Annotated in this window: 377 protein-coding genes, 2 tRNA genes, 3 rRNA genes, 10 pseudogenes, 6 riboswitches and 1 other annotated feature (2 of these 399 cut by a window edge); of the genes and pseudogenes, 76 read left to right on the top strand and 316 right to left on the bottom strand. The window is 29.1% G+C overall.

Annotated elements, in window-relative coordinates; translation table 11 throughout:
- Together ACQZHJ_RS04100 and ACQZHJ_RS04095 are read right to left on the bottom strand one after the other, a co-directional pair.
- Nucleotides 1-1233, bottom strand: partial view of a M18 family aminopeptidase gene (locus ACQZHJ_RS04100; RefSeq protein WP_430484270.1) — the 5' portion only. Its footprint begins 63 nt before the window's first position; 1233 of the gene's 1296 nt are visible here — the first part of the coding sequence; it begins with the start codon at nucleotides 1231-1233; the stop codon falls past the left edge of the window.
- A gap of 441 nt (nucleotides 1234-1674) precedes the next feature.
- Nucleotides 1675-3594 carry an SH3 domain-containing protein gene (locus tag ACQZHJ_RS04095; RefSeq protein ID WP_430484269.1) on the bottom strand — a complete coding sequence of 640 codons (1920 nt, stop codon included), beginning with the start codon at nucleotides 3592-3594 and terminating at the stop codon, nucleotides 1675-1677.
- A 154-nt stretch (nucleotides 3595-3748) separates the two neighbouring features.
- Between ACQZHJ_RS04095 and ACQZHJ_RS04090 the strand changes: the two genes are divergently transcribed.
- A complete protein-coding gene (locus tag ACQZHJ_RS04090; RefSeq protein WP_430484268.1) occupies nucleotides 3749-4930 on the top strand; it encodes a cation diffusion facilitator family transporter in 1182 nt (393 codons plus the stop codon).
- A 122-nt stretch (nucleotides 4931-5052) separates the two neighbouring features.
- Here ACQZHJ_RS04090 and ACQZHJ_RS04085 read toward each other — a convergent pair whose 3' ends face one another.
- The 23 genes and pseudogenes from ACQZHJ_RS04085 to glsA all read right to left on the bottom strand — a co-directional run bounded on the left by ACQZHJ_RS04085 (nucleotide 5053) and on the right by glsA (nucleotide 33022).
- On the bottom strand, nucleotides 5053-6900 hold the full coding sequence (locus ACQZHJ_RS04085) for an LTA synthase family protein (protein WP_430484267.1): 1848 nt from the start codon (nucleotides 6898-6900) through the stop codon (nucleotides 5053-5055).
- A gap of 191 nt (nucleotides 6901-7091) precedes the next feature.
- A complete protein-coding gene (locus ACQZHJ_RS04080) occupies nucleotides 7092-8348 on the bottom strand; it encodes a glycosyltransferase family 39 protein (protein ID WP_430484265.1) in 1257 nt (418 codons plus the stop codon).
- A gap of 16 nt (nucleotides 8349-8364) precedes the next feature.
- The gene (locus ACQZHJ_RS04075) at nucleotides 8365-8721 is read right to left on the bottom strand and encodes an EamA family transporter (protein ID WP_430484264.1); all 357 of its coding nucleotides are present in this window, start codon (nucleotides 8719-8721) and stop codon (nucleotides 8365-8367) included.
- Complete coding sequence (locus ACQZHJ_RS04070; RefSeq protein WP_430484263.1) at nucleotides 8708-9058, bottom strand: DUF2304 domain-containing protein; 351 nt, start codon at nucleotides 9056-9058, stop codon at nucleotides 8708-8710. Before ACQZHJ_RS04070 ends, ACQZHJ_RS04075 begins: the two co-directional genes overlap by 14 nt.
- A 2-nt stretch (nucleotides 9059-9060) precedes the next feature.
- Nucleotides 9061-9768 (bottom strand): glycosyltransferase family 2 protein, encoded by a 708-nt coding sequence (locus tag ACQZHJ_RS04065; RefSeq protein ID WP_430484262.1) that lies wholly within the window; start codon nucleotides 9766-9768, stop codon nucleotides 9061-9063.
- A 150-nt stretch (nucleotides 9769-9918) separates the two neighbouring features.
- Entirely contained in the window at nucleotides 9919-11730 is a 1812-nt protein-coding gene (locus ACQZHJ_RS04060) for an LTA synthase family protein (protein ID WP_430484261.1), read from the bottom strand.
- 225 nt (nucleotides 11731-11955) lie between these two features.
- Nucleotides 11956-12679, bottom strand: a pseudogene (locus ACQZHJ_RS04055) (amino acid ABC transporter ATP-binding protein).
- Nucleotides 12676-13344 (bottom strand): amino acid ABC transporter permease, encoded by a 669-nt coding sequence (locus ACQZHJ_RS04050; protein ID WP_430484260.1) that lies wholly within the window; start codon nucleotides 13342-13344, stop codon nucleotides 12676-12678. Before ACQZHJ_RS04050 ends, ACQZHJ_RS04055 begins: the two are co-directional and overlap by 4 nt.
- A 27-nt stretch (nucleotides 13345-13371) precedes the next feature.
- Nucleotides 13372-14223, bottom strand: coding sequence for an ABC transporter substrate-binding protein (locus tag ACQZHJ_RS04045; RefSeq protein ID WP_430484259.1), 852 nt, complete (start codon nucleotides 14221-14223; stop codon nucleotides 13372-13374).
- A gap of 649 nt (nucleotides 14224-14872) precedes the next feature.
- Complete coding sequence (locus ACQZHJ_RS04040; protein ID WP_430484258.1) at nucleotides 14873-16990, bottom strand: HelD family protein; 2118 nt, start codon at nucleotides 16988-16990, stop codon at nucleotides 14873-14875.
- Nucleotides 16991-17150: 160 nt separating this feature from the next.
- Nucleotides 17151-19271, bottom strand: a complete 2121-nt coding sequence (gene ftsH, locus ACQZHJ_RS04035; protein ID WP_430484257.1) for an ATP-dependent zinc metalloprotease FtsH — start codon at nucleotides 19269-19271, stop codon at nucleotides 17151-17153.
- Between the two features lie 24 nt (nucleotides 19272-19295).
- Nucleotides 19296-19826 carry a signal peptidase I gene (gene lepB / locus ACQZHJ_RS04030; RefSeq protein WP_430486861.1) on the bottom strand — a complete coding sequence of 177 codons (531 nt, stop codon included), beginning with the start codon at nucleotides 19824-19826 and terminating at the stop codon, nucleotides 19296-19298.
- Nucleotides 19826-20047 (bottom strand): DUF3006 domain-containing protein, encoded by a 222-nt coding sequence (locus ACQZHJ_RS04025; RefSeq protein ID WP_430484256.1) that lies wholly within the window; start codon nucleotides 20045-20047, stop codon nucleotides 19826-19828. The genes lepB (ACQZHJ_RS04030) and ACQZHJ_RS04025 overlap by 1 nt, the downstream gene beginning before the upstream one ends.
- Before the next feature lie 398 nt (nucleotides 20048-20445).
- Nucleotides 20446-21741, bottom strand: a complete 1296-nt coding sequence (lysA, locus tag ACQZHJ_RS04020) for a diaminopimelate decarboxylase (protein WP_430484255.1) — start codon at nucleotides 21739-21741, stop codon at nucleotides 20446-20448.
- A gap of 134 nt (nucleotides 21742-21875) precedes the next feature.
- A riboswitch (Lysine riboswitch) is annotated at nucleotides 21876-22046 on the bottom strand.
- Nucleotides 22047-22331: 285 nt separating this feature from the next.
- Nucleotides 22332-22871 (bottom strand): NAD(+) diphosphatase, encoded by a 540-nt coding sequence (locus ACQZHJ_RS04015; protein ID WP_430486860.1) that lies wholly within the window; start codon nucleotides 22869-22871, stop codon nucleotides 22332-22334.
- A gap of 203 nt (nucleotides 22872-23074) precedes the next feature.
- On the bottom strand, nucleotides 23075-23767 hold the full coding sequence (gene sfsA / locus ACQZHJ_RS04010) for a DNA/RNA nuclease SfsA (RefSeq protein ID WP_430484254.1): 693 nt from the start codon (nucleotides 23765-23767) through the stop codon (nucleotides 23075-23077).
- A gap of 374 nt (nucleotides 23768-24141) precedes the next feature.
- Nucleotides 24142-24216: transfer RNA gene (locus ACQZHJ_RS04005), tRNA-Glu, on the bottom strand.
- A 6-nt stretch (nucleotides 24217-24222) separates the two neighbouring features.
- Nucleotides 24223-24340, bottom strand: a 5S ribosomal RNA gene (gene rrf, locus ACQZHJ_RS04000).
- A 57-nt stretch (nucleotides 24341-24397) separates the two neighbouring features.
- Nucleotides 24398-27303: ribosomal RNA gene (locus tag ACQZHJ_RS03995) — 23S ribosomal RNA — on the bottom strand.
- Between the two features lie 192 nt (nucleotides 27304-27495).
- A 16S ribosomal RNA gene (locus ACQZHJ_RS03990) occupies nucleotides 27496-29008 on the bottom strand.
- Together the 16S, 23S and 5S rRNA genes with 1 tRNA gene alongside form the textbook arrangement of a ribosomal RNA operon.
- A 433-nt stretch (nucleotides 29009-29441) precedes the next feature.
- Nucleotides 29442-30158: an MgtC/SapB family protein gene (locus tag ACQZHJ_RS03985; RefSeq protein ID WP_430484253.1), complete on the bottom strand. Its 717-nt coding sequence runs from the start codon at nucleotides 30156-30158 to the stop codon at nucleotides 29442-29444.
- A 237-nt stretch (nucleotides 30159-30395) separates the two neighbouring features.
- Nucleotides 30396-31982, bottom strand: coding sequence for a glutamate:gamma-aminobutyrate antiporter (gene gadC / locus ACQZHJ_RS03980; RefSeq protein ID WP_430486859.1), 1587 nt, complete (start codon nucleotides 31980-31982; stop codon nucleotides 30396-30398).
- A gap of 116 nt (nucleotides 31983-32098) precedes the next feature.
- On the bottom strand, nucleotides 32099-33022 hold the full coding sequence (gene glsA / locus ACQZHJ_RS03975) for a glutaminase A (protein WP_430484252.1): 924 nt from the start codon (nucleotides 33020-33022) through the stop codon (nucleotides 32099-32101).
- A 295-nt stretch (nucleotides 33023-33317) separates the two neighbouring features.
- On the opposite strand from glsA, the gene ACQZHJ_RS03970 reads away from it, so the two are divergent.
- Nucleotides 33318-34529: an ammonium transporter gene (locus ACQZHJ_RS03970; RefSeq protein ID WP_430484251.1), complete on the top strand. Its 1212-nt coding sequence runs from the start codon at nucleotides 33318-33320 to the stop codon at nucleotides 34527-34529.
- 552 nt (nucleotides 34530-35081) lie between these two features.
- On the opposite strand, the pseudogene ACQZHJ_RS03965 reads toward ACQZHJ_RS03970, so the two are convergent.
- From ACQZHJ_RS03965 to ACQZHJ_RS03955, 3 genes and pseudogenes are all read right to left on the bottom strand, one after another.
- Nucleotides 35082-36386: pseudogene (locus ACQZHJ_RS03965) on the bottom strand (voltage-gated chloride channel family protein); the annotation flags it as partial.
- Between the two features lie 84 nt (nucleotides 36387-36470).
- Nucleotides 36471-36530: riboswitch (Fluoride riboswitch) on the bottom strand.
- A 312-nt stretch (nucleotides 36531-36842) separates the two neighbouring features.
- Complete coding sequence (gene yjeM, locus ACQZHJ_RS03960; RefSeq protein ID WP_430484250.1) at nucleotides 36843-38324, bottom strand: glutamate/gamma-aminobutyrate family transporter YjeM; 1482 nt, start codon at nucleotides 38322-38324, stop codon at nucleotides 36843-36845.
- Nucleotides 38325-38433: 109 nt separating this feature from the next.
- Complete coding sequence (locus tag ACQZHJ_RS03955; protein WP_430484249.1) at nucleotides 38434-39099, bottom strand: isochorismatase family cysteine hydrolase; 666 nt, start codon at nucleotides 39097-39099, stop codon at nucleotides 38434-38436.
- A gap of 190 nt (nucleotides 39100-39289) precedes the next feature.
- On the opposite strand from ACQZHJ_RS03955, the gene ACQZHJ_RS03950 reads away from it, so the two are divergent.
- Entirely contained in the window at nucleotides 39290-40390 is a 1101-nt protein-coding gene (locus tag ACQZHJ_RS03950; RefSeq protein WP_430484248.1) for an AI-2E family transporter, read from the top strand.
- A gap of 242 nt (nucleotides 40391-40632) precedes the next feature.
- Here the strand turns inward: ACQZHJ_RS03950 and ACQZHJ_RS03945 are convergent, their stop codons facing one another.
- From ACQZHJ_RS03945 to ACQZHJ_RS03935, 3 genes are all read right to left on the bottom strand, one after another.
- Nucleotides 40633-41157: a chromate transporter gene (locus ACQZHJ_RS03945; RefSeq protein WP_430484247.1), complete on the bottom strand. Its 525-nt coding sequence runs from the start codon at nucleotides 41155-41157 to the stop codon at nucleotides 40633-40635.
- Nucleotides 41157-41693, bottom strand: a complete 537-nt coding sequence (locus tag ACQZHJ_RS03940; protein ID WP_430484246.1) for a chromate transporter — start codon at nucleotides 41691-41693, stop codon at nucleotides 41157-41159. The genes ACQZHJ_RS03945 and ACQZHJ_RS03940 overlap by 1 nt, the downstream gene beginning before the upstream one ends.
- 61 nt (nucleotides 41694-41754) lie before the next feature.
- Nucleotides 41755-42210 carry a PTS glucose transporter subunit IIA gene (locus ACQZHJ_RS03935; RefSeq protein ID WP_430484245.1) on the bottom strand — a complete coding sequence of 152 codons (456 nt, stop codon included), beginning with the start codon at nucleotides 42208-42210 and terminating at the stop codon, nucleotides 41755-41757.
- Nucleotides 42211-42366: 156 nt separating this feature from the next.
- Here ACQZHJ_RS03935 and ACQZHJ_RS03930 point away from each other — a divergent pair, with 156 nt between their 5' ends.
- The 3 genes from ACQZHJ_RS03930 to ACQZHJ_RS03920 are packed head-to-tail and all read left to right on the top strand — an operon-like array spanning nucleotide 42367 to nucleotide 45923.
- Nucleotides 42367-43113: a DeoR/GlpR family DNA-binding transcription regulator gene (locus ACQZHJ_RS03930; RefSeq protein WP_430484244.1), complete on the top strand. Its 747-nt coding sequence runs from the start codon at nucleotides 42367-42369 to the stop codon at nucleotides 43111-43113.
- Nucleotides 43113-44033: a 1-phosphofructokinase gene (gene pfkB / locus ACQZHJ_RS03925; RefSeq protein WP_430484243.1), complete on the top strand. Its 921-nt coding sequence runs from the start codon at nucleotides 43113-43115 to the stop codon at nucleotides 44031-44033. Before ACQZHJ_RS03930 ends, pfkB begins: the two co-directional genes overlap by 1 nt.
- A 3-nt stretch (nucleotides 44034-44036) precedes the next feature.
- Entirely contained in the window at nucleotides 44037-45923 is a 1887-nt protein-coding gene (locus ACQZHJ_RS03920; protein WP_430484242.1) for a PTS fructose transporter subunit IIABC, read from the top strand.
- 170 nt (nucleotides 45924-46093) lie between these two features.
- Here the strand turns inward: ACQZHJ_RS03920 and ACQZHJ_RS03915 are convergent, their stop codons facing one another.
- The 21 genes from ACQZHJ_RS03915 to ACQZHJ_RS03815 all read right to left on the bottom strand — a co-directional run bounded on the left by ACQZHJ_RS03915 (nucleotide 46094) and on the right by ACQZHJ_RS03815 (nucleotide 70345).
- Entirely contained in the window at nucleotides 46094-47539 is a 1446-nt protein-coding gene (locus ACQZHJ_RS03915) for an ABC transporter substrate-binding protein (protein ID WP_430484241.1), read from the bottom strand.
- A 203-nt stretch (nucleotides 47540-47742) separates the two neighbouring features.
- Nucleotides 47743-48741: an inorganic phosphate transporter gene (locus ACQZHJ_RS03910; RefSeq protein ID WP_430484240.1), complete on the bottom strand. Its 999-nt coding sequence runs from the start codon at nucleotides 48739-48741 to the stop codon at nucleotides 47743-47745.
- Complete coding sequence (locus tag ACQZHJ_RS03905) at nucleotides 48734-49366, bottom strand: DUF47 domain-containing protein (protein WP_430484239.1); 633 nt, start codon at nucleotides 49364-49366, stop codon at nucleotides 48734-48736. The genes ACQZHJ_RS03910 and ACQZHJ_RS03905 overlap by 8 nt, the downstream gene beginning before the upstream one ends.
- Before the next feature lie 435 nt (nucleotides 49367-49801).
- Nucleotides 49802-50389, bottom strand: a complete 588-nt coding sequence (locus ACQZHJ_RS03900; RefSeq protein WP_430484238.1) for a CDP-alcohol phosphatidyltransferase family protein — start codon at nucleotides 50387-50389, stop codon at nucleotides 49802-49804.
- Nucleotides 50389-51519 carry a (Fe-S)-binding protein gene (locus ACQZHJ_RS03895; protein ID WP_430484237.1) on the bottom strand — a complete coding sequence of 377 codons (1131 nt, stop codon included), beginning with the start codon at nucleotides 51517-51519 and terminating at the stop codon, nucleotides 50389-50391. Before ACQZHJ_RS03895 ends, ACQZHJ_RS03900 begins: the two co-directional genes overlap by 1 nt.
- Entirely contained in the window at nucleotides 51491-52186 is a 696-nt protein-coding gene (locus tag ACQZHJ_RS03890; protein WP_430484236.1) for a TVP38/TMEM64 family protein, read from the bottom strand. Before ACQZHJ_RS03890 ends, ACQZHJ_RS03895 begins: the two co-directional genes overlap by 29 nt.
- Nucleotides 52187-52521: 335 nt before the next feature.
- Nucleotides 52522-53457: a sulfurtransferase gene (locus tag ACQZHJ_RS03885; RefSeq protein ID WP_430484235.1), complete on the bottom strand. Its 936-nt coding sequence runs from the start codon at nucleotides 53455-53457 to the stop codon at nucleotides 52522-52524.
- A gap of 223 nt (nucleotides 53458-53680) precedes the next feature.
- Nucleotides 53681-54562: a carbohydrate ABC transporter permease gene (locus ACQZHJ_RS03880; RefSeq protein ID WP_430484234.1), complete on the bottom strand. Its 882-nt coding sequence runs from the start codon at nucleotides 54560-54562 to the stop codon at nucleotides 53681-53683.
- A 1-nt stretch (nucleotide 54563) separates the two neighbouring features.
- Complete coding sequence (locus ACQZHJ_RS03875; protein ID WP_430484233.1) at nucleotides 54564-55490, bottom strand: carbohydrate ABC transporter permease; 927 nt, start codon at nucleotides 55488-55490, stop codon at nucleotides 54564-54566.
- Nucleotides 55491-55571: 81 nt separating this feature from the next.
- The gene (locus tag ACQZHJ_RS03870) at nucleotides 55572-56969 is read right to left on the bottom strand and encodes a carbohydrate ABC transporter substrate-binding protein (protein WP_430484232.1); all 1398 of its coding nucleotides are present in this window, start codon (nucleotides 56967-56969) and stop codon (nucleotides 55572-55574) included.
- Between the two features lie 155 nt (nucleotides 56970-57124).
- Nucleotides 57125-58717: a response regulator transcription factor gene (locus ACQZHJ_RS03865; protein ID WP_430484231.1), complete on the bottom strand. Its 1593-nt coding sequence runs from the start codon at nucleotides 58715-58717 to the stop codon at nucleotides 57125-57127.
- Between the two features lie 12 nt (nucleotides 58718-58729).
- Nucleotides 58730-60481 (bottom strand): sensor histidine kinase, encoded by a 1752-nt coding sequence (locus tag ACQZHJ_RS03860; RefSeq protein ID WP_430484230.1) that lies wholly within the window; start codon nucleotides 60479-60481, stop codon nucleotides 58730-58732.
- Between the two features lie 211 nt (nucleotides 60482-60692).
- On the bottom strand, nucleotides 60693-62894 hold the full coding sequence (gene gnpA, locus ACQZHJ_RS03855; RefSeq protein WP_430484229.1) for a 1,3-beta-galactosyl-N-acetylhexosamine phosphorylase: 2202 nt from the start codon (nucleotides 62892-62894) through the stop codon (nucleotides 60693-60695).
- Between the two features lie 289 nt (nucleotides 62895-63183).
- Entirely contained in the window at nucleotides 63184-63432 is a 249-nt protein-coding gene (locus tag ACQZHJ_RS03850; RefSeq protein ID WP_430484228.1) for a hypothetical protein, read from the bottom strand.
- 116 nt (nucleotides 63433-63548) lie between these two features.
- The gene (locus ACQZHJ_RS03845) at nucleotides 63549-64994 is read right to left on the bottom strand and encodes an ATP-binding protein (RefSeq protein WP_430484227.1); all 1446 of its coding nucleotides are present in this window, start codon (nucleotides 64992-64994) and stop codon (nucleotides 63549-63551) included.
- 4 nt (nucleotides 64995-64998) lie between these two features.
- On the bottom strand, nucleotides 64999-65682 hold the full coding sequence (locus ACQZHJ_RS03840) for a response regulator transcription factor (protein ID WP_430484226.1): 684 nt from the start codon (nucleotides 65680-65682) through the stop codon (nucleotides 64999-65001).
- A gap of 67 nt (nucleotides 65683-65749) precedes the next feature.
- Complete coding sequence (locus ACQZHJ_RS03835; RefSeq protein WP_430486858.1) at nucleotides 65750-66697, bottom strand: FAD:protein FMN transferase; 948 nt, start codon at nucleotides 66695-66697, stop codon at nucleotides 65750-65752.
- Between the two features lie 14 nt (nucleotides 66698-66711).
- On the bottom strand, nucleotides 66712-67251 hold the full coding sequence (locus tag ACQZHJ_RS03830) for an FMN-binding protein (RefSeq protein ID WP_430484225.1): 540 nt from the start codon (nucleotides 67249-67251) through the stop codon (nucleotides 66712-66714).
- A gap of 75 nt (nucleotides 67252-67326) precedes the next feature.
- A complete protein-coding gene (locus ACQZHJ_RS03825) occupies nucleotides 67327-68187 on the bottom strand; it encodes a 4Fe-4S binding protein (RefSeq protein WP_430484224.1) in 861 nt (286 codons plus the stop codon).
- Nucleotides 68188-68662: 475 nt separating this feature from the next.
- Nucleotides 68663-69790 carry a DUF4179 domain-containing protein gene (locus ACQZHJ_RS03820; RefSeq protein WP_430484223.1) on the bottom strand — a complete coding sequence of 376 codons (1128 nt, stop codon included), beginning with the start codon at nucleotides 69788-69790 and terminating at the stop codon, nucleotides 68663-68665.
- Nucleotides 69791-69802: 12 nt separating this feature from the next.
- Nucleotides 69803-70345 (bottom strand): sigma-70 family RNA polymerase sigma factor, encoded by a 543-nt coding sequence (locus ACQZHJ_RS03815; RefSeq protein ID WP_430484222.1) that lies wholly within the window; start codon nucleotides 70343-70345, stop codon nucleotides 69803-69805.
- Nucleotides 70346-70532: 187 nt separating this feature from the next.
- Between ACQZHJ_RS03815 and ACQZHJ_RS03810 the strand changes: the two genes are divergently transcribed.
- Both ACQZHJ_RS03810 and ACQZHJ_RS03805 read left to right on the top strand, forming a co-directional pair.
- Nucleotides 70533-70859, top strand: a complete 327-nt coding sequence (locus ACQZHJ_RS03810) for a DUF3784 domain-containing protein (RefSeq protein ID WP_430484221.1) — start codon at nucleotides 70533-70535, stop codon at nucleotides 70857-70859.
- Nucleotides 70860-71003: 144 nt separating this feature from the next.
- A complete protein-coding gene (locus ACQZHJ_RS03805; protein WP_430484220.1) occupies nucleotides 71004-71411 on the top strand; it encodes a secondary thiamine-phosphate synthase enzyme YjbQ in 408 nt (135 codons plus the stop codon).
- A 156-nt stretch (nucleotides 71412-71567) separates the two neighbouring features.
- Here ACQZHJ_RS03805 and ribH read toward each other — a convergent pair whose 3' ends face one another.
- The 5 genes from ribH to ACQZHJ_RS03780 all read right to left on the bottom strand — a co-directional run bounded on the left by ribH (nucleotide 71568) and on the right by ACQZHJ_RS03780 (nucleotide 76886).
- On the bottom strand, nucleotides 71568-72029 hold the full coding sequence (ribH, locus tag ACQZHJ_RS03800) for a 6,7-dimethyl-8-ribityllumazine synthase (protein WP_430484219.1): 462 nt from the start codon (nucleotides 72027-72029) through the stop codon (nucleotides 71568-71570).
- 380 nt (nucleotides 72030-72409) lie between these two features.
- The gene (locus ACQZHJ_RS03795; RefSeq protein WP_430484218.1) at nucleotides 72410-73609 is read right to left on the bottom strand and encodes a bifunctional 3,4-dihydroxy-2-butanone-4-phosphate synthase/GTP cyclohydrolase II; all 1200 of its coding nucleotides are present in this window, start codon (nucleotides 73607-73609) and stop codon (nucleotides 72410-72412) included.
- Between the two features lie 40 nt (nucleotides 73610-73649).
- Complete coding sequence (locus ACQZHJ_RS03790) at nucleotides 73650-74303, bottom strand: riboflavin synthase (RefSeq protein WP_430484217.1); 654 nt, start codon at nucleotides 74301-74303, stop codon at nucleotides 73650-73652.
- Nucleotides 74304-74364: 61 nt separating this feature from the next.
- Nucleotides 74365-75480 (bottom strand): bifunctional diaminohydroxyphosphoribosylaminopyrimidine deaminase/5-amino-6-(5-phosphoribosylamino)uracil reductase RibD, encoded by a 1116-nt coding sequence (gene ribD, locus ACQZHJ_RS03785; RefSeq protein ID WP_430484216.1) that lies wholly within the window; start codon nucleotides 75478-75480, stop codon nucleotides 74365-74367.
- A gap of 541 nt (nucleotides 75481-76021) precedes the next feature.
- Nucleotides 76022-76138: riboswitch (FMN riboswitch) on the bottom strand.
- A 91-nt stretch (nucleotides 76139-76229) separates the two neighbouring features.
- Entirely contained in the window at nucleotides 76230-76886 is a 657-nt protein-coding gene (locus ACQZHJ_RS03780; RefSeq protein ID WP_430484215.1) for a peptidoglycan recognition protein family protein, read from the bottom strand.
- Nucleotides 76887-77083: 197 nt separating this feature from the next.
- Here ACQZHJ_RS03780 and ACQZHJ_RS03775 point away from each other — a divergent pair, with 197 nt between their 5' ends.
- The 5 genes from ACQZHJ_RS03775 (at nucleotide 77084) to ACQZHJ_RS03755 (ending at nucleotide 82106) form a co-directional block, all read left to right on the top strand.
- Nucleotides 77084-79270, top strand: coding sequence for a stage V sporulation protein D (locus ACQZHJ_RS03775; RefSeq protein WP_430484214.1), 2187 nt, complete (start codon nucleotides 77084-77086; stop codon nucleotides 79268-79270).
- Between the two features lie 476 nt (nucleotides 79271-79746).
- Nucleotides 79747-80091, top strand: coding sequence for a hypothetical protein (locus tag ACQZHJ_RS03770; RefSeq protein WP_430484213.1), 345 nt, complete (start codon nucleotides 79747-79749; stop codon nucleotides 80089-80091).
- Between the two features lie 20 nt (nucleotides 80092-80111).
- Nucleotides 80112-80396 (top strand): hypothetical protein, encoded by a 285-nt coding sequence (locus tag ACQZHJ_RS03765; RefSeq protein ID WP_430484212.1) that lies wholly within the window; start codon nucleotides 80112-80114, stop codon nucleotides 80394-80396.
- Nucleotides 80397-80630: 234 nt separating this feature from the next.
- Nucleotides 80631-81362 carry a polyphosphate polymerase domain-containing protein gene (locus ACQZHJ_RS03760; RefSeq protein WP_430484211.1) on the top strand — a complete coding sequence of 244 codons (732 nt, stop codon included), beginning with the start codon at nucleotides 80631-80633 and terminating at the stop codon, nucleotides 81360-81362.
- A 72-nt stretch (nucleotides 81363-81434) separates the two neighbouring features.
- Entirely contained in the window at nucleotides 81435-82106 is a 672-nt protein-coding gene (locus ACQZHJ_RS03755; RefSeq protein WP_430484210.1) for a DUF4956 domain-containing protein, read from the top strand.
- Between the two features lie 211 nt (nucleotides 82107-82317).
- Here ACQZHJ_RS03755 and ACQZHJ_RS03750 read toward each other — a convergent pair whose 3' ends face one another.
- Nucleotides 82318-82443, bottom strand: coding sequence for a hypothetical protein (locus tag ACQZHJ_RS03750; protein ID WP_430484209.1), 126 nt, complete (start codon nucleotides 82441-82443; stop codon nucleotides 82318-82320).
- Between the two features lie 230 nt (nucleotides 82444-82673).
- Here ACQZHJ_RS03750 and ACQZHJ_RS03745 point away from each other — a divergent pair, with 230 nt between their 5' ends.
- A complete protein-coding gene (locus ACQZHJ_RS03745; protein ID WP_430484208.1) occupies nucleotides 82674-83156 on the top strand; it encodes an NUDIX hydrolase in 483 nt (160 codons plus the stop codon).
- A 150-nt stretch (nucleotides 83157-83306) separates the two neighbouring features.
- Here the strand turns inward: ACQZHJ_RS03745 and treR are convergent, their stop codons facing one another.
- The 7 genes from treR to ACQZHJ_RS03710 form a co-directional block, all read right to left on the bottom strand.
- Nucleotides 83307-84014 carry a trehalose operon repressor gene (treR, locus tag ACQZHJ_RS03740; protein WP_430484207.1) on the bottom strand — a complete coding sequence of 236 codons (708 nt, stop codon included), beginning with the start codon at nucleotides 84012-84014 and terminating at the stop codon, nucleotides 83307-83309.
- Nucleotides 84015-84149: 135 nt separating this feature from the next.
- Nucleotides 84150-85817: an alpha,alpha-phosphotrehalase gene (gene treC, locus ACQZHJ_RS03735; RefSeq protein WP_430484206.1), complete on the bottom strand. Its 1668-nt coding sequence runs from the start codon at nucleotides 85815-85817 to the stop codon at nucleotides 84150-84152.
- Between the two features lie 440 nt (nucleotides 85818-86257).
- On the bottom strand, nucleotides 86258-87679 hold the full coding sequence (gene treP / locus ACQZHJ_RS03730; protein WP_430484205.1) for a PTS system trehalose-specific EIIBC component: 1422 nt from the start codon (nucleotides 87677-87679) through the stop codon (nucleotides 86258-86260).
- A 314-nt stretch (nucleotides 87680-87993) separates the two neighbouring features.
- Nucleotides 87994-89106 (bottom strand): DUF4179 domain-containing protein, encoded by a 1113-nt coding sequence (locus tag ACQZHJ_RS03725; RefSeq protein WP_430484204.1) that lies wholly within the window; start codon nucleotides 89104-89106, stop codon nucleotides 87994-87996.
- Nucleotides 89099-89674: a sigma-70 family RNA polymerase sigma factor gene (locus ACQZHJ_RS03720; protein WP_430484203.1), complete on the bottom strand. Its 576-nt coding sequence runs from the start codon at nucleotides 89672-89674 to the stop codon at nucleotides 89099-89101. The genes ACQZHJ_RS03725 and ACQZHJ_RS03720 overlap by 8 nt, the downstream gene beginning before the upstream one ends.
- A 507-nt stretch (nucleotides 89675-90181) precedes the next feature.
- Nucleotides 90182-91711, bottom strand: coding sequence for a glycine betaine ABC transporter substrate-binding protein (locus ACQZHJ_RS03715; RefSeq protein WP_430486857.1), 1530 nt, complete (start codon nucleotides 91709-91711; stop codon nucleotides 90182-90184).
- A gap of 13 nt (nucleotides 91712-91724) precedes the next feature.
- Nucleotides 91725-92861, bottom strand: coding sequence for a betaine/proline/choline family ABC transporter ATP-binding protein (locus ACQZHJ_RS03710; protein ID WP_430484202.1), 1137 nt, complete (start codon nucleotides 92859-92861; stop codon nucleotides 91725-91727).
- Between the two features lie 1142 nt (nucleotides 92862-94003).
- On the opposite strand from ACQZHJ_RS03710, the gene ACQZHJ_RS03705 reads away from it, so the two are divergent.
- Nucleotides 94004-94210: a hypothetical protein gene (locus tag ACQZHJ_RS03705; protein WP_430484201.1), complete on the top strand. Its 207-nt coding sequence runs from the start codon at nucleotides 94004-94006 to the stop codon at nucleotides 94208-94210.
- A 185-nt stretch (nucleotides 94211-94395) separates the two neighbouring features.
- On the opposite strand, the gene ACQZHJ_RS03700 is transcribed toward ACQZHJ_RS03705, so the two are convergent.
- Both ACQZHJ_RS03700 and ACQZHJ_RS03695 read right to left on the bottom strand, forming a co-directional pair.
- Nucleotides 94396-96027, bottom strand: a complete 1632-nt coding sequence (locus ACQZHJ_RS03700; protein ID WP_430484200.1) for a glycoside hydrolase family 13 protein — start codon at nucleotides 96025-96027, stop codon at nucleotides 94396-94398.
- Between the two features lie 463 nt (nucleotides 96028-96490).
- Nucleotides 96491-97147, bottom strand: coding sequence for an FMN-dependent NADH-azoreductase (locus ACQZHJ_RS03695; RefSeq protein ID WP_430484199.1), 657 nt, complete (start codon nucleotides 97145-97147; stop codon nucleotides 96491-96493).
- A gap of 453 nt (nucleotides 97148-97600) precedes the next feature.
- On the opposite strand from ACQZHJ_RS03695, the gene ACQZHJ_RS03690 reads away from it, so the two are divergent.
- Nucleotides 97601-100252, top strand: a complete 2652-nt coding sequence (locus ACQZHJ_RS03690) for a heavy metal translocating P-type ATPase (RefSeq protein WP_430484198.1) — start codon at nucleotides 97601-97603, stop codon at nucleotides 100250-100252.
- Between the two features lie 96 nt (nucleotides 100253-100348).
- Here ACQZHJ_RS03690 and ACQZHJ_RS03685 read toward each other — a convergent pair whose 3' ends face one another.
- The 4 genes from ACQZHJ_RS03685 to ACQZHJ_RS03670 all read right to left on the bottom strand — a co-directional run bounded on the left by ACQZHJ_RS03685 (nucleotide 100349) and on the right by ACQZHJ_RS03670 (nucleotide 106086).
- On the bottom strand, nucleotides 100349-100993 hold the full coding sequence (locus ACQZHJ_RS03685) for a TasA family protein (RefSeq protein WP_430484197.1): 645 nt from the start codon (nucleotides 100991-100993) through the stop codon (nucleotides 100349-100351).
- 154 nt (nucleotides 100994-101147) lie between these two features.
- Nucleotides 101148-104669 carry a sialidase domain-containing protein gene (locus ACQZHJ_RS03680; RefSeq protein WP_430484196.1) on the bottom strand — a complete coding sequence of 1174 codons (3522 nt, stop codon included), beginning with the start codon at nucleotides 104667-104669 and terminating at the stop codon, nucleotides 101148-101150.
- A 343-nt stretch (nucleotides 104670-105012) separates the two neighbouring features.
- The gene (locus ACQZHJ_RS03675; protein WP_430484195.1) at nucleotides 105013-105828 is read right to left on the bottom strand and encodes a hypothetical protein; all 816 of its coding nucleotides are present in this window, start codon (nucleotides 105826-105828) and stop codon (nucleotides 105013-105015) included.
- 105 nt (nucleotides 105829-105933) lie between these two features.
- Nucleotides 105934-106086: a zinc-ribbon domain-containing protein gene (locus tag ACQZHJ_RS03670; RefSeq protein ID WP_430484194.1), complete on the bottom strand. Its 153-nt coding sequence runs from the start codon at nucleotides 106084-106086 to the stop codon at nucleotides 105934-105936.
- Between the two features lie 489 nt (nucleotides 106087-106575).
- Here ACQZHJ_RS03670 and ACQZHJ_RS03665 point away from each other — a divergent pair, with 489 nt between their 5' ends.
- The gene (locus ACQZHJ_RS03665; RefSeq protein WP_430484193.1) at nucleotides 106576-106839 is read left to right on the top strand and encodes a DUF1294 domain-containing protein; all 264 of its coding nucleotides are present in this window, start codon (nucleotides 106576-106578) and stop codon (nucleotides 106837-106839) included.
- A 559-nt stretch (nucleotides 106840-107398) separates the two neighbouring features.
- Here the strand turns inward: ACQZHJ_RS03665 and speB are convergent.
- The 5 genes from speB to ACQZHJ_RS03640 all read right to left on the bottom strand — a co-directional run bounded on the left by speB (nucleotide 107399) and on the right by ACQZHJ_RS03640 (nucleotide 113299).
- Entirely contained in the window at nucleotides 107399-108253 is an 855-nt protein-coding gene (speB, locus tag ACQZHJ_RS03660) for an agmatinase (RefSeq protein ID WP_430484192.1), read from the bottom strand.
- Nucleotides 108240-109091, bottom strand: coding sequence for a polyamine aminopropyltransferase (gene speE / locus ACQZHJ_RS03655; RefSeq protein WP_430484191.1), 852 nt, complete (start codon nucleotides 109089-109091; stop codon nucleotides 108240-108242). The genes speB and speE overlap by 14 nt, the downstream gene beginning before the upstream one ends.
- Before the next feature lie 13 nt (nucleotides 109092-109104).
- Complete coding sequence (locus tag ACQZHJ_RS03650) at nucleotides 109105-110559, bottom strand: aminotransferase class I/II-fold pyridoxal phosphate-dependent enzyme (protein WP_430484190.1); 1455 nt, start codon at nucleotides 110557-110559, stop codon at nucleotides 109105-109107.
- Between the two features lie 18 nt (nucleotides 110560-110577).
- Complete coding sequence (gene speD / locus ACQZHJ_RS03645; RefSeq protein ID WP_430484189.1) at nucleotides 110578-111393, bottom strand: adenosylmethionine decarboxylase; 816 nt, start codon at nucleotides 111391-111393, stop codon at nucleotides 110578-110580.
- A gap of 355 nt (nucleotides 111394-111748) precedes the next feature.
- Entirely contained in the window at nucleotides 111749-113299 is a 1551-nt protein-coding gene (locus ACQZHJ_RS03640; protein ID WP_430484188.1) for a nitrite/sulfite reductase, read from the bottom strand.
- Between the two features lie 245 nt (nucleotides 113300-113544).
- Between ACQZHJ_RS03640 and ACQZHJ_RS03635 the strand changes: the two genes are divergently transcribed.
- Nucleotides 113545-113793: a hypothetical protein gene (locus tag ACQZHJ_RS03635; protein WP_430484187.1), complete on the top strand. Its 249-nt coding sequence runs from the start codon at nucleotides 113545-113547 to the stop codon at nucleotides 113791-113793.
- 21 nt (nucleotides 113794-113814) lie between these two features.
- Nucleotides 113815-114030, top strand: coding sequence for a hypothetical protein (locus tag ACQZHJ_RS03630; protein ID WP_430484186.1), 216 nt, complete (start codon nucleotides 113815-113817; stop codon nucleotides 114028-114030).
- 72 nt (nucleotides 114031-114102) lie between these two features.
- Here the strand turns inward: ACQZHJ_RS03630 and ACQZHJ_RS03625 are convergent, their stop codons facing one another.
- Both ACQZHJ_RS03625 and ACQZHJ_RS03620 read right to left on the bottom strand, forming a co-directional pair.
- Nucleotides 114103-115488, bottom strand: a complete 1386-nt coding sequence (locus ACQZHJ_RS03625; protein ID WP_430484185.1) for a peptide MFS transporter — start codon at nucleotides 115486-115488, stop codon at nucleotides 114103-114105.
- A gap of 392 nt (nucleotides 115489-115880) precedes the next feature.
- Nucleotides 115881-117008: an AI-2E family transporter gene (locus ACQZHJ_RS03620; RefSeq protein ID WP_430484184.1), complete on the bottom strand. Its 1128-nt coding sequence runs from the start codon at nucleotides 117006-117008 to the stop codon at nucleotides 115881-115883.
- A gap of 265 nt (nucleotides 117009-117273) precedes the next feature.
- Between ACQZHJ_RS03620 and ACQZHJ_RS03615 the strand changes: the two genes are divergently transcribed.
- Complete coding sequence (locus tag ACQZHJ_RS03615; RefSeq protein ID WP_430484183.1) at nucleotides 117274-117726, top strand: MarR family winged helix-turn-helix transcriptional regulator; 453 nt, start codon at nucleotides 117274-117276, stop codon at nucleotides 117724-117726.
- Between the two features lie 88 nt (nucleotides 117727-117814).
- Here the strand turns inward: ACQZHJ_RS03615 and ACQZHJ_RS03610 are convergent, their stop codons facing one another.
- The 16 genes from ACQZHJ_RS03610 to ACQZHJ_RS03535 form a co-directional block, all read right to left on the bottom strand.
- A complete protein-coding gene (locus tag ACQZHJ_RS03610; protein WP_430484182.1) occupies nucleotides 117815-118495 on the bottom strand; it encodes a TrkA C-terminal domain-containing protein in 681 nt (226 codons plus the stop codon).
- A 29-nt stretch (nucleotides 118496-118524) separates the two neighbouring features.
- Complete coding sequence (locus ACQZHJ_RS03605; RefSeq protein ID WP_430484181.1) at nucleotides 118525-118698, bottom strand: hypothetical protein; 174 nt, start codon at nucleotides 118696-118698, stop codon at nucleotides 118525-118527.
- Nucleotides 118699-118708: 10 nt separating this feature from the next.
- Nucleotides 118709-119824: a 4-hydroxybutyrate dehydrogenase gene (locus tag ACQZHJ_RS03600; RefSeq protein ID WP_430484180.1), complete on the bottom strand. Its 1116-nt coding sequence runs from the start codon at nucleotides 119822-119824 to the stop codon at nucleotides 118709-118711.
- Between the two features lie 670 nt (nucleotides 119825-120494).
- Nucleotides 120495-120908 carry a hypothetical protein gene (locus ACQZHJ_RS03595; RefSeq protein WP_430484179.1) on the bottom strand — a complete coding sequence of 138 codons (414 nt, stop codon included), beginning with the start codon at nucleotides 120906-120908 and terminating at the stop codon, nucleotides 120495-120497.
- 147 nt (nucleotides 120909-121055) lie between these two features.
- Nucleotides 121056-121688 (bottom strand): manganese efflux pump MntP family protein, encoded by a 633-nt coding sequence (locus ACQZHJ_RS03590; protein ID WP_430484178.1) that lies wholly within the window; start codon nucleotides 121686-121688, stop codon nucleotides 121056-121058.
- Between the two features lie 227 nt (nucleotides 121689-121915).
- On the bottom strand, nucleotides 121916-122662 hold the full coding sequence (locus tag ACQZHJ_RS03585; protein WP_430484176.1) for a GerMN domain-containing protein: 747 nt from the start codon (nucleotides 122660-122662) through the stop codon (nucleotides 121916-121918).
- 289 nt (nucleotides 122663-122951) lie between these two features.
- The gene (locus tag ACQZHJ_RS03580; RefSeq protein ID WP_430484175.1) at nucleotides 122952-123092 is read right to left on the bottom strand and encodes a hypothetical protein; all 141 of its coding nucleotides are present in this window, start codon (nucleotides 123090-123092) and stop codon (nucleotides 122952-122954) included.
- A 363-nt stretch (nucleotides 123093-123455) separates the two neighbouring features.
- Nucleotides 123456-123986 (bottom strand): hypothetical protein, encoded by a 531-nt coding sequence (locus ACQZHJ_RS03575; RefSeq protein ID WP_430484174.1) that lies wholly within the window; start codon nucleotides 123984-123986, stop codon nucleotides 123456-123458.
- Between the two features lie 310 nt (nucleotides 123987-124296).
- The gene (locus ACQZHJ_RS03570; protein ID WP_430484173.1) at nucleotides 124297-124476 is read right to left on the bottom strand and encodes a hypothetical protein; all 180 of its coding nucleotides are present in this window, start codon (nucleotides 124474-124476) and stop codon (nucleotides 124297-124299) included.
- An 82-nt stretch (nucleotides 124477-124558) separates the two neighbouring features.
- On the bottom strand, nucleotides 124559-125224 hold the full coding sequence (locus tag ACQZHJ_RS03565; RefSeq protein ID WP_430484172.1) for a response regulator: 666 nt from the start codon (nucleotides 125222-125224) through the stop codon (nucleotides 124559-124561).
- On the bottom strand, nucleotides 125202-126776 hold the full coding sequence (locus tag ACQZHJ_RS03560) for an ATP-binding protein (RefSeq protein ID WP_430484171.1): 1575 nt from the start codon (nucleotides 126774-126776) through the stop codon (nucleotides 125202-125204). The genes ACQZHJ_RS03565 and ACQZHJ_RS03560 overlap by 23 nt, the downstream gene beginning before the upstream one ends.
- 377 nt (nucleotides 126777-127153) lie before the next feature.
- Nucleotides 127154-128152, bottom strand: a complete 999-nt coding sequence (locus tag ACQZHJ_RS03555; RefSeq protein WP_430484170.1) for a 2-hydroxyacid dehydrogenase — start codon at nucleotides 128150-128152, stop codon at nucleotides 127154-127156.
- 426 nt (nucleotides 128153-128578) lie between these two features.
- Entirely contained in the window at nucleotides 128579-129628 is a 1050-nt protein-coding gene (locus ACQZHJ_RS03550; protein ID WP_430484169.1) for an AEC family transporter, read from the bottom strand.
- A 253-nt stretch (nucleotides 129629-129881) separates the two neighbouring features.
- The gene (locus ACQZHJ_RS03545; RefSeq protein WP_430484168.1) at nucleotides 129882-130730 is read right to left on the bottom strand and encodes a hypothetical protein; all 849 of its coding nucleotides are present in this window, start codon (nucleotides 130728-130730) and stop codon (nucleotides 129882-129884) included.
- Nucleotides 130731-131526: 796 nt separating this feature from the next.
- A complete protein-coding gene (locus tag ACQZHJ_RS03540) occupies nucleotides 131527-133386 on the bottom strand; it encodes an ABC transporter ATP-binding protein (protein ID WP_430484167.1) in 1860 nt (619 codons plus the stop codon).
- On the bottom strand, nucleotides 133379-135673 hold the full coding sequence (locus ACQZHJ_RS03535; RefSeq protein WP_430484166.1) for an ABC transporter ATP-binding protein: 2295 nt from the start codon (nucleotides 135671-135673) through the stop codon (nucleotides 133379-133381). Before ACQZHJ_RS03535 ends, ACQZHJ_RS03540 begins: the two co-directional genes overlap by 8 nt.
- Before the next feature lie 295 nt (nucleotides 135674-135968).
- Here ACQZHJ_RS03535 and ACQZHJ_RS03530 point away from each other — a divergent pair, with 295 nt between their 5' ends.
- Complete coding sequence (locus ACQZHJ_RS03530) at nucleotides 135969-136421, top strand: MarR family winged helix-turn-helix transcriptional regulator (protein WP_430484165.1); 453 nt, start codon at nucleotides 135969-135971, stop codon at nucleotides 136419-136421.
- A 59-nt stretch (nucleotides 136422-136480) separates the two neighbouring features.
- Here ACQZHJ_RS03530 and ACQZHJ_RS03525 read toward each other — a convergent pair whose 3' ends face one another.
- The gene (locus tag ACQZHJ_RS03525; protein ID WP_430484164.1) at nucleotides 136481-138220 is read right to left on the bottom strand and encodes a hypothetical protein; all 1740 of its coding nucleotides are present in this window, start codon (nucleotides 138218-138220) and stop codon (nucleotides 136481-136483) included.
- A 198-nt stretch (nucleotides 138221-138418) separates the two neighbouring features.
- Between ACQZHJ_RS03525 and ACQZHJ_RS03520 the strand changes: the two genes are divergently transcribed.
- Complete coding sequence (locus ACQZHJ_RS03520) at nucleotides 138419-138850, top strand: nucleoside 2-deoxyribosyltransferase (protein WP_430484163.1); 432 nt, start codon at nucleotides 138419-138421, stop codon at nucleotides 138848-138850.
- A gap of 202 nt (nucleotides 138851-139052) precedes the next feature.
- The gene (locus ACQZHJ_RS03515) at nucleotides 139053-139712 is read left to right on the top strand and encodes an NAD(P)H-dependent oxidoreductase (protein WP_430484162.1); all 660 of its coding nucleotides are present in this window, start codon (nucleotides 139053-139055) and stop codon (nucleotides 139710-139712) included.
- Nucleotides 139713-139841: 129 nt separating this feature from the next.
- Here ACQZHJ_RS03515 and ACQZHJ_RS03510 read toward each other — a convergent pair whose 3' ends face one another.
- The 5 genes and pseudogenes from ACQZHJ_RS03510 to ACQZHJ_RS03490 all read right to left on the bottom strand — a co-directional run.
- Nucleotides 139842-140636 (bottom strand): HAD family hydrolase, encoded by a 795-nt coding sequence (locus tag ACQZHJ_RS03510; protein WP_430484161.1) that lies wholly within the window; start codon nucleotides 140634-140636, stop codon nucleotides 139842-139844.
- A 350-nt stretch (nucleotides 140637-140986) separates the two neighbouring features.
- Nucleotides 140987-142267, bottom strand: a complete 1281-nt coding sequence (locus ACQZHJ_RS03505) for a PTS ascorbate transporter subunit IIC (protein WP_430484160.1) — start codon at nucleotides 142265-142267, stop codon at nucleotides 140987-140989.
- Nucleotides 142268-142379: 112 nt separating this feature from the next.
- Entirely contained in the window at nucleotides 142380-142649 is a 270-nt protein-coding gene (locus ACQZHJ_RS03500) for a PTS sugar transporter subunit IIB (RefSeq protein ID WP_430484159.1), read from the bottom strand.
- A gap of 77 nt (nucleotides 142650-142726) precedes the next feature.
- Nucleotides 142727-143065, bottom strand: a complete 339-nt coding sequence (locus tag ACQZHJ_RS03495; protein ID WP_430484158.1) for a PTS sugar transporter subunit IIA — start codon at nucleotides 143063-143065, stop codon at nucleotides 142727-142729.
- A gap of 16 nt (nucleotides 143066-143081) precedes the next feature.
- A pseudogene (locus tag ACQZHJ_RS03490) lies at nucleotides 143082-143174 on the bottom strand (PTS sugar transporter subunit IIA); the annotation flags it as partial.
- Between the two features lie 204 nt (nucleotides 143175-143378).
- On the opposite strand from ACQZHJ_RS03490, the gene ACQZHJ_RS03485 reads away from it, so the two are divergent.
- Nucleotides 143379-144077: a spore coat protein gene (locus tag ACQZHJ_RS03485; protein WP_430484157.1), complete on the top strand. Its 699-nt coding sequence runs from the start codon at nucleotides 143379-143381 to the stop codon at nucleotides 144075-144077.
- A gap of 189 nt (nucleotides 144078-144266) precedes the next feature.
- Here ACQZHJ_RS03485 and ACQZHJ_RS03480 read toward each other — a convergent pair whose 3' ends face one another.
- The 8 genes from ACQZHJ_RS03480 to ACQZHJ_RS03445 form a co-directional block, all read right to left on the bottom strand.
- Nucleotides 144267-145085 (bottom strand): SGNH/GDSL hydrolase family protein, encoded by an 819-nt coding sequence (locus ACQZHJ_RS03480; protein ID WP_430484156.1) that lies wholly within the window; start codon nucleotides 145083-145085, stop codon nucleotides 144267-144269.
- A 120-nt stretch (nucleotides 145086-145205) separates the two neighbouring features.
- Nucleotides 145206-146510 carry a sensor histidine kinase gene (locus ACQZHJ_RS03475; RefSeq protein WP_430484155.1) on the bottom strand — a complete coding sequence of 435 codons (1305 nt, stop codon included), beginning with the start codon at nucleotides 146508-146510 and terminating at the stop codon, nucleotides 145206-145208.
- A 4-nt stretch (nucleotides 146511-146514) separates the two neighbouring features.
- Entirely contained in the window at nucleotides 146515-147231 is a 717-nt protein-coding gene (locus ACQZHJ_RS03470; RefSeq protein WP_430484154.1) for a LytR/AlgR family response regulator transcription factor, read from the bottom strand.
- Nucleotides 147232-147591: 360 nt separating this feature from the next.
- Nucleotides 147592-149568: a VWA domain-containing protein gene (locus tag ACQZHJ_RS03465; protein WP_430484153.1), complete on the bottom strand. Its 1977-nt coding sequence runs from the start codon at nucleotides 149566-149568 to the stop codon at nucleotides 147592-147594.
- Entirely contained in the window at nucleotides 149555-150295 is a 741-nt protein-coding gene (locus tag ACQZHJ_RS03460) for a BsaA family SipW-dependent biofilm matrix protein (protein ID WP_430484152.1), read from the bottom strand. The genes ACQZHJ_RS03465 and ACQZHJ_RS03460 overlap by 14 nt, the downstream gene beginning before the upstream one ends.
- Nucleotides 150296-150318: 23 nt before the next feature.
- Nucleotides 150319-151035, bottom strand: a complete 717-nt coding sequence (locus ACQZHJ_RS03455; RefSeq protein ID WP_430484151.1) for an LPXTG cell wall anchor domain-containing protein — start codon at nucleotides 151033-151035, stop codon at nucleotides 150319-150321.
- 39 nt (nucleotides 151036-151074) lie between these two features.
- Nucleotides 151075-151758, bottom strand: coding sequence for a BsaA family SipW-dependent biofilm matrix protein (locus ACQZHJ_RS03450; RefSeq protein ID WP_430484150.1), 684 nt, complete (start codon nucleotides 151756-151758; stop codon nucleotides 151075-151077).
- An 85-nt stretch (nucleotides 151759-151843) separates the two neighbouring features.
- A complete protein-coding gene (locus ACQZHJ_RS03445; protein ID WP_430484149.1) occupies nucleotides 151844-152368 on the bottom strand; it encodes a signal peptidase I in 525 nt (174 codons plus the stop codon).
- A 338-nt stretch (nucleotides 152369-152706) separates the two neighbouring features.
- Here ACQZHJ_RS03445 and srtB point away from each other — a divergent pair, with 338 nt between their 5' ends.
- Complete coding sequence (srtB, locus tag ACQZHJ_RS03440; protein ID WP_430484148.1) at nucleotides 152707-153441, top strand: class B sortase; 735 nt, start codon at nucleotides 152707-152709, stop codon at nucleotides 153439-153441.
- 59 nt (nucleotides 153442-153500) lie between these two features.
- Here srtB and ACQZHJ_RS03435 read toward each other — a convergent pair whose 3' ends face one another.
- Both ACQZHJ_RS03435 and ACQZHJ_RS03430 read right to left on the bottom strand, forming a co-directional pair.
- Complete coding sequence (locus ACQZHJ_RS03435) at nucleotides 153501-154166, bottom strand: CPBP family intramembrane glutamic endopeptidase (RefSeq protein WP_430484147.1); 666 nt, start codon at nucleotides 154164-154166, stop codon at nucleotides 153501-153503.
- Nucleotides 154167-154178: 12 nt separating this feature from the next.
- Entirely contained in the window at nucleotides 154179-155624 is a 1446-nt protein-coding gene (locus ACQZHJ_RS03430) for a flippase (RefSeq protein ID WP_430484146.1), read from the bottom strand.
- A gap of 419 nt (nucleotides 155625-156043) precedes the next feature.
- On the opposite strand from ACQZHJ_RS03430, the gene ACQZHJ_RS03425 reads away from it, so the two are divergent.
- A complete protein-coding gene (locus ACQZHJ_RS03425) occupies nucleotides 156044-157114 on the top strand; it encodes a GGDEF domain-containing protein (RefSeq protein WP_430484145.1) in 1071 nt (356 codons plus the stop codon).
- 22 nt (nucleotides 157115-157136) lie between these two features.
- Here the strand turns inward: ACQZHJ_RS03425 and ACQZHJ_RS03420 are convergent.
- The 4 genes from ACQZHJ_RS03420 to ACQZHJ_RS03405 form a co-directional block, all read right to left on the bottom strand.
- Nucleotides 157137-157212 (bottom strand) — tRNA-Met (locus tag ACQZHJ_RS03420).
- Nucleotides 157213-157398: 186 nt separating this feature from the next.
- Nucleotides 157399-158112, bottom strand: a complete 714-nt coding sequence (locus ACQZHJ_RS03415) for a VanZ family protein (RefSeq protein WP_430484144.1) — start codon at nucleotides 158110-158112, stop codon at nucleotides 157399-157401.
- Between the two features lie 261 nt (nucleotides 158113-158373).
- Nucleotides 158374-163167, bottom strand: coding sequence for an immunoglobulin-like domain-containing protein (locus ACQZHJ_RS03410; protein ID WP_430484143.1), 4794 nt, complete (start codon nucleotides 163165-163167; stop codon nucleotides 158374-158376).
- A 433-nt stretch (nucleotides 163168-163600) separates the two neighbouring features.
- Entirely contained in the window at nucleotides 163601-164221 is a 621-nt protein-coding gene (locus ACQZHJ_RS03405) for a GNAT family N-acetyltransferase (protein WP_430484142.1), read from the bottom strand.
- Between the two features lie 87 nt (nucleotides 164222-164308).
- Between ACQZHJ_RS03405 and ACQZHJ_RS03400 the strand changes: the two genes are divergently transcribed.
- On the top strand, nucleotides 164309-165121 hold the full coding sequence (locus ACQZHJ_RS03400; protein ID WP_430484141.1) for a MerR family transcriptional regulator: 813 nt from the start codon (nucleotides 164309-164311) through the stop codon (nucleotides 165119-165121).
- A 337-nt stretch (nucleotides 165122-165458) separates the two neighbouring features.
- On the opposite strand, the pseudogene galE reads toward ACQZHJ_RS03400, so the two are convergent.
- The 5 genes and pseudogenes from galE to ACQZHJ_RS03375 form a co-directional block, all read right to left on the bottom strand.
- Nucleotides 165459-166475, bottom strand: a pseudogene (gene galE, locus ACQZHJ_RS03395) (UDP-glucose 4-epimerase GalE).
- 212 nt (nucleotides 166476-166687) lie between these two features.
- A complete protein-coding gene (galU, locus tag ACQZHJ_RS03390; protein WP_430484140.1) occupies nucleotides 166688-167629 on the bottom strand; it encodes a UTP--glucose-1-phosphate uridylyltransferase GalU in 942 nt (313 codons plus the stop codon).
- Between the two features lie 143 nt (nucleotides 167630-167772).
- A complete protein-coding gene (locus ACQZHJ_RS03385) occupies nucleotides 167773-168390 on the bottom strand; it encodes a sigma-70 family RNA polymerase sigma factor (RefSeq protein WP_430484139.1) in 618 nt (205 codons plus the stop codon).
- 326 nt (nucleotides 168391-168716) lie between these two features.
- A complete protein-coding gene (locus ACQZHJ_RS03380; protein WP_430484137.1) occupies nucleotides 168717-171971 on the bottom strand; it encodes a DNA primase family protein in 3255 nt (1084 codons plus the stop codon).
- A gap of 121 nt (nucleotides 171972-172092) precedes the next feature.
- Complete coding sequence (locus tag ACQZHJ_RS03375; protein WP_430484136.1) at nucleotides 172093-174024, bottom strand: DNA polymerase; 1932 nt, start codon at nucleotides 174022-174024, stop codon at nucleotides 172093-172095.
- Between the two features lie 710 nt (nucleotides 174025-174734).
- Between ACQZHJ_RS03375 and ACQZHJ_RS03370 the strand changes: the two genes are divergently transcribed.
- The gene (locus ACQZHJ_RS03370; protein ID WP_430484135.1) at nucleotides 174735-175271 is read left to right on the top strand and encodes a helix-turn-helix domain-containing protein; all 537 of its coding nucleotides are present in this window, start codon (nucleotides 174735-174737) and stop codon (nucleotides 175269-175271) included.
- A 339-nt stretch (nucleotides 175272-175610) separates the two neighbouring features.
- The gene (locus ACQZHJ_RS03365) at nucleotides 175611-176039 is read left to right on the top strand and encodes an ImmA/IrrE family metallo-endopeptidase (protein WP_430484134.1); all 429 of its coding nucleotides are present in this window, start codon (nucleotides 175611-175613) and stop codon (nucleotides 176037-176039) included.
- Between the two features lie 75 nt (nucleotides 176040-176114).
- On the opposite strand, the gene ACQZHJ_RS03360 is transcribed toward ACQZHJ_RS03365, so the two are convergent.
- On the bottom strand, nucleotides 176115-177068 hold the full coding sequence (locus ACQZHJ_RS03360; protein WP_430484133.1) for an LCP family protein: 954 nt from the start codon (nucleotides 177066-177068) through the stop codon (nucleotides 176115-176117).
- 339 nt (nucleotides 177069-177407) lie between these two features.
- Between ACQZHJ_RS03360 and ACQZHJ_RS03355 the strand changes: the two genes are divergently transcribed.
- Nucleotides 177408-178889 (top strand): nucleotide sugar dehydrogenase, encoded by a 1482-nt coding sequence (locus tag ACQZHJ_RS03355; protein ID WP_430484132.1) that lies wholly within the window; start codon nucleotides 177408-177410, stop codon nucleotides 178887-178889.
- A 53-nt stretch (nucleotides 178890-178942) separates the two neighbouring features.
- Here the strand turns inward: ACQZHJ_RS03355 and ACQZHJ_RS03350 are convergent, their stop codons facing one another.
- The 49 genes from ACQZHJ_RS03350 to yiaY form a co-directional block, all read right to left on the bottom strand.
- Complete coding sequence (locus tag ACQZHJ_RS03350) at nucleotides 178943-180007, bottom strand: GDP-mannose 4,6-dehydratase (protein ID WP_430484131.1); 1065 nt, start codon at nucleotides 180005-180007, stop codon at nucleotides 178943-178945.
- Between the two features lie 50 nt (nucleotides 180008-180057).
- Nucleotides 180058-181107 carry a dTDP-glucose 4,6-dehydratase gene (gene rfbB, locus ACQZHJ_RS03345; RefSeq protein WP_430484130.1) on the bottom strand — a complete coding sequence of 350 codons (1050 nt, stop codon included), beginning with the start codon at nucleotides 181105-181107 and terminating at the stop codon, nucleotides 180058-180060.
- 112 nt (nucleotides 181108-181219) lie between these two features.
- On the bottom strand, nucleotides 181220-182104 hold the full coding sequence (gene rfbD / locus ACQZHJ_RS03340; RefSeq protein WP_430484129.1) for a dTDP-4-dehydrorhamnose reductase: 885 nt from the start codon (nucleotides 182102-182104) through the stop codon (nucleotides 181220-181222).
- Between the two features lie 14 nt (nucleotides 182105-182118).
- Nucleotides 182119-182688 carry a dTDP-4-dehydrorhamnose 3,5-epimerase gene (gene rfbC, locus ACQZHJ_RS03335; protein ID WP_430484128.1) on the bottom strand — a complete coding sequence of 190 codons (570 nt, stop codon included), beginning with the start codon at nucleotides 182686-182688 and terminating at the stop codon, nucleotides 182119-182121.
- Nucleotides 182689-182700: 12 nt separating this feature from the next.
- Nucleotides 182701-183612 (bottom strand): glucose-1-phosphate thymidylyltransferase RfbA, encoded by a 912-nt coding sequence (gene rfbA / locus ACQZHJ_RS03330; RefSeq protein ID WP_430484127.1) that lies wholly within the window; start codon nucleotides 183610-183612, stop codon nucleotides 182701-182703.
- Nucleotides 183613-183626: 14 nt separating this feature from the next.
- Complete coding sequence (locus ACQZHJ_RS03325; protein WP_430484126.1) at nucleotides 183627-185048, bottom strand: lipopolysaccharide biosynthesis protein; 1422 nt, start codon at nucleotides 185046-185048, stop codon at nucleotides 183627-183629.
- Nucleotides 185049-185068: 20 nt separating this feature from the next.
- Nucleotides 185069-186187 carry an EpsG family protein gene (locus ACQZHJ_RS03320; protein WP_430484125.1) on the bottom strand — a complete coding sequence of 373 codons (1119 nt, stop codon included), beginning with the start codon at nucleotides 186185-186187 and terminating at the stop codon, nucleotides 185069-185071.
- A gap of 13 nt (nucleotides 186188-186200) precedes the next feature.
- A complete protein-coding gene (locus tag ACQZHJ_RS03315; protein WP_430484124.1) occupies nucleotides 186201-187199 on the bottom strand; it encodes a hypothetical protein in 999 nt (332 codons plus the stop codon).
- Nucleotides 187200-187224: 25 nt separating this feature from the next.
- A complete protein-coding gene (locus ACQZHJ_RS03310) occupies nucleotides 187225-188184 on the bottom strand; it encodes a GT-D fold domain-containing glycosyltransferase (RefSeq protein WP_430484123.1) in 960 nt (319 codons plus the stop codon).
- Between the two features lie 60 nt (nucleotides 188185-188244).
- On the bottom strand, nucleotides 188245-189408 hold the full coding sequence (locus ACQZHJ_RS03305; protein WP_430484121.1) for a glycosyltransferase: 1164 nt from the start codon (nucleotides 189406-189408) through the stop codon (nucleotides 188245-188247).
- Nucleotides 189409-189433: 25 nt separating this feature from the next.
- Nucleotides 189434-190045, bottom strand: coding sequence for a DapH/DapD/GlmU-related protein (locus tag ACQZHJ_RS03300; protein ID WP_430484120.1), 612 nt, complete (start codon nucleotides 190043-190045; stop codon nucleotides 189434-189436).
- Between the two features lie 133 nt (nucleotides 190046-190178).
- On the bottom strand, nucleotides 190179-191042 hold the full coding sequence (locus ACQZHJ_RS03295) for a glycosyltransferase family 2 protein (RefSeq protein WP_430484119.1): 864 nt from the start codon (nucleotides 191040-191042) through the stop codon (nucleotides 190179-190181).
- A 360-nt stretch (nucleotides 191043-191402) separates the two neighbouring features.
- Nucleotides 191403-191987, bottom strand: a complete 585-nt coding sequence (locus ACQZHJ_RS03290) for a sugar transferase (protein ID WP_430484118.1) — start codon at nucleotides 191985-191987, stop codon at nucleotides 191403-191405.
- 14 nt (nucleotides 191988-192001) lie between these two features.
- Nucleotides 192002-193900, bottom strand: coding sequence for a polysaccharide biosynthesis protein (locus ACQZHJ_RS03285; protein WP_430484117.1), 1899 nt, complete (start codon nucleotides 193898-193900; stop codon nucleotides 192002-192004).
- A gap of 196 nt (nucleotides 193901-194096) precedes the next feature.
- Entirely contained in the window at nucleotides 194097-194750 is a 654-nt protein-coding gene (locus ACQZHJ_RS03280) for a CpsD/CapB family tyrosine-protein kinase (RefSeq protein ID WP_430484116.1), read from the bottom strand.
- Nucleotides 194751-194766: 16 nt separating this feature from the next.
- On the bottom strand, nucleotides 194767-195462 hold the full coding sequence (locus tag ACQZHJ_RS03275; protein WP_430484115.1) for a YveK family protein: 696 nt from the start codon (nucleotides 195460-195462) through the stop codon (nucleotides 194767-194769).
- 433 nt (nucleotides 195463-195895) lie between these two features.
- Nucleotides 195896-196693 carry a LicD family protein gene (locus ACQZHJ_RS03270; protein WP_430484114.1) on the bottom strand — a complete coding sequence of 266 codons (798 nt, stop codon included), beginning with the start codon at nucleotides 196691-196693 and terminating at the stop codon, nucleotides 195896-195898.
- Entirely contained in the window at nucleotides 196677-198107 is a 1431-nt protein-coding gene (locus tag ACQZHJ_RS03265; RefSeq protein WP_430484113.1) for a lipopolysaccharide biosynthesis protein, read from the bottom strand. The genes ACQZHJ_RS03270 and ACQZHJ_RS03265 overlap by 17 nt, the downstream gene beginning before the upstream one ends.
- 15 nt (nucleotides 198108-198122) lie before the next feature.
- Nucleotides 198123-199013, bottom strand: coding sequence for a glycosyltransferase family 2 protein (locus ACQZHJ_RS03260; protein ID WP_430486856.1), 891 nt, complete (start codon nucleotides 199011-199013; stop codon nucleotides 198123-198125).
- A gap of 109 nt (nucleotides 199014-199122) precedes the next feature.
- A complete protein-coding gene (locus ACQZHJ_RS03255; protein ID WP_430484112.1) occupies nucleotides 199123-200193 on the bottom strand; it encodes an EpsG family protein in 1071 nt (356 codons plus the stop codon).
- An 87-nt stretch (nucleotides 200194-200280) separates the two neighbouring features.
- Nucleotides 200281-201084 (bottom strand): DUF2334 domain-containing protein, encoded by an 804-nt coding sequence (locus ACQZHJ_RS03250; protein WP_430484111.1) that lies wholly within the window; start codon nucleotides 201082-201084, stop codon nucleotides 200281-200283.
- A 355-nt stretch (nucleotides 201085-201439) separates the two neighbouring features.
- Complete coding sequence (locus ACQZHJ_RS03245) at nucleotides 201440-202537, bottom strand: glycosyltransferase (protein WP_430484110.1); 1098 nt, start codon at nucleotides 202535-202537, stop codon at nucleotides 201440-201442.
- Nucleotides 202538-202541: 4 nt separating this feature from the next.
- The gene (locus ACQZHJ_RS03240; protein ID WP_430484109.1) at nucleotides 202542-203522 is read right to left on the bottom strand and encodes an SDR family oxidoreductase; all 981 of its coding nucleotides are present in this window, start codon (nucleotides 203520-203522) and stop codon (nucleotides 202542-202544) included.
- Nucleotides 203523-203571: 49 nt separating this feature from the next.
- Nucleotides 203572-204924: a nucleotide sugar dehydrogenase gene (locus tag ACQZHJ_RS03235; RefSeq protein WP_430484108.1), complete on the bottom strand. Its 1353-nt coding sequence runs from the start codon at nucleotides 204922-204924 to the stop codon at nucleotides 203572-203574.
- Nucleotides 204925-206133: a glycosyltransferase family 4 protein gene (locus tag ACQZHJ_RS03230; RefSeq protein ID WP_430484107.1), complete on the bottom strand. Its 1209-nt coding sequence runs from the start codon at nucleotides 206131-206133 to the stop codon at nucleotides 204925-204927. It abuts the gene before it with no gap.
- Between the two features lie 14 nt (nucleotides 206134-206147).
- Nucleotides 206148-207107, bottom strand: a complete 960-nt coding sequence (locus tag ACQZHJ_RS03225; protein WP_430484106.1) for an ATP-grasp domain-containing protein — start codon at nucleotides 207105-207107, stop codon at nucleotides 206148-206150.
- A 12-nt stretch (nucleotides 207108-207119) separates the two neighbouring features.
- A complete protein-coding gene (locus ACQZHJ_RS03220) occupies nucleotides 207120-207731 on the bottom strand; it encodes a sugar transferase (RefSeq protein ID WP_430484105.1) in 612 nt (203 codons plus the stop codon).
- 51 nt (nucleotides 207732-207782) lie between these two features.
- Nucleotides 207783-208442, bottom strand: a complete 660-nt coding sequence (locus ACQZHJ_RS03215; RefSeq protein WP_430484104.1) for a CpsD/CapB family tyrosine-protein kinase — start codon at nucleotides 208440-208442, stop codon at nucleotides 207783-207785.
- Between the two features lie 10 nt (nucleotides 208443-208452).
- The gene (locus ACQZHJ_RS03210; RefSeq protein ID WP_430484103.1) at nucleotides 208453-209142 is read right to left on the bottom strand and encodes a YveK family protein; all 690 of its coding nucleotides are present in this window, start codon (nucleotides 209140-209142) and stop codon (nucleotides 208453-208455) included.
- 18 nt (nucleotides 209143-209160) lie between these two features.
- Complete coding sequence (locus ACQZHJ_RS03205; RefSeq protein ID WP_430484102.1) at nucleotides 209161-209574, bottom strand: hypothetical protein; 414 nt, start codon at nucleotides 209572-209574, stop codon at nucleotides 209161-209163.
- A gap of 1007 nt (nucleotides 209575-210581) precedes the next feature.
- The gene (locus ACQZHJ_RS03200; protein ID WP_430484101.1) at nucleotides 210582-219518 is read right to left on the bottom strand and encodes a SpaA isopeptide-forming pilin-related protein; all 8937 of its coding nucleotides are present in this window, start codon (nucleotides 219516-219518) and stop codon (nucleotides 210582-210584) included.
- A gap of 413 nt (nucleotides 219519-219931) precedes the next feature.
- Nucleotides 219932-221074, bottom strand: coding sequence for a DegT/DnrJ/EryC1/StrS family aminotransferase (locus ACQZHJ_RS03195; protein WP_430484100.1), 1143 nt, complete (start codon nucleotides 221072-221074; stop codon nucleotides 219932-219934).
- 58 nt (nucleotides 221075-221132) lie between these two features.
- Entirely contained in the window at nucleotides 221133-223040 is a 1908-nt protein-coding gene (locus ACQZHJ_RS03190; protein ID WP_430484099.1) for a polysaccharide biosynthesis protein, read from the bottom strand.
- Between the two features lie 451 nt (nucleotides 223041-223491).
- Entirely contained in the window at nucleotides 223492-223785 is a 294-nt protein-coding gene (locus ACQZHJ_RS03185; RefSeq protein WP_430484098.1) for a DUF202 domain-containing protein, read from the bottom strand.
- A 384-nt stretch (nucleotides 223786-224169) separates the two neighbouring features.
- A complete protein-coding gene (locus ACQZHJ_RS03180; protein WP_430484097.1) occupies nucleotides 224170-225213 on the bottom strand; it encodes an FUSC family protein in 1044 nt (347 codons plus the stop codon).
- Between the two features lie 247 nt (nucleotides 225214-225460).
- Nucleotides 225461-225961 carry a MarR family winged helix-turn-helix transcriptional regulator gene (locus ACQZHJ_RS03175; RefSeq protein WP_430484096.1) on the bottom strand — a complete coding sequence of 167 codons (501 nt, stop codon included), beginning with the start codon at nucleotides 225959-225961 and terminating at the stop codon, nucleotides 225461-225463.
- A gap of 552 nt (nucleotides 225962-226513) precedes the next feature.
- Entirely contained in the window at nucleotides 226514-228925 is a 2412-nt protein-coding gene (locus ACQZHJ_RS03170) for a histidine kinase dimerization/phospho-acceptor domain-containing protein (RefSeq protein ID WP_430484095.1), read from the bottom strand.
- Nucleotides 228900-229604, bottom strand: a complete 705-nt coding sequence (locus tag ACQZHJ_RS03165) for a response regulator transcription factor (protein WP_430484094.1) — start codon at nucleotides 229602-229604, stop codon at nucleotides 228900-228902. The genes ACQZHJ_RS03170 and ACQZHJ_RS03165 overlap by 26 nt, the downstream gene beginning before the upstream one ends.
- A gap of 151 nt (nucleotides 229605-229755) precedes the next feature.
- A complete protein-coding gene (locus ACQZHJ_RS03160) occupies nucleotides 229756-230388 on the bottom strand; it encodes a hypothetical protein (protein ID WP_430484093.1) in 633 nt (210 codons plus the stop codon).
- Between the two features lie 29 nt (nucleotides 230389-230417).
- Nucleotides 230418-231740, bottom strand: coding sequence for a glycosyltransferase (locus ACQZHJ_RS03155; RefSeq protein WP_430484092.1), 1323 nt, complete (start codon nucleotides 231738-231740; stop codon nucleotides 230418-230420).
- 39 nt (nucleotides 231741-231779) lie between these two features.
- Nucleotides 231780-232289 (bottom strand): DedA family protein, encoded by a 510-nt coding sequence (locus ACQZHJ_RS03150; protein ID WP_430484091.1) that lies wholly within the window; start codon nucleotides 232287-232289, stop codon nucleotides 231780-231782.
- A 266-nt stretch (nucleotides 232290-232555) separates the two neighbouring features.
- The gene (locus ACQZHJ_RS03145) at nucleotides 232556-233338 is read right to left on the bottom strand and encodes a discoidin domain-containing protein (protein WP_430484090.1); all 783 of its coding nucleotides are present in this window, start codon (nucleotides 233336-233338) and stop codon (nucleotides 232556-232558) included.
- The gene (locus ACQZHJ_RS03140; RefSeq protein WP_430484089.1) at nucleotides 233322-236003 is read right to left on the bottom strand and encodes a glycoside hydrolase domain-containing protein; all 2682 of its coding nucleotides are present in this window, start codon (nucleotides 236001-236003) and stop codon (nucleotides 233322-233324) included. Before ACQZHJ_RS03140 ends, ACQZHJ_RS03145 begins: the two co-directional genes overlap by 17 nt.
- A 225-nt stretch (nucleotides 236004-236228) precedes the next feature.
- Nucleotides 236229-237071 carry a MurR/RpiR family transcriptional regulator gene (locus ACQZHJ_RS03135; protein ID WP_430484088.1) on the bottom strand — a complete coding sequence of 281 codons (843 nt, stop codon included), beginning with the start codon at nucleotides 237069-237071 and terminating at the stop codon, nucleotides 236229-236231.
- A gap of 46 nt (nucleotides 237072-237117) precedes the next feature.
- Entirely contained in the window at nucleotides 237118-238275 is a 1158-nt protein-coding gene (locus tag ACQZHJ_RS03130) for a MupG family TIM beta-alpha barrel fold protein (protein WP_430484087.1), read from the bottom strand.
- A gap of 209 nt (nucleotides 238276-238484) precedes the next feature.
- A complete protein-coding gene (gene murQ, locus ACQZHJ_RS03125) occupies nucleotides 238485-239387 on the bottom strand; it encodes an N-acetylmuramic acid 6-phosphate etherase (protein ID WP_430484086.1) in 903 nt (300 codons plus the stop codon).
- A gap of 82 nt (nucleotides 239388-239469) precedes the next feature.
- Nucleotides 239470-239853, bottom strand: coding sequence for an SMU1112c/YaeR family gloxylase I-like metalloprotein (gene gloA2 / locus ACQZHJ_RS03120; protein WP_430484085.1), 384 nt, complete (start codon nucleotides 239851-239853; stop codon nucleotides 239470-239472).
- A gap of 23 nt (nucleotides 239854-239876) precedes the next feature.
- Nucleotides 239877-240203: a CGGC domain-containing protein gene (locus ACQZHJ_RS03115; RefSeq protein WP_430484084.1), complete on the bottom strand. Its 327-nt coding sequence runs from the start codon at nucleotides 240201-240203 to the stop codon at nucleotides 239877-239879.
- Between the two features lie 151 nt (nucleotides 240204-240354).
- Nucleotides 240355-241503, bottom strand: coding sequence for an L-threonine dehydrogenase (gene yiaY, locus ACQZHJ_RS03110; RefSeq protein ID WP_430484083.1), 1149 nt, complete (start codon nucleotides 241501-241503; stop codon nucleotides 240355-240357).
- 188 nt (nucleotides 241504-241691) lie between these two features.
- On the opposite strand from yiaY, the gene ACQZHJ_RS03105 reads away from it, so the two are divergent.
- Nucleotides 241692-242537 carry a helix-turn-helix domain-containing protein gene (locus ACQZHJ_RS03105; RefSeq protein ID WP_430484082.1) on the top strand — a complete coding sequence of 282 codons (846 nt, stop codon included), beginning with the start codon at nucleotides 241692-241694 and terminating at the stop codon, nucleotides 242535-242537.
- Nucleotides 242538-242598: 61 nt separating this feature from the next.
- On the opposite strand, the gene gloA is transcribed toward ACQZHJ_RS03105, so the two are convergent.
- From gloA to ACQZHJ_RS03045, 12 genes are all read right to left on the bottom strand, one after another.
- Nucleotides 242599-242979: a lactoylglutathione lyase gene (gene gloA, locus ACQZHJ_RS03100; RefSeq protein WP_430484081.1), complete on the bottom strand. Its 381-nt coding sequence runs from the start codon at nucleotides 242977-242979 to the stop codon at nucleotides 242599-242601.
- Nucleotides 242980-243300: 321 nt separating this feature from the next.
- Nucleotides 243301-243981: an ABC-2 transporter permease gene (locus ACQZHJ_RS03095; RefSeq protein WP_430484080.1), complete on the bottom strand. Its 681-nt coding sequence runs from the start codon at nucleotides 243979-243981 to the stop codon at nucleotides 243301-243303.
- Between the two features lies 1 nt (nucleotide 243982).
- Nucleotides 243983-244609 carry an ABC-2 transporter permease gene (locus ACQZHJ_RS03090; RefSeq protein ID WP_430484079.1) on the bottom strand — a complete coding sequence of 209 codons (627 nt, stop codon included), beginning with the start codon at nucleotides 244607-244609 and terminating at the stop codon, nucleotides 243983-243985.
- A 1-nt stretch (nucleotide 244610) separates the two neighbouring features.
- The gene (locus ACQZHJ_RS03085) at nucleotides 244611-245483 is read right to left on the bottom strand and encodes an ABC transporter ATP-binding protein (protein WP_430484078.1); all 873 of its coding nucleotides are present in this window, start codon (nucleotides 245481-245483) and stop codon (nucleotides 244611-244613) included.
- Nucleotides 245484-245497: 14 nt separating this feature from the next.
- Nucleotides 245498-245869: a GntR family transcriptional regulator gene (locus ACQZHJ_RS03080; protein ID WP_430484077.1), complete on the bottom strand. Its 372-nt coding sequence runs from the start codon at nucleotides 245867-245869 to the stop codon at nucleotides 245498-245500.
- 205 nt (nucleotides 245870-246074) lie between these two features.
- Nucleotides 246075-246248, bottom strand: coding sequence for a (2Fe-2S)-binding protein (locus tag ACQZHJ_RS03075; protein ID WP_430484076.1), 174 nt, complete (start codon nucleotides 246246-246248; stop codon nucleotides 246075-246077).
- A 167-nt stretch (nucleotides 246249-246415) separates the two neighbouring features.
- On the bottom strand, nucleotides 246416-247105 hold the full coding sequence (locus ACQZHJ_RS03070; protein WP_430484075.1) for an NAD(P)/FAD-dependent oxidoreductase: 690 nt from the start codon (nucleotides 247103-247105) through the stop codon (nucleotides 246416-246418).
- 284 nt (nucleotides 247106-247389) lie between these two features.
- A complete protein-coding gene (locus ACQZHJ_RS03065) occupies nucleotides 247390-247692 on the bottom strand; it encodes a hypothetical protein (protein WP_430484074.1) in 303 nt (100 codons plus the stop codon).
- Between the two features lie 81 nt (nucleotides 247693-247773).
- Nucleotides 247774-248085: a hypothetical protein gene (locus ACQZHJ_RS03060; protein ID WP_430484073.1), complete on the bottom strand. Its 312-nt coding sequence runs from the start codon at nucleotides 248083-248085 to the stop codon at nucleotides 247774-247776.
- Nucleotides 248086-248244: 159 nt separating this feature from the next.
- Complete coding sequence (locus ACQZHJ_RS03055; protein ID WP_430484072.1) at nucleotides 248245-248925, bottom strand: ABC transporter ATP-binding protein; 681 nt, start codon at nucleotides 248923-248925, stop codon at nucleotides 248245-248247.
- Between the two features lies 1 nt (nucleotide 248926).
- Nucleotides 248927-250522, bottom strand: coding sequence for an ABC transporter permease (locus ACQZHJ_RS03050; RefSeq protein WP_430484071.1), 1596 nt, complete (start codon nucleotides 250520-250522; stop codon nucleotides 248927-248929).
- Nucleotides 250522-251574: a Fe(3+) ABC transporter substrate-binding protein gene (locus ACQZHJ_RS03045; RefSeq protein ID WP_430484070.1), complete on the bottom strand. Its 1053-nt coding sequence runs from the start codon at nucleotides 251572-251574 to the stop codon at nucleotides 250522-250524. The genes ACQZHJ_RS03050 and ACQZHJ_RS03045 overlap by 1 nt, the downstream gene beginning before the upstream one ends.
- A gap of 263 nt (nucleotides 251575-251837) precedes the next feature.
- On the opposite strand from ACQZHJ_RS03045, the gene ACQZHJ_RS03040 reads away from it, so the two are divergent.
- Nucleotides 251838-252062, top strand: coding sequence for a 4Fe-4S binding protein (locus ACQZHJ_RS03040; protein WP_430484069.1), 225 nt, complete (start codon nucleotides 251838-251840; stop codon nucleotides 252060-252062).
- Nucleotides 252063-252386: 324 nt separating this feature from the next.
- Entirely contained in the window at nucleotides 252387-252965 is a 579-nt protein-coding gene (locus ACQZHJ_RS03035) for a 4Fe-4S binding protein (RefSeq protein ID WP_430484068.1), read from the top strand.
- 356 nt (nucleotides 252966-253321) lie between these two features.
- Here the strand turns inward: ACQZHJ_RS03035 and ACQZHJ_RS03030 are convergent, their stop codons facing one another.
- Nucleotides 253322-254662 (bottom strand): hemolysin family protein, encoded by a 1341-nt coding sequence (locus ACQZHJ_RS03030; RefSeq protein WP_430484067.1) that lies wholly within the window; start codon nucleotides 254660-254662, stop codon nucleotides 253322-253324.
- A 670-nt stretch (nucleotides 254663-255332) separates the two neighbouring features.
- Here ACQZHJ_RS03030 and ACQZHJ_RS03025 point away from each other — a divergent pair.
- Together ACQZHJ_RS03025 and ACQZHJ_RS03020 are read left to right on the top strand one after the other, a co-directional pair.
- Nucleotides 255333-255749, top strand: coding sequence for a YtxH domain-containing protein (locus ACQZHJ_RS03025; RefSeq protein WP_430484066.1), 417 nt, complete (start codon nucleotides 255333-255335; stop codon nucleotides 255747-255749).
- An 11-nt stretch (nucleotides 255750-255760) separates the two neighbouring features.
- Nucleotides 255761-256096, top strand: coding sequence for a hypothetical protein (locus ACQZHJ_RS03020; RefSeq protein WP_430484065.1), 336 nt, complete (start codon nucleotides 255761-255763; stop codon nucleotides 256094-256096).
- 107 nt (nucleotides 256097-256203) lie between these two features.
- Here the strand turns inward: ACQZHJ_RS03020 and ACQZHJ_RS03015 are convergent, their stop codons facing one another.
- The 4 genes from ACQZHJ_RS03015 to ACQZHJ_RS03000 all read right to left on the bottom strand — a co-directional run bounded on the left by ACQZHJ_RS03015 (nucleotide 256204) and on the right by ACQZHJ_RS03000 (nucleotide 260285).
- A complete protein-coding gene (locus ACQZHJ_RS03015) occupies nucleotides 256204-256704 on the bottom strand; it encodes a GNAT family N-acetyltransferase (RefSeq protein ID WP_430484064.1) in 501 nt (166 codons plus the stop codon).
- Between the two features lie 348 nt (nucleotides 256705-257052).
- A complete protein-coding gene (locus ACQZHJ_RS03010) occupies nucleotides 257053-258351 on the bottom strand; it encodes a WG repeat-containing protein (RefSeq protein WP_430484063.1) in 1299 nt (432 codons plus the stop codon).
- Between the two features lie 101 nt (nucleotides 258352-258452).
- Nucleotides 258453-259292 (bottom strand): alpha/beta fold hydrolase, encoded by an 840-nt coding sequence (locus ACQZHJ_RS03005; protein WP_430484062.1) that lies wholly within the window; start codon nucleotides 259290-259292, stop codon nucleotides 258453-258455.
- 150 nt (nucleotides 259293-259442) lie between these two features.
- Entirely contained in the window at nucleotides 259443-260285 is an 843-nt protein-coding gene (locus tag ACQZHJ_RS03000; protein ID WP_430484061.1) for a metallophosphoesterase, read from the bottom strand.
- Between the two features lie 136 nt (nucleotides 260286-260421).
- Between ACQZHJ_RS03000 and lepB (ACQZHJ_RS02995) the strand changes: the two genes are divergently transcribed.
- Nucleotides 260422-260964 carry a signal peptidase I gene (lepB, locus tag ACQZHJ_RS02995; protein ID WP_430484060.1) on the top strand — a complete coding sequence of 181 codons (543 nt, stop codon included), beginning with the start codon at nucleotides 260422-260424 and terminating at the stop codon, nucleotides 260962-260964.
- 181 nt (nucleotides 260965-261145) lie between these two features.
- Here lepB (ACQZHJ_RS02995) and ACQZHJ_RS02990 read toward each other — a convergent pair whose 3' ends face one another.
- The 5 genes from ACQZHJ_RS02990 to trmB form a co-directional block, all read right to left on the bottom strand.
- Nucleotides 261146-261673 (bottom strand): hypothetical protein, encoded by a 528-nt coding sequence (locus ACQZHJ_RS02990; protein WP_430484059.1) that lies wholly within the window; start codon nucleotides 261671-261673, stop codon nucleotides 261146-261148.
- A 217-nt stretch (nucleotides 261674-261890) separates the two neighbouring features.
- A complete protein-coding gene (locus tag ACQZHJ_RS02985; protein WP_430484058.1) occupies nucleotides 261891-262046 on the bottom strand; it encodes a hypothetical protein in 156 nt (51 codons plus the stop codon).
- A 135-nt stretch (nucleotides 262047-262181) separates the two neighbouring features.
- Complete coding sequence (locus ACQZHJ_RS02980) at nucleotides 262182-262757, bottom strand: hypothetical protein (protein WP_430484057.1); 576 nt, start codon at nucleotides 262755-262757, stop codon at nucleotides 262182-262184.
- A 328-nt stretch (nucleotides 262758-263085) separates the two neighbouring features.
- Nucleotides 263086-264369: a glycoside hydrolase family 125 protein gene (locus ACQZHJ_RS02975; protein WP_430484056.1), complete on the bottom strand. Its 1284-nt coding sequence runs from the start codon at nucleotides 264367-264369 to the stop codon at nucleotides 263086-263088.
- A gap of 285 nt (nucleotides 264370-264654) precedes the next feature.
- Nucleotides 264655-265314 (bottom strand): tRNA (guanosine(46)-N7)-methyltransferase TrmB, encoded by a 660-nt coding sequence (gene trmB, locus ACQZHJ_RS02970; protein WP_430484055.1) that lies wholly within the window; start codon nucleotides 265312-265314, stop codon nucleotides 264655-264657.
- A 147-nt stretch (nucleotides 265315-265461) separates the two neighbouring features.
- Here trmB and ACQZHJ_RS02965 point away from each other — a divergent pair, with 147 nt between their 5' ends.
- Nucleotides 265462-267156 carry a hypothetical protein gene (locus ACQZHJ_RS02965; RefSeq protein WP_430484053.1) on the top strand — a complete coding sequence of 565 codons (1695 nt, stop codon included), beginning with the start codon at nucleotides 265462-265464 and terminating at the stop codon, nucleotides 267154-267156.
- Between the two features lie 68 nt (nucleotides 267157-267224).
- Here ACQZHJ_RS02965 and ACQZHJ_RS02960 read toward each other — a convergent pair whose 3' ends face one another.
- The 3 genes from ACQZHJ_RS02960 to ACQZHJ_RS02950 are packed head-to-tail and all read right to left on the bottom strand — an operon-like array spanning nucleotide 267225 to nucleotide 269578.
- Nucleotides 267225-268361 carry a hypothetical protein gene (locus ACQZHJ_RS02960; protein ID WP_430484052.1) on the bottom strand — a complete coding sequence of 379 codons (1137 nt, stop codon included), beginning with the start codon at nucleotides 268359-268361 and terminating at the stop codon, nucleotides 267225-267227.
- A 23-nt stretch (nucleotides 268362-268384) separates the two neighbouring features.
- Nucleotides 268385-268981 carry a DUF3794 domain-containing protein gene (locus ACQZHJ_RS02955; protein ID WP_430484051.1) on the bottom strand — a complete coding sequence of 199 codons (597 nt, stop codon included), beginning with the start codon at nucleotides 268979-268981 and terminating at the stop codon, nucleotides 268385-268387.
- 18 nt (nucleotides 268982-268999) lie between these two features.
- Nucleotides 269000-269578, bottom strand: a complete 579-nt coding sequence (locus tag ACQZHJ_RS02950) for a DUF3794 domain-containing protein (RefSeq protein ID WP_430484050.1) — start codon at nucleotides 269576-269578, stop codon at nucleotides 269000-269002.
- 157 nt (nucleotides 269579-269735) lie between these two features.
- Here ACQZHJ_RS02950 and ACQZHJ_RS02945 point away from each other — a divergent pair, with 157 nt between their 5' ends.
- Nucleotides 269736-270299 (top strand): DUF3794 domain-containing protein, encoded by a 564-nt coding sequence (locus ACQZHJ_RS02945; protein WP_430484049.1) that lies wholly within the window; start codon nucleotides 269736-269738, stop codon nucleotides 270297-270299.
- A gap of 155 nt (nucleotides 270300-270454) precedes the next feature.
- On the opposite strand, the gene ACQZHJ_RS02940 is transcribed toward ACQZHJ_RS02945, so the two are convergent.
- A complete protein-coding gene (locus tag ACQZHJ_RS02940; RefSeq protein WP_430484048.1) occupies nucleotides 270455-273070 on the bottom strand; it encodes a 3'-5' exonuclease in 2616 nt (871 codons plus the stop codon).
- Nucleotides 273071-273415: 345 nt separating this feature from the next.
- A complete protein-coding gene (locus ACQZHJ_RS02935) occupies nucleotides 273416-275119 on the bottom strand; it encodes an oleate hydratase (protein ID WP_430484047.1) in 1704 nt (567 codons plus the stop codon).
- A 145-nt stretch (nucleotides 275120-275264) separates the two neighbouring features.
- On the opposite strand from ACQZHJ_RS02935, the gene ACQZHJ_RS02930 reads away from it, so the two are divergent.
- Complete coding sequence (locus ACQZHJ_RS02930) at nucleotides 275265-275825, top strand: TetR/AcrR family transcriptional regulator C-terminal domain-containing protein (RefSeq protein WP_430484046.1); 561 nt, start codon at nucleotides 275265-275267, stop codon at nucleotides 275823-275825.
- Between the two features lie 187 nt (nucleotides 275826-276012).
- Here the strand turns inward: ACQZHJ_RS02930 and ACQZHJ_RS02925 are convergent, their stop codons facing one another.
- The 4 genes from ACQZHJ_RS02925 to ACQZHJ_RS02910 all read right to left on the bottom strand — a co-directional run bounded on the left by ACQZHJ_RS02925 (nucleotide 276013) and on the right by ACQZHJ_RS02910 (nucleotide 281506).
- Nucleotides 276013-276804, bottom strand: coding sequence for an endonuclease/exonuclease/phosphatase family protein (locus ACQZHJ_RS02925; RefSeq protein ID WP_430484045.1), 792 nt, complete (start codon nucleotides 276802-276804; stop codon nucleotides 276013-276015).
- Between the two features lie 11 nt (nucleotides 276805-276815).
- On the bottom strand, nucleotides 276816-278465 hold the full coding sequence (locus ACQZHJ_RS02920; protein ID WP_430484044.1) for a PTS transporter subunit IIBC: 1650 nt from the start codon (nucleotides 278463-278465) through the stop codon (nucleotides 276816-276818).
- Between the two features lie 111 nt (nucleotides 278466-278576).
- The gene (locus ACQZHJ_RS02915; RefSeq protein WP_430484043.1) at nucleotides 278577-280238 is read right to left on the bottom strand and encodes a glycoside hydrolase family 13 protein; all 1662 of its coding nucleotides are present in this window, start codon (nucleotides 280236-280238) and stop codon (nucleotides 278577-278579) included.
- Nucleotides 280239-280513: 275 nt separating this feature from the next.
- The gene (locus tag ACQZHJ_RS02910) at nucleotides 280514-281506 is read right to left on the bottom strand and encodes a LacI family DNA-binding transcriptional regulator (RefSeq protein ID WP_430484042.1); all 993 of its coding nucleotides are present in this window, start codon (nucleotides 281504-281506) and stop codon (nucleotides 280514-280516) included.
- 274 nt (nucleotides 281507-281780) lie between these two features.
- On the opposite strand from ACQZHJ_RS02910, the gene ACQZHJ_RS02905 reads away from it, so the two are divergent.
- On the top strand, nucleotides 281781-283613 hold the full coding sequence (locus ACQZHJ_RS02905) for an SdrD B-like domain-containing protein (protein ID WP_430484041.1): 1833 nt from the start codon (nucleotides 281781-281783) through the stop codon (nucleotides 283611-283613).
- A 77-nt stretch (nucleotides 283614-283690) separates the two neighbouring features.
- Here the strand turns inward: ACQZHJ_RS02905 and ACQZHJ_RS02900 are convergent, their stop codons facing one another.
- The 16 genes from ACQZHJ_RS02900 to ACQZHJ_RS02825 form a co-directional block, all read right to left on the bottom strand.
- A complete protein-coding gene (locus tag ACQZHJ_RS02900; RefSeq protein ID WP_430484040.1) occupies nucleotides 283691-284008 on the bottom strand; it encodes a hypothetical protein in 318 nt (105 codons plus the stop codon).
- 36 nt (nucleotides 284009-284044) lie between these two features.
- A complete protein-coding gene (locus ACQZHJ_RS02895) occupies nucleotides 284045-284362 on the bottom strand; it encodes a hypothetical protein (RefSeq protein WP_430484039.1) in 318 nt (105 codons plus the stop codon).
- A 145-nt stretch (nucleotides 284363-284507) separates the two neighbouring features.
- Nucleotides 284508-284621 carry a MetS family NSS transporter small subunit gene (locus ACQZHJ_RS02890; protein WP_430484038.1) on the bottom strand — a complete coding sequence of 38 codons (114 nt, stop codon included), beginning with the start codon at nucleotides 284619-284621 and terminating at the stop codon, nucleotides 284508-284510.
- Between the two features lie 85 nt (nucleotides 284622-284706).
- Nucleotides 284707-286227: a sodium-dependent transporter gene (locus ACQZHJ_RS02885; protein ID WP_430484037.1), complete on the bottom strand. Its 1521-nt coding sequence runs from the start codon at nucleotides 286225-286227 to the stop codon at nucleotides 284707-284709.
- A gap of 292 nt (nucleotides 286228-286519) precedes the next feature.
- Entirely contained in the window at nucleotides 286520-288391 is a 1872-nt protein-coding gene (gene htpG, locus ACQZHJ_RS02880; protein WP_430484036.1) for a molecular chaperone HtpG, read from the bottom strand.
- A 641-nt stretch (nucleotides 288392-289032) separates the two neighbouring features.
- Nucleotides 289033-289674 carry a putative ABC transporter permease gene (locus tag ACQZHJ_RS02875; protein WP_430484035.1) on the bottom strand — a complete coding sequence of 214 codons (642 nt, stop codon included), beginning with the start codon at nucleotides 289672-289674 and terminating at the stop codon, nucleotides 289033-289035.
- 126 nt (nucleotides 289675-289800) lie between these two features.
- Complete coding sequence (locus tag ACQZHJ_RS02870) at nucleotides 289801-290373, bottom strand: beta-class carbonic anhydrase (protein ID WP_430484034.1); 573 nt, start codon at nucleotides 290371-290373, stop codon at nucleotides 289801-289803.
- A 112-nt stretch (nucleotides 290374-290485) separates the two neighbouring features.
- Nucleotides 290486-290881 (bottom strand): gamma-glutamylcyclotransferase family protein, encoded by a 396-nt coding sequence (locus tag ACQZHJ_RS02865; protein ID WP_430484033.1) that lies wholly within the window; start codon nucleotides 290879-290881, stop codon nucleotides 290486-290488.
- A gap of 127 nt (nucleotides 290882-291008) precedes the next feature.
- On the bottom strand, nucleotides 291009-291932 hold the full coding sequence (locus tag ACQZHJ_RS02860; protein ID WP_430484032.1) for an NAD(P)/FAD-dependent oxidoreductase: 924 nt from the start codon (nucleotides 291930-291932) through the stop codon (nucleotides 291009-291011).
- Between the two features lie 4 nt (nucleotides 291933-291936).
- Complete coding sequence (locus ACQZHJ_RS02855; protein WP_430484031.1) at nucleotides 291937-293358, bottom strand: NAD(P)/FAD-dependent oxidoreductase; 1422 nt, start codon at nucleotides 293356-293358, stop codon at nucleotides 291937-291939.
- Nucleotides 293359-293456: 98 nt separating this feature from the next.
- Entirely contained in the window at nucleotides 293457-294281 is an 825-nt protein-coding gene (locus tag ACQZHJ_RS02850; protein WP_430484030.1) for a Cof-type HAD-IIB family hydrolase, read from the bottom strand.
- Nucleotides 294282-294473: 192 nt separating this feature from the next.
- The gene (locus ACQZHJ_RS02845; protein ID WP_430484029.1) at nucleotides 294474-294833 is read right to left on the bottom strand and encodes a DUF6693 family protein; all 360 of its coding nucleotides are present in this window, start codon (nucleotides 294831-294833) and stop codon (nucleotides 294474-294476) included.
- A gap of 176 nt (nucleotides 294834-295009) precedes the next feature.
- Entirely contained in the window at nucleotides 295010-295882 is an 873-nt protein-coding gene (locus ACQZHJ_RS02840) for a YitT family protein (RefSeq protein ID WP_430484028.1), read from the bottom strand.
- Between the two features lie 485 nt (nucleotides 295883-296367).
- Nucleotides 296368-296901 carry a YcxB family protein gene (locus ACQZHJ_RS02835; protein ID WP_430484027.1) on the bottom strand — a complete coding sequence of 178 codons (534 nt, stop codon included), beginning with the start codon at nucleotides 296899-296901 and terminating at the stop codon, nucleotides 296368-296370.
- A gap of 87 nt (nucleotides 296902-296988) precedes the next feature.
- Nucleotides 296989-297270: a hypothetical protein gene (locus tag ACQZHJ_RS02830; RefSeq protein ID WP_430484026.1), complete on the bottom strand. Its 282-nt coding sequence runs from the start codon at nucleotides 297268-297270 to the stop codon at nucleotides 296989-296991.
- A 12-nt stretch (nucleotides 297271-297282) separates the two neighbouring features.
- A complete protein-coding gene (locus tag ACQZHJ_RS02825; protein WP_430484025.1) occupies nucleotides 297283-297624 on the bottom strand; it encodes a hypothetical protein in 342 nt (113 codons plus the stop codon).
- Nucleotides 297625-297798: 174 nt separating this feature from the next.
- Between ACQZHJ_RS02825 and ACQZHJ_RS02820 the strand changes: the two genes are divergently transcribed.
- The gene (locus ACQZHJ_RS02820) at nucleotides 297799-298320 is read left to right on the top strand and encodes a hypothetical protein (protein WP_430484024.1); all 522 of its coding nucleotides are present in this window, start codon (nucleotides 297799-297801) and stop codon (nucleotides 298318-298320) included.
- Nucleotides 298321-298378: 58 nt separating this feature from the next.
- On the opposite strand, the gene ACQZHJ_RS02815 is transcribed toward ACQZHJ_RS02820, so the two are convergent.
- Nucleotides 298379-299785: an alanine/glycine:cation symporter family protein gene (locus ACQZHJ_RS02815; RefSeq protein ID WP_430484023.1), complete on the bottom strand. Its 1407-nt coding sequence runs from the start codon at nucleotides 299783-299785 to the stop codon at nucleotides 298379-298381.
- 322 nt (nucleotides 299786-300107) lie between these two features.
- Nucleotides 300108-300209, top strand: a riboswitch (purine riboswitch).
- 342 nt (nucleotides 300210-300551) lie between these two features.
- Here ACQZHJ_RS02815 and ACQZHJ_RS02810 point away from each other — a divergent pair.
- Nucleotides 300552-301913, top strand: coding sequence for a nucleobase:cation symporter-2 family protein (locus ACQZHJ_RS02810; protein ID WP_430484022.1), 1362 nt, complete (start codon nucleotides 300552-300554; stop codon nucleotides 301911-301913).
- Between the two features lie 50 nt (nucleotides 301914-301963).
- On the opposite strand, the gene ACQZHJ_RS02805 is transcribed toward ACQZHJ_RS02810, so the two are convergent.
- The 8 genes from ACQZHJ_RS02805 to ACQZHJ_RS02770 all read right to left on the bottom strand — a co-directional run bounded on the left by ACQZHJ_RS02805 (nucleotide 301964) and on the right by ACQZHJ_RS02770 (nucleotide 310603).
- Nucleotides 301964-304897 carry an NPCBM/NEW2 domain-containing protein gene (locus tag ACQZHJ_RS02805; protein WP_430484021.1) on the bottom strand — a complete coding sequence of 978 codons (2934 nt, stop codon included), beginning with the start codon at nucleotides 304895-304897 and terminating at the stop codon, nucleotides 301964-301966.
- Between the two features lie 38 nt (nucleotides 304898-304935).
- Entirely contained in the window at nucleotides 304936-305340 is a 405-nt protein-coding gene (locus tag ACQZHJ_RS02800; RefSeq protein ID WP_430484020.1) for a hypothetical protein, read from the bottom strand.
- A gap of 121 nt (nucleotides 305341-305461) precedes the next feature.
- Entirely contained in the window at nucleotides 305462-306301 is an 840-nt protein-coding gene (gene nadC / locus ACQZHJ_RS02795) for a carboxylating nicotinate-nucleotide diphosphorylase (RefSeq protein WP_430484019.1), read from the bottom strand.
- Entirely contained in the window at nucleotides 306258-307577 is a 1320-nt protein-coding gene (locus tag ACQZHJ_RS02790) for an L-aspartate oxidase (protein WP_430484018.1), read from the bottom strand. Before ACQZHJ_RS02790 ends, nadC begins: the two co-directional genes overlap by 44 nt.
- Nucleotides 307578-307580: 3 nt before the next feature.
- On the bottom strand, nucleotides 307581-308486 hold the full coding sequence (nadA, locus tag ACQZHJ_RS02785) for a quinolinate synthase NadA (RefSeq protein ID WP_430486855.1): 906 nt from the start codon (nucleotides 308484-308486) through the stop codon (nucleotides 307581-307583).
- A gap of 219 nt (nucleotides 308487-308705) precedes the next feature.
- Nucleotides 308706-309569 (bottom strand): NAD(P)-dependent oxidoreductase, encoded by an 864-nt coding sequence (locus ACQZHJ_RS02780; RefSeq protein ID WP_430484017.1) that lies wholly within the window; start codon nucleotides 309567-309569, stop codon nucleotides 308706-308708.
- Between the two features lie 35 nt (nucleotides 309570-309604).
- Nucleotides 309605-309757 (bottom strand): hypothetical protein, encoded by a 153-nt coding sequence (locus ACQZHJ_RS02775; protein ID WP_430484016.1) that lies wholly within the window; start codon nucleotides 309755-309757, stop codon nucleotides 309605-309607.
- Between the two features lie 60 nt (nucleotides 309758-309817).
- Nucleotides 309818-310603 (bottom strand): GNAT family N-acetyltransferase, encoded by a 786-nt coding sequence (locus ACQZHJ_RS02770; protein WP_430484015.1) that lies wholly within the window; start codon nucleotides 310601-310603, stop codon nucleotides 309818-309820.
- A 219-nt stretch (nucleotides 310604-310822) separates the two neighbouring features.
- On the opposite strand from ACQZHJ_RS02770, the gene pdxS reads away from it, so the two are divergent.
- Both pdxS and pdxT read left to right on the top strand, forming a co-directional pair.
- Nucleotides 310823-311692, top strand: a complete 870-nt coding sequence (pdxS, locus tag ACQZHJ_RS02765; protein ID WP_430484014.1) for a pyridoxal 5'-phosphate synthase lyase subunit PdxS — start codon at nucleotides 310823-310825, stop codon at nucleotides 311690-311692.
- Nucleotide 311693: 1 nt separating this feature from the next.
- The gene (gene pdxT / locus ACQZHJ_RS02760; protein ID WP_430484013.1) at nucleotides 311694-312260 is read left to right on the top strand and encodes a pyridoxal 5'-phosphate synthase glutaminase subunit PdxT; all 567 of its coding nucleotides are present in this window, start codon (nucleotides 311694-311696) and stop codon (nucleotides 312258-312260) included.
- A gap of 86 nt (nucleotides 312261-312346) precedes the next feature.
- On the opposite strand, the gene ACQZHJ_RS02755 is transcribed toward pdxT, so the two are convergent.
- The 7 genes from ACQZHJ_RS02755 to ACQZHJ_RS02725 all read right to left on the bottom strand — a co-directional run bounded on the left by ACQZHJ_RS02755 (nucleotide 312347) and on the right by ACQZHJ_RS02725 (nucleotide 318866).
- Nucleotides 312347-313069 (bottom strand): SDR family oxidoreductase, encoded by a 723-nt coding sequence (locus ACQZHJ_RS02755; RefSeq protein ID WP_430484012.1) that lies wholly within the window; start codon nucleotides 313067-313069, stop codon nucleotides 312347-312349.
- A 254-nt stretch (nucleotides 313070-313323) separates the two neighbouring features.
- Nucleotides 313324-314673: a branched-chain amino acid transport system II carrier protein gene (gene brnQ, locus ACQZHJ_RS02750; protein ID WP_430484011.1), complete on the bottom strand. Its 1350-nt coding sequence runs from the start codon at nucleotides 314671-314673 to the stop codon at nucleotides 313324-313326.
- A 282-nt stretch (nucleotides 314674-314955) separates the two neighbouring features.
- Nucleotides 314956-315228, bottom strand: a binding site (T-box leader).
- 179 nt (nucleotides 315229-315407) lie between these two features.
- Nucleotides 315408-316241, bottom strand: coding sequence for a metallophosphoesterase (locus tag ACQZHJ_RS02745; protein ID WP_430484010.1), 834 nt, complete (start codon nucleotides 316239-316241; stop codon nucleotides 315408-315410).
- Between the two features lie 269 nt (nucleotides 316242-316510).
- Complete coding sequence (locus tag ACQZHJ_RS02740) at nucleotides 316511-317152, bottom strand: Crp/Fnr family transcriptional regulator (protein WP_430484009.1); 642 nt, start codon at nucleotides 317150-317152, stop codon at nucleotides 316511-316513.
- Between the two features lie 27 nt (nucleotides 317153-317179).
- On the bottom strand, nucleotides 317180-317857 hold the full coding sequence (pnuC, locus tag ACQZHJ_RS02735; protein WP_430484008.1) for a nicotinamide riboside transporter PnuC: 678 nt from the start codon (nucleotides 317855-317857) through the stop codon (nucleotides 317180-317182).
- A 26-nt stretch (nucleotides 317858-317883) separates the two neighbouring features.
- Entirely contained in the window at nucleotides 317884-318702 is an 819-nt protein-coding gene (locus tag ACQZHJ_RS02730; protein WP_430484007.1) for a purine-nucleoside phosphorylase, read from the bottom strand.
- The gene (locus ACQZHJ_RS02725; protein ID WP_430484006.1) at nucleotides 318699-318866 is read right to left on the bottom strand and encodes a hypothetical protein; all 168 of its coding nucleotides are present in this window, start codon (nucleotides 318864-318866) and stop codon (nucleotides 318699-318701) included. Before ACQZHJ_RS02725 ends, ACQZHJ_RS02730 begins: the two co-directional genes overlap by 4 nt.
- Before the next feature lie 80 nt (nucleotides 318867-318946).
- On the opposite strand from ACQZHJ_RS02725, the gene ACQZHJ_RS02720 reads away from it, so the two are divergent.
- Both ACQZHJ_RS02720 and ACQZHJ_RS02715 read left to right on the top strand, forming a co-directional pair.
- Nucleotides 318947-319300 (top strand): hypothetical protein, encoded by a 354-nt coding sequence (locus ACQZHJ_RS02720; protein WP_430484005.1) that lies wholly within the window; start codon nucleotides 318947-318949, stop codon nucleotides 319298-319300.
- Nucleotides 319293-319643 (top strand): winged helix-turn-helix transcriptional regulator, encoded by a 351-nt coding sequence (locus tag ACQZHJ_RS02715; protein WP_430484004.1) that lies wholly within the window; start codon nucleotides 319293-319295, stop codon nucleotides 319641-319643. The genes ACQZHJ_RS02720 and ACQZHJ_RS02715 overlap by 8 nt, the downstream gene beginning before the upstream one ends.
- Before the next feature lie 55 nt (nucleotides 319644-319698).
- Here ACQZHJ_RS02715 and ACQZHJ_RS02710 read toward each other — a convergent pair whose 3' ends face one another.
- Together ACQZHJ_RS02710 and udp are read right to left on the bottom strand one after the other, a co-directional pair.
- Nucleotides 319699-320892, bottom strand: coding sequence for a phosphopentomutase (locus ACQZHJ_RS02710; RefSeq protein WP_430484003.1), 1194 nt, complete (start codon nucleotides 320890-320892; stop codon nucleotides 319699-319701).
- A gap of 157 nt (nucleotides 320893-321049) precedes the next feature.
- A complete protein-coding gene (gene udp / locus ACQZHJ_RS02705) occupies nucleotides 321050-321838 on the bottom strand; it encodes a uridine phosphorylase (RefSeq protein ID WP_430484002.1) in 789 nt (262 codons plus the stop codon).
- Nucleotides 321839-322070: 232 nt separating this feature from the next.
- Here udp and ACQZHJ_RS02700 point away from each other — a divergent pair, with 232 nt between their 5' ends.
- Entirely contained in the window at nucleotides 322071-322802 is a 732-nt protein-coding gene (locus tag ACQZHJ_RS02700; RefSeq protein ID WP_430484001.1) for a GntR family transcriptional regulator, read from the top strand.
- Nucleotides 322803-322888: 86 nt separating this feature from the next.
- Here the strand turns inward: ACQZHJ_RS02700 and ACQZHJ_RS02695 are convergent, their stop codons facing one another.
- The 4 genes from ACQZHJ_RS02695 to thrC form a co-directional block, all read right to left on the bottom strand.
- Nucleotides 322889-324550, bottom strand: coding sequence for an EAL domain-containing protein (locus ACQZHJ_RS02695; protein ID WP_430484000.1), 1662 nt, complete (start codon nucleotides 324548-324550; stop codon nucleotides 322889-322891).
- A gap of 275 nt (nucleotides 324551-324825) precedes the next feature.
- On the bottom strand, nucleotides 324826-325644 hold the full coding sequence (locus tag ACQZHJ_RS02690) for an SDR family NAD(P)-dependent oxidoreductase (protein ID WP_430483999.1): 819 nt from the start codon (nucleotides 325642-325644) through the stop codon (nucleotides 324826-324828).
- A gap of 486 nt (nucleotides 325645-326130) precedes the next feature.
- Nucleotides 326131-327012 carry a homoserine kinase gene (thrB, locus tag ACQZHJ_RS02685; protein ID WP_430483998.1) on the bottom strand — a complete coding sequence of 294 codons (882 nt, stop codon included), beginning with the start codon at nucleotides 327010-327012 and terminating at the stop codon, nucleotides 326131-326133.
- A gap of 9 nt (nucleotides 327013-327021) precedes the next feature.
- Nucleotides 327022-328506 carry a threonine synthase gene (gene thrC / locus ACQZHJ_RS02680; protein ID WP_430483997.1) on the bottom strand — a complete coding sequence of 495 codons (1485 nt, stop codon included), beginning with the start codon at nucleotides 328504-328506 and terminating at the stop codon, nucleotides 327022-327024.
- A gap of 284 nt (nucleotides 328507-328790) precedes the next feature.
- On the opposite strand from thrC, the gene ACQZHJ_RS02675 reads away from it, so the two are divergent.
- Both ACQZHJ_RS02675 and ACQZHJ_RS02670 read left to right on the top strand, forming a co-directional pair.
- On the top strand, nucleotides 328791-329771 hold the full coding sequence (locus ACQZHJ_RS02675; RefSeq protein ID WP_430483996.1) for a polysaccharide deacetylase family protein: 981 nt from the start codon (nucleotides 328791-328793) through the stop codon (nucleotides 329769-329771).
- 315 nt (nucleotides 329772-330086) lie between these two features.
- Nucleotides 330087-331154 (top strand): FAD-binding protein, encoded by a 1068-nt coding sequence (locus tag ACQZHJ_RS02670; protein ID WP_430483995.1) that lies wholly within the window; start codon nucleotides 330087-330089, stop codon nucleotides 331152-331154.
- A 75-nt stretch (nucleotides 331155-331229) separates the two neighbouring features.
- On the opposite strand, the gene ACQZHJ_RS02665 is transcribed toward ACQZHJ_RS02670, so the two are convergent.
- Together ACQZHJ_RS02665 and ACQZHJ_RS02660 are read right to left on the bottom strand one after the other, a co-directional pair.
- Nucleotides 331230-331865: an MFS transporter gene (locus ACQZHJ_RS02665; protein WP_430483994.1), complete on the bottom strand. Its 636-nt coding sequence runs from the start codon at nucleotides 331863-331865 to the stop codon at nucleotides 331230-331232.
- A 167-nt stretch (nucleotides 331866-332032) separates the two neighbouring features.
- Nucleotides 332033-333496 (bottom strand): SulP family inorganic anion transporter, encoded by a 1464-nt coding sequence (locus ACQZHJ_RS02660; protein ID WP_430483993.1) that lies wholly within the window; start codon nucleotides 333494-333496, stop codon nucleotides 332033-332035.
- 889 nt (nucleotides 333497-334385) lie between these two features.
- Nucleotides 334386-334469: riboswitch (cyclic di-GMP riboswitch) on the top strand.
- Between ACQZHJ_RS02660 and ACQZHJ_RS02655 the strand changes: the two genes are divergently transcribed.
- The 3 genes from ACQZHJ_RS02655 to ACQZHJ_RS02645 all read left to right on the top strand — a co-directional run bounded on the left by ACQZHJ_RS02655 (nucleotide 334466) and on the right by ACQZHJ_RS02645 (nucleotide 336325).
- A complete protein-coding gene (locus ACQZHJ_RS02655) occupies nucleotides 334466-335098 on the top strand; it encodes a class C sortase (protein WP_430486854.1) in 633 nt (210 codons plus the stop codon). Its footprint overlaps the riboswitch before it by 4 nt.
- Before the next feature lie 172 nt (nucleotides 335099-335270).
- Nucleotides 335271-335768, top strand: a complete 498-nt coding sequence (locus ACQZHJ_RS02650) for a GNAT family N-acetyltransferase (protein WP_430483992.1) — start codon at nucleotides 335271-335273, stop codon at nucleotides 335766-335768.
- 173 nt (nucleotides 335769-335941) lie between these two features.
- Nucleotides 335942-336325 carry a ferritin family protein gene (locus ACQZHJ_RS02645; RefSeq protein ID WP_430483991.1) on the top strand — a complete coding sequence of 128 codons (384 nt, stop codon included), beginning with the start codon at nucleotides 335942-335944 and terminating at the stop codon, nucleotides 336323-336325.
- Nucleotides 336326-336566: 241 nt separating this feature from the next.
- On the opposite strand, the gene ACQZHJ_RS02640 is transcribed toward ACQZHJ_RS02645, so the two are convergent.
- From ACQZHJ_RS02640 to yqeC, 20 genes are all read right to left on the bottom strand, one after another.
- Nucleotides 336567-338348, bottom strand: coding sequence for an ABC transporter ATP-binding protein (locus tag ACQZHJ_RS02640; protein ID WP_430483990.1), 1782 nt, complete (start codon nucleotides 338346-338348; stop codon nucleotides 336567-336569).
- Nucleotides 338341-340074 (bottom strand): ABC transporter ATP-binding protein, encoded by a 1734-nt coding sequence (locus ACQZHJ_RS02635; protein ID WP_430483989.1) that lies wholly within the window; start codon nucleotides 340072-340074, stop codon nucleotides 338341-338343. Before ACQZHJ_RS02635 ends, ACQZHJ_RS02640 begins: the two co-directional genes overlap by 8 nt.
- Before the next feature lie 309 nt (nucleotides 340075-340383).
- Nucleotides 340384-341163, bottom strand: a complete 780-nt coding sequence (locus ACQZHJ_RS02630) for an ABC transporter ATP-binding protein (RefSeq protein ID WP_430483988.1) — start codon at nucleotides 341161-341163, stop codon at nucleotides 340384-340386.
- A complete protein-coding gene (locus ACQZHJ_RS02625) occupies nucleotides 341160-342149 on the bottom strand; it encodes a FecCD family ABC transporter permease (protein WP_430483987.1) in 990 nt (329 codons plus the stop codon). Before ACQZHJ_RS02625 ends, ACQZHJ_RS02630 begins: the two co-directional genes overlap by 4 nt.
- Complete coding sequence (locus ACQZHJ_RS02620; RefSeq protein WP_430483986.1) at nucleotides 342146-343177, bottom strand: ABC transporter substrate-binding protein; 1032 nt, start codon at nucleotides 343175-343177, stop codon at nucleotides 342146-342148. The genes ACQZHJ_RS02625 and ACQZHJ_RS02620 overlap by 4 nt, the downstream gene beginning before the upstream one ends.
- A 3-nt stretch (nucleotides 343178-343180) precedes the next feature.
- A complete protein-coding gene (locus ACQZHJ_RS02615) occupies nucleotides 343181-343738 on the bottom strand; it encodes a nucleoside-triphosphatase (protein WP_430483985.1) in 558 nt (185 codons plus the stop codon).
- Between the two features lie 74 nt (nucleotides 343739-343812).
- On the bottom strand, nucleotides 343813-344187 hold the full coding sequence (locus ACQZHJ_RS02610) for a RidA family protein (RefSeq protein WP_430483984.1): 375 nt from the start codon (nucleotides 344185-344187) through the stop codon (nucleotides 343813-343815).
- 24 nt (nucleotides 344188-344211) lie between these two features.
- Nucleotides 344212-346773 carry a selenium-dependent xanthine dehydrogenase gene (xdh, locus tag ACQZHJ_RS02605; protein WP_430483983.1) on the bottom strand — a complete coding sequence of 854 codons (2562 nt, stop codon included), beginning with the start codon at nucleotides 346771-346773 and terminating at the stop codon, nucleotides 344212-344214.
- A 2-nt stretch (nucleotides 346774-346775) separates the two neighbouring features.
- Nucleotides 346776-348173, bottom strand: a complete 1398-nt coding sequence (gene hydA / locus ACQZHJ_RS02600; protein ID WP_430483982.1) for a dihydropyrimidinase — start codon at nucleotides 348171-348173, stop codon at nucleotides 346776-346778.
- A gap of 19 nt (nucleotides 348174-348192) precedes the next feature.
- Nucleotides 348193-349281, bottom strand: a complete 1089-nt coding sequence (locus ACQZHJ_RS02595; RefSeq protein WP_430483981.1) for a 4Fe-4S binding protein — start codon at nucleotides 349279-349281, stop codon at nucleotides 348193-348195.
- Nucleotides 349282-349313: 32 nt separating this feature from the next.
- Nucleotides 349314-350726, bottom strand: a complete 1413-nt coding sequence (locus tag ACQZHJ_RS02590; RefSeq protein ID WP_430483980.1) for a nucleobase:cation symporter-2 family protein — start codon at nucleotides 350724-350726, stop codon at nucleotides 349314-349316.
- A gap of 20 nt (nucleotides 350727-350746) precedes the next feature.
- Nucleotides 350747-352075 carry a putative aminohydrolase SsnA gene (ssnA, locus tag ACQZHJ_RS02585; protein WP_430483979.1) on the bottom strand — a complete coding sequence of 443 codons (1329 nt, stop codon included), beginning with the start codon at nucleotides 352073-352075 and terminating at the stop codon, nucleotides 350747-350749.
- A gap of 11 nt (nucleotides 352076-352086) precedes the next feature.
- A complete protein-coding gene (locus ACQZHJ_RS02580; RefSeq protein ID WP_430483978.1) occupies nucleotides 352087-353676 on the bottom strand; it encodes an N-acyl-D-amino-acid deacylase family protein in 1590 nt (529 codons plus the stop codon).
- Between the two features lie 15 nt (nucleotides 353677-353691).
- A complete protein-coding gene (locus tag ACQZHJ_RS02575) occupies nucleotides 353692-354879 on the bottom strand; it encodes a YgeY family selenium metabolism-linked hydrolase (protein ID WP_430483977.1) in 1188 nt (395 codons plus the stop codon).
- A 26-nt stretch (nucleotides 354880-354905) separates the two neighbouring features.
- Nucleotides 354906-356108 (bottom strand): diaminopropionate ammonia-lyase, encoded by a 1203-nt coding sequence (gene dpaL / locus ACQZHJ_RS02570; RefSeq protein WP_430483976.1) that lies wholly within the window; start codon nucleotides 356106-356108, stop codon nucleotides 354906-354908.
- Between the two features lie 323 nt (nucleotides 356109-356431).
- Nucleotides 356432-358198 (bottom strand): sigma-54-dependent Fis family transcriptional regulator, encoded by a 1767-nt coding sequence (locus ACQZHJ_RS02565; protein ID WP_430483975.1) that lies wholly within the window; start codon nucleotides 358196-358198, stop codon nucleotides 356432-356434.
- Between the two features lie 19 nt (nucleotides 358199-358217).
- Nucleotides 358218-359033, bottom strand: coding sequence for an XdhC family protein (locus tag ACQZHJ_RS02560; RefSeq protein WP_430483974.1), 816 nt, complete (start codon nucleotides 359031-359033; stop codon nucleotides 358218-358220).
- Complete coding sequence (gene yqeB / locus ACQZHJ_RS02555) at nucleotides 359033-359836, bottom strand: selenium-dependent molybdenum cofactor biosynthesis protein YqeB (protein WP_430483973.1); 804 nt, start codon at nucleotides 359834-359836, stop codon at nucleotides 359033-359035. The genes ACQZHJ_RS02560 and yqeB overlap by 1 nt, the downstream gene beginning before the upstream one ends.
- Complete coding sequence (locus tag ACQZHJ_RS02550) at nucleotides 359824-360429, bottom strand: nucleotidyltransferase family protein (protein WP_430486853.1); 606 nt, start codon at nucleotides 360427-360429, stop codon at nucleotides 359824-359826. Before ACQZHJ_RS02550 ends, yqeB begins: the two co-directional genes overlap by 13 nt.
- Nucleotides 360422-361156, bottom strand: coding sequence for a selenium cofactor biosynthesis protein YqeC (yqeC, locus tag ACQZHJ_RS02545; protein ID WP_430483972.1), 735 nt, complete (start codon nucleotides 361154-361156; stop codon nucleotides 360422-360424). The genes ACQZHJ_RS02550 and yqeC overlap by 8 nt, the downstream gene beginning before the upstream one ends.
- 365 nt (nucleotides 361157-361521) lie before the next feature.
- Here yqeC and ACQZHJ_RS02540 point away from each other — a divergent pair, with 365 nt between their 5' ends.
- Nucleotides 361522-362187 (top strand): hypothetical protein, encoded by a 666-nt coding sequence (locus ACQZHJ_RS02540; RefSeq protein WP_430483971.1) that lies wholly within the window; start codon nucleotides 361522-361524, stop codon nucleotides 362185-362187.
- Between the two features lie 414 nt (nucleotides 362188-362601).
- Here ACQZHJ_RS02540 and ACQZHJ_RS02535 read toward each other — a convergent pair whose 3' ends face one another.
- From ACQZHJ_RS02535 to ACQZHJ_RS02520, 4 genes and pseudogenes are all read right to left on the bottom strand, one after another.
- The gene (locus ACQZHJ_RS02535) at nucleotides 362602-364419 is read right to left on the bottom strand and encodes a hypothetical protein (protein ID WP_430483970.1); all 1818 of its coding nucleotides are present in this window, start codon (nucleotides 364417-364419) and stop codon (nucleotides 362602-362604) included.
- A 287-nt stretch (nucleotides 364420-364706) separates the two neighbouring features.
- Nucleotides 364707-364979 (bottom strand): annotated as a pseudogene (gene tnpA / locus ACQZHJ_RS02530) (IS200/IS605 family transposase).
- Nucleotides 364980-366473: 1494 nt separating this feature from the next.
- The gene (gene rlmD, locus ACQZHJ_RS02525; protein ID WP_430483969.1) at nucleotides 366474-367841 is read right to left on the bottom strand and encodes a 23S rRNA (uracil(1939)-C(5))-methyltransferase RlmD; all 1368 of its coding nucleotides are present in this window, start codon (nucleotides 367839-367841) and stop codon (nucleotides 366474-366476) included.
- A 504-nt stretch (nucleotides 367842-368345) separates the two neighbouring features.
- Nucleotides 368346-369950 (bottom strand): PLP-dependent aminotransferase family protein, encoded by a 1605-nt coding sequence (locus tag ACQZHJ_RS02520; protein ID WP_430483968.1) that lies wholly within the window; start codon nucleotides 369948-369950, stop codon nucleotides 368346-368348.
- 225 nt (nucleotides 369951-370175) lie between these two features.
- On the opposite strand from ACQZHJ_RS02520, the gene ACQZHJ_RS02515 reads away from it, so the two are divergent.
- Nucleotides 370176-370334: a DUF1540 domain-containing protein gene (locus ACQZHJ_RS02515; RefSeq protein ID WP_430483967.1), complete on the top strand. Its 159-nt coding sequence runs from the start codon at nucleotides 370176-370178 to the stop codon at nucleotides 370332-370334.
- Between the two features lie 58 nt (nucleotides 370335-370392).
- On the opposite strand, the gene cls is transcribed toward ACQZHJ_RS02515, so the two are convergent.
- The 13 genes and pseudogenes from cls to hisC form a co-directional block, all read right to left on the bottom strand.
- Nucleotides 370393-371937: a cardiolipin synthase gene (gene cls, locus ACQZHJ_RS02510; protein WP_430483966.1), complete on the bottom strand. Its 1545-nt coding sequence runs from the start codon at nucleotides 371935-371937 to the stop codon at nucleotides 370393-370395.
- A 40-nt stretch (nucleotides 371938-371977) separates the two neighbouring features.
- On the bottom strand, nucleotides 371978-372766 hold the full coding sequence (locus tag ACQZHJ_RS02505; protein ID WP_430483965.1) for an SDR family NAD(P)-dependent oxidoreductase: 789 nt from the start codon (nucleotides 372764-372766) through the stop codon (nucleotides 371978-371980).
- 232 nt (nucleotides 372767-372998) lie between these two features.
- The gene (locus ACQZHJ_RS02500; RefSeq protein WP_430483964.1) at nucleotides 372999-373355 is read right to left on the bottom strand and encodes a DUF1540 domain-containing protein; all 357 of its coding nucleotides are present in this window, start codon (nucleotides 373353-373355) and stop codon (nucleotides 372999-373001) included.
- Between the two features lie 677 nt (nucleotides 373356-374032).
- Nucleotides 374033-375433 carry a pyruvate kinase gene (gene pyk / locus ACQZHJ_RS02495; RefSeq protein ID WP_430483963.1) on the bottom strand — a complete coding sequence of 467 codons (1401 nt, stop codon included), beginning with the start codon at nucleotides 375431-375433 and terminating at the stop codon, nucleotides 374033-374035.
- 97 nt (nucleotides 375434-375530) lie between these two features.
- On the bottom strand, nucleotides 375531-376490 hold the full coding sequence (gene pfkA / locus ACQZHJ_RS02490; RefSeq protein ID WP_430483962.1) for a 6-phosphofructokinase: 960 nt from the start codon (nucleotides 376488-376490) through the stop codon (nucleotides 375531-375533).
- Between the two features lie 752 nt (nucleotides 376491-377242).
- Nucleotides 377243-378733 (bottom strand): annotated as a pseudogene (locus ACQZHJ_RS02485) (OB-fold nucleic acid binding domain-containing protein); the annotation flags it as partial.
- 107 nt (nucleotides 378734-378840) lie between these two features.
- Nucleotides 378841-380679: a group II intron reverse transcriptase/maturase gene (ltrA, locus tag ACQZHJ_RS02480; RefSeq protein ID WP_430483961.1), complete on the bottom strand. Its 1839-nt coding sequence runs from the start codon at nucleotides 380677-380679 to the stop codon at nucleotides 378841-378843.
- A 744-nt stretch (nucleotides 380680-381423) separates the two neighbouring features.
- A pseudogene (locus ACQZHJ_RS02475) lies at nucleotides 381424-383505 on the bottom strand (DNA polymerase III subunit alpha); the annotation flags it as partial.
- A 271-nt stretch (nucleotides 383506-383776) separates the two neighbouring features.
- Nucleotides 383777-384340 (bottom strand): hypothetical protein, encoded by a 564-nt coding sequence (locus ACQZHJ_RS02470; RefSeq protein WP_430483960.1) that lies wholly within the window; start codon nucleotides 384338-384340, stop codon nucleotides 383777-383779.
- Between the two features lie 482 nt (nucleotides 384341-384822).
- Nucleotides 384823-385773 carry a DNA-binding protein WhiA gene (gene whiA / locus ACQZHJ_RS02465; RefSeq protein WP_430483959.1) on the bottom strand — a complete coding sequence of 317 codons (951 nt, stop codon included), beginning with the start codon at nucleotides 385771-385773 and terminating at the stop codon, nucleotides 384823-384825.
- The gene (locus ACQZHJ_RS02460; protein ID WP_430483958.1) at nucleotides 385752-387122 is read right to left on the bottom strand and encodes a gluconeogenesis factor YvcK family protein; all 1371 of its coding nucleotides are present in this window, start codon (nucleotides 387120-387122) and stop codon (nucleotides 385752-385754) included. Before ACQZHJ_RS02460 ends, whiA begins: the two co-directional genes overlap by 22 nt.
- The gene (gene rapZ / locus ACQZHJ_RS02455) at nucleotides 387119-388003 is read right to left on the bottom strand and encodes an RNase adapter RapZ (protein ID WP_430483957.1); all 885 of its coding nucleotides are present in this window, start codon (nucleotides 388001-388003) and stop codon (nucleotides 387119-387121) included. Before rapZ ends, ACQZHJ_RS02460 begins: the two co-directional genes overlap by 4 nt.
- A gap of 280 nt (nucleotides 388004-388283) precedes the next feature.
- Complete coding sequence (hisC, locus tag ACQZHJ_RS02450) at nucleotides 388284-389381, bottom strand: histidinol-phosphate transaminase (protein WP_430483956.1); 1098 nt, start codon at nucleotides 389379-389381, stop codon at nucleotides 388284-388286.
- A gap of 406 nt (nucleotides 389382-389787) precedes the next feature.
- Here hisC and ACQZHJ_RS02445 point away from each other — a divergent pair, with 406 nt between their 5' ends.
- The 4 genes from ACQZHJ_RS02445 to ACQZHJ_RS02430 all read left to right on the top strand — a co-directional run bounded on the left by ACQZHJ_RS02445 (nucleotide 389788) and on the right by ACQZHJ_RS02430 (nucleotide 393118).
- On the top strand, nucleotides 389788-390555 hold the full coding sequence (locus ACQZHJ_RS02445; RefSeq protein ID WP_430483955.1) for a hypothetical protein: 768 nt from the start codon (nucleotides 389788-389790) through the stop codon (nucleotides 390553-390555).
- Between the two features lie 145 nt (nucleotides 390556-390700).
- Nucleotides 390701-391489 carry a hypothetical protein gene (locus ACQZHJ_RS02440; RefSeq protein WP_430483954.1) on the top strand — a complete coding sequence of 263 codons (789 nt, stop codon included), beginning with the start codon at nucleotides 390701-390703 and terminating at the stop codon, nucleotides 391487-391489.
- A 57-nt stretch (nucleotides 391490-391546) separates the two neighbouring features.
- Complete coding sequence (locus tag ACQZHJ_RS02435) at nucleotides 391547-392092, top strand: sigma-70 family RNA polymerase sigma factor (RefSeq protein WP_430483953.1); 546 nt, start codon at nucleotides 391547-391549, stop codon at nucleotides 392090-392092.
- Nucleotides 392093-392293: 201 nt separating this feature from the next.
- On the top strand, nucleotides 392294-393118 hold the full coding sequence (locus tag ACQZHJ_RS02430) for a hypothetical protein (protein WP_430483952.1): 825 nt from the start codon (nucleotides 392294-392296) through the stop codon (nucleotides 393116-393118).
- 104 nt (nucleotides 393119-393222) lie between these two features.
- Here ACQZHJ_RS02430 and murB read toward each other — a convergent pair.
- The 6 genes and pseudogenes from murB to uvrA all read right to left on the bottom strand — a co-directional run bounded on the left by murB (nucleotide 393223) and on the right by uvrA (nucleotide 402837).
- Nucleotides 393223-394144 (bottom strand): annotated as a pseudogene (murB, locus tag ACQZHJ_RS02425) (UDP-N-acetylmuramate dehydrogenase).
- A 153-nt stretch (nucleotides 394145-394297) separates the two neighbouring features.
- Nucleotides 394298-396161, bottom strand: a pseudogene (gene uvrC, locus ACQZHJ_RS02420) (excinuclease ABC subunit UvrC).
- A gap of 308 nt (nucleotides 396162-396469) precedes the next feature.
- On the bottom strand, nucleotides 396470-397933 hold the full coding sequence (locus ACQZHJ_RS02415) for a peptidoglycan D,D-transpeptidase FtsI family protein (protein WP_430483951.1): 1464 nt from the start codon (nucleotides 397931-397933) through the stop codon (nucleotides 396470-396472).
- Nucleotides 397934-399163, bottom strand: coding sequence for an FtsW/RodA/SpoVE family cell cycle protein (locus ACQZHJ_RS02410; protein ID WP_430483950.1), 1230 nt, complete (start codon nucleotides 399161-399163; stop codon nucleotides 397934-397936).
- Between the two features lie 16 nt (nucleotides 399164-399179).
- Complete coding sequence (locus ACQZHJ_RS02405; protein ID WP_430483949.1) at nucleotides 399180-399614, bottom strand: FHA domain-containing protein; 435 nt, start codon at nucleotides 399612-399614, stop codon at nucleotides 399180-399182.
- 387 nt (nucleotides 399615-400001) lie between these two features.
- Nucleotides 400002-402837: pseudogene (uvrA, locus tag ACQZHJ_RS02400) on the bottom strand (excinuclease ABC subunit UvrA).
- A 511-nt stretch (nucleotides 402838-403348) separates the two neighbouring features.
- On the opposite strand from uvrA, the gene ACQZHJ_RS02395 reads away from it, so the two are divergent.
- Both ACQZHJ_RS02395 and ACQZHJ_RS02390 read left to right on the top strand, forming a co-directional pair.
- Nucleotides 403349-403759 (top strand): hypothetical protein, encoded by a 411-nt coding sequence (locus tag ACQZHJ_RS02395; RefSeq protein WP_430483948.1) that lies wholly within the window; start codon nucleotides 403349-403351, stop codon nucleotides 403757-403759.
- 214 nt (nucleotides 403760-403973) lie between these two features.
- A complete protein-coding gene (locus ACQZHJ_RS02390) occupies nucleotides 403974-404648 on the top strand; it encodes a cyclic nucleotide-binding domain-containing protein (RefSeq protein ID WP_430483947.1) in 675 nt (224 codons plus the stop codon).
- Between the two features lie 71 nt (nucleotides 404649-404719).
- On the opposite strand, the gene ACQZHJ_RS02385 is transcribed toward ACQZHJ_RS02390, so the two are convergent.
- The 12 genes from ACQZHJ_RS02385 to ACQZHJ_RS02330 all read right to left on the bottom strand — a co-directional run bounded on the left by ACQZHJ_RS02385 (nucleotide 404720) and on the right by ACQZHJ_RS02330 (nucleotide 414930).
- Nucleotides 404720-405079: a phage holin family protein gene (locus tag ACQZHJ_RS02385; protein WP_430483946.1), complete on the bottom strand. Its 360-nt coding sequence runs from the start codon at nucleotides 405077-405079 to the stop codon at nucleotides 404720-404722.
- A gap of 9 nt (nucleotides 405080-405088) precedes the next feature.
- Entirely contained in the window at nucleotides 405089-405373 is a 285-nt protein-coding gene (locus ACQZHJ_RS02380; protein WP_430483945.1) for a hypothetical protein, read from the bottom strand.
- Entirely contained in the window at nucleotides 405363-405767 is a 405-nt protein-coding gene (locus ACQZHJ_RS02375; RefSeq protein WP_430483944.1) for an SHOCT-like domain-containing protein, read from the bottom strand. The genes ACQZHJ_RS02380 and ACQZHJ_RS02375 overlap by 11 nt, the downstream gene beginning before the upstream one ends.
- A 30-nt stretch (nucleotides 405768-405797) precedes the next feature.
- Nucleotides 405798-406184 (bottom strand): DUF2089 domain-containing protein, encoded by a 387-nt coding sequence (locus ACQZHJ_RS02370; protein ID WP_430483943.1) that lies wholly within the window; start codon nucleotides 406182-406184, stop codon nucleotides 405798-405800.
- 313 nt (nucleotides 406185-406497) lie between these two features.
- Nucleotides 406498-407250, bottom strand: a complete 753-nt coding sequence (locus ACQZHJ_RS02365; RefSeq protein ID WP_430483942.1) for a MerR family transcriptional regulator — start codon at nucleotides 407248-407250, stop codon at nucleotides 406498-406500.
- A 167-nt stretch (nucleotides 407251-407417) separates the two neighbouring features.
- Nucleotides 407418-407735 (bottom strand): hypothetical protein, encoded by a 318-nt coding sequence (locus ACQZHJ_RS02360; protein ID WP_430483941.1) that lies wholly within the window; start codon nucleotides 407733-407735, stop codon nucleotides 407418-407420.
- Between the two features lie 140 nt (nucleotides 407736-407875).
- The gene (locus ACQZHJ_RS02355; RefSeq protein WP_430483940.1) at nucleotides 407876-409333 is read right to left on the bottom strand and encodes an MATE family efflux transporter; all 1458 of its coding nucleotides are present in this window, start codon (nucleotides 409331-409333) and stop codon (nucleotides 407876-407878) included.
- Between the two features lie 111 nt (nucleotides 409334-409444).
- Nucleotides 409445-410242, bottom strand: coding sequence for a dimethylarginine dimethylaminohydrolase family protein (locus ACQZHJ_RS02350; protein ID WP_430483939.1), 798 nt, complete (start codon nucleotides 410240-410242; stop codon nucleotides 409445-409447).
- Nucleotides 410243-410344: 102 nt separating this feature from the next.
- The gene (locus ACQZHJ_RS02345) at nucleotides 410345-411001 is read right to left on the bottom strand and encodes a DUF1847 domain-containing protein (protein ID WP_430483938.1); all 657 of its coding nucleotides are present in this window, start codon (nucleotides 410999-411001) and stop codon (nucleotides 410345-410347) included.
- A 20-nt stretch (nucleotides 411002-411021) separates the two neighbouring features.
- A complete protein-coding gene (locus ACQZHJ_RS02340; protein WP_430483937.1) occupies nucleotides 411022-411810 on the bottom strand; it encodes a sulfite exporter TauE/SafE family protein in 789 nt (262 codons plus the stop codon).
- A 382-nt stretch (nucleotides 411811-412192) separates the two neighbouring features.
- Entirely contained in the window at nucleotides 412193-414367 is a 2175-nt protein-coding gene (gene recQ / locus ACQZHJ_RS02335; RefSeq protein ID WP_430483936.1) for a DNA helicase RecQ, read from the bottom strand.
- A 101-nt stretch (nucleotides 414368-414468) separates the two neighbouring features.
- On the bottom strand, nucleotides 414469-414930 hold the full coding sequence (locus ACQZHJ_RS02330; RefSeq protein WP_430483935.1) for a methylated-DNA--[protein]-cysteine S-methyltransferase: 462 nt from the start codon (nucleotides 414928-414930) through the stop codon (nucleotides 414469-414471).
- Between the two features lie 396 nt (nucleotides 414931-415326).
- On the opposite strand from ACQZHJ_RS02330, the gene ACQZHJ_RS02325 reads away from it, so the two are divergent.
- On the top strand, nucleotides 415327-417204 hold the full coding sequence (locus ACQZHJ_RS02325; protein ID WP_430483934.1) for an FUSC family protein: 1878 nt from the start codon (nucleotides 415327-415329) through the stop codon (nucleotides 417202-417204).
- A 123-nt stretch (nucleotides 417205-417327) separates the two neighbouring features.
- Here the strand turns inward: ACQZHJ_RS02325 and ACQZHJ_RS02320 are convergent, their stop codons facing one another.
- Both ACQZHJ_RS02320 and ACQZHJ_RS02315 read right to left on the bottom strand, forming a co-directional pair.
- Nucleotides 417328-418677, bottom strand: coding sequence for a TldD/PmbA family protein (locus ACQZHJ_RS02320; protein WP_430483933.1), 1350 nt, complete (start codon nucleotides 418675-418677; stop codon nucleotides 417328-417330).
- 14 nt (nucleotides 418678-418691) lie between these two features.
- A complete protein-coding gene (locus ACQZHJ_RS02315; protein WP_430483932.1) occupies nucleotides 418692-420077 on the bottom strand; it encodes a TldD/PmbA family protein in 1386 nt (461 codons plus the stop codon).
- A gap of 293 nt (nucleotides 420078-420370) precedes the next feature.
- Here ACQZHJ_RS02315 and ACQZHJ_RS02310 point away from each other — a divergent pair, with 293 nt between their 5' ends.
- From ACQZHJ_RS02310 to ACQZHJ_RS02300, 3 genes are all read left to right on the top strand, one after another.
- Nucleotides 420371-421711: a DUF389 domain-containing protein gene (locus tag ACQZHJ_RS02310; protein ID WP_430483931.1), complete on the top strand. Its 1341-nt coding sequence runs from the start codon at nucleotides 420371-420373 to the stop codon at nucleotides 421709-421711.
- Nucleotides 421712-421948: 237 nt separating this feature from the next.
- On the top strand, nucleotides 421949-422863 hold the full coding sequence (locus tag ACQZHJ_RS02305; protein WP_430483930.1) for an ABC transporter ATP-binding protein: 915 nt from the start codon (nucleotides 421949-421951) through the stop codon (nucleotides 422861-422863).
- Entirely contained in the window at nucleotides 422856-423569 is a 714-nt protein-coding gene (locus ACQZHJ_RS02300; RefSeq protein WP_430483929.1) for an ABC transporter permease, read from the top strand. The genes ACQZHJ_RS02305 and ACQZHJ_RS02300 overlap by 8 nt, the downstream gene beginning before the upstream one ends.
- Nucleotides 423570-423638: 69 nt before the next feature.
- On the opposite strand, the gene ACQZHJ_RS02295 is transcribed toward ACQZHJ_RS02300, so the two are convergent.
- From ACQZHJ_RS02295 to ACQZHJ_RS02275, 5 genes are all read right to left on the bottom strand, one after another.
- Nucleotides 423639-425024, bottom strand: a complete 1386-nt coding sequence (locus ACQZHJ_RS02295) for an APC family permease (protein WP_430483928.1) — start codon at nucleotides 425022-425024, stop codon at nucleotides 423639-423641.
- 232 nt (nucleotides 425025-425256) lie between these two features.
- Complete coding sequence (locus ACQZHJ_RS02290; protein WP_430483927.1) at nucleotides 425257-426204, bottom strand: DMT family transporter; 948 nt, start codon at nucleotides 426202-426204, stop codon at nucleotides 425257-425259.
- Nucleotides 426205-426542: 338 nt separating this feature from the next.
- Complete coding sequence (locus ACQZHJ_RS02285; RefSeq protein ID WP_430483926.1) at nucleotides 426543-427490, bottom strand: DMT family transporter; 948 nt, start codon at nucleotides 427488-427490, stop codon at nucleotides 426543-426545.
- Between the two features lie 395 nt (nucleotides 427491-427885).
- The gene (locus ACQZHJ_RS02280; RefSeq protein WP_430483925.1) at nucleotides 427886-428458 is read right to left on the bottom strand and encodes a xanthine phosphoribosyltransferase; all 573 of its coding nucleotides are present in this window, start codon (nucleotides 428456-428458) and stop codon (nucleotides 427886-427888) included.
- A gap of 149 nt (nucleotides 428459-428607) precedes the next feature.
- Nucleotides 428608-428709: riboswitch (purine riboswitch) on the bottom strand.
- Nucleotides 428710-428914: 205 nt separating this feature from the next.
- Nucleotides 428915-429706 (bottom strand): TIGR00266 family protein, encoded by a 792-nt coding sequence (locus tag ACQZHJ_RS02275; protein ID WP_430483924.1) that lies wholly within the window; start codon nucleotides 429704-429706, stop codon nucleotides 428915-428917.
- Between the two features lie 537 nt (nucleotides 429707-430243).
- Here ACQZHJ_RS02275 and ACQZHJ_RS02270 point away from each other — a divergent pair.
- Together ACQZHJ_RS02270 and ACQZHJ_RS02265 are read left to right on the top strand one after the other, a co-directional pair.
- Nucleotides 430244-432895, top strand: a complete 2652-nt coding sequence (locus tag ACQZHJ_RS02270) for a cation-translocating P-type ATPase (protein WP_430483923.1) — start codon at nucleotides 430244-430246, stop codon at nucleotides 432893-432895.
- Nucleotides 432896-433009: 114 nt separating this feature from the next.
- Nucleotides 433010-433627, top strand: a complete 618-nt coding sequence (locus tag ACQZHJ_RS02265) for a DedA family protein (protein WP_430483922.1) — start codon at nucleotides 433010-433012, stop codon at nucleotides 433625-433627.
- A gap of 149 nt (nucleotides 433628-433776) precedes the next feature.
- Here the strand turns inward: ACQZHJ_RS02265 and ACQZHJ_RS02260 are convergent, their stop codons facing one another.
- Nucleotides 433777-434448, bottom strand: coding sequence for a DUF975 family protein (locus ACQZHJ_RS02260; RefSeq protein WP_430483921.1), 672 nt, complete (start codon nucleotides 434446-434448; stop codon nucleotides 433777-433779).
- A gap of 145 nt (nucleotides 434449-434593) precedes the next feature.
- Nucleotides 434594-435274, bottom strand: a complete 681-nt coding sequence (locus tag ACQZHJ_RS02255) for a DUF975 family protein (RefSeq protein WP_430483920.1) — start codon at nucleotides 435272-435274, stop codon at nucleotides 434594-434596.
- A 165-nt stretch (nucleotides 435275-435439) separates the two neighbouring features.
- Here ACQZHJ_RS02255 and ACQZHJ_RS02250 point away from each other — a divergent pair, with 165 nt between their 5' ends.
- The 6 genes from ACQZHJ_RS02250 to ACQZHJ_RS02225 all read left to right on the top strand — a co-directional run bounded on the left by ACQZHJ_RS02250 (nucleotide 435440) and on the right by ACQZHJ_RS02225 (nucleotide 439785).
- Nucleotides 435440-435820 (top strand): DUF2809 domain-containing protein, encoded by a 381-nt coding sequence (locus ACQZHJ_RS02250; RefSeq protein ID WP_430483919.1) that lies wholly within the window; start codon nucleotides 435440-435442, stop codon nucleotides 435818-435820.
- A gap of 138 nt (nucleotides 435821-435958) precedes the next feature.
- Nucleotides 435959-436594, top strand: a complete 636-nt coding sequence (locus ACQZHJ_RS02245; RefSeq protein WP_430483918.1) for an HAD family hydrolase — start codon at nucleotides 435959-435961, stop codon at nucleotides 436592-436594.
- A 9-nt stretch (nucleotides 436595-436603) separates the two neighbouring features.
- Nucleotides 436604-436942 carry an EamA family transporter gene (locus ACQZHJ_RS02240; protein WP_430483917.1) on the top strand — a complete coding sequence of 113 codons (339 nt, stop codon included), beginning with the start codon at nucleotides 436604-436606 and terminating at the stop codon, nucleotides 436940-436942.
- Complete coding sequence (locus ACQZHJ_RS02235) at nucleotides 436935-437267, top strand: EamA family transporter (protein WP_430483916.1); 333 nt, start codon at nucleotides 436935-436937, stop codon at nucleotides 437265-437267. Before ACQZHJ_RS02240 ends, ACQZHJ_RS02235 begins: the two co-directional genes overlap by 8 nt.
- A 486-nt stretch (nucleotides 437268-437753) precedes the next feature.
- A complete protein-coding gene (locus ACQZHJ_RS02230) occupies nucleotides 437754-438902 on the top strand; it encodes a glycosyltransferase family 39 protein (RefSeq protein ID WP_430483915.1) in 1149 nt (382 codons plus the stop codon).
- The gene (locus ACQZHJ_RS02225; protein ID WP_430483914.1) at nucleotides 438895-439785 is read left to right on the top strand and encodes a decaprenyl-phosphate phosphoribosyltransferase; all 891 of its coding nucleotides are present in this window, start codon (nucleotides 438895-438897) and stop codon (nucleotides 439783-439785) included. Before ACQZHJ_RS02230 ends, ACQZHJ_RS02225 begins: the two co-directional genes overlap by 8 nt.
- Nucleotides 439786-439975: 190 nt before the next feature.
- Here ACQZHJ_RS02225 and ACQZHJ_RS02220 read toward each other — a convergent pair whose 3' ends face one another.
- Complete coding sequence (locus ACQZHJ_RS02220) at nucleotides 439976-442075, bottom strand: sodium-translocating pyrophosphatase (protein WP_430483913.1); 2100 nt, start codon at nucleotides 442073-442075, stop codon at nucleotides 439976-439978.
- A 288-nt stretch (nucleotides 442076-442363) separates the two neighbouring features.
- Here ACQZHJ_RS02220 and ACQZHJ_RS02215 point away from each other — a divergent pair, with 288 nt between their 5' ends.
- Both ACQZHJ_RS02215 and ACQZHJ_RS02210 read left to right on the top strand, forming a co-directional pair.
- Complete coding sequence (locus tag ACQZHJ_RS02215; protein ID WP_430483912.1) at nucleotides 442364-443062, top strand: ABC transporter ATP-binding protein; 699 nt, start codon at nucleotides 442364-442366, stop codon at nucleotides 443060-443062.
- A gap of 9 nt (nucleotides 443063-443071) precedes the next feature.
- Nucleotides 443072-445450, top strand: a complete 2379-nt coding sequence (locus ACQZHJ_RS02210) for an ABC transporter permease (protein WP_430483911.1) — start codon at nucleotides 443072-443074, stop codon at nucleotides 445448-445450.
- 113 nt (nucleotides 445451-445563) lie between these two features.
- Here the strand turns inward: ACQZHJ_RS02210 and ACQZHJ_RS02205 are convergent, their stop codons facing one another.
- A complete protein-coding gene (locus ACQZHJ_RS02205) occupies nucleotides 445564-446490 on the bottom strand; it encodes a hypothetical protein (RefSeq protein ID WP_430483910.1) in 927 nt (308 codons plus the stop codon).
- A 129-nt stretch (nucleotides 446491-446619) separates the two neighbouring features.
- Between ACQZHJ_RS02205 and ACQZHJ_RS02200 the strand changes: the two genes are divergently transcribed.
- A complete protein-coding gene (locus ACQZHJ_RS02200; RefSeq protein ID WP_430483909.1) occupies nucleotides 446620-447597 on the top strand; it encodes a phosphotransferase in 978 nt (325 codons plus the stop codon).
- Nucleotides 447598-447721: 124 nt separating this feature from the next.
- Here ACQZHJ_RS02200 and lepB (ACQZHJ_RS02195) read toward each other — a convergent pair whose 3' ends face one another.
- Complete coding sequence (lepB, locus tag ACQZHJ_RS02195) at nucleotides 447722-448219, bottom strand: signal peptidase I (protein ID WP_430486852.1); 498 nt, start codon at nucleotides 448217-448219, stop codon at nucleotides 447722-447724.
- A gap of 387 nt (nucleotides 448220-448606) precedes the next feature.
- On the opposite strand from lepB (ACQZHJ_RS02195), the gene ACQZHJ_RS02190 reads away from it, so the two are divergent.
- Nucleotides 448607-449005, top strand: a complete 399-nt coding sequence (locus ACQZHJ_RS02190; protein WP_430483908.1) for an HsmA family protein — start codon at nucleotides 448607-448609, stop codon at nucleotides 449003-449005.
- A 40-nt stretch (nucleotides 449006-449045) separates the two neighbouring features.
- Here the strand turns inward: ACQZHJ_RS02190 and ACQZHJ_RS02185 are convergent, their stop codons facing one another.
- The 9 genes from ACQZHJ_RS02185 to ACQZHJ_RS02145 all read right to left on the bottom strand — a co-directional run.
- Entirely contained in the window at nucleotides 449046-450446 is a 1401-nt protein-coding gene (locus ACQZHJ_RS02185; protein WP_430483907.1) for an FAD-binding oxidoreductase, read from the bottom strand.
- Between the two features lies 1 nt (nucleotide 450447).
- The gene (locus ACQZHJ_RS02180; protein WP_430483906.1) at nucleotides 450448-451641 is read right to left on the bottom strand and encodes an FAD-binding protein; all 1194 of its coding nucleotides are present in this window, start codon (nucleotides 451639-451641) and stop codon (nucleotides 450448-450450) included.
- A 12-nt stretch (nucleotides 451642-451653) separates the two neighbouring features.
- Entirely contained in the window at nucleotides 451654-452442 is a 789-nt protein-coding gene (locus ACQZHJ_RS02175) for an electron transfer flavoprotein subunit beta/FixA family protein (RefSeq protein WP_430483905.1), read from the bottom strand.
- Nucleotides 452443-452580: 138 nt separating this feature from the next.
- Nucleotides 452581-454104: an L-lactate permease gene (locus ACQZHJ_RS02170; RefSeq protein ID WP_430483904.1), complete on the bottom strand. Its 1524-nt coding sequence runs from the start codon at nucleotides 454102-454104 to the stop codon at nucleotides 452581-452583.
- A 287-nt stretch (nucleotides 454105-454391) separates the two neighbouring features.
- The gene (locus tag ACQZHJ_RS02165; protein ID WP_430483903.1) at nucleotides 454392-455078 is read right to left on the bottom strand and encodes a FadR/GntR family transcriptional regulator; all 687 of its coding nucleotides are present in this window, start codon (nucleotides 455076-455078) and stop codon (nucleotides 454392-454394) included.
- A gap of 18 nt (nucleotides 455079-455096) precedes the next feature.
- Complete coding sequence (locus ACQZHJ_RS02160) at nucleotides 455097-456665, bottom strand: MutS-related protein (protein ID WP_430483902.1); 1569 nt, start codon at nucleotides 456663-456665, stop codon at nucleotides 455097-455099.
- Nucleotides 456666-456815: 150 nt separating this feature from the next.
- Nucleotides 456816-458333 (bottom strand): MutS-related protein, encoded by a 1518-nt coding sequence (locus tag ACQZHJ_RS02155; RefSeq protein WP_430486851.1) that lies wholly within the window; start codon nucleotides 458331-458333, stop codon nucleotides 456816-456818.
- A gap of 343 nt (nucleotides 458334-458676) precedes the next feature.
- A complete protein-coding gene (locus ACQZHJ_RS02150; protein WP_430483901.1) occupies nucleotides 458677-459681 on the bottom strand; it encodes an alpha/beta hydrolase fold domain-containing protein in 1005 nt (334 codons plus the stop codon).
- Nucleotides 459682-459940: 259 nt separating this feature from the next.
- Nucleotides 459941-461373, bottom strand: partial view of a putative ABC transporter permease subunit gene (locus tag ACQZHJ_RS02145; protein WP_430483900.1) — the 3' portion only. Its footprint extends 166 nt past the window's final position; only the last 1433 of its 1599 coding nucleotides appear in the window; the start codon falls outside the window, past its right edge — the gene reads right to left on this strand; the stop codon is at nucleotides 459941-459943.

The raw sequence follows: 461373 nt of genomic DNA, 5'->3' as shown, positions 1-461373 counted from the left end.
TTCTCTTATTGAGTGCATAGCTAATATTGGAGTTCCCATATCAACAGATCTTATTGGTAAATGAGTTGAAGATATTGGTCCTATAGTTGAACCACCTCTCATATCTGATCTATTTACAAACTTCTGAACATTAACTCCTGCTTTTCTACATACCATTTCATAAACGGCAGCTGAATCACTATCACTAGTATAGCTTTGAGAAGCTGCTATTTTTATAACTGGTCCCTTTCCTAATACAGGTCTTACTACTGGGTCATGCTTTTCTCCTAAGTTTGGATGTACAGCATGTGCAAGGTCTGCTGAAATCATGAATGATTCTGATAATGCTCTTAAAAAGTCTTCTCTATCTTTTCCTAAAGCAAGAACTATTCTTTCTAATATAGTTTTTAAGAAATCTGAATCTCCACCTTGTTTAGTAGCACTTCCAACCTCTTCATTATCAAAACATACCATTACATTAGTAGCTTGTGAAACCTCTGCATCTATTAAAGCTTTTATTCCAGCATGAACCATTGATAAATCATCTAATCTTCCTGTTGAAATAAACTCTTCATTTAATCCCATTAAGCATCCTTTTTCATACTCGTATGGATATAATTCAAAATCTAATATATCTTCTTTAGCACAATGTAACTCACTAGCTAAAGCATTCATTAAGTAACTTCCCTTTTCTAAAGTATCACTAACTAATGATAATAAAGGTAAAGTATCTTTTTGTCTATTTATCTTATATCCATCATTAACTTCTCTATTCATATGAATAGCTATGTTAGGAATTATAAGTATTGGTTTATTTATATTAATTATTCTATTAACTGGTTTTAATGGATTTTCACTTACTAAAGTTACTCTTCCTGCTAAAGCTAAAGGTCTATCAAACCAAGTGTTTAATATGGGTCCTCCATAAACTTCAGTGTTTAGTTTGACATAAGTATTTTCAACAGTCATTTCTGCATTTGGTTTTATTCTAAATCCTGGTGAGTCTGTATGAGCACCTATTAATTTAAATCCACATTCAGCAATTTCTCCCTTACCTACTTTAAAAGCTATTAAAGCTGAATCATTTTTAGTAACATAATACTTTCCTTCAACTTCTAAATCCCATCTATCTGACTCTTTTAACTCTTTAAATCCTTCAAACTCTAGAGTATCCTTTACATTTTTAACAGCATGAAAAGCTGTTGGACTTTCATATAAAAAATTAATTAATTCATTTGCTATAACTTTTTCCATTTGTATCTCACCTTTCCTCTATATTTTGTGAAATATCCACAAAATCAACTAGATACTTTTACTTATACTTTACCACAAAATCCATAATTAACAAAATGTTAAAACCTAATGAAAATCTCTATTTTCATCTAAATTCTAACTTTAATTCAAACTATTGCTTATTTTCAAATATCATTATCTTTAATGTAGCTAATCTATTCTAACCTAAAACTAATTTCTAGTTATATAACCAACCTTAATTTAGTTTCCTCAAAACTTTCCATTACCTATTACATTATATCTCTAATGAAAAAATAACTTAATTGCTTATTACTCAATTAAGCTATCCTTTCATCTATATATATAAATCAATATTTATCTAAAAAAATTCTAAATTTAAACTACTAGTAAATAAAATTAGTGCCAGCTATATTAATTTAAAATATAGCTGACACGTCCAAATTATACTCTTACATATTGCTTACTTACATATCCAATTGATTGTCCACTACCGCTTTGAAATTTTATTTTATACCATCCATTTTCTTCACCAATAATATTAACTTTACTTCCAGATAAAAGATATCCTATTACTTGATGATTCGTCCCTGGACCCTTTCTTACATTTAAGCTTGTACTAATTCCATAAACTGTTCCCTCTTTTTCTTCTGAACTACTTCCGCTATCAGTACTATTATTAACTACAGTAATATATTGCTTAGATGCATATCCATTCTTTCCAGCAAATATTATTTCATACCAGCCATTAACTTCTCTTATTATCTCTACCTTATCATTATTACGTAAAGTTCCTACAACAGAATAATTACTTCCTGGACCACTTCTCATATTTAATGAACTTCCAACTCTAACTTTACCTATCTTCTTATCTGATACAGGTGGAATTTCAGGATCTACTGGTGGTTCTGGCTTTGATGTTTCACCTTCCTGTATTATAGTTATATATTGTTTAGAAACATACCCCTTTTTACCATTAAATTTTATCTCATACCATCCATTAACTTCTTTTGTAATTGTAACCTTATCATTATTTCTTAAAGACCCGATTACACCATAAGAACTTCCTGGACCACTCCTTACATTTAATGAACTTCCAACTTTAACAGCTCCTATTTTATCTTCACTTGTAGGAGGTAAATCTGGATCCACAGGTGGGTCAACTGGAGGTTCTACTGGGTTTCCACCTGAATTTAAAGTTATATATTTTTTACTTACATATCCTCTTTTACTTCCATCAAATGTTATATTGTACCATCCATCTTTCTCATAGTTAACATGAACCTCTTCATTATTAGTTAAGTAACCTATAACCCCATATTCAGTTCCTGGTCCTTTTCTAACATTAAGCTTACTGGATATTCCTGTAACTTTCCCCTTTTTATCTATGCTCTCTCCATTGTCACCTTCATTACCATCGCCAGAATCTCCACTACCATCTGGTAATTGCCCAGTAACTTGTATATAATCCTTACTTACATATCCATATTTCTTCTTTAAGTCTTCTATATAATCAACCTTATACCAACCATTAATTTCTTCATATATATTAACTACTTGATTCCTATTAAATTTGTATAATATGCGCCCCGATGTACTTGGAGTTTCTCTGATATTTAATGCAGAAGCATTTATAACTTTTCCTTGCATCTTAGGTTTTACCCCATCATCTTCTAACTCACCATTTCCCCCAGATACCCTACTTTTAAAATATGGCCAAAGACTTGGTCTATCTTCAATCATCATTCTAGAACAAGTCTTACCACTTGCATCCCTATGCATAACAACATTTTCTGCTGGTATATTATATTTATTCATTAAATGTTTTGTAAGTTCTATTCCTGTTTCTACTGTCTTATCAAAATCATTCCCCTTATTTACACAGAGTTCTATAGCAATTGTTGTTGAATTATTTATATTAGGATTATTTCCATCTCCAACATGCCACCCTTTCCATGTATCCTCCAAAGCCTGCACTATTTCATCATCGTCAACTATATAATGCGCTGAAGCTTTTGCATTAGGATGATTTGCAAAATAATTTCTATTAGCCATAGCATCTGCTCCAGCTTTTCTATTATCAGTATCATGAATAACTATATACTTAGGCGATATACTTTCATCTTTTGAATAGTTTATATCTATAAGTCTTTTATTAACTTTAATCCCATTTATAACAGGTGTATTTTCTGTTGAGTAAATTTCATTATCATCTTCCTCATGATAATCTCCTGCTATACAGTTGCTTTTTTGCTTCCCTTTTTCGCTATTATTTTCATTAGCAAAAGTAACTTTATCAAAAATCGCAAGGTTCCCTACTACCATACACGACAGCATCAAAGCACTTATCTTCTTTTTATTCATTTTTTTCCCTCTCCTATATTACATATATTTCTTTCAATTGAAAATTTTATACTATTATGTCTTATTATTTTATCTTCTATTTCAATATTTTTCAATATAGAATATTGTGTTATAATGTATTAAGTTAATATTAATTATGGAGAGATGATATTTTATGTTTTCAAATTTTATAATAAAGAAATTTATTAAAAATTATAATGATACTGAAAATGATGATGTCAGAAGTGCGTATGGTTATTTAGCTAGCATTATTGGTATAATCGTCAATATTATTTTATTCTTAATAAAATTTTCTGTTGGTCTTATAGCATCAAGTATAGCAATAACTGCTGATGCTTTTAACAATCTTTCTGATGCAGGCTCTTCTGTAATAACTATGATTGGATTTAAGCTTGCAAAAATGCCTGCTGATAAGGAACATCCTTTTGGTCATGGAAGAATTGAATATATATCTGCTCTAATAGTGGCATTCATGGTAATGTTAGTGGGATTCCAATTTACCAAATCATCAATAGAAAGAATTTTAAATCCTACTCCTGTAAACTTCGAATTAATTCCGTTTATTCTACTTGTGATCTCAATTTTCTTTAAGTTTTGGTTAAGTAGATTCAATAAGTTTACTGGAGAAAAAATAAATTCATCAGCTCTTAAAGCTGCTTCTGTTGATGCTCTAGGTGATGTATTTACTTCAACATGTGTAGTAATTTCATTCCTAGCAGCTAAATTCACTACATTCCCTATTGACGGATATATAGGTGTTATTGTTTCACTAGCTATTTTATATGCTGGATTTACTTTAATAAAAGAAACAATAAATCCATTATTAGGAGAAGCACCTGATCCTGAACTTGCCAAAAATATCAGAGAAATGGTTTTATCCTATGATAATATAATTGGAGTTCACGACTTAATAATTCATAACTATGGAGTTGGAAAATGTATGGCTTCTATACACGCTGAAATTCCATCAGACATAAATGTTATGAAAATACATGATATTATAGATATGGCAGAAAGAGAAATTTCTAAAACATTAAAAATATATTTAGTTATTCATATGGATCCTATTTGTCTTGAAGATGAAGAAATAAAACAGACAAAAGAAGAAATTGATAAAATAATTAAATATAATCCACTAATAGAATCAATGCATGATTTTAGAATAGTTGGTCATGGAGAAAAGAAAAATCTTATATTCGATGTTGTTGTTAATCCAGAAAAGCTAAAAAAAGTTATGTCTGAAAGTGAACTTAAGAGTAGCATAATAGATGCTGTAAAAGAAACTCACCCACAATATAACTGTATAATAACAATTGATAAAGATTTTACATGTTAAAAAAGAGTAGAAATGAGAATCCTCATTTCTACTCTTTTTTTTAATCAAACTATGTTTTAAACTAATGTTAATTTTAGATATGTTTTAAGTGCTAGCTAAAATCAACACGCACTTAAAAGCCTTTAATCATTATTTTTGAAATAATCTGATCTTATTATTTTAGTTGATATATCGTAAGCTTTATTCACATGATCTAATTCTTCTTGTGATTTAGCTTCCCCTGCAACTTGTCCACCTGGAAGTGGTACTACATTTCTATTTGTATTTAATAGATTTCTACCAATTACATTTCTTAAACTTCCATCATTTACTCCAAGAAGATATGAAACGGTTGGCATAACATCGATTAATCCACCTTTAGTTTCAAAAGTCTTTCCTTCTATTGAAGGATTGTAAATTATAAGTGGAACCTTCTTCTCATCTAACTTCCAGTAGTTTCCGTCAAAGTTAACATCTTTAAGCTGTTCTTTGTAATACTTATTAGGACCAGCATGATCACCATATATAACAAATACAGTATTATTATATCTACCTTCTGCTTTTAGCTTATCCATAAACATTTTAATAGCTTCATCTGTGTATCTTACTGTTTTGAAGTATTGCCCAATTAATGTACCATCAATTTCTTTAGGTATATCAATAGTTGTGTGTGCTGGATCGATATCAAAAGGTCCATGATTTGTTAATGTTACTGTGAACATATAAAATGGTTCTTTTAAATTCCCAGCTTTCTCAGCTAATTGAGTTAAATAACTCTTATCTGAAATTCCTAAACCTATAATTTCATTTTCATTAAAATCATACAAAGTATATGATTTTTGGAATTTTAAAAGACTATGATGAACTTCTCCCCAGTTCCAACTTCCTGCAACTTCAGGATGCGCTGAAACAGTAGTATAACCATCCTTTTCTAATAAAGTTGGTAATGTTGTTAATGTTCTACTTGGATACGCAAATGATGTTGCTGCATTAGTTACTGGTAACATTCCTGTATTAACCATTAAATCTGCATCTGAACTAAATCCAGTTAAATTCTCCTCATATATATTAGGGAAATAATATGAATGCTTAAGCATTTCATTTAACGTCGGAGTTATTTCTTGTCCATTTATACTCTTTCCAATAACAAAATCCTCTAAAGATTCAACCTGTATAACAACTAGATTTTTCCCTTTTAATTCACCTTTGTATTGATTATCAGGTAAGTTTTCATAATTAGCATCAAGCCAACTTCTTACGTCCTGCTTTTCTTTGTTACTTAATTCTATATCTTTATCTAGAACTAAAGTTTTATAAATGTCAAAGAAATGGTACCCTAAAGGCGTAGCCCTAAAAAGTCCACTTGTTGGTGTCCATGCAACTCTTAAAAATCCCTTTTCCCCATGGGTTATATCCTTAACATCATATAAATAATATTTTCCTAATATACATCCACTTGGTATTAAAAATGTCAATAAGAATGCTATAACTCTATATTTTAACTTACCAAAATACCAATCCTTAGTGTACTTTCTAAATAATATGTACAGTATAGGTAATAAAACTAAATCTGCTACTAAAAGAATCATTCTACTTCTAAAGAATATCAAATCTTTATCTAGCGGATTAAATAAATCTGGATAGATAAAGTATTTTATTGATGGAAAAGTTCCATAAAGTCTATAGTAAAGTAAATCAAAAATTAAAAGTGCTGATATTCCTAAATCTACAATATACAAGTAAATAAACTTTCCCCATCGCTTAAATAAGAAACCAAAACTTATAAATGCTAATGGGAATAACAGGTATATTATTTTATAATCTATTAATCCAAATACAAATCCTAAGTTTAATTCCATTCCACTATTACTCTTTAGCATTGTGCAGAAAACAGTAAGTTTAATCAAAAGTATTATATAAAATAATATTTCTAATGGAAACTTACCTAAAAAATTTCTGATCTTACTAAAGAAATTTTTCTTGTCACTCATATATAACCTCCTGTTAATATTTATATAAAATTTTATATTAGTATATCTTGCCTTTTTAATTGTATATTTTTTATAGATTATTTTCAAATATATTTTATAAAATGAAATAAAAACCAACAAATTAAATTAAGTATTTGTTAGTTTTTATCATATAGTGAATCGACATATCTTATAAACCTATTAAAAGCAATTTAACACTCACTTAAAACATCGCCTAAAAATATTAAATTCAAAGAATATGCAGAGCCTATTATAAAAATAAATATATTAGGATAACCATATCTAGAAAAAGTTATAAAAGGCCAATAACAAATAGTATTCATAATTAAAAATATAATCAACATACTGCTCCCTTTTACTTTTCTTCTTATCATAGATATTAATCCTAAAAGACCAAGAATTATATATGAGGTATGTATAAAATTTATTCTCTCCTCATTTACTCTAAATATAGGTTTCCAATAGTATGCTTCATTGTACATTTCCTCAGTTTTACCCAATGTATACCAATAAGTATATTTTAGAGGTTCTTCTTCAAAACCTCTCTTCACCATGTAGCTTGCTAATTTATTTTGTTCATCTTCTGATAAATATTTTCCTTCTATAAACTCATTATATTTATACTCCTCTGGAATATCTTTATAAAAGCTTGGTGCTCCCCATCTTATAAAAGTCCCTAACAATTTAGGATTCGCAGATGATTCTGTAAACAAAATAAATTTATCTTTTAATTGATAATTTCTAACCCACCACGTTGAAAATAAAACAACAAATATAACAAATACTATTGATGTGTACTTTATCATATCTTTTATTGAATACTTATTAACTATCCAAAATATTATTATAAACAATGGGAATATAGCTGCATTAGGCCTCACTAAACATACTAACCCCCAAAAAACTCCTGAAAAAACATAATATTTAGTTTTATTTCTTTTTATAGCAATTATTGAAAAATAAAATAATAGCATATAAAGAGTTTTAAACAAGACTTCTGTTAATATCAAATTTGCTGCAACATATTCTGGTAAATATATTACCGTAAGAATACATGAAATTATAGCAACCTTTTTATTTATTATTTCTTTTGCTAAAAAATATAAAGTATATAATGAAATACACTGAAGTATTAATTGAGCAACTCTTATTGCAACTAACCCTATACTTCCTCCACCAAAAATTTTAACAATTCCAGCTAAAAACATAGGATATCCTGGCATAATGAATATAGTCGGCTCCATTCCATGATAAACTAACTTTCCTTGACTAGCTAAGACATTCGCTGTATGAAAATATCTAACATCATCATTATTAAGCTTATCTAAATCTCCTAACAAAAAGTAATTTCCATATTTTAAAGTAGAAACTAATCCAATAATAAACATTATTAATATACATAGAAAAAGTAAATACCTATATTTTCTTTCTTTTTCCCAAAAAGTCATAAATTCCTCCTAAAAACTATTTTATAGCTATAATAAATACACCTATGAGTATTACTATTGTTCCTATAACTGAATTAAATGATATATTTTCTTTTAATATAAAATAGCTCATAAATAATGAAATTATATAACTCATGCTCTGCATTGGATAAACTTTACTTAAATCATTAGTCTTAATTATATAAAACCAATATATAGTTGCTAAGGCATAAATAACCAATCCACTAAATATATACTTATTAAATAGCAGTAATATAATTTCTTTAACACTTCCCATGCTAGCTTCTCTTAATCCGATTTTCCAAAGAATCTGTCCAGAAACTAACATAATACAATTTATTAAAACTAAAAATATAGCCTTAATTTTGCTCACCACCCTCTATTTTTTCTTTTAATATACCAACCTCTTGTGATATAGCTATTATTTGTTTTTTTGATTTTGATAGAGCAACTGTCAATGTAAAAATTATTACTAACAAGAAGAATATTATTATTAAAAATAAAGCATTTACTGGTGACAATATGTGTAAAACAGTTGCTATTCCATTGAGTAATTTAGGAAATATTCCAACTATAATTAGCCCAAAACTTGTAAAAAGCCAAGTTAGAGCATATTTTAATTCTAATTTTTCCTTATTTATCATCTTAATTATGTAAACTGTAAAAACTATACAAACACTTAAAATTATTGACTGTAATACTCTATCCATTTCTACATACAACTCCCCTTCTTTTTACCACAATATGAAAATATCATTGCTAAAGTAACTTTTATCATGTAATAAATAGATTTTATTAAGTCTATTGATGATTTTCCATTCTCTCTTTCCTTCATAATCACAGGAACTTCTGCTATTTTAAAATTATTTTTTATAAGTAAAATTATTGTTTCTGGTTCTGGATAATCAGAAGGATAATAATCACTAAATAATTTAATGACTTTTCTATCTGCTATCCTAAACCCAGATGTAGCATCTGTTACATTTTTTCTGGTAAGAACTTTTATTAGATAGTAAAAAAAATTTATTCCTACTCTCCTAATAAAAGTTGATTGAAATCCTTCTTTTTCAATAAACCTTGATCCAATCACGAAATTATATCCTTCTTGTATTTTTTCATATAATACATTTAAATATTTAGGATCATGTTGTCCGTCACCATCTACTTGCACTGCATAATCATATCCATTTTCATAGGCATATTTATACCCTGTCTGAACAGCACCACCTATACCTAAATTACAAGGAAGGTCTATAACATGAACTCCTAAATTCTTTGCTACGTCACTCGTATTATCAGTTGAATAATCATTAACGATTAATATATCAAATTCTTTTGCATCCTTCTTAATATTCTCAACCAACTTAGGTAAATTATCACTTTCATTAAAGGCTGGAATTATCAGTAGTATCTTATCCATTCGTCCTCCTATATAACTGTATAAGTTTCTAACAAATATATTCTTGCCATATATTCAAAGTTTTAGTATATTTTATTTTTAAAATATTTTCTATTAAGAAAAAACAAAAAGACTACTAATTAAAAATCTAATTAGTAGTCTTAAATAATTTTATTGATTATTTTTAAAGTAATTTTCCTGTATAACCATATCAGAAATATTAAATGATTGTTCTAAATGTTTCTTTTCCTCTGGAGTTGGATTTCCAACTATTGTTCCATCATTTAATAAAGTTGCATCTCTCTTAGTATTAACTAATACTCTTCCCATTGAAGTGCTATCAAAAGCTGATCTATCAAATCCTAAAAGATAAGCTACTGTTGGTAAAAAGTCTATTTGACCACCTTGTTTTGATATAGTTTCTCCTTGAATACTAGGATTATATATTAAGAAAGGAATTTCCTTATCATCATCTTTCCACCAGTTACCTTCTAATGGTGCATCCTTTATTTCATCATTGTAGAATTTATGAACTCCACCATGATCTCCATAAAGCATGATTACAGTATTATCTAATAATCCCTCTTCTTTTAATTGATTTATGAATTCTCCAATTGCTTGATCTGTATATCTAACACTTTGGAAGTATTTACCTAACATATTCTCATTTAAATCCTTAGGTAAATCTAAAAACTGTTTATCTTCTGGCATATCAAATGGTCCATGACTTGTTAAAGTTACTAAGAATGTATAGAATGGTTGTTTTTCATTCTTAAGTTTTTCTCCCACCTGTTTTAAGTAAGATTCATCTGACATTCCAAGCCCAATTATTTCACTTTGATCAAATTGAGCTGCATCCCATATTTTATCTGCCTCAAATGACTTATGCGCCTCAGCCCAGTTCCAGTTTCCAGGCACTTCTGGGTGAGTTGATATTGTATTATAGCCCTTGCTATTTAATAATTTTTGAAGAGTTCCATACTCTGTCCATGGATATCCAAAGAATGTACTTCCGTTTCTAACTGGTAGCATTGATGTATTAACCATCAAGTCACAGTCTGAACTAAATCCTGAGTTGTTTTGTTCTTTTATATTGTCAAAATACAAACTATTTTTTAATAACTTATTTATATTTGGTGTAATTTCTTGCCCATAAACCTTTTGTCCTATAACAAAGTTCTCAAGTGACTCAACTTGTATTGCTATAAGGTTTTTACCTTCAAACATTCCTTTATACTTATTGTCTGGTAAATCCTCTTTATTTTCATTAAACCACTGATTTATTTCATTCTTTTGGGCCTCACTTAATTTCTGTTCTCTATTGGCATAATAATAAATATCATATCCATGATATCCTAATGGACTTATATCGCTAAATGTTTGGAATGGAGCCCATGCTATTCTAAATAATACCTTATCAGACTTTTTAGCTATATCAAGATAATAATGTGTTGCCCCTATAGTTATTGCACTTATTCCAAATACGCTTATAAAAGCTATTAATCTTGTTTTTATGCTACTTTTATACTTTAAATTCTTTAATCCTGTAAACTTATAAACTAAAAATAGTATTACAAAATCAACTAAGAAAAATAAATCTACCGGTTCAAAATTAAATAAACTCTTTCCTATAGGATTAAATATTCCTGGTTCAATAATATGTCTTATTGATAAGAACGTTCCATTAACTCTGTAGTACCAAATATCAGCTACAAATAATATTGTAACTAAAATATCTATAACTATAGCTGCCCATACTCTCCCCTTACCTCTAAATAGGTAAATAAAGCTTGCTATTAAAGTTATTATTGCTATATGTGCCCATAACGCTGGAGGTGTAAAGTACATTATTCCAAAGTTCATACTTGCTGATCCAGGCGTTCTAAGCATTGATAAAAGCATCATGGATTTTAATTGTAAAACAACTACTAAAAAAATAAAAACCCAGTTGCATTTTAAAAAGCTTTTTAGTTTTTCCTTCATAAAATTTCCTCACTATCTTTTTTTATAATATGTACTCTACCTATTATAACATTTACAATATTTTTTTCATTAAAAATTCCTTACGTTTTTAATAATCACCCAAGCTCTATCTATAAAACTTCTTAAAACATAAAAGAACAGACTAAAAAATATAGCCTGTCCTCTTACTCCCCAATAACTCTACTGATTTATTTTATACTAGCTATTTCAAACTAAAGCTCTGTTTTATAAAACTTTTGAAAGAAAATCCTTTGTTCTTGAATTCTTTGGATTATCAAATATATCTTTTGGAGTTCCCTCCTCAATTATTTTTCCATCATCCATAAACAATATCCTATCTCCCACTTCTCTAGCAAAACCCATTTCATGAGTTACCACAACCATAGTCATACCATCTTTAGCTAAAGATTTCATAACTCCCAAAACTTCTCCAACCATCTCTGGATCCAAAGCTGATGTTGGCTCATCAAAAAGCATAACATCGGGTTCCATAGCTAATGCTCTAGCTATAGCTATTCTTTGTTTTTGTCCACCTGAAAGAGAATTTGGATATGCATCTTTTTTCTCTAAAAGTCCAACCTTTTCTAATAGATTTGCCGCTATCTTTTTTGCATCACTATTAGGTATCTTCTTTATTTTAGTTGGTCCTATAGTCAAATTTTCCATTACTGTTTTATGTGGAAACAAATTAAACTGTTGAAAAACCATCCCCATTTTTTCTCTTATCTTATTTATATCAACCTTTTTGTCTGTTATGCTCTCTCCTTCAAAGTTTAAATCTCCTGAAGTTGGTACCTCCAAAAGATTTAAACATCTTAAAAAAGTACTTTTTCCTGAACCTGAAGGTGCCTATAACAACAACCACTTCACCTTTTTTTATATTTTCATTTATATCTTTTAAAACTTCATTGTCCCCAAAATTTTTATATAAATTACTGACTTTTATCATTTATTTAATCTCCTTTCTAAATAAGACATAGCACGACCTAAACTAAACGTCATAACAAAATAGAATACTGCAATAACTATAAGTGGCTCAAACCCCTTATATGTTGCTCCTGTAACTATCTTAGCTGAGTACATAAGCTCTGCTACTCCTATTGTAGATGCCATAGAAGATTCTTTAATTATAGCTACAAACTCATTACCTATAGCTGGTAATATATTTTTAATTGCCTGTGGAAGTATTACAAGTCTCATGGCCATTCCTTCTGTCATACCTAAACTTCTAGCTGCCTCTAATTGTCCCTTATCTACAGCATCTATTCCAGCTCTTATAATCTCTGAAACATATGCTGCTGAATTTAATGCAATAGCAATAATACAAGATGGCAATACATCTAATTGTATTCCAAAAGACGGTAATCCAAAATAAACTATATATATTTGTAATAAAAGAGGTGTACCTCTTACAATTTCTATATAAATACTTGAAATTATATTTAATATTCTAACTTTAAATATTGAGAATTTGGAACGCTTCATGAAACATAGAAGTGTTCCTAATAGAGTTCCCAAGATAACTGTTATTGCTGAAATTATTAATGTCCACTGTGCACCTTCCAAAAATACTGGAAAATACTCTTTTAAAAAACTAAAATCTAGCCCCTCCATATTTATTGCCCCCTAATTATAAAATTATTACTCTGTTTTTTCTTGATATGGTACTAGTTCAATAGCTTCATTTACAAACTCATCCATCTTTCCGTTATCCTTTAACTCAGTAATAGTCTTATTAACTGCTTCTACTAAATCGTCATTACCTTTTTGAATAGCTATAGCAGAACCCCCTTCTGAATCCTTTATGGTTTCATCAGCCAAAGATAACTCTGGATTAACTTCAGTAGCAATTTTAGCAACTGGTAACTCGACAATTAAAGCATCAAGCTTTCCTGTTTTAAGTTCTAAGATTAGAGTATTTACATTATCTAAAAGTTTAACATCTGCCCCTTCAATTCCATTAGCTATTTCAGCTTGTATAGAACCAATCTGTGCTCCAACTTTCTTACCTGATAAATCCCCAATTCCTTTTATTGAATCTTTATTATCCTTATTAATTAAAACCCCTTGTTCTGCCTCATAATAAATATCTGAGAAATCTACGGCCTTCTTTCTCTCTTCATCTGGAGTTAATCCTGATATACCTAAATCAATCATTCCACTCTTAACTGATTGAACTATAGCACCAAACTCCATTTCTTTAATTTCCAATTCTACCCCAAGATTCTCTGCAATTTCATTTGCTATTGATATATCAAAACCAACAACTTGATCTTTTCCATCCTTCATTATATGAAATTCATATGGTGCATAATCTGCACTTAATCCAACAACTAGCTTCCCATTCTCTTTTATTTCAGCTAATTTACCTTTAGACTCTTCCCAATTACTTCCTTCTCCATTAGCAGCACTTGCCCCACAACCTGCTAATGTAAAAACTAATCCTCCAACCATTAAAGTTGATACTATCTTTTTAAATAAGTTCTTTTTCATTTATATTACCCCCTAATTTTTATTACTCATCGCCTTCTCTTTGTATAATTATACGTTTATATTGCATAAAAATGCAACCATTTTTTTCTTTATACCCACCTCTACTTATTATAATTTCTGATATTAAATTAATTTTAACAAGTTAAAAAAGCTTTATTATTTATAAAACCCTTATAAATATCGCCATTAAATTAATTTTAAACAATATTTTTTATAAATTTATTTTATTGATTTACTGTATATTTTATGATTTTTTATACAATTTATTATTATGTTAAATTAAATTTATTATATTAGATAAAATATCATATTCAAAAGTATTAAAGACTCCCTTTTAAACTTAGGCTTTATTTTAAACCAGTGTTGATTTCTAGATATATCTGAAAGACCATCTTAATGAGAATTAGAGTTTCATTGTTTATGTAAGAAGAATAGCGTTAAAAGGCTTTTTCTGTTTGAAGCGAAGCAAGTTTAAAAGCCTTAGCTATTATTCTGGAGTAAACAATAGAAACTCTTTGCGAAATTAAGTTAGGTCTAAAGAGATAGCTAGAAATCAACACTCACTTAAAACAAAGCCTAAACTTAAATAATAGCAAAAAAGTGGTTATATCAAATTCAATTGATATAACCACTTATAATCATAAAAACTCTATTTTAATTCTATTTCTTTTAATCTATGAAGAGCTCTTGTACTCATAATGTATTTTATTAAGTCTTCATTTTCTTTACTAGTTTCAGTATCAATTATTATAACTCCATCAAATTCTAAACCTTTAGCAAAATATGATGGTATTATTACATTTCCACCTTTATATAATACATCCTCATTATCAAATTTAACTAAATGAACTTTGTTACTAACTAAACCATAAACTTTTTCTAGACTTTCTTTATCCCTTGTTATTAAAGCTATACTCTCTAATCCTTCTGCAGTAAAATCTTTAATAGTATTTACTATTTCTTCTGTAAATGCTTCTGAATCAGCAAATTCATCCCATTCAACTTCTTTACCATGTCTAACAAGTGGAACAATTCTATCCTCGTCTAAGTATCTATTTGCATACTCCATTATCTCATAAGTACTTCTATAACTAGTATTTAAATTGTGTATCTCTGGAATAACATCATCAAATATCTTTTCTAGTTCCATCATAGGAGCTACTTCTAAATATTTAACAAGTCTTTGATTAACATCTCCAACCACAGTGAAATATTTAGTTCCAGTTAATTCTCTTACAACCTTAAACTGAAGTGGTGAATAGTCTTGAGCCTCATCTATAACTACATGTCTGTAATCTCTTGAAGCTTTCTTTCCCTCTAACTTAATTGATAAATATAATATTGGTGCTAAATCATTTATTGTATATTCACCTTTTTCTCCATTAAACCTATCATATATATCAACTATACTCTCTCTTGAAATCCAACTATCTAAAGCAGCTCTTGAGTGCATAACCTCTTTAACTATTTCTCTTATTCTTATTTTTCTTCTAAACTCTAGATTGTTTTCTTCAATTAAAAGTTCTTCTGGAGTTAACTTTTCTCTTTCTTTTCTTAATTCCTCATTAAGCTCCCAAACTTTTTCATCTCTTTTATCCTTTATCTTTGATAATATTATTCTCTTAATCTTATCAACTCTTCTGAATAAAGGCATGTATCCATAATGCTTAGTAAATAGTTCCTCTATCTCTTCTTTTGAAAGCACTACTTCATCAAAATATTTTACATCTTCAATATTAAAATAAGTTTTATCCATATCTGAAACTAATTTATCTAAATCAGTTATTATGTTATATGAATTCTTATAAGTAGCATCATTTATGAATTCTTCATCTTTTGAAAGAATTTTTTCTAAGTACTTATCAAAGCTCATTACATATAAATCTTCCTTCATTTCTTTTAAGGCAAAGCTAGCAAATGTTTCTTGCTTAACTCCAACCTCTCCAAGACTAGGAAGAACTTGAGAAATATATTCCATGAATATTCCGTTTGGTCCTAGAATTAAAACTTTATCCTCTAATTCTTTTCTATAATTATATAAAAGATATGCAACCCTATGAAGTGCTATAGTAGTCTTCCCACTACCTGCAACTCCATTAACAACTATGTTAGCAGTTCTATCTTTTCTTATTATCTCATCTTGTTCTTGCTGTATTGTCATAATTACATCTTTAAGTTTATCAGAACTATTGTTACTTAAAACCATTTGTAATATATCATCTTTTACATCTATAGCAGAATCAAATACACCTTTTAACTCACCTTTTTTAACTATAATTTGTCTTCTTCCTTCTATATCACAAGTTACAGCTCCATCTGGTGCATTATATGTAGCTTCCCCTAAACTCCCATGATAGAAAAGTGATGCAACTGGTGCTCTCCAGTCTACAACTACTGGCTCATAACTTCCCTCAGGAGTTACTCCAAATCTACCAACATATAAAGTATCCTTTTGATCTAACTCTAAATCATTGAAAGTAACTCTTCCAAAGTAAGGAGATTCCTTTAATATTGTTAACTCTTTTAATTTTCTATCTATTGTTGTAAATGACTGCTCTTTCACATATCTCTCATGATCAAAATACTCTATTAGCTTATCTTCATCATCTTTATACTCTTCTAAAGCATTTTTTCTATAGTCTAATATATACTGAGTTACAAATTTTCTCTTATTTATATATGAAAGCATTTCTTCATTTAATATGTTAGAAACTTCCTCTAATTTTCTCTCTTCAACTAAAAATTCTATATCTTTATTATCAGCCATTAGAATCTTCCTTTCCTACATTTCTCTTATCATTATACCCAACTATAATAATAAGATTTCATATTTTTAAATTATAAATCAACATTCACCTAAAATATGGTCTGAAACTTAAAAGTTAAAAAGTGCATGAAGTTTTAGCTTCATGCACATTTTAATTTTATTATTCACCATCAATTTTATTTGTTGAATCAGTGTCTTTTTTTACTTCAGAGTCAGAAGCAATCTCATCCTTTGATAAGTTTAAAGAGTCCTCTTTTGAAGCTTCTAAAGATTTAGCTGCTTCTTGCTGAGCTTCAATCATAGCTTTCATCTCAGCTTGCTTTCTCTCTTCTTCCTCAAGTCTTAAAGCTTCTTCTCTAGCCTTCTTTATGGCTTCTTCTTTTTCTTTTCTCTTAGCCATTGCTTGCTCTCTTAAGCTTTGTATCTCTTGTTTAGCTTTTTCATCAGCTTCTCTCTTTTCTGGATACTTACCATAAACTATTTCCATGAATTCATCACCCATGATAGTTTCTTTATCTAAAAGAACATTTGTTATTTCATCTAATAACTCTCTATTTTCAATTAATATCTTAATTGATTTTTCATGAGCCTTCTTAATTACTTGTAATACTTCTTCATCAGCTATTGCCGCAGTACTTTCTGAACAGTTTCTTACTGGTCTACCATCTAAATATCTACTACTCATAGCTTCTAAAGCCATCATATCAAATCTTTCACTCATACCATAAATAGTAATCATATTTCTTGCTGATTGAGTGGCTCTTTCTATATCATTTGAAGCACCTGTAGTTATTGTATTAAATACTACTTCTTCAGCAGCTCTACCACCTAGCATAACTGATATTTGATCTATCATCTCATCTTTAGATACTAAATACTTTTCTTCTTCTGGAAGCTGCATTGTATATCCTAAAGCCCCCATTGTTCTAGGTACTATTGTTATCTTATGAACTGGATCTGTATTATTTAATAAAGCAGCAACTAATGCGTGCCCAACTTCATGATAAGCAACAATTTTCTTTTCTTTTGGTGAAAGTATTCTATCCTTCTTCTCTTGACCAGCTATGATAACTTCAACAGCTTCATCCAAGTCTTCTTGGATAACTACTTTTCTACCATGTTTAACTGCTCTTAAGGCAGCTTCATTAACTATGTTAGCTAAGTCAGCTCCAACTGCTCCTGGAGTAGATTTTGCTACTTCTTCTAACGAAACGTCATCTGCTAATTTAACATCTCTAGAGTGAACTTTTAATATTTCTTCTCTACCTATTAAATCTGGTCTATCAACTATAATTCTTCTATCAAATCTACCTGGTCTTAATAATGCTTTATCTAGAACCTCTGGTCTATTTGTAGCTGCTAATATAACAACTCCTTTTGAAGAATCAAAACCATCCATCTCAGTTAATAATTGGTTTAGAGTTTGTTCTCTTTCATCATTACCTTGAATTGAACCTTCTCTACTTTTACCAATAGCATCAATCTCATCTATAAATACTATACATGGAGCTTTTTCTTCAGCTTGCTTGAATAAATCTCTTACTCTTGCAGCACCCATACCAACAAACATCTCAACGAAGTCTGAACCTGACATTGAGAAGAATGGTACTTTAGCTTCTCCTGCAACAGCTTTAGCAAGTAAAGTTTTACCTGTTCCTGGAGGCCCTACTAGTAAAGCACCCTTTGGAAGTTTAGCTCCTATAGCTACATACTTACTTGTATCGTGTAAAAAGTCTACTATTTCAACTAAAGACTCTTTAGCTTCTTCTTGACCTGCAACATCTTTAAATGTTATTCCAGTCTCATTCTCAGCATAAAGTTTGGCATTGTTCTTTCCAAATGACATCACTCCGCCACCCATTTTATTATTCATTTTAGAGAACATCATTCTTCCTAAGAAGAAAATAAGTAATAATGGGAATACCCATGACATTAGTAAACCTACAAACTGATAGTTTTCAGGCTTAGCAACATTAAAGCCTACTCCTGCTGCTGTTAAATCTTTTATTAAATCAGGTTGAGTTATACCAGCTACTGCTGGGTTAGTTGTATATAATATCTTTCCTTTTGCTTTACTGCTATCAGAAGGAGTTATTTCTATTTGATTTCCCACAAAATTAACTGATTTAACTTCTTTCTTATCTACCATCTGCATAAAAGTACTGTAATCTACTTTTTCATATAATAACTCATCTTTAACCATATTAAAAGTTAATACTATACCAAATGCAATGATACCATATATAAGAATATATTTAAGTATTTTTTTATCTTTAAACATACCTCATTCCTCCTTTTCTAATGTTTATTCTACAAATCCAATTCTATTAAAAGGATATACTGTTATCTGTGCTTTTGCTTCTATATCTTTCCCATCTATATATGGATTCTTCCAATATCTAGCGTCATCACTATTATCTCTGTTGTCACCTAACATAAGAAACTTTCCTTCTGGAACATCAAAAGACATATCTGTTTTTCCACCTTGGTACTTAACATAGTCTTCTTGAAGTTTCTCCCCATTAATGTAAACTGAACCATCACTTTTCACCTCAACATGTTCACCTGGTAACCCAATAACACGTTTAAGAAGTGGTTCATGAAGTTCATCTGACTCGAAAACTACTATGTCTCCTCTTTTTATATTGGAAGGATTATAAATTCTTGTAACAAATAATTGATCCCCAATCTCTACTGTTGGCATCATTGAACCTGTTGGAACCTTAATCTTAAACAGTACAAATTTATGAATCAAAGCGGCTAATAGTAAGGCTGCTAAGATTGGTATTATCCAATCAAAAAAGAATGAATTCTTCTTTGCTACATTTTTTGCCATTATTCTTCCCACATACCTTTCATTAAATCTTCAATCTCTTTTCTTCTTCTTATTGTAAGTTCTTTATCTACCAAAAACTTACCTTCTTTACCTTTTACTAAAACATCCCCCTCTTTTACAGCTCCTATTACATCGTCACTTTTCAATTCCAAAATGCTTTCATTTTCATCTTCACATACAATAAAATTTTCTTCAATTCTATCGACTATTAATTCCTTCATTTTATACTCCTCATCATCAAATTATATAAGAAATATTAAAGTTTAACTAAATTAATCCTTAACATCTTTAGAATCATAAATACTAATGTTTAATTTAAAAGTGTCACATATAAGTATATCACAAATTACCATAACTTTGTAAACTTTAATTCATACTTTTACTCTCAACTTTTAAAATTATTTTACTTTAATTTTACCAGTAGTTTATGTCTTTTTTATGTCTATTTTACTTTTATATTCATTTTTTCTCTCTCTTTTATTATATACTTTAATCTAATATTCTAAATACATTTACTAAAATATTTTTAAATTTACTATTGGCAATTTTGTTTCAATATAAAAATAAAAAAGATTGCATAATATTATATTTACTATGCAACCCACCATATCTTTATTACTTAAATATATTCATTTCTTAACATATCCTCATAAGTCTCTCTTCTACACATAAGCCTTGAAACCCCATTGTTAATACTAACAACAGCAGCTTTTGGAATCCTATTATAATTATTAGCCATTGAATGTCCATATGCCCCAGTAGACATTATTGCTAAAATATCCCCTGTTTCCATTTTGGGCATTTCTATTGAATTTAGGAGAACATCTCCTGATTCACAACATTTTCCTGCTACTGTTACAGTTTCTCTAGATTCATCATAAACCCTATTAGCTATTATTGATTCATAATGAGCACTATATAAAGCTGGTCTTATATTATCACTCATTCCACCATCTACACTAACATATTTTCTTATATTAGGTATTTCCTTAATAGCCCCAACAGTATATAAAGTAAATCCTGCATTTCCTATAATACTTCTTCCTGGTTCTACACTTAATATAGGAACTTCCATATTTAATCTTTCACAAACTTCCTCGGCTTTTCTTAATATAGTTGAACAATAATCCTCAATCTCTCTTGGTGCATCACCTTCAGTATAATAAATACCAAAACCTCCACCTAGGTCTAACTCTTTTATTTCATATCCAAGTCTTTCTTTTATTTCATTTATAAGATTAAGCATTATCTCAGTTGTATCTTCAAAAGGTTCTAGTTCAAATATTTGTGATCCTATATGACAATGTAATCCACTTAATTCAACATATTCTAAATCTAATACATGCTTAACTACATCAAATACTGTATCTCCAATTACAGGGAATCCAAATTTTGAATCTAACTGTCCAGTTTTTATATACTCATGTGTGTGAGCCTCAACTCCTGGAGTTATTCTTAAATAAACTTTTTGAACTCTTCCATATTCTTTAGCTATAGAATTTAAAGTTTCTAACTCATGTAAATTATCAACTATAAATCTGCCTATACCAAGTCTAACTCCTAAGTCTATCTCATAACTTGATTTGTTATTTCCATGAAAATATATTCTTTCTAAAGGAAATCCTGCTTTGTACGCTGTATAAAGCTCTCCCCCTGAAACTACATCTAAATATAAATTTTCTTCATTCACTAAGTTGCACATTGCCATATTTATAAAAGCCTTACCTGCATAAGTAACTCTGTTGTTTCTTTTCTCACACTCCATAGAAGAATAATATCTTCTACAATTGCTTCTAACCAATTCCTCATCAATTACATATAAAGGAGTTCCAAATTCCTTTGCTAAAGCACTTGCTTTAACTCCTCCCACGTATAATTCATTTTCTTCAACTCTCATTGTTCCAAATAATTTCATATCTTATCCTCCACACAATTATAATATTTTAGTGGTAGAGTATAAAAGTATGCAAAGCTACTGACAGTTTGGCATTTTATTCCAATAAATAAAGCAGCAAAGGAACACCTTTGCTGCTCAAATAGCAACTTAGCGTACCTTGTAGCACTCCACTTTTTTTAAAGTGACAGTTATATGTATATTTTACATATCCCCAGGAAAATCGACTACCATCTCTAATCCTTCGGCTATGATCCCTTTCATCATATCTCATCACTCGTCAGCTCCATATGATTACTCTTAATCACAGCACCTCTACTTTGGTCCTATTTCTTACTTTATTCAATAATTATTATATTAATATTTGACTATAATGTTACTAAATATAAAAAAAAATTGCAACACTATTTTAAAAACTTATTAATAAAAATAGTTGTACATTCTAATTATTAGTAATTTCATTTTATCTCTAAAGAAATTTTAACAAACTACTATTATACTAATAAAAAAGCTATGTTTTAAATCAACACTCACTTAAAACATAACCAAATAAAAAAAACTTATATTTATAATATAAACATATAAATATAAGTCTTGTAATATATTAATTTTTATAAGTTACACTTACCACTCTCACATCTAAAAGCTTTTGTTCCTTTATATCCAATTTCTTTTAAAACTTTTCTAACAACTCTTTTTCCTACTTTATCTTCATTGAGTTCACAAAGAGCATCCTCTATATTATACCAAGCTATTCCTTCGACCTCAGTAGATTTTTTAATCTCTCCTGATTCATAATAAGCTATATATGTAAGCATAAGCAATTCTTTTCCCTCTACATAATCACTACCTAAATATTTCACATCTCTAACAGTTATACCGGTTTCTTCTTTAACCTCTCTGTAAACAGTATCCTCTGCTTCTTCATCAATGCCTACATATCCAGATATAAGAACCTTTGAATCTTTGTATATATAACTTTGTTTTAATAAAATTATCTCATCACCTTTAATAACAGCAACCACAACACAAGGTTTTGGTAAATCAAAAAACATCATATCATGTTCACTGCAATAAGGAACCATTCCTTCATCCCAACTATCTTTAAGTTCTAACTTCTTACCGCATAATGGACAATAATTAAACTTCATATAAATACCTTTAGAAAAGTTTATTAAAACGCTGAATTTCTCACTAAAATCAATCATATATTTTTCTAAAACACTTTAGCAAAGAATATCTTAAATCTCTTAAATAGAAACTTTATTCAACATTACTACACTTAACTAAAGTTCACCACCTTTCTTATTCTCAAATACTCTATATTTATTTTATTAGCGCTATTTTAAAGCAACTATAGTATTATTTCAACAGGATTTAGTAACTCTATTTCTTCTTCAGTTACTCTACAATTGTATGAAAATATATCTACACCTTTAGATTTAGCTAATCTAAGTGCTTCACCAAACTTAGGATCTGTTTCATCATTAGGATAGAATTTATTTACATTGTCTATTTGAATTAAAAATATTATCCCTGCACCCATTCCTATATTTTTAACTTCTATAAGTTCTAGAATATGTTTTCTTCCTCTATCTGTAGGTGCATCTGGAAATCTTGCTTCCATACTCTCCTCTAATGTAACACCTTTAACTTCTAAATAATATGTATTCTCTTCATCATCTTGTAGTTTAAAATCAAACCTAGAATTTCCAAAAGTCTTTTCTCTCATAATGTGTTTAAACTTAACTAGTTTTTCTATCTTCTTATTTTTAAGAGCTTCTTCAACAACCTTATTAGGAATTTGCGAATCTATATTTATCAAAATATCCCCTTTATAAGCTGCTATAAGATCATAAGGAGTTTTTCTATTTGGTGTAGTTCCTTTTCTTAGTAAGACCGTACACCCTTCCTTTAAAATCTCTCTGCATCTTCCTGTATTGGGAACATGCACTAAAATTTCTTCACCATTTAAATTAACATACGCTTGAAATCTATTAGGTCTTCTTAAAAATATTGCTTTTTCTATAACACTACCATATTTCATCTTATTGTAACCTCTAATTAATTAATCTAATCAATACATCCATTCAAAATTTAATATTATATACTTTATAATAAATCATTTTTAATAATATATAATAACTTTTATCTAATTTTATTTTTAACTAAAAATATTTATAAAATAATCTATTAATATAATTCTACATAAAAACACTCACCTTAACAAGGTATCTAAATTTTCCTATTCATAAGTTATACTTCGAATTTTTTTAATTTCTATGTATAACTTTAAAATTGAATTAAATTCATAGAAAGTTAAATCACTTTAACTTTTTTAATTATTTTTAGAATCAATATCAAATAAAAATAATATTTTTAAATATAAAAAAACTCGATAAACTTAGTTTATCGAGTTTATGGTGACCCCTAGGGGAATCGAACCCCTGTTACCACCGTGAAAGGGTGGTGTCTTAACCGCTTGACCAAGGGGCCAAACTAACCTGGCGACCACCTACTCTCCCACACAGTCTCCCGTGCAGTACCATCGGCTTCTAAAGGCTTAACCGTCGTGTTCGGAATGGGAACGGGTGTTACCCTAAAGAACATCATCACCAGATATTTAGAAAGATTGTTCTTTCAAAATTGCACATAATCAAATTTAATTTACTATAATTTGGTCAAGCCCTCGATCTATTAGTATCGGTCAGCTGAACATGTTACCATGCTTACACCCCCGACCTATCAACCTTGTGTTCTTCAAGGGATCTTACTAGCTTACGCTATGGGAAATCTCATCTTGAGGTTGGCTTCACGCTTAGATGCTTTCAGCGTTTATCCATTCCCGACTTAGCTACCCAGCTGTGCTCCTGGCGGAACAACTGGTACACCAGAGGTCAGTCCATCCCGGTCCTCTCGTACTAAGGACAGCTCCTCTCAAATTTCCTACGCCCGCGACGGATAGGGACCGAACTGTCTCACGACGTTCTGAACCCAGCTCGCGTGCCGCTTTAATGGGCGAACAGCCCAACCCTTGGGACCTACTTCAGCCCCAGGATGCGACGAGCCGACATCGAGGTGCCAAACCTCCCCGTCGATGTGGACTCTTGGGGGAGATCAGCCTGTTATCCCCGAGGTAGCTTTTATCCGTTGAGCGATGGCCCTCCCACGAGGTACCACCGGATCACTAAGCCCGACTTTCGTCCCTGCTCCACTTGTGGGTGTCGCAGTCAGGCTCCCTTCTGCCTTTGCACTCTTCGAACGATTTCCGACCGTTCTGAGGGAACCTTTGGGCGCCTCCGTTACTTTTTAGGAGGCGACCGCCCCAGTCAAACTGCCCACCTAACAATGTCCTGTGACCAGATTCATGGCCGCCAGTTAGAATTTCAGTACTGTCAGGGTGGTATCCCAAGGATGACTCCACTAAGGCTGACGCCCTAGTTTCCTAGTCTCCCACCTATCCTGTACAGACAATACCAAAACTCAATGCTAAGCTACAGTAAAGCTCTACGGGGTCTTTCCGTCCAATCGCGGGTAGCGAGCATCTTCACTCGCACTACAACTTCGCCGGATTTACAGTTGAGACAGTGCCCAAGTCATTACGCCATTCGTGCGGGTCAGAACTTACCTGACAAGGAATTTCGCTACCTTAGGACCGTTATAGTTACGGCCGCCGTTTACTGGGGCTTAAGTTCATACCTTCGCTTGCGCTAAGTATTCCCCTTAACCTTCCAGCACCGGGCAGGCGTCAGCCCCTATACATCAGCTTACGCTTTAGCAGAGACCTGTGTTTTTGCTAAACAGTTGCTTGGGCCTATTCTCTGCGGCCTACTCTCGTAGGCACCCCTTCTCGCGAACTTACGGGGTCAATTTGCCGAGTTCCTTAACTGTAATTCTTCCGCCGGCCTTAGGATTCTCTCCTCACCTACCTGTGTCGGTTTGCGGTACGGGCACTACTTCTCTCTCTAGACGCTTTTCTTGGCAGCGTGGAATCATGTACTTCGGTTCCGTAGAACCTTCCCCATCACACCTCAGCATTATGAAAGCGGATTTGCCTACTTTCACTGCCTAAGTGCTTAGACTAGCATCCAATAGCTAGCACACACTATCCTCCTGCGTCACGCCATCGATAATAACGATGGTAGTGGTACTGGAATATCAACCAGTTGTCCATCACCTACGCCTTTCGGCCTCGGCTTAGGTCCCGACTAACCCTCAGCGGACGAACCTTCCTGAGGAAACCTTAGGTTTTCGGCCTGTGGGATTCTCACCCACATCTCGCTACTGATGCCAACATTCTCACTCGTAATCAGTCCACCGCTCCTTACGGTACGACTTCAGCCCGATTACGACGCTCTCCTACCGCTTGAATTAAATTCAAGCCCGTAGCTTCGGTGGTAAGTTTAGCCCCGTTACATTTTCGGCGCAAGATCTCTCGACTAGTGAGCTATTACGCACTCTTTTAATGAGTGGCTGCTTCTAAGCCAACATCCTAGTTGTCTTAGAAATCTCACATCCTTTCCCACTTAACTTACACTTTGGGACCTTAGCTGACGATCTGGGCTGTTTCCCTTTTGACTACGGATCTTATCATTCGCAGTCTGACTGCCGAGCTCATAGTATGTGGCATTCGGAGTTTGATAAGGTTCGGTAAGCGCTATGCCCCCTAGCCCATTCAGTGCTCTACCTCCACTACTCATACTCGACGCTAGCCCTAAAGCTATTTCGGAGAGAACCAGCTATCTCCGGGTTCGATTGGAATTTCTCCGCTATCCACAGCTCATCCCATGCTTTTTCAACAGCAACGTGGTTCGGTCCCTCCACGAGGTTTTACCCTCGCTTCAACCTGGCCATGGATAGGTCACCCGGTTTCGGGTCTACGGCATGCAACTAGTCGCCCTATTCAGACTCGGTTTCCCTTCGGCTCCGTACCTTAAGTACTTAACCTTGCTACATACCGTAACTCGTTGGCTCGTTCTACAAAAAGCACTTCATCACCCTCATAAGGGGCTTTGAACGGTTGTAGGCACACGGTTTCAGGTTCTATTTCACTCCCCTCCCGGGGTTCTTTTCACCTTTCCCTCACGGTACTGCTTCACTATCGGTCATCAGGTAGTATTTAGCCTTGGGAGGTGGTCCTCCCTGCTTCCCACAAGGTTTCACGTGTCTCGTGGTACTCTGGATCAGAACTAATTGGTTTCCCGTTTCATCTACAGGACTATTACCTCCTACGGTGGAGCTTTCCAGCTCTCTTCGATTACGTCCTACCAATCGTTAATGTTCTGTCCACAACCCCGGAAACAAGTTTCCGGTTTGGGCTCTTTCCCTTTCGCTCGCCGCTACTAAGAAAATCGATTTTTCTTTCTCTTCCTCTAGGTACTTAGATGTTTCAGTTCCCTAGGTTACCTTCCATAAGCTATGTATTCACTTATGGATACATGGGGTTTCCCATGTGAGTTTCCTCATTCGGAAATCTTCGGATCTCAGACTATGTGCGTCTACCCGAAGCTTATCGCAGCTTATCACGTCCTTCATCGGCTCCTGATGCCAAGGCATTCACCATGCGCCCTTTGTAGCTTGACCTATATTAGTTATAGTTCTCATTTTACAAAGAATAGAAATTGGTTTGCCAATTTGGCTTTGTTGTTTTCTATAAATTAAATTATTATGTGCAATTTTCAAAGAACAATTTTGAGAGATAGTCTCTCAAAATTAAACAGAGATATTATCCAGATTCTTTTTGTCATCTTAGTTATCCTAAGATGTATTCCTTAGAAAGGAGGTGATCCAGCCGCAGGTTCTCCTACGGCTACCTTGTTACGACTTCACCCCAATCGCTGACCCTACCTTCGGCCGCTGCCTCGCTTACGCGTTAGCTCACGGACTTCGGGTATTGCCAACTCTCATGGTGTGACGGGCGGTGTGTACAAGACCCGGGAACGTATTCACCGCGACATTCTGATTCGCGATTACTAGTAACTCCAGCTTCATGTAGGCGAGTTTCAGCCTACAATCCGAACTGAGACTGGTTTTAAAGTTTGGCTCCACCTCGCGGTATTGCATCTCTCTGTACCAGCCATTGTAGCACGTGTGTAGCCCTACACATAAGGGGCATGATGATTTGACGTCATCCCCACCTTCCTCCTGGTTAACCCAGGCAGTCTCGCTAGAGTCCTCAACTTAATGGTAGTAACTAACGACAAGGGTTGCGCTCGTTGCGGGACTTAACCCAACATCTCACGACACGAGCTGACGACAACCATGCACCACCTGTCACCTTGTCCCCGAAGGGATTTCCTCGATTAAGAGTAATGCAAGGGATGTCAAGTGTAGGTAAGGTTCTTCGCGTTGCTTCGAATTAAACCACATGCTCCGCTACTTGTGCGGGGCCCCGTCAATTCCTTTGAGTTTTAATCTTGCGACCGTACTCCCCAGGCGGAATACTTAATGCGTTAGCGGCGGCACAGAGGTATGACCCCCTACACCTAGTATTCATCGTTTACGGCGTGGACTACCAGGGTATCTAATCCTGTTTGCTCCCCACGCTTTCGAGCCTCAGCGTCAGTTACAGTCCAGAGAGTCGCCTTCGCCACTGGTGTTCTTCCTAATCTCTACGCATTTCACCGCTACACTAGGAATTCCACTCTCCTCTCCTGCACTCTAGACAACCAGTTTGGAATGCAGCACCCAGGTTGAGCCCGGGTATTTCACATCCCACTTAATTGTCCGCCTACGCTCCCTTTACGCCCAGTAAATCCGGATAACGCTTGCCACCTACGTATTACCGCGGCTGCTGGCACGTAGTTAGCCGTGGCTTCCTCCTTGGGTACCGTCATTATCTTCCCCAAAGACAGAGCTTTACGATCCGAAAACCTTCATCACTCACGCGGCGTTGCTGCATCAGGGTTTCCCCCATTGTGCAATATTCCCCACTGCTGCCTCCCGTAGGAGTCTGGGCCGTGTCTCAGTCCCAATGTGGCCGATCACCCTCTCAGGTCGGCTACGCATCGTCGCCTTGGTAGGCCGTTACCCCACCAACTAGCTAATGCGCCGCGGGTCCATCTCATAGCGGATTACTCCTTTGATTGAATGATGATGCCATCTCTCAATGTTATGCGGTATTAATCTTCCTTTCGAAAGGCTATTCCACTCTATGAGGCAGGTTACCCACGTGTTACTCACCCGTCCGCCGCTAATCCGTTTCCCGAAGGAAACTTCATCGCTCGACTTGCATGTGTTAAGCACGCCGCCAGCGTTCATCCTGAGCCAGGATCAAACTCTCAATTTAAAAGTTTAATCTATACTCATATTACTTGTTAAAAGAATTGCTGGTTTATGTTAATATCTTCTGTTTAATTTTCAAAGACCACTTCTCCATCGCCCTTAAGCGACTTCCTTAGTTTATCATCACCACAATGCTTTGTCAACAACTTTTTTTAAAAACTTTTATCTTTTTTTAATTTGATTTAAGTTTTATTCCAAACTGCTGTTTTGCATCTCAGCGACGTGTTTTATCTTATCATATATTGTCTTTATCAATATATGATACTTATTCATTTAATGAAATTATATTTAAATTACTTATTTTTTCTTATGTTTACATACTTTAATGCATACCGATACGCTAGGATATGTTTTCTTTTGTGTATTAATATTTAATCATAAAAATCTAAGAAATAAAGTAAAATAATATATATCCATATAAAAAAGCACAAATCTTTTTAGTCAATATATTCACTTATCTTTATTATTCCATCATTTATACTTAGTTTGTTTATAACTTCACCAACCTCAACATATTTAGGCAAATCTATTCTATATATAGCTCTTTTTACTTCAAATTCGTCTATATATCCTCCTTGAAACTCTATACTTGTAATCTTAACTCCTTTTTGTGTAAAAATATTATCTATAAATTCTAAAACTTGATAATTTTTTTTATAAAAAATCTCAAGCCTCTTATCCCCAGCTTTAGTTATAAACTTATCTTGAAACTTCTTAAGTATTGCTAATGTTATAAATATGAATAGCGATCCCATTACCCCAAGATTATAATATCCCATACCTATAGCAAGACCAATACATGCAACCGCCCATAAAGATGCTGCTGTCGTTAATCCCTTTACAGAGCCCTTGTTTTGCAATATAGTCCCAGCCCCTAAAAACCCTATTCCAGAAATAACCTGTGCTCCTAATCTAGCATAATCTACTTTTATTATATCTTTAGCATAATAACTTCCACTTACTAATTCCAAAGCATCTTGTCCTAGTTCTATTTCTATTAATGAAACTATAGAGGCTCCAACACATACTAATATATGAGTTCTAAATCCTGCAGCTCTATTTTTATATTCCCGTTCATATCCTATAATCCCTCCGAAAATAGTTGCTAAAAGTAACCTAATAATAATCTCCTTATCTGTTAAATAACATATCATATAAATCTCCTACTTTAATTCCTATCTAATATAAAAATATGCTCATATCTTCCTATTAAGTTGTTATCATTTCAAATTTTTCAAATAATAGTTATTTTTAATTTGACTATAACTATAAAATCATCTTTAATTAAACATTAAAATTTCACTATCTATAAAAAAATAATTAAACTTATAAAAAAACAAAAGCCTTATATTAAGAAACTTCTTAATATAAGGCTTTTATTTTTTATTAAACTATTTTTTTGAGGTATTATTGGTGTTAGAACTATTATTTTTATTTGAACCATTAGGTGATTGATCTAAATAATCTTCTGGTTCTGGTTGAATTTTATATTGACCTCTTGCTGCTGGTGGTGTAAATTTACTTACTTCATCATGACTCATAACAACTGGGTCTTTTATTGTTTTATGTGAACTTTTGTCATGAATTGCATAAATAGCAAATGGAATTATTAATACTACTATAAAGCATATTATTAATATAGTTTCATATTCTTTAGCTCCGCTTCCATTTAATGATGATGGTGGTACAAATGATATAAAGAATGCAAATAAAGACATTATAAACCCTACAATTGAAACTATCATTTTAACAACTGTTCCGCCTGGTATTTGATAAGCTCTCTTTAATTCTTTTTTCTTTAATACTAATTTGAAATAAGCTATAAAGAATAAGAAGTATGTTATTAAATAAACAACAACAGTAAGTGACATAGCAGTCAAGAATGATACGTTATTACCACCGCCACCAAATGTTAATATACCTATCCATATTGAAACTATTACTCCTTGAACCATTATTAATGGTGTTGGAACATCATGTTTATTAACTTTTCTGAATACTTTTGGAAGTATTCCTTTTTGTGCAGCAACATACATACCTCTTGAAGGTCCTACAACCCATGAACTTACTTCTGCACTTACTCCTAAAGCTATCATTAATGATATTATTTTTACAATCCAATCTCCATTTGTAGTAAAATGAGATATTAAAGCTTGGAATGTTTGTATAACTCCTGAACTTAAATTTAATTCAGATTGTGGTATAACAGCAGCTACTGATAATCCACCTACTGTATCTAAGAAAATTGCACATATTACTAAAATTAAAATAGCTAATGGATATTCCTTCTTAGGATTTTTCATTTCATTTGCATGAGTTGCTGATGCTTCAACTCCCATATAAGCAAGTATAAATGAAACGAATATAACCATTGTATTTAGTTTTGTAAAGTCTGGGAAGAATGTATCTGCGCTAAACTTAACATGTACTGGATTACCTGATATAACATATGCTACTGATAATCCAAATAATATAATTGAAGGTATTACTATACCTACAACAAATCCGACTTTAGCAATTATTGCAGTATATTTTGTTCCTGCTAATTGTGTAAATGTTATAATCCAAAATACTACTAGAGCACCTATGAATTTTATCATAGGATCAGTATTAAGAGCTGGAAAATCAAAAACATAAGAAAATGCTCCTAATATAAAATAAAGCATTGTTACAAATCCTATAGATATTTCAAAAAATTGAAATGCTATAGCTGCAAACCCATATTTCTCTCCAAGAGTATTTCCTACCCAAGAGAATACCCCACCTGTTTGCCATCCATCTACAGTTGCCATTTCAGCAGCACATAATGCTACTGGTATAAACCATAAAAGTCCACCTGCTAATAAATAAAATACCAAAGTAAATCCTGATGTTGCAAAAGTTGGGTATTCATATGCTGCCATAACCATAGAAGCAGTCATAGAGAAGAATCCAAATAAAGTTAATGTTTTTTTGGTACTTGCTGGATTCTGTGGCATTAAACCATTGCTTTTACTATCCATTTTTAAGCCTTCTTTCTATCTTTTTATAATAAGATAGGTTTAAATATATTTAGATTAGATAAGTCTAAATATATTTAAACCTAATTTATTCCTTATCTAAATATATCTAGTTTTAATTTATCTGTTATTTCTTTAAGTAATTTAATACTAGCTACGCTATTTCCAGGTACATCTAATGCTGGGCTAAATAATCCTATACCACATTTATTAGGTACAGCAGATAATATTCCTCCGCCAACACCACTCTTAGATGGTAAACCTACATGAACTGAAAAAGTTCCTGATTCATCATATAATCCATAAGTAGTCATAAGTGATTTAACAACGGTTGCTGTTTCTATGGAAAATAATCTTTCACCATTCCAAGGCATAACACCTTCGTTAGCTAAAACGGCTCCTAAATTTGCTAATCCATTAGCAGTAACTGAAACTGAGCATTGTTTAAAATATGAATCTAATATATCTGGCACGTCGCCTTCCATAATTCCATTACCTTTCATATAATAAGCAAGTGATCTATTTATATCACCAGTTTCTTTTTCAGATAAATAAATTTCAGTATTTAATGTAATACCATCATCATTCATTACTTTTTTATAGAAATCTAAAATTCTTGCAAAACGTTCCTCATCATTTTTTGCTTTAAGTAATGATACTACCTTTATAGCCCCTGCATTAATAAATGGGTTTGATGGTTTATTTTTATGGTTTATTTGCATATTCATTATTGAATTAAATGCAAATCCAGATGGTTCAGTGCCGACTTCTGAAAATACTTTTTCTATTCCATTATCTAATATTGCAAGAATTAATGTAGGTACTTTTGATATACTTTCAATTGCGAATCTAACATCACAGTCACCTGCTGAATATTGCTTACCCTCTTCTAAATCATAAATACAAACACCTAATTGATTAGGATCAACTTCTGCTAATGCTGGTATATATGTAGCAACGTGTCCCTCCTTTATATATTTTTTGTTTTCTTGGACTAGTTTTTCTAAATTTATGTCCATAAAATCACCTCTTAAATCTATCGTTGTAACCATTATAATCACTTTACATTTTCAAAATCAAAAGTCAAAATTTTTAACTTCTATAATTTTAACCTTATTTTTTTACTAATAACGTTCCAAAATTATACTTTTTTTAAAAGAAAATGAATTTAAACTAACTGCAATTACTCAAAATGTATTTTTTGTAAATTTAATTAACAATTTATTAACTTTTATCATTTAAAATCACCTCCAAAAATACTATAATTTATTAATAGATACATTTTAAGTAATTTCAGAAAGGAGAAAATATACTATGAATGTAATTAATAATGGTGATACTGCATTTATGATCATCTGTACCGCGCTAGTCTGTTTAATGACACCAGGCTTAGCCTTGTTTTATGGTGGATTAGTTAGAAAGAAAAATGTTGTTGTTATGATGATGCAATGCTTTATATCAATGGGAATCGTAACTCTAATATGGATATTTGGAGGATTTAGTTTAGCTTATGGAGCTGATCATTTCGGAATTATAGGAAGTTTTAATCAATTCTTCGCTATGAAGTCAGTTGGTTTAGCTCCTAATATTAACTATGGTGCTAGCATACCATTTGTTATGTTTTTTGCTTATCAATTAATGTTCGCTGTAATAACAGCACCTTTAATGACTGGAGCCTTTGCCGATAGACTTAATTTAAAAGGTTACATATTAATATTAATTTTTTGGACACTATTAATCTATATACCAGCTTGTCATTGGATTTGGGGAGGCGGTTTCCTAAGTAAATTAGGCTTTATAGATTTTGCCGGTGGAACTGTAATTCACGTTAGTGCTGGTTTTGGAGCTCTTGCCTCAGTAATATATTTAGGAAAAAGATTTATTAAACCTGGAGAAAAATTAGATCCTAATAATTTAGTAATAGTTGCTATAGGAACTGGACTATTATGGTTTGGTTGGTTTGGATTTAATACTGGTGGAGCTCTTGCTGCAAATGAAATTGCCGCAGCAGCATTCATAAATACAGCTATTGCAGCCTCTGTTGCTATGATAGTTTGGATGATAATATCTATAATAATAAATAAGAAATTACTATTTACCGATTTGCTTACAGGTGCAGTTGCAGGATTAGCAACAATAACTCCATGTGCAGGTTATGTTGATCCTAGAGCTGCAATTATTATAGGCATAGTTGGTCCAATTGTTTGTTTCTTTAGTATCCATATTAAAAACAAAATGAAATGGGATGATGCCCTTGATGTTTGGGGTGTTCATGGTATGGGTGGACTTACTGGAAGTTTACTAGTAGGAATATTTGCTAGCTTAGCTGTAAACAAAGTTCAAGGAGGATTTCATCAATTTTTAATTCAACTTTTAGGAGTTGCAATAGTAGCAACATACTCATTTGTTGTAACATTCTTATTATTAAAAATAATTGATAAAATTTGTCCTATAAAAACAACAAAAAAAGAACAACTTAGAGGACTAGATAACTCTTTATTAGGAGAAGATGCATATTGGGAATAATAAATAAAACTAATCTTCATATTTAGTTTTAGTATCTCACCTAATATTGTGTTTTTAATGGTTCTCCATTTCAAACTAAAATCCCCTATTAAATAAATATAACTATATTTATTTAATAGGGGTATTTTAATTAGATAATTCTTGTAACTCTTTATTTTCTATTTTACTCTCATATTGCTTAGCTGAAGTAACTTTAACCTTAACATCCTTAAATATTGATTTATTTATTATTTTAACTTTATCTATTTCTCCTAAATGCTCACCTATATGTAAAGTTATTTTATTCATCCCTTCAAAAAGCTCTCTTATTATTTTTCCACCATGAATTGGGGGTGCTGTCCAATGTCCACCATCTGGATTATATGAATTATGACAAAGATTTATTTTTCCACCTTTTACTTCTATATAATAAGTATTCTCTCCCTTTTCACAATCTAAGTGCATGATAGCTTTATGTCTTTTTATTTGCCCAGCTACTATACTGTGTTCATTATTATCTTCTTCTTTATGTTTTGATTCTTTAATGCAACAATTTACTCCTACACCACTATTTTTTTCTTTCTTATTATATGTAGAAAGTGTTGTATGTTTAGGAAATTCTATTAAATGACTTTTACTTACGCCAATCTTTTGTGAGCTATATATCCCTGTATGTCCTGAGAAAATATAACTTATAGCACAAGCCATGAATAAATATGGAGCCGCCTCTGCACCAAACATTTCTATACCTAAAATAAATGATGCTATCGGTGTATTAGTAGCACCAGCAAACACCCCAACTAATCCTAATGCTGCCAGGAATGATGGAGATAAATGTAGTATTCCTGATAAAGTGTTTCCTAAAGTGGCACCTACAACAAATAATGGAGTAACTTCTCCCCCTTGATATCCAGCGCCTAATGTAATTGCTGTGAATCCTAATTTACCAAGGAAATCTAAAGGCGCAACATGCCCAGTAAATGCTTCAGATAATAAAGGTAAACTTAGTCCTAGGTATTTTCTAGTTCCTACAATATATACTAAAGCTATAACTACTAATCCTCCAACAAAGCTTTTTATAGATGTATTTTCAAATCCTTTTGAGAATACATCTTTTAACTTATGTGTTAATTGACTAAACAATTTACTAGCTAGTCCAAAACATATAGCAGCTATTATTACTTTTAGAATTACTAAAACAGTTATTTCAGGAACTCCAAAAACTTCATAATGTGAATGATGCACACCAAGCATTTTAACCACTTCATTACCAACAATACTTGCAAAGAAACTTGGTATTAAGGCTTCATAGCTCATCATTCCTAAAATAGCTACTTCTAATCCAAATACCGTCCCTGCTAGCGGAGTTCCAAATATAGCAGCAAAACCGCCACCAACCCCAGCCATAAGCATTATCTTTGAATCTTCTTTATTCAACTTAAATATTTCACCTATAGTTTCTGCAATACTTGCCCCAATCTGAACACCAGTTCCCTCTCTACCTGCTGATCCTCCAAATAAATGAGTTACAACAGTTCCAAAGAATACTAGAGGAACCATACGCAAAGGAACATCTCCACAATAATCATTTATATTTTCAATAATTAGGTTATTACCTTTAACTGAATTTCTACCATATTTGTAATATAAGAAACTTACTAATGCTCCACCCAAAGGCAATAAAAATAGTAACCATCCATGTTCCATTCTATACTCAGTAGCCCATTCAAGACTTTTTAAGAAGAATGCTATTACTACTCCTATAAAAACACCTATCAAACTTCCTATAAGAACCCACTTTATAAATGTTCTTCCAAAAAGAATACTACTATTGCTGTTTCTTAACTTATTAAATCTTTGTTCCGACTTATACTTCATTAATCTTCTCCTTTAGTCTACTAATTGGGGTTTTTAAACAAAAAATGACCCCTACAAAATACAAAAGCATATAATTATGGTTTGTACTTTGTAGGAGTCATTAGCATAAAGCATTTAATGGCGAACTCCATCGCCCGTAAAAATTACTTTAAAATAGTAACATAATTATGAATACTTGTCTACATTTAATTTAATAACTCTTCTTTAATCATGTATTTATTTGTTATATAATCCAATTATAGTATTTTATTAAACAAAAAGATTTTTAAATATTGGAGTGATAGAAAATAATGAAGGTAGGTACTTAAGAAGTTTTTACTTGTATACCAATTAAGCTTATTAAATAACTTTTTAATAAAGCTTGCAAACAATATAATGATACTATACAGTCTAGTAATTTTCAAAATATGTTTGCAAGATTTAATAATATGCTATGTTTTCAACAACCATTTTAACTTATCTTACTCTTTTTGATCTTCCATATATTATTAGTGCAACTAAAGAAAAGAATATAGGGCCTGCTATCATCCACAGTGTTGAACTCCAATCTCCATTTATTGCTGGTGATATTATTGTAAATACATTAGCGAATCCAACAACAAACACTGTTGCTATTGTTCCTATCAAAGCTATGCCTTCACCTTTGTATATTTCAAAAGGCTTCTCAATTTCCTTCTTTCTTTTAAATGAATAGAAGGCCCCTGCTATAAACATATATGGAATTGTCATTGCAACATTAGTCATAAGTACAAGTTTTGAGAAGAATCTTGATGCTCCCTCTCCACCAAATGATACTAATAAAATTATTACAACAACTATAATACATTGAGCTATCATTGCATTTCTTGGCACACCATCTTCAAGCTCGGCTATTTTCTTAGGCCAAACTGATTCTGGAGTCCCTTCTATCAATTGTCTTAATGGAGAATAAACCCCTGTAAAGAATGCTCCAACTAAAGCAAAGAACATTGATAATCCTACAAATCTTGATATCCATAATCCTAAGTTTAAAGCAGTAGACTCTGCTAAATCCAATGCTAATCCTAATTGATATCCTAAATTTCTCATTAATACATATGCAACATTACCCATATGTACAGTTTTAAATGATAAAGCATCATTCCAATTTGTAAATACTCCACACATTAATATTCCTAAAGAATATCCAATAGCTATTACAGTTGCTGCTAGTATTATTCCTTTTGGAAATGTTCTTGTTGGATTTTCCGTTTCATCAACTAATCCTCCAACAACCTCTATTCCACCATAAGCAAATATAGCAAAAACAGAAAATGAAAGAATAGAAATCACACTTTGATAATCTGGATTTGGAGAATTAATAAAATCCATAGATGTGCTTATAGGTTGTGCTAAGGTAAAATCATTTAAAACAAAAATAATTATTGCCCCTAAAATTAAAATTACATTTAATAGCATTACAAAAATACCTGCAGTGCTAGTAACTTTTTTAATTTTATCTATACCTCTTGTAGCTATGGCTGTTATAACAATTATCAGTACACATCCTAAAACCCCTAAACTCTGAGTTGAATTTAATCCTAAAAATCCCCAAGTATTTGTTGTATCCTTACCTGTTATTGCATTAGATAAAGGTATCCATATACTTGATGATATATTAACCATCCATATTAAATAGGCAGCATACCACATAAATGTTCCAACAAAAGCATACTTCTCTCCTACGGATTTTTCCATCCATGAATATATTCCACCTTTTTCTGTTTTAAAGGCAGCTCCATACTCTGCAATCATAAATGCAAAAGGAATTAAGAAGGCTACAGCAGCTAAAACATACCATAATATTGCTCCATATCCCATTAAATAAAATGCTCTTGGCATATTAGCAAAACCAAATACTGTCGTAAATATCATAAGAACTAATTGACTCAAATTAAGCTTACCCTGTTTGTCACCCATAAAACCAGCTCCTCATCATAAGTTATACTTTTTATCTAGTTTTACTAATTAGCCCATTATTTATTTAAGCAATATTTGGCAAGTTTTCTATATAAATATTATATATGTTTTACACTCTTTTTATCTCTATATCACTAACAACCTTAATTCCATTGTCCATCATTGAATTTAAGAATATATAATTTAAAAATTCTGCTCTATGCATCTCCATATCAAAAGTATCTACAAGATTTTTTGGCACAAATATTTCTCCACTTCTATTAACTCTATTAAAATCTGCTCTAAGACTTATAGCTAATTGATAAATACATATATCTGTACAATCGCCTACTATTATTATATTATCTATTTCCTCTTCCTCTAAAACAAACTTTTCTTCTAAATATCCATTTGTTGAATTCTTCTTTATAACCTCTATTCCCTCTAGATTTAGTTCATCAACTAACTCCCATTCATCACTATCTTCCATACAATGTTTTGGGTACGCTTTTAATTCTATTGATTCTTCTGTATGATAATCTGTAAATGCTTTAACTTTAATCCCTCTTTCTAAAGAAGCTTTTGCTAAATCACTTATTGGTTTAACTAAAGCTTCTATTCTTGGACTATATAACGCTCCAGATTTTGCAAATCCTTTATTTATATCAACTATTAAAACTAATGTTTTTTCTGGATTTAAATTATCTAAATCTAGTTTTTCTAATCCCTTAAACCTTTCATAGATTCCTTCCATCATATCATTGCTTTCTTTTAACAAAACGTCTTTATTAATCATGTTAATCCCCCCAAATTCATAATATAGTTATTAATTAAGCAAGTTATTAAAATTATTATCTACGTAACTCCTAATATTATCAATAAGTAAAAGCTCACCTTAACAATTCATTAATATTTTTTTCACTAATTGATTAATTTATTTTAAACAACTATAATCAAATAGTAATAAATTACAAGGAGGTCTAATATTGAACAATTTTTTTAAAAACAATCTTTTATACTTTAAAATAATACTAGTAGTAATAGTATCTTATATATCAATAAAACTTATAGATAATATGTCAGACGTTATGTCTGCCCTTGATACTATGCTAACTATTCTTTCTCCTTTTATTTTAGCTTTTATAATAGCTTACATATTGAATCCAATTGTAAATCTATTTAATAAAAGATTTAAATTATCTAGAGGCTTAAGTATAGTTGTGACTTATTTATTATTTGTGATCTCAATATCACTAGCTTTAACTTATTTATTCCCTAAATTATATACAAGTTTAGTTGAATTAATTGATAATATACCTGAATTTACAGTTTATGTACAAAATTTATTTACTGAAATAATGGCTAAATTCAAGATTCCAGAAGGTATGAATGCTTATTTACCTCATAGTGATAGTAGTAAATTTATAGCTTCAATGGGGCTTATGATTTCTTCATTATCAAACTGGCTATTAGAAACAGCTATAAGTTTGACAAGCTCATTAATTAACTGGGTATTTGGATTCTTAATATCAATATATGTTTTAATTGATAAGGACAAGTTCCTTTATGTTGGTGGCAAAATCACTCGTGTTGTCTTTGGAAAAAAAATTGGAGATAGCTTAATAAGATTTGTCAAAATTCTTAATGAAAAGATAGGTACTTATGTTGGAATAAAGGCAATTGACTCTTTAATAATAGGTATTTTAGCTTTCATAGGATTAACTATAATGAAATCTGACTATACATTATTATTATCAGTTGTAGTAGGAATAACAAATATGATTCCTTACTTTGGTCCATTTATAGGAATGGTTGTTGGTTTCTTTATCAATGTTTTTGTAAGTCCACTAAAAGCATTATTTGTTTTAATTTATTTATTCTTATTACAACAATTCGATGCTTGGTACTTAGATCCAAAACTTATAGGAAACAGAGTTGGACTAAGCCCATTCTTAGTAATCTTAGGTGTTACTATTGGAGGAGCTGTTTATGGTCCTATAGGAATGATTTTAGGAAGTCCTGTAATGTCAGTATTTAAAATCTACCTAAAAAAACTAATAAACAAGTTCGAATATAGAGCTGAGTAATTGACTATTTTTTAAGTAAGTATAATTCTATATACAATAAAAAACTTGCAAGTATTTTAAGAGCTAAATATCCTCTTAATTTTACTTACAAGTTTTTTTATTTATGGCTCTGTTTTAAAGCAGTGTTGATTTCTAGACACAGCTGAAAGACCCTCTTAATAAACAATAGAAACTCTTTGCGAAATTAAGCTAGGTCTGAAGATATAGCTAGAAATCAATACTAACTTAAAACAGAGCCTTATTTATATGTAAAAAGCAAGACCTAGACAGGCTGCAATTATTATTACTAGTATTGGATGAACCTTTTTAACCAGTATTAAAAACATACATATTCCAGCTATTATTATTGATTTTATATCATGATAAGATTCTTTTGATAAACTTATAAAAGCATTTATTACTAAGGCTATTATAACAGGCTTCATTCCCATTAATGCACCTTGGATTTTCTTATTTTCTTTAAATTTATCTAAAGTTTTACTTGCTATAATTACTAAAATGAAAGCTACTAACACAACACCTAATGATGCTATTAAGCTTCCAACAACTCCACCTACCTTATATCCAACGAAGGTTGCACTATTTATCGCTATTGGTCCTGGAGTCATTTGTGAAATACCTATAATATCTAAGAACTCACTTTTTGTAATCCAAGCGTATTTAGTTACAACTTCTCTTTCTATAAATGGAATCATTGCCATTCCACCACCAAAACTAAATGCTCCTATCTTTAAGAAAGCTAAAAACAATTCTATTAATACTATCATTATTTTTCACCTCTTCCGTAATAAAGTACTCCATAAATTCCACCAGCTATTATTACAACTATTGGATTTATATTGAATACAGTTAAGGCTACAACAGCTAATGCCATAACAATAAGATTAATAGTAGTCTTTTTTAAAGACTTTGAAAGAGATAAAACCCCTGATAAAATAAGCATTGGTACTGCCGCTGATATCCCTATAAAAGCTAAATTAACATAATAATTATGTCTAAAATTCATAAAGAACATAGCAATAGAAAGTATTATTAATATTGAAGGAAGAGCTGTTCCTAATAAAGCTATTATAGCTCCTCTTAATTTACTAATTTTATAACCAATATAAGTTGTACAATTTATAGACATTACTCCTGGTAAACTTTGAGCAACTATTAGTGCATCCATAAATTCATCTTCTGTAAGCCATCCTTGTTTATCAACTACTTCCTTTTGAATTAAAGGAATCATTGCATATCCTCCACCAAAAGTAAAAGCCCCAATCTTAAAAAAAGACTTAAACATATTGAATTCTATATTCATACTGCCTCCATTAAATAAAAAAGTAGAGGTGCTTCAACTCTTGAAACACTCTCTACCTATTCTAGCCTAAATTTAATTTCATTACAAACTCATCTGTAAGAATACTTTTACTTTTTGATTTTACTAATCTTAATATAGAATCTGATCTTTTCACAGCTATAGTTACCGGTATATTATATCCATCTTCTTTCTCAAAATACATAAGTGGTTGTCCTGTTAAAACCTCTCCACCTATTTCAATCATAGGTTCAATTGACTTCATATTTTTATTTACGTGAGTACTAACTATTACATATACTCCATCATCCAATTTTATTTCTATAATACCAGCTTCTTTAGAAATATTAATTACCTCTCCATCAACAGGTGAAAAGAAAAATTCATTATGTGAACTTAAACTTATGATATCCTCAATTTCATTCATACTAAAAGCCTTATTATTTAATACAACATAGTCTAAAACGGTACCATCACTTGGTGCCATAATTTGAACTTCCCCTCTATATTTACTTAACATAACAAACACCTCTTATTTCAAGAATTTTCTGAATATTAATTTATATGATACCTATTCTAAAAATATATCTACTTTTTTAAAGTTTTTTGATTGTTTTTTATTGATTTTGAATGTTTATGGATGTATAATCAAAATATAAGGTTTTAGGAGGTAATTATGTTAAGTGAAAAAAGACATGAAATAATACTAAACTTATTGAAATTAAAAGGTTTTGTTAGTTTAACAGAACTATTAGAAGCTACTGAAAGTTCCGAGTCTACTATAAGAAGAGACCTTAGTTATTTAGAGTCTGTAAACCTTTTAAAGAGAGTTCATGGTGGTGCTAAGGAACTAGATAATGTGGCTAAGGAATTAAGCTATAACGAAAAATCATCCAAAAACATTCACGAAAAAAGAGCAATAGCAAAATATGCAGCATCCTTAATAAAAGATGGTGAATGTATTTTTATAGATGCAGGGACATCTACTTATGAATTAATCGATTACTTAGAAAACAAAGATATATTAGTTGTAAGTAATGGATTATCTCATATAGATACACTTATTCAAAAGAATATTAAGTGCTATGTTATAGGTGGAAATGTAAAAATATCTACAAAAGCTATAACTGGCTGTGATGCCTTAATGTGCTTATCAAAATTCAGATTTGATAAATGCTTCTTAGGAGCAAATGGTGTACACCCTACTTTTGGATTAACTACACCAGATACTGAAGAATCAATAATAAAAGAATGTGCTATAAATAATTCAAGAAAAGCTTATGTACTAGTTGATGATTCTAAATTTGGAGAAATATCAACAGTAAAATTTGCAAACATAGAAAAATGTACGATTATAACTAACGAAAAACCAGAAGACAATACATATGAAGAAAAAACAGAAATAAAGGTGGTTGATATTTAATGATTTATACTCTAACTCTTAATCCTTCTATAGATTATGTTATAGAAGTACCTAATCTTGAACTTGGAAAAGTAAATAGAACTTCTCAAGATATTAAATTTCCTGGTGGAAAAGGAATAAATGTATCTAGAATGTTAAGTAGTCAAGGTACTGAAAACATAGCTTTAGGATTTTTAGGTGGATTTACTGGTGAATTTATAAATAACAAGTTAAAAACTTATGGAATAACAACAAACTTTATAAAGGTTAACGGAGACTCAAGAATAAATGTTAAAGTTAAATCTAATGAAGAAACAGAAATAAATGGAGCTGGTCCAAATATATCTAAAGAAAATTTAGATACTCTATTTAAAAAGCTAGACGCATTAAAAGAAGATGATATATTGGTGCTTGCTGGAAGCATCCCTTCTACTCTACCTAAAGATTTATACTTACAAATTCAAAAAAGAGTTTGTAATAATAATGTAAAAGTAGTTGTTGATACATCTGGAAAAGCTCTTTTAGAAGCTATAAAGAATAAACCATTTTTAATTAAACCAAATAATCATGAAATTGAAGAAATATTTAATGTAAAAATAAAGTCTGAAAAAGAACTTATATCTTATGGTAAGAAACTAGTTGAACTTGGAGCAGAGAATGTAATTATCTCAATGGCTGGAGATGGTGCTCTATTAATAAATAGTAATGGAATTTTTAAAGGAAATGCTCCAAAAGGAGAAGTAAAAAATTCTGTTGGTGCTGGCGACTCATTAGTTGGAGGATTTTTAGCAGAATACGTAAAAACTAATGATATATTAAAATCATTCAAAAATGGAATAGCATCTGGAAGTGCTAGCGCATTTTCACTAGATTTAGCAAAGTACGAATTCGTAAAAGAACTTTTACCAATGATAGAAATAAACCCATATAAGGAGGATTAAAACATGAAAATTTCTCAACTATTAAGTGTTGATACAATTAAACTTAACCTTTCAGCGACTAAAAAAGATGAAGTAATAAATCAATTAGTAGATGTTTTATGGGATGCCGGAAAACTAAATGATAAGTCTCTTTACAAAAAAGAAATCTTAAAAAGAGAAAGCCTTTCTTCAACAGGTATTGGTGAAAGAATAGCTATCCCTCACGCTAAAACTTCTGCAGTAAATAATGCTGCATTAGCTCTTGGTATATATAAATATGGCGTAGATTATGATTCTCTTGATGGGGAACCTGTAAATATAGTATTCATGATAGCAGCTCCAGAAGGTGCTAATAATGAACACTTAGAGACTCTGTCTAAACTATCTGTATTACTTATGAATCCAGAATTTAAAGCTGGCCTTTTAAATGCAAATAGTCCAGAAGATGTATTAGATCTTTTAGATAAATTTGAAGAAAAGGAAGCTGATGAAGAAACTTCTACCCTAGCGGAAAACGATTCAAACCAAAAATACATCCTTGCAGTAACTGCTTGCCCTACTGGTATAGCTCATACTTATATGGCAGCAGATTCACTTAATAAAACTGCTAAGGAAATGGGATTAAGCATAAAAGTTGAAACAAACGGTTCAACTGGTGTTAAAAATAAAATAACTAATGAAGATATAGAAAAAGCTGATGGAATAATAGTTGCAGCTGATAAACAAGTAGATATGGCTAGATTTAATGGTAAAAAAGTAGTTATCGTACCTGTTGTACAAGCTATGAAAAGACCTAAAGAACTTATAAATGAAGCATTAAATGGCTCTGCCCCAGTCTACTCTCATTCAGGAGACAAATCTAACTCAGCATCTAATAAAACTGAGAGAAGAGGATTCTATAAACACTTAATGAATGGTGTTTCTAACATGCTACCTTTCGTAGTTGGTGGTGGTATATTAATAGCTATCTCATTCATGTTTGGTATTCACTCAGCAGAGGTTGGAGATCCAACATTCAATCCAATAGCTAAACTTTTAAAAGATATAGGTGGAGCTAATGCTTTCTTCCTTATGATTCCTGTGCTTGCTGGATTCATAGGTTCAAGTATAGCTGATAGACCTGGTTTCGCACCTGCTATGGTTGGTGGATTAATAGCTTACAATAGTAATGCTGGTTTCCTTGGTGGATTAATCGCTGGTTTCCTTGGTGGATATGTTGTTGTATTATTAAAGAAAGTATTTAGTAAGTTACCTCAATCTTTAGAAGGTATTAAACCTGTTTTACTTTATCCTTTATTCGGTATATTAATCACTGGAGCTTTAATGTACTTAGTAATAGTTGGCCCTGTTACTGCTCTTAATAATTCAATAACAGTATGGCTTCAAAATATGGGAACTGGAAACCTAGTACTAATGGGAATTGTTTTAGGTGGAATGATGGCTATAGATATGGGTGGTCCTATAAACAAGGCTGCTTTCACATTTGGTATAGCAATGATTTCAGCTGGTAACTATTATCCACATGCAGCTATAATGGCTGGTGGTATGGTTCCTCCTCTAGCAACAGCTTTAGCTACTACTTTCTTCAAAAATAAATTTACTAAAGATGAAAGAGATGCTGGTTTAACTAACTATATCATGGGAGCAACATTCATAACAGAAGGTGCTATCCCATTTGCAGCTGCTGACCCATTCAGAGTTATTCCTGCTTGCGTTATTGGTTCAGCTTTAGCTGGTGGATTATCAATGATATTCAAAATAGGACTACCTGCTCCTCATGGTGGAATATTTGTAATTCCAATAGTAGAAGGAAATCCTTTATTATACTTATTAGCAATAGCTCTAGGTTCAATTGTATCAGCTCTTATAATAGGATTCTTAAAGAAACCTGTTTCACAAGAAGCTAACTAATAAGATTATAAAATAAAAGATAAAAAGGTCTGTCCAAAATTTATTTGGTACAGACCCTTTTATTTTAGGCACTGTTTCAAACCAGTGTTGATTTCTAGATATAGATGAAAAACCATCTAAATGAGCAATTAGAGTTTCATTGTCTATGGAAAGCTCTATTTTAATAATAACTATTTATTATTTTTGCTCCACTCATCAAGTTGTTTTTGCATTTCAGCTTGAACTTTATCTAATCCAACATCCTTAAGCTTTTTATTCATTTCAGCAAGAGTTTCTTCTGCATTTACACTTCCAGTAACAAGTATAGCCTCATATTCTTTCATAACGTTAGCTATAGCAGCTACTTCTGTTGAAACACTTTCCGTATTAAAACTAAATCCTAAAGCAGGAGATGTTTTTGAATTGTCATTGAACTCTTTAAATACTTCCCACTTATTCTCTGGCTCTTCAACTAATGGAGGTGTTATGAATAAATTGCCTTGAGCAAATGTTGGCACTGTATATCTATCCCTAGCACCTGTTAATTCTAGTTTTCCATCTACCATATTATAGTGAGTTCCTTCTATACCAAATCCAGCTAATGTTCTTAAATACTCATCTGTATTTAAAAGATTTAAGAACTTCATAGCTTCTTCAGGATGCTCTGATTGAGATGATATAGCGTTCATAGCTCCTGTAGTTGATTCAGTTGTAACATATGGATCTGAAGCCGGCGTTACTACTACATCCACTCCAAAGTTTTCTGACCAAATATTCTCTGCAAAAGGTTGTCCATCAGCCTTAGTAACAAACCACTCATAAGTATTCCTCTTAGCAGTATCAGTATTTACAGCTGCATCCTTATTTATATATCCATTCTCATAGAATTCATTCATCTTCTTAACAAAGTTAACAGTTTCTTCAGTTTCAAACATATTCTCAACCTTTAATTCACCATCAACTAAGTTTATTCCTAATGGTTTTAATACTTTATCAAAAGCTACTGGCACCCCAAAATCATTAGTTAAGAATAAAGGAACTACATCCTTTTCTTTCTCACTTATAAGCTTAAGCCATGGCTCTAAATCATCAGCAGTCTTTATTTCTTCATATGGAACATCATACTTTTCTACTAATTCTTTATTAAATATCCAGTAAGGTGCTAACCCAATTTCCTTACTAGTAGGTACTCCATAAATTTCACCATCAATCTTTGTACCCTCCCAGAATCTTTCATCTACAGCTTCATATACTTCTTTACCATGTTCCTCAACTAAATCATTTAAAGGTTTAAATGCACCCTTTCTTGCATTTACATTATAATTGTTTGCCCATGAACAAGTGAAAGCTATATCATATGGCTCTCCTGAGTTAACTATTACATTCATCTTTTGGTCATAGTCACCAAAATCTATTCTCTTTATACTTACAGTAGCCCCAATCTTGTCTACTATATACTCATTTATTTTTTCTTCCACAAGAGAATCATCTGCTTGTGGAGCTCCAATTGTGTACCATACTAAATTAACAGGCTCCTTACTAGCTTCTCCGCCCCCTGTTGAGTTACTGCCACATCCAACTAATCCCCCTGTGAATAGTGCTGCCGCCAACGTTAAAACCAAAAATCTCTTTCTCATAATTTCTCCCCCTTGTAAATCTTGTAAACATTTACTTAAATAGATATTACCATATATGTAATTACTTTTCAACCTAATTTCTTTGTAATAAACTCTAAATGTAATTACATTTGTGTGAACACAAAAATAGGGTATCTGATTTCAGATACCCTATTTATTATATATAAACTCTATTTAATTCTATAAAAACTATAACATAATTATTATAAAACAAACTTAAACACTTCTACTACTAAAGCTGCTATACCAGCACTTATTGGAATTGTTAATATCCAAGCCCAAACTATACTTTTTGCAACTCCCCATTTAACTGCTTTAGGGTTTTTAGAAGCTCCAACTCCCATGATAGTAGTTGTTATAATATGAGTTGTACTTACTGGTGCATGGAACATAGTTGCTATTCCAATAACCCCTGCAGCCCCTGTTTGAGCCGCAAATCCATTAACTGGATTTAACTTAGCAACACCACTACCCATTGTTTTTATAATTTTCTGACCACCTATTGATGTTCCAGTTGCCATAGCTATAGCACATAAAGCTATAACCCATGTTGGAACTTCAAAAGTTGATAAGAAACCACCACTTAAAAGTGCCATTGTTATGATACCCATTGATTTCTGAGCATCGTTTCCTCCATGGTTTAATGCCATTAGAGCTCCTGATGCTACTTGTAATTTTGAGAACAATCTATTTACTGGTCCTGGTTTACATTTTCTTAATATCCAGTTTAATGCAATCATAAAGAAATAACCAACTATTAAACCTATTATTGGTGATAGTATAAGCCAAAGTATTACTTCATCAAAAAGTGTACTCCAACTTACTATGTCAATGCTATGAGAATAAGCTATTCCTCCACCTATTAAGGCTCCGATTAATGCATGTGATGAACTACTAGGAATTCCAAAGTACCAAGTAATTAAATTCCATATTATAGCTCCTAATATTACTGCTGCTATTACCCATAAAGGCATCTTGCTCTGGTCTACAATTCCATCTCCAACAGTCTTTGCAACTTCAGTTCCTAAGAATGCTCCAACAAAGTTGAATACTGCACATAAAGCTATAGCTGCTCTAGGTGATAAAGCTCTCGTTGATATTGATGTAGCAACTGCTGTTGCCGTATCATGAAATCCATTTATAAAATCAAAGGCTAATGTTAGAAGGATTATAACAACCGTTACTGCTAAAGTACTAGACATACTTCATCACTACTCCCTCAACTATATTTGCCACTGACTCACAACTATCTAAAGTTGCTTCTAAGAACTTATAAATTTCTCTCCATTTAATTATTTCTAAAACTGGAGTTTTTCCATCTTCAGCAAATAAATCTGATATTATTTGTCTATAGAAAACATCTCCCTTATTCTCTATTTTATTTATTGAAATAACTCTTTCAGTTATTTGTTTATTTTTCTTTTTCATATGTTTAAAATCTTCCATTAAATTTACTAATTCTTTAGAAGAATCTAATATTAATCCAGCTAAAACTTTAGCTCCTTCTCTTGATTCCTCTATATTGAACATAGTAAATCTATGCATTGTACTTTCTATTGAATCTAAAATATTATCCATTATTTTAGTTATAGAAAATATATCTTCTCTATCTATTGGAGTTATAAAAGAATTATTAAGTTCTTCTATAAGGTTATGAACTATTTCATCTCCTTTATGTTCTAATTCTTCCACTCTAGCAATATAGCTTGTCTTATTTTCAAGATCATCTAGCGAATCTCTTAATAATTCAGCTGCTTTTTCAGTATTTTTAGCTTCCTCGATAAACATATCATAAAACTTATCATCTGTAGGATTTAAATTAAACATCTATTTTCATCTCCCGGTTCTTTTTGTGAATTTTTATTGAACAAATTAAGTATAGCACAATAGTATTTCAATTTTAACATTGTACTAATTAATTAACTTACACTTAACACAGAAGTAATAATTTTACTTTATTTTCGAAATAAATCAACAAATAAATTTATTACATTAAATTTTTTCTTCAAAAACACCTTTTTTCAAAATAACTTTAGTTAATTTAATGTTAAACAAATTAACATATTAACGTTAAAATTTATCGTTTAAAACTTCATATTTTATTCAAAATAATTCTTTAAAATAACATTTCAAAAAATAAAACTGTATGTAATACTCTTATTACTAACCTACTTATTAGTTATAAGGATAATATACATACAGTTCTCAAATTCACATTAATTATATGTTTTAAAACAGTCTTATTTATATATAAATTAAAAACTATCTTAATAATTTTTTAGCCTCTATGGCTCTTTGAATTATAGTTATAAATATAATTATAGAAAAAATATTTGTAGCTAAACTTAAATAACTTGATGATAATAAAATCATAAAGGAAAACAAAATAAACCCTTCTGACCTTTCTGCTACTCCAGCTTGATATCTAAAAGACTTAACTCCATTATTTTGAGCTAATGCTCCAACTGTCAAGAATATAGTCATAGATATTAATATCATCATAGTTAAAATTAATAGTTGAAGTCTACTTTCTGGAAACTTTATTGCTAAAACTAAAATAATTCCTAACTCAACTATTCTATCAAAAGTAATATCTAATAACGTTCCCCATGCACTACTTTTATTCATCATTCTAGCCATAGCTCCATCTACAGAATCCAAGTATCCAGATGTCCAAAGAATTATTACTGCTAAAGCCCCCATATCTAAATATATAAATATAGAACTCAATACTCCTAATACCAAAGCAATTACACTAACCATATTAGGAGTTAACTTTAATTTTAAAAGTCCTTTTGCTCCAACTGTAATAAATGGATTAACATACTTTCTTCCATAAGTATCTAACATTAATTTTCTCTCCCTACTTTATTCGCTAATTTAATTCTATTTACCCATTGATTCATAGTACTAACTTCTTTTTGATTCAATCTTTTTCCTATAAGAACATCTTCATTAAATATTAAATCAAGTAGATGTAGTACATTTTTACCTGAGCTTTTAAATGTATTTACACATGATTCACAATAAGAAATTATATTATTACATTCTGTTGAATTAGCTCTTTTATTTTTCTGTTTCTCCCAAAGCTCTTTATTAGTAACTCCAACCATGCCGCCACTACCACAACACTCTGTATTACTCTTATTCTTTTTAAACTCAACAATCTTTATATCTAAATCATTAAGTATATTACGTACTGCTTCATGTATTTGAGGTTCTTTCTTTATTGGACAAGGATCATGCAAAGCAAACTCCTCTTCCAAATCACTATATGCTCCTAAACATCTAGCAGGAACACCTTCATTGCTCATAACTTCCCATAATGTTATAACTTTTATATTTTTAAAGCTCTCGCTAAAAGTTTTGTAACAATTCTCACAAGCAACAATAACCTCATCAACATTTTTACTTTCCAAGTATTCTTCAATACTACTTATATTATTATTAAAAAGTTCTATATCTCCTATATCTTTAGATGGTTTACCACAACATTTTAAAACTATTTCGGTGTCACCTAGCTTCTCATCTAAATACTCTTTAACTTTAAAAATAATTTCATTATCATATCCACTTAAACTACACCCTGGCATAAATACTCTTTTAACGCTCTTATTATTGTGCTTACTTGTTAATAACTTTGAAAAACTTCCTTTCTGATGATTCTGAACAACTCTAAGTTTAAATTTTCTTCTAGTATTCTTAATATCATGCTTATATGATCTAATTCTAAATTTATGAAACATGTCTTTTAAATCAATATCTTTTGGACACACTTCTGTACAAGCATTACAAAGCATACAAGAATATGATATATCTTGAAAGTTTATCTTATAATCATATATATCTTGAAGAATTTTTTTAGGACTTTCTCCAAACGAATTCATCATTGGACAAACTTTATAACAAGCACCACAATCAACACATTTATCTATATTACTCTTTAAATCATTATTTGGCATTTTTTCCTCTTTTCTCATTCCAAACCTTCTTACCCACATATATTGCTATACTCAAAGCAAATAATATCAGTAATCCACTAACTAATAGCTGTGCCCCTCCAGTTAACATTCCTCCTACATAAGAGTAAATTATTGTAGCTGGCAACTGACCTATGCCTGTAGCTATAAAAAATGACCAAAAATTCATTGATGTTAATCCAGCTGCATAACTAACTATATCAAAAGATACAAAAGGTAATAATCTTGCTATTAATATAGTATGTTTACCATACTTACTAAAAAAATCATCTATATCATCTAAAGCAAACTTACTTGTCAATTTCTCAACAGCCTCTCTCCCTAAACCTCTAGCTATAAAGAAACATAAAACAGCTCCAGCCATAGCACTACTCCACGATAACAAAGCACCCTTAATCCATCCAAATATGGCAGCATTGCTTAAAGTTATTAAAAATGCTGGTATTGGTGCAAGTATAGATTGAAGCACCATTAATAAAAAAGATGTTATTGGTGCCCATATTCCAAATGATAATATATACTCTTTTATCATATCTAGATTCATACTGCTTAAATAAAATATCATTTGATTAACCTTACTATTAACACTAGGCACAAATAAATATACTCCAATTAAAGCTACTAGAATTATTAATGTACTAACCCAAGGCTTTCTATTCTTTTTCACCCTATTTCCTCCATTCAACTTTTATATACTAACTAATTATATAACAAAAATATTAAATAACTACACTATTTCAATGAACAATCTAGAGTTTTATTACCTTGAAATATATAATAACACTCTTCGTTAAATCAAATAATTCTCAAAAGCTAGCTAATATCAAAACTCATTTTAATTAAAATCTAATTAATTATATAAATATAGGCTATACCAAAATATGGATAATAACAAAACTTTTAAAATTACACCTAGTTTAAAATAATGTAAAATTACTACTGTCCTATTATTAAGCATTTTGATATAGCCTATTAGACTATTTATGAAATAATATTTTTATACTACTTAACTACAAGTTCTGGATGTGCAGTAGCCCACTCATAATATGAAGCATCATAGTTTTTAGCATGATATCCTAACATATTTAGTATTAATGCTAAATGAGCTGAACGTATACCAGCTGTACAATAAGTAACTATTTCTTGATCTTTACTTAATCCAGCCTTCTCAAATATTGCATTTAACTCGGCTTCTGATTTAATAGTTCCATCTTCATTGTAAACCTCATTAAAAGGTAAAGATATAGCTCCCTTTATATGGCCTCCAACAGCTTCACCAAACTTAGTTGCTCCATCGTACTCCTCTTTAGCTCTTGAATCTACAATTGTGTATTTATCCATATTTTTATATAAATCTTCTGTTGTTATAGTTGTACTTGAATCTATCTGATCTATTGTTAAATCCTTTGATACAACTACAGGCACTTCATTTGTTGTTGGTAGTTCATCTTTGCTCCAAAGATCATATCCACCATCTAACATTTTAGAATTTAATCCAGCTGACTTAAGCTCCCATGTTAATCTTCCATCTTCACCCCAGCCACTTTTATTAGCATATGTTATAATTTCTGTATCTTTATCTATTCCTAAGGCACCTAATTTCTCACTTAGCTGATCTTTATCTAAGGCTACACCCCAGCCCTTATCTCCTGATTTACCTTTCATATTAGCTAAACTTTGCCAAGCCACATTTATAGCTCCAGGTATATGTCCTTTATTATATTCCTTTTCACTTCTTCCATCTAAAACAACAACATCCTCATTATCTAAATTGTCTTTAAGCCAGTCAGCAGTTACAAAGTAATCATTACTATATTCCTGGTTTTCAACTGCCCCCTTTTTATCATTGTTCTGCTCTTTATTGTTAGTACATCCAACAAAAGTTGTACCAATAATAGCTACTGCGCAAGTTGCAGCTAAAAACTTCTTGAACTTCATAAAATCACTCCTTTAAAATTTGATTATATTAAATAAATTAATAACGCTATAACTAGATTATTCTGCCCCTGGATTTTTTCAATTTTTACCCTTTATTAACACATTATATATATTACTATAATTTTCTTAATTTATTCTTTTTTATTAGCAATAAAAAAACGAGTATTATTAAAATAACACTCGTTTTCTAAAAAATACTTATATTTAGTATAAAAGTTAATTATTAACCCTTAACTCCTCCAATATTAACTCCCTCTGTTAGTTTTTTATGAACTAATGAGTAAATTATCATTGTTGGAACCATTACAATAACTAGACCTGCAAATAATGCACCCCAGTCAGTAGCAAACTTTTGAACTTCCATTAAGTTCTGTAAACCTACTGGTAAAGTCTTTTTATCTGCATCTGTTATGAAAGTCATAGCCATAGCATACTCATTCCAGTAGTTCATGAAGTTGAAGATCATAATAGTGATTATACCTGGCTTAGCTAGTGGAACAACTATCTTTGTTAATATTTGAAGATTAGTACATCCATCTATCATTGCTGCCTCTTCATAGTCTTTAGCAATACCTTTCATAAATCCACTCATGATGTAGATTGAAAATGGTAAACTTAATACTGCGTATACAAGAGATAAAGCTAATAGATTATTTAGTAAGTTCATTTGCTCCAATATTGTGAATAAAGGAACTATTATATATACTGGCTGAATGAATAATCCTGCCATGAATAAGTTCTTTATAAAGTTACATCCAAAGAACTTCTGTCTAGCTAAAACATATGAAGCTGGTACACTTAAACATAATGATAATGTCATAGCTATCACAGTTACTAAAATTGAATTAAAGAAGTAAGCTCCCATGTTAGCTTCTGTAAATGCAGTTACATAGTTTGCAAATCCAAAACTACTTGGTAAAGACCATGGACTGGCATAGAATTCTTTAGTAGTTTTAAAAGAAGACATTATTGTCCATATTATTGGAACTATAACTAAAATTGTTGCTGCAATTAATACTATTCTTAATAATGTGTTCGCTATTATTTTTTTGCTTTTATTCTCAGTATCCATACCTACACTTTTCTTTTTCTTAGTTTCTAACATGTTACCTCACTCCTTTCTGTTGTAATTTTTTTATTCTTCTCTCTTCCTTTGCATCAGAATCACTTAATTTGTTTATTATTACTGCAAGGATCATGGCGAATGCAAATATAGTTACCCCAACTGCCATTGCATATCCATATTGAGAGTTTGTAAATGCTTGTTTATACATATATGTTAATAGAACTTCTGATTTTCCATTTGGTCCCCCCTTAGTCATTACAGTTACAAATATGAAACTTAAGTTAAGTGCTCCTGTTATGAAGAACGCAAATGTTACCCTAACAACATCCCATAAAAGTGGTAATGTTACATATCTAAACTTTTGCCAAGCCGAAGCTCCTTCTAAATAACAAACTTCGTAAAGTGATGGAGATATTCCATCTAAACCAGCTATATAGATTACCATATAATAACCAACTGCTTGCCATACCATAGTTATAATTAATGCCCATAAAACTAACTTTGAATCTCCAAGCCATGCTAGGTTTGCTAACTTATCTAAGCCAATCATTTCGAAGAACGCTTTAAGTATTCCTATTGACGGGTCATAAACATATGTAAATAAAACCCCTATAACAACCATTGATAAGATATTTGGGAAAAATAATACAACTCTGTAGAAATTTCTTTCTTTTAATTTACTTTGAGTTATTACTACAGCTAAGAATAATGATAGGATTATAGTTAAAGTTGGGAATAATACAAGTATAAAGAATGTATTACCAAAGGCTTCCTTAAAGTATCTATCACTGAAAAGTGCCTGGAAGTTTTCTAATCCTACAAATACTGGTTCACCTGAAATCCCACTCCATTCATATAAAGACATCATGAATCCTTTTCCTATTGGATATAGCATAAATATTGTGAATAGTATAAGTGCAGGCAATACACACATTGCTAAAAATATTTTTCTTTTATTGTCATTCATGAAATTTCACCCCCTATAATTTTAAAGAAGGAGAAGAATTTCTCCTCCTTCTAATTTCTTTATTGCTTTATTGCTTATTTATTATTCAACAATTTCTTTAGCAAGAGTTTGTGAATCTGCTTCTAAGTTTTCAATCCACTCATCAACAGTTAATTCTTTGTTTATGATGCTTCCTACTGGTCCGAATAAGCTATCTTGTCTAAAGTCAATCTTAGCGTTTGTTGGCTTGAATGATAATGTTATTGGTTGAGTTCCTTCTTCAACAACTTTATAAGCCTCATATCCTGACGCATCTAATGAGTCTTTAGCTTTATCAACAGCTCCCTTAACTGGAACTACAGCCTTAGCTATTTCAGCATTCTTTTGAACCATAGCATCTGTGTATTGGAATGCTAAGAAGTCTTTAGCTAATTCAACTTGATCTGAATTTGATGGGATATACATTTGCTCTATCATAGTAGTTACATATGGAGTATCTCCCTCTTTAAATGCTGGTGGAGCCATGAATCCGAATTCAAATCCTTCTGGAATAGCATCCTTCATTTCACCTTCTAACCAGCTACCACATGGTAAAAATAAAGCTTTTCCATTTAAGAACTCAACCTGAGCTTGAGTATGGCTCATACCAACTGTTCCATTAAGAACTCTATCTTCATCAGCCATCTTTTGGAATACATCTAAAGCTTTCTTAACATTAGGGTCTTTCCATGCTCCCTCTTCATAAGCAAATATCTTATCTAGAGCTTCTTCTCCAGCAGCACTTGCTAACATTGGGAATATTATAGCTTCATTATATCCAGGAGCTTGTCCTTGATAAGTGTAAAGAGCTATATCTTCTTCCTTAGCCTTATCTCCTAAAGCAAAGAACTCATCCCAAGTTTTTGGAACTTCCCATCCTTTTTCTGCAAATAAAGCTTTGTTATACCACATACCAGTTACATTGTAGTAAAGTGGTGCTAAATGAACTTTTCCATCTCCATATGGAGCTGTAAGTGGTGTATCTAAGAATCCAGGTAATATTTTATCTTTTAGCTTTTGTCCTGGATTATCTGGATCTTCTCTATCAAATACATCAGTTAAGTCTGCTAATGCTTTATCTTTTATTAATGCGTTAGCTATACCTGATGGATCGTTTGAACTTAAATATATAAAATCTGGAGTGTTATCTGATGATAACTTAGGTCTTATGATATCTCCTATTTTAGGATTTGCTTCCATCTTAACTTCTACATCTGGATTCTCTTTTTCAAAAGCATCTATACAAGCTTCCCAATACTCTTTACCAAATCCACCTTCAAAAACAGCTATTTCTAAAACTTTTTTCTCTCCAGAAGCTTCTTCTCCTTCACCTTCTGTTTGCTCTTCAGATGGCTTTTCTCCCTCTGCAGGTTTGTCTGAACCACCACATCCAACGAAAACTGAAGCAGCAATTGCTGTTGCACATGCAACTGTTAGCATTTTTACTAATTTTCTTTTCATAATCTTTCTCCTCCAATACCCTTACTTTCTTTACTGTGTAAACATTTTCTTTACAATATTATGATACTTCCAAATGGAATTTTTTTGAATATAAGGATTTTACTTAAACATGTATTATTTTTACAATATTTATATAAAATAAAAATATTCTATATTTACGTCAATATTTTATTGCTATAATCTTTTTTAAATTTAGATGGACTAACCCCATAAAACTTTTTAAAAACCCTATTAAAATAAAATTGATCTGTCATCCCTATACTATTTGCAACCTCTTTTATCAAATTATCTGGTGATTTTAACATTTCCTTTGCCTTTTTCATCTTGGCTTCATTTATAAAATACATAAGATTTTTTCCAGTTTCATTCTTAAATATTCTACTTAAATAACTCTCATTTAAATTTACGGCATTAGCTACCATAACCAAAGTAATCCTCTTGTCTATATTTTTTTCAATAAAATCTATAATTTCATTAACCTCTTTCTTATAGTTCGTCTCCTTACTCTTTATATATCTTCTATTTATATAATCAATAAATATTTCTGCATTATTTACAAGTTCACTCTTATTTTCACTTTTTAATATATTTCTCTTTAAAAGCTTTAACTCACTTAAATCTTCCTCTTGAACATACTCATGATTTTCTATAAGTTCACATATAAAATAAACATGATTCAATAAATTTTTAGGCTTAATATTTATATCTGAGCACCTTCGAATAAAATCTTTAATCAAATCTTTATTGGCTGATATTTCTCCAGCATCTATATTCTCTTCTATAACATCTACAAATTCTTTTTTTAGCTTTATTGCATCATTAAATCCTAAGAATCCATCCTCAAAAATGAGATTTCCCTCACGCTCATAGAATCTTAAGCTTAATATCTCTTCAGCATTCATAAAAGATGCTTTAAGACTCTGTAGACTATTAAATTCCTTTGTTATAACAGCACTTACAGTTATATTTAAATAAAGCTTTATTAAATTTTGTATATTAGTTGTTTTTAGCTTTAAATCCCTTCTCTCTAAATCACTTACAAATATATACTTGTGATTATTTATAGGAATAATATTAACTTTATTCCTATTAAATTCTTCTCTTATTATGTTTTCTATAGTTACTGCTAATTTATTTTTATCCTTTATTTTATCTTCATAAACTTTTTTATGATTATCTATACAAATACAAGCTGCACTATGTTTCTCATCAAACCCCTTAAATTCACTCCAATCATCAATATTACTAATAAGTTCTTCATAAGAAATTTCATCTTTTAAGTATTCTCTTATTAGAGAAACTTTAGCTAATTTCTTTGTTTTATTAAATTCATTTTGAAATTTAACCTCAATTTTTTCGTTCTCTTTTTCATCTTTTAGATTTGAGTAAAACTTATCTATTATATCTTCTAACTCCTTTGGTCTAAGCGTAACCTTTAATAAATAATCATCTGCACCTTTCTTCATAGCCTCTCTAACTAATTCATATTCCCCATGATTGCTTAAAACAAGTATTTTCCCTTTAAACCCTCTTTCCCCTAACTTTTCTATAAGTTCAATACCATCTAACCCCTTCATTTTTAGGTCTGTTATTACCAAGTCACCACCATGCACATCTAAAATTTCTAATACTTCAGCTCCATCCTGAGCAAGTCCAACTATAGTAAAGCCATGCTCTTCCCACTTAATTATATTTTGCATAGCTATCCTTACTATTTTTTCATCATCTGCGATAATAACCTTAAACATATAACCATCCCCCTAATTTTTCTTAGGAATTTTAATCCTAACATTTGTCCCTACATTTACTTCACTATTTATAGTTGTTCCATATTTCTCTCCAAAGGTAAGTTTTATTCTCTCATCAACGTTATTCCACCCAATGCCTGATAACTTATTATCTTTAGCCTTTTCTTTACTATTGAATCCCTTTCCATTATCATCTATTGAAATCAAAATTTCCTCATTTACTTTTTTAACCCTAATAGTTATTTTTTGATCATCCCTATTCTCATCAATTCCATGTATTATTGAATTTTCAACTATAGGCTGAAGTATAAATTTTATTATTTTATTTTCTAATAGTTCTTCATCAATATCATATTCAACCTCAAATGAATTACCATATCTTATTTTCTGTATTACAACATAATTTTTTATGTTATCTAGCTCCTCTTTTATTGTTACAAGCTCATTTTTATCTATTATTGTATTTCTAAGAAGCTCAGCTAGAGAACTTAGTCCATCACTCACTGTATAATCTTGATTCATAAGTGCCGTCCATTTTAAAGAATTAAGAGTATTAAATAAAAAATGTGGGTTTATCTGAGCCTGTAACATTCTTATTTCTAAATCTCTCTTTTCTATTTCCTGATTTTTAGTTTTTTCTATTAACATATTTATTTGTCTTAGCATAGAATCAAAATTATCTGAAATCACTCCTATTTCATCATTATAGAAATCATCAACTTCAACTTGAAGATCTCCATCTGAAACTCTACTCATCTTACTCATAAGTTTATATAAAGGAACTTTAATGCTTGAATATAAAAAATATGAAACAATTAAAGCTATAAATGTAAAAGCAAAAGTAATTATTATCATTTCTCTTCTTAAGCTCTGTATATCAGAATTAATGAAATTATAAGGAGTTATTGATGTTATATACCAATCAAAACCTTTTAGTTTTCTATATGTTACAACACAATTTTCTCCATTAACGGTAATCTTTCCATTTGTCCCTTTCACACCTTTATTTCTTAAGAAATTCTCTAAACCGGCCTCTTTAAATATAAAATTTTCTTCAATCCTATGTTGAGATATTATTATGTTATTGTTTTCATCAACTACAAATATCTCACTACCATCTCCCATATTTAATAAAGAGAATGAAGATGCAAAAAATTCATTTTTTATTGCCATAAAAACATATCCAACAGTATTTCCTTCATCTTTAACTGGAGTTGCTATGCATATATGTTCCTCATTATTTAATACACTTGAAAACCAGAAAAATCCTGCCTCTGCTTTTTTGGCATATTTTTCAATTTCCTCCCTTTTAAAATACTTAAATCCTTGCATATACACTACGTTATAATCTTTAGAAATAATCTCAACCTCAGCTAAATTAGGTAAAAGCGATAATTTTTTTGAAAAATAATCATTCATGTATCTCTGAAAATCTATTTTTTCCTTAACATCCATAAACTTATAATTTATAAGATTATTTATTATTTCCTCATTGAGACTTAATTCAATAGATGCTCTTTCTAAAAATTCCTTGTTATTGTAAATGTCTTCATCGATAATAGAAAGCATTTGTTCTGAATAATCAATAGCTTTTATCTTTAATACATTAGTTGCTTTTTCATATAATAAAACTCCTAATATGATACTGCATAATATTATTCCAATGGAAAATGATAATGTAAGTCTGTCTTTAATAGATACTTTTCTTAAAACATTTGTTACTTTACCTAATTTTTCTTGAAATTTGTTTATTATTTTACTCACTCCTTAAGTTAATATAATTACATATAATATATATTTTATCATATACTGTATTTTTTTTGAAATTATTTGAAAATAACTCCAACTCATTTTTATGTTAATCTTTCTCTAATAAATTGTTAATAAAACCATTTGTTGTAAAAAATTTTAAAAAAAGCTCCTTAGTATAAATACTAAGGAACTTTATATAAGGGAATTAAAAGAAAAAGCTTAATTATTTAATATCTAACCATCTTATTTCCATTGGAGCTAAAGTTAATGTCTCAACCTTAACACCATTTATATATGCGTCTGTAACTTTTTCTTCTTGAGTGTTGTTTATTACAGCCATCTTTCCTACTTCTAAGAAAGCAGCACACTCAGTATCTACATTAGTTACATAGAACTTCTTCATTTCATCTTCTTTATTCGCAGCCCAGTAAATTGCTCTTAATAATAATCTACAGTTAACTGGGGTATATGGGAATCCTGCAAAATAAACACTTCTACCTTTTCCATATGTGTTTACAGCGCAAGTAGTATCTCCTCTAAAGTTATTTTTAGCACAATGCTCATTACCAAAGTCCATTCTTATAATCTGATAGTCTGCACCTTTACCATAAACTCCACTCATACCTTCACCAAAATCAATTGGAGCATCTCCAATTTCTTCTGTTATAAAGTGATGAGGATTTAATTCATTGTATTTTCTTGTACTTAAGCTGAATCCTACTTCCTTATCAACACCTAAAACATCTGCTAATTGGAAGAACTTATTCTCATGGTGAATAGCTGTTGGCTCTCCAACTCCTATGAATCCACCGCCATTGTTAACCCAATCTCTAATCATAGAAACTAGCTTAGGATTTTTCCAATACTCTCCACCACTCCAAGCAGTGTAAGCATCTCCAGCATTTATGATAACTCCAATATCACTTGGAATTCCACCTTCTAATATATCATCAAAGCTTATAAATTCAACTTCTACTGGCATACCACTTAAACATTCAACTATTCCAGCATATGAGTATATTTCTTTATACCATAATGCATGAGCAACTTGTTGTGTTTGCCAGCTTCTTAATTTACCCCAACAGTTTAATACTGCTACTTTAAATGGAGTGTTATAAGCTTTTGTTCCTTTTATAGTGTTATGGATATCTCTAAATTCGTCACAAATACTCTCAACTTGCTTAACGAACTCTGGATATTTAACAGCAAGTCCTAAGTATCCACCATATCCTATTCTGTCTAGTGGGCTTCTTAAGATAGCTCTTCTAGCTTGTAACCAGTTTTCTCTTGCTTCTCCAACTGGATCTCCAGTTTCATTAAATACATCTGGGAAGAAGTATGGTAAGAATCTTCCTTCTGTATATTTAACTCCTGGAATATCAGATATCATTCTCATAGTTGTTCCATTACCTACAGAACCAACTACTGCATCTAATCCAATGCTTGGGAAGTACTTTCCATAAGGCTCAGTTCCTATCCAGTTGTCTCCTAAGAACATCATTGCCTCTTTTCCATTCTCATGACATAAATCAACTAATTCTTTAGCCATTTTTGAAACATGCTGACATTGGAAATCTATAAAATCTTTATATTGTTTTGTTGGCACTCTAAATGTTGAATTATAGTATCCAGCATCAACAATATCTTCTGATCTTAACTTATATCCTTTTTCCTCTTCAAATTGCTCCAAAGCAAGTGGACTTACAGATGAACTATATCCAAACCAGTCAACAAACTTTTCCTTAGCAACTTCATTGAAGCATAAAGTAAAGTGGTAGAAGAATGTTGTAAATCTAACTACATTAACTTCTGGATTTTCATCAATCCATTGCTTTAACGCTTCTTTAACATGTACACTAGCCTTAGCTTGTCTACAATCGTATGGCATTTCATGTGGCTTATCGCCCCAATCATTAGTTATATGGTTGTACATTTGAGTTGGATCCCAAATCATATAAACTAAAAAGTTTACTGTGTACTCATGATAAGGAGTAGTTTCAGTAACAGTTACTATTTCACTCTCTTTATCAAAGCTCCATTTTTCAATTGGAACTACTTCTCCAGTTGTTCTATCTATAACTTCCCACCATTTTTTCTCATCATGAACTTTATCTATATTAAATTGCTGATCATAATATCCAGCTAATATTTTTATTTCTGTTTTCTCTTCCTTAGCAATAACAGGCTCTGACATTAAGTAAAGTTGTTGTAACTCATCTTGATTTTCTCTAGCCCATTCTTGATCACTTCTTACTGTTAAGTATGTAGAATATAACTTAACCCCTAAATCAACTATATCCTTAGAAAGTTTTGTTCCATCACAGTCTCTTAGAGCATCTGCTCCCCATCTGTCTATAATATTTTTAATTTCTTCTTTCATATTAGAATCAGTTGGTATGGTTACTCTCCCCTTTAATTCTCCCATCATTCTCTCCTCCATCTTGCTTTACATATACGACAATTTAAAGTCTATATAAATTCTCTCTAACCTTTTTCTTACAATCTAATATTAACATCTACCAATTAACGTTTACATGCAATTTATTTACTTAATTATTAAATATTTTGAGTATATTAATTTTAATGTTAATTTACATATAGACTATTATTTTAAAAGTTTAACTTAGTATTTTATAAATAAAAAAAGACCAATACAATTTAAATTGTATCAGTCTAATTAAATAAAATTTCTTATGTATTATATAATATCAGTTTTATAAGTTTAATATTTTAGCAGTTACATCCTCTATGGCATTTAACTCTTTATCTAATTTTGCTATTTCATCTTTAGCATTAGGTGTAAGATTTAAAAGAATTAAACCTGAAGTTGAACAGGTATTTTCTGTTGCTTCGTGTAATCCTATTCTTGTATGAATTATACACCCATATCTAGTTAATATTTCTTGAACCTTTGGTGCAGCAGTTGTTCTTGGTGATATTTTTATTGCCATTATAGTGTACATATATAATTCCTCCCTATATATTTTGTTAATTAAATATTAACATATTTTACTAAGCATTTACTACAAAATCATTAATTATTATTAACGAAAAATCATTATAATATACTTGAACTTCTTTAAATACTAGGTCTAAACTCAATTAAAAATTTAACGCCCTCTTCAGTATTTTCTGCACTAATACATCCACCCTGTTTTTCTATTATTGATTTAACGATTGAAAGTCCAATTCCATGTTTACCTTTTTTCCCTTTATAAAATCTATCAAATATATTAGGCAAATCTTCTATAGTTATATGCTCACCATCATTTTCTATAGATATTAAAATATTTTCACCTTGATTTCTACAAGTTATTTTAATCTTACTTTTTGCATATCTTAAGCTATTTTCTATTATATTTGAAAATGCTCTATATAAACTTTTTTCATTGCACATATACAAAACTTCATTGTGATCGAAGTCATAAATAAATTCAATATTATTCTTATTAGCAACCATCTTTTGCTTAATTACACAATTAGATAAAATTTCTCTCAAGTCTCTTTCTTCTAATATATAATCTCTAGTTATATTATCTATTTTAGAAAGGTATAATATTTCTTCTATTAATTCTTCAAGCCTATCTCCCTCCTCTAAAATTATATTAGTTGCCAATTCCTTATCTATAACATCATATTTTATGCCTTCTGCATACCCTTTAATAGACATTAATGGTGTTCTTAATTCATGAGATACATTTTGGAAAAATGTTTTTTGTTCCTTATCATAGCTTTCAAGCTGCTCTGAAGTTTTATTTATTATATTACAAAGTTTATCTAATTCCTTATCTGAAAAATCATAATCACATCTTATAAAGTTACCTTCTCCTAACTGTTCTACCGAACTGCTTATTTCCTCTATAGGCTTAGCTATTCTTTTTGAAAGAATTATTGAGAGTATTATGGCTAAAATTGAAGCTAAAGCCATTATTATAATTAACACCTTATTTATTTCCTCTGCTAAAATAAGAGTATTAGATATGTCTATATATGTAATAATATAATAATCTGAATCTCCGTTTACTTCTCCGACCTTAACAAAAGAAACATAATAATTAGATTTTCCTAGTGCTAATCTATAACTATCATGTGAATCTAAATCTATTTTTTCATCTTTAAGCTTCTCTGCTATTAAATCATACTGACTTCCTTTTTCCATCCAAAATTGATTTTGATTTGGAAAAACAACCTTATAATCTTCATTAACCATCATAAAATTGGCACCAGATGATATTCCTATCCTCTTCTCATCTTCTTCAATTTTTCTCATTAACCTTATAAAAAAGTCTAACTCATTGTGTTCGCCCTTATCTTTAGGTTGTAACCCTGGATTTGTCATATTATCGTCTATGTCTTTTACCATATCTCTAACTTTTTCTATTTTTGTATGAGAACTCTTTTCTATATACTTTTCAACAGTTAAATTAAAAGAAATAACTATTCCTAAAAATATAGTAAATATTAATCCTAGTATACTTATTAACATTCTAGTTCTTATACTAATCTTTCTTTTATGCCTAGCCATTTCTTTAATTCTCCTTAAGCCTAAATCCAAATCCCCAAACAGTCTCTATAGAAACTTTTGTTTCATTTAATTTCTTTCTCAACCTTTTAACGGTATCATCTACAGCTCTTGTTTCAACATCACTTTCATATCCCCAAACTTTATTTAAAAGTTCTTCTCTAGAAACTGCTCTATCCTTATTTTCAAACATATAAACTAAAAGATTATACTCATTAGGAGTTAAATTCATTTCTTCTTCATTATATGTAACAATCTTATTACTACAATCTATCTCCATATCCCCAAAGGAAAGATTTAAATTATTTTCTTTTTGATTTTTTTCAAAATTTATTCTTCTAAAGATTGCCTTTACTCTCATTACTAATGCCATAGGACTAAATGGTTTAGTTAAATAATCATCACTTCCTAATGTTAATCCTCTTATATAATCTATATCACTATCTCTTGCTGTTAACATTATTATAGGAACTATACTTCTCTCTCTTAATTTAGTGCATATCTCAAATCCATCTGATCCAGGCATCATAATATCTATAATTACAAGATCTGATGCTTTTTTCTTAAATCTTTCTAATAGCAAATCTCCATTTTCAAAAGCTTCAACCACATAATCATTACTTTCTAAAAAAGTTTTTACTAAGTTTCTTATATTCTCCTCATCATCTGCTATATATATAAGCTTACTCATAATACTCCTCCTACCTAAGTCTATTTATTAAAATTATAACAAAAAGAAGACTTAGAGGAAATTACACTTAAAATGTTAAAACTTCATAATCCTTAATAAGAATAAAATCTTTTAATACATTTTTTGTTACAATTATTTTGTTATCATTTGTAATCATTATTCCGTTTATTCTATTAGCTATCATAAAATTCGACGCATTATCTTTTCCCATAATAAAAAGTGGTGTTGCTAAAGCATCAGCTTCTATTGAATCATCACATATTAATGTTATACTTTTCAAATCACTTTTAGCTGGCATTCCAGTTCTAGGATTTAATATATGATGATAATATTCATCATTATAATAAAATCCTCTTTCACATTCTCCAGAAGTTACAATAGATTCATTAAAAGATTTTATGGCACACACACTTTCTTTGCTATGTTTAATAGGTTCTAATATACCAACTTTCCATGAAATTTCTAAATCCTTTTTCCCTAAAGTCTTTACATTACCACCTATATTTATAAATGCTGACTCTACATTATTATTTTTATAAAACTCTATTATTATGTCTGCTATATATCCCTTTGCAATTCCACCTAAATCTATTTTTTGTCCCTCTTTTGAGAGCATAATAGATTTTTCCTCATAATTTAAAATAATATCTTCATAATTTATCAACTCTAATGAAGAGCCTATTTCATCTTTAGATGGAATCCTTGGGTTCTTACTATTAATTTTCCAAGTCTCAACTAAAGGAGCTATTGTTATATCAAAAGCTCCTCCTGTTATTTTTGAGTAATACTTTGCTCTCTCTACTATTTCAAAAGTTTCTTCTGATACAGAAACAAATCTTATTCCAGCATTTTTATTAATCAAACTGACTTCGCTCCCATCTTTGTAAAAGCTCAATTTTTCTTCCAATTCTCTCATTATATCAGTAGATTCCTCTAGAATATTTTCTCCTTCTTTATTCTCTAAATCTATATATTGATAAACCTCAGTATTAAAAATAAAGTCTTCCCTCTGCATATCCACTTCTCCTCCTATGCTTTTGCACTGCTTAACGCACTATTAACAGCATTTATTATTCCAACACTACTATATGTTGCTCCTGACGCTGTATCAACATTTGTACTCTGTTTTTGTACAATTTCTGCTGGTACTTTTTCAAATGCTTTCTCATAAAAACCTGGTGTTTCGTTGTGACTAACAATATCTACGCTAGCTATTTTCCCGCCATCTATAGAAACTGAAACTTTAAGTCCTGATGAATATCCCGATGCTGTTCCTTCATATGTCCCATCTTTATAACTTCCACTTGAAACATCGACAGATTGAGTACTATCTAAAGAAGCCTCACCTTCATGATGACCTTTTCTTTTCTCATCTCTATCATCATCAAATTCTAAAAATCCTTGCTTATTTTTGAAATTAGTATCATCATTATGTCTACTACCTGGTTTTCCCTCTAAACCTAAAGTACCTACGCCCCCTTGGAATACTCCTGATAGTCCAGTTCCTACAGAGCCAATAACTACTCCACAACACAATGCTGCTATTATCTTATTTCTATTATTTTTCATATATAAATCTCTCCTTTAACATTTTTCATTTTGATTTTTAATTAAGCTTGTCCCTAAATATCTAAAATTAACATCTTATTTTTCTTTTATATCTTCAGATATCTTTTGTTCAACCTCATCCTTAGATGTTATTAAAAGTGTATCTTTCTTTGGACAAACACCTCTATTTACACATTCTAAACAAGATATACAATTTAAATCTCTAACTTCTTCCTTATCATGAACATCTATTCCAACAGGACAATTTTTTGAACACTTTTTACAGCCAACACAAGTTGATTTTTTTCTTAATATTCTAAAAACCTTAATTTTATTAAATAATCCTAAGTAAGCCCCATATGGACATAGATATCTGCACCATGGTCTATGGATAAACAGAGATAAACTCATAATCAATGTAAACATAGCTAGAGCAACCATACTTATTCTTCTATTAAATATACCTAAAAATCCATGATATGGATTTATCATTTCCAATAAAGCTATAGATGAAGTTGCTGTTAAAATAATCGTAAGAATAAATGTTACATATCGTAAATACTTCAGTTTATTATTTAATCTTTTAGGAATAAAAGTATTATACTTATCCTTAAATATCTTTCTCCCTATCTTAGCTCCAAGATCCTGTAATGTTCCAAAAGGACATATAAAGCCACATATTACTGGCCCAAATAAAACACTTAACATTAATGAAAGTCCTATAACAATTCCTAAGACACTTTTAATTTTTACAACCCATAATGTTGATGATGTCAAAAATTGATATATACTAGTTACTCCACAAATTGGACCTATATAATGAAATGTTGATTCAGAAACCCATGGAAAAACAATTCCGTTGCTTTGTAAATAACTACTACTTGCAGCTATTATGACTATAAATAAAAAAGTTATTTGAATTCCTAGTCTCATATGCTTAACTTTTATTTTCTTCACCCTTAATTCCCTCCTAAAATATATTTTTAAATTCTCTTTAAATACTTTAAATCAAAAGTTCAATTAAAGTAGAACTAACTTTCAAACTCTATAATCATATTCTAATAATTTTCTAAATTAACTTCTCCGAAAACTAGTGGCATAATTGCGTCAAATTTGTGGCAAAAAAATACTCACCTAAAAAGATGAGATAAAAATACAACTATTTATTTTTACGAAACTAAAAACCTACTATTTTTTTATAAGCAGTTAGCAGTTTACCTTTTACATATACATATATGTTAGAAACATCATTATAAAATTTCTCTCCTCTAATAAATTCATTTCCTTAACATCCTTATTTTCTTTTTCAAAAATAAAATTAAACATATAAATCCCTCCAATATAAGTTCTTCATATGTTATTTTCTCCAAATATACTTATCTTAATCACTGTATAAAAAATAGCTATACCAAAATTGATATAGCTATACCTATTATTTACTCAAGTTAATCTCAAAAGACTTTTCTTCTAGAACCCTTTCTTTCATTGGGAATCCTAAAAATCTTAAAAGTGCATTTCTTTCTTCAAAAACTACAGGAACTACTTTTACTTTTGTAATCTCCTTATCACCTTTATATTCATAAGCAAATCCACTATCTGAACCTCCACCTTTACTAATAAAGTCTAATTTTTCTCCATCTTCATCAAAGAATATTAAGTCAAGATGATTAAATTTCTCTCCTTCTTTTCTAATTCTATGTGGATTTTCTTCTTCGTACTTTATAACTACTGATGCAGGTGTTTTTCTGGCTTCTGTTATGATGTAATCCTGATAAAGATATTCATCTAAATCCATAACTTCATTTAAATCAATAACTTCAACTTCATCTTTTAGTTTCTTACCACTAAAATCAGTATCTAAAGTCCAATTTCCATCTACTCTTTTTTCAGACTTAAAACCTCCTTTCATTCCAATTGTTTCTAGATAAATTTTAAGATTATAATCTTTTTCTAAATTAGCACCTTTCATATCAAAATACATTATAATATTAGTCACCCTATTATCCTCATCGTAATCGTATGACCCACCTACTCCATTTACCTCAACTTCTTTTCCATCTAAAGTTATACTAACACCTGTATGAGGATAAACATCTACATTATCTACATTCTTTTCTTTTATATCAACGCTTGAAAAATCAAAATCACCATAATCAACCGTCATACTAATTACTAATTCTTCATCATTTAAGATAAGTTCATTTAAAGAGAATTTTATTCCCTTATCTTCTATAACTTTTAAAACCTCTTCCTTATATGGTTTTAATGAGTCCTCTTCTTTTCCAAAATAACTTTCTAACTTCTTTCCCATGTTATTTATACTAGCTATTACACTTTCACTATTTATAACTACTCCACCTATAAGAATAGCTGAAACCGAAGCTGCTATTATTCTTTTTCTAAACTTTTTATTGTTACTCTTTTTGCCTTTTCCCTCTTTTATTAATCCTCTCATCCTATTCTTTAAAACTTCTTTTTCTTCTTCACTAACTTTAACTTCTTCTATTTTATCTTTACTATTATCTAAACCATTTAATATGTTGAATTTATCTTTTTTCACCTTTTATTCCCCCTAAAACTCATATAGATGCATTAAACTCCTAAGCTTTTTTCTTCCTCTCGAAAGTCTGTTATAAAGAATAGATTCTTTTATATTCATTGTTTTTGATATACTCTGCAACTCTAATTCTTCAATATAATATTTAATAAAAATCTCTCTATCCTTATGCTTAAGATTTTTTAGAAGTTCATAAACATCTTCCTTAAGTTCATTTTTAAGTATATTGCTCTCTACATTATTCTTGTCTTCAATCAAATTCAAATCTATTTCTAAATTTTCAGTTTCCTTTAAATATTTTCTTTTATAATCTATGGCTCTATATTTAGAAACTGAAATAACCCAATTTTTAAAACTATTTTTACTTTCATCAAAACTGTTTATGTTATTCCAAATTGAAAGAAGTATATCATTTAAACATTCCTCTTCATACTCCATAATATTGAATAGGTACTTCCTTATTACTCCCTTTATAATTGGTAAGTACTTATCTATTACCATATCTAATCCATCTTCTTTTCTCTTCTTAATGTATTTTATAATCAAGCTATCATCCATATATTACTTCCTCCCAAATAAACTCCCTCTAAGTACTAGTACACTATTTATATACGTATTGAAATACTTAAACCTATCATTTTTCAAAAAGTTTTTTCTTTGTTTAATTTTCATGTCTATATTACTTATTAAATATAGGAATATAATAAGTAATAACTACCAATTAACCACAAGAAGGAGTTGTATTATGAAAGAAAGTAGCTTAATTAGTGTATTATTACTTGCTTTTTTAGCTGGAGGATTTTTAACATTCTTAGGAGGAATAATTAAATATTTTAATGCTGGAGATATGATAAATGGATTTGATGAAAATAAGCATGATAAAAATAAAGTTTCAAAACTTCTTGGAACAGACTTTTTACTATCTGGATTAGGTGTAATACTATTAGGCATTATTGGATTATTTGTAAATGACAATTTCTATACCCTAATCAATATCCTTCAAATATGCATAATCTTTATTGGACTTGCACTATCTATTTTTCATTTTTATAAGAAATGTAGTAAAAAATAATTAAAGCAACTTAAAATCACCTGTGTTTTAAATAAAAATAACTCTTATTTTAAATATTATATTTAATTAATAAATACTTGAACTTATATATTGTATAATAATTATATATAGGTGTTTTTTACCTAACATTAAAGGGGTGTTTTTATGAATAATTTTTTTAAACATACATTATCAACTCATACTCCTCAAAGTATGAGTAAGATAACATCATATATAAGAGAAGACATAAAGGCTAGTGGAATAGAAAATGGGATTATTGTTGTCTATTGTCCACACACAACTGCTGGTATTACAATAAACGAAAATGCTGACCCAGATGTTGTTAAAGATTTGATTTATGGATTTGAAAAAGTTTATCCAACTAACGATTCAAAATATAGACATTTTGAAGGAAACTCTCATTCACACTTAAAAAGTTCAACTGTTGGAGTATCTCAGCAATTAATACTTCATAGAGGAAGACTTGTTTTAGGACAATGGCAAGATGTTTATTTCTGTGATTTTGATGGTCCTAGAAACAGAACCTTTTATGTAAAAATACTTGAAGGCTAAATTATCAATTAACCATTTTAATATCTAAAATAATATTTATAAATGTAATGTGAGTGTATTAAAAGCTATTTTGATACACCCCATTACTATTACCTCACTTAATAATTATGATATTTCTAAACTAGTGTTAATTGCTAGATATATCAAATAATTAAACTATATCTTTTCTATAAGATTAGCCATTTCAATAGCTGCTACTGCTGCATCAAATCCCTTATTTCCAGCTTTAGTACCAGCTCTTTCTATAGCTTGTTCAATATTTTCAGTTGTAACAACTCCAAAAATCACTGGAACTTCTGTCTCTAACCCTACATGTGCTACTCCCTTTGAAACCTCTCCACATACATAATCATAATGGCTAGTAGCTCCTCTTATTACTGTCCCCAAACAAACAACTCCATCATATTTTCCTGACTTAGCTAACTTCTTAGCCACTAAAGGTATTTCAAAAGCACCAGGAACCCAAGCAAGTTCAATATCCTCATCCTCTACCCCATGTCTCTTAAAAGCATCAACTGCTCCTCCTATAAGCTTAGAAACAATAAACTCATTAAATCTTCCTGCAACTATAGCAAATTTCTTACCTTGTCCAATTAAATTTCCTTCTAAAACCTTCATCTTAATCTCTCCTTTAAATCTATTTTCACTTATAAAATATTTCTTTTTAATCTCAGTACCCTTACTGACAACGTCGTTATTAACATTCAAATTTTTTATATAATGTAAAGAATATTTTACTGATTAGTCAGTATTTAATTTAACTCTTACTAACTCTCTAAATGATTACTATATTGTTTGTTTTAGCAATATTTTAAACTAATGTTTATTTTAGATAGAACTGTAAGACTATCTTAATGAACTATTTAGAGTTTTATTATCCACTTAAAATATCTGCTTAATAATGCATCTATTTAGAAAAATTCAAAGTTCTTATTATTTTTTAGATATAATTCTTGGAATTATATCTAAAAAATAATTTTACTTTGAAAGTTATAAATCTACTGCATTATTAGATGGTCCATTTTTTCTTTTTTGGTTTCTAAATAGAATCTATTTTTCTCATTGAACTTTATTTCTATTGGAACTCTCTCAACAATTTTAAGTCCATACCCCTCTAATCCTGTTATTTTTTTAGGGTTATTAGTCATAAGTCTTATTTCTCTTACTCCAAGCTCCTTTAATATTTGTGCTCCTGCTCCATAATCTCTAAGATCTTCTGGAAAGCCTAAAGCCAAGTTTGCTTCAACTGTATCTAGTCCTTCATCTTGAAGCTTATAAGCTCGTAGCTTATTTATAAGTCCAATTCCTCTCCCTTCTTGTCTCATATAAAGAAGTATTCCATTTCCTTCTTCATTTATTTTTTCCATAGCTCTATCAAATTGTTCTCCACAATCACATCTTCTGGATCCAAAAACATCTCCAGTTAAACATTCTGAATGAACTCTTAATAAAACAGGTCTATCTGAATCTATTTCTCCTTTTACTAAAGCTACATGATGCTCCCCAGTTGTTTTATCTATAAATCCAATAGCCTTAAACTCCCCATGCTTGGTTGGCATTTTTGTTTCAACTATCTTCTCTACATAGTTATCTCTTTCTGTTCTATAAGCAATTAAATCTTCTATAGTTATAATTTTCATTTCATGTTCCCTAGCAAAATCTAAAAGTTCTTCAGTTCTAGCCATAGTTCCATCTTCCTTCATGATTTCACAAATAACTCCAACCTCTTTTAATCCTGCTAATTTAGCTAAATCTACAGCATCTTCAGTATGACCTGCTCTTTTTAAAACTCCACCCTTCTTGGCTATTAAAGGGAATACATGTCCTGGTCTTCTAAAATCATCTGCTTTACTACTTATATCTACTAATTTTGAAATTGTATCTGCCCTCTCAAAAGCTGATATTCCAGTAGTTGTATCCTTATGGTCTATTGAAACTGTAAATGCTGTCTCATGATTATCTGTGTTATGTTTAACCATAGGATTTAAATTTAGTTTGTTGGCTATCTCCCCACTTACCGGTGCACATATTAACCCTTTTCCGTAAGTAGCCATAAAGTTTATACCATCTCCAGTTACAAGCTCTCCAGCCATAACTAAATCACCTTCATTTTCTCTCCCTTCATCATCAATGACTATTACTATTTTTCCATTCTTTATATCTTCTATTGCATCTTCAATTAAATCAAACTTTTTCATATCTTAAGGAGCTAAGCAGCCCCCTACACCACCTTTCAAATTACATAAATCCATTATTTTTAAGAAAGTTCTCTGTTAAAGAAGAGTTTTTTTTATTATCTTCACCCTTAAAACCAAGTAACTTTTCAACATACTTTCCTATTTGATCACATTCTATATTTACCTTATCTCCAACCTTATTTTTAATTAAGGTCGTCTCTTCTTGACTATGAGGTATTAGTGAAACTTTAAACTTATCTTCATTAACCTCTGCAACCGTTAAGCTTATTCCATCTATAGCTATAGAACCTTTATAAACTATATATTTGCTTAATACACTAGGAATTTTAACCTCAACCCATATAGCTTCCGCCTCATTTTTAAAAGAAGTTATTTCTCCTACAGAATCTATATGACCACTTACTATATGACCATTAAATCTATCTTTAATTCCCATAGCTCTCTCTAAATTAACCTTACTTCCTTTACTTAAAACTCCAAGATTGCTTTTTCTTAAAGTCTCAGCCATTACATATGCAGTAAAAAATTCTTTTCCCTTTGAAGTTACTGTAAGACATACCCCATTAGTTGAAATGCTATCTCCAATCTTTGTATCTTCTAAAACCTTGGAACATTTTATTTTTAGCAAGGCTGATTTCCCTCCACCCTCTATACTTAATACTTCTCCAACCTCTTCAATAATTCCAGTAAACACTTATTCCTTACCTCCATTCACCAAATTCATACAACTCAATTTTTTTATTTTAAAACAGAAACTATTTTAAAACACCTTCTACTAAAACATCATTATCAAAATTTTTAACTTCTATATTTTTAAGCTTAAAACTTTCAATAACTTCTCTTATTCCAATTCCTTCAATTGGACTTAAAGCGCTTTCTCCACCAAATATTTTTGGAGCTATAAATGCATAAACCTTATTTACTTCTTCACTTTCTAAAAAAGAAAAATTCAACGTTCCCCCTCCTTCAACTAAAACTGAATCTATATTCTTTTCTCCTAAAACTTCTAAGACTTTAGAAATATCAACTCTGCTATTATTCGATAAAATTTCTATAACCTCAATTCCTCTTTCCCTAAGTGCAAGTTCTTTATCTTCATCTTTTCTATCAGTAGTAAAAATCAATGTTTTTGATTCTTCTTGATTTTCTAAAACCTTAGCATTTAGTGGTATCCTAAGCTTACTGTCTATTACAACTCTAAAGTGATTTCTTTTTCTATGCTCTTTAAGTTGATTATCCAACTCATTCTTTTTTCTACACCTCAAATCTGGATTATCTTTTAAAATAGTATTTATTCCAACCATTATTGAACTATATTTCTTTCTAAGTTCATGAACAAACTCTCTAGACTTTTCATTTGTAATCCATTTTGATTTAAAATCTCTAGTGGCTATTTTTCCATCTAAAGTCATGGCCCATTTCATTCCCACAAAAGGTCTTTTATTTTCTATATAATAATTAAATATCTCATTTAACTTTTCACACTCTTCTTTAAGAACCCCAACCTTTACCTCTATCCCTGCATCTTCTAAAATCTTTATTCCTTTGCCAGCCACTAGCTGATTAGGATCTAAAGCTCCAACAACAACTTTCTTAAATTTCCTTTTCTTTATAAGTTCTACACAGGGTGGAGTCTTCCCATAATGACAACAAGGTTCTAATGTTACATATATGGTTGCTCCTTCTAAATCTTCCTTAGAACTATTGACTGCATTAACTTCTGCATGTGCTTGTCCAAACATTTCATGATAACCCTCTCCAATTATCTTTTCATCTTTGACAATTACTGCTCCCACTAAAGGGTTAGGATTAGTATATCCCTGTCCATTCATTGCAAGTTCTAAAGCTCTTCTCATATACAATTCATCCAATTTAATTCCTCCTTCAAAATCTTATTCTTAGCATTTTTAAATCAATGTTTCTTTTTTGCTATACATACATGACTTACTAAAATAAAATCTTATTTTAGATTTAGGTTCTATTTTAAACCAGTACATATCATAGATTTGAGCTATTTATTAATTAGAGTTTGAAAGAATAATCTAATAAAATAAGCCCCGAGTATATCAAACTCAGGGCTTTAAAAACTTATTATACTTAACCAAATAAAATTTCTTAAAAATTACTAATACTAATTTTAGTAATAAATATCTTTTAAACTAAAAATAAATTTTAGATAGATTTATTTAAATATCCTAATTATTAGTTTAGAGGTTAATTATTTTGAAATATATAATAAAAACTCTTTACTAAATTAAGATTTTCATAAAAGTTATCTAAGAATCAATACTAATTTAAAACATATCATAGTAGTAATAAAAAAACTCTGAACATAAAAGTTCAGAGCATAAAATTCTACCGTAATTAATATATTTAAAAACATAAAAATGCAATTAAATAAATAAGCTATTAGATATTCTTCTTTCATCCAGACTTTACTGTCGGCCTCGGAGTTTCACCGAATCATGCTAAAACTAGCTCGCGGGCTTTACCGCCGGTAGGGAATTACACCCTGCCCTGAAGAACTTATATTAATTTTTACATCTATAAATTACCATTTAATATTTGAGCTGTCAATCTTACTTTCAAAGAGTATTTAATTGATTATTAGTTATTTAATCTAAATATTCTTTATTTCCTCAATAATGCTACTCTTTATATCATCTATAGGAAAAAGCGTCCCTGGACAAAGAGTATCTGTAACACTTCTATGCGGAATTATATCTCTTATTGGATACTTTAAACTTAAATAAGTTCCTAGTTTTATAAGAGAATTTCTCTGTGCTTCATTTAATCCTTTTTCCTCAAAATTTCCTTCAATGCATATTCCTAAAGTATTATAGTTTCCATTACTTGCATGAGCACCAATAACATTTTCATCTCTTCCTCTATAAATAGTTCCATCCTCTCTTATATAAAAATGATATCCTATTCCACTCCATCCATTTTCTAAGTGAAACTTATGAATAGCTTCTGGAGTCTCTGGTGCATTTGTAGCCGAATGATGAATTATTAATCTTTTTGGATTATTACCATTCTTAAGTCCAGCTCCCCACTCATAATCAACCTCTTGTATATTTAGTTCATCTTTCATAATATTTACTTCTCTTTTAGAAAAGCTCTTATTATAAAATCCTCTATAACTATCCTCTTTATTTAAAAAAGAAAATAATGCATAACAAGTAGTAACTATAATAAAACCAATTAAAGCAAGTGTCATAACTCTTCTTACTCTTTTTCGTCTCCTTCTAGCTTTCTTATTTTTCACCTTGACCATATATATTCTCTCCTCAAATTACTTTCTATAAAAAATAAACTCTCATATGTAAATAATAAACAAAAATAAATTCAATCTCCACCTATATTAAAAATATTTACAAATTATTGTAGACATAAAATTTTAAAAATTAATAATTAAATCACTCTTTCACTAATATTATGTATAGATATAGATTTTTGAAGGAGGTATAAATATTGAATAGGTTATACAGAGATATGGCTGTAATACGAAAACGTCTCTCTTTTATTTTAGCCTTTATTTTAATTATGTTCTTTGTTCTAAGCCTTAGACTATCTTATGTAATGATAATAAAAGGCCCTGAATATGCATCACTAGCTGTTGAACAATGGACTAATGAAGTTAAAATTTCTGCAAGAAGAGGGAAAATACTTGATAGAGATTTAAATGAACTAGCAGTTAGTTCAAATGTTTATAGAGTTGACTTTAACTTAAATGCTATAAGGTCTTATAACAAAAAGACAGGCACAACTAATGATCAATTAGCTTTAGAAATTAGTAAAGCTTTAGAAATGGATAAAGATAAAGTTCTTAAAAAATTAGAATTTAAACTTCCCTCTGGAGCTAATGCAGGTTCTGCTATACTCGTTAGAAGAATAGAAAAAGATAAGGCTGATAAAGTTAAAGAATTAGAAATCCCAGGAGTAATGGTTTCTCCTGATACTCAAAGATACTACACTAATGACAACTTCTTATCTCATGTATTAGGAACAACTAATTCAGATGGTGTTGGCTTAAATGGTGTCGAGTTAAAATATGACAAGGTTTTAGCAGGTAAGCCTGGATTAAAAATAACTGAAATGGTTAAGGATGGCGCTGAATATCCTTATACAATATCTAGATTTACAGCTCCAGTAGATGGAAAAGATGTAGTTTTAACTATTGATGAAAAGCTACAGTATTTTGCTGAACAAATTGCTGAAATAGGTATGGTTCACCATAATGCTGATGCTACCTCTGTTATAATAATGAATCCTAATAATGGAGAAATCTTAGCAATGGCTAATAAGCCAGACTTTAACCCTAATAAACCTTATGATGGTGCTGAGAACTTTTCTGGTGCTACATCATCAGATAGAATTCAGAAAATGTGGAGAAACAGAGCTGTTTCTGACTCCTTTGAGCCAGGTTCTATATTCAAGATAATAACAGCATCAGCAGCTGTAGAAGAAGGATTAGCCGGCAAGGATGAGACTTATTCTTGTAGTGGTGGTCTTCAAAAAGGCGATAGATATATTAAATGTTGGAAAAAGGGTGGACATGGTACTCAAACTTTTGAAGAAATAATCCAAAACTCTTGTAACGTTGGATTTATGAATCTAGGTGAAAGACTTGGTGCTGAAAAACTTAATGAATACATTAAAAAATTTGGTCTTGGAAGAAAATCAGGAGTTGATTTACCGGGCGAATCTCCTGGTATCGTTAAGAAAACTGAAAACATAACTGATATGGACCTTGCTACTATTTCATTTGGACAAACTAACACAGTTAACCCAATCCAATTTATGACTGCTGTTAATGCGGTAGCAAACGGTGGAACATTAATTCAACCCCATGTTGTTAAAGAAATAAGTTATATAAATGAAAATAATGAAAGGGTTATTGATGAAACTTTTGTTCCAAAGAAAACAGAAGGATTAATAAGCAAAGAAACTGCTGATCAAATAAATAAAGCCTTAGAAAATGCAGTTAAAAATGGTTCTGCAAAAGGGGCTTACAAAGATGGCTATGGTGTGGCAGGAAAAACAGGTACTGCTCAAAAGGTTAATCCAGAAACAGGAACATATGGTGGTGGCTATGTTGCTTCATTTGTAGGATTTGCACCTTATGATAATCCTCAGATTTCTGTAATGGTCTCTGTTGATAATCCTAAAAATGGTGAATACTATGGTGGAAGAGTTGCCGCTCCTCTAGCTGGTATGCTATTACAAAATATATTTAATTATATAGACCTAACAGAATTTAACTTAGATGAAAAGCTTCCTGAAAAAGAAACTATTATAGTACCAGAAATTCGTGGATTACCTATAGCAGATGCTACAAAAATATTAAAAGATTTAGGTATTCAATATGAAATTGAGGGTGATGGAGAGTATATAATTGAGAGTAATCCTGCCCCATGCTACCCAATAGGAATTGATACAAAAATAACCTTAATAGCTGGTCATAGTTCAAATTTAGATAGTGATGTAATAGTTCCTGACTTTACAAATTACTCTAAAGAAGCAGCTGAAAAAATATTAAATCAATTAGGTTTAAAGGGAGAATTTGAAGGTGACGGTCCAGCAATAACTAAACAAAGTATTTCTCCAAATGAAGTCGTAGATGGTAATTCAATTATCAAATTCACCTTAGGATATTAAAGATTTGGTAATGTAAAATGTATACATTCCTTATTTAGATAATAAATACTAAGTAAAACAGAAGTAATATTAAAATATATCCTTTAAATAGTTATATTATTTAATTTCATTTATTTGACAATCCGCATGAAAAAGTTTATAAATAATATGTAAACATTATTAACTTTTTAAAAATTGTTTAATACTTAAATGGCTTTCCTAAATTAGCCTTTACTACATCGAAACTTTTTCCTTTGCTATTTTAGGTATTAAACATTCTTCCTTTAAAGAGAGTATTTTCCAACTCTCTTAAGAGCATCAATCGGTTGATGCTCTTTTTTTATATAAAATCATAAAAAATACTCTAACATCTCCTACTCATTCATTAATTTTTATTTGATTAATAACTAAATCCTATTATTAACATAAGTAATCAATATATAACAACTCTTATCTAAAGCTATATAATTAAGTTAGAAATAATTTAATTAAGAGAGATGATATTATTGAAAAAATATACTATAAGCATTGATGATAACAAATATATAAAAAAGTTCTTTGAACTTAACTTTAAATATGAAGAGTATATAAAAAATAAAATTTATAACTCTACTCTAGATTTAATAAACAACGCCCCTCATAAGATAAAAACTGTAAAAGGATACAAGTATTTAAATAAAACAATTTATGAATACAAAATCCCTTTAGATACTAATCTTGACTGTAGGGTTGCTTATGTTTTTGATGGTGAAAAAATTATATTTTTCTATATGTCTAATATAATTAGAAAAAATGAATTCACCAAATTAGTTAGCAAACTCTCTAATGTACAAAGAGTTTAGACTCTTAACATAGGAAGGAGATGTCAAAATTGATAAGTATAGCTGATTTTATAGATGTTGCTTTATATACTTTAAAGAAAATAGATATTAACGACAGTGTAAACTTCAAAAGTTTTAAAAAAGATAGACAAGTTGAAATAAGAAAATTAGATTCCGATTTATTTGAAATTAAAGAAGATGGTTTTGAAAAAAGACTTTTCAAAAATCTTGATACTAAAGAATTGAAAAGAGCTTTAAAATATCTTAGAAAAAAAGAATTCCCTAAAAGCAATTCCCTTTGGTATAAAATAATACGGAACAAATAAAAGGTGATATATCAAAACAAATTTTATTATTGAGTTTTGATATATCACTTTTTCTCTTATTCTCTTATTCTCTTTTTCTCTAATAAAATTCTACTTTTCAAATCTACTTCATGTTTCCATTAATCAATAATTAAAAAAAATACTAATTTTTTTAATATAAATTATAAAAAGGTCCCTAAATTTAAAATCTACTTTGTATTTATTAGTGAGATTACAAAAGAAAGGATTTTAAATATGATATTAACACCAACACAAACCAAAACTAAAACTTTATCAGTTTCAAGAAAAGAGCTTAAGTTTCTACTTTCTCTTAAAGATAGGTTGTACCTTTTAAACTGTTTGAATAAGCTTTTAACTCCGGATGCATATGGTGGCTATAATGGTTATAGTGTTAGAAGCCTGTACTTTGATAGCTGTAGTAATGAAGATTACTTTCAAAAAATGAATAAAACAACCCATCGAAAAAGAATAAGACTTAGAATTTATTCTTTAGAAGATAAGAAAGTTAAATTTGAGATGAAGAGAAAATCTTTTGGAAGACAACTAAAAGAAACTATAAGCATAACTCGTGAAGATGCTATAGAAATAATGAATATGAACTATGAAGTTCTATTAAAATACAAAAGCTCTCCTCTTGCTGAATATGCCTATGATGTTATGACTACATCTAACTATCGTCCTGTTTCTTTAGTGCAGTACAGTAGAAGAGCGTTTACTCATAAAGATTTTAATACAAGAATCACATTAGATAACAATTTAATCTATACAGATTTTGATTATGATTTATTCAGTGACAAAGTTAACTTTAAAGAAGCTTTGCCAAAAGACCAAACAATATTAGAAGTAAAATATGATAGATTTCTATTTAGTCAAATACAAGATGTTCTAAAAAATTGTAACTTTGTAGGAAAACCCCCTAGCAAATATGCAACATCTAGACAGCTTCTTACAAGTTTTCATTATTAAAATAATCGACTGCAAATGCAGTCTACATATAAAAATGCAAATCATACTTAAAAATTAGGAGGAATTTTTTAAATGAACACATTATTTAACCTTTCAGGACTTTACCAAAACACAACGGAACAATTAACATCTAATGCTTCACTATTAGCAAGCGTATTAGTGGCTATATCACTTTCAATAATACTATTTTTAACTTATAAGCATTCATATAATGAATTAAATTACAATCCAAAGTTTAATGTTACTTTAGTAATGATAGCTTTTATCTCTACCCTACTTATGGAACTTATAAAATCAAACCTTGCATTATCTCTTGGAATGCTTGGCTCACTTTCAATAGTTAGATTTAGAACTGGCGTAAAAGATCCTAGAGATATAGGCTTTGTTTTCTGGAGTATGGCAATAGGTATTTCATCTTCAACACATAACTTCTTAATAGGATTCTTAGGCTCAATAGGTATGGCTATATTTATGATAGCAACTAGTAAAGTTTTAAATACTAAGGAATCATTACTTTTAGTAATTAGAGGACAAGATACAAGCATAAGTTTAATCCAGGATATAATAGACTCAATTAAAGGAACAAACAAACTTAAAGCTAAAAATATAACTTCTGATTCATTTGAAATCGTATATGAAATCACTTTAAAAAACTGTGATGAGAACCCAATAATAGATAGACTTATGAAACTTGATGGCGTAGATACAGTAAACGTACTAGCCCCTAATACGGAAGTAGTTTAATATAAATCACCTCAAATATTAATAAATGTTGATTTTATCTAGATATAAACAGCTAGGTAAAATCAACACTTATTTAAATTTTAGAGAACATTGAAAATTCACATGCATTTAGCTATAATAAGACTTATAAATATATTCCAAAAATTACTGTATTTAACTAATAATTTATAAGTTTTACTCTAACTCTATATTATTTCATTATATATAATAACTATTTAAATACGTCATTTATGTTTAAACCAAGTTCATTACAAGCCTCTTCTAGAGTACATCCATTTTTATCTACATATCTTGAAACATATCCTTCTAGCCCTAATGGTCCATAAAACTGCTCCACCATATCACCTCCTTCAATATAAAATATATTGTATTTTAACCTACAACTTAATCCTGATTTTTTCATCATTAAAAATTATTCTATCCAAATACGGATAAATAATTCTTATTATAGACTTGTATCTTTTAACCTTTTATCCATTTAATATAACCTATATCAAAATTTACAATCAATAATTTTTTGAGAGCTATAATTATATTTGAGAGTATATTTATTATGGGAGGTTTATTATGGATATAACATTTAAAACAGATGAAGGTAAATTTAATTATAGAGTTGCAGGTATCATTATTTATAATGATAAGTTATTAATCATGAGAGATGGCAAAAACTCACACTATTATCTTCCTGGGGGAAGAGTTAAAATGAATGAAAATTCCAAAGAAGCAATTACTAGAGAAATTAAAGAAGAATTGGGTATTCATTGTAAAATTAATCATTTACTCTATGTAGATGAAAATTTCTTTATAGAAGATGGCTCTAAAGTTAAGTTCCATGAATTAGGATTCTATTACTTAATAGATATTGACACCTCATTATTACCTAAAGGAGAATCATTTGAATTAAAAGATACTGATGGAATAATACATTCATTTACTTGGAAAGATTTAAGTGAAATAAAGGACTTGTACATATATCCATTGTTCTTAAAAGAAGGACTAGTCTCACTTGAAAACACCACTACTCACATAATAGAAAATGAATTTTTATAATTTTATAATAAGCTCTGTTTTAAACTAATATTGATTTTTAGATAGAACTGTAAGACCATCTTAATGAGCAATACTTTGCGAAATTAAGCTAGATCTAAAAGGCTATCTAAAAATCAATATTTACCTAAAATAGAACCTTATAATGAACTATTATCTTCTTGCAAAATCTACAAACTTAAACTTATCTGGTCTATGTCTTGATTCAGTATATTGAAATAAATTTCTACCTTCTAAATATGTGTAACTCTTAACCACGGCTACCATATCATATCCTCTTAAATCAAGTAACTTTTTATCTTCTTCTGTAGCATTTTGAACTGTTATTTCCTTTTCTGCATAAGCTATTTTTAATCCAAGCTCACCTTCTATATAATCATATAAAGAATTCTTACAAATCTCTTCAGTAAGTCTTGGGACAAATTCAGAAATAACGTAATCTTTATCTAAAATTATCTTTTCTCCATCTATATTTCTAGTTCTTACTATCCTCCATACATATTCATTTGGAGACACCTCTAACTTTTTCATCATGGTATCATCTGGATTTTTTAGAGTTAATTCTTCAACTATAGTCTCACAACTTCTTCCTAAGCTCTTTTCTATTTCCTTAAAACTCTTTATTCCTGATACAGGGAAATTAAACTTATTTACATCAAGTACAAAAGACCCTTTTCCTCTAGACTTCTCTATGTATCCATTCTGCTCTAAAAGATTAAGTGACTTTCTTACTGTATCTCTAGAAACTCCATACTCTGACATAAGCTGAGATTCTGAAGGCAGCTTACTGTTAACCTCATATATCCCACTATCTATTTTTCCAACTATTTCATGATATATATTTAAATACTTACTAGACATATTTTCAAACTCTCCTAAACCATTACATATTACTAATACTATTTTAACATATAGCTTTTTTTAGCCATAGCCTAAATAATAAAAACTCCCTCACAAAAGCTTGTAAGAGAGTTTTTTACTATGCCTTATTTTAAACTATTTCTCTAGCTTATAAATTATTGATTCATATGGTCTTAAAGTTAAATTGCTTAAATCCAAAGTACTTTCTTCGTAGTTAGACAATAAGATTTTCTTTTTAAATCTATCTAATCCTTCAACTTCTTTTGATAAATCTATTTTATACTCTTCTCCATAGAAGTTATTTACCACAACTAATTTTTCTCCATTGTAATTTCTTTCATATGCATACACCTTAGAATCATTTTCTAGAAGTTGAACGTAATCACCATATGCAATTACATCTTCATTTTTTCTAAGCTCTATAAGCTTTTTATAGTGATAGTAAACAGAACTTTTATCTTCTAATGCACTCTCAACATTTATCTTCTTATAGTTTTTAGCTACATTTATCCAAGGAGTTCCTGTTGTAAATCCAGCATTTTCTTCTTTATTCCACTGTACTGGAGTTCTTGAATTATCTCTTGATTTACTTTTAAGTATTTTAATTATTTCTTCTTCATTAACTCCCTCTTCTTTTAAAATATTGAAGTAGTTTATTGATTCTATATCCTTATATTCATCTATGTTATCAAAATAAGGATTAGTCATTCCAACCTCTTCCCCTTGATATATATAAGGAGTTCCATTCATCATATGTATTGAAGTCGCAAGCATTTTTGAAGATTCATTATGATACTTTTCAACATCTCCAAATCTTGAATTAACTCTTGGCTGATCATGGTTACACCAGAATACTGCATTCCATCCACCGCCTTCTATAATTCCTCTTTGCCAATAATTAAATATCTTCTTAAGCTCTAAGAAATCAAAGTCCATTAATGACCATTTTTGTCCATTCTTATAATCAACTTTTAAATGGTGGAAATTAAATACCATTGTTAGCTCTTTTTCATTTGGATTAGAATATTTTATACAGTTTTCAAGTGAAGTTGATGACATCTCTCCAACAGTAATAATCTCTACATCTTTACCAAAAGTTCTTTCATTAAGTTCTTTTAAATATTCATGTATTCTATGTCCATCAGTATAGAATCTTCTTCCATCACCTTCATAATCATTTTCAAACTTCTCTGGTTTTGAAATAAGGTTTATAACATCTAGTCTAAATCCTTTAACACCTTTTTCAATCCAGAAATTAACCACATTATAAACTTCTTCTCTAAGTTCTGGATTATCCCAGTTTAAATCTGCTTGAGTAACATCAAATAAATGAAGATAATACTCACCCATTTCCTCAACATACTCCCAAGCATTTCCTCCAAACTTAGAAACCCAGTTTGTTGGCGGCTCATCCTTCTTGCCTTCTTTGAAGATATAGTAATTCTTATACTTTTCTTCCCCTTTTAAAGCTCTTTGGAACCATTCATGCTCAGTTGATGTATGGTTAAATACCATATCAAGCATTATATCAATTCCTCTTTTCTTAGCCTCACTTGCTAACTCTTCAAAATCCTCCATAGTTCCGTATCTTGGATCTATATTATAGTAATCAGCAATATCATATCCATTGTCCTTCTGAGGAGACACATAAAATGGTGTCATCCATATATAATCAACACCTAGCCCTTGTAGGTAGTCTAATTTCTCTATAACTCCTCTTAAATCACCAAGTCCATCTCCATTAGAATCCTTAAATGATTTTGGGTATATTTGATAAACAACACTTTTCTTAAAATCTTTCATAATTCACACCTCTCAGAACTTGTACGTATAAGTTACCTTAAATATATTCTAATTTATTCTTCCTGTCAATATTCTTTTAAATTAGGCTATGTCTTAAGTGAGTGTTGATTTAAAACATATCCTAAAATTAAAACTAAATAATAACTCTTAAATATCAAAACAATAATTGCAGCTAAAATATTTAGAGTTATTTTGATATTTATGTTATCCATGGATGAAGTGATATTTGAATAAGTGTTTAGAATTTCATTGTTTCTGTAGCAAAAAATACGTTAAGAAGTTACATTTGTTTGAAGCGAAGCAAGTTATGTAACTTTAGTATTTTTTGTGGAAGAAATAATAGAAATTCTCAGCGAAATTCAATAATCACTGAATTATGAATAACATAAATATCTTAAAAGTCTAGATAATAAAAGGTGGAGTTACCCCCACCTTTTATGTTATTTTGAAGCCATGTTAGCTAATTTTGTCTTTGAAAATACTATTGTTAATACGAATGGTACCACTACTGCGATTGCCATAGCTATTAAGTACATTAACATGCTAGATGGTTGCATTGATAAGATTGCTGGTAATCCTCCAACTCCTACTGAGTTTGCCATAGAGCCAGTTATCATTGAGAACATACCTGATACCCCTGATCCAATCATAGCAGCCACAAATGGATATAAGTATTTTAAGTTAATACCAAACATTGCTGGCTCAGTTACTCCTAAATATCCTGAAATACACGCTGGTATTGAAATTTGCTTTTCCTCTTCATTCTTTCTATTTACAAATATCATAGCTAAAACTGCTGATGCTTGAGCTATATTTGATAATGCAACTATTGGCCATAAGAATGTTCCTCCAATATCACTTATAAGTTGTAAGTCAACTGGTAATAAAGTATGGTGTAATCCTGTTATTACCAATGGTGCATAAATCATACCAAAAATTCCTGCGAATAACCATCCAAATGATGATGTTAAACCTGCTACTATAACACCTGATATTACACTACCGATTTTCCAACCTATAGGTCCTAAAACTGTATGAGCTAATAATACTGTTGGTATTACTGAGAAGAAAGGAACTATTATCATCTGTATAGGTCCTGGTGTAATTTTCTTAAAGAATCTTTCTAAATAAACAAAAGTGAATCCTACCATGATTGCAGGTAAAACTTGTGCTTGGTATCCTATCATTGGAACTTGAGCAAATCCAAAGTCCCAAACTGGAGCAACTGCTCCACCACCTGCACCATATGCATTTAATAATTGTGGTGATACTAATGTTATACCAATTACTATACCTAGCATTTGGTCTGCTCCCATCTTCTTAGCAACTGACCAAACAACCCCAACCGGTAAGAAGTGGAATATAGCTTCACCTATTAACCAAAGGAAACTATGTGTTCCTGCCCAAAATTGTGATATCTCTATTAAACTCTTTGTTCCGTCTTCAAATAATTTCATATCTCCGATTACATTACGGAAACCTAATATAAGACCTCCAACTATAATAGCTGGTATTAATGGAGCAAATATTTCTGCAAGTCCTGCCACCGCTCTTTGAACTATATTCATATTTTTCTTAGCAGCTTTCTTAACTTCATCCTTACTTTGCCCTTCTATTCCTGTTTGTCCAACAAAATCATTGTAGAAAGTTGAAACTTCTGGTCCAATAATTACTTGGAATTGTCCAGCTTGTGTAAATGTCCCTTTTACACAAGGAATAGCTTTTATCTTATCTACATCTGCTTTGCTTGTATCATTTAAAACAAATCTCATTCTTGTAGCACAGTGAGTTACTGAAGCTACGTTTTCTTTTCCACCTATGTACTCTGTTAGTAACTTTGCATCTTTCTCAAACTTACTCATCTTTTTCCCCTCCATTTAACTTGTACGTATATCTTATGTGTTAATACTAACATATACGTATAAGTTGTGTCAACCTTTTCATTTATCGTTTTCAAAAGTTTTTTCTTAGAGTTTTATCTTTAATAGAATTACTTTATAAATTGTTTTGCTAGAACACAAAATAAGCTATGGCAAACCTAATTTACCATAGCTTACATAAGTCATATAAAACATATAATTTTTCTCTATTTTTCGCTAATAGTTATTTTATATAAATCTAAAAAAATTCTATAAACAAATGTTTGAAACAACACCTAACATCAAAGCTTTCCAATTTATTTTTCTAGATTTATCTCTTTTGAATATAGAACTGTTTCTCTAGGATCTTCTAAATGCTCTTTTCCATTCTTCTCCACAAAAGGTTTATAGATTTCAATTTTTATTTTGTTTCCTTTCATTTCCCCTCTTGGAACTATCCTCATAGAATATTTTTTATTAGTTTTTCTATCTTCAATATATTCTTCAGAACCACCTTGTAACATGTTTCCTTCTTCATCATAAATTCTTATCCAATATTCATCATTGTCATTGCGATATCCTGTTAATACTCTAATTTCAAATGGTGTTACTGAAACTTCTTTAACTCCAACACTATTTTCTGTAATATCATTAACCTCAATTTTCTTTAATAATGATTTATCAACTTTAACAGGAACTTTAAAGCTCCAATTTCCAATCATCTCAGAGTATTCTGGCTTATTTCCAATACCAACAAATTTTTTATAATCAACAGCAAACTCAAACTCATCTGGTACTTCTGTTTTTAAACTACTTAAATTATATTTTTCAACTCCAACAAAAGTACGATCATTTAAATATTTGCCTTCTAATCCAGCAGTTCCTGTATTATCTAATTCTTCATCTGAAAAACTTACCTTCGCTATTGTCCCTTCATCTAACATTTGAGTTCTACAAGATAACTTCTCATCTTTAGATGCGTTGCTATAATCCTTTGAATTTATTTTATTTATTCTTTCTATTTGATCATCATCTAAATATTTAAATGGTTCTTTACTTTCCAACATATATGTTACATAAAGATTCTGTCCATCACAAAGTATTTCTGACAAAGTTACTTTCAACCCACTATTATTTATACTTTTATCAACTATTGTTGCATTTTTAGAATAATTACCATTAAATATCATAAAACTTTGTATTTTTTCAAATGCATTTCCTATACCTGGTACTCCATAAACTAAAGTAGTTGTACCAATTCCTAATGTAGCAACTATAGCAAGTCCTGCTGCAACACTTCCAAATCCTTTTTTATACCATTTCCTTTTATTATTTTTCTTTTTATCCTCTTCAGCTTTATTTATTGCATCATCTATAATATTATCTAAATTCTCTGGTAATTTTATTTTATCTAAATCTTTTTTATTCATTTAAATAGCCCTCCTTTAAAATATCTCCTAAAGCTTCTTTTGCTCTTCTTAAGTAAGTTTTAACTGTATTTTCTGGTATTTCCATAACCTTTGATATATCCTTTATCTTCATATCATTAAAATACATCATGATTATTACTGTCTTGTAATTATCATTTAATAAATCTATAGCATTGTATAAGTCTATTTTTTCCTCAGTAGAAATTTTACTTTTTTCTTTTACTAAAGGCATACTTTCATCTAACACTTCATTTTTTCCTTTTTTCTTCATTAAATCCATAGAAGAATTTATTAGAATTCTAGTTATCCATGTATTAAAAAACTTTGCTTTTCTTAGCTTGTCTATATTCAAAAATGCTTTATATACCGTTTCCTGTAATACCTCTATTGCATCTTGCTCATCTTTAACATATAAAAAAGCCATCTTATATAAATATTCCTTATTACTTTTTATAAGTTTCCCAAAGGATTCTTTATTCCCCTTCATGGCCTCTTTAATAAGTTTATGTTCATTAATTTCATTTTTATTATCTATGTCTAGATATGATATATCCATAGTTTTCTCCATTTCCTTCCTCCTAACCCAGGCTTCAACATCAATGTTTGCATATATTAGACTGTGGAAGTGATTAGAAAGTTTCAAACTTTTATAAAATTATTTTAAGTATATACTAAAATAATCCAAACATCTAAAATAACTATTATAGTTTCTAATCTATTTCTAAAACAAAAAAGTCACATCGAAGTCTAAAACTTCAATGTAACTTTTTAAGTTATTTTTATATTGCTTTATATTTTATATAAACTAAAATCCTATCTAAAATACAAAACTTATTAATTATTGACTATGTTTTAATCAGTATGAATTTTAGATAGAACTGTAAGACCATCTTAATGAGCAATTTAAAGTTTCATTATCTATGGAAAAATAATAGCGTTAAGAGGCTTTTTCTGTTTGAAGCGTAGCAAGTTTAAAAGCCTCAGCTATTATTTTGGAATAGATAATGAAACTTTTTGCAAAATTAAGTAGGTCCGAAGGTCTAGCTAAAATTAATACATTTTAAAAATAGTCTAATTATTTTATCAACCCTTCTTGAATTAAGAAGTTTTTAGCAACCTCTTCTGGTGATTTTCCTAATACGTCTACTTGATAGTTTAACTCTATCATAGTATCTTCATTAATCTTTCCATTTAATGAGTCTAAAACCTCTTTTAATTCTGGATATTCTTCTAAAGTTTTATTATTAACTAGAGGTACTGCGCTATACTTTACAAAAAACTGTTTATCATCTTCTAAAGTTTTTAAATCAAACTTCTTTAAAAGTCCATCTGTAGAGAATGCATCTATAACTTGTGATTCTCCACTAGTTAATGCTGAATATCTTAAACTTCCATCTAATGATTTAATATCTTTAAAGTTAATACCATAATACTTTTCTAATCCTGCTAATCCATCATCTCTGTTCTGGAATTCAATTGTTGGAGATAATACAAAGTCACTACTATACTTTGATAAATCAGATATTGTGTTTATTCCGTACTCATCTGAAAGTTCTTTTGATATAGCTAATTGATATGTGTTATTAAAACCTATTGGATTTAATAATGTTAATCCATGATTTGTATTCATATCATCTTTTATTGTGTTGTAATAATCTACTCCATTATTAATATTATTTTCCTTCATAACATTAATAAGTAATGTTCCTGTATAGTCAACATACATATCTATGTCACCTTTTTCTAAAGCTCCAAAAGCAACTGATGTTCCACCTAGATTTAGTTTTCTTTCTACTTCTAAATCTGTTTTATCTTCAACCAAATCAGCATACATATTTCCTAATATAAGCTGCTCTGTAAAATTCTTTGACCCAATAACTATCTTATCTTTTTTACTTGATAGTAATGAAGATACTCCCATAAATAAAATTGTTATGGCCATTATTACTCCTATAACCTTAAGAACAAAGTTATTTCTCTTCTTATCAACATTGCTTAGTCCCTTTGGAGTAACAGCTACTTCTATTTTTCCAAAGATAAAGTCAACTATTAAAGCTAATATACAAGCTGGTATAGCTCCTGCTAAAATCATACTGTTATTTACAGTCTGAACTCCTGAGAATACTAAGTATCCTAATCCACCTGCCCCTATGAAGGCTGCTAATGTCATAAGTCCAACTGCTGTAACTGCTGATATTCTAATACCTGACATTATTATTGGAAGTGCTAATGGTAACTGAATCTTAAATAAACTCTGATTTTTAGTAAGTCCAATACCTTTAGCTGATTCTAAGACTACTGGATCTATACTTGAAATACCTGCATAAGTATTTTTTACTATTGGAAGTAATGAATATACTACAACCATGAAAATAGCTGGTGTACTTCCTATACCTAGTATTGGTATTAATAATCCTAGCAATGCCATTGAAGGAACAGCTTGTACTAAGTTAACAAAACCTAATATAGGTTTTCTAAGAAACTTAACTCTTGAAACAAGTATTCCTAGTGGAACTCCTATTAATATAGCTATAATTATAGCTGTAAATGTTAAATATATATGTTGAAATAATAAATCTAATATTTGTGTCTTCTGCGAAATCATATATTCTATAAAATTATTCAAATATATTCACCTCCATATCTAAGAACTGATCACTTAAGATTGAAAGTAAACTACTTCTTGTTATAAGACCAACCAATTTCTCTTGTGAGTTAACAACTGGTATAAATCCTACTGAATTTTCATTCATTATACTTAAAATATCTACTAAGTTATCATCTTCATTAACTCTAAGTGGTTTTACACTCATTATCTCTGAAAGTGCTTTAGATTTTTCATTAGTAGTTTTTATATCTTTAAAAGTAACTATTCCTTTTAGAATCTGCTCTTTATCTACTATTAATAAACTATCAACCTTACTACTCCTCATAATTTCTATTCCTTGTAGTATAGTTCTGTTTCCCTTTACTGCTACTGGATTCTTTATCATTATATCCTTAGCCTTTATGAAGTCTGGATTATTCCATACTCTATCTGAACCTATAAAGTCTTTAACAAAATCATTTGCCGGATTTCTAAGAATATTTTCTGGAGTGTCATATTGAGCTATTCTTCCGCCATCCATTATGCATATCTTATCAGCTATTTTTAAAGCCTCATCCATGTCATGAGTAACGAAAACAATAGTTTTGCTTAACTCCTCTTGAAGTGTGAATAATTCTTCTTGAAGTGAAGTACGAGTTATTGGATCCAAAGCACTAAATGGCTCGTCCATTAAAATTATTTCTGCGTCAGTTGCAAAAGCCCTTGCAACTCCTACCCTTTGTTGCTGACCTCCACTAAGTTCAGCTGGATATTTATTTAAATACATTTCTGGATCTAATCCAACCATATTTAAAAGATCTAATGTAGATTGCTCTATTTTTTCTATTTCCTTATCCTTTTTGAGCCTTGGAATAAGCTCTATATTTTCCTTAATCGTTAAGTGTGGAAATAACCCATTATTCTGAATTACATATCCTATTTTTCTCCTTAACCCTATTGAATCTTCCTTTGATAATGGTTTATCATTTATAAAAATTTCACCAGAAGTTGGTGTAATTAACTTATTTATAAGCTTTAAAGTTGTTGTTTTACCACATCCACTAGGACCAATTAAAACAACCAAGCTCCCTTTTTCTATCGTTAGGGAAATATTATCTAGTATTTTTCTATCCCCAATTTGTTTAGATACATTCTTTATTTCAATCATGAAAAGCCCCCTTTGTTCTGACAACTTTTTATTAATTTTTAAGTTGTTAGTTTTTATTATAGCATGATTTGGAATTTAATGCAAATCATCTTTTCATCCATAATTAAAATCCCTAAAAGATTCACATATAAGCTAGTATATATGGAACCTCTATAAAATGTTACAAAGTTATCCTGATAAAAAAGCTTTTAAATAATGCTTTATTTAAAACCAATTTTGATACATAAATATTAATAATTGCTTAAACCATAGTCAAAAAGATAATAAAAAAAACACCATATTTAAAATAGTGTCTTAAAATAACTTATCTATTTATTTTTTGCATTTTTCAGTATTTTTTTAACTGTTGTATTTTTATTTGTATTTCTATTATTTTGTTTTTTCTTATTTTTACTAAACTCGTTACAAATGTTGTATATTAACATGTCATCCCCTCCTTCTTTTAATATATTTATATAAAATTTCATCTTAATTCTAATAATATTTTATACAAAGCACTCTGATTATTTAGTTTCTCATATAAGTTATCAACCAATATAATCTCATGCTTTTTGCATAAAAACTAAACCTACTAAAAAATTATTTTTGTAAGTCTTATAGTTAACTACTTTTAAGAAGCACTTAATTGCTCCACAAATAGTTCTATGAAATACTAATCATAAAACTAATATACATATTATATTTTTTAAAATTTCACTGGATTTATAAGAATATTTTAAGTGTCATATTATCATATCTCAATTTTTAGCCTATTAAAATTAGATATAAAAAAGATAATATTTAACTCATTGAAATGAAAACTTCTTTTCGAAGTTATTTACAATTTATCGAATTGTAACCTCACTATATTACAATATTTTACCCAATTTAGACTTGAAAATGATTTCTAGTCTATATACCTGTATTTTTAATACCAGCTATCAAACCCATCAGCTGAAAGTTAATAATAACATATTTTCTTGATAATTGCAAATATTTATTCCATATAAATTTTATCCCTTAATCAATTTTATTTTCAAAGCATTATAATCTTTTACTTATATAGGTCATAATTAATATTTTGTTAACATTTCGTTCTTAATATGTTATGATAAAGAAAACAATCAAAATTTTTACATATATGTTTAAAGGAGGAGCCTAAAATGGGTTTAAAAGAAGATTTCAAAAAAGCAGAAAACAAAATAGAAACTGAATTCAAAGATTTAAAAGAAAAACATGAAGAAAAGAAAGAAGCTAGAGAAGAAAAAAGAGAAGAAAAAAAAGAGGAAAAAGCTAAAGAAAAGGCTGAAAAAACTCAAGAAAAAGAAGAAAAAAAAGAAGAGAAGGAAAAAGCTAAAGAAGAAAAATAATACTTAGTTATTGTTACTTATAACCCCAACTAATTATTTTTAATTTATAGTTTATAAGAGACTATCACCAAACTAATTTAAAAAGTTAGTTTGGTAATAGCCTCTTTTTTTCACTAATATTTATTACTAATTATATTAAACTTATTATAAAGATCTACAAATCAAATCCCCTTAACTCTATAACATTAATTAATTTTATACATTATCGCCTCATATGGTCTTAAATTTAAGTTATCTATATTAATAGATGAGTCCTCATAATTGCTTAATAATATTTTCGGAGTTTTATCTAAATTTTCTTCAAAAACAAACTTTGCTGGATTCTCTTTAAAATTACATACAATAAGTAATTTTTCTCCATTTAACTCTCTTGTATATGCAAATATATTTTCATCCTCTGGATTTAAAAGCTCATAATCACCATAAATTATAGTATCACTCTCTTTTCTTATTTCAATAAGCTTTTTATAGTGATAGAAAATTGAATTTTTATCCTCTAAAGCATTCTTAGCATTTATTGTTTTATAATTTGGATTTACTCCAAGCCATGGCTCTACAGTTGAAAAACCACCAAAGTCTGAATCATTCCATTGCATAGGAGTTCTAGCATTATCTCTTCCCTTTGCATAAATAGATTCCATAACATCTTCATGCTTATATCCTTGAGCTATTCTCTCCTTGTACATATTATGAATTTCTATATCATCATACATATCTATAGACTCAAATTTTATATTAGTCATACCAAGTTCCTCTCCTTGATATATATAAGGAGTACCTTTCATTCCATGAAGAAGTGTTGCAAGCATTTTAGCACTTTCAACTCTATATTCCTTATCATTTCCCCATCTTGAAACTATTCTTGGTAGGTCATGATTATTCCAGAATAAACTATTCCATCCCTCTCCATCTAGCTCTGTTTGCCACTTTGATAAAACTCTCTTTAAATCTCTTAAGTCTAAAGGTTTTAAATCCCACTTTCTCTTTCCTGGAATTTTGTCTAAACTTATATGTTCAAATTGGAATACCATACTTAACTCATTTCTCATAGGATTTGAATAAAGCTTGGCTACCTCTGGAGTTGCTCCCCAAGTTTCTCCTACAGTTAATAAATCATGTTGCCCAAAAGACTTTTCATTCATTTCTCTTAAATACTCATGAAGTTTTGGTCCATTTTCCTTTATCATTTCATCAGGAATTTTACCTATAAGATCAATAACATCCATTCTGAATCCGCCAATTCCTTTTTCAATCCAGAAATTTATTAAATCCCAAACTTCTTTACGTACTTTTTCATTTTCCCAGTTTAAATCTGGCTGCTTTTTACTAAATAAATGAAGATAATATTGTCCTGAAGCTTCATCATACTCCCAAGCACTACCTCCAAAAGTTGATCCCAATTCATTTGGCTCTTTTCCATCTACAGGATTTCTCCAAACATAGTAATCTCTATACTCATTATCCTTTGATTTTTTAGCCTCAATAAACCACTTATGTTCATCTGAAGTGTGGTTAACAACTAAATCCATAAGAATTTTTATTCCTCTTTCATTAGCTTCCTTAAGAAGGTTGTCCATATCTTCCATAGTTCCAAACTCATCCATTATGTCGCAATAATTACTTATATCATAACCATTATCATCATTAGGTGATTTATAAACTGGACTTAACCAAATAACATCAATTCCAAGCACCTTTAAATAATCAAGCTTTTCTCTTATTCCATTAATATCACCAATACCATCATTATTACTATCATTAAAACTTCTTGGATATATTTGATATACCACTGAGCTATGCCACCATTTTTTCTCCATAACCATTCTCCTCCTCTGTCACGCAAACTTGTACGTATATGTTAACTCAATGATATAATGTAAAGGTTTTTCTGTCAACTAATATTCCTCTAAATAAACTATAAATATATTTTTACTGAAAAAGATTTTAATATTTGGCCCTGTTTTAAACCAAGGTTGATTTCTAGATATAGATAAAAGATCATCTTAATAATCAATTAGAGTTTCATTGTCTATGAAAAAATAGTAGCGTTAAGAGGATTTTTCTGTTTGAGCGCTAGCGAGTTTAAAATCCTTAGCTATTATTCTAGAATAGACAAATTTAAATAGGAAGCACCTTCTCATATTCATTCGAAGGTATAAGTTCAAATTATAAAATTGAAACTTTTGATTTTCACTTAAAATTAAGTTAGGTCTGAAGATATAGCTAGAAATCAACCTTCACTTAAAACAGAAACTAATATTATGAAGTCTATTTTTTAATTTAACCCTTATTGCTAAAATAAATGCTCTTTATTACATCATCCATTTTAGCTACAGCTTTATCCTCTGCTTTAAATTTTTCTTCTTTACTATAACCTGTACCATCTACTAATAACTGATGGAATTTTTTTATTCCTAAGAATTTCATTATATCCTCAACATAATTTAACCCTTTATTGAATGCATTTCTAGTAAGCCATGGAATTTCTCCACCAGAAGATTGTATGTACACCATCTCTCTTTGCTTATCATCTAAAAGCCCTTTTACTTCTTCTGGTGATATTTTTATTGTTATCTTATTTTGTATTATACAATCTATATATTCTTTTAAAGGAGCTGGGAATGATAAGCTCCATAAAGGAGCTGCTATTACATATAAATCAGCTTCCTTAAATTGATTGCTTAATTCAATAATTCTCTCTACTTCTTTTTTTGTTTTTGGATCTAACTTTTCATCATTAGGATCTACACAACAACTTCTTCCCGAAAAATGCTTATCTTCTAATCTTGGAATAAAGTCTTTATAAAGATCTACTTCTTCCATTTCAAACTCAGGATTTAACTCTATATATCTACTAACAAAAGCTCTTCCTATAGTTTTACTTGAAGAATACTTTTCTGGTTTTGAATTCACCGTAATATAAAGTAACTTTTTCATATTAATCACCTCATTAAAATACTTCTTAATTTATCTTGTGAGTTTTTCTCAAAATTTATTAATTTATTTATAACCTTTGTTTTAAATAAACGTTGATTAAGATATAGACATTTATAATTTGCTTTATTTATTAAACTTACAATTTATATAAGATGATAAAATTCAATATACTACATAAAACAACTTGCTTAAATTGAATTTTGAAGTTAATTGATATTAATTTTCATTTTATTATTGACAAATTAAAAACTTGAGAGTATATTCTAGTTGTACCCCTCCCCATAGGGGTGGTAGAAAATTATTTTAAGGAGGATAAAGTAACTCAAAAGAAGCCATATCAAAACTTAATAATAAAAAGCTTATAAAACATTATTAAGAGAATATCTAGATAAGCTTTAAAATTTAAAGTATCGTGATATAGCTTCAACTTGATAGCTACTTTTAAATAAATTTATGATTAATAAGTCATTAAAAATTAAAGGTATGAGTTGCGCCGCTTGTGCTGCTAGAATTGAAAAAGTTCTAGGAAAAATGGATGGTGTATCAAAAGCTAATGTTAACTTTGCTACTGAAAAACTTAATTTAGAGTTTGATGATAGCAAAATAACTTTTAAAGCAATTCAAGAAACTTTAAATAAACTTGGTTTCTCTATAATTCATAATAGTAAAAAAGAAAACTTTAAAGTTTCTGGAATGAGCTGTGCAGCATGTGCATCTAGAATCGAGAAGGTGTTATCAAAATTACAAGGAATGAATTCTGCCACAGTTAATTTTGCCTCTGAAAGCCTTCAAATAGAATATGACCAAGATGAAATATCATTAAATGAAATAAAAGAAACGGTTAAAAAATTAGGATTCGAACTTAAAGGAAACTCCACTACTCTTTCTTATAAAGTAGAAGGAATGACTTGTTCAGCTTGTGCGGCTAGAATTGAAAAAATAACTAGTAAAATGGAAGGTGTAGAAAGTTCTAATGTTAACTTTGCTAATTCAACACTTACTATTTCATTTGATAAGGATATTTTAAAAACAAATGATATAAAAAGCAAGATTGAAAAATTAGGATATAAGCTTTTAGATGCTTCTCAAGAAGATGAACATCAAAAATCAAAAGAAAAAGAAACAAATAAAATGAAAAGTAGATTCATATGGTCTGCAGTATTCACTACTCCACTTTTTATTATCTCTATGGGACACATGTTTGGATTACATTTACCAAAAATAATTGATCCAATGCATAACCCGTTAAACTTTGCTCTTATACAATTTATCTTAACAACTATTGTTATATTTATCTGTAAAGATTTCTTCATTCATGGATTTAAAAATCTGTTTATGAGAAGTCCTAATATGGATTCATTAATTGCCATAGGCTCTGGTGCTGCTTATCTATATGGAATATTTGCAATATACCATATATACATAGGTGACCACAGTTATGCAATGCAATTATATTTTGAATCAGCAGGTACAATATTAACTCTTATAAGTTTAGGTAAATACTTAGAAACATTAACAAAAGGAAAAACTTCAGATGCAATAAAAAAACTTATGGGACTTGCCCCTAAAACAGCTACTATTATTGTTAATGGAGAAGAAAAAACTATTTCTATTGATGATGTACAAGTTGGAGATTTAATCCTTGTTAAACCTGGTGAAAAACTTCCTGTAGATGGTGAAGTTATTGACGGATACACTTCCATAGATGAAAGTATGTTAACTGGTGAAAGTATCCCTTCTGAAAAGAATATTGGAGATACTGTATTTGGAGCTAGTATAAATAAGAATGGAAGAATAGTTTATAAGGCTACTAAAGTAGGAAAAGATACTGTAATATCACAAATAGTTAAATTAGTTGAAGATGCTCAAGGTTCTAAAGCTCCTATAGCAAAGCTTGCAGATAAAATATCCGGATACTTTGTTCCAGTAGTTATTACTTTAGCATTAGTTGCAAGTCTAGCTTGGTATATTTCAGGTGAAAGTAAAACTTTCTCACTTACAATATTTATAGCTGTCTTAGTAATAGCTTGTCCATGCGCTTTAGGTTTAGCTACTCCAACTGCTATCATGGTTGGTACTGGTAAAGGGGCTGAAAATGGAATACTTATAAAAAGTGGTGAAGCTTTAGAAACTACTCAAAGTCTAAATACTGTAGTTTTTGATAAGACTGGTACAATCACTGAGGGTAAACCAAAGGTTACTGATATAATCTGTGATGAATATTCTAAAGATGAGTTACTTGCATTAGCAGCTTCTGCTGAAAAAGGTTCAGAGCATCCACTTGGTGAAGCTATAGTTAGAGATGCAGAAGAAAAGAAACTTAAACTTAAGGAAGTATCAGACTTTGAAGCTATTCCTGGTAAGGGAATTCAATGTAATATAGACAATAAAACAATTCTTTTAGGTAATAAAAAGCTTATGAATGAAAAGAATATAATTCTTGGAAGTCTTTTAAATTCTTCAGAAGAATTAGCTTCTAAAGGAAAAACGCCAATGTTTATAGCTCTAAACGGAAGAATAGCTGGAATAATAGCTGTTGCAGATACAGTTAAAGAAACAAGTAAAAAAGCTATAGAAACACTTCAAAAAATGGGATTAGAAGTTGTAATGTTAACTGGTGATAACTTAAAAACTGCTAAAGCAATAGCTAAAGAAGTAGGCGTAGACAGAGTTATAGCTGAGGTTCTTCCTCAAGAAAAGGCTGAAAAAGTAAAAGAACTTCAAAATGAAGGTAAGAAAGTTGCCATGGTTGGAGATGGTATAAATGATGCTCCAGCCCTAGCAGTAGCTGACATAGGAATGGCTATTGGATCTGGAACTGATATAGCAATGGAATCAGCTGATATAGTTCTTATGAAAGGTGATATCTTACATGTTATTGGAGCAATCCAGTTAAGTAGACAGACAATGAAAAACATAAGAGAAAACTTATTCTGGGCATTTGGATACAATACTTTAGGAATACCAGTAGCAATGGGTGTACTTCATATCTTTGGTGGTCCATTACTTAACCCAATGATTGGAGCTCTTGCTATGAGCTTTAGTTCAGTATCAGTCTTATTAAATGCTTTAAGACTAAAAAAATTCAAACCTAATTATAAGTAATTTATAATGTCTAATTAAATAATTACTAAAAAGAATTTAAAAAGAAGAGCTAGTCCATTAAAGGTCTAACTCTTCTTTTATATTTAAATCTATCTATTACTTGTTAACTTGTTGAGCATCAACAATGATTAGTGGAATTTTGTTTCCATCTTCATCAACTAAGTTATTTAAGTTGATAACTTCACTATACTCATTTCCTAAAGCATTGAACTCGTTACCCATAGCTTCTGGATCTACTTCTAAAGTAACATTTACTTTCTTAGCATCAGTGAATCCACCAATTTCGTTCTCAACAGATGTTTCAACTGAATCTAATTCGAAAGTAGCTTCTTTATTTCCTTCAGCTAATGGTGATAACTCAGTTTCAAAAGCTAAATTGAATACGTCGTCTACAGTTATTCCTGTTCCTTCTTTGATTTCATAATCTAATAATGCTGGATTTAACTTAACTGTTACGTTTTGTTTTAAAGTTCCAACGTTTTGAACTATAAAGTCTCTTGAGAAAGTATCTCCTGGTCTAACATTTTTGAATGCCTTCTTGTTATCTTTATTTAAGATTTCTGAAGTCTCATCATCAACAGTCCATCCTCTGTTAGCATCTATAACTTTAACGTCTAATGTACCCATTGTAAGTTTAACGTCAGCGTTAACTTTAGCTTGATCTGTAAACCAAGCGTATGATCCAACTGCTCCTACCATTAATGTACCTGCTAATAACATTCCTAATACTTTTTTCTTCATAAATATTCTCCCCCAAACATTTCATTTTTCTATGCTTACTTAATCGATTACTAAACGATAATATTTAATCGACTACATAACTATTTATATGCTCTTAAATCCCATAATATAACTTATTTTTTATTTATTTACATATAATTAATAAAATAAACTACTATCTCGCAGTTCTAATAGTCTTAGATTCCTTAGTTGAAATCTCTCCATTTGAATATTTAGCAGCTATCTTAAAGTTATAGATAGTATGTCTACTTAATCCACCTGCAACAAATTCTGTAGCATCTTTAGGTAATTCTTTTATCTTTTTACCATCTTTATAGATTACATAACCTTCTAATCCTTCTATTGTCTCTGGAGCTTCCCATGTTAACTTAACATTCTTTTTGTTTATTTCAGGAATATCAAAGTTTCTTACTGGGTTAACTACTATTTCTCCAGTTGATGCTTCATTAACCTTAATATTCTTGTTAACTAACTCTAAGTCATGAGTGCTTCCATCACCAACACCTACTGTAGCTGTTGTAACTGCTAGTGTTTCAACTTCTGAAGCAGATTTTGGTGTTAAACTAACATTTACTAAGTCTGAAGTTTTTCCTATTTCAGTTCCTAATGATGCCACTAAGATTCTTACTTTTCCTGGCTCAACTTCTTTACTATTAACAAAGATTCCTTCACCAACTGAAGCTACTTCATTTAAAGTAAACACTTCTGGATTGTATTCAAATAGATACTCAGCTGAATAAGCGTCTTTATCCTCTGCCAAAGCTTCAACTCCTAAAGTAGCATTGAAAGCAGTTCCTACTTCAACTTCTTCTTGAACCTTTAAGCTTGAATTTCCAACACTTGTCTCAACTTCACCAACTTGCACAGTTAATCCAGTTGATTCTATTGCCCCTAAAGTAGAAACTTTGTTATAAACTGTTGAAAGTTCCATTCCTTCATTAGCTTTAACCTTAACTTCATGGTTGCCAGCACTTATTCCCTCTGGAATAGTTCCAGTAAATTTAACAGAAGATTTTCCTTCATAATCAACCATAGTTAAAGGTACATCCACTCCACCTATATCTAAAGTTAATGTTCTATCTCCAATAATACTTGCAACTTGATTTAGATTTAATTTAACTGAAATTTCTTCTCCAGCATTGTAAACTAAATCTGAATCTAAGCTTTCTACTGATGTAACATTAGCTGAAGGTGAATCCTCAGTTGCATCAAAGTTAAGATAATCAAAATCAAACTCTGTATATGACACCTTACCTGAACCTTCACCCTCATAGAATAATCCTAAATTTCCATCTGGAAGCTCAGTTAAACATGAGTATGAGAATGAACCTGACTTAACAGTTTTATTAGAAACCCAATCGAATTCATATCTTGGCTCTCCATTCTCATAAGTTCCATTTTCATTTATTAAACCAACTTTAACGCTACCATTTACTCTACTTCCTGCATCTGGATTAGAGAAGATGATTGCATCCTTACCATCTATTTTTCCGCTGTAGTTTATAACACTTAACTGACAATATGGCTCTCTTAAATCTGTATCCTCTGGAACCTCATCATGCCATGTAGCTCCCCCATCAAAGCTTGTTGCTACTCTTGTGTATGAACCAGTATTTCTCATGAATAACTTTAATTGTCCATTTGGCATTTCAACTACTTGACACTCTGTTAATTGAGTTCCTGAAGAAACGGTTTCTGAACTTACTGAAGCTGTATCTACTGGAGATTCTCCAAGCTCCCATGTCTTACCAAAGTCATCACTGTATATTACAGCACTTGATTGGAAATTATTTTGGTTAGTATAGTATATTGGGAATACTAATCTTCCAGCATGCTCTCCATTCTTTATTTGAATTCCTTTACCTGGAGCTGTTCCAAAGAACTTCATCCACTCCTTCTTAAGCCCTGGATTTAAATCTTCAACTTCACTCCATGTCTTACCATCATCATCACTATAAGTCATATGAATATATGCAGTACCAACAGCTTTAAGTGGAGCATTGCTTAATAAAGCATTTCCAACATTCTCACCATTTTGAAGAAGAGTCTTATCATTCTCCATTACATAGTCAGTTGCAACTCCTGCCTCATCATAGACAATTCCCTCTTCTCTAACTGTGTACTCATTACCGTTAGCATCATGTAATATAAAATAATACTTTCCATCTATTTCTTTATATCCACTTCCACTGCCTGTGTTAGGGAATCCATATCCTTCTGGGAAATGAGTTACTATCAAGAATAATCTCTCTTTTTGAACTCCATCTTCTTCAATCATGGCTGACATAACTGAAGTATCTATAGCAGCTGATTTTCCTGGATAGTCAATTATAACTTGGGCATCTCCCCAATCACCATTTAACTCTTTTCTTCTTATACCAACATCAATATTATTTCCTGGTGCATCATGATTACCATCATTTCTAACATCTACAGAAGCTATAACTGTACCTTCTTTAGTTGTTTCTAAAGCTGGTATTCTATATCCTCTTGAATTTAAATATCCAGGGTAAAATAAATCTACTGGCTCTGATTTATATACTCCTTCTGGTAATAAACTATCTTCTGCTGGAGCCTTAGTTTCTCCAGTTTTTCTTAATAAATAATTATCACTTATTGGTTCTGCGTAAACATCCACAAAATCTATGTCTCCTCTATATAAATATTCATTTGAACCACTTGCTCTATCAGTCTTACCTAAATAAGCGGTATTAAGATTTATAGCATTTAAGAACTTAATATTTGGATCACTTACTGTATGTAGTAAATCACCATTTAAAAATATTTTAGCTCCTACACCTTTTTCAATCTTTAATGCTATTGTGTTAACCCCTCTATTAAAGGTTGCATTAACACTATGATGAACATTAAAGTCACCATTTCCCTCTTGTCTTCTAAGCTCATATCCTATTTTTCCACCACTTACATATAGTGAGAAATAGTTATTCGCTTTAGTATTATCACTTAAACTTATTAAACTCTGAATTGCTGTATCATCCATATTAAATCTAGTAACTATAGTACCCTGCTCTAAAGAAGCATATTTATCTAAATCACTAGTTATATCTCTTCTTTCACTCTCTTGAGTTATTTTTAAGTTACTATAACTTGCAAGTTCAGTTACCTCACCTTGAGTCTCATAAGCATTAAACTCTGCTATTGATGCAAAGCCACCAACACCTTGAAGTGCAGTCACTTTTATTTTTTCTGCATCTATTGGATTTTCAAAAGTAACTGTTTTAGTTGAATCATTTTCTTCCCAGTTTCCTTCTGCTACTAAAGTTTCAACACCGTCTTTTACTGCATGAACTTCATACTTAGTTATGTTTCCATTTCCACCATTAGTTCTTGGTGTAACTGCTATAGAACTAACATTTCTAGCTCCACCTAAATCTACAGTTAAACTTTGTGGAAGTGCATCAGATCCATTCCACTTAGTATGCCACATTGTTGATGTGTTTCCATCAATAGCATTGCTTGCAGGGTCTTGTCCTTCCTCTGAAGTTGCCGTAGCAGTCATCTCTGATTGTGGAATAGCAGTTTCAACAACAGCTTGTCTATTATCTATAATAATGTCATTACCACTAGTTATAGGTGTAGCCTTTACTAAAGATGTACTTATGTTAGAAATAACTAATCCAGCTATAAGAGCTGCTATTATTTTTTTACTTTTCATCTTATCTCCTCCTTTTAAATAATTAACCTCATTAATATGTATACGTTTTACATTTGTTTATTATGACTAAAACATATAAATTTTCACTTTTTTCTTTTATATTAAAATGTCAACAGTCATAGTTGAAAATATTATGAAAAATTTTGAAATATAAATATACTAATAAGATTTCTATCAAAAAAGGTGGACTTTTATATCTTGTTTGACCTCCTGGAGCTGGTAAAACACTTTAGTAAATGTATCATTATTAAGTGATGTTTTTTTAATAATTTTTTACATAAAAAAGGTTGTAGTTTAAACTACAACCTATAACAATTCAAAGATATATAGTAATCTAAAAAGATTAAGTATCTTTACTTGAAAGCCCTCTTGGCCATGAAAGCAATTTATTCTTATCTATTCTTAGATCTTTTTCATTTTCAAAATTTATATTACAAAAATAATTATGGTAATTAGCTACCCATACAAATTTATCCCAAACCCTTATATTTTCTTTGTTTAACTCTAACATTTCCTCTATTTTAACCTTATGTTTATAAAGTAATTCTATCTGCATTTTTTCAAATTCATACTTATTATTACATTCAGTATAATATTTAAATATTGTATTTAGATAATTTAAAAACCACTGTCCATCGCTATCTATCAATATTTTATTTTGCTGCGGTGCTATATCATAATTACTTATGTATTTTCTAAGCCTACTTACTGCTTTATCATCTAGTACAATCCTTGGATAACATGCTAAATTACTTTCAATATAATGTGCATCTAAAAGAGCAGGACCAAAAACTATATCTTCATTAATATAAAAATCACCTACACTAACTCCACCTCTAACAAAAAAACCTTCCAGAGCTAAATTAAACTGATATTCTGAAACATTATCTAATATTTCATTTAAGGTTTCTTCTCCATCATCTTTTATAGGATATCCTACAATCATATTGTCAGTATATATTTTTATTTTCCCTTGGCTATACTTATTTTTAATTATACATTGTTTATTCTTATTTATAAGAAAATTAATTTCTTTAAGTAAATCATTTCCGTATTTATTATTGCATGACTCTATTATCATCTGAGAAAAACCCAACATATCTATAGTGCACACCATAGAGTTAACAAGCATTGGATTATTTTCATTATACTTCTGCATACTTCTCGTCCCCCACCTAATGACTATATTTATTATATTTTAATATCTATTTTATTATAATAAAAAAAGGTTGTAGTTTAAACTACAACCTTTAACAATCTAAAATTATCTTCTATTTTGTTGTTTTTTAGCTCTTCTACAAGATACACATCTTGTTGGCTCATTTTCAAATCCTTTTTCTTTGTAGAATTCTTGCTCTCCTACTGAAAATATGAATTCTTCTCCGCAATCTCTGCATTTTAATGTTTTATCTGACATAAACATTCCTCCTGAAATTAAAGATTCTAAATGGATATATAATCTCTAATTTCGAGAACTATTTATCTAAATGAAACTTTTTTGTTAGCTACTTTGCTACTAGTTTAGTATAACATAGTATTCAACTCCCTGCAACCTTTTTTATTTATTTTTTTAAACAATTGAAAATTAATACATTTTTTTCCTAAATCAAATACATTTAACTTAACATTTCTATCCCCTCCCTCATTAAAAACATAATTTATACATCTATATATTTATTGAATGAATTCACTTTTTAATATATAATACCTTATTGTTTTTAAACCTCTCCTAATAAAACCACTAAATTAACCATTTATTACTTACTTACAAAATCATACTAAAAACACATTAAAGTCATTATTTCATTTTTAAATATATTTATAAAACTTTTTTATAAATAAGTTATAATTATAGTACTAATAGGATAATAAATACTAAAGAAAAAAAACTTAGGGGGGAATATAATTGAAGGATTTAATAATCGTATATCTAGTAGGAATTAATTTAGTAGCACTCGCACTAATGTATATAGATAAACAAAAAGCAAAAAAACACAAATGGAGAATAAGTGAAGATACACTTATTGGAGTTTCCATTATAGGTGGAAGCATAGGAGCCTTATGGGGAATGCATGCTTTTCGTCACAAAACAAAGCATGCTAAATTTACAATAGGAATACCTTTAATCCTAGTACTCCAAGCCATTCTAGCCCTATATATTTTAAAGTAAAAAGGCTCTGTTTTTAGGTAAGTGTTGATTTCTAGATATATCTTCAGACCTAACTTAATTTCGCAAAGAGTTTCTATTATCTATATCTAGAAATCAATACTGCTTTAAAACAAAGCCTATTAAAATTATAACTACTCATTAACTATAGTTTGAAATAAACTTCGAAACAAAAATAGCTTTATTAAGTTTTATTTACTTAATAAAGCTACTTCTATAATACATTCTTAATTTTTCACTATACTTATACAACATAAAAAGCTATATAGACTATTTAATAAAACTTACAAACAGTATGAAGAGAATATCTAGATAAGCTTTAGAATCTAAGTTATTATGAAGAATGTATTACCTTAAGAAGCTAAGACTGTTTTTTCTAAGGAATACAATCTCACAAAAGTTCGATTGCATAAGTTCAAGATACCAAATTAAAAATTTGGACTTTCACTTAAGTTTCGAAGCTTTAACAATATTTTCGGAATAATAACTATAAATTCTTAGCGAAATCTAGTAATTCTCGTAATATGTTTGTAAGTTTTTTAAACATCTATATAGCTTACAATTACTTACTTGCTATTAGTAGCATTTCTCTTAGAACCTTACAAGCAACAGCTGTTGATGCTCCTGTTGGGTCATATTGAGGTGATAATTCATTTACATCAAAGCCTACTATATTAAGCCCTTTAAGCTTTAATATAGCTGCTAATAATTCTTTGAATTGAACTCCACCTGGTTCTGGTGTTCCTGTTCCTGGGAAAACTGATGGGTCTAAAACATCTAAGTCTATTGTTACATAAACTGGTTTATCTTTAACCTTATCAATAGCATATTCTAAGTTATCTAAGTTAAACTTATTTGTATAAACATGCTCTTTTCCCCAAGCGAACTCTTCTCTTTCACCTGAACGTATTCCAAATTGGAATATCTTATTATCTCCAACTAAATCCCAAACTCTGTGTAATACAGTTGCATGTGATAATTTTTGGTCTAAATAATGCTCTCTTAAGTCTGCATGTGCATCAAAATGGATAACATGTACATCAGGATATTTTTTAAATACTCCTCTAAAAGCTCCTAATGTTACTAAATGCTCTCCACCTATCATAGCTGGTATTTTTCCATCTTCAACAACCTTAGTTGAAAACTCTTCTATTTCAGCTAAAGCTCCTTCTGAATTTCCAAAAGGAAGCTCTAACTCTCCACCATCAAAGAAATTATAATCATAAAGATCTTCATCTTGATATGGACTATAGCTTTCTAATCCCCAAGATTCACTTCTCATAACCTGACTTGCAAATCTTGTTCCTGGTCTGAATGAAGTTGTTGAGTCAAATGGTGCTCCAAAAACAACTATGCTTGACTCATCATACTCAGCCTCACAGCCTATAAAAGTGCTAACATTTCTATTCATCAACATTCTCTAACATCTCCTTAACGTAGTTAGGTAATGCGAAACATCCTCTGTGTAAATCAGTATTGTAGTACTTAGTTTTTAATCCTAAGTCATTCCACTTTTCTACATCAGCAGTTAATGGATCATATTTCTTTGAAGCAAATCCAAATAACCAATGGCCTGATGGGTAAGTTGGAATGTGAGCTTGGTAAACTCTGCAAACTGGGAAGCACTCTTTTATTCTCTTATGAGCTCTCTTCATTCCTCTTGCATAAGCATCATAGTATGGGCTTTCATGTTGGTTTACAAGTATTCCATCTTCTTTTAATGCTTTAAAACAGTTTCCATAGAATTCTCTTGTGAATAATCCTTCACCAGGTCCAAATGGATCAGTTGAGTCAACTATGATTAAATCATATTTATCTTCTACTGAACGAACAAACTTTAGCCCATCTTCAAAGAATAAACTTACTCTAGGATCATCTAATTGACTAGCTGTTTGTGGTAAATATTCTCTACAAACATCAACAACTAACTTATCAATTTCAACCATGTCTATTTTCTCTATAGTTTTGTATCTAGTAAGCTCTCTTACAGTACCACCATCTCCAGCTCCTATAACTAATACATTCTTGATATTAGGGTTAGTAGCCATTGGTATGTGAACTATCATATCATGATAAATGAATTCATCCTTCTCAGTTACCATCATAAGTCCATCTAATGTAAAGAAAGTTCCAAATTCTTGTGATTTAAAAACATCTATTCTCTGAAAATCACTTTGTCCACTATAAACTTGCTCATCTACCTTAATTGAGAAACGTACTTTATCTGTATGCTCTTCTGTGTACCATAATTCCATATTCTTAATCCTCCTAATACTCTAAAACATTTATATTCTTAATTTCCATATCTTCTGGACCTGTTACTAAACATCCTTTTTTTCTAGAATATTTAATATACTCTATAATTTCATCAGTTATAACTTCACCAGGTGCAAGAACTGGTATCCCTGGTGGATAACACATTACAAACTCTCCAGAAATCTTTCCTTCACTCTCTTCTAAAGGAATAGTTTTTGTCTTAGCATAGAATGCCTCTCTTGGTGAAACCTTAACTATAGGATTTATATATTCATGGTCAAAGATATCTCTCTTATCTTTTTCATGTATTCTCTTAATCTCACTTAAAGCAGCAACTAATCTCTCAATGTTATATCTAGTATCTCCAACTGATATTATTGCAAGAATATTAGCTAAATCTCCAAGTTCAATCTGAATTCCATAGTCATCTCTTAAGATGTCATATACTTCTATGCCAGCAAGTCCACTTTCTAAAGTGTTTATTGTAAGCTTTGTTATATCAAAATCATAAATATCATCACCATTAACTATTTCCTTAGAAAAAGCATAGTAACCATCTATTTTATTAACTTCCTCTCTTGCATATTCTGCAATACTTACAACCTCTTCAAATATCTCTTCTCCATTTAAAGCTAAGTTTCTTCTAGCTATATCTAAAGAAGATAATAGTAAATATGAAGCACTTGTTGTTTGAGTTAAGTTTATTATTGTTCTAACATAATCAGGATTTATTCCATTACACTTCATAAGTAACATTGAACTCTGAGTTAATGAACCACCTGTTTTATGTATGCTAACAGCTGCCATATCTGCTCCAGCTTCCATAGCTGATACTGGAAGTCTCTTATCAAAGTAAAAATGAGTTCCATGAGCTTCATCAGCTAACACATACATATTATTTTCATGAGCCAATTTAACTATTTCTCTTAAATTTGAACATATTCCGTAGTAAGTTGGATTATTAACAAAAATAGCCTTAGCATCTGGGTTTTCTTTAATAGCTTTTTTAATATCTTCTAAAGCCATTCCTAAAGATATTCCTAATCTTTTATCTATACCTGGATTAATATACACAGGAGTAACCCCTGTTATTATTAAAGAATTTATAGCTGATCTATGAACATTTCTAGGCATAATAATTTTATCCCCATCCTTACAAACACTCATAATCATAGCTTGTACTGCTGATGTAGTACCATTAACCATAAAGAATGCCTTGTCTGCTCCAAAAGCCTCTGCTGCTAAATCCTCAGCCTCTTTTATAACAGAAGTTGGATGACAAAGATTATCTAAAGGCTTCATTGAATTTACATCAACAGAAACACAATCTTCTCCTAAAAATTCTCTTAGTTCTTTATTTCCTCTTCCTTGCTTGTGGCCTGGCACATCGAAAGGTACTATTCTTTGTCCCTTATACCATTTTAATGCTTCATAGATAGGAGCATTTTCTTGAGAAAATTTTTTCACAAAAATCCCTCCTTATTCTTAATAAATATTTACACCACCGTATATCTCAATCATTTCTTTTGATAATCTATCTCTAATTTCTCTTCTCTCATTTGGTGATAACTCATATGGATCGGCGTTAAATAAATAATTGTTTAAAACAATATCCTTAAGCATCATTTTTGTATGGAAGATGTTTGATTGATAAACATTAACATCCATAGCGTCATATCTTTTTAATGTCTTGTCATCTATATAATCTTGAATTGATCTTATGTCATGGTCTATGTAACACTTTCTACCATCTACATCTCTTGTAAATCCTCTAACTCTATAGTCAATAGTGATTACATCTGAATCAAAACTTCCGATTAAGTAATCCAAAGCATTCAGTGGAGATATCTTTCCACAAGTAGATACATCTATATCAACTCTAAAAGAAATTATATCGTTATTTGGATGAAACTCTGGATAAGTGTGTACAGTAAGGTGACTCTTGTCTAAGTGTCCTACTACACTATCTCTAAGTTCTAAATAAGATATATCCCCCTTATTGCATGATGGGTCAATCAGTGCTACTGGTAATGCCTCTTCTGTTATAAGAACATTTACACTAGCTCCCTGAGGTTCATAATCTTGTTTTGAAATATTTAGGACATGAGCTCCTATCATCTCTGTAACATCACAAAGAATTTTAGTAAGACGCTCTGAATTATATTGTTCATCTATATATTTTATATAGTCTTCCTTTTCTCTTTCTGTTTTTGCATAACAAATATCATAAATATTAAAACTTAATGTCTTAGTAAGATTATTAAAACCATAAAGGCATATTTTTTCCTTCAACCCTAACATCAATCCTTTCTCTAACAAATCTGTCTATTATTTGAATGTACATTTAAAAAAATATTAAGAGTTCTCTAAATACCTTTTTAAATTTAATTCGAATTTATTATATATCACTATTTAAATTTTTACCACACAAAATTAACGTCAAGCGTTTAATCAAGCTAATTCTAAGAGTTGCAATTAATACTCTCCTAACAAAAACTAAGAAAAATACTTAGTATTACTAAACTAACACTTCACTTAATTAATACTTTAAACCGTCTTAAAAAGCCACTTCAGATAAAATTAATAAAAAATCAAAAAAACCCAAAAAAACTTCGTTATGAAGTTTTTTTGGGTTTTGTAAACTTTTTGTTAACACCTATACATTATACTCTTCAAATATAACTTTAAATTCTTCTTTATTATCTTTTATCCACTCTTCAAAAGTTGAATTTTTAGCTTCAACAGCCTTAGCAACTTTTATTAAGAATTCTGGTGCTTTATCTTGAAGTAAATCTCCATAGTACTCACCTAAACAAGTTTTTCCTACACCTAAATCTCCACCAAAATGTAATTCAAATACGTTAGATAAGACATCATTAACTCTTTTCTTTTTACCAGCAAATCCAATTTCTCCAATTTCATGCATACTACAAGAGTTTGCACATCCTGAGAAACGTACTCTTGGTAATGAATTTTCTTTAATTGCATTTTCTTTTAATAACTCTACAAATTCTCTTAGAGTTCTTTGGCTTTCTAATACTCCCATTTGACAAGTTGGAACACCTATACACGCTACACTTCTTTCAGCTAAAGTTTCTCCACCCTTACCTTGAGTAAGTTCTAATACCTCTTCAGCTTCTTTTCCATTTAGATTTCTTATGTATAAATTTTCATTCATACCTAATCTAACTTCAACTTCTTCTATATTTTCTATAGTTTCGATTAATTTTTTTAAAGTGCTTAACTCTAACTGTCCACCAATTGGATGGAATAATACTGAGTATAAACCATCTTGTTTTTGTTCTATTAATCTACTATGTTTTATAGCTGTCTTTATACCTTTTTTGTTGTAAGCTATTTCTTCAACAGAAAGATCTAATCCACCTTTAGCTTTTGCTTCTTCAAAGTATTTTCTAAAGCATTCTCTAAAGCCTTCATCTCCCATTCTTTCAGCAATATATCTTATACGAGCTTTTCCATGATTCTTATAATCACCTTCTGCTACAAATAAATTAATCATAGCTTCACAGCAATATAAAACATCTTTAGCTTCTATAAGTTCATCATACTCTACAGATGTTCTAGGGTTTCTTCCTAATCCTCCACCTATGTAAAGTTTGAAACACTCCTTGCCATTTTCATTTACTGCTAAGAAGCCAATATCTGTTACTGTACAATGTGCAGCATCTTCAACAGTATTTGAGAATGCAGTCTTAACTTTTCTTGGCAATTTATATGTATTCATTCTTTGCATGTAGTAATTGTTAACTGCTAAGGCATATGGTGTAACATCAAATGTTTCTCCTACTTTAACTCCTGATAATGGATTTAAAGCTACATTTCTAGGGAAGTTTCCACCACCACCTCTAGTATATATTCCTTTTGTTAATCCTTCTTGCATTATATCGCATACAGCATCTATAGATATGCCATGTAATTGTATTGCCTCACGAGTTGTTAAATGCACTTTATCTAAATTGTACTTTTCTGCCCAATTATACGCTTCTTTTAATAAATCTAATCCTGCAACTCCTGATGGAACTCTTAATCTAACCATAAATTCTTGTCCACCACGATGTGCATAAGCTCCCATACCACCTGAAAGCTTCTTAAATTCTCCAACAGTCATCTCTTTATTGAAAAACTTATGTCCAGCTTCTCTAAACTCTTCAATTTCCTTTGAAAAAATTTCATTTAAAGTATTCATTACGTATCACCTCTGTATAATTCTAAGCGCATAGAAAATATAAGTAAACAATTATTTCCTTATAAACAATATAAGCAAATATCTATATATAATGATGAAAAAGTTTTTATTTGTAAATATATTAATATTATTTGCTATATTTTTTGAAAATATAGTTATTTACATAAAATTTTGTTTGTTTACACAATTTTAATTTTTATTACAATATTATATAATTATATTATGAACTAAAAGGAGATGATTTTATGAGCAAGGGCACTATAAACTCCGATTTAAAAGGTATTTATAGAAAATGGAGAACCTCTGAAGAAAACTTTTTTGAAAGATTAAAGATTAAACATGAATTCAAAAAATTAACTAAAGAAGAAAAAAAATTAGCTATGGATGATTTTTCTGATTTTGCTAAATTAGAAGAACCAATAAATGAAGATGATTTTTCAGCACTAGAAGAAGAATATCTAGGTATTCCTAGAATTAGTACAACTAATTTATAAACTATATTAGGAGATGATTTTATGGGAGAAAGCAAATTAAAAGCAGAATTATCAAAAACTTATAAAGAGTGGAAAGAATTCGAAGAAAAAACATATGGTAAGATTAAACACCATCATGAGTTGAAAAAAGAAGAAAGAGAAGAAGAAGCTAAAAAATTCTCTGATTATGCTGGATTACCAGCTCCAATAACTGAAGAAATGCTTCTGTACTTAGACGAAGAATACTTTAGAACTTAAATTCTTAAAATAAAAAAAATGGGTTTTATCAAAATTTTATTCTGATAAAACCCATTTTTATTGTTTTATTTATTATTCCATCATAGCTGTAATCTTTTTGCTTAATAGTAGTAAAACTATTCCTAAAGCTATACTTACTCCTGAAATTGAAGCAAATAATTCTAAAGCTCCAAATGATTCAACAACTGATGCTATTTTTCCTGATAAAAAGTTTGCTACTCCTGAACTTGCAAGCCATACTCCCATTAATAATGAAGCATATTTAGCTGGTGCTAATGAACTTACCATTGAAAGTCCTATAGGTGATAAACAAAGTTCTCCTATTGTGTTAAATAAATAAGTTCCAACTAACCATAACATACTTACTTTAACAGCTGGATTTTGAATATCTCCACCTAATGACATAGTTGCAATAACCATTAATAAGAATCCACATCCTAGAACTATCATACCCATAGCCATTTTAGTAGGTACTGATAAATCTCCTTTTTTACTATTTGCAAGCTTAAACCATAATTTTGAGAATAATGGTGCTAATAGTAATATAAATAATGGGTTTATAGATTGGAAGAATGCTATTGGAACTGTCCATCCAAATATTTCTCTATTAGTCGCATTCTCTGCAAATAATGTTAAAGTAGTTCCTGCTTGTTCAAATCCTGCCCAGAAGAATACAACGAATGATGCAAGTATTAATATAACTGCTATTCTCTTCTTCTCTTGCTTAGTTAAAGGTTTATTTTCTTTTACAACTTCTTTTTTAGTCTCAACCTTTTTATTCTTACCAACATGTCCTAAATATTTAGGTGCTAAAGTTATAAATATTATTTCTCCTAATATAATACCTATAGCAGCTGCTAAGAACCCATATCTAAATCCATAATGAAGAATTGCTTCTCCTGATTTTGTAGCAAAGAAATTCTCTGCTAATAATCCACATATAATAGGTGCTATTAAAGATCCTAAGTTTATTCCCATGTAGAAGATTGTGAATGCTGAATCTTTTCTTTTATCACCATCTTCGTATAATTGTCCAACTAATGTTGATATATTAGGTTTGAAGAATCCATTACCTATAATTATACATCCTAATCCTAAATATAATGCCCATCTAGTTTGCCATGCAAATAAAGATAAATTTCCTAAAATCATTATCGCTGCCCCAAGGATAATTGATTTCTTTTGTCCTAAATATTTATCTGCAATTTCACCACCAATTACAGGTGTAAAATAAACAAGCCCTGTATACCATGCATATATAGTTGCAGCCTCACTTATATTATATCCTAGTCCACCAGTTACGAAAGATGCTGTTAAATAAAGCATTAATAGTGCTCTCATTCCATAGTAACTGAATCTTTCCCACATCTCTGTAAAGAATAGTAAATATAACCCTGCTGGGTGTTTCAATCGTCCTTTAGCTGCCTCTCTATCTACAGCTATACTTGCCTGTGCCATTTTATATTAAGCCCCCTCTTTTATTTATAGCTTTTTGATTTTCTTATTGTTTTGTATTAATTTATCATTAAAATTATTATTTCGTTAACACATTTTTAATTATAAATACATTTTTCCTTATAATCAAACGCTCTCTTAACAAATTATTGTAAGTTTATTAATATTTTCATCATATTTACTCCCAAATACTCCTTTTTTCTCTGTATTCAATAACGCTACATTTGTTTTTTGTAGAGATACACCATTTGCTATATTACCCCATTCAAAAGTTGCTTATTAATATATTGGTAATTTTAAAGGAGTAAATTTATCTATTTCCTAAGAAAAGCAACAAAAAAGAAGTAACTATGTCCTCTATTGGTTATAGTTACTTCTTCATTGTAAACATATATTTATATTAAACCTTTATTTCTTAACCTTCTATTTGTAACTCTATTTAGCACTCTATAACATATTCCAAAAATCGGAATCCCAATAAGCATTCCAATCACACCAAACAAACTTCCTCCAACTATCATAGCAAACATAACCCATAATGCAGAAAGTCCTATAGAGCTTCCAACTACTCTAGGATAAATAAAGTTTCCTTCTAGTTGTTGAAGTATTATTATAAATAATATAAACCAAACAGCTTTTATAGGATCAATTATAAATATAATAAAGGCTGCTGGTATTGTTCCTAAAAAAGCCCCAAATATAGGTATTAAGGCAGTTACACCAATAATCACACTTATTAATAGTGCATATGGCGTCCTAAAAATTATCATACCAATAAAACAAAGTACTCCTATGACAACAGCCTCTGTACATTGTCCTGCAATAAACTTAGAAAACATCTCATCAGACATATGCGCAAGCTCTATTAATTTATCAGCTTTATCCTTTTTTAAAAATGCATATGTTATTTTCTTCATTTGTCTAATTAAGACTTCTTTACTTGCTAACATATATATAGCAAGTATTAGTGCTAAGAAAAAGTTAACAATCCCAAAGGTTAATCCTAAAGTGAAATCTAAAACATAACTAAGAGACGTTCCTATTATTTGACTTGTTACCTTTAAAATCTCTCTCCACATTTCAACAAGTTCACTCCAAACTTCTTGAATTATTAATTGTGACTGCGAATTATTTATTGCATTACTCTCTAACATCTTTTCAAAGGCACTTAAATATCCGGGGATACTTTCTACTAAAGTTGATAAGCTTTTAGCTAACTGAGGTACTACAAACAATATAAATATAGTAATTGCTAAAACCAAAATAACTAAGGTTATTGTAATCGAAGCTATTCTTTTCATTCCTCTAATAAACTTACCATTTCCTAAATGCCTTTCTACAAAAGACATAGGGATATTTAATACAAAAGCAATTGCTATTCCCCAAATGAATGGCTTTATTATCCTAATAACAGTGCCTAAAAAGGACATTACTTCTTTAAAATTAAGTAATAAAAAACTTAATATTAATATATAAGTAGCCAATAATATAGCTTTTTTAAACCTTTTATCTATATATTCCAATATATACCTCCATAAATTCAAAAAAATTAATTAAACAAACATTAATAAGCTTAAAGATTAATACTTCATCACTATATTATTGTCAAAAATAAAAAATATTAATCTTTTATACACTAAACATTTAAAAATATTATATATAAAACCTATTTTTAGAATGTATAATATCTATTGTGTTTAAGAAAACTAAAGATATAGTTTACTTATGAACTATTTTTATGTATAATCAAATTAAGTTTACAATTGAACTATTTAAGGAGGAAGGTTAATGGATTTAAACGCTCTAAATCCTAATGGAAATGCTTTTTTAGTTTCTTTTACTAAAGCTAAAAAAACATATAAGAAATTTATATCATCTACGTTAAATGACTTAGGTTTGACTCATAATGAGTTTGAAATACTTGTTTTTCTTCAAGAAAACTTGGAATATAACACAGCTAAAGACATAGTAGAATTTTCTGGTCTTTCAAAAGGATTAATATCTAGATCAATAGAAAGCTTATTAAAAAAAGATATGCTTACAATAAAAAAAGATGAAAAAGATAAAAGAATTTTTAGACTATACATCTCAGAATCAGCTACCGAAACTATGGCCATATTAAACAAAATAAGTAATGAATTTTGTAAATTATTATTAGAAGGATTACAAGAAGAAGAACTTATAGCTTTCGATAGCATATTAAATAAGATGATAAAGAATCTAAACAATCTAAAGATATAGATAGCATACTAACCAATTATCAAAAGATGGCTATATTCAGATATAATATAACTTATATTTGAATATAGCCATCCTTTTATAATTATTTCTATTTAACTTCATTTATGTGTTTAAATGTACTTTTTATATTTTTTATATTTCCATAAACAGTAATTTTATCACAAACCTCAAACATATAATCTGGACTTGGGAAATTAACAAATTTATCTCCCTTATCTATATTTAGAACTTCAATCTCTAAAGCCTTTAATCCACTATCTCTAATGCTTTTTCCTATTAACATTGTTTTATTTGATAAATAAATTTCATAAACACCAAAGCCCTTTGTTTTTGTTACCAAAGTTAAATGCTTAGAATTTATTTTATCCCAAATTTTAGATTGTACAATAAATTTTTCAATCTTATTCTCTACCTTCTCTAATAAAGAACTTTTATGAAAGAACATAACAAAAATTACAAACAAAATAATTATAGCTAATGATCCTATATCAAGAACACTGCTTGTTATTATATTTACGGCAAAGGATATTATTGTGGCTGTACTGGCATAACTGAATCCCATAAGCCAAACAGCAAGCTTCCTTCTTGTTGGATGTTGAACTATTATTTCACTTTCTTTAGTAGTAAACCCTGTTCCTGTTAAAAGAGAGGTAACTTGAAATCTAGCTTTATCTATTGGAACTCCTGTAAGTCTAAATAATATTGCAAAAAAGTCTACAACAATTAAGAATATCATTAAAAATAAAATAAATGTAAGTACTAAAACCATCTTTTCTATCCTCCCTAAAGTATATATTCTTATATTATAGAAGAAACTAACTTTTCCTCTAATTCTCTATCAATTTTAATCGAATTGTCTCCATGTTTGTTTGATGACATATCGTATCCTAAAACCTTTGATACAACTCCTAAAGATAATAATATAACCAGTAAAATTTCACATGCTATTATAACCATTCTTATAAATTTCATAATAGCCCTCCTAATATAATTCTTTATAAATTTTTATTATATCTTCTCTCTTCATTGGCACATAATTGTTTTTAAGCAATCTTTGTTGGTTTTTAATAACACTATCACTAAACAACTCAATCTCTTCTATTTTCATTCCATATTCTCTTAAATCTTTTCTTCTTATAAGATTGTTTAATAACTTTTCTAAGTTTTTGTAGCATTCCTCTTCACTTGAAGAAATAACTTTACTAATAACAGAATTTAATTCCCTAATTTTACCTTTATCATTATTTTCATTGTAATAATTTAAAACACTCATTAAAAATTCATAATTTGCCTCTCCATGAGGAACATGATATTTCCCACCTAAAGGATATGAAAGAGCATGTACTGCCCCTACACCTGCATTTCCAAAAGCTATTCCAGCATAGTTACTAGCAATTAAGAAGTCTTTTATTATTTCATTTCTATACTCTTCTCCTCTTGCAATTATCTCCATATATCCACTTAAAATCATTTCTATAGCCTTTAAAGCAAATAAATCTGTATATGGTGTTGAATTAGGGGATAAAAATCCTTCTATACTATGTATTAATGCATCTATAGAACTATAAACAAAAGCTTTATACGGCATAGTTTTACAAAGTTCTGGAATTAATACTCCCTTGTCTGCATATAGCTCCTCTACAGCTAAGCCCATTTTAGTTCCTTCGCTCTTTATCTCCACAATAGAAATATTAGTAACTTCACTACCTGTACCACAAGTAGTAGGAACTATTACTAATTCTTTATCTCTAATCACAGGTATTTCTTTTTTAAATAATTTTCTTGTGCTCTCCACATCTTTTAAAGCTAAAAGCTTACCAACATCTAAGATAGAACCACCACCAATAGCAATAACTCTATTGAACTTAATATCTCTTATATCTTTTAATATTAAGTCAACCACTTCATCATTTGGCTCATTAAAGTCATACTTATCCTTTAAAACATAATTACAATTTAAGTTTAGTTCCTTAAAATTCCCTTCAAAAATTCTTCTATTAGTAAATATTAAGTCATTTTTATTTAAATTTAATGCTTCTGAAAATTCCTTTGCACCATTAAATATAAACATTTCTGTTTTTAATCCAAAAAGCTTCATATAAATCACCTACTAAAAATTAATATAGTATTAACTTAAGTCTCTATTTTAAATGAGTACTGATTTTAACTATTAACTCAGACTTACTTAAATTTGCCAAAAGTTTTTATTAACATACTATTAACAAATTCATTATACTAAACTTTTAAGCTTTACTCCAACATAAATTCCATATCACTATCTTAGCTATCACTTAAAACTTACTTATTTTCAGACTCTATTTTAAGTAGTAAGTGATTTCTAGATATATCTTCAGACCTAATTTAAAACCATATTTTAAGTGGCTGCTAATTTGCAGTTATATTTTCGCACAAAAAATATATAGCTATGACTTTTCAAAAAAATCATAGCTATATCACAAACTCAAAAACTTTCTAAATAAGGCTGTGTTTTAAAACCTTGGGATGTATCAAAACTCATATATAAAACTTAGAAATAGTATGAAGAGAATATCTGGATGAACTTTAGAATTTAAGCTATTACGTAGAAGGTTTTACGTTAATAAGCGAAACTGTTTGACCGAAGGGAGTTTTTTCGCTTTAGTAAAACCTTCGAAGTAATTGCTATAAATTCTTAGTGAAATCCAGTAATTCTCGGAATATATTTCTAAGTTTTATTAATGAATTATTTTGATACATACCCAGCACTTAAAACATAGCCTTAAATAAGATTAGTCTACCTGTCTTAATAATCTTTTCATTACATCATTAACTTTTGCCATTCCTAAATCTTCATGAGCCATTACCATGATTAATTTAACATCATCATCAACCATATCCCATTTATATGATCTTATATCTAGAACAGCATCATCTGGCATGTATTCAAATATTAATCCTGAAACCTCTTCAGCTAAATCTAAATAATCTTCAAAAAGTTCCTCATCATTAAGCTCTTTTAACTGCATATTTTCCTTTATAAGTCCTCTTAAGATTTCCATATCTATACTTAACTTATAAGCTACTATATCTTCCCTCTTTGAACTCTTACATAAATCACTTACAACTTTTGCATCCGTATTTTGTTCTATATCTCTCTTTATTTCCTGACTATCTAAAACTCTATTTCCAAAAGCAACGTACATATAAATAACCTCCTATATATAAATATATTTATTTAAATCATTATCACTCATAATAATTCAATGATGTCTTAAAATCCACCTATATATTTATAACACTTGTTTATTCTAAATTACAAGAAATATTTTCTCTTTTATTTAAGTATGCTACTAAAAAAAGAACTTTTCAATCAAACCTGTGTGTTCTAACAATATATTTAACCCTATAAGAATTAAAATAATTCCACCAATAATCTCTGCATAATTTTTAAATATATCACCTAACTTTTCTCCTATTAAAACTCCTATAAAACATAGAACAAAAGTTATTATTCCTATAATTATTATTGATTTAAATATTGATATTCCTAAGAAAGCAAAGCTTACCCCAACTGCTAAGGCATCTATGCTAGTTGCAATAGCTAATATCGTTAAACTTTTTGCACTTAACTCCTCTTTATCTCTTTTTATCGCTAGCTCTTCTTTAATAATTTCATTAGTTTCTATACTTATATCGCCTTCTTCTCTTCTTTCCTTAATTGCTTCTAAAAGCATTTTTCCTCCTATAAAGCTTAAAAGTATAAATGCTATCCAATGATCAAAAGCCTTTATATAATCAGCAAAATATATTCCAGCTCCCCATCCGATTAGTGGCATTATTGCTTGAAATCCTCCAAAGAAAAAAGCTACCTTTAAAGCATCTTTAATTCTTATTTTTGAAAGAGTTATTCCTTTAGCAACAGATACTGCAAATGCATCCATTGCAAGCCCTATTCCAGTTAAAAAAATTGATAAAAAACCCATAACAAACAATCCTCCTATTTAATTAAAATGCACATAAAAAGAGACTTATATGCAGCAAAAAAACTGCATATAAGTCTCGCTATTTAAGAATAAGCCAGATCAAATCTCTTTGATCAATTTGTTGACTTATTCACTCATTTAATCTGAGCTAACTACTCCCCTATATGGAAAAGTTAATACTTTAAAACTTTATCATACTAATTAATAAAAATCAATATATTAATATTCTATTCTAATTTCTGTGTACCATCATAATTGACACTAAAATAATCTCCTTCATCTAAAATAATATGTCCACTTGCATAATTTTGCCCATTAACTTTTAAGATAACTTTATCCACCCCTAAATTGTATCCATATGAGTTTACAATACAGTTAATCATCCCCAACTCAAAGGAACTACCTAAATTTATATTACTAAAAGCACCTTCGCCAAAATCAACTGTTAAAATCCCCTCTTCAACCTTAGCATTTCTAACCTGAAGATTATCAGGGGCCTTACTTTGTATTTCACCATTATAGTCCTTCTTAAGTTCTTCAGTAACAGCCTTTACCACTGCCTTATCCTCAACTAAAACCTCTTTATCCTTATAATATATATTATTATTTATATCTTGATAAAAAATTCTTAAAGTCATTTTTTCCTTAACAAGCTCTTCTTTGACCTCATCTTTATTATCATTAGAATTACTTCCACTATTATTATTGCTATTATTATTGCTATTATTAGTACTATTGTTACCCTTATTGTTATCCTTATTATTTTCATCAGTTTCTTCATTGGTGTTATGGCCTTCTGTTAACTTATCATTTTCATCGGTTGATATATCATTCTCAACTGATGAATTATTATCCTCAACTTCCTCTTGATTAGTTGTATTGTCCTTATTAGGCTCAGTATCTTTGTTAAAACACCCTCCTAAAAACATAGGTATAAGCATAATCGATAGAAAAGTTATTAATTTTTTCCTCATAAATTCACCCCAGCATATTATTTTATTTCACATTAATATATTAAATTCTTTTAGCTTTTAATATTTCCTTTATTAATATATAAATATGGCCTTATTAAATAATTATCTACAACATTTTTATTACCTAATCACCAACACATAAAAATATATTTATTTTAAACTCTGCTTTAAAATAATGTCTTATGCTCTTTAACTTAAAACAGAACCTAAAAAAATAAGGATATAGCTAAGTTCATAATTATAAACTCATCTATATCCTAATTTCTATTATTTTTCATGATTTATAAAATTATTTCCCACAATGTTTTTCATGAGATTTTATTTTATTAGCCATTTTTTCTTCTTCTCTTCTGACTTCAGCAATTTTTTCTTTTTCTATTTTCATTGTATGTTCACAACTACAATGATTTACTTGATGATTTTTTGCCATAATAACACCTTCTTATAAAAATTTTGCATAGGTAAATCTCTGCTCTACAAGAAAGGAACTAAGCTATATAAATACAATTCCTTACCTTGTTTTCATATTACTCCTTTGATAATAAGCTGTAAAAAGCAAAGCTTCTTTATTCTAAGTTATATTTTAAAGAAACCCTATGTTTTTACCAATTTATAATAACTATTCTCTCATTTACTCCTATTTTCTTTGTTATTGATATTACTAATAAAATTAATTATATTTTGATGTAAATAATATTAAAATAATACTCTATTGATGATAATAAGTCATAATATTATTATAAAAAAATAAGAAACTCATAGTTGTTAATCTATGAGTTTCTTTAAAATCAAATTAAATAGCACTTTTATTTATGCTTATTACAGTTTCTTCTCCAACCTCTTCAAGTTTAAATTGGTACTTATCAGTTTTCCATTGATAAACTTTTGAATCTTCTTCTTTATTATCAACAACTTCTGTTGGATTTCCTAAAATATCTTTTACATTATTTAAGATATCATCTGGAACTATACCCTTGAAATGAACACTTACAGCACTTATATTTTTTGAATCATCTAAATCAAAAATTAAACTTGCATTGTAGTTAAACATTCTCACTTCATAAGTTGAAGAAACAATAACTTCCTTACCTTCAACATCTTCTACATGATCACTTCCATGGCCTTTAGCTTCAATTAGTTGTTGATAAGTTTCTCCTAAATAATCACTTAATTCATTAATATTGCCTTCATTTTGCGCCTTCTCTTCAACCTTAGTATTTCCCTTTGAATTATTACTTGCTTCATTAGGATTATTACAACCAACAAGTGAAACAACTAATAAAGAGCAAGCAACTAAACTAGCCAATACTTTTTTCCTTTTCATCAGCATTCTCCCCCGATTAATTTTTCTTATGTGTTTATTTTCCCTATTATGTAATAGTATAGCATTACATATATGCAATTATAATACATATTTAATAAATATATATTACAAAATAGATTTTTATTATTTTAGGCTTTGTTTTAAACCATGGTTGATTTCTAGATATAGATGAAAGACCATCTTAATGAGCATTAGAGTTTCATTGTATATGTAAACAGAGCCTTGTTTTAAAATGTATTTATAAAAAGGGAATATATCAAAATAGCTTTTCAACAAAATTTTGACACATTCCCTTACATACTATAATCAATTATTTATTTAATTTAATTGGGCTCCCAACATAAAGCCAACTATTTTCATAAAATAGTGTAAACCAAAGGAAATTTAAAAAGAAAATATACCACATTGAATTTCCTGTTGTTATCCCCTTTAATCCTATTAAAGATAATAGTCCTAAAAATCCTAAATATCTATGCTTGTTATATTCCATAATAACCCTCCCAAGTAAAATAATCCATATTTTAATTATACTATGGTTATTATGATTTTTTTCCAAATAAAAACATCATATTTTAGCTTAAGGTGTATTTATACTCTGGTCTTCCCACATTTCCACTAGTTAATGTTACATTTACTTTCTTTATTGCCTCTAAGTAATCCATATACTTTTTTATGGTAACATTACTTATTTTTAATTCACATGCAATTTCTCTTAAAGTCCAAACATTTCCTTGAGTTTCCTTTAGGAAATCCAAAACTCTTTCTAAAGTTTTCTCATTCAATCCCTTTGGTAACTCCATCTTTTCCTCAGCTAATTTAGATATAATATCTATATCATTCTGACTTAGTTCTTTCTTTTTATTAAGCATGCTATGTTTTTGTTTATATTTATTTATAGCTTCCTCAAACCTTTCAAACTCAAAAGGCTTAACTAAATAATCTGTAACTCCATATGCAAAGGCTCTCTTTACTTCCTCAACACTATTTGCTGCTGTTATCATGATTACATCAGTTAGGTATTTTTTATATCTCAAACTCTTTAATATATCTATTCCATTCTTCTTTGGAAGATAAACATCTAAAAGTATTAAATCTACCTCTTCTGAATCTAATACTTTTATTATCTCATCCTCTGTTTGTACCGGCCCTAAAATATCTTTAAATCCCATATTCTCTAAGTATCTTTTATTTATAAGAGCTACCATAGGATCATCTTCAACTATTAGTATTTTCTTCATAAGTATTTCCTCCTTTTAAAAGTGTTACTATAAATATCTTTTCATCATTAAACTCTTCTATATCAATTGTTCCATCATAAAGTTCTACTCTATTTTTAACTAATGACAAGCCTGTTCCTCGTCCCTCACCTTTAGATGAAACTCCAACTTCAAACATACTGTCTTTTATTTTTTTATCTATAGCTTTCCCATTATCTCTAACCTGCATTTCTATTTTTTCATCATCTTCATATAAAGTTACTTCAACAAACTTTTCACTCTTATCTGAAGCTGAACATGAATCAAATGCATTTTCAACAAGGTTCCCTAAAATAGTTACTATGTCATATGAATCTACATAGTTATGATTACCAAAAAGGAATGACTCTTCTGTAAGAATAAAATCAACTCCTCTTTCTTTAGCAACTAACTCTCTACTTAAAAGCAATCCTCTAACATAATAATCTTCTATAGAAGAAAACTTTAAAGAATTAGTTTCATGCATCTTTTGAGTTTTAAGTATGTACTTTCTAGCTTCTTCATGTTCTCCAAGCTGAATTAACCCCAAGATAACATGAAGGTTATTCCTAAATTCATGGACATTAGCTCTAAGGTTCTTAACAACTTCATCTACTCCTGTTATCTCCTTAGCAATTTTTCTAATATCATTTCTATCCATAAGTGTAATTACAGCCCCTAAATAATCTCCATTTTTACTAATAGGCTGTATATTCATAAATACTTTTTTCCCTTGAACTATGATTTCCTTCATTTCAACAACTTCATTTTTTTCTATATAAGGCAACAACTTAATCAATGCCTTTTCTTCTGAAAAACCATCAATAAGCTTATAACAATTTTTATTGACTTCAGTAATCTCATTATTCTTATTTAATGCAATTACCCCTTCACTAACTGTATTTAATATTATCTTCTTTTCCTTATATAAAGCTGCTATTTCTTCTGGTTCCATTCCTAAAATAGCCTTTTTAACTTCTTTAGAGAAAAGTTTTGATATTATAACTGTTATTGAAAGAACTATTATGAATAGCCAAATATATTTTATTAATGTTTTATGTGTTAAAAGCTGAATCTCATTATAATACTTCCCTACCATAACAAATCCAACTTGTTTTCCATTATACATAATTGGCTCAAACCATCTTAATGTCTCTCCCATAGAACCTTTCATTAAAGAATAGTAGCTTGTGCCTTTTTCTAAAACTTCTTTTTTATCATTATTTACAAAAACTTGCCCTATTTGACTTTCATCTAAGTGAGAATATTTTACTCCCCTCATATCTGCAACTACTATAATATCTACATCATCTAATACATCTATAAATTCACTTGTATATTCTTGTATTCTGTAATTTAATTCTTGTTTACTAAGATCCTCTTGAACAAAAGGAGTCTGACTAATGCTAAAAGCTGTTTCCTTTAATGTATTTCTTACATCATTGTCCATATAAGATAACTTATCCTCTATAAACAACGTAAAGGATAATGCTAAAGGAATAAATGCAATTAATATAGCCCAAAGTAGTATCTTATTTTCAAACTTTATTTTCATAGTTTCACCACCATCAAAGCATTATAACATATTAAAAAAACTAGACCAAATACTTATTTAGTAACCTCTTCAAAAATTAACCACATAGTTTGATTTAGCTTTGTTTAGTTAGTGATGATTTATAGATATCCCTTCAGACCTACTTAATTTCGCAGAGAGTTTCTATTGAATATTCCAGAATAAGTATCTATAAAGATTGTTGTAGTTCTTTAAATGCAAAATTTTTAAAAGGTCTATATATTTAAACACTTGTCTAAATTAAAAAGGAACTATATTAAGACCTGTAAAATAGAACTTTCTTTCGAGTTCTATTGTTTAAGGTTTTAATATAGCCCCTAATATAAACTAAATATATATTTAAAAACTAATCTCTTTAATTATGCTATTGCATTCTTACAAGTATTTTCTTCTAAATACTCTTTAAGGTTTTCATATGATATTCCTATCATGTTTCTTAAAGCCTCATCTGTGTATGAACCCATATGAGGAGTTACTAATGCTCTTGGGTAAAGACCTATAAGTTTGTCATAAGCTTCATTTTCAAGCTTTTGTCCTTCTAAGTCTTTGAAGAATACTGCTGACTCACCTTCTAATACGTCAGTTCCGAATCCACCTAATTTACCTGATTCAAGAGCTTTTACTATAGCTTCTATATCTTGTAATTCTCCTCTTGCAGTATTAACTAGGATTGCACCATCCTTCATTTTTCCTAAGAACTCTTCATTTATTATATGATAGTTTTGTCCTTTTATGTATGGCATGTGTACTGATATAACATCTGATACTTTTAATACCTCATCTAAAGGCATGAATTCAACTATTTCTTTAGCTGCATCACTTTGGAATACATCAAAAGCTACTACTTTAGCTCCTAATCCTTTGAATAACTTAGCAGCTGTTAATCCGATTCTACCAGCCCCTAATATTCCAACTGTACAGTTTCTGATTTCTTTACTGAACATAAATCCATCTACTAAGAAGTTCTTGTTGCTTGTTCTGTTAACTGTGTATGCTGTGTGTCTTAAAAGCATCATAGCTAATGATATTGCTAACTCTCCAATAGCATTTGGTGAGTATCCTGGAACTCTAGCAACATGTAATCCTAAATCTTTAGCAGCTTCTAAATCAACGTGGTCAAATCCAACAGTTCTAGTTAAAACATATTTAAGTCCCTTACTTTTTAGTAACTCTAAGTTTTGTCTATCAGCCTTACAGTTTCCTCTAACCATTATAGCCTCAGCTCCTATAGCTTCCTCTACATTCTCATGGTTTAAGTTTTTCTCTACTAAAGTTAACTCATATCCGAAATCCTCATTTAACTTGTGGAAATATGGTACCTCTGTTTCTCTTACTCCATAACATACTAATTTTGTCATATGAAAATCCTCCTCTTTTCCCCATCTTATTTTTAAGCTAAGATCTACATTTTAAGATTTATAGCTTGTTTGTTAATTAATATTCCTCTATATTTAAAAAGCTTTAATTTAAATTTTTCAATATTAGATATAGGTGAAATAATTATGGAACTATATCTAGCATGAAAAATTTCAGCTTTGTTTTAAAGCATAGTTGATTTCTAGATATAGATGAAAGACCATCTTAATGAGCAATTAGAGTTTCATTGTTTATGTAAGAATAATAGCGTTAAGAGGCTTTTTCTGTTTGAGCGCTAGCGAGTTTAAAAGCCTTAGCTATTATTCTGGAATAAACAATAGAAATTCTTTGCGAAATTAAGTAAGGTCTGAAGATATATCTAGAAATCAACTTTCACTTAAAACAATGCCTTACTTTTCAACTTTTTACTATGCGAATAATCCTATGTTTCTAACTATTTCTAAGATTACTATCCAGAATGGCATTGCAACTACGGCTGCCACTGTTGATAATAATGAACAGTTTGATGTAAATAATGCCTCTTTATCAAAGCTTATAGCGTATGCTGCTGCTACTGTAGCAGTAGGTGTAGCTAACATGATAACTGTAGTAGCCATTCCTTCGAATGATACTGGTAATATTCCTGTTTTAGTAACTAATACTAATAATCCTAAGTTTATAGCAGGTACTAATAGTATCTTTACAAAACTGTAAACCCAAGCATCTTTTTGCTCTACAGCTTCTTTTAATGGAACATCTGCTAATTTAACACCAATTGAAATCCATGCTAATGGTGAACATAACTTTGATAAGTAAGTTAATGGTTGATATAACCATGGTACTGTTTGGTCTATTCTTAAGAATGCATAACTCTTATCTCCAACTTGTACTTGTGGTAACATATCTTGGAATAACCATATAAATAATCCTAAGAAAGTAGCTATAATTATTGGATTTAAGAACATTTCTTTTAAGTTCTTCTTCATGTTTTCCTTGTCCATTTTTACACCAGACATTTTGATGTATCCATATGAGTATAAGAAAACTCTATAAGCAATATTGAATAATGATGAGTACATAGCTCCAACTGAACCATAAACTGCCTTAACTATTGGAATACCAAAGAAAGTTGTTGATCCAAATATAGTTAATACTCTAAATACGTCTTGTTTGTCACCTTTTACTTTTGCAAACATGAACTTAGTTAATACAATTAATAATATGTAAATTACGAATCCCCATACTAAAATATTAAGACCTTGTTGTAAGTCTTTCTGATTAATATCTTTCATGAATGAATTGAAAGCTAATGCAGGGATTGCTAACGTTAATACAACCTTAGTTAATATCTTTGACGCTGAATCTGGTAATATTCCCTTTTTTCTAACATAAAAACCTAAAAATATAATTGCCATTGATGAGAATATTGCACCTATGATAGCATTGTCAGTAAGCGTTTTTTGAATAATTTCTAACATCCTAAACCTTCCTCCTACTTGTGTTTTTTTTAACATTTAAAACCATGTCATTTTTTGTCGAACTTTTTCTTACAAGAATTATTGTACAAGCTACCCCCTATCGAAACAATTTATTTAAGTTTTTAAATAATTATTTAAGTTATTTAAGTTAAATAATTAACAATCACTTTTATAATCCTCAAAATAAAAATAGCACTACAAACGGCTTTTTAAGCCATGTGTAGCGCTATATCAATAACTTAATTATATATTTTTATTTAGAAAAAAGCATAAAAGTAATCTTTTCACCCAAAACTTTGTTTGTTAATTGTTTAATTATTAATTCACTATTAAAGGGCATGTACTCTCTTAAAGCATCTTCAATCAAAGCTACATCCTCTAAGTTCAAATTATCTGCACTAAGTAAAATCAACTCAAAAAAACTATCACTTTGAACTAAAGAAAGCCTACTTAAAATACTCATTATTATTTCACCTGAGTAATTTTCTCCTTTAGCTTCTCCAAGCATAACACTTATCTCTCCAAATTTATTTTCAAAGGAAGACTTACTATAAATCAATTCACTATATGATATAAAATCAACTAAAGTTTCAATTATGCAATTAAGAGTTTCTTCTCCTCCATTAATCTTAACCATTTTTGATTCAATCTTATTTCCTAAATTTTTTATATGATTAAACAATTCACCATCTGCTATTAGAAATAATGTTTTATTTAAACATCCAACTTCAATCTTCTCTTCTATTTCATCTATTAGAGCTGTTAATTCTTTTTCATATACATAATTCGCTTCATTTAATAAATCTAAAAAAACAACATTAAACTCTTCATTATTAGATTTATTATAAATATATTTTTCAAATGAGTTTATCTCATATCTAATCTTATTTATAAACTGCCCATAACTAACCCCTAAAAAATCTACAAACTGTCCATTTCTATTGAAGCAAATTCTACTTTCCCAATTAATATCTCCATCATTAAAACAATCTTTTTTTTCTATTTCTTCACTTAAATCTTCTTCACAATTTAAAACTCTAAAAGCATTGTTTTTATCCTCTTCTAAAGTTTTATTCCCCAAATATAAAAACTTAAACTTCATAATAACCTCATCATCCTATTAATTAATACAATTCACAAAACCTATTATACCATATTCCCCCATTTCACTATTTCACCTTTTAAATCTTAATCTCTGTTTTAAGTGAGTGTTGATTTTAGCTAAGACTTTTAAACTCGCTACGCTTCAAACAGAAAAAGCCTCTTAACTCTATTATTTTTTCATAGATAATGAAACTCTAAATTGCTCATTAATATGGTTTTACAGTTCTCTCTAAAATCAATACTGTTTTAAAACATAGCTAAATTTCAAATAAATACTTATCAGCTCGCCTTATTTATAACCTAATAATAAAAAGTACTCTGAAAGCCAATAACAATAACTATAAATTCTTAGCGAAATCCAGTAATTCTCAGAATATGTTTGTAGGTTTTAATTGAGTATTTATTTCTTAATAGCCTAATAATAAAAGGTACTTTAAAAGCTAATAATAAAAAGTTGTATCAAAATTACTTTTTAATAAAACCTGCAAACAGTATGAAGAGAATATCTAGATAAGCTTTAGAATTTAAGTTATTGTGGAGAAAATATTACGTTAAGAAGCTGAGACTGTTATTTTCTAAGGAATACAATCTCACCAAAGTTCGATTGCATAAGTTCAAGAAACCAAATTTAAAATTTGGACTTTCACTTAACTTTCGAAGCTTTAGTAATATTTTCGGAACAATAACTATAAATTCTTAGCGAAATCTAGTAATTCTCAGAATATGTTTGCAAGTTTTATTAAGTTTTGATACAACCACTTTGTTAAAAGTCTTTTAAAGTACCTTTATCTTAATTATGATGCGTCACTTTGTTCAAATTGGCTATTATAAAGACTTGCATAGAATCCGCCTTTCTTTAATAGCTCTTCATGATTTCCTTGTTCTACTATGTCTCCATCTTTCATAACAAGGATTATATCAGCATCACGTATTGTTGAAAGTCTATGAGCTATTATGAAACTTGTTCTACCTTCCATAAGCTTTTCCATAGCCTTTTGTATTAGAAGCTCTGTACGAGTATCAACTGAGCTTGTAGCCTCGTCAAGTATTAATAACTTAGGATCTTTTAAGAATGCTCTAGCAATAGTTAAAAGTTGTTTTTGTCCCTGTGATATATTACTTGCTTCTTCATTAAGCTCCATATTGTATCCATCTGGTAAAGTTTTTACAAAATGATCAACGTGAGCAGCTTTAGCAGCTTCTTTAACCTCAGCGTCAGTAGCATCTAATCTACCATATCTTAAGTTTTCCATTATAGTTCCATTAAATAGCCATGTATCTTGAAGAACCATTCCAAATAGACTTCTTAAATCTTTACGCTTAAAGTCTCTTATATCATGACCATCAATTTTAATGCTTCCACTATTTACATCGTAGAATCTCATTAAAAGTTTAACTATAGTTGTTTTACCAGCTCCTGTAGGTCCAACAATTGCTACCTTTTGACCTGGTTTAACATCTACTGAGAAGTCATTTATTATAGTCTTCTCTGGATTATATCCAAAGTGGACATTCTCAAAATCAACTTCTCCATTTATTTTTGATAAATCAATTGATTTATCTGAGTCCTTAACCTCATCTTTTTCATCTAAGAATTCAAATACTCTTTCAGCAGCAGCTGCTGTTGATTGCATTACGTTAGCAATCTGAGCAATCTGAGATATTGGTTGGTTAAATGAACGTACATATTGAATAAATGCTTGTATATCTCCAACTTGTATAACATTTTTAATTGTTAACCATCCACCAAGTATTGAAACTAAAACATATCCTAAGTTACCTACGAAAGACATTATTGGCATCATCATACCTGATAAGAATTGTGATTTCCAAGCTGATTTATATAAAGTATTATTTAATTCATCAAATTCTTTAGTTGAAGCTTCTTCTCTATTGAAAGCTTTCATAATATTATGGCCACCATAAACCTCTTCTACTTGACCATTTAAATGACCAAGGTACTCTTGTTGAGATTTGAAGTATTTTTGTGACTTTTTAACAACTAAAGATATAAGGAACATTGAAACTGGAAGTATTAAAAATGTTGCTACAGTCATTATCCAACTTATAGAGAACATCATTATTAATACACCTATTAATGTTGTAATTGATGTTATTATTTGAGATAAACTTTGGTTTAAAGTTTGGCTCACTGTATCAACATCATTTGTTATTCTTGATAAAACTTCACCATTTGTTCTTGTATCAAAATACTTTAGTGGTAAAGTATCTATTTTTTCTGATATTTGTTTTCTTAAATTATAAGAAACCTTTTGAGCTACTCCAGACATTATGAATGATTGAATAAACCCAAATAATGCACTAATTAAATATAGAACAACTAAAGCTATTGCAATCTTTCCAATGTATCCAAAATCCATTGAAGCTCCAGGAACACCAGTTATCTTATTCATTAAGCCTTCGAATATTTTTGTTGTTGCTTTACCTAGTATTTTAGGTCCAACAATTGAGAATGCTGCACTACCTATAGCAAATAATAAAACTATTAGCATAGATAATCTATATGGCTTTAAATATTCTATAAGTTTTTTCATTGTACCTTTAAAGTTTTTTGCTTTTTCAACGCTTCTTGGGCCGCCACCCATTCCTCTCATTGGGCCACCCATGCCACCTTGTTTTCTTTCCTTACTCATTGCCTAGCTCCTCCTTTGAAAGTTGAGATAAAGCTATTTGCTTGTAAACTTCACAATTTTCTAGAAGCTCTTTATGAGTTCCTTTTCCTACAATCTTACCTTCATCAATTACTATTATTTGATTTGCACCCATAATTGTACTTATTCTTTGAGCTACTATAAGCATTGTACTATGTGATGTTTTTTCGTTAAGTGCTTTTCTAACAGCCGCATCTGTTTTAAAGTCTAAAGCTGAGAAACTATCATCAAATATAAACACATCTGGATTTTTAACTAAAGCTCTTGCTATTGAAAGTCTTTGTTTTTGTCCACCAGATACATTAGTACCACCTTGTGATATTTCTTCTGCATATTTTAATTCTTTAGCATCTATAAATTCGCTTGCTTGAGCTATATTAGCTGCTTCTTCTAAAGTTTCCATTAAAGCATCTTCATTCCCATATTTCAAGTTACTTTCAATTGTTCCTGAGAATAATATTCCTTTTTGAGGAACATATCCTATTTTCTCTCTTAAATCATGTTGAGAAACCTTTCTTATATCAGTTCCATCAACTAGTATTTCACCCTCTGTGACATCATAGAAACGTGGTATTAAGTTTACAAGAGTTGATTTACCACTTCCTGTTCCTCCTATGAAAGCTGTTGTTTCTCCTGGTTTAGCAGTAAATGTAATGTCTTTTAATACATATTCTTCTGCACCTGGATATTTAAATGAAACATCTTTAAATTCAACATATCCTCTCTTTGAAGGGTCGAATTCATTATTTTTTTCTGGGTCATGTATGCTTTCTTTAGTTTCTATAACCTCAGCTACACGTTTTGCTGAAACTGATGCTCTTGGAAGCATTACTGATACTATTGAAATCATTAAAAATGCCATGATTATTTGCATTGTATATTGAATAAATGCCATCATATCCCCAACTTGCATAACTCCACTATCTATATTATGTGCTCCTATCCATACAATAAGTACAGTTATAAGATTCATTATAAGCATCATAAGTGGCATCATTCCACCCATTACTCTATTAACAAAAAGATTTGTTCTTGTAAGATCTTTATTTACTCCATCAAACTTATCCTCTTGATATTTTTGAGTATTAAATGCACGAATTACTAACATTCCTGTAAGTGATTCTCTAGATACTAAGTTTAATTTATCCACAAGCTTTTGAATCATCTTGAACTTAGGAATAGCAAGACCAAACATTACTATTACTAATGATAATATGGCAGCTAAAGCTACTGCTATTATCCAAGACATCCCTGTGTCAGTTCTAACCACTCTGAATATCCCACCAATTCCTAAGATTGGAGCATAAATTACTATTCTAAGTAACATTACCATTAAGGTTTGGATTTGTTGAATATCATTTGTACTACGAGTTATTAATGATGCAGTTGAAAATTTATCAAATTCAGCATTTGAGAATCTAACAACTTTTCCAAAGACCATACCACGAAGATTTCTTCCAAACCCCGCGGCTACTCTAGCAGCTATTAATGTAACTGATACCGCTGCAATCATACTACCAAATGCTAAAAGCACCATTATTCCACCAGTTTTTAATATATATGAACTTTGAATTTTTTCTATGTTCATACCTAAATCAGTGTATTGTTGTTGAATATATGTAACAGCTGACTGAGTTACAATACTCTCTGGCATTGCATCAACCTTATCATTTATCTTCTTTAACATATCTGTTTTTTGAGATTCGGGCATATTTTTAATCATAAAAAATGGATCTGTATTTGCTGGCAAGCCTAATTGTGCTTTACTAGCATTATTTCCAGTATCCTCTGTTTTCATTTGGACCCCTGTTGGTGCTTGAGCATTGTTTGCTTCTAAAGCTTGTAGTCCTTTTGACTCAATGCCCCCAACTATAAGTATTGATTTACCCATTATTGGATTTAATTCATCAATAATAGTTTCATCAGTTGTATTTAATTTGTATAACGCCTCACTTTTTAAAGCTGGATAATCTTTTACATATTCATCATATTCGCTCTGTGAAAGTTTATCTTTTTCTAATAAAGTATAGTTCTTCTCTACCTTAGCCTTTTCATCTTTGCTCATAAAAAGTGTTAGTCTATCAAATTCAGATTGACTAATAACTTCCGGAACAGCATTTTCGATACCACCTTGCTGAATTCCTACATTAACTATATTTGACATATAATCTGGTAAAGATAAGTCAAACATAGCTTGAGCAAAAAGAAGTACTATAACAGCTAAAATTGATGCCGTGAATGGTTTTAAGTATTTAATTAGCTTTGACATTTATTTCCCTCTTTTCTGTGTATAATTTCAAATTTAACGCTTCTTTTTAGTTATGATTTTATATTAATTATATTTTTATAACTATTCTATGTCAATAACTATTTTTAGTGTATAATAGACTTATATGGTTAAAATATAAAATATACAAGTTAAAAATAAAATTTTAAAAAGCATATTAATTAATTTAAATATAATTATATTAGGTTTTAGCTACATATTAATCTAATAATTCATTACATTAATTTAATGTTATTTACAATATTTAAATTTAATCTTTAATAAATAGGAGGTTAAAATGAATACCATAGAAAATTTAAAAGAAGCATCTGATGAACTTTACTCACTATTATTGTACTTAAATAGAAGAGTATTTAACCACGAAGAAATTATAAAAAGATTGTCTATTCCACCATCTCATGCTAAAGTTATCTTTTATTTACTACATAGTGAAAACGAGGCTGTTTCAGTTTCTGATATTGCAAAAAATTTATCAATATCAAAATCAAATATGACACCAATAATAGATAAACTAATAAAAGAGGATTTAGTAGAAAGATTTACTGACCCTAATGATAGAAGAGTTATTAGAGTAAAAATAACCCAAAAAGGCCATGAATTTTCTAAAGAGCAAAGACAAAGAGCGAAAAGTGACCTTAAAGAAAAAATTTCTGTTCTTCCACCAAACGACTTAGAAAAATTAGCTAAACTTGCAAAACAATTAAATTTAATAATTACAAAATTAGATTAAAATTTAAGCACATACAACCGAATGGTTGCATGTGCTTATTTACTCTTCAACATTTTTAATTAAACCCAATAAGTGGCTCTTACATTTTTACAATTGTTTGCTTTACAAAAATATAATTTTTTAATTTTTGCATCGTAAAGCATGTGATTACAAACAATTATCTTATTACAAGAGTCAATAATCCTAACCTTTCCTAAATAATAAACTTTGTTTCCTATATGCTTTGCATTAAATTTTTCATCATCATTACAATCAAATTTAGTATCTAATCCATCTAATTCTCTATGATTGGCTTCTTTACCAAATAAATCTCTAGCTATTCTTCCTTCTATGCTTTCTATTTCATCTATAAATTTTGAAGTACCTTCGAATGGCCTAACTTCTCTTTCCATATTGTCATATTCATATATACCATCTAATGTCTCTATATGTGGCTTTTCACATGGTTTACAGCATGGACACTCACATGGTTTGTAACAACATGATTCTTCACATGGCTTATAACATGGTTTACAGCAATGTGGATTGCAACATGGTTCTTCACATGGCTTATAACATGGTTTACAACAATGTGGATTGTAGCATGGTTCTTCACATGGCTTATAGCATGGTTTATAGCAATGTGGCTTGCAGTGTGGTTCTTCACATGGCTTACAGCATGGTTTATAGCAATGTGGCTTGCAACATGGTTCTTCACATGGCTTACAACATGGTCTGCAGCAATGTGGCTTGCAGTGTGGTTCTTCACATGGCTTACAACATGGTCTGCAGCAATGTGGCTTGCAGTGTGGTTCTTCACATGGCTTACAACATGGTTTATAGCAATGTGGCTTGCAGTGCGGTTCTTCACATGGCTTACAGCATGGTTTGCAGCAATGTGGCTTGCAGTGTGGTTCTTCGCATGGCTTACAGCATGGTTTACCCACTGGTGGTTTTCCTACAAATGGGGGTCTTCCAACTGGAGGTCTTCCAAACGGTGGTCTTCCAAACGGTGGTCTTCCAAATGATGGTTTACTAAATGGTGGTCTCCCAAATGGTTTCTTATGCATTGAATTGTGACTTGGTTTTTCCATAATCTCTTCATATTCTTCATCCATATAATCCATTCCATATTCCTCATCATCCATATAACCAAATCCATATTCTTCATCATTCATATAATCTGTCTCATATGCTTCACTGTCTACGTAATCCATTCCATAACCTTCATTATTCATATACCCTATTCTATTCATATATTCATTCTCCTCTTTATTATCCATATAATTAAATCTATAACTCTCTCTATCAGGTTTAGCTATTCCAGGTTTGCTTGTCTTAAAATGTGGGTGTTTACATGGCTTCTTACATTTACAATGTCTTGAGCATCCGTATTTACAACCATACGATGAACAAGGAAGGCATTTAGAAAAATAATTTATATCATACACCTCATGATTATCAGAAATTTTATCTAATATGTTATCATAGCATCCCTGTTGAGAGTAACATTTGTAATCACACCCTTCTAATAAACACCCTGATGATGATATAAGTTTACTTACTGCACAAGTTCTATTATTATAAGAGTCCAATAATCCTTTAAATACAACTATACGTTTATCAACTTCTTCTATCTTATCTAATTCTTCTTCTATAACCTTGCACATAAAACAGTTCAGACATTCAGTTAAATGTGCTTCATATTCCAATATCTGATTTAGAGATTTACAGTAATGTTGGGTTACATTTATCCACATATCATCCATCCTCTTCTTATATTCTTCTATGTGATAATGTGCTATTAGATTTATTGTCACAATAAGTCTAAGAAAACAACACATTCGCCATAAAAACATAGTTTCTGATAGTATTATATACAAACCTCTTCAAAATAGTTCATATTTTGCATCTTTTTTACACGGTGTAATATCATTCTTTTTCACTATAAAAATGACAAATTTACAATTAACCTTTATAATAAAATTTACTATAAAAATTAATTTGGAGGTAAACAAATGAAAAAAGTTTATTTAGCTAGTCCATTTTTTAATGATGCTGAACTTGAAAGAATGCATGGAGTTCTTAAAGTATTAAGAGAAGATAGAGGGTTTGAAGTATTTGCACCATTTGAATTAAAAAGCGATCTTGAATTTGGTTCAAAGGAATGGAGAACTGAAACTTTCAATGCTGATTTAAATGGAATATCAAATGCTGACCTTATGGTTGCTATAATAAGTAATGGTAACTATTCAGATAGTGGAACTGCTTGGGAGTGTGGATATGCTTATGCTACTGGTAAACCAGTTATAATAGTTAACTTGACTGGAAAACCTGTCAACTTAATGATAAGTGATAGCTTAACTTCTTACATAGACTCTTTAGAAGCATTAAAAACTTATGATTTTGATAAATTAGAGAAAACTGATTATACTGGTCCAGTATTTTAATAAATTCAATATATAATAAATATAAATTCAAATTTTCTACAAAATAAATCTGTAATATTAGATAAACTAGATATTAAACCTAGTTATTTTAAATCTAAATTACAGATTTTTTTGTTTTACTTGTTAAAACTATTTAAAAGTGTTAATATATATTTAATAAAATTATATTTTACACAATCAAATTTAAGGGAGTTGTTTTTTTATGAAAGAAGAAATTATAGAATCATTAGAATTTAGACATGCATGCAAAGTCTTTGATGAAACAAAGCAAATAAGCGATGAAGATTTTAAATTAATCCTTGAGTCTGGTAGACTTGCTCCAAGTTCAATGGGACTTGAGCCTTGGAAATTTGTTGTTATAGATAATCAAAAATATAAAGATGAGTTAGGTGCTGCATCATGGGGTGGAAGAAGACAAATACCTACATGTAGCAAATTCGTTGTTATACTTACTAGAAATGGAAAATCACTTAAGTATGACTCAAAATATATAGATCACCTATTAAAAGACATAAAAAAAGTTCCTGAAGAAATTGAAGTTCAAATGAAAAATACATTAAAAGAACTTGAAATAACTAGATTTGATATAGAAAATAGAGATGATTTAATTTTAATGTATTCAAACACTCAAAGTCACATGGCACTTATGAATATGATGTACACTGCTGCATTATTAAAAATAGACTCATGTGCTATTGGTGGGTTTGATAGAAAAACTTTAGAAGATATACTTATCAAAGAAGGTGTATTAGATAAAGAAGAATTTGAAATAGGAACAACAGTTGCCTTTGGTTATAGAAAAGAAGAGCCTAGAGCAAAAACTAGACAAAGTTTTGAAGATGTTGTTGCATATATAAAATAGTTAATTCATCTAATTATTTTATATAAATGTGCTGTATAAAAACTTAATAATAAAGCTTACAAATATATCAAGAGAATCACTAGATATTCTCTTAATAATATTTGTAAGCTTCAATTAAAATACTCTATTTTAAATTAATTCTAATTCAACAAGAGCTTTATAAATTCCATCATTAGGAACATTCTCTGTTTGCTTGTATGCATGAGGTATAAGAGTTTCATGGGCATCCCCCATAGCTATTCCATATTTAACTGTTTGGAACATCTCTATATCATTTTCTCCATCTCCAAAAGCATATGTATCCTTATCCTCTAGCCCTAATTCCTTTATAAAATGCTCTATTCCATGGCCTTTTGTGCATCCTACTCTATACATATCATATGAATTTGCTCCTGGATGCTGCATAAATACAAATTCATCTTTATATTTATCAAAAATATCCTTAAAGTTTTCCTTGCCATTATCAATAACAACAAGCTTGTTAGCTGATATATCATCATCTTTCCAATCTACTTTGAACTTTTCTGCTGGAAGTGCAAACATTTCAACAAGTAAATCTACAACTTCACTATTCATTGCGTAACTTGTTTCTTGTCCTTCTAAAATGAAGTTTATTTCTGCTTCATTACAATAATCCATTATTTCCTTTAGCTTCTCTAATTGTATATCATTATTTATTACTGTTTTTCCATTTAGCTCTATATATGTTCCATTTGATGCTATGTACCCATCAAAATTTAAATCTTTTAATCCATCATCAACAAAGCTCATTGGTCTTCCTGTTGCAAGCATTGTAAGATAACCATTTTCTTTTAATTTAGTAATAGCCTCTTTAGTCTTTTGAGATGGTTTTGAAATCTTATTATTATAATCTATAAGTGTCCCATCAACATCAAAAAATACTATTCCTTTTAAATTCTCCATAATTGCCACCATCCTTATATATCTCATGTATATCACAATACAAAATTATATTTCACACATAAACTGCATGTAATTTATGTGCTTGTCCATTTTTCTTACTATATAATAGCACACTTCCTATACCTTTTATAAACCTTTTCATACATCTTAGTATTAATCTAATAACTGTATTTCAAACATGCTTTATTTTTCTTAACTTTAAATCAATCTTTGTTACTTGACATAGTTATTTACTAAAACTGACAAGTATATTAAAACCTAAAATCACATATATATTAGACTCTACTTTATACTTTATTGATTTTATATTCAATTTAAAACAGTTCTTTAGTTTTGTAATCAACACTTACTTAAAACATAGCCAAACTAAAAAGTTTTCCTATAAAGTCACTTATTATTACCCAAATAGAGAATTCATTCCCTCCATAAGTCTGAATAAAGTTTCCTACAGTTCCACTTACTAAATTTAAGGAAATAGCTGCTAAAATCATAAGTACTATTCCACCTAACGCACTTGTTATTATTACAGCTGGCCATCCTCCCCTGCTATTTGCAAATATAGCTCCTGGTGCCACATCAAAATAACAAGCCACCACTAAAGGTATTAAAGCAAAGCTTAAAACTCCTGAAGCTCCTAATAAAAATAAGGTTATAATACTTGTTATTAATGAAATTATAAATCCAACTAATAATGAATTTGGTCCATAAGGAAATATCATAGGAATATCCAAAGCTGGAATTGCTCCTTTTGCAAATTTATCTGCTATTCCTTTAAATGATGGTATTATTTCTCCAAGTATCATCCTAACTCCAGTTAAAAGTATTATCATTCCTGCTGCAAAAGTAACTCCTTGAATTAAAGAATATGTTATTAACGGCTCATTTCCATATATATTAGTCCTTAACTCTTTTCCTATAAAAATACCAACTAATAAATACATAATAAACATAATAATCCCTGCTGTTATATTGGTATCTCTAAAGAAACTTAATGATTTTGGTAAATTTAATTTTTCAAGATTTTTATCCTTTTTACCTATCCATTTACCAATGTACGAACCCATTAAACAATATATTGAAGCAGTATGTCCAATAGTAAAGCTATCATTTCCTGTAACATATGGCACATGCTTTCTAAGTATGTAAGGGAATATTGTTATTACTAACACATACATGAATAATGAAAATATAAATAATCCAACTCCACTCATATTATTTTCAATTCCAACTGCCCAGAAAAGCATTGGATACCAAAAAAGTATATTACCAGTTAAATATATTGTTTTAAACCTAGTATATCTTGCTATAAGTATATTAATTACAAATCCACAAAGTAATATAAGTCCAACATAACTTCCATACTCACCTAAAAATACGTTAAAATCCCCAAGTGAAGCATTGCTTTGAGTATTAAAAATACTTGAAAAGGCATTAGCCAAAGGCGTTATTGATGAAACTACTATATCAACACCCTTTAGTAAAATAACCATTCCAATTATACTTTTAAACATTCCCTTTAGAACTATATCCCCTGATTTTCTCTGAAGTATTAAACCAATAGCTGCTACAAGTCCAATAAATAAAGCTGGATTTCTAAAAAAACTCACTAGAAAATCTAAAACTTCTTTCACTCTCATCCTCTCCTTTCTATAAACTTATTTTAATTTTTGACTTTGTTTTAAACCATGGTTAATTTTTAGATATAGATGAAAATCAACCCCCCTTTAAAATAAAGTCTAAAAACTATTTAATATTCTCTAAGATTTTAATTTTTATTTCCTCTTTATCCATAAAATTAGAAATATAAATCATTTTTCCTGATACTTGTTCCTTGATCTGCTCTCCAATTTCTTTAGAAGTCAAAATTAAATCAGCATTACCTCCACAAGCACTTGTCATATCTAATGCCTCAACCTCTCCACATATTCCTTGCTCTTCCAAAACAGAGTCAACTGTCATTTTCAAAAGCAAACTAGTTCCTACACCAAATCCACATACTGTTAAGATTTTCACCTTTAATCCCCTCCATATAAATTTAAGTTTATTGTTTATAAATATAATACATCCAAAAGTTTTAATTTTAATAGCTTTTACTTATTAAAAAGCTCCAAAACTTCTTCGACCCTTGTTGCTCCTTTAATCTTGCTTACTGCTTCATCGTCTATTAATATCCTAGCTAAATCCTGAAGAGAATCTAAATGACTATTATTCTCCTTAGCTGCAATTACAAAAATTATTTCTATTGGATCATTAGCATCATGTCCAAATTCTACTGGTTTATCTAAAGTCATCATACTCATACATTCTTTTTCAACATATGCTCCAGGTCTTGAATGAGCAATAACAACACCTGGCATTATAGCCATATATGGTCCGTAACTCTTCCAGCTTACTAAGTATGTCATCAACATACTCTTCTTTGATATCACCTCTTTCTAAAAGAGGTTTTGCTGCTAACCTTATAGCCTCTTCTCTATTTAAAACATTTTTATTGAGAATAATCCTATCCTCACTTAAAAAACTATTAATAAAATCCACCAACTTTCTAAATAATTACTTATGTATATTATCATTACGAGTCATTTTTAGTCAATTTTGTTAACAAAGTTTTATCAGTTATTATTTCCAGTATATTTTATATTTTTATCCCGATACTAAAAATATAAAATTAATCTTACTATATATAAAATCAAATATAACTATTAATTTAATTTTATTACTTATTAAAATGAGGTGAAAATTATGGCTACTTTAACAGCTAAGGAAACATCATTAATCAAAGATGAAATAGCACAAGAAGAACTTTGTATTGTTAAATATGAAAAAGGGGCAAAAGAAGCAAATGACCCTGAATTAAAACAACTATTTTCAGCTATACTTGAGCATGAAAAAGAGCATTTAAAAACATTAAATAGATGCTTAAGAGGTGATATACCTGACCTTCAACAAGAAAGTCAAAATCAATCTAACAGTAATAGTGGTAGCAACAATCAAAGCACACAATCATCAGCACAATCAAATAATGCTCAAAGTAATCAAGGGAGTTCTAATAGCCAAGGAACAAATAATCAAAGCAATAGTGGACCAAATAATCAAGCTAGTAATAGTAATTCAAATAACTTAATTCAAAATCTTCCTACAAAAGATTCTGGAAGTACCTTTAATGGAACTCAACTTAATATGTTTCAAAATGAAATGAATGTTAGAATAGCAACTGAATTTGGAAATGAATTAGCACCTGAGAACTCTAGAAAAAATGATTTTACTTTATGTGAGGATGCACTAACCTCTGAAAAATATGTGTCTTCAACATATAATACTTCAATCTTTGACTGTATAAACACAGATCTTAGAAAGGTCTTAAATCATATTCAAAAAGATGAGCAGGAGCATGGAGAGCAAATAACTGCCTATATGTTTTCAAAAGGATTTTTAAAATAGTATTCTTTTTCAAATCATTATTCATTTATGTATATATGTATAGAATGCGACCTTTTTAAAACATAGTAAAACAAAATAGAACTTACAAGCAATATTAAGAGAATATCATTAACTCTCTTACCATGTTTGTAAGTTCTACTAAAAATTCCTATACATACTAATCATGTATGTATATTCTAAATAAACTTATTATTTTAATTCTGCTATATGCGCTTCTATTGAACTCTTCATATCTGCAAAATAAACACTATATCCTAAATCATTTGGATATATTCCACCCTTTGTAGTTAGTTTAGAATATGGTGCTGGATCTTTTGTAAAGCTTGTAGCCATGTCTAAAACTGTTAAATTATTAGAATTAGCTAATTCTTCTATAATATTAGTATAATCATTTTTCTTTCTCATAGAATTTTCTATTACAGGAATTATAGTAGTTTTTTCATTTCTTTCTTTAAGATTCTCAATTATCTGCTCATAATTTTCCTTAAACTCTTTTGTACTTAATGTTTTTTGATCATTTTGACCAAACATTATGTAAACTAAATCAAAACTATCCTTATTTCCTTCTAAAGCTTTTAATCCATCTTTTACATTCCCTTTATTTTCAGATAAATTGGTTATATTCGCACTTGAATTGTATGTTTCTTTTATCCAATTAGATAATAAACTTGTCCAAGCTCCATCCTCATTTGATTTTCCTTCACTAAGCCCTATTCCGTCACCTAAAACCAATATATTAATCTCTTTACCTGCTTTTATTTTTTCATAAGCATTTTCAGGTGCTTCCTCTTTAGTTTTATCACTATTTGATGTACTTTCTTTGCTATCAGTGGACTCTTGATATTCACTTTTATTATTTGCTAAAACTTTTTTATCTTTTAATATTCCTAAAACTAAAACCAAAACTAAAGCCACAGAAAGTACTATAAGCGCAATATTTAGAAATTTAGATCTATCTTTACTAGAAATTTTTTTCTTAGATCTATTTCTTCTTTTGCTATTTTCCATTAGTATCCTCCATTTTTTTATTTGTAAGATTAATTTGTCATATATCCTATTTTACCAAAAATAGCTTATTTTTGTAATAAAAAATTGTAAAATAATAAAAAATAGCAAGTAATATACTTGCTATCTCTTTAAACTCATATAAAGATTAACTTGAAAACTTTCTTTAGAATCCTTAAAGTCTATGTACCCTTTATTTTTATTTACAACATATTTAACATTTTCTAAGCCTATACCGTGTTTTTTCTTATTCCTTTTACTGGTTATAAAATTATCATTATGTTTTTTTATTATATTATCTTTTGAATTCAAAATACTTATATGAAGTTGATTTAAATAAACCTTAGAACTAACTTTTATAAATCTTTTCATTTCCAAATTCTTAATTCTTTCACAAGCCTCTATAGCATTATCTAGTAAATTTCCAAAAACAATACATAAATCAACTAATTCTATTTTAATAGAACTTGGAATATTCATATCAAAACTTATATCAATACCTTTTTCATTACATACTCCTAATTTCTCCAAACAAATAGCATTAACAATTCTATTCTCACATATATTTTTCTTCCCATTACTAGGCATATGACTTTTAAAATTCTCCAAATAATTTCCCAATCCATCATAATCATTATTTTGAATCAGATATTTTATTACACTCATATGATTATTCATATCATGTAAAGTCTTTCTAGTATTATCATAATTATTTATTATTCCCTCATAATACTTTTTTTGATAATCAAGTTGCCTTTCTAAAAGATTAACCTTTACCCCTGTATTAAAATCTCTACACTTTTTATAAAGACATACATAAGTTATACCTAAATAAAAAGATATATTTATAGATATCATTGAGGCTTCATAAACTATATTGGAATCTATTTTAACATTATCGAAAATTATCTCTGATAAAAATATTATTATTCCTATAGTCATAATCATTTTAGTGTATCTAGCTATAGAAACAACTCTCTTTTCTACTATATCTTTAATTACCTCTATTAAAAAATATAAAATTGCCACAAGCGTAATAACTAAAAAGAAAAAGAATTTCCAAATCATATTATATCCTAAAATCTTAAGAACATTTAAATCATAAAACATCGCTGAATAAGTTAGTATTAGAATATATCTACTTAAGTAAACTGTAAGCGCATACAGAGATGTTACAAGTATGGTTCTATTTAAAGTTGCAAGCTTCATAGAATAAACTAGAAATAATAGTATAAAAAACTCTAAGACACAAGAAAAAACTTTTATTCCTATAAAAAAATTAATTATAATCATTGATAGAGTTGAACCTAAGAAAAAAAAGATTCTTCTATTTAAATTGACACTATTTTTTAATTGATAAAATATAACGCCACCTATAGCTATTAAATATATAATATAGAATATTTTTATAAAATCTATTAAATACATATTTTTATACTCCAATAGATTTTTTTAATATATATTCTTTTAGAGCTTTTCTATAATTTCTTCCTATAGGAATTTCCACTTCATTTTTAAGAATAATTTTACCTGGTACTATTGAATCAATATGAGACATATTTACTAGATAACTTCTATGACACCTAAAAAAGTTTTTATTTTTCAATTCTTCCTCTAAATCTTTAATCTTCATATTAAAATCTATCTGTTCATTTTCTAAATTTGCAGTTATTGTTTTATTATTAACTTCAAAAAAGAAAATTTCTGATAAATTTATAAATGTGGTTTTACCATTGTTATTTATTGGATAAAGCGCTGGACTTGTAAGATTCAAATTTTTTATTGCTCTTAAAATCTCTCTTTCTAATTTTTGAAAAGAAATAGGTTTCATTAAATAATTCAAAGCACCTACATCATATCCATCAAAAACATATTCCTCGCTACCAGTAATTATTATAGCTTGTACAGAAGAGTCATATTTTCTAATACTTTTTATTAACTCTATTCCATTCATTTCATCCATAATTATATCGCAAAAAATTATACTATATTTTTTAACATTTCTTTTATATATATTAAGCAATTCTTTTCCATTGTTAAACCCATCAATCACCATTTCCATATTATTATTTTTACATATGTTAGTAATCATTTCTTTTACTATACTTATTTGAATTTTTTCATCATCACATATAGCTATGTTTATCATACCATCATCCCCTTGTTACAATTAACATTCTATGTAAATTATAATAATTTATTCAAACTTTTTCAAATAAAATACAATTTATTAGTAATTATTTTACTTAAATATAGTTTATATTCAACTTTTTCAATTAATAACCTGCTTTTCTATTTATGTAATTTTTTGTTAATATACTATTAATATAATACTTCCAATTGTTTTTTTTTAATACATATTAAGCGCAAAATGCATTTTCAAGGCGTAAACCGCGCTCAAATTCAAAAATAAAAAGGAGCAGTATCAAAACTTAATAATAAAACTTATTTTGATACTTCTCCCTTCTAAATTATAAATTTTTAAAGGATGAACTATTTAAAAATTTAATTATAATTTTAATGCTCCAAAACTATTTTCCTTATTATCCTGGTCATTGAAGCTTGTATTATTTTTCTCCATATTAGTTATTTCTATTTCTATATTTGGATTATCCTTGCCAACTGTAAAACTTTCACCATCTAAAGAAATATTTTTCCCATTTATCTTTATAGATTTTGTATCACAATTTAATGAATCTAGTTCTTTTACAGTATAATCCCCAACCATAAGATAATTTAAAGAAGTATCTTTGTTATTAGATATATCTGTATCCTTATCTCTCATATAAAAATTCATAGTTTTAGCTTGTCCATTTGCCTTAACTTTTATATAATACTTACCTTTTTCACCACCATCTAAGCATATAGTAAACTCTTTTTTATCAGAATCAATTTTTTTTTCATTCCCATCAATAATATTTTTACTAATACTTATACTTCCCTTTTTATAAGGTATATCAACATGAGGAATATTAAATTCCTCTTTTAATTTAGTTTTGTCCTTATCTAATGGATCATAAAACTCAGCTATAGCCTTAGTATTAGTTGGAATATTATCTCCTCCAAAATAATAATCTTTAGGCTCTATTACAAATTTTACTTCTATACCATTTGATGTGATTTCTCCAATATCCCACTTCAAAGAGCTAGAACCATCTTTTTCCTCAACAATGGAAGGTTGTTTAACATTACTCAAATCCATTTTAGCTTCTGGAACACTTGTCTCTGTATCTAATTCAATAACTTTAGATATTTTTTCTTCACCATAAGCATTCTTTACAATCTTAAAATTCTTTGGTACAAAATCAGTTATTTGGGTGTCTTCTGATATTCTATACTCTTTTTCTATTTCATTTTCAATCTTTGTATATACCGAAGAAATTTCATCCCCACTATCTATTATATAAGCTGGATCTGGAGTATTTTTTATAGAATTTAATAAACATTTTGCATATTTCTTTTCATTATCATTTAACCCTTTAAATAAACCTATTGAAAATACTTTAGCTTTATAATTTTCTTTTAATTTTAAACTTTTAAAATAATCTATGGTATCAGGCAATGCCATTTTATACATAGCATTTGTTAGATTTTCATTATAATTTTTATTCCCTTCTGGTCCAATTGAGTAATAATTGCTTAATCTATACTCATCATATAAACTATCCTTAATATTATAGTAGTAATAATTATTGCTTACTTTAGTATAATAATAATCATATAATATATCATATTTCGTATCACTGAAACTCAATGTTTCATCTGAATTTATATTTCCATAATTATATAGCAATGCTTTATCTGGTAGAGCTGTCGGAAGACCATCTGTAAAAAATACTACATATTTATCATGACCATCATTTTTTTTCTCATCCAATTTCTTATTCACCAACTTTAATGCTGCTTTTGTATCAGTTCCTCCACCTGAATTTACTTGATCTATCTCTTTATTAATACTTGAGACATTTACCCCACTTATAGTGTCATATAATACTTTAGCATCATCATAACTTCCCTTTGACACATCTCCAATTTCATAATAATGATAATAATGATGATAATAATTATAATGATAATCTCTATTATATACTTTGATATATTCTTTTGGACCTGAAAAGCTTATTAATGTCATATTTAAAGGTATATTTTTATTTTTATAAAAACTACTTATTTCATTAACAAATTTAGTCATGGCATTCTTTAAATTATACATATCATTTTTCATACTTCCTGAGTTATCCATAACAAGAATTATGTCTGCTGGATTTTTTACTTCTCTTGGAATTCCTTTAACTTTTAAGGATATCTCATATTTATCATCACCAATTGCTTTAGCAGTTTTCATTATTGATAGTCCACTATCTGTTTGTCGCCAAGATATACCATTTTCACTCTCTTGACCTACAGCTTTAGTTGTTGTCATGGGAAAGTTCATTGTAAAAGCCACAGCAGTTAATGCTATTAATATTTTTTTAATTTTTTTCATTTACTTCATCACCTGTCTTTGCATTACAAATTCCATCTAAATATGCTTTAAGAGAACCACTTATATTATTCCACTTATCAGAAATTTCATCTTTTCTGGGAGTTATAGCCTCTGTATTTACATCAACTATTAACTTCTTTCCAATATATCTAGCCTTATCTTCTGCACTTAATTTGCTCATATCCAAACTTACAGAACTTAATATTTCTGATGTATAATTAGTTCTCTCACTTCCATCCTTATTTGGAGTTAGTGATTCATCATATCTTTCAGATGAACTCATAGGATTTTTACTATTTTCAGCCTCTCCATTTTCTAAAATATTTGAATAATAGTAATAACCATCCCCACCATCTATCCATAAATTTTTATCATCTGATTTTAACTCATTTAAACTAACTATATTTTCTAAATTTAATTTCACGAAATTAGTATCACCTATCCATGGATCTCCATTTTCATCAACCCATCGTGGTATTATACTTACTCTAACCAACTCTCCATTTTCCCCAGTATTTTTAATCTTAACCTTCTTACTTACTTCTTTACCATCCCAGTTTTCCATTGGCGTAAACTTCTCAGCTATTCCAACCTCAATACTTCCAGTTTCAAAATTATTAGTTACACTATCTGAAGATGTGAAGTAATTTGCAAATACTGTAATAGAGAATATACTAGTTACAACTAAAAAGCCTATTAAAACTTTAAAAACTCTTCTACTTTTCATCTTTATTCCTCTTTCTTCAAATATTATTTATTGAGCTTAAAATTTCTATTTAATATAAGAAGTGCTATTAAAGAGATTAATAAAATAGCTACATATTCTTCAACCCCATTATCTCCAGTATATGGAATACCTTCTTCATTTTTTATATCTTTATTGTCAATTGAATATCCTTTATCAACCTTCTTAGAATATTCTTTAGTATTTTCATCATTAGCTTCTTTCTTATCAATTCCATTATTTAATTTAACTGCAGTAAATATCCAATCTACTCTTCCATTTTTATTTTTATACTCATTTCCTGTTGCTTTTCCATCTAACTGTGCTATTGCCTCCAAAACTTTTGTTTCTTCTGGATTAACAACCCCTAAACATATATTTTCAGTTAACCCATTTTCACCAGTTATTGGACCATCATACACATGACTTTTTTCATAATCTATTGAAAGATCTATTTTTTTTAATAAATCATATTTTTCCTCTTTAGTTTGGCGTTCTGCTCTCATAAATACTTTATATGGAACATCACTTCTATTTTTTAATATAATATTCCTCTCCACTTTATCCCCAGGCAACATATTCATAGAACTTAAAAAAGGTCCATCACCTGGAATAAACACTATACCATCTGCATTTCCCTCTAATTTAACATTGGGGGCAGCAAAAACATTTGCTCCCCCCTGATTACATATTATTAAAAGAAATGCCATGGTAAATAAAAAGGACTTCATTACTTTTTTCATCCTTTTCACTCCCTTGCAGTTTACTTATTAGCTATTTATTTATTGATTATTAGCTTCTGGTTGAGTGTCTGTTGAATTTGTATTGCTTCCAGCGCCTAAATCTTTAATTGCTTGTGGAGCTGATTTCCATGCATCTGCTGCTGCTCCATTAGCTGCTTGTATACCTTCTGAATCTACTATTACATCGAATTTTAATCCCTTATATTTATTATCAGTGTTAATGCTTGTATCACTTTCAGTACCTGATGATGCAAAAGTTACACTCTCTAAAAGATTTGGTGTAGTTTTATTTGATTTAACTATCCCATTGTAATAATAATATCCATCTGTGCCTTTTATCCATTGACCACTTTGCTCTCCTAAATTTTTGCTAAAGTTTAATTTTATATTATCAGTACTTAAGTCATCACCTTGTACTTTGCCTTCTCCATCTTTCCAAACTTTAGTTATTTTTACTCTAATTAATTGATCATATGTAGCTTTATTTGTTACTGCAACATCTTTTTTCACTGTATCTCCTGGCAATAAATTTCCTGCATGTTCATGATCGAAATCCTCTTCTATTTTTATTCCTGAATCAGGATTATTAGAATTATCAGTACTTGCAGTAGAAAATGGGTTTGTTACTGAATCACTTGAAGTAAACCAAGCTAATGAACCTCCTACACAGCCTATTGCTAATGCTCCTGCGATACATAGTCCTATAATTTTTTTCTTACTCAAAATAATACCCTCCTAACATTTCAACTTAAAATTTCATTTTATAATTTATGTTATTTCTATATTTAAGACTAATTTAATTTTTAAATTAAGCTTTTTCTAATTTAAAATGTTTTTTTGAAATAATACTTATTAATGTTATAAATACAAGAACTCCTATTATACAAACTACCTTATTTTCTTGAATTGTTCTTGATATTCCACCAACATAAGGTATCTGAAAAATAACTTTTCCAACAACATTACTTGCCTCAAGCTTAACTGGATCTTGAACGTTATTTGCATCTCCTTTTGTAGTAAACTCTAGATTCCCATTAACTTTATCAATTTCTATAGCTCTATGAGTTGTTATATTACCAGTAATATCACTTCTAAAAGTTATAACATCATCTTTCTTTATGTCACTAGGATTAATCTCCTTAACAATAACTAAACTTCCTGGTTTAATAGTTGGATTCATACTTCCTGTTAAAATATCAAATGCTTTATACCCACCTACACTAAATCCATTTCCACTTTTCTTTGAAACAAATCCTATTAATAAAAACACCATAAGCAGTGTTAATACTCCATAAAATATAATATTATAAAAAATATTTATACCTTTTTTCATAAGATAATCCTTTTCTAATTTATTTTCTGCCTAGCACTGTATTTATACCACCATTTTTACATCTTTAACATATTTTTGGCGCCAATTACCATTTTTATTACGTAAATGTAAATAAATTATTCATACTTTATTCTTATTGTATTCCTATTTAAATTGGTGTAATATTGAATTTATCGTAGTTCAAACAGCCTGTTTAAGTAAAAAAGAACTCTGAAAAACACGTAATTTTTATTAATATTTCTAAAACAATCAATTAAGATAACATATATAAACTAATACTTAATTGAAACAAATTATAAACTTATCAAATAAAAGATATTATTTTAGAGGTGAAAAAAATGAAAAATAACAGAAGCAGAAAAATAATTAGTATAGTTTTAATTATTATAATAGTCTTTTGTGGACTAAAAATTTTTCAAAAATATCGTGGTTATTATGTAGATTCAAAAAACTATGAGAACTTAAAAACACTTTCTCCCTTAACTGATTCTGCTTTAAATGCAAATCCAAATGAAAATCAAGAAGATTCAACACATGAAAAGAATTTAAAGAATATAAATAGTGATTATGCCTTTTGGATAAAAGTTGATGGGACAAACATAGATTTTCCTGTTGTTCAAGGAAAAGATAATGATTTTTACTTAAAACATGACTTTAACAAAGAAAAGAGCTTTTCTGGATCTATATTCGTTGACTATAGAAATGATATAAATGAAGACCAAAACTTAATAATATATGGACATAACATGAGAAATGATACAATGTTTGCCCAAATGAAACAATTTAAAAACGAAAATTTCTTTAATGCAAACAAATATATAACTTTATATAGACATGGAGTAAAAAAACAATATGAAATATTCTCTATTTACTTAACCAATGCTAAAGATTTAAAACTTGTTCCTAAGTTTTCAAATAATGAAGAGTTCTACGATTATGAAAAAGAACAAGCTGAAAAATCAATATTTAAAAGAGATATAGAGTTTACTCCAGAAGATAAAATCATAACTTTAGTAACTTGTGGCTATGATTTTGATGATGCAAGAATAGTTGTAGTAGCTAAAGAGGTTTAATTTATAAAATAAGAGAAGATATACCCTATCTTCTCTTATTTAGCTTTATGTTTATAGTATTAAGAAATTTGTATCGCTAAGATCCCTAATAAATTATTTAATATATGTAGACTTGATGAGTACACTAAATTAAAATCTGATTTCCAATAGATTAATCCAAAAATCACTCCTGACCCTATATAAGGTAATACTTGAATTATTTCTGAAAAAGAATGTATATGAATTAATCCAAAAAGAAGTGATGATATTATCAATGTACTGATTGTTGGAATATATTTTTTTAAATTTCCCATAAGTATATTTCTAAAAATTAATTCCTCATTTAAAGGACCAATTATTATTGTTGTTATATAATAAAAAACAGCTGTTAATCCAGTTATATATTTTTGTGTTGATATTAATGATTCTTGATTACTACTCTGTTGTTTTATAAACATATCAAAAAATATATTTGACATATATATAGCTACAATACCTATTATTAGAAAAAATATAAACTTTAATGGCTTTTCTTTTATTTTTAAAAAACCCCTTATATAAATATCTTTATAAAAATATACTCCAATTAAAAGTACAAATATATGAAATAAACAGAAGGTATATAATGATGCTTTTATTAATAATTCATTATCTTTAAATATCATTTCCAATAGAGGCGTTTTAGGGAAAAGTAATATCAAAAGCATGTAAATAAAAATAAAAATTGAATTCTTATATATTTTCATAAAATACTCCTTTTAAATTTTAATTTTAAATTTATTTATTATCTCTAATAAAGATTTATCTTTAATAATTAATAAAATCAAAAAATAAATCAATGAATTTATAATCACTACAGCTAAAGTAAATAATAAGACTCCACTTATAAATTTACCTATAAAATACGTTATAGGTATGAATAATAATGATATAGCTAAATATTTAATCTTATCTATACTAAAAATATTGAAATTTAATTTCATAATAAACCTTATATATAAATATTCTAATGAAATAACAACTATATTAGCTAATAATGTTGTAATAACTGCATTTGTCTCATTGAAGTAGTTTGTCCAAATTAATACTATGTTTAATACTAAATTTATAAAACCACCTATAAATGTTATTTTTACTTGTTCTTTTTCTTTCCCTTTTATATACATAATTTGATTAACTAAAATAGCTTCAATCCCTATAGTAACTATGTATATAGCAAAAACTTTAAGTATTGGAATAGCATCCAAATATTTACTTCCACCATATATTAGTATTATTTCTTTTGCTAAAACAAATATCCCAATAGAAGCAGGAAAAAGAATTAAAAAATACATTCTTGAAATTTTATCCAATAAAGTTCTATATTGATCATGACCTTGATTTGCTATATAATTTGACATTCTTGGAATAGTTGCATAAATAACTGTAAGTAACAGAGTATTTATTATATTGCTTATACTTTGTGCTGTTGTATAATAAGCAACTGAATCCATTCCTATGTATTGACCAATAAAATATTTATCAAGTTGTGTGTATAAAACATTAGCATTAGACAATATAACAACTAAAAACATAGGTTTTATATGTTTTAGTAGTTTTAAATCAGAAAAATCAAAAGGTATTCTTTTTCTTATATATATAAAACTTACAATATTATTTAAAAAGGTAGATAAAACTAAAAGAATCATATATTCTTTTAAATTATTTGAAGTTCTAACAAGCATAAATAAGAAAATCACATAAATAATTCTAATTATTATAGTCTTTATTGTTATGAAATCATAATTTTCTAAGCCCTCATTTACCCATTCTGTATAAAAGATATTAGATAATAAATTAAAAGTTAATATCATGCATGTAACATATATTTCTGTTCCAGAATAATTTAATTGAACAAATACTATATATACAATAGTTGTTAATATATTTGTTATAAAAGTTAGGGTAAATAAACTAGTATATACCTGTGATAGCTTTTTGGGGTCATCTCTAACTCTACTTATTTCTCTCAATCCATATTGATAAACTCCAAAAGTAGCAAATATAAAAAAATATCCATATATTGTTTGAGAATAATTTACTGTTCCTATTAAGTCAGGTCCAAAAACTCTAAGGGTATATGGCCCTATAATTATTGGAACTACAACATTAAAAATATTTAATAAAAATTTGAATATTATGTTTTTTGATAGTGAATTTTTCATAATTTCTCCTCATAAAGAAACAATTCCATTTTTGAAATTGTCTAATACTCTTTATTTTTATTATTTTAAACTCATATTTTCTTACATTTATAAACAATATAGAAAAAAATATCATATTTATTTTAAAAATTCAATAAAATTTAATTATTTTTAAGGTTATGTTAAGATTTTACGCATTTTTATTAATTTCTATATTATTAATTATTAAAAGTTCAATTATTAAACTTCAATATTTTATACTTTACAAAATTAATAAAAAAAAGTTAAATATATGTTTTTTTAAATTCTTAGATATTTGTAAATAAACATTTCATTGGTTTATAATGATAGTTATACTAAAAACATTGTTTATTAATAGTATTTTTCTATTTATATTATTAATTTTATAGATATATAAAAATAATAAGGAGATGACTATTTTGCTTTTAAAAAATTTTAAAGATTATTCAGATGATGTTTTAAGCTACATAATAAAATCTCAGAAAATGCTATCTAAATGGATTTTTATTTTCTTTATCTCTTATGGTATTATAGCTTTTATGCTTGATATTAATACAAGTGTACTAATAATTCCTAACAAAATTGTGTATTTTTTAGAATGCATAATTTCATTATTAGGATATTACCTTTTTGGTTTTTACTTTAAAAAAAATAAGAAATATGCATTTATAAGTTCGTATTTAAACATATTTCTCATATTGTTTTTTTTAGAATTTCAATATTTTAATTCATATACCTTAATTATATGCATAATAATGGCTACTACAGTTACTATAATGGGACCAAGTGTATATTTCTTTTTTACTATTTTAGCTATTTTATCTATAGATACTTTTATTACTATTATGCATTACGGTAATACAGTATCAGCTCTACATATTTTTAATTACATACTAGACAATATTTTTGTCTTAAGCTTTTCAACCTGGATAAATATGTTCTTTTGCAAAATAAAATATACTGATATAAAACTTAAAAATGAACTAACTTATCTAAGTGAGACTGACGGATTAACAAAACTTCTTAACAGACAGGCTGCCAAAAATTTTGTTAATAAAAATTCTAAAATGGGCAATGATTCTGCTATGTTAATACTAGATCTTGATAATTTCAAACTAGTAAATGATAATTTTGGACATATGAAAGGTGATGATCTACTTAAAGAAGTTTCTTCTAATCTAAAAAAAATATTTAAAGATACGGATTGTATATCTAGATTAGGCGGAGATGAATTCATGATTTTCATACCTACTTTTAAAGATGAAGAGTATGTAATTAATAAGGCTAAAGAAATAATAAACTCTTTTCCTATTTATGTACATTCTGAAGAAGAAAAAATTGAAGTAACATGTAGTATTGGTATTGCACTTTCAAAAGATTGTAAAGATTCTTCATACGAAACCTTATACAAAAAAGCTGATTTAGCTATGTATGAAGCTAAAAATTCAGGTAAAAATCAGTTTATAATTTATACAGAAAAAGAGTTCTAGTAAAACTAGAACTCTTTATTTATGGTTGCGGGAGCAGGACTTGAACCTACGACCTTCGGGTTATGAGCCCGACGAGCTACCAACTGCTCCATCCCGCGATATTAAGTTACCTCTTTGGTATGTACTTAGTATATGCCTAATATCAGCATATGTCAAAGGTTATTTTCAAGAAATATATTCCTTATCAAGCTTAATACAACTAAGAGGCGCCTATAGCCCCATTACCTTTATTAAAACTTTTTTTAATTTTAGAGATATTTCTATTATATCTTAACATATTTTACTTAAGCCCTAATATTTTTCTTTGTTCTCTTATCAATGTAACTTCCATAATTGCTTAATAATATCCTTCTCACATCTGTGAATATATAAAATAAATAATATCCCCATACTCCACTCATAGTATTTAATATTATATCATTTATTTCAAAAAATCTTGCTGTATTTGGAATTACTAATGATAAAACTAATTGAGAAGTCTCCATAAAAAGAGCTATTACAAAACATATTTTAATTATATCTTTCAAATTTAATTTCTTGGAAAAATTAATACTGAATCCATTTTTCCAAAACTTATTTATAATACAGATAATTTTATTCCCTCTTTGATAAAGCAATGAATTCTGATTAAAATAACATAGAAAAAATGCCATTGGTGTTAATATAATTGAATTTCCAACTACCTGATATATTAGTCCAGATGCACCACCAGCTTTATATATCTCCATTAAGCTCCATATTGGTCTTAACCATATTTTAGGCATATTATAATGTAATTCATTTCCCCAAGCAAACTCCAAAGGAAAATATATTTTTGATGCAACACCTATTAAATATATACAAAACAAATCAAAAATAAAATTATCAAAGCTATATGCTTTTTTAGTTTTGCCAAATAAAACTGCATTTTTTTTATCTTCATTTAATATACATGCTCTTATAAAAATAAAAACTAAGATTCCTAAAAATAAAATTTGATTCTGAGAAATTACAATCATCTATTCTCCTTTTATACCATTTAATTCAAATAAAAACTTATATGTTAATTATAAACATAAATTGGGTATTTTAGTCAAAATAAATATATTCCATATCAAAGCATAATGCTCTAAGCTCCTAATAGCTTCATTGCTACTTCAAAAAATTTTTCAGTTTATTGAAAAATCTCTTATTAGCTCTATTTTAACTTAAAATAGAGCTAATAAAAAAGCGTTATATTAAAACTTAAAAGTTTCAATATAACGCTTTTTCATTTTATATTACTTATTTCTTTTATTTTTCTTTTTAAATTTTAATAATGATCCTAATGCTATAAGCGCAGCTCCTATATATGGTAATCTAACCGGAAGTCCAGTATTAGGTAATTTATTATTGTTCTCAACTAATTTAGGGTTAACTTTTACTATTCTTTTAACCTCTGTTTTGTTTCCATCTTTGTCCACTACTGAATATACTAGCTCATACTCGCCAGGCTTGTTTACATCTACAGCCCCTTTCACTTGAACCTTTGATGTTAAATCTCCATCTTCAGTGTCCTTAGCAGTAACTCCAGCCATAGGATCAAAGGCTGTTCCTTCTTTTATTTCTAAGTTATCTAATCCACTTATTACTGGTGAATCGTTGGTAACTACAGTTACAGTTATTGTCTTATTAGCCTTAGCTCCACCCTTATCTGTAACTTCATACACAACTTTATATTTTCCAGGAACCTTTGTGTTAACCTCATTAGTTACCACCTTTAAGCTTGATGTTAAGTCTCCATCTTCCTTCTCCTTAGCAGTAACTCCAGCTAATGGATCGAAGTCCTCTCCAGCTTTTATTGTTTTGTCTTCAACACTTATTGTTGGAACATTATTGATTTCAACTAATTTAGGGTTAACTTTTACTATTCTTTTAACCTCTGTTTTGTTTCCATCCTTGTCCACTACTGTGTATAATAGCTCATACCCGCCAGGCTTATTGACATCTACAGCCCCTTTTACTTGAACCTTTGATGTTAAATCTCCGTCCTCAGTGTCCTTAGCAGTAACTCCAGCCATAGGGTCAAAAGTTGTTCCTTCTTTTAGAACTAAATCCTCAGCTCCACTTATTACTGGTGAATCGTTACTAACCACAGTTACAGTTATTGTTTTACTTGTTTTAGCTCCACCCTTGTCTGTAACCTCATATACAACTTTGTATGTTCCAGGAACCTTTGTGTTAATCTCGTTAGTTACCACCTTTAAGCTTGATGTTAAGTCTCCATCTTCCTTGTCACTAGCAGAAACTCCAGTTAATGGGTCGAAGTCTTCTCCAGCTTTTATTGTTTTGTCTTCAACACTTATTGTTGGAACATTATTGATTTCAACTAATTTAGGGTTAACTTTTACTATTCTTTTAACCTCTGTTTTGTTTCCATCTTTGTCCACTACTGTGTATAATAGCTCATACTCGCCAGGCTTGTTTACATCTACAGCCCCTTTTACTTGAACCTTTGATGTTAAATCTCCGTCCTCAGTGTCCTTAGCAGTAACTCCAGCCATAGGGTCAAAAGTTGTTCCTTCTTTTAGAACTAAATCCTCAGCTCCACTTATTACTGGTGAATCGTTACTAACCACAGTTACAGTTATTGTTTTGCTTGTTTTAGCTCCACCCTTGTCTGTAACCTCATATACAACTTTGTATGTTCCAGGAACCTTTGTGTTAATCTCGTTAGTTACCACCTTTAAGCTTGATGTTAAGTCTCCATCTTCCTTGTCACTAGCAGAAACTCCAGTTAATGGGTCGAAGTCTTCTCCAGCTTTTATTGTTTTGTCTTCAACACTTATTGTTGGAACATTATTGATTTCAACTAATTTAGGGTTAACTTTTACTATTCTTTTAACCTCTGTTTTGTTTCCATCTTTATCTACTACTGTGTATAATAACTCATACTCGCCAGGCTTGTTTACATCTACAGTTCCACTTACCTTAACTTCTGATGTTAAATCTCCATCCTCAGTGTCCTTAGCAGAAACTCCTGTCATAGGATCAAAGGCTGTTCCTTCTTTTAGAACTAAATCCTCAGCTCCACTTATTACCGGCATATTCTCTTTTGTTGTATCTTCAAAGAAATTAAGCATTCTTCCTGTAAAGAAAACATCATTAGGATTTCCATAAGTATTAACAGCTTGAAGTTTAACAAACTTAGCTTTTGTTGGCTTAGATAAATTTAAAACCTTAAGGTTATAGTCATTTCTTAAGTTTCTTACTTCTCCAGACTTCTCCCAGTTAACTCCATCCATACTTGTATAAATATCTACATTCTTCAATATTCCATTATGTCCACTTGGTTTATACTCTATAGAAGTAACATATCTTGGTTTATCAAATTCTACAGCATAGAACTTATCACTTTCTCCCTTCCAAGTATTATGCCACCCTGTATTTATATTTCCATCTATCATATTTTTAGCAGCTGCATCCCCATTATTCTCTTGAGATGAATACTTATAAAGTGATACATTTTTTAGTTGTATATACTTTCTATTAGCTGGCTGATTATCTTCTGTAAAACTATACTCCACTGGCTCACTTTGCATCTTTGTTCCAGAGGCAATATATCTTACAAGAACCTTTTTATTTCCAAGTATTCTAGTGTTTTCTGCATCATATTTATTCCATGTTGCCCCATTATCTTCACTATATTCTAAATTTCCATTAAAGCCTCTAAATTGATTTTCAAGGTCATTAACATATAAATTTCTAGGTGCTTCATATTGAGTTATATCAATTTTGTATATTTCTGAAGTTCCAACAAGGGAAATTTGAATATCATCATCTTTATTTATTTTTTCAAGTTCTTCTTTACTTAAAGTTATTTCCTTTGCATCAGTTTCTTTTTTAGTTTGCCATCCATCTAAACTATATTCCCATCTTATTGATGAATTTGAATAAATGTCATTAATTTTAATCTTACCTGCATTTTCTCCGTCAAATGAGAATGTTGCAAGCTCTATGTTGTTTTCTCCCAACAAATGCTTTGCCATAGTTTTACATGCATTAGGTTGAACTGTATCCTTATCTGTAGCCATAGTAGCATTTTTTAGGGTCTTTGTTTTAAGCATATCAAAAATAACTTTATCTGATGCATTAGTTATATTTGGTTCAATAAGCTTCATAACATCTACAAATGGTAATGGGAAGAAAGCAAGGCCCTCTGCAACTCTTTTAGAAAGTTCTAAATAGTCGCTGCTTGTCTTATTACCAGCCTGTTTATATGCATTTATAAGACCAACAAGAGAATCAAGATTATAATTTTGAACTCCAAGTGCTTTATTGTAGATTTCTATTTGCTTTTCTGCATCATTTTTATAAACATCTGCAAGATAATTATAATACTGAGCTTTTATTAAATTATCATAATCATCAAGAGCTTTTTGAGCTAAAAGTATGTAGCTTACTGAATAGTATGAATCCCAGTCCTTAGATCCCCAACCTAATGGTAATCTTTCTCCTTTTTCAGACTGTACCCATCCTGAAATATCATTTCTAATATTCCATATTCCTTTACCTTCTGAATTTTGGCTATAAGTTAAAGTAGCTGCATGACCTGGTTGTCCTACAACAGCAGCTGGCATTCCAAAGACCTGAGAAAGATTTGCATAAGTTTTAGCTAATCCTCCACATACTGACCCTTCTTCAAATACCATCCATAGTTTATGTACTCCTCTTTTACCATAATCACTTAAAGAACTTATATTATATTTTTGATTCCATTTATCATAATTAGCTTCTTCATAATACTTGTCCTTATTATAGTTAAATCCTGATGTGTATGTTATATATGTATAGGCATCTAAATAATTACCTCCATTAGCTTTATTAGCCAATGCATGATTTACTAACCAATTGATTTCCTCATCATCAATTTTATTATCCATTACCCATCTCATAAGCTCTACTGGTAAATTCTTGAACAAATCAGTATTTCCACCTTGAGCCATTAATCCACTAGTATAAAGATTTTTGTAAATCTCATATCTTGTGCATGGATCAGAAGGCTTTGCATCTCCAGTCCAAAATCTTATAGTTTTTGCATGGCTAATTGATGTAGAAATGGCCATTTTTAAATATAATTCTCCATTTGCTTGATCTTCAAAATCACTCTTATGCTTTTCATAAATATCAGCAAAAGCCTTCATTGAAGTAGCATAACTTCCGCCACCTTCAATTTCTCCTCCAGTAATATAAAGTTTAAGCGCCTTATCATCATTCACAAACCAATTAATAGCATTTTCATATTTTGAACCTATTTTTGCAACTGACTGAATAGTATTAAATCCAACTCTCTTTACAAAGGTTCTCTGTAGTAATAACTTTTCATACTCTCCAGTTATAGGTGCATTAATATCATACTTACTCTTTATAAGCTGATCATAATATTCAACCTTTTTAACACCAGCTAAATACTCACTACTAATATCATAATTAGGTTTCATAATTCTTGGTGAGCCATAAACAGCATGATCATTTCCATTAGATCCATTATCATTTGCTGTTAGCTTTAAATATTTAGCTCCTTTAATGTCTACATCAATAAAAGCTGCATTTTTATTACCCTTTAAAACATCTGTTCTAGCTAATTCTGTCCATATTTTCCCATCATTAGATATAGAAACTGTAACCTTTATTCCATTTCCTTTATCCCACTGAGATCTATCAATTCCTACGTAGGTAGTAAACCTTGAGTACTCTTGAGAATACTTAGAAACATCATAAACAACATTTGAATTAGCATGTGCTCCAATTCCCTTGTCAAACTGAAGAGCTTCTCCATCAACATTTAAAGTTATTTTTCCACCATCAATATTTTGATTTATTCTAATGCTTCCCCATGAAGTATTAGACATATCTTTTACATATTCCAAATCTGATAAAAATAAATAATTTTCATTATTTTTATCATTTTGATTACGTACTATTGGATTGTTTTTAACACTTTCCTTTGCCAAAACAACACTTGAATCCTGTAATGGAAGAGAAGTAATCAAACATCCAGTTAAAAATCCACAAATTTTCTTTTTGTTATCCATAATTCCTCCAAAACTAAATATTAGGCTCTATTTTTAAAACATAATTGATTTATAGATATAAGCGAAATATAGCTAGAAATCAACCTCCACTTAAAACAAAGCTAAATATTAATATATCTTTTAATAAATAATCTTCACTTAATTTCAGTACAGTAATTTATATTTACTGTTGTAGTTTAATTGCAATTGATATATTTTATTTAATAATAATTTTTCATTAATTATAATATACCACTTCTATCCAGGCAAAATAATGAAATAATTATATATTATATAACTAAATCTTAATCCATCAAATTTTAATAATAAAACTCCTATTTAAATTTAAAATTTAAATAGGAGTTAAAAAAATAAAATAAACAGAATTACTTTTTTTCAATTTTTTTCTATAAAAAATATTTGATTCTTCATAAAAATTTAAATTTTTATTCATTTATAGCTTATAATCATAAATAAAAAAATTCATTTTTGCTCTTTGTCCATTAATATTAAATATATGTTCTTTTTCCTTTCGTCTTATCATTCCTTTATGCTCATAAAAACCATAATTACAGCTTGTGTCAGTAAAGAGATAAAACTCCTGAAGTTTTTCTTTTTTCATATAATCAATAACTTTTTCAAATAGCATTTTTCCTATCCCTTTACCACGACATGAAGAATCTATAGCAAACAATGCCAATTCTGCTGGATATTCTTTTCCACACTCTTGTAAAAGTTCTTTATCTATTCCATTTACACTTTCAAAAATCTTTGAAACCTTTCTTCCTTCTTTAGAAAGAAGTAATGATGTAACATGCTTTATATGTTGAAATTTTAATTCAAGAGGACACTTATGCTTAGCTTTGTTATTTGCAAGAATAATTCCCACTGGCTTTCCATTATGAAGCGCTACACAAGAAAAGGTATATCTTGTTAAACAACTGCTCAAAAAAACTCTAGCTAATTTACAAGCAGTTTCTGGACTACTAAAGTCATCATAATGCCAAGTTTCCCTAATAATATTTTCTAAAGCTTTAAAATCTTCTTTTTTATATTCTCTTAATATAATTTGCATACCCTACCATCTCCTTGTTGTTTATTTGAACATTTTCTATAATAAGGTATACAGTAACTGTAACGTCAACAAATAAAAGGAGAAAAAATGAATAAAAATTCTATTAAGTTAACCACAGCACAATTTGCTAAATTACACAATGTAAACAAGAGAACACTGCACTATTATGATAGTATTGGTCTATTTTCCCCTAACTCAAAGGGGGAAAATGGATATAGATATTATGATTTATCACAAAGTATGGATTTTGAATATATACTCATGTTAAAGGAGCTAAATATGAGTATTGAAGAAATCACAAAGTATATGAAAAACCCTACCCCTGAAAAATTTATAGATCTGGCAAATATTAAAGAAGAAGAAATAGATCAGCACATAAGAAAATTGACATATATAAAAAAAATAATACAAAAGAAAAAAAATCAAATAGAATTATGCAAAACAATAAACAACTCACAAGTTAAACTAATTAAATGCAAAAAGGAAAAGTTAAATTTTTTACCTTATGACTTTTCAGAGGATGATATATCTACCCTGTTTTCACATATTAAGACTCTTTGGAATATTGAAGAAATACGCATGGGGGTTGGAGGAGTGATTTCTGTTAAAAAAGTTATAAACAATGACTTTACAAAATATGATGGAATCTACACACCAGCATTAAAAAATACTCCAAAGGAAAATATTTTTTATAAACCAGAAGGAGACTATATTTGCTATTATCACAAAGGGACATGGGATACCTTGCCACAGGCATACAAAAAGATGCTTTCTTTTGCAAAGGAAAATAATTTAATATGCACAGGATATGCTTATGAAATAGGTATGAATGAATTTGCTATCTCCAAAGAAGAAGATTATATAACAAAAATTATGATTAAAGTTGAGGAAAAACTCTAAGCGAATTAAGAGTTAAAATTGATAAAATAAAATTCTACTGGATTCTTAAGCTTATTAATTTCACCATCTTTAACTTAAAGACTTTTTTCCTATTTATATACCTAAATATTATTTTAAACTAGGTTAATTTCTAGCTATAGATGAAAGACCATCTTAATGAGCAATTAGAGTTTCATTGTTTACGTAAGAATAATAGCGTTAAGAAGCGAAGCTGTTTGACCGAAGGGAGTTCTTCGCTTTAGATATTATTCTGGAGTAAACAATAGAAACTCTTTGTGAAATTAAGTTAGCTCTGAATATATAGCTAGAAATCAACCCCACTTAAAACATAGCCAATCTATTTAAAGTTTTTCATTCCAACACATTGCCATTTCCAGAAGTCTTTACACATATCTTCTAAGTTTTTCTCAGCCTTCCATCCTAACTCCTTTTCAGCCTTTAATGGATCAGCAAAGCTAATAGCAATATCTCCTGCTCTTCTCTCAACTATCTTATAAGGAATCTCCTTGCCTGATGCCTTTGAAAAAGCATTAATTATTTCTAATACAGAATATCCTTGACCAGTTCCTAAGTTATATGTGCTAACTCCTGAACCATCCTTTAACTTTTTCATAGCAGCCACATGCCCTTTGGCTAAATCCACAACATGTATATAATCTCTTACACCAGTTCCATCTGGAGTATTATAATCATTTCCAAAGACTCTTACATACTCTAACTCACCATCAGCAACCTTTGAAACATAAGGCATAAGATTATTTGGTATTCCATTAGGTAACTCCCCAATTAACCCACTCTCATGAGCTCCAACTGGATTAAAATATCTAAGTAATACAATGTCCCATGAATTATCTGATACATATATATCTCTCAAAATATCCTCTGTCATTGTCTTGCATCTGCCATAAGGATTTGTTGCAAAACCTGATTGAAGCCCTTCATGTACAGGGACAATCTCACTTTCTCCATAAACTGTAGCTGAAGAACTGAATATAAACTTCTTAACATTATGATTTTTCATAGCTGTTAAAAGATTTAAAGTTCATATAATATTGTTATTATAATATTCTAAAGGCTTTTCAACAGATTCTCCAACTGCCTTAAGTGAAGCAAAATGTATAACAGCATCAATCTTTTCATTTCTAAAAACAGAATCTATATCTTCAAAGTTTACTAAATCCCCTTCATAGAACTTAATTTTTTTCCCTGTTATATCTTCAACTATACCCTTAACTTCTTTTCTACTATTCACTAAGTTATCAATAACAACAACAGAATTACTATTATCTTTTAATAACTCTATTATTGTATGGCTTCCTATATATCCAATTCCACCAGTTAGTAATATATTCATTTTAATCGCTCCTAAACATAAAATATAGTTTAAATTGTAGCATAAGTTAATTTAAACTTTCAAAATTAATTATATATGTTGTATCAAAAAAACTGCATTTATTTCTTAACTATTAGGCTCAATAGTTCATTTAAAGAATAGAGTCTATATAATGTAGTTTTTCATTTACAACATATATAAAAAACAAACATACAATTACATATAAGTTGCAATTATTTTTTAGGCTTTTTTTCAGCCTTCTTTTCATCCTTTTTTTCAGTTTCTTTTCCTGTAAAAATTTCTTTCTCTGATAAACCTTTTAAATACTCAACAAAGCCCTCTCTAAGCTCTGGTCTTCTTAAAGCATATTCAACTGTAGCTTCTAAGAATCCAAGCTTATCTCCAACATCATATCTTCTTCCTTCAAAGTCATAAGCATACATAGCTTCTTGACCCATAAGTTCTAAAAGAGCATCTGTTAATTGGATTTCTCCACCCTTTCCAGGTTTAGTGTTTTCTAATATCTCAAATATTCTAGGTGTTACTATATATCTTCCAAGTATAGCAACATTTGAAGGAGCTTCTTCTTTAGAAGGTTTTTCAACTAATCCTTTAACCTTATAAACATTTCCTTCAATGTGTTTTCCATTAACAATTCCATACTTAGAAACATCTTCATGAGGAACAGTTTGTACACCTAATACACTAGTTCTATACTCATTATAACAATCTATAAGTTGTTTTAAACAAGGTTTTTCCTCATTATAAACTACATCATCACCAAGTAATATGGCAAAAGGTTCATCCCCTACAAAAGTCTTAGCACAATGAATAGCATGTCCAAGTCCTCTTGGCTCTTTTTGTCTTATATAGTGAATATCAACCATATCTGATATATCCCTAACTAAGTCTAAAAGCTCAGTTTTACCAGCCTTTTCAAGCTCCATTTCAAGCTCAACAGATTTGTCGAAGTGATCTTCAATGCATTTCTTACTTCTTCCTGTTATTATAAGAATCTCTTCAATTCCAGAAGCTATAGCTTCCTCAATAATGTACTGAATAGTAGGCTTATCCACTATAGGAAGCATCTCCTTAGGTTGGGCCTTTGTTGCGGGTAAGAATCTAGTTCCAAGACCTGCTGCTGGTATAATTGCTTTTCTTATCTTTTTGTTCATTTCCATATCCCCTTTATTAAGTAAAAACTTTATTTTTATTATCTTCTATAATATATTATCATGCTAAAATGTATTAAAAAAAAGGCTAATTAACGTTTGTAAACTAATCATTTTGATCATACATTTTCACCATATATATAATATCATTTTTTGAGTGTCGTATTTTGTTCTTTTTTGTTGCAAATCATATTTTTAAGTTCCTTCTCAATCTTCTCCATAATCTTTTTCTTCTTATACCTAACAGCTCCAAAACTCATTTCATCCTTATGTGCTTCATAATACTTCTGCAAGTTTCCTCTCTCCTCATTAATATAGAAGATAAACGCTCTTTCTTCCTCACTTAAACTTGCCATAGCACTTAGTAACAATCCAATCTCCTCTCTATCCTCAAAATCCTTTTCCATTGAAAAATCGTCCTCCAAAGTGTCCTTAATTGTGATATCCTCCCCTATTGGTGTGTCCAAACTTGAAAACTTCATAGCAAACTCTTTTCTTCTTAACATACTTCCATATTTATTTCTCAAAAGAATAGTTATGAATGCTACAAAATCTATTCCAAAGCTTCCATCATACTTCTTAACCCCATCCATAAATTCAAGCCACCCTATCTGCTCTAAATCTTCCCTATCATAACCCTTTATGAAATACTTAGTTGAATACTTATATATCAATCCTTTGTGAATCTCAAAAAGCTTTTCCACGGCTTCTTTATTTCCATTTTTCCCCTCTATTAATAAAATATCTACCATTTCTTTATTCATAAACCATATCCCCTAACCCATATATTAAATTTGACTGACTTTTAATTATCTGACACACCTAAAAAACTCAGTCTTACCCTTTAACCATTGATATTACTTGTTTTAGACATAGTCTGCTCAAAATGACATACTTTTTCTTATTTTGTATACTATGTTATATACATTACTTATTTTTTATTATTTTAATTTAAGTATTTTTTACATACTATATAAATAGAAAAAGTACGTCAATTAAGTCGAAAGTATTGAAATTGCTAAAAAACCTCTGGTTTTCATTCTGTCAAAAGTTTGACTAAACTCTGTCATTATAACTTCATCAATATAGATTATGTTAAAATCACCTCTGCATATTTAGTCCTTATTCCTTTCCAAAATCTAAGCTCAGCCCTAGCCCTCTCAACCTGAAAATTACTCTCTAACTCCCTATTAAACTTTATTTGTGATAATGCTTTAAACCCTGCTTCTTCACAAAACTCCTTATAACTATCATAAAATTCACGTCTAACGCATTGAAACTTTTCATCAAGCTCACAACACTCTTCAACAAAAGAAATAACATTATTGTTATCGCGCTTATAATCCTTTTTAATATCATCTGTTATCTTATTCTCACTAAACTCAAAGTTATTTTCATATAATCTTTTTAACCCTTCTAAAGCCCAATTTAATATGCCTTCCTTTTCCTTTTGGAACTTAGCTTTTAGATGCTTGTCCACCTTACTTTTTTCTATTTGCCTAGTAAATGGAACAATTATAAGCCTTCTATAGAACCCTTCCGTCCTATCCACATAGTTTCTAGGTAATTCATTACAACTAAAGACAAGTCTTGAGAATGGCTTAAATTTAAATGGATTCTTATTTTTCTTTTCTGCCATCAAGTAGTCCTCTCCTGTTACCACCTTAAATATACCTGTATCATCTATTGATTTACTTGGAAGATCTGAGAATACATTGGCTAGTTTCCCTAGAAGCTCTGCTGTTTTAAACTTGTCTCCAATATCTTGCCAGGGTATATTACTTACATTGATTTTCCCAAGTAGTAAGTATTCCACCACCCATAAAAGTGTACTTTTACCTGTTCTAGCTGGCCCCCAAAATACAAAGGACTTTTGAGCAGCAGTATTAGTGGTAAGTAAATACCCTACTATCTCCTGAACTAAGGGAATTAGCCTACAATCTAAAACTTCACTTAAAAATTTCTTAAATTGGGGACAATCAGCATGAGGATTATACTCTACATTAAGCTGAACTGTACTTAAATAGCTAGGTGTATGCTCCTTAAAGCTCCCATCTCTAATGTCCAAAAGCCCATTTCTTGTATTAACTATATAAGGATTCCTATTAAAATCATCAAAATCTCTAGAAACAAGTATGTCCCATTGATTCCTACAATCTCTAATAGTCCCCATAGTGCAATAATTAGGTAGCATATAATCCATGATTATCCTTCCTGCTTCCTTCTCCCCACTAATGTTATAAACTCCATTTTCATATATCAAAAATGATTCTCCTCCATAGTAAACATGCCTAGTTTCACTTAAATGCTTTGCCAAAACAAAGGGTAGAAACTTAAGCCCTTTGTCCTGCTCCTCATACCATGGAAGATTACCACCATTCTTTTGCTTATTATCCTTCTTCCCCTTAGCTTCATTACCCTTATCCTTCTTAAACTTCCTAATAATCTCCCTATAAAATGCAATAAGATCCTTTGGATTCTTAATCTTTAAATAATTAGCCAAGTCCTCCTCAATAAGACTCTTCCCTAGGGCTGCTCCAATGTTATACATATAATTCTCTATGAATTTAAGAGCAGTATCCACATTTGTGGCATTAGAAACCTCACTAACTTTTAAGGTTTTTATACACGCTCTAAGCTCCTTCACAGTTAAAGGCTTAAAAGCTAAGGATGCTGGACTTTTACAATTACAGGTCTTTCCTAACTTCTTGCAGGTATATCCCCTATCCTTAAGTGTTTCACAAGTCATAGGGCCTGTCCCAGACTTTAGAAAATTACTTATCTTGCCATTAGTTTCCCTCTCACTATAGGTCTTATAACCCTTACTAAACTCATGAATTCTTTCACTTCCTCCACTAAAAAGAGCAAGGTTAGTAATCATTCCATGCCATAAAGGTTCAGAAAGAGTTTTTGAATTATTCTTGCAGTGCTTTATAAAATCACACTTAAAACAAATAACCTCTAATCCATTCTGAGTATTTAGTCCTTCTTCCCCGCCATTACTTATTAATGATGCTTGTCCATTTAATTCACTTCTTTTGTGAACATCATCACTTATTGGATGTGATTCTCCACTTAATGCACTTGCTTTATAAATATTGCTACTTATTGATGGTACCTGTCCAATAAACTCATTTGAACAACTATATGATTCTTGTTGTTTCTTATTAGTTAACTCTCCATCTATTATGTTAATTGGTTTATTCTCTGAAATATTATCATCTGACATGCTATGCAAGTTATCTTCATTCTTATATGAAACTTGCTCTTTAGATTTGTTATTTAGATTTTCTTCACTACTTATTGAAATGTTATCTCTGTTTATTAATGTACTCTCTTGTAAATCACTATGATAATTTGAAATGTAACTCTCTAAATTCTTATTATTGTTTTCAATACCTACCTGGCATAATTCTTCTATATCCCTTTTAAAATCACCTAACTGAATTTCATTCCATGATATCAGTGAAATATTTTTATCATGTAGATTTATGCTTGTCCAATTAGTTTTTCCTATACTGATTTCACCTAAAGAATAGGTTGTCCACTCTGCTACTTCTAAAGCATCAGTATTTAAATGAGTGCTTGTCCACCATACACCTTCAGCTCTTATTTTTTCTTGCCCATCATATATCCACTCTATTTCTGAATCTCTTTCTTCTTTATTATAATGACCTTTGATTTTTTCACTCTTTATGATTTTATCATCATTTACGCTAAACTCACTTTCGCTATAACTAAGCTCTTTTTCTAATTCATCTTGGGTATATACTAGGCTTGGATTAAGCTTTATGCATTTCACCCTTACTGGTTCCTCTTTACAATGATAGAAACCTGGAACTCTCATTACTCTGCTTTCATTTATACAGCTTCCATCTCCATTGAAATACTTGGCCAATTTCTTCTGTATTCCCCTAAACCTTTCTACCTCTCCATCCTTTATTAGAAAATACACATGAAGAGATTTTCTAGTTTGCACTATTATGCTAGGCTCTATGGGAAACTTACTTATATTATCTAACTGCTCTTCTAAGGAAAGAGTATCACACTCAAAGAACTGAGCATTAATCTTCTTTATCTTACTATCACTATTCCCTCCAGAGTTAACCACAAAGAATATTCCTCTCTCAGCCTCATTATGAGCCATTAAAACCTTACTCCTAGAAGAAAACTCCTTAATATCAAAACTTAGGTTCTTTCCTTTAAAGTCTGTCCCCTTCTTATCTGAAAAGACCCTGATATTAATCCTCTCACTAGGCTCCTTAGAGTTGTCACCTTTAGTAAAACATTCAAGAAACCTTTTAGCCTCATTTAAGTCCCACTTCCTAAAACCATCTTTATTCAATTTTTCAACACCCCTTTATTACTCTGTTTTAGGTCTTATTTCATTTTAGCTAGCCTTTCCACACTATTTATTCCTTATGCTATGTTTTAAATCATCACATACTTAAAACAAAGCCATCTCCTTAAACCTCATCAAAGTTATATCCCACAGAATACTCAACCTTTAGTGGTATATTAAAATCCTTAAATGGAGGTCTTTCCATACAATCCTTTATAAATGCTATGGCATCCTGCACCTTGTCCTCTCTAACTTCAAATAATAGTTCATCATGTATTTGTAGTAGTGGTTTTATATAGTCTCTTTCTGGTAATTCCCTTAGTATTCTCCCCATGGCTATTTTTATTATGTCTGCTGCTGTTCCTTGTATTGGAGTGTTTAAGGCACATCTTTCTGCCACAGCTCTCTTATTCCAATCCTTAGACCTTATATCCATTAAATAACGTCTTCTACCAGTTCTACTACTTGCATATCTCCTATATCCCACAATTTGCTTTGTGTTATTTTGCCAAGTTGAAAGCCTTGGATATCCGTCTTTTATGCTTCTTATAATCTTTTCGCAGTCTCTTTCACTTATATTGATTCCACCCTTGTACATAAGTGTCTTTTGAAGACCTCTAGGAAACAATCCAAAGAAAACACCAAAGTTACAGTTCTTTGCTATGGTTCTTCTCTTCTTAAACTCCTCATGATTCTTGTCCATAGCCTCCTCTAAGGGAATATTATATATAATAGAAGTTGTTATTGCATGAATATCTCTATCCTCCATAAAAGCGTTAATCATCTTTCTATCCTTACAATAATAAGCTCCAACCCTAAGTTCAATCTGAGAAAAGTCAAAATCCAAGAAAACATGGTTAGGTGAAGGAATAAAAAGCTTTCTAATACCCAAATGATCATTGTCCTTTCTAGGAAGGTTCTGAAGATTTGGATTCTTGCTAGAAAATCTACCAGTCTCAGTTCCCATGGAAAAGAAGTCTGTATGAATCCTATCTGTCTCAGAATTCAAAAGTTTCCCTAAAGCTTCTATATAAGTAGATTTAAGCTTACTAACTCTCTTGTGCCTCTTTATACAATCTATAAGGTAATCACCCTTTGGAAAGTTTTTAACACACCAATTCCCAAGAAGAATCAAGCTCTCATCATCTAATGAAGGCTCCCCCTTTTCAGATACCTTAAGAACTGGAAGGCTCAAATCCTTAAATATAAAGTCCTTAAAATCCTGTGTTTGAAGATTACTACCAAGGTTAATATCCCTATTTGCAAAGTTTAAAATCTCTCTCTTACAAAATTCAATCTCTTCCTCTGCTCTCCTGTTAAACTCCTGCAAAAGTTCCTTATTAAGGGCAATACCATTCTTTTTCATAATGCCAGTGTAAACTGCTGCTGGACTTTCCACCCTTTCACACACAAGCTTATGTTCGGGTATATAAGTCAGGAACCACTGGTTAAACCAGTTATAAAGTCTCAAAGTAAAATCACTATCAGCACAGGCATACCTTATGGTTTCCTTATGCTCAGAATTTAAATTATCAAAGTGTGTTCCATTAACCACATCCAAAAAGCAAGGTAAATCCTCATTAAATATCTCTCTTGCTAAGGTTTTAAGTCCACTATCTCTTAAAGTCCTAAACTCTCCAAAAGAATTTTTTAAAGTTAGCATACTAGCCATCATAGTGTCAAAAACGGGTTCTTTAATCACAATTCCATACTCATAAAGGAAGGAAGATTCATAAGCAATGTTGTGAGCAACCTTTATAAGGCTCTCATTGTGAAAAATAAAGCCCTTAAGCCAAGCTATCATTCTATCCACATGTTGAACATTTCGTCCGTTTCTATGTCTCAAAGGAATGTAAATACCAGTACCTTCCTTAACAGAAAGGGAAATACCAACTATGTGTCCCTTATTTGGATCTAAAGCAGCCTTCTTATCATTTAATCTAAGCCACTCATTCTTTGGTGCACACTCAATATCAAAGGCAATAACCTTGTTATCATGAATGTTTAAATACTTCATAGCCTCACTAATAGTAAAAACAGATTTATACTTTTCCATACTTTTCTCTCCTTATATAACAAAATTTCATTAGTCTTAACATTCTTATTGTTACTCTTAAACTCTCTGTTGTTACTTTCAATATTTTACTTACGCTCTAAAGTTACTCCCACTATTTTAGTATGCTATCCCCTTATTTCTTATCTCTTCAATTTCTCTTAAAGTTTTTAAATACTATTATTTGCTCTGCTTTTCAAATTCTTTTGATTAACACACACATTTTATTATCACTACTATCCTTCTTTAAATAATCTAAGTGTTATACAACTATCTCCATTTAAATCATCAATGTTTCACATATTGTATATCACTTACTTCCTGTATTTAATTTCATTATATACCTTTTTTTACCATATATAAAATCTTATTTTTCCCCAAAATATTTAATTATCCTTTAAAAGCTCTATATTTATCCCTTTTTCTTACAATTACTAACAGTACTTGTATTTCCCCTAAATTAATTATTGCTTTCTCCTTGTCTTACTGATACAATTAAGTTGTAACTATTTTACATTTATAGAATTTTAAGAGAATTACTGTGGTTAAAAGCATAAAATTAAGCTAATATCTACTTATCAATTTTCTTTAATTATTATTAAAATTTGATATAGTAGATAAAAACTTGAGGCTAGCTTAATATTTAATCTCTTGAAATACAGCTAATTTAGTTAACTTAGCTTATTAAAGCATTTATATAAAGGAGGGCTATTATGTTTATTGGCTATAGGTTACAAAAATTAAGAAAAAAAAGAAAATTAACTCAAAAGGTGTTGGCAAAAAGAGCTGGTATATCAAGTTCATATCTTGCAGATGTAGAACACAACAGATATAATCCTAGCTTAGATACCATAGAATCACTTGCAACCGCCTTAAAACTAGATATAAAATCCTTCTTTGATGATAATCTTTTAGAGGATTCATATTACTTAAAACCACTTAATGAAGAAACTGAAGAAGTTAAAGAACTACTAGATAATGATATTGAAGAACTTTCTGATAATAAAATTCTTGAAAAGGAAATAGCACAACCTTTAAATATTTCCTGTTTATCAGATAAAGAATTAAGAAACATTGAAGATGACTTAAATATAGCACTTACCCATTTAGATGATTTAGAAAATGAATTGATGATTGGTGAAAATGTGCTAGACTTAGAAACTAGAGAAATACTTAAAAATAGCCTAAGGCACTCAATGCAGGTAGCAAAAGTTATTGCTAAAAGCAAGTTTAATCCTAAAAGAAAATAATGCTTACTGCTATTAATTTTTAGATAAGTTTGGTTTAGTGGTTAGTTTATCTAAGAATTAATTTGATATTTAATCAAAGTTTTCTTAAATACTAATCTAAAATAAATATAAATTTTATCTAGAAATTAAACCACTGGCTTTGTTTTAAATTAAGTTTAATATAAAACAAAGCTAAAAAACATTTTTTGAATCTTAATAGAAAATAGAAAATTAATAAACACACTACACACTTTAAATTCACACATAACACTATTATCCTTCAGATAATGAATAATTTATTATTTGGAGGGAGGGAGTTTGATATCTTAATGGAATAACCATTAAGTTCAAACAATCATTATGGAAATAAAAGAAATAGTACAGCAATTAGTAAATAAATATGGAACAAGAGACCCATTCATCTTAGCAAAAGCTAGAGGAATACTTGTATGTAAAGAAAACTTAGGAAATATTCTGTATGGTTATTCAAGCTATTATAAAAGAGCAATGTCCATACACATAAATTCAAATTATGAAGAAGAAACACAAAGGCTTGTTTGTGCTCATGAACTAGCTTATTTATTACTATACCCAAAATCAACTTGTCATGTAGTACTTGATTTATCAACAAGCAAAAACCCTGACTTTGAAAAATATATAAAAATGTTTATGGCTCATTTGCTTATTTCTGATGAGATGCTTGAAAAGTATGCAGGGGAAAAGGTTGAAAGACTAGCTGAATGTGAAGGAATTCCTTTGGAGTTAGTTGAGCTTAGATTAGCTCAATAGTTATTAAGCTTATAATAAAAATAAAGTTGTAAAATATAAAAACTAATTTTACAACTTTATTTATATATAATTCTCTTATTGCTTTTTAAATGAATCTAAGCTCTTATTATCATAAATATACTCTTGTATTTGATCTAAGGTAGCTTGTCTATCGTATACTAAATACCAAACTCCATTAATCATTTTTCCTTCACAATAACCATCTAATGGGAATCTAGCAAGCTCTAAGTTTCCTTTTATTAATGGTGCTGCATCTGTAGCTAATTTAATCATATCCATAGAAGACATATTGGTTTCTACATAAGGTAAAAACTCATCTATTAATGAAGGGTACTCACTTGTTGGTGTTGATTTTAACTTTTCAAAAATTGCTTCTAAAACAACTCTCTGTCTTTCCGTTCTCTTATAATCCCCACCAGTAGCATGTCTTATTCTTGAATAAGCTAAAGCTTCAGCTCCATTTAAAGTTTGCTCTCCAGCTGAAGTTATTCCTGGTATATGAGAAATTTCCTCTTGAGTTATGTTAATCTGAACTCCTCCAATTTTATCAATAATCTTAGGAAGAGAAGTGAAATTAACAGCCATAAAATCTTCAACATTAACCTTAAAATTCTCATTTAAAGTTTTCATTGCAAGCTCTGGCCCACCAAAAGCATAAGCATGAGTTATCTTATCATCTCCATGACCTGGTATATCAACATAAGAATCTCTCATAATAGAAGTTAACTTCATAACTTTATGTTGCTCATCTAAAGTAAGAATCATAATAGCATCACTTCTACCTCTTTTGCCTTGAGGAGCATCAATACCAAATAAAGCAATATTCTTTATATGCTTTTCTTCCTCAACTTTTACTTTATCTATGGATAAATTATCCTTGTTAACTTCAACTTTTTGAACTTTGTTAAGTTTAGAGTTTATGTAATAATATCCTCCACCTAGTGCTATAAGCAATATCAACACTATACTACTTACAATATAAATAACTTTTTTACTTTTTTTCTTCTGGTGTTTACTATCTTTTCTCATGATATCCCCTTTTTCCACTTTTAATCTTTTCCATTTTAGGAATCTCATATTAAATTATATCATGAAATAAAATTTATAGTAAGTCAAACCATTCAATATTCTACTTTATTTTACTTTTATTTCAAGCTTTATTGTTCCTAAATAATAACACTTATTTAATTACAAAATCCATCCCATCACGTTTGTGTTATTTTAAACAACATAAATATTCTATTTTTATTTTTTATTGTAATTTAAAACCATATTTAGTATAATAATAGTATTCTAAATATAAAACTCAATTCCACAATTGTTATTTTAAATAACAATTGTGGATTTTTGAAAGGAAGATACATAAACATGAAGAAATTATCACCATCTCTTCTAGCAAAAAAGGTTACAGAAGCTAGAAAAGAAAAAAATATTACACAACAACAATTAGCAGATTTAACTAATATAAACCGTGCGATGATTAGTCGTTTAGAATCTATGGATTATATACCATCAATTCCTCAATTAGAAAAGTTAGGTGAAGTTCTTGATTTTGAACCTATTTCATTATTTGTAAGTGAGGAAACTAAAGATTCTTCTTTAGAAAAATACTCTCCTCTTAATATTGCAGTAGCCGGTACTGGTTACGTTGGATTATCTATTGCAACCTTATTAGCACAGCACAATCATGTAGTAGCAGTTGATATTATTCCTGAAAAGGTTCAAATGATTAATGATAAGCAATCACCAATCCAAGATGATTATATTGAAAAATATCTTGCCGAAAAAGAATTAGACTTAGTAGCTACTACTGATGGAAAAGCTGCATATAAAGATGCAGACTTTGTTGTAATTGCTGCTCCAACTAACTATGATAGCAAGAAAAATTATTTTGATACATCTGCTGTAGAGTCTGTTATTGAATTAGTTTTAAAGGTAAATCCAAATGCAATAATGGTTATAAAATCTACAATTCCTGTTGGTTACACAGCTAGTGTACGTAAAAAATATAATACTGAGAATATTATATTCAGCCCTGAATTCTTAAGAGAATCAAAAGCATTATATGATAATCTTTATCCAAGCCGTATTATAGTATCTACTGATACTAATAATGAAAGATTAGTAAATGCAGCTCACACTTTTGCTTCACTTCTTCAAGAAGGTGCTATAAAAGAAAATATCCCTACTTTATTTATGGGATTCACTGAAGCTGAGGCTGTAAAATTATTTGCCAATACATATTTAGCTCTACGTGTATCTTATTTCAACGAATTAGATACTTATTCTGAGATGAAAGGATTAGATACTAAAGCAATTATTGATGGGGTATGCTTAGATCCAAGAATAGGAACTCACTATAATAATCCAAGCTTTGGATACGGTGGATACTGCTTACCAAAGGATACAAAACAATTACTTGCAAACTATGACGATGTTCCTCAAAACATGATGAGTGCTATAGTTGAAAGTAATCGTACAAGAAAAGACTTTATTGCAGATAGAGTTTTAGAACTTGCTGGTGCATATGAGGCAAACAGCTCATGGGATGCTTCAAGAGAAAAAGAAGTTATAATCGGTGTTTATAGATTAACTATGAAGAGTAATTCTGATAACTTCCGTCAAAGTAGTATCCAAGGAGTTATGAAACGTTTAAAAGCTAAAGGTGCTACTGTAATTATTTATGAGCCTACATTAGAAAATGAAACTACATTCTTTGGTTCAAAAATAGTAAATGATCTTAATAAGTTTAAGGAATTAAGTAATAGTATTATAGCTAATAGATATGATGACTGTTTAGATGATGTAAAAGAAAAAGTTTATACAAGAGATTTATTCCAAAGAGATTAATAAAAACTTAAGCCTCAGAATTGAAATTTCAATTCTGAGGCTTTTTAAATACTTTAAACATTATAAAATTCTTTATACCACTCGGCAAATTTTCTTAATCCAGTTCTTAAATCAGTACTTGGCTTAAATCCAAATTCTCTTTCTAAAGGTGTTGTATCAGCATATGTAACTGGTACATCTCCAGGTTGCATAGGTACAAGCTTCTTATGAGCTTCAAAGTCATAGTCTTTAGAAAGTACTCCTGCTCTAATTAACTCTTCCTGAAGAATTGTCACAAAGTCAAGTAGATTTTCCGGATTACTATTACCTATGTTATATACTGCATATGGAGGTATTGGTAATCCATCTTCTCCATTTTTCTTCTCTGGTGGAGCTTGCATAACACGTTTTACTCCTTCAACTATATCATCTATGTATGTAAAATCACGTTTGCAATTTCCATAGTTAAATATCTCTATAGTTTCACCTTTTAAAAGCTTATTTGTAAATCCAAAATACGCCATATCAGGTCTTCCTGCTGGACCATATACTGTAAAGAAACGAAGTCCTGTAGATGGAATATTATAAAGCTTACTATAAGCATGAGCCATTAACTCATTAGATTTTTTAGTCGCTGCATATAAAGATACTGGATTGTCCACTTTATCATCTGTAGAATATGGTACTTTCTTATTAGATCCATATACAGATGATGAAGATGCATATACAAAATGATCAACACCTTTTTCACCATTATCATAAGAATGACGACAAGCTTCTAATAAGTTATAAAAACCAATTAAATTAGCTTCAACATAAGCATCTGGATTTGTAATTGAGTAACGAACCCCTGCCTGTGCTGCTAAATTCACCACTATATCTGGTTTATATGTAGAAAAAATATCATCTATTAAAGACTTATCTGCAATGGAACCTTTAACAAATTTCCAAGTAGAGTCTTTATGCTTTTTAACTTCCTTTTCAATTTCTTTAAGTCTCCATTCTTTTATACTAACATCATAGTAATCATTCATAGTATCTATTCCTACAATGTGTACTGACTCCTCTGTTTTTAATAATTCTAAAACTAAATTACTACCAATAAAACCAGCAACACCAGTTACTAAAATTCTCTTCATATATCTCGCCTCTCTCCTATAACATTAAATATTAAATTATGATATTTAAACTATTTATACATCTTTTCATAATATTTTTGATAATCACCTGATGTTACATTATTCATCCACTCTTTATTATCTAAGTACCATTTTATTGTTTTCTTTATTCCAACTTCAAAAGTCGTTTCTGGATACCATCCTAATTCTTCTTTTATTTTAGTTGGATCTATTCCGTATCTTCTATCGTGTCCTTTTCTATCTTCAACATACTTTATTAAGTTTTCAGTTATTTCTTTATCTACATTTTCATTTAAGTATTCTATAACTGTTTTTACTATTTGTATGTTTGTTCTTTCATTATGTCCACCAACATTGTAAACTTCCCCAAGTCTTCCTCCATTGATTACCATATCAATTGCTTTTGCATGATCTTCAACGAATAACCAGTCTCTTATGTTCATTCCGTCTCCGTAAACTGGTAAATCCTTATGTTGTAAACAGTTATTTATTAAAAGAGGTATTAACTTCTCTGGAAATTGGAATGGTCCATAGTTATTTGAACATCTTGTTATGTTTACTGGCATTTTATATGTATCTGCATATGCTTTTACCATTAAGTCTGATCCCGCTTTACTTGCTGAATATGGGCTATGAGGATCTAATGGAGTTGTTTCCATGAAGTATCCTGTTTCTCCTAATGAACCATAAACCTCGTCTGTTGAAACGTGAAGGAATTTAACTCCTTCTTTCCATCCATCTTCTGTTTCCCATGCATTTTTTGCACAGTTAAGTAAGTTTACTGTTCCTAATACGTTTGTTTTTGCAAATATTTCTGGTTCTTTTATACTTCTATCAACATGTGATTCAGCTGCAAAGTGAGCTACATAATCTATCTCATATTTTTCAAATAAACTTGAAACTAATTCTTGATCACATATATCTCCTTGTACAAATATATGTCTTTCATCATTTTCTATTGATTTTAAGTTTTCTAGGTTTCCTGCATAAGTTAACTTGTCTAAGTTTATTATTTTTATATCCTCGTATTTATCTAACATATATAATACAAAGTTTGATCCTATAAATCCTGCTCCACCTGTAACTAAATAAGTTTTCATGAAATTCTCTCCTAACTTTAATAACTTTATATTTAATTCCTAAGTTTCTCAAAAGTAACTTTAGTTTATACTATCATTTATATTGATTAATCAATACTCTTAAGTTCTATTATTAATTATTTCTTTGATTTTCGAAAAAGCTTTTTAGTGCTTCTTTCCAGTCTCTCATCTCATCACCAATAGTGCATCTTAGCATCATATTGTCTAATGATGAATACTCCGGTCTTTTAGCTGGAGTTTTATACTCATCTGAAGTACATGGTGATACTTCGCATGTGTTTCCTGCTAATTTCATTATTTCTGTAGCAAAATCATACCAAGTACATTCCCCTTTTCCTGTACAATGATATACTCCATATTCTTCTGTTTCTATAAGTTTTAATATGTGGTGAGCTAAATCATTTGCATGAGTTGGATTTCCCTTTTGATCATTTACAACGCTTAACTTGTCTCTTTCTTTTCCAAGTCTCATCATTGTATAGACAAAATTATGTCCAACATAACCATATAACCAAGCTGTTCTAACTATATAATATTTTGAAGAAAACTCTCTTACATAATTTTCTCCTAAAAGTTTAGTTTTTCCATATACGCTATACGGTGCAGTTAAATCAAATTCAGTTAATGGTTTTTCTCCTACACCACTAAATACATAGTCTGTTGAAACCTGAACCAATTTAGCACCTATTTCTTCAGAAATCATAGCTAAATTTCTTGCTCCAATAGCATTAACTTTAAATGCAAAGTCCTCATTGCTTTCGCAGCCATCAACATTTGTTGCAGCAGCACAGTTTATAACAACATCTGGTTTTACATCATTTAAAACTTTTTTTACTTGCTCTAAATCTGTTATATCTAAATCTGCTACATCTAAAGCTACTACTTCTGCATCTTTTATTGCTTTACTCACAAATCCAATTTCTGATTTTCCCCTCTTTATAATTGATTGAAGTTCATTTCCTAGCTGTCCATTTGAACCTGTTATTAATATTTTCATGGGTACCCTCCTGATTAGCCTTCATATATAAAAGGAATATCTAACTCTTTTAAAGTTTTTTGTTTTTTATCTTTCTCTGATAAAAGTATTTCCTCAATTCCATCAATAGGCCATTCTACATTAACATCTTTATCATTCCAAAGAAGTCCACTATCATATTCTGGAGCATAAAAGTCTGTACATTTATAATTAAATACAGCTTCATCTGATGTAACTACAAATCCATGAGCAAATCCTTCTGGAACATAGAATTGTCTCTTGTTTTCAGCACTTAAGAAAACACCTTCCCATTGTCCAAAAGTAGGTGATCCTTTTCTTAAATCAACTGCAACATCCCAAACTTCTCCTTGAGTAACTCTAACAAGTTTTCCTTGAGTGTGTTTAGTTTGGAAGTGTAATCCTCTTAAAACACCTTTTTTTGACTTTGATTCATTATCTTGAACAAATTTCATGGTAAGTCCTGCTTCCTCAAAAGCTTTTTGACTATATGTTTCCATGAAATATCCTCTTTCATCTCCAAACACTTTTGGTTCTATAATATATAAATCTTTTATTTTTGTCTTAATAAAATTAAAATTACTCACAATTACCACTCCTTAAATCTTTGTAGCTGCAACTTCTTCTAAGGCTCTCTTATTTTCCACTTCTTCAATTATATCAATTAAATATTTTCCATAACCAGTTTTCATTAATGGTTTTGCAAGATTAATAACTTGTCCAGCTGTTATCCATCCTTTTCTATATGCTATTTCTTCTAAACAAGCTATATATGTTCCCTGTGTATTTTGTACAGCTTCAACAAAGTTAGATGCTTGTAACATTGATCCATGTGTTCCTGTATCAAGCCAAGCCATTCCTCTACCAAATAGATTAACTTTTAGAGTTCCTTCTTCCATATATAATCTATTTAAGTCTGTTATTTCTAACTCGCCTCTAACTGATGGCTTTAGTCCTTTAGCTTTTTCTATTACTGAGTTGTCATAGAAATATAATCCTGGTACTGCATATTTTGATTTTGGGTGTTCTGGTTTTTCTTCTAAAGAAATAACTTTTCCATTTTCATCAAATTCAACAACACCAAATGCTTTTGGATCTTGAACATAATATCCAAATACCATTGCTCCATTTTCTAAAGCTGCTGCTTCTTTTAAATTATTTGAGAAGTTTTGTCCATAGAATATATTATCACCTAAAATCATAGCAACATTATCATCTCCTATGAACTCTTCTCCTATTATAAAGGCTTCTGCTAGTCCATTTGGAGCTTCTTGAACCTTATATTCTATATTTAACCCTAGTTCACTTCCGTCTTTGAACAATTCCTTAAAATTAGGTAAGTCTCTCTCTGTTGATATTATTAATATGTCCTTTATTCCTGCTAACATCAAAACTGACATTGGATAATATATCATTGGTTTATCATATATTGGAACCATCTGCTTTGACATTGCTTTTGTTACTGGGTAAAGTCTTGTTCCACTTCCCCCTGCTAATATAATACCTTTCATACTAATTTCTCCTTTTAATATTTATTTTTAATCATAAATTTAGTTTCATTTAATACTTTTATTATTTCTTTTCTTTTTATAAAAATATATATTATATAAAACACTAAGTAAGTTATTATCGCACATATCGGTTCTAGTAGAAAATTTATACTAACAAATATTATTACAAGAGAAACTTCTAACATAATATCTTTTAAAATTTTTATATCTATATATTTAGATAGTATTATTTCAGAATATATACTTTTAAACCCAATCAAAACTAATATAGATATTACTGTTAGCATAAAACTATCCAGTAAATATATATTTATTACACTTAAAATTAGGCTAAGAATTATTGATACCAAATTAACAATTAGTATCTCCTTTTCCTTTCTTAATGTTTTTAAAAATGTATTTGTTAACATTGAAGTTTTACTTTCAAAAACAAAAATAGGAAATAAAATACCCATATAGAATAAACTTTCACTATATTGTGGAAGCCATAATTCAAGTATTACTTTTAATGGCTGATATAATATTAATGTGCCTAAAACAATAACCATCAACATCGTCCTTATTTCACAATATATATTTTTTAATTTACGATTATCTATATTTCTTAACATAGGAAATATAACTAATGATATTGAATTTATAAAATTAAGAATTATATTTGATATGCTTATAGTAAAAGAAAGCTTACCAAATACTTCTATAGACCATCTTATTTGAACTCCTATTCTAACAATTCCTATAATTAAATTACTTGCAATATTAGCAAACATTAATTTACTTCCTATACTAATATTTTTGTATGCTTGAAAAATACCTTCTTTGACTTTAATTAATTTTCCAAATATAATATCTTTGCATATTAGCATAGCATATATCATTGATATAATCCTAGATAAAATATCCAGTACAATTAAAATTTTATAACTTTCAAATTTTAAAATAAATACTATTAGCATAAATCCACAGAATACAAATCTATCTACTAACATAATTTTGGAGTATTCCTTTATCTTGTTAGTGGCTTGTAACACAAACAAAATAATATACCTAGGATTTGCAATAATACCATATATTATAGTCATAACCATTATAAATAGAAAATTATTATCGTTATTATTGCATATTATAAAAAATAATATTATTCCAAAGATTATTTGTACTATAAATAACATCCAAAACTGTGTCCTAATATTATTTTTATCTAAATCACTATATCTTTTACCTCCATATCGCAAATAAATTCCATCAGCCCATCCCAAATGAAAAAAACCAACATAAGATAAATAAAAAATATATAGTTGCCAATATGAATAATCTTTTACCCCTAAAAATTTAGGTGCTATCAAATTTAATAAGAGTGTTGTTCCCATAACAACTATATTAACCGAAACACTATATGAAAAATTTTTTATTAGTTTACTTATTTTATTGTTCACTTACTTCTCCTTTATATCAACTAAAAATTCAAGTACACATTTCCTTCAAAAAAAGGAATTAATAAACTCTGAGCTGGTGTTTTTATAGTTAAATCTATAATAATCCAAAGTATAACACTAAGCCAAACGATAAAAATAAATAAAATTCTTTCCCCAATATCAATTTTTTTCGATATTCTTATCTCTGAATAAACATTATAATTAATTATTAGCAAACTTCTAGCAAGACGATAAAATGATATCTGTAACATATATAATGGAAAAAATATAATTGCTAGTAAATCTAACCTATATATATATTTAATAATTGACTGATCTTTATTATTTCTTAACTTACTACTCAACTTCAAAGACCAAAATGTTAAAATAAGTGAAGATGTGTGTAATAAAAATGGATATAAAAAACCTAAATTTGTAGATTGAGACATATATATATTCATCTTATCATTATTTACATACTTTAATAATTCAGATAAACCTGGTATTTTATTATTGTTTATAAATATAATTACACAAAACACACAAGTTAAAATTGCAATATTTTTTTCTTTTTTACTTTTTACTGAAGTACTATTGAATAAAAATATAAAATATATTAAAAAAGAAAAATGAATAGTTGAAGCAATTAATAAAAATATACTATAAATTAATCTTTTCCGCTTATTTTCTGAATATATAAGAATACATAAACCAATTTCAAAAATAACAAACCCTAAAAAATATCTAAGTTGTTCTGAGCTTAATATTACTAAATATGAAGAAAAAAAGGCGATAACATAATGTGGGCTTGGAGACCATTTTATTATAGTCCAAAATAAAATTAACAAAAATATTGCAATTATACCAGCTCTAAAAGTATAAAAATCATTAGTAAATATTCCACCTAATTTAATCAATAAAACATATCCCACTTCATAATTTGAATGTACTCCACTATTTATGTTATTAAACTCAATTTCACTATACAATAAATCATTAGAAAATCCAGATGTATTTCTATATCCAGCCATTAATAAATATATAAGTATAAATGAAAAAAATAAAATTACAACGCTATATTTTTTTTTATTTCTTTTCCCATAAAAAATACCAGTGAATATATTCATTAAAATTACTTCTAGATAAAAAAATAAAGTCATTAATTAATCCTCCTTATATTTCTTTTTCTATTAAATAATTTTCTATTGTTTTCAAAAAATTCACCGGTGAATTTTCTCCTTTATAATTATAAAAAACCTCATTTTTTTCACTCACAAAATTTGGTTCTATATTTTCCACAGAATCGAAATATTGCATGTATGAAGAATTATAAAAAATATTATCTTTTACTCCAATATAATTAGTAATTAACTTTTTATTATACATAATAGCTTCCCAAAATCTTAGCGTACATCCTGAAGTATTATTATCAACAATTTCTAAAATACATTTTGCAGACATAGTATGTCCTATATATTCATTAAATGGCATAGCATTTTTATTGTAAAAAATACCATTATCATCAAACTCTCTTTTTTCTTTATTTGATACAACATAAAAAAAACACTTCAAACCAGCATTTGTCAGTTTACTATAAGCTTCTTTAATTTCATTTAATCTATTTCGTGCAGCACCAATAAACAATACATCAACCTCATCATATTTAGGTACTAATTCAAGAGATGATTTAGGTATTTTTGAATAATATATAGATGTATATTTCAAATTATATTTTTCAACATCTTTAGGATTATATGATAAAACCAAATCAAAATTTTCTTTTAAATAATCTATATCCAATGAAGGTATAGCTTTTAATTTTGATTCAATTGTATCGCTAAAATAAAATATAAATTTACTATCATTAAAGTTTCTCTTTAAATATTCAAAAAATTTCGGATAATACCACCCAGGTGTAAACACAAAACATAATATTTTATTTGTTGGAAAATCATTTTTAAATAGTGCCTTATACCAAATCCATTTTAATGGTAAATTGATTTTTGAATTGATTCTATGAGATAAATGACATTTACAAATAAAATTAATAATCTTATATTTAAATAACTTATCCCTTTTAACTATCTTTACATTACTATACTCCTCAATATCTAAAAAAAACAATCTATCTAATTCTTTAAAGCTGTCATTATAAAAAACAAAATTATACAAAATAGTAGTCTCTCCTTATAATTTTTTATACTATATATTTTATTATTTCAGACTTATATTTATCTAAAATTTTCTTATCTATTTCAATACTTGATGCGCCTCCTGCTTCATTAACATATTTACCTGCTATAGGTTTCTTTTTAATTGTCCCAGATAAATACCATTCATATTCTATGTCTAAATGTCCAATATCAATTGCTTGGCCACCACAAATTCCAATGTCATATGCTAATACGGTTGCTGTAGGACCTAATGAAATTAAAAATATAACATCTTCTGATATATATTTTTTTGAACTATCTAATATTTCATTATACTTTGCAAAAGCATTTTCTGCTGGTGCTATAATTCTTTTAATATTCTTTGCATTACTTAACAAATCATTTCCTACACCAAATCTTGTCTGACTTCCTTCTATGATTATTAGATTTTTATTTTCCCATATATCTTTCCATCTTTTAAACATCCATTTACTCCTGTTGTCAACACAACCATAATACACTCTTGTTATTAATGCATCTGAATAAAATCTATTTTCGTCCAAAAGTTCATTCCATCTTTTATAATATTTAGCCAAATGTGTATTCCTTGATTCTCTACGTTTTTTACTATAAGATTTCATAGAGCCAAAAAAGTCAGGTACTGCAATAAGTATATTATCCCTTTCTGAACTTATTATACTATGTAACCTATTACTTAATTCCTTAGAATTTTCCTGTCCAAAATATCCTTTTGAATCTTGATATATCCAAGATATTTCACCATCTCCAAATCTACATAAAGATTTATTTTTATCTTTTAACATACTAAATGTATTTTCAATTGAATAAAATTTTACATCTTTTAATTTGTTTTTTATTAAATAAAACTTTAAAGAATAAATTTTTGCAACTGGTATTGCAATAATATAATGATATATTTTAATAAAAATTTTACCAATTATATTTTGATTAAGTTTTTGCTTAATCTCGATTATTGTTTTCATAAATTTCCTCCATCTTCCCTATAACAAATTATTCATTAATGACAGTTCTTACATCTTATATTAAACAAATTCTCTATATTTTCTATAAATTTCATTTCTTTTATTATTTAATATAACTAATTCATATTCCTTTGCTTTTTGAAAATTACACTTTGCTATTTCCGAAAGATCCACAGAAACTATACTCTTTAGTTTATTTAAAATATCATTTATATTTCCACTTTTAAATACATTATCTTTTTGAATTAATTCCGGTATTCCAGCAGTTGTTGAACCAATAGCTGGACAAGCTCTACTTAATGCTTCAATTAAAGCACGAGGTAGTCCTTCTTGTTTACTTGGTTGAACATATATATCTATTGAATCAATCCATTTAATCACATTCTCATGTAGTAATAAACCTTTAAATCTTACTTTCTCCTCAACTCCAAGTTTTTTCGCTAAATTCTTCAAATATGAATTATCTCCTCCACCTACTAATTCATATTCAAAATTATACCCTTGCTTATTTAAAATTGATATAGCTCTTATTATATATTCTTGTCCCTTATACCTAACATTTACAGCTGCTGCCGTTCCTAATACAATAGCATCATTATTGTTCTTAAATTGAATTTTTTTTAATCGTTTTTCTAAAACAGACTCATCAACTGGCTCCAAATAAACATTTGATGCCGATATTGATGGACATTTGCAAGGATAACGATTTTGAAGCCATTTTTCAGTCACATAAGTTGCAAAATCGGCATTTCTTATACCTTTTAATTCATTCCAAAACATATAAGGAGCAACTAATTTACCACTAATTCCATGATTCCAATATGCATCCCAAGCACATCCTCCGACTTCAACCATATATTTTTTTCCCATACTCCTTGCAATACTTATAGTTATATCACTAATAATACTTGGCATTCTTGCAAAAATCATATCTGTATTTTCCACATATTCTTTAATTACCCTTTTATATTTTGGTCTTTCTATTAATAATCCCTTAACAGAATTTAAATTACCAATTTCAACAAACTCTAACCCTTCTAATTCAACCTTTTTCAATTTAGCTTCTTTATATGTCTTATCTAAATTGAATGTACGAATTACTACAATTAATTTATCTACAACACTGAAATATCTCGAAAACATTTCAGCAGTAATTGTTGTATTACAATAAACACCGTTACAATCACGATACATCGGTCCATCAAAACTAAATAATCCAATCATTATATCACCTATATTAATTAATATTTTAATTCTTTATATCACCATTAAAAAATTCCCATTTTTTCTCATTTTCATTGTAAATTTTAATAATTTTTGCAGGAGATCCTGCAATAATACAATTATCCGGGAAATTTTTATTCACTACAGAATTTGCCCCTATAATGCAGCCCTTTCCAATATTTACACCTTGTAAAATACATACATTATCTCCTATCCAAACATTGTCACCTATATAGATAGGCTTTGAGTAAATAGGTCTATTATCTGGTGGAATATCTGGAGAACTCTGAAAATCATTATCGCTATAATTTCCATGATTTAAATCACTTATTAAAACTTTAGATCCTAACAATACATTGTTTCCTATAATTATCTTTTCAGCAACCGCTATATGTACATAATCTCCAATTTTACAATTTTCCCCCAAAATAAGTTTTTTCTTTTCTCCTTGTTCTGTATCAAACATCTCTATTCTACAATTATATCCTGTGCTAAAACCAGAACCATATTTTAAAAACTTCTTACCTCTTACATATATAGGTCTACGTATTAAACGTGCTCCTTTATAAAAGATCTTTGTATATATAAGTGAGATAATATTTTTGTATATTTCTCCAAATCCATATATATTTTTCATAATAAATCTTAAAACTCCTTAATAATATTATTACCATAATAAATACTTATGCCACGCCCTAATTAACTCTAATTTTACCAATAAAACCTTTATATGTTATTTATATAAAAATCTTATATTAATACTTTGAAATTTACTTTATAATTATATTTTTCAATAATATTATTTTCTTTATCGATAAAATACCAATCTTAGCTAAATAATTAGATACTTTATTTTTCTTATTATAATAATGCTTTTCGTAAAATAGCCACATTGAATTAAAAAAATGATTAACTACAAAGTTACTATTTGTTTTACTACTTTGCCCTTTTAGATGAATTGTTTTAACCTTTGGATAATATAAAATATTATATCCTGCTTCGATTATTCTAAAACATAAATCAATATCCTCTGCATGCATAAAATATCTTTCATCTAAAAGCCCAACTTTATCAATTACTTCACGTTTCATAAACATAAATGCTCCTGATATACACTCAACTAAAGTTTGGGTATCTTCATCTATATATGTTAAATTATAAGCACCACAAACTTTATTGCTTGGAAATATTTTATCTAACTTTGTAAAGTGACATATAGAACTTGTTATTGTTGGAAATGATCTTTTACATCCTTTATCTAAATCTCCATTTAAATTTATTAATTTACAGCCTATAGCACCTATTTTCTGATTGTTTTCTTCATAAAAATTAAATATTTCATCAATTGTATTATCTAATACAATTGTGTCTGGATTTAATAATAATATATATTTACCAGTTGCATGCTTAATTGCTACATTATTTCCTCCTGAGAATCCTATATTTTTATCTAACTCAATTAACTTTATGTTTTCCCCCGTTTTTATTATTTTTCCACTTTTATCTGGTGAAGCATTATCTACTACAATAATCTCATAATTAGTTCTTTTAACTGTTTTTTTTATAGAGTCTATACAATTATTTGTCAATTCACCCGAGTTATAATTTACTATTAAAATTGATAAATCTTTCATTAACTATCTCCCTCTACATATTTTTCTCCAATTCCGACCAAACGTTCGTCTTCTACTACAGCGTAACCTAAAAAATTAATTTCTCAAAGTATATATTAATAATTACCAATATTAGTGTCATGTCATATCAAACAACTTTTACTTACTATTACATGACTAACTAACTTTAAATTAAGTATTATTTCTAACTAAACATACAAAGTTAATAAATTGACTTAATCTAATACACAGATAAATTATAGTAAGAATTTAATTTTATCAATCAATTTTCCTATAATCCCTAATATTTTTCTTATTAACTTTTATGTTTTTTAACTCAATCAAAATAATTTATAATAAATTACATACCATTTAGAAAAGTTATTCTAAAATCTTTGAAGGTCCACCTTCACTAACGCCTTCACTTTTTGCTACCTTAAATACTGTCATAAATATTATTTTTATATCCATCCAAAAGCTCTGAATATCCATATATTCTTTATCTAAGGCAACCTTTTCTTCTAGTGGAATCTCATCTCTTCCATTTATTTGAGCCCATCCTGTTAATCCTGGTACTAATTTATGAACCCCAACTTCCGTTCTCATATCTTTTAGATCATACTGATTATAAAGTGCAGGTCTTGGTCCAACTATACTCATTTCTCCCCTTAATATATTTATAAGTTGAGGAAGTTCATCTAAGCTTGTTTTTCTTAAAAACTTACCTACTGGTGTTATAAATATAGAAGGATCTTTTAAAAGGTGAGTTGCTACATTAGGTGTATCTACTCTCATAGTTCTAAATTTCAATATATCAAATTCTTCATTATCTTTTCCTATTCTTCTTTGTTTAAAGAATACAGGCCCTTTTGATGTTAACTTTATTATTATTGAAAGTATTAGTATTATTGGTGAAAAAACTACTATTGCAATAAGACTCATAGTAAAATCAAATATTCTTTTCATCTATACACCTCCTTTTAAGCCTTACTAACAGCAACTTCTGAATCAACTTCTTCTTTTTTGTCTAATCTATTATACGTTGGAACAAATTCTTCAACTTTGCTCCTTATTTCTTCTCCTGTTCCAAATGTGCTTATACTTATAAGCTCTTCTATATTTCTCTTTATATCTTCAAAATCAAAATCTCCAGGTTTACCAATGAAAATTTTCTCATGCTTTGTTTCCGTTAATCCTTCTTCATCCATAAGAAGCTCTTCATAAAGCTTTTCTCCTGGTCTTAATCCAACTATTTTAATATCTATATCTTCAAATGGCTCATATCCTGATAGTTTTATTAAGTTCTTAGCTAAGTCATATATTTTTACTGGTTTACCCATGTCTAAAACAAATATTTCTCCTCCCTTAGCATAAGCCCCTGCTTGAAGAACAAGTTGAGCTGCCTCTGGAATAAGCATAAAGTATCTTGTTATATACTTATTTGTTAGTGTAACTGGTCCCCCTTCTGCTATCTGTTTCTTAAATAATGGAATTACTGAACCGTTACTTCCAAGAACATTTCCAAATCTAACCGCTACAAAATCAGTTTTACTTTCTCTATTTATGGATTGTATTATCATTTCACACATTCTCTTTGTGGCACCCATTACATTTGTTGGGTTAACAGCCTTATCTGTTGAAATTAATACAAATTTCTCTACTCCATATTTATCAGCACACTCTGCTGTATTTAAAGTTCCACCTACATTGTTTTTTATAGCTTCCCCTGGGCTTGTCTCCATTAAAGGAACATGTTTATGAGCTGCTGCATGGAATACTACCTGTGGTCTAAACTCATTAAATATAGAATCCAACTTTTCCTTATCTCTAACTGAAGCTATAATAACTTGCTTTTTAAGTTCTGGATGAGTTCTATTTAACTCCATCTCCAAATCATAAGCATTATTTTCATAAATATCCAAAATCATCAATTCCTTTGGATTAAATAAAGCTATTTGTCTACAAAGCTCTGACCCAATAGATCCACCTCCACCAGTTACAAGAACTCTCTTTCCTTTTAGGTACTTAGCTATTTCATCCTTACCAAGTTTAACTTCTTCTCTTCCTAAAAGATCTCTTAAGTCAACATCTCTCATTTTAGTTAAGTTAACTTTTCCACCTATCATCTCATAAACTCCAGGCATTATCTTCACCTTAACCTTCGTTTCATGACAAGCTTCTATTATTCTTTTCTTTTCATCAGAAGTTATTGATGCTATTGCAATTAAAATCAAATCCACATCTTCATTATCAACAATACTCTTTATATCTTTTCTAGTTCCTAGGACCTTTACTCCATTTATATAGGTTCCAAGTTTACTTCTATCATCATCTATAACTCCAATAGGCTTAAACCCTGCTCCAGTCTCTCTTTTCATTTCGTTAATGACAAGTCTTCCACAAGAACCGGCTCCAACTATTAAAACCTTAGTTTTCTCTTTAACTCCTTTTAATGTTCCATAGATAACTAATCTTCTGTACATTCTAAAAGAAAGTCTAAAACCAATGGTAAATACCATCGTTAAAATTCCTGCTGATAAAGTAACCATCATTGGTATTCTAGGATTTACAAAAAACATAATAAAAACATTTATTAAACAGCCTATTATACAAGCTGCAACACCCTTCATAACCTCATCTAATCCAGCAAAACTCCAAAGGCTTCTATACATTCTAAAGACAGCAAGTAATAAAACATATATAACTACAATCATAGGCATCCATTTAAAATATAAATGCCATTGTTCTGTAGGGATATCTCCTAATACTGGTCCATTAAATGCAAATCTTACAAGCATGCTAAATATATAAGCTATGTTTATAAGAACTATATCAATCAGTAATAATAAAATTCCCTTTATCTTACTTATTTTGGACACTTTTTTCTTTCCCCCTAACCAAATTACTTCAAATCACTTTACTTGTTCATTTTAAGTAATCTAAATCTCAGTATATTAATAAATAAACATAAACACTATAAACTTAAATATAATTCCTTTTTTATAATTTTTTTACATGACAAAGGACAACTTATTACCCTTAAATCAGGTAATAAGCTGCTTTTTCTCTATTTTATTAATCTTTTTTATAATAATGATAATATTTTCCTCTTTGGCTTTCCTCCCCATTAAAAACAGTTCCTATTATATTTGCCTTTACTGCTCTTAATGCTTTAGCTGCCTCAACTACACCCTCTTTTTTTGTGTAACCATACTTTACAACAAGTATTGTTCCATCAACCTTTGTTGAAAGTATTTTTGAATCTGTTACAGCATTAACTGGAGGAGTATCTAGGATTATATAATCATATTTTTCTTCTAATTGAGTTATAAGATGCTCCATAGCCCTTGAAGCTAACATCTCTGCTGGGTTTGGAGGAATTTTTCCTGATGGTAATACATGAAGTCCTGATTCATGCTTGTAAACTACCTTTCCAAACTCAACCTTTCCTAGTAAAAACTCTGATAATCCTACTGAATTACTTATTCCAAACTCTTTATGTACAACTGGTTTTCTTAAATCACAGTCTATTATTATAACTTTCTTTCCATCTGTTGCGAAAGAAAGAGCAAGGTTTGCACTAGTTGTAGATTTACCTTCTCCTGGTTCTGAACTAGTTACAACTATTGATTTTACTGGATTATCAAAAGAAGAATATTGTATATTTGTTCTTAAAGTTCTATAACTTTCAGCTGCAACTGATTGTGGCTTACTTTCTAATATTAACATTTAAACTCTCCTCCTTTTAATTATCCATATCATTATAATCTGGTATTGTTCCTATTATAGGTAAATCTAAAGCTTTTTCTAATTCATCTCTAGATTTAAATGTGTTATCTAAATATTCAAGTAAAAGAACTACTCCAACTCCAACCATAAGTCCTAAAACAAAGGCAATAAGAATATTTAATTTCTTATTTGGACTAACTGGATGTTCTGGAAGCTGAGGAGCTTGTATTATTTGAACATTTCCATTTGGTATAAGTTCCTTTGATTCCTTAATAAACTCATTTGTTATGGCTTCTGTTATCTCTAAAACTTCCTTAGGATTTCCACCCTTAAACTTAAGATCTAAAATCTGTGTATCAGCACTTGGAGTTACTGTTAAATTAGCTAACAATCCTTGTATCTCTTTAGAATTGTAACTTAAATCTGCGTTTTTTGTAGCCTTTGTAACCAAGTCAGATGTTTTAACGATTTCTGCATAAGTCTTCATAAGTTTTTGATACATCATTACATCATTATTATCGTAATTATTGCTCTCTTGTGTCTCTTGCTTACCTATGAAAAGCTTAGTTGTTGCTTCATATTGAGGTTTTATTACAAAAAAACTTAATATTGCCGCAACCAAAGTAGCTGAAAGTGTTATTAATGCTATTAACTTCCATCTCTTTTTCAGGGAATAAGCAATTTCTTGCAAACTTATAGTATTTTCTTCCATGAACCCTCCTACTTTTCCATAAAATTCCTACTTAATATTTCTTAACAAATTAATCTTACTAAACTATAATATAATATTATTTGAAATTCTTAAAGTCTTTTGAATTCTCTACCATGTAAAAATAATCCTATTAAGCCATTCTTTTTTTCATAAAAGAATACATTTACAATTAATTTAATATTAATTATATTTTAAAAATATCCCTTTTTTTTCAAGAAACTTTTTTTACTTTTTCTTGTTATATTACAAAAAAAATAAATTATGGGAAAAACAATTGATTTTTCTCATAATTTATGAACCAACACTCCTAAAATAAACTTATATTCCAAATTAACCCTAAATTATACTTGACTTTTTTCTACAAATATCTCCTTATGTGAACTTTTTGTAAACTTTTCTTTTTACACTTCTAATCCTCTCTATATTCTTGCTATTATATATTAAAATCCATATATGACATGTGTTGAATTTGATTTTCCACATCAGGAATTTTCATATAATCTCCATATAATTTACTTAAATACAAATCAAATTCTTTAGTACCCTTAACTTTCATTCCCTCAAAGTCAACCATTCTTGTTTCAAATATCCATTTTGGCATTAAAAGTTCGCTTCTTCTCCGTCCCATTATGGTAACAAGTTCTGACTTTTCCAAATCATATTTCCTTAGAAGATTCTGTACCTTTTTATGAGTTTTTTCTTTGTTGATAACCTTCTTTCCAACTTTTATAAGAAGCCTTTTCCACCACTCTTTATGTCTATTTTCATCTAAATATGATAGCGTTAATGCATTTTCATAGAAACTAACTTTGCCTATGTGTAATCTTCTTAAAATTCTATTGTTAGGAGTTCCATCTATAGGAAATATATCTACATACACACCTGATCTATATCCACTTGATTCTAAATAATGTTCCACTACAGAAGTATTTTTATTAAAAACCTTAGCAAATACAAAAGGATATACTTTTTCTGATTTATAGCTTAATACTTCCATTTCCATTGGAAGTTTACTTGGTGCAATTTCTAAAAATCTATCAAAATCCTTCCTTTTCATAGATATATCAATATCATCATCCCAAGGAATTATCCCTTTATGCCTTATTGCTCCAAGCAAACTCCCTCTACAAAGCTGATAATCTATATTATTTTCATCACAAACTCTTATTATTTCTTTCAATATATCTAAACTTATTTGTTGTATTCTTTTAAGCTTAGCATCCCTCTTCAAAATACTCTTCCTCCTTACTTCTACCAACCTTCTTCATGATTTTTTTCCCTATAAAAATGATTTCTTTTCTCATAATATACAAAATAAACCCAAGTGAAAGTATTAGTAAAATCCCATTAGCCACCATTCCTCTATTCAAATAAACATATGATACACCTAAAATAATAGGAATATACTTTAAAATTTTCTTAAAATCTATTCTCATGTTTATTCTTCTTCTTAATATATATACTCTAACTATTACATTAACTAAAAATCCTATAAAAATAGCTATGCTTGCTGCATTAACTCCTACTTTACCTATTAGTGAATGCACAACTATTATGTTAACAACACTTCCAATACTAGTAGCTATCATTATGCTTTTATAGTCTCTTATTGCTCCAAAGATCGTTGATAAAAAACTGCTAAATATGCTCATTACACTTGCCAATATACTCCATGGCACAATATCCTTTGCCATAGAATATTCATTGCCTACCATTATAGGAAATACAATGCTTATTAGAGGTAGGCTTAAAATTACCCCTGTTAAAAGCATATTTATATATAAGTTACTTGCTTTTGTGTAAAGCTCATTGTTCCCCTCATCATTCTTAAATGCCATCTCTTGCCAAGCTAAGGAAAAGCAAGTTGTTACCAAACTTAATATAGAAGAGAATTTTGTTCCTATAGCATATAATCCATTTTCATAAGTTCCTAAGGTTACTGATATCAAAATCCTATTATAATTAAATAAAATCCAATAGAATCCTGAATTTAATCCTAGAGGAAGAGCTATTAAGAACATCTTCTTTACCACAGCATAATCAAAATGCTTTAAACTTATTTTCTTTAGGAGCTTTCCCTTTAACTCTATAATAATTATCTGAGAAAATTCTCCTATTATAGCTGCTATATAAAGCGATTCATATCCAAGAGAAAATATATTTAAGAATATTAAATTTAAGCTTAAAGTTATTAAGGTGTTTGATATGCCTGAAATAATATAAACCTTATTTAAGTCAAATCCTCTTATGGAAGCCGAATAAACATTTTGTAAGCAAACAAGTATTCCATAAATATAAACTAAAATTATGTATTTAATAGGAAAAACCTGTTGAAAGGCAAATACTAAAACTGTATATAAAACTGAACACCCTAAAAACACAATAAAACCATTAGTTAAAAACTTTTCCTTGTCCCTTTCTTTATTTACCCCTAACATTTCTCTCATTATAACAGTCCAAATATCTATAAAAATTATAGAAGTCAATAAAGTAACATAAGTCATTGTCAAATCATAAGTCCCATAATCATTTGGACTTATTTTATTTGTATAAAGTGGAACAAGTATAACAATGGATAGTTTATTTAGCACACTTCCTATAAAATAAACGCCAGAAGTTTTAATAAACTCTATCACCTTATTCATTCCATCCCTCCCCCATTAAAATTTATTTAACCTCTTAAATCTTATATTATATATAAGCAATGCTAATGGAATCGAAAAAAAGGTTACTATCTTCTTTGGAGAATTTTTTATTATTCTTTTTTCTTTGCTTAACAAGCCTCCAGCATAATATAAAGAAGCTTCCTTTAATTTTGCTCTTAACCCATAGCTAACCTTAATTCTCTCTTTCTTCAATAAGGTATAGCCTTTAGGATTTTTTATAATAAGCGAAATAACATTTTTTGTATAACCATCATCTAAATACTCACATACATAATATTTTTTATTAGAAATATATAGCTTATAATTTTGGTCTATCTGACTATATATATATCCTTCTCCAAGAAAATTCTCTCCATTTATCTTAGGAAATTTATACTTTTTTAAGATATTAGTTTTAAAAATTAATGCAGTATCTCCTTTTACACCATATTTATCTTCTAATTTACTCAAAGTACTATATTTAATTCCTTTTACCATCTCTTTTCCTATGGTAGTTCCATCTTTATAAATTCTAGGTGCTACTATTCCAGCAACATCACTTCTATTCAAGTACTGAATTTCATCTAGAATATCTTGAACAGCATTTTTAAGTAAGTAGTCGTCAGAATCCACACAAAAGAAAAACTCTGTTTTGCAGTTTTTCACCCCACTGTTATGAGCTATATGCTTCCCTTGATTTTCTTGTTTAATATATTGTATTTCTATTTGATTTTCACCTATCCATTCATTAACTAATTCAGATGTACAATCTTCTGACCCATCATCAACAATAAGCCATATAAATTCCTTATTATTTTGATTAATCAATGATGAATACAACTGCTTTAAAATATATCCCCTATTATAAGTAGGTGTAAATATAGTTAATCTCTTCTCAATATTCACCAATCTTTCTCCCCCTTTATTTTTACTTAAGGTTCTCTTTTTAAACTAATTTTGATTTTAGACAAGTCTTAAAGGATAGCTAAAATCAATACTCTATTAAAACAGATACCTACTTAAATAAAATGCTAGAATATATTTTTAGACTTCCACCATCAAAGGTTAATAACTCTCTAATATATCCTGCAAAAAATAAAAAGCTAAAAAGCAAGAAAAAAGCTATCTTTTTCTTTCTTCCATCCATATACTTTAAAGTATCACCAAATAAAAGTATCATTGGAAATATAAAATTCATGGTAACTCTAGCCATAAAACTATAATTCATAAATATAACAGTTATTGCAAAATATAGCACAACTAGGTTGTAGTTTATTTTCTCTAATTCCTTATCCATTTTGTTAAACTTCTTTATTAAAAACAAGAACATTAACCCCTCAAGTATATTCAAATAGAATGCCATTGTAGAACCCGATGAATAATTCATATATCTTGTTTTTCCGAATAATGAAACTAAGCTCATTATTAAATCAAACATAATATCTGAAAATAAAAATCCTCCAATGCAGACTAGGAGTATTTTTTTTATTTCTACTTTTCTTAAATCAACTCTATTTATAAAATAAACTGGAATCAATACTATGGCTGACAAGTGAAAAAGCATAGAAACAATTATGCAAAGAATATACTTTTTAAAGTTTCTTTTCTCTATAAACTTTATTGCAAAGATAAAAATTACAATAACAAAACTTTGTCTTAAGGCAACGAAGTTGTTATATAGAAACATCTTGTAGAAAAAAAATTGAAGAGTAAAGAATGGATATCTTGAATACTTGTAATTTAGTATCAATATTCCTCCTAGAGTTATAATTGATACAACTATAAACAAGACATGACTATTTTCTGTAAAAGATTTTAACAAACTATTTAATAACGTATATCCACTTTCATACTTATAAAAGTCTAAATTCAATAAATTTATATCTTCCAAAGGAGGTATTGCATCAAAGTAAGCTTTATATTGAAAATAATCGTATCCTCCTAGACCATCTCTTAATCCTGTAAACATAACTAGATATATACATACTAATACGTAAAAAAACCTAAGTTTTTCTTTTTTAACATAAGTTATATTTATTATTGCTAAAACCATCACTATAAGATATATAAACACATAAATAGTCATAACTTCCCCTTGCTCCCTATTATTTACGAAATTAAGTTGTACCTAATTTCCTTAAATATAAATATAAACATTAAACTAAATACCATATCACTTATATATGAATATTTTCTTTATTTTTCTTAGTGCTAAATAATTAATCTTAAATATATTATTTAACCCTCTATTTTCTTTTATCTTTATTCCATCTGAAAATCTTATAGCGCTTCTTTGATTTCTCTTCACATGATTTTCTAATATCTCAAAATCTTTTTCTGAATAAGCATTTATATGCATACATATTGTTATCAATCCTATTGGAAATTCTCTTGGTCTTCCAAATTGCTGAGGAACTAATTTTATTCCACAAATTTCATATGGTGTTAATCCTATTCCATCAGTTATATTTTTAAATCCTAACTCCTTCAAAGCCTTTAATGTATTTATATCAAAGGTATGAGAAGGTGCCATAAAAGTTTCTGTTTCTATTCCATTTTCAGATAAGATTTCTTTTCCCCTTCTTATCCTCTTAAGCTGTTCACAATAATCTTTTCCAGTAAATTCAGATTCCCTTTTGAAACCAAAGTTGCTCTTTAATATACTTTCTCCCTCACTATCTAAAACATGTGTATATCCATGCTGACAAACCTCTACTGTCCCCTGATCTTTTAAATGCTTTATTATTTTCCAAAAATCTTTATTAATCTTTTCTATCTTTAAATCCTCATCATTATTTTCAGGAACAACACCTATTAATGGAACAACCTTGTATTTTGAAAATATACTTATACATCTATTAAAATTACTCCAATTCATATCTTCTGTTATATCATCAATCCTATAAATATATCTAGACTTACATATCATCATAATCCAACTAATTCCCTTAACTATTTTTTCTAAGGCTCTTTGCAAAATTAAGTAGGTCTGAAGAGCTAGCTAAAATCACCTCTTAATTAAAACACCGCCTAAATTTAAAGCCCTGTTTTTAACACTCTCTTAAAACAAAACTTAAATTTAAAGCTCTTTTTTTTACAAGTGTTGATTTTAGATAGGACTGTAAGACCATCTTAATGAGCTATTTAGAGTTTCATTATCTATGGAAAAAGAATAGCGTTAAGAGGCTTTTTCTGTTTGAGCCTTGGCGAGTTTAAAAGCCTTAGCTATTATTTTGGAATAGATAATAGAAACTCTTTGCGAAATTAAGTAGGTCTGAAGGGCTAGCTAAAATCAACACTCCCTAAAAAAACTTAAATTTAAAGCTCTTTTTTCAACTCTGTAATAACTCCCTATAAAGTTTTAAATGCTCTTTAGCTTTATTTTTTATGTCATACCTTTTACAGTGTTCTTTTCCAGAAGATTTTAGCTTTTCATAAAGGCCCTCTTCATTAAAAATCATATCTATTTTATTTTTCAAATCATCAGCCTTATTTTTTTCAAATAACAAAGCTGAATTTCCAACAACCTCTGATAAGCCCTCTACTTTACTTGCTATAACTGGAGTGCCACAGGCCATGCTTTCAATTGCAACCAGTCCAAATCCTTCCCAATTTGAAGAGAGTATGAATACATGGGCTAAGTTCATGAGGTTTGGTACATCTTCTCTTTTCCCCAAAAACTCAACTCTATCTTCAACACCTAGTTTTCTACTTAAATCTTTTAAGTACTCTCTTAACTCCCCATCACCAACTAGGATAACTCTATACTCACTCTCTAACATTGAAAGAGCCTCTATTAAGGTTTTCTGATCTTTTTCTTTTCTAAAAGAACCCACCATAAGCAAGTTTTTATTTTCTTTATTAAAAATTTCTAAGTAACCTTCTTTTTTCAACTCTTCTTTTGATAATTTATATTCCTTAAATTTCTTTAAATCTATTCCATTTTCTAAAAGCACTATTTTATTTTTCATTTTTGGTTGCCAAATTTCTAATGCTTTTTTTGCTCCTCTACTTATAGCAATTATCTTTTTATATCTTCCATAAACAAAATAATCTAACCCTTTAAATAAAATGCCTTTTCTTCTCTTATTATTTGTACTGTGCTCTGTTGTAATAAAAATACTTTTTCTATTGAACAAAGTGATTAAAGCACCATAATACTGTGCATAAGAAAGATGGGTATGAACCATATCATATTCTTTTGAAAGTTTTAATAATTCCTTTATATTACCAAAACTCACATTTTTCCCACTTTTAGCTTCTATTATTTTTATTCCTAAATTTTTGAGTTCAACTTCTAAATAGCTATGGCTTGACTTTAATACATATATACTTATGTCAATATTCTCTTTTAATTCTTTTGTAATACTATAAACTAAAGTTTCAGCTCCTCCTAAGTTCAAACTAGGTATTACATATAATATCTTCATTTACCTATTCTCCAAAATATCCTTTATACCAATTTACAGCCTCTTCTATTCCTTTTTTAAAATCATACTCTGGATTAAAATCTAATAGCCTTTTTGCCTTTTCAATATTAGCATTTGAATGTTTTATATCACCTTTTCTCTCATTAACAAAAGAAGGCTCTATATCCTTTTCTAGTAATACGCTAAGTGTTTCATATAGTGATAAAAGACTTACTCTTCCTCCATAAGCAATATTAAAAGTTTCTCCCCCAATATCCTTTTTAGAGTAACAAGCTTTTAAATTTCCCTCTATTACATTCTCAATATAAGTAAAATCTCTTGATTGAGTTCCATCTCCATTGATAATAGGTGCTTCATTAGTTAAAAGAGCCTTTACAAACTTAGGTATTACTGCTGCGTAATAGCCATCTGGATTCTGCCTTCTTCCAAACACATTAAAATACCTTAAGCCTACAGTATTAAGTCCATAAAGATTTTTGTATAAAAAAGCATACTCTTCATTAGTCTTTTTAGTTAAAGCATAGGGCGATAATACTCTTCCTTCATTTCCTTCAACTTTAGGAAGCCTTTTATCATCTCCATAAACTGATGAAGATGAAGCATATACAAATCTCTTCACTGAAGCTTCTTTACTTGCTTCTAACATATTTAAAGTTCCCTTTATATTTATCTCTTCATATAATAGTGGTAATTCTATACTTCTTGGAACTGAGCCCCAAGCTGCTTGATGAAGCACATAATCTACTCCTTCACAAGCTTTTTTACAAACTTCAAAATCTCTTATATCTCCTTCAATAAGTTGAAATTTATCATTTTCTAAGAAAGTTTCTATATTTTCTCTTTTTCCTATTGAAAAATTATCTAAAACACGAACCCTATATCCCATGTCCAATATTGCTTCACAAAGATTAGAACCTATAAAACCAGCACCTCCGGTTATTAAAAACATGCTATCTTTAGGAAACTTTAAATGCTTATATCCCATATTACTTTTTCTCCCTCTTTAAAATTTCATTAAATATAATTTTTCTCTATTATAATCTCCAATATAAAAAACCATTTTTCAAAAGCTCATTCTTATTTATAATTCCTTTAACATCTATTACTACCTTTTTGCTAATAAATTGTGAAGTTGCTGCAATTTCTTCAAATGAATCCTCTGCTTCTTTAAAAAAGCTTTCTATTTCTAATAAATTTAGTTTCTTGTATTCCCTATGAGGTACAGCTAAAATTAAAGCATCTAATCCTTTTAATTCATGAAGTTCTTTAAGTTCTAGTCCATATTCTGCTTTTAGTTCTTCCTTACTTGCTAGAGGATCTGTTAATATAGGTTCTATTCCATACTCTAAAAGTTCATTTACTATATCAATTACTTTTGTGTTTCTTATATCTGGACAGTTTTCTTTAAAAGTAAACCCTAAAATACCAACCTTAGCTCCATTTATGTGTCTATTTGCTTTGATAAGATTTTTAACTGTATTTTCAGCTACATATTTCCCCATATTATCATTTATTCTTCTTCCTGATAAAATTACTTGAGAGTGATATCCTAACTTTTCAGCTTTATAAGTTAAATAATATGGATCCACACCTATGCAATGTCCTCCAACTAATCCAGGTGTGAACTCTAAAAAATTCCACTTTGTTTTTGCTGCATTTAAAACTTCTTTTGAGTCTATTCCCATTTTATTAAAGATAATTGAAAGTTCATTCATAAAAGCAATATTTATATCTCTTTGAGAATTTTCTATAACTTTGGCTGCTTCAGCAACTTTTATGCTTTCTGCTCTGTACACCCCTGCTTTTACTATAATTTCATAAGTTTTCGCTATATTTTCTAAAGTGTAATTATCCATTCCTGATACTATTTTCACTATATTTTCAAGTCTATGAACCTTATCACCTGGATTTATCCTTTCTGGTGAATACCCAACAAAAAAATCTTTTCCACAAGTCAATCCTGATTCAGCTTCTAATATTGGTACACACACTTCCTCTGTTACCCCTGGATAAACTGTGGATTCATACACAATTATAGAGCCTGATTTCAAATTTCTACCTAATATTTTACTTGCTCCAATAATCGGACCTAAATTTGGAGATTTATCTTCATTTATAGGTGTTGGAACAGCTACTATGTGAAATTTACACTTATTCAGTTCACTTTCCTCTGAAGTAAATATAACTTTTGATTTCTTAATTTCTTCATCTCCAACTTCCTTAGTCTCATCTATTCCTAATTTATATTTTTTAATTTTTTCTTCATTAATATCGAATCCTACTACATTAAGACTTTTTCCAAAGGATATTGCTATAGGCATACCCACATAGCCTAATCCAATTACAGATAATCTTTCTTTTTTCTCAATAAGCTTTTTATATAGCATCTATCTATTTCCTCTTCCATAAACATTATTTTTTCTCTCATTTTCTCTCAAAGAATCATCTAATCCTTTTTCTTTAAGTAAATTTTCAAAAATCTTTAGTTGCTTATAAACCACTTTTTTCTCATCATATAATTGCTCGGCTCTTTTTCTTCCCTGTTCTTTCATATGCTTTAATAACTCTCTATCCTTTTCTAATAGAGAAAACTTTTCTGCTATCTCCTCTGGTGACTTTAAAGGCACTAAAAACCCTGTTTCCCCATGAACAACTTCTTCTCTTGACCCTCGTATATTAGTAGCAATTACAGCACACTCCATTGCCATTGCCTCAATTATACTTCTTGGCATACCTTCCCTATATGAAGGTAAACAGAAAATATCAGTTATGTGCAAAAGTAAATTTATGTCTCTTCTATTTCCCAAGAAATATATATTTTTTTCCTCTTTATACTTTTTTAAAATCTCTTTACACTTTAAATCTCTTTCCCCATTGTCCAAGTCTCCTATTATTAAAAGCTTGAATTTATCCTTGTCCAACATTTTGAAAGCTTCTAAAAGATCTAGAACTCCCTTTTCCTCAACAAGCCTTCCTATAAATGAAATTACAATTTCATCATTTTGTATAATCAAGCTTTCTTTAATACTTTTAACTTCTATTTCTTTTATATTTCTTTTATTAAATATCCCTACTGTATCCACTCCATTGCCAATTTGCAATATTCTATCTTCTCTCAAAAACTTTCCTCTTTTTGCTACTATTGCATCTTCTTCACTTTGGGTAAATATAAAATCAGTAAAAAATTTCCCCATATACTTTTCAATATTGAAACACAACCTATATATATTTTTCTTCATATTTTCATGAAAATAAAAGCCATGTGCTGTATAAACTATGATTGGTACATTTGCTAATTTACCAGCAATTCTTCCTAAAACTGCTGCAATTGGAGTATGAACATGAACTATTTCTGGCCTTTCTCTTTTCAAGATTTTATATATAGCTATTATTGTTTTTAAATTTGAAATTGGATTTATGCTTCTATCAATATTTGTATTTATTAAGTTTACCCCTGAAGTTTTTATTTTTTCAGCTCTATCACCTACTGAACATATTCCTATAACTTCATATCCTTCTTCTAAAGAAATAGCATTTAACCGCCCTAATAAAGTATCCATAGTTGAATCTATTGCACTTATCTGAACTATCTTCATTACTCCTCCTACTTTTAATCTTCTATGAAAATAGCATCATCAAACCTTAATGCTATGAATTTATCCTTAAAATCTTCATTGTATTCTAATTTCTCTCCAATAAGTAGCTTGTATATATTCTTTGCTGAATTTGCTCCTGCCTTGAAACTAATAGGAGCACCTCCTGCAAACCTTCCATTTATCTCTAAAATCTTTATTCCATCACTATTTTTGATACAATCGAAATTAAATTCTCCAATGATTTTCAATTTTCTGCCAAGCTTTATTCCAAGATCAATCAAATCTTTATCTTTAACAACCTTAGCTTTTGTTATTTCTCCAGCACGGTGTCCTATTCTAAGCTTAGGAACAACAGTTATAACATTTCCACTAAAATCATTAAAGACATCAATGCAATATTCTTCCCCTTCAATAAACTCTTGTATTATTGGATTTTTCACATATTCTTTAAAAAATATTAGTTCTCTATAATTTTCAACCTTAAAGTTACTTATACTTGAACTTCCATCTAAAGGCTTTATAAATAACGGAAAGTTTACTTTCTTATTTAATATATCCTCTTCCTTTATTACCTTAGGTACAAGAAATCCATTTTTCTCTAAATACTCACAGGTTTTTTCTTTATTTCTTATAATAGAAATTATTTCTTTATTTCCAACTAATACTTTTGCTCCACTTTCTTTTTCTATTAATTCTTTATTCTCTGAATAAGTTTTAAGCTCTGTATCTAGTGTTGGTATTATTAAATCAACTTCTTCTCTCTTGCAAACTTCAATTATTTCCCTTATAAAATCTTTACTATTTATACGTGGAACCCTATACCCCTTATCTACAAATCTCATTGCAGGAGCTAGATCATCCATATCAACTCCTATTAAGTTTCCACTTATCGCTAAACTTTCTTTTGCCTCTCTAAATGCTTTAACTAACTCAACCCTTCTTCCTACGCTTGAAAATAATATATTTGCTTTCATAATATATTCTCCCTAATTGCTACCAGTAAACCGCTGCATTGTTACCTCTCCACTTTGGTCTACTCCTTCTTTTTTTATTACTTTAAAAAATGTAAGAAATATTATTTTAAAATCTAAAAATATACTCCAATTGTCAACATACCACAAATCTAACTGAAACCTCTTTTTCCAAGTTGTATTATTACGCCCATTTATTTGAGCCCAACCAGTTAAACCTGGTAGAACATCATGTCTTCTAATTTCCTCTTCATTATATAAAGGCAGGTAATCCACAAGTAATGGTCTTGGTCCAACTAAGCTCATATCTCCTTTTAAGATATTTATAAGTTCTGGAATTTCATCTAAACTCAACTCTCTTAATTTATTACCAAGTCTACTTCTTCTTTTTTCTTCTGGTAAAAGCTCTCCTTCTTCATCTCTCAAATCCTTCATAGTTCTAAACTTTATAAGGTTAAATTCCTTGTTATTTTTACCTATCCTTTTTTGAATAAAAAAAACGGGACTTCCCATTCTATTTTTTATCAAAATTGTTAAAATAAGTATTAAAGGACTCAAAAAAAATAATCCCATCATTGCGATTATTATATCAATTATTCTTTTTATATAAATATTCTTCTTAACCATATCAAATAATAAACAACACCCTCTCTATCTATTTTATTGATCTTTAATCACTTACTTTTGTTCTTTGTAATAAGATTTATATCCAGCTGACTTTTTGCTTTCACCATTTAAAACAGTACCTAAAATATTTGCATTTACTTCCTTTAAATTTCTTATAGCTTCTAAAACACCATCTTTTTTACTTTTTCCATGCCTAATAACAATTAATGTTCCATCTACCTTTGTTGAAAGAATTTTTGAATCAGCAACAAAGTTTACTGGTGGTGTATCTAAAATTATATAATCATATATTTTTTTAAAATCTTCTAATAATGTTTCAAGTCTCTTAGATGATAATATTTCTGCTGGATTTGGTGGTATACTTCCAGAGGTCATTATATTTAATCCTGACTGATGTTCATAAATAAAATTTTTCACTTCTTTTTTTTCGTCTATTAAAAAATCTGAAAGACCTGTTAAATTGCTTATACCAAAAATTTTATGAATTTTTGGTTTTCTTAAGTCACAATCTATAAGTAATGTTTTTTTATCAGCATCAGCAAAGGAAAGTGCTAAATTCGAACTTGTAGTTGATTTTCCATCCCCTGCTTCTGAACTCGTAATCAAAATTGTTTTTATTGGATTATCAATAGATGTGTATTGTAGATTTGTCCTAAGTATTCTATAGTACTCCGATGCTACGGATTTAGGTTTATTTTCTAAAATAAGCATGTTCCATCTCCTAAACCTCATCAAAATTTGGTATTGTGCCAATTATAGGTAACTTTGATAAATTTTCTATTTCTTCTCTAGACTTGAATGTTCCTTCCAGATATTCAGCTAAGAAAACTAGCCCCACACTTATAATAAGTCCTCCTAAAAAAGCAATTGAAATTATTTTTACTTTATTTGGACTTATGGGTTCTTTAGGTAATTTAGGTCTTTGAATAATTTTTATATTTCCATTTGGAATTAGATCCTTTGCTTCATTTATAAATGCTTCTGTTATTATCTCTGTTATTTTTAAAGTCTCAAGTGCCTCTTTCCCTTGGAACTTAACCTCTAGTATTTGTGTATCTGTACTTGGCTCTACTTTTAAGTTTTCCAGTATATGCTCTACTTTTTCTTCATCATACTCCATATTCGCATCTTTTAATGATTTTTCTATTAAATCAGGTGTTTCTAAAACTTCAGCATATGTTTTCATCAATTTTTGATACATTGTTATGTCACTACTACTGTAGTCACTCTCTTGAGAATTCACCTCTTGTTTACCTATAAATAACTTGGTCTTTGCTTCGTATTTTGGATCTATTATAAAGAAACTCAATGCTATTGATATCAAAAGAAATGCTATCACTGTAAAAAATATAATTTTCCACCTTTTAAGTAAGCAAAAATACACTTCTTTTAAAGTAAAATTTTCTTCCATATTTCCTCCTACTTTTGATTATTTATATCTAATTTTTAATGTTAAACACCCTATATCTTGTTCACTAATTTTTGTTAATTTAACACTTATATTTCCCCATTTAAAAGAACGTTTACTCCAAGTGTTCTTTACCATATCAATATTTAATTCTTTTCCAACCCAATTTTTATATAATTCAATACTATGATTATCTACATTATCAATACTTCTTAATTCTATTTCTTTTGGTTTAACTCCATTAAATTCTATGTCTACATTGAAATCTAAGTTATCTATTTTTATATTTTCTAATATTTCATATTTATGTCTATTTTTAAATTCTGATTCAACAAAATTGTAATTTCTTTTTAAATATCTCTTGCAAAAAAATCTCCATGACCCTCTTTTTATCTTTTTTCTTCCTATTTTTACTTGTCCCTTACATAAACTCATAAAAGCAAACTCCTCTTTCCCTAAAATTTAACTTTTTAATCATTTTCTTAATTAATTTTGCTTTTCTAATTTTAAATAATAAAATTCCCCTAAAAATTTCATAATAATTTATTTTCATATTATCAAAGATGCTTTTGTAGGTAAATTTAATTCGTTTTACATTTTGTAACATGAAGTATATTATTTTTCTATATTTATACATCTTTTTTGTAACTTTTTAAAATATAATTTAATTTTAATATTAAATTCATATTATTAACATTTTATAAAACGATTAGTAAAATTTTATTCAAAAAAAGTTTTTAGTTTTTTAAATTTAATTGTAATTTAGAGCAATTTTAGATTCGTTAATTTTTAGTAAACAGAAAATACTCTTTAAGCTTTTTCTGTTTTAGCTAGTTTTTATTTTAGATAGAACTATAGGCTTATCTTAATGAGCACTTAGAGTTTCATTGTATATGGAAAAATAATAGCCTTAAGAAGCGAAGCTGTTTGACCGAAGGGAGCTCTGAGCTTTAGCTATTATTTTGAAATATACATATAAAAGCTTTATAAAACTTATAAACAGTATGAAGAGAATATTTAGATGAGCTTTAGAATTTAAGTTATTACGTAGAAGATATTGTGTTAAGAAGCTGAGATTGTTTGAAGCGTAGCAAGTTTCGAAGCTTTAGCAATATCTTCGGAGTAATAACTATAAACTTAAGTAAAATACTATTTTTAAGCTTTTTCTGTTTTAGCTAGTTTTTATTTTAGATAGAACTGTAGGCTTATCTTAATGAGCACTTAGAGTTTCATTGTATATGGAAAAATAATAGCGTTAAGAAGCGAAGCTGTTTGAACGAAGTGAGTTCTGAGCTTTAGTAATTATTCTGGAATAGATAATAGAAACTCTCTGCGAAATTAAGTTAGGTCCGAAGAGATAGCTAGAACTCAAAGCTAAACTAAACTTAGAAAACAAAAAAGAGCCTAAAAGGTTATTATCCTCTTAGGCTCTCTTATTGTTTTTAACTTCTTTTTCTTCTTAAATTAACTGCTAATAAAGCAACTATTGCTACTACTATTACAGCTAAATATCCTAATATACTACCGTCTCCTGTATGAGGAATAATAGTATCAATAACTTTTTCCACTGTGCTAATTTGTTTCTTAGCATTTTCTACTGTTACATTTACTATTTTCTTTTGGTTAAAGTTAATAGTAAATTTAGTTGGTGCATTATTTAAAACATACCCTTCTAAGGCCTTTGTTTCAACAAAGCTATATTCTCCTGGAACTAATCCATTAACACTTATTTCTCCATTTTTATTTGTAACTAATCCTTCTTTTACTATTTCTCCTTTTGAGTTTAGTAAATTGAATGTTACTCCTTCTAATGGATTCTTAGTTGATGAATCTATCTTAGTAAGAAGTACTCCTCCTAGTTCTTTAGTATTAGTCATAGTAACCTCAGCTGGTTCCTGTTGATTTAACTCTATAGTTACATTAACTGGTGTTCTATCTAGAACATATCCATCTAAAGTTTTTGTTTCTATAAAACTATACTCTCCTGGTAATAACCCTTCTACTTTGATTTGTCCATTTTCATCTGTTACTAATCCTTCTTGAACTAAAGTTCCCTTAGAATTAACAAGATTAAATGTTACTCCTTTTAGTGGCTTTTTGCTTTGTGCATCAACTTTTGTTAATATAGCCACTCCTGTTTTTTCTGAGTTAGTTGCATTTACTTGAACTAGCTCTTCCTGATTAAACTGTACTGTAAACTTAATCGGAGTTTTATCTAATTCATATCCTGCTGGCGCTTTAGTTTCCACAAAAGCATAATCCCCAGGATTTAATCCTTCAACTTTAATCTGTCCATTTTCATCTGTTACTAAGTTTTCTTTAACTATTTTAGTTAAATCAGCTTGTCCATCAACTACTTGAACAACATTAAAACTTGCTCCCTTAAGAGTTTTTCCAGTCTGTTTATCAGTTTTAACAAGTATTGCTCCACCTGTTTTCTCTGCATTTTCCATTGAAACTTGTACTGGAGCATCTTGGCTAAATGTTATAGTTGCTTTAACTGGATTTGTATCTTTAACATATCCCTCTAAAGCTTCAACTTCTACGAAATTATAATCCCCTGGATGTAGGTTTTCCACAACAATCTTACCATCTTTGTCAGTAACTAATCCTTCCTTAACTATGTTTCCTTTAGAATCAAGTAAGTTGAATTTAACTCCTTCTAGAGGCTTTTTAGTTAAGCTATCAGTTTTAGTTAATATTACTGAACCTGGTACTTGATCGTTTAATGCTTCAACCTCAGTTGGTTGTTTCTGATTAAATGCTATGTTGAAGGCTATTGGATTGCTATCTAACTTATAACCATCTGGTGCTATTGTTTCTACAAAAGCATAATCACCTGGTTTTAATCCACCTACTGTGATTTTTCCATTATTATCAGTAACTAATCCTTCTTTAACAACTTGCTTTAAGTCAGCTTTTCCGTTCTCCATTTTAACTAAGTTAAATACTGCTCCTTGAATAACAATATTCTTATCTGAAGCATCCTTCTTAGTTAAGATTACAGAACCTGCTATCTCAGCATTTTTCGCCTCAACTTTTGCTAGGCTTTGTTGGTTAAAATCTACTGTGAATTTTATTGGAGTTGTATCTAGAACATATCCTTCTGGCGCTTTAGTTTCCACAAAGGCATATTCTCCTGGTACTAATCCATTAACTGTTATTTGTCCATTTTTATCAGTAGTTTTTACTAATTCTTGTCCAGCAACTTGAACAATAGAACTTAAATCCACTTCTCCATTTACTACTTTAACAACCTTAAATGTAGCTCCCTCTAATACTTTTCCTGTATCTAAGTCACTCTTAGTAAGAACTGCTCCCCCTGTTTTCTCTGCATTTTCAGCATTAACAGTTATAGGTTTTGCTTGATTGAAATCTACAGTAAATGTATAAGGTTTTTGATTTAAAACATATCCTTCTGGAGCCTTTGTTTCTACAAATGCATAATCTCCTGGATTTAATCCATCAACTATTATTTGTCCATTTTCATTAGTTATTAATCCTGTTTTTACTGGATTTTCTAAATCTGCTTTTCCAGAAACCATTTTAACTACTTCAAAAACAGCATCTTTAACAAACTTTCCATTGTTACTATCCTTCTTTATTAAGATAGCTCCACCTTGCTTTTGTGCATTAATAACCTGAATCTCTTTTGGCTCACTTTGATTGAAATCAACAGTAGCCTTAACTGGAGTTTTATCTATTACATATCCAGCTAACTCTTTAGTTTCAACAAAACTATAATCTCCTGGGATTAATCCGTTCACCTTAATTTGGCCATTCTTATCTGTTTCTAAATTCTCTCTTATTGTATTGCCCTTTGAATCTAATAAGTTAAACTTAACACCTTCAAGAGCTTTTTTTGTTAATCCATCAAGCTTAGTTAGGACTAGAGCTCCCGTTTTCTCATTGTTTTTCATAGAAACTTTAGTCGGTCCTTGTGGATTAAACTCTACTTTAGCTTTAACTTTATCAGTTGACTTAATATATCCTGGTAAAGCTTCTACCTCTTCAAAGCTGTAATCTCCTGGAGCTAAGTTATTAACTGTTATAGTTCCATTTTGATCTGTAACTAATGGCTCTTTATTTACTACATTTCCTTTTGAATCAAGTAAATCAAACTTAACTCCTGCTAAAGGACTATTAGTTTGAGCATCTGTCTTTGTTAATATTATAGATCCTTCTCTTTGATTATTAACAAGTGTTGCTTTTGCACTTTCTTTTTGATTAAATCCTATAGTAAATTTAACTGGAGTTTCATTTAACTCATATCCCTTTGGTGCAGAAGTTTCTACAAATGCATACTCTCCTGGCACAAGGTTTGAAGCAATAAGTGTACCTGTAACCCCTGTAGTAAGATTACTTTGAACTACTTGCTCAAAATTCACTTCTCCATTTATAACTTTTACTATTTTAACCACTGCTCCTGGCACATTAAGTCCTGTATTTCCATCCTTTTTAGTAAGAACTACAGAACCTCTAATCTCTTTATTTGAAGCATTTACCTTGCATAATTCTTGTTGATTGAAATCAACAGTAAAGTTAATTGGAGTTTTGTCTAATTCATATCCTTCTGGTGCAGAAGTTTCCACAAATGCATATTCTCCTGGAAGTAATCCCTCTACCTTTATCTGTCCATCCTCATCAGTAGTTTTTATTAAATCTTTTCCTTGGACTTGAACAGTGTTATTCAAATCCACTTCTCCATTTACTACTTTAACAACCTTAAATGTAGCTCCTTTTAATACTTTTCCTGTATCAGAATCAGTTTTAGTAAGGATTGCTCCTCCAGTTTTTTCTGAGTTAGTTGTACTAACCCTAACTGGTTCTTGCTGATTAAAGCTAATAGTAAATTTAACTGGAGTTTGATCTAATTCATATCCATCTGGTGCATTAGTTTCTATGAAAGCATATTCTCCTGGAGTTAATCCATCAACAGATATCTGTCCACTAATATCTGTTACTTTTTCTAAATCTACTCCATTTACTTGAACAGCATTATTTAAATTAGCTTGCCCATCTACCACCTTAACAACATTGAATGTAGCTCCTGGCACAACATTCTTAGTTTGCTTATCAGTTTTAGTAAGAATTGCTCCACCTGCTTTTTCATCATTAGTCATAACAACTGTTTTAGGAGTTTTTTGATTAAATACTACTTCTCCCATAACAGGTGTACTATCAAGCACATATCCATCTGGAGTATATGTTTCAATGAACTTATAAGTATCTGGAAGTAAATTATCTACAGTGATTTTTCCATTTTCATCTGTTTCTAATCCCTCACCTACTAAAACTCCTTTAGAGTTAATTAAATTAAACTTAGCACCCTTTATAGCTTTCTTAGTTAATGAATCAGTTTTCTCTAAAATAAGAGTTCCTGTCTCTTCATTATTTAAGGCATTAACCTTTACTAACTCTTTTTGATTAAAATCAATAGTAAATTTTAAAGGTGTGCTATCTAATTCATATCCTTCTGGTGCATATGTTTCTATGAAAGCATATTTTCCTGGAGTTAATCCATCAACTGTGATTTGTCCACTATCATTTGTTATTAAACCTTTTTGGATAACATTAGTGAAATCTTCTTTTCCATCATTCATAGTAACTTGTACTAAGTTGAATTTTGCTCCACTTACAATATCACTTGTTTGAGCATCATTCTTAGTAAGAATAACTCCACCTGTCTTCTGTGAATTTTCCATTGAAACTTCAGTTGGAGCTTTTTGATTAAATGTAACATCAGCTTCCACTGGTGTGTTATTTAAGTCATACCCTTCTTTAGCTTCAATTTCCACGAATTCATACTTACCTGGTTTTAAGTTTTCAACAGTAATTTTACCTTTGGCATTTGTTATTAAAGGTTGTGTATTAACAGCTTTATTTGTAGCCTTATCTACTAAGTTAAACTTAACTCCTTCTATAGGCTTTTTAGTTAAACTATCTATTTTAGTTAAAACTACTGAACCTGGTATTTGTTCATTTAAAGCTTCTACCTCTACTGCCTTTTGTTGATTTAACTCAATTGTGAAAGGAATTGGAGTCTTATCTAACTTGTACCCATCAGCTGCACTCGTTTCTACAAAAGCATATGTTCCTGGCTTTAATCCACCTACTGATATTTGACCTTTTTCATTTGTCACTAATCCCTCTTGAACTAAATCACCTAATTTAGTTTCTCCACTAACTTCTGTAGCCTTATAGACACTAAAAGTAGCTCCTTGAATAACCTTGCTTGTCATTAAAGCATCTTTCTTAGTTAATATTACAGATCCTGCAGTTTCAGCATTTGTTACATTAACAGTCACTACTTTACTTGGATTAAAGTCTACTGTGAATCTATGAGGAGTTATATCTAAGTCATATCCATCCGGTGCATCTGTTTCTATAAATGCATAATTCCCTGGAAGTAAGTTGTCTATATAGATTTCACCCTTTGAATTTGTTACTAGTTTTTCAGCTATTAAATTCTCTGAATTTCCTACATATTGAACAACTTTAAATGTAGCTCCTGCTAAAACTTTTCCTGTTTCTAAATCTGTTTTAACAAGTAAAGCCTCTCCTCTTTTTTCTTCATTAGTAGCTTTTACTAATATAGGTTTAGCTTGATTAAAATCTACTGTAAAATCAAATTCAGTTTTTTCTCCTATATCATACCCATCTGCTGCTTTAGTCTCTATGAAAGCATATTTTCCTGGATTTAAATCACTAACAGATATTTGTCCATTCTTATCAGTTTTTAACCCTGATTTAATTGGATTTTCTAAGTCTGCTTTTCCATTTATAACATTAACAAGATTAAATGTTGCATTTTCTATAACTTTTCCATTATTGCTATCTGTTTTTTGTAATATAGCTCCTCCAGTTTTTTCAGTATTGTATGCATCTACTTTTACAGGTTCATCTGAAGGGTTAAAGTTTATAACAACTTTAATTTTTTCTTTGTTTAAATTATATCCTGGTAAAGCTTCTTGCTCCTCAAAATAATAAGTTCCTGGATTTAATCCATCTACTTTTATTTGTCCATTTATATCTGTTTCAAGCTTTGATTTAATAATCTTTCCAGATTCATCTAACAAATTAAACTTAACACCTTTTAAGGCTTCTTTTGTTAAATCATCTTTCTTTGTTAACAAAGCTGAACCTTTTTTCTTAGTATTTGAAAATTCAACAGTTGCATTGCTTTGAGGATTAAATTCTATGTTAAATATCTTAACTTCTTTGCTTAATTCATATCCTGTTGGTGCAGCTGTTTCTATGAAGGCATATTGTCCTGGTAAAAGATTAGTAGCAGTTAGTGTTCCTGTTACCCCTACTTTTAAACCTTCTTGAACAATTTGCTCTGGTTCTAAAACTTTTCCATTCTCTGCCTTAACTATTTTAAACTCTGCTCCTGGTATTGTTAATCCAGTATCTGAATCAACCTTAGTTAATTCAACTGCTCCTCTTATTTCACTATTTGAAACCTTAACTGTAGGTATATTCGCTTCCTGTTGGTTAAAATCTATAGTGAATGGATATGCCTTATTCTTATCAAAGCTATATCCCTTTGGTGCAGCAGTTTCCATAAATGCATAGTTTCCTGGAATTAATCCTGAAACAGTTAACTTTCCATTCTCATCAGTTGTTCCTATTAACTCCTTACCGTTCACTTTAACTATACTTTCAGGCTGAACTTTTCCATCAATAACATTAACAACTTTAAATGTAGCTCCACTTAGAACTTTTCCTGTATCTGCATCAGTTTTTAGGAGTGATGCCTTACCAGTCCTTTCTTTGTTTGTCACATTAACTGGTACTGGAGTATTATCATTTGAATCTACCTTTACTGCTTTAGTTGGCTTTTTGTCTAAAACATATCCATCTAAAGTACTTACTTCAACAAAGCTATATTCACCTGAATCTAATGCATAAACTTTAATCTCTCCATTGGCATCTGTAACTAAATTTCCATTCTTATCAATACTACTAGCATCAGCGTGTCCACTTAAATCCACTTTATTGCCTTTGCCATCTAATAATTTGAATGTTACTCCTTTTAATGGTCTATTTGTGCCTTCACTTGTTTTAGTTAAAACTATATTTCCTACTGGAATTTTCTTGTTTGTTGCACTCACATTAACCTTATCCTTTTGGTTAAACACAACTGTGAAAGGATATAAACTTCCTTTGTTACCTATTGTATAACCTTCTGGAGCCTCAGTTTCTAAAAATGCATATTCACCTGGAGCTAATCCATCTACAGTTATTTTTCCTTCTGAATTTGTTACTAATCCTGCTTTAATAACCTTTCCAGCTTTTAGGGTTCCATCTGCTTCTTTTATTGTTTGAACAACGCTAAATGTTGCTCCTGCTAAAGCATTATTATTAGCTTCATCAGTTTTTGTAAGAATTGCTCCACCTGTTTTTTCCTTATTAGTCATAGTAAATTCTACTGGAGTAGAATTGTTTGAATCCACTGCTTTTTCTTCAGTAGCCTTTGTATCTAAAACATATCCATCTATAGTGGCAGTTTCTTTAAAAGAATAATTTCCAGACTCTAACTTTGTAACAGTTATTTGGCCCTTTGAATCAGTCTTTAATCCTGACTTAACTACAACTCCGTCCTTTAAAAGATTAAAAGTTACACCCTCTAACTTTTTACCATTAGCCTCATCAGTCTTTGTTAATACAACAGTTCCAACTGGTATTTTCTTATTACTTACATTTACAGTTTCATATGTACTTTGATTTCCATCATTAACTACATCAAATTTATATATGTTGCTCTCAGAATCACCAATTATTTCGTATTTCTCTGGTGCTTTAGTTTCAACAAAAGCATATTTCCCAGGTTTTAATGAATGGACAATTATCTCTCCATTCTTATCAGTTACAAGATTTGTTTGAACTGGATTTTTAAAATCTGGCTGTCCATCAAGTATGCTTACAACATTAAAAATAGCTCCTTCTAGCTTAATATTTGAATTAGCTAAATCACTCTTTATAAGCTTTGCTGAAATTTCCTTCTCATTAGTTGCATTAACTGTAACTGAAGGATTTGCTTCGCTTACTGTAAAGAATATAGGATTGCTATTTAAAACATATCCTGTTGGTGCTTTAGTCTCTATAAATGCATATTGTCCAAATGGTAATTCACCATAACTTATTTCACCATTTTTATCTGTAGTTAACCCACTTTTTATAACTTGATTCTTATCTACGACATTATTGTTTGCTCTTACGATTTCAAACTCTGCCCCTGATAAAAACTCCTTTGAATTTTCACTATCAGATTTTATAAGTTTTACTTCTCCAAGTTCTTGAGCAAAATTGGTGTTATTCCACTTGTCCCAGTTGAAGAAGAAGTTATGCATTTCCATTCCACCATATTGATTGAAATTCTTAGCTATAAGTTGTCCATTTATAGAACCTCCATCAGCATTAACTGTAGCATTTGGTGCTATAACACTTCCTATAACTCCTTTATGGTTTACAGCTACTGTTTCAGCATTAGGGAACACCCATATAAGTTTTTTAGCAAGCATATGTAAAGTAGCATTCTCTGGTTTACCAGTATCAACGCTTCCATTATAAACATCACCTGGATTTATAGCCTCTCCATCATAGCAAATTGATTGTTGATCAAAAGTTATATTTTTAGCTTTTGAATAAATAACAACAAAATCTGCTGTTCCAGCTTCCTTTGGAAGATATATAGGTCCAAAATCATCATCATTTTCACTTAATCCAGATGATACAAGTATGTTATTATGTGTCTCATCATAACCTAACCCTAAATAATTTGCCCATGAAGCAGATTCTTTTATAGGCTTATTGGTTTTCAATGTAGCTGCTTGACTTATAAACTTATCAGTTTGAGCTTTAAATACTTGGAATTGATTCATTATCTCACTATGAGACTTTGTAATTGGCGTCTGTCCAGCTCTATTTATAAGTTTCATAGTGTTCCCATTTGGATCACTTTGTTCGTTACTTATAACAACTGGGCCAGCTTCTATAGTTAATTCCTTCGTATTAGCACCTTTGCTTAAAGTACCTCCAAGTAATAAAGATGGCATCCCATTACTTTCGTAATTAAATCCCATGTACTTACCCATCTTATTCCCTGCTGCACATACTGAATATCCATACCCAGCACTATTTGGCGCAATCAAATTTCCTTGAATAGCCAAGGCTCCTTCAGAGTCGGCTCTTCCTGATGTTTGATTTCCAAAAATAACAGCATTGTAATGTTCTATATTGCCTAAGCTAGTTAGTTCACTCTCTGGTGTATAAGCAAAAACATTACTTATAGGCAATGCCTCCCAAGTAACCATTGTAAGTGTAAGAAATAGTACTAGAGCTTTTCTCAACTTATATTTAGTTTTTTGTTTCAAATATTTTCCCCCTTCTACTTAATAATCACATATATGTAAACACCAAGTATATACAGTTCTATATATCTAGACAAGTATATATTCGATGGAATTTACTGCTTTTAAATTATGTTTCTTATTTAATCATAGAAGAAAAAAAGTTAAAAAACGCAAATTAAAGATTTTATAAAATCTTTAATTTGCGTTTTGATTATAAGTTATGCAATTCTCATTGTCAAAAGATTGTATTTTATAAAAATTATACACAAATGAATATAAAATCACTTCTAATTATAAACTATCAATAAATACAATCAAATTTTATCAATTAGTCAATTATACTTCTAATATAAGTAGAAAAAAAGTAAATTTAAAAATTCTGTAATAAAAATACATATCTTATACGCAATTATTTGTTTAAAAGAAAGTATAATTTAATTAAAAATTTCACTTACAATACTTGTTACTCTTTTCAAATCATCTTTAGTCATTTTTGTATCACTTGGTAAGCATAATCCCCTATTAAATATATCCTCACTAACACTTATTCCATGGTCATTATGATTAAAAAATTCAAACTTTTTATAAAAGGGCTGCATATGCATTGGTTTCCAAACTGGACGTGCCTCAATATTTTCACTTTCTAATCTTTTTATTATATCTATAGGCTTTATTTTTGATGCTTCATCAATAGTAATTACACTTAACCAATAATTTGGCTCTCCATAATTGCATACTGGTGCCATTTCAATCTCTTTAATATTTTTAAAGCTTTCTTTATAGTGATTAAAAATATTTCTTTTATTCTCTATTCTTTTATCAAGCACTCTTAGCTGACCTCTACCTATTCCAGCTACTATATTGCTCATTCTATAATTATATCCAAGCTCTTTATGCTCATAATGTCTTTCATTCTCTCTAGATTGCGTACACCAAAACCTTGTCTTTTCTATCATATCCAAGTTATTAGAAACTAACATTCCACCACCTGATGTAGTTATTATCTTATTACCATTAAATGAATATATGCCATATTCTCCTATAGTACCACTCATTTTCCCTTTATAAGTAGCACCTAAAGACTCAGCTGCATCCTCTATTATGGGTACATTATAGCTATCACATATTTCTTTTATCTTGTCCATATCTGCACTTTGCCCATATAAATTCACAACAATTACCGCTTTCGGAAAATCGCCATTTTCTTCACACTCTTTAAAAGCCTTTTCTAAAGCAATAGAGGACATATTATAACTATATGGCTCTGAATCTATAAAAACAGGAATTCCCTTTTCATATATAATAGGATTACAGCTTGCTGCAAATGTTAGGCTTGAACAAAAAACCTTATCTCCTTCTGTTACTCCCACACATTTAAGAGCCATGTGTATTGCTGCCGTTCCAGACACCATAGCAGATGCTCCACTTACGCCGACATATTCTGCTAATTCACTTTCAAAAGAAGTAACATTCGGACCTAAAGGCGCAATCCAATTACTTTCAAAGGCTGCCTTTACAAACTCTTCCTCTAAACCTCCCATATGAGGTGATGATAAATATATCTTATTTTTTCCCACAATAAGTCCCCCTACCAAACCATAACTATAAAGTAAATTTAAATATAAATTTTAAATATTAAGAAACTATAGAATCAGTATATGCTACTTCATCTAATGTATTTTCTTTTTTTATATCCTCGTCTCTCTTATATGTTTTAACTATAAACTGTAATGCTGTTTTTAGCATTTCATCGTCTCCTAACTTAGATATATCTAATAAAGCTGTTATACCTAGCTTTAGTCTATCTAAATCATATTCCCCAGGCTTGCCTATAAATATTTTTTTATGCCTTGTTTCCTTTAGTCCTTCTTCGTCCATAAGAAGTTCTTCATAAAGCTTTTCACCTGGTCTTAGTCCTGTAACTTTTATATCTATATCTACATTGGGTTCAAATCCTGATAACTTTATTAACTCACTTGCTAAATCATATATTTTAACTGGCTTTCCCATATCAAGTACAAAGATTTCTCCTCCATTGGCATATACTCCTGCCTGCAACACAAGTTGAGCTGCCTCTGGTATTAACATAAAATATCTTGTTATTTCTTTATGTGTTAATGTTATAGGTCCACCCTCTGCTATTTGCTTTTTAAATAATGGAATTACTGACCCATTACTTCCAAGTACATTTCCAAATCTAACAGCTGCAAACTCGGTGCTACACTCTTTATTTATGGCCTGTACTATCATTTCACAAAGCCTTTTTGAAGCCCCCATTACATTTGTTGGGTTTACAGCTTTATCTGTAGAAATTAAAACAAACCTTTCCACCCCATGTCTTCTAGAGCATTCTGCTACATTTAAAGTTCCTAAAACATTGTTTTTTATTGCCTCTCCTGGACTATCTTCCATTAAAGGTACATGTTTATGTGCTGCTGCATGAAAAACTACTTGTGGATTATATATAGAGAATATATTATTAATTCTTTTCTCATCTCTCACTGATGCAATTAAAACTTTCATATTTAATTCAGGAAATTTTCTTTTTAATTCATTTTCTAATTCATAAGCATTATTTTCATAAATATCTAGTATTAAAAGTAATTTAGGTGAAAATCTTGAAATCTGCCTACATAACTCTGATCCAATTGATCCTCCCCCTCCAGTTACTAATATTATTTTATCTTCTATATATTTTTTTATTTCATTTTTATCTAACTCAACCTGTTCTCGTCCTAAAAGATCTCTTAAATCAACATCCCTCATCTTACTTAAACTTACTTTTCCATCTATTAATTCATACATTCCTGGGATTATTTTTATTTTCCTTTTAGTTGCTTGACATATATCTATAATCTTCTTTTTTTCTTCTGCACTTACAGAAGGCATTGCTATTAATATTAAATCAATGTTGTAAAGTTCTGATATTTCTTCAATTTTACTTCTATCACCTAAAACTTTTACTCCACTTAAGTATGTTCCAACCTTATTTAGGTTATCATCTATAAAACCAACAATTTTTTGCTTATTGTTAGGTTTATCTCTTATTTCATCTAATATAAGATGTCCACAAGCTCCAGCTCCTACGATTAGCACACTCTCTAGTTCTTCATTCTTATTACTTCTTATTAATAACTCCCCATATATAGCCATTCTTCTGTAAATTCTAAATGATATCCTTAATGCAACAACACCAATAGTTATGAAAAAACCAGCCAATATTATAACTATGTACGGTATCCTATCTGGTATTAATGTCATTACTATAAAATTTATTGTTGTTGATATAAAGCATGCTAAAAAACCATATACAACTTCATCTATTCCAGCAATTTTCCATATACTTTTATACATCTTAAAAAGTGATAAGGATACTAAATAAATAAAAACTATAAAAGGTAAAAATACAAAAAAAGCATTTTGATACCCCTTAGGAATATTGGTATCAAACCTTATAAAAAATGATAAAAGATAAGATAAAATTATAATTAGTGTATCAACTACTAACAAGAGCATTGATTTTATCTTTTTTTCTTTACCCATAACTCCCCTCCATTTTATACTATATTAACCATTTATAGTTAATTAATGTAATTATATCATCATTGTTTTTCCCTTTAAAGAATAGATTTTATGCTTAATTCGACACTTTTAGAAGCGTAAAAACATAATTATTCTTCACAATTCGTTAAACTTAATACTTTATATTTTTTTTATTAATAGTAAATTTTCTTTCTTTTTTTTTTGTTAATATTAACTCTCTATATTTTTTCATAAAAATATATTATTTTTATTTCTATTATTATAGAATTGAAAACATTAAAATATTTTTTTACTTTTTTATACATATTAATCAAATTTATATTTTAAACTTATATACATTTTTTTAAGATTATATAACTTAATTCAATAAAAATAATTTATTAAATTTTAAAATAAAGAATAAAAAAATAAAGCTAAACTTAATTAGTTTAGCTTTTAAAATAAAACTTTACTATTTTATTTTTAATCTCTTTTTCATAATAAGAGAAACTCTTACTCCTCTGAATGCAACATAGGCTGCACTTATCAATAGTATTCCCCCTATTGTTACTCCCCATGAATTTCCTTCAAATAATTTATATAATGTTATGGCAGCTACTACAAAGCTTATAGCTGTTCTAAAATATGCTAAATCAGTTCTTTCCTTTGCTAGGACTGTTCTATCAACTGCTAACTTATCCCTTAAACTCATATCATCTGTTATTTCTTCATAAGCTCTATAATTCTCTAATTCTTTGCCTATCATAAAAAATCCTCCTAAAATACTTTTCATAATAGCCTAATAATATAAATTTTCTATCTTTGTTTTAAATTAAACCCTAAACTTACTACAACTTTGCAGTTCTATCTAAAATCAATATGATTTTAAAACAATGGCTATTCTAAAATTATGTGAAATGTTATAACTAAAATAATTATAACACTTATTCTTTTTATTAACTTTTGTAAATTAGTATAATCTTAATATGAAAAACTTATATTTAATATCACTAATAAGCTATATCATGAACTTTATCAATTAATATATAAAAGTAGCTTTTAATAATACCTAAAAATATTACTAAGATTCCATTATTAGAGTAAAAATAAAAATCATTAAGTATATTAATAAACTTAATGATTTTATAACTTAAAAGTCATTTGAAACTTTGTCCAACTCTCTTGCATAATTACTTTTTAATTCATCCTCTATAGCCTTATTTTCTTCTGCTAACCTATACCATCCATAAATAATTTTATTTACAATTAATGCTATACCTATTCCAATAGCTATAAATGCTATTCTCATAGGAATAGACTCACTAGGATTAAATAAAATCATAGCTGCACCTAATGCATTCATTGTTATAAAGATAATTTTTATTTTATATTCATTTACAAATGTATATACATAACTTAATAATAATAATACTAATGTACTATATTCTGGTGGGAAAATGTATCCAAATAATACTATAAATATAACTGATCCTATTAATGTTCCAAAAAATCTTTCCTTTACTCTTGTTTTAGTCTCCTCATAATGAGGTTGTGTTATTGACATAGCAGTAAGGCTTATCCACATTGACTTTTCTACTCCCATTATACTCCCTAAAAACATAGCTAAGGAAACCGAAATTGCCATTCTTAACGAAAAGTTAAACTGTAGACTATTCTTATCAATACTTTTTATCATACCTGATATATTCATGTGATCTGAATCGTCTTTTTTTCTATGACTAATATAATAAACTAATGAAATTAATATTCCACCAACTAACAGTGCCATTAACCTAACTGGTAATTCACTCCAAGTAATAGGTGTTCCTTCAATAAAAACATAACAAAGCATAAATGGTAAATATGCCTTGGTTTCAGTTTTATTTGTCACTAAATATGAAATAATAAATATACTTACGAAATTTACTACTAGTCCTAAAAATGGATTTATTGAACTTATCTGAGTAGAAATACCCATAAAAACAAAAGTTCCTATAGTAGTTAAAATAGCCTCATTTAATTTTAAACTCAAATGAACACCAACAAACATTAACATTGCTGTTATTACACATACACCAATAAGATTATTTGCACTTCCAAATACTTTTGTATATAAAGTAACAAATGCAACCACAGCTATTATTAATATTAAATTGCTTATAAGTAATTTACCTGTAATTTTCTTTCCTTTCATTATTTTCCCTCTTTTCATATAATTCTTCAGTGAAGAATTATATCATAATGAAAAGTATCTGGAAAATTTATAAAAACACATTTTTTCGTAAAAATATAAATTTTTCTTATTTAAACAATAAAATTCTTATTAGATACTTATGCTATCCTCTTTTACAAATCATTTACTAGTGTTATAATATTTTTCTGTATGCTAAACATAAAATAATTATAAAAATTCTAGCATACTTTTTAGTTTTATATAAATCTTATCTAAGATTATTCATCATGCTTAACAATACATCTCCAAATACATGAAGCTTTTCGCTTTCAATTCCATCTATAGCTAAATCAACGATTTCAACATTCACTCTAGAAAAGTCTTCCATCTTTATTTTTGCTTTTTCAGTTAAAGTAACCAAGTACGATCTTTTATCCTCTTCATTTTCAATCTTCTCTAAATATCCCTTAGCAACTAACCTGCTTATTATTCCAGATATAGTAGGCTTATCCATATCTAATCGTGAAGCAATTAATACAGGCGTTAGTTCTTCTTGTTTATCTAATGAAAGGTGCAATTCAATATCTCTTAAAATAGTAAATTGAGCTGCTGTTATTCCTTCCTTTTCAAGTTCTTTATTCATTCTATTTTTTAATAATTTTGAGCATAAATTTACGGCATAAGATAAATTTTCTTTATTATTTTTATCTTTTGCAACTCTTCTTGTTATATCTAAAATTTTCTCCTGACCCTGCTCGCTTTTTTTCATACAATCCCCCCAAATTTATAACTTATATTAATAATTCTCACATTTTAAAATTAAAGTCAATATTACTTTGGTTAAATTCCATTCATTTCACAGTCTATTAATTAAAATTTAAGGCTCTGTTTTAAACTAGTGTTAATTTTAGATAGAACTATAAGATTCTATTAATAAACAATTTAGAGTTTCATTGTCTATTATTTTGGAACAGACAATGAAACCCTTACAAAATTAAGTTGAATCTAAAGACTATCTAAAATCAAAATTCACTTAAAACAAAGCCTAATTAATCTTTATTTCTAGCCATAAAAATAAGGATGTATTAACAATCATTAATAAAACTTATAAATATATTCCGAGAATTACTGGATTTCACTAAGAATTTATAGCAATTACTCCGAAGGTTTTACTAAAGCGAAAAACTCCCTTCGGTCAAACAGTTTCGCTTATTAACGTAAAACCTTCTACGTAATAGCTTAAATTCTAAAGTTCATCCAGATATTCTCTTCATACTATTTATAAGTTTTATATATGAGTTTTAATACATCCAAACTTTTTCTAATTCTTTTTGAAGTTTATTATTGCTTTAAACAAATCTCCATCTACATCTACTTTAAAGCTTCCACCTTGAAGTTCAATGAAGCTCTTAACTATTGCAAGTCCTAGCCCTGAGCCTTCTGTATTACGAGATTTATCTCCTCTTACAAATCTATCTGAAATTTCATTCACATTAAATGTAATCTCATCTGCTGATATATTCTTTATTGTAATCTCAACATCAGTTTCACTATCATTAAGATCCACATATACTCTTGAGTTTGGCATAGCATATTTAACTACATTTACTATTAGATTTTCAAACACTCTGTAAGTTCTTTGACTATCTAGTGGTAATATTACTTTATGATCTGGTAAGTTTAATCTTACATCTAATCCTGCTTCACTTATCTTATCATCTAGTTCTACTATAGCTTGCTTCATAAGATATGAGATATCAACATTCATTATATTTAAGCTTACATTTCCACTTGTAGCCTTACTTACCTCAAATAAATCTTCTATTAAGAATTTCAATCTTTGAGATTTCTTATCTAAAGTCTCTAAATATGCTCTTCTCTTATCTTCGTCCTGTTCATCTTTTAATAAATCAACATAAGCTATTATTGAAGTTAAAGGAGTCTTTAAATCATGAGAAACATTTGATATAAGCTCTGTCTTCATTCTTTGACTCTTAACCTCTTCATCAACAGCATTCTTAAAGCCTCTTTGTATATCATTTAATTCTTCTGCCAAAGGATTGAAGAATCCATAATCATCTTTTTTATCTTTTTTAACCTCTTCTAAATTTCCATCAGCTATACTTTTAGTTTTTTCTAATACTTTATTATAATCTTTTTTCCATTTGTTAATATACTTTCTTCCAAAGTAGAACAGTAATGCTGAGTAAACAAATACTCCTAATATTCCAAAGAACCATACTGAACAAAGCAACGATACTATAACAAAGTTTATTCCTATAAGTATTAGAAGGAATTTATCACTCTTCTTATTTAAATCTATACTCTTAACATATCTAGCAAACTTTTTAATTCTAGCGAATATTACTTCTTTAAACTTATAAATCAATACATGCTTATTCAAGTAATTTTTAAATCCTGTATTGAACATATATTTAATATAAACTAATTCAAAGAATAAGAAGCCATATATAGCAAACCAAAATGCTAGATTTATAATATAAACTAAGCTATTTAGGTAAGAAACATTTGTTCCCAAGAAATTCTGTTGAAATACTCCTTCTATTGTTGGAGCTATAATCATATATCCACTGCTTACTATTATCGGTACATAGAAGAATACACCTAACAAATTAATTTCTAATGGAATCTTTCTAAATTTATTAAATCCTAATATATTTCTTGAATATTTAAATGGTATTATTAATCCAAGTAAGAATGTTATTGCTAAACCTATTGATATAAAACCCGGACTAATCATATTTATTATATTATCATCTCTATTAATGTCATTATAATAAATGCTATCCTCATACTTTAGTACCTTTGGCACAGCATACACATATGTCATATTCTTTACTGGCTTAATTTCATACTCATTATAAATATTTCTATAAGCTGAAAATTCATTTGAATAATGGATTAGCTCTTGTCTAACTCTAAAATCATCTTCTCCATAAGTATCCCCTATAGTAAGCTTTCCTCTATCATCAAACCTCATAACAACATAGAATCTAAAATACTCTTTTGCTCTACTTACATCACCTGCTGCAGGATTTTTAGCTAAAGTCTCAAGTAACCAAGCTTGATCTGTATTGGTAGTAAATACTGTATCACTAGCCGAATTCATAGCATATACATTTAAATTTCCTAAAGTATTTAAACTATCAATTTTATCTTTAACATAGCTATTTAAAGTATTTTCATCCTCTTTCATAATATCATCATAATTTGATTCCTCTTTACTGTAGTGATTCTGTGTTAATGTAAAGAATTCTGTTGCTGGATTTATGACTTTCCCTTCATTATGTGCTTGTTTTTCAATCATATCAAAGTATATTCCATAAGTAGTTCCATATATCTCATCTCTTAAATTACCATTATTGAACATACTGTAATTTTCTTTTGCATATTCATTGGCATTTTTTTCTATTAATGGGTAAGTGGAAACCAATCCTACTGATAGTATACTTAATAATGTAGCTATTATTAAAGTAATAGTCCAATTAACCTTATGTGTTTTATTTTCCATACTACTCTCTTTCTTAACTTTTTCATTCTTTATTTTTTTCTTATTAAACTCATTTTCTAGAGGCATTTCATTATTATTTTCTACAGTTTCTTCAAGCACTTCTTCAAATTTATCCTCTTCTCTATAATCATCATAATTCTCTGTAAACTCTAAATTTTTATCCTCTTTTTTCTTTTTATTGCTTCTCCATCTTATAGCCAACGCCCCACACCACCTTTAAATATTTTGGATTCTTTGGATCTATCTCTATCTTTTCTCTTATATTTCTAACATGGACCATTACAGTGTCTGTGTTTACTGCATTTTCATTCCATACTCTTTCATAAATTTCTTCTGCTGAAAAAACTCTTCCTGGACTTTTCATTAATAATTGAAGTATCTTAAATTCTATTGGAGTTATCTTTATTCCTTCTCCATCTAAGGTAACTTCTTTTCTGTCAAGATTTAATTCTAATCCTCCTATTGTATAAGAATTAGTTTTAACATCATCTCTCTTAACCATTTTCAAATATTTTGAATATCTTCTTATCTGAGAATTTACTCTTGCTAAAAGCTCTAAAGCATTAAACGGCTTTGTAACATAATCATCAGCCCCTATATTTAGCCCTAAAATCTTATCCATATCTTCTGACTTTGCAGATAGCATTATTATAGGAAACTCGTGATTTTCTCTTATTTTCATAACCATTGTAGCTCCATCCATCTTAGGCATCATTATATCTGCTATAGCTAAATGAATGTCTTCTCTCTCAACAATTTCTAGCCCTTCTATTCCATTACTTCCTTTAAAAACATTATATCCTTGATTTTTTAAATATATCTCAATAGCATCTGCTATCTCTTTCTCATCTTCAACAACTAAAATATTATACTTTTCCATATTCCAACTACTCCCTCTTCTATTACTATATTTTTATTAAACTACTTTACTTATATATCTTAACCTATCATTTTCAACTTTTAAGCAATAATCAGTTAAAATTTCATCCAATAATTTCAATATAATAATATCACAGAAAGCTTTTAAGCTGTTAAGAACAAAGCCTTTCTTTTACTTCTTCCTTATATTCTTTAAAGTTTGTTAAAACTTCTTTATCAATTTTTCCAAAAACATCTGCTGAAAACTTTATATTTGTAAAAGGAAGTGGAATACCATAATTATCCCATCTTTTTGTAAGTCTTATCTTTTTAGAATGTTCAACCTTAATTCCTACAAAAGGCTTTTCTGAATCCTTAGCCAAAGAGAATGCTATCTTCTTAGGTTCATGTAACGGACCAATTGGTCCATCTAATGCTAGTACTACTACTGACTCTTCTCTACTTTTATCTCTTAATTCTTTTAAAAAACTCTTCATCTTTACTCCATCAGGCATTCTTAAAGCATGTGCTCCATATGAATTTAACATATACTCTATATATTCCCCTCTTTCATCTGCTGTAACAACTACATTTACATCTATATCTTTATGTTTTTTCACCTTGTAATACTTATTTAGCTTTTTAAGAAGAAGATTCATTGAATAACTATCTCCATGCCAAAACCCTAATATACAGTTATCCATTATTTCATCATCTATCTCATAAAAATTCTCAAAGCTTACTGTACTTGTTTTCAATACTAACTCCAAATAAGCTCTATAAGCTCTTTTAACAACAGCCTTCACTTTATTTTCCTCCACCTATATTTTAAATATTACCCTCGTAGATTCACTCTTTTTAAAATTGTCGATAAGTTCATATAATTGCTATATCCACCATATATCTCTTTACACCTTAGCTTAACCTTTTTTCTATGAATTGCATTCTTATAAAATACTTCCGCCATTTTAGCAACATTTGAACTCATATATCTTAGTGCAGTTTTATAAGAATTCTCTTCTAAACTTTTCTTAAGATTATCATCATTTAATACTTCTTCTATTTTTGCAGCCCACGTAGAAGTATTTTCATATGTCATAAATCCATTTTCTCCATTTTCTAAAACTTCTACTACTCCACTTGCTCTTACCGCTATTACTGGTGTTTTGGCAGCCATAGCTTCTAGTAAAACTATTCCTTGAGTCTCTGATTTTGATGCGAAAAGAAATAAATCTGATGCTCTATAATAATTTGATATTAATTTATTATCTATATTATTTAAGAAAACTATATTGTCCTCTAAATCTAATTCTACTATTAATTTTTCAACCTCTTCTCTATAGGGCCCTTCCCCTATAACCATAAGTCTAAAATTGTTTCCTATTCTATCTTTAAGCTCTTTTAATCCATTTACTAAGAAATCAAAATTCTTTTCCTTAGTTATTCTTGCAACTGTACAAAATAAATATTCTTTATCTCCTTTATATGTACTTCTTATTTCTTCTACTACTTCAGTATTTTCATTGAAATATGAACCCTCTAATCCCGTTGGCACAACTTCAATATCTGACTTTACCCCTTTATCTTCAAGGTAATCCTTTATAAGTTTAGTAGGTGCAAAAACTAAATCACAACTATTTGAAAATAACTTTATATATCCTGGAACCATACTCTCTTTTGTGTATTCTAGTATTTTTCCTTCAGCCTTTCTTAAAGGGTTATTTTCTTTAGCCTGTCTTTTCTCTAACTTTTCATATGCCTTTATCTTATGAAGGTATTGCTCATATCTAGTGTGATAAGTAAAAACTAGCGGTATATCATATTTCTTACTTAAATATTGAGCTGTGTTTCCTACAAGCATTGGATGATGAACATGTATTAAGTCTATTTCTAAATCTCTAAAGTTTTTTTCTATTTCCGAATCAAACATATTTGGGATAATCATTTCCCCATTTAAACTTTTATTCTTAAGTGATCTATATCTTATAACATTTTCGCTATAATCTTCATTTTCTCCATGTAAGTTTTCATCATAACTTGGTGCAAATATATATACATCATGACCTAACTCCCTTAATCCTTTAGATAATCTTTCTATAGATATTGGAACACCTCCTACAAAAGGCTTATAGTTATTTGTAAACATAGCTATCTTCACTTCATTTATCTCCTTTCTTAAATATTTTTATAATTAACTCTATCCTAGAAACTTTAGTACGCTTTCTCCTAAGAAATACCCTGATGAAATTAAAACTCCGTTCCATATAAAAATTCCCAAAGCTGAATAAGCACTATACTTTATAAAATCCAATTTTAATACTCCTGCTGGTATTGCTATTACAGTTCTAGCCATTGGAATTAACTTGCTTATTAATATTCCCATATATCCTTTTTCTCTTAAGTAATCTATTTTCTTATTTATAAAATCTTCGTGACTTGGAAATTTCTTAAGATATTTTTTAAGAATTAAATCTCCTCCAAATCTTCCTATACAGTAAAGTATCCAGCTCCCTATAAGTCCCGCTATTACTGAAACAATAAGTGCTGTCATAAAGTTCATTTCACTTTTAGCTATGAATACCCCTGCTGCTGGCATTATTATTCCTGCTGGAAACCCTGGTAAATTCATATATTCTAAAAGAATTATTAAGAATAAAAATAATAATCCATACTCTGCAAAATAATTTGTTATTGCTGCGAAATCCATTTTTAACTCTCCTAAACCAAATAAATTTTTATCTAAGTTGATACCAAATTTTCAACTTTTTCTTCCGCTCATTTGCTATACTCTTATAATAAAGGCTAAAAATAAAGAAACTCCTCAGATAAATCTAAAGATTTTCTAAAGAGTTTCTAAATTAATTTTTAGTTTTATTTGTTTTAAGTAATCAATTAGTTAATATAACCAATACAAAAAGAACTCCTCTAAAGAGGAGTTCACGTATAAAGTATATATAAAATTAAATATCCATGCTATTTTAATATTCTTTCACTTATAAATTCAACTTCATAGCTATCCACTACTCCATCAAGGTTTAAGTCGCTATTTATACTTAACTCATTGTCAGCATTAACCTCACCTTGATATTTAGAAACTAGAGCTAAATCTCCAAGATTTATAATACCATCATTATTAACATCACCAGTAGTTTCAGTTATAATTAGGCTTCTAAATTTCTCTATAGCAGACTGCAAATCATCAATAGCTCCTTGTACAACCTCTGCCTCAACAGCTTCATCATTATAAACTCTTTCTGCCTCTGTAGTAGAAGTTGTTAATCCTTCTATAGCACCTAAATGATAGTTTCCATTTTCTACCCCTTCAACAGCACCGTCAACTAAAGTTTTAGCTTCATCGATGACTTCTTTTAAGCTTTCTTTTAAAGCATCACCTTCATTACCTTGAACTTCTCCAAATACTTTTAATTCGAAGAAAGATACCCAAGTGCCGCTATTTGGTAGTGTATGACTTTCAAATCTAACATACCTAACATTTGATTCATCTAAATCAACTAATGACTCTTTAGTAGTTTCTATATTGCCATCATTGTCGTAAACAGTCTTCCAGTTAGTTCCGTCTTCTGAAACTTTTAATCTGAATCCATAACCTGCAGTTTGCTCCCAATCAATCTTAACACCTTCAACCTTGTGGTTTTCACCTAAGTCTACTTGCCACCACTGATTAGCGCTTGCAGTACCTGCACACCATCTAGTTGAATCATCTCCATCATTTCCTTTTTCAGGGACCTCTTCCATATGAAGCTTCTGAAGTACTAGCTATAGCTGGCTTCCCTTCTGCAACATTTTGAGATACAACTTTAATATTAGATACTATATCTTCTAATACTACAGGACTACCATTTTTGAATAATACTTCAATATCTGATAATACTATGTCACTAGTAGTTTTTCCCAATGATTCAAAGCTTAACTTAAATATTTCAACAGCATCATCAGTTAAAGTAGTTCCCTCTTTAGCTTGTAGTTTTATTGAAACTTTACCGGGCTCAACTTCTACTAATTCGGCAACTTCTAACTTTTCATTTACAGTCATATTTATAGCATCTTCTAATTTAGCTATACTTAATGATTCAGAATCATAAGTTAAAGTAGCATTTAATCCATTCATACCAACTAATCCTGAAAGATTTAATGCATAGTCAAATCCTTTTCCAGCCTCAACTATAGATTCCCACTCAATACTTGCAGTAACATTTCCTCTTGGTGGCTCTTCCCCATTGATTATCTTTCTAACTACAGTTTCTAACTCAGCCTTAGCATCGTTAACCTCCACAGCAAAATCAACACCATCACCACTATAATGTCCTTTTTGTAATTCCTCAAGTATCTTATCTATCTCTAATGACCACTCACTATGGTGCTCATCGATGTATCTCATCTTTTCATTATCTTGGATACCTTCAACTAATCTTTCAAATCTTATAGAGCTTCTTTCTGGATAAACCATGAAACAATCTCCAGACTCAAATAATACATGGTCTGTTGTCTCTAATGGATTTTCTACCCATGAATCATATGCCCATCTTAAGAATCCATCAGCATCTATCTTAGCGGCATACCATCCAAGCCAAGCAGCCTCTGAAGGAAGTGATCTTTTAGTAAATGTATTAGGATATAATCCAGTACAAACATAGTAAGTTGTATTATGTCCTAATTCTTTTCTATGATCTATTATCTCTTCAAAGCTATCATTTACGTGATGGATTGCCATAGACATATCATCAACATTATCAACTAAATCACCTACACCAGCATAGTTCATAGCTCCTGAAACCTTTAATGGAGTTCCCTCTAAAATATCAAATACTGCCTCCATTGTATAAACTGGTCTTTCATCCATAGCTATATAAGTTATGTCTGTCCATCCTTTTTCTTCAACATGAACTACTAAATCATCAATAAATTGTCTCCAATATTCATTCCATTTTGCACTACCTGGCTCTAATCTTTCTTCTACTTCTCTTCCTAAACTCTCATCATAGTAGAATATTCTATTTTCCCAAGGAACCATAGTATAACAGTTTATTTGCTCATCAATACCAATTTCTAAGCAAAGCTCTACATATTTATCAAAGTTAGTAAAGTCAAACTCAAATGTTCCATCTGCTTTCTTAGTCCAGTCTACCATTGAACCATAAGCATCATAAGTTTGTCCATTCCATGGATCCTTAACTATAGTTGTAGTTATAACTTTTTGTCCTGCCTGTTGTAATCTCTCTAAGTGAGGTCTTAAAAGTTCCATATGCTCATTTGACCACTCTGGCACATCATAGTATCTAGCCACTGAGTATGGATTCTGCCATAAATCTAAGTGGAATGACCAATCATCTGGACTTGGCAAGGCTATATCTAAAACTTCTAAGTTAACATTAAATTCTAATGATTTTCCATCTGCTGCATTTGCTCTTATAGTTCCAGTGTAATTTCCTGCTATAGCAGTCTCTGGCACATTTACAGTAACCCAAACTGGTTGTACCCCATTATCAGTCATATCTACACTTTCAGCTATATCTATCATATCTGGCATCATAGCACCTTCTGCTAAAACATACTCCATAAAATTAAGTTCTATGTTTTCAGAATCTATAGTATTTCCATTTCCATCAACTAAATCTGATGCCTCTAAAGTTAATCCTGTTAAGGCTTCATCAGTAGTTAAAACTATTTCTGTAGATAATTTTTCATTTTTCCAAGCTGATGCCTGCCATGACTTATCTGTAACTTCATATCTTATTCCATAAAAGTCTTCCTGCATATAATGCTTGTCCTTAGAAGCAAATCCTCCCATTAATCCAGCTTCAATTTCAGCATCATCATAAATTATAACTGGATTCCAACTCGTATTATCCGCTGATATATTACCAGCTCCATTATTATTTACAGCGAAATAAATATAATCCCCCTCTTTTACACTTAATGATATCTCGTGGTCATAACCAGTAGAATCGTGTGACTCTATTTCTTGCCACTGACTATTAGCTGGCCAAACCTTATTATCATTGTGCTTGATTTGTACTTTAACGCCATCTCCTCCATTTAATTCTTTTTTAACGTTACCATTAATCATAACATTTCCATCTCTAGGTGCCCTAAAAGCTAATACAGCATCCTGTGTTGGACCTGGATGTATTGAAGCCGGTCTGTATATTCTACTCCATACATGTGAACCACTCCAAATTCCATTTGAAAAAGTCATATCGGAATAATCATTGTTAACGTTTTCCTTGTAATACCACCCATTCTCACCTTGATTCCCTGAAAATCCTCCTGAAAACTGAAATATCCCATTATCAGTTTTATTTTCCTTTGCATAAACCTCCATAGGACGTGAGCTTGTAACAAACATACTCACCCCTAACGTTCCAACTAAAATACTTGATAAAATTGATTTTAGTTTCAAATTTTATTCCCCCTCAAACCTATTTAAATTTAAGTGTAAATCTCCGTTAAATTAATAATTTTAATACATGTATTATTTTGACAAAGAAATTCACTCTTATATAAAATATATGTAGTTTATTCGTATTATAGAACAAAAAAGGAATCATAAATTAACTTTATGATTCCTTTTTGTTTATTATTAATTTTATTTTAATTTTCAATTATTTATAAAACAACTTCAATTCTATATTAATTTTGTAACTATATCCCTTGTTTCTATTATACACTTCTTTGTATCATCTATATTATCTCTTACTATTCCTAAATAAAGGACATCTATAATACTTAATGCAGAAACTCTAGATGCTATTGCCCCTAATCTGAATTCTTTTTCTTCATTTGGTATGTTAAGGCATATATCAGAAATCTTAGATAATGTACTATTTCCATTATACCTTGTTATTGCAATAATTTTAGCCCCTTTTTCCTTTGCTTCTTTTATTGCTAAATTCACTTCTTTTTTATCTCCACTATAGCTTATTGCAATTGCTATATCATTCTTATCAATCATTGCAGCTGTGGATAACTGTATATGAGAGTCAAAATTATATTCAACATTTTTTCTAATTCTTAGAAGTTTATATTGAAAATCAGCTGCAATTAAACCAGATGCTCCTACTCCATACAAGTATATTTTATTTGCTTTTTTTATCCAATTTATAGCTTCTTCTATATCATTATAATTCATAAGATTTTTTGTTTTTTCTAAAGTTGCAATATCTGATGCTATAGACTTTTTAACCATTATTTCTATGCTATCAGTATCACTAATCATGTCATTAATATCCCAAGTTTTATCTTTTTCTATATTCTTAGCAAGTTCTAATTTTAAATTTATAAATCCTTTAAATCCACATTTTTTTGAAAACCGTATTATTCCGGCTGGTGATGATTCAACTTTCTTCGCTAATTCTTTAGCTGATAATGTAACTATTTCTTCCTTATTTTCTATAACGTACTCTGCTATTTGCTTTTCTTTTTGAGTAAAATGTATCATGCCCTGTTTAATTTTATATAAACAATTCATTTTTGTTAACTCCCTTTTATAAAATTTGCTACAACTTGTACTATAATTAATAAACTATTTTAAAAGAGAAATTTCTACCCCCAAGTATATTTCCTAAAAGACCCAAATCTTCTTTAATTACTCTTGCAACTAAATTCGATTTTGAATCTAAGTAGCATTCATTTTTCACTAATTGAATCTCTCCCATGTATCTTCCGTAATTTAAATTATCTATTGTTATATCTCCTGATTTCCTTAATCCATCTTTTTTTCCATCGTCATTTATAATATTATCTTCTAAATAAGCTCTACTTTCATTTGTTCTAATAACATCCCTAGCTTCATCTTGTCTAGCCGTATACTTCTTTTTTAATAATTCTAATGAAATTTCATCATCAGTTAAAATCTCTATTCTTAAGATAATTTCTTTTTCATTTCCTGCTAAATTTAAAGATTCATCTCTTCCTATATACCGATTAACATTATTATTTAACACTTTAGTATTTTTACTTACTTTTGTTAAACTTATAATTTCCTTAGAGCTTGGTAGTGAATCACCTATAAATATATCATCACATCCTAAAGCATAAAGTTCCGTTTCAGCTATTGAAACATGTAATCCTCTATGATCTTCTAAGGTTGGAAGCCCCTCTTTAAATGTACTTCTTTTCCTATTATTACTTTGAATAAAAGCCCCAATCCTAATTTCTTTACTCTTTAATATTTCATTACAAGCTACCATATGCTCTATAGATATTCCCGTATCTTTTCTTGGATAAAAATTATGAAGTGCCTCTATATTTTTAAAATCAGCATTATTTTCAACTAACTCATTAATAATCTCTTCGCTGACTGTAGATGCATTTATCTGAATTTTTATTCCATATTTATTTTTACTTAAATTAGCTATCTCTTTTGAAGTATATCCGTAGTCTATCCTTATAGTGCGTATACCAATATCTATTAAACTTAATAAATCCATATTATTTAACCCTAAAAATTCAAAAGTTTTTGGAGATACGTCACAAACTACATCCATATTTAACTTTTTAGCTTCAACTAAAAATTCATTGATTTCTTGCTTTAAAATATCATAATTGGCTTCAGGTATATGTAATGATGTAAAAATCCTTTCGTATCCAAAACTTCTTGCCAGTCTTAATAAACCTAAATTTTCTTCTCTAGTATTATCTAACCCAAAATATATCGATATGCCTAAACTCATCCTTCTCAACTCCCTAAATACCTTAAATATATTTTTAGCTTTCTCTAGTTATGATATTTAAATAAAATAAGCTAATATCGCAAATTAATAAAAAACTTACAAATAAAATCCTAGAATAACTATCTTTTGTAAACTCTATAGTTATCCTTTTCATACTATTTGTAAGTTTTATTTTAAAATTATTTTTAATATATATCCTACGTAAAAAACTATATACTACTTAGTGCCTTTGCTACATATCCCTCACTTTTTTTCAATAACTCCCTAGCCTCTTCTTTGCTTAGCTTAGATAATATAATTAATATACTTAGCTTAATATCAAATTCAGTATCACTTAATACTTTTTCAGCTTCTTCTCTTGAAGAACCTGTTGCTTCCATAACTATTCTTTTGCTTCTCTCTATAAGCTTTTCATTGCTTGCCTTTACATCAACCATAAGATTTTCATAAACCTTACCAAGCTTAATCATTACACCTGTAGAAATCATATTTAAAATTAACTTTTGAGCTGTCCCTGATTTCATTCTAGTAGAACCTGTAATAGCTTCTGCTCCTACTATTGGTGATATTTCAACCTTTGCTTCTCTAGCTATTAAAGAATCTTTATTACATGCTATTGAAGAAGTCAGTGCTCCAACTTTATTAGCATATCTTAAAGCACCTATTACATAAGGAGTTCTTCCTGATGCAGCTATTCCTATTACTATATCATTTTCATTTAAGCTTATTTCTTCTAAATCTTTAGCTCCAAATTCTTCTGAATCTTCTGCTCCCTCTTTAGATTTAAACATAGCAGAATATCCACCAGCTATTATACCTTGTACAAGCTCACTAGAAACACCATATGTTGGTGGACATTCTGAAGCATCTAAAACACCTAGCCTACCAGATGTTCCTGCCCCTATATAAATCAATCTTCCACCTAATTTCATTCTTTCAACAGATAAGTCAATAAGTTCTGTAATTTTAGAAATTTCTTTCTCAACAGCTAATGGAACTATTTTATCTTCATTATTTATCATCTTAAGCATTTCAATAGTTGAAACTTTATCTATATTCATAGTATTTAAATTTCTATTTTCTGTTGTTAACTCATTCAAATTAACTCTCATAAACTCTCCATCCATTTTTTACTATATAAACATTATATTACCAAAGAAATATAATTTCAATATAATATTAAAATTACTAAAATTAAATTTCATATAACTCAATAGGTAAATCATCTGGATCACTAAAAAAAGTGAATTTTTTCCCTGTAAATTCATCTATTCTTATGTCTTCTACAGGTATATCTTTCTCTTTTAAGTAAGCCACTTCTTTCTCTATATTAGTAACCTCAAAAGCCAAATGCCTCAGTCCACATGCTTCTGGATAGCTTGGTCTTTTAGGTGGATTCTTAAATGAAAATAATTCAATCTGTGAATCTCCAATTTCTAAATCTAATTTATATGATTCTCTTTCTTCTCTATAAACTTCTCTTATAACTTTTAGACCCAATATATTAACATAAAAATTCTTTGATTTCTCATAATCTGAAGCTATTATAGCAACATGATGTATCTTTTCTAAATTCATTTATACCACCTACTGAAAAATTATTATTCATGAGTTCCATGAACTACTTTAAAGCCTTCTTTACTCAAAATTTTCTCATGCTTTTCATAGTTATCGCACTCTACCTTTATACACTTAGAGATATGTATTCTTTCAACTCCATTTTTCTTTAATTGTTTAACCTTATGAATCCAATTTTCTCCCTCTACTAAGGTATCTTTACACCCACAGCAATAAAAGAAACTAGCTAAATCCTCTTTATTTTCTCCATACTCAGTAAATGCAGCTGTTGAAGTATTATAAGCTTTAAAACAGCCTGATGCTGCACACTTTCCAATCATTTTTCTGCATGCCATTATTGCTATACTCATATAGTCTCCTCCAATTTTGTTGTTTTTTAAATTATAACATAGGATTAATTTATCTATAAAAATAAGATAGACGATATATTAAAATAACTATTTCATATATCGTCTATCCTCATATATTATGAATTTATGAAAATTTAAAGTGGTGACTTAATTACATAGCTGCTTTAAATATAGCTATTATTTCTTCTAAGCTAGCTTGTTTAGGGTTTGTTAATCCACAAGCATCCTTTAATGCATTAGTTGATAAAGTTTCAAAATCACTTTCTTTTACTCCTAAAACATTAAGACCTTCTGGGATTCCAACAGTTTGTGATAATGATTTAATCATATCTATGCAAAGATCAGCACCTTGCTCATCTGTTAATCCGTCTATATTTCCACCCATTATTTTAGCTACTTTAGCTAATCTCTTAGCACTTACAGCTTTGTTATATTCCTGAACATGAGGTAATAATATTGCATTACATACTCCATGAGGTAAGTTGTAGAAGCCACCTAATTGGTGAGCCATAGCATGTACATATCCTAAGCTAGCATTATTAAATGCCATACCAGCTAAATATTCAGCATAAGCCATCATATCTCTAGCTTCTACATCTTCTCCATTTTCAACAGCCTTTACTAGATACTCACTTATAAGCTCTATAGCTTTCTCTGCACAGGCATCAGTTATTGGTGTAGCTATTGTTGAAACGTAAGCCTCTACTGCATGAGTTAAAGCATCCATTCCTGTAGCTGCTGTTAATGATTTTGGCATAGCAAGCATTAACATTGGATCATTTACTGCTATTATTGGAGTTAAATGCTTGTCTACTAAAGCCATTTTTATATGTCTTTCTTCATCTGTAATGATTGCAAATAAAGTCATTTCACTACCAGTTCCAGCAGTTGTATTTATTCCTACCATTGGTAATTGAGGTTTTTTAGATTGATCTACTCCCTCATAATCTTTTATCTCTCCACCATTAGTTGCTAATAAGGCTATTCCTTTAGCACAGTCGTGAGCTGAACCTCCACCTAATGAAATAACGAAATCACAGTTATTTTCTTTTAATACTGATAATCCATCATTAACATTTTTAACTGTTGGGTTTGGTTTAGTCTCATCATATATTGCAAATTCAATGTTTTTACTTTCCAAAACATCTGTTACTTTTTTAACTATCCCTATTTGTCCTAAAACTTTATCTGTTACGATTAAAGCTTTCTTAAATCCTAATTCTGCTACTTGATTACCAGCATCCTCTAAGCAGTTTGCTCCCATTAAACTTATAGCTGGCATAAAAAATTTATAACTCATATTCTTTTCCTCCCGTGTATGTCCCTCTCAATTGAATTCTCAACCTCTGTTTATCATCTGTTGTAACTCTATTTTATTCCTATGTTAAAAATTTAACTAATCTATTTTTTTAAAAAATATCTCATTTTTAATTTTACGAATTGACAACGTATACTTTACTTTTATATTATTTATTATGAGGTGAATTTATGGACAGATTTGACAGACAGCTTGAGTTAGCAAATGGTATAGAAACTGAGTATTTAAGAATTCTGTACTACACCTTTGACAAAAACTATAGTGATACTTATAGATCTTATGAATACAAAAGATTATGCACAATAGTCGATGGAGAAAAAAATGTAAGAATAAATGATGGAGAAAGTTTTACTTATGATTCTTCTCAATATATGCTACTTCCTCCTAATTCAAGTGTAGAAATGAAGATAGAAAAGCCAACAAAGGCTTTAGTTTTAGAATTAAATGAAGATTTAATAAATAATGTATCTGAAAAGATAAGTTATGATTTAGATTTTGATATTACAAAGATTAAAATGGAGCAACCTTTCTTTAGTGCTAATAATGAATTAATAGAATTAACTACTAAGAGAATTGTTGAAACTGCAAACCAAGATACTAGTCATAAAGAATTTTTACTTGATTTATATGCACAAGAAATTACATATAGCCTACTTAATACGAAGGGAGCACAAGAAATTCTATCTAGTGATTTAAATAACCCTATAAAACGCTCTATTCAAATTATGAAAGCAAACTTAAAAAATAACATAACAGTATCTGAAATTGCTTATAAATTAAATATGTCTCTACCAAACTACTCTTCTAAGTTTAAGAAGCTTATTGGAATGACACCTAATGATTATTTAAAGAACCTAAAGCTTGATGAGGCTAAAAGACTTCTTAGGACAAAGTCAGTTACTGAAGTTGCTTATGATTTAGGCTATGAAAACATATCCCACTTCATAACCCTCTTCAAAAAGAAGTTTGGCCTAACCCCTAAACAATACTCACTAACAAACTCTAAAAGTGAATAAAGGACCTTATATTTAAAGCTGTATAACGAGTTTTGCTCATTATACAGCTTTAAAATATATTTTAAAGTTTTATTACCTCTACTTTGTATCCGTCTGGATCTGTTACGAAGTAAAATGTTGCAGCACCATCTGAAAGACCTTTGATTGGTGTTACTTCATAGCCTAAAGCTAAATGTCTTTCTCTTTCAGCTTCTATATCTTCTACTCCAACAGCTATATGGCTGAATCCATTTCCTAAGTCATATGGAGTTTCTTGATCGTAGTTATAAGTTAATTCCACCTCATACCCATCTTCTTTATCTGATAGATATACTAATGAGAATTTATATTCTGGATAATCCATTCTTCTTGTTTCTATAAGACCTAATGCATCTTTATAAAACTTTAAAGATTTATCTAAGTCCTTTATTCTTATGCATGTGTGTAACATTTTACTTGCCATTTTAAGCCCTCCTAATATTAAAAGCTATTATTTTTCACTCTAAATTTTATAAGCTTTATTACATATTATCATCTACAGCCTTATATTTCTATAATATAAATAAAGACTTATAATCTTAATTCATATTATTTTTTTCTGTATTTTTTATTCAGCATATTTTTCTTGTAACCTAAAGAGCTCCTTTGCTTTTTTATATAAAACACCTTACTAAAGGTTTATCAATTACTTTTTAATGAATAATAGAAACTCTTTACTAAATTAATTCTAAATCACTACTTAACTAAAAATATATCTAAAATTTTCAAAATTACTATCCTAACCTTATAACTCTTTAACTATGAATTTCCTTAAGGTGAACTTATACATTACAAATGTTATTACTAAAGCTACTACTATCAGTAGTCCTGTAGCCCATATTAATACTGAATTCATATCTATATTAATTGCTGCCCCATACTTTTCAAAAAACTTTGACCCTACTGAAAAGAAAAGTGTTATTACAAAAAAAGGTATGGTTCTAACATAGCTAACATAACTGCTTTCTGGATATGCTAAATCCATTCCAAGTGAAATAACTCCATAAATTTGTGATACTAAAAAACATAACCCCATTGTACTTATTGAAATATTAAGCTGAATACCTAATATTATTGAACTTACTCCAATCATCAACAAATTAACGATTAAAAATATTCCATAAATAAATGATGGCTCTAAAAATCTACTTATAACTATTTTCTTTGGATTAATAGGAAGAGATCTTAATAACTTATTTGTTCCTGCTCCTTTATTGGTATTTTTAGCAATAATCCAATTTATACATCCCATGGAAGCTATCAACAGATAGTATCCTAATATAATATTAGGAATCCCTCCTACATCATCAAGTTCTCCTGTTTTAATAGCCATGAAAAATGGCACATATATTAATAGTCCTCCTAATGATAAAAATATCAATACAGACTTAATACTTCTTATATCTCTTAAAATTAAAGTCTTCATCCTATCTCTCCTCCTTTTTACCATAGATGATTAATGATATGATGAATGATATGATGAAAATTATTATTCCCATTATAAAGCAGTATAAGCTTGTGTATTTTTGAAATAAAAACCCCAATTTCATATTTTGTATTCCTGTGAAGAATCCTACACTCCCAAACATTGATACAATAACAAATATAATATTAACAACTCTAAAATATTTATAACTTATAGCTATATATATTGGTTGAGTTACTGCCATATATATTAATTGAACAGTTATTGTTGATAATACTATTCCAGAAGTTATTCCCATATTATGCCCTGTAGTCTTTGCAATTACAAAGCTTATTAAAATCAAAGTAACATTTACTATAAATATATAAATTAAATTAGTTATATATTTAGCACCTACATAGTCAATTGGTTTTACAGGAAGCGATTTTATTCCCTTTGTGAATCCATTTCTTTTTTCATACTCAATTGGAATTATCATAAGATAAAACACTACGAATATTCCTGCTGGATATAAAAATTCAACCCCATAAATAGCACCATAAGATATGCCTAGGAAAGCAAAAACTAAAATCAAAGTTTTTAAGAATTTCTTTTGTATAAAAAAATCTAATGCTATTAAATTTTTCATACTAATTCACACCTCTCTTTGAATAATAAACAACAATATCATCTAAAGTCGCCTTTTCAAAAATAACCTTATCCCCACATATCTTTCTTACTTTACTCATATCGCTTGTTAAAGCCTCAAAGTTATATCTACTCTTTCTAACTCCAATTAACTCTTTCTCTAGCTCTTTACTTAAGTCATCTAAACCTCCCTTAACAACCATATATTTTTCTAATAATAAATCTTTCTCCATAGAAAATTGAACCTTTCCTCTATTTAAGAAAGTTATATAATCAGCTAATTTTTCAAGATCTGTTGTTATATGAGTTGAATACAAAACTGATACCTCTCCATTTGCTATTATTTCAAATAAAATATCAAGCATTTCACTTCTGAATACTGGGTCCAATCCTGATGTAGGCTCATCTAAAATTAAAAGCTCTGCATTATGAGAAAGTGCTATTGCTAATGAGAATCTCATTTTTTGTCCTTTAGATAGCTCTTTAACCTTTTTCTTATCATTCAACTCAAATTTATCTAAATAACAATTAAATTTTGCCTCATCCCAATTTGAATAAAATGAAGCTATTACCTTTTTATTTTCTTTTATTGTGAAATCTTCAAAAGCACAACAATCATCATAAACAAATCCAATTCTATTCTTTATCTCAATTTCATTTTCTTTCAAACTTTCTTCAAAGACCTTTATTTCTCCACCATCTAAACGTACTAAGTTCATTATGGCCTTTATAGTAGTTGTTTTACCTGCTCCATTTGGCCCAATAAGCCCCATAACAAACCCTTTTGGTATGTTAAAACTAACATCTTTTAATTCAAATTCCTTATAGCTTTTAGTTATATTTTTTACTTCCAAAGCATTTTCATAATTTTTCATGTAAACAACCCTCCTTAAACTTCCTTTAATGTTTCTAAGATTTTTACTAACTCCTGAAAGTCCAATCCAATACTGTTTGCAATATCTAATGCTTCACTAAACTTCTCTTCTATCTCTCTAAGCTTTTCTTCTATTAAAAGCTCCTTGTTTTGTTCAGCTACATATGATCCTTTTCCAGGTAAAGTATATATAAATCCCTCTCTCTCTAGCTCCTCATATGCCCTTTTTGTTGTAATAACACTTACTCTAAGCTCTGATGCTAAACTTCTTATTGAAGGTAATGAAGAATTTTCTTTTAACGCTCCTGATAAAATCTCATTCTTTATAGCTTTAGATATTTGTTCATATATGGGTACCCCTGAAGTGTTTGAAACAATTATATTCAAAATTCCACCTCTCCTCCGTGTATATACTGTATATATTCTTTATATACAGTATATACACCTTTACCATTTAGTGTCAATATATTTTTCAGTATTTTACAAAAAAATTTTAAAATCAAAAAGGAGCTATATCAAAATAAGTTTTGATATAGCCCTAAAACAAAAAAAGAGGCACACACTGTGTACCTCTTGTAGACTATGTAATATATTATTTATTTTCTTCTATTAACTCTTCAATTTTACATTTGCATCTTGCTCCGCAGCAAGCACCTTTTCCTGCTCCAGTTTTTTCTCCAACAGCTTCAAATGAAAGAGCTCCCTCTTTGATAACCTCTACTATTTTCTCTTCTGAAACACCTTTACATAAACAAACATTTGACATAATTAAAATCTCCTCTCATTAATAGTTATTTATCATAATCAATTTTTATTCTCTATTAATAATTATTATTCTTTACGAGATAATAATATCAAATATATATAAATATTGCACTCTACATTTTAGTTTATTTCAGATTGTTTTAGTCATATATAAATATATTTCCTCTTTTATTCTATAGTTTTCTCTTTAAAGCTATCAATTCCAATTCTATCTATAAATTCTCCAAGCTTTTCTCCTGGATTAGCTTCATTTTTATAAACCTCAAAAACCTTATCTACTATTCTTAGAGCTTCTTTTTCATCTATATCTTGTATAAGTATATCTGCTAACCTAGGATTGTAACCTGCTGAGCCACCTACTGTTATCATAAACCCAGTTTTATCTGCTATTACCCCAACATCCTTAGAATGCACACTACCACAAGCATTTTTACACCCAGCTACTCCAATTTTTGTTCTACAGGGCATATCCATATGTTTATACTTATTTAGTAATTTCATACCTATTCCTATAGTATTATACTTTGATCTTTTACAAAATCCTGCTGGACACATTTCTACATTTTTAACTGAATTTTGTTTTTTTACAGCTGGTTCCATGCCAAGTTCTTCCCATATTTGAGGCAAATCCTCTCCTTTAAGATTAGTTATAAGTAATCTTTGACCTGAAGTAATTTTTATTGCTCCATTATACTTTCTAGCTACTTTCGCTATTTTTTCTAATTGTTCTGGAGTCACAAATCCACCTGGTATATGTGGTGTTATTCCAAAAGTTCTTTTTCCATTTCTTATTTTTTGTAGGTTTCCATAGTGAGTTCCACTAACCATATTAGGTATTCCTATTCCTATCTTATCCATAACTCCTCCTAAAAATTTATATCTTAATTTTACTATATCTCAAAAGTGATTTTATTAATCTAAAATTCTTTTATAATTTAAAATAAATTTTATATAAACATATCTTAAAATTTATCTTGCACTTTTAACTATTATATACCAAATTTATTGAAATATAAGTAACTTTAGTTACTTATAAATAATAATCAAAATACTGCTAAGTAATTTTTTGCAAAATTAAGGACTCCAGGCTATATCTGACCTAGAGTCTTTATATTAAATCACTTACTCTTATTTGCTAATATTTATTTACAAGCTGCTGGACAAGTAACTAATGCAGGATCTATATTCTTATCTGCTGCTAATTTCTCAGCTGCTCCAACCATAACGTTAGCTATTGAGTTTTCTTTATTTGCGTATGCTGGTAAGATTGCGCTGAATAATTCGATTTTCTCAGCTATATCAGCTCCACCTTTAACTAATTCTACAACTCCGCCTGGTCCACAGAAGAAAGCTGCCATACAATCTATTATACCTGATTCTGCTTCTAAAATAGCTTGAATTGATTCTTGATCTGATAAATTCGCTGGTACTGGTGGGAATGCCATAATATTCCATCTCCTCTTTAAATTTATTTTTTATTTCTAAAATTATTTATATAAATATTTTTCATTAAAATTTCTTATTAATTATTGACAATAACTACAATCGAATCCGCCGTTTGTTCCACCTTGGTCGATTATTCCTTTATCTACTACTAAAACTTTAGATGCAGCTGATAATATCTTAGCTATTGTACATTCTTTACAAGCCATGATATTTAAAATGTTTGACATAGCTGTAAGTTGGTTTTCTGGAGTATCTCCACTTGCTAATATATCTACTACGAAGTCATTACAATATAAATCGTTTAATCCTTGAAGGATACTAGCTTCTGATTCTATAATTACGTCTATTGATTGTTGATTAGTTAAAACCGGTGGGTTTGCTGGATATGCCATCGATTATTCCTCCTTAATTTTAGGTTTTTTTATTTTGTTTTTCTTCATAATACATAGTATTGCATAACCCCTTTTTTTGTTACACAAAGAAAAAAAGTTTTATCTTTTTTTGTAAAAAAGATAAAACTTTTGTCATACTAGAAATATTCGTAATTATAATTATGACTCTAAATCTGATATTAAGCCAAATCTAGTCATTTTTCCGTCTTTTAATTCTATAAATTTATCTGCTAATGCCTTCGCATCACTTCTATCATGAGTTACAAATATAGATGTAATACCTGCCTTTAAAAGAATTTCTTTTATTTCCCCTCTTATTTTCTCTTGAAGATCTGCATCTAAGTTTGAAAAAGGTTCATCTAGTAAAAGAACTGATGGTTTTGGAGCTATTGCTCTAGCTATTGCCACCCTTTGCTGTTGACCACCACTTAATTCATAAGGATATTTATCTTTATGTTCTAGTAAGTTAACAAGTTTAAGCATTTCTATAGCTATTTCTTCTTTTTCTGACTTACTCTTTCCTTTTAATCCATATTGAATATTTTTCTTAACAGTCATATGAGGAAATAAGGCATAATCTTGAAAAACCATTCCTATTCCTCTATTTTCAGGTTCAACAAAACTATTATTAGAACAAACTACTTTTTCTCCAATCTTAATAGTCCCTTTATATGATTCTTCTAGCCCTGCTATTATTCTAAGCATTGTACTTTTTCCGCTTCCACTTTCACCTAGAATAGATAGAATCTCACCTTTTTTTAAACTCATATTAAAATTATCTATTGTATCCACCTTTGCATTAGGATACTTAAAATGTAATTCTTTTATCTCAATAAACATATTATGCTTCCTCCTTGTCAGCAACCTTATATAAAACATATATAGCTACAAAACTAACAAAAACTATTATTAGAGATGGTATTGCTGACTCTGGTATCATCTCATCATTTGCATATTCAAAAACCTTTGTTGATAATGTATAGAAATTAAATGGTCTTAAAGTTAAAACTAAAGGTAATTCCTTTATAATATCAACAAATGTTAAGGCAAAAGCTCCTAAAATTGCTGGTTTTAACATATGTATATCAACTTTGAAGAAAGTCTTAGTAACTCCATAACCTAAAGTTCTTGAAGCTTCAGTAAATTTATTACCTATCTTTTCAAATCCACCTTCGATATTTTGATACCCTATTGCTAAGAATCTTACCACATAAGCAAATACCAACATTATTATGCTTGTACTTAAGGCAAGTCCTTTTATTCTGTTATCAATATCTACAAAGAATAAAATCATAGTTATTGCAACGACAGCACCTGGAATTGAATACCCTATTAAGGTTACTTTTGCATATATTTTTGATAATAATCCATTTCTAGTTCTCACATAGTTTGCAACTATTAAAGCCATAATAACTATAAGTAAACTGCATCCTGCTGCAAGCATTACCGAATTAAATATCATACTTAAAAATTGGCTATAATATATATTCTTATAACTTACAATTGCCCAAGCTATCATTTGCATTACAGGTATCATAAATCCTATAGCAAATATTATTATCACATATGATGTAGCTAAAACCTTAGCCCACCCTGTAAGTTTTTTTCTCTTTATAGGTCTAACTTTTGTATTTGTAAAACTATATTTTCTTCTTCCTCTTAAAGCTTTTTCTCCAGAAAGAAGTATAAATACTACTGCCATAAGTATTCCTGCTAATCTTATAGCCGAATCAACATCACCTAATGATATCCAACTTTTAAATATAGCTGAACTAAATGTTTGTACACCTAGATATGATACAACTCCATAATCACTTAAAACTTCTAAAGCTACTAAAGTAGCACCAGCCACTATAGCACCTCGACTTACTGGCATTATAACTCTAAAGAATATTTCTATAGAATTACTTCCTAAAAGCCTAGCACTCTCTATTAATCCTGCTGATTGTTTTTCTAAAAAAGCTCTAGTTACCATATAAACATATGGAAATAGGAATAATGTAAATATAAAGATAGCTCCTTCAACTGACATAATATCAAAATACTTTTGGTCAATCTCTAGTCCTAAAGTATTTCTGAAAAATCTCTGTACTACTCCAGTATAACTAACCATCCCTGCATAAGTATAAGCACCTATATATGGTGGTATTGCTAATGGAAGTATCAAAGCCCATCTAAAAAACTTTCTAAATGGAAAGTCATAAGCTGAAACAAGCCATGCTAGGGTTACCCCTATAATCACTGTTAATAAAACTGTAAAGACAACTACTATTATAGAAGTCATTACATAGTCTTTTAATAAATATTCCTTTATGTGATACCAGGTTTTATTTGGTTTCTGAAATAAATGAATAAGTATATCTATATTTGGAAGTACAATCATCAAACTGATGATTGTACTTAAAATTGCCCATCCATTAAATTTAATTTTTTTCATTATTTCCATCCTACTTGGTCAAAGATTAATGTAGCTTCTTGCTTAGACTCCCCTAAAGTCTCATAGTTTAAATCTTGAACTGTAAAGTCTCCCCATGATTTTTGTAATTCACTCTTTCCTACTGAAGGATTTAAAGCAAATTCTCCATTTTCATCAACATATGCTTTTTGAGCTTTCTCTTCAGTTAAGTATTCTAATAACGCCACAGCATTTTCTTCATTCTTAGCACTCTTAGTTACTGCACCAAAGCTTAAGTTTAAGTGAGTATTTTCTGGGAATAAAACTCCTATTTCCTTACCAACTTTAGCTTCTTCCGCATCTGATGAGTTTATCATTTTTGAAATATAGTATGAGTTCATTATTCCAACATCACCTATACCAGCCATAATAGCCTTAGCTTGGTCTCTATCATTTCCTTCTGGTTTTCTAGCAAAGTTATTAACCATACCTTGAGCCCACTCTTTAGCCTCTTCAGCACCATCTAATTGAATAAATGATGAAAGTAAAGCTACATTGTATGATGAGCTTGAACTTCTAGTTAAAACTTTTCCTTTAAATTCTTCCTTAGTTAAATCTTCATATGTTTTTATTGTTTCTGGATTTACTTTATCTTTGTTGTAAACAATTATTCTTGCTCTTGAAGTTAATCCAACCCAATCTTTCCCTCTATATTCTTCTGGTATATTTCTATCAATTTTCTCTGATGTTATTTCTTTTATTAAATCTTTTTCCTTAAGTTGTGCTATATTCTCAGCTCCTACAGTTAAGAATACATCAGCTGGTGAATTTTCACCTTCTCTTGCCATTCTTTCTATAAGTTCATCACTCTTACCATCAACTAAATTTACTTTTATTCCAGTATCAGCTTCAAAGTCTTTAAATAATTGCTTGTCTACATCATAATGTCTTGATGAATAAACATTAACAACCTTATCTCCCGATTCACTTGTTCCTTCTTGAGCTTCAGCATTTTTAGATCCGCATCCAGCTAAAACTCCCATTGATACTATAGCAGTTAGTGCTAAGGCTAATAATTTCTTTCTTTTTAACATTTTCTCGTCCCCCTCGACTTTATCTTTATGTAAATTAAAATTTCTTCAAAATTTATTAAGTTAATGATATCGATTATCATTAATAATGTCAATGATTTTCTTTATTAATTAATATAAATTTTCACTTAGTACACATTATTGGTTATTTTTTCTTTTATAATTCATTTTTACCAATTCCCTCTTTTGTAACTTAGTCACTTAACCTAATTATAAATTTTAATATAATTAAGCCATAACTTAGCTAAATACATGGAGGTTTTTTAATGAATACAACATCACAAAGAAAATTTATAAAAAAGAAAGCATTTGTAGACACTTCTCTTTGTGTAGCTTGTGGAGCTTGTACTAAAGTTTGTCCATTAAGTGCTATAACCATAAATAAAGGAATTCATGCAGAAATAGATTTAAATAAATGTGTAGGTTGCTCAAAATGTGCAGGGGAATGCCCTGCTTCAATAATCGAAATTAATGAAAGTGAAGCTATATAAACTTTATTTTAAGTAAGTGTTGATTTTAGCTAGCCCCTCAGACTTACTTAATTTCACAAAGAGTTTCTATTATCTATTCCAAAATAATAACTAAGGCTTTTAAACTCGCTATCGCTCAAACAGAAAAAGCCTCTTAACGCTATTATTTCTCCATAGATAATGAAACTCTAAACTGCTCATTAAGATAGTCTTACTGTTCTATCTAAAATCAACAATAGTTTAAAACAAAGTCTAGAACTTTGATATACCAAACTTAGTTAATGGAAAAATAACTAATATTAATAAAAATAATTATTTAATGTAGAATTATAGGGGGATTTACATATGAAAAAGAAAAAAAGATTTAGAGATTATCTGTGGATATTATCAAGCTTATATTTAGTTCTTGGTCTGTTTAACATAATGTTTGCATGGCTTGGACTTATTTGCTTTGTTACTCCGCTTTTAATATCACTATTTGGTGGTGGAAAGAAGTATTGTAATGAATTTTGTGGGAGAGGGCAGCTTTTAAGCTTATTAGGAACAAAACTTAAAATCTCTAGAAATAAACCTATACCTCGTTTTTTTGTAAGTAAATATTTTAGATATGGTTTCTTAATATTCTTTCTATTTATGTTTTTTAATATGCTATTATCAACTTACCTTGTTTTTAATGGAACTAACTCATTAAAGGAAGTTATTACTCTACTTTGGACCTTTAAATTACCATGGAATTTTAATGACTTAACAAATGTAACTCCTTGGATTGCTCAATTCGCTTTTGGATTTTATAGTCTTATGCTAACTTCAACAATATTAGGCATTGTAACTGGTATTCTATATAAGCCACGTTCATGGTGTACTTACTGTCCAATGGGCACTATGACTCAAGGAATATGTATAGTAAAAAAAAATAAATTTTAAATATAACATTCTTAACAAAGAAAAAAAGTCTTGTGTAGATTTAATCTGCATAAGACTTTATATATATTTAAATAAGATTTGAGGCTATTATTATATAATATATAGTTATTACTCTAACTTCTAAGTAACTATAAATCCTATATATCTCCTTTTTATCCACTCCATACACCTTAAGTATAGTTAGTTTATAAACCATACTTACACTTCCATTTTATACCAAGAAAAATAATTTATAAATAGATTTTTTTGATTAAAACTATTAATTTTTTTACTTAATGAAATTTAAACCAAAACTTTAAAGGGCAATGAACTTTATTAGTTCATTGCCCTTGTTATTTACATATTAATTTTTTCTTTTAACTATTTAATATAACATCTGATTTAAAAACATTAGTTTGATTTTTCAAACAAATTTTAAGCTTTTCTATTCTCTTTTTATTTGTTTTACAAACTTGGAAAGAAAGATCATTATATTCAATCATTTGATTTTCATTTTGTGGGATTCTTCCCATTAGGTTAACCACAAAACCACCAATTGTCTCTATGTCTTGACTTTCTAAATTTAAATTCAAACTATCATTCAGCTTGTCTAATGATAATAAACCATCTACTAAATACGTGTTATTATCTATTTTATCTATGAAGTTTTCTGAGTCGTCATATTCATCTAATATATCTCCCATAACTTCTTCAATTAAGTCTTCTATAGTAACAATTCCAGAAAAACCGCCATACTCATCTATTATTACAGCCATATGTTGCTTACTATCTTGAAGTTCTTTAAATAAATCATCAATAACTTTATTTTCAAGAACAAAGTAAGCTGGACGTATTAATTGATCTAATTTGATGTTGTCCACTCCAACCTTAACAACAGCTTCAAAAAAGTCTTTTAAATAAAGAATACCTATTATATTATCTTTATTTTCACTATAAACAGGGACTCTTGAAAACTGTTCGCTTATAAGTTTTTTAGCTATAACATCATTTGGAGTTGAAGATTTTATTGCAAAAACTTCACCTCTTGGAGTCATAACTTCTTTAACAACTTTGTGGTCAAACTCAAATATACCATCTAGCATATCTTTTTCTGTTTTATCAATAACACCATTTTCTTGTCCAATACTAATCATAGACATTATTTCTGCTTTTGAAACTGTTTCTTCCTCTTCAGCTTTATTTAATCCAAATATCTTAATAAAGAAATTTGTTGAAGCTGAAAGAAGTTTTACAAATGGTGTAGATATTTTAGATATAAAAGATATTGGCTTTATTGCCATTAAAGCTATCTCTTCTGGCTTTTGTAATGCAATTCTCTTTGGAAGTAATTCTCCAAAAACTAAAGTTACATAAGACAAAAGCATAGTTATAAGTATAACTGATATTTCATTGCCATAGGGAATGTTTAGCTTGTTCATAAACTGAGCTAGAGTTTCTGAAATGCTAGTTGCTGCTGATGCACTGGCAAAAAATCCCGCAAACGTTATTCCTATTTGTATAGTAGATAAAAAGTTACTTGGTGATTTTAACACCTTTCTTAGTAAAAGGGCCTTTTTATTCCCTTTCTCTGCAAGCATTTTTATCTTTGACTTGTTTACAGATACCATAGCCATCTCCGCAGCTGCAAAGAATGCATTAATTAAGATAAGAACTAATATTAGAATAATTTTGGGTAAAATACTGGGACTCGGGTCCATCCTGAAATTCCTCCTCTAAAATAAATAATTTTTAGACCATAATACCATAAGAATACTTTTTATTCAATTATATAATATGCACAATTTAGCCTAAATTATACTAAATAAATAATTTAAGTCACTTATATTATTTATTACATATATTTCAAATATAATACTTATAAATTTAACTATTATAGCCAAGTGCACATATACTATATGATAAGAAACACCCCCTTATTTTCTTATAATAAATAATATGAGTAAGGTGATTTATTGTGAAAGAAAATTGGAATATCTTAAGATTTATTCTTGGAACAACCATACTCTTATGTAATACTAGTAAAGCTATAATTTTAAATGCATTTAGATTCACTAAGACCAAATTTAGAGCAAGATTATACAGAAGGAAATAAATTAAAAACAAATGATTTTAAACAAAAGCTTTCTAAATAAATATCTATAGGTATGTTCATATATATTTTCTACTTTTTGCAATTATTAATAAAAATCGTTTTCCTTTGAAAATATGATCTTATATCCTATAGATATTTTTTAACTTTAGCTTATATCTCTTAAATTCCAATAAATAATTTAAATACCTATATTAACTAATAATTATTATTGATTTTTTTGTACTGTATAGTATAATTTAATTATACAAAAGGTTAATAACTAGGAGGTACGGAATATGAGTTTATCAAGATTAATCGAAGAAAAAAGAAAAGCTAAAGCAAGAGTTGAAAGAAATAAAAAAGCTAAAGTAGCTGTAACTGGTGCTGCCGTTGGTACATTAGCTGGTGTTTTAGGTGGATTATTATTTGCTCCTAAATCAGGGAAAGAAACTAGAAATGATATAAAAGAAGGTTCAAAAAAAGCCGTTCAAAAAATTAATGATAAGACTGTTGAATTAAAAGATAATTTAAACACTCAAGTTGTTAAAGGAAAAGATAATATCTGCGAAGCTAAAAGCAAAATAAAAGAATATTTAGCTAGCAAAAAAGGTACAAGCAATGAAGAAGCTGTAGAAGAAAACTTATTAGAAGCTCCAGTAGAAGTTGCTGAAGAAGCTGCTGCTACTGAAGAAGAAGTTAAAGAAAATAACTAATAGGTAAATTTATGTACATAGATTTAAATGTAATTTATCTTATATTAGCAATCCTAGGTTGTGTCGCTATAGTTTATTTAATAATGACTTTAAACAAAGTTTTAAAGCTAATAACTAACGTTAATAGTTTATTAGAACAAAATAAAGATAATTTAAATCAAACTATTTCTGATCTTCCTGCTATAGCTAATAACGTAAATGATGCTTGTCAAAACATTAAGGATATTTCTGATGTAGCTACTGAAACTACAGCTGACTTAATAGTTGCTAAGGAAAACCTAACATCTAATGTTGAAACAATAACAGAAATAGCTAAAATAATTAGCCAAGTTTTCTTTAAGAAGTAATAAAAACTCATTTCACTTTATAAGGTGAAATGAGTTTTTTAGTTTGAATAAATGGCTATGCTTTAAGTGTGCGTTGATTTCTAGCTATTCTTCTGACCTAACTTAATCTATATATTTTCTTGAACTAGCTTTTCAAAGCCTAAACTCTCGAAGAAGCCTTTAGCTTTGTCCCCACTTATCTCTAAATTTATTCTATTTGCTCCATCCATATCATTAATAACTTTATAGGCTTTTGACATTAATACTTTCCCTAATCCTTGTCCTTGCCATTTAGGATTTAATGCTAAATATTTTATTTGTTGAACATCATCTTCTGAAGAACTTGGTAAAATCATTATAGTTCCTATTCTTTCACCAACTTCATTTTCTAAGAATAAGCATACTTCTCCAAATCCATTTCCAAATGACTTTGCTACCTTAAATATTGTTCTTATGGCTATTTGATAATCCTTGAAAATTCCAGCTTTGTATTGTATATATGCCCAGTTGTTTTCATCACCTGGTCTAAAATTAGTAAATCTATACCCAATAGGTAGGGAGGTACTATTTATTTTATCTAGTTTATTTTTAACCATAAAAGACTTATTACTATTTTCTTTACTCTCCATATTATCCCTCCTACAAATTTAATATTTTAATAAATCTGATTATATTTATATGCACAATAAAAATATATAAATTACTTAATTATCATTTATATTAAATTATAGAATTCTTTTATTGTTATTTCCAATTTTCAATATACTGTTATAAGTCATGAATATTTATATTATGTATTTAGCTTTGTCTTTATACGTTAATCTAGGTTGTTTAATAAAAGTTGTTTTTTAAGATAATATTATGTTTTAAATAAACACTAACTAAAAAAAGAATCTAAGATAAAATAATAAAAAAGTGCATAAGTAATTATTTTAAGATAAAACCTCAAATAATTACCTATACACCTAACTGCAATATTAGTATAATGCTTCTCCCTTAGAATTCATATATGAATAGAAGCCATCTTTGTCTACTAAAATAACATCTTCTGCAATAACTCTTATATCGTTGTACTCTTCCTCTAAGATTACACTTCCGTCTTTGTTAAGCAGACCTTTTTTCCCTTCCATATTAACAGAAACTATTAATCCACTTTGAGATATTTCCAGTGCAGCATACTGCTTTTTCTCAAGCTTTTCAATCTCTTTTCCCTTATCATTTATGATTGACATGTATTTTGTACTTCCATCTAATATATCTACAACAGCAAGACCACTATCAGTAAAACCATTTATAGATACACTATTTTCAAAGTTTAATTCAGTTTCTATTACTTTTCCTTCTTTATCAATTAATATATGCTTTTTATCTTTTCTTGCAAAAGCAACGCCATTATTCATAGCAGTTACTCCCTCAAAATTAGGTTCTATAACCCAAGTCCCTTGATTGTCTATAAAACCTATTCCTGATTCATCCATTCTTGCAGGAGCCATTCCCTCATTCATTGGTCCTATATAAAGATATTCTATTGGAACTATAACTTCTCCCTTATTGTTTAAAGCTCCACATTTATTTCCCTTAGAAACCGGTATAAATCCTTCATTCATTATACCTATTGATGTATACTCACAAGGTACTATTTCCTTCCCATTTGGATCTAGTAACCCATACATTTCATTTTTCTTTACTAATATATAGCCTTCGCCTACTTCCTCTATTACCGCATCATAAGTTCCCTGTTCAACAACAAGTTCTCCATTAGTATTTAAAATACCTGTTGATTTCAAAGTCTTACCTGCATCTGCTAATATTTCTATAGCCTCAGTAGTATTTTCATTTTCTAGAATCTCATTAGCTAGTTTTTCATATCTAATTAAATTCTCACTTAATGGACTTAAAATTCCATCTTTCTTTTCAACTATGGCCTTCCCTTTTGAATTGATTATCTTATAAGTATCACCAACTTTTATTCCTGCCATACCATAAGAAAATTCTGTTCCCTTATCAAACTCAAAGTCTATAGCACTTTTTCCCTTTTTATCTATATATCCAACTTTCCCCTCATAGCCCTTATCCATGAGAATTTCGCCTTCTTCTGTTACTCCAAACATACCTGGTTTAGCATTTCTTAAAGATTTTGTAGACTTATCTTCAGTTACAATATAAAGCTCTTCATTTGATTTTTCCATAGCACTACTACTTCCGCCACATCCAGTTAAAATAGATGCACTTAAAATAGTACTCATTGCTAATAAAGAAATACTTTTTAGTCTCATAATTAAACTCTCCCTTAAAGATACCATATATAATTTTTAATTAAGCTTTTGTCTATTAAAATCTTTATCCATTATTTCATTTCTAAATTACATTAAACCCCTTATGTAAAGTTGTAATTGCATAAATATTTAGTCCCTCTTAATTCAGAAGGCATATAACCGTGATTATTTACTAAAAAGCTTAAACTTAAATTATTAAAAGCCTCAAAAGAATCTATATTACATATATGACCACAGCTTTTTAGGACAACAACATCACCATTTGGTACAAACTTTTTAATTGTTGGTAAAAAAACATGATCTTGATCACCCATAATAAAAAGTTTCTTAATTTCACTTTTTTTATATTTATATTTTTCTAAATGTTCCTTCATCAATTCAACCCATCTAAAACACTCATTCATATCTAGTTTCTCTGAAGCCTTTAAGAAAATATTTCTCGAAAGTTTATGATTTTTGCATGGCATTGATGTGTATGCAACAATCTTATAAAATAACTTTCTAGGAATAAAACTTTTAGTACATATAGCTAAGTTTAGACAAACCTTAGACTTTAAGTTCATACCAACTATTCCTCCCCCCAAAATCATAGTTGATATTCTATTTGGGAAAAATCTCTCAAGTTGCATGGCAACTATAGTACCAAGAGATATCCCTAAAACATTGACTTTGTCTATACCCAATTCATCTATTACTTCTATAATATCCTCACAAATGTATTTGAAGTCTATCTTTCCCTTACGTTTCTTCATATCTTCTAAAGTGTGATTTTGTGAATTTCCATGGCCATGAAGGTCTATTAAAAGCAGATTGTAGTTTTCTGAAAATCTATCTATTTGCTTTTTAAATATATTTAAGTTTCCACCTATCCCATGAAGCATCAGAATCCATTCTTTATCATTGTGGAGATATTTATTATTTACTACTTTATAATATAGCATTTATTACACTCCTTAATATTCTGATTTTCCAAAGCTTTTTCCACAGTTTATTTTTTTAATTTTATCACCTTTTTACTGGAAATTTCTTAAAGTCTATGATAGTTGAACAAAATTTTACATCCCATTCACATTATTTAAATCTATGCCATATTACCTTATTGTTATTAGCGTTATTTCAGGTCTATTTATAATTCTAACCCTCAAAAACTTATTTCCCAATCCTCTACTTAAAACCATAGATGAATCATGCTCTATAAATATTCCCCTCTTTTTTTCTATTAAATTATTAAATATATATCTATTTATATTTCTTGTATATCCCGAAAAAGTTATATCACTTCCCCACTTTACATATGAATCAAAATTTATAACTTCATTAGTTAATACTATATTAAACTCACTTTTATTGGGTCTACCTAAAATTTTTTCTATTCTATCTTTTGAAAAATTTATCTCACCATTTTTTTCTCTATAATTTGATGCTTTTATTTCATCATCATCAATAAATACTCCATATATATTTAATCTCTCATCCTTTTTTATCAGTGAAACCTTATCATTTTTTAAAAGTATTACTCCTGAATTTCTAAGCTCCTCTAAATATTTTCTATAGCAATTATACTTATCATTATCAATACTTAAAGATTTCTCAACTGAATAATAAATTGGATAAAACCTTCTTAAATTTTTGCATAGTTCTAGAAAAACCCATCCCTTATCTAAAGAAATAGTTAACATATTTCCACTTGTAACTATAATATCTGGATTTAATTCATATATTTTTTCTAACAACCTAAAATTTTCTGCTCCAAAATTTTTTCCATATAAATTATTTAAATGAAGTATTTTAAAACCTTTAAATGCTTTCGGAGTCTTTCTTGTAAATAAATCATACTCCTTTATAGATATACTGTTATTTTCGTAAACTAAGTAAATAGCAGCAGTAAGAGCTAATGTAGATGTAACCTTTATTAAATCCGAAACTTCTTCCATAAAAACCTCTTTTAATATTTCTTCTATAATATATATATATGACTTTATCCAAATTTAAAAACTTTGTTTTACTTTTATTTTAAAATTTTACTTTTTATGGTATTATTGATATTAAGATAGGAGGTGCCTCTATTTCATGAATTCATTATCTGAAGAAAATATACTTACTACTGAAAAGAAGGCTCACTCAAAGATAAAAGATATAGTGATTTTTTTCATCATAGTTTTAGGAATCTCATGGTTTACAAATAACTTTCTGTTTTTTAAAGCATATATTCCAACAGGCTCAATGAAGCCTGCAATAATGGAAGGCGATGAAGTTTTTGTAAATAAATTTTTTCTTTCTGTAAAGAGAGGAGATATAATTGTTTTTAGCCATGAGTCTTCAGAAGAACTACTGATAAAAAGAGTTATTGGACTTCCTGGAGAAAAAATAGAGATAAAAAATGGTGATGTGTACGCAAACGGAAATTTAATTGATGAACCTTATGTAAAAAATAATGAAATTCTAAACAAAACTTTTAATGTTCCTGAAGGACATTACTTGTTTTTTGGAGATAATAGAGCACGTTCTGAAGACGCTAGAAAATGGGAAAATCCTTATGTGTCAAAAGAAAATTTAGAAGGAAAAGCTTTATTTACTATATATCCACATGAACGAATTGGGATATTAGAATAAAAGGCTAAGTTTTAAGTCAGTTTTGCTTTTAGCCATCTTAATCATAGTACTTAAGATCACAAAAAGTTTTATCTAAAATCAACACTATCTTAAAATAATTATAAATAAAGGTTATGTATGGAATCTTTTAAAAGTCATTTCCTACATAACCTTTTTGAATATATTTTAATGTTAAAGTCTATTATTTTTCATTTATAAATATAACCATCATGCATATAGCATAAATACTTAAAACAACCATTAGTGCTGTAGATACTGATAGTATTATTTTCATTGAAAAAATGTAAGTAGAATTTTCTTCTAACGAATTTTCAACACTTAATTTAACTTGATCTACATATTTATCTACTTCAACCTTTTCACTTTCAGTAAGTTTAGAAGTTGGATTCTTTTCATGTTGATATAATACAAACTTTTCTATATTGGGAATAATCTTTTCCACATCATACCCTTTTTCATTTGCCAAAACCTCTAATGTCATCATTTCTTCAGGAGTTAATTTCTTATATTTATAATACACATTTGGAATTCCATATGCTTTCTTTTCGCTATTATAATTTCTATAAATTTCATCTCTACTAATATACTTTGAATTTATATCCCAATTAGCATTAGCATAATAAAGATTATAAACTCTAAATGTTATAGGTATTAATATTATAAGTAATAAAATTATCTTAGCTAAAATTCCAATTTTTTTACTTATCATAAGTAAATACACCTCCAATATCTTCACAACATAACAAAAAGTCCTATAAGCTAAGGGATACTTATAGGACAAATGCATATATATATGAAATATAGGGAAATTAGGTTTATGCTTTAACCTGTTAACATTATATTAACATACTGTTAATCATTTTGCAAGTGTTTTTTCAAAAAATAAACATTTTTTGCTTCTAATTCCTTTATTGTCATATATAATATTAATTTATGTGTGGACTTTGGAATCCTTCTCTCTTAACCGAATGCTTTTTAGCTGTTCTATTATGATTCTTTCCCTCTTCACTAGTTATAGGAGTTTGCCAATTGCATTTCTCCATTCTAGCAAACTTATTATCGGGTTGACTATCTTTTGGCATATCAATCACTCCTTTAAGTTTCTTCCTACTTATTTTTCTCATTAAACCAAATATTATAATGACAAAATAATCTCAAAAAAGCCTAAATTAAGTACAATTACTACTTAACTTAGACTTTTTATAGTTCTGTTTTAATTAAAATTTATATTTGTTTTCATAAAATATGTCTGCTGAATCTTTGTAAACACCAATTACTAAAACATCTCTAAAACGTCGTAACTCTATTGCCTCTTGAGCTTCCATATCTAAATCATTACCTTCTTCACATAGATAAGCTATTGCATATGCTTCTTTACCATTGTAAATAATAGTGTCTATTATAACTGGATATTTTACTATATCTTCTCCAAGTAAAATATCTACAGATCTAAAGGCATCTGATATCCTTTGAGCACTTTCGCCTCTATCTCTAGCCATTCCTATAAACCAGCTTTCATAATCTTCTATTGTTTTCTTAGGAACTTCAAATTTTTTTAAAGTTGAATCATTTTTATAATAACTTTTCAAATCTTCTTTTGCTATTTTCTTTTTACTATTTCTAAATTGCTTATATTTATCCTTTGATTGTATAGTTATATTTTTAGATTCATTTTCCTCAATTTCTATTTCATTGTCTATCATATTTATAACTATTTCTTTTCCATCTGAACCACAGGCTAGAAAATTTAATGTTATAAGGATACTTATAAAAAATATACTTAGTGTTTTCATATAGAATCACCTCAGTATATTTTTACCTTTTAACCCAACTTTATTCTTATTTTTGTGCTTATTCCTAATTAGATATCTATAATTCAAATTTTAGTTTCATGTTTTATTTATAAGTTTTAATATCTAGCTTAAAGACTACTCTTACTATCATCTACTTTAAACTAAACTAAAAAAGCAGTATCAATTCGATACTGCCTTAAATATATAAATTATTTAATTTAGAGGATTATTTAAAACTTATAAAATTTAATACTTTAAACAACAACGGAGATTAATATGCAAAAATCATAAAGTCCTAAATCTCCTCTAAACCAGTTTAGGTGAATGCTTATTTTTTGTTTATAACTTTCTCATATATGAAATGTGAAAATAGTGAGTTTGACCATGCAAACCAGTCTCTTGTAAACTGAGCTGGATTATCAACATGGAATCCTTCATGCATGTATCCTGTACCAGCATGAGTCTCTTTTAATAATTTAACTAATCCATCTATTTCTTCTTGGTTATTTGTAGTTAATCCTTGCATACTTAATGCTATATGCCAGATATATTGATCTGGAGTATGCGGACTACCTATACCTTTAGCTGCTTTTCCTTCAAAGAAGAATCTATTATTTTTGCTTAAGATGAATTTTCTAGTATTTTGGTAAACTTCATCATCAATACCTTTGTACTCTAAGTATGGTATTGATAGAAGACTTGGTACGTTTGCATCATCCATGAAGTTATAGTTACCCATACCATCTGTCTCGTATGCATAAACCTCTCCAAATCCTTCTTGATAAACTTTTCCATACTTTTCTATGGCATTATCTATTTCTTCTCTTAAACTATCAGCTTTTTCTTTAAGTTCCATATCCTTATACACTTTTTCTGCAATTTCAGAAATATATCCTAAAACAACTACAGCAAACATGTTAGCTGGAACTAAGTATCCATATTCACAAGCATCATCACTTGGTCTAAATCCTGACCATGTCATACCTGTATACTCAACTGGAGTTCCTAACCCTTCATGACTTAAAGTATCAGTTACTGAACAGTTTAATCTTTGGAAGCTATAATCTGATTTCTCTCTATGATATTGCTCTACTCTCCAAAGCTCTATTATAGTTTCAAAAACTTTTTTAATATCTTCATTGAAGAAAGTCTCATCCCCTGACTCTTTCCAATATTTATACATTAATCTAACTGGATAGCAAAGAGAATCTATTTCATATTTTCTCTCCCAAACCCATGGGCTATCCTTAGTTATATCATTATCCCATTTTTGTCCATTTGGCTCTTTATTAAATGCATTTGCATATGGATCTATGAATATACACTTAACTTGTCTATTTATTAAACCTACAAAAATTTGTTTTAACTCTGGATGCTCATTGACAAATGGTAAGTAATGCTCTATTTGAGATGTAGAATCTCTAAGCCACATAGCAGGAATATCTCCTGTTATTACGAAAGCATCACCTTCTGAAACCTCAACTGTTGTATCCATTGTATTTATAAAACAGTTATAAAATAATTCTTGTAACTCTTTGTCATCTATTTTAGTTGATAAATCTTTACCGATTTTTCTTACTATTTCTTTTAATTCATTAGTTGATAAACTCATTTCCCTTACCCCCAAGTTTAAATAAATTATTTTGAATGCTTTACTTTTCAAAACTATTTAGCTAATAAAACTTTCAAGATTTTTTCATAAAAAAGAAAACCTTAATAAAGTTTATATCAACTTCAGATACATTGTATACCATTTCACCAAGGTAATAAATATACTTTTTTAAACTTATTGATTTTTCTAAAATTTATCACCTAAATCTAGAAACTAGACAAGCATATCAAATGAATAAATGGGTCTATATCAAAATTTTGATATAGACCCATTAGAATTAAGAAATTATAATTTCTTAGCAATCAAGAACTTTATTTTTATTCCTTTTTTTGAGAACATCTCTTCATGCTCTGTTACTATATTTCCTTCATAACCACTATTATGTAAATCATAAGTTATATATTTAATCTCGAAGTTACACTCTTTAAAATACTCTAATGACTCCTCAAAAAGTTCGTCATCATCAGTCTTAAAGTGTATTTCTCCACCATCAACTAAGAAGTTTCTGTAATTAGTTAACTGTCTTGTATGAGTTAATCTTCTCTTCTTATGTCTATCCTTAGGCCATGGGTTACAGAAGTTTATGTAAATTCTCTCTATTTTATCACTACTATCTAACATTGTATCTATTAGTAATATTTCTTGTGGCATTATTTTAACATTATCTATTGACTCATTTTTCTCTTCGTAAGCCTTTTCTATGTTTCTCTTAGCTAAAACAATAACCTCATCCTTTATGTCTATTGCTATAAAGTTTGTATCAAGATTCTCTGAACCTTTAACAGCCATGAATGTACCTTTTCCACATCCAAGCTCTAAATGTATTGGGTTTTCTGTATTCTTAAAAGTATTCTTCCAGTTTCCTTTATTATCTTTTGGGTTAGCTACAAAGAAGTCACATGCTTCTAATTCTGGTCTAGCCCAAGGCTTTCTTCTCATTCTCATTTCTAATCCACTCCATTGTTTAGTTTCAGAACTATTATACAGATTTATATAAACTATATCAACCTTAGTATTTATCTAATATTATTAACACATTCACCAAATTCTTAATAATATAATATTATGAATAATTTTATAGGTGATGATTTTATGGCAATAATTAAGCAATGTAAGTCATGTGAAAAGAAAGGAGTGTTTTTAAAACTATACAAAGGATTGTGCCAAGAATGTGCAGATGAACTTAACTTCCTTGAAAAACAATACTATAAAATAGAAAACATACTGAGCGACTCTCTAGAGATAAACAATCCAAATGAAATTATAGAACAAGCCAAAATTATATTAAATAATATTGATAAATTCCAAAACACATATACTCCCATAAGAAAATCCATTTGCCTAGAGGTTATATCCTTGATGGAAAACCTTCTAATAGATGAAGATCTTGAAGATGAAATGGAACCAATATATATATATCCAGAAGAATACGAAAAAAATAATATAACTTCACCTGAAATTACCCTTAATAAAATGTCAACTGAAACTATTGAAGAAGATGTTAACAATGAAATATCAAAACTTAATAATGTTACAACTAATTCATTAGAAAATATTGAAGTTACAGAAAATACAACTCAAATTTTAAAAGAAAAAGATGAAGTTGAACCTTCAATCAATGAACCAATTGATAATTCATTTACTATTCCAGATACTATAGTTTTAGATGAAGATAAAATACAAAACCTAAGCTCAAATAACTTAGAAGAACAAGAAGTTATCATAAAGCAAGTAGAAGCTAATAATGAAGGTGCTGATAAAAACTCATTTGAAAACATAGATTTTAAAGAAGAATGTGTTGATGAAAAAGTCCCAATTGAAGAAGAAATAATAAATGTTAGTAAGCCTTTAGATGAACTAAGAAAGTTGCTTGATAATATAGAAAAGTCATTGAACGATTCAAACTTTAATAAATCAATTAACAAAACTAATACCCAACCAACTGATAATGAATTTAATAATACAGAGCAAATTAAAATAAATTCTGAAACTAAAGAATCTAATTACACAGACATAGCAGCTAAACAACCATCTCTTGATCTTTATCAAGAGAAAGAAGAAAAAATCCAAACTATAGAAAAAAAATCAATTAAAGATTTAGCTCGTGATAGCATGTTAATTTTAGGGGATGATACTCTCTCGCCAGAAGAAAAAGGATATAACCTAGAAGTTCTTAAAAATTACTCTTCTGAATTATATAAAGAAGGAATCTACCAAATAGATAATGTTAACTTAAATAAGTTTATATCTAAAAAAGAAAAACAACTTCTTAAATTAATAAATAAGCCAGCATTTGATTTATTTAACTTTTTCAATTACGTCTCATTTTCTCTTATAAAAGAAGATGATGATATATATATATTATCAGCAGTTAAAATCTGCTATGGAAAGATAATAGATAACTTCTATAGCAAATATAGTATTAAAAACTTAAATAGCGAATTAGATACTTTAGAAGATGTATCTTTTAGGTTCACAAAATTTATAGATAATATGATGCTAGTAACCCATAATGCTAATTTTACTATAAGTAACTTAAAATCATCATTTTCAAAAGTAAAAGGAATTTATATAAATAATAAATTCATATGTACTAGAAACTCCTATTTAAAGCTTTGCTCAAAGCTAAATATTTCCAAACCCGATACTATGAATTTATATGTTTGTTTAAGACATTTCCTAAGTAATGAGGAAATTGAAGAAATAAATGAAGAGTCATCTGTGAATTTTGTTGATGCAATAAAAACATTTAAACTTTATGAAAAGCTAAAATACTTAATCAAATAAATCAAAGAAAACACCTTAGAATCTTAAAAATTCTAAGGTGTTTTCTTTAACTAAACTTTTTCTCTATTTTAACATGGTGGTACTGGTTTAGCTATTAAGAATACTGTTACATTCTTAAATATTGTTCTACAGTTTAACATTGTAGCAAATATATCTTCAACTAGTGCATCAACACAGAACTCTTCGCATATGTCTACTTGAATTGGCTCATCTGGATTATAAGCAAATCCATTAATAGTTGTAGTTGTACAAGTCGCCTTATCTGTAATAACTTCTACATCCTCTTCATAAGTTAATCCTTCAAATTTGGCATATGGAATTATATATGCTGTGAAAGGAACTTCATAACATGCAGAGTGAACAGATTGAGTTGTAACTAGTCCAGTATAAACAACCTTTTGGCTTAAAACTCCTTCTATAACTAATTTTCTTCCACTTAAACATACGCCTTCTTCATTTTCTATTATTTCAAAATACTTAGTATTTCCAACTAACGTAATTACATCTGCAAGACTTGCTTGTGCTGTATCTATAGTTGCTATAGCAATTATTATATCAGCATTCATTGTAGCGATAGCTGTTGTTACTGCAGCATCATTAGAAGCCGCATCTAAATTAGCTCCTGCTGTAACTAAGTCATTTAATGTAGTTTCTAAAACCTGCGTTGCAGAAATTACAGCCTCCATAGCTGCGACTACATCTGCAGCACATACGCAAGTTCCACCTAATACAGCTGTAGCATCAGCTATAGCATTAGTAAGATTAGTATTAGCAGCTTCAACAGCATCCCTAGCCATTTGGAAAGCAGTAACTTCTGGAACTACTGGTGGTGGAACTGCTAAAACAGCATCAGCATCTGTCAATACAGTTTGGACATCGGCATCTATAGCTGATGCATCTGCCAAAGCAGCTGTAGCTGAATCTATTTCATAAGTTGTAGCTAATCTATCATAGCTATTATATGCAAATGGAGTTTCTATAAGTTTAACACAAGTTAATTTAGCATCAACATAAACTTGATCTAACTGCTCCATATCAGGTTTTTGAATAGGAATTGGTAATACTTCTGGAACTGATATTTCACTCCAGTTTAATTGAGTTCTATCACTACCATCTATAATAACTCTTGCAGGATCATAGGTACCGAAACTTTTTAAGTTAAATTTACATCTAACACAATTATCTTTCTTAAAATTACAATACATCTCTTCACATCCTTTCTCAAACTCTAACAAACTGGTGCTGCTTTAATAAATATAGTAGTATTTTTAAATACACTTCTTTCTGACAACATACATGCATATATATCTTCTATATAAGGATATAATTTAAATGTCTTGCTTAACGGTGTATCCTTATCAATGATAATAAATACTGAGAATGGTATTGAGAATGAAGCCGAATGTAATGATTGCTCATCAACAAGAGCAGTATATATTACTTTTTGCTTTAGTAATCCTTCTATTATAAGTTTTCTTCCAGTAAGATTTGTACACTCCGCATTAGGTATATCTACACCCTCAACTACTGTACCATCAGTCTTTGTATAACCTTGAACTTCTGGAGTTTTTATAACTCTTTGAGAAATTATTTCTATGCAAGAGTTAACACCAACTATGCCTTCCATATCAGGCTTTTGAGGTGGTATATCAACTATTTCTGGAATAAAGAATTGAACCCATTTATCTGATACAGGACTACATTGTAAAGCTTTCTCAAGCTTATCTTCTGGATACAAACCAACAACATTTAAATTGTCGCTGCCTTCACAGCATTCATTGTTAAATAGATATTCTGTTCCATTAGTGTAATCACAATTTAGCATACTCTACGCCCCCTTTTCCTAACATTGAGTTGGCACTGCATATAATAGCAATGTAACCTGTTTTAATAATCTTCTTTCATCTAACATACAAATAGCCACGTCTTCTATGCAACTATTAACTTCATAAGTTATATTTAACGAATCAATAGTATATGTTGAACCATCTGAATTAGTAAAGGTATATTCTTTAGGAACAACTACATATGAAGAAAATGGAACGTAAAAATGTACTGAGTGAACTGGTTGCTCATCTTCATCTGCTGTATAAACTATCTTCTGACATAATTGTCCTTCTATTATAAGTTTTCTTCCTGTTAATAATTTTCCTTCTAAATTAGGAGTTTCTGTTGGAGGTGTTGTTGTATCATCATAAGATCTAGGTGTTTTTATAACCTTTTGTCTGAATATACTTACAGATATGTCTACTGAGTTTATTTGCTCCATATCTGGCTTTTGAGGTGGTACTTCTAAAGTTTCTGATACGTACATTTGTTTCCAGTAAGGGAAATCTTTTATAACTGCTGTAGTATTTTCTGGAGTACAAAGTCCTATGATATCAATTAAATCACAATTACAAGTATTAGAGTTAGACTTCATTTTTCAAATCTCCTTATTTGTATTTTCTCATAGTTCATTCTATTCCCTCTTCCAATTTTTGTTACTTTTTTCATTTTCTTAAATATTTTTTATATTCACACTTAAATTAGCAAGTTGCATAGTATATTAATGAATTAATTCGTAATGGTGATTGGAGATGTTTGATACTATATCTATTTCTGGTATTACAGATTTGCATAAATATCCTAAAATTAATTGTCCTCATCACTGCAAACAATGCCTTCATACAAATCTACTGGTCGTCCCATGTGAAAAGCCAGATATTGAATCAATAAACGATATAAAAGTCAGTATTTGCATAGATGACTTTCACATAATCAACACAATATTGGGACCTAAAATTATATTAAATGGAACTAAAAGTGTTAAGATAATATATACGGCCAATAACTGTAAGCAATCAGTCCATTCATCTGAATGGGAGCTTCCATTTTGTGATTTTATATTAATTAAAGACCTTTCATATGATAATTGTCTTTCTTTAATACATGACTTATTTGTAGGCGTAGAGCATGTTTGTATAAATAACTGTGACTGCAGATTTATAGATGTCTGCATAATCTTTATCATATGTCCTATAATAAAATCTCAATATTACGATTGTTATAGGAAACACTACAACCCTGTAAGTAATAATTGTCCACCACATAACCCTTATGCTTACGGGTATGGAAAGAATAATCCACATAATCAAAGATGATAAATATTAGATTAACTCAAGAAACTTACTGGTGTTGTATTAACAAAGTTGGATTAAGTACTTATTATAAAAAATAAACAGCTATGATTTTTTCTTAATAATCATAGCTGTTTATTTTTTATATCTTTTAATATACTAAATACCTACTAATACGTTTAATCCACATATTTAATATATTCACTTGGAATATACTTTATAAATTCACTTGCTTCACGATTTCTTCCATATTTTCCTTGCAAATTATATGTTATTGCTAATCTTTTTTTAGCTCTCGTTATTGCAACATAAAAAATTCTTTTTTCTTCATCTAAATTCCCACTTTTTATTGCCATATATGATGGAAATGTACCATCTTGAATACCAGCCAAAAATACAGTATCAAATTCTAAACCTTTAGCTTGATGAACTGTTATTATTGGTATTCTTGGCTTCTTAGTTCTATTTATTATTAATGACTCTAACTCCCCATTTGAAAGCCCTGTTATCCTTACAATATCTAAAAGTGAATCTCTATTACTTTTATCCTTATCATCTAAATCTCTAAACAAAGCATATAAATCTCTTAATCTATTTATCTTTTCAATATTTGCCTCTCCAGAATACATACTTTTTATATTGAATGTATTCATTACATATGCAACTATATCATGTGGTCTATTATTTTCAGCATATTCAAATAATCCATTTAGCTTTTTTGATATATTAGTAAAAGCTTTTAAATGCTTATTCATTAATGATATTCTCTCCATAGATGTTGGAATAATTTTTTCATTTATAGCTCTCACTAATAGTTCTCCAGTTGCTATAATATCATCCATAGCATCGTGACTTGGCTTATGCTTTGTCTCATAAACATTACTTAAATGTTCTAATTTATAATTTATATTTCCTGGATAGAATCTTCTATATATATCTAAAGTATCATAAAAAGCTTTAAATTTAGGCTTTCCTAACTTCGCTCTAGATAATTCACTAGTTAAAATATTTATATCATATTGGACGTTGTGCCCTACTATTATAGAATCCTTTGAGTATTCAATAAACTCCTTTAAAACTGTATCCTTATCTTCTCCATCTTCAGCTAGTCTTTCATCCGAGAATCCATGTACGTAGAAAGAATTTCCTACCGGCTTTTTATTTTTCAGTAGCTTTTCGAATCTATCTACTATTTCACCTTTTTTATTTATCTTTATAGCTGCAATTTGTATTATTTCGTCCTCAGTTACATCTACTCCAGTACTTTCAACATCAAAAACTATTATATTTTCTTTTTCAAACTCATTAATTAATAAAGCGTATTTTTCTCCATACTCTCTAACTACAGGATCAATGTAATCTACTAAACTTATCCCCTTACTTTTATATATTGCCGAATCTATATGGGATAAAGTTGTCATTCCTATTCCTGTAGGAAGCCTATCAACTATTCTTTTTAAACTTAATGAATCATATCTATTTACTATTAATTTTAAGAAAGCTAATATATCTTTAACTTCTTGTCTTCTAAAGAATTTAAATTGATCTACTAGTATAAATTCAAATTCATTCCCTTCATAAGCTCCTATTTTATATAACTCTTCACTTAAAGAAATATTATATCTATTATCTCTAGTTAATACACATACTTTACTTAAGTCTTCACCTCTTCTTGCTAATTCATTTACGGTATTAAAAATAAACCTTGCCTCTTCTCTAGGAGTACTGGCTCCTTTAACTATTATCTTTTCTCCCTCAATTTTTGACTCCGCTGTAATTCCCTCTTCATATAAATCTGAAACCTTATGATTAAAAGCAACCTTTAAAAAATCTAATGAAGCACCTGTTAGATTTTTTGTAGCTCTATAATTTTTAGAAAATACTATTTCTACTGGATTATATTTTTCTTTAAAGTTATTAAATATTCTCTCTGGGTCTGAACCTCTCCATGTGTATATAGTTTGGAAAAAGTCTCCACAGATTAAAACGTTATTTCCTTCAAAAAGCTTTTCTACTATTGAATATTCAACAATGCTTGTGTCCTGTACCTCATCTATATTTATATATTTAAATTTATTTCTTAAAGCTTGTACAACTTCTGTGTCATTAAAAAGGTCTTTAGTTAGTATTATTAAATCATTAAAATCTAAAGCATGATTTTCTTTAAGCCTTGAATCATATAAAGTTACAAGTTCATGACCATGAAGTCTTAAATAATCTCTAAGCTTTGGATTTAAAGTTCCTCTATCGCTACAGGCTTGATTTATCTTCTCTATATTAAATCTAAATAAATCTTCAATAACTGCTCTATAATCATTTAATGAACTATTACCTAACACTTCTTTTCTTACCTTCTCAACCTTTATAAAATCTATAACCCTTTGAATCTGACTTGAATTGGCCATTAAATTACTTGAGGCATAGAAGTAATTTAATTTACTTATTACTTCTTTACAATCATCTTCATCAAATATAACAAAGTCAGAAAAAATATCAGTATTCCTCTTAGCATAAGTTTTTATAACATCAAAACAAAAGCTATGAAAAGTTCTTATAGTTATATCCTTAGCTTCTTTACCAACTATTTGGTCTACTCTATCACTCATTTCTTTACATGCCTTATTAGTAAAAGTTATACCTAATATTTCTGACCCTTTAGCATTCTTATTATTAATAATTGATGCTATTCTTTCAGACAGAGTATTTGTTTTTCCAGTACCAGCAGAAGCAAGCAAAATAATATTTTCCTTTTGCTCATTTACAACTTTTAATTGTTCTACATTTAAATTACTCATAATATCCCCCTTTCCAATTAATAAAAATATTTATCTATATTATTTTAAAACTCATTTTTACAATTTAACTTTATATGTATTATTCTAATACAAGATTTATGATACCACATCTAAATTCTTATAACTTTTTGCCCCTTTAACTATAAATATTATAACTTATAGATTCAATCTAACTTATATTCCATATAAACTTCTTAGTTGCATATTAATTCATGTAGCTATTTTAAATTAAATTCAACTTATTAACTAATAATAAAAAATAAAAGTAGTATAATCCAATAAAATATTGAATCATACTACTTCTAATTATGATATACCTTAATTTATATTTTTACTTATTCTAATTTAAAAAATACCTTCGTAATTTGTTCCTTTAAGCATTTTTTCTAATAACCCTTCTCCAGCTATTGGTTTTCCGTTATTTAAAGTCTTCATTGATTGAGCTACATAACGAATATCATATTGTGAAGGGAATACTATAGGTGGTTCTTTATTTATATTAAGTAATTTATAAGTAGCCATCATAGCTGAACGTATTGAATATTCAACTGTAAATATAACATCTCCTGGTATTTCTGCAAATTGTCCTAAAAATGCTAAGTTTACAGATCCATCTGGAACAACTTGTGGACGATCACCTTTAGCTCTTGGCATAAATTGAGCTGTTATATAAGGCATCATTGTTGGAATTACCTTAACAGTTTTCATTATTTCTTCACTATCTTTTTCAAGACCTAAATGATAAAGAAGTTCTTCAAGAAGTTCTTTTCCTGTACAATCTTGCATTTTTTTCTTAATAAAGTTACCTTCTTTTTCAAGCATTAAACCATATGCCCATAAAATAACTACATCTTCTGGTTGGTCTTTAAATTGAGGTTGTCTATTACAAGTTACACTCATTAACCAATTAGAATCAGTCATTGTAATTACTCCACCAGTAACTGTTTTATGTCTTGCAAATGGATCTCTTCCACTTAATTCATGTATTTTATCTGTAAGTTTAGACTTTTTACAAGTTATAGTAAATGATTCCCATTTTGATTTATCTATATCTCCACAGAACTTTTCAGGATGTCCAAAGTCAGATGAATTTTCAGCTATATTTTCCCACAATGTCCAAACTGAACCTGGTTCTCTTATTAATTCAGGAACCTTATCAAAATCTCCATATCCTGTAGATTCAGTCATTGATCCATTAGTAACCATAACTAAATCTTTTGGAAGTATATTTATATGAACTTTTGTTTCTCCATTTTTAACCAAATGAATTCCTGTAACTGTTTTTTGATTATCTACTACTTCAATATCTAAGTCTTTTACATCTGTATTATACTCAAAATTTACCCCATTATCTTTTAAATAAGTTGTAAGTGGTAATATAAATGATTCATATTGATTATATTTTGTAAATACTAAGCAATCCATTTTTGCAAATCCAGGAAATGCATGTATAAAACGTTCCATATATCTCTTCATTTCTAATACACTATGCCATGGATTAAATGCAAACATTGAATACCATAAACGCCAAAAGTTTGTTTCAAAGAAACTTGGGTCAAAAAATTGCTCTATTGTAACATTATCTAAAGCCTCTTCTTTAGCCATAAATAATTTTATTATTTTTTTAATATCATGATGATTAAGTCCTAAATCATCTAGATTAATTTTCTCACCACAGTTTTTGATTAACCTACAATTTGAACTATTTGGATCTTCATCATTAAGTTCTTTGAACTCATCCAATACAGAATAACCTTTCTTTTCTAATGAAGGAATTTCTCCAAAAAGATCCCATGTACATTCGTAATGTGATTCTAATTCTCTTCCTCCACGGCAAACATATCCATGCTCAGGATCTCCAGCAGCATCCATTGATCCACCTTCAATATCTAACTTTTCAAATATAGTTATATTTTTTCCTGGCATATGACCATCACGAATTAAATAGAAAGCTGCTGCCAAAGAAGCTATTCCTCCACCTACTAAGTAAGCCTTACGATCTTCTATTCCTTCTGGAATATTAGTTTTTATTCTTTGATAATTTTCCATAAAATCAACTTCCTTTCTAAGTACTCTCATTCTATATTGACATTATATTCCTAGAATAATATGATTTAAATAATCAAGTATTTAGTTTTGAGACATAATGTCACACTTGATAAAATTTGTGTATAGTATTCTTAAGAGGTGAGTTATGAAAAGCGAAGCAATTTCAAAAGCTACAAAACAATTATTTGCTAATGCCCTTAAAAATAAAATTAAAGAAAAGCCTATAGACAAAATTTCAGTTAAAGAAATTTCAGAAGAATGTAGATTAAATAGAAGAACATTTTATAGACACTTTAAGGATATCTATGATTTATTAGAATGGATTTGTATATCTGAGCTTGAAGATATATTAAAGGATTCACTAGACTTTGAACATTGGCAAGTCTGTCTATATAAATTACTAAACTACTTTCATGACAATAAAGAAATAAGTAATTCAATAATACGACTATCTAACAGAAAACTTTTAGAAATATTTATATGTAATTTTTCAAATACTATAATATTAAAAGTACTAAATGAAAATAATAAAGACTTCAATCTTTCTGAAAAAGATGAAAAGTTTCTTTGTAACTTCTATAGCATAAGCTTCACTGGCATACTAATTCAATGGATTGAAAATGGAATGCAAGAATCCACTGAAGAAATAACTAAGAGCATCTCCAAAATACTAAAAGGAAGTATCTCTAGAGTTACTAATATATAAAGACAAATCAATACTAAATAAAAAGAGAGCTAAAACTTAAAAAGACTATGATAGAGTCTGAAATAAAAATAGTTGCGGATTTTTATTTTCTGACTTTTATCATAGTCTTTTTCTAAAATAAAAGGTAGGATATATAATTTTTATTTAAACATTGATTCTAGCAATTGAAATCAAAGTTAAAATCTATTTATTTTAATAAAATATACACACCAAAATGATCTGAAATAATTTTCTTATTTTCTCCATTAAATATAACTTTACTTTCTTCCACATCCGTCTCTTTATTAGTAAATATTATATCTATTCTTAATTCCTCTGTATTATCATCCCATCCAGCAATATTTTCTTTTACTGTTACTCCAGAGTCTTTAACCTTAGCTAAGTTAAAGGTATCAATTAATCCATTACTTTTAAGAAAATCATATCCTTCATTTTTAAGAAAAGCATTATTGTTGAAATCCCCCATAAAGAATGCTCTATTTTTACTTTCTGTTGCCTGAGAAAGTAAATTCTTAACCTGTACCACAAAACTTTCTTCTTCATCTTTCCACCATCCCATGTGACAAGAATAGAAGTCTATATTTTCCTCTTCAATTTCAACAGTTGCTTTTATAATTTTTCTAGATTTCCAAAAAGTTTTTGACTCATTTTGAGATATATAAAAACTTTTAGAATCTACTATTTTATGCTTTGTTATTATACAAGATCCCTCTTCATATATATCATATCCTATATGAGAGAAATCCCAAGCTAAGTGGTATTTAGCTCCACCTAGCTTTTCTATTTCTTCTATTAATAATAATCCATAGTTATCTTCTTTTATATTGTCATATTTAACTTCTGCCTCTATGCTTTGGCTAGCTTCTTGAAGTGCAATAACGTCATAATCCTCTTCAACTACTGTCTTTGCTAGATATTTTATCTTTTCTATTTGTTCTTTCTCTTGCCAAGAATGGCAGTTTAAAGTAAGTAATTTCATTTTATAAACTCCTAAATACCTAAGATATCTTGAATATCTGATTTTAATACATCAGCCTTAGGACCATATATAGCTTGTACACCTTTATCTTTAACAATAAGACCAAGTGCTTTATTATCTTTCCAAGATTTTTCATCCCCAACTTTTTCTATATCCTTAACAGTAACACGAAGTCTTGTCATACAAGCATCAACATCTACTATATTTTCTCTTCCACCTAACAGCTCTATAGCTTTAACTGCTAATTCATCCATTGAAGCTTTGCTATTTGTTGAGCCTGTGTTTTCATCTTCACTATCAATATAGTTACCCATACGTCCTGGAGTAGCTATTTTAAATTTCTTAATTAAGAAACTAAATACAAAGTAATTAAGGAAGAAGAATATAACTGCTACAATCACAAAGTTTATTAAATCTTTAGTTAAACCTGCATTTATCATAAGTGGTGAACGAGTTATAAGTTCTATAAATCCAAAAGCATGTACTCTTAAATTTATTATATCAGCTATAGCAAATCCTAAACCTGCTATTACTGCATATACTACGTAAAGTATTGGTGATATGAACATGAACATAAACTCTATTGGTTCAGTTACACCAGTTAAAAATACTGCAATGGCAGCTGAGAAAAATACTGATTTATATTTCTTTTTCTTATCTGGATCAACATTTTTATACATTGCTAATGCAACACCTATTAATGATGCACTAGATAAAATAACTTGTCCTGCTTTGAAACGAGCTGGTACTACAGAACCTATTAATTGGTTATAAGAAGTAATGTCCCCTGCTTGTTTAAAGTTATTTAAATCTGTTATCCAAGCAAGCCATAGTGGATCTTGTCCTGCAACTACTTGTCCAGCTGTTGGACCAGTTAATATATGATATACTCCACCAAGCTCTGTATAGTTTATTGGAACTGTAAGCATATGATGTAATCCAAATGGTAATAATAAACGTTCTAATGTACCATATAAAAATGGAGCTACGATTGGAGCAGTATCCTTAGATGTTGCTATCCATTGTCCAAAAGTATTTAATCCATATTGTACGAAAGGCCATACAAAAGCTAGTATGATTGCTGTAATTGTTGAACCTATTATAACCATGAAAGGAACAAAACGTTTACCATTAAAGAATGCTAATGCATTAGGTAACTTATTGTAATTATAATACTTATTATAAAGAGCAGCTCCTAAGAAACCTGCTATAATACCTACAAATACTCCCATATTAAGTGCTGGTGCACCAAGTACTGATACGAAATAATCTTTTACTAAAAGGGTTTGTCCTGTAAATGACTGAACTGTAGCATCTGATGTCTTAGCCAACATATCATTTCCAACACTGAAAATTACCCCTGTAATTCTATTAATAAGAACGAATGCTATGGTTCCTGCAAAAGCTCCTCCTGCACGTTCTTTAGCCCATGAACCCCCTATTGCCACAGCAAATAGTAAGTTTAGGTTACCAATTATTGCCCAACCTATATCCTCCATAACTCTCGCTATAGTCCTGATGAAATCAACATCAATATAAATTCCCATTACCTTTCCTATTGAAATCATAAGCCCAGCGGCTGGCATTACAGCTACAACAACAAGTAATGCTTTACCAAACTTTTGCCAGAAATCAAAGGATCCTAGTTTAAATTTTCTCATTCTCAAATACCTCCATTATTAATACAATAGCTCTTAGTTCTAAAATTTTATATAAATTTAGTTGAATTTAGAGGTAACTCACTCCCTCTAAATTCCACTTTAATTTCATTGCTAAATTTTATATACTCTACACTCATAAGGTTTTAAAATAAATTCTACTAACTCATCATGTTCTTCAACTTCGTAGTTGTTAAGAAGTAAGTTTTCATATTTAAGTTTCTCATCCTCATAAACATAGTTTGCCTTCTCACCTGTTAAGTTACCTATTATTAAAAACTTTTCATTTCCTAAAGTTCTTGTATATGCGTATATTCTAGAATCATCTTCAAGAATTAAATCATATACACCATAGATTAAAGCCCCATTAGACTTTTTAAGTTTTATAAGCTTTTTGTAGAAATTAAGAACTGAATTTTCATCCTTTTCTTGATTTTCTACATTTATAGTCTTATAATTTTCATTTACTTGAAGCCAAGGCGTTCCTTCTGTGAAACCTGCATTTTTACTTGAATCCCACTGCATTGGTGTTCTTGAATTATCTCTTGAAGTCGCCCATGCATCACTTAATGCCTTTTCTTCTGAAACCCCATTTTGAATCTTTTGATTATAAGTATTTATTGTACTTACATCATCATACTCTTTTATACTCTTATACTTAACATTTGTCATACCAAGTTCTTGACCTTGATATATAAATGGTGTTCCCTTTTGCAGGAAGTAAACTGTTCCAAAAGACTTTGATGCTTCTGTTAAAAATTCCTCATCATTTCCCCAAGTTGAAACAACTCTTGGAATATCGTGATTTTCAACAAATAGTGCATTCCAGCCTTTTCCTTCTAAAGACTTTTGCCAGTTAGTTAAAACATCCTTATATGCTTTTACATTGAAATCTCCTTCATCCTCATGATTCCAAAGCTGTAAATGTTCAAATTGGAATATCATATTGAAAGCACCCTCATCTTCTGAAACCCAATAATCTGCATCATCAGAGCTTACGCCATTTGCTTCTCCAACAGTTACTATATCGTACTTTGAAAAAGTCTCATCTTTAAGTTCTTTAAGATGATTTGTTATTCCCTCAACATTCATATACTTTTCTAAAGCTAGAACATGTTCTAAACCATCTGGATTGTGACCATCTTCAAATTCTTCATCTTTTTTTATGTGACTTATAGCATCAACTCTAAATCCATCAATACCTTTATCAAGCCACCAATTTATCATTTTATATAATTCATTTCTTACTTCTTCATTCTCCCAGTTTAAATCTGGTTGTTCTTTAGCAAATAAATGAAGATAATATTGTTCTCTATCCTCACAAAATTCCCAAGCTGAACCTTTAAAAATGCTCTCCCAATTGTTAGGCTCTTTCCCTTCTTTTCCGTCTTTCCAAATATACCAATCTCTCTTTGGATTATCCTTAGAAGATTTTGATTCTATAAACCACGGATGTTCATCACTTGTGTGATTTATTACTAAGTCTATAATAAGCTTCATCCCTCTATTATGAACCTCATTAAGTAACTGATTAAAGTCATCCATAGTACCAAATTCTTCTAAAATATCTTCATAATCACTTATGTCATAACCATTATCATGATTTGGAGATTTATACATTGGACATAACCAGATTAAATCTATACCTAAGTCTTTTAAATAATCTAATTTTGAAATAATTCCTTGAATATCACCTATTCCATCACCATTTGAATCCATAAAACTTTTAGGATAAATCTGATATGCAACAAGTTCTTTCCACCATTTCTTTTTCATATTAACTCCTTTTGTTTTTCCCTTATGTATTACTGAATGTATTGAAATTTGTGCAAACGTTTGCCCAAACTTGTAAAAAATTTGTTTTTTAGTTTTACCTAAAAAACATAATTTTTTATAATTAATTCTAATTTATAATTATAATATCAGATTGTTAAACCCTTTACAAAACCTGTTTAACTAGATTTTCATGAGTTTTTCTCATTAATTCTTTTTATTCCTCTTAAATTCTCTTTATTTTGTGCAAACGTTTGCCCATTTTTCATGAGGACATCCTATCCTCTATCAATAAACTCAGTATCGACTATACAATAGTTTTCTCTAGTTAAAACTTTATTACCTAAATACTCTATAAGTAGTTTCGTTGCCTCATACCCAAGTTCTCTAGCATTTATATCAATTGATGATATTGGTGGATTTTGATATTTTGTCATAGGTGTATTATTAAATCCTATTACCTTTACACCTTCTAATCCTTGCTCATTTAAAAATCTATTTGCTCCAAAAGCAAGAAAATCATCTGTTGTAATAACTATTTTAGGAACTCTAATTTTAGTAATATCCCTCATAGCTTCATATCCACATTCCTCTGTGAAATCTTCCCCTTCAATAACCATATCTTGATCATAATTTAAACCATTAACCTTAAATGCTTCTTTAAACCCATTTAATCTATCCTTGGAAACATTCCACTTTTTCTTTCCTCCAATGAAAGCTATATCATTCTCACCATTTTTTATAAAATCTCTTACAATTTTAAACATAGCTTCAAAGTTATCATTATCAACCCATAAGACCCCCTCTTCATCAGGTCTCCCAATAACAACGAAAGGGAAATTAATATCTTTTAAATACTTTATAGCCTTATCTTCCTCTCTAACTGAAAGTAAGCATAGCCCTTCTAAAAGATTATTAGTTGCAAACTCCTTTATTATTTTCAACTCATCCTCATCATTTTTGCTAAATGCATACATAATGTGATATCCACTTTCTTCAGCAGATATGCTCATTCCTCTCATTGCCTCAACGAAAAAAGGATTTTTAAATAAATCATCTGCTTCATTAGGTAATACAACGCCTAATATTTTTGTCTTATTACTAACAAGACTTCTTGCTATTGCATTAGGTTTATAATTTAGTTTTTCTATGGCTTTGTTGACCTTTATCTTAGTTTCCTCACTTATTTTAGGACTATTAGATAAAACCCTTGAAACAGTAGAAGGGGCTACATTGGCTTCTCTTGCCACATCTTTAATAGTAACTTTCATGAAATCACTCCTTCTCTACTTGTTTACCTAGAATATACCATAAAAACTTTTTTTGTTCTACAAAGCTTAAGTAAAATACTCTTAACTAAACACTTTGTGTTTTTTAATTTGACTCTATTTTAAACTTTTAAATTATGTAAATTATTATGTAAATGCTACCCACCAATCTTTAATACTACTTTTTGAAGTTTACATTCACATTTTTCTTATTATGTGAATACATTATATTAAGAGCAATATTAAAGCTCAAATTTATCAAAAAGGATTTGATTTTATGGCAAGAGTATCTGGTCGAGTTATTTTCGATGTAGATAGGACCGGTACTATTACGCCTGGTGATACTGGTATTCCCAATGTACCAGTAGTGCTTCAAAACCTATCTACTAATGAGAGACTCACAATTCTAACAGATTCCAATGGAGACTATCTTTTCTTGAATGTACCAAATGGTAATTATATAATAGTTGAAAGCTATGGAACTACAGGTGGCATACCAACACCTGGTAACTATCCTGCATCCTCTGTTGGACCACAACCTACAGGTGGAGATCCACCTATAAGCTTTGTAACTGGCGCTCCAGCTGGTTCAACTGATCTTGACTCATTAAATCCTAACACTCAATTTATAACAGTTAATAATTCTGATGTAACAAATATAAATTTCTTTGATGGCCCTATCATAAACACACCTATTGATACTTTACTCGATTCTTGTCTTTCTATTACAGGTTCAAATATTATAACAGAAGCAGCTAATGGAACTTTTGGAACCTTTACCGCTGGAACTCCAGTTGAAACTGGTCCTGGCTTAAATCCCTATCCAGCTGTTTCCCCTGGATTTGTTTATACAATCCCTAATCCACCAGCAACTAGACCTTTTGATGGTAGCTTTACAATCCAAAATATAATGACAAATATGACCATCAACAATGCTAATGTTTGGTGGAGATTAGCAGACCATACAATCGGTGATGAAACTGGTAGATTCCAAGCAATTGGTGGCTCAAACCCTGGTGCTACTTTCTTTGAAGACACAGTAAATGTAACACCTAATACTAACTATCTATTTTCTGCATGGATAACAAACTTAATAAGACAAAATGGATTTGCACCTCCTTTGTTAGGGATTGAAATATTAGATGAATTCAATAATGTAATCTACCTTCAATCTTTAGGAAATTCTATTCCCGCTTCACTATTAGCTCCAGAATGGAAAGAACTCGGCTCTGTAATAAACTCTGGAGCAAATAATCAGTTAACAGTTAGATTTAGAAGTGAAGGACCTGCAGCCACCGGAAATGACTTCGCAATTGATGATATACAATTAAGGGAAGTTTCACTACCTGATTTTGAACTCATTAAAGAGTCTAGCAACTGCCTTGTTACCCAAGGAAGTACTATCACTTATACGACCACATTAACTAATCCATGTGATAATCCATTCACCAACCTTATCTTCCAGGATATTCTTCCTGCAAATATAAACTTTATTCCTGATACTGTTGAAATAAATGGCGTTCAACAACTTGGTCTAGATCCTGAAGTAGGATTCCCACTTCCAGACTTGGCAGCTGGAGCCACAGTCACAATATCATTCCAAGTTACAGTTGATGCACCTCCTGATCCAAATCCAATCCAAAACACCTCAAACGTAACCTTTCAGTACAACCCAGTAGATGGTGGCATTCCAATAGATTATGATTTAACCTCTACAATAGCCGAAGTTAAAGTAGTCGATCCTCAGCCCGATGAAATTTCAATACAAGCTATAGTTGAAGCCGAATCTGGAATCTTAGACTGTATGGCAGATTTCTTCTGCTCACCTGGTGGTGCAGTTGATATGATTAGAAGCTTTGGAACTCTTGACGAAAAAATTTACTGGTTTGGAAGTATATTAGATTCTTACTCTGCTAAAGAAAATTCAATAGCACAACTTCTTGATGGAGCTGCTAAAAAACTCGCCGCTGACAAAGAAATTTTTTCTTGCACTATATTTAATTGTTGTTGCAAAGACCCTAGAACTGATATTTACGACCCTTGTAACTATGATAAAGATTTCGCTGACTGCCAGAAAGCTAATGCCCATCCTATCGAATCCGTTTGGTAAAATTATTCTTCTCCTCTCTCATATTTAATTTATGTTTATATTAAGCCCATCTTGCCAGTGGGCTTTTTTTAAATTAATTAAGAGTTATATATAACTAAATATTTTCTAGCATTATTATCAGCTAATATATTCATAACCATAGGAAACATATAAAGCCATGTACTTTCACTATTTATCATTACTATAAATCCAGATACTAATAAAAATGTCCCTATTCCAATGTATTTCTTTGTCATTATTTTATTAAAATTCTCTTTATCTCTTACTGAAAAATCACCTTCTTTTAATCCAAAAACTTTTTCCGGCATATCATTTTTCTTTTTATATCCATCAAAAATTAAGAAAATACCAGATAAAATTCCAAATAAACCTGCTATTAACCTTAGTGTACTCATCTTATCATCCCTTTATTTCTCTAATAATTTTAGCTACTATATTCTTTCTTCTAAATACTTTTTTGCTTTTCTATCACAAATGATATTAAAGATAATTAAAAATACTAATAAACTAACATTATTTTTTGTTATTGTAATAAAAATTCCTAATACTAAAAAAACAATACCATTAACAATACTTTTTTTAGTTAATAGGCTTTCATAAGAAACCATATCTTTAACATAATATAAATGTTTATCAAAGTTATCAAATTCTTTTAATATATCCTTTTTACCTAGCAAAATGGATCCAAGAATCCATATTCCAAGTAAAATCGAAACAATCCCAACTATAAATGATAAATTATGACCCATTATCTCACCTTCTATTAACAAATTATTTACAACTGTATTTTAACATAAATTAAATTATTTGTAATTATTAGTATAAAAATAGCTCACAAACCTAAAATTTAGATTCGTGAGCCATCATTTTATGATAAAATTAAATGCTACCTAATTAATTTTGTACTGAATTTCTTTCATTTTTTAAAAGCATACCAAGGGTTACTGCAAGGCCACCCCATAATACAGTTGCTCCTATTAAAAAAAATACTATTGATGTTGGAGTCATAATTTTCTCCTCCTTTTTGATTTATATTCTTATTTTCTTTAATATACATTTTATATTACACTTTAGTTCTATATTAACTACTTAATTAATTTTCTACTAAGCTCTCATCCTCATCAACATAATCTTCAATCTTTTTGTCCTTCCAAGGTTTTCTTGAAATTACTAAAGCACAAATTATTCCGAAGGCTATTATGCTCCATCCATAAGCAAATAATGCTGAAAGCTCATATCCACCATATGGAGTTTTTATCTCTGTAATTATATTTTGAATAATCATATATATTAATAAAGCTGGTGTTACAAACTTAACTGCAATATCCCACCATTTTCCTACTTTGAAATGAGATATTTTATTTGAATGCTCTCTTACCTTCTCTGGTGTAACAATCCATCCAATTAAAATAACTTCTAATAATCCAACAACTACTATGCCATAGTTATTTATGAAAGCATCAACTATATCTAACATATAAAGTCCTGCCCCTGTTGCAAAAGCTGAACTTATTAAAAATCCTATTAAACACATTCCAGTTACAACTTTTTTTCTACTCCATCCAAACTTTTCTCTAAATGGTGCTGAAACGGCTTCTGTTAGGGAAACTGAAGATGTTATTCCTGCAAAAATTAAACATAAGAAGAATAATGGTCCAAGTAATGAACCTACCGTTCCCATTTCACTGAATATTTGTGGGAAAGCTACGAAAGCTAGTCCAACTCCACTTGATACAACTTCAGAAACTGGTACTCCTTGTGCCGTTGCCATAAAACCTAGTATTGCAAAAACTGCTATAGCTGATAAGAATTCAAAGCTACAGTTTGCAAAAGCTGTAACAAATGCACTATTATTTATATCTGTTTTTCTAGGTAGATAACTTGAATAAGTCATCATTATTCCTATAGCTAAGCTAAGAGAATAAAACACTTGTCCATAAGCTGCTATCCAAACAGATGGTTTCATAACCATTGACCAATCTGGAGTAAATAAAGTATTTAATCCTTCAACAGCACCATCTAAAGTAACTGATTTTACTGCTATTATTATCATAATTAAAACTAATGTTGGCAAAAGCACCTTATTAGCTTTTTCAATACCTTTTTTAATACCTTTATAACAGATAATCCAATTTATAACCCAAATAAGTGCTATTCCACCAAGTACATACCAAACAATTCCCCCAAATTCAAAAGGTGATGCACTTAAATGTAAAAAATCATTGTGGAAAAATGCATTTGAATCACTTCCCCAACCTTTAGTAAAACTTAATGTAAAATAGTTTACTGCCCAACTTAGAATCATTGAATAATATGCTACTATAATTGCTGAAGTTATTGTTGGCCACCAACCTATCCACTCCCATTTCTTAGAAGCTCTTGCTACTGCAAGTGGAGTTGAACCTCTATACTTATGTCCAAGAGAATATTCTAAAATAAGTAACGGAATACCTGCTGTAAATATTGCAAAAAAGTATGGTATGAGGAATGCCCCTCCTCCATTGGTATATGCTACATATGGAAATCTCCAAATGTTTCCTAATCCAACAGCTGATCCTATAGCTGCTAAAATAAATCCAACTTTCGACCCCCACTGTTCTCTTTTTTCATCCATTTTCATTGCCCCCTTTTCTCTCTTTATTTCCCATTTCGTTTTTATAATAATATTACAATCTATTAATAATTTCAAGTATTTTTTATAAAAATATTATTTTTATTTTTGTTTTATTATTATTATATTTATAAAATAACCATTTCGTTATTATTTTAATATAAAACCCATTAAAATTTTCAAAACTTTATTTTAAAGTTTCATGTTAAAAATAAGTACATTATATAATAAAAGCAATTACCTAATACAAAAAACAAAACAAGCCCATATTTTTATAAATATGGACTTGCCTATACTATTTCATTAACTTACATATATCATTTGTAAATTCAACTGGATCTTCTATACTTAACCCTTCAACAAGTAATGCTTGATTATAAAGTAAAGTTGTATATAAATTGAACTTATCTTTGTCATTTTCAAAAGCATCTTTTAATGAATTAAATACCTCATGGTTTGTATTCACTTCTAAAATCTTTTGTGCCTTTACTTCTTGATTATTTGGCATAGCACTTAAGATTTTTTCCATTTCTATTGAAACTTCTCCCTCAGCTGATAAGCATACTGGATAATTTTTTAATCTACTTGAAGCTTTAACCTCTTTTATTTTTTCTCCTAAAGCTTCCTTCATTCCTTGGAATATTCCTTTGTTTTCTTCATTTTCCTTTTTATTTTCTTCTTCTGACTCTATTCCTAAATCACCACTTGATACTGATTTAAATTCTTTTTCTTTATAGTTCATTAGCATTTTTATTGCAAACTCATCTACATCTTCTGTGAAATAAAGAATCTCATATCCTTTATCTAATACCATTTCTGTTTGTGGCATTTTTTCTATTCTTTCATTAGACTCACCAACTGCATAGTAAATATACTTTTGATCTTCTGCCATTCTGCTTACATACTCATCTAAAGTTACCATTTTCTTTTCTTTTGAAGAATAGAACATTAATAAATCTTTTAAGTCATCTTTATTCATTCCAAAATCATCATATACTCCGTACTTTAATTGTCTTCCAAATGATTTATAGAATTTTTCATAGCTTTCTCTATCATTTTTAAGCATTGACTCTAATTCATTTTTTATCTTAGTTTTTATGTTTTTAGCAATACGGCTTAATTGTCTATCATGTTGTAGCATTTCTCTTGAAATATTTAATGATAAATCTTGAGAATCTACTATACCTTTTACAAATCCAAAGTAATCAGGTAAAAGTTCAGAACATTTATCCATGATTAATACTCCATTAGAATATAGCTCTAAGCCTTTTTCATACTCTTTTGTGTAATAATCGTAAGGAATATTTTCTGGAATATATAAAATTGAATTATAACTTATCATCCCATCAACACTTATATGCATGTGTCTTAAAGGCTTGTCAAACCCAAATCTTTTTTCACTGTAGAAATTATTGTAGTCATCATCAGTAAGCTCATTTTTGTTTCTTCTCCATAAAGGAACCATGCTATTTATTGTATCCTCTTCAACATATTCCTCATGTTCATTTTCTGTTCCATCTTTTATTCTTGATTTTGTAATATCAAGCTTGATTGGATATCTTATAAAATCTGAATACTTCTTGATTAAGCTTCTTAATTTATATTCTTGTAAAAATTCATCATAATTTTCATCTTCATTATTTTCTTTTAAGTGTAGTATTATATCAGTACCAAAACTTTCTTTTTCAGCATCTGAAATTGTGTATCCATCAACTCCATTTGACTCCCATTTATAAGCCTTATCTGATCCAAAAGCTTTTGTTATTACAGTTATTTTGTCTGCAACTAGGAATCCAGAATAAAATCCAACCCCAAATTGTCCTATAATATCAAATCCATCTTTTAATTCATTTTCTTGTTTAAACTTTAAAGAACCACTCTTAGCTATTACCCCTAAGTTTTCATCTAATTCCTCTTCAGTCATACCAATACCCTTATCTGATATTGTTAAAGTTCTTTCTTCTTTATTCGGTATTAGTTTTATATAATAATCATCTTTATTGAAAGTTAAAGAACTATCCCCTAAAGTTTTGTAATAAATCTTATCTGTTGCATCACTGGCATTTGAAATTAATTCTCTTAAAAAAATCTCTCTATTTGTATAGATTGAATTAATTACAATGTCTAATAATCTTTTTGATTCTGCTTTAAATTCTCTTTTTTGCATTTTAAATTACTCCCTTCAAAACAAAAACATTTCTTGTTAGCACTCTTAGCCAACGAGTGCTAATCGCATAATTTATATATACCACTTTTACAAATTAATGTCAATACGTTATATTTTTAATACTCATAAATCTCCTACTCACTTAATTAAAGTATCATATTTTCTGATTTTATTTCTATATTATTCTAAAGCTCCTCCCTTTATAAACTCTTAATAATAAACTATTTTTATAATATAAATTCAATTTATAATCTCAAAAATTATTTTCATTCATAAAAACGCGAGTTTTTTATCTTTTATTAATTATAATTCCAACTTTTTAAATATTTATCATTTTTAACACCTTTTATTTGATAAATTTTCATAACACTACTCTTTAATTATATAATAATAACTCCTAATAATTTATTATAGAATACAAAGGGGGCAAACAAATAAAAATTTCATAGAACAGTGCCAACTAATTATATATTTACACCAGTTGACTAAAAATAATTTGTATATAAAATTTTCCCCATAAATTATACTTATAATTTAATTATAGGCTCTATTTTAAAATTGTTTTGATTTTAGTTATAACATGAAAAAATCACCTAAACTCAAAACACACTTAAAACAGAGCCTAATTATAAAATTCCTAATTACTTAAACACCATATTAGGATATATTTTTTTAAGAAATTCATCTGGATATTTTTTATCTAAAAATCTATCTAAGGAACTCTTAGCTTGTACACCTCTTATTCTTAAATGCTCTCTTTTTACAGCTAATGAAGAGATGATTATATCAGGTATTAAAAACACTAAAAACAAGACTGATAATACTTGTATTGTTTCATTTGAAAAGTATCCCATAAATTCATCAAATAAAGGATAAATATCTTTTAAAAAGAATACTCCAAGTATCCCCCAAAATACACAGTACTCAATACTAGTTCTTCCATGTATACTAAGAGCTTTGCTACCATATTCCCATGAAACACTTCCAAAAACTTTTTCTTGTACCCATGAACATAGATATTCAAAAATACCACCTATTACTGCACTTATGAAAAATATTATTATTCCATTATAATCAATAAATCTATACAGCAATAAAGTAAGGGCTATCCCTCCAATACCATATACTGGACTAATAGGACCGTAAATTAATCCTTTTCTACTTTCAAAATGCCCATTTCTTATGTAGCACCAAATCATTTCAACACAATAACCTAATATGGATCCAATTGTAAAAATCCAAATTATCTTGTATATGTTTACTGGATTACTAATATCAAACATTTTATACAACTCCAATCTATAATTAATTATAAATATTTAAATTATTTATCTAAATTAAAAATAAAGATGAGTTATAAACTTAAATTCATAATAAAAATTTACAACACATCTCCTTATTATTAATAATTATTTATATCCATTAACTACTACTTCTAGTTTACCTGTATAAGGATCTATTATAAGCCCATGAATATTTACTCCTTCTGGAATCAATGGATGCTCTTTTAAAGCTTGAACACTCTCTTTAACAGAATCTTCTACAGATCCAAATCCATGAAGCCATTTATCAACATCTATTCCACAATGTTTTATTGTTGAAATAGTATCTTCTGATATTCCTCTTTCTTTTATCTTTCCAATCATATCACTAGAATTTAAATTACTCATTCCACATCCATGATGCCCAACTATTAAAACATCTTCAGCGTTAAACTCATAAATAGCTACTAATATACTTCTAACAATACTTCCAAATGGGTGCATAATTGTTGCACCTGCATTCTTTATTATCTTTGCATCACCATTCTTTATATTCATTGCCTTTGGTAATAATTCCGTAAGTCTAGTATCCATACATGATAATATTACCAATTTCTTTTCTGGCCTTTTTGTGGCCGCATATTCTTCATATAATTTCTCATGAACAAATTTTTCATTAAAAAATAAAATCTCATCTAATCTACTTAAGTTTTTCTCCATACTTTACACCTCTAAATTTAGTCCATTATTATTTACAATATAATTCTATTTTTTCAAGACTAATATTTTATAATACTATAACACAAGAAAAACTTAAATAACATGAATTTTGTTACATTTTTATAAACTCAGTAATAGGTATTCCCCAATTTTCATACCCTATTTTAATTATTTCAACGTAATTTTCATCTGGTTTTTCATCACCTTTTTCAACCATAACATAAGCAAAGGCCTCATAGCATATCCCCTTATTATCCTCTACCTTTAAATCTATTTTTTTATATAAATTAGGATATCCCTCATACTCATCTAAATTCTCTAAATCTTTTAAAGAAAGCTCATAAATAGCTCCATAAACTTCTGATCCATCACAAGGTATTATATCAGCATATTTATTATAAACTAACTTATAGTTCTTTAACCTAACTCTAACCATAGGAATAGCTTCTGGACATCTTATTTTCATTTGTTTCAAACTTAAATTACTTCCATAAGCAAAATAAACCATATAATCTCCACCTTTTTTTATCCTTATTATTACAATATATTATCCAATAGCATTCTATTTTGTTAATTTATTGTAACACAATTCCACAAATTAACTCCACTAAAATATTTTAGTGGAGTAATACCTTTTATTTCTTCGTTACTTTTTTATCCTTTAAAGAAACTATATCATTTATTAAATTTTTGCATTCTTCCTTAATATCTTCTATATATTTATGAATATGAATTGCATTACCACAGGCATAAACCGTATCACATGAAGTCTTTAAGTTTTCATTAACATCTGGACCAGTTGTTTTAGGGTTTAATTTTATTCCACTTCTTAAAGCTACTAATCCATCTGAAAGCATTGGATATGAGAATATGACTGTATCACATTCTATAACTTTTTCATCATCACCATTTTTAATAATTATACTTTCAACTCTTCCATTTCCTTTAATTGAAACTACTTCATATCCACTATATAGATTTTTACTTAAATCAAAAACATCGTTTTTTGACTTATCTGTTATTATTCCAACAACATCTATATTATGTTTCTTCAGATCTTTTTCTATCATATAAAGTGTATCATCACCAACAATGAAAATTTCTTTTCCTGGAATCATTTTATCCATTCCGAAAATCTTTTTAGCCATACCAATAGTTAAAACCCCTGCAGTACGAGATCCTGGAATATTTAAAGCACTTCTTCCTCTTTCTTTTCCACCATTAGCGATAATTATGTTTTTACCCTTTATCTCTTCAACTCCATTATTACTACTTGTACAAATAACTGTTGAATTCTCTCCATTTATGTTTAAAACCATAGTATCTAATTGACTTTCTATGTTTAATTCACTAAATTCTTTAATTAACTCTTCTTTATACTGTTTACCAATTAAATTTCCATCTTTACTTATATTATAATCAGCTAAATTTAAAGCACCACCTAGTATTGGATCCTTCTCTATTACAAGAATATTTTCTATACCTCTTTTTTTACCTTCAATAGCTGAAAGAAGACCTGAAGCTCCTCCCCCAATTACAACTAAATCATATTCTCTCATAATATTACGCCTCCTCAAAACCAATAACTGGTGAGCTTTCATTATTCTTATTTATTTCACTAATTTTAATACCTAGTTCTCTACTTAAAATCTTCCCTATAGGAATTGTGCACCCAACACCTTGACATCCCCCCATTGAAGCACGAGTTCTTCTCTTTATGCCATCAATAGTAGTAGCTGGTATTGGTCTTTTTATTGCTTCTATTATTTCTCCTTCAGTAACTAACTCACACTTACAAACCATATGTCCATAAGCTGGATTTTTAGCTATTAATTTATTTTTTTCATCTAAAGAAAGTTGTGCAAATCTAACTATACCCTTTCTTATTCCATTGAAATCTTTTTTCTCTTTTAAATCTAATTTTTCTTTAATAATATCTACAACATAAACCGCTATAGCTGGTGCTGCTGTTAAACCAGGTGAATCAATTCCAATTACATTTATAAAGTTTTTCGCATCTTTTGCTTCTTCTATTATAAAGTCGCCACCTTCTATTTTAGGTCTTACCCCAGAAAATGTGCTTATTACTCTAGCTACTGGTAACTCTTTTACTGATTTTTTTCCTTTATCTAAAATTTCATCTAGACCTTCTCTTGAAGTTTCTAAATTTGAATTTTCTTCTGCATTTGGACCCACTAATAAGTTCCCATCAGCTGTTGGAGTTACTAAAATTCCCTTACTTAACTTATCTGGAACTTGGAATATTGTCTTTTTAATCATAGAACCTGCTACTTTATCAAAAAGACAATACTCTCCTTTAACTAGTTTTATCTCTTTTTTATCCATGCTTATTATATTATTTAATACTGCACCTTCTAATCCAGAAGCATTTATAATCATACTTCCTTCTAATATTTCAGTACCATTTATAGTAACTCTATATCCATTTTCATACTTTTCTATATTAGTAACATTAGAATTCAATTTAAATTCTACTCCATTTTCAGCAGCATTTTCTCCTAATGCTATTGTCATTTCATATGGACTTACTATTCCTGAAGTTTCAACACTTAAAGCTCCAATTATTTCTTCACTTAAATTCTCTTCAATTCTTAAAGCTTCTTCTTTAGCTAACAAAGTTAATCCTTCAATACCTAATTTCTCTCCATTAGCTTTTAATTCTTTTAACTTGTCCATTTCTTCATTTGAAAAAGCTAAAATTAATGCTCCATTTCTCTTAAAAGGAAAATCTAAATCTTTTGATAAATCATCAAACATTTTATTTCCTTCCAAATTTAATTTTGCTTTTAATGTGCCTTCCTTTTCATTATATCCAGCATGTATAATTCCACTATTTCCTTTTGATATTCCTTCAGAAATATCACTATTTTTCTCTAATACAACAACATCTAAATCATATTTTGATAATTCTCTAGCAATAGAGCAACCAATTACTCCTGCACCAATAACTATAATATCTTTCATACCATGTATCTCCTTTTAATGAAATATAAAACTTTAATCTATATATGTAAAACAAGTCTTTAAATCATTTTTAATATCTTTCTTGGTTATTTTTTAAATTATAATGCAAATTTTCTTATAGCTTCTGCTACACCTGCATGTTTATTATCTGAAGTTACATAATTTGCACTTTTCTTAACATCATCTATAGCATTTCCCATAGCTACTCCAGTTCCTGCCCAAGTTATCATTGAAAGATCATTTTCACTATCTCCAATACACATAACTTCTTCTTGTGAAACTCCTAAATGCTTAGCAAGCATTTTTACTGCTTCTCCTTTAGAGCTTCCTTTTTTCATTATCTCAAAATTATCATCCCATGAAGATACAATTTCTAAATCATCTGTGCATGAAATTAATTCTTCCTTCGCTTCTCTTAAATTATCTTTAAATTCTTTTTCTACACAAACCCCTTTTAATATCTCACCATCATACTTTTTAAATGCTTCATCTAAATCTTTTACTACCTCAAGTCTTACTTTTTGTTCTTCTGGTAGAGTTCTGTTTAACACCTTATAAACATGATTTTCTGGTAATTCTTTAGTTGAAATAATTCCCCAGTTTGTATTAACATATGTAAATAAATTATTCTTCTTTGTTACTCTATTAAAATCCTCTAAATCTTCAAATCTAAGAGGATTATTATATATTTCCTCATCATTAGCTCCACCTATATAAGCTCCATTACAAGCTATTATTGGAGTCTTTAATCCTATTGTTTCTGAGTACAATCTTGCACAATCATAAACTCTACCTGTTGTTATTGCCACAGTTATTCCCTTTTCTACAGCTTCCTTTATTGCTTGTTTATCTTCATCTGCAACCCTTTGTTGATCCATTAATAAAGTTCCATCCATATCAATGCAAATTAATTTTATACTCATCTTAAACACTTCTTTCTTGTCAATTACTTTTACATATTGATTATAAAACTTTAAATTTAATAAGTTAAATACCTATTTTTTATAATTAAAATAGGTATTTAGTTATATGTTTTATTACATAGAACCTATTTATCATATAAAAATAGTAGAAATAAAATTAATTTCAAACTTAACCTTATTTCTACCATTATATTAATCTTTAATTTCTTTAACATCTTCAAAAATCGTATTTGCAGTTATCCATTGATCAAATCTGACTTTAACAACAAGTCCATAAATCCCTAAAGTTATTACCATTAATATCCACCAAAGTATCCAATGTCCTATTAACTCTTTAGGATCTCCAATAAACTTTAGCCTTTTACCACAAATAACTGTATGCTCACATTTCATATTTTCTTTCATACAAATAATCCACGGATATGCTAACCCTAAAGTAATTATACCTAATAGTATTAATTTAATGTGATGTATAATTTCATTTTTAACAGTATTATCAAAATAGGAATCATATTTATCTTTATTTAAAATAATTGATGACTGTTTCTTCATTTTAACTCCTCCTTAAGTTTATTAAATCAATTGTTCCAATATATACATAATATTACTACTATAAAATTTTAATTCAATAACCTCTTATAATTACTTTTTTGTCAATATAATATATTAAAAACACTAAAAAACTCAGTAGTATCTTTAAATACATTACTGAGTTTTTTAAATTGAAACTATATTAATGAATTATCATAGAATTTCCCTATAACCTCAACTGTTGGTTGTACATTTACAAAGGCATCTGGATCTATATCCATAACATTTTTTTTAAGTAATAATAATTCATGCTTAGAAATTACTGTAACAACCGAACTTACCGGTTCATTTGTGTATCCACCATAAAGATTTCTTCCAACAGTAACACCTCTAGTTCTTCCTTTAAGTAAACTATCAACAATTTCTTTTTCTTTTTTAGTATAAATAGTTACTGTAAGCTTATATTGTTGTATATAGAACAAATCTATTACCTTAGTTGTTACATATATTGAAACTAAACTATATAAGGCAAGTTCCCATCCATACACTAGTCCAGCTACTAAAAGTATTGCCCCATTAACCAAGAATCCAAGCTGACCTACTGATTTTCCAGTCATTTTTTGAACAACTAAAACTATTATATCTGTTCCACCAGTAGAAAATCCTGCTCTAAAGCACATTCCTACTCCAGCCCCCATAAGAACACCACCAAAGATTGCATCTAAAAGCTGGTTATTAGTAACAACTTTTTGTGGAATAACACCTATAAAGAATGACAAGGATAAAATTGAAAGGAAACTATACAAAGTAAATTTCTTTCCAAGTTTTTTAAAGGATAAAAATGCAAGTGGTAAGTTAAGAATTAATACCCATGTTGATATATCAATATTGATATTAAAAAAATCCCCACCAATTGAAGATAATAGCTGTGATATTCCCGTTACTCCTGATGAATATATATGTGCAGGTGTAAGGAAAAAGTTAACCCCAATCCCAGCTAAAGCCCCAAAAAGAATTATAGCAGTAATTCTATAGGCAATCTGATATAAACTTTTGTTCTTTTTATTCACGCTTTTCACTCCGTTCAAAGTTATTTTGAAATAATTTATTATTTTGCGAAAATTTGTTTAATTCATTATATCACCAATTAATTTCTTTTAAAGAGTTTTAATTACTATTTTTACAATTTATTATATTTCACACTTTTTACTAACTATTTATTATTTTCTCTTCAAATAACTTAAAACATTCATAACGGATAAAAAAGTGTTTTTACTTAATGTTACATTTCTTAGTAGCTTTATGTTTCTCATTTAAAAGCTTACCTAATCCTTTTTTAATATTTTTTGATGCTTTATTTATACCTCTTGAAGCAATCTGCAAATTATTAACTTTTCTTTTGTAAAACTCATATTTTATCCATCTTAAATAGAAATTCTATTTCTTTCAAATCAAAAATGAGTTGTATAAAAACTTTATAGCAAAACTTATAATTTATTGTCATAATAATACTTATAAATTCCACTAAAAAGTCATTTAATACAACCCATTCTAATTAAATCCTTCTATATTTACCTTTTAATTTTTCAATAAATAGCTTCTTTAAATTTTCAATAGTTTCATTATCTAAATCTACTTTTCTTATTATTGAAGCTTGTTGTCTATTGAAATATATAATAAAATAATTCTTAGTTTCTATAATTTCATGAAACTTATAATACTTTAGCTTACTCTTACTTTTAAAAGCAGTACTTTTTATAACAACAAAATCATCATAAAATTCTAAAGTTTCATGTGCTTTTAAGCTTCCATTTATCTTATCAGCCTTTATTTTTTCCCTATTTCTTGTTTCAACTTTTACAACTATTGCAAACAAAGTTATCCCTAACAATATTGCCCAATAAATAAAGAAATCAGTAAATTGAAATACCTCCTTATTAAAGGCTACTACTCCAGCCATAATAGCAGAAACTATTATAATCATTGGAATCATTAGTTTTCTTCTTAAAAAAGTAGCAATGTATAAAAACTTATGATAATCTTTCTTATCAATAGAAGTTTTTACTGAAAATAATTTTTTCTCGTTCATATTAAACTCCCTTATAAAATATTTTTATCTTAATATATTTAAGTCTATATAATAAATATTTTATCAAAAGAATTTAAGTTAATAAAACTAATTATTTTTTAATTTATCTAACTCAGCCTGTTTGGCTTGTACTTCTTTTTCTAATTTTGAATTTTCATTTTTAAGTGTATTTACACTTTTTCTAAGATCATCCATATCCTCAGTATTGGCCATCCCTTTAATTTCAAGTTTTATACTTTTAATTTTCGCAACCTCTTCATTGTACTGTTTTGAATAATCAGTAACTAATAAGTTTGGAAAAATCCCTATAATAATTGCTAAAACAAGCACTATCTTATGAGTTTTTATAAATTTTAAAACCTTACCCATTTATTTATACCTCTATTTCAAACTATTAATTTCTTCATCTAAATTTTTTAACTGTTCCTCAAGAGTATCATTTCTCTTTTCTAAATCTTTTCCTTCTGAAACTAAATCTTCTTTTTCTTTTTCTAAATTTATTTTATCTTGATTTCTAGTTTGTTCAATCTCCAGTCTAGCTTTTTTTGCTGACAAATAATCTGTTTTACTATGTCTAACAATAGGTTGTAAAAAACTAAATGCTAATGAAAAAAACATAACCAAAATTATAAACCAGAATATTTGTCCACCAATTCTTCTAATCAGGCTCTTTTTTTCATTATCATTATTATCCTCACAATCAAATCTATCATAATAATCCATAAATTCTCTCCTCCTAAGTAAGTATCCGTTTTCAGTTTATCATATTTTGTTAATATTTTGTATCCTTTTTATTGATTATAATCCTTTTTTTGTAACTTTTTAACTGATATTTTGTTATATAATTTTTATTATCTATACATTCCTATATTATAAAAGTTTAATTTTGGAGGATTTATGAAAAAATTTATTACATTCTTACTACTAACTTTTATTCTATCTACAACTATTTTCTTAGGTTGTAATAATAAACTTAATGATGAATTAATTAAATTACCCAATAAAATTTTTGTTTACTATGATATGACTCCAATTGAAGTTTCAAAAGATAATAAGGCATTTAAAGAACTAGTTGAATTAACTAATAAAAGAATTGATGAAGAAAAGATATCTACAATTCAAGATGTGGTTACTGAACAGTATGTAGACTCACTAAAAAAAGAAAACTTAGCTATAGAATTCTTATATGAAGAAGAACACGAAATGACTTTAAAAGATTCTACTCTTACACCAATTAAATATAATAAACTATTCTTTCCTCTAATCCTTAATGACGAATCAAACTATAATGAAAGCTCTATAGAAAATTGCTTCCAATATGGAACTTCTACTAATGGTTATACAGATTCATCAAGAGGACCTTTAAATAATTCTGAAGAACTTATAAAACTTATTATGGATAATATAATTACTGAATAAAAAATAAGTTGCATCAAAGTACACTAAATCATATTTTGATGCAACTTAATTTTTTATTTTATTTCCACTCTGAAACATCATCTAGGCCTGGTATAGATGATGCTTTAAATACAGGTTCTTTTATTCCTTCATTCTTTTGCTTTGTATAATCTTGTAAAACTAAGAAAGCTTTTTTACTTAATAAAGCAATTGCTATTAAGTTTAATATTGCCATAAGTCCCATGAAAAGATCTGCCAAATTCCAAACAATTTGTATTTCTGCTATTGAACCAAATAAAACCATTCCAATAACCAATATTCTATACATAACTAAGTATATTTTTTTGCTATTTAAGAATTCTATATTTGACTCTCCATAATAATAGTTACCGACTATTGAACTAAATGCAAATAATAATATACATATTGCTAAAAATACTCCAGCCCAAGATCCAAGCTCACTTGTTAATGCATTTTGAGCAAGTGATATTCCAGTCTGTGATTTATCCATATAATTTACATCTGATAATAAAATCATAAATGCTGTGCAACTACATATTAATAATGTATCTGTAAATACCCCTAATGTTTGTATAAGACCTTGCTTCACAGGATGACTTACATCTGCTGTTGCAGCCGCATTGGGTGCACTTCCCATACCAGCTTCATTTGAGAAAAGTCCTCTTTTTATTCCCATAAGAACAGCGCCTCCAATTGTTCCCCCTACAATTTCTCTAAATCCAAAAGCATTTTCAAATATTAAAGCTAAAACTGATGGTAATTTATCTATATTAGTAAATACTATAAATATTGCTATTCCTATATATGCAACTGCCATTACAGGTACTATTATCTCTGAAACTTTAGCTACTCTTGTAACTCCACCAAATATTACAAAACAAGTTATTATTGTTATTATTATTCCAACTAGTAATCTATCTGTACCAAAAGCATTATTAAAAGCAATTGTTATTGTATTAGCTTGTACAGAATTAAATATTAATCCAAAACAAATTGAAATGAGAATTGAGAATGCTACTCCCATCCATCTTTTCTTAAGTCCTCTTTCCATGTAATAAGCTGGACCACCTCTAAATGTACCATCTGGATTTTTTTCCTTATATACTTGAGCTAATGTTGATTCAACAAAACTTGAAGCTGCTCCTATTAAAGCTATTAACCACATCCAAAATACTGCACCTGGTCCTCCAACTGAAATGGCTATAGCTATCCCTGCTATATTTCCAGTACCAACTCTTGAAGCTGTACTTATACAGAATGCTTGGAATGATGAAATTCCACCTTTCTTTCTACTTGAACTTGTAAGACCATCTCCTAATAATCTTACCATTTCTTTAAAATATCTAAATTGAACAAATTTTGTTTTTACCGAAAAATAAATTCCTAAAGCTATAAGTAAAACGATTAAAATATAACTCCACAATAAATCATTTACATTAGATATTAATTTGTTTAATAATTCCATACCTTCATCCTCCGTTTTTAAACTTTTTATTAATTTTATAGTATATCTTTAATATTTGCAAGTTTTTTTTATTTTCTTTCATTTATACTGTTTTAAAACTATCATACAAGGTTTTAAAAACCATTTTTGAAAGAAACGAAACCATAAAATTCATTTTAACTTTTATGCAATGTAAAAACTATTAAATTCACCTACAAAATATTTAGCGATAAATAATATTTTATTGCATGAATGTTAATTTTATGTTAAGTTGCAAATATATTTTCTTCTTTCAACATAACGAATATTAAACACTCTTGATTTTTAAATTTTTCGTGTTATAATAATCATAATAAATTTAACTCGTATATAATCGGTAATATGGTCCGAAAGTTTCTACCTGCTAACCGTAAAATAGCAGACTACGAGGAGTTGTACAAGATATATACTCTCTATAGAGATAGTAGATAACTAAGCAACACCTCATATAAGGTGTTGCTTTTTTTATTAAGTATAACTTCCTAGGTTCTTAAAAATTAGTACTCACTTTTATATTCTTTTAAGTTAGTACTAAGCTTTTTTCTCTAAGTGAACCTATAGCAAACTTTTTATATGAGTTTTATAAGATTTTATTTAATTAAATTTTCAATAAAACTTATTCTAATGTTCCATTTCAGAACTACTATTTATTTTCTTTTTATATAACAGAAAAGTTTTATCGAAAGTTTATCTTCTCTAGAATCTTATAATGAGAATTTCAAATGAAAAATTATAAGGAGATGTTAATATGGAAAAAGAAAATTTAAAGAATACGGAAGTTAACTTAGTCTATGGTGTAGATGATAATTTAGACCTACCTAAAAAATTTTTATTTGGTCTTCAACATATCTTCGCTGCATTTGGAGGAATAATCGTAGTACCACTAGTTATTGCTACTTCTCTTGGGTTTGATAGTAAAACTACTACAGCTTTAATAAGTGCTTCCATACTTGCTTCTGGACTAGCTACTATAATCCAAGCTCGAGGACTTGGTAAAGTAGGAGCAAAAGTTGCTTGTATAATGGGTACTGATTTTACATTTGTATCACCATCTATTTCTGTTGGGTCAGTTCTTGGACTTCCTGGAATAATTGGCGCTACTATTTTAGGATCATTATTTGAAGTTATCTTAAGTTTCTTTATAAAACCATTAATGAAATTCTTCCCACCACTTGTTACTGGAACTGTAGTTGCTTTAATAGGGCTTACTCTACTTCCTGTTTCTATTGATTGGGCAGCAGGTGGAGTTGGTTCTGCTGACTATGGTAGCTTACAAAACTTAGGTGTTGCAATGTTTGTCTTAGTAATAACTTTATTACTTAATAACTATGGAAAAGGAATTTTAAGTAGTGCCTCTATATTAATTGGAATAATAATCGGATATATAGTTTGTATTCCTTTAGGGTTAGTTGATTTTACTCCTGTAAAAGAAGCAAGCTGGTTCTCCTTACCCAATATCTTAGGATATGGAGTTACTTTTGATATAAAATCTGTTATAGCCTTCCTACCAGCTTACTTTGTTTCAGCAATAGGAACAGTTGGTTGTTTAAAAGCTATAGGAGAAACTTCTAACATAGATGTAGATGGTAAAAAAATTGCATCAGGAGTACTTGCAGATGGTGTTGGAAGTGCTATTGGTGGATTAGTCGGAGCATTTCCTAATACTTCATTTAGCCAAAATATAGGTATAATTTCTCTTACCAAAGTAGCTAGCCGTCATGTAGCTATTATGGCTGGTGTACTACTAGCTGTACTAGGCTTTTTACCAAAAATCTCTGCTATAATTACAGGTATTCCTGACCCAGTGCTTGGTGGTGTTGGAATAATGATGTTCGGAACTGTAGCTGCTGCTGGTATAAGAACTTTAAGTAATATAAACTTAACAGAACGTAATCTTTTAATAATCGCTATATCAATGGGACTTGGGCTTGGAGTTACATTTAGACCTGATGTAATTCAGAACCTTCCAGAAGCAATAAGAATGGTATTCTCTTCTGGAATCTCTACTGGAACAATAGCAGCACTAATATTAAATGTCGCTTTAAAAGATAATTCCAAATCAATGGAATTTGAAAATATGTATGACACTGATGAAGTAAAAGTGGAATAACAAAAAGATACATGAAATTATTCATGTATCTTTTTTTACTTTATTTATCCTTATTTCAATATACGTTTTGTAACAAAATCTATGTCTAATAAATCTATTACACCATCTTTATTTATATCTAAAGATTTATTAAAATCATCATCTTCAATTGATTTCCCATAACTTTTTGATATAATTCCCAAATCTCCAGAATCAACTTTTCCATTATTGTTTATATCATCAGTTTCACTTGTTATTAGAAGAGTTTTAAACTTATTTATCGATTTTTCTAAATTATCAATTGCAACTTCAACCTCTTCTATAGTTGAAAGTTTATTTTCTAAAACTTTATTTGAAATAAGCAATTCTTCTTCTAAAATCAACTTTGCTCCTAAATGATATTGACCATTTTCAATTCCTTCTTCTGAAGAATTTAATAACTCATTTGCATAATCTATCTTTTCTTTTAATTCTGTTTTATCTACTTCTTTGCTTTCTATTATATTAAATGTTCCATTTGCCCAGTTACATTCATCATAAGAATTTCCATCACCAAAATCAGTAACTTTTAAAGTTAAAACTTGAGCTCCATGTATATCTAAATCTATAGTTTTTTCATCTTTATAACCCATTCTTCCACTATCATAAATTTTTTCTTTATCTGCCCAAACCTCAAATGTTGCTGAAGGATAACCCCATTGTTCTGATCCACCATTAGTTTCATCATCAATTCCTATTACTGATGTAAAGTTATAAGAATCTCCACCTAAAAATACAATAGTTTCCCCATTAGCATGTGTTCCTAAACCTGATGTATAAGTTTTGCCATTTATAACAATAGGACCATTCTTTATATTTTTATTTCTTTTTGCTTCTCCTCCCCATCCTACAGTTGAAGAAACCCATTCCATATCACCTAATTTTTCTCCATCTCTAGGCTTATCCATAGTTTTAATATTCTTTATAGATTCTTTCTCAAAACTACTTGATTCTGAATCATATTCAAAAGCTACATTTGTTCTAATACTAAAGTCTCCTTTTTCTTTAGGAGTTGTTACCTTCCATTTACCTACAAACACTTCACCAGTCGCTAACTGTTCAATTTCTGTATCCATAGATTCTATAGTAAATCCCTCTGGAACTTCTAAATATGCATTAATATTTTTCATAGTTTCTTTACCTGTGTTTTGCACTTCAGTTGATACTATAATTTCACTCTCTGTAGGTACTATATCTTCAATTTTTAATGTTATACTTTGCTCCTTATCAACTTCCCCCATACTAGCCTCAGAAACTCTAAAAACTTTTACCCCATGAGCTGGAATATTAACATTAATCTCATCTGTAACTCTCTCTATTCCTTTTTCCCATAAATCATAAGCTCTATATGCACTACTTTTAGGTAAATCAATATACTCTTCATCTGTTAATTCATTTAAAGAAACACTTGATGAAGTGGAAGAATTTCCTTTGTTAAAGAAACATAATGCTAATTCATTATTTTCTAAAGGTTTTACTATTATATCTACATTGCCATCTACCTTATAAATACGTCCTTGAATTCCTCTTTTATCTTGGTCTATATCAATCAAATCTTTATTTGTTATAATTTCATAAGTTTGATTATCTGTATCTACAGTACCATCTTCATTTATAAATGTTCTAATGTCATTTCCTAATATTAAAGGAGCTGCCATCATGCACCACAAAGTAAAATGTGACTTATTTTCTTCATAAGTTAAATTCCCATTTCCAACTTCTAGCATATCAGGATCATTGAAATGTCCTGGTCCTGCATATTCATGTAACTTTATATTTTTATTATATATATCTACAATTCTTCCCCAATTTGCAGATATATCTGGAGTAGTTCTCCAAGAATTCCCTATACCTTTTCCCCATTCCCAAGGCTTATTATTTCCCCATTCACATATTGAGAAAAATATAGGTCTTTCATTCTCACCAGTTTTTTCTGCTTGGACTTTTGTTGCTTTCTTTAACTCTTGTCCCATTCTGTTGTATAAGGCAATAGCACTATCTTTAGCTGTTGCTATTGGATTATATATTTTAACTTTATTATTTCCTTCTTTTAGTTCTACAATAAGCTGATGTCTTCCTGTTGGATTCCATGCTGATGTTGGTGGTACTAAAGCTTCATATGACTTATCTTCATTTATTAGAACATGTGCATACTTTTCAAAGTTACCACTCTTTTTAAGTCCTATAGTCAAAACATATTCTCCTGCTTCTTCAACATTTATATTGTCAAATTCTATATACCCTCCATTTGCATCTAACCCAGTAACATATTTTCCACCATAAGAATTGCTTGCATTGATTACTTGTGCATTGCCATGTAAATTTGCATCTTCAGCTTCTATTATTATAGAATCTTTTTCACCTTTCTTTCCAATATAAAGACGATCAATCTCAGGTGCTTTAGTTGGTAATGGCACATTATGACAGAAATCATATTTAAAATATTCAATGCCCCATTCAGCAAAAGTTTTAGCATCAATTTTTTCATTACCCAAGCTAGCTGGTAAATCTTCACATGTAAAAGTTCCATTAGATGTATATAACCCTAACTTCATTCCTCTTTCATTTACCATTCTTACTAACTCTTTCATACCACTTGGAAAATTAGTTAAATCTGACTGTAGTCTTCCATCTTCATCTCTCATAGATGATTGCCAACAATCATCTAAGTTTAAATACTCATAACCTAATTCTACTAATCCTGATTTCTCCATGGCATCTGCTATTTCTAATATTTCTTCTTCATTAATCTTCTCTTTAAAATAATTCCAACTAGACCATCCCATTTGTGGTGTTAACCCTACTCCATTATCATAAATCTCATCATTACCTTTTTTAACCCATTCTGTACTTCTTTTTTGTTCTGTTATTACAGTTATATCATCTTGAGCAAAGACAATATTTTCATGACAAACTTGAGTTACCATTAATCCACATATAAACATAGCTATCTTTTTAATATTCATGCCCTATCCCCCTATATGTTTAGAACTGATTTATTCCATTATTTCATAGACTCTTTTTCTATTACCCCAATTCCCTCCTTTGCAATTGCTTCTGTTCCAAAGATAAATACATTATTTACTTTAAGTAATGGTACGCTTGTCTCTAATTCATCAGAGTTCTCTATATCTTTTGTTATTTTTTTAAATAAATCATCATTCTCTTTTTCTGCTATATTTCTAGTTGTTATTTTAAATTCTTCTTCATGTAAATTTTTTTCTTTTATCTTAGCTTTTAAATCTTCTACAAATTTTTCACCATCATTACATGATTTGCAAGGATTATAAAAATAATATTCTATAGACATAATTTTTTCTTTTGCACTTAAAGTCTTTATTGAAAATAGACTAATGAAAATAAATATACTAAATAATATAAAAACAATAAATTTACTTTTTTTCTTCACTTATACCCTCCTAAAGCACATATTTACTATAATATACGTATTTTAAATTTTATTATTCCTATGATAATTTAATTTATTTTAAATAAAAACACATTCTAGCTTTTAACTAGAATGTGTTTTTTTAATTTACATATTTAAAATTTTTCATACTTATATCTAACACTTTAAATGAATGAGTAACTGCTCCTGTCGAAATAAAATCTACTCCCGTCTTAGCAATTTCTTCTATAGTCTCTAAAGTTACATTTCCTGAAGCTTCTATTTCTGCTTTATCTCCTATTAATTCTACAGATTCTTTTAACATATCTATGTTCATATTATCCAGCATTATAATATCTGCTTTTGCCTCAAGTGCTTCTTTTAACTGATCTATATTTTCAACTTCAACCTCTATTTTTCTTACAAAAGGAGAATTTTTTCTTGCTAGAAATACAGCATTTTTTATTCCTCCTGCCGCTTCTATATGATTATCCTTTATCATAACTCCGTCATTTAATCCAAATCTATGGTTGGTTCCTCCCCCAACCTTTACTGCGTATTTCTCAAATAATCTCATATTAGGAGTTGTTTTTCTTGTATCTAATAGTTTAGTCCTTGTACCTTCTAACTTTTTTGTAAATGCTCTAGTTAAAGTTGCTATTCCACACATTCTCTGCATGTAATTTAAAGCAACTCTTTCTCCACTTAAGATATTTTTAGCATCTCCATAAACTTCTCCAAATTTTTCTCCTTTTTTGACTTCTTCTCCATCCTTTATATAGAAACTTACATCTACCTTCCCAAGAATCTTAAAGACCATTTTAAAGACTTCTATTCCAGCTACCACTCCATCTTCCTTAGCTATTATATCAACCTTTGCTAATCTATCTTCAAATACAACTGACTCTGTTGTTATATCTCCATACTGTAAATCCTCATTAAGAGCTCTTCTTATATTCTCCTCTGCAAGTAACCAATTCATTTATAATATCCCCTCTCAAATTACAGATTTCTTTTAATAAAACTTTTTTATTTATCTCTTTTAAATACTCTAAATCTATATACTCTTCATTTACTTTCTTAATTTCTAAATCATCAATAATTTTATTTATATAAAAGGCTCCTCTTCTTGAAAATACTAATGCTTCTAAAAGTGAGTTACTAGCAAGTCTATTTGCTCCATGTACTCCTGTACAACTTACTTCACCAAAAGCATATAAATTTTCCATTGAAGTTTTCCCCTCTAAATTAACTTCAATTCCTCCCATAAAATAATGTTGGGCTGGCACAACTGGTATGGGCTCTTTACTTATATCAATTCCAGCCTCTAAACATTCTTTATATATATTAGGAAATCTATTTTTTAAGAAACCTTTATCCATAAATGAAACATCTAAAAATACATTTTCAGATTTAGTTCTTTTCATCTCTTCATATATGTGTTTTGTAACTACATCTCTTGGTAATAGCTCATCTACAAATCTTTCACCATAACAATTAATTAATTTTCCACCTTCTCCTCTAACAGACTCAGAAATCAAGAATTTTTTCTCATTCTTATTTTTATTGAAAAAAGATGTTGGATGAAATTGAATATATTCAAGATTTTTAACTTTAATACCTTTCCTTAAAGCTATCCCTATACTATCTCCAGTTATTATTCTCTCGTTAGTTGAATTTCTAAATAGTCCTCCTAATCCTCCTGTAGCTAATATAACTTTCTTTGAATATATATTCACTCTTTTTTCATCTTTAATAAAAACTGCTCCACTACATGAATTATCTTTTTCTAATAACTCCACTAGTTCACATTCTTCTATTATCTCAATATTACCTTTTTCAAGAACATTTTCTAAAAGAACTTCATGAACTCTTTTCCCAGTAATATCCTTGTGATGAACAATTCTATTTATGCTATGCGCTGCTTCCTTTGTAAAACATAATCCATTTTCATCCTCTTCAAAATCAACACCAAGCTTAATAAGTTCCTCTACATTTTCCATAGATTCTTCAACCAACACCTCAAGAGAATCTATTTTATTCTCATACTTTCCTGCTCTTAAAGTATCTTCAATAAATAACTCAAAGTCATCCTCTCCTCTAGCTACAGAAATTCCTCCTTGTGCTAGAGATGAATTACATTCACTAATTTTACTTTTAGAAATCATAGTTATCTTTAAATCTTTTCTTAAATTAAGAGCTGCATATAAACCTGCAACCCCTGTTCCAACTATTAAAACATCAGTTATAAAATCCATATTCTACTCTCCAAGTCTATGCATATTTTCTAATGAATTATAAGCATTTTTTCTTAATTCTTCATCTATTTCAATTGCATTCTTTGTATTTAAAAGACAATCATATAAGTGTTCTAAAGTGGTTATCTTCATACTTGGACAAACCATACTTCCATATGGCGTATAAAATTCTTTTTCACTATTATTTTTTCTTAATTGATGAATTACCCCTTGCTCTGTTACTATAAGAAATTTTTTCTCATCTGAATTATTAACAAAGCTTATTATTTCTCCTGTACTTCCTATAAAATCAGCTTCATCTCTTATATCTTTATTGCACTCTGGATGAACAACAATTAATATTCCCTCATGATTTTTTCTAAATTTCTCTATCTCTTCTTTTTTAATTCTTTCATGAATAGTACAATATCCATCCCATAATATTATATTTTTTTCTGGTATTTGTTCTTGTATATATGATCCTAAATTTTTATCTGGTAAAAATATAATTTCCTCTTCCTTTATATTTCTTATAATATTTAAAGCATTTGATGAAGTACAACAAACGTCTGATACCGCCTTAACTTCAGCTGAGGAATTTATATAACAAACTACTTTAGCATTAGGATAATTTTGCTTTAATATGTTTACTTTATGAGATGTTGCCATATCAGCCATTGAGCAACCTGCCTCCATAACTGGTAATATAACTGTTTTGTTTGGTGAGAGTATCTTTGCACTTTCAGCCATAAACTTAACACCACAAAAAACAATTGTTTGTTCACTACAGTCCTTAGCTATTTTACTTAAGTAATATGAATCCCCAACATAATCTGCTATATCTTGAATTTCAGGAATCTGATAATAATGCGCTAATATAACTGCATTCTTTTTCTTTTTTAAATTCAAAATTTCTTCCTTTAAATTCATCACCTTATAACCCCCATTTTGTATCTTTTATGGATAAATTTTACTTTATAATATCATCAATAAAATCCTATTTCAATAAATAGCACTAAAATTTAATAAAATAAAACTAGAACTTATAGAATAGCCACCTTAAAATTTCTATCTATAAACTCTAGTTTTCTATTGAAAATTCTATTAAATTATTATGGTAAATTTTTATTTTAAATTGGTATCAAATCTTTATTTTTCATAATGCTTAATTAAAGCTTGTGTTCCTAGATCTCCAAAGCCTTCTTTTTCTAAAGCTTCATAGTTCTCTAGGACATCACTTAAAATATCCAGACTTAACCCACTTTTTTCTGATTCTTCTTTAGCTAATTTCATATCCTTTATAAAATGTTTAATAAAGAATCCTGGCTCAAAATCTTCTACAATAACTTTTGGTGCTACTAGTTCTAACTGTCTACTCCCTGCAGCTCCCTTTGAAACTGAGTCTAACATTTTTTGAATATTTAACCCCTTTTCTTCTGCATAAGCCATAGCTTCACAAACTCCTGATATAGCTCCTGCTATCATTATTTGATTAGCAAGTTTAGTATGTTGACCAAATCCTGCTTGCCCTTCATAATGAATATTATTTCCCATAGCCTCAAAGATAGGCATACACTTGTTAAAGTCTTCCTCATCTCCACCAACTAATATGCTTAAAGTTCCATTTTTGGCACCAATATCTCCGCCAGTAACAGGAGCATCTAAAGCTTTTATTCTCCTTCTCTTACTTTCATCATATATCTTCTTAGCAAGCTCCGGACTAGAAGTAGTCATATCTATTAAATATGTTCCTTCTTTTACGTTGTTAAGTATTCCACTCTCATCAAAATAAACTTCCTCAACATCCTTTGGAAAACCTACTATTGTAATAACTACATCACAATCTTTAACACATTCTGCTATGCTTGGGTGAAATTTTGCGCCCTCTTCAATAACATCTAAAACCTTAGATTTATTTCTAGCAAAAATATTTACTAGAAAACCAGCTTTCATAAGGTTTCTAACCATAGATTTTCCCATTATTCCTACACCAACAAATGCTATTTTCTTCATAAAATCCTCACTCCCTATTTTAATATTTATTAAGCTTATTTATCGAATAAGCCTCCACCATTATTTTTCTTTCTTCCATGTTGGACAGTTCCAATTGATTTTGCTGCCCTAACATTTCCACCTAAATTTTTTCCTTTGTTCTTTTTCTCTTCTATAAGTTTTTTCATCATTTCCATATTCTTGTTCATAATTTATTTCTCCTATTCTAGTGCAAATTCTATAATCATTATTTATGATAAATCATAAGCTTAATCTGTGTAAACTTTAAATTTATTATTTATATAATAAGCATTATATATTTTTTTCATTTTATATCCTAGCTTCTCAGCTAAAGCAACTGACTCAAGATTTGCTGCATCCCAATTAGGATATATATTATTTTCTATACAATATAAAATTAATGCAGATGCTACTATTTGTGCTAAGCCTTTTCGTCTATACTCTTCAAGAGTATCAATCTCAACTTCAATTCCACCTTTATAAGAGTTATAAGAGGATGCTCCAGATACTACTTTTCCATTATGTAATATACAAAACCCTATTCCTCTTTCTAAATAATGCTCTATAGAATCAAACTGACTTGTAAAGTCCTCTGTTAATTCTTGAAGTGATTTGCTATAAGCAATTTCTTTATCAATTTTTCTAAGCTCATACTCTTTAGGAAGTCTTTCAACATTTTTCTTTAGATCCTCTATATTAAAGTTCTCAAAGCTTCTTTCAAATGCATATCTCTTTAATTCATATAAATTTTCATTATAAACTTCTTTTATAATATCTAACCATTCATCAGCTTCCAAAATAATTAAAGCTTCTTCACGAATATTTTCTACTAATTCTCTAGCTTCTGTAATATTTGAATCTCCAGAAAAAAAGTTAAAAACACCTACTTTTATTTGAGCTACTTTAGGATTTTTAATGTTATCAACCCAAGCCTCACCCATATATCCATCTATATATGAATCAATCATTGTATCATTAAAATCTTCAAATAAACTTCTTAACTTTTCTCTACCATCATTAACCTCATAAATCATAAAATTCTTACCTTTCCTTCAAGCTACTAACCCTTAATATTTAATTCATTGATAAATAATTCAAGTCTCTTATATACTATTTTTTATTATATTCTTTTTCAATGGCTTAAGTCTACACAGATATAATTATAGCTAATTGTATCGATATATTTGCCTTTTTTTTAGCTTAATATTAGTATTTTACTCATAACATCTTGTAAAAATTGGGAGGTATTGAGAATGAGTAGAAATGAGATTAATAAAAACTTAGCGCAAATGTTAAAAGGTGGAGTAATAATGGATGTTACCAATAAAGAAGAAGCAATAATTGCAGAAAAAGCAGGTGCGTGTGCAGTTATGGCTCTTGAAAGAGTTCCATCTGATATTAGAAAAGAAGGTGGAGTTGCTAGAATGTCTGATCCTAAAATGATTAAGGAAATTCAAGAAGCAGTTTCCATTCCCGTTATGGCAAAAGTTAGAATTGGTCATTTTGTTGAGGCTGAAATATTACAAGCTTTAGATATAGATTTTATTGATGAAAGTGAAGTTTTAACACCAGCAGATAATAAATATCACATTGATAAAAATCAATTTAAAGCTCCATTTGTATGTGGTGCTAGAAATCTTGGAGAAGCTTTAAGAAGAATTGGTGAAGGTGCTTCAATGATTAGAACTAAAGGAGAAGCTGGTACTGGTGATGTTGTACAAGCAGTAACTCATATGAGACAAATTATGAGTGAAATAACATATGTTAAAAATTCATCACCTGAAGAACTTATGACTATTGCAAATGATTTTAATGCTCCATATGATTTAATAAAATATGTTCATGAATATGGAAAATTACCAGTTGTAAACTTTGCTGCAGGTGGAATTGCTACTCCTGCTGATGCTGCACTTATGATGAAGCTTGGAAGTGAGGGTGTATTTGTTGGCTCTGGAATATTTAAATCAAATAATCCTGAAAAAAGGGCTAGAGCAATAGTTTTAGCAACAACTTTCTATAATGATCCAGTAAAATTAGCTGAGATTTCAGAAGACTTAGGAGATGCTATGAAAGGCATAGCCTGTGAAGAACTTGATGTAAGATATGAGGAAAGAGGATGGTAATATGCTAATAGGTGTACTAGCTTTTCAAGGGGATGTTATTGAACATATTAAAAGTATTCAAGCACTAGGTCATGAGGCTATAGAAGTAAAATCTCCATCTAATTTAGATAAACTAGATGGAATAATATTTCCTGGTGGTGAAAGTACAACTATAGGAAAACTCTTAAGAATAACAGGACTTATAGAACCTTTAAAATCAAAAATTAAAAGTGGTCTTCCTGTATGGGGAACTTGTGCTGGAATGATTCTTTTAGCTAAAGAAATTGAAAATGAGGAAACTCCTCACCTTGGGCTTATGAACATAAAAGTTAAAAGAAATGCTTTTGGAAGACAAATAAATAGCTTTGAAACCTTTGAAAAGGTAAAAGGTATTAAAGAACCTATAAGGTTAGTCTTTATAAGAGCTCCTTATATTTCAGAATATGATGAAAATGTAGATATTCTTTGCAAAGTGAACAATGTAATAGTAGCTGCAAAAGAAAAAAATATGCTTGTTTCATCATTCCACCCTGAATTAACTGATGATTTAAGTTTTTTAGATTATTTTATAAATAACTTTTGTTCATAACATCATTTAATCTTAGCTAAATAAAAAATAGTGTTGATTTCTATCTAGAAATTAACACTATATTAAAATATAAATTTAATTTTTAATTAATCAGCTTGCTTAGTCTTAGCTATAACAATCTCTCTTATACAAACATCCTGTGGTTGATTGTAAGCAAATGATACACAGTCTGCTATTTTTTGTGGTTCCAAACCTGATTCTATAGTTTTCTTCCATTCATTATAATCTTCAACTATTCCCTTGTCACTTGTGTGGCTTAATAATGGTGTTTCAACTACTCCAGGTGCTATTGTTATCATACGTACGTTGCTTCCTGAAACTTCTTTTCTTATATTTTCAGTTATTGCATGCACTGCAAACTTAGTTCCACAATAAACAGCATGGTTATCAAAAGTTTTACGTCCAGCTATTGAACTGATATTAACTATTGTTCCTTCATTTCTTTCTACCATATCTTTTAAAACAATATTAGTTCCTGTTAATATACCTTTTATATTAACATCAATCATATCATTCCACTCTTTGAAATCTTGTATTTCAGGATGTCCTAATAACATTATTCCTGCACAGTTTACAAGTAAATCAACTTTACCAAACTTCTCCTCAGCTTCTACTATAGCAGCTCTCATTCCTTCTAAATCAGAAACATCAACTGATTTGCATAATGAATTTGGTAAATTTAAAGCTTCCATTGGATCTAACCTTCTTGATAATAATAATACTGGGTGACCTTGTTTACTCATTGTTTCTGCTATTTTAGCTCCTATTCCTGAGCTTGCCCCTGTAACAACTACTAGTCCTTTATTCATACTTAATACCTCCAAATAACTATTTATATAAAATACTTAAAACTTCTATCTATAATGCTAAAATACTCTTATTAAAACTTATAAAAGATAAACTTCCTATTTTAAAATATCCTTTAAGTTTTTATTCTTATTTAATATATCCATCTTTCAATATATTATAAAAGTATTTTCCACAGACTATATGCTATCACTTTTAGCCATTCTTTCAAGTACGCACTTTATTTTCCCATAGTGTAATGGAGGTAACTATTAGCCTAATTTATATTAAGAACTTTTTCTCTCTCTTCTACCTTTAATTTCTCATTTAATGCTTTAAAAGCTATACCAATAAATAAACCTACTAAGGCAGGGATAACCCATCCTAATCCTTTAGAATAAAAAGGTAGTCTATTAAAGATATTATTTAAAAACTCTATATTTATTCCTGCACCACTTAAAGCATGAAAAATACTTACTACTCCAGTAAAAGTTATTGTCATTACATATACAATTGAACTTTCTCCTATAAACTTATCCATCATAGCTAAAACAATCAGCATTATTGCTATTGGATATATTGCATTTAGAACTGGAACTGATATAGATAGTATTTTGTTTAATCCCATATTTGCTAAAAACATGCTTGTTAATGTTAATATTCTAACCCAAGAAATATAATTTATTTTTTTAGTTAATGTTTGAAAGTATTGACTACAAGACGTAATTAATCCTACGCAAGTAGTTAAGCATGCTAAAGTAAATAGTACTGCTAATAAAATAGCTCCTGGTTTACCAAATATATAATTAAATATATTTCCTAAAGTTTGAGCTCCGTTTTCTGTTAATCCAAATCTTCCTCCACTAGTTGCTCCTAGATGTGCTAACATTGAATAAATTAAAATCAATAAACTTCCTGCTATAATTCCTGCTTTTATTGAGGTTTTTACAACAAACTTTTCTTCTTTTACACCTTTAGATTTTATTACTAAAGCTATTACTATTCCAAAGTTTAATGCTGCAATTGTATCCATAGTCATATATCCATCTAAAAATCCACTTATAATTGGAGATTCTTTGTAAACTCCTGTTACTTCTCCATATCCACCTAACGGTTTAAAAATACTAGCTAAAAAAACTATGCTGATAAGAACAAGTAAACTTGGTGTCAAAACTTTTCCCATACGATCAACTAGTTTTGCTGGAGATAATGAAAGCCAGTATGCCACTGCAAAAAATATAAATGTATATATAAATAATGCTAAATTATTTGATATTAACCCTTCTGGTAAAAAAGGTGCAACTGCCATTTCAAATGGTAGACTTCCTGCTCTTGGTATTCCAAGTCCTGGCCCTATTGAAATATAAATAAGTACTGTAAATATAGTTGCAAATGTAGGATTAACCCTACTTGCTAATGAATGTAATCCTCCTGATTTTGCAACAGCTATTACTCCTAATACAGGGAAACCAACTGCTGTAACAAAGAACCCTAAGATTGTAATCCAAGTTGCTCCCCCTGCTGCCTGTCCTAAAAAAGGAGGAAATATTAAATTTCCTGCTCCAAAAAATAGTGAAAATAACATTAAACTTACTAATAATAAATCTTTTCTTGATAACTCTTTCATAATTAATTGCCCCATTTCTTTTTTTTATTAACTATGAATTTTAAATAAGGTTATCACTTTACTTTAAGGTTATATTTATAAATACTAACTTAAATATTTTTAAAAATTATAATTAATTTAAATACCAACCTATTTTTTGTTTTACCCTAGATAAAAACATAGCCTTTTTTCTCTCTCAAAAATTATAATTTCTCCCTCTATGTCTATGTCCATAAAAAAATCCCCCTTTTTGATTAATTTCACTTTAAAAGCTATTTAAAAATAAAAATACCCCGTCCCTATAAAAGGGACGAGGTTAAATCGCGTTACCACCCTAATTCTATAAATAAATATATAGTTAAAATCTATATATTTAATTTATAGCACTCTCAAAATACGTACTAAATAATACGCTTTTCATTTAACGGTGAAAATCCGATAAAACTTACTAAAATAGCTTCAGTTTTACTTCTCCGAGATGATTTTCAGATATACCTTGAACATTGACTTTCAGCAAATTGTCAACTCTCTGTGGATCAATAAATATTTCTTACTTTTTCTCTTCATAGAATTTATTTTTTAATTTATATGTATATTATATCTTATTTTTCCATACGTCAACTTTTTAAGTGATTTTTATTATTTAACTATTTTTACCAATATTAATATGATATAATACAAATTTTAACGACATATTTTTAATATTTTATAATTATTCTTTTATAACTTTAATACAATTAATATAATAAAAAATTCTATTTTATCTTTACTTTTACAATCTCAGGTCTGTTAAATAACCTTAGTGGTATTCCACTGCTTCCAAGCCCTCTACTAATAATAAGTTTATTTTTACTTCCATGCATACCTTCCGTGTACTTAGGGAAGAACCCTTGCCCTGGTGCAATTAATCCTCTTCTAATCACTGGAATTACAAACTGACCTCCATGTGCATGCCCAGAAAACATAACATCAAAATCATACTTTGAATATTCTTCTTCAAATTTTTCAGGATAATGACTTAAAGCAATCTTTACTCCCTCTAAATTTTCTAATTTTTTAAATAAACTATCGGCATAGCTACAAACATATCTTCCCTTCACCTTTTTAAATGGAGAATTTAAAATTCCAACAGGTAGTTCCAACATACCTAATATATTTATTTTAATATCTCTTAATGTAAATGTAGTGATTTCATTCTCTAAAGCAGTAACGCCTTTTGCTTTTAAAGTCTCATAAATATAATCAGCCTTCTCACACCTTTGCTCATTATTTCCTAAAATAAATATTACCTTAACATCTTTATTTAAATCACTTAAAAAGTTTATTGTTTCATCCATATTCTCAAGATTTGAATCTATAATATCTCCAGTTGAAACAATTAAATCCGGTTTTTCATCTAATATTAATTTCTTAAGTTTTTTATTGTTTTTTCCATACTGTTTACTATGAAGATCTGATAAATGAACCACTATTATCTCTTCTTCAAGCCCTAAATCAACCTCATAACTTGTTGTACTTATCCAATTGTTCTCATAATAACAAAATCCAGCTATAGATATTGCTCCTAATGCACCTAGTAAAAATCCCATCATAAACCTCTCTAACTAAAATTACTTTTATTGAATAGCTTTCACTATGAAAAGTAGAGCTCTTATTAAAGAGTTCTATCTAAAAATCACATTTATTACATTTTAATATATACTAAAATCAATACATATATCCATATATATTTCTACTAATTATACAACTACTTTAACCTAACTATATAGCAAAAGGTTAAATATATTTTTACATAAAAACAAAAGGCTGCATCAAAACAAATTTTATTAATAAGTTTTGATACAGCCCCATATTTATTTTAAGGCTTATAATAATTTACTTCTTCTTTTAGTTTCTCTATTGATTTAACAGTTATTTTTCCTGATTTATAATCTAAAATCCCCTCATCTACTAGCTGATTTATTATTCTATTTATACTTCTAATATTTGATCCTACCCCTTCAACTAGCAAATCCTTTGTTATTCCCAAATTATTTTTATAAAGTGTATTTAATATTATGTACATTACTCTATATCTCAAATTATAGAAGGCATTTACTCGCTCTCTTTTACAACACTCATAATTTCTCTCTGCTATAAGTTTACTTATAAACATTGAAAACTTATTATCTAACTCCATCCATTTTACAAAAGACTCTTTACTTATTTCTAATGTTTTGCAATCAGATATTGCCTCTACTGTAGTAACAACCTCTTCATCAATTAATGCTTCTAATTCTCCAAAGATTGTTGCTTCACTATCAATATCCTCTAAATATATTGCTCCTGTAAAATCTGAGTGATATGTTTTTATTTTTCCTTCTATTAAGATATAAACAAAATCACATCTTTCATTTTGAATTAATAATTTCTCTCCATATTTAAAAATTCTATCTTTAAGCTCTTTTTTTATTTCATTTGGACAATTATTTATAAAATTTATTAATTCACAACTTTTCATCTTAAATCACACCCATAAAAATATTTTCTATGCAGTTAATTTATTTTCTCCTTGCTCTTTATAGCTAGCATACCATTCTAGTAATCCTGAAACTGATAAGATTAATTGAATAGCAACCAATATTAACATTACATAGTATCCATTTAGTATATATATAATTATAAATAATATGTTGCTTAATATCCATAGTATCCAGTTTTCATATAATTTTTTACTTAACCAATATTGAGCTACTAATCCAAGTACAGCTCCTAAACTATCTAATACTGCATTTTGAGCATGTAATATATTTATCTCTACATATCCCCACACTGCCCAAGCTGCTAAAATAACTATAGTCCAAATAACTTGTCCTTTTTTAGTTAATCCTGATGTTACCACCTTATCCTCTTGATCTGAATTTTTAACCCAATAATACCATCCAAATATATTAAATCCTACTTGGAAGCAAGCTAATATTGCTAAAGCATATAAACCTGTGTTGTAGTATATGTATAAATAAGCTAAAACTGTAATTATTCCAAAGATAAAATTTGATACCTTCTCTCTTGATAATAACCATACATTTATTATTCCCATTACTGATGCAAAAATTTCTATTAGGCTTGAATCTATTGCAACCCCAACCACTAAGCATATAGCACAAGCTATCACTACAAATAATGGACTACAAGTATATGCAGTACACTTTTTCATTAATTCCATAAAATTCTCCTCCTTAGTTCTTTACCTTAATATTGTTTTAAAAACTCATTCACAATGCTTGTACACTTTTTAGCTATACTTTCAAAGTTAGCCATAACAGATTCATGAGTTATTTCTTCATCTGAATATGCCGCTGCTAAACAAGGCACTCCTGAAAATCCTAAGACTTTCATTCCACAATGATTTGCAACTATAACCTCTGGTACGGTAGACATTCCAACTACATCTGCTCCTAAAGCAGCTGCCATCAATGTTTCTGTAGCTGTTTCATAGCTTGGTCCAGGAAACATTGCATATACCCCTTCTTTTAAATCTATATTTAAATTTCTTGCAATATTTTTTATATTTTCTCTTAATTCCTTATCATATGGATAAGCTAAATCTGGGAATCGTTCTCCAAACTCTGGTAAATTTTCTCCTCTTAAAGGATTATCTCCAGTTAAGTTTATATGATTTCTTATAACTACTAAATCACCAGCTTCAATAGATTCTTTAGCTTGTCCTGAGCAATTGGTAACTATAAGAGTTTCAACCCCTAAAAGTTTCATCACTCTAATAGGCAATGTTATCCTTTGCATTGAATGCCCCTCATAATAATGACATCTTCCCTTCATAGCAATAACTTCTTTTCCATGTAACTTTCCTATTATTAGTGTCCCCTCATGTCCATCTATAGTTGGTACTGGAAAATTAGGTATATCCATGTATTTATAATATTCAGCATCCTTTATTTCATTAGCTAGCTCTCCTAAACCAGTTCCTAAAACTATCCCTATTTTAGGAGAATATTTGCTTCTAGATTTTATATATTCATAAGCTTCTTTAATTTCTTTTGATAAATTCATCTTAAGTTCTCCCCTCTCTCTTTGTTCCTTACAAGCTTATTATCGAATATTAAGTAAATGTTTTCAAGGACATTTGTCCAAGAGTTTCTTGCTACAAATCCAAGCTTATTTAAGAACTTAATATATAAATCTTCTCTATATAGCTTCTCCCACTTTAATTTCATTCTATATTTTAATTAAATATTTATTTTATATGATATCATTATATTTAGATAGAATTTTTTATATTGTCGAGGTGTATTTTATGAATAAAATATTTTATATTTTAAAATCTATTTTAAAATACTGGATCTGGCAAGATGTAGAAAAACCTAATATTTTTATTCAAATACTAAATTTAGTTTTTTCATTATTTTTAAGTTTTTGCTTATTAGCTTGGATGTATGGAGAAGATTGGCATTTGATTTTACGTATTTTAATAAGTATCTATGGAGTTTGTTGTTTTATGTCATTTTGGCCAGTTTCTCATTTGCTTGATGAAAAAAACGAATTAATTGGTAGTGTTTTCTATATAGCACAAAATATTTTTATTTTTTGTGCTATTTATTTCTTGATTATTTATATATTAAAAAAATATAAGGATGATATTAATGGATAAAATTAAAGTAACTTGTGAAATGGAAATAACTTTGATGGCTATAGGTGGTAAATGGAAACCATTAATTTTATACTATCTTATAGAGGAAGGTACAAAGAGATTTGGAGAAATAAAATCATTTATATCTAATGTTTCTCAAAAAACTCTAACAAATCAACTTAGAGAGTTAGAAAGAGATGGTCTTGTTGAAAGAAAAGTTTATGCAGTAGTCCCTCCAAAAGTTGAATACACTGCTACTAAAAAAGGTGAATCCTTATTTCCTATTTTAGAGCTTATGTGCGAATGGGGAGAAAAAAATGCTGATGAAGAGAGATTTGAATTTATAAATCCACAATGCGAATAATAACTAAAAAAAAGATGCTATATCAAAACTTGATATAGCATCTTTTAAATTCTTATCAAACTAATTTATCTAAAACTGATTCTCCAATTGTTCCCTCTGGCATTTTTAATCCAAAGTTATCAGCAATTGTTGCTCCTATTGTAGCAAAAGTTTTAGGTGTTTCTAATTGTCCATGACCTTTCATTGAAGGTGAATAAGCTAAGAATGGTACATACTCACGAGTATGGTCTGTTCCTGTGTAAGTTGGATCATTACCATGGTCAGCAGTTATGATTAATAAATCATCTTCATTTAATTTATCTAATACTTTTCCTAAGTTAACATCGAATTTTTCTAATTCTTCAGCATATCCTTGAGGATTTCTTCTGTGTCCCCATAAAGCATCAAAGTCAACTAAATTAACAAAACAGAATCCTGTGAAATCTCTATCCATTATTTCTAATGTTTGCTCCATTCCATGAACTGAACTCTTAGATTTATTTCCTTCAGTTATTCCTTCACCATCAAATATATCTTTGATTTTACCAACTGATATAACGTCATAGTTATTATCTTTTAATTCATTAAGAACAGTTCTTCCGTATGGTTTTAAAGCATAGTCATGTCTATTACTTGTTCTTTTGAACTCACCTTTTTTAGTTCCTAAATAAGGTCTTGCTATGATTCTTCCAACTTTCCACTCATCTTTAAGAGTTAATTCTCTTGCAATTTCACAACATCTGTATAATTCATCTAATCCGAAAGTTTCTTCTTGACCACAGATTTGTAAAACTGAGTCTGCTGATGTGTAAACTATCATATCACCAGTAGCTATTTGGTGCTCTCCTAATTCATCTAGAATCTCAGTTCCACTAGCACTCTTGTTTCCTACTATTTTATGACCTGTTTTTTCACTTAACTCATCTAATAATTCTTTAGGGAATCCAGTATCAGTGAAAGTTTGGAATGGTTTAGTTATGTGTAAACCCATCATCTCCCAATGTCCAGTCATTGTATCTTTACCAACACTAGCCTCTTCCATTTTCATTTGGTATCCTAAAGGATTAGCTACTGGTCCAACATGTTTAATTGGATGTAAGTTTGCTATACCCATTTTTTGAAGGTTTGGTATATTAAATGTATCTACTGACTCAGCTATATGTCCTAATGTATCAACATTAACATCTCCATATTCCTTTGAATCCTTCATTTGTCCAACACCTAATGAATCTATTACTATTGTGAAAATTCTTTTATACTTCTTGCTCATTTTAGAACCCCCTGTTGTATTTCCGTATATCTATTATAATTTTTAAGATTTTAATTTTCAAAGATTTTTTAAGATTTTAATTCAAACTTTTAAAGTTGATTTTTAGGTAAGTACTTTTTTACCTACCTAAAAATCTTTAATTTCCAGAATAAATTTTTTATTTTATTTTTCCATTTTCTCTATCTTCTTTTATTAAGTTTCTAATTCCTTCGATACCAGCTTTTATTGCAAGCTCTGTATCATGTACTTGTGGATTATCTAATCCAGCTTTTTCTCTTTCTTGGTTAGCTATAGTTAGGAAAACAGCTCCTACTCTTACTCTTAAGTAGCTTCCTACTATGAATAATGCAGCTCCTTCCATCTCTGATCCTAAGCATCCACATCTTTTCCATGCTTCCCATTTATTTAATAAATCGTAGCTTACAGGTTTTATTTCTGGTGAATGTTGTCCATAGAATGAATCTTTTGATTGAACTACGCCAGCGTGATATGGAACTTTTAATTCTTTAGCTCCTTTAACCAATGCATTTATTACATCTAAGTTTGCTACCGCTGGGAATTCAATTGGAGCATATTCTCTTGAAGTTCCCTCTGCTCTTATTGAACCAGTTGCTACTATAAGGTCTCCACCTTTAACATCTAAATCAATTCCACCACAAGTTCCTACTCTGATGAAAGTATCTGCTCCACACTTAACTAATTCTTCTAAAGCAATAGCTGCTGAAGGTCCGCCTATACCAGTTGAGGTAACGCTTACTTTTTCTCCATCTAAATATCCTGTGTATGTAACATATTCTCTTTTATCTGCTACTAATTCTGCATTATCTAAATATTTTGCTATTTTAGCACATCTTTTTGGATCCCCTGGCATTATTACGTATCTACCAACTTCTCCTGGTGCTACATCTATGTGATATTGTTTTTCTGAACCTTGTGAATAAATCATATTGAATTCCTCCTATTAATACCCATTAATATATAAATTTTTAAACTTGTCTACTTACTTGTATGTTATGTTTTTATAATACTACACTTTTTTAAAATTATCAAACGTTTACAAAAAGTTTTTTTCATTAATTATTGGTTATTAGAGCTAAATATCTTATAATTTAAGTATAAAACTAAATATTTCGGTACAACTTGTTTTATAACTTGTCTACTATTAGAAAGGTGATGCTATGGATATTCTTACTACAACAAAGCAAAAACAACCATTATACGTTACAGTTTATGATAAGCTTTTCAAAATGATTAGCGAAGGTAATTTTTCAGATGATAGCAGATTACCATCTGAACCAGATTTAGCAAAAAGGTTAGGCGTTAGTAGAAGTACGCTAAGACAAGCTTTAGCACTTCTGCAAGATGATGGACTTATAAAAAATATAAGGGGAAAAGGTAATTTTATAATAAAAGAAAATAAAACTAAGTTAACAGGCTTAGAAAAAATAGGACATCCTGTTTATAAATGCTTAGACATTGATATTGATAAAGTTGAAATTAATCTTAAGATAGATCCCCCTTCTGATTACTATAAAAAGATACTAGGTGAAAAGTCAGTAGCAACTGTATGTATAGATAGATGGTATTGGGCTGCTGGTTCAGCAATAGCCTACACTTATTCAATAATTCCAATAGAGGCAATCTCTTTATTCAATATAGATTTGAATAAAGAAAAAAGTATTCTAAGCTTTATTGAAGAAAAAAGCTACATAGACTGCACTGGCATAGAAAGTAAAATCAAACTTACAACTGCAGGTAGTTTTGTTACAAAGAATCATCCAATAAGTAATGAAACACAATTTTATCTTATTGATGAAGCTATTTATAACAACTCACAATTTCCAATAATATTTAATAAACATTATTTACCTGTAGATCAAAGTACACTAAAAATAAGTCCTATGAAATAAATTATTTCATAGGACTTATAAATATTCTTAATAAAAAACTAATCATTCTAATTGTATTCATTTCTTTAATTTCTAAAAAAACTCTATTAATTATTAATGTTCTCTATTTTAAAATTTTTTAGTTGCTCTATAAAAACTGGTTCTGAATAAAAATACCCTTGTATATAAATTTTTTTGTAATTTATATTTTTTATGACTTCAACCTGATTATAGTGTTCTACACCTTCACATACTATTGATCTACCTTCCGGTTCACATATTTCACATATGAATTCAATTATTTTTCTTTTTAATATATTAGTTTTTATATCATCTATAAAATATTTATCTAACTTAATTACATCAAAATCAATTTTATTTAATAGATCTAAGTTTGAATATTCTATTCCAAAATCATCTATAGCAACGATAAAACCATTTTCTCTCAAAATTGATATTGATTCTTTTATTTTTTCTATATCCTTTGCCTTAACTCTCTCCACAATCTCTAAGCAAATTAACTTTTGAACAAAGTTTGTACTTTTACTAATATGTATTAATTCTTCTATAAATTTTTTATTTTCAATTTCTAAAAATGAAATATTAACTGAAATATAGAATTTATTATTTTTAAGATTATTAAATTGACTTAAAATTTTATAATCTTCTAAGGTTTTATTTATTATCCATATAGAAATATCAAATAGCATATTACTATTTTCTATATCTGCAATAAACTTATTTGGTCCTAAAATGCCATTTTTAGATTTCATCCTTAAAAGCGATTCTAACCCTACAATTTTATTATTTTTAGGATTCACTATTGGCTGATAAACCAATATATAATTTTCATTTTTTATATTATTTTTTATTTCTTTCTGCTTTTTTTTGATTTTTACTTTTTTATATATAAAGAAATACCCTAGAATAATCAATAACATCAGTATTATAGTATTCTTGAATTTATTTTTATAAATATATTCATTGAAATATTTATTATAAAGCAAATTCTTATTTTTCTCTTTATTATGAGCCAATACCTCATCTATCTGATCTATAAGTTCCTTATTCTTTTTTTCAGCTACTATATATACTGGTCCACAAGAAAATTCAAATACTCTTTTCATATGTCGTTTTTCTAAATTACTACTAACCGTTGATACTATAAAATCAACTTTTCCACTTTCTAGATATTCTTCTGCTTCCTTATATGACCTTACATTTACTAACTTTATATTTATATCTTTTTCCTTAAAAAAATTTAATATATACTCATTATTTGCTTCATTTTCTATATACGCAAACCTCAATCCATTAAGACTTTCTAGATTATGATATTTTATCTTCTTATTTAAATAAATAGCATAATTTTCAGTTGCTATATACTGATTTGTATATGCATAATACTTTTCTCTCTCAATAGTTTTATTTATTCCAAATAATAAATCAATCTTTCCTTCTTTCAAATCATTTAAAGCATCGGTTATCCCACAATTTACATATTCATACTTAAAGCCAATTTTTCTAGAAAGTTCTTTTAATAAATCATTATAATATCCACTTTGTTCTAAGTTTTTATCAAAAAAGTAATATTCTCCATACTCATAAAATCCAACCTTAACCAATCTATTTTTATAAGTATCATTTATACAACTATCATATTCAGATTTATGAAATAAATTAAAATTAGAAATTAAAATAAATGTTGCACATCCTACTAAGAATAGTAATGCTAAAATATAATAAAATTTTTTATTATTTTTTCTCATAATATTTATACTCCTAATAAAATATTCTTTTTTAAAAACTATATTTTAAATTAGTGTATTTTAAATAGTTTTACAGTTCTATCTAAAATTAACTTTATTTTAGGCTCTATTTAAAGTTATATTGATTTCTAGCTATATCTAAAAATCAATACTACTTTAAAACATAAGCCTTATTTTAAAACAAAGCTTTTAAATAAAATAAATTAATTAAAGCTAAATAACCATTCTATGAAAAAAATATTAGAAAAGTAACCTTTATCCCTATATAATTATAATTAAAAAGCTGTAAACCCTCCATCTACAGGCATAAATATTCCTGTTATATTACTAGCTTCATTAGATGCTAAGAATAATATTGCATTTGATACTTCCTCTGCTTTTGCTACTCTATTTTGAGGTGATGTGACCTTTCCAGATACTATTCCACCTTCTATTTTAACACCAGCTTTCTCAGCTGCCTCTCTTTTCTTCCTTAAAAATTCTAAAGCTTCATGATACATTGGAGTGTCTGTAGTTCCTGGATTAACTGCATTTACTCTTATGCCATATTTAGCATAGTCTAAGGCCATATTTCTAGTTAATCCATTTAATCCATGTTTAGATGTTACATAAGCTGAATGTCCTGGAAAGCCTGTTAATCCAGCAACTGAAGATACATTTACAACTGCTCCACCTTTGTTTTGTTTAATCATTTCTTTGATTCCATAATGAGAACAATGGAATGCAGTCATTATATTACAATCTAATACATTTCTAAACATCTCTTCTGACATTTCATGAACCGGCGCTGGTGTACCTGTAATTCCAGCATTATTTATTAAAATATCTAATCTACCAAATTTATTTATAGCAGTATCAATAACCTTCTTACAGTTTTCTCCCTCTCTTAAATCACATATTAAAAATTCAACATTAGGAGTTATCTCTTTTATTTCTTCTAAAGTTTCTTTACTCATTTCCTCTTTTCTATCAGCTAAAACTAATTTAGCTCCTTCTTTAGCTGCTCTTAAGGCTACGGCTTTACCAATCCCTCCAGCTGCTCCTGTAACCACCATTACCTTGTCCATAAATCTTCCATTAATTATTTCACCCATAAATTTCTATTACTATTAAGTAACTCTTTCTACAAATTACTCAATGGTAATATCTCACCTCCTCAATAATATTTTCTAAATTCTTCTAATCTTTCATATTATTAAGTAATATATTATCTTTAAATAACAATGTCAATATTAGTATATCTAACTTATTTATCTATTTCTCTTTGATTCAAACCGTATGTTTGTCTCATAAAATATATTTCATATTAAACCAAAGAAAATATTCACTTCATAAAGAATGTTTTATATTTAATCTAACAAATTAATATGTATAAAAAATTTTTTAATTTATGTAAATCACTTAGTTTATTTGATTTTTATCTTAATAATTTAATAATTGAAATTTATCTATATAAATCAACCTGATTTATTATAAAAATAGATATTGAATTAACAAACTCAATATCTATTTCGGTCTATAAGTATTAATAAATATACCTTTTTATATTTAACCTTAATCAAAAACTCTATAAAAGATGTTTATAATTCTACAGTTGCCCCTTTGAAGTCAACATCAAACTCTTTTACTTGCCATACTCCATTCATAGGCTCAACAAATTCTTTCATAATCTCATTAAATTTATTATCCTCCTTTGAGATTACATTCATTATTGTCGGTCCTGCTCCACTTAAAAAAGTTCCTATGCTCTGTTTGCTACATACTCTTATTATTTCATCATAATTTTCTATAAGTTTTCCCCTATATTGTTGATGAAGCCTATCTTGACACCCATGCTTTACTAAATCAAATCTACCATTTGCAAATGCTGAAAGCATAAGAGCAACTCTTCCAGTATTAAAAACTCCATCTTTATAATCTATCTTCTTTGGAAGAACACTTCTTGATTCTTCAGTAGATAAGGTAAAGTTTGGAATTAAGGCACAAAATTTCAAATCATCCTTAATATCAATTTCATTGTGGTAAACACTATTCCCCTCTTGAATAGCAACGGTCATTCCTCCAAATAATGCAGGTGCAATATTATCTGGATGACCCTCAATTATTGTAGCTAATTCTAAAATTTCATGCTTACTTAACTGACCACCTAAAAGTTCATTTCCTCCAATTATTCCTCCTAAAATACAGCTTGCACTACTTCCAAGCCCTCTTGATTCTGGAATTTCTCCTTCAACTTTTATTCTAATCCCTTTACCCTTATACCCTAATTTTTCAAAACATTCTTGTAATGCACAATAAATCATATTATCCTTATTTCTATATTTTTTTCTACATCCTTCAATTATTAATCCTTCTTCAATTTCCTCTATAGTAAAAGTGTTATAAACTCCTAAAGCTATCCCTAAGCAGTCAAATCCTGCCCCCATATTTGCAGTTGTTGCTGGAACTCGAACTTTTATCATCATATTCACCTACGCTTTTAATATATTTTTTATAACATTCTTTATTTCATCTTTATTACATATTTCATTATGAATCTTCTCTTTATCTTCTAAATCTTTAACCCCTTTTGGAATTTCTATTTTAATAATTTCTGATAATTCTTTTATGAGCTTAAATTCATCATTCTCATCACTTAACTCTAAGGCATCATTTATACTCTTAGTAAATTTAAATGGACTTGCCGTTGATACAATAATAGTTTTCTTATTATCTCCTGTCTTTTCTTTATATTTTTTATAAACCATATATCCAACAGAAGTATGTGTATCAATAAGATAATTGCATTCTTCGTAAATTTCTTTTATTCCTTTAAGAACCTCATTATCATTAGCAAAATCCCCGTATAAATCTTTCATATTACTTTTCATATAGTCATTTATTTCATACTTACTATTCTCTTTTAAATCTTTCATAAGCTTATTTATAACCTTTGAGTCTTGTCCACTTATATCATATAAGAATCTTTCTAAGTTACTTGAAATTAGTATATCCATAGATGGCGAATTTGTTATTAAAAAATTTCTTTCACAATCATAAATTCCTGTATTTATAAAATCAGTTAATACATTATTTTCATTTGATGCACAAATAAGCTTGTCTATAGGCAACCCCATCTTCTTAGAGTAGTAAGCTGCTAAAATATTTCCAAAATTACCTGTTGGGACAACTATATTTATTTCTTCACCACTATCTATTCTATTTTCTCTAAGGAGTTTAAAATAAGAATACACATAATAAACTATCTGAGGAATTAACCTACCTATATTTATTGAGTTAGCCGAAGAAAACATATAATCATTTTTCTCTAAAAGATTTTTAAATTCATCATCATTCAACACTTCTTTTATAGCTCTCTGAGCATCATCAAAATTCCCATTAACTCCTATAACAAATGTATTTTTACCTTCTTGAGTCTGCATCTGCCTTTTCTGAACTTCGCTTATTCCTTTCTCTGGATAAAAAACTATTATCTTTATTCCATTTACATTAGCAAAACCTTCAAGAGCTGCCTTCCCAGTATCTCCTGAAGTAGCTGTTAAAATAACTATTTCTTTTTTATTCTCACTTTTATCACTAGCACATTTTATTAAATGAGGTAATATTGATAAAGCCATATCCTTAAAAGCTAAGGTCTTACCACGATAAAGCTCTAAAAAATAAATATTTTCAACTGCAGCTAAAGAAATAATTTCCTCACTGCTAAACTTAGAATCATAAGCTTTATCAATACACTCTTTAAGCTCATCATCAGTAAAATCAACAAAATATTTTTTTAATATATAAAAAGCACACTCTTTATAATTCATACCTTTTAATTTATCAAAGTCACTTTTTAAACTTGGAAAAATCTCAGGCACATAAAGCCCTCCATCACTTGATATACCTTTTAATATTCCTTGAGAAGATTTTATTCTTTTTTCTCCTCCTCTTGTACTTTTAAAAATTTGCTCCATAATATCCCTCCATTCTAAAAATAATATAATTCCATTTTATTACATTAATCCTTTTTTGATATAATATACTGTTCTTCTAATAAAATCAACTGTGTTTTATCAAAGGACACAAAATAATTTTTCTTATCTTTTTAACTTTAATTATTAAGAAATTTAATTTATCTATAACTATATAAAAATAATATTTAAAATTTATTTTATAAATATTTTAAAAGAATTGTTCTATATAATTTTATATGGTAATATATCGTAAACATAATTTGGTATTTAGGAGATTGAGAAATATGAAAAAATTTAGAAACAAAGGATTTGTTATTGCTTTAGCCTCAATATTAATCGTTGGTTCATCATTTATATCTTGTGGAACAAATGCTGAGGAAAGTAAAAATAAAACTAATACTGAATCTAATAGTAATAACTCTGAAAATAATCCTAATGAAGAAGTTAGTACACAAAATAAGAAAAATTCCACAGAAGAAGTTCCTACTAAAGAAAATACTAATTTAGAAACTTCTAATAAAGAAGAAAAAGTTTCAACTGGTGAGATTGAAAATGATGAGAATAAAAATAGATTTGAAGGATTAAAGACTACTATTGAAGACATGAATATACCAGTTTTATGCTATCATGATGTAACTCCAAATAATCCTGATAACAATGAACTTTTACTTAGTCCAGAAAAATTTAGAGAGCAACTTCAATATTTAAAAGATAATGATTATGCTCCACTTACTTTAAATGAGTTTTATAATTATCTAAAAAAGAGTGAACCTGTTCCTGAAAAATCTGTATTAATAACTTTTGATGATGGATATAAAGGTAATTATGAATATGCCTACCCAATTTTAAAAGAATTTAATTTTCCAGCTACATTTTTTATAATTTCAAACTTTATTGGATCACCAGATTTCATGACAGCTGAAGAAATAAAGGAAATGTCTGATAACGGAATAGATATAGAAAGTCATACTGCAAAACATGAAGATTTATCAACACTTGATGAAGCTAGTCAGTTAGAGACTTTTAAAAACTCTAAAGAAGTCTTAGAAGAAATTATTAAAGAGCCTATTGAATTTATAGCTTATCCATTTGGAAGACATAATCCAAGTACAAGAATTGCTGCAGAAAAAGCGGGTTACAAACTTGGTTTCAATTTAAATGGAGAGTTTGCTGATAGAAGTGATAATAATTATAACATTGATAGAATTTATGTTAGCAATAATTATTCAATACAAAAATTTGAAGATAGGCTTAAAGGAAAATAACTTACTCTTTAATTTATGTCTCTGTTTTAAGTACGTGTTGATTTAAAACAGAGACTATTTAATTGATTAACTTCAAAAAATGTTTAAATCATATTAATAAAATCAATTTATTTACATACTAATTCAAAACACCTCCTACACAACCAATACAATATTTTAATATCGAAAAACAATAAATAATTGTTGATTTTTCATTTTAGAGATGCTATACTATCCATAAATTAATTAGTAAATTATTTGAAATTAATAGTTTTAAAAACTAGATTTTATTAGAATTATTTTTTACTAAGTATGATTAAAAGGAAGGAAATTTTTATGAACACCATGTATGATATTGCAATTATAGGATTAGGACCTGCTGGGTCTACTTTAGCAAGACTACTTTCTAAAGAATTTAAAATTATTGCTATAGATAAAAAGAATACTCTTGAAGATGGATTTCAAAAACCTTGTGGAGGGTTACTATCCTCAGATGCACAAAAAGTTTTTGCAAAGTTTGATATGACTCTTCCAAAGGATATTCTAGTTGATCCTCAAATTTTTGCAGTAAAAACCATAGATGTAAAACATAATTTAATTCGTCATTACCAAAGATTTTATATAAACCTTAATCGTCATAAATTTGATTTATGGCTTAAATCACTCATTCCAAGTAACGTTGATATTTATAATAACTCTGCTTGTACTAAAATAGAAAAAGTCGCTGAAGGATATAAAGTTACCTTTTCTGAAAATGGAGAGAAACATACTATTTTAACTAAGTATTTAGTTGGTGCTGATGGAGCTAATTCATTAGTTCGTCGTACTATTTATCCAAATAAAAAAATAAGAACCTATATGTCTATTCAACAATGGTTCTCTGAAGAGCATGAAAATCCATTCTACTCTTGTATATTTGATAATGAAATAACTGATTGTTGTTCATGGTCAATCTCAAAGGATTCCCACTTTATATTTGGTGGTGCCTATCCCTTAGATAATGCCAGAGAAAGATTTGAAATGCAAAAAGAAAAACTAGAAAAATTAGGTTTTAAATTTGGACAACCTATAAAAACTGAAGCTTGTCTTGTACTAAGACCTTCTAAATACTCCGATTTTTGTTGTGGAAAAGATAATGCTTTCTTAATTGGAGAATCTGCTGGATTCATAAGTCCAAGTTCCCTAGAAGGAATAAGTTCAGCTATAAACAGTGCTGAATATCTAAGTAAAATATTAAACTCACACAGCAAAAATCCAAACAAAAAATATAGAGCAAAAACTTTTAAAATAAGACTTAAAGTTTTTTCAAAACTATTTAAATGCCCGTTTATGTATAACTCTTTATTACGTAAACTTGTTTTAAAAAGCAAATTCCAAAGCATAGATATAGTTTCTGAAGAGTAAAATTAAAGCTGTATAAATTTAATATTATACAGCTTTAATTTTTATTATAGAAACTTACTAAAGTTCTATAATACTCTATTTATTTACTGCTTCATTAGATGTCTCTTTATCTTCTTGTAATCTATTGAATATATTTTTTGAAACAACTGATATTATAGTTGAACAAATCATAGCTCCTAATAATACTTTCCAAGGAGCTGCTCCATATTTTTGAAATAAGAATCCATATAAAGCCTGCCCTATTGGCATTGCACATAAAGATACTCCTAATAGACATGATATAACTTTTCCAACTATTTCAGGTGGAGTTTGTATTTGTATAAATGTCATCATTTGAATACTAAACATAGTAGCAAATGTCATAATTAAGAATCCCATTGCTGAAACTACTACATAACTTATGAATTCTGGAACTGGAATTAAAAATACAATTACCATTGGTAGTAATGCTATTGATGCAAATAACACTAAGATATTTGAGTTTTTAATATTTAGCTTTTTATGAAATATTCCAACTGATATTCCTCCTAAAACTGATCCTATAGCTAAAACTCCTTGTGATATTCCATATAAACTATCACTTAATTTTAAAGTTTGTGTTATTAATGCAGGCATTCCAACAACTATCATAGAACTTAAGAATAAGTTTAAAGCTGAAATTATTAAAATCGCTTTAAATAAAACTGGTTTTTCATTCAAAATAAACTTCATGCTTATTTTAATATCATCATACTTCTTACTTATACATACTAATAGTATGTATACAGAATACCATCACAAACCTTTATTGTAAATTATATCTATTTTAAAAAAAGACCTACAAATAAAGATTTTAATCTATTTAAACTTAAAATCCTCTTTATAAGTCTTTCTCTATTTTAGTGACCTAATTCAGCATTTAAGCCATTAGGTTTATTATGTATTGCTATTTTCTCTAATAGCTGTTCACAATCTCTATGCATTCCTATTAAGTTAACTTTTGTACCATTCTTATGGAATTTTATAACTACTTTATCTATAGCATCAACTGCTGACTCATCCCATATTTTCATGTGAGCTAAATCTATATCAATTTCTTTTACATCTTCATAATAATCAAATTTATTGATAAATGCTGTTGTTGAGGCAAAAAATAAAGGTCCATTACACTTATATCTAACATTATTATCTTTAATTATTTTTTCAACATGAACATGTGAAATCTTAGCTGTAAAGAATACTGCGCTAAGAATTACTCCAGCCACTACCCCATAAGCTAAGTTATGTGTCAATAACACTATTCCCACTGTTGTTAACATAACAATAGTGTCTGTAACTGGTACATGCTTCATTCTCTTTAATGAACCCCAATTGAATGTTGTTATTGAAACAACTACCATAACTGTAGCTAAGGCTACTACTGGTATTCTTAAGAATAGTCCGTTAAATAAAATTACAAATATAAGCATTGAAGCTCCTGCTGTAAAAGTAGATAGTCTTCCTTTTCCACCATACTCTTGGTTAATTACGGTTTGTCCAATCATTCCACATCCTGCAATTCCTCCAAAGAAACCTGTTACTATATTAGCCAAACCTTGCCCAACACATTCCTTATTTTTATCACTAGGATCATCATTTATATCATCAACTAGCTGAGCTGTTAATAATGATTCAACTAATCCAACTATTGAAAGTGAAATTGAATAAGGTAATATTATTTTTAAAGTTTCAAGATTTAATGGTACATCAGGAATTAAAAAAGTTGGTAACTCCTTAGTTATTCTTCCCATGTCACCTAAACTAGTAACATCCATTCCTGTTCCTAAAACTATTGTGCTAATAACTATGATTGCAACTATTGGTGATGGAATAACCTTTGTAAATTTTGGTAATATATATATTATAGCTATTCCTATTGCTCCAAGAACAAGTAACATATAGTCACCTTTAAAATGATCCACTTGAGCCATAAACATCATTATCCCTAATGAATTAACAAAACCTATCATAACTGGCTTTGGAATAAACTTTAATAGTTTTCCTATCTTTAAAAATCCAAATATAACTTGAAATACTCCAGTAAGTATTGTTGCAAGTAACATATACTCTACTCCATATTCCCTAACCAAACTAGCAAGAACTAAAGCCATTGACCCTGCTGCTGCCGATATCATCCCTGTTCTTCCACCAAATATAGAAATAATAACAGAAATACAAAAACATGAGTAAACTCCTACCATAGGATCAACCCCTGCCACTATAGTAAAGCCTATGGCTTCTGGAATAAGAGCCATACAAACAACTATACCTGCTATTAACTCTTTTCTAACATTTCCAAACCACTCTTTTTTTAATTTTTCCATAAACACCTTCCTTTGTTTATTCAACATATATAAATGCTAAATTTTTCATTTGTTTTATCTATTATATAGATTTTTAAAATCCGCTCATTATCTAATAACTTATTTTCTTCTAATTCTACTTAACATTGCATTAATAATAATTAACATCTGAATATATTAATCTATCCTTTATTAAATGGTATTAAGGAATTGCCTTTTTCTCTGTTATTAAAATAATCTAAATACTAAAAATAACTAAGTAAAATCTTATTGAACTTACTTAGCTTTCTTTAAGCACAACTATTCTAGTATATTAAATAGAATATAAAGTTTCAACATATTTTTATATTCTCTAATAGAAAAATCTACTCAAAACTTTATATTAATTATAATGTTTAAAGTAATATAATATATAAATTTCCGAATATTTCTTCTTTAAAATTATTTTATTCCGTATAATTGCTTTTATAAATGTTAATTTTTTATTATTAATTGTTAAAATTAATAATTTTATAAAAACAGTTTTAAACCATCATTTGACATATTTCTCAATATAATATAGTATACATTTTATAATTGTAGTATTATTAATATTTAAGTTACTTTTTTTATAATTTAATATTAATAATATATTTATTTTTTCACTTAATCCAATTATTTAAATTTATATTAAATTTTTCTTTATTTTTAATATAATAGTTTTACTTCAAACAATTTACAAATTATTTGATTTTTTTTATAATTTCATCAAATAATTATATAATAAAAAAAACACTCATTAATTGTATACGTTATAAAATATTATTTTAATAAAAATAATATTTTATTAAATTTGACAAAATATTTTCTATATTATAATATACATATCGCTACAAAATTAGTAATAAATCACAATAAAAGAATAACTTAATATTTATATAGAAACGTTGACATATATCCTGTGTTTGGGCATCTGGGGTATATTGAGTTAGTGATGCAACCGGCTATTTTATAAAAACCTTTAATTTTATTTATGGAATTGCACTAAATGAATTACCATCTAACTTAGGTATAAAACAAGGTGATATACTTGGCTACCTAGAAGTTCCTAGTATAAAATTAAATTTACCTATATATTTTGGTACTGATCCTAATACCTTAACTAAAGGTATTGGAATGTTAGAAGGTACCTCATTCCCAGTTGGGGGAGAAAGTACTCATTCTGTTTTAGCTGCTCACACAGGATTAACAAATCAAAAACTATTTACTGATATTGATAAACTAAAAAAAGGTGATATTTTTTTCATTCATATTTTTAAGAAAAAAATGGCTTACAAAGTAAATCAAATTAAAGTTGTTCATCCTGATCAAATTGATGAGTTAAAAATAATAAAAGGAAAAGATTACGTTACTCTTTTAACTTGTTATCCATATGGAATAAATACTGAAAGATTGCTAGTTCGTGGAGAAAGAACTGATATCACTCCTCAAATTGAAAAAGAAATAGAAGTTGCACAAAAAAATACGAATATATTCGCTCATACAAATAAAAAACTTATAATAATTATTATATTATTATTAATAATACTCTTATTAATAGTAGTGTCTTTTATAAAAATAAAGTTTGCAAATAGTAAAAAATAGTATCAATTTTTGTGATACTATTTTTTATTTATAAACTCTATTTGAAGCAGTGATTATTTATAAAACATACATTTTTTATATTATCCTTCAATAATATCAACTTATTTGAATATTATATTATCATCATGTGAAATTCAATAATAAAAAGCTTTAATCTAGGAGGTATATATTGATGAAAATCATACCTTTATCAAAAAAATATTATAAAAAAGCAAGTAAATTAGTTGATTCTGTCTTTTTTGATGAAGATTACACTCCATCTAAAGAACTAAAAGCAAGTCTTTCTAAAAAATACTTAAAAAAATTCCAAAAACATCATGATAGTGATGTTTTATCTCTAAAATACTATATTGCCATAGATAATTTAAAATCTATTATAGGAATTATTGGATTATATACTATAAAAAACGACTCAAAAGATAATATATGGCTTGGTTGGTATTGTGTTTCTCCAGATTATAGAGGAAAAAAAATAGGAAAAACTCTACTTGAGTTTGCTATTGAAGAAGCAAAAAGACAAGGTAAAAAATATTTATATCTCTATACTTCTACAGAATCTAAAGAGGCTGTAGCTCAAAAAATATATGATATAAATAACTTTGATATTATTTATATAGAAGACATGGATGGTTATAGTTTACTTTATAGAAAAAAATTTTTACAACCTTAGATAGTTTTGCTTTAAACAAAACTATCTTATTTCTTTGCTCTGTTTTTAAAATTTAGTTGACATATAATTATAAAAACCTTAAAATAAATTCATCAATTAAATTGTATGCAATTTAATTTAACAAAATTTATTTTAAAAAATTTAAATTAATAATTACTTAGGAGGATTTTTTTATGGAACAGAATGGAAGAGAAATGTTATTAAAATTACAACAAGGAGAATTAGATGCAGTTTTAGTTTATAAAAAACTAGCTGAATTAGCTAATTCACAAGAAGAAAAAGAAATATTATTAGGAATAGCTGCTGATGAAGGAAGACATGCTTCAATAATAAAGGAATATTCAAATGAAGTTTTAAAACCAATTAGCAAATCTGCTGAAGAAATAGAAGCAGCATACAAAAATTTAGGAAGAAAAAAAGTGTTTGAGATGTTAATAGGAGCTGAACTTAATGGTGGTCCTGTATATGAAAAACTTGGAGAAAACTTCCCTAAATTTAAAGATATAGCAAAAGATGAAATAAAACATGGAAACTTATTAAAAGGATTATTACAATAGATTAATCTTATCTTCTTTACAGGAGATATCCAAACTTTTATAGAAATCACATACTAATGTATAATAAGTCTATTTTTAGATGAGTATTGATTTCTAACTATATCTAGAAATCAATACTGGTTTAAAATATTGACTATAGTAAGAGGAGCTATACCTAGACACCTTTTAATAAAACTTGTAAATAGAATATGTTTGCAAGTCTTATTATTTAGTCTTTGTATAGCTCCTCTATTATTTGAACTTATTCATCTTCTTTATCTGCAAACTGGCTATTATAAAGTGTTTCATAATATCCACCCTGCTTCATCAATTCTTCATGAGTTCCCTGCTCAATTATTCTTCCATCATTCATTACTAGAATTAAATCTGCACTTCTTATAGTTGAAAGCCTATGTGCTATAACGAAGCTTGTTCTTCCACTCATTACATTTTTCATAGCTTTTTGAAGTAATAACTCTAATCTAGTATCAACTGAACTTGTTGCCTCATCTAGAATTAATATTTCTGGATTTTTAAGTATTGCTCTTGCTATTGTTATAAGTTGTTTTTCTCCTTGAGATATGTTTGATGCCTCTTCATTTAAAACCATGTCATATCCCCCAGGTAAAGTTTTAATAAAGTGATGAACGTTAGCTATTTTAGCAGCTTTTATTACCTCTTCTTTAGTAGCATCAAATCTACCATATTTGATATTTTCATAAATACTTCCTTTAAATAACCAAGTATCTTGAAGAACCATACCAAACATTCCTCTTAAATCATCACGCTTCATCTCTCTAATATCTACACCGTCTATTTTTATAGCTCCACTATCAACATCATAGAACCTCATTAAAAGATTTATAAGTGTTGTCTTACCTGCTCCAGTCTTTCCAACTATTGCAACCATTTGTCCACTTTTTACTTCTACATTTAAATCTTCTATTAGCTCAGTATCTTTTTTATATCCAAACTTAACATGCTCAAAAGAAACATTTCCTTTTGGATTTTCAAGTTTAATAGAATTTTCTTTGTCTTTAACTTCTTCTTTTTCATCCAAAAACTCAAAAACTCTATTTGCTGCAGCCACAGCTGACTGTATTGCTGAAGATAACTGAGTTACCTGAGATAGGGGTTGGTTTATTTGCCAAATATAACGTATAAAAGCTTGTAAGTTACCAACAGTAATTATACCTGATATAGCAGATATAGCACCTACTACTCCTATAACTGCTATTCCTAAGTAAGTCACTAAACTTATTAAAGGTGACATTATACTTGATATAAACTGTGCTTTAAATCCAACTTGGCATAAATCTCCATTAACCTCCATAAACTCATCTAAAGCATCATCTTCTTTTCCATATAATTTTAGTTCATTAAATCCGTTATACATTTCTTGTACTTTTCCATTTAAATTACCTAAAGCTTTTTGTTGCCTATTAAATAATTTTTGTGACCTACTTACAATTAACTTGGTGATAATTATACTTGCTGGAATTATTAAAGTAGCTAATAATGCTAATTTAACATCTAAAGAATACATCATTATTAAAGCTAAACTTATTGATAAGAAAGCATTTATTACTTGTACAAAACTTTGTTGTAATGCATTTGCAATAGTATCAACATCATTAGTAATTCTACTTAAAACATCCCCATAACTATTACTATCAAAATATCTTATAGGAAGTCTATTTATCTTATTTTCAACTGCATTTCTAATATCTTTCATAGTACTTTGAATTGCATTAGTTAATAAGAAACCTGCTATAAGTGTTGATCCTGTACCAAAAGCATAAACCATAAATAGCATAATTAAAACCTTTATTATATAGTCAAAGTTAACTGAAGCACCTACTACTCCTCTAAAAAGTTCCTCACAATCATTAGTTAATTGAGTTATTATTAACCCCTCTGTTACTGGTGCTAAGGCAGTAAAAACTGCTGCTGAAATTATAAAGAAAATAGCACCAAAGAAAGACAATTTATATTTACTAACAAAAGGAGAAATCTTTTTTACAACTGATTTAAACTTATTCATTTGCTAACTCCTCCTCTGTAAGCTGAGATGTAGCTATTTCATGATAAACCTCACAATTTTTTAATAATTCTTTGTGAGTTCCCATTCCAACTACCTCACCTTCATTTAATACTATAATCTTATCTGCATCCATTATAGATCCAATTCTTTGAGCAACTATTAAAACAACAGCATCTTTTGTCTCTTTTCTAAGCTCTTTTCTTAAAATAGCATCAGTCTTAAAATCCAATGCAGAAAAACTATCATCAAAAACATAAATATCTGGTCTTCTAACTATTGCCCTTGCAATAGAAAGTCTTTGTTTTTGACCTCCTGATACGTTAGAACCACCCTCTGTTATTTGCTCATCAAACTTATTAGGCTTATCAGAAATAAATTCATAAGCTTGTGCAATCTTAGCTGAATGTTCAACTTCATCATATTCAGCATCCTTTTTACCAAACTTTATATTACTTGCTATACTTCCAGTAAATAAAAGAGTCTTTTGAGGAATAAATCCTATCTTTTGACGTAAGTATTTTAAATCATAATCTCTTACATCTACTCCATCTATTTTTATAGACCCTTTAGTAACATCATAAAATCTTGGTATTAAGTTTATTAAGGTACTTTTACCACTTCCTGTACTTCCTATAAAAGCTATAACCTCACCTTTATTTCCTTTAAAAGATACATTTTTAATAACTGGCTCTTCTCCATTTGGATAAGTAAATGATACATTATCAAATTCTATTGAACCTTCATTATTAGTTTCTTTCACTCCATCTGTAGGATTTTTTATTATTGGTTCTTCATTAAGTACCTCCATAATTCTGTTAGCTGATACCTGTGCTTTTGGATACATAACAAAAACCATTGAGAATAACATTATTGAAAACATTGCATGGAACAAGTACTCAATAAACGCAACTAACTGTCCAATTTGAAGTGTTCCAACATTTATCATGTTACTTGCTATCCAAAAGATAGCTATAATAGCAATGTTCAGTAGGAAAAAGAAAAGTGGTTGAGAAACAATCATAATCTTATTTAATTTCTTAGATATTTCTGTATATTCCTCATTGCTTCCTTCAAATCTCTCGCTCTCATATTTTTCATTACAAAAAGCCCTTATTACTCTTATTCCCGTTAAATTTTCTCTAGATATTCTATTTAACTTATCTAATGTCTTTTGCATCTTTTCAGATAATGGCTCTGAAGTCCTAGCTATTATAACAACCCCTAAAATTATTATTGGAATTACTACAGCTAGTACAAGTGATAAAGAAAGACTTGTTCTAAGTATCATAATTAAACTGATAGTAAACATTACTGGAGTTATTAAAGCTAATCTTAGAAGTGTATTAGTGAACTGTAAAATAACAAATGGATCATTTGTTGTTCTTGTTATCATTGAAGAAACTCCAAACTTATCATACTCTGTATGAGAAAACTCCTGTGCTTTTTTGAATATGTCATTTCTAATATCTCGAGTTATTCCTGTTGATATCTTAGAAGAACAATATCCTAATAATATGGTTCCAAGTACACCTAATATAGAAATAGCTACCATTACTAATCCCATTCTTTTTATGTAACTAACATCATTTTGTATAATTCCTATATCTATTACTTTTGCCATAATAGTTGGGATACCAAGCTCTACTAAAGCAAATCCAAAAACAGATATTACATTTAGAATAAGAATTAATTTATAATTCTTTAAATATTTTAGTATTAATTTCATTACTATACCTCCTCCCTTATTTTTCATATATAAAGGGGCTGCATCAAAACTTAATAATAGGCTTTGTTTTAAATTAGTGTTTAAAACATGGCCTAATAATAAAACTTATTTTGATACAACCTCTTTAAATTTAAAATATTTTCTTATAGATATATTATATACTTAATCTCACACCTCATGTAAGAACTTTTTCTCATATTAATTGCAATATTCTCAATCTATTCACTTCTATAAACAATAAAAATTTATATAAAAATAGATTGTATCAAACTCTCTACACTTTGATACAATCTTAAACTACTCATTTATTTAACACATTATAAAAGGTCCAACCTCTGTATGAAGTATATCTAATTTACGCTCATATATATCTTCCATTACTTTCAGAAACCTCACTTCGTAATTTTCTTCATTGCAATCTATTGATTCCACTATTTTATTATTATTTAAAATTATTATTCTGTCTCCATACCTTAAAGCTAAGTTAATATCATGTAATGTTATTAATGTTGTTAATTGCTTTTCTACTATTAATTTTTTCATGAATTTAAAGAAATCATGCTGTTTGACATAGTCCAAAAATGTATTAGGCTCATCTAAAAGCACTATGCTACATTTCTGTATTAGAACTCTCCCTAAATAAACTAATCTTCTTTCTCCACCACTTAATTCTCCTATTAACTTATTTTTTAAATACAATATATTAAGTTCTCTTAATACGTCGTCTACAAGTTTATAATGTTCCTTATTTGGCATTTCAAACATTCCAAGGTAAGGTGTTATACCCATCAATATAATATCTTCCACACTATAATTTTGATTTGTATGAATATGCTGAGGAATATATGATATTAATTTACCTCTTTCCTTATCTGACATATTTAATAGATCCTTATTACCATACAATATTTCTCCACTTTCTATATGGTTTAGATTTGCTATTGATTTAAGAAAAGTAGTTTTTCCTGCTCCATTTAATCCTAAAAGCACAGTTACTTCTCCTGGCTTTATATCTATGTTTATATCATCAAGCACTTTCTTTTCCCCATAAGAAACCACTAAATTTCTAACTTCTAATGATTTATTCATCTCATATCAACTCCTTTTTTATTAAGAAGATATACAAGAAATGGGGCTCCAAATAATGATGTTAATATGCTTATTGGTATCTCTGTTGTAGTTATTGTTCTAGCAAATGTATCTGCAATTAGCAATATAATAGCCCCAACAACCATAGTTAAAGGCATAATTTTTGATATATCATCTCTAACAAATGATTTAACTATATGAGGTGCTAATATTCCAATCCAACTTATTAGCCCTGCAACTGATACAACTGAAGAAACCAATAATGTTGATGCAAATATAGCTATCATTCTAACATTTTTAACATTAACCCCTAAAAGTCTTGCTTGGTCATCACCCATTGTAAGTACTTTTAACTTCCATCTAAATAATAATAAAACAAATGTTGATATTAGAACTAATATAAAAACATTTATTACGCCTTTCCAATCACTATTATAAAACCCACCCATAAGCCAAAAATCTATAGCAGGAAGTTCTTTGTATGGATCTGCAAAATACTTTATTATCATAATGAAAGAAGAGGTTAAAGCTCCTGTAACTATTCCTGAAATAACAAGAGCTAGTACTCTATTACTTCTCATCCTCTTTGATAAAATCATTGAAAAAATAACTGCACATATACCAAATATAAATGATAATCCTTGTATCATTATTGGAGAGGCTGCTAAAAATACAATTCCAATAGCAGCCCCTAAGGAACACCCAGAACTAACCCCTAATACATCTGGGGATATTAAAGGATTTTGAAATATACTCTGAAAAACCATACCTGATAAAGCAAGAGCAGCTCCACTAATTATTACTAATAATATTCTTGGAAGTCTTATATTTAATAAAAGATTCGCCTCTTGTACTTTATCAGCATTATTAAAAATAATATTAACTATTTCATCTAACTTAATACTATATCTTCCAACACATAATGATACTATTGATAAAACAAGTAAAATTATTACGTATGGCCAAATTGAGTATTTCTTTATCATAGTCCAATTTCCTCATCAGTTACATCTAAATCATAGAACTCTTTATAAAAACCTTTAGCATCTTCCTTAAACTCATCAGTACTATACACCTCTGGATGAAGATTATTCAATATCCAAAGTACTCCTAAAATTGATGATGGTGTTGGAAAATCCCAAGGCTCTAATTTTGAAGGGAACATATAAACCTTTTTATTTTCAATTGCCTTTATTCCTTTTAATCTATCATCATTTAATACATCATCAACATTGTATTTTGCATATTCTACAATATACATAACCTCAGGGTTATAATCTACTAATTGTTCCACTGATATATTAGTCCAATACCCCTCATCTATGTTTCCAGTTACATTTTTTCCACCAGCTACATCTATAATATAATTTTGATACATTTTAGATGTACAAGTTCTAAGAACATCACTACTACCTGATAAGTATACCGATGGTTTATCCTTAATATCTTTTGTCATATCCTGAACCTTATCCATTGTATCATCATAATATTTTAAAAGTTCACTTGATCTCTCCTCTGAACCTGAAACTTTTCCAAGAAGCTCTACACAACTTTTAAATCCATCTAATGTCTCTGGTTCTATTGCTATAACTGGTATATTCAACTTTTCAAATTGAGGAATAAAACTCTTAAGTCTAGTAGGTATAATAACTACATCTGGTTTTAATTTCATACATTCCTCAACATTAATTTCTTTTCCTGTACCAACTGCTGGTAAATCCAAAAATTCTTTAGCAACTTTCTTATACATCTCTCTATTCTTAGCCTTAGCCTCTACTCCAACTACCTTATTCTGTACTCCTAAACTAACTAATATTGAAGTTGAAATATAGTAGCTTGATATTATCCTATTTGCTACCCCTTTTAGTTCAACTTTTCTTCCAAGTTGATCCTCAACAATAATTGTCTTGTTATCACTTTCCTTAACTTTAGCTTCACTAGAACATCCTATAAACAATGTCATACTCATCAAAAAAGCAAGCATAACTGATATTATTTTTTTTAAACCTTGCATATCTTATTTATCCCCCTTTAATCTATATAAATTTATATAATTTTCTATTTCATCCTTAATAAATTTTCTATCTTTATAGCTTATATCTTCTATATTTATAACCAAAGTATCCTCCCTAAACTTTATAGAATTTAGGAATTTACTTTCTTTAAGTTTTAAAACGCCTAAACAAAATTTTGTACTATCTAAACACTTATGTATCTCTTCTTTAAACTTCTCTGATTCCTCTTCTAAAAACCCAATTTCATCTAATAAAATAAAACTTGTATTCTTATTTCTACGACTTTCTCTTAATATATAAACACCTAATGTTTCAAATGTTTCTATAACGCTTAAACACCTATTACCACTAATTTTTATAGATATTGGACTATATAATTTTTCTTTTCTGACTCCATCTAAGTATCCATGAATATAATAACCCTGCTCATATCCATTTATATAATAAGGGAGTGTTCTATATCCTACATAATCCAAGTTCAAATCTTCTAACATATTATTTATAAGTGTACTCTTACCACAATTTCTTGCTCCAGTTATAAGTATATTTTTGTACTTCATATCTTCTCCTTATAAACCCTTAAAATCTCAATAAAGTAGGAAACTATATGCTCCCTACTTTATCAATTTTCATCTTATAATTTAGCTATTACTTCAATTTCAATTGGTGCATCCATTGGTAATTTAGCTACTTGTACACAGCTTCTTGCTGGTGGATTTTCACTAAAATATGTTCCATAAACTTCATTCACTGCAGCAAAATCATTTAAATCTTTTACAAAAACAGTTGTTTTGAATACTTTATCAAGTGATGCTCCTGCATTTTCTAGGATAGCTTTACAGTTTTCTAAGCTTTGCTTAGTTGCAGCCTTTATTTCAGTTTCTAAAACCTTAGTTTCTGGGTTTAATGGTAATTGTCCAGAAGTGAATATTAAATCTCCTATTACTATTCCTTGTGAGTATGGTCCTATTGCAGCTGGTGCATGTTCTGTATTAATTATTTTTTTCATCTTAAATTCCTTCTTTCTATCTTTTTATTTTTTTGCTTTTTTATAAAATGTATTTTTAAGTGGAAGTTCAGTTCTGAACTCACCATCTAATTTGTAATATGCTCCTTGTACAGCTGGTGCTGTTGGGATACAAGTGATTTCTCCAACACCTTTAGCTCCAAATGACAAGTCTTGTGTATTTTTTTCTATTATTATGGCTTCTATTTCTGGAACTTGAGTTGCTCTTAGAAGTCCAAGTGTACCAAACTTAACCTTTGGTATTGAATTTTCTATAATATAGTCTTCTGTCAAACCATATCCAAGTCCCATAGCTACGCCACCTTCAATTTGACCTTCTACATTCTTAGGGTTTATTGCTTTTCCTACATCATGAGCGGCAACAACTTTAATAACCTTTCCTTGGTCATCTAAAATAACAACTTGTGTAGCATAACCATATGCAACGTGGCTTACTGGATTTTCTTTAGGGCTACCCATCTTATCTGTAACTCCTAAATATTCCCCGCAGAATTCTTCACCTTCTAAATCATCTAATGACTTCTCTTTTAAAGCCTCTTTAAGCTTCATTGCAGCAATTTTTGTTGCTTCCCCTGTAAATACAGTTTGTCTTGAAGCTGTTGTAGTACCTGAGTTTGGAGTTATTTTTGTATCTGGAGATTCATATACAATTTCTGATGCTGGTATTCCTAAAACCTGTCCAACAATTTGAACTACTATTGTTCCAAGTCCTTGTCCTATACAAGCTGCAGATGTTCTTATATGAACTTTTCCATCAATAACTTTAACTTTACATCTACCTGTGTCTGGCAATCCTACTCCAACACCTGCATTCTTAAATGCACATGCTATTCCAGCTCTATCTTTATTTGCATAGTAAACATCTCTTACAGCTTCTAAAGTTTCAATCAATGCTGTTCCTTCATCGGCTATCTGTCCATTTGGAAGTACTTCTCCTGGCTTTATTGCATTTATTCTTCTTATCTCAAATGGATCTATACCTACCATTTCAGCAAGTTTATTTAAGTTACACTCTGTTGCAAAAGCTGACTGAGTAACTCCAAATCCTCTAAATGCTCCCCCTGGAGTATTATTTGTGTATAACGCCTTCCCATCAATATCCATGTTTTGATAATTATATGGTCCTGCAGCATGTGTACATGCTCTTTGAAGAACTGGTCCTCCAAGTGATGCATAAGCACCTGTATCTGCAAGGATTACAGCCTTCATTGCTGTTAATCTTCCATTTTCATCACAAGCTGTGGTAAATTCCATATCCATAGCATGTCTTTTAGTATCAACTATAATACTCTCTTGTCTTGGTAATACCATCTTAACTGGCTTCTTAAGTAGATATGCAAGTAGTGCTGTATGATGTTGACAACTCATATCCTCTTTTCCACCAAAACCTCCACCAACATACTTGGAAATTATTCTAACCTTATCATCTCCAAGTCCTAAAAGTGATTCTATTTCACGAAGATCATCATATACACTTTGTGTTCCTGTATAAACAATTATCCCATCACCATCTGGAACAGCTACAGCACACTCTGGCTCTAAAAATGCATGCTCTGTAAATGGAACTCTGTACTTATAAGTAACAACATACTTTGAATTTTTTATAGCTTCATCTGCATTTCCTCTAACTAAATGTTCATGAGTTAAAAGATTTCCTTTTTCATGAATCTTTGGAGCATCCTCTGCTAAAGCTTCTTGTGGTGAAGTTACTGGTTTTAATTCTTCATAGTCAACTTTTATAAGCTTTAAAGCTTCTCTTGCAATCTCCTCAGTTTCAGCTGCCACTAAAACTAAAGCATCACCAAGATATCTTGTTTCCTCACCAACTTTTATTAAGGCAGGAGTATCTTTTTGTATATGACCTAAATACCTCTCTCCTGGAATATCCTCAGCAGTAACAATTTTAACTACTCCTTCTAACTTTTCTGCTTCACTAAAATCTATGCTCTTAACTAAAGCTCTTGGGTATTTACTTCTAAGCGCAACCCCATGTAGCATTCCCTCAATTCTTATATCATCAGTGTACTCAGCCACACCTAATGTCTTATCTCTAGCATCAACTCTGCCCATTCTTTCTCCAACAAGCCCTTTACAAGCAACCTTTGGAACATCCTTGTTCTCTCTAAAGATTTCTGCTGCCATCATGATAGCTTTTTCTATTTTCACATATCCAGTACATCTACATATATTACCTATTAAAGCTTTTTTAACTTCTTCACTTGTTGGATCTAATGTTCTATTGAAAAGTGCCTTTGCACTAATAACCATACCTGGAATACAGAATCCACATTGAACTGCTCCTGCCTCAGTAAATGCATAAGCAAAAACATCTCTTTCTCTTTCTGTAAATCCTTCTATAGTTGTTATTTCTTTTCCATTAACTTTTTCAGTTGTAAGAATACATGCTTTTATTGCTTTTCCATCAACAATAACCATACATGTTCCACAGGCACCCTCTGAGCATCCATTTTTAACTGATGTTATATTACAATCTTCTCTTAAATATTTAAGAAGCTTTTTATTTTCATCTACAACCTTTTTTTCACCGTTAAGAATAAATTCAAACATAATTATCCCCTCTCATAATTCCATTTCTTTCTTGAGATATATTGGCCAGTTGGCTCTTTTCCTATGAATTCTCCATCCTTAACCAATTCTTTTCCTCTTAAAAACACCTTTTTAATTCTCATATTATCTTTAAAACCTTCATATGGAGTATAATCGACATCTTGTATGCTATTATCATGTCTAATGATATCTTCGTATCCTTTTTCTATAACTAATAAATCTGCATCACTACCAATCTTAATTGCTCCTTTTTTAGGATATAATCCAAAAATTTTAGCTGGATTAGTAGATGTTAGCTTAACCATTTCATTTAAGGATATTATTTTATCCTCTACTCCATAACTAAATATTAATTTCATTCTATGTTCAACACTTGGTATTCCATTAGGTATCTTAGAAAAGTCAATCTTTGCTCCAGCTATCTTATCTTTGTAATTAAATGAACAATGATCTGTTGCGATTGTATCTATTTCTCCTAATTTAATACCTTCCCATAAAGCATTATTATCTTTCATTTCTCTTAGAGGTGGGGACATGACATATTTAGAACCCTCTAAACCATCCTCCCCCTTAATTTCATACCTTTTTTTATTTAACAAAAGATAATGAGGACATGTCTCAACAAAAATTTTAATGCCTTCCTGTCTGGCCTTTATTACAGCATCAAGTGCTATTTTTGAACTTAGATGTACTATAAACACAGGGTAATTTGTTTTTGTAGCTATTTTAATTAACGTATTTACTGACTCAAGTTCGATTTGGGAGTCCCTTGAGTCTTCATGATATTTTACGGCGGAGTGCCCTTCACTTAATAAGTCTTCTATATTTTTTAAAATTTTATCGCCATTTTCACAATGAAATGAAATTAGCGCTCCAAGTTCTTTAGCCTTTTTTAATGCCTTTTCAATCTCTTCCTCATTGACCTGAAGAGTATCTTTATACGCCATATACATTTTAAATGTTGTTATTCCTTGTCTTACCATATCCTCCATTTCAGACTCAACTTTTTCATTCCATTCACATAAAGTCATGTGGAATCCATAATCTGAATAACACTTATCTCTTGTTTTTTCTTCATAAATCTTTAACTCATCGCTTAGACTTTCACCTCTATGACAATTTACAAAATCTATTATGGTTGTGGTACCTCCGGCAATAGCTGCCTTAGTACCACTTTTAAAATCATCAGATGTTTTTATATTTGGTAGTTCTAGATCAAAATGAGTATGGGCATCAATCCCACCAGGAAGTATATAGCTTCCTTTTAAATCTATTACTTCATCACCATCTTTTTCTAATGAAAAACCTATAGATTCAATCCTTTCACCGTCAATTCTTAAATCACTTTTAAATGTCTCTTCAGTGGTTACTATATAACCTCCTTTTAAAACCCTACCCATAACTCATACCTCTTTCCTACTATTTATATTGAATTGATAATGCATGTTTTGGACATCTTGTTACACATAGTCCACAACCAAAACATTTATCTACATCTATTACAAGTTCTTCTCCAACTTCAATTGCATCATATACACAACTTGTTTTACATTGACCACATTTAATACAAGCATCTTGATCCACTACTGGAGCTATTGCTTCTGTTCTAAAGTTTCTATCTTCCATCTTTTTATGAGCTAGTCCAATTATTTCATTTACATCTTTATAACCATGGCTATCTAAGAATTCATTTAATTCTTTAGCTATCTTTCCATATATTCCAGGTCCTTTTAAGATAGCTTCTGTACAAACTTGAACTGCTGATGCTCCTGCCATTAACATTTCAGCTGCATCTCTTCCACAAGTTACTCCACCTACTCCTATTATTGGAATATTAACTGCTTGAGCAGCATCATAAATATTTCTTATAGCTACAGGTCTTATTGGAGCTCCTGATAACCATCCATATCCTGTTTTACTTCCCATTATTGGATATCCACTTTCAACATCTATTGCCATACATGGTCCTAAAGAGTTGATCATTACAAGTCCATCAGCACCAGCTTCTTCTAAAGCTTTTGCTATTTTTTGTATATCTGTATGTGGGCTCATTTTCATGAATACTGGGCAATCTAAAGCAGCTTTAGCAGCCTTCATAGCTTCTACTATTGGAGTTACATCTGTTCCAACATAGTGAGTTGATAATTCAACAGCATCTGCATAAGGTTTTACAAGTGGTGCAACTTCTCTTATTTGATCTGCTGAATATCCCATACTCACTATCATAGGAACTCCTGCTGACTTGGCTTTTTTATATTCTTCTTTAATCCATTGCTCTTTTGGTAATTCTGACCAAAGCTCTGTATTTAAAAATCCTGAATTTGTTCTTCCCATACAAGGTCTTGGTACTGGTGCTGGATCTACTGAAATAGTTTTTGTAACTAATCCACCTGCTCCACCTTTTACTGCTTCTATACAAAGATCTCCATCTTTAGCTCCTGGACCAGCAGCTGTGAATATTGGGTTAGCAAATTCCATTCCTAAAATGTTAACGTTTAATTTTGACATAACAAACACTCCTCTTAATCAATTAATTTCTCTTAATTACTTCCTTCAATAACTAAATCATCTTCTCTTATTTCTTCTTCAATTTCTCTAACTTCCTCTTCTATAGCATCTTGAGCATGTTCTTTATTACCTAAGACGTTAAAGAATATATTTAAAATTACAGCGGATAAACTTCCTGTTGTAATTCCACTATCAAATATTGTTTCTACCCATGATGGGAAATTGTGATAAAATCCTGGATTAGCAAGTGGAATCATTGCAAGCCCAACGCTTACAGCCACTATTACTCCATTCTTAGTACCATTAAATTCAACTTTACTTAAAGTTCTTATTCCACCAACTAAAACCATTCCAAACATTGCAAAACCAACGCCACCTAAAACCTGTTTTGGTATTGCTCCTATAATAGCTGCAAACTTAGGTACAAAACTTAATAATAAAAGTATTATCCCTGCATATACAGCAACAAATCTTGATTTAATACCTGTTAGTCCAACTAATCCAGTATTCTGTGCAAATGGAGTAATTGGGAATGTATTAAAAAATCCTGCTAATAATGTTGATATACCATCTGCTTTTAAGCCTTTTTTAATATTTTCTTCTGTAACTTCTTTATCAGTCATTTCATGAATAGCTATCATATTTCCAACTGACTCTGTCATTAAAACTAACATAATTAATACCATTGAAAGTATTGCTGAAGGTTCAAATGTAGGTGCTCCAAATTCTAATGGAAAATTCACACTAAACCATCCTGCACCACTTACTGCACTAAAATCAGCCATTCCAAATATCATTGCGATTATTGTTCCTATAACTATTGAGAATAAAATTGCTGCACTATTCCAAATTCCTTTTAAGTATTTGAATAATACTAATGTTATTACTAAAACTGTCATTGAAAGTGCCAAATCTTTTGGATCTACTGGTTGTACTTTACTATTAGTTATCCATTTTATACCTACAGGCATTATAGATATACCAATTACTAAAACAACAGTACCTGTAACAACCTTAGGAAAAAACTTTATTAATTTACCGAATATCGGAGCAATTAATATGCAAAACAATCCAGCTACTATTACAGCACCAAACACATTGGTCATAGCTAACTCTTTGCTACCGGTTGTTCCTGCAATTATTGCTAATATTCCCGAAACAGCTGCAAAGCTTGTACCCTCTATTATTGGGATTTTAGCTCCTGCAATCCTCTTAAGTCCCATACTTTGAATTAAAGTTCCTATACCAGCCATAAAAAGACCAGCACTTATAAGAAATACTATTTCTGAGTGATTAAGTCCTGCAGCTTCCCCTACCATCAAAGGAACTGCAACTGCTCCTGCACACATTGCCATAACATGTTGAAGTGAAAATATCCACGCCTTTGAAAATGATATTTTTTCATCAACTGGAGCTACTTTTTCCTTTCCAATTTCCTCTCTCATAACAAACAAACCCTTTCGCCTTAGATTCTATTCCACAACTTGCTACTAACTTCTCTAGATTTAGCTAAGATTTCTTCTTCGTTTATATTAAGAAGCTTGCCTTCTCTAACTAAAATTTTTCCATTAACTATAGTAGTATCTACTGATTTACCCATCATTCCAAATAGAATATGTGAATTTAAATTACTTCCATTCATTGGTGTTAGTGGATTGTAATCTACTATAATCACATCACCTACTGCACCCTTTTCAATTATTCCAAAAGTTCCATCAAAATGTTTTTCTGCAATCTTTCTATTATTTTCAAATAGCATCATTGGAGTTTCTCCCCAAGCTACTGATGGATTCTTTAAATGATGTTTGTGGATTATGTTTGCAACCTTCATTGATTCAAACATATCTGATGTGTAACCATCAGTTCCAAGCCCTACTGTTATACCTTTTTCTATAAGCTTAATAGCTGGTGATACTCCAACTGCATTTCCCATATTAGATTCTGGGTTATGAACAACTGTTGTACCAGTTTTTAGAATTAAATCTTGTTCATTTTCATCTGCATGAATACAATGAACTGCAATTGTTTTTTCACCTAATATATTAAATTTGTTTAATCTCTCTACTACCCTTATACCATGCTCTTTTAAGCATTTTTCTTCATCTGCTAATCCTTCTGCAACATGAATGTGATATCCACATCCTAACCCTTCTGTTGCTTTCACACATTTTTCTAATGATTCATCTGAAAGTGTGAAACTAGCATGCATTCCAAACATTCCTGATTTCATATTGCTATTACTTTCATTACAATGTTTTATATAATCTACATTTTCTTTTATACCTTCAAGTAAAATCTCTTCTCCATCTCTGTCAGATACCTCATAACAAAGTGAAGTTCTTATTCCAAGCTCTTCTGCTACCTCACCTATAGTAAATAAGCTTCCTTTAATTGCATTTGGACTAGCATGGTGATCAAAAAATGTTGTAACTCCATACTTTAAGCTATCCATTAAAGTACTATAGGCACTATATCTTACATCTTCAAGTGATAAACTCTTATCAAGTCTCCACCATAGGTTATTTAATATATCTAAGAAATCTTCTGATGTAGGTCCATCTAAATTCATACCCCTTGCAAAGGCACTATAAATATGACCATGTGTATTTATAAGTCCAGGCATTATAACCTTGTGGTTTGCATCTATATACTCACATTCTTTATATCTATCTAATATATCCTTAGTGTGACCAAAGTCTATTATTTTTCCATTATCTATAGCCACAGCCCCATCTTCGAAAAATGGGATTTCCTTGTTCTGAGTTATTAACCTTCCATTACCTACTACTACCACACAAATTCCCCCTATTTTTTTCTCAATACCTTACCTGCTTTTAACTTTTTATATTCCCCATTATCTATTACTACTTGACCATTTATAAGTACGTAATTTATTCCTTCTGGGAATTTAATTGGATCTTCAAAAGTTCCAAGGTCTTTAACCTCATCTTTATTAAATAAAACTATATCTGCAAAATATCCTTCTTTTAAAAGTCCTCTATCTTTTATGCTAAATGCACTAGCAGCCTTACTTGTCATCTTCATAACTCCTTCTTCAAGAGTTAAAACTCCAAGTTCTCTTACAAATCTTCCAAGTATTCTTGGGAATGATCCGTAAGCTCTAGGGTGTGGTCTTCCCGCTAAAAGCCCATCAGTACAAACATTTTGTTCTGCAAGCTTCATAAACTTTATTATATGTTCTTCCATTCCATAGTAATCAACCATACCAACCGCATTTTCTTCTTCAAGTAAAAGATCAAAAGTAGCATTATAAGGGTCTTTTCCTCTTAGCTCTCCAAGCTCCACTAGATTTTTACCTATAGCATCTTCATTTTTCTTATTTCTAACTGACGTTACATATATAGCATCTAATCCAGCAAAGTCAACAAAGTTATCCCATCCTTCAATACCATGCTCCATGTCATAGATCATTTTTTCTCTCATCTCTTGTGAAGCAAGTCTTTCCATAAGATTATCTGTTCCACCATCATGAGCCCATGGAGGTAATATAACACCAAGCATTGTACTTCCTGCTGCATATGGATATTGGTCAAAAGTAACTCTTATACCCTTTTTCTTAGCTTCATTAAATAGTTCAATTACTTCATCAATGTATTTCCAGTTTTTCTTACCACATACTTTAAAGTGTGAGAAGTGAACTCTTACACCTGATTTTTCTCCAATCTCAATTATTTCTTTCATTGATTTTATAATAGTATCAGCTTCGCTTCTTTGATGAACTACAAATACTCCATCAAACTCTGCAACAACCTTACACATTTCTATAAGCTCTTCAGTGTGTGAATAAGCACAAGGCATATATATAAGACCAGTTGAAAGACCATAAGCTCCTGCTTCCATCTCTCTTCTTGTTATTTCACACATTTTTTTTATGTCATCCTTAGTTGCTGGTACATTTCCAAGTCCAACTACTTCCATTCTTACATTTCCATGTGGCACTAAGTACGCTTCATTTAGTCCTACTCCATTGTCTTCCATCATTTTTAGATAGTTGTCAGTTATTTCATATTCCCAGTCTATTTCATCTGATTCACCATCTAAACCTGCTATGTTCTTTCTCCAAGGTGATATATATTCTTTTGGCAATGGTGCCATTGATATTCCATCTTGTCCTAATAATTCAGTAGTAATTCCCTGTCTAATTTTTATCTCATTAAATGGATTTTCTAATATCTTAAGGTCACTGTGTGAGTGAGTATCAATAAAGCCTGGGGCTATAACTAAGCCCCTAGCATCTATTGTTCTATCTATATTATCTTCACAAAGTCCATGTCCAATTTTTTCTATTCTCTCATCACAGATCAAGATATCTCCAATGTATCCTTTATTGCCACTTCCATCAGCTATAAAACCATTTTTTATTAATATCTTCATCTTAAAAACCACCTTTTATTTGTTATAAACTGATTCTAATATTCCATAGTATCCTTCTGCCCCAATAAATAATTGCTCTTGTTCTATATATTCATCAATTGTATGAGCTAAGTTTTCTTTTGATGGTCCAAAACCAATTGTTCTTATTCCTGCTTCACCAGCATAATGTGAACCATTTGTACAGAATGAATATTGAGTTATTTCTGGATTTATACCTGCACGCTTTAACCCTTTATAAGCAGCTTGTACAAACTCATCATCTTCACTATATAACCAAGCTGGGAAGAATCTTTCGCCTTCAATTACTTCACCTGTGTAACAAGTTTCTCTACCTATTGCATATGAAACCTTAGCATTTAATTCTTTATCTTCTTTCATAAGCTCGTCTATAATCTTTTGGATTGGAGCTAAAACTTCTTCTTTAGTTTCTCCAACTAAAAGTCTTCTATCAAATGTTGCTCTGCAATAGTCTGGAACTACAGATGCACCAGGATATGGTGATGATTTAATATCAGTTAATACAAGAATTCCTTTTCCAAGTACATCATGTACAGGAGTTTCTATATCTTGAATTCTTTCAATTATTTTTGACATTTTATATACTGCATTTACTCCCTTTTCTGGGTTAGCTGAGTGAGCTGGTTTTCCGAAAGTCTCAATAACTATTTCAGCTCTTCCTCTTTGTCCAATTTTTAAATTTAATTCTGAAGATTCACCAATAACTACGTAGTCTGGTTTAACAGCTTCACTTATCTTTCTAGCTGACACACCTTCAAATATTTCTTCATGAACAACACCAGCAACAAAAATATCTCCTTCAAAATCTTTTTTGAAATCTTCTGCAAAGTAAGCCGCAGCTGCTATCATAGCTGATGTTTGTCCTTTCATATCTGAAGCGCCTCTACCATATATTTTTCCATCAACTATTTCTCCACCAAATGGTGCATGAGTCCATTTTGAATCATCTGGTACCGGAACAGTATCAATATGTCCATCAAAAAGTATTGTTTTTCCTGGTTTGCTACCTTTTATATGTCCAATTACATTTCCATAGCTATCTACAAAGCACTCATCATATCCTAATTCTTTAAATCCTTTTTTAATAGCTTCTACTACGTTTCCTTCTTCTCCTGAAACTGATTGATTTCTGATTAAATCTTGGCATAATTTAGTTAATGTTTCTTTTCTTTGATTAGTAAGCATCTTTTCTCCTCCTATAACTCTCTTTATTAGCATTCGCTATTCCAAACGATTTCTCTATATTTTTCAGGATCTGTATCCCCTTCTGTACTAAATAAAAGAACTCTTGAATTTTCATCTAACTCTAAAGCTTCTTTTAAGTCTTTATAATCTTCATTTGTCATGATTTCATATAAAAGACCTGTTGTAACTGCACCAGATTCTCCAGAAGTTACTTTTTCATCTCCTTTTAATGGGTTACCAAGTATTCTCATACCTTTAGCTGATACCCAATCTGGACATGATACGAAAGCTGTTGAGTGATTTTTTAGAACTTCCCATCCAATAGTGTTTGGTTCTCCACAAGCAAGTCCTGCCATTATTGTTTGCATGTCTCCTCCAACAAATCTTGGTTCTCCATCATCTGCTATTGCTGATTTATAGAAGCAATCGGCTAAGTTTGACTCAACAATAACTGTTTTTGGACACTCATCTCCAAATTGTGATGCAAAGAATCCTTGAACAGCACCTGCAAGTGAACCTACACCAGCTTGTACAAATATATGTGTTGGTTTAAGTACTTTAATAGCATTTAATTGATCTAACGCTTCTAATGCCATTGTTCCATACCCTTGCATTATCCATGCTGGGATTTTTTCATATCCTTCCCAAGCAGTATCTTGTACCATTAATCCATTATGTTCATCTGCATATTTAGCAGCTAATCTAACAGCATCATCGTAGTTTAACTCAGTAATACTAGCATCAGCACCTTCAGCTTTAATATTATTTAATCTTTCAAGTGATGATCCCTTTGGCATGTATACAACTGATTTTTGTTTTAATCTATTAGCAGTCCATGCAACTCCTCTTCCATGGTTACCATCTGTTGCCGTAACAAATGTAATTTCTCCTAATCTATCTTTAACCTCATCTGAAGTTAACTTTTCATAAGGTAAATCTTTTATATCTTCACCTAATGTATCTGCTAGGTGTCTTCCCATTGCAAAAGATCCACCTAGAACCTTAAATGCATTTAATCCAAATCTATAAGATTCATCTTTTAAATATATTCCTTTAAGACCAATTTTCTCAGCTAAATTATCTAATTCAACTAATGGTGTTTTATCATATTCAGGAAAACTTTCATGAAAGTTTTTTGCTCTTGATACTTCTTCTTTACTTAAAAATTCTATACAGCCTTCTTTATCTGTTTTTGGTAATGTATTTAGTTTCCATAATATTTTTTCCATTATGCTTCCTCCCGTATCCTCTTCTATTTTCAAAATTTATCTCTATGCTTATTTTAAAAGCAATCCTTGTGCCAACTTTTACTATTTTTTATATGAATTTCCGATATATTTCTTCCTATTCTTACTTAATTCCAAAAGTTTTTGTATATGTTTACACGAACTTATACAGTAATTTCTTCTTTATTCGCTATCTAAAATAATTTATTATCAAAATGATAAATCCATTATCATTTTGATAATCTATTCAAATTAGTGAATTTATGGTTAATAAACAAGAAAAAAGCAACAATCATTATCATTTTGATAATGATTGTTGCTTTTTCTTATTGTTCACCTATTTTTCTATATAAAGTTGCAATACCTATTCCTAATTTTTTTGCTGCTTTTTTCTTACCAGCGGTATCCCATCCATAGATATCCAGTGCTTTATTTATATATTCACTTTCTATATCCTTAAGTTCTCTTATTTCTTCTGATGTTTCTGTTATATTATTAAGACTTGTTTTTTCTTCATCAATATAATCTAATACTGTTTGAGGCAGCATGTCTAATGTAACAATTCCATCATCTCCACTTAGATTAACCATAAATTCAACAACATTTTCTAACTCTCTAACATTTCCCTTCCACTCATAAGACTTTAGCTTTTCTATTACCTCTTCACTTACCGTATGAACATACTTATTAAATATTTTATTGTATTTTTTTATAAGCTCATACATAATAAGCTCAATATCCCCATCTCTTTTCCTAAGTGGTGGTACTTCAATAGGTATAACATTTAATCTATAATATAAATCCTCTCTAAACTTACCTTCTTCAACTAACTTTTTCAAATCTTTATTAGTAGCTGCTACTACTCTTATATCAAGATTTATAAGTTCATTCGAACCAATCTTAACTATTGATCTCTCTTGCAGAACTCTAAGCAATTTTACTTGAAGATAAAGAGGCATGTCTCCAATTTCATCTAAAAATATTACTCCTTTGTTTGCAAGCTCAAACTTACCTACACGCCCGCTTGAACTAGCTCCAGAGAAAGCTCCTTTGACATATCCAAAAAGTTCACTTTCAAGAAGACTTTCTGGTATTGCTCCACAGTTTATAGCTATAAAGGGCTTATTTTTACGACTTCCCTCTGCATGTATAGCCCTTGCTACTAACTCTTTTCCTGTTCCACTTTCACCATTTATAAGCACTGTAGATTTAGAGTATGCTATCTTTTTTATTTTTTTCTTAAGTTGTGTCATCACTATTGATTCTCCAACTATTTCATCACAATTTATTTTATTATTTCCATAAGTTAAATTAACTACATCATCTTTTAGGTGCTTCAACTCATTAAAAATCAATATTTTTTCACAATTATTTCTATTTATATAATTGTGTACCATTTTTCCAACAACTTTATAAGGAACTCCCCTTATATATAATTCAAATATATTTCCCCCGGGAAAATAATCTCCAGTTATCTCTTTTACTTGAATATATTCTCCAACTACCTCTGGCTTTAAATTTAAAGTCCTAAGAGCTTTATTATTTATTATCTTTATATTATTCATTCCATCTATAGTTATAATTCCATCATTAACTGAATTTACTATATCCTTAAAAAATTCTAAATGTCTTTTATTCTTTAATATCTCATTTTGTTCTATTAATTTTATTGCAATAAACTCTGCTATTTGCTCCAAAAAGCTCATTATAGTATCAAAATTTGATATTAAGTGCTTCTTTTGCTTTTCTGTTGAACATACAAACCCTATTACTCCAAATATTAAATTTTCATATTTTATTGGAACACATATTTCCATATGTTCTTTACAATTCCCTTTATTCATACAATCCTTACAAAGAAAATCCTCTCCTGGCTCCTCTATAATTTTTGCTTCTCCAGTATATAATGCTTCTTTGTAAACATAACCTGCAGATTCGATATTTTCTCCTACTCCATCTTTATATATTCCTGTACCTGCTATTCTCTGCATATCATAATCAACGATTTCTACATCCAATTTTAATATGTTAGATAATAAGTTTGCATATTTATTTACTACATCTGAAATATCTTTTAAATTTATCTGCATCATTAAAGTTAGTTCCCCTTTTCTATGAATTTTGTAATGCCTTCTTCTTCACATCCTGTAAATGTGCTAAAGTCCCATTGTTTTTAACCAATAATATTTCTGATAAAATACTTAAAGCAATCTCTTCTGGTGTACCATCTGATATATCAAGTCCAATTGGTGCATGCATTCCTTCTATTAAATATTCAGAAAACCCTTCTTGTAATATTACTTCCTTTAATTCTAGCACTTTCTTCATACTACCAACTACACCAAGATAATTATAATTTTTATCAATTAAATTCTTAGCCCAATAAGTATCGCTCTTATGACCTCTTGTAGCCACTACTATATAACTATTATTAAAATTCAAACCACTTAACTCATTTATATCATTAGCAATTATAAACTTATCTATATTTTTAAAAGCATCATAATCCTTTAATTCTTCTCTATCCTCAATCACAATTCTTCTAAAATTCATGCTATCAGTTAATCTACATATACTTTGAGATATATGTCCACCACCAAATATAATTAAGCTTGGTTTAGGCTCAAAGACTTTTATATACCCTTCTACTGCTCCACCACATACCATTTTAACCTTTCCACCAGCATTTAAATCATATTCAAACTTCTCACCTTTACCTATTTCTAAGCATTCTACAGCTCTATTGGTAACAACGTGCTCTATTGCTCCCCCTCCAATTGAACCAACTATTTTTCCATATTCATCAACACTCATCATAGACCCATTTTTTCTCGGTGTTGACCCATTAGCCATGGTTATAGTAACTAAAGCCATCTTTCTTCCATTTTCTAATCCATCTATAATACTCTTTAATACCTTCTCATCCATTACTTATTCCTCCATTGTTTCCCAATCATTATACCTTCTAAAACTGCTCCACCTATACATCTTGCCTTGTCAGAAATTAAATCACAATTTTTCTTTTGGTTAGTCCTTGGATCTATATCTGCTATTTTAAGACCTTTCTTTACATAAAACCCATCTCTTATCATGCCTCTTATTACACCAGTTAATGATGCCTTAACAGGATTATCACCAACAATACATATAGTCTCTCCCTTTTCAGCTATCTCTCCAATATCTTTTATTATTTTTAGCTTTCCTTCACAAGGAGAATATACTACTCTTTCAATTCCATAACCTTCTATTATTCCTGGAATCCCAGTATTTTTAGCAGCTGGTCCATTAAAAATTAATCTTCCTAAGTTATGTCCTCTATTGGTTTCAATTACTATATCAACATCCTCACCAGCTACATAACCAGGTCCTAAGGCTACAGTTATATCAGCCATACCCTTATTTGTTCCTATATTCTTTTTACAAAGAGTTGCATCCACAACAGCCATTGGTTTTAGCTTTTTTATTATGTCACCTGAAGTATCATTGATAACGCAAACCTTATTCTCATTTAATATACCAAAAATTTCTTCATATGAATCAGCTCTCTTACCAATAATATCTTCAACTTGAAACTCCTTCTCATATATTGCTTCACTTAAACACACTCTTCTTCTTATAGATGTAGGTTTCTCTATTTCTAAAGCAACAACCTTAAATCCTGATCTATGTAATTTTTGAATTGCACCTGTTGCAATATCTCCTGCACCTCTCACTACCACTATTTCATCCATTGCATTCTCTCCTTACATAACTTACTTAAATTACTCAAATCCTCTACTGTATCAACATCAAAAAACTCAAAATCTGAATCAAAAGTTACAAAGGTTACCTTGTCCAAATTATTTCTTATGACAGGCCTTCCTCCAATATCTCCACTTAATGACATTAATTCATTCTTAAAATCACTTGAAAATATTACAGGACTTTTATTTTTCCCATTAACTTTTGGCACAATTATGCCTCCATTTTCATTAAACGTTTGCATGAGTTTTTTTATTGTTTCCTTTTTTAATAGAGGTTGGTCACCAGTAAAAAACATATATCCTTCACTTAATATTGGAGAATGCTTCAAAGAAATTTTTATTCCTTCACTCTGCCCATAATGAGCATTTTTATTGTATAAAGTAAATACGTCGTGTTTTATTCCAATTTCTTTTACCTTATTATCTTTATAAACTAAAATAATCTTTTTGAATCCTATAGATTTTACACTTTCTACAACCCATTCAACTAGTGGTTTTCCATAGAAATCTAATAAAAGCTTATTTTTTCCCATTCTTTTACCTTGCCCAGATGCCAAAATTATTGCTAATATTTTAGTCACCTCCAATAGAAAAGTTAAAATACTCTTTTTTTCTTAAACTACCTCCAATAATCTTAAGTGAATTATTGCTTTTACTACCTAATATTTCAAGCAAATTTAATGCCACTCGTTTACTTTTTTCATCCTCAATTCTGTTTAAAAATAGTATTTTCTCTCCTATTGAATTCTTAAATAATCCCTTTGGACTTTTTATTATCTTTGCAATAATTTCTGGTGTTATTTCATCACCAATTTTACATTTACATACCTCATTGAATATCTCAATCCTATGAATATTTTCCTCACTAATTTTTTCACCAATAATATGCATTGGTATTATTCCTATAGTTTTAGTAGTTTCATTTAAAATTACTGGCTCAGTATCATTCCATCCTTTAAGTGGTTTTCGTTTTGATCCATCACTTTCAAGGATTATATAGTCAAAATCACTAATATATTTCTTTATCCCTAGTATATCTCCGGAAACTTTATTACCACTTACTTTCTCTCCAGCAATAAATGTTCTTCCAATTTTGATATTAACCTTATCATTTTCATCTAAGCAAAAAAAATAATCTACTTGATTCTCTTTAGGAAAAAACATCTTTGTTGTTGTGGATATAAGAACTTTTTTATCTTTAAGCTCATTAGCTAAATTATATACAAAAGTAGTTTTTCCACCTGAACCAACAACTGATATAACCTCTCCTTGTTTTATATTAATTAAATTTTCTAAACTAATACTCAATATTCTCTCCCCATTTCCTTATCCTCTATATTATTTTATAGTTTAAATCAAACTCTTTCAATTTTCTTAAATTATTGTAAATTTTTTGAATAGTTCTAGTTTTAATAATCTAATTTAAATACTCTACCAGATATCTAAAAAAGTTTATATTATAATTATAAAATTAAATTGATAAAGAATATATTAATAAAAATTGTAATACAACATTATTTTTTATTATTAACTTTATTTGAATTATTTAAAAACATTTCTTTTTTAAGTAGGTAAATTACTCAAACCTCTCAGTAAATTATAGACTTTTTTACATTTACTGTGTAAAATGTTAACGTTATTGTTTAAACAGATTAGCTCAAGGGGGAGACATAATGAAAAAAATATTAATAAGCTCTTTAATAGTTGTAACAGTATTATCACTATCTTATGGAGTAAAAAAACATTTTGAGGTAAAAGAATTAGAAAACAAAATCTTAGCTACAAATATTGTAAATAATTCAAATTCCGAAACAACCAGTAAAAATTCATCTAAAAAACAAAATACAGATAGTTTAGAAAATAACACTATTGAATCAAAAGATAAAACTGAAAATTTAAGTACTGATGAAAGAGAAGAACCTTCAATAGTTACAATTTCTAATGGCGGTTATATACCAGATGAGTCTAAAGAAAAAGAGTTTTTAAACTCCGTAGTTAAATCTGAAAAAGAAAAAGGGAAAAATCCAATAGTTGTAAATGTAGATTCCCAAGGTTTTGCTCATAGAATTGCTATAGTAGAAACAAAAGAAATAATTAAAGATATAGGAGTTCAGCCTTTAGAAGATGAATACTATTCAACTTATGAAATGAAAACTTATCCTTACTTAGTTGGTATAAACGTCCAAGGTAACGGAAATTTATTAAAAGAGTTAAAACCTAATGATGTTCTAATATTCCCTATTCATGAAGGTGACCATATAGCTACTAACGCCTTATATTGGACTGATTCAAATGGTAAGCTTGGTTATTTTGATTTATACCTTGCAAATAATTACTAGATTATATTAATCTATTTTTATATTTACAAAAGATGATTTATTAATTGAAAATCGCTCTAAAGTAACTATTTTCCTTTAGAGTGATTTTAGAGAGATAATACTTTAATTTGTGTAAATTTATTTTCTGATTAGCCTAATAGAATGATATTTTTTGTATAAATAAAAACATCTAATCAAGATTGAAACACCAAATTACGGAATCTATCTTTTTAAGATCAAAATAATAAAATATATTTAATATACTTATTATTAAAAAGCTACTTTAAATATCTTTTTAATTCTTAATATCTCTTCTTCAGTTAATCCAATTATTATAGAAATTAAATTTAATTCCTGATCTAATGATTGACATTCTAAGTCTAACTGCCTTTATAATTCTTTTTTCCTAAAATTTCAACTTTTTCAATTTAATAATTATTCAGTGTGCTCCCAATACTCCTCTTCTGTCTCTTGTCCACCTAACCAATCTGGCTTTTCCGCTTCTTTATTTCTATTACTTAAATCAAAACATTCATATTCTACATATAAACTTTCATATTCTTTATCATATTTATTATCTTTATAAGTATAATATTTTTTAACGCCTTCATTTTTATCTATCTTTTTAACTTCTTTATTATTAATCTCATATATAGATTCAGCATAAATACTACCAAATTTATTATCTTTAATTTTTTCTAAAACTTTAATATTGTTTTTAGTTGTTTCTTCATTAAATGGGGATTCAATTTTATAATGCTCTAACAAAACATTATATTCCTTTAACTTAAATAAACAATTAAAATACATCCTTAAATACTCATTATAAACTTTTTTCTTATTCTTCAACTTTTCACATAATTTATAAAATATATCTCTAGCTTCTCTAAATTTATTGTTATAGTATAATGAATATGCATATAAATAATTAAATCTATCTAAATTTTCTTTATTATTTTTAAATTCATCTGTTTTTAAGAATTCCTCGCATATTTTTAATGCTTCTTCATTGCTTTTATTAATCAACAACTTACATTCTACAATCTTATTTAGGTATCTAATTCTAGGTTTTAAATTATATGCTTTATTAAACCAGCCTGCTGCCTCCTCCTTAAATTCATCATAAATTCCAAGATTTAATCTATGTCCTTGACTATCTTGAGTTTTCTTTAAATTTTCATCAACTACGAATTTAAGTATAAATTGTCCTATAAGTCTATATAATTTAGGTGATTCTCCAAGGCTACTCATAGATTCTAAAAATTTATATATGATATTATTTTTATAATATAATTTTGATATCTTATCAAAATTATATAAGTCACTTTTTTCAATATATTTACCTTTTAATGCTAATTCTATGTCTTTAAATGCTTCTTTATAATTTAATAATTTTACATTTAATATAGCTCTATTTAAATATAATACACTATCATCATTTTTTTTATCAATTGATTTATTAGCATAAATCAATGCTTTTTTTAGGCAACTTTCATAGTTATTATTTTCCAAAAGATATTTATTACTTATATCATAGTAAATTTTAGATAGCATATTACATACTTTATAATCACCTCTCCCTTTTTCTATGCATTTCCAAAACTCGTTTTCTAATTGATTTATATTTCCACAAAGACCCAATTCATCGAAATTTGTTGCATAGTCTTCTAACATGATATCACAATACCTACTTGATATAGATTTTTTAATCCTATTAATATCATCAATATAATTTTTTAAAAATTCTACTCTTTTATTATTTAATATAAGCTTTCTATAACAAATAATTTTTATAATTAAAAGATGAATTATATCATCAAAAATATATTCAAAATCATATAGATAGTTATATTTTATTTCTATAATCTTGTCTGATTCACTTAAATAATATAAACTAACTTCTTCGATTTTCTTTTTATAAGACTCATTCTCTATTTCTAATAAATTAAAAAACTTAAAATAGTTAATATTCTTTTCAAAACAATGTACAAACTCTTTGACATTTGATATATTATTTTCTAGCTCTTTCTGAACTAATTTATCTAAAGCTATTTCCAAAGAATTTACCAACCTATCTTTTTCTTCACTTTTCAAAGCTTGAATCTTCTCCTTTAAATTATTGAAATATATTTTTTCCAATTTAAAAGAAGATTTTTCTTTAAGAATCTTATCATATAATTCAATTGCTTCTTCACTACTCACTTCTTTTTTAGAAATAAAGTCTTGAACTTGATTTTCTAAAGTCTCATTCATTAAAATACCTCATAAACATATTATTCTATATAATATATTTTATTAACTTTATACTTATAACTTTAAATATATGATAAATATATTTTTTATTTATCAATGCTAAATCCACTTAAAATAAATAGTCTTCGGCTCAGCTGGAGGTTTGTCATTTTCGGGCACGGTCCTTTTTTACTAGCTACGCCTAAAGTCGTATGTTCGGTCAGACACATGCGATATTTCTACTTGTCATCCTTGAAAGAGTTTATATCATCAATTGTAAGTTGTTCTGAAAGTTTGTCTTCTTGCAATTATTGCTCTATATATTCTTTTATTTTCTTTGTATTTTTTCCAACCGTATCAACACAATATCTTCTAAACCACAATTTTCTATTTATTCATTTTTATTACACAGTCTCCCTATTTTCGTATATCATTAAACTACTTTTTCCATTTAAAAATCCCATAAAACTTGCTACACTAATCTTTTGTGGAATTTCTATAAGCATATGTATGTGATTAACACACACCTCAGCTTCTCTTATATTTACAGTTCCATTTTGTATGTAATAAACTATGTACATTATTCATTTTGAATGTCCTACTTCTGATATTTTATACAGTTGCCAGATAGCATTTTTATTATACCAGAAGGAGTTTTTTATTATCCTCAAGCTATACGCTCTTTTGAATCCCATGTCTAACGTTGGATTTTCTAAATATAATAATAAAAACGGCTATTAAGTCATTTTTATACTAAGTTATAATAAAGTAATTATTTAAATCTAATTTATTTTTACTTTTATTAATATTTAATTTTGATGTATTGTTTATGATACAATTAGGATAAATTCCATTATATATTTCTTCAAACAAATCAACTATAGCATTATAATAATCAATGCATTAATTTAAAACATATAATATTCTATATCTACATTTAAATCACTAGCGTATTCTGTTTTTATCACACCTAATATAGTTTTTTGATTTTCCTTATTGATAATTTCTTGTTTAAGAATAACCTTCAAATTATTTTCCTTTGCATCAACCTTTACTCAAGCACTTTATATTATTGTATTAATCCAAACTATTCCCAGTTAAAGTAAATTTAATTTTATACACATAAATTTTATATAAAATTAACTTCTTACTATATACTCACCAAAAAAAATCGAACTACTTTTCTCCCCTTTTTCTCATGGTTTTCATTACCCTTTTTCTTTTTCGACTTTTAGAGATTTACTTAATTGTCTAACTGGATTTATAGCTATTCATCTTAATTCTCATTCCAAATTTCTCCCACAAAAAACCCGCACCTTTCCGCTTAATTCCCTCCCCATTTTTTCACGCAAAAAACCCTCCAAAGGATATTCTTTTATTCCTCCAGAGGGTACTTATTTTTTTCTTTTTATTTCCTTATAAGCTATCCTAAAAAATCTATTCTATTTCGACTTTCTTGGTTCCGGTTAAGCTTTCAAGGTATTTTTTCGAGTTTAATGTAACTTTACAATTATTGTACTCACCCCAAAAAGTCACCCCAAAACATCCCCCTACACCTCGCTTGTCTTGGTACACTCCCCAAATTATCGAACTACTTTTCTCCCCTTTTTCTCATGGTTTTCATTACCCTTTTTCTTTTTCTACTTTTAGAGATTTCCTTAATTGTCTAACTGGATTTATCGCTATTCATCTTAATTTTCATCCCAAATTTCTCCCACAAAAAAACCGCCCAAAACAAACCGGTCTTTTCAACCTACCGTCACAATCTTACTCCCCAATTATATCTTTTCTATCACGTCTCTGACCTATCTATCCCTGATATATCAAAGCTCATCTTCATCTAAGCACTTATATCATGTAAGCTATCCCCAAATACCCTCGCACCTTTCCGCTTAATTCCCTCCCCATTTTTTCACACAAAAAACCCTCCAAAGGATATCTTTTATTCCTCCAGAGGGTACTTATTTTTCTTTTTATTTCCTTGTAAGCTATCCTAAAAAAATCTATTCTATTTCGACTTTCTTGGTTCCGGTTAAGCTTTCAAAGTATTTTTTCGAGTTTTATGTCTCTTTACATTATTTCTTAATTAACTTCGCAACATTTTCAATATGTGCTGTGTTAGGGAACATATCAACAGGCTGTACTTCTAAAGTTTTATAGCCATTCTCTTCTAATATTGCTAAGTCTCTTCCTAATGTACTTGGGTCACAACTTACATATACTATTTTCTTAGCATTTATGTGAGTTATTGCATCTAATAATTTTTTATCGCATCCTTTTCTTGGTGGGTCTACTACAACCACATCAGCTTTTACTCCATTATTTATTAAGTCTGGGATTACTACTTCTGATTCACCAACAAAGAATTCTACATTTTCTACATTATTTTCTTTTGCATTTATCCATGCATTATCTATTGCTTGTGGAATTATTTCTACTCCATAAACTTTTTTAGCTTTTTGTGATAGGAATAATGTTATTGTTCCTGTTCCACAATATGCATCAAATACTTCTTCATTTCCTGTAAGTTCTGCATATTCTAAAGCCTTACCATATAAAACTTCAGTTTGAACAGGATTTACTTGGAAGAATGATAATGGAGATATATTAAATCTGAAATCGCCTATGTAGTCTGATATTGTATCTTCTCCCCATAGAGTTTTACTTTCTAATCCTAATATTACATTAGTTTTCTTTGAGTTTATATTTTGTATAACGCTCTTTATTCCTGGAATATTCTTAACCATTAATTCTACAAACTCTTCTTTATGAGGAAGTTTTTCTCCATTAGTAACTAAGACAACCATAACTTCATTAGTAGTGAATCCTCTTCTTATCATTATGTGTCTTACTATTCCCTTTTCATCATATTGTCCATCCACATTATATGGTCTTATATTAAATTTCTCTATCCACTCTCTAGTAAGCTTAACAACTTTATCCCCTATTTCATCTTGAATTAAACAAGATTCCATATCAATAATGTCATGACTTCTTGGAGCAAAGAATCCAATTTTAACTTCTCCATTTATTAAACCTATTGGAAGCTGAACCTTATTTCTATATCTCCAAGGATCTTCCATTCCTAAAGGATACTTAACTATGCTAGAATCAAGCTTTCCTATTTTGCTAACACAATCCTTAACTCTATCCCATTTAAAATCTAACTGAGCTTTATAAGAAGCATGTTGAAGCTTACATCCACCACATCTTTTATAAATAGCACAAGCTGGGTTAACTCTCTCAGGAGAAGCTTCTACAACTTCAAGAAGTTTTCCATAAGCAAAGTTTTTATTAACCTTTACTATTCTAACCTTAACCTTTTCTCCAGTTAAAGCTCCTTCAATGAATATAGGAAACTTATTATCAATCTTAGCTATTCCTTCCCCCTCATAACCTTGAGAAATTATATCAAAAACATATTCTTTATTCTTTTCAACCATGCACCAAAACTCCCTTATGTATATTTTTATCATCTATATTATGTTCATCATTTCAAAACTAGTTTTCACTTATATAAACTTAATTTTTACTTAGTAAATAAAAATCTAATCTTTAAATAGACCTTTCTTTAATTTTTCAAATTATAAAATCTAATACTAAGTTCTAAAATCAAGTTACAACTAACTTATATAGCTTATCATATGATATAAGCTTTTACAACGCATCATTCCTATACAATACTCCAAAGCTAAATGCATAACTATATTGCTTATTAACTATTGACCTACTAATAACTTAAAGGCTTATTTATTTTTTAGATAATACGGAAAAATCATCTTAACAAGCAATTAGTATTTCATTATCTATGTAAGAATGATAGCGTTAAGATACTTTTTCTGTCTGAGCGTTAGCGAGTTTAAAAGTATTAGCTATTATTCTGGAATAGATAATAGAAATACGTTGTGAAGTTAAGTAGATTTTGAAGTTTATCTAAAAAATAAATACTACTTTAAGTTATTATCAACCTCTTCGCCTATTATCTTTATACCTTTTTCTATATCTTCTTTTGATACTCTTGTAAATCCAAGCCTTAATGTATCCTTTGCATTATTTTCATGGCCTATATTCTTATCTTCAAATTTTCCTATATTTAAGTTTTTCTCTTGGAAAATTTCTATAGCAATATCTTTTTCTTCACAAACTCTATTTTTGAAGCTTTCTACATAAAATAAATCTCCAGGCATAAAAAGAACTCCTCTTTTATAGCACTTATCTAAAAGTTCTCTTGTATCTACCCCTTTTATTTTTATAAAAATATGAAGTCCACCTTCACCCCAAATCTCCGCTTGAGGTATATACTTTTCTATAACCTTCTTTGTAAATTTATATTTTTGCTTATAAACTTTTCTAACCTTTTTTATATATTTTTCAAAAGCTCCACTTATCATAAAATCATAAAGAATTCCTTGATCCAAAAATGAGCTATGAATATTTCTACATCTTTTCACACTTTCTAATACTTCTATTATTCTTTTATCTCCATAAACCCATCCTATTCTAAGCCCTGGAAATAATATCTTTGAAAAACTTCCTATATAAATAACTCCATTACTCTCTCTATCTAATGAAGCAAGTGGAATTGTTGGGGCACTCTCATATAGAAGTTCCTCATTAAATCCATCTTCTATTATTGGAATTCCAGCCTCTTTTAAAATTTTATATACTTCTTCCCTTTTTTTTATAGATGCTACAATCCCTGTTGGATTGTGATATGAAGGTATTAAATAAGCAAATTTAATTTTCTTATTTTTAATTTTTTCTTTTAAATCATCAATATTCATTCCGTCTCTAGTCATATTGACGCCTATTATATTTAGTTTGTGAGTTTTCATTATTTTTAAAGCAGTATTATGAGTTGGATTTTCACAAAGTATATAATCACCTTCTTCGGTGAAAGATGATAATATCATGTCTAATCCTTCTGTAAAGCCATTTGTGACTATTATTTCCTTATCATAAGAATAAGCTCCTTTATCTCCCATATACTCCTTTAAATAATCTATAAATGGCTTATATCCAACAGCATAACCATAGTTCACTATCTTATGTTTCTCTAAGGCAATTCTATTTAAAAAAGCTCTTTTAAGTTCTTCTATATTAAATAGATCTCCTTCTGGAGCAATACTTTTAAAAGAAATCATACCTTTTTCCCACTTATATTCACTTTTTAAAATATCAAATTTCTCTGCAAGCTTTCCATATTCATTAGTTGATTTACTCCAATCAATTTCCCAAGAATTATTTTCACCTTTATTATTCTTATTAGAAACTAATTTAATTTTTGAATTCTCATAATTAACTATATTAGAAACTCCACTTTTAACAAAAGTCCCTTTTCCCTTGGTAGTTTCAATTAAACCTTCACTCTCTAAAATCTCATAAGCAGCCATAACAGTATTTCTTCCAATTGATAACACACTACTTATCTCTCTTGATGAAGGAAGCTTGCTACCTTCTATTAGAACTCCTCTACTTATAAGACCTCTAATATAATCAGCTATCTCTATGTATTTTTTCTTTTCTCCACTAAAAGTCAAATTTTTAAACATAACTTCCTCCAAGATCATCACTATAAAGCTCTAACTTCATAGATATATCACTTAAAATTCTTATCATCATCTCAAATCTTTAGACTAAATAAATTTTATCACATATGATTTTTTTTATATACATACTTACCATATAACTTCCAGTATAAATTTTTAAGTTAATACACATCCTATAAATGTTGATTTTTCAACAAGAGGTTCTTAACTTAAGGAGGTTTGTTTGTTATGAAACATAATTCAAGTATCGGATGTACAGTTATTGAATGTAAGCACCATTGTAATGAGGACAATTATTGTACTCTAAACCAAATTCAAGTTGTAAAAAACACTGCTGATCCTAAATGTGCAGAGTGTACAGATTGTGGAAGCTTTGAGAAAAAATAATTAAAACTCACATTCGTTTTTAACACCAAAAAGGAGGCTAAATTTAGCCTCCTTTTTTCTACATAAGCGGTGCAAATACTCTTATTACCGCTCTTAATATTCTTGTTGGTAATTTAATTTTACTGCAATCGTTCATTGTTATTCGCTGACACTTTTCTAAAGTCTCTAAATAATCTTTCTTAATCTGCATAACAGATTTAGTCTTATATAGCCAAACTCCACATTCAAAATGAAGATATAAACTTCTATAATCCATATTAATAGATCCTACTGTACCAACCTCATCATCTGATACAAATGTCTTTGAATGTATAAACCCTGGAGTATATTCATAAACCTTAACTCCAGCCTCTATAAGTTGAGGGTAATAGGCTCTTGTAACTATATGCGCATACCATTTATCTTCTATATGAGGTGTTACAACTCTAACATCCACTCCACTCTTAGCTGCAAGTGTTAAAGCCGTTACAAGCTCATTATCTACGATAAAGTAAGGAGTATTTATATAAACATAATCCTTAGCCTTATTTATAATATTTAGATAAACATTTTCTCCAACAATTTCATCATCTAATGGGCTATCTCCATAAGGTTGAACATACCCATCACTCTCAAACTCTTCCTCATGATAAAAATATGGATAATATTTTTCATAAGATTCTCTTTCTCTATCATCTATATTGTTAAAATTCCAAGTTTGTAGAAACATTACCGTGAGATTCCAAACAGCATCTCCCTTAAGCATTATAGATGCATCTTTCCAATGTCCAAATCTAACAATCTCATTTATGTATTCATCACCTAAATTTATTCCACCAGTAAACCCTGTATGTCCATCTATAACTGTAATCTTTCTATGATCACGATTATTCATTCTTAATGATAATAATGGCACAAATGGATTGAACACCATACACTTAATACCCTTAGATTCTAAAACCTCATTATACTTATATGGTAGTGTACTCAAACACCCCATATCATCATATACAAACCTAACCTCTACCCCTTCTTTAACCTTTTCTTCTAGTATATTCAAAATACTATTCCACATCACACCTTCATGAACTATAAAATATTCCATAAAAATATAGTGTTTGGCCTTCTTAAGTTCTTCTTTTAGTCTCTCAAAGAACTCTTCTCCCGGCGATAGATACTCTGTTATTGTATTTTTATATACTGGAAATTGTGAATAATCAGCAATATATCTAGATTGATTTGCAATACTTTTATCTATCCTTTCTAATTCCTCTAGAACTTTACCATCATTATATAAAAGATGTTCCGTTTCATCATAAGATGCCTGTATTTGCTTTCTAAAAGTCTTACTTGTTTTATTCCCCCCAAATATTAAATAAAATAGTCCACCAAAGACAGGTACTAATAAAACCGGTACTGCCCATGCCAACTTATATGATGGATTGTCTTTTCTACTTACAATATAAATAAATACCACTATACTTATTGCAATGAATAAAAAGTATAGATAAACAAAGTCTTCACTTAATTTCCATATTCCAGCCATTAAAATAACAAATTGTACGAATATTAGAAATCCAACTATAAAAGTTCTACTAAGTAATCGCTTTAAAAGTTTCTCCATTTTTCCTCCTTTAAAACCCTATAAAATAACTCTTCTAACACTAATCCATAAGCTCCCACCCCTTAATAGCTACTTTATAATATAACCACTTAGGAGTTAGTTTGCTTACGAAATAAAGAATCTTATTACAAAAACCAGGTATAACAATGACCTTTAATCTCTTATCTATATTTTTTAAACTTATATTAACAACTTCACTTGTGCTCATCCATCTTACAAGTCCCTTATTCTGAAGTTTACTTTCTTCCATTTCTAACTTACTATGAAAATCAGTCCTTGTAAATCCAGGACAAAGACATTGAACCTTAATGTTATCTCCTATAAGCTCCATTGCTAAGCACTGAGAAAAACTTATTAAAAAAGCTTTTGTTGAACAATACATAGCTGAACTTGGAAAAACATTAAAACCAGCCATTGAACTTACATTAATTATGTACCCTTTTTTATTTCTTTTCATCTGCTTACTTAAACTATGACAAAGCCTCATAGTAACCAACATATGAACTTTAGCCATACCTAATTGTTTTGAATATTGATCTCTTGTAAAAGCATCATCAGCTCCATACCCTGCATTATTAACTAAAAACTCAATATCTTCTCTTAATTCTAATTCTGAAACAAATTTATTAAATTCAATATCATTAGTTAAATCTAAAATATTAACCGCAACATTAACTTTTAAATTTTCTTCTATTTCTCTAGCGACTTCTTTAAGTTTATCTTCCCTTCTCCCAACTATGATTAAGTTGTAACCTTTACTAGCTAGTCTAAAAGCAAATTCTTTACCAATCCCGCTAGTAGCACCTGTTATTACAGCAGTTTTTTTCATACATCCCCCTTTTTTTGATTGTATAATAAAAAAATATTTACACCTAAATTATATTGATTTATAGAATTATTATAAAGCCAACTTTAATTTTATAACTAAAATCTTAAAGTAACTTTTTTATAATCTTATAATAATCTTAAATCTAACAATTTTTTGTAAATATAATTTATTATATAATAAAAAAGCTAGAAGACAAAGTCATTTCTTTATCTTCTAGCCCTTCTTAATTTATTTATTCTTTATAGAATGTTTCACACTCTGTAGATGTTGAAGCACTAGCCTCTGGACCAAAAATTTGTATATCTGTAGATGTACAGGTCATACCAACATTATATGTACAATTTAATGCAGAACACTTTATTTTATGATCTACATCTGCTTGACTATCTAAAGCTTGTATTATAGTTCCTGCATAATTAGTATTAAAAGCACTTTTTACAGCGTTAACAAAGGTTCTAGGTGCAAATGTCTCACAACATGTTTCCTCTCTGTTTTCAGCCTTCTCTCCATCAACAGTGATAGTTAGAGCCGTACACATACCATTTACATGATTAACACAATTATGTGCTGAACACGCTAATCTTGTCATAAATCCCAACTCCTCATTAGTTATTTAAAATTATCTTTTGTATTTAAATATAATTTATACATTAATAACCAACTTACTAATTATAGACAAGTACTTTTTTTAATCTTAATTTATTAAACTCTAAACACAATTTATCCTCTAAATAGTCATTATTTATTCATAAAGTATTATAAAACTTTATATATTGATTTTCCATATAGTAATTTTTTTTAACAATAAAATCTATTACTCAAAATCCACATACTAATTTTAAACAAAAAAAGAGCACTTAATGTTATCAGTCATTAAGCACTTTTAAAGTTTGGAATCAGTTGCCATTTTGATTCTACTTATATTATTTCATAAGCAATATATAATATACACTATTTTGTTCTCCTTGTCATAAGAATTTTGTTAACTTTTTGTGAATTAACTAATTTTATGTTTTTATTTAATTTAAACCACTCTATATTAAATAAAAACAAATAATATTTACATTTTAAAACTTAACTTTTTTTATTTACAATTTGTTAATATTTATTTTTTACTACTAATTTAATATTTGTGTTTATTTTAAACTATTAAAACCTTTAGACTCTCTAAAACCAACATTCAATTAAAATATATAGTCTAAAATATTAAATTGCATAAAAAAAATAGGTAGCCTAGACTACCTATTTTCATAACAAGTTATAAAATTATTTTACAACTTCAACTTTTACTATGTTAGTGTTTCCTTCGTTAGCTGGTACACCTGCAACAACTACAGCAGTATCATTAGCTTTAACGAATCCAGCGTTTTTAGCTATTTCAACAGCGTTTTCCATTGTAGCATTTTCAGCAACTACTGGGTAAACTCCGAAGCATAATGCAACTTTCTTAGCAACTCTTTCATTTGGAGTTACAGTAACGATTGGTGCATCTGGTCTGCATTGAGATATTCTCTTAGCAGTAGCTCCTGATTGAGTTAATGAAACTATAGCAGCTGACTTTAACTCGTGTGCAGCATTACAAGCAGCTCTTGAGATAACTCCTGGAACAGCTGGTATGTGTTTCTTAGCTTTTGAAGCAGCTAACTCGTAGCTTAACATTTCTTCAGCTTTAGTAGCTATTTTAACCATAGTCTCAACAGCTTCTACTGGCCAGCTTCCGTTTGCTGACTCACCACTTAACATTACAGCGTCAGTACCATCTAAGATAGCGTTAGTTACGTCTGAAACTTCTGCTCTAGTTGGTCTTGGGTTTCTCATCATTGAGTCTAACATTTGTGTAGCAGTTATAACTGGTTTTCCAGCTTCGTTACATTTTTCGATGATCATTTTTTGAACTGAAGGAACATCTTCCATTGGAATTTCAACTCCAAGGTCTCCTCTAGCTACCATAATACCATCTGAAGCTTCAAGTATTGAATCTATGTTATCAACACCTTCTTGGTTTTCGATTTTTGAGAATATTTGTATATCAGCTCCACCATTAGCAACTAATACTTCTCTTATAGCGTTAACGTCTTCTGCTTTTCTGATGAATGAAGCAGCAACCATGTTAACTCCCATTTCACAACCGAATACTAAGTCAGCTCTGTCTTTATCAGTCATAGCTGGTAATTTTATTGATACTCCAGGAACGTTAACTCCTTTGTGAGTTCCAACTAATCCAGTGTTTCTTACGATACACTTAACAGCGTCTCCTTCTACAGATACAACTTCTAATCCAACTAAACCGTCGTCTATTAAGATAGTATCTCCAGCTTTAACGTCTTTAGCTAATCCAGCGTAAGTAACTGAACATTGAGTAGTATCTCCTACTACATCTCCTCCAGCATATATAGTAAATTCTGATCCAGCAGTTAATTCAACTTTGCTTGGCTCGAATTTTCCTGTTCTTATTTCTGGTCCTTTAGTATCTAATAATATAGCTACTTCTTTACCTAATTTTTTTGCTATTTCTCTTACTTTAACCATTCTTCCTTTGTGCTCTTCGTGGTCACCATGTGAGAAATTGTGTCTTGAAGCGTTCATACCTGCTTCAATTATTTTTGTTAATAATTCTTCATTTTCACTAGCTGGTCCAATAGTACATACTAATTTTGTTCTTCTCATTTAAAAAACACTCCCTCGTAAAAAATTAACCCTAAGTTTAAAATATATAATAAATAATAAATTTAAAAATTTATTATGTCATTAACGTAATTAAAAATTATTTATTGATAGCTTTAGCCATTTCATATAAACTTTCGTCAAAGCTTCTTTCTACATCTAAAGCTTCGTCTATGTCCATATCGAATATGCTTCCATCTTTAATACCTATAACTTTTGAAGTTTTTCCTTCTAGAAGAACTTCTACAGCTTTAGCTCCCATTCTTGATGCTAATACTATATCATCAGCAGTAGGTGTTCCACCTCTTTGAATGTGTCCTAAAATTGTAGCTCTAGTTTCTATTCCTGTTACAGATTCAATTTCTTTAGCTAAAGCATCTGATCCTCCAACTCCTTCAGCAACAACTATTATGCTGTGAGTTTTTCCATGAGCTTTACCTTCTAATATAGTTTTAATTAATTCATCTTTATCAAATGGCATTTCTGGAACTATTATAGCTTCAGCTCCACCTGCGATACCAGCATATAAAGCAAGGTCTCCACAGTTTCTTCCCATAACTTCTACGATTGATACTCTTTCGTGTGAAGTTGATGTATCTCTTAACTTGTTTATAGCGTCAACTATAGTGTTTAATGCAGTATCAAATCCTATAGTATAATCTGTGTAAGATAAGTCGTTATCTATTGTTCCTGGTAATCCAACAGTCTTAACTCCTAATTTTGAAAGAAGTTTAGCTCCCATGAATGATCCATCTCCACCGATAACTACTAAAGCTTCAACACCATAAGCTTTTAATATTTGTGCAGCTTTTTCTCTTACTTCTTCTTGCTTGAATTCTAAACATCTAGCAGTTCTTAAGATTGTACCACCTCTGTTTATTATTTCTGAAACAGATTTTCTATCCATTTTGAATAGTTCTCCATTTATTAAACCAGCGTACCCTCTTTGAACTCCCATTACTTCAAGTCCATTGTGTAAAGCCATTCTTGTTACTGCTCTTAATGCAGCATTCATTCCTGGTGCATCTCCACCACTTGTTAAAACAGCAATCTTTTTCATAATATTTTCCTCCTCTACACCACCTGGGACAACTTTGCTCCCAACAGTGCCAAATATTACCCACATTTCTAAGATATTATTTATATATGTTAAATGTTTATCATTTTTAAACTATGTAAAATTTTATCTCAAAATTAAAATACCCTACGTAACTTTGTTAATACTATTCTACCACAATTAATTGTACTTAAAGTAGTGTCCATTTTCAACCTTTTTATGTAGAATTGAAGAAAAAAAACTCGATATTTGATAATTTTATCAATATTATTATGCTCTAAATTATTTTTTATATTTAACCAAATGCTAAAAGTTATATTTTAAAATTTGTCTAAACCGCCCATTTAAAACTAAAAAAACATATTTTTCTGTATAAATTATATTAAATTATGCAAATAAAATATATTTTTTTAATTTTAAGAAAATTTACAAATTTATTTTATCATGTTTTTAAAAAAAGTCCACCTAAAGAAAGAGTTTTTTTAGTCTAATATGTAAAATATCTCTTTAAAGCTTTATAAGTAATCGTTACTACTTAAGTATTATAAAAATATTTTAACCTTAAACCAGAGCTCTCCTTAGATGGATATATATTTCCTTTAATGTATTTTTTTATATATAAAATATGTTTTTCTTATAAAAATTTGATTAAACTTTAAACTTACATATATTAATAAAAAACTACTAAAACTCACTACAACAATGAGTTTTACATAAAAAGACTAAATAATTGTTAAAAATTAAACATAAGTTATTTATGATTCAACCACCTTAACATTCTCTTCTCCGAATTTTCCCTTTAAAAATTCTATAACATTACTATCTAAGTTAACCCACATATCTCTTGCAAGTCTAAATGAAGCCCTTTCCTTAGCTGTAAATATATATACTGGAGAATCTCCTTTGTATTCTGATAATAAAACTCTTAATGGTTTAGTAATCATATTCGCTTTTTCTTTATCTTCAACCTTTATATAAACCTTTGAAGAATCCATATTTTCTAAAGGTTGAATATCTTCACAAAGAATCTTAGGTTCTTCATCCTCTTTAAGTGAAACTCTTCCTCTAATAATAACAAAAGCATCTTCATTTACTAATGTATTGCATTTTTCTAAAGTTTTAGGGAAGATAACACATTCTAAATAACCTGTTAGATCCTCTATCTTTGCAAATGCCATTAAAGTATTATTTCTAGTTACTTTTCTAGAAACACTTGTAAGGATACCCCCTACTATAACTCTTGTTCCATCGGTTAGTGAGTTGTCTATCACCAATTCTTCAAGTTCTACGTCCTTTTGTTCACTTAAATTTTTCTGAGCTTCAACTATTTTTTCTATGGATATTGATGTTTGATTTTGCAATGCCTTTTCATAATCATCAAGTGGGTGTCCACTCATATAAAGTCCAGTCATCTCTTTTTCCATAGCAAGCATATATTTTTTGTTGAACTCTTTTATATTTGGATAGCTTATTTCTAAGCTTTCACTTTCCTCTTGAATAGCTCCAAACAATGACATTTGACCATCAATATTTTTCTTTCTTTGAGAGTAAACTCCATCCATTATCTTTTCAAATACAGATAGTAATTGTGATCTATAAACCTTTAAGCTATCAAATGTTCCTGCTTTGATTAAACTCTCCACAGCTCTCTTATTTACAATACTTAAGTCTATTTTGTTACAGAAATCCATAAGAGATGTGAATTTACCTTTTTCATCCCTTGATTTTGATATATTAGCAACAACGTTAACTCCAACGTTCTTGATTGCCCCCATACCAAATCTTATAGTATCACCTTTAACCGTAAACTTAGTATAACTTTCATTTATATCTGGTGGTAAAACTTGAATACCAAGCTTCTCAGCACTTCTTATATACTCTGATACCTTATCACTGTTACCCATAACTGAGTTAAGCATTGCAGCTAAAAACTCCACAGGATAATATTTCATAAGGTATGCTGTTTGGAATCCAATAATAGCATAAGCAGCAGCATGACTCTTATTGAATGCATAAGATGCAAAGTCCATCATAGAGTCAAAAATCTTATTTGCAGCTTCTGCTGAAATACCATTTCTTAAACATCCTGGAACTTCTATATTTCCATTTTCATCTTCAACTCCATATATAAAGTTCTTTCTTTCCTCTTCCATGACCTTATGCTTTTTCTTAGACATAGCTCTTCTAACAAGGTCACTTCTTCCCATTGAATATCCAGCTAACTTTCTAACAATCTCCATAACCTGCTATAGGAATAGGTAAGACTTTGAAATTATCGCCATCTTTTCCCCTCCTTCACACCGTGCATGAGAGTTTCCTACTCACACGGCGTTCCATCAATTGATTATTTAATTTAAATAGCGTGGTTTCCAACTAATTTTCTGAGTTTGTTTAATTTGCCAACCTCTTTCTCATTGAGGTTAATTTCATTTATATACTTGTTTAATATATGCTCGTTTTTAGCATGTATTAGCTTGTGTACATTCTTTGTTATGTATACTAGGTTGTTGTACGAGTCCGTACCCCCGTTCTTAATTTGGATTTTGTGATGAACTTCCATGTTATCTATATCCAGTTTCTTGCCAGTGATGTAACATTTACCTTGTTGACCGCAATATAGTGAGACTCTGTTGTCGTTATATTCATGGCTTCTTCCCCTGATGGGGTTAGTCATAATATATCTTAGGATTCTCATATCTATTGTAGTTAGCTTGTTATAAATGAGACTTCTGCCGAGCGATGTGTAATTACACGTTTCCTGGGTGAAAGCTCTCGGGTTTTCATACCGTACTCCTTGTATTGGATAGAGTGCTATATTCTGTATATAAATTGTTTTGAAATTGTAATTACTATAAAATTTCGTGTACGCTTTTGTTTTTACACCTCTGAGGCTGTATTGTCCTCTAAGTTGGCTGTATAATGTTTTAGATAAATCATAACCTATTCGATAAAAATCTTTACTGGCATTAGTAGCCATATTGTAATAGTTGTGTAGTCCTAATATAGTAGCGTTATACATTTGCACTTTAATAGGATCTGTTTTAATATAATTTATCTTCCTTTTTAATTCTTTTTTAATTTTCTGCACTGATTTATCACTGATATGTGATTTAACAACATATTTGTTACCTTTTATTCTTGCTTTAATCTTTAGTCCAAGGAATTCGGAGTAGTTTTTCCTAAGGTTAACCACTTTTGATTTCTCTGAGCTAATTTCAAGACCGAGCCTCTCGTTTAACCAATTTTTAGTAGCAATAAATATTTTCTGAGCGCTCTTGTAATCCTTACACATGATTTTAAAATCATCTGCGTATCTTATTATCCAAATCTCCTTGAGTTGCGAGTTGGTTCTTAGCGCTCGGTATTTATGACTATAGTCCATTCTCCCCTGAGCAATCCTTCCATATTCATGGTTTGTTTTAAATGTTTCCCACTGGTTGCTTATCCACCAGTCTAGTTCATTTAATACTATGTTAGAGAGAAGTGGACTAAGTATTCCACCTTGTGGAGTCCCTTTGGTTGGTATACCTTTAGTTTCTATTTCTGCTTTTAGCATTTTTGAGACTATTGAGAGTAAGTTTTTATCTCTAATACCTAGGCTCCACATTTGTTTGAGTAATTTAGCATGGTTGACATTATCAAAGAATCCTTTGATATCTATATCAACTGCATAATGTAGTTTACTCTTGTTGATTAAAACGTTCATTCTCGCTATAGCATGTTTGGTACTCCTGTTGGGTCTGAACCCATACGAGTGTTTGTGAAATTTAGCTTCACATATTGGTTCAAGTATTTGTTTTATACATTGTTGAACTAGTCTATCCTCTATGGTAGGAATACCTAAAGGCCTTAGTTTTCCGTTTGGTTTTGGTATTTCTTTGAATTTAACTTTCATGGGTTTGAAGTTTGATATTCTTGTTCTGACATAATTAATTATTTTGTCTGTATCCCATGAATTTAAGTGTTCTATGGTTCTACCGTTAACTCCTGGAGTTTTGCTGCCTTTATTATTTTTAATATTTCTGTATGCGAGCATGATATTTCTTTCATCAGTGATTTTATTTATGAGATTTGTAAACTTTTGATTGTTTTTACTATTCTCATATAGTGCGTCTAATTCTTTTTGAAAGTTATAGTATTCAGTATTTCTTAGTAATTGGTTCTTTAGGTTATCTTTTGTTTTAGTTGTCATAAATCGAAATTCGGTTCTTGCGAACTCTCCTCTCTCTTTTAGTCATACACGAACTTTATGAGTAATTTTATTTAAAATTACTAAACCGCTATTAAAATATTTTCTAATCAATTTGACTAGTGCCTATCCCTCCATCATTTATTATCATGACTTCGTAGGTACTGTGGCACCACTTTCACCAGTATTAATGTAAGTTATTTGATTATTTCCTTACAAACACTTCTCAGAAATTAAGTTCTCCATGTTACTGGCTTACCACGTTCCAATAATCTATATCCGTATCATATGCTTTTAGGTGGTTTCTATGAGCCTGTTAGCTGGATATTGCCTTTAACAATATAGGGTATTTCATAACCAAGAATTTTACTTTACCCCACTAACGATTCTCTTGAATCAAATGACATTTCTGTTCATTTGGTATTATAGACCCTTAATTTCGAAACTTTGTCAGACTACTCAATTAGTCATACTCACCATGAGCATTTTATGGACTCCCGGCCTATCATGTACTCGACCACCTCTGGTTCGCTTTTCGTATTGACTTAACTGTCAATTTACGGTACACTCTCAGCCGTCTTCACCGAGCTTCTAACATCAACCTACTTAATTAGGTTTCTGCTAGTCGGAGTATTAGAGGGAACATTTCAGGGCGTTACCCCATCATTCTGCTCGCTTTGATTATTAGTTCTATTACAATTACTTTGTTGTAATGTCTAAGCTTTTCACTTAGAAACGTGTCGCACCTTGATAAACCATGACACCATAAGTTACATTTAATATACTTTCAAGTTCTGGAACTATATATTCAACTGATTTAGGATCTCTCTTACCATTTATATATTTAGGAATTTCAGCCATTGGACCTGGTCTATAAAGAGAAATTCCAGCTATGATATCCTCAAGATTATCTGGTTTTAATTCCTTCATGAAAGAAGTCATACCAGCCGATTCTAACTGGAATACCCCTACAGTATTCCCTTCTCCAATCATCTTATAAACTTCTTTATCATCAAAGTCTAAATCATCTATATCTACATCTACGCCTCTATTGTATTTAATCATATCAACAGCATCACGCATAACAGTTAATGTTCTAAGACCTAAGAAGTCCATCTTTAAAAGACCTAACTCTTCAAGAGTAGTCATATCAAATTGAGTTACTATTGATTCATCATTCTTTTGAAGTGGAACATACTCAACTAAAGGCTGAGATGCTATAACAACCCCAGCTGCATGAGTAGAGGAATGTCTTGGAAGACCTTCTAGTCTCCTACTTACATCTATAAGTTCTTTTACTCTCTCTTCAGTATCATATATTGTTTTAAGCTCTGGATTTAAATCTAAAGCCTTATCTATTGTTACCCCAAGAACTGTAGGTATTTGCTTAGCTATTCTATCAACTTCTGCATAAGTATAATTCATAGCTCTACCTACGTCTCTAATACAAGCTCTTGCTGCCATTGTTCCAAAAGTTATAATCTGTGATACATTATCATGACCATACTTTTCAACAACATAGTCTATAACCCTCTGTCTTCCCTCATAGCAGAAGTCAGAGTCGATATCTGGCATACTTACTCTCTCCGGATTAAGAAAACGCTCGAAGAGTAAGCTGTATTTCATAGGGTCTATTTTTGTAATTCCTAGTGTATAGGCAACTAGAGCCCCTGCGGCAGAACCCCTTCCAGGTCCTGTTGGAATTCCATTATCATTAGCATACTTAATGAAGTCCCAAACAATTAAGAAGTAATCTACATATCCCATTTGCTTGATTACTCCAAGCTCATATTCTAGTCTATCTATATCTTCTTTTACAACTTCATTTGTTTCTCCGATTTTATAGACCTTATCTATATCATAATCCCCATTTTCCTTAAGCTCCTTTAACTCATCAAGTCTATCTATAAGACCATCAAAACAAGTTTTTCTTAAGTAATCAAAAGGTTCTACCCCTTCTGGCAATGGGAACTTAGGAAGCTTTGAAACATGGAATTCATAGTCAAAATTACATTCTTCAGCTATTTTTAATGTATTTTCTAAAGCTTCTGGAATGTAGTCAAACATATCCCACATTTCTTTAGGTGATTTCAAATAGAATTGGTCTGAAGGATATCTTCTTCTATTGGGATCATCAACAGTTTTTCCTGTCTGAATGCACATTAATATGTCATGTGCCTTCGAATCCTCTTGATTTATGTAGTGAACATCATTTGTTGCAACTAAAGGAATATTTAACTCCTTAGCTAGTTGTATATTCACCTCATTAACCTTCTTTTGTTCCTCCATACCATGATTTTGAAGTTCTAAATAAAATCCATCTTTAAATGTATCTCTATAAAAAATAGCTGCTTCTTTTGCCTTTTCTATATTTCCATTTAAAATAGCTTTCTGTACTTCTCCTCCAAGACAAGCACTTAAAGCTATAATCCCTTCTGAATGTTCCTTTAAATATTCTCTATCAACTCTTGGTTTATAGTAAAATCCTTCAATAGACGCTACAGAAACAATCTTCATAAGGTTCTCATACCCTTTTTCATTCTTAACAAGAAGAACTAAGTGATATGTTTTATTATCTTCATCATTACTCTTTATCTTTCTAGACTTTGGTACAACATAAACTTCACATCCAAGTATAGGTTTTATCCCCTGCGCTTTAGCTTCTTTGTATAAGTCAACACACCCGTACATTACACCATGGTCAGTTAAAGCTATACTTTCCATTCCAAGGTCTTTTGCCTTGCTAATAAGTGGTTTTATCTTACCAGAACCATCAAGCAAACTATATCCTGAGTGAAGATGTAAATGACAAAACTTTTTATCCCCCATTTCTTTCACATCCTTTCCTAAATATGCTTCTAATAAACATATCTAATTATTATATAAATCGCTATTTCACTAGCTTTTTCGCTATTTAAATTACTCTTAATAAATTATGTTTTAAGTTTAGAGTAATATATTAATTCTATCATAATAAGTCAAACTACACTAAAAATTTTTAATACAATCTTTCTAATTATTAACTTAATAAAATAAAAATATCAACTTTGGATTTGTTATTGATATTTAACATTTCCTTAGTTGATATTTTTATTATAAATTATAAACTATTTTGAGCTTCTTCTATAGAATTTTGAAGCTTAACTCTAGCATCATATGATGACTTTTCTAATTCTTTCATCTTATTTGTAAAATCTTCTTTAGACATATTAAGTATAGAATCCATATTAGTATCTAACTCATTTAAATTCTTATTAATTACATCTTTTAAGTTACCAATGTTATTAATTATTTGTTGATTTGCTTTATCAACAATAGCATCACCCTTAACAACATTAGTTTTAAGTTCATTTTCTAAATTTGTAAGTTCAGTATCTAAATTTGTGTAGTATTTTTTGTAAGCATCATAAACTTCCTTCTTGCTATCATCAGTTACATCGGAAAAATCATACTCCGTACTTAATTTAATGTCTCCCATGTAAGTCTTAATCTTTTCATCTAACATATTCTTATATTCTTCTGGTTTTGTCATAGCCTTATCCTCTGGACTAATTGGCTCAGTTGGCATCTCAGTAGAATTCTTAGTACATCCAACCATTCCTACAATACCAAACATCATAACTCCTACTAGTGCGAAAATAAGACTTTTAAATTTCTTTCCCATATCACTACCTCCAATATCAATTAACATTACTTTTACTCTTATCTTCTCCACTAAGCAAATAAATATCATTCCAATATTAACCATACTAATTACTTAAAATAAACATCACGATATATCAATCAATATTTATACCTAAAAAAAGCTAATAAAATAAAACTATAAATATTATGAGAAAAATATTTAGATGAATTTTATACTTTTAAATATCATAAATTTTTAATTTTAATATTTAAATTTTTATCTTTTAGGTAGTTGTGATTTATAGATATAACTGAAAGACCATCTTAATGAGCGATTTAGAGTTTCATTGTCTATGGAAGAATAATTGCGTTAAGAAGCGAAGTTGTTTGACCAACGGGAGTTCTGAGCTTTAGTAATTATTCTGAAATAGACAATAGAAACTCTTTGCGAAATTAAGTTAGGTCTGAAGGTATAGCTATAAATCATAATCTACATAACAAAAAAACTTTTAGGTTTAAAACCTAAAAGTTTCCTGTTCTAAGCTCTTCAGCTATTTTTTCGATTTTTCTTAATCTATGGTTTACTCCTGATTTTCCTACAGGTGGCTCTAGCATTTCACCAAGCTCCTTTAATGACTCCTCAGGGTAATTTAATCTTAGCTCTGCAACTTCTCTTAAATTTTTAGGAAGTCTAGCAAGCCCGATTTCTTTCTCTATAAGCTTTATACTTTCAACTTGTCTAACCGCTGCATTTACAGTCTTACTTAAGTTTGCTGTTTCACAGTTTACAAGTCTATTAACATTGTTTCTCATCTCTTTCATGATTCTAATGTTTTCAAGCTCTAAAAGTGCAGTATGAGCACCTATTATATTTAATAAGTCTACTATCTGCTCCCCTTCTTTTATGTAAACTATATAGCTATTTTTTCTTTGAATAACCTTTGATTTTAATCCAAAAGTATTTACAAGTTTTCCTAAGTCCTCAGCATATTCTTGCGAATGAGTAACAAACTCTAGGTGATAAGTTTTTTCTGGATTACTTATACTTCCTCCCCCAATGAATGCTCCTCTTATATATGCCTTTTTCTTTTCTTCTGTATCAACTAAATCTTCATCTATATGATAGTCCAAAGACATTATTCCTTCTACTTCTCTTAGGATTCCTGTTATCTCAAGTAAATTCTTAACTCCCATATCTTCAGTTATAACAACCATATATATGTTATTCTTTTTTAAAGAATTACTCTTCTTTACCATAAGCTTTGCATGTATATCGAAGTAGTCCTTTAATATGGTAAACATTAATCTTGCAGATGCAGGATTTTCTGTTGTCATTTTGAAGCTTATTTGTCTACCACTAAAAGCAAGTGTTCCACAAACTTTCATTATGGCTGATATTTGAGCAAGAGCTTCTTCCTTTGATATATCAATATATCTACATATTTCTCCCTTTACTTTTGCTGAAAATGACATGTTTGCTCCTTCCTGTTTGAACTTTCTCTTTTCTTAATTCTTTGTGATAAGTATATATACTCTAAAATTTTCTTCCTATCATATAATAAATGCTTTTCCATGATGGTTTCAATGAGAAGTTGTGCCAAATATTCTGAATTATGTCTTATATAGTCTCCTTTGACTCTTGTTAAATCACCTTCAACCACGCATAACCCCATCTTTTTAAGCTTATTTAAATCTAGTTCAACAAGCTCTGAATTTTTCTCTAAATATTTTTTCTTTAATTTATCTGATATGTCCTTAGAATTTGCTATAACACAATCAATCATATCTTTTCCACAGTGATCTAATATCACTTGAACATGATCTGATACATTAAATCCATCTGTCTCTCCTGGTTGTGTCATAATATTACAGTTATATATTTTAAAAGCTTTACTCTTCTTAATAGCCTTAGTTATATCTTTTACCAAGAGATTAGGAAGTACACTAGTATAAAGACTTCCTGGCCCTAAAACTATAGCATCAGCCTCTTCAATTGCTTCTAAAGCTCTACCTAGAGCCTTAGCATCCTCTGGAATTATCCTTAATTTTTTTATAGGACTGCTCTGGTCTATAACCTCTTCTCCAATTACAGACTCTCCTCTTACTCTATGCCCGTTGGTAAGCTCTGCTTCTAGAATCATATTTTCTAAAGTTACTGGCAAAACTTCACCTTTTACAGCAAGTACTGAACTCATTTTTTGAACTGCATCTTCAAAATTTTCAGATATACCATCCATAGCAGCTAAAAATAAGTTACCAAAACTCTGGCCCTTTAGTCTACCATCATTGAATCTATATTGCAATAATTCATTCATTAAAGGCTCTGTATTAGCTAATGCTAATATACAGTTTCTGATATCCCCTGGTGGAAGTATACCTAGGTCTTCTCTAAGAATTCCAGAGCCACCTCCATCATCACCAACTGTAACAACTGCCGTTATATTTGAAGTATAATGTTTAAGTCCTCTAAGCATTGTGGATAGACCTGTTCCCCCTCCAATAACAACAATCTTTGGCCCCTTAATTAGAAGTCTATCATCCTCTATAAGATCTTCTAATTCATCCTCTTCAATCGATAAATTTATATAACCCGTATTAACCAATGAAACTATTGATTTAACACACCAAACAATAGATTTATAACCTACTAATCCAGAAAAGAATATAAGTATTATAAATATAGCCTTATCCTGAATAGTTGTTACATGTCTATCATCTATAAGCTGAGCTATGGCAATTGCCATAGTTATAGTAGATGCTAAAGCCATAAAAATGTATCTCTTAACTTTGATACCAGGCTTAAGCATTTTCTTCATTATCATAGTTTTCTATCCCCTCTATTTATGTCCTCGTTAATATCTCTATGCTCTAAACTAACATTAAAGTTTTTTCCTAAAAGTTCTTTATATAAAGCATTAGCAATAGCTACTGATCTGTGTCTTCCACCAGTACATCCTATTGATATTATCATTTGTCTTTTTCCTTCTTTTATATAATTAGGAATTAAGAACTCAGTCATATCTGTAAGTCTTGTTAGGAACCCTTTAGTTTCCTCTTGCTCAAGAACATAGTTCTTAACTGGTTCATCTTCACCTGAGAATGGCTTTAATTCTGGTATATAGAATGGATTTGGTATAAATCTAACATCAAATACTAAATCTGAATCTGATGGAATACCATACTTAAATCCAAATGATAAAACAGTTATTGATAGATTTTGTTCAACTGGCTTACCATCTCCATATAAAAGATTTATCTTCTCTCTTAAATTTCTTATTGGATAGTTTGAAGTGTCTATTATATTATCAGCTCTATCCTTAAGCTCTCTAAGTCTCATTCTCTCTTCACTAATACCAGTTATAATTCTTCCATCTGGTGAAAGTGGATGACTTCTTCTTGTCTCCTTAAATCTCTTAACTAAGACCTCATCTGAAGCTTCTAAGAATAATATTTCATAATTAAAATTGTTAGTTTTTAAATACTCTATACTTTCAAATAAATCATCAAAGAAAATTCCTCCTCTGATATCTATTACTAGAGCTATTTTATCTATTTTCCCTTCACTTTGAACACAAGCCTCTGCAAATTTAGGTATTAACTTAGGTGGTAAGTTATCCACACAAAAATATCCTAAATCTTCTAAGCTTCTAGTTGCTTCTGTTTTTCCCGCTCCTGAAAGTCCAGTTACTATTACAAATCTCATCTTAATCCTCCTAAATATATTTATACTTCATTTAGAATTAACTCGTAAATCCTTATAAGTTCATTTTCCTAGCTAAATCATAAATAACCTTAAATCTTAAACATAAGAAAGGGTACTAAATCAAAATTAACAGAAAAGAAAACTTATAAATATATGCTAGAAATACTATTTATAAGTTTCATTATTTCCAATCTTGATACAGCCCCATACTATAATCAATTTTATAGATAAATTATAACATAAAAAAGGGAATAATTACTTAATTTATGAAAGTACAATTTTACAAATTATTACCTAAATAAACCTTCATAAGTTTGATTAATTCCTTATTTTCTTCTTCTTTTCCAATACTTATTCTCATCCAACCTGGACAACCCAATAAATAACCTGGTCTAATTATATACCCATTTTGAAGTAAATAGTTAAAAAACTTTTTGTCATCGCATTTAACATTTACCATTATGAAATTAGCATCTGATTTAACATATTCTAACCTCATATCCTTAAAGGCATTTTCCATATACTCTCTTTGTTCTCTATTAAATATTTTCACTTTATCTAAAAATTCATTATCCTTTAATGCTGCTACAGCCCCAACCTGTGCATAAAGATTAACATCAAAAGAATTCACAACTCTATTAAAATAATCCACAAGTTCTTCTCTAGCTATTCCATAACCTACTCTTAAGGAGGCTAGTCCGTAAGCTTTTGAAAAAGTTCTTAAGATAATAATATTCTCATATTCTTTTAAAAGTTCTAATGAATCTGGATAATCCGCTCTTGAAACATACTCTACATAAGCCTCATCCATTATTATATATACACTAGTAGGTATCATTTTTAGAAGTCCTCTTATATCATTAATTCCAAAGGTACTTCCTGTAGGATTATTAGGGTTACAAAACCATATAGTCTTGGTCTTATCAGTAATTTTACTTACCATTTCTTCTAAGTCAAGCTTCATATTCTTCATAGGAACCTTAATAACTTTTCCACCCATAAGTTCTATATTAGTTTCATATCTTGGAAAGGTTATTTCCCCTATTATATTTTCATCTCCTTGATTTATCAATGTGTTACACAAAACTCTTATTAAAGAATCTGATCCAGCACCACAAAAAACCTGATTTTCTTTTACTCCCAATTTCTTTGCCAAAATATTTTTCAATTCAAAATTATTAGCATCAGGGTATAAAAACGTTTCTTCAACTAGTTCTCTCAAGGCTGTCTTAACCTTAGGTGAACAGCCTAATGGATTCTCATTAGATGCCATCTTAACCACCTTTTCAAGTCCCAGTTCTCTTTTAACCTCTGCTATTGGCTTCCCAGCCACATACTTCTCAATTCTTAAAACTTCATCTCTAACTTTAAAACTCATTTTACCCTCCCCCTTAAAACCAAAAATTAATCCTTACTAAAGGTTTTATGTAATTATACAATTCAATATATCTCCTAACTATATTTAAAAATTTTTTAATGAATGCATATGCTTCTTAAAAACTTCTATAAGCCTTTAAATAATCAACTATATTATCCAATCAATTAAGCAAGTCCTACTTACTAAGCAAAAGCAAATATCTATCTAAAATAAACTTAGAAAAACTTTTTTTGAGAAATTTTGAAAAAAGTTGAAGCATTTTCTTTTTTATTACGAACTAATTAATAGAACAGCTATTACGTAACTTTATTTATAAGTGTATATTTAAATTTATTTGTTATAAATTTACAAAAAGTATATCATAAGAAATATATTACTAAGAAGGTACACAAAGGAGGTTAATGCTTTGAAAAAATTTGAATTAATTGATATAGATGAAGATAATCTACCCAATGTTGAACTTTCTCATGAGCAAAAGAACAAATTAAAAAGTGTTTTGAAGAATAATATTAAACCATATTTGTCTAAAAACAATAACCCTATTGATATTAATTTAAAATCTTCAAATATTTTGAAAACTGTTGATAATCTTGGAGATCAATCAGAAGAAATCCTTAATTACATTAAAGGGGGCAAAATCCTTAGAGACTTGGTAGTACCAGCTTTAGATGCAGATTGCCCTATTCCAAAAGAAGATATTTTATATAAAGCTCTATTCTATATTCCAGTAGATTATTGTTTTAAATCAGAGTTACTCTTACATTCAAACACTGTATTTGCACAAAGAATATATATAACTAAAAATGAGTTGTTTATTTATAATTTAGATAACTATTTCAGATTAATAGATAAAACAATCTTACCAATTAAGTATATAAAATCAGCATTTATAGATAAAACTTATAAAACAAACTATCTTCCTCTAAGTAAAAATACTTTAACAATAACTTTAGATAACTCAGAAAAAAATGACTCATCTCTTCCAAGTGTATATTTTTTAATTAATGAAAATGGTGAGTTTTCTCCTGAACTTGAAGAATTCTTAAAAGTTCTTCTTAAATTAGGAGTTAAAGAAGATAGAATCAATCATTATTCCATTTCCAATATTGGATTTTATATTATAGGAATAATTTCTCTAATCGGATTAATGTACTTTATAATTTTTAATCTTTAATCTCATTAAATTTATATTTATTGAAAACTACTTATAAGTATTCCAATAACATATTCAAATATTAAATTCACCATAAGGGAGGTGTATTGATTAATTTAGAATATTTTTATGTAAATTTAAAAATATCATAATTAATCTAAATAAAATGACTAAACATTTCGATTTAATTGATATAGATGAAGATAACTTACCAAATATAAACCTTTCTGAAGATCAGAAAAAACATTTAAAAAATATTTTTAAAAATTTAATTGAGCCTTATTTACTATTAAATAAAAACCCTATTGATGTTAATCTATCAAGTTCAAACTTATATGAGGTTACAAATAATCTTAGAGAAGAAAGTAATGATGTTCTTAATTATGTAAAAGGCGGAAAGATACTTAGAAACCTTGTTCTTGAAGCTCTAGACAAAGAGTGTCCAATAAAAGAAGAAGAAATCTTATATAAAACATTACTATATATACCTAAGGATTATAGCTTCAAAGTTGCTGGTATTTTATTCTCCGAATCAGTCTTTTCGCATAGAATATATGTTACTAAAGATTATGTGTTCATGTATAACCTGGATAATTACTTTAGGCTTGTAAATTCAACTAAACTTCCTATCACCGCTATACACTCTGCATATATTGATAATAACAATAGAACTGATTTCATACCATTTAGTTGTAATGTCTTAACATTAAAACTAAACCAAAATGAAGAAACTAATCTTCAATTACCAGAAGTCTATTATCTAAGAGATGAAAATGGTGAAGGGGATTCTAATTTAACTGGACTTTTAAACTCACTATCTTCAGTTGGCATTAAAGTAAAGAAAGATAATGATAAATCTTTTGACAAATATTTTTTATGGATAGTAAGTGTAGCAACATTTTTATTTATTATCTATTTATTTATTACTATTGTTGTTCCAATATTGAACACATAAATTTCAAAGTAATTAAATATAAGGGAAACGATAATAAGATATTTAGGAGAGGATATTATGGAAAATATATTCATAGATGAACTTAAAAATAAAAATCCTAAGGCTTTAGAATATGTTTTAGATGCCTTTGGGAATTTAATATATAAATTAGCATATATGCAGCTAAACTCAAAAGAACTTAGTGAGGAATGTGTAAATGATGTTCTTCTAAAAGTTTGGGAGAATATAGATGGGTATGACTACGAGAAAAGTAAATTTAAAAATTGGTTAGCAGCTATAACAAAATATAGTGCAATAGATATTCTTAGAAAAGAAAAAAAACATTTTGAAAATACAGAGCTTAATGAAGAGAATAAAGACAATTCAAATTCTATTGAAGACAAAGTTATAACAAGACGTGAATTAGAAAAAATCAAAGAAGAAATTATATCTTTTAAGGAGCCTGATAAAAGTATCTTTATCCAACGCTTTTTCTTGAACAAAAGTGTTAAAGATATAGCAAGTGCTTTAGGTATGACCCCTAAAGCTGTAAGTCTCAGAATATTAAGAGGACGTGAAAAATTATCTAAACATTTTAAAGGAAATTCAGAATCTGCAGGTTAATACTCAAAGATTATTATTTTTATAAATATCAATAAAAGAATTCTTATTATTCGAACTTTAAAATAACTAATTGATTAAGGAGGTGAATGGATATAATCTAAGCATAAATTAATAAAACTTAATATCAACTAAGTAGTTTTACTCTAACTCTACTTTTTGATATTAAAACTTATTAAATTTATTTAGATTAATCCTAACTGTATGAAAAACTATTTTGAATTGCTTGATATTAATGAAAAAGAACTTCCAAATGTAAATCTTTCAAATGAACAAAAAGAAAGAATAAGAAAATTTTTAAAATCTACTTTAAGACCTTATGTAGCAAATAAAAAAGATACTATACCTGTTGACCTATCCCTTGAAAATATAATAAAAGTAACTAATAATCTTGGTGAGGAAACTGATGATGTATTGTTCTATGTTAAAGGTGGAAAGGTATTGCGTGATTTAGTTGTAGAAGCTTTGGACAAGGAGTGTCCTATTCCTGAAGATGAACTTGTCTATAAAACAACTTTATATACATTTGATGATTATTCATACAAGGTAGCACCACTAGCTTTTTCTGGTACTACTACTTCTCATAGAATTTATGTAACTAAAACAAAAATTTTATTCTATAACTTAGATAATTACTTTAGACTTATAGATGTAACAACGGTTCCTCTTAAATATATAAAAACAGTCTTTATTGCAGATAAAAGTATTAGAGATTTTATGGAATTCAGCAAAAACACTCTTTTTATAGAATTTAATAGACTTGGTAAAAATGACCTAAATATTCCTAGTGAATATATGTTAAGAGGCACAAGAGGTCATAATGATGCTGACTTAAATGCATTCTTAGATGTTTTAAAATCACTTGGAATAAAAAATTATAGAAAACTTAAATTTCCTATTGGGAAAATTACTTTTTGGATTTTTAACCTTGCATTTTTAGCATTGTTTTTATGGGTTTTATTCAGTTTTCTCACTGGGTCAAATAACTTTCCTAAACTCTCTGAATATCTATTCTCTCTAAATATGTAGTGGCCATTTTAAGCTTCATATATATTTAGAAATCAACGCCTAATAAAAAAACTTAAACAAATATTAAATTAAACAAAAAGAGTGTGCATAAGCACACTCTTTTTTTATTCTTCATCTCTACCGATTATTCTAACTTCAGTATGAAGTTCAACGTCAAAATTTTCTTTAACTGTTTTCTGAACATGAGCTATAACATCTAAGACATCCTTAGCTGTAGCTCCACCCTTGTTTATAACAAAACCTGAGTGTTTTTCTGAAACAGCGGCTCCCCCTATTGAGAAACCTTTTAACCCTGAATCTTGAATTAATTTTCCTGCAAAATATCCAACAGGTCTCTTAAATGTACTACCTGCTGATGGATACTCTAGAGGTTGTTTACTTTCTCTCTTGTTTGTAAGGTCATCAATCCTGTCTTTTATACTAGCATATTCTCCGCTTTCAAGTTCAACTGTAGCTTCTAAAACCACGTAACCATTTTTCATAACTGCTGAACTTCTATATCCAAGTTCTAATTCCTCTTTAGTTAAAGTTTTAATATTACAATTTTCATCAATTACCTTTGCTGATTTTATTACATGTGCCATTTCCCCATCATAAGCTCCAGCATTCATAAATACCGCTCCACCAATACTTCCTGGTATTCCACATGCAAACTCAAAGCCTCTTAAATTATTTTCTAAGGCAGCCTTTGATACATCTTTTAATAGTGTTCCACTCTGTGCTGTTACACAGTTTCCTTCTGAAGTAACTTTATTTAGTTTATTAAACTTAATTACAACTCCAGATATCCCACCATCTTTAACTAAAATATTTGACCCGTTTCCTAATATGAAATACGGTACGTTATATTCTTTACAAAGTTTTAAAGTCTTAACAACTTGCTCTTCTTCAACAGGAGTTACTAGTATATCTGCTGGTTCGTCCCACTTTAAAATAAATATGTTCGCTCATTGGAGAATCCACACTAATATCTTCTTCATTATAAAATTCACCTAATAATTTATAAAACTCCATGTACTGATTCATACCCAAACTCCTCAATTTTAATTTTGATTTCCTAATTTAATAGTATAAATTAATTCTTGACATCTTTTCAATAAGTTAGTACAAATTTTTTCACTTTTTTCTATGTCATAATATTATATATATTAATTAAAGTCAATTTTTGCTATTAAAACTCTAGTTTGAAAAGTAAGTTTTTATACTTTCAGCTGCTTTTCTATCTATACCTGGTGTTTCAAGTAATTCTTCAAAAGTAGCTTTCTTTATGTTATCAACACTTCCAAACTTAATAAGAAGATTTCTTCTTCTCTTCTCCCCAACTCTAGGTATGTCTTCTAGAATTGAATGAAGAGTTCTTTTATCCCTTAAACTTCTATGATATGTAATTGCATATCTGTGAACCTCGTCTTGTATCCTAGTTATAAGATTCATAAGCCCAGAACCTCTTCTAACAAGAATTTCTTCATTGCCATATATTATCCCTCTAGTTCTATGTTTATCGTCCTTAACAAGCCCACAAACTGGTATTTCTACACCAAACTCTCTAAGAACCTCTAAGGCTATATTCACTTGTCCCTTTCCCCCATCCATCATTATAAGGTCTGGGAAGATACAAAACTTACCCTTTGAATATTCTAAGTTTCTTTCTTTGATCTTATTTACCTCATCTAATCCATGAGCAAATCTTCTACTTAAAATTTCCCTCATACTATCATAGTCATTAGGTCCTTGTACTGTTTTTATCTTAAACCTTCTGTAATCAGAATTTTTAGCCTTTCCATTTTCAAAGACAACCATTGTTCCAACAGAATCTACACCTTGTATATTTGATATATCATAAGCCTCTATTCTAGTTGGTAAGGAATCTAAAGATAAAATCTCTGCTAGCTCAGTTAATGCCACAGTATTCAACTCTTTTTCTTCAACCATTTTCTCTTTAAATTGCTCTAGTGTAATCTTTGCATTGTTTTGTACCATATCTAAAAGATTCTTTTTATCACCTTTTTTAGGCACTTTAATCCAAACTTTAGAACCTCTCTTATCTGTTAGAAACTTCTCTATAAGCTCTTGATCTTCAAGTTCCTCTGGAACATAAATAGTTTTAGGAATCTGTGCAGTTCCACCATAAAATGAAGCTATGAATGAGCTTATTACTTCACCAACTGGTTCTCCACTGACATTCTCTAGCATGAAATGTTCTCTTCCTGTAACTTTTCCTTCCCTAACAAAGAAAATTTGAGCACATCCATCTTTTTCATCAGTATATAGATGAATAAAGTCCTCATCACCTTCTTTTACAGTAAACATTTTTTGCTTTTCAACAATAGAGTCTATAGCAAGCATTCTATCTCTGAGTTTAGCTGCCCGTTCAAACTCTAATTCCTCAGCAGCCTCTTCCATTTCCACCTTAAGCTTTTTAGTTATAGAATGGTCCAGTTCCATTTAGTATGTTTATGATATCATCTATCATCTTCCAATATTCCGCCTTTGAAATATATCCAGCACAAGGTGCCTTACAAAGGTTTATATGATAATTTAGACAGGCTCTAGTTGGCTCTCCACCCTCTACTATAGCCTTCTTACAAGTTCTAAGTGGAAATAACTTTTTAATAAGTCCCATAACCTCATAAACTGCTGTTCCATTAGTATATGGTCCAAAATATCTATTTCCATCCTTAGCATAATTTCTAGTAACATAAACTCTTGGAAAATCCTCATTTGTAGTTATTTTTATAAAAGGATAAAACTTATCATCCTTCAAAGCTATGTTATATTTAGGGCTATATTTCTTTATAAGATTGCACTCTAAGATTAATGCCTCCATCTCAGAATCTGTAACTATGTATTCAAATTCAGCTATGTTTTTAACCATATTTCTAACTTTTTCAGTATGGTTTTTAGAACTCTGAAAATATTGTCTTACTCTATTTTTTAAAATTTTTGCTTTCCCAACATAAATAACCTCACCTAAGGAGTTTTTCATTATATAAACTCCAGGCTTCTCTGGTAAAATCTTTAACTGATGTTGAAAATCAAACATAATATCACCTCTTATCTGTCATTTCACACTTAAAGTAACATTTACATCTCTATTATATTCCTAAGTTATCCTTAAAAAAATGATTTACTTCAAATATTCTAAACCATATTATAAATATAATTTATTTTGTGCTTTATCAAGAAGTATTATTTTATAATAAATTTATTCCCAATATAAAATAACATATATTTTTTAAATTAAAGCAACAAAATTATTAATAATATAAATAATAAGCCCTAACAAACTTATTTTTAGCTTGTTAGGGCTGTATTTTTTATTATAATTAAGTTTTGCTTTATAAATTCAAATTATTTATTGAAATATGCTTGCATTACTCTAGCAGTAACTGGTGCTGCAACTCTTGAACCTGAGCCACCATTTTCAACTATTGTGGCCACAGCAATCTGTGGGTCATCAGCTGGTGCGAAGGCTATTAACCATGCATGTGAAGTTCCATCTGGAACTTGTGCAGTACCTGTTTTAGCCGCTACATTCATTCCTCTAAAGTAACCCCAGTTATTATTTATTCTATCTTGAGTTACACCTTGCATATATTCATTTATAATTTGAGCTTGATCCTTAGTCATAACTGTATCTTTTTTAGATGGCTTAAACTCTTTAACAGTATCTCCATCTTTATCAACAATTTTACTAACCATATAAGGCTCCATCATAACTCCATTATTAGCTACAGTAGCTGCTACTAAAGCCATTTCTAACGGGCTTGATAGCACATCCCCTTGACCAATAGCATCATAAGCTATAAGTCCTTTATCAACAGTTTTTCTGTCTGGGAATTTTCCTGAGAATGCTTTAAGATTACCAACTGTTAAGTCTTGATTAAAACCATATTTTTCAGCTGTTTCTCTTAAATTTTTATTTCCTAACTCTTCTCCTAATATACCACCAAACACTACGTTACTTGAAACTGATAGAGCTTTTCTTAAACTTATGTTTCCATAAGCAACTCCATTTTCATTTGGTAAGTCTTTGGTTCCAACATTAATTGATCCTGTATCATTAAATGTTCTATTAGTCACTCCTGGTAAATTTTCTAATGCTGAAGTTAATGTTACAACTTTAAAAGTTGATCCAGGTGGATATTGCCCATTTATTGCTCTATCAACTAATATTGCATCCTTTGGATTTCCATTTGGATTATTAGCTGTTTCATACGTTGTCTTTAAGTCATTCGGATTAAAACCAGGTTTAGATACACTTGCTAATACTTCCCCTGTTTTAGGGTTTATAGCTACTACAGACCCTCTGTTAGCTCCTAAAGCAGCATATGCTTCTTTTTGTAAGTCTGTATCTAAAGTTGTTACAATACTATTACCATATTTAGAATCACTACTATCTCTATCTTTGAATTCATTTTTGAAATTAAATGATTTTAAGAATGATTTTAATGATATATTTTGATAAGTAGTAAGGTCTTTTGTATAAGCACCTTCCAACCCTGAATTTCCATATATATTACTTGAGTATCCAATTGGATGAGAATATAATTCTCCATAAGGATATTCTCTCTTCTGAGTTAAATCTCCACTCTTAGTACTCTTTGCAATAACATTTCCATCCCTATCTTTTATATCTCCTCTTATAACCTCATTTCTTGAAGCCATAACAGCAGTATTACTATCCATCTCAGCTATCTTTGGCACCTTTACAAGTTGGAAATATGCTATGTAACTTATAAGTCCAACAAGTAGTACTAGATAGACAAACATAACTTTCTTTATACTTTCTGATAAATCTTTTTTCTTTGCCATCTATCTTAGTCCCTCCTCTGAAATTTTCTGAAGTATTCCTAAGGCGATGAACACTGTAAGCATAGATGTTCCACCATAACTAACTAAAGGTAATGTTATACCTGTTAATGGAATTACCGCAAACACTCCACCTATAATAACTAAAACTTGAGCAACTATAAGCGTACTAAATCCAACTGCATTTAATTGTGAGAACGGATCATCTGTATTTAATGCAGCTCTTATTCCTCTATAGAATAATAGGAAGTATAGAAGTAATAAACCTATACCAAACATAAGACCTAGTTCTTGAGCTATCAAAGTGAATATAAAGTCTGTAGATATAAATGGTACTAGCTTTGGATAACCATTATAAAGACCAACCCCAAACATTCCTCCTAAAGACATAGCATAAAAACCTTGAACTATTTGATAACTTTGATCATTAGCATACTTCCAAACATCTTTCCAAACCATAATTCTTCTTCTAACGTGTCCAAATAAGAAATAACTGGCTGTTCCACCAACTGCAAAAAGACCTAGTCCAGTGGCAACATACTTCCAGTTACATGTAGCCATATAAAGCATGGTTACTGATACAAAGAAGAACATTAGTGCAGAACCCAAATCTCTTTGAAGAACCATAAATCCTAAAGAATACATTACAACTAAAGCAGGCTCTAAAAGCTGTTTAAATTCTTCCTTTAAAGTATTCTTTTTTTCATACTTCATAAGTGCTGATGCTAAATATAGTATTAAGAATATCTTACCTATCTCTGAAGGTTGGAACCCAAATCCACCTATGTAAACCCAGTTCTTAGCTCCATTTACTGTTTTACCTATAACCATAGCCATAGCCATAAATATTAAAGTTCCACCCATATAAACATACTTATATTTAGCAAAACTCTTAAGATCTGGCAACACTATTACTATGCCCATGTAGACTGCTATTCCTAAACTGAACCAAACTAACTGCTTCATAGCTAGTTTAGGATCTAATCTGTAAAGAACAGCTATTCCCACAACTGCTAAAACCGATGCAAATATAAGCATATACTTATCTCCATCGGGATAGAATTTTCTTATTATGAAATGTGAAAATCCAATAATAACTATTAATATACCTGCTATTATAAACGCCATTTTATCTATAGGCGTCTGCTTTATAGCTATGTTTGTAAATAAGGCTAAACATAGAAGATAGACTAATAGCAACATCCTTTTCTCATACTTTAAAGTAGTATTCATATTATCACCTCTTCTTCTATCCTATAACCTTAAACACTGTACTTCCCATTCTTATTTGATCATTAACTTTTAATCTTACTCTACCCTCAACTTTTGTATCATTTATAAATGTACCATTTGTACTAGCTAAATCCTCTAAGTAAAAATCATTATTTTTAACATAAATTTTAGCATGATAAGATGATACAAATTGATCATTTAACACAATTGAATTATCTTCTCTTCTACCAATAGATATAGTGCTCGACACTGGTATTACTGAGCCGATTCCTAAAGTTCCATTGGATATTGTTTTTAAGACTTCTAATCCATGTGCTTTCTTTCCAGGGGCTTTCTTCTTCTTTCCGCCTTTAACATCTTTATACATTATCTTTAATGCATAATAAATTATGGAATATAGTATTACTAAAAATATTATTCCAAAAACCCATGTCATTAGTTTAGAAAACATTGCTTCACCTCTACATTTTTTTATATTTCTTTTATATTTTACTTCATTTAATAAATTGATTATACAATAAAAGATTACAATTTCATAATTAATAATTAGAAACTCTTAACTATTATATCACCTCAAAAAGGTAAATTTGTTATATTTATATGTTATTTTTAATCTTTTTAACTTTAATATATATTTTTTCCCTTATGTATATTCCTAAAATTGTTATAAAAATCTAATTTAACAGAAAATAATAGTTAGTTGTTATAAGTATAAACCTTTTTTTAACAACTAACTATATGAATCCTAAACTAATTTTTTATTGGTTGCTGTTTTTAAACAATGTTAATTTCTATACATAGATGAAATCCTCTTTTAATGAACACTTTAAATTCCATTCTATATAATATTGCTCTCTAGGTATTTTTTTAAATACTTACCTGTATAAGATTCCTCTACAGTAGTTATTTTTTCTGGAGTACCTGTTGCAACTATTGTGCCACCTTTATCTCCACCTTCTGGTCCGTAAATCAACAATATAATCTGCACATTTAATCATATCTAAGTTATGCTCTATTACTATAACAGTATTTCCTCCATCAACTAACCTTTGAAGTATCTTAACAAGTCTATTTACATCATGTATATGTAGCCCTGTTGTTGGCTCATCTAAAATGTATAAAGTCTTCCCTGTACTTCTCTTAGATAATTCATACGCAAGTTTAATTCTTTGAGCTTCTCCACCAGATAATTGAGTTGATGGTTGACCTAATCTTATATAGCCTAATCCAACATCCATTAAAGTTTGAAGTTTATTTTTAATTCTTGGAATATTTTCGAAGAACTCTAGAGCATCTTCAACAGTCATATTTAATACATCAGCTATATTTTTACCCTTATACTTAACTTCTAAAGTTTCTCTATTATATCTCTTTCCTTTACAAACTTCACAAGGAACATAAACATCTGATAGGAATTGCATCTCTATTTTTATGATACCATCACCACTACAAGCCTCACATCTTCCACCTTTTACATTAAATGAAAATCTTCCTGGCTTATATCCTCTCATCTTAGCTTCTTGAGTTTGAGAGAAAAGTTCTCTTATAATATCAAAAGTACCTGTGTATGTTGCAGGATTACTTCTAGGTGTTCTTCCTATTGGACTTTGATCTATATCAATTATTTTATCTATGTTTTCATATCCAGTTATTTCTTTAAAGTTACCTGGTAAATCCTTAGCTTTATTAACTATTTTATTTAATCCTTTATAAAGAATTTCATTGATTAATGTACTCTTTCCTGAACCAGAAACACCAGTAACCATAGTTAAAGTTCCTAGTGGGAATTTAGCATTAACATTCTTAAGATTGTTTTCTTTAGCACCCTTAACTGTTATAAAGTTTCCATTTCCTTTTCTTCTTTCAGTAGGAACATCAACTTTTTTCTTTCCAGTTAAGTATTGTCCAGTTAATGAATCTTTGTTTTCCATAATTTCTTCTAGTGTACCAGCACCAACAATCTTTCCACCATGTTCTCCTGCTCCAGGACCAATATCAACTATGAAATCTGCTTCTCTCATAGTATCTTCATCATGTTCAACTACTATAAGAGTATTTCCAACATCTCTAAGCTGTTTTAAAGTGGCTATTAATCTATCATTATCTCTTTGGTGAAGTCCTATGGAAGGCTCATCTAAAATGTATAAAACCCCCATCAACTGTGACCCTATCTGAGTTGCAAGTCTTATTCTCTGTGCCTCTCCACCTGATAAAGTTCCAGCTTTTCTTGCTAAATCTAAGTAATCTAATCCAACATTTATTAAGAAACTTAATCTTGATTGAATTTCTTTTATTATCTGATTGCTGATTATTTTATCTTTTTCTGAAAACTCAACTGAATTTATAAATTCTAATTCATCTCTTATAGACATACTCGTAAACTCAAATATATTTTTATCTCCTACTGTAACAGCTAAAGCTTCTGGCTTTAATCTAGCCCCCTTACATTTAGGACATGGATTATCACTCATATATTTTTCTATTTCAGCCTTCATAGCATCTGAACCTGTTTCCATATATCTTCTTCTTAGTCCGTTTATCTCTCCTTCAAAAGAATGATTGTAAACTGCTGAAACATTTTCTTTAGTATATTTAACCTTAAGCTTTTCTGGATCACCATACATTAGAACCTCTCTAACCTTTTTAGGTAAGTCTTTATATGGAGTATCAAGGTCAAAATTATATCTTTTCATTAAAGCTTGAAGAATACAGAAAGTCCATGATTCTTGCTTCATCCTTGAATCTCCCCAAGTTGAAATTGCACCAGCTCTTATACTTAAATTTTTATTTGGAACAACTAGATTTTCATCTATCTCCATTAAAGTTCCAAGCCCATCACACCTTTCACACTTTCCAAAAGGAGAGTTAAATGAAAACATTCTTGGAGCAAGTTCCTCTATGCTTATTCCACAATCTGCACAAGCAAAGTGCTCACTATAAAGTCTATCTTCTCCACCAATTATATTAACTAATACAAGTCCCTCTGCCATTTTTAATGAAGTTTCAATAGAATCTGTTAATCTTCCTTCAATTCCATCTTTAACAACTATTCTATCTACAACAGCTTCTATATTATGTTTTATATTCTTTTCTAACTTAACTTCTTCTTCAGTTAAATCATATATTTCTCCATCTATTCTAGCTCTAACAAAACCTTGTTTCTTTATATTTTCAAGAATCTTCTCATGAGTTCCTTTTCTTCCTCTTATTATAGGAGCTAAAATCATTATTTTACTTCTCTCCGGTAGCTCCATAATTTGATCTACTATTTGATCCACAGATTGTTGAGTTATTTCTTTTCCACATTTAGGACAATGAGGAACTCCAACTCTAGCAAATAAAAGTCTTAAATAATCATAAATCTCTGTTACAGTACCCACAGTAGATCTTGGATTTCTTGATGTAGTTTTTTGGTCTATTGATATAGCTGGTGAAAGCCCTTCAATAGATTCAACATCTGGCTTATCCATTTGACCTAAGAATTGTCTTGCATATGATGATAGAGATTCAACGTATCTTCTTTGTCCTTCTGCATAAATTGTATCAAAAGCTAAAGAACTTTTACCTGACCCTGAAAGACCAGTAAATACAATAAGTTTATCTCTTGGAATTTCTAAACTAACATTTTTTAAGTTATGTACCTTAGCGCCTTTTACTATTATTTTATCCTTCATATTAACCTCCTTAACACTCTCAATATTTCTTAATCAAACCTATAAATTTATATCAATATATTTTTATATAATACTCTCCATTTATTATCTTTTCTAATACTAAGTATTTAATAAGTATAGATTTCTTAATAAAATACCTTAATATATTCTAAAAGTATTTACTTGGATTTCTCCCAAACAAGTTATTTATTCTTAATTTTTAAAATAGCAATATGCAAACATAAGTTCGCATATTACTATTTTAATTCTCCTTCTTTTATATGTCAAATTCTTTTTTTCTAATAATTATTATTCATTTAAATTATTTTCTAAATTTTCTGATAATTCAGAATAATTACTTATATTTCATCATATCATATACTAATCAGATATTTAAAAGCCATCTCATTTAGGCATTAATAGTTACCTTTTATGTTTTAACAAAAGTACTCCTCCAAAACAAAAAAATTCTATTAATGCCTAAATTAATAATATAAATATTCATTAAATCAATTCTATTAGGGGGATTATTATGAAAGGAAACGGTGGTTGTATGATTAGAGTTCTTAAATTTGATGATAACTTTATAAATTGTGATCTTATAAAGTCTAAAATACCTTTTAGTGTTAGTAAAAAATTAATTGAACTTTACGTAGATTGGGATTATAAAAAAGAGCCTATTTATGACTATCTGAATAACCAATGTGATATTTATCCTTTTATAACTCCTTATGTTGAAAATTACTTTGAGGATATTATAGAATTACTTAAAAACAGCCAATTAGAATCACCTAAAAATATCTGCTCTGATATTTTAGATGACTATTCTAATTCATATTCTTGTAAGAACATGAATGATATAAATGATTGGTGTAATTCAAATTACATTTATGATTTTAATTCAAATGATGACTTGTTTTTTGAATTAAGTTACTTAAATTAGCCCTAATTTCTTAATTAAAATAAAATAAGAGAGGTTAGCATTGATCACTGCTACCCTCTCTTTTTATATAGAATTTAAAGTATTAAGGCAATTTTACAACAAATTTAGAAAACATTTTAACTATGTTTACTACTACGCCTATTTTATCATGTATACTATTTATATAAGTAGGACATATGTCTTATGTAAATACTTATTTTAGGGGGCAAAACAAATGATAAAGATAAAAAACAAAGAAAAGTTATATGAACTTATACATAAACATAGCTTAAAAAGTATTTTTTCAGAGGATTTATTGCCTAAACTTGAGCTTCATATGTTTAAAAAAAATGAACACATATGCTCAATGGGAGAGGAACTAAAGTACTTTTACTTCTTTGTTGAAGGTAGTGCCAAGGTATATAAAACTCTGCCTAATGGAAAATCTACTCTCATCAAATTCTATGAGCCAGTTCAATTAGTTGGTGATATTGAAATCATAAACAAAATTAATGCCAACTGTAGTGTACAAGCATTAAAATCTAGTATTTGTATAGCAATTCCTATAAACACTGTAAATTCAATAGCTCTTAATGACTCTAACTTCTTAATGTATATAACTAAAAGCTTAGCTGATAAGCTTGCCTCTCAATCCATAAATAGCTCAATAACCATTGTTTATCCATTAGAAACTAAATTAGCAACTTATCTTTTAAAGGTTAATAATAAAAATGTAGTTTTAATACCTAATTACTCCAATTTAGCTGATTTATTAGGTGCAAGCTACCGTCATCTTAATAGAGTTCTAAATAAATTATCTGAGAAAGAAATTATAGTAAAAGATAAAAACTGCATAAAAATTTTAAATAAAAAAGAACTAAAAACTCTTTCTGGTGATTTATATAAATAAAAAAATCCATATAAATTAGATAAAACTTAATCTATCTAAAATATGGATTTCTTAAACTACTCTTTTGTATATTATAAATTATTCTTCTCGCTCCTCAATCTATAGCTATTTAATAAGCTACTTGCTATGTATAGCATTATAGATACTATTAAGGTATTTAAAAACCCTCTTATATTAAATCCCCATGTAATAATATCTGCTGCATAAACTATAAACGTATTTACTAAAATAGCAAAAACTCCAAATGTAAGTGCTGTAAGAGGTAAGGATATAATCTGTAAAATTGGTCTTAAAGTAAAGCATAATATTGTAAAAACCCCTGAAAACAATACTATACTTATTATATTACTCTTATCTATCAAACCTGTGAAAATGCTTAGTATAAATATAACTGAAGCATTGATAATAAAGTTAGTAATTATTCTTACCATTTTCCCCTCCTATATTAGCTTTATCTTAATTCCTATATTCTCTTTACCTAAATGCATATCCATAAATTCACCGTCTTCACAATTTCTAAATTCTTTTAAGAGTTCTAGCCCCTTATAGAGATAGGCAATATAATTCTCAATATTTCTAACCCTTATCATCCACTTTATAAAACCCAATAAATCTATAGCATCATTTAAAAATTGATTTGCTAATGCAATAGGAACTGTTAATCTAAGCCAGTTTATTTTAGGAAGTACTAGTTTTATATAAATAAAATTCTTCTTAGTCAACATAAATCTTCACTATAACTTTTCCAGACTCTTTATCATTTATATCTATATCACAAATAGTTGGGTCATCTAATTCGCCATTTTCAATTTTTTCTAATATCTCTTTAAAATCAATCTCCTTTAAATTAACCCCATTCTTCTCTATATCATTCATAGCCTCTTCAGGTATAAACTTAGTAAATCCACTAGCTATTTTTATTATACTTAAAGGAATACTTAGATTAACCCTAACTTCATCATTTTCAACCTCAACCTTGACCTTTAATGTCTTATAAACCTTTTTCTTTATATGAATTTCTTCCTTTTGTTCTCCTAAAGCATCTAATAACTTCATCCCCTCTTCAGCGCTTATTTTTCCTTCACTTATCATTTCCAATATTTTTTTCTTTTCATCCATAATAAATTCTCCTTTTAATACCATTAATATTTATTTAAACTTCTCTAATTCTTTTAAAGCTTCTGTTGATGATATTTCACCTCTATCTAACTTTTCAAGAATTAATGCTCTGCTTTTCTTCTTATCTAGCTTCTCTTCTTCAGTTTCTTTATCTTCAAATCCTAATGCTGTTATAAGCTGATTTAATCTACTTTTTACAGTTGGGTAAGATATATCTAACTCTTTTTCAATCTCTTTGATGCTTCCTTTACACTTAACAAATATTTTTAAGAAGTATTGTTCCTCTTGAGTTAAATTACAGAAATCGCAGCCTCTGAAATCACCCTCTATTTTTGTATTGCATTTTTCACACTCTAACTTAACTATTTTTAGTTCACTATTACAAACTGGACATTTGCTTGGTCTTACGTATTTCAAAAAAGCACCTCCTTTTTCTATATTATATATCATAAAATTAACAAAAATCAATATATAAATTAATATTTTTAATTTATATATTGATTTTATCAATATTAGTATTAATATTTTTAATTTCGATTTGCAAATTTGATTTTAAAGTTAAATTTTTTAATTGGCTCTGTTTTAAACTAGTGTTGATTTTAGCTAGAACTGTAAGACCATCTTAATGAGCAATTTAGAGTTTCATTGTCTATGGAAAAATAATAGAGTTAAGAGGCTTTTAATTTAAACATCAATCTTAAAATTAATTTATTTATATTAAATAAATTAATTACTTGTTTTTATCACAATAATACTTCATTGCTTCACTTAAAAACTCAGTAAATCCTTCGCCATACTTATCAATATTTTTAGTAAACCTTTCATCATAGATATACATATCTGCTAATCCCTTAAAAATCTCTATAGTACAATTATAAAAATTATTACTTATTAACATTCTCCATTGATTAACAAGTTCCTGCACATTTTCATCTGAAACATCTCTATCTTTCAGTTTAGCCAACTCTTTATAAAGAATATCTATTTCACTATTAATATTATTCCAATCCTCTTTTGAATATTTAACTGTTCTTTTCTTAGATTCTTTATAAGCTTCATTTTCTCCATATTTTTCTTCAACTTCTTTTTCATATTTTTTAATGTGCTTATTGACATTTAACCCTTCAAACATTCCTTTTTTGCTCATACTTGTTTCCTCCTCAACATGTTTAATAGTATTTTCTATAGTATCAATTATTTTATTTAACCTGTTTCTTTTCTCTATTATTAATTTCTTTTGAGATATCAAAGCATCTTTTAAATCGAAATTCTTATCATCTAGTATTTCCCTTATTTCTTTAAGAGAAAAATCTAATTCTCTATAAATTAAAATCTGTTGTAAAACTTCTAAATCCCCATCACTATATAATCGATATCCTGCTTCACTTAAATTACTTGGCTTAAGAAGATTTATTTTATCATAATGATGTAGCATCCTAATTGAAATTCCCGTTAAATCTGAAACTTCTTTAACCTTATACACCTGTATCACCTCCACAACTTCATAATAATCCTTAACACAATGTCAGGGTCAATAGTTTCCTTCTATCTTTTAAATATTTTTATATTAACTAAAAAAAGATGCTTAACATTTTTGTTAAACACCTCTTTTATATTATAAGTGCCTACTATTTTTTCAATTAAAAAAGCTTAAATATTCATTATTAATAGACTTGAAATCATAGAAATTGTTATAAGTATTCTTGCCCATGAGAATTTCTTTTTCCATAATCCTATAGAAACTATTCCTATAATTCCTGATATTATTACGCCTATCCTTTGTCCAATAAAGTTACTTGGCAATGCTGTAAATGATAAAAATGCTAGTATTAATGCATAGACTATTATAATCCCAAAAATTATTGGTTTCTTGGCTAATTTTCCACCATCGTAAACTAATGCTCCTATACACATTAAGAATAATATAAGTAATACAATTTCGAAAATTAATAGTATTCCTAAAGCCATATCATATCCTCCTTATACATTATTCACTTCTACTTTATGTTTTTATATTCAACCTTTTAAACACTTTAATTCTAAAGTTCAAATGGTGTTAATATAGTAAAATGTCAATTTTTATACACTCTAATATTACAAAGATAATATTAACCAACAACTTCCATATTCTTGGTTAAATTAACAACCCATTTCCTTGATAACACTCTAGGTAATCCAAATATACATTTAACTATTTCTTCTGAATAAGTAAATAAAACTAACATGTATATAGGGAATCCATGCATTGCACCAAAGAATGTTAGAGGTATTGAAACAAGCCACATACATCCAAATTCAAGTCCAAAAGCATATTTAGTATCTCCACCACTTCTAAGAATTCCAACTATAACCAAAATATTGAATGATTTCAATCCCATTAAAAGTCCCATAATTATAAATATTTTAGTTAAATCACCTTCCATACCTGGTGATGTACTATATATTTTTAAAAGTATAGGAATACTTAAAATTAACATTCCTCCTAATATACTTCCTACTGCAAATACAAGCTTAGAAAACTTACTAGCATAGTCTATTGCATTTTCTTTATTATCAGCACCAAGCTCATTTCCAAGCATTATAGCGGCTCCAACTCCAATACACATAGCAAGCATTATGAATAAGTTAGCCGTACTAGTAGCAATTTGGCTAGCTGCTATTGCTTCTGTTCCAATCATGGCATAAGCTACAGCATATGAAACTGATCCTATAGCCCAGCCAAAGTCATTTATAAAAATAGGCATTCCTTTAGACATATAAACATTAAAGAATTCCTTATTTATTTTTCTAACTTCAAAAACATTAAACTTAATTATATAATCCTTATCTTTTAAAAGAACATATCCAACCAATAGTAGACATTCTATTATTCTTGCAAAAACAGTTGAAATAGCTGCTCCTTTTACTCCTAAAGCCGGGAAAATTCCTACTCCAAATATTAAACAATAGTTAAAGATAATATTTATTATAAGAGATGCTCCACTACAAAACATGCCAAGTTGCGGATTTCTTACGGCCCTAGCTCCTGCACTTATAACCATACTGATAGCAGTTAATGGATATGAAAGAGCAATAACTACAAGATAGTCCTTACAAAGTGCTACAACTTCTGGGTCAGTTGAAAATATGTTTATTATAAGCTCTGGTACAAAGAAAGCTACCACAAAAAATACTAAACTAAATCCAACGGATAGAATTGTGCTTAAGCTCATTACTTTTTTAATATTTTCTCTATCGTTACTTCCATAAAATTGTGATATAAAAAGTCCTGTAGCCCCTGTTAGTCCTATTAATCCCATATTGAATAAGAAAAATACTTGGTTAGCAACTCCTACTGCTGCTATAGATTCTTCTCCTAAACTACTAATCATAACAGTATCAATAACATTAACTGATGTTGATATAAAGTTTTGAATTATTATAGGAATACATAAAACTAATAATACCTTATAAAATTCTTTATCTTTTCCTTTTAACTTATTTCTTAAAAACAAAGTTGCTCCTAAAACAATCATTGCTACTATAAAGAAATAAACTCCAAAATACATTGGTGAAAGTCCAAACAAACTATCTCCCCCTCACTTATTATTTAGTGCTCAAACAGAACATACTATATCATAATATCATCATTTATCCTATGACATAAGTCTTATAGAAAGAAAAAATATTTATAAAATTTAAGTTCTATATATAGGCAATGTACTACAAGTAAATCCACCTCCACCTTTTAAAATTTCAGAATAATCCATATAAAAGACATTAAAATCATTTTCTTTTAATAGTTTAAATACTTTTTTATTTGAAGTTATAATCTTACGCTCACCTAAACATACTATGTTAGTTCCTAATTCTTCAGAAGTTTCTTTATCTATATATATTCTCTTACTTATTATCTTTTCTATTTTTTCTTTATCATAAAGATATTCGCTTATTATACATTCATCTTTATCTAATATATTAAAAACACAATCTAAATGTAGCATTTTTTCTTTATTAAATTTTATTGTAATAATTTCATAATTCATATTGTTTTCTTCTATATAGCCTTTTAGTTCATTAACAGCTTCCATATTTGTTCTTTTGCTTAATCCAATGAATATATAATTATCATGTATTATTACATCTCCACCCTCTATATTATTTTTCATCTCATATATTTTGGAATGGTGTTTTTTTATATATTTCTTTAAAGCTCTCGGCTCATTTTCTCTTTCTTCATTGCTCATCTTCGCAATGAACATAACATCATCAATAACAAACCCAACATCTCTTGTAAACACTTGATTTGATCCATATATAGGATCTAAAAATTGCACATTAACTCCTTCACTAATCATAAAATTAATAAAATTATTATACTGCTCATACACAAGGTTATAATTAACCTCTACTTCCCCACTAACTTTGAAATTACTTGGATAGCACATTATTAAAGTTCCTAATTTTTCATATCTATTTTTATGACTTATCTTCATAATTCACCTCATATAAATTCTAAACTCTATTGTTATTATTGTTAAACTTATATAAAAATATAAAAAAAGATAGTGTCAATGTTAAAATTGACACTATCTTTTTTAATCTAAAGCTAATATATAAAATTTAATATTCATCATTAAACATTTTTTCTTGTAATAAGCATCGGCTTGATAAATAGCCCCTAATGGATTATGACATAAAACACGATCTTTAACAGCAAATATTGTTATTGGCATTTCTGCATACTTTAAGAATAAAGTATCATGACCAACACATAAACCTAATAAAATTGCTAAATCAATATCTTGTTTATTTAGATATAATGCTTGCCCAATAGGATTGCACATCATATCATTTTTAACATAATGCTCTTTCTCTTCCTGTGGAATTCCTAGGAAGCCTTTTAAGGTAGCTCCATTTTTACAGCCAATAGATACAACTTCTAAACCATGATATTCTAATATTTTAACGAAAGTTTTAGCCTCTTCATGTAATCCCATACAAAAAGCTACTCCAACTTTCTTATAGCCCATTTTCTTTGCAAAAACTATTATTTCTTGAACACGGGTCCAATTGCACTTACCTTCACCTTCAACCAAAGTAGCTTCTTTTTCAATTTTTAAATTCTCATCAATATATAAAGATTTAGCCTTTTCTTGTAATTCTAAATCTCTACTTGGACAAAGTTTTTTAGGCATTTTGCTCTCATCCTTAGTTGTACATCCCATTGTTGGACATTTTGCACATATACTCATAATAAAACTCCTTCTTTCGCTTAAATTTTTCCTACATAACCTACAAAATTATATAAACTTATACATATTACAACAATAACTAATGTAGTATAAACTTTATCTACACCTTTTAGTGATAACTTTTTAGATATCATTGGACCAATAGTACCACCTAATAATCCACCTGCTAACATAAATAAGCATACTGCCCATTCAAAACTCGGAACTTTTCCTCTAAAAACTGTAAACAATAGACTAGTAAGTTGTGAAAAAAATATTATGTAAATTGAGTTCAAAGCTGCAGTCTTACTATCCATTGAGAAGAATAAAAATAAAATTGCTAAATTGATTGGACCTCCTCCAATTCCCATAAAAGCTGAAATTGATCCTAATAAAAATCCAATTCCTAAACATGCAGTTGCATTTTCAACATTATATCTTTTAAATTTACTTTTATTTAATACAAATATTAGTACTCCAATAGTCACTATTGCTAGAAGCATGGACTGAGCAGCACCAACTACTGCCTCTTCGCCTGAAGAAACTTTAATATAATCAAAAATGTATTTCCCAATTATTCCACCTATCGCTCCACCCAAAGCTAACAAAGTACCCTTTCTTTTGTCAACCTTTACAGTAGAATTTCTACTTCTATATAAAGTCATACTAGTCATAGCCAATACAGTACACCCTGATAAAAAACTTATTGTTGAAACATTCAACATTCCTAAAGCATCTAATACCGGCTTAATAATAACTCCTCCACCGATACCACTTATGGCTCCTACTATACATGAAATAAGACAAACAAAAAAATAAATTATACTCATAAAATCATCCCCTCATTTTTAGTAAGAATGAGAAAACTTTCGAATTTCGCGAACTTCAAAAATTCATATCCTTTATTTAATTTTAACATTATTTACATATAATTCATTATATGCAAACATTATCATAAACATAAGTATTTAGTTATAACAAAAAAATACTTTTAAAACCTGTTTATTTTTTTGACTCCTTTTTAAACTAGTACTACTTTAAAATAAATTTAATGTTTATATTTAAAACATCCACATTATTTAAATACAAAGTAATAAGGCGTAAAATAATCTCACCAATAGTAACATTATTTTACGCCAATCTTTAAATTAAGCTTTTTATGTTAAATAGCTTAATTTATTTCTACTTATTCACTTCTTAGTAGTTATGTTATTATAATCCGTTATTCATATTCTCTATAGTTAATTTTGTTACTATAAACCTTATTTTTTCATAAGAAACGTCTTCTTCTAACTTCTCTTTTATAGGCTTAAGCTTGCTATAACCCACTTTTTCTATAGCTTCTAAGACAAGTTTTTCTTCTTTTTTAGAGAATAAAGAATCAAAATCTATTTCAAAGTCTATTTTATTTCCCTCTTCAAGATATTGTTGAATATGAGAAAGTATTGTTGTTGTTGCAATCTCTCTTTCCTTAGAAATTGTATGAAATTTATCTCCTTCTCTTAACATATCTATAGTTATTTCAAATGATTTTTTCTTTCCATTACCCTTTCTAGTCTTCTTAAACTTTTCTTCGACCTGATCTTTACTAAGTTTTTCTGATTTCCACTCTAATTCTATATCATTTACTCCAACATATTCCTTAATCTTTTCTAAGAATTTCTCTCCATACTTAAGTATTTTCTTTTCACCAACACCACTTACTTCTGAAAGTTGTGATTCATTTATTGGCATTCTTATACTCATTTCTTTTAAAGTATTATCACCAAATACAATGTAAGGAGGAACCCCTTCTTCTGAAGCAATTTCTCTTCTTAAACTTCTTAATATATCGAATAATTCATTATTAGTAGAAACTTTTTCAATCTTTCTTTGCTCCTTAAACATAACTTTAGTTTTCCCCATAAGAATATCTCTTGAGCTTTGATTTAATGTTACAACAGGGAACTCTCCAACATAGTCTATATATCTATGAGAAATCAATGTATTTATAAAATCTTTAAGTCCTTCCTTAGAATAGTCTTTCATTATCCCATAAGTACTCAATTCATCTAGTTTTAAATCTAATATTTTTTTATTTTTAGAGGCTCTTAAAACATCAATAATAACTCCAATTCCAAATGGTCTTTTCATTCTATAAACACAAGAAAGAACCTTTTGAGCATCTACAGTCTTATCAACAAGCTCCCCTTCCATCTCACAGTTACTACAGTTATTACAGTCCTCTTCTAACTCTTCACCAAAGTAATTTAATATAAATTTTCTATAACATCCATTTGAGTATACTAAATCCATCATAGTTTGAAGCTTGCTTAACTCATTTGCTTTTCTTTGTGGGTTTAAAGTTCCTGTTTCTATAATATATTTTTGAGTTTGTACATCTCCTGGTGAGAAAAGAAGAATACACTCTGAACCCTCTCCATCTCTACCTGCTCTACCTATTTCCTGATAGTAACCTTCAATATTTCTTGGCATATTGTTATGAATTACATATCTTATATTAGGCTTATCTATTCCCATACCAAAAGCATTTGTAGCTACCATTACGCCAATCTTATCATAAACAAAATCCTCTTGATTTTGTTTTCTTTCAACATCAGAAAGACCTGCATGATACTTTGTACACTCTATTCCTCTTGAATTAATAAGGTCGCATAATGAATCAACTTCTTTCCTAGTTGCACAATATATTATTCCTGATGAATCTTTATTTGCTTTTAAATAATCTAAAATATAATGATCCTTATTAACCCCTTTTTCTATTATTATCTTTAAGTTATCTCTATCAAATCCTGATATAAAAACTTTAGGATTATTTAGCTCTAATAACTTTACAATATCTTTTCTAACCTCTTCTGTTGCAGTAGCTGTAAATGCTGATACCACCGGTCTTTTTCTAAGAAGATTTATAAACTTTCCTATAAACTTATAACTACTTCTAAAATCATGTCCCCATTGAGATACACAGTGAGCCTCATCAACAGCAACCTGTGCAACGTCCACATTTGAAATAAGATTTAAGAAGTCCATAGATTCTAATCTCTCTGGTGCTACATAAAGAATTTTTATGCTTCCATCTTTTATATTTTCAAATATATTATTTATTTCTTGATTGCTAAGTGTTGAGTTTATATAAGCTGACTCTATTCCCATACTATTTATGGCATCAACTTGATCCTTCATAAGAGAAATAAGTGGAGAAATAACTACTGTGACTCCCTCTAAAATCAAAGCAGGAATCTGATAACAGATTGACTTTCCACCACCAGTAGGCATTATTGCAACTACATCATTTCCACTTATAATTTCATTTATTATGTCTTCTTGCCCTTTTCTAAACTCACTATATCCATAAAAACTTTTTAAAATTTCTTTTGCTCTATTCAATATTCCTCTCCTTCTAATCGCTCTTTAATTTGAGTATAAGTAATGCATCAAATTATTATTAAATATTTTTATTATTGTATCTTTCAATATAATAATAAAAGCTAACTGTTTTTATTTTCTAAATTAAGTAGAAATTCTTTTGCATTAAGTCCTCCAGCATATCCAACCAAATTTCCATTCTTACCAATAACTCTATGACAAGGTACTATTATACCTATAGGATTTTTATTGTTGGCTCCTCCAACAGCTCTTACAGCCTTTGGATTCCCTATTTTTTCTGCAATATCCTTATAACTTACCTTTTCACCATACTTTATTTCCTTAAGCGCATTCCAAACAGATTTTTGAAAGTCTGTACCTTTTATAAAATTTATCTTAATAGAAAATTCTTTTCGCTCTCCTTGAAAATATTCACTTAATTCTTTCTTACAATTTAAAATACATTCGTTTTCTTTTTCTTCGCTTAAATTTATATCTTCAACAAACTTAATTCCTACTATTTCTTTATTAATTTCACTTATCTCAATTATTCCAATTGGAGAATTATAATAACCTATATTCATATACTCATTCTTTCTCCTTAAATAAATTTGTATTTTAAATTATTCACAGTATTTCTATCTTTTATAACATTATATTATTATACTACAAATACTTTCTTTTTTTATTGCGCCTTTTCAAGTGACTGTAATTTTCAAAGCAACTTTTTAGTATAACCCACCCTATCAAAGAACTCTTAATTTCTATCTATATATTCAATACCATATTCCCCCTATAAATTCTTACAAATATAACCATTTTAATTTAAAATAAATTCTAATATAAAATATATAATTAATACTTAGCTTTAACTTCACCTTACAACCATATTGAATTTTTTGTCATTTAAGAGTACTATTTAGAAATAAGTTTGAAATTTGTTTATATATTTTTAACAATTTTAGAAAGGATGTTTCAACATGAACAAAAAGGTCATTTTTTCAAATACCATAATGTTTATATTTATGGTTATTTTTATTGTCGTTTTTAAAATTATTTTTGGTGATGCAAATACTCTTATTGGAGTAACTACTGCAACAGCTATGCTCATGTTATTACAAAAAGACTTAACTTTATCTCCAATAAAAAATACATTATTACTTATTCTTTTAAATCTATTCATAGGAGCTTCTGCAACCTTAGCAAGTATGAATATGTGGATTGGGATTCCAGTAAACTTTATAGCAATGTTTATACTAAGTTACTCATTATGCTATAACCTTAGAAATCCAATGTACTTACCATTTTCACTTCAGTACCTATTTATATTAGTAACTCCAGTAAAACCAGATGAACTTCCTATGAGATTCTTATCCTTAATTGTTGGTGCAATAATAATTATGCTTGTTCAACTCCTTGCTAATAGAAATAATGTATCAAAAAAAGGAAACAAATTGTTAGTAAAAATTTGTAATGATATTATTGATAAAATTACTGTTTCCAACTTAGAAAACAGAAATTTACTTAGTGAATCAATAAAACAAAGCATAGGAACTTTTAGATCTATAATTTATAATAAACGTGAAAAAAGATTTTATTTAACTGAAGAAAGTAAAATAAAGCTTAACATTTCAGTTGCTTTAGAAAAAATTTCTTTACTATTAGATCAACTTGATTATTCAAAAAATGAAAACTTATTATCAATATTAGAGCAATCATTAAGTAAAATAAGTAACCTTTTAAATAATGAAGAAACATTAGACAAGGTTTCTTTTGATGAAATGAAAAATTATCGTAATGAATATTTAGACAATTTAACAGATTCAACTGATTTACAAATCATCAGTAATATTTTATTTATTTATGAATCACTATATGAATTAAATAAACTTGGTATTAAACACTATAATTTAATTAATGAAATGGAATCTATCCCAAAAACCTTTAAACTTAATCATAATTTTGCATTGAATTACAAAGCAAAATCTGCTAAATTTTCTTATGCAGTCCGTGTTGCTATTGGAGTATCATTAGCTGCATTTATAATGGATTACTTCCACTTAAGCGAAGGTAGGTGGATAGTTTTCACAATGCTTTCCCTTATAAACCCAATATATGAGGTTTCTAAAACTAAAACTAAAGATAGGATATTTGCTACAATCATAGGTGTAATTATACTTGAAGTTTTATTCCTTATCTTTAAAGATGTTATTACAAGAACTCTTATATTAATGTTAGCTGGTTATATAAGTAGTTACTTGAAGGAATATAGATATTCAACAATTTGTACAACAATTTCTGCAATTGGTGCTGCTTCCTTGTTAGGAAGTCCAAATTCATTTGCATTAAATAGATTATTATTTGTATGTATAGGAGCAGTTCTTGCCATATTGATAAATAAACTAATATTACCTTATAGTTTAGAAAAAGATATAGCAATTTTAAAAACTATGTACACTAATGTTATAAATGAAATGGTAGAAAGTCTTGAGGAAGTTTATTCTAATAAATCAAGAACAAAAATGGACAACCTATTTATTGTCACATCATTTATAGAAGATAGATTAAAGGCAGATAATATACTAAATGACAATAATTTAGTAAAAATTATTGATAATGAAAGAATGCTTATTTGTAGTATATACCAACTATACATTCAACTTTCTAACAGTAATATTAAAGACTCAAACTTAAAAGTATCATTGCATGATTTAAGAAAATGTCTTTCAACTAAAAATTATAGCGCTAAGGTAGAGAACTTTATAAAAAAATCAGTTAACTTTGAAGAAAAACTATTATTAAGCAATATTTTAGAAATTTCAACTAGCATAAATAATTTAAACCCTTTAACAAACTAACTTATAAAAAATAAATAGAGTAAATTTTAACTTTAATATCTCTAAAAATCTTATATGAAAAGGCTAATACTAAATTTAAAAATTAGTATTAGCCTTTTAAATTTAACTTAACCCACTATAACACTATTCTCCAGCTACAGATAATTCTTTTATTACCAAACTTGGACTTCCAACCCCTGGAATCAAGCTACTTTCCTTAAAGTCATTACCTACTTCTTCTATATTTTTTAACAAGTCAAAAAAGTTTCCTGCCACAGTTATTTGCTTAACTGCCCTACCTAATTTACCGTTTTCTACTGTTAATCCCTCTGCTGCCAATGAAAAATCTCCTGTTATAGAATTTGCTCCAGAATGAAGTCCATCTAAATCAGTTATAAGCAATCCATTTCCAACAATGTTTAAAAGTTCATCAAAAGATTTATCTCCCTCTTTTATACAAAGGTTTGTTGCTTTTGGTTTAACTGATGATTTGAAACTTTCCTTAAATCCATTTCCTGTTGGCTCTACCCCAGCTTTCTTAGCTGTTTTTAAGCTGTGTAAAAATCCATTAAACACACCATTTTCAACTATATTTTTAAACATAGTTGGTACTCCTTCATCATCAAAAGAGCAACTTGCTATTGCACCTTCTAAAAATGGATTATCAACTAAAGTAACCTTTTCAGAGGCAATTTTCTTTCCTATTTTATCTTTAAGAAGAGTTTTACCCTCCTCAGCAATATGGCCTAAGAAGTTGTCTGCCATAGTCTTAAGCAAAGCTCCCATAATATCATTCTCAATAATAACCTTATATTTTCCTGACTTAACTGGATAAGCTCCTTTTTTTCTTAAGGTTTTCTTTATTCCTTTTTCTATAATTTCATCAAGCTTTATATTACTTAATCTAGTAGACATAACACTCTCTCCATCTACTATCATATTTTCTCCATCTTTAGCAATTGGATAAACTGAAGCACTAATCACAGTACCTTCTTCTCTTAAATCTATTCCTTCTGAATTTATTATAATTCTCTCAACCTTTGAAGTACCAATTCCAGTATATTCAGATTTTATTATTTCATTGTTTATTTTGCTAGGTTCAGTATTTAATTTTATAGACTCTTCAATTTGAGTTTGAGGGTTTAAATTAGCTATCTTTTCATCATAAGAATTAAATTCTGTGTAAGGCAATCCCCCTTCAAATATGAATTCATCATCATCACCTTCAATTAGCTCAGCACACTCTTTAGCTTTTTCAACTAACATCTTTACTGATTCTTCATCTAACTTTTCAGTGTATGAACATCCCATCTTCCCATTAAGAATCCCTCTAAAAGATACTCCTGCCGTAGTGCTCAAAGAATATTTATCAACTTCCCCATCTCTTGTTCCTATGCTAAGAGACTCATTCTTCCCATAATATAATTCATATTTTTCAAAACCAGCTTCCTTAGCCTTATTAAATAAAGCAACTTTAAAATCATTAAATTCCATAAATATCTCCCTCCTTATCTTCCACCTACAGTAATTTCTTTTACTCTTAACAGAGGTTGACCTACATTAGTTGGAACTGCTCCACTAACTGATCCACAGACACCTTGACCGTGCTCCAAATTCTTTCCAACCATATCTATATTCATTAGAATGTCAGCACCATTTCCTATTAAACTAGCACCTCTTACAGCTCTATCTATAACTCCATTTTTAATTAAATATCCTTCTAAAACATTGAAGTTAAAGTCTCCAGTTATAGGATTAACTGAGCCACCACCCATTTGCTTTGCATATAATCCATTTTCTATAGATTTTATTATAGCTTCATTATCATCATCTCCTGGAGCTATAAATGTATTAGTCATTCTTGAAGTTGGTGCATATTTATAAGATTCTCTTCTACCACTTCCCGTAGGAGCCATTCCCATACTTCTTGAATTAAATTTATCTATCATATATGATTTTAATATTCCATTTTCAATTAAAACTTTTCTTTGTGCTAATCCACCTTCATCATCTATATTAGTTGAACCCCAAGCATTAGCTATTGTTCCATCATCTATAGCTGTAACCTTAGTAGAAGCTATTTGATTTCCTAGCTTACCACAGAATATAGAGTTACCTTTAGCTACTGATGTCGCCTCAAGTGAATGTCCACAGGCTTCATGAAATATAACTCCACCAAATCCATTTTCTATGGCAACAGTCATTTTTCCTGCTGGACAATAATCTGCATGAAGCATTGTTACAGCTGTCTTAGAAGCTTCTTCTCCAAGCTTATTTAAATCCAATGTATCATAAAACTCAAATCCCATAGATGCACCTGGAGCTCTCATTCCTGATTGATTATCTATTCCATTTGAAGCTATAGAGTTAACTGATACTCTTGTTCTTATTCTTCTATCTTCAGTAAATAGCCCTTCACTGTTTGCTATTAATACTTTCTGATCCACATCACCCATTGATACTGTAGCTTGAACTATTTCATCACTATAATTTTTAGCTCCACTATATATTTCTTTCATCTTTTCTATTTTCTTAGCTGTTTCTATTGAAGATGGTACATATATAACTGGATGTATATTAGTATTTATTCTTTCAACTAAGTTTAAATTAATAGTTTGTCCATCCAATACATCTCCTAAAGCTAGTGCAGCTTTTTGGGCTGTATTTATTAAACTTGTAAGTGAATCATCATTTGTGTATGCATATATGCACTTTAGCCCCTTGAATATTCTTATTCCAACTCCATAATCTTTTCCTGAAACAATATCTTTTACAATTCCTGAAGTTAAAACAATATTATTACTTATTTTGTCTTCAACAAAAATTTCTGCAAAGTCTCCCCCTGTACTAAGTGCTACAGAAAGAACTTTTTTAATCTTATCTTTGTTTAACATGAAATCAAATCCCTCCCCAAATTAGTATAAATAACATTTTATCAATTAATATTAACTCTAAAATGTTTATTTACATTGTAATTCTATTATGAATAATTTCCCATAAATAAAATAATATTAACATGAAAAAAGGTTTATAAATATGGCTCACTTTACACCTGAAATATATATTAATTCTAAAATTATCTTTAACTTGAAAGCTTTATTATTAAAACACTAATCGACATAATATAATTTTTCTATTAAAATATAGTAAAATTAATAAATTTACTGTTAAGAAAAGAGGATTTATTATGTCATTTACTAAGGAAAATTTTTTCAAACAATTTACCAAGGATCAAGCAAGTTTTGATGACATTCATGAAACAATGATTGAAGGAGTCAATATTGGTGGAGCTAATTTTATAATCCTAATGTGTGCAATACTAATCGCCTCAATAGGATTAAATATGAACGCTACAGCTGTCATAATAGGAGCAATGCTTATTTCACCCCTTATGGGGCCCATAATAAGCATAGGTTACTCTGTTGGTATATATAATTTAAAACTACTAAAAAAATCACTATTTATACTATCTATAGAAATCCTAATAAGTATAACTACTGCTACACTTTATTTTCATCTTAGTCCAATCTCAAGTGCTGGTAGTGAGATTCTCTCTAGAACAACTCCAAATATTTGGGATGTATTAATTGCATTTTTTGGTGGCTTAGCTGGAATAGTTGGAGTAACAAGAAAAAAATCTAGTAATGTAGTTCCTGGAGTTGCAATTGCTACTGCCTTAATGCCTCCACTTTGTACAAGTGGATATGGATTAGCTACAAGAAACATGGATATATTTTTAGGGGCTGGATATTTATTTTTTATTAATTCATTTTTCATAGCACTTTCAACTTTAATAGGTGTTAAGCTTATGAGAATTCCTACAAGAACAACTCTAAGCCCTGAAAAAGCAAAGAAATTTAAGAAATTAATTATTACGGCTACAATAATAGTTACTATTCCAAGTGCTATTTCTGCTGCAAACATGGTAAAAGAATCTATAAACAACTCAAATTTAAGTAATTTCATACAAAATGAAATGCCATCTCAATATGTGCTTAATAAGAGTATAGATACCAAAACTAAAACTATTGATATTGTCGTTATAGGTAATATAATTAGTAAGGCTCAAGAGGAAAAATTACAAAACTCACTTACTAATTATGGTTTTGAAGATTATAGACTTAGAATTCAGCAGGAGGATAATCCAGTTGCAGATATTCAATCCTACCTAGAAAAAATAAAAGAACAAAATTCAGGTTTTATAGGAGATTTAGAAATAAATAAAGATGCTAATTCAAATAATCAAACAAATACTGGTTCAAATAGCGCTATTAGCAAAAACCTTCAATCCACTACAATTTATCTATATAAAAATTATAAAGATATAAAACAAATATATAGTGGTGTTTTAGATAATGAACTACCTGTAATGATTATTGAGTATTCAAGTGATAACATAAATCAAGATGAAATAAAGAATTATATTCTTTCTAATGACACTCTTAAAGGAACCAAAGTTTACTTTGAGAAATACAACCAGGATACTGTAAATTCTGAGACAAATTCTACATCCAAAAATCCTGATTAAAATTATTTATATTTACTTCAAATGATGATATACTAATTCTGTAAGTTAATGAAAATTGTATTCATGTTGATACACTTTTTGTGTTAACTGTTTTCTGTTGTTAAAGGGCATCTTGTCAATGCCCTTTTTTGCTTTCCAAAAATAAATAAAATTTACATTTTTTACAAATAGTTATTGTTTATGACGTAAGGTCATATGATAGCATAATATTACAAAGAGAATTTTTGAGGTGATTTTATGAAATGTAAAAATCTATTTACTGTTGGAGAGTTAGCTAAAAATATGAATAATAAACTTAAAGTATCCAACTTGAAAAAAAGTTATGGAAATAGCTTAGTGTTAAATGAAATATCCTTTGAAGTTACGGAAGGAAGTATCTTTGCTTTACTAGGAACTAATGGTGCTGGTAAAACAACTACTCTAGAATGTATTGAAGGCATTAAAAGTTATGATAGTGGTTCAATATCTATAAATGGAAAACTAGGAGTCCAGCTTCAAAATTCATCCCTTCACAACAATTTAAAATGTATTGAAGCCCTCCATCTTTTTTCAAGATGGAATAATACAATACTTGATAAATCACTCATAGAAAGCTTTGAACTTACAAAGCTTTTAAACAAAGAATATAAAGAACTTTCTACTGGTCAAAAACGAAGACTACATTTAGCCTTAGCTCTTGTAGGAAATCCTGATATTATAATACTTGATGAGCCAACGGCAGGTTTAGATGTAGAAAGCAGAATATCTTTGCATGAAACTATTAGAAAGCTTAAATCTCAAGGAAAGACATTGATAATAGCTAGTCACGATATGGCAGAAGTTGAGGCTTTATGTGATAAAATAGCTATCTTAAAGGATGGAAATATAATTTTTAATGGAAGTCCATTAGACCTTACAACTACTCTAAATAAACTTCATAAGATAAAAATCTTTCTAAATTCACCTTTATCTCCAAAATATTTACTACACTCCAAATACCTAGGATTAAATCAAAATTATTATTGTTTTGAAACAAATAACATCCATGAAGCTCTTATTGAATTACTTTCCCTAATAAAAGAAGAAAATTTAATATTAAAAGATATGCAGATAGAACAAGCGTCCTTAGAAGAATGCTTTATTAATATTACAAGAGGTGAAGATAATGAATAAAATTTTGCACGGAATACTTCTTAACTTTAAACTTGACTTAAGAAATAAAAATATATTATTAGTTTATTACGTTGTTCCATTAATATTTTTCACATTCATGAGTGGAATCTTTACCTCTATTGACCCTAATGCATATAAGACCCTAATTCCATCAATGACTATATTTGCTATTACAATGGGAGCTATAATAGGATTTCCAAATCCATTGGTTGAATTTTTTAATAGTGATATAAAGAAAATGTATGTAGTTGGAAATATTCCTCTTTGGATTGAATTAATTAATAATTTCATTTCAGCTTTTATACACCTTTTTATAGTTTCAACACTAATATTTTTTGTTGCACCTATAACCTTCAAAGCAACTGTTCCATTAAACTTGTCAAATTACTTTTTATCACTAGCTTTACTTATAATTTCCTCACTAAGCATAGGTTTAGTTTTAGGCTTGTTTATTAAAAGTATCTCAAAGCTAACAATGATATCACAAATAGTTTTTTTACCTTCAATAATGCTTTCTGGAATTATGTTTCCAACTGAAATGCTTCCAAGCTTTCTTGAAAAACTTGGTTCAATATTACCTAGTACCATAGCTTTTAAATCCATGTGTAGTTCTTCATTTTCAATGAACCTATTATTGCTAATTTTAATAACTATTATTTGCATTGTAATAAGTATATTTAGATTAAAAAAACTAAAAACCGATTAGTAAAATATAAATAAAACTTATAAATTCTAATATATTTTAAAGAATTTATAAGTTTTATTATTTATGACTCTATGAATTTGAGTTGCCCTCATTTACTAAAGAATGTTTCCTTCCGTAAATTAAGTAGCTAATTATTAAAATTACCAAAACAACTAAAAATATAATCCAAGTTTCTTTTGTTAAATTTGCCATTAAAAACAAACAACTTCCTGCACCTAATATTGGTATTAATGGTACCAAAGGTGTTTTGAATCCTCTCTTAACATCTGGATATTTCTTTCTAAAAGCAATTAATGATATACAAACCAAAGTATATGTAAGTAAGAATGCTATATTAGCAAAGTTAGCTAATTGTCCAAGATTAAAGAATCCAGCTAAAAATGCACCTATTATTCCTACTGTCCATAATGCTACATATGGAACATCCTTCTTGTTTACCTTGCTAAATGGTTTTGGTAATAATCCATCTCTACTCATAGCCAAAAGTATATGTGATGTGGTAAAGTTTCCTGCAAATATTACTGCAAGTATTCCAATTACTGTTCCTAAAGATACTACAAAGGCTACTCCATTTTCTCCAGTCAATTTTAGAGCATAAGATAATGCATCTCCTACATCTAAATTTGTATAAGAAGTAACTCCTGTTAGAACTAAAGAAACTGCTATGTATATCACTGTACAAATAATTAATGAACTTATTAATCCTAATGGTAGTGCCTTCTGAGGATTTTTAACATCCTCTGCTGCTGATGCCGTAGCATCAAATCCACAATAAGCAAAGAATAATGAGGCTGTTCCTGTTATTATCCCCTTAGTTCCAAATGGAGCAAATGGATGCCAGTTGCTTGGATTTACATGAAATGCACCAACTCCTATAAATAGTACAATGACTGCAATCTTAATAAAAACCATAATGTCATTTACTCTCTTACTTTCACTAGTTCCTAAGGATATAATAAATACTATTAATAATATTGATAACATTGCTGGTAAATTTACTATTCCTCCATCACTAGGAATAGCAGTAAAAGTCTTTGGTAACTTTATTCCTAAGGTATTTAACAAACTCATAAGATATGCTCCCCATCCAGAAGCAACCGTTGCTGTAGATAGTGTATATCCAATTACTATGCAAAGACCTGCTATATATGCAATAATCTCCCCTAAAGATACATAAGTAAATGAATATGATCCGCCAGCACTAGGTATGCTTGAACTAAACTCTGCATAACATAAAACTATTATAGCAGCAGCTATTCCTCCCCCTATAAAAGCTACTGAAGTAGCTGGCCCAGACTGTTTAGCCGCAACTATTCCTGTTAAAACCATAACACCTGTACCTATTACAGAACCTACACTCATAAGAGTTAAATCTAAAGCACTTAATGATCTTTCTTTATTTTCACTTGCCTTACTCAGTAAATTCTTCAAATTTTGTTTCCTGAAAATTTTCATGAATCAATCACCCTTTTTTAATTATTAATTTCTTAAAGCCTAAACTCACATAAAATTAACTTTCCCTAAAGATTCATACAATTACTCCACATCACCATGTTAACACTTTATTCATTTTTATAAAATATATTAATCAAAAAAATCTCCCATATATTTATATATACAGGAGACCTATTAGAAAATTATAATAAATTATTTTAAGTCAGGGATTTTTTAAAATACATATTATAAATTATCTACTAACCATTTTAGATTTTCTAGAATTCATAATTCTAGAAATATTATTTATATTGATTTTATCTAAATTTACTTCTAATAATATTGCTGCAATAACTATCATTACTGCACCTAATACTTGTTTAGTATTCATCATCTCTCTGAATATTAAAAATGCAAATACACTTGATAAAACAGGTTCTAATGAAGCTAGTATGCTTGTAACACTAGCCTCTATGTACTCTGTTGATTTTATGTAGAATGTATTAGAAATAAATGTGCTTAAAATACCTATAGATAGTATATTTAAAATCACCATATAAATATTAGGTGAATTCATTACTATACTAAAGGATTCTTTAAAATCTGTAAAAACTCCTAAAAACACACTGGCAAATATATATCCATAAACAAGCAGTGTATCTTTTCTATAGTCTGAAAAGAATTTAGGAAATATTATTTGGAAAGCGAATAGGAAGCCTGTACCTAGACCAGCTACTATTCCAATTGCACTCATGCTTAAATGACCAAAAGACATATTTGAAACCATGATACATCCTAATAAAGTTAGTATTATTACAACGCCTTTCTTTAAGTTAAACTTCTCACTGAAGAATAAAATTCCAAAGACTGTAACCCATATTGAGTTTGTAAACATAAGTACTGTTGCTACAGATATAGGAATATATTCTACAGATAAATTGTATCCTACAAAGCATAAAGCAAATGTTCCTACACCATATAAAGCGGCTACAGCTAGGCCTTTAAAATCTATTTTCAAAATCTCTCTATCAGTCATCAATACCCATATTAAGAAACAAATAGCCGATAAAAAACTTCTACAAAAAGCTATGAACATTGTACTTAATCCTGCTTGATACAATATCCTGCTACTTATTCCCATTATGCCCCAAAACAATGTTGCTATTAAAACTAATCCTACTCCTTTTTCTTTATTGCTCATAATAAATTCCTCTTCTTCTAAGTTTTTAACACAAATTCTATTATATACTTATTAAGTTTTTTTAAAAGTTCTAAAAATGACATTTTTAATTTGTTAACTTTCATTTTCTATCATATTGCTTTGTTTTAATATCTCTAACTCAGTTTTACTCAAATTAGCTTATAATCTAATTTAAAGACAAAATTAGAAACTTTATACTCAATATTAAGTTGTCAGTTTGATAGCTTTTTTTGAAATTATACACATCATTTTATTCATCAAATAAAAAAACTGTATCAAATGCTTTCTTTTTGATACAGTTCTCATTATGGTCTTTTAATTAATTACACATTCTTAAACTAAGCTAGTCCACCCCTAGCATTTTCTTTATTAAATATCTTATTTTTCATTGCTTCAAAGTCAGTTTCTAAAATTAATGCTGCTAATATAACTAAGAAAGCCCCTATTATTTGAGCTAGATTCATTACTTCCCCAAGTAATATCCATGCAAATATGCTAGATAAAACTGGTTCCATAGCTGCAAGTATTGAAGCTAAGCTTGCTGATATGTATTCTGTTGATTTTACATAAAAAGTATTTGATATAAATGTACTTAAAAATCCTATTGATAATATATTAAAAACTAATGGCCAAATATTATTGCTATTTGATAATACTTTAAATGTGTCTCCAAAATCAGTAAATAGTCCTATAAAAATACTTGCAAATATGTATCCATAAATTATTAAAGAGTCCTTTTTATATTTCTTCTCAAAATATTTTGGTATTACCAGTTGCAAACAGAAACATACTCCTGTAATTAGCCCTGCAATTATACCTATTAAATCTAATCTTACTTTACTATTTAATAAATTTGCAACTAATATACATCCAACTATTGTAACTACCATTACAACAATCTTTTTAGGTGTTATTGGCTCTTTGAATAATAAAGCATCAAACAATATAACCCATACTGTTCCTGTAAATAATAATACCGTTACAACTGATACTGGTATTCTACTTACAGCAAAATTGTAAAAGAAGAAACATCCTATAAATCCTACTATCCCATAAAAAAGTGCTGCTAATAGTCCTCTTTTGCTAATTTTGAAAGCACTTCTATTATACAGAGCACTCCATACAACTATACCTATTACAGATAAGAAACATCTAAAAAATGTTATTGCAGTTACACTAATACCTCCATTATGAAGTATTCTACTACTTATCCCTAAAAAGCCCCAAAAGAATGTTGCTATTAGAACTAAGTAAATTCCTTTTAATTCTTTTTTTCTTTCCTTCATTTCCACACTCCATTCATTAATTTTTCTATTATCTCAAAGCACCACTTAAATTAAGTACTTCAAAATCAAAATTTCAATCCTAAGACAAATATTTTTAAACTATTCAAAATACTTTGTAGTAAATAATCAGTAAACTCCTAGTTTTAGACAAAGACTTGTCCTAAGCATTATCGAAATAATACTTAGGACACTAACTACCTTATTTTAGCCATAAAAAAGATACAAGTTTAAGATATCTTGTATCAAAAAGTCCTTTACTATTTTACTATGTTTAAACCAATGTTTATTTCTAGATATAGCCAATAATTACTCTTTTTAAAATTGAGTTATTATAATGATATATCTAGAAATCAACACGCACTAAAAATAAAATCTAATTTAAACTAATTAATTGCTTACTTAAAATAAACTTTGTTATTATCTAACTTATCTATTATAGCTAAAGATTCAACTCTTACCCCTAAATCTTCTAACACTTTTCTTCCATCTTGGAATCCTTTTTCTATAACTATTCCAACTCCTACAAGATCAGCTCCTGCTTGCTGAACTAAATCTATCATTCCTTTAGTTGCACACCCTTGAGCTAAAAAGTCATCTATAATTAAAACTTTTTCACCTTTATTTAAAAATTGCTTTCCTACTCTAACTTTGTAATCCTTCTTCTTTGTAAATGAGTGTACATTTGACTCATAAACATCTTTATCTAAGTTTAAGCTCTCTGTTTTCTTAGCAAACACAACTGGCACATAATCAAAATACTGTGATGTAATTCCAGCTATAGCAATACCTGAAGCTTCTATTGTAAGTATCTTATCAATCTTTTCACCTTCAAATCTCTTTTTAAATTCTTTACCGATTTCATTTAAAAATCTTATATCCATTTGGTGGTTTAAGAAACAATCAACCTTTAAAATATTACCTTCTCTAACTTTTCCTTCTCTTAATATCTTCTCTTTTAATGCTTCCATCTTATTTTCTCCCCCTAATAATCTTATTTATCCCAACGTACAATTAATAATCCCTTTAACTATTAAAATTCTAACTATGTAAAATATACCAAACAAAAAACCTAGACCTAAAAAAGGCCTAGGAATATATAACAATCTCATAAAATTATAGAAATCACCAATATATTCGTAGTTAGGATGTTTACGGCCTCCTAGTAGAAACACTCAACCCATATTGTCGAGCATATACGATATACTTAAAACAAGTACATATTAAGTTATTAAGTAGTATTATAACTACTTATTCTCTCAATGTAAAGGCATATCTATCAATAAATTTTAATGATAATTTTTAAACAATATTTCTATCTAAAATTCTAGTTATTAATATACATTTTTAATGAATAAATAACTAGAATTTTAATTTATTACAACCTATAATTCCACTCTAATGTATAATTCACTAAAATAATTTAATTAGTCTTGAAATAAGTTTCCAAGCCCACCTAAAATACTACCTTCACCAACATCTCTAGAACCTGGAACCTGTGGCGCTGATGCAAATACTTTAGATGCTAATCTACTAAATGGCAAACTTTGAATCCAGACTTCACCAGGTCCAACCAAGCTAGCAAAGAATATACCTTCCCCACCAAACAAAGCATTTTTAACTCCTTTAACATATTCAATATCATAGCTAATATCTCTTGTCATAGCTACTAAACATCCAGTATCAACTTTTAATTTTTGTCCTGGTAAAAGCAGCTTCCTTACAATAGTTCCTCCAGCATGTATAAAAGCTAATCCATCGCCTTCTAATTTTTGAAGAATAAATCCTTCTCCACCAAAGAAACCTGTTCCTAACTTCTTTCTAAAATCTATTCCTATACTAACGCCCTTAGCAGCGCATAAAAATGCATCTTTTTGACATATTAATTTTCCACTATAGTTCCTTAAATCAACAGGAATTATCTTCCCTGGATAAGGTGATGCAAAAGCAACTTTCTCTTTTGTTCCTCCCACATTTGTAAAAGCTGTCATAAACAAGCTCTCTCCGGTAAGTACTCTCTTAGCAGCTCCACCTAACTTTCCAAACAAACCACCCTGTTTTCCACTTCCATCACCAAAAATAGTTTCCATTTCAATATTGTTATCCATCATCATCATAGCACCAGCTTCAGCTACTACAGTTTCCCTAGGATCTAATTCAATCTCAACAAACTGCATATCATCTCCATAAAGTTTAAAATCAATTTCATGTGCATTCATAATAAATATCTCCTTCACAATTTTATTTCGCCGATTATTTTAAATTATCCTATCATAAATATTTAATTCTACACAAGTTATTATATTCTTCTTTTTTAAATATAGGCTTTAATCCAAATCTATATTCACATTGTAATAACTTTAAACATAGTATTTATTAAGATGATTTTTAAAATTAGGAATATAAAGTCGAATACTTTTTGAAAAATTTTAACAAAAATCTGTTGACACATAACTCAAAGAGATATAATATGATATTAAACCTAATATTTAGTATCTATTGTGTTAAGAGGGAGTAGTTACAAGTTATAATATCAACAACGCGGTTAACGAAAAGTTACCTGGTATTATGCACCAATATTTTTGGTTACAAGACTTTTAATATAATCTAAGGGATTTTATTTTATAGATAATTTATCTATTTTTATACCTTAGATTATATTAGGAGTCTTATTTTTTTGGATTCCTATACATAGATATTATTTCTTAGAAATCATCATTAACTAATAATTTATAAAATTGAAAGGAGATAATAGTATGAAAAAAGTTTATTCAAAATCAAAAGAAGAACTTTTTAAAGAACTTGGAGTAAACAAGGACGGCCTTAATGACTCTCAAGTTCAAAGCATGAAAGAAAAATATGGTAAAAACGAATTGGTAGAAGGTAAAAAGAAATCTACATTTCAAGTATTCCTTGATCAATTTAAGGATATGCTTATCATAATTCTTTTAGTAGCTGCTGGTATATCAATGTTCTTAGGCGATATTGAAAGTGCTGCAGTTATTATATTCGTACTAATAGTTAATGCTACTCTAGGTACAGTTCAACATGTAAAAGCTGAACAATCTTTAAGTAGTTTAAAAGCACTCTCTTCACCATCTACTAAAGTTCTTAGAAATGGTGAAAAAATTGAAATAGATTCTAAGGATGTTGTAGTGGGAGACATCATATTCTTAGAAGCTGGAGACTATGTTCCTGTTGATGGTAGAATCCTTGAAAACTATAGTCTACAAGTCAATGAAAGTTCACTAACTGGTGAATCTGAAAGTATTATAAAAATGTCTGAAATAATTAGAGGTGATGAAGTTCCTGTTGGTGATAGAAAAAACATGGTCTTCTCTGGAAGCTTAGTAACTTATGGTAGGGCTACTGTTTTAGCTACTTCAGTTGGTATGGATACTGAAATAGGTAAAATCGCTCAATTATTAAATGATACTCAAGAAAAGAAAACTCCTCTACAGGTTAACTTAGATAATTTCGGTAAAAAGTTAGCCATAGCAATTCTTATTATATGTGCTGTAGTATTTGCTCTTAGTATGTATAGAGGCGAAGCTCTTATAGATGCATTTATGTTTGCTGTTGCCTTAGCAGTTGCAGCTATTCCAGAAGCTTTAAGTTCAATAGTAACTATAGTTCTTTCTTTAGGAACTCAAAAAATGGCTAAAGAAAATGCTATTATAAGAAAATTACAAGCAGTTGAAGGTTTAGGTAGTGTATCTATAATCTGTTCAGATAAAACTGGTACACTTACTCAAAATAAAATGACTGTTAAGAAAATTTTTGTTGATGGACAAGTTATTGAATCTAATGATTTAAATCTAGAAAAGAAAATAGATAATGACCTACTTCTTATGAGTTTACTTTGTAACGATGCAGTTACTGATTGTGAAAAAGAAATTGGTGATCCTACAGAAGTTGCTCTTGTAAACTTAGGAGACATATATGGTGTCGATGAACTAGTTGAAAGAGAAAACTATAAAAGACTTGGAGAAATTCCATTTGACTCTGATAGAAAGCTTATGAGTGTTGTTTATAACATTCATGGTGAAAATATAATAGCTACTAAAGGTGCTGTTGACGTACTTTTAAAGAGATCTACTAAGATTGAAACTTCTGAAGGGGTAAGACCTATAACTAAAGAAGATATAGCTAAAATAGAAGAAATAAACCAGAACTTCTCTAAAACTGGATTAAGAGTTTTATCATTTGCTTATAAAAATATTGAAAGTAGAACTGATATAAAACTTTCAGATGAAGATGATTTAACATTTATCGGTCTTATATCAATGATGGACCCACCTAGAGAAGAATCTGCTGAAGCTGTTAGAGCTTGTATCGAAGCAGGTATCAAACCAGTAATGATAACAGGAGACCATAAAATAACGGCTTCTGCTATTGCTAAACAAATAGGTATTTTAAAAGATGAAAGTGAAGCTATTGAAGGTGCTGCACTTGATAAAATGAGTGATGATGAACTTAAAAATATGGTAGATCATATCTCTGTATATGCAAGAGTTTCTCCTGAGCACAAGATAAGAATAGTAAGAGCTTGGCAAGAAAAAGGTAATGTAGTTGCCATGACTGGTGATGGAGTTAATGATGCTCCTGCATTAAAACAAGCTGATATCGGTGTTGCAATGGGAATCACAGGATCAGAAGTTGCTAAAGATGCTGCTTCAATGGTATTAACTGATGATAACTTTGCTACTATAGTAAAAGCTATTGAAAATGGTAGAAATATTTACGGAAACATTAAAAATGCTATTAAGTTCCTATTATCAGGTAACACAGCTGGTATATTATCAGTGCTTTATGCTTCAATATTAGCATTACCAGTACCTTTCGCAGCTGTACACTTATTATTTATAAACCTTTTAACAGATAGTTTACCTGCTATTGCTTTAGGTCTTGAACCTCATAAGAAAGATATTATGAAAGAAAAACCTAGAAATGCAAAAGAATCTATCTTAACTAAAGACTTTGTTACTGATGTAATATTTGAGGGAATAGTTATCACTATTGTTACTATGGCAGCATTCCATATTGGATTAAATCAAGGTGGCCCTGCATTAGCTAGTACAATGGCTTTCGCTACTCTATGTTTATCAAGACTTGTTCATGGATTTAATAGTAAGTCTAAAAAACATGTTGTATCAAAAGAATTATTCTCTAATAAATATTTATGGGGTGCTTTTGGTATAGGATTTGTACTTTTAAACATTGTACTTCTAGTTCCTATATTTGAAGGATTATTCCAAGTTGCTCCACTTACATTAAATAACTTATTAACTATATATGGATTATCATTCTGTACTTTCGTAATTGTACAAGCTGGCAAATTCATAGTAGAAAAGATTAAAAGTGGAAAATCAACTTCTAATAGTAATTCAGTAAATAAAGCCGCTTAATAAAAGTTTACACCAATTAATTTATATATGTTTTTTTGAGAGACCATGTTAATGTGGTGCATTAGCATGGTCTCTAACTTTACCCAAAATACATTTTAACATCGGAGGTTTTTTATGGAAATTTTAGGGTCTATATTGACTTTTTTAATAGATACAATTGGTTCATTTGGTTACCTAGGTATTTTATTAGTTGTTGGATTAGAATATGCTTGTTTTCCTCTACCAAGTGAAGTTGTATTAACCTTCTTAGGACTTAGTGCTGCCCAAGGTGAGTTCTCATTTGCTGGAGTATTAATATTCAGCATAATAGGTGGTATATTAGGTTCATTAATATGTTATGCTATTGGATTTTATGGTGGTGTTCCACTTCAGAACTGGCTAGCTAAGAAGCTTCCTAGCAGTCAAAAAAGTATGTTAGCCTTAAATAAATGGTTTAAAAAATATGGAAAACCTGCTGTGCTACTAGCTAGAATTGTGCCATTGACACGTACATATGTATCACTTTTAGCTGGTGCTGAAAATTTCAGTTTAAAATACTTTATTACCTATTCAACTATTGGTATAGCCCTATGGAATACAGTACTTGTATCTCTTGGATACTTTATAGGTGATAATTTAGAACTTATAAATTCTATAATGGAAAAATATACTTTCGCAACTATTGGCATAATAATTCTATCCATTATCATATTTCTATATTTTAAATTCTATAAAAAGAATAAGAATAAATAATAAATCTCATTACAAATAAAATAAGCTATATAAAAAGTTTTATTATCTACTTTTTATATAGCTTCTCTAAATTATATTAACTTCAATTCTATATTTACAATTACATTTCCCACTACCTTCAATCAAATTATAAGAGGCCTATATTCTCCTTAAACTTTAATAGTATCTTTATTTAATAAGCCTTTATAAAATATATAAAAAGTAAGTGTCATATATGGTTGTAACCATAAGGAACCTATTCCAAATGTTAATCCTGCTAATAAAACCCAACCTATAAAACTTAAACTCATTATAAAATAATCAAACTTAAATCCTTTAGTTAAATTCCAACTATTGCTTACAGACTCCATTATGCCCATATCAGGATTTTCTACTATAAACATTGGTACAGCAAAGAATCCTGCTTCAATAATTATTGATAACACCATCATAAATATTGGTAATATAAGTACTGCAATGGCTAAAGCTGATTCTAAAAGTAATGTTATTGGCAATGTTACTATCACAACGCCTATCAATATAACACCCATTAAGAATTCAAATATAAATATCTTTAAAGCTTGTCCAAGAGTAATGAAGCACTCCATATATCTTATTCTTTCATCTGTTTCATTTAGCTTTATACAATAATTCAATGCACTTCCTGATAAAAATGCTGAAACTGCTCCAACTAATATAATTCCTAAAATTGGTATTATAGCTAATACAGAAGATGCTATTATTGATATCACACCTATAAATAAGCTCATTCCAGCAGCATTTCCCCATCTTCCCCTTAGAAGCTCCTTAGCTTTAGTTTTACATTCTATTCTATCTAACATAATACTATGTCCCCCTAAACATTAGAATAAATTACTATTAGTATACTATTTATCAAGGAAAAAGATTATAGAGGAAATACATTTTTGTGAAATTTTACATAAAATTAAAGGAATCTACATCTGTAGATTCCTTATTAAAATTAAACTATATTGTTTTCTTTTCTGTCATATGTTTGTAGAATAAGAATGTTGATAAAACAAAGTATGGTGATAACCATAATAATCCTATTCCAAAAGTAATACATGCTAATAAGTACCAACCTATAAAGCTTAGTAAGAATACAAAATATTTCCACTTAAATCCTTTTGATATAGCCATTGCTCTCTTTATCCCATCAATCACTCCAATTTCGTCATCTTCTATGAAGATAAAAGGAATTGTAAAGAAAGTTAAACTATAATATATAGCAAAAATCAATTCTACTATAACTCCTATAACAACTATAACCATTCCAAAAGTTCCATCAAATGATGACATCATTTGGAACATTCCAACCATAATTATTATGAAAGGAATTATGAATACTACAATACCAGTTAATATTTGTGCTCCCATAGTCTTAAAGAAAGTTAAAGCATCTAAGAAACACTCATTATATTTTACTCTCTCATCAGTCTCATTTAGCTTAACACAATACTTATTGAATGATAGCTTAAAATAATATGCTAAAAGACCTCCTAATATAAATCCTATAAAAGGTAATATTGCTAATATAGCATTCCCAAATGCTGCTACTATAAAGAATAACGCAACTGCCCCTACAGCATTAGCCCATCTTCCACTTAAAAGCTCTTTAGCTTTTATCTTACTCATGGCTCTTTCCATTTTTAAACACTCCTTTTAATTTTAGGTAAAATTTCTTTACATTTTATTACCCCTTTGTTAATATATACTCTATATTTTATCTATTTTTTGTTAATATATCAATAATATTCTACAAATTTGATATAATCTTAGTGAAATATATATTTTGAAGGGATTATTTATATTATGAGAATACAGTATTTTTGTTTAACAGTCCTAACTATGATTTTAGGATTGCTGTCTAGAAAGTTCTTGATTTATCTACCTAGCTCTATAGCTCCCTACTTAGGAGATATTCTTTGGGCCACTATGGTTTACTTTGGATTTAGATTTCTTTTTCCTAAAATTAAGAAACAAAAAGGAATCCTAATTGCCATTATTTTCTCTTATGGAATAGAAATTAGTCAGCTCTATCAAGCTCAATGGATAAACAGCATAAGAGCAACCACTTTAGGATCATTAGTTTTAGGTCACGGTTTCCTTTGGAGCGATTTAATATGCTATACAACTGGAATATTATTAGCATTTTTCATTGATTTATTTTTATTTAATGTATTTCTTAAGTAAATGTTAATGTTAAAGCATTATACTATTTAAAAATAAAAACTAACTTTGACTATCCTAATATAGATTAATATAAAATTTCAAAATCTATATTAAGGCTTAAGATAAATAATCTAATAAGAAAAATTAGGAGTGAAAAATATGAACCTTACCAAAATAGCTTTATTTGATGTAGATAAAACATTGATACATGGTGATTCTATGTTTGATTTACTTAAGTACACGATAAAGAAAAAACCTTATTTAGCCCTTAATTTGCCTATATTATTTATAAAATTAGTAGCATATAAGGCTAAAATAATAGATACTACTAAAGCAAAAGAAACCATGTTTTATACATTAAATTATTTATACGAAGATGATTTAAAAGATTTTTATAATACAATACTAAAACCTAAGATTTATAAAGATGCCTTAGCTAAAATTAAAGACTTGAAAAGTAAAGGTTACTATATATTATTAATTTCAGCTTCTCCAGAATGCTATTTGAAATATTTTAAAGATGAGGACTTTGTCGATGGTGTAATAGGAACTAAACTTGAATTTATGAATGATAGATTTATAAATAAAATAAGTGGATTTAATTGCAAAGGCGAAGAAAAAGTTTCAAGAATAAATAAATTTTTAGAAGAACATAATTTAATAATTGATAAAGAGAATTCTATTGCTTATTCTGACTCTTTATCAGATGTTCCAATGTTTAACCTAGTTAATAAGGCATATCTTATTAATAGTAAAAATTCAAATACTGAGTATGAAATATTAAAATGGAAGTAGGTAATAAATTTGAAGAATAAAAATCTGACTAAAGGAATAATTTTAATACTTTTCTCTGCATTATGTACTTCTTTTGGGCAACTACTTTGGAAAATAGGAGTTAATTCCAACCTATTTTTATTGTTTATAGGATTTGTTCTATATGGAATAGGAGCTCTTAGTATGATAATAGCTTTAAAGTTTGGAGAGCTTTCAATTCTTCACCCTTTAATGTGTACAGGCTACATATTTGCATTAATTAATGGTTATTTTTTCTTAAAAGAAAGAATTTCATTAATTCAATTTTTAGGAATTATAATTATCATAATAGGAGTTATTTTTATAGCAAGAGGTGGATCTGATGAATAATATCTATTTAATTTTTCCAATAATGACATTTCTAGGCGCACTGGGAGGCTTCTTCTTTAAAAAAGGTTCCCAAAATATAGAAAACTTTCTATCGCTAATATTAAACTGGAAAATTTATATCGGAGGAATTTTCTATTTAACAGCTGCTCTATTAAATATTCTGGTACTTAAATATCTACCTTATAGCATTGTACTTCCACTTACTGCTATGACTTATATATGGACTATGATTATAGCTAAAATAGCTTTATATGAAAAAATAACTCGTAATAAAATCATAGGTACTATATTAATAATCCTAGGCTCAGTATTAATAGCTATATAATTACTTATTTAGAATATAATTATTTCAAAGTAAATATTTAGAAATTATTAATTTTTTTATAAAGTATTTCTTTACTTTTTAGTTCTATAATTAATTTATTAACTTAAAGTTAACACATTCAATTTACATAAAAATATACGAATTGGAGGTTTTATAATGAAAAAAAATGTATCACTCAGTAGCTTTTTAAACATCTCATTAAGATTCTTATTTTTTTTAATCTTAATTGGAAGCCTTATTTTTCTAAATATGTATTATAAATTTTCAGTTACTTCATTAATATTTTCTATAATAGCAATACTTCTAATAACATTTGTATTTTTTTACTTGAAAAAAGGTTTCAATACCAAACTCCTATTTTATATTATTATATTAATAGGTCTACTATTTCGAATTCTCTGGTTTCTAAATATAGATAGCATTCCTATAGGAGACTTTAATAGAATGTTTATATCTGCAGGCGATTTTCTCAATGGAACCAGCTATATGTTTAAGGGAACCGCTTATTTCGGAAGATTTCCACATATGACACTAACAGTACTTTATTTTGCATTAATAAGGAACTTTTTTTCTAATCCCTTAGTAGTTATACGTCTTATAAACTTAGTACTTTCAATGTTTAATGTCATCATACTTTACTTTATTTCAAAAGAACTATTTAAAGACGAAAAAAAAGGTATTTGGGTTTTATTAATTAGTGCATTATATCCACCTATGATACTATACAACAATGTTTATTGTTCTGAAAACTTAGCTTTGCCACTATTATTACTTAGTGTATTTATGTTTTTCAAATCAATAAATAATAAACAAAATTTATCATACTTATGTCTATCTGGAATCTTCTTAAGCTTATCTCACTTATTTAGACCTAACGGATATGTTTTTATCATAGCTTACGTAATGTATCTATGTCTTTATTTTAAAGAAAAACTTACTGTTAAGCTTAAAAAGCTTCTAGTTATAATAGTTTCATTTATAACTCCTTTCATGCTAGTTAGCACACTACTTATGAAGCTTAATATAACTGAATATCCTCTTTGGCACGGTTCAGAACCACCAAGCATTTCTATGCTAAAAGGAACAAATATCTCTTCTGGTGGTAGATGGAATGAGGAAGATGCTAAAGTATTTGGGAAATATAATGAAGATTATGAAAAAGTAGATAATGCAGCTAAAGAAATAATAAAAGAAAGATTACTCACTACCCCTAAGTTAGAACTTGCTAAATTCTATATCTTAAAATTCACAAACTTTTGGAGTAATGGAAGCTTTTCTGGTGCCTACTGGTCTGAGGCAGGATTGGATGAAGCTTATAATAAAGCTGATTATCTGAAAATGCTAGGTAAAGAAAATGGAAATATGACTATAAGAATTAGTGAAGAAGGTGTTTTCTATACTCAAGGTTTCTATATTATACTCCTGGCATTGTCATATATTGGATTATATGTAAACAAATCAAAAAGAAAAAACTTAATTGATCTTCTTTATATACTTTTTGGCGGTATGTCACTACAATTGTTACTTATAGAGTACCAAGATAGATATACGTATCCTTTAGCATGGATATTTATAATTCTTGCTATGACTGCTTTTAATTCAAAAGAAGATGAGGAGGCTTTAGATTATGAATAATATTAAATACATAATCAAACTACTTAGACCAAATCACTGGATAAAAAATCTATTTATATTTGGTCCAATAATTTTTTCAAATAACTTTTTAAATATTGATATTATAAAAAATAACATACTTACATTTATAGCATTTTGCTTTATATCTTCTACAGTTTACATAATGAATGATATTGTAGATGTAGAAAAGGATAAAAAGCATCCAAAGAAATGTAAACGACCTATAGCAAGTGGAAAAGTTAGTATTCCCAAAGCCATATCAATTGGAATTCTACTTTGTATAAGTTCCTTGGCTATAGCCTTTAGTTTAAAAACTTCTATATTAGTTATTATAATTCTTTATTTAATAAATAACGTAGCATACTCATTTAAGATAAAAAATTTAGTTATTATAGATGTCTTCTCTATAGCTCTAGGATTTATTTTCAGGGTATTAGCTGGTAGCTTTGCAACCGGTGTCCCTGCATCAAATTGGATAATTTTATGTACACTATTCTTATCCTTATTCTTAGGTTTTGGTAAAAGAAGAAATGAAGTTCTTTCTCTTGGTAAAGATGCAAGTAGTCATAGAAAAAACTTATCAAAATATACTGTTACATTTTTAGATAAAATAATTAATATATCCCTAACATGTACAATAGTCTTTTACTCAATATATTGTGTTTTAGGTACATCCATAAATTTATTTATTTGGACAAGTATCTTCGTAATTTGGGGAATAACAAGATATTACTATATAATGTACTCCGATAATGAAGGTGGTAGTCCTACAGAATTAGTGCTTAAAGATAAGCAATTATTTTGTTCAGTATTGCTTTGGGGAATATCTTGTATAACCATATTAAATCTACAAAACACCATTATTATGGCTACTATAAAATAAATTTTGCTTTATAACTATACATTAAGACTTAACTTAAGTTAGAAGTTAACCTCTAATAATAAAAAAAGCCCTAAGGAGTATCAAAAGCCTTAGGGCAAAATAGAGGTATCTACAAATGACAAAAGTTTTATAATAATCAATTCAAAGCGGCAGACTTCAAATTGTTATTAGCTTAAATTTCACTTCTTAATTAAAGTATTCCTATTGCAAGTATTAAAGATGCAAATACTATTGAAATCATAGACATTAACTTTATAAGAATGTCTATTGATGGACCTGTTGTATCCTTAAATGGATCCCCTACGGTGTCCCCAACTACTGCTGCCTTATGGCAATCTGATCCTTTTCCACCTAATACTCCACTTTCAATGTATTTCTTAGCATTGTCCCAAGCACCACCTGCATTAGCCATCATTACAGCTAGTACAAATCCAGTTACTGTAGACCCTGCTAAAAGCCCTGCAACACCATTTGGTCCCAGTAAAACACCAGTTATTAATGGTGTTAATATAGCTACTAAAGCTATTGGTATCAATTCTCTTTGAGATGATTTTGTACATATATCTACACATTTCTCAAAATCAGCCTCTGCCTCACCTTCCATAAGGCCTTTTATTTCTTTAAATTGTCTCCTAACTTCTACAACAATTTCAGAAGCTGCCCTTCCAACGGCATCCATTGTTAAAGCTGAGAAAACAAATGTAACCATTCCACCAATAAATAACCCAATTAAAACCTGAGGATTTATTATTGAGAGATTAAATGTAAAATCTAACCCTTCTGTTTTAACTATATTCTCAACAGAGTCTTTATATGCCGCTATAAAAGCTAAAGCAGTTAATGCAGCTGAACCTATAGCAAATCCTTTTCCTGTAGCCGCAGTAGTATTTCCTAATGCATCTAATGCATCAGTCCTCTTTCTAACTTCAGGGTCCTGCTCTGTCATCTCTGCTATTCCTCCAGCATTATCTGCAACTGGGCCATAAGCGTCTGTAGCTAAAGTTATTCCTAAAGTAGAAAGCATACCTACAGCTGAGATAGCTATTCCATAAAGACCTAAACTAAAATCTTCTGATCCACCTGATACTAAGAAACTAATAATTATAGATATTCCTATGATTATTACTGGTAAAGCTGTTGAAACCATACCTAAGGATAATCCACCAATTATTGTTGTAGCTGAACCTGTTTTAGTCATTTCAGCTAGCTTTCTAGTTGGTTTATAGTTATCACTTGTATAATACTCTGTAAAATATCCAATCAATATACCAGCTACTAATCCTGATAAAATACTAAAATAAATTCCTAAGTTCTCTCCACCAAGTACCAGCTTAACTATAAAAAATGCTGATACTGCCACTAATATAGCTGATATATATGTTCCTCTTCTTAAAGCTCCAAGAAGTGCCTTCTGACTAGCATCCTCTTTCGCCTTAACAAAGAAAGTTCCAATTATACATGCAATTGCTCCTACTGATGCAATAGTTAAAGGAAGCACAACACCATCTAAGCCTAATCCTGCAGAGACTGCTAAGGCACAAGCTGAAACTAATGAGCCTACATATGATTCATAAAGGTCAGCTCCAAGTCCTGCTACATCGCCTACATTATCTCCAACGTTATCAGCTATAACTGCTGGGTTTCTATGATCATCCTCTGGAATACCAGCTTCAACCTTCCCTACTAAATCAGCACCTACATCAGCTGCCTTTGTAAATATACCTCCACCTACTCTAGCAAACAAAGCCATTGAAGAAGCTCCCATACCAAAAGTAAGCATAGCTGAAGTAATTTGAGCTATTTTTTCAGCCTCAGGTAATGCAGCATAATACCAATCTAAAATATAATACCAAACTCCTAAATGAAGAAGAGCTAACCCTACAACTACTAACCCCATTATAGCTCCACTAGAAAATGCTATTTTCAATGCTCCATTTAGACTTTTTTTAGCTGCTGTGGTTGTTCTTGAGTTTGCGTTAGTTGCAGTTTTCATACCAAGATAACCACTAAGACCTGAAAATAAGCCCCCTGTTACAAAAGCAAAAGGAACAAACATCGATAAGTACCCTAAAAAACTTAGAACCATTAAAAGTATAAACATTCCTAAAAAGAATAATGCCACACCTTTATATTGTCTTATTAAAAAGGCATTAGATCCTCTCTTAATTTTCTCTGCAACAGCTCTTATTTCACTGTCACCCTCATCGCATTTCATTATTTTTCTTCCTAAGTAAGCAGCAAATAACAGTGCCACTATTGAACATATTGGCACCAAAATCATAAGGTCCATCTGTATCTCCTCCTATTAAATTGATATAAGATTAAGTCAATTGACCTTTATAAACGTTTACATAATACTTGTAAAATTTCTTAATCATTATTTTTCTCTGCCTACCCACTAAAGTTTTATTGAAACTCTATTTATAATATATTCGCCTTAATTCTAAAATATCACTAATAAATAAATCATCTATTAATTCTTCATATCATATTGAGATAATTAGAGTATATAATAAGAATAAATATAAAAAGGAGGAGTTAGTGAACTATTTTTTATAAAATTTCACTAGAAAATATTATGATTACTTTAGAAAATGTATTTAAAACTTATAAAAGTGGCGATGTGGAAACTCATGCTTTAAGAGGAATCAGCTTAACAATAAATGATGGTGAGTTCATTGTTATACTTGGTCCTAGCGGAAGTGGAAAAAGTACGCTTTTAAATGTTATTAGCGGTCTTGATACAATAACATCTGGAAGTATAAAGTTTGATAAAAAAGAAATAAGCAAATATAAAGAAAATGAACTTACTAAGTTTAGAAGAGATAATTTAGGATTCATCTTTCAACAGTATAATTTACTCCAAAATCTAACAGTTTATGAAAATATCCAAATGGGAGCTGATATTAGCAAAAACCCATTAGATATAAATGAAATTATAACTCATGTTGGATTAAATGATTCAAGAAATAAATATCCTTCTCAACTTTCTGGTGGTCAACAACAAAGAGTTTCTATTGCAAGAAGCATTGTTAAGAATCCTAGCATAATGTTTTGTGATGAACCAACAGGTGCCTTAGATGAAGAAACTGCTAAGCAAGTCTTAAATCTATTGCAGAAATTAAACCAAGAACTTAAAACTACTACTGTTATAATTACTCACAACCCTAATATAGCTAAAATGGCTGATACTGTCATAAGAATGAATTCTGGTAACATTGAAGAAACTTATAAGAATAAAGAAAAGCTTACTGCTAATGAGCTTAAGTGGTCATAGGAGGATACTATGCTATATAAAAATGTATTAAAAACATTTAAGAAAAAATGGGCTCAAATCCTAGCCATTGGTATAGTTATTTTTATAAGCTCCTTTATCTATACTGTAATGGCATACGCTATTGATGGGTTAAAAAAACCTACGGAAGAATTTTTAGAAAAAAGTAAACTTGAAGACTTCTCTATTGATATGTACAATGGACTAACTCCAAAGGAAATGGAATACCTTATTAAAACTAGTCCTACCATAGCTTCTAAACTAGGAAGTAGTTTTTATTTAAGCGATATAAAAAGATTAGACGAGAATTTGTTTAATAAGATAATTGATAACAGAAAGGATGAGTTTCTTTCTGACTATAGTGGATATGAATTAGAGCTTAGAGATTATAAAGATATTGACTACACTCTCAATGGAAAAGGGAATAAAGGTAGAGTCTTCAAAAATGGTAAGACTATGAATCTTACTTATATTGAGGAAGGAAAAAAAGCTGAAAAAAATGATGAGATAACTATTGATAAAACTTATGCTAAGTATAATGATCTTAATATAGGCGATTCTTTAAAATTAAATGACAAAGAATATAAAATAGTAGGCTACTCACTTCTTCCTGATTATAACCTACCTTTGTTTGGAACAGATTTTATTATAGATAATAAAACTCAAAGCCTTATTGTTATGACAGATGAAGCTTTTGAAAATTTAAATGGTGATGAAAACTTCCACTTCGCTGGTAGATCTAGTGCCCAATGGGATGAAAGTAAATTTAAGAATGATGTGTTAGATACCTATACAACTAAAGATAACCTTAAATATATAACTAATATAATATCAACACCAAATCAATTGAGAAGTGGTGGAATATATATGGAGCTTAAAGGTGGTAAGGCTATGAGCCTTGGATTAAGCATAGTTATTTCTTCTATCGCTATTATGATTGTCGCAATTCTTATCTATAAAATTTTAAATGAAGAAAAGGGACAAATAGGTGTACTTAAAGCCTTAGGATATAAGAATATAGAAATAGCTAAACCTTATATAGTGCTTATTTTATTAATATCTCTGCCTATGCTTATTTTAGGATATATTGGTGGGTGGCTTACTGCTGAACCCCTTAAAAATATGTACTTAATGTTTTATCTGTTACCTTCCGTCCCTATACAAGGTAATCTAATTGTTGCATTAACTGCTATTATAGTGCCATTAATTTTCTTTGTTGGACTTTCATCAATATTAATAATAAAGATGCTTTCTAAAAAAGCTTTAGATTTACTTAGAAAGTCTGATACAAGCAAGGTTTCCTTCTTAAATAAACTTACAAGTAAAGTTCTCAAAAATGCTAAGGGTAAAACTAAATTTAAGTACTCTTTCATCTTTAAAAATACAGCTAAATTCTTAGTCTTCTTTTTTGGAGTACTATTTTCAACTATTTTAATAGTCATGGCTTTAATGATGAGTAGCGTATTTAACAATCTTGGAACTAAGTATTATGAAAGTGTTGCTTACAACTATGAAGGTTTTATAGATAATACTAAGGAACTTCCTAAACTTATGAAAGGTGAAGAAAAGTTCTTGCAATATCCAAGTGCTTTATACAAGGATGAAATGATAACTCTATTTGGTTTATCTGAAGATAATAAACTTCATAAACTTTATAATGAAGCTAATAAAGATATTACCAGTGATTTAAATGATGGAGTTGTTATGACTGCTAGCTTTGCTCTTAAAAATGATATAAAAGTTGGTGATACAATAAAAGTTCAAATTGGTGATAAAGAAGAGAACTTAAAAATAGTTGGTGAAAATGATGAGTATAGTGGAGATAAACTATATATTTCAAGAGAAAAACTTAGTGATATTCTAAGTGATGGAAAGGATTCCTCACTTTATAATGGTGTATTTTCTAAAGAAAAACTAAATAGTGATGATTATATAAGTGTTGTAAATAAAAATACTATACCTGAACAAAGCAAGTCAATGCAAGGCTTTGTTAGAGTTTCAATGTATGCTATGATAGCAAGTGCTATCTTTATTGCAGTAATAATAATGTTTGTATTAACATCCTTAACCATTGAAGATAATAGCTACAGCATATCTCTATTAAAAGTTATGGGTTACAGCAAAAAAGAGGTTAATACAATGATTTTAGATAGCTATAAGATTTATACAATAGTAGCTTACCTAATAGGTTTACCCCTAACAATATTAAGCATGGATATTGGAATGCAATATCTTGCTTCTGAGTTTGGAATGATTCTTCCTGTAAAACTTAGCCTATTGCAAGGCATTCTAGGATTTATTATTGTCTTAATAATATTCTATCTTGGAACATTTAGTGCAAAGAGAAAAATAAATAAAATCTCACTGCAAGAGACTCTAAAAAGAGACTAATATTAACTATTAAAAAATTAATTTTTTAATAGGCTCTATTTAAAACTAGTTTAAATAGAGCCTTTTATGCTTGCATATTTTATTATTAAGTTTTTATAAAATCAATTATATAGTTACGGTTGCCAATATGTATAATCCTCTTCAGTATTATTTTCATAAACTTTTGTATATGTAACTTTAAACTTAATATCTTTAACTATCTCTTCTATTTCCTCTTTTGTAAATTCATCCTTTTTAAATAAGATATTATATTCATACTCTCCAATTTCTTCAGGGGCTAAATTATAATCTTTAGTTTCTCCTAAAAATTCTAATTTTCCACTTTTTATAGTATCAATTTTCGCATTGTCTGGAAACACAAGTTTAAATTTTATGTCTTTTATAAAAGCATCATTAGAAACGTTTGTTGCAGTAATATTAAGAAATATATTTACCCATCCATCATTTTTTTCATCTCTATAGTCATTATTATCTGAAAAACTAAAACCGTTACCTTCTCCATAACCTCCATAATTTAGACTTAAAATATTACCATAAATTACTCCTCCATTCAAAATCAACTTATTATTTTTGCACACATAATTATCACCATTTACATTGACTTCAACCTTCATATCTCCTATCATTTCATGAACCTCATTATATCCTCCATCCCCAATTCCAACATTTGATGAAGCTATAGAAGATATATGTGATTGTATTGAATCCATATATTCAAATTTAGTTTTATTATCAAGTTCTTTAAATTTTTCATTACCTTTAGCTATAACTATAGAGTCCATAAACCCTTCTAATTCATAACTATCTATATATTTACTTAATTCTGTACCTTTAATATATTGCTTAATTTCATAGGTATTCTTAGCTAATGGAAGAGTTATAAAAATTATCAAACTTGAAACTATAACAATTCCAACTAGCCATACAAAACTTGCTTTAGCACCCAATTTATTTATTAAAAACTCCTTTTTTAACAGCTGATATGTCCACCAAACAATTAAAAGTATAAGTACCATATCTATAGCTACCCAAATACTCATATACTCTCCCCCATCCTTATAATACAAATCTAAAATTTCTCTAATAAACCTACATTTCTCCCTCTATAAACTCTTTACTTAATCAATGTAAAATTAAATAAATCTATATAGACTGAAGGGATTTATGTTATGAATAAAAATTCTAATTTATTTAAAGAATTAAGTTTTTCTGATATCAATAAAATAATATCAGAATTTTTTGGTAAGAAAATTACTTTTAAATATCAACTTATGACAGGTGGGCTTTTTAACACAACTTACCGCGTAGAAATTCTAGATACTAATGAAATTTTAATTTTGAGAGTTGGCCCTATTAATATTCATCTACTCCTACCTTTTGAAGAAAACTTGATGAAAGGTGAGCGCTATGCTTATTCTCTTTGTGAAAACAGTGATGTTCCTTGTCCTGAAATTCTAAAGTGTGATACATCAAAAAAATTAATCACTCGTGATTACATGATTGTAAAATTTATAGATAATAAACCTCTATCTGAAATATCATCTGATGAAGACATACAACCTGAGTTATATGAATATCTTGGCAAAGTAGTAAATAAACTTCACAAGATAACAAATAACAAGTTTGGAAGAGCCTATGATATCAACAATAATAAAGGATTCAATTCTTGGAGTGAGTTCATAATTAATGAATTTAATGATGTAAAAAATAGACTTATAGAATTTAATCTATTTAATCAAGATGAACTAGATAAATGTGAAGATATATTACATAGTAACAGTAATTTACTTGATGAAATAACAGTAGCTAGTCTAGTTCATGCAGATTTATGGGCTGGTAATGTTCTTGTAAATTATAAAAATAATACACCTAAACTAGCTGCTATTATTGATATGGATAGATCTTTATTTGGAGACCCCGACTTTGAATTTGCAAACCAATGGATAACGAATTCTTATTTCTTTAAAGGTTATGGTGTATCTGATGAGATTTCACATAAAAGAGTTATTAGAAGAAAAATCTATAAACTTTTATACAGTTTAATAGATTCTTATGTTTGGAATATAGAATATAATAACCCTAAGGCCTTTCAAGATGAAAAAAATAATGTATTAAAAACTCTAAATGAACTTCTTAACTCCAATTAAAATTGGAATGTGGTAATTAAATTATTTAAGGCTTCAAATTTGTTATTATTTTTAGAGAACCAACAATAATAAATTTGAGGTTTTATTATATATCAAGAGTTAATTTCACATTTATTTTCACATCTTAACTAACAGTTCCAAACCTACTTAATGGCCATACAGTTATCCTTGCCTTACCTAAAATATCATTACTATCTATATATTTATTTTTCCAGTACCTTGCATCTTCACTACCATTCCTATTATCTCCTATCATAAGATATTGTCCTTCTGGTACTTCAAAAGTAATATCTGTTTTACCTCCTGGATACTTTACATAAGGTTCATTTAGCTTTTCACCATTAACATAAACTTCTCCATTCTTCTTTATTTCTACTTCATCTCCTGGGAGTCCTATAGCTCTCTTAATCATTTTTTCATCATATTCTTTTGAATAAAAAACCAACATATCTCCTCTTTCTATATTAGAAAAATTATAAATTCTAGTAGCAAACAACTGATCTCCTGGCTCAATAATAGGCTTCATAGAACCTGTAGGAACTTTTATTTTAAAAAGTAGAAATCTATTAACAAGCAAAGCTAATATTAATGCGATTCCTATAATTACTATATATTCTCCCATGACATTTAGAAGCTTATTTGATTTTATATTTTTAAAGTAACTCATTATTCACTCTCCTTTCCCTTTATATTTATTATATACGAAAATACATTTTTTTCATTTAATTCTTTATAAATACAATTTCTTTCTTAATAAATTGATTCTTACTTTAAAAATTAAATAACTTTAATTAAACTCAAAATTTTTAAATATTTTGTAAACAAATCTTTCTGATTAGAGGTATACTTATTATTAAAATGTGATATTATTAATATGAACCTTGTCCATAATAAATTTAATCTTTTTCACATAGTAAAATAAATCTGTAAATGGATTTCTTTTACTATATGAAAACCTTAAATTTGGACAGGCTTAAAAATCAAATTTTTATAGAAAGAAGGATTTTTTATGCCTAAATTATTAATTCCTGCTATTATATTTATAACATTAGCACTTATCTTCTATACTATAGGTGTTTGGAGTGAACATAGAGCAGGTATCTTAAAGAAAAAACATGTAATAATATTTTGGTGTGGTTTAGTATGTGATACTCTTGGAACTTATACAATGAGCAGAATAGTAGCTTCAGGAACTGATCATGCTATTTCATCTACTGATTTATTAATCCATCAATCAACTGGTATGCTTGCTATTATTTTAATGCTTATACATGCTGTATGGGCAACTATTGTACTAAACAAAGGTAGCGAAAAAGCTAAGGCTATATTCCACAAATTTAGTTTAGTAGTTTGGTTTATCTGGTTAATTCCTTACTTCGTTGGAATGTACATAGGAATGACATCATAAAAAGTTAAAGAGTCTGAATTATTTCAGACTCTTTAACTTTTTATTCACAAACCTTACCTGGATTCAAAACATTATTAGGATCAAAAGCTAGTTTTATCCCCTTCATAATATCCATAGTAGCTTTATTTAGAGACTCATTTAAATATTGTCTTTTTGCTAGCCCTATACCATGTTCTCCTGAAACCTGTCCACAAAGTTCTCTTTGTTTTCTGTATAGTATTTCCATAGCTTCATTTAATTTAAGTTTCCATTCTTCTTCATTTAATTCATCTCTTAATATATAAATGTGTAGGTTCCCATCGCCAGCATGTCCAAAACTTCTTATTCTAACATTTAGTTTTTTCTCTACTTCATGAGTAAATTTTACAAACTCAGCAACCTTATTTCTTGGTACAACAACGTCTACCTCATCCATTTCACTTGTAGATGCTTTTATAGCTTCTAGGAAAGCTCCTCTAGCTGACCATATAGATTCTTGTCTCTCTTCTGTATCTGATATAAATACATCTAAAGCTCCTTCTTTTAAACATATATCAGCTACTTTTTCATAATATCCCTCAACCTCTTCTTTAGAGTTTCCATCAAAACTTAAAATTAAATAAGCATCAGCTGAGCTATCTGGAAACTTCTTACCTAAGAATTCCTCTGCTGATATTATTACTTCTCTTTGCATGAACTCTATAGCTGTTGGAATATTCTTTGATTTTATAATTTTAGGAACTGTTTCTATTGCACTATCTAAATCTTTAAATGGGACCAAAAGACTTATTACCTTCTTAGGGAGTGGTAATAGTTTTAATACAATCTTAGTTATTATTCCTAATGTTCCTTCTGAGCCAACCATTAAATCTTTCAAACTATATCCTGAACTATTTTTAACCACTTTTCCACCAAGTTCTAAGACTTCACCGGTTGGTAAAACTACCTCCATACCTCTTACATAATCTCTTGTTACTCCATACTTAACAGCCCTCATTCCACCTGCATTTGTACTAACATTACCACCTATAGTAGCTGTTTTTTCTCCTGGATCTGGAGGATAGAAAAAGTCATGTTCCTCAACAAACTTAGCTATTTCCATAAGTAAAACTCCTGGTTCCACTGTAAGAGTTAAGTTATCCTCATCTAATTCTAAAATCTTATTCATTCCACTTAAATCTAATAAAATCCCTCCAAATATAGGAACTGCTGCTCCTACAAGCCCTGTACCTGCTCCTCTTACTGTTACAGGAATTTTATTTTCATTAGCATACTTCATTATTACTACTATCTCATCTCTATCCATAACTTTAACCACAATATCTGGCATATGCTTCTCAGAGCCTAGCTCATCATGTGAGTAATCTTCATTTATGTCAGATCCTAAAAAAACTCTCTCTTCATCATTTATAACTTTTTTAATATAATCAATTCCTTCATTACTTAATTTGTTGTATTCCATATTAAAGCACCCCTTCCCCTTTTATCTTTTCAATAAGTTTAGGTACAACCTCATAAATGTCTCCAACTATTCCATAGTGAGCTACTTTAAATATTGGAGCCTTTTCATCTTTGTTTATAGAAAATATATAGTCTGAGTTATTCATTCCTGCCACAAATTGAATTGCCCCAGATACTCCACAAGTAATAATAAGCTTTGGTCTTACTGTTCTTCCACTTAATCCAACTTGTTTATTAGCATCTACCCAACCTGCCTCAATTAAAGGTCTTGTAGTTGCTAGTTCTCCGCCTAATAAATCGGCTAGCTCCTTAATCATAGCAAGATCTTTTTCTGCTTTTACTCCTCTTCCAGCTACTACTATAACTTCAGCATCAGAAATACTATGCTCTTTAGCCTTCTCTTTAATTTCTTTAACATCTATATTTGACTTTAATTTTTCTTCATCTATTTCAAAATATTTTATTTCTCCTGTACATTCTTCATTTCTCTCAGGTGCAGACATAACCTTATATCTAACAGTAGCCATCTGAGGTCTTGAATTTGGTGTTACTATTTGAGCCATTATATTTCCACCAAAAGCTGGTCTTATTTGTACTAAATCTGTATTTTCTTTTATATCTAAAATAGTACAATCTGCTGTAAGTCCTGTTCTACATCTAGCTGCCACCCTAGGAGCTAATGATCTACCTAAAGTTGTTGCTCCAACCAATATTGAACAAGGTTTTATTCTACTTATAAAGTCATAAAAAACAGCTGTATATGGCTCTATCCTAAAGTTCTCAAGTTCTTTATAATCATAAACAATAACTTCATCTACTCCATAGTGCAAAAGTTCTCCAGCCTTGTCTTTTATTCCCTTACCCATGAATAAGCAATAAACCTTTTGTCCAACTTTATCTGCTAACTCTCTAGCTTTTCCTATAAGTTCTAAGGTTACTGGATGAATTTCTCCATTAACATGATCAACATATACTGCTATACCACTCCATTCATCCTTATTAACTAAAACCTTATCCTCATCCTCTATAAACTCAAAAGCTCCCTTTGGTCCTTTTCTAACACAAACTTTACACATTCTACAGCTTGCATTTATCTCTACCTTTCCATCAACTATTTCCATAGCTCCAAGAGGACATATCTTTATTACACTATTTATATCATCTATTTTATCTTGATGAACAATTAATCTTCCCATAACTCTTACCCCCTAAATGAATTTAAGCTCTCTTAATTTATCTTCCATCTTTTCACTAAGCTCTACTGAATCACCTGTCCAAATTTCATGCTTGTCATTATTACTTGGTGGGAATATTCTTTCAACCTGAGTTGGTGAGCCATTTAACCCATATTTCTTCTCATCTTTATCTTCAAAATCACTTAAAGATATAACATTTATTTCCCTCTCCTCTGTTGCTACTTTCTTTTTATAAGATGGCAATCTAGGTTGAAAAATATCTTTATCAACAGTTAAAAGACAAGGATACTTAACTTCTAAAACTTCTATTGTATTTGGCATATCCATTTCTACCTTTATAAAATCTTCATTTATATCCAATATACTTCTGACATTAGCTACATGAGGAATACCAAGGTATTCAGCCATTTCAGGGCCTACCTGTGCAGTATCTCCATCTGTAGTTTGTTTTCCACAAAGTATAATATCAAACTCTCCACATTTTCTAACACCTTGTGATAATGTATAAGAAGTAGCTAAAACATCTGCACCAGCAAACTTTCTATCTGAAACCAGTGTTCCTTCATCAGCTCCCATAGAATAAGCTTCTTTAATTACAGCCTTAGCTTGTGGAGGCCCCATACTTATTACCTTTATTTCTCCCCCCTTCTTCTCTTTTATTCTTAAAGCAGTTTCTAAAGCATATAGGTCATAAGGGTTCATCTTTGAATCAACCCCATCCCTTTTTAAAACTCCTGTTTTTTCATCAACCTCAACCTTTGAAGTTCCCGGAACTTGTTTAATACAAACCATCATTCTCATAAAAATCACTCCACTCTTTAACTCTATTTAAAAATTTTTCTATATTTTAAACCAGTGTTAATTTTTAGATACCTCTATAAATCAATACCAATTTAAAACACAGTTAATATTTATAACGTTTTCACAAAATCTAGTTGCTCATAAAATTACTAAACTTCCTATATAACTTATTAAACCTAGTACTGTTACATAGAAAATACATACCTTTAATGTTGAATTTAGTATTTTTCCTTCTTTTCCAGCAAGCCCTGTAGCAGCTGTGGCTACTGCTATACTCTGTGGTGATATCATCTTACCTGCTGTGGCTCCACATGTGTTGGCAGCTGTTAACCATGCTGGATTTATTCCCAATGAATTTGCTGCTTCCGCTTGCAATGAACCAAATAATACATTAGCTGAGGTATCACTTCCTGTTACAAAGGTTCCTAAAGCTCCTATGAATGGTGCTATAAATGCATAGAATCCTCCAGTTACTGCTACCAGTACCGTAGCTATTGATTCAACCATTCCGCTATACCCCATAACCTTTGCTAAGGCTATTATTGAAAGAATGGTTATTGATGATTTGCTCATCTGTTTCAATGTGCTTATTAATATCCCACTCATTTCTCTAAAGGAAGCTTTTTGTATAAATCCTCCAATAAAAGCTGCTATTAATATTAAGACTCCAGGTGTGGTTATCCAAACAAAAGTATATGGTTTAGCTCCTATCCCTGTGTAAATATGTAAGGAAGTTTTTATTGCTGAAAGCTTATTATACAGTGCAGGAAATAATGGACTTATTCCAATTATTATTACTAGTATTAATATAAATGGTGAAAATGCTATTAAAGCTTTCTTAAAATCAATTTTTTCTTCATCTTTCACATCTTCATTTTTCTTATAAAATTTTTTAGCAATAAATATTGTAACTAATAAAGAAACTATTGATCCTAGAACTGCTGGAAGTTCTGGACCTAAAAACTTTGCTACTAATACTTGTACAATTCCAAAAGAAAGCCCTGATGCTAATGTTATTCCAAACACACCTTTAATTCCCTTTATACTTCTTTCAGTTAAAGCTACTAAAACAAATGGAATAAACACTACGAAGAGGAATAGTTGAATAACAACATAATAGCTTAATGGTTCTATGGGTACTCCTGACACATTAGATAAGGTTATTACAGGAAGTCCAATAGCTCCGAAGGCTGTAGGTGTCGTATTAGCTACTAAGCATATAATCGCTGCAAATAGAGGATTAAATCCTAAGGCTGCCATTATACCAACAGGTATTGCTACAGCTGTTCCAAAGCCAGCTACTGCCTCTAAAAATCCTCCAAACCCCCATGCCAATATAAGAACTAAAATTCTTTTATCATCACTAACTCCTGTTAGTAAGGTTTTTATGGTTTCCATAGCCTTTGTATGAACTACTAAATTATAAGTAAATACTGCTGCTATAATAACAAGCATTATAGGCCAAATCCCTAGAACTACGCCTTCTAAGGCAGCCGTCATAGAGTCCATAACCGACATCTTCCAAAAGAAAATCGAAAGTATTATGGTAATAGCTAATCCTATGGGACATATTTTATGACCTGGGATTTTAAGAGCTCCAAGTCCTATAATAAGAACTACTATAGGTATAAGAGCAATGAAAAACATAATATAATTGTTCATTTTCTCACCCCTCATAATAATATTATGATGCCCTATATTGGTAATACCAATTTAAGAATATAAATTAATTTATCTTTAAAGTAAAATACAATAAAATCTATAAAGATTACCAAGTGACATCTACTCTCTTCATAAATTTTATTGTATAAAACTTTAATACCAAACTCACATTTAATACTCTAATTTAACCTTATACCACTGAAAACGTTTAGTCAAATTTCCCATTTCATCATATATAAGTAAAAAAGGGCATTACGCCCCTTTTCTAAAATTAAATTAAATTTATTCTAAATATTTTCCTTTAATAATTCGAAATGCTCCTGCATAGCCTTATAAGCCTTATATCCATCTCTTTCTTTTATGGCTAAATAAATTTTTTCATGGTATTCAAATAATTTTTCTTTACCATTATTATGACTTAAAATAGCTCTTCTTCCTTCACTTATAAATTTATCTACTAACTCTGAAACACCCTCTAGTAGATTTGTAATAAGAACGTTATTTGCACCCTTAACAATAATACTGTGGAACTCGCTATCTATTATAGAACTTTCTTCTTCACTAGTTGAATATTTAAATCTTTCTATTAATTCTCCTAAATTTTCTAAATCATTCTCTGATATTCTCATTACTGATAAAAATATTGTTGATAACTCTAGAACCTCTCTTAATTCAAGTATGTCTTTGTTAGTTCCATTTTGAAGCATAAATACTATTGAAAGTGGCTCCAATAAAACATTATCAAATTCTTCCCTTATATAATTTCCAGCTCCCTGTCTACTTTCTATTAGACCAACAACCTCAAGTGCTCTCATTGCTTCTCTTATAGAAGTTCGACTAACCTGCAATTCTTCTGCCATTACTCTCTCTGTAGGAAGCTTATCCCCTTTTTTTATCTGTCCTACCCTAACCATTTCCTTTATCTGATCTACAACCTGTTCATAGACCTTTGTATTTTTCACTGGTTTAAACATTCAAACTAACAGTCCTTTCTAAATAAAACCTTCTAGCTTTTCCGATCTTCTATATGCTTTCTCTGTTATCTCTTTAGGATATCCTATATAACTTAACAGTTTTATTGCATTTCTAGTTCTAGAAACTCCTTTTTTAAGCTTATAGTCAAAGCTTAATCCATCTTTGTTATTAACACTTTCACTAAAGTAATAGAATTCATAGCTATCTTTTAATATATCAACTAGCTCTCTATCATGAGTAGCCACTATTGATATAGTATTTTTCTTATTTATATATTCTAAAATCTCTGCTGATGAGGATATTCTCTCAATAGGATTGGTGCCTCTAAATATTTCATCTATTGCACAGAATACAGGTAATTTCTTATCTAAAGCTTTAATTATTCTTAATATAGATTCAGCTTCTGCCATATAAAAACTTTTACCACTACTCAAGTCATCATTTGGACTTATTGAAGTTACAATATTAAAAATTGGTGCCTCATATTTATCTGCTAATACAAAATCAAAGCATTGAGCAAATAGCATATTAACTCCTAACATTCTCAAAAATGTAGATTTACCTGACATATTGGTTCCTGTAAGTACAATTCCTCTTTTTCTCATATCTATTGAGTTTGCAACAGGCTTTTGTATAATTGGATGTATTCCATTTTTAACTTTTAAAGTAGTTTCTTTTATAAACTTAGGAGTACTTATTTTATCTTTGTATTGAGTTTCATAGCTTCCTATAGATATTAACGCCTCAATTTCACCTAAATCTCTATAAAGACTTAAAAACGACTCTTTATTTTTCTCTATTGAATCAGCTATTTTATAATAAGCAGTTTCCTCTAAAAGGAATATTACTGAAACGAACTCAAATACTCCACCCCACATATTTATAAATGAAATAACTTTTGTATTTCTATCAATAGATTTCAAAGCTTCTAAGTTTGATTCTATTCTTTTTCTGTATTCATCTAAGCCTTTATCTTTTATCGTCATAAGCTTTTTAGAAGTTTTTATAACTCTTCTTAAATAAATTAAACCATTAGCCTTAATACGATCTCTCTCTTTGCTATTTATGTATAAATTAACAAATAATAAAAGCATAACTCCAAGCATAGCGCTAACATTATAAAATATAGCTGTTAGTATACATATTAAAGGTAGTACCTTTCCTATAATTGTGTACGCATAATACTTTGTCTTATTAGATTCTATTAATTTCTCATTTACCATGTTTAATAAGGTGTTTTTCTTATCTGTTCCTAAATCATAAAATTCTCCTAATATTCTAGTTCTTACATCTGGATTTTCCTTATAATATTCTATAACCCTACTTCTTTCTTTTAACTGTTCTTCATTATTTAATGGATTCCTTAGCATTGAATAAAGCCCTGCTTCCCCAACACTACTATAAGTTCTATCAATTTTTTCATAAACCTTATCTAAGTCTAGGTCATGCCAAGTCTGATCATCTATATGATACTCGCTTTTTTCACTCATATCATATAGGGTTCTTATATTTTTAAAATTCCTTTTTTTATCTAAGTCTTTTGCATAGTCATATTTTATTGATTTTAGTAAGCTGCTTCTATCCATTTCATTACTCCTTACTTTAATTCTCACTTGTAAAACAAACAAGTTTTCTAAATTTTAGATAAAATTCATGTTTTAATTATATAGTTTTTTATACTAAAATGGAAATTAATCTAATTAAACAACTAAATCTATTTAAAATAATTCGCTGATTTAAATAAAGCCTTCTAATTTTTCAGACCTATTGTAAGCTTTATTTACTATCTCCTTTGGGTAACCTATATAGTCTAGAAGTTTTATAGCATTTCTAGTCTTAGAAACTCCTCTTTTAAGCTTATAATCAAAACTTAATCCTTCTTTGCTATCTACTCTTTCACTAAAATAATAGAATTCATAGTTATTCTTTACTATATCAACTAATTCTCTATCATGTGTAGCAACTATTGATATAGTGTTTCCCTTATTTATATAATCTAAAATCTCTGCCGAAGATGATATTCTCTCAACAGGATTTGTTCCTCTAAATATTTCATCTATTGCACAAAATACTGGTAACTTCTTATCCAAAGCCTTAATAACTCTCAATATTGCTTCAGCTTCTGCCATGTAGAAGCTCTTTCCACTACTTAAGTCATCATTAGGACTTATTGAGGTTACTATATTAAAAATAGGCGCTTCATATTTATCGGCTAATACAAAGTTAAAACACTGAGCAAAAAGCATATTAACACCTATCATTCTTAGAAAAGTAGATTTACCTGACATATTTGTTCCTGTAAGTACAATACCTCTCTTATTCATATCTATTGAGTTTGCTACAGGTTTCTCTATGATTGGATGTATTCCATTTTTAACTCTTAGGGTAGTCTCTTTTATAAATATTGGAGTACTTATTTTACTTTTGCATTGAGTTTCATAACTTCCCATAGATATTAAGGCTTCAATTTCTCCTAAATCTCTATAAAGATTTAAAAACGACTCTTTATTCTTCTCTATTGAATCAGCAATTTTATAGTAAGCTGTTTCCTCCAATAAAAACAAAACTGAAATAAACTCAAATACTCCTCCCCACATATTTGTAAAGGCAATTATTCTTGTGTTCCTATCAATAGATTTCAAATTTTCCAAGCTTAATTTTATACTTTTTTTATATGGTTCCAACCCTTCATCTCTTATTAAAAGCAATTTCCTAGAAGCCTTAATGATTTTTCTTAAATAAATAAGCCCATTAGCTTTAATTCGTTCTCTTTCTATATTGTTTATATACATATTAAAAAATGTTAAAAACATAAATACTAGCATTGCTCTAACATCAACAAATATAGCTAAAAATATGAGTATTAAAGGTATTATCTTACCTAAAATTGTATATAAAAAATATTTTTTCTTGTTAGATTCTATTAACTTCTCATCTACCATATCTAACAGGCTATTCTTCTTATCCATTCCTAAATCAAAGAAAATCCCCAATATTTTTGTTCTTATTTTCTCATTTTCTTTGTAGTGTTCTATTATTTTTGTTCTTTCTTTTAGCTTTTTTTCATCATTCAATGGATTTCTAAGCATGGAATAAAGTCCTGCTTCTCCAACACTACTGTAAGTTCTATCTACCTTTTCATAAACCTTATCTAAATCTAAATCGTGCCAAGTTTGATCATCTATATGGTATTCCCCTTTTTCACTCATATCATATAGCTTTCTTATGTTATTGAACTTTCTCTTTTTATCCATTTCTTCTGCATAATCATATCTGATTAATCTCAATGTTCTAAGCCTAGGAAAAAATTGCTCTTTAACCCAGACCCATAATGTTTTATCATTTTTATAAACCATTTTCCCTACTCCCTATTTACATAAATATTTATTGTATTTAATTATATATCGTTTTCCTTCATATGGAAATTAATTTCAACAAAAAAATAGTTATATCAGACGATATATTAAATCAAGCTGATATAACTATTTAAAATATTAAGCTCTATTTTAAACCGTTGTTAATTCTTAAATGTAGCTAATATAACATCTTTACGAAACTAAATTAGGTATGAATATATAGATAGAACCCAATACGAGCTTAAAACCTAGTATTAAAAAGTATAAAGTTTAGAACCTTTAATCCTAATTCAAAAACTTCATTAACATCAATCTGTGAGAAATCATGTCCACTATTCTCTAATGTTAAGATCTGAACTTCATTCCCCTCTTCTTTACTCTTATTGTATAAGTCAAGCGAATTGCTATATGGAACTAACTTATCTTGGCGCCCATGAACTATTAGTGTCTTTGGTAAGTTAGGTTTAACATAGTTTATAGGACTATACTTATCCATATATCCACTTATACTTTCTTCCCCGTTTAATTGACTTTCAGTTCTTTCTATAGACCTGTTTAAATCCCATGATGCACTACTCATATCTAATGTATCTAATTCTGTAGGTCCAAAGAAATCCACAACATATTTAACCTCTGATGGATACTTAGCTAGTTCTTTATCATCTACAAAGTCATCATTTCCACTATATGTAGCTAATAAAGATAAATGAGCTCCTGCTGATGCTCCTATTACGCCAATCTCATCTGTGTTAAATCCATAAGTATCTTTATTTTTATAAACCCACCTTATAGCATCTTTAACATCTGCGGTTTGCTTATAGAAGTCAACCTTGTCCCTTGCTAGTTCATATCCAACACTTATAACCGTATATCCTTCTTTTCTAAATGCATCTAAAAGAGGAGCTATAACCTCTGGAATTTCTTTATTTCCATAAACCCAACTTCCTCCATGTACATAAAGAATTACAGGTGAACCATTTTTCAATTTCTTCTCTGGTCCATATATATCTAAAGTCTGAGTTTTTCCATGAGTATCTTTATAAACTATATCCTTGTAATCCATATCCTTACTCATACTCATATTCTGTAATTCCTCTATAGTAGGTGGATTTTCTTTTAATGCCAAATATTCTTTTCCTATGTTTATATAAAAGCCTATCTGCGCTCTAAATGAATAGGCTACTACTCCTAATACAATTATTAAACTTAAAAATATTACCCCCAATACTTTTAAAAACTTTTTCATCCTACTCCCCCTCAAACACATATTTTAAGTGATCAAAATAGACCATATAAAAAATTACTCTTTATTAAGATAATATCAAACTTTTTTATACTATTATTTATAAAAAAGTTACGTTTTTTATTTTATCATTATAAAATACTATTTATACATAAAAATAGTGGGAGATATCAAAAATTTATCTAATATCTCCCACTACTAAAATCATTATTTTAACACTTTTAAATTTTATATTTACTTAACCGCCAAACTTTTGTTAAAATCAAACTTTTTTATATAAGTTTAAGCCTGTTTTCATAAGAATCTTATATAGAATAAAACTTACTACACTTAAAAGTATTATATCTACTAAAAAAATTATAATTATACTTTTAGTTACCATTAATCCTAAGTTTGCTAAACCAACAAGTAGACATGCAAACATTATTATTAACGGTTTAAAATTTTTACTATATAAGTTTTTTGTATCTACCCAATCTAATTTAGGTGAAGAATAATCTAAAAGAATACCTGCTAATGATATAAGAATTATAGTAACTATTTGTATCAATAAACTCATTATAATTACTGTTGGTGAAGCCTTTAGATATATTGTTAGAATAATACCTAAAATAAGAACTAATCCATTTATCATTAGGGATACAATGATTTTTGCATGAATCTGTGTTTTATAATCAACTGGAATATATTTTGACACAAATATTTCCTTACCCTCTCTACTTAGAGCCGTAGCTGCAGCTGCATTCCCACTTATAGTTAAAGCTGTTGCCAAAAATGTTACTCCTAATATTATAATATCCCTAAATTCTTGACTTTTATCACTTAACAGATCTCCTTTCAATAAGAAAACAAATAATAAAACAGGCATATAAATAAGCATTACAACACAATTTATAAAGTTACTTGGATCTCTAAAAATAGTTCTAAGTTCTTTTAATACAATAGCTTTTTTCTTAGAATTACTTACAATGACTTTATCACCATGTTTTTCAAATATATTTTCTCTTTCGCTATAAACACTTAAGTTTTTGCTGAGTATTTTATTGTACATTATTTTCCCTAACATATAAGCAATAATTAAAGCCATCACTGATACTATTATAAGTAAGCCTAAATTCATTAATCCAACGGAAGAATCACTATATAATAAAGCCTTAACACTAAAAGTATTAGTTATTAATGCCTTATTAGTCAATTCTACAAGGCCATTTTTTTCTGACATAGCTAATGTAACATTTTCTTGGCTAATTCCAGCTGAATTTAACAAGTAAATACCAGCCATAAAAACTATTCCAAGTGTTCCAAATATACCTTTAAATACATTTTGATACTTTGATATATTTATAAAACTCATCAAAACCATAATTATCAATATACAAAGTATTATTACTACTATTGGTGCAAATAAATATACAGGTATAGCCATTAAGAAATATGATAAACCACCATTTGAATTTAACCCAAATGATATCAATGGTAATATTGTTATCAATAAATAAACATACATATCTATTAAACATGTTATAAACTTACAGATCATAATTTCACTACTTGTAAAAGGTAGTGACATCATAGGTTCTATATCTTGTGAAAAGAAAAACGAATCTAATATATCGTATATACCTAATATTAATAAAGTTAGTGATCCTATTAAAAATATGAATGATAAAACATATCCTTCTTGTCCTATGGCTG

The sequence above is a fragment of the Clostridium sp. B9 genome, assembly GCF_050509515.1.
Classification (GTDB): Bacteria; Bacillota; Clostridia; order Clostridiales; family Clostridiaceae; genus Sarcina.
This window is presented reverse-complemented; position numbering and strand designations above follow the sequence as displayed.

Bases quoted from the DNA above. Each gene is read 5' to 3' on its own strand.
- udp (WP_430484002.1), bottom strand. From the start codon at position 321,838: ATGATTTATTCACAAGGTTCAGAAAAACAATATCACATAGATGTAGCA.
- ACQZHJ_RS03385 (WP_430484139.1), bottom strand. From the start codon at position 168,390: ATGAATAAAGAAATGGTAGATATTTTATTAATAGAGGGGAAAAATGGA.
- speE (WP_430484191.1), bottom strand. From the start codon at position 109,091: ATGGAATTATGGTACACAGAAGAGCATACAGATAAAGTACGTTTCTCA.
- ACQZHJ_RS02665 (WP_430483994.1), bottom strand. From the start codon at position 331,865: ATGAAGTTTATTTTGAATGAAAAACCAGTTTTATTTAAAGCGATTTTA.
- ACQZHJ_RS03460 (WP_430484152.1), bottom strand. From the start codon at position 150,295: ATGAAAAGTAGAAGAGTTTTTAAAGTTTTAATAGGCTTTTTAGTTGTA.
- ACQZHJ_RS03515 (WP_430484162.1), top strand. From the start codon at position 139,053: ATGAAAGAAGAAATTATAGAATCATTAGAATTTAGACATGCATGCAAA.
- ltrA (WP_430483961.1), bottom strand. From the start codon at position 380,679: ATGACAACTAAAACAAAAGATAACCTAAAGAACCAATTACTAAGAAAT.
- ACQZHJ_RS02620 (WP_430483986.1), bottom strand. From the start codon at position 343,177: ATGCAAGGTTTAAAAAAAATAATATCAGTTATGCTTGCTTTTTTGATG.
- ACQZHJ_RS02230 (WP_430483915.1), top strand. From the start codon at position 437,754: ATGTTTAAGGGAACCGCTTATTTCGGAAGATTTCCACATATGACACTA.
- ACQZHJ_RS02410 (WP_430483950.1), bottom strand. From the start codon at position 399,163: ATGAATACTACTTTAAAGTATGAGAAAAGGATGTTGCTATTAGTCTAT.
- ACQZHJ_RS02320 (WP_430483933.1), bottom strand. From the start codon at position 418,677: ATGGAATTTAATGATTTTAAAGTTGCTTTATTTAATAAGGCTAAGGAA.
- ACQZHJ_RS02290 (WP_430483927.1), bottom strand. From the start codon at position 426,204: ATGAGCAATAAAGAAAAAGGAGTAGGATTAGTTTTAATAGCAACATTG.
- ACQZHJ_RS02775 (WP_430484016.1), bottom strand. From the start codon at position 309,757: ATGAACAAGAATATGGAAATGATGAAAAAACTTATAGAAGAGAAAAAG.
- ACQZHJ_RS03595 (WP_430484179.1), bottom strand. From the start codon at position 120,908: ATGTACGTTGCTTTTGGAAATAGAGTTTTAGATAGTCAGGAAATAAAG.
- ACQZHJ_RS03910 (WP_430484240.1), bottom strand. From the start codon at position 48,741: ATGTCTAGTACTTTAGCAGTAACGGTTGTTATAATCCTTCTAACATTA.
- ACQZHJ_RS04060 (WP_430484261.1), bottom strand. From the start codon at position 11,730: ATGAAGGAAAAACTAAAAAGCTTTTTAAAATGCAACTGGGTTTTTATT.
- ACQZHJ_RS04040 (WP_430484258.1), bottom strand. From the start codon at position 16,990: ATGGCTGATAATAAAGATATAGAATTTTTAGTTGAAGAGAGAAAATTA.
- htpG (WP_430484036.1), bottom strand. From the start codon at position 288,391: ATGCAAAAAAGAGAATTTAAAGCAGAATCAAAAAGATTATTAGACATT.
- ACQZHJ_RS02740 (WP_430484009.1), bottom strand. From the start codon at position 317,152: ATGAAAAGTTGTGAATTAATAAATTTTATAAATAATTGTCCAAATGAA.
- ACQZHJ_RS03435 (WP_430484147.1), bottom strand. From the start codon at position 154,166: ATGAAAATATATAAGAATTCAATTTTTATTTTTATTTACATGCTTTTG.
- lepB (WP_430484060.1), top strand. From the start codon at position 260,422: ATGAATTCATTATCTGAAGAAAATATACTTACTACTGAAAAGAAGGCT.
- treR (WP_430484207.1), bottom strand. From the start codon at position 84,014: ATGTCTAGTAAGTATTTAAATATATATCATGAAATAGTTGGAAAAATA.
- ACQZHJ_RS03540 (WP_430484167.1), bottom strand. From the start codon at position 133,386: ATGAGTAAGGAAAGAAAACAAGGTGGCATGGGTGGCCCAATGAGAGGA.
- ACQZHJ_RS03835 (WP_430486858.1), bottom strand. From the start codon at position 66,697: ATGCAGAGGGAAGACTTTATTTTTAATACTGAGGTTTATCAATATATA.
- ACQZHJ_RS03305 (WP_430484121.1), bottom strand. From the start codon at position 189,408: ATGATTGGATTATTTAGTTTTGATGGACCGATGTATCGTGATTGTAAC.
- rfbB (WP_430484130.1), bottom strand. From the start codon at position 181,107: ATGAAAACTTATTTAGTTACAGGTGGAGCAGGATTTATAGGATCAAAC.
- nadA (WP_430486855.1), bottom strand. From the start codon at position 308,486: ATGAATTTAAAGGAAGAAATTTTGAATTTAAAAAAGAAAAAGAATGCA.
- ACQZHJ_RS03415 (WP_430484144.1), bottom strand. From the start codon at position 158,112: ATGATTGTAATTTCTCAGAATCAAATTTTATTTTTAGGAATCTTAGTT.
- ACQZHJ_RS02700 (WP_430484001.1), top strand. From the start codon at position 322,071: ATGGATATTCTTACTACAACAAAGCAAAAACAACCATTATACGTTACA.
- rapZ (WP_430483957.1), bottom strand. From the start codon at position 388,003: ATGAGATTTGTAATAGTAACTGGACTTTCAGGAGCGGGAAAAACAGAA.
- ACQZHJ_RS03630 (WP_430484186.1), top strand. From the start codon at position 113,815: ATGGGAGAAAGCAAATTAAAAGCAGAATTATCAAAAACTTATAAAGAG.
- ACQZHJ_RS03935 (WP_430484245.1), bottom strand. From the start codon at position 42,210: ATGTTAAGTAAATATAGAGGGGAAGTTCAAATTATGGCACCAAGTGAT.
- ACQZHJ_RS02330 (WP_430483935.1), bottom strand. From the start codon at position 414,930: ATGAATATAGGTTATTATAATTCTCCAATTGGAATAATTGAGATAAGT.
- ACQZHJ_RS02935 (WP_430484047.1), bottom strand. From the start codon at position 275,119: ATGGAAAATTATCAAAGAATAAAAACTAATATTCCAGAAGGAATAGAA.
- ACQZHJ_RS02640 (WP_430483990.1), bottom strand. From the start codon at position 338,348: ATGAATAAGTTTAAATCAGTTGTAAAAAAGATTTCTCCTTTTGTTAGT.
- ACQZHJ_RS03475 (WP_430484155.1), bottom strand. From the start codon at position 146,510: ATGTATTTAATAGATTTTATAAAAATATTCTATATTATATATTTAATA.
- ACQZHJ_RS02225 (WP_430483914.1), top strand. From the start codon at position 438,895: ATGAATAATATTAAATACATAATCAAACTACTTAGACCAAATCACTGG.
- ACQZHJ_RS03535 (WP_430484166.1), bottom strand. From the start codon at position 135,673: ATGTCAAAGCTAATTAAATACTTAAAACCATTCACGGCATCAATTTTA.
- ACQZHJ_RS04025 (WP_430484256.1), bottom strand. From the start codon at position 20,047: ATGAAGGAATTAATAGTCGATAGAATTGAAGAAAATTTTATTGTATGT.
- ACQZHJ_RS02165 (WP_430483903.1), bottom strand. From the start codon at position 455,078: ATGTTTAAACCAGTGAAAAATACAAAGGTCTATGAACAGGTTGTAGAT.
- ACQZHJ_RS02440 (WP_430483954.1), top strand. From the start codon at position 390,701: ATGACTAAACATTTCGATTTAATTGATATAGATGAAGATAACTTACCA.
- pfkA (WP_430483962.1), bottom strand. From the start codon at position 376,490: ATGAAAAAGATTGCTGTTTTAACAAGTGGTGGAGATGCACCAGGAATG.
- ACQZHJ_RS02930 (WP_430484046.1), top strand. From the start codon at position 275,265: ATGAAAAGCGAAGCAATTTCAAAAGCTACAAAACAATTATTTGCTAAT.
- ACQZHJ_RS03020 (WP_430484065.1), top strand. From the start codon at position 255,761: ATGTACATAGATTTAAATGTAATTTATCTTATATTAGCAATCCTAGGT.
- ACQZHJ_RS03290 (WP_430484118.1), bottom strand. From the start codon at position 191,987: ATGAAAAGAATATTTGATTTTACTATGAGTCTTATTGCAATAGTAGTT.
- pfkB (WP_430484243.1), top strand. From the start codon at position 43,113: ATGATTTATACTCTAACTCTTAATCCTTCTATAGATTATGTTATAGAA.
- ACQZHJ_RS03530 (WP_430484165.1), top strand. From the start codon at position 135,969: ATGAATACCATAGAAAATTTAAAAGAAGCATCTGATGAACTTTACTCA.
- ACQZHJ_RS02915 (WP_430484043.1), bottom strand. From the start codon at position 280,238: ATGAAAAAGAAATGGTGGAAAGAACTTGTTGCATATCAGATTTATCCT.
- ACQZHJ_RS03295 (WP_430484119.1), bottom strand. From the start codon at position 191,042: ATGAAAGATTTATCAATTTTAATAGTAAATTATAACTCGGGTGAATTG.
- ACQZHJ_RS02965 (WP_430484053.1), top strand. From the start codon at position 265,462: ATGGCAATAATTAAGCAATGTAAGTCATGTGAAAAGAAAGGAGTGTTT.
- ACQZHJ_RS03115 (WP_430484084.1), bottom strand. From the start codon at position 240,203: ATGAGTATAGCAATAATGGCATGCAGAAAAATGATTGGAAAGTGTGCA.
- ACQZHJ_RS03810 (WP_430484221.1), top strand. From the start codon at position 70,533: ATGAAAGAAAGTAGCTTAATTAGTGTATTATTACTTGCTTTTTTAGCT.
- ACQZHJ_RS02220 (WP_430483913.1), bottom strand. From the start codon at position 442,075: ATGGACCTTATGATTTTGGTGCCAATATGTTCAATAGTGGCACTGTTA.
- ACQZHJ_RS03405 (WP_430484142.1), bottom strand. From the start codon at position 164,221: ATGCAAATTATATTAAGAGAATATAAAAAAGAAGATTTTAAAGCTTTA.
- ACQZHJ_RS03690 (WP_430484198.1), top strand. From the start codon at position 97,601: ATGATTAATAAGTCATTAAAAATTAAAGGTATGAGTTGCGCCGCTTGT.
- lepB (WP_430486852.1), bottom strand. From the start codon at position 448,219: ATGGGAGAATATATAGTAATTATAGGAATCGCATTAATATTAGCTTTG.
- gloA (WP_430484081.1), bottom strand. From the start codon at position 242,979: ATGGCAAGTAAAATGTTACACACATGCATAAGAATAAAGGACTTAGAT.
- yiaY (WP_430484083.1), bottom strand. From the start codon at position 241,503: ATGAGTTATAAATTTTTTATGCCAGCTATAAGTTTAATGGGAGCAAAC.
- ACQZHJ_RS03185 (WP_430484098.1), bottom strand. From the start codon at position 223,785: ATGATAGGCAAAGAATTAGAGAATTATAGAGCTTATGAAGAAATAACA.
- cls (WP_430483966.1), bottom strand. From the start codon at position 371,937: ATGGAGAAACTTTTAAAGCGATTACTTAGTAGAACTTTTATAGTTGGA.
- ACQZHJ_RS03370 (WP_430484135.1), top strand. From the start codon at position 174,735: ATGTTTATTGGCTATAGGTTACAAAAATTAAGAAAAAAAAGAAAATTA.
- ACQZHJ_RS02940 (WP_430484048.1), bottom strand. From the start codon at position 273,070: ATGAGTAATTTAAATGTAGAACAATTAAAAGTTGTAAATGAGCAAAAG.
- ACQZHJ_RS03400 (WP_430484141.1), top strand. From the start codon at position 164,309: ATGAATAAAAATTCTATTAAGTTAACCACAGCACAATTTGCTAAATTA.
- ACQZHJ_RS02180 (WP_430483906.1), bottom strand. From the start codon at position 451,641: ATGGGAAGATTAATTGTTCATCAAGATAAAATAGATGATATAAATAGT.
- ACQZHJ_RS04065 (WP_430484262.1), bottom strand. From the start codon at position 9,768: ATGGATAAGATACTACTGATAATTCCAGCCTTTAATGAAAGTGATAAT.
- ACQZHJ_RS03880 (WP_430484234.1), bottom strand. From the start codon at position 54,562: ATGTTAGAAACTAAGAAAAAGAAAAGTGTAGGTATGGATACTGAGAAT.
- ACQZHJ_RS02815 (WP_430484023.1), bottom strand. From the start codon at position 299,785: ATGGAATTATTAAACAAATTAATATCTAATGTAAATGATTTATTGTGG.
- ACQZHJ_RS02950 (WP_430484050.1), bottom strand. From the start codon at position 269,578: ATGAAGTCTAACTCTAATACTTGTAATTGTGATTTAATTGATATCATA.
- ACQZHJ_RS02190 (WP_430483908.1), top strand. From the start codon at position 448,607: ATGCCTAAATTATTAATTCCTGCTATTATATTTATAACATTAGCACTT.
- ACQZHJ_RS03310 (WP_430484123.1), bottom strand. From the start codon at position 188,184: ATGAAAACAATAATCGAGATTAAGCAAAAACTTAATCAAAATATAATT.
- pyk (WP_430483963.1), bottom strand. From the start codon at position 375,433: ATGAGAAGAACAAAATTAGTATGTACTATTGGACCAGCTAGTGAAAAT.
- ACQZHJ_RS03090 (WP_430484079.1), bottom strand. From the start codon at position 244,609: ATGAAAAATTTAATAGCATTAGATTTTTTTATACAAAAGAAATTCTTA.
- ACQZHJ_RS02210 (WP_430483911.1), top strand. From the start codon at position 443,072: ATGCTATATAAAAATGTATTAAAAACATTTAAGAAAAAATGGGCTCAA.
- ACQZHJ_RS02845 (WP_430484029.1), bottom strand. From the start codon at position 294,833: ATGAAGAAACAGTCATCAATTATTTTAAATAAAGATAAATATGATTCC.
- ACQZHJ_RS03545 (WP_430484168.1), bottom strand. From the start codon at position 130,730: ATGAAGTTTAAGTTTTTATATTTGGGGAATAAAACTTTAGAAGAGGAT.
- ACQZHJ_RS02280 (WP_430483925.1), bottom strand. From the start codon at position 428,458: ATGGAAGCATTAAAAGAGAAGATATTAAGAGAAGGAAAAGTTAGAGAA.
- ACQZHJ_RS02405 (WP_430483949.1), bottom strand. From the start codon at position 399,614: ATGTTTTCTAAACTAATGACATGGGTTTTTGGAATAATATTTTTAGTA.
- ACQZHJ_RS03970 (WP_430484251.1), top strand. From the start codon at position 33,318: ATGAATGTAATTAATAATGGTGATACTGCATTTATGATCATCTGTACC.
- ACQZHJ_RS03770 (WP_430484213.1), top strand. From the start codon at position 79,747: ATGATATTATTGAAAAAATATACTATAAGCATTGATGATAACAAATAT.
- ACQZHJ_RS03150 (WP_430484091.1), bottom strand. From the start codon at position 232,289: ATGGATTTCGCAGCAATAACAAATTATTTTGCAGAGTATGGATTATTA.
- ACQZHJ_RS02870 (WP_430484034.1), bottom strand. From the start codon at position 290,373: ATGGAGAAAAACTTAAGTAGATTAGATGAGATTTTATTTTTTAATGAA.
- ACQZHJ_RS02920 (WP_430484044.1), bottom strand. From the start codon at position 278,465: ATGAGAAAATTTAAACTAGGATCCTTTGATTTCTGGCAAAAGTTTGGT.
- ACQZHJ_RS02780 (WP_430484017.1), bottom strand. From the start codon at position 309,569: ATGAAGAAAATAGCATTTGTTGGTGTAGGAATAATGGGAAAATCTATG.
- ACQZHJ_RS02200 (WP_430483909.1), top strand. From the start codon at position 446,620: ATGAATAAAAATTCTAATTTATTTAAAGAATTAAGTTTTTCTGATATC.
- ACQZHJ_RS03485 (WP_430484157.1), top strand. From the start codon at position 143,379: ATGGCTACTTTAACAGCTAAGGAAACATCATTAATCAAAGATGAAATA.
- ACQZHJ_RS03805 (WP_430484220.1), top strand. From the start codon at position 71,004: ATGAATAATTTTTTTAAACATACATTATCAACTCATACTCCTCAAAGT.
- pdxS (WP_430484014.1), top strand. From the start codon at position 310,823: ATGAGTAGAAATGAGATTAATAAAAACTTAGCGCAAATGTTAAAAGGT.
- pnuC (WP_430484008.1), bottom strand. From the start codon at position 317,857: ATGGAATTAATGAAAAAGTGTACTGCATATACTTGTAGTCCATTATTT.
- ACQZHJ_RS02345 (WP_430483938.1), bottom strand. From the start codon at position 411,001: ATGAGTATATGTGCAAAATGTCCAACAATGGGATGTACAACTAAGGAT.
- ACQZHJ_RS03025 (WP_430484066.1), top strand. From the start codon at position 255,333: ATGAGTTTATCAAGATTAATCGAAGAAAAAAGAAAAGCTAAAGCAAGA.
- dpaL (WP_430483976.1), bottom strand. From the start codon at position 356,108: ATGGAAAAAATATTATGGAAACTAAATACATTACCAAAAACAGATAAA.
- ACQZHJ_RS03470 (WP_430484154.1), bottom strand. From the start codon at position 147,231: ATGATAAACATAGCTATATGTGATGATGAAAAAATTCAAATAAGTATA.
- ACQZHJ_RS02630 (WP_430483988.1), bottom strand. From the start codon at position 341,163: ATGAATAAATCATTAGAAGTTAGAAATTTAGTGGTTTCTTATGGGGAA.
- ACQZHJ_RS02730 (WP_430484007.1), bottom strand. From the start codon at position 318,702: ATGAATTTATCAAAAGAAATTAAAGAAGCTTATGAATATATAAAATCT.
- ACQZHJ_RS02960 (WP_430484052.1), bottom strand. From the start codon at position 268,361: ATGTATTGTAATTTTAAGAAAGATAATTGTGTTAGATGTAAATTTAAC.
- ACQZHJ_RS02305 (WP_430483930.1), top strand. From the start codon at position 421,949: ATGAAATGTAAAAATCTATTTACTGTTGGAGAGTTAGCTAAAAATATG.
- ACQZHJ_RS04045 (WP_430484259.1), bottom strand. From the start codon at position 14,223: ATGAAAAAGAACTTATTTAAAAAGATAGTATCAACTTTAATGGTTGGA.
- ACQZHJ_RS03510 (WP_430484161.1), bottom strand. From the start codon at position 140,636: ATGGAGAATTTAAAAGGAATAGTATTTTTTGATGTTGATGGGACACTT.
- ACQZHJ_RS03625 (WP_430484185.1), bottom strand. From the start codon at position 115,488: ATGGCACAGGCAAGTATAGCTGTAGATAGAGAGGCAGCTAAAGGACGA.
- ACQZHJ_RS03840 (WP_430484226.1), bottom strand. From the start codon at position 65,682: ATGAGTAAGCTTATATATATAGCAGATGATGAGGAGAATATAAGAAAC.
- ACQZHJ_RS02205 (WP_430483910.1), bottom strand. From the start codon at position 446,490: ATGAGTATTTGGGTAGCTATAGATATGGTACTTATACTTTTAATTGTT.
- ACQZHJ_RS02725 (WP_430484006.1), bottom strand. From the start codon at position 318,866: ATGAAATTAAAGTGGGAGAAGCTATATAGAGAAGATTTATATATTAAG.
- ACQZHJ_RS03300 (WP_430484120.1), bottom strand. From the start codon at position 190,045: ATGAAAAATATATATGGATTTGGAGAAATATACAAAAATATTATCTCA.
- ACQZHJ_RS04090 (WP_430484268.1), top strand. From the start codon at position 3,749: ATGTTTTCAAATTTTATAATAAAGAAATTTATTAAAAATTATAATGAT.
- ACQZHJ_RS03850 (WP_430484228.1), bottom strand. From the start codon at position 63,432: ATGTACACTATAATGGCAATAAAAATATCACCAAGAACAACTGCTGCA.
- treP (WP_430484205.1), bottom strand. From the start codon at position 87,679: ATGAGTAAGTTTGAGAAAGATGCAAAGTTACTAACAGAGTACATAGGT.
- ACQZHJ_RS02535 (WP_430483970.1), bottom strand. From the start codon at position 364,419: ATGAATGAGACTTTAGAAAATCAAGTTCAAGACTTTATTTCTAAAAAA.
- gloA2 (WP_430484085.1), bottom strand. From the start codon at position 239,853: ATGAATTTAGAAAAGATACATCATGTTGCTATAATAGCTTCAGATTAT.
- ACQZHJ_RS03615 (WP_430484183.1), top strand. From the start codon at position 117,274: ATGGATTTAAACGCTCTAAATCCTAATGGAAATGCTTTTTTAGTTTCT.
- ACQZHJ_RS03555 (WP_430484170.1), bottom strand. From the start codon at position 128,152: ATGACAAAATTAGTATGTTATGGAGTAAGAGAAACAGAGGTACCATAT.
- ACQZHJ_RS02985 (WP_430484058.1), bottom strand. From the start codon at position 262,046: ATGCCAAAAGATAGTCAACCCGATAATAAGTTTGCTAGAATGGAGAAA.
- ACQZHJ_RS02390 (WP_430483947.1), top strand. From the start codon at position 403,974: ATGATAAAGATAAAAAACAAAGAAAAGTTATATGAACTTATACATAAA.
- ACQZHJ_RS02625 (WP_430483987.1), bottom strand. From the start codon at position 342,149: ATGATAAAGAAATACTCAATTTGGCCATACGTAATAATTTTACTTGTT.
- ACQZHJ_RS03480 (WP_430484156.1), bottom strand. From the start codon at position 145,085: ATGGAAAATAGCAAAAGAAGAAATAGATCTAAGAAAAAAATTTCTAGT.
- ACQZHJ_RS03130 (WP_430484087.1), bottom strand. From the start codon at position 238,275: ATGAGTTTAGGCATATCGATATATTTTGGGTTAGATAATACTAGAGAA.
- ACQZHJ_RS02865 (WP_430484033.1), bottom strand. From the start codon at position 290,881: ATGGTTTATTTTGCTTATGGAAGTAATTTAAGTTTGAAACAAATGAAA.
- ACQZHJ_RS03135 (WP_430484088.1), bottom strand. From the start codon at position 237,071: ATGAATTGTTTATATAAAATTAAACAGGGCATGATACATTTTACTCAA.
- ACQZHJ_RS02645 (WP_430483991.1), top strand. From the start codon at position 335,942: ATGGAACAGAATGGAAGAGAAATGTTATTAAAATTACAACAAGGAGAA.
- ACQZHJ_RS03190 (WP_430484099.1), bottom strand. From the start codon at position 223,040: ATGGGTAAAGAAAAAAAGATAAAATCAATGCTCTTGTTAGTAGTTGAT.
- ACQZHJ_RS02500 (WP_430483964.1), bottom strand. From the start codon at position 373,355: ATGACAAGATTAGCGTGTTCAGCACATAATTGTGTTAATCATGTAAAT.
- ACQZHJ_RS03900 (WP_430484238.1), bottom strand. From the start codon at position 50,389: ATGTTAGATACTTATGGAAGAAAGTATGTTAATCCATTTATTACAGTT.
- ACQZHJ_RS03465 (WP_430484153.1), bottom strand. From the start codon at position 149,568: ATGAAAAAAATTAAAAAAATATTAATAGCATTAACTGCTGTGGCTTTT.
- ACQZHJ_RS04070 (WP_430484263.1), bottom strand. From the start codon at position 9,058: ATGGATAGAGTATTACAGTCAATAATTTTAAGTGTTTGTATAGTTTTT.
- ACQZHJ_RS03520 (WP_430484163.1), top strand. From the start codon at position 138,419: ATGAAAAAAGTTTATTTAGCTAGTCCATTTTTTAATGATGCTGAACTT.
- ACQZHJ_RS03915 (WP_430484241.1), bottom strand. From the start codon at position 47,539: ATGAGAAAGAGATTTTTGGTTTTAACGTTGGCGGCAGCACTATTCACA.
- ACQZHJ_RS03795 (WP_430484218.1), bottom strand. From the start codon at position 73,609: ATGAAAAAGTTTGATTTAATTGAAGATGCAATAGAAGATATAAAGAAT.
- ACQZHJ_RS03755 (WP_430484210.1), top strand. From the start codon at position 81,435: ATGAACACATTATTTAACCTTTCAGGACTTTACCAAAACACAACGGAA.
- ACQZHJ_RS03145 (WP_430484090.1), bottom strand. From the start codon at position 233,338: ATGGAAGAGGTCCCTGAAAAAGGAAATGATGGAGATGATTCAACTAGA.
- glsA (WP_430484252.1), bottom strand. From the start codon at position 33,022: ATGGACATAAATTTAGAAAAACTAGTCCAAGAAAACAAAAAATATATA.
- ACQZHJ_RS02235 (WP_430483916.1), top strand. From the start codon at position 436,935: ATGAATAATATCTATTTAATTTTTCCAATAATGACATTTCTAGGCGCA.
- ACQZHJ_RS02590 (WP_430483980.1), bottom strand. From the start codon at position 350,726: ATGAGAGAGGAAATTGGAAAGGAAAAAGTAGCTCCAGTTGATGAAAAA.
- ACQZHJ_RS03180 (WP_430484097.1), bottom strand. From the start codon at position 225,213: ATGAAAGGAAAGAAAATTACAGGTAAATTACTTATAAGCAATTTAATA.
- ACQZHJ_RS03720 (WP_430484203.1), bottom strand. From the start codon at position 89,674: ATGGAGAAAACTATGGATATATCATATCTAGACATAGATAATAAAAAT.
- ACQZHJ_RS03280 (WP_430484116.1), bottom strand. From the start codon at position 194,750: ATGTTAATATTAGAAAGTAAGCCACAATCAGTTGCAGCTGAAAGTTAT.
- ACQZHJ_RS03905 (WP_430484239.1), bottom strand. From the start codon at position 49,366: ATGTTTAATTTAAATCCTACAGATGATAAGTTTTATGATATGTTTATC.
- ACQZHJ_RS02155 (WP_430486851.1), bottom strand. From the start codon at position 458,333: ATGGATAAAAAGAGAAAGTTCAATAACATAAGAAAGCTATATGATATG.
- ACQZHJ_RS03640 (WP_430484188.1), bottom strand. From the start codon at position 113,299: ATGAATACTTTAAATGAAATTTTTTCAAAGGAAATTGAAGAGTTTAGA.
- ACQZHJ_RS03955 (WP_430484249.1), bottom strand. From the start codon at position 39,099: ATGATTAATAAAGACGTTTTGTTAAAAGAAAGCAATGATATGATGGAA.
- ACQZHJ_RS03725 (WP_430484204.1), bottom strand. From the start codon at position 89,106: ATGAATAAAAAAGATTTAGATAAAATAAAATTACCAGAGAATTTAGAT.
- ACQZHJ_RS02430 (WP_430483952.1), top strand. From the start codon at position 392,294: ATGAAAAACTATTTTGAATTGCTTGATATTAATGAAAAAGAACTTCCA.
- ACQZHJ_RS03065 (WP_430484074.1), bottom strand. From the start codon at position 247,692: ATGGCATTCCCACCAGTACCAGCGAATTTATCAGATCAAGAATCAATT.
- ACQZHJ_RS03235 (WP_430484108.1), bottom strand. From the start codon at position 204,924: ATGCTATATAAAAAGCTTATTGAGAAAAAAGAAAGATTATCTGTAATT.
- ACQZHJ_RS03355 (WP_430484132.1), top strand. From the start codon at position 177,408: ATGAAGAAATTATCACCATCTCTTCTAGCAAAAAAGGTTACAGAAGCT.
- ACQZHJ_RS03695 (WP_430484199.1), bottom strand. From the start codon at position 97,147: ATGAAAAAGTTACTTTATATTACGGTGAATTCAAAACCAGAAAAGTAT.
- ACQZHJ_RS02275 (WP_430483924.1), bottom strand. From the start codon at position 429,706: ATGAATGCACATGAAATTGATTTTAAACTTTATGGAGATGATATGCAG.
- ACQZHJ_RS02660 (WP_430483993.1), bottom strand. From the start codon at position 333,496: ATGGAAAAATTAAAAAAAGAGTGGTTTGGAAATGTTAGAAAAGAGTTA.
- ACQZHJ_RS03240 (WP_430484109.1), bottom strand. From the start codon at position 203,522: ATGGGATATAAGCATTTAAAGTTTCCTAAAGATAGCATGTTTTTAATA.
- nadC (WP_430484019.1), bottom strand. From the start codon at position 306,301: ATGAATTGGTTACTTGCAGAGGAGAATATAAGAAGAGCTCTTAATGAG.
- ACQZHJ_RS03685 (WP_430484197.1), bottom strand. From the start codon at position 100,993: ATGAAGAAAAAAGTATTAGGAATGTTATTAGCAGGTACATTAATGGTA.
- ACQZHJ_RS02435 (WP_430483953.1), top strand. From the start codon at position 391,547: ATGGAAAATATATTCATAGATGAACTTAAAAATAAAAATCCTAAGGCT.
- ACQZHJ_RS02565 (WP_430483975.1), bottom strand. From the start codon at position 358,198: ATGATGCAGATAAATTTAAAAGATATTTCAGATGTAGTAAATAAATAT.
- ACQZHJ_RS03875 (WP_430484233.1), bottom strand. From the start codon at position 55,490: ATGAATGACAATAAAAGAAAAATATTTTTAGCAATGTGTGTATTGCCT.
- hydA (WP_430483982.1), bottom strand. From the start codon at position 348,173: ATGGGTAGGGTTTTAAAAGGAGGTTATATAGTAACCACTGAAGAGACA.
- ACQZHJ_RS03085 (WP_430484078.1), bottom strand. From the start codon at position 245,483: ATGAAAAATTATGAAAATGCTTTGGAAGTAAAAAATATAACTAAAAGC.
- ACQZHJ_RS02910 (WP_430484042.1), bottom strand. From the start codon at position 281,506: ATGAAAGTTACTATTAAAGATGTGGCAAGAGAAGCCAATGTAGCCCCT.
- ACQZHJ_RS03675 (WP_430484195.1), bottom strand. From the start codon at position 105,828: ATGCAGAAGTATAATGAAAATAATCCAATGCTTGTTAACTCTATGGTG.
- ACQZHJ_RS02215 (WP_430483912.1), top strand. From the start codon at position 442,364: ATGATTACTTTAGAAAATGTATTTAAAACTTATAAAAGTGGCGATGTG.
- ACQZHJ_RS03670 (WP_430484194.1), bottom strand. From the start codon at position 106,086: ATGTCAGATAAAACATTAAAATGCAGAGATTGCGGAGAAGAATTCATA.
- ACQZHJ_RS02695 (WP_430484000.1), bottom strand. From the start codon at position 324,550: ATGAGAAAAAATAATAAAAAATTTTATTATATTTTAGCATTACTATTC.
- ACQZHJ_RS02170 (WP_430483904.1), bottom strand. From the start codon at position 454,104: ATGAACAATTATATTATGTTTTTCATTGCTCTTATACCTATAGTAGTT.
- ACQZHJ_RS03035 (WP_430484068.1), top strand. From the start codon at position 252,387: ATGAAAAAGAAAAAAAGATTTAGAGATTATCTGTGGATATTATCAAGC.
- ACQZHJ_RS02745 (WP_430484010.1), bottom strand. From the start codon at position 316,241: ATGGGATTTTTACTAGGTGCATTAGGAGCAATATCTATAGCTGGATTT.
- ACQZHJ_RS03375 (WP_430484136.1), bottom strand. From the start codon at position 174,024: ATGGAAAAGTATAAATCTGTTTTTACTATTAGTGAGGCTATGAAGTAT.
- whiA (WP_430483959.1), bottom strand. From the start codon at position 385,773: ATGTCATTTTCAGCAAAAGTAAAGGGAGAAATATGTAGATATATTGAT.
- ACQZHJ_RS02460 (WP_430483958.1), bottom strand. From the start codon at position 387,122: ATGATAATGAAGAAAATGCTTAAGCCTGGTATCAAAGTTAAGAGATAC.
- pdxT (WP_430484013.1), top strand. From the start codon at position 311,694: ATGCTAATAGGTGTACTAGCTTTTCAAGGGGATGTTATTGAACATATT.
- ACQZHJ_RS02610 (WP_430483984.1), bottom strand. From the start codon at position 344,187: ATGAAAAAAATAATTAATACAGAACATGCACCAGCTGCAATAGGACCA.
- ACQZHJ_RS03550 (WP_430484169.1), bottom strand. From the start codon at position 129,628: ATGTTAGAAATTATTCAAAAAACGCTTACTGACAATGCTATCATAGGT.
- ACQZHJ_RS02380 (WP_430483945.1), bottom strand. From the start codon at position 405,373: ATGTTGACTAAGAAGAATTTTATTTATATAAAACTAGTACTTCCTAAA.
- gnpA (WP_430484229.1), bottom strand. From the start codon at position 62,894: ATGGGAGAATTAAAGGGGAGAGTAACCATACCAACTGATTCTAATATG.
- ACQZHJ_RS03760 (WP_430484211.1), top strand. From the start codon at position 80,631: ATGATATTAACACCAACACAAACCAAAACTAAAACTTTATCAGTTTCA.
- ACQZHJ_RS02315 (WP_430483932.1), bottom strand. From the start codon at position 420,077: ATGTTAAACAAAGATAAGATTAAAAAAGTTCTTTCTGTAGCACTTAGT.
- ACQZHJ_RS02300 (WP_430483929.1), top strand. From the start codon at position 422,856: ATGAATAAAATTTTGCACGGAATACTTCTTAACTTTAAACTTGACTTA.
- ACQZHJ_RS03320 (WP_430484125.1), bottom strand. From the start codon at position 186,187: ATGACTTTATTTTTTTATCTAGAAGTAATTTTAATGAATATATTCACT.
- ACQZHJ_RS03360 (WP_430484133.1), bottom strand. From the start codon at position 177,068: ATGAGAAAAGATAGTAAACACCAGAAGAAAAAAAGTAAAAAAGTTATT.
- ACQZHJ_RS03220 (WP_430484105.1), bottom strand. From the start codon at position 207,731: ATGGTTAAGAAGAATATTTATATAAAAAGAATAATTGATATAATAATC.
- yjeM (WP_430484250.1), bottom strand. From the start codon at position 38,324: ATGGGTGACAAACAGGGTAAGCTTAATTTGAGTCAATTAGTTCTTATG.
- ACQZHJ_RS02900 (WP_430484040.1), bottom strand. From the start codon at position 284,008: ATGAGTACACTAAGGTTAATAGCAGGTTTATTTGGAATTTTATCTGGT.
- ACQZHJ_RS03350 (WP_430484131.1), bottom strand. From the start codon at position 180,007: ATGAAGAGAATTTTAGTAACTGGTGTTGCTGGTTTTATTGGTAGTAAT.
- ACQZHJ_RS03205 (WP_430484102.1), bottom strand. From the start codon at position 209,574: ATGAGTTTATGTAAGGGACAAGTAAAAATAGGAAGAAAAAAGATAAAA.
- ACQZHJ_RS03030 (WP_430484067.1), bottom strand. From the start codon at position 254,662: ATGGACCCGAGTCCCAGTATTTTACCCAAAATTATTCTAATATTAGTT.
- ACQZHJ_RS03245 (WP_430484110.1), bottom strand. From the start codon at position 202,537: ATGAAGATATTATATGTAATACCTAGTTTGAACTTAGGAGGAGCTGAA.
- ACQZHJ_RS03215 (WP_430484104.1), bottom strand. From the start codon at position 208,442: ATGCTTATTTTAGAAAATAAACCTAAATCCGTAGCATCGGAGTACTAT.
- ACQZHJ_RS02885 (WP_430484037.1), bottom strand. From the start codon at position 286,227: ATGGATGAAAAAAGAGAACAGTGGGGGTCGAAAGTTGGATTTATTTTA.
- ACQZHJ_RS02160 (WP_430483902.1), bottom strand. From the start codon at position 456,665: ATGGATAGAAGCAGCTTACTAAAATCAATAAAATATGACTATGCAAAA.
- ACQZHJ_RS04085 (WP_430484267.1), bottom strand. From the start codon at position 6,900: ATGAGTGACAAGAAAAATTTCTTTAGTAAGATCAGAAATTTTTTAGGT.
- ACQZHJ_RS02825 (WP_430484025.1), bottom strand. From the start codon at position 297,624: ATGGATTATTATGATAGATTTGATTGTGAGGATAATAATGATAATGAA.
- srtB (WP_430484148.1), top strand. From the start codon at position 152,707: ATGAAAAATAACAGAAGCAGAAAAATAATTAGTATAGTTTTAATTATT.
- ACQZHJ_RS03000 (WP_430484061.1), bottom strand. From the start codon at position 260,285: ATGGAAGAAGTTTCGGATTTAATAAAGGTTACATCTACATTAGCTCTT.
- ACQZHJ_RS02790 (WP_430484018.1), bottom strand. From the start codon at position 307,577: ATGGATTTTATAACTGATGTTTTAATAGTTGGAACAGGGGTTGCAGGT.
- thrC (WP_430483997.1), bottom strand. From the start codon at position 328,506: ATGGAGCAAATTTTTAAAAGTACAAGAGGAGGAGAAAAAAGAATAAAA.
- ACQZHJ_RS03590 (WP_430484178.1), bottom strand. From the start codon at position 121,688: ATGGGTTTTTTATCAATTTTTTTAACTGGAATAGGGCTTGCAATGGAT.
- ACQZHJ_RS02185 (WP_430483907.1), bottom strand. From the start codon at position 450,446: ATGGAATACAACAAATTAAGTAATGAAGGAATTGATTATATTAAAAAA.
- ACQZHJ_RS02595 (WP_430483981.1), bottom strand. From the start codon at position 349,281: ATGTCAAAATTAAACGTTAACATTTTAGGAATGGAATTTGCTAACCCA.
- ACQZHJ_RS02650 (WP_430483992.1), top strand. From the start codon at position 335,271: ATGAAAATCATACCTTTATCAAAAAAATATTATAAAAAAGCAAGTAAA.
- ACQZHJ_RS03075 (WP_430484076.1), bottom strand. From the start codon at position 246,248: ATGTCAAATGTTTGTTTATGTAAAGGTGTTTCAGAAGAGAAAATAGTA.
- ACQZHJ_RS03700 (WP_430484200.1), bottom strand. From the start codon at position 96,027: ATGGAGAAAAAATGGTGGCATAGCTCAGTGGTATATCAAATATATCCA.
- brnQ (WP_430484011.1), bottom strand. From the start codon at position 314,673: ATGAAAGAGTTATCAAGAAAAGATTTATTATTAGTAAGTTTAATGTTA.
- ACQZHJ_RS02395 (WP_430483948.1), top strand. From the start codon at position 403,349: ATGAAAGGAAACGGTGGTTGTATGATTAGAGTTCTTAAATTTGATGAT.
- ACQZHJ_RS03010 (WP_430484063.1), bottom strand. From the start codon at position 258,351: ATGAGACTAAAAAGTATTTCTTTATTAGCAATGAGTACTATTTTAAGT.
- ACQZHJ_RS03055 (WP_430484072.1), bottom strand. From the start codon at position 248,925: ATGTTTATTGAGATAAAAGAATTACATTTTAAGTATCCTAATGCAAAG.
- rfbD (WP_430484129.1), bottom strand. From the start codon at position 182,104: ATGAAAATATTAATAACAGGTTCAAATGGACAGCTAGGAAATGAACTT.
- ACQZHJ_RS03710 (WP_430484202.1), bottom strand. From the start codon at position 92,861: ATGATTGAAATAAAGAATGTATCTAAACAAATTGGGGATAGAAAAATA.
- ACQZHJ_RS03265 (WP_430484113.1), bottom strand. From the start codon at position 198,107: ATGAATAAGGTGATAGAGTTTATTAAAACTTCTGGCGTTTATTTTATA.
- ACQZHJ_RS02310 (WP_430483931.1), top strand. From the start codon at position 420,371: ATGTCATTTACTAAGGAAAATTTTTTCAAACAATTTACCAAGGATCAA.
- ACQZHJ_RS03985 (WP_430484253.1), bottom strand. From the start codon at position 30,158: ATGATATGTTATTTAACAGATAAGGAGATTATTATTAGGTTACTTTTA.
- ACQZHJ_RS02265 (WP_430483922.1), top strand. From the start codon at position 433,010: ATGGAAATTTTAGGGTCTATATTGACTTTTTTAATAGATACAATTGGT.
- ACQZHJ_RS02175 (WP_430483905.1), bottom strand. From the start codon at position 452,442: ATGAGAATGATGGTTTGTATTAAACAAGTTCCGGGAACTTCAAAGGTT.
- ACQZHJ_RS02810 (WP_430484022.1), top strand. From the start codon at position 300,552: ATGGAAAAAGAAAATTTAAAGAATACGGAAGTTAACTTAGTCTATGGT.
- trmB (WP_430484055.1), bottom strand. From the start codon at position 265,314: ATGAGAATGAGAAGAAAGCCTTGGGCTAGACCAGAATTAGAAGCATGT.
- ACQZHJ_RS02375 (WP_430483944.1), bottom strand. From the start codon at position 405,767: ATGGATGAAAAGAAAAAAATATTGGAAATGATAAGTGAAGGAAAAATA.
- ACQZHJ_RS03455 (WP_430484151.1), bottom strand. From the start codon at position 151,035: ATGAAAAAAGTAATGAAGTCCTTTTTATTTACCATGGCATTTCTTTTA.
- thrB (WP_430483998.1), bottom strand. From the start codon at position 327,012: ATGATAAAAGTTCGAGTTCCAGCAACAACTGCAAATATGGGGGCAGGA.
- ACQZHJ_RS03430 (WP_430484146.1), bottom strand. From the start codon at position 155,624: ATGAAAAATTCACTATCAAAAAACATAATATTCAAATTTTTATTAAAT.
- ACQZHJ_RS03765 (WP_430484212.1), top strand. From the start codon at position 80,112: ATGTCAAAATTGATAAGTATAGCTGATTTTATAGATGTTGCTTTATAT.
- ACQZHJ_RS03845 (WP_430484227.1), bottom strand. From the start codon at position 64,994: ATGGCTAGGCATAAAAGAAAGATTAGTATAAGAACTAGAATGTTAATA.
- ACQZHJ_RS02350 (WP_430483939.1), bottom strand. From the start codon at position 410,242: ATGAAGATAAGTCATAAAAATAGATATGAAAAATTAGGAACTTTAATA.
- ACQZHJ_RS03885 (WP_430484235.1), bottom strand. From the start codon at position 53,457: ATGAAGTTCAAGAAGTTTTTAGCTGCAACTTGCGCAGTAGCTATTATT.
- ACQZHJ_RS03225 (WP_430484106.1), bottom strand. From the start codon at position 207,107: ATGAAAGCAAATATATTATTTTCAAGCGTAGGAAGAAGGGTTGAGTTA.
- treC (WP_430484206.1), bottom strand. From the start codon at position 85,817: ATGAAAGATTTTAAGAAAAGTGTTGTTTATCAAATATACCCAAAATCA.
- ACQZHJ_RS02990 (WP_430484059.1), bottom strand. From the start codon at position 261,673: ATGATAAGTAAAAAAATTGGAATTTTAGCTAAGATAATTTTATTACTT.
- ACQZHJ_RS02690 (WP_430483999.1), bottom strand. From the start codon at position 325,644: ATGGGTGAAATAATTAATGGAAGATTTATGGACAAGGTAATGGTGGTT.
- ACQZHJ_RS02675 (WP_430483996.1), top strand. From the start codon at position 328,791: ATGAAAAAATTTAGAAACAAAGGATTTGTTATTGCTTTAGCCTCAATA.
- ACQZHJ_RS03060 (WP_430484073.1), bottom strand. From the start codon at position 248,085: ATGGCATATCCAGCAAACCCACCGGTTTTAACTAATCAACAATCAATA.
- ACQZHJ_RS03005 (WP_430484062.1), bottom strand. From the start codon at position 259,292: ATGCTATATTATAAAGTAGTAAATAATAAATATCTCCACAATGATAAA.
- ACQZHJ_RS02580 (WP_430483978.1), bottom strand. From the start codon at position 353,676: ATGAAGATATTAATAAAAAATGGTTTTATAGCTGATGGAAGTGGCAAT.
- xdh (WP_430483983.1), bottom strand. From the start codon at position 346,773: ATGTTTGAATTTATTCTTAACGGTGAAAAAAAGGTTGTAGATGAAAAT.
- ACQZHJ_RS02340 (WP_430483937.1), bottom strand. From the start codon at position 411,810: ATGAGTATAATTTATTTTTTTGTTTGTCTTATTTCATGTATAGTAGGA.
- ACQZHJ_RS04095 (WP_430484269.1), bottom strand. From the start codon at position 3,594: ATGAATAAAAAGAAGATAAGTGCTTTGATGCTGTCGTGTATGGTAGTA.
- ACQZHJ_RS02575 (WP_430483977.1), bottom strand. From the start codon at position 354,879: ATGCTTACTAATCAAAGAAAAGAAACATTAACTAAATTATGCCAAGAT.
- ACQZHJ_RS02710 (WP_430484003.1), bottom strand. From the start codon at position 320,892: ATGAGCAAGAAGTATAAAAGAATTTTCACAATAGTAATAGATTCATTA.
- ACQZHJ_RS03940 (WP_430484246.1), bottom strand. From the start codon at position 41,693: ATGAATATAGAATTCAATATGTTTAAGTCTTTTTTTAAGATTGGGGCT.
- ACQZHJ_RS02635 (WP_430483989.1), bottom strand. From the start codon at position 340,074: ATGAAATTAATACTAAAATATTTAAAGAATTATAAATTAATTCTTATT.
- ACQZHJ_RS02540 (WP_430483971.1), top strand. From the start codon at position 361,522: ATGAAAAAAATATTAATAAGCTCTTTAATAGTTGTAACAGTATTATCA.
- ACQZHJ_RS03575 (WP_430484174.1), bottom strand. From the start codon at position 123,986: ATGAAAAGGAAAAAAGTATTGGCTAGTTTAGTTGCTTGCTCTTTATTA.
- ACQZHJ_RS03045 (WP_430484070.1), bottom strand. From the start codon at position 251,574: ATGTTAAAAAGAAAGAAATTATTAGCCTTAGCACTAACTGCTATAGTA.
- ACQZHJ_RS03830 (WP_430484225.1), bottom strand. From the start codon at position 67,251: ATGAAAAATAATAGAAATAAGATAATAGCAGCATTGTGTTGTGGAGTA.
- ACQZHJ_RS03705 (WP_430484201.1), top strand. From the start codon at position 94,004: ATGGGTTTAAAAGAAGATTTCAAAAAAGCAGAAAACAAAATAGAAACT.
- ACQZHJ_RS03230 (WP_430484107.1), bottom strand. From the start codon at position 206,133: ATGAAGATAGTTCAGATAAGTGCAATAGATTCAACTATGGATACTTTA.
- ACQZHJ_RS02895 (WP_430484039.1), bottom strand. From the start codon at position 284,362: ATGGGTCATAATTTATCATTTATAGTTGGGATTGTTTCGATTTTACTT.
- ACQZHJ_RS02385 (WP_430483946.1), bottom strand. From the start codon at position 405,079: ATGGTAAGAATAATTACTAACTTTATTATCAATGCTTCAGTTATATTT.
- ACQZHJ_RS02830 (WP_430484026.1), bottom strand. From the start codon at position 297,270: ATGGGTAAGGTTTTAAAATTTATAAAAACTCATAAGATAGTGCTTGTT.
- ACQZHJ_RS03095 (WP_430484080.1), bottom strand. From the start codon at position 243,981: ATGAAGACTTTAATTTTAAGAGATATAAGAAGTATTAAGTCTGTATTG.
- ACQZHJ_RS02975 (WP_430484056.1), bottom strand. From the start codon at position 264,369: ATGAGTTTATCAACTAATGAATTAAAAGAAATAGTAAGAAAAATCGGT.
- ACQZHJ_RS03050 (WP_430484071.1), bottom strand. From the start codon at position 250,522: ATGAAAAAAATTAAATTTAATGGATGGGCAATTTTAAGTACAATCATC.
- ACQZHJ_RS02515 (WP_430483967.1), top strand. From the start codon at position 370,176: ATGAAACATAATTCAAGTATCGGATGTACAGTTATTGAATGTAAGCAC.
- ACQZHJ_RS02875 (WP_430484035.1), bottom strand. From the start codon at position 289,674: ATGTTTGATATTAGTAATCCAGTAAACATATACAAGATAATTTGGATT.
- ftsH (WP_430484257.1), bottom strand. From the start codon at position 19,271: ATGTTTAAAGATAAAAAAATACTTAAATATATTCTTATATATGGTATC.
- lysA (WP_430484255.1), bottom strand. From the start codon at position 21,741: ATGAAATTATTTGGAACAATGAGAGTTGAAGAAAATGAATTATACGTG.
- ACQZHJ_RS03105 (WP_430484082.1), top strand. From the start codon at position 241,692: ATGGACAGATTTGACAGACAGCTTGAGTTAGCAAATGGTATAGAAACT.
- ACQZHJ_RS03715 (WP_430486857.1), bottom strand. From the start codon at position 91,711: ATGATTTCGCAGAAGACACAAATATTAGATTTATTATTTCAACATATA.
- ACQZHJ_RS02955 (WP_430484051.1), bottom strand. From the start codon at position 268,981: ATGCTAAATTGTGATTACACTAATGGAACAGAATATCTATTTAACAAT.
- ACQZHJ_RS02715 (WP_430484004.1), top strand. From the start codon at position 319,293: ATGGATAAAATTAAAGTAACTTGTGAAATGGAAATAACTTTGATGGCT.
- ACQZHJ_RS03015 (WP_430484064.1), bottom strand. From the start codon at position 256,704: ATGGAGAGTAAAGAAAATAGTAATAAGTCTTTTATGGTTAAAAATAAA.
- rlmD (WP_430483969.1), bottom strand. From the start codon at position 367,841: ATGGTTGAAAAGAATAAAGAATATGTTTTTGATATAATTTCTCAAGGT.
- ACQZHJ_RS02250 (WP_430483919.1), top strand. From the start codon at position 435,440: ATGAGAATACAGTATTTTTGTTTAACAGTCCTAACTATGATTTTAGGA.
- ACQZHJ_RS03165 (WP_430484094.1), bottom strand. From the start codon at position 229,604: ATGGAAAAGTATAATATTTTAGTTGTTGAAGATGAGAAAGAGATAGCA.
- ACQZHJ_RS03920 (WP_430484242.1), top strand. From the start codon at position 44,037: ATGAAAATTTCTCAACTATTAAGTGTTGATACAATTAAACTTAACCTT.
- ACQZHJ_RS03605 (WP_430484181.1), bottom strand. From the start codon at position 118,698: ATGAAATTTATAAGAATGGTTATAATAGCATGTGAAATTTTACTGGTT.
- ACQZHJ_RS03815 (WP_430484222.1), bottom strand. From the start codon at position 70,345: ATGGATGATAGCTTGATTATAAAATACATTAAGAAGAGAAAAGAAGAT.
- ACQZHJ_RS02615 (WP_430483985.1), bottom strand. From the start codon at position 343,738: ATGAAGTACAAAAATATACTTATAACTGGAGCAAGAAATTGTGGTAAG.
- ACQZHJ_RS02360 (WP_430483941.1), bottom strand. From the start codon at position 407,735: ATGGCTTTAGGAATACTATTAATTTTCGAAATTGTATTACTTATATTA.
- lepB (WP_430486861.1), bottom strand. From the start codon at position 19,826: ATGGCAAAAAATGTAGCAAAGAAGAATTCATTCTTTTTTGATTGGATA.
- ACQZHJ_RS03560 (WP_430484171.1), bottom strand. From the start codon at position 126,776: ATGAAAATAAAGTTTGAAAATAAGATACTACTTTGGGCTATATTAATT.
- ACQZHJ_RS02820 (WP_430484024.1), top strand. From the start codon at position 297,799: ATGAAAAAATTTATTACATTCTTACTACTAACTTTTATTCTATCTACA.
- rfbA (WP_430484127.1), bottom strand. From the start codon at position 183,612: ATGAAAGGTATTATATTAGCAGGGGGAAGTGGAACAAGACTTTACCCA.
- ACQZHJ_RS03585 (WP_430484176.1), bottom strand. From the start codon at position 122,662: ATGAGGAAAAAATTAATAACTTTTCTATCGATTATGCTTATACCTATG.
- ACQZHJ_RS02505 (WP_430483965.1), bottom strand. From the start codon at position 372,766: ATGAAAAAAACTGCTGTAATAACAGGTGCTACTAGCGGGATTGGTAAA.
- ACQZHJ_RS04015 (WP_430486860.1), bottom strand. From the start codon at position 22,871: ATGAAGTTTAATTATTGTCCATTATGCGGTAAGAAGTTAGAACTTAAA.
- speB (WP_430484192.1), bottom strand. From the start codon at position 108,253: ATGTTGATGAATAGAAATGTTAGCACTTTTATAGGCTGTGAGGCTGAG.
- yqeB (WP_430483973.1), bottom strand. From the start codon at position 359,836: ATGGATGAAATAGTGGTAGTGAGAGGTGCAGGAGATATTGCAACAGGT.
- ACQZHJ_RS03365 (WP_430484134.1), top strand. From the start codon at position 175,611: ATGGAAATAAAAGAAATAGTACAGCAATTAGTAAATAAATATGGAACA.
- ACQZHJ_RS02925 (WP_430484045.1), bottom strand. From the start codon at position 276,804: ATGAAATTACTTACTTTAAACTGCCATTCTTGGCAAGAGAAAGAACAA.
- ACQZHJ_RS02755 (WP_430484012.1), bottom strand. From the start codon at position 313,069: ATGAATAAAGGACTAGTAGTTGTTACAGGGGCAAGCTCAGGAATAGGA.
- ACQZHJ_RS03635 (WP_430484187.1), top strand. From the start codon at position 113,545: ATGAGCAAGGGCACTATAAACTCCGATTTAAAAGGTATTTATAGAAAA.
- speD (WP_430484189.1), bottom strand. From the start codon at position 111,393: ATGTTAGGGTTGAAGGAAAAAATATGCCTTTATGGTTTTAATAATCTT.
- gadC (WP_430486859.1), bottom strand. From the start codon at position 31,982: ATGCCACAGAATCCAGCAAGTACCAAAAAAACATTAACTTTATTTGGA.
- ACQZHJ_RS03780 (WP_430484215.1), bottom strand. From the start codon at position 76,886: ATGGTCAAGGTGAAAAATAAGAAAGCTAGAAGGAGACGAAAAAGAGTA.
- ACQZHJ_RS02285 (WP_430483926.1), bottom strand. From the start codon at position 427,490: ATGAAGGAAAGAAAAAAAGAATTAAAAGGAATTTACTTAGTTCTAATA.
- ACQZHJ_RS02295 (WP_430483928.1), bottom strand. From the start codon at position 425,024: ATGAAAATTTTCAGGAAACAAAATTTGAAGAATTTACTGAGTAAGGCA.
- ACQZHJ_RS04050 (WP_430484260.1), bottom strand. From the start codon at position 13,344: ATGGAGGGGCTAGATTTTAGTTTTTTAAAAGAGTATTTTCCAGTATTT.
- ACQZHJ_RS02670 (WP_430483995.1), top strand. From the start codon at position 330,087: ATGAACACCATGTATGATATTGCAATTATAGGATTAGGACCTGCTGGG.
- ACQZHJ_RS02325 (WP_430483934.1), top strand. From the start codon at position 415,327: ATGAACAAAAAGGTCATTTTTTCAAATACCATAATGTTTATATTTATG.
- ACQZHJ_RS03070 (WP_430484075.1), bottom strand. From the start codon at position 247,105: ATGGATAAGATAGGAATAGGAATACCTAATATGGTTAGTGGAACTCAC.
- ACQZHJ_RS03580 (WP_430484175.1), bottom strand. From the start codon at position 123,092: ATGGCAAAAAATCATCAAGTAAATCATTGTAGTTGTGAACATACAATG.
- ACQZHJ_RS02860 (WP_430484032.1), bottom strand. From the start codon at position 291,932: ATGAGAGAATATGATTTAGTTGTAATTGGGGGAGGAGCTTCAGGTCTT.
- ACQZHJ_RS02520 (WP_430483968.1), bottom strand. From the start codon at position 369,950: ATGTTTAAAAATTTGACTTTTAGTGGAGAAAAGAAAAAATACATAGAG.
- ACQZHJ_RS02855 (WP_430484031.1), bottom strand. From the start codon at position 293,358: ATGAAAGATATTATAGTTATTGGTGCAGGAGTAATTGGTTGCTCTATT.
- ACQZHJ_RS03895 (WP_430484237.1), bottom strand. From the start codon at position 51,519: ATGAGAAAAGAGGAAAAAATGCCAAATAATGATTTAAAGAGTAATATA.
- ACQZHJ_RS02270 (WP_430483923.1), top strand. From the start codon at position 430,244: ATGAAAAAAGTTTATTCAAAATCAAAAGAAGAACTTTTTAAAGAACTT.
- ACQZHJ_RS04080 (WP_430484265.1), bottom strand. From the start codon at position 8,348: ATGACTTTTTGGGAAAAAGAAAGAAAATATAGGTATTTACTTTTTCTA.
- ACQZHJ_RS02850 (WP_430484030.1), bottom strand. From the start codon at position 294,281: ATGAGTATAAAATTAATTTGCATTGATATGGATGGAACTTTATTAATG.
- ACQZHJ_RS02560 (WP_430483974.1), bottom strand. From the start codon at position 359,033: ATGGATGAGAAGGTATTAAAGAGTATTATAGATGGATTAGAAAATGGA.
- ACQZHJ_RS02470 (WP_430483960.1), bottom strand. From the start codon at position 384,340: ATGGGAAAGAAATTTAAAAGTCTTATTTTCGCACTAGTAGGAGTTATG.
- ACQZHJ_RS02980 (WP_430484057.1), bottom strand. From the start codon at position 262,757: ATGAAAACACTAAGTATATTTTTTATAAGTATCCTTATAACATTAAAT.
- ACQZHJ_RS02720 (WP_430484005.1), top strand. From the start codon at position 318,947: ATGAATAAAATATTTTATATTTTAAAATCTATTTTAAAATACTGGATC.
- ACQZHJ_RS03600 (WP_430484180.1), bottom strand. From the start codon at position 119,824: ATGAAGCTTTTTGGATTAAAAACAGAAATGTTTATATTTAATGGTGCA.
- ACQZHJ_RS03570 (WP_430484173.1), bottom strand. From the start codon at position 124,476: ATGGAATATAACAAGCATAGATATTTAGGATTTTTAGGACTATTATCT.
- hisC (WP_430483956.1), bottom strand. From the start codon at position 389,381: ATGAGTTTTAAAGTTAGAGATGAAGTTTTAAGAATTGAGAAGTATGTG.
- ACQZHJ_RS03680 (WP_430484196.1), bottom strand. From the start codon at position 104,669: ATGAAAAGTAAAAAAATAATAGCAGCTCTTATAGCTGGATTAGTTATT.
- ACQZHJ_RS03870 (WP_430484232.1), bottom strand. From the start codon at position 56,969: ATGAAAAGAAAATTAGTAAAAATGCTAACAGTTGCATGTGCAACAGCA.
- ACQZHJ_RS03210 (WP_430484103.1), bottom strand. From the start codon at position 209,142: ATGGAAGAAAATTTTACTTTAAAAGAAGTGTATTTTTGCTTACTTAAA.
- ACQZHJ_RS03275 (WP_430484115.1), bottom strand. From the start codon at position 195,462: ATGGAAGAAAATACTATAAGTTTGCAAGAAATTGCTTATTCCCTGAAA.
- ACQZHJ_RS03175 (WP_430484096.1), bottom strand. From the start codon at position 225,961: ATGAAAAAAAGCGAGCAGGGTCAGGAGAAAATTTTAGATATAACAAGA.
- ACQZHJ_RS03930 (WP_430484244.1), top strand. From the start codon at position 42,367: ATGTTAAGTGAAAAAAGACATGAAATAATACTAAACTTATTGAAATTA.
- galU (WP_430484140.1), bottom strand. From the start codon at position 167,629: ATGAACAAAAAGATAAGAAAAGCAATTATACCAGCAGCAGGTCTTGGA.
- ACQZHJ_RS02905 (WP_430484041.1), top strand. From the start codon at position 281,781: ATGGCAAGAGTATCTGGTCGAGTTATTTTCGATGTAGATAGGACCGGT.
- ACQZHJ_RS03745 (WP_430484208.1), top strand. From the start codon at position 82,674: ATGGATATAACATTTAAAACAGATGAAGGTAAATTTAATTATAGAGTT.
- ACQZHJ_RS02255 (WP_430483920.1), bottom strand. From the start codon at position 435,274: ATGGAAAGAGCCATGAGTAAGATAAAAGCTAAAGAGCTTTTAAGTGGA.
- murQ (WP_430484086.1), bottom strand. From the start codon at position 239,387: ATGAGAGTTAATTTGAATGAGTTAACAACAGAAAATAGAAATTTAAAT.
- ACQZHJ_RS02770 (WP_430484015.1), bottom strand. From the start codon at position 310,603: ATGATTTATGAGGTTAATGATGGTAGAGAAAAGTTAAGAAGTTTATTT.
- ACQZHJ_RS02150 (WP_430483901.1), bottom strand. From the start codon at position 459,681: ATGAAAAAGTTTTTAAAAGTATTGGGGGTAATATTTTTAAGTTTAATA.
- sfsA (WP_430484254.1), bottom strand. From the start codon at position 23,767: ATGAAATATGGTAGTGTTATAGAAAAAGCAATATTTTTAAGAAGACCT.
- ACQZHJ_RS03945 (WP_430484247.1), bottom strand. From the start codon at position 41,157: ATGATAGTATTAATAGAATTGTTTTTAGCTTTCTTAAAGATAGGAGCA.
- ribH (WP_430484219.1), bottom strand. From the start codon at position 72,029: ATGAAGGTTTTAGAAGGAAATTTAATTGGACAAGGTAAGAAATTTGCT.
- ACQZHJ_RS03565 (WP_430484172.1), bottom strand. From the start codon at position 125,224: ATGAAGAAAATACTAATAGTTGAAGATGATCCTATGGTAGCTCTTATA.
- ACQZHJ_RS02945 (WP_430484049.1), top strand. From the start codon at position 269,736: ATGTTTGATACTATATCTATTTCTGGTATTACAGATTTGCATAAATAT.
- ACQZHJ_RS02890 (WP_430484038.1), bottom strand. From the start codon at position 284,621: ATGACTCCAACATCAATAGTATTTTTTTTAATAGGAGCAACTGTATTA.
- ACQZHJ_RS03445 (WP_430484149.1), bottom strand. From the start codon at position 152,368: ATGAAAAAAGGTATAAATATTTTTTATAATATTATATTTTATGGAGTA.
- ACQZHJ_RS03610 (WP_430484182.1), bottom strand. From the start codon at position 118,495: ATGGTTTTAGTACTTACATTTATTTTATTTTTAATGATATTCTTAATT.
- ACQZHJ_RS03865 (WP_430484231.1), bottom strand. From the start codon at position 58,717: ATGTTTAAGGTTATTATCGCAGATGATGAAAAAATAGTAAGGATAGCT.
- ACQZHJ_RS02260 (WP_430483921.1), bottom strand. From the start codon at position 434,448: ATGTTAGATAGAATAGAATGTAAAACTAAAGCTAAGGAGCTTCTAAGG.
- ACQZHJ_RS02805 (WP_430484021.1), bottom strand. From the start codon at position 304,897: ATGAATATTAAAAAGATAGCTATGTTTATATGTGGATTAATGGTAACT.
- ACQZHJ_RS02835 (WP_430484027.1), bottom strand. From the start codon at position 296,901: ATGAACGAGAAAAAATTATTTTCAGTAAAAACTTCTATTGATAAGAAA.
- ACQZHJ_RS03410 (WP_430484143.1), bottom strand. From the start codon at position 163,167: ATGGATAACAAAAAGAAAATTTGTGGATTTTTAACTGGATGTTTGATT.
- ACQZHJ_RS03040 (WP_430484069.1), top strand. From the start codon at position 251,838: ATGAATACAACATCACAAAGAAAATTTATAAAAAAGAAAGCATTTGTA.
- ACQZHJ_RS02245 (WP_430483918.1), top strand. From the start codon at position 435,959: ATGAACCTTACCAAAATAGCTTTATTTGATGTAGATAAAACATTGATA.
- ACQZHJ_RS03255 (WP_430484112.1), bottom strand. From the start codon at position 200,193: ATGACTATTTATGTGTTTATATATCTTATAGTGATGGTTTTAGCAATA.
- ACQZHJ_RS02415 (WP_430483951.1), bottom strand. From the start codon at position 397,933: ATGGCAAAGAAAAAAGATTTATCAGAAAGTATAAAGAAAGTTATGTTT.